This window comes from Micromonospora luteifusca (genome assembly GCF_016907275.1).
In the GTDB taxonomy this organism is placed as follows: domain Bacteria; phylum Actinomycetota; class Actinomycetes; order Mycobacteriales; family Micromonosporaceae; genus Micromonospora; species Micromonospora luteifusca.
Window position 1 is genome coordinate 114,720 of sequence record NZ_JAFBBP010000001.1, and the last position, 461,373, is coordinate 576,092.

Below are 461,373 nucleotides of genomic sequence, written 5' to 3' on the forward strand. Positions count from 1 at the left end.
ATCCGTGCGTCGCACCGCGCTCCGCCGTGGATGGGAGCGTCAGCGTGGCGCCCGAATACTTGGCGTTTTGGCCGATGATGGCGTGGCTCAGCTGGAAGTCGACGACCGGGCCACCGGGGAACTGTGCGAACACGTACGCGGTGTAGCGCCCCGGCTCGGGCAGGAACTTGTACGCCTGCTCCGCGCTGGTCCAGTACCTGTCACTGCTGTAGATCAGCTTGTCGCCCTTGTACAGGTAGAGGTCGAGGTTCGTGTTCGGGTCGTCGGTGTTGGTTTCGACAATGATGCCGGCGGTGTTCGCCGGCACCGTGAAGTCGACCTTCTTCACTCCGGTGGCGTTCGGGTCGAACACGCCGCCATAGACGCCGGCCGGCATCGAGTACGACTCGCGCTGCACCGGCGTGTAACCGGTGCTGCGGCCGGCAAGTGGTCCGGTGAAGCCGGGCTGGATCGAGCCGGACGCACCGTTGGCCATCCGGCCGAACTCCTCGCCGTCGTCAGCGTACGGTCGGGGCGTGATCCCCCACGGACGGGCGGCGACCGGGATCCGGGCGCTGTGGGCCTTGCCGCGCCAGCCGATCGACCCGGTCACGTACCGGTCCCAGGGCGCGCTGCCCCGGCGCAGGGTGATCGTCACCTTCGCGGACCGACCCGGCTCCAGCGTCACCGATTCCGGCGACACGGTGACCTTCATGCCGGCCAGGCCGGACACCGACGAGCGGTAGGTCTCCCGCGCCTTGCCCACGTTGGTCAGGGTGCGGGTGATTGTCACCGGGCGGGTCCCGTCGTACTCCCGCAACGAGATGGCCGGCAGGTTGAGTTCCTTGCCGTCCGGCGCTGCCGTCTCACTGAAGGCGAGCAGCTCCGCCGCCGTGGGCTCGATGACCAGGCCCGGGTCCTTGGCACCGGCCAGGTTGATGAATCCGCTGCCCTGCTCCAGAGGGCTGCTGGTGCCGACCGTGTCGGTGGCGGTGGTCCGCAGCGCCGAGGCGACACTGCCCGGTGACCAGTTCGGGTGCGTGGCCCGCAGCACCGCCGCCGCGCCGGCCACGTACGGCGAGGCCATCGAGGTGCCCGAGTACGCGTCGTACTGCCGCCCGAAGTTGCCCGCTGGTGAGACCGCGGCGATGATGTCCGCCCCCGGCGCGACCAGGTCCGGCTTGAAGACGCCGAGGGTCACCTTGTCCGGTCCGGTGGAGGAGAAGTCCGCGACGCTGGGTACGCCGGGGACGCTGGAGCCGTCACCGCCGGTGCGCAGAGACACCTTCGCGTCGGTGGGGTGGCGCATCAGGTAGTTGAACAGCGTGCCGGCCTGCTTCTCGGTCGGCAGGTAGACGACCGGGAAGTTGTAGATCGAGTTGATCCGGTAGTTGCCGACGGGGTCGAACACCAGCATCGCCGCCCCGCCCTTGGCCTTGATCTCGGCGGCGGAGTTGAACGTGTTGGACAGCGCGCAGGCGACCACCTTGCCCTTGATCTTGGCAGGGTCGAGGCTGCCCGGTTCGCAGTACACCGCGCCCAGATCCGGCGATCCGGCCTGTTCGCCGAAGACCATCGGCCGCGAGTCGCCGCCGGGCAGCGCGTCCAGTGAGCCGCCGATGAGGTTCGTGCCGTCGCCCAGCTTGACGGTCGCCTCGTCGAGGTTCGTCACCGCCGCGCCAACCGTGGTCACCCAGGGCGCCGCGTTGCTGATCGCCCCGCTCACGATGCCGGTGTTGCCGGCCGACGCCGCCACGAAGACTCCCGCCAGCGTGGCGTTGAGGAAGGCGACGCCGATGGGGGTGTTGGCTTCCCAGTCGCCGAGATCGCTGCCGATCGAGAAGTTCAGGACCTGCACGCCGTCGGCGACGGCGGCGTCGATTCCGGCGATGATGTCGGCGTCGAAGCCCATGCCGCCCCAGAGCACCTTGTAGACGGCGATCTGAGCGTCCGGCGCGACCCCGGAGACGGGATCGAAGCGCCGACCGTCGATCGTGACGTCCGAGACCGGCAGACCGGCCGCGGTGGAAGCGGTGTGCGTGCCGTGCCCGGCCATGTCGCGGGGAGAGAGCACCTCGCCCTCGGGCACCGAGCCTCCGCCCGCCAGCCACGTGTCGGCGAAGTACCTGGCGCCGACGATCTTGCCGTTGCAGTGCTCGGCCACGAAGGCCACACCGGTCTGGCAGGTGCCGTGCCAGGTCGCGGGGGCGGGCATCTTCTTGGCGAACGACGCGCTCTCCGGCCAGATGCCGGTGTCCAGAACGCCGATCACCGTGCCCGCGCCCGTGCCGGGGCCAGACTTGACCGGCTTGACCGGCTTACCGGCGGGACCTCCCGCCGGGGCCTGGGCCGGCGGGGCCGGAGTGGTGGCGGCCGGGGCACCGGCGGCCGGCGGCGCGGCCGGCGGCGGCGTCGGAGTGCCGAGGGCCCGTGCGGCGGTGACCGCGCGGACGCGCTTGTCCGCCCGCAGGGTGGTCACCTGCTGGGCGGTCAGCTTCGCCGAGAACCCGTTGAACGCGGTCGCGTACGCCGCGTTGACCTTCACCCCGGCGGCGGCGGCAACGGCTGCCCGCTGCGCGTCGAGGTGTCCGCGGTAAGCCCGCGACGGCGCCGACGTCACGTCCAGCCGGTTGCCCGACTCCGGACGGGTTCGCGCCAGCCCGGAAACACCGCCGGCGTACGAGGTCAGGGGGGCCTCGGCCAGTTCGACGATGTACTGACCCGAACCGGTCTCGTCCATCGTGGCCCGCTGGCCGGCCGAGTCCTTGCCACCGGGTCGACGGTCGGCCCCGTCGGTCAGCGTGACCCTCTTGTCGTTCTCGCCGGTGAAGTAACCGGCCGTACCGCTGCCGTTGCCCGACGGCCCGACGGGGGCCGCCGACGCCGACCCCGCGACACCGGTTGTGCCGGTGACCAGGGCGAAGACCAACGTCGGTATCGCTAGTCTTCGCAGCCTGTTTCCGCTCGTGCTTGTAGCCACGAGGCTCCTTTCGATGGCTCCATTGCGGAGCTGTTCTCCTCGATCACGACCCGCCTGTGGGAGCGCTCCCCCACCTAAGCCGCCAAGGGTTAATCCACGGTTTGGGCAGTGTTACGGATCGCTGGTGCGTATAAGATCATGTTCTGTCAGCCGCGACTAGATCGTCTTTCCCCGGCGTTGCCCAGGTGCCGTGCCCACGAGCGTCGGCCGGCCTGGTGGCACATCGGGCAGGGTCCACGACGCGGACCCGCCGTGGGTCCCGGCTATCGGGATGGCAGAACCTGTTCGAGTACGTGGCCCCGACGAACACCTGACGCGCGTGCTCTCGCCTGCCATCGCCCCTCGGTGCGCTGGACGTCGATGGGGTGCTTGAAGGCACGTGAGATCGCATCGGAGGTGATGGCGGCCTCGGCTCGACCGCTGGCAACGGCGAGACCCTCGCAGATGAGCAGCGCGTGCGTGGTCGTCGCAGGCAGCTCCTCCAGATGATGGGTGACGATGACCGAGGCAAGGTCGGGAGTTGTGCTGACCACGTACGCGATCGTCTCCAGCAGTTGCTCGCGGGCGGCGACGTCGAGACCCGTGGTCGGCTCGTCGAGCAGGAGCAGTTGTGGGTCACCGGCCAGGGCTCGGGCGATGAGGACGCGCCCTCGTTCTCCTTGAGATAGGACGGGCCATGCCGCTGAGCGGCGGTGAGCCAGGCCGACCGAGGCGATGAGCGAGTCGGCCTTCTCGACCTGTTCCGCGGTGGGTGTCCACCGCAGGGGCGTCTCGATCGTGCCGGTGATGCCGGTCAGGACAACCTCGAGCACTGAAAGCGGCGACCGGAGCGGGTGGCGGGGATCGACGTGGCCGATGTCGCGCCGCAGCGCCTGAAGTTCCACGCGCCCGAGTCGCTGCCCGAGCACCCGGACGACGCCGGAGGTTGGATGGGCCCACGCTCCGCAGAAATTGAGGAGCGTGCTCTTGCCAGCGCCGTTCGGGCCCAGGAGCGCCCAGTGCTCGCCTCGGCGGACCGTGAAACTGAGGCCGCGGATAATGAGGTCGTCGCCACGCAGGAAGGTGACGTCCTCCAACTCCAGGACGGCGTCCGTCACGGGAGGTCCTCCTGAGGTGAGAGGAGATGCATGCGGGTGAGGGTCGCGGTCTCGGCGACGTGTGCGCCGCGCGGCGGCCACGCCGCCGCCTCTCCCTCGATAGCGAGGCGGGCCTCGACCACTGCGCTGAGGTCTGCCCGACGCAGGACCAGATCCCAGTCCACGGCCATGATCATACTCCTCTGCCTGCCTGCGGAGTTGTGCTGACTGGTCCGATTGCGTACGCCCATGAGCGCGCTGCGATGATCAGCCGATGGAGTTCGTGCTCGACCCACCGCATGGGGTGGGCCCGCTTTCGCTCGGAATGACGTTCGACGAGGCCCGCGGAGCGCTCGAAACGCTCGGTCGGCTGACACCGACCACCCATGGCGAACTGTTCCTGCACCTGCCGAGCGGGCTGAGTTTCAGCGTGGGGTTCGGGGTCGGGCCGACACGGGGCCGGGTCAACGCGATCGAGGTGTGGCGTCCACATGAGCAGGACGTGGTGCGGTACCGCGACGTCGACGTCTTCGGGCTGCCCGCGCTAAAGGTCGTGGAGCGCCTACGACACCACGTCGACATCGTGCCGAACGAGGACGACGACGGGTTCACCGCGCGAAGGCTGTACCTCGCGCTGTGGCGGCCGTTCGCCGAGGACGACGATCCGGACGAGGAGCAGGGCCACTTCTTCCAATCGGTGCTCCTGGCTCGGCCCGGCTACGACGACACGCCCGCCGAGGCAGCGGCCCGGTTGGCCGCCGGCCACGAGCCGGGCTACTGATTCAGTTCGCCGACCGACTCGTGGCCTTGGCACTCGACCAAGGTGGGCACGACAACGTCACCGGCCCCCGGGGGTCAGCCGGTAAATTCGTCGACGCCGAGGGCGAAGTCCCAGTGGCCAACCCCGTTGCCGGCGAGGCCCACCGTGACCACGCCCATTCCTTCCAGCCAGTGCGCCATTTTCAGACCGCCGACGTCCAGCGGGCGCAGCCCGAGGGTCTCGATGAATGCCGCCACGCCGGCCTTGGCCTGCGCATTATCGCCAGCGATGAAGACGTTGGCCCGGCCATTCTCCAGGACATTACGGAAGATGGTGTTGAATGCCTTCACCACGCTGGCGCTCACCGGCGCCACCTTGGCGACTTCCTGCGCGACCGAGGTCTCCTCGCTGTGGGCCAGTCCGTCGAATGAGGCGTTGAAGGGGTTGCTGATGTCGACGATGACCTTGCCCGCGAGGGCTTCTCCGTACCTGGCGACGACCGGAACTACACCGTCGTACAACAGGGCCGTGATGACGATGTCCCCGGCCGGGACGGCGCCCCACTTGCCCGTCGTTGCACCGCCGCCCAGAGCCTTGGCCAGGTCATCGGCCTTGGACTGATCGCGTCCCATGACCTCGACGGTGTTGCCGCCCGCCACCGCGAGCGTGCCGATGGTACGGGCCATGTTCCCCGTACCGATGAGGGTGATGCTGCTCATGAGGTCTTCCTGTTCTCGAGATGTCGCTCTGGGGTGTGCCCGCAGCATTCCTGGCCGGCGGTTCAGATGGCGGTGGTGCCGCCGTCGGTGACCAGTTCCAGGCCGTTGACATAGCTGGAGTCGTCGGAGGCGAGGAACAGGGCGACGGAGGCGACTTCTTCGGGGCGGCCCATCTTTCCGCGTGGGATGAGGGACTCGAATGCGGCCTTGGTTGCCTCGTCGAACAGTTCTTCCTGTTTGGCGGTGGCGACCTGGCCGGGGGTCAGAACGTTGACCCGGATATTGCGGTCGCGCAGTTCGTTGAGCCAGACGCGGGCCCAGGCCTGCTGGACGGCTTTGCTTCCCGCGTAGAGGCTCCAGCCGGGGAAGGCGCCGAGGGAGGCGTTGGATCCGGTCATGAAGATCGAGCCGTTGTCGTTGATCAGCGGCAGTGCCTTCTGCACGGTGAACAGGGTGCCGCGCGCGTTGAGCCAGAAGGCGCGGTGGAACTGTTCCTCGGTGATCTCGCCGAGGACGGCGGGTTCGCCCATCCCGGCGCTGGCCCAGAGCACGTCGATCGAGCCCTTTTCCCGCTTGACGGTGTCGTACAAGCGATCCAGGTCGTCCAGTTCGGCCGCGTCACCCTGGACGGCGGTGACGTTGCGGCCGATCAGCTTGACGGCGTCGTCGAGTGCTTCCTGCCGCCGGGCCTGGATGAAGACGTGCGCTCCTTCCTCGACGAACAGTTTGGCGCCGGCCAGTGCCATGCCGGTGGATCCGCCGGTGATCACCGCTACCTTGCCATCGAGCTTTCCCACGATCACTCCGTTGCATTGATGGGTATCCGAAACAGCTCGTTGTTATGTACACCGAGCTGTGTGCGTAACGTACCCCGGTGGCTGGTGGGGGCGCAAGCTACGTACACCGATCGGTACCAGCGACCTATACTGGGGGCATGACGGAGTTGGAGAGGGGCCCCCAGGGCCAGCGCCGCGGCAGGGGCGCACGCGAGCGCATCCTCGGCGCGTCACAGCAGCTGTTCCGCGATCAAGGCATCAACCGCACCGGCATGGACCAGCTCTGCGCCGTGGCCCAAGTGTCCAAGCGCACGGCCTACCAGCACTTCACCAGCAAGGACGAACTCGTCGCCGAATACCTGCGCCGATTCGATCCCGACGTCATGCCCGGAGTGTTCGACCGCGCCGACCTCACACCCCGCGAACGACTCCTCGCCGCCTTCGAGATACCCGCGTCCACGCCCCTGTGCCCCTACATCGCGGCAGCCGTCGAACTCCACGACCCCCAACACCCCGCATCCCAGTACGCACGCGACTACAAGATCGCCATCGCCGCGCGGCTCACCGAAACCGCCCGCGAAGCTGGTGCTACCGACCCCGAACAACTCGGCGAACAACTGGCGCTGCTCATCGACGGCGCCTCGGCCCGCACCCGAGTCCTCAACAGCGAATCCTTCCCCACCGCCGCCGCCATCGCCGCCGTCCTCATCGACAACGCCATCCCCGCGTCATCTCCTCGGCAGCCCAGCGATGACCGCGGAACTACCGGGTCTGCTCCCGTTCCGGTGGGAGGCCCGCCGGCCGCCTAGGTCGCGGTTGCCCGCCGGCGCCAGAGCACCGTGCACGCCCCGGCGAGGGCCAGACCGAGCAGCGGCGCGACGCCGACCCCGGCGAGCGTGCAGGCGACCGCCAGCAGCGCCGGCGGCACCCAGCACCAGGCGGGTACGGTCCGCGGCGCACGACCGCGTCGACGGGCGGCGGCCTCCACCCCCATCGGCACCACCAGCACCGGCAGCGCGGCGGCCAGCAGTGTCAACCAGGGCAGCACCAGGCGGTCGAAGCGCGCCACCGCCAGCATCCCGCCGAGCACCGCGACGGCGAGCATCGCCGCACGGGCCGGCACCCGCGGCGCCAGGCCACGCACCGCCAACGCCCCGGAGTACGTGGTGGTCAGCGCCGCGGCGAAGACCGCCACCGCGACGAACAGATTCGCGTACGCGGCCAGCCCCGACCCGGCGGCGAGCAGCGCGACAACGTCCGCCGAGCCGGTCCGCAGCCACAGGCCGGCACCGGCGAGCACACCGAGCAGCGCCGGACCGATCAGCAGCCCCACGCACCAGGCCAGGTCCCGCCGTCGGGCCAGGCCGACGCTGAAGTCCGGTGCGCGCAGCGCGAACACCGCCGCGTAGCCGATCAGCGCGGCGGCGTCGGCGAGCCCACCGGCGGCGAGGCGGACCGGCGCGCCGGGTGGCGGCAGGACGGTCAGGCACCAGCCGACCAGGACCACCGCGCTCAGCGTGGTGAAGACCGCGACCCGGTTGCCGAGCCGGGCGGGCCCCCACGAGACGGCGAGGACCGCGACCTCCAGCAGGACCGGCCCAGCCCAGCCCGGCAGGTGCGTCAACGCGGCCAGGGAGGCGCCGCCGAGCCCGACGTTGAACCCGTTCCAGCCGATCATCGAAACGGTCAGCACAGCCGCCAGCAGCAGCCGCGAGGTGTCCCCCAGGTACGCGGGCAGCACCGCCGTCAGCGTCCCACCGTCGCCGACCGGCCGGCGCAGACCGATCCGGCCCTGCCCCCACAGCAGCGCCGCCATCAGTGCCCCGCCGACCAGCAGCCCGGCCACCGGCACCGCGCCGCCGTGCCGGGCGGCCATCGCCGCACCCAGCACCAGGGTGGCCGGCGCGGTGCCGATGCCCAGCCAGGCGCCGACCGCTGCCGGCCACCGCCGTTCGGGGACCTCAGACAACGTGACCCAGGTAGCCGGCGATCGCCGCGTCCAGCACCTCCGCACCGGGACGCGCCCACACCTCGGCGGAGAAGACCTCCACCTCGATCGGGCCGACATACCCGGCCGCGTCCACCGCCTCGCGCAGCCGTCGCAGCTCGATGCAGCCGTCGCCGGGCAGCGCCCGGCCGAGCAGCACCCCCTCCGGCAGCGGCGTCACCCAGTCACAGACCTGGAACGCGGCGATCCGTGGTCCGGCCCGCTCGATCTGCGCGTACACCGTGTCGTCCCACCACACGTGATAGGCGTCCACCACCACACCGACGACCGTCGGGTCGAACCGTTCGGCGATGTCCAGCGCCTGACCGAGGGTGGCGATCACACAGCGGTCGGCGGCGAACATCGGGTGCAGTGGCTCGATCGCCAGCCGCACCCCGGCTGCCGCCGCGTGCGGGGCCAACTCGCCGATCGCGTCGGCGACCCGGCGGCGGGCGCCGTCGATGTCCCGGCTACCGGGCGGCAGCCCCCCGGAGACCAGCACCAACTCCGGTGCGCCGAGCGTGGCCGCCTCCTCGATGGCGCGCAGATTCTCCGCCCGCCAGTCGTCGGCGGCGAAGAAGCCGCCTCGACACAGCGAGGTGACGGCGAGGCCGGCGTCGCGGACCAGCTTCGCCGACCGGGCCAGGCCGTGCTCCGCGACGGGCTCCCGCCACAATCCGATGCCCGGTACGCCGGCAGCCACACACCCGGCCACCACGTCGGGCAGGGGCCACCGCTGGGCGGTCGCCTGGTTGAACGAGAACCGGCGCAGCCCGGTCATTGCGGAACGCCCGCGACCGTGAACAGCGCCCGGGCGCGGGCGGCAGCCAGGTCGGCGTCGGGCAGCAGCCCGGCGGCGTCGGCCAGGGTGAGCAGGGTCGCCAGGTGCGCCGGGGACCGGCCGGACTGCGCGCCACCGACCATCGTGAAATGGTCCTGGTGCCCGGCCAACCAGGCCAGGAAGACGATCCCCGTCTTGTAGTGCCAGGTCGGCGCCGCGAACAGGTGCCGGGCCAGCGGCACGGTCGGCGCGAAGATCTCGTCGTACGCCGCCAGGTCGCCCCGGTCGAGGGCGGCCAGCGCGGCGGCGGCGGCCGGTGCGATGGCCGCGAACACCCCGAGCAGCGCGTCGGAGTGACCCACCTCGTCACCCCGGATCAGCTCCGGGTAGTGGAAGTCGTCGCCGGTGTAGAGACGTACCCCGGCCGGTAGTCGGCGGCGCAGCGCCACCTCGCGGCCGGCGTCCAGCAGCGACACCTTGATGCCGTCCACCTTGGCCTGGTGCGCCTTGATCAGCTCGGTGACCGTGTCGGCGGCCAGGTCCAGGTCGGCCGCACCCCAGTAGCCGGTCAACGCCGGGTCGAACATCGGGCCCAGCCAGTGCAGCACCACCGGTTCCTCGGCGGCGGTCAGCAGCTCGTCGTACACCCGCAGGTAGTCCTCCGGACCGCGGGCGGCGGAGGCCAGGTGTCGGCTGCACATCAACACCGGTTGGGCGCCGGCCGCGCGTACGTCGTCGAGCTGCTCGCTGTACGCGGCCGTGACCGCCGCCAGGGTGGCCGGCCCGGGCGGTAACTGATCGGTGCCGACACCGGCGACGATCCGCCCGCCCACCGCGCGGGCCTCGGCGGCGCTGCGACGGATCAGCTCCCGGGTGGCCGGATAGTCCAGCCCCATCCCCCGCTGGGCGGTGTCCATCGCCTCGGCGACCCCCAGCCCGTACGACCAGAGGTGCCGCCGAAAGGCGAGCGTGGTGTCCCAGTCCACCGCCGCAGGTGCACCCGGCACGTTCTCCGCCCTCGGGTCGGCGACCACGTGCGCGGCGGCGTACGCGATCCGACTGGTCGCGGGTGCGGCCGGCCGGGCGAACCCGCTCCCTGAGGCCAGCCGGTACCGCCGCCCGCCGGGCAGCACGACCTCGGCGCTCATGAGCGCAGCTCCGGCACCTCGACGCGGCAGCCCTCCCGGGCCGAGCGCAACCCCAACTCGGCAAGTTGGACGCCGCGGGCGCCGGCCAGGAAGTCCCACCGGAACGGCTCACCGGCCACGACGTGCCGCAGGAACGCCTCCCACTGCACCTTGAAGCCGTTGTCGAACTCCTCGTTGTCGGGCACCTCGGCCCACTGCGCCCGGAAGTCCTCGGTGGCCGGCAGGTCCGGGTTCCACACCGGCTTCGGGGTGACCGCCCGGTGCTGGATCCGGCAGTTGCGCAGCCCGGCCACCGCGCTGCCCTCGGTGCCGTCGACCTGGAACTCCACCAGCTCGTCGCGGTAGACCCGCACACTCCAGGCCGAGTTGATCTGCGCGATCACCCCGCCGTCGAGTTCGAAGACGGCGTACGCGGCGTCGTCGGCGGTGGCCGGATAGACCTGACCGGCCTCGTCGACCCGCTCCGGCACATGGGTGGCGGTGACGCAGGAGACGGCGTTGACCCGACCGAACAGCTCCTCCAGCACGTAGTGCCAGTGCGGGAACATGTCGACCACGATCCCGCCGCCGTCCTCGGCCCGGTAGTTCCACGACGGCCGCTGCGCGGGCTGCCAGTCGCCCTCGAACACCCAGTAGCCGAACTCGCCGCGCACCGAGAGGATCCGGCCGAAGAAGCCGCCGTCGATGAGGCGCTTGAGTTTGCGCAGACCGGGCAGGAAGAGCTTGTCCTGCACGACGCCGGTGCGTACGCCGGCCGCGTCCGCCGCCCGGGCCAGGTCGAGGGCCGCCGCGGTGTCCTCGGCCAGTGGCTTCTCCGTGTAGATGTGCTTGCCGGCCTCGATGGCCTGTCGGATCGCCTTCTCCCGCTGCTGGGTGACCTGGGCGTCGAAGTAGATCTCGACGTCGTCGCGGGCCAGCGCCGAGGTCAGGTCGGTCGTCCATTCGGTCAGCCCGTGCCGTTCGGCGAGCTCCCGGAGCTTCGTCTCGTTGCGCCCGACCAGGACCGGTTCCGGCCAGATGGTCGTGCCGTCGGCCACCGTCACACCGCCGGATTCGCGGATGGCCAGCAGCGAGCGGACGAGGTGCTGCCGGTAACCCATCCTCCCGGTCACTCCGTTGACGATGATGCCGATCGACCTGCGGGTCATGGTGTTCCTTCCGTCGTGCTGGTCGTGCCGATTCGCGCTCAGTGGTTGGCGGCCGCGCTGCCGAGCAACCCACGTAGGTCGGTGGCGAGCCGGTCGAAGCGGGAATCCGACATCACCTGCGCGTAGTCGCGGTGCGCCGGCAACTCGACCGGGAAGGTGCGGATGATCCGGCCGGGCCGGGCGCTCATCACGACGACCCGGGTGCCGAGGAAGACCGCCTCGGCGATGGAGTGGGTGACCAGCACGACCGTGGTGTCGGTCTCCCGCCAGATCCGGTGCAGTTCGGCGTTCATCTGCTCCCGGGTCAGCGCGTCCAGGGCGCCGAACGGCTCGTCCATGAGCAGCACCGGTGGGGAGTGCAGCAGCGCGCGGCAGAGCGCGACCCGCTGCTGCATGCCGCCGGACAACTCGTGTGGCAGCGCCTTCTCGAAGCCGGTCAGCCCGGTCATCTCGATCAGCTCGTCGGCCCGGCGGGCCGCCTGCGTCCGGTCCATGCCCCGCATCTCGGCCTGGAGCAGGATGTTGGCCCGCGCGCCGCGCCACTCCAGCAGCGCGGCCTTCTGAAAGACGAAGCCGATCTCCTTCTGCGGCCCGCGCACCGGGCGTCGCAGCAACGACACCGTACCGCTGGTCGGTGTGACCAACCCCGCGATGATCTTCAGCAGGGTGGACTTGCCGCAGCCGGACGGGCCGACGATCGTGACGAACTCGCCCGGCTCGATGTCCAGCGACACGTCGTCCAGCGCGGTGGTCTGCGATCGCCGGGAGGTGAATCGGACGGTCACCCCGGACATCCCGATGGCGGTGCCGGTGGCGGCCGGTGCGGCGGTCACCCGGTCACCCCTGGGCCGCGTACGAGGAGTCCCAGTACGCGTTCGGCGCACCCGGGTCCTTCAGCTCCGCGTAGCGGGACATCAGGTCGATGGTCTCGGTCCACTGAGCCTCGGTGTTCACCCCGGGCGGGCCTTCGCCGCCGAGCAGCGGCAGGTTGAGGGTGAGTTGCTTGGTGAGCACCTCGGGGGCGGGCTCGTTCTCGGCGAGCGTGACCATCGCGCTCACCGCGCCGGCCGGGTCGCGTGCGGCGTCCGCCCAGGATTTCTGGGTGGCCCGGACGAACTTGCGGGCCAGCTCCGGGTCCTTCTGCAGGGTCTGGGTGTTGGCGATCAGGCCGGTGCCGAGCAGGTTCATCCCGTAGTCGGCGAAGAGCAGCACGTCGACCTTCTTGCCGGTCTTGCTCTCGATGGTGGGCGCCTGGTCGTGGAAGAAGCCCATGATGGCGTCGACCTTGCCCTCGGCCAGAGCGGCGATCTTGCCGGCGGCGTCCACGTTGACCACCTTGACGTCGTCCTTCTTGAGGCCGTTCTTCTCCAGCCAGGCCGGGAAGGTCGCGTAGAGCGCGTCGCCGGGGGTGCCGCCGACGGTCTTGCCCTTGAGGTCCGCCGGGGTCTTGATGTTCTCCTCCGTGAAGAACTCCACCGAGGAGGGGCCTTTCTCCAGGTACGCGCCGAGGCTGCGTACCGGCATCCCGCTGGCCACCGACTTGAGCAGGACGGGGCTGTCCGCCCAGCCGAAGTCGGTCTGCTTCTGGGCGACCTGCTTGACCGTGTTGCCCGAGCCGTTGCCCGGAAGGATCTTCAGGTCGATGCCCTCGGCCGAGTAGTAGCCCTTCTGCAGGCCGTAGTAGAACGGCGCGTGCTCGCCGTAGGGCACCCAGTTGAGGGTGAGGGTGACCTGCTTGCTGCCGTCGGCGCCGGTCTTGCCGGCGGAGTCGTCCCCGCCGCAGCCGGTGGCGGCGAGCAGCAGGGCGGCGGTGACCAGGATGGTGGTGGCGGTGCGTTTCATCGGTGCCTCCGTGATGGGGTCGGTCAGGAGGTGGTGAGTGACACGCTGGCCCGACGGCTGGCGTGCCACGGGATGAGCAGTGCCTCGGCGATCTCGACCAGGACGAACAGGACGATGCCGATGGCGGACATCAGGATCAGGTCGGCGAACAGCAGCGGGGCGTCGAGGTTGCCGTTGGCCAGCAACAGGACGTAGCCGAGCCCTTCGCTGGCACCGACGAACTCACCGACCACGGCACCGACCACGGCGAGGGTGACGGCCACCTTCAGGCCGGCCATCAGATGCGGCAACGCGTTCGGGAAGCGGATCTTGCGGAAGGTGCGCCACGGTCCGGCGCCCATGGTGGCGGCGAGGTCGAGCAGCTCCGGGTCGGTGGAGCGCAGCCCGGCCACGCCGGAGATGACCACCGGGAAGAACGCGATGAGCACCGCCAGGATGATCTTCGGGGTGAGGCCGAGACCGAACCAGACCACCAGCAGCGGCGCGATGGCGATCTTCGGGATGACCTGTGCGAACAGGACGATCGGGTAGAGCGCCTTGTCCAGGGTGCGCGAGTAGGCGATGGCGACCGCGGTGGCCAGGCCCAACGCGGCGGCCAGCACGAAGCCGAGCACCGTCTCGTAGAGGGTGACCAGGGTGTGTCGGGCCAGCTCGGACCACTGACCGGTCATCGTCTCCCAGACCTGGCCGGGCGTGGGCACCAGGTAGTTCGGGACGTACTCCCGGGCGGCCACGAACCACCAGGCGGCGACGAAGGCCGCGAGCACCAGCGCCGGGCGCCAGAGGGAGTCGGCGAAGGTCACCGCCCGGCGGCCGAGCGTCGGCCGAGGCCGGCGGCCACCGGTGCCGGGCGGCGGCGCGGCCACGGTGGACGGTCCCGCGCCGTCGGTGGCCGGCGATCCGGCCCGTCGGCCCGCTGTGTCCAGAGCGTTCTCGGTCACGCGGAACCTCCTCGGGGCCCGGCCCGGCATTCGTGGAAGGGGCCGGTCGGCGGATCAGGCAAACGCTTTCCAGGAGCGTAGGCGGCCCACCAACACCAGGCAAGGCCTTTCCTCGATCTGTTTCCACCGATGCGTGCCCAGCTCGACAACCCTGCCCTGTGGACGGTCAGGCGGTCGCCGGATAGGTGTCGAGCAGCCCACACATACCCAGCCGGCCCCGCTCGACCGGCTCGTCCACCGCGTACACCCCCGCCTCGCCCAGGTGAGCGGGATCCCCCCGTTCGAGGGCATCGAGCTGCGCGCCGGTGCCGGCGGCGGCACGGCCCGCGCCGGCCTCCCACCGCTGCCGCCACCGCGCCAACAGCGGCTGACGCAGCGCGATCGCGGCGGCATGGAACTCGGCCAGCGCCGCCGGACCACCGGACCGCAACGCCTGGAAGCCGGCCACCGCAAGGTCCCTCCTGCGGTACGCGGAGCGCACGTCCGCACCCGGCGCTCCCCCGTCGGGCAGCGCCACCGCGGCCGCGTACGAGGCGGGGTCAGCCAGCACGTCGGGTGGGAACGTCAGCACCGCGTCGCCGGCCTCGGGCAGACCACTGTTCTGCATGAGCACCACAATGGTCAGACCCCCGCCGTTGACCAGGCGGTGCACGGTGCCCGGCTCGAACCAGACCACCGCGCCCGGCCGCAGCGGAGTCTCCCGGAAGCCGGCGGTGGTCAGGGTCTGCACCGCACCCGCACCGTCGGTCACCACGTAACCCTCGGTGCAGCAGAGGTGCATGTGCGGGGTGCCGCCCACCAGGCCGTCCGGAGCGACGGTGTCGTAGACGCGCAGCCGGGAGACCCCGATGCCGCCGGGCAGCGGGGCGGCGAGACGATCCGACACGGCCAGGCCTCCCTGCGGGAAAGGGCTTTCTCTGCGGTACCGTGACGCTAGCCGGCACGACGAAACGCCGTCAACAGACCGAGGGGGCGGGCCATGGCGACCCTGTCCGATGTGGCCCGCCGGGCGGGCGTCTCACCCGCCACCGCATCCCGTGTGATCAACGGCAGCAGCAAGCCGGTCACCGACGAGCTGCGCGAGCGGGTGCTCGCCGCCGTCGCCGAGCTGCAGTACGTGCCGAACGCACATGCCCAACTGCTGGCCCGCTCGCACCGCAGCGCGGTCGGCGTGATCGTGCATGACGTCTCCGACCCGTACTTCGCCGAGATCACCCGTGGCCTGCAACGCGTCGCCACCGACCAGGGTCGGCTGCTGATGATCTGCAACAGCTACCGGGACCCGGACCGTGAGCTGGAGTACGTGGAGCTGCTGCGCGGCCACCAGGTGGCGGCACTGATCCTGGCCGGCTCCGGCTACCACGACGAGGCGTTCACCCGACAACTCAACGAGAAGCTCGCCGCGTACGAGGCGACCGGCGGGCGGGTCGCGGTGATCGGTCGGCACGAGCACTCCGGCGACGCGGTGATGCCGGACAACCGCGCCGGCGGTTACCTCGCCGGGCGGGAGCTGTGCGGGCTGGGGCACCGGGCGATCGGCGTGGTCGCCGGCCCGCGCATCCTCACCACCACGACCGACCGGCTGGCCGGCCTCCGCCAGGCCCTCACCGAGCAGGGCCGCGACCTGCCCGAGCGGCGCATCCGGTACGCCGAGTTCGACCGTGACGGCGGGGCCGAGGCGACCGCCCGACTGCTCGACGCCGACCCGGAGCTGACCGCGATCGCGGCGCTCAACGACTCGATGGCCATCGGCGCGCTCGCCACCCTGCGGGCCCGTTCGCTGGCCGTGCCGCAACAGGTTTCCGTGGTGGGCTTCGACGACATGCCGATCGCCCGGGACGTGACCCCGGCGCTGACCACCGTGCGTCTGCCGCTTGTCGACATGGGAGTTCGGGCGATGTCCCTGGTGCTCGGCGCCGGGACACCGACACCCCGGGTCGAGGTGCTCCCCGCCGAGCTGGTCCGCCGCGACACCGTCGGTCCCGTCCCGCTCTCCCCTCGTGCCACGGCAGGCTCGGCGCCGCGCGCGCGAAGGGGTGACGCCGTGCCATGACCGGGGTCAGCCCGACGCAGCGTCGGATCACGAGCGACGACGTGGCGTACCTGCTCCGTGCGTCGTTCGGGTCGCAGACCCGGGTCCGCGAAGCCGGTCCGCTGGCCGGCGGCGGGTACGCGACGGTCTGGTGGGCGCTGCTCGACGACGAGCGCCGGGTGGTGGTGAAGCTGGCCCCAACGGCCGAGACGCCACTGCTGCGCTACGAACGAGGAATCTGCGCTGCCGAGGCCCGATACTTCCGACTCGTCGCCGAGCAGGCACCACGGGTGCCCGTACCCCCGGTGTTGCATCACGGCACCGACCCGGCGTACGGCGAGTGGTTGGTCACCGCGCTGCTGCCCGGCCGGTCGCTGCACGAGCTGGCCGAGGCCGGTGTCGCGGTCGACGACGGCCCGGCGCGGTACGACCTCGGGGTGGCCCTCGCCGCCCTGCATCGGGTCACCGGCGACCGGTTCGGGTACGACGGCGACCGGGCCGACGGGTCGACCTGGCGGGCGGCGTTCACGGCGATGCTCGACGCGCTGCTGGCCGACGCGACCGAGTGGAACGTCCGGCTGCCGGTGTCCCCGGAGCGCCTGCGCGCGTTGGTGGGGGCGCAGGCCGACGTGTTGGACGAGGTGCGCCGCCCGGCCCTGCTGCACTTCGACTGCTGGGACGGCAACGTGCTGGCGGCGCCCGACGCGGACGGCCGGTTGCGGCTGTGCGGGCTGGTGGACGGGGAACGGTTCCTCTACGGCGACCCGCTGCTGGATCTGGTCTCGCCGGTGCTGTTCCGACGTGTCGAGGACGACCCGGAGCAGCCCCTGCTGCGCGGTTACCGGGCCGCCGCCGTCGAGCCGCTGGTGCTGGACGCGTCCGCGCGCCGACGGCTCGGTCTCTACCGGTTGCACCTGTACCTGCTGATGACCGTCGAGATGCCCAGCCGCGGCATGACCCTGCGGAGCCACCCGCAGCGGCACGCCCGGCTCGCGGCGCTGCTGGATGCGGAGCTGGCCGCACTCGCTGACACTGAACAAAAACCCGTTGCCCGGCCGGGTCACCGCTCGTAACCTGCCCGGCGTGCAGATTCGGGAGTTCGTGGCGGAGGACTGGTCGCAGGTCTGGCCGATCGTCGAAGAGGTGATCCGGGCCCGGGAAACGTTCCCCTACGACCCGGCGATGACCGCCGACGCGGCCTTCGGCATGTGGGCGGAGACCCCGCCGGGTCGGACCGTCGTCGCCGTCGACGGCGAGCGGGTCCTCGGCACCGCGAAGATGGGCACCAACCGACCCGGACCGGGCGCGCACGTGTCCACCGCCAGTTTCATGGTCGCCGCCGACGCGCGGGGCCGGGGCGTCGGCACCGCGCTGTGCCGCGACGCGCTGGCCTGGGCCCGCCAACAGGGGTACGCGGGCATGCAGTTCAACGCCGTGGTGCAGAGCAACCGCTCGGCGGTCGACCTGTACCGGCGGGAGGGTTTCGACGTGGTCGGCACCGTGCCGGGCGCGTTTCGCCACCCCACCCTCGGCCGGGTCGGCCTGCACGTCATGTACCAGGAGTTCTGACCGGGCGAGCCAGCGTGCGGCGGACCACGGCTGGCGGGTGGGGTGTACCGGCTCACGCGGTCGACGGATGCTCCACCGGTGGCTGACCTGCCTGATCCGCCAGGATGGCGGCAGGCGGACGCTCCGGCACCACGCCGGCGCGGCGGATCGGGGTGAAGAGGCCACCGACCGCGACCAGCAGGCACCCCGCCCCCGCCACGAGAGTGACCACCTGGACGCCGTACCGGCCGGCGGCCCAGGTCAGCACGGCCGCGCCGATCGGTCCCAGGGCGTAGTGCGTGCTCCAGAACGCCGAGGTGACCCGGCCGAGCAGGTGATCGGGTGTGATCTCCTGGCGCAGCGACATCGAACAGATCCCACCGACGCTGAGGCAGCACAGATACACCGCGGTCAGCGCGGTGACCGCCGGCACGCTCGCCGCCATGCCGACGCCCGCCACCGCGAAGCCGCAAATCGTGTGCGCGCCGATCCAGGTCGGGCCGAAGCCGCGGCGACGGCGCAGCGGGGCTACCAGCAGCGCGCCGGCGACCGTGCCCAGCGCCGCCAGGCCGAGCACGATGCCGACGGTGCCCTCGGAGCCACCAAGGTCGTGGGTGACGTGGTAGATCAGCACGTCGGTGAAGCCATAGGTCAGGAAGATGAAGACCGACAACAGGACGGTCAGCGCGCGGAGCACGGGCTGTCGCCACAGGAACCGTGCCCCGGCGAGAAACTCGGCCAGCGGCCTCTCCCGGGTTGCCGGTGCGGCGTCGTCGGCCCGCACCGGTCGTAGTCGGATCAGCCACAGACCGGTCGCGGAGAGCGCGAAGCTCGCCGCGTTGACGGCGATGGCGATTGCCGGGCCGAAGCGGGCCGACACCACGCCGGCGAGCAGCGGCCCGAGGACGGCCGTCGCCGCGTACGTCGCCTGTAGCCGTCCGTTGGCCTCGGTGATCCGATCGGAGTCGACGAGGTTGCGGACCGCGGTAACCGCGGCGACCTGGAACAGCATGCCGGCCGCCTCGCAGATCGGCAGCACGACGAAGAGCAGCCAGACCTGCGGGCCGACGAGCCAGACCAGGGGCACCAGGCCGTAGAGCACCAACCGGACCAGGTCCGCCACGATCATCAGAGTGCGGCGGTCGTACCGATCGACCAGCACCCCGCCGAAGATCCCGGCGGTGACGGAGGCCGCGCCCGCCACGGCGGTGAGCAGACCCATCTGCGCCACCGACCCGGTCGCCTGGAGGACCAGCAGCGGCACCGCGAGGTAGGCGAACGAGTCGCCGGCCGCGGAGAGCGACTGCGCTGTCCAGTAGGTGCCGAAGGTGCGGTCCCGCCACAGCGCAGCCCGGCCAGCGGCGGCAGATCGGCTCATCGCGACGAGGGTAGTCGCCACGGCCACCCGACGCCGGCCGTGACGGGCGTCACATCGCTGCGATGTCACGAACCACCGGGCTCCGTGCATCTCGTGGTCGTCAACCCGATCAGAGAGGCGAAACAATGAGCACATCGCAGGGACCTGGCACGGCGGGCACGCACAACGTTCTGATCCTGGGCGCGGGCTACGCGGGCATGGCCGCGGCGACCCAGCTCGCGGCGAGGACCAGGCAGGCCAACGTGCGGGTGACCGTTGTGAACGCGCAGGAGCGGTTCACCGAGCGCCTACGGCTGCACCTGACGGCGACCGGGCAGCGGCTCGCTGAGATGGACATCCCCGAGCTGCTCGCGGGGACGGGTGCGCAGTTCGTACGCGGCTGGGTGACGGCGGTCGACGCCCACGCGCGGACCGTCCGGATCGACGACAGCCGGGTGCTGCACTACGACACCCTGGTGTACGGGTTGGGCAGCGTGACCGACACCGCGACGGTGCCGGGTGTGGAGGAGCACGCGTACACCCTGGACAGCGCGGGCGACGCGGAAGCGCTGGCGGACCGGCTGGCGCGGCTGGGCCGCGGCACCGTCGTCGTCGGCGGCAGCGGGTTGACCGGCGTCGAGGCGGCTGCGGAGATCGCGGAACGACACCCGGAGCTCGATGTCGTGCTGGTGGGCCGGCAGGAGCTCGGGGCGACCATGAACACGAAGGCCCGGGCACACCTGCGGGCCGCGCTCACTCGCCTCGGCGTCCAGGTGATCACCGGGACAGCGGTCACGACGGTGCTGCCCGACGGGGTCGAACTGGCCGGGGCGGGGACTCTGGCCGCCGACGTCGTCCTCTGGACGGGTGGTACGCGGGTGTCGCCGCTGGCCGCCGCCGCGGGATTGACCGTCGACGAACGCGGTCGCGTCGTCACCGACGCCACGTTGCGGTCGGTGTCGCACCCGGAGGTGTACGCGATCGGCGACGCGGCAGCGATCCGGCAGGGCTACGGTGTGCTGCACGGCACCTGCCAGAGCGGTATGCCGACCGGCGTGCACGCAGCGGTGTCGATCGCCCGCACGCTGAGGGGCAAACAGCCCAGGCAGTTCCGGTTCGGCTACTACCACACGCCGGTGAGCCTGGGCCGAAACGATGCGGTCGTGCAGTTCACCCGGCCCGACGACAGCCCTCGCCGAGGGTGTCTGACCGGGCGTACGGCGGTCTGGTACAAGGAGACCGTGAGCGCATCCCCCTGGCCGACCTACCGCCGCATGACGACAATGCCCTCCTCCGGCGCCTTCTGGCCGCGCGGCGGCCGCTTCACTCGCCTGCGGGACGCACGGTGACGCCCCTGGCGAACGCGGACCAGCAGGTGTTCCACCGTCATCGCAACCTGCTGTTCTCGGTGGCCTACCGCATCCTCGGCACCGCTGCCGATGCCGAGGACGCGGTGCAGGACGCCTGGATCAGATGGTCCTCGGCCGACCGCTGCCAGGTTGCCGATCCCAAGGCGTATCTCGCACGCATCGTGTCGAACCTCGCGATGCAGCGTCTGCGCTCGACGCGGCAGCAACGCGAGACCTACGTGGGGCCGTGGCTGCCCGAGCCGATCCTGACCGATGGTGACACCGCCGACGTCATCACCGACGCCGAGTCCGTGTCGATGGCGATGCTGGTGGTGCTGGAGACGCTCAGCCCGCTCGAGCGTGCGGTGTTCGTCCTGCGTGAGGTCTTCGACTTCAGCCATGCGGAGATCGCGGTGGCGGTGGAACGCTCCGAGGCCGCGGTGCGCCAGACCGCCCACCGTGCTCGCGAGCACGTCCGGGCGCAGCGGCCACGCTTCACCGCGGACCGGTCACAGCAGCGCGGCGTCACCGAGCGGTTCCTCGCCGCCGCGACCGGTGGCGACATCAACACCCTGCTGGAACTGCTGTCCCCGGACGTCACGTTGTGGACCGACGGCGGCGGTAAGGTTCGCCAGGCCCTGCGTCCGATCAGGGGCGCGGAGACGGTCGCCGCCTGGTTCGCGGCCATCGGCACCGTCACCTACCAGGGCGTCGAGCCGCACGACATGCACGCCGCCCTGGTCGAGATCAACCAAGGCCCGGGCCTGGTGTTCAGCGGAGCCGGCCGGGTGATCGCCACCATCTCCTTCGACATCGACGCTGACGGTCGCATCACGACCATCCACAACGTCGCCAACCCCGACAAGCTCCGAACCGTCGCCGACGGCACCACCCATCAGCTCGAGACGAGCTGAGCTGGCCGTCAGCCGGTCTTGGTGAGGTCAGTCGTGGCGGCGAGTTCCGTGACCACGTCCAGGAGCCGGTGCAGGGCGGGTGAGGTGTTGCCCGGCAGCCACACCATCTCGGTCTGCGCGTAGGCGCCGGTCAGCGGGACGAACACCACGCCGCTACGACGCAGGCTGGCTGCCGAACTGGCGAGCCGGGTGACGCCCAGCCCGGCGGCGACCAGGCCGAGGAGGCTCTGCACGCTGGCTTCCTCCTGGACGATGTTCGGTACGAACCCCGCTTCCCGGAACTGGTCCTCGAAGGTGCGGTGCCAGGGTTCCCAGGAACTGCGCGGCGTGGTGAGCCATGGCTCGTCCGCCAGGTCGGCGAGTTCCAGCTCGGCGCGGTCGGCGAGCGGGTGGCCCTCGGGCAGCACGGCGCACACCGGTTCGCTCGCCAGTTTCCTGGTCTCCAGGCCGGGAACGAGTGTGGTCCGGGTGAAGGCGACGTCGTAGTCGCCGCCGAGGACACCCTGCACCAGGGATGCGATGCCGGTGGACTCGGTGGCCAGGTGCAGACCGGGAAGTTGGTCGTGCACGGCCCGGACCACCGGGGGTAGGAGGTGGTTGGCGACGGTGGTCAGGAAGGCGAGTCGGAGGGTGCCGACCTCGCCGCGCAGGGCGCGTCCCACGACGGCGACGGCCTCGTCGGCGCGGTCCGTCACGGCGCGCGCCTCGGGCACGAACAGGGCGCCGATGTCGGTCAGGGTGGTGCCCCGGGAGCCGCGGTCGAACAGCTTCACTCCGAGGGTGCGTTCCAGGGCGGTGATCTGCTGGGACAGCGACTGCTGGGCGATCATCAGGCGGGCGGAGGCCCGCGTGAAGCTCAGCTCCTCCGCGAGGACCAGGAAGTATCGCAGTTGCCGCAGCTCAGGGGTGGCCACAGGGACAGACTGTAGCCATGTCAGGAAGCGTGTGTTGGCCGTCTCGCAGACCTCCGCGCACGATCGTTCGGGAGGCGGTAGCCGCCACCTGATGACACATATCGAAGGAAGTTGACCATGAGTGCAACACGCTTCACCACGCCTTTCAACGCCCGGTCCACCGCCGCTGACGTGGTGGCCGGTGTCGACCTCACCGGGCAGCGCGCGATCGTCACCGGCGCCTCGTCGGGCATCGGTGTCGAGACCGCCCGGGCGCTCGCGACCGCGGGAGCCGAGGTGACCTTGGCGGTACGGGACGTGCAGGCCGGCGAGCGGACAGCGGAGGACATTCGGAGCACCACGGCGAACGGGTCGGTCCGCGTCGCACCGTTGGACCTTTCCGACCAGGATTCGATCGCGGCCTTCGTCGCGGCCTGGGAAGGTCCCCTGCACATCCTGGTCAACAACGCCGGGGTGTCGGCGACCCCCGAGAGGCGGACGCCAGAGGGCTGGGAGTTGCAGTTCGCCACCAATCATCTCGGCCACTTCGCGCTCGCTACGGGGCTGCACCGGGCGCTCGCGGCAGCCGGCCAGGCCCGTGTGGTGTCGCTCAGTTCCATCGCCCACGTGCAGGCGCCGATGGTCTTCGAGGACGTGAACTTCCGCGAGCGCCCCTATGACCGCATGCTCGCCTACGGCGAGTCGAAGACCGCCACCGCGTTGTTCGCGGTCGAGGCGAACAGGCGCTGGGCCGGTGACGGCATCACCGTGAACGCGGCCAATCCGGGTGCGGTCGCCACGAACCTGGGCCGGCACCTCACCCCAGAGGACTACGCGAACCTTCCGGCATTCGACTTCAAGACCCCGGAGCAGGGGGCCGCGACCTCGGTGCTGTTGGCCGCCTGGCCGCAGCTCAGTGGCACCGGCGGCCGGTACTTCGAGGACTGCAACCAGGCGGTGCGCCACAGCGCTGAAACGCCGTTGCAGGGCGTCGCCGACCACGCGATCGACCCGGCGGCGGCCGAGCGACTGTGGCAGATCTCGCTCGACATGCTCGCCGAAGCTCGGCGTGCCTGACCGGCCGGGAAATGAGCAGACGGAGACGGCCGCGGGAGGTATCCCGCGGCCGTCTCCGGAAATGCTCGAAACGATCAGGCCTGGCGCAGCGGAGCCAGCGCGGTGCTCCAGGCGACCACCTGGTCGAGGGTGGTGGTCAGCGCGTCCTGCTGGAACTGGTTGGGCTTGAACACGCTGAAGTTCTCGAAGTCGGTGAAGAGCGACAGAGCGACCTGCGAACGCACATCGGCCATCTGAAGCTCACCAGAGATCAGACGCAGGTGCTCCACGGCGCGTGCGCCGCCGACCGAGCCGTAGCTGACGAAGCCGACGGCCTTGTTGTTCCACTCGGCGTACAGGAAGTCGATCGCGTTCTTCAGGGCACCCGAGGTGGAGTGGTTGTACTCGGGGGTGACGATGATGAACCCGTCGTACGACGCGATCGTCTCGGCCCACCGCAGCGTGTGCGGCTGGGAGTACTGGCCCATCGACGGCGGGTACGCCTCGTCGAGGTGCGGCAACTGGTAGTCGAGCAGGTCGATCAGCTCGTACTCCGCGTCGGAACGCTGCTTGGCGATCTCGAGCACCCAACGGGCGACGGCTTCCCCGTTACGCCCCGGGCGGGTGCTTCCGAGGATGATCCCGATCCTGGTCATTTTGGCACCTTTCAGAAGTCCTTGCCTGGCGACGTGAACGCTAATCGGTGCTTGCTTGGTCAAGCAAATACTCTCGGCGTGGTCACGATCACACTGAGAGTGGGCAGTTGCTCGGTCAAGCAACTATGATAGGGGGATGTCCGATCCCTCCGCAGAGCCGCTGCAACCCCTCACGCCCGACGAGGAGGCCCTGGTCCGCGCCCTGGGCCACGTGATGCACGTGCTGCCCCGCACGATCGACGCCGACATGGTCAACGACCGTCAGCTGCCGCTCACCGAATACACCGCCCTGATGAACCTGTCCGAGGCGCCGGGTCGGCGGATGCGGATGAACGAGCTCGCCTCGGCCTGCTACCTCTCGCTCAGCGGCATGACCCGCACCATCATCCGGCTGGAGACGCAGGGCCTGGTCATGCGGGAACGCTGCGAGGAGGACGCCCGGGGCTGGAACGCCGTCCTCACCGACGCGGGCTTCGCCCGCCTGGAGGAGTCCTGGCCCAGTCACCTGGCCGCCGTGCGCCGGCGGTTCCTGCAGCACTTCGAGGGCTTCGACCTCGCCCAGTTGGCCCGCGCGTTCCGCGGGGCGGGGACGGCCGAAACAACCGACTGAACGGCGCCCGACCGCCCCGCGCGGGCAGGCGGGTCAGCCCGGCAGCCGACCCGCCGCGACCAGCGCCCAGGCGAGCAGCCCGAACGCGGCGGTCGAGGCGACGGCCCGGACCACGTTGCCGCGTACCCAGCTGACCTCGAAGCGCGCCCGCAGAGCCGCGAGGTCCGTGACCCGGTCGACGTCGCCGGCACGGGCCAGCACGTTGTTGAGCGGCACGTTGACCACGGCGGTGACGCCGAGCACCACCACGTACAGCACCAGCGCGGCGACGATCCACGGCAGCAGCGCGCGGCGCTCGGCACCGAGATGCAGCGCCGCCGCGAGCAGCGTGAACAGCAGCGCGCCCCCGAAGCAGACGGCGAACCATCCGTTGAGGATCGACTCGTTGATCCGCTGCATGGCGAGCACCAGCGTCCGGTCGTCGGCACGCCCCAGACCCGGCAGGACCGCGTACGCGAAAGCGGCGAACAGCCCGGCGGTCAGGCCGGTGGTCAGGGTGGCGGCGAGCAGGCTTGCGGTACTCAGGAATCCCATGCTCTCCATTGCACCCGTTGGGACCCGCCCGCACCAAATTGCCGTCACCGGGCCGGGGCGTGGGCCGCCAGCGGGTTGGTGAGGGTGCCGACGAACTGGAGCGCGGCCGACGGGTCGGCCAGGTCGATCATCTGCTGGTTGTCGCGCAACTGGAGTCGGTTGAGACAGGACAGCGTGAACTCCGGTGCGAACAGGTCGTAGTGGCGAACCCGCTCGGCCAGGTGCGGCACCCGGTCGAAGTAGTCGGTGGCACAGGCCGCGACCGTGCGCCAGAAGTCGTCCTCGGCGAGCACACCGGCCTCGACCAGCACCGCGTTCAGGTGCCGCAGGAAGCAGTCCACCACGTCGGTGAAGATGGTCAGCAGCTTGGTGTCGTCGGGCACGTCGACCCGGATCCGCTCCACCGCGGCGGGCAGCTCGACCTCGGCGCTCATCACCGCGATCTCCTCGGCGATGTCCTTGAAAATCACCCGTTCGACGGTGTCCCGTTCGTCGAGGACCAGGATGACGTTCTCGCCGTGCGGCATGAAGGCCAGATCGTGGGCGTAGAAGCTGTGCAGCAGCGGGGTCAGGTAGGCGTCCAGGTAGCGGCGCAGCCACACCTCGGGCGCCAGCCCGGACCGGTCGATCAACGCCGCCGCCAGCGAGCCGCCGTCAGCGTCCACGTGCAGCAGCGCGGCCATCGTGGACAGTCGCCGTCCCGGTGCCAGGTCGGGCACCGGGCTCTCCCGCCACAGAGCGGCCAACATCTTCCGGTACGGGGAGGTGCGGTCGGTCGCCGCCTCGTACTGCTGATGCCGGTAACCCACCGCGGCCCGCTCCCGGATGACGGTCAGGCCGGTGCCGGCCAGCACCTCGTCGCCGGCGATGAGGTCGGCCAGCCAGTCGTTGATCGCCGGGGTGGCTGCCATGTACGCGGCCGACAGCCCCCGCATGAAACCCATGTTCAGCACCGACAACGCGGTCTTCACGTAGTGCCGGTTCGGCTCGGAGACGTTGAAGAAGGTGCGGATGGACTGCTGGGCGAGGTACACGTCCGGACCGGGGCCGAGGTGCACCAGCCGACGCGCGGCCAACTCCCCGGCGAAGGTGACGGCCAGCTTGTTCCACCACTGCCACGGGTGCGCCGGGATCAGGTGGTAGTCGGCGAGGTCCAGGCCGAGGGCGGCCATCGTGGCCGCGAACCGGGCCCGGGTCTGCGCGTCCAACTCGCCGTCGATCAGCGTGTCGTAGTCGAGGTCGGCGGCGCTGCTGAACGTCGAGTGGTTCCGGTGCGCGGCGAGCCACTCCAGCCGGACCGGGGCGGCGGCCTCCGGGGCGTACCTGTGGTATTCGTCGACGCCGAAGCCGAGCCGGCCGTTGTTGGCCACGAAGCAGGGGTGACCCTCGGTCATCGACGTCTCGATGGTCTGGAAGTCCGCGTCGGCCAGCTCCGCGGCGCTCGGCGCGGCCTGGGCCAGCTTGTACGCGGTGCCGGCCAGCGTCGAGGTGATCTCCTCCAGGTAGACCGGGAGCACCCGCGCGGAGAGCCCCAGGGCTCCACGCAGCTCGATGACGAGGTCCACCGCGTCCGGCGGTAGCGAGTCGCCGTCGCGGTGCCGGGTGATGCTGTCCGCGTCGATCTGCCAGTGCGCCAGGGCGAGCACCCGCGCCGCGAACCGGTACGTGACCGCGCCGTCGTCGCTGCGGACCTCGTACCACTGCCGGTCATCGGGGCCCGGCACGGGCTCCGGGGTGAGCAGCCGTTCGTGGGTGAACTCGGCGAGCGCCTTGCGGACCAGCAGCCGGTTGGCCCGGGCCCAGCGCTGCGGGGTGAGATGCCCGACCGGGTCGCCGGAAGCGGTGGGCGCGGCGAGCTGGGCGGGGACGGCGGTGGCGGTCACGCCGGGACTCCTTCGATTCGGGTGGCGGCGCGGTCGGTGGCGGCGCGATCGGTGGCGGCCTGGAACTGTGCGCGGGTACAGACGTTGAGCAGCGCGTCCTTCTCGGGCTTGGCGATCGGGCCGACGACCTCGAAGCCGACAACCGCGTTCAACGCGTGCACGGCGGTGTTGCGCACGTCCGGCTCGACCACCACCCGCCTGGTCGTCGGATCGGCGAAGAGCCAGGTCATGACCGTGCCGAGCACCGCCCGGGTGAAGCCGTGCACCGGAGTGCCGACGGGCGCACAGAGGAAGTGCATGCCCACGTCACCGGGCTGGTGGTCGTAGCGACCGACCAGCTCGACGTGGGCCGGGTCGTAGCGTTCGGCGAGGAACGCGGGCCTCCCCCGCCACAGCCCGAGGTACGCGTCGTGGTGCGGGTGCTCGGCGATGCGCTGGTACTCCTCGGTCACCTGGGCCTCGTCGGCGTCCTGCATCAGCCAGAACGCCGCCTTCGGGTGGGTCACCCAGGTGTGCAGCAGTGCGGCATCGGTGACCGGGTCGAGCGTGCGCAGCGCGAACTCGCCGAGCCGACCGTCGGCGTGGGTGAAGACGACGCTCACGACGTCACCCCGAACTCTTGGAAGGTGATGCTCTTCTCGATCGGGTAGTACTCCCGGCCGAGCAACTCGCGAATGATCCAGGAGTTGCGGTAGGCACCCATGCCCAGGTCCGGTGAGGTGATGCTGTGCGTGTGGGTGCCCGCGTTCTGCAGGAAGATGCCCCGCCCGCTGTGGTCGATGCTGTAGTTGCGGGCCACGTCGAAGCGCCCGTGCGCGTCCCAGCGGATCCGCTCGTGCACCGGCGCGAGGAACGTCGGCACCTGGTAGCGGTAGCCGGTGGCGAAGACGAGGCCCTCGGTACGCAGGGTGTAGTCCCGCTCCTGCTCGACCTGACGCAACCTGAGGGTGTACGCCCCGTCCTGGTAGCCGGCGCCGACCAGCTCGGTGTTGGTGAGCAGCCGGGTGTTCACCGGCCCGTCGACGCTCTGCGCGTACAGCAGGTCGAAGATGTCGTTGATCAGGTCGGCGTTGATCCCCTTGAACAGGCCCTTCTGCTCGGACTCCAGCCGGTAGCGGGTCGCCTCGGGCAGCGCGTGGAAGTAGTCCACGTAGTCCGGTGAGGTCATCTCCAGCGTCAGCTTGGTGTATTCGAGCGGGAAGAACCGCGGCGAACGCGTCACCCAGTTGAGCTGGTAGCCGTACCGGCCGAGGTCGCCGAGCAGGTCGTGGTAGATCTCGGCGGCGCTCTGCCCGCTGCCCACCACGGTGATGCTGCGCTTGGTGCGCAGCGCGGTGCGATGCTCCAGATAGCGGAAGTTGTGCACGGCGTCGCCCGGCAGGTCGGCGACAGCGTCGGGCAGGTGCGGCGGGGTACCGGTGCCGAGCACCAGGTGCCGGGCCCGATACTCGACGGTCTCCCCCGTGCCGGTGCTGGCCCGCACCACGTACCGCTCGTCGGCGGGGTCGTACTCCACGGTGGTCACGCTCTGACCGAAGCGCAGGTTCGGCAGCTTCGCCGCCGCCCACCGGCAGTACGCGTCGTACTCGCTGCGCAGCGGGTAGAAGCTTTCCCGGATGTAGAACGGGTAGAGCCGGCCGATCTCCTTGAGGTAGTTGAGGAAGGAGTACGGCGACGTCGGGTCGGCGAGGCTGACCAGGTCGGCGATGAACGGGGTCTGCAACCGGGCCGATTCCAGCAGCATGCCGGGGTGCCAGGCGAGGCTCGGCCGGGCCTCCAGGAACACCCCGTCCAGTTCGCCGATCGGCGCGGTGAGGCAGGCCAGTCCCAGGTTGTACGGGCCCAACCCAATGGCGATGAAGTTGTGGGTGGACATCGGGGTCTCCAGGCGCGGGTTCGTGGTCACCGGCGTCAGCCGACGGGACGGGTTGATCGGCATCAGCCGACGGGACGGGTTGATCGGCATCAGCCGACGGGGCAGGTCAGGTCGGCGGCGACGTGGTCGTGCACGTACCGGCCGGCGTGGCTGGCGATCAGGTCGAGCACGTGGCCGACGTCGTCGATGGTGGTGGCCGGGTTGAGCAGGGTGAACTTGAGGAAGTGCCGGCCGTCGACCCGGGTCCCGGCGACCACGGCGAGGCCGGACGCCGCGAGGGCCTCCCGGGCGTGCAGGTTGGCGGCGTCGGCCAACTCCCGGCCCGGGCCGGTGGGCAGGTAGCGGAAGACCACAGTGCTCAACTCGGAGCGGGTCACCACCTCGAAGCGAGGATCCTCGCTGACCAACTGCCAGGCATCGGCGGCCCGTTCGACCACCTCGTCGAAGAGCGCACCGAGCGCGTCCGGGCCCATCACCCGCAGGGTCAGCCAGAGTTTCAGCGCGTCGAAGCGGCGGGTGGTCTGCAGGCTCTTGTCGACCTGGTTGGGGATGCGCTGCTCCACCATCCGTGCCGGGTTGAGGTAGTCGGCGTGGTAGGTGGCGTGGCGCAGCGCTTGCCGGTCGCGGACCAGCAGCGCGCTGGAGCTGACCGGCTGGAAGAACGACTTGTGGAAGTCGACGGTCACCGAGTCGGCCCGCTCGATGCCGTCGAGCAGGTGCCGCCGCGTCGGCGAGACGAGCAGACCGCAGCCGTACGCGGCATCGACGTGCAGCCAGACGTCGGCTGCCGCGCAGATCCCGGCCAGGTCGGTGAGCGGGTCGATGGAGCCGAAGTCGGTGGTGCCGGCGGTGCCGACGACAGCCATCACCACCAGCCCGGCCTGCCGGCACCGTGCGATCTCCTCGCGGACGGCGGCCGGCCGGATCCGGCGCCGGGCGTCGGTGGGCACCGCGATCACCGCGTCCGGGGCGAGGCCGAGCAGCTTGGCCGACTTCTGCACGCTGAAGTGACCAGCCGCCGAGGTGAGGACGCGCAGCCTGGGCAGCAGCTCGGCGCGCGCCGCCGGGCCGATCGCCTCGGCGCACGCCTCCTCGCGGGCCAGCAGGAGCGCCTGCAGATTGGACTGACTGCCGCCGCTGGTGAAGACGCCGTCCGCGCCGGGGCCGAGACCGATCCGCTCGGCGGTCCAGTCGATCAGCCGTCGTTCGATGAGGGTGGCCCCGGCGCTCTGGTCCCAGGTGTCCAGTGACGAGTTCACGGCGGTGAGCACCGCCTCGCCGAGCAGCGCCGGGATCGCCACCGGGCAGTTGAGGTGGGCGAGGTAGCGGGGGTGGTGGAACCAGACGGCGTCGCGCAGGTAGACGTCCTCCAGCTCGTCCAGTGCCGCGCGGGCGTCGCCCAACGGCCGGTCCAGGTCCACCCGGTCGACCAGCGGGGCCAGCTCGGCGGGGGTGATCCCGGTGCCGGGGCGATCGACGGTGGCCACCCGGCGGGCAACCCGGTCGACGCCGTCGGCGATCGTCTGCCGGTATCGCTCAACCGAGCCGTCGTGCAGCAGGTGGGCCCGCGCGGCGGTTGGCACCAGGGGCGGCGCGGTCATCTCGACGGGGTACGTCGGCACAGTCATGGCGTCAGCTGACCTTCTTCGCGGCGCGGATGGCGGTGGCGAGGTTCTCCAGCAGCGGCGCGGCGCCGGCGTATGAGAAGCGGGGCACCGCGTCCCACGGGGTCACCTGGTTGGCCTTGACCGCCGGCAGTTGCAGCCAGGTCGGCTTGGCGGTGAGGTCCTTGGGCTGCAGCGCGGTGCTGCGGTTGTCCAGCAGGATCACGTCGGCCGGGAACTTGCCGGTGCTCTCCCAGCTCAGCGCCTCGAAGTAGTCGCCGGCTTCGAGCTTGGTGGGGACCACGATGTCGACGCCCAGCTCCGCGAAGTACATCAGGTCGGTGCTGACCTTCGGGTTGGAGACGTAGAAGAGGTCGGGGCTGCCGGAGCAGGCCAGCACCTTGATCCCGGGGTTGGTCCTGACCGCCTGCCGGACGGCGTCACTGGCGGCGTCGAAGCGCGCCTTCGCGTCGGTGACCTTCTTCGCGGACAGGTCCGCGCCGAGCGACTCGGCCAGCGCCGCGTACCGCTCGATGGGCTTGGTCATCGGTACGCGGGCGGTGGTGATCGCCACGCTGGGCGCGAGCGGGAGGATCTTGTCCTTGCTCTCGTCCGGCACGTACCAGAGCGCGTCCGGGTCGTACATGTGGGTGACCAGCAGTTCGGGGCGCAGCGCCGCGTACTTCTCCAGGCTGAACTCGCCCCACACGTTGCCGAGGATCTCGACGGCTTCCATGTTCAGGTCGCCGGCCTGCGGGTCGGCCGTGCCGTCGGCACGCTTGGTTTCCCCGAAAACGCCGACGAGTTGCGCGTCCAGACCGAAATCGATCAGAGCTGCCGCCACTCCGGTGAAGGCCACCACGCGGGCCGGACGGGTCGCCGCCTCGACCTTCTTGGCGCGGTCGTCAGTGAACGACCAGGGGCCACTTCCGTTGCCGGCAGAGGGCTTCGCGGTGTCGTCCTTGCCGCAGCCAGCGAGCAGGGCAGCCAGCGTGGCGACGCCACCGGCGGCCAGGAGGCCACAGCGGGAGAGGCGGCGGGCGGACAGGGCATCGGGCATGGTGTTGTCTTTCGATCAGGGTTGGTCGGGGTCGACCGGGGCGGCGGGGTTAGGTTAGCCTAACCTCGGTCATTGTCAACAGCGGTTCACCGTGTCACCACAACCCCGGAGCCCACACTGGACGCCACACCCACCGTCACCAGGCCGGCACCATCAGTGCCAGCCACGGACGCCGTACCCCCGGTGCGGCGTGGCCGTCGGGCGGCCCGCTCCGCCGGCCTGATCGCCGCCGTGGTGCACCGGATGCGCCTGCCCCGTACCCTGCTCGGGCTGCTTGCCGGCGCCGCGCTCGCGCTCGTCTACGCCGTCGGCGGCGGGCGTGGCGCCACCCCGGCCCGCCTCGCGCTTGCCGGTGCGGCGCTCAACGCCACCCTCTACTCGTACGTCAGCGCGGTGATGCTGTTGGACACGGCCTCGCTGGAGCGGCTGCGGTTCTGGACGGTCGGCTCGCTGGCCAGCGCGGACGCCGCGACCGTGACGCGGGTGCTGCCGTTCATCCTGGTGGGTCTGCTGGTGGCGCTCGCCGCCGCCCGCCCGCTGAACGCACTCGCGCTCGGCGATGACGCGGCTAGAGCGCTGGGCGCCCGACCCGCGCTGATCCGCGCCGCCGTGATCGTCGCGGTCACTCTGCTCTGCGGCGCGGCGACGGCCGCGTGCGGTCCGATCGTCTTCGTCGGGCTGCTCGTGCCGCACCTGGTACGCGCGCTGACCGGCCCGGACCTGCGCTGGCTGCTGCCGTACTGCGCGGTGCTCGCGCCGGTGGTCGTACCCGCCGCCCGGCGCCGGGCCACCGCCACCGCATCGGAGCGGGCATGAAGTCCCGGCGTTTCCGCGACCCGTGGGGCGTGCCGCACCTGCGTGCCGACGACCCGCTCGCACTGGCGGCGGCACAGGGTCGGGTGACCGCGTACGACCGGGCCTGGCAGATCGAGGTCGAACGGCACCGCGCCCAGGGCACCAGCGCCGCGTTCCTCGGCGTCGACGCACTGGGCTGGGACCGGTTCGCCCGGCAGGTCCGGCTCGACGACACCGCACGCCGCTGCCACGCGGCGCTCGATGAGGCGACCGCCGAGTGGGTGGACGCGTACGTGGACGGGGTCAACGCGGGTCTCGCCGCCGGGGCGGCCCGGGCGCCGGAGTTCGCCGCCACCGGGCTGTCCCCCGGCCGGTGGGAGCCGTGGACACCGTTGGCGGTCTGGCTGGGCCACCACATCCTGTTCGCGGGGTTTCCCGGCAAGCTCTGGCGCGAGCACGTGGCGCAGCGGCTCGGTCCCGACGCGGTCGAGGCCTTCGCCACCGACGGGCCGGCCGTCGCCGGCAGCAACGGGTGGTTGCTCGCCGCCGAGCGCACCGGCACCGGAGCCGCGCTGCTCGCCGGCGACCCGCACCGGTTCATCGAGGATCCCGGCGTCTACCAGCAGATCCGACTGGCCTGCCCGGAGTACGACGTGGTCGGGCTGGCGGTGCCGGGTGTGCCGGGCATCGCGCACTTCGGGCACACCGGCCAGGTGGCCTGGGCCATCACCAACGCGATGGCCGACTACCAGGACCTGTACGCCGAGCGGCTGCGTCGCCAGGGGCACCGCGTGCAGGCTTTCGGCCCGGACGGTTGGCGGACCGTGCACTCCCACGTCGAGACGATCGAGGTGGCCGGGGCCGACCCGGTCGACGTCGAGGTGGTGGAGACCGACCGGGGTCCGGTGATCGTCGGTGGGCCGGACGACGAGACGGCGATCAGCCTGCGTTATCCACCCCGGGTCCGCGCCGAGCTCGGCTTCGCGACGCTGCCGGAGCTGCTGCGCGCCCGCACGGTGACCGAGGTGGACCACGCGCTGCGGCATTGGGTGGAGCCGGTCAACGTGGTCCAGGCCGCGGACACCGCCGGTGGGCTGCTGCACCGGGTCGCCGGGGCGGTGCCGTTGCGGCATCCGGACAACGGCCGGCGGGTGGTTCCCGCCTGGGAGGCCGCGTACGCCTGGCAGGGCTGGTACGCGCCGCTGCCGCGGGTCGAGGTGGTCGGCCGGGCGGTGATGGCCAACGAGCGAGGGCTGGCGGCGCCGCTCGGGGTCGAGTTCGCCCCGCCGCACCGGGCGCACCGCATCGCCGAACTGCTCGACGCCGGTGCGGCCTGGACGGCCGACGAGATGGCCGCGGTGCACACCGACACCTACCTGGGCTCGGCCGGCCCACTGTTGGCGGTGCTGGCCGAGGCGACCGGGCTCAACCCGGCGGCCGCCGCGCTGCGCGAACGGCTGCTGCGCTGGGACCGGCGGATGGCCGCCGACAGCACCGACGCCGCGGACTTCGCCACCCTGCGGGCCGCTGTCGTACGCCGGATCGCCGCCCACCCGGCGTTGGCCGCGCTGGCCGAGCCGCCCGCGTACCCGGAGGTGTTCGCGCCCTGGCTGGCGCTGACGCCGCGCGTCGGTCACGCACTGGAGCACCTGCTCGGCGCGACCTCGCTGCCCGGCGTGGACGTGGCCGTGCTGGTCCGCGCGGCGGCCGACGAGGTCGCCGACGCATCTGGGCAGGTGCGCTGGGGTGACCTGCACCGGCTGGTGCCGTGGCGGGCGCTGCCCGACCCGGACGGTGGGCCCGGGCCCCGACTCGACGGTGACCACGACTGCGTGTTGGCGACCTCCAGCGTGCCCGGGGTCACCCATTGGTCCTTCCGGGGGCCGGCGGCGCGTTTCGTCTGGGACCTGGCCCGGCGCGCGGACAGCCGTTGGGTGGTGCCGCTGGGCGCCTGTGGGGTGCCCGGCGACCCACACCACGGCGACCAGAGCGCCGCGTGGTTGGCCGGTGAGCTGCTTCCGGTGAGCACCGACTGGGACCAGCTCACCGAGGAGCAGGCCTGACACCGGAAACGGAACGGCCGCCGGCCGGGATGCGCGGGGCACCCCGACCGGCGGCCGGCCACTGTGGCGTCAGCGCAGGCCGAACGCCCGGGTGATGTCCTGGCTCACGGTGTTGCCAGCCGAGTCCCGCGCGGTGGTGCGCAGGCTCACGAAGCCGGCCTTCGCCGGTGCCGACAGCGAGGTACGCCAGCCGTCGCCGTGCCGGGTCAGGCGCTGCTTCTGCCAGGTGGCGCCGTCGTCGTAGGACACCTCGACGGTCACCGGACCGACCGTGCCCGAGATGCCGGGCAGGTGGGAGGCGACCACGGTCAGCGGCGCCCGCCGCGACGCCTTACCGTCGGAGTCGATGGCCACCTGGTAGTCCAGCTGGATCATCGGCAGCGGCTCCGACGACTCCTCGCCGGTGGCCGCCGAGCTGAAGCCCCACTCGGTGCGGGTCTGCCGGGAGTACGGGTTGGTCCAGGCGGCCCGGTCGTTCTCCACCACCAACCGGTACGGCAGCCGCTGCTCGGCCAGGCCGGAGACCTGGAGGTATTCGGCGTTGCCCCAGTTCAGCTCCTTGTCGCCCTGGTAGAGGGTGGTCCGGTTGACCATGTCGTAGTTGGCGCCCGCCTCACCGATGTGGCCACCCCCGTCGCCCCAGCCGGGCGCGGGCAGGTAGACCGTGTCCAGGTAGCGGATCGGCTGGTAGCCCAGCGCACCCATCCGGGGTCGCTGGATCGGGCCGAACCACTCGACGGTGCTCCGCTTGCCGGCCGGGTACCGGACCACGTCCATCATGTGCTGGCCGGTCTCACCGGCGATGAACGCGTCGTCGAGCCACCGCTGGTCGGCGCTCACCCAGTCGGTGCGCCGCCCCTGCGCCGGGGCGGGCTCCTGGTTGCTCGACGCCATGCCCCGCCAGATGTCGGTGCGGAACTCCAACGCCTTGCCCGGCCGGTAGTTGCGGAACTCGACGTCGACCCGGGCCAACTGCCGCGCGGAGGGCCGGTAGGTGGGGTCGGCCGGCACGGTGCCGGTCCAGTGGTGCGCGACGTCGTACAGGTAGCTGGTTTCCGGATGCGACTCGACGGTCAGCCGCACCGTGCCGCGCTCCACCGCCGCGACGAGCTGGTCGCCCTCGTCGGCGGTGAGCGTCGCCACGGTCACCGGGGCCGGGCTCTCCGGGCTCCACGGCGCCTCGTCCCAGGGGTCAAGCCGGCCCACGCCATCGTTGACCACCAGCAGCAGCTTCGCCCCGGCCGCCGCGGCGGCCTGCGCCTGGGTGGCGATGTCCACCGTGTCGCTGCGCCGGACCACCACCGCCCGGTCCCGGACCGGACGCTTGGCCAGACCCGCCGCCGACGCGTCGGCGACGTAGACCGCGTCCAACTGGCGACGACCGGCCGGCAGCGCGGGGGTCGCCCGCTTCACCAACAGATCGTCGTACGAACGGCCGCCGACCGAGACCGTCAACGCTGGCTGCTCAAGCCGCCACCGGGCACCGAACTCGAACTCGCCGTCGGTGACCTCAGTGCTCGTCGGCAACGCCCACATGCTGTCGTACGAGTCGTTGGGCAGCACCTGACTCTCGGTGAGGCCGTTCGCGGTGGACCGGTGGATGTCCATCCGCAGCGCGGTGGCGGTGGACTCCTGCGGCACCTCCGCCTGCACCTGCCGAGCGGCCCGCGCGTCCAGCGTGACGGTGCGGTCCCGGTCCAGGTTGACGTCGGTGAAGCTGAGCATCGCCATCCCCTTGGAGCGCGGCCCGTTCACACCCCGCACGTCGGCGGAGATCCAACCGGTCCAGCTCGCCACCGGCAGCCGCAGCGTGGCGGTGCCACTCTCGGGCAGGTCCACAGCGGTGAACAGCCCGTCGGTGGTGAGGATGACCTTGCCGACGAGCGGCTTGCCGTCCCGGTCCTTGGCGATCAGCGTCAGGTTCTGCCGCTGGCCCTCCTTGCCAGCACCGATCAGGGTGCGACCACGGACCGTACCGGCGTCGTCAGTGGCGACGATCATGCCGCTGACCTGCTTCTCCACCGGCAGCTTGTCGTACTTCGCGGTCAGCGTCACCGTGGCGGTCCCGCCGGCGGCCACGGTGACCGTGTCAGCGGAGAGAGCGAACAGACCGGCCGGCGCGGTGGCCGCGTCGAGGGCCAGCCGCAGCGTGACCGGGGTGCTGCCGCCGTTGGTGTAGGTGACCGTGCGGTCGACGGTCATCCCCGGCTGCTGCGGCCAGGCCTGGAAGCCGGAGTAGGCGCTCGGGGTGGCGAAGACGGTGGCGTGCACGGCGGCGACCGCGTCCACCCGACCGGCACCCGCCTGGTACGGGGTGTAGTCGGGGGTGGCCTTGACCGTGCTGACCAGCGCCTCCTTGATCCGCTGACCGGTCCAGTCCGGGTGTGCGGCGGCGACCAGCGCGGCCGTGCCGGCCACGTGCGGGGTGGCCATCGACGTGCCGCTCATCAGCGTGTAGTCCCCGGAGCCACCCCGTACGAGGTGGGAACGGGCGGCCAGGATGTCCACGCCGGGGGCGGTGATCTCGGGCTTGAGCCCGCCGTCTCCGGCACGCGGGCCCTGGCTGGAGAAGTCGGCGAGATGGTCGGTGGAGTCGACCGCGCCCACGGTGAGGGCGGAGTTGGCGGCTCCCGGGCTGCCGATGGTGGCCGGGCCGCTGTTACCGGCGGCGATCACGAAGAGCGCGCCGGTCTCGGCGCTGAGCCGGTCGACCGCCTGGCTCATCGGGTCACTGCCGTCGGTGGCCTCACCGCCCAGGCTCATGCTGACGACGCGGGCCTTCTGCTCCCGGGTCGCCCACTCCATGCCGGCGATGATCCACGAGTCCTGCCCGCTGCCCTCACTGTTGAGGACCTTGCCGATGTGCAGCCGGGCACCGGGGGCGACGCCCCGCTCGACACCGCCGGACGCGGCGCCGGTCCCGGCGATCGTCGAGGCGACGTGCGTACCGTGTCCCTTGTAGTCGAGGATGTCCGGCTCTTCCGGCACGAAGCTGTTGGACTCGGCGATCTGGCCGGCCAGGTCCGGGTGCTCGGCGTCCGCACCGGAGTCGAGCACCGCGACGTCGACACCGGCGGCGGTGTTGCCCTCGGCCCACAGCTTTGGCGCACCGATCTGCGCGGTGGACTCGGACAGGTCGGCGTGCACCCGGCCGTCCAACCAGATCTTGGCGATGCCATTGGCCAGGGTCGGGGCGTCACCGCTACGGCGCGCCGCCGAGCCGGCGGTGAGCGCGGTCCAGAACCGGCCGGCGGTGGCACGCTGACGGGTCAGCGCCGCGCCCTGCACGCTGTCCAACGGCCGGACCAGCTCGGCGCCGTCCACCGTGGGGCGGGTCCGGTTGCGGGCCGCCGCGTCGGTCATGGTGACGATCAGCGGCAGCTTGTCGGTGTGGGCGTCGTCGTAGCCGTCGGCGATCAGCTCGGTGACGTTGAAGAGCTGCCGATCCAGCACGCCGCTGGTGACGTACGGCAACGCGGCGTCCGGGTACACGTACGTGTCGCCATGCAGCACGGTGCGGTGGAAGGTCGGCGTGCTGCCGTCCGGTCGACGCACGGTCGACACGGTGCTGCCGTCCGCCGCGGTGGTGACCGTGACCGTGTCACCGGTGATCAGAGTGACAGTGGACGCACGTCCGGCGGCGGCCGGCGGAAGGCCCACCGGACGGTCGGGGGTGTTCGGCGGGGCGGCGGACGCCCCCGCGGCGGGTGGGGTGAACCCGGCCGCCAGGGTGAGGGCGGTGCCGAGGGCGATCAGCCCGGATCGACGACGCCGGTGGGACAGAGCCAAGATGACCTCTTTGTGTCGAGAAGTGGTACGCAGCACAGCATCGGTGCAACGCCCACTCTCACCAGCCACCCAACCCCGGCGCATAAACGACATGGCACAAACCCGCCACCGCTGGCTCAGGTCGCGGGCTTGGTCAGCTCGGCTAGTTGGTCCAGCTGGTCTGGGTCGGACAGCGCTGAGCCGACCGCCACCACCCGTACGCCGGCTTGCAGGAACGCGGCGGCGTTGCTCGCGTCCAGGCCGCCGGTCGCGACGAAGCGCAGCTGCGGCAGCGGGCCGGCGACGGCCTTGAACCAGGCCGGCCCGAGGGAGATCGCGGGGAACGCCTTGAGCCAGGTGAGGCCGTGCCGCAGCGCCTGCTGGGCCTCGGTCGGGGTGGCCACACCGGGCAGGTGCGGCAGGCCACGCGCGGCGGCCGCGTCGGCGACCGCGAGGTCCAGGCCGGGCGCGACGGTGAACGCGGCACCCGCGTCGGCGGCCGCATCGACCTGTGCGACGTCGAGCACGGTGCCCGCGCCGACGATCCGGCCGCGCTCGGTGCCCGCCTCGACGGCGGCGCGCAGCGACGGCACGGCATCGGGGGTGGCCACCGGGACCTCCACCACGTCGATGCCGAGGTCCCAGGCACGCTCGGCGAGCCGGACGGTCTCGGCGACCGGCAGGCCGCGCAGGATCGCCATCACCCGGGCGCCGCCGAAGATGTGGTCGAAGTCCGCTGTGGTCATGCTGCACTCCATCTGAGGTAGCGGTGAATCTGTTACCCGGTGGTCCGGTCGGACCACGACGTTGCCCGGTGGTCCGGTCGGACCACGACGACACGACTCAGGTCGTCGCCCGCGTGCCGGTCAGGTCGAGCGGCGACCAGGCGTCGGCGGGGGCGGCGATCAGCCTCTCGAACCAGGCCCACGGCGGGACCGGGGCATTGTCACCGCTGCTGGTCAACGCCTGCGCCGCGACCAGGTGACCGAGGCGCAACCGCCGAACCGGGTCAAGCCCGCGCAGCAGACCGGCCAGGTAGCCGGCCGCGAACGCGTCTCCGGCGCCGACCGGCTCCACCACCGTCACCCGCGGCGCCGGGACGAAGATCGGCTCGGCGTCACGGCACAGCACGGTGGCACCCACCGCGCCGTCCTTGACCACCACCGTCTCCGGTCCGGGCAACAGTTCGCGTACGGCCATCGGGGTGGCGCTGCCCCACAGCGTCTCCGCCTCGTCCTGGCCGACGAAAACCAGGTCGCAGCGGTCGGCGAGGTCACGCAGCACCGGCGCGGCCTGCTCGGCGGGCCACAGCCGGGCCCGGTGGTTGACGTCGAAACTGATCAGCGCCCCCACCAGCGGTCGGTTGGTCACCGCGTGCTCGACCAGCGCCCGGCAGGAGGCGGAGAGCGCCGGGGTGATCCCGGACAGGTGCAGCACACGGGCACCGGCCAGCCCCGGGGCGGCCAGCGTGGCAGGGTCCATACGGGAAGCCGCCGATCCCGCCCGGTAGTAGTGCACGGCGGTCCCGTCCGGGCCCGGGTCCTTGACGTACATCCCGGTCGGGGCGCCCGGGTCCACGCTGACCTGGTCGACGCGGACGCCCGCGGCGGCGACGTGCCGGACGACGGCCCGGCCGAAGGGGTCGTCCCCGACCCTGCTCACCCAGGCCGCCTGGTGCCCCAGGCGGGCCAGGTATCCGGCCACGTTGGACTCCGCGCCGCCGACCGAGACGGCGACCTGTTCGGCGTGCTCCAGCGGCTCACCGGGGGCGGGGCAGAGCACCACCATCGTCTCCCCCACTGCTGCCACCTCGACCGGCGGGGGAACCGCCGGGACGGTCACCCGGTCAGGTCGAGGGTTGGTCGGCATCGGGGCACACGTCCTCGCGGCGGGGGTCCTGGGCGTCGCCGAGCCTAGGTCCCCCGCGCGAGACGAGCAACCCGCTGCGGGGGGTGCTTCCCGAGGGTCAGGGCAGCGTCAGCCCGTACGCGGCCAGCACCTCCGCGATCGGCTGGTAGTAGTAGTGGTGCCGCCGGCGGTGCAGTTGCCGGCGCCGTAGAGCCTGCTGCCGCGGCAACCACAGGCCGCCCTCTTCCCCGACTCGCGGGAAACGCCGATCCGGGGACGAGCCACTCCGGCACCGCCGATAATCCTCGGAGACACGGCGGGAGGCCGGGCATGACCACCGGAGAAAATGCGGCGCTGGTACGCCGGATGGAGGGGTCGGCCCGGGCCACGCTGCTGGAGTTGCTCTTCGACGTGGTCTTCGTGGCCGCCCTCGCGCTGATATCGACGCTGTTGACCGAAGAGCGCACCTGGTCCGGCATCGCCAAGGTGCTGCTGATGCTGACAGCCATCTGGTGGACCTGGTCGCTCACCGCGACCACGACCGAGTTCTACAACCCGCGGCAGCGCCCGATCCAGGCCGTCCTGATGATCGCCATGGTCGGTTCGGTGGGGATGGCAGTAGCGCTGCCGATGGTCAGCGTCGGGCACCTGCTGCTCTTCGTGTTCTCGTACGTCGGCACGCATTTGCTTCGCTGCATCATCCTGGTCGCCGCCCTGCACCGGCAGGGGCACCACACGGCCAGGCAGCGGGCTACCCGGTTTCTCTTCTGGTTCACGGTGTCCGGCGTCTTCTGGGTCACCGGCGCGCTGTCAAACAGTCCCAACTGGGGGCTCTGGACCATCGCCATCGCGATCGACCTGGTCGCCTCGGCGGCCCGCTACCCCACGCCCCGGCTGGGCCAGGTGCCCATCGACCAGTACAAGCGGATCACCGGGCACCTGGGTGAGAGGTACCAGCAGTTCGTCATCCTGGCCCTCGGCGACATCGTCCTGTTGCCGACGCTGCAGGTCAGCCGGGGCGACCTCGAATTTCTCCGGGTCGTCGCCCTGCTCTGCGCGTTCGCCACAATGCTGCTGCTCTGGCAGATCTACGTCTTCCGCGCGAGCGAGTTGTTGGCGGCGGCCGAGGCCAAGGCGCACCGGCCGGTGCGGCTGGCTCCGTACACTCATCTGGTGCTGTTGGCCGGCGTGGTCGCCACGGCGGCCTCGTTCGAGTTGGTCGTCGGCCATCCGACCGGAACGACACCGGTGCGGTGGCTCATGTTGATCGTCGGCGGCCCGGCGCTGTTCGTGCTCGGTCGCGTCCTGTTAGCCCTGCTGGTGTCCTGGGTCGTGCCGTGGCGGCGAGTGGCCTGGCAGCTCGCGCCACTGCTGGTGCTGCCGTGGGCCGGCGGCTGGCCGCCGCTGTTGGTCGCCGCCGTCGTGGCGCTCGCGCTGGCCGCTCACATCTTCGTCCCCGCCGGCGACCGGGAGACCACGCCGGGGCTGAACGTACGGCGAACCGACAACGACTGACCTCAGGCGAGGTGCACCCAGCGACGGCGAACGCCGTGGCAACCTCCGGCCGCCCTCTTCCCCGGCCCGCCGGAATCGCCGATCCGGGGACGGGCCCACCCGGCACCGCCGATAATCCTCGGAGACACGGCGGGAGGCCGGGCATGACCACCGGAGGCACCGCGGCACTGGTACGCCGGCCGGACGGGTCAACCCGGGCCACGCTGCTGGAATTGCTCTTCGACGTGGTCTTCGTGGCCTCGCTCGCGCTGACCTCGACACTGCTCGCCGGACGCCACACCTGGTCCGGCGCCGCGATGGTCCTGCTGATGCTGACGGCGATCTGGTGGACCTGGTCGGTCACCTCCACCACCACCGAGTTCTACGATCCGCAGCAGCGCCCGATCCAGGCCATCCTGATGGTCGCCATGGTCGGGTCGGTGGGGATGGCCGCGTCGCTGCCGAAGATCTCCAGCGGGCACGCGCTGGTCTTCGCCATCGCGTACGTCGGCACGCACGTGATTCGCGGCATCATCCTGATCACGAGTTTGCACAAACAACATCACCGGTCGGCCATGATCCGCGCCGCCCGGTTCCTCTTCTGGTTCCTGGTGTCCGGCGTCTTCTGGATCACCGGCGCGCTGTCCGGCACGGTGAGCTGGACCCTCTGGACCATCGCCATCACGATCGACCTGCTCTCCGCGGCGGCCCGCTACCCCACGCCCTGGCTGGGCCGGGTGCCCCTCGACCAGTACGAGCGCACCACCGCGCATCTGGGCGAGCGGTACCAGCAGTTCGTCATCCTGGCCCTCGGCGACATCATCCTGGTGCCCACCCTGCAGGTCAGCCGGGGCGATTTCGGCGGGCTCCGGGTCGCCGCGTTGATCTGCGCGTTCGCGGTCATGCTGCTGCTCTGGCAGGTCTACGTGTTCCGGGCCGGCGAACTGCTGGAGGCCGGGGCCCGGGCGGGGCGGCCGGCGCGGGTGGCTCCGTACACCCATCTGGTGATGCTGGCCGGGGTGGTCGGCACGGCGGCCTCGTTCGACCTGATCGTCACCCGGCCGACCGGCACGACGCCGGTGGGGTGGCTCCTACTGATCCTGGGCGGCCCGGCACTGTTCGTGATCGGGCGTGTCCTGTTCACCCTGCTGGTGTCCATGGTCGTGCCGTGGCGGCGAACGCTCTGCCTCCCCCTGCCGCTGCTGACGCTGCCGTGGGCCGGCAGATGGCCGCCGCTGCTGGTCGCCACGATCGTGGCGCTCGGGCTGCTCAGTCACATCCTGATTCCCGGAGCGACCCGGGAGACCACGCCGGGCCTGCGGCTGCGGCGATCCGACGACTGACCCTGCGCAGTCAGGCGAAGTGTCGAGCGGCCCACGCGGCGAGATCCCGGGCGCACGCGTCCACCGACTCCCGCCAGGTTCGGGCCGCACCCTCCCCCGCCTCGTCGCTGACCTGCTTGACCAGCCGGCACGGCACACCGGCCTGCGCGGCGGCCCACGCCACCGCGTACCCCTCCATGTCGACCAGGTCGGCACGCTGCGCCAACCGGTCCCGCGCCGCGTCGTCGGCCACGAACGTGTCGCCGGTGGCCAGCACCGCGCCCTCGGTGGCCAGCGACAGCGGCGCCCCGTAGGTCTCGCCGGTGAGGGTACGCAGCAGGGCGGTGTCCAGGTCGTGCTGGAGCACGGTCGCGACCTCGTGGATGCCGGCCCACCCGGGGCGCAACGCGCCGGCCGTGCCGAGGTTGAGCAACAGCGAGGGGCGCGGCCCGGCGGCCAGCACCGCGGCCACCGCGCTGGCCGCGTTCACCTTGCCCATGCCGGTGAGCAGCACCGGCAGCTCGGGAGGCAGATAGCTGGCTTCCTCCCCGACGGCGAGCACCACCAGCGGACGATCGGCCCGGACCGTACCCCGAAGATTCACCGGAGCATCGTACGAGTCGGCCCGGCGGCGGTACTCGGCCGGCTCGGCGGCGACGCTCAGCCTCCGGCGGTGACCGTGGTGGCGGTGACAGTGCCGTCGGCCGCCGGGCCGCCCTGCACGGTGACGCTCTGCCCGGCCTTGAGTGCGGTCAGCTTGCTGACCTCGGCGATGCGGACCGCGGTGTCGTCGGTGGTACGGACGGTGACCACGGTGCCGTCGGCGGTCTCCACGTAGAGTGTTCCACCGTCGACCAGCTTCACCTTCCCGCTGGTGGTGGCCGGCGCGGTCGCGCTGCCGGGGGCACCCGCGCCGTTGTGGCCCGCGCCGTTCTGGCCACGCCCGGCGGCACCGGGGAAGGCGGTGGGGAAACCGCCCGGGAAGCCGGCCCTCCCCGACCCGGCAGTGTTCGGCGGCTCGCCCCAGCGCTGCTGCACGTGCACCCCGCCCAGGAAACCGGCCAGCACCAGCACCAGGGTGCCGAGCACGGCAGTGGCCCGGTTCCACCAGCGCTGCGGCGCCGCCGCAGCGAGCGCGCCGGTCAGGTCGCGATCCGGGGCCCCCGCCGCTGTGGGCGTCTGCGGGTGATCGTCGACCCGGTCGAAGGTGACGGTGTCGCTGCTGTCCATGTCGTGTCCTCGCATGTCGGCCTACTCGTAGCGCAGGGCATCGATGGGACGCAGCCGGGCCGCCCGGGCCGCTGGCAGGCCACCGAAGAACAGGCCGATCGCCACCGAGACGCCGAGGGCCAGCCCCACCGAGCTGGGCACGATCACCGGGTGGACGCCGACAATGGTGAACTGTGCACCGATCAGCGCCGCCGCCACCCCGAGCGCCCCGCCGAGGAGGCTCAGCATCGTCGCCTCCACCAGGAACTGGGTCAGCACGGTACGTCGGCTGGCGCCGAGCGCCTTACGGATGCCGATCTCGCGGGTCCGCTCGGTCACCGTGACCAGCATGATGTTGGTGATGCCGATGCCACCGACCAGCAGGCTGATCGCGGCCACCGCGCCCAGCAGCACCGTGAACGTGTCGGCCGTCTCGGACTGGGTCTGCAGGAGCTGCGCGGCGTTCTGAATCCGGTACGGGGCGTTGCCCGAGGTGGACGCCGGCAGGCGCTGGGCGAGCACCGTGGAAACCTGCCCCTGGGCCGCCGGCACCCGGCCCGCATCGGTCGCCTCCACCAGGATCGAGTTGAGCGGCCCGTACCCGGTGAGCACCTCGCGTACCGCCCGCAGCGGGGCGATCACGGTGTCGTTGGCGTCCTGGAAGCCGGTCGAGGACTTCGCCGCCAGCACCCCGACCACGGTGAACAGCGCGCCCCCCACGGTGACCTGCCGACCCACCGGATCCCTGCCCCCGAACAGTTCGTCGGCCACGGTGCGGCCGAGGACGACCACCCGACGGCCCTGCGCCTCGTCGTCGGCGCTGAAGGCGGCACCACTGTTCACCGGCGAATTGGCCGCGGTGAACCAGCTCGGCCGGGTGCCAACGAACTGTGGCACTTCGTGATCGGTGCCCTCGAAGGTGAGGGTGGTGCTGGTGGTGACCAGCGGCGAGACCGACCGTACGTCGGGCGCGAGCAGCGGGTCGACGAGCGCGTCGGCGACCTCAAGGGTCAACCCTCCACCGCCGCCGCCCCGGTTCGCGCCGGTCACCGTCAGCGTGTTGGTGCCCAAGGCCTCGATCCGATTCGTGATCACCTGAGCGGAGCCGTTGCCGACCGCGACCAGCAGGATCACCGCGGCGACCCCGATCAGGATGCCCAGCATGGTCAGCGCCGAGCGCAGCTTGTTGGCGGCGACCCCGCGCAGCGCGAACCGGACGATCTCGGCGAGGTTCATCGCCCCGCCGCCGCTGCGGAGTGCCGCCCGCCCTGCCGGACGTCCGAGCGGATCTGCCCGTCGAGCAGCCGGATCAGCCGCCCCGCGCGGGTGCCCACCTCCGGCTCGTGGGTGATCAGCACGATGGTCCGGCCCGCTGCGTTGAGCTGGTCGAAGACCGCCAGGATGTCCTCGGTAGAGCGGCTGTCCAGGTTGCCGGTCGGCTCGTCGGCGAGCACCAACGCCGGCTCGGTGACCAACGCCCTGGCCACCGCGACCCGCTGCTGCTGGCCGCCGGAGAGCTGGTTGGGCTGGTGGCCGGCCCGGTCGGCCAGCCCCACGGCGTCCAGCGCGGCGAGCGCCCGCCGCCGCCGCTGACCGGCCCGCACTCCGGCGTACGCCAGCGGCAGCTCGACATTGGCCAGCGCGGAGGTCCGCGGGATCAGGTTGAACGACTGGAAGACGAAACCGATGAGCCGGTTTCGGACCAGGGCGAGCTGGCGGTCGGCGAGGCGGCCGACATCCACCCCGTCCAGCAGATACTGCCCGTTCGACGGCACGTCGAGACAGCCGAGGATGTTCATCAGAGTGGACTTGCCGGAGCCGGAGGAGCCCATGATCGCCACATAGTCGCCGGCCGCGACGGTGAGCGAGATTCCGCGCAGGGCATGCACCGCCGCCGGGCCCTCGCCGTACACCTTGCTCAGTGCGCGGACGTCCAGAACCGGTGGTCGTGCCGCGTTTCCTGGAGCCATCAACGAGTCCCGTTCCCGCCTCGGCCACCGCCGTTGGGGAAGCCGCCCCCACCCCGGAAACCACCGCCGCCCGGGAAGCCACCGCCGCCCGGAGGGCCACCCCCGGCGCGCGGAGCGCCGCCGGTGCCACCCGTGCTGTCGCCCTGCGGCAGCACCACCCGGTCTCCCTCGGTCAGCCCGGCGGTGACCTCGTACGCCTGATCACCGACGAGACCCACGGTGACCCGCCGGCTCTCCTGCCCGGCCTCGGTGAGCACCGTGACGGTGTGCCGATCGCCGGCGCCGGAGACCGCGGCCGAGTTGACCAGTAGGACGTCCTTGGCGGTCCCGGTGACCACGCTGACCCGGACGGTCTGCCCCGGTTTGGCGCCGGCCGGCAGTTTGGTCACGCTGACCGACACCCCGTACGTGACCACGTTGTTGGTGGTGCTGGCCTGCGGATCGACCGCGACCACCGCGCCGACGGCCTGCGCGCTCTGCAGCGCGTTCCAGGTGATGGTGGCGGGCTGTCCGACCTTCAGCTTCGTCGCGTCCGCCTCGGCGAAGCCGGCCGTAACCTGGAGCTTCGTCAGGTCGGCCAGCTCGACGAACCCGCCGCTGGAATTGGAACCGGAACTGCTGGAGCCGGAGCCGCCCTTCGGCCCGCCGGTCGAGCCGCCAGTCGCGCTGGCGGCCGAGCCGTTGCCCGCGGACCCGCCGGCAGAGCTGCCGACGGTGCCGTTGACCGCGACCACCGTGCCGGCCATCGGCGCGGTCAGTCGGGTGCCGCCCACCCCGGCCTGCGCCTCGTCCACCGCCAGCTCGGCCTGGGTGACCGAGTTCTCCGCCGACGAGGTGTCCGAACCGCCCTCCTCGGCGCGGTCCAGGGCATCCCGCGCGGCGGTCAGGTTCGCCTTCGCCACATCGAGGTCGCGCTGTGCGGCAGCTGGATCGACGGCGGCCAGCAGTTGCCCTTTCTTCACCACCTGGCCGACCCGCACAGAGATCGAAGTGACGGTACCGGCGGTGGCAAAGCTGGCGCTGGCCGTCGACGCGCTGCTCACCGAGCCGTCGGCGGTGACGGTAGCGGTCACCGTGCCCCGGGAGACACTGACGGTCCGCGCGCCGGTGGGCCGGCCTGCCTGCGCCGAGTCGCCGCGCACGGACAGCCAGGCCCAGCAGCCACCGCCGGCCAGCAACAGGACCAGGGCGGCGTTGACCGCGACGGGAGGCTGGCGCAGGACGGCCGGCAGGCGCACTCGCATGCCGGTCAGCCTCGCCGGCGCGCCTGGGAGGATCTTCGACGCAAGCTCAGAGCTGGCTCGGAATCGGCGCCGCCGGGTCGTCGTCCGGCGACGTCGACCGTGAAGGTACGGCGGGCAGCAGCACTCGGAAGGTCGTCCCCGCGCTGGCGGAAGTCTCCAGCTCGATCCAGCCGCCGTGCGCGTGCACGATCGACGCGGCGATGGACAATCCCAGCCCGGAGCCGCCCCCGCTGCCCCGGCCCCGGCTCTCCTCGACGCGGTACAGCCGCTCGAAGACCCGACCGGCATGGTCGGCGGGGATTCCCGGCCCGTCGTCGTGCACCTCCAACACGGCGAGCCCGTCGGCGGTCACCGCGGTCGCCGGGCCGGACCGGACCACCGGCCCGGCCGGCGCGGTGGCCAGCCAACCGATCCGCACGGTCACCGCTGCCGCCGCAGGGGTGTGCTGCACCGCGTTGCCGACCAGGTTCGCGGCAACCTGACGCAGCCGGTGCTCGTCGCCGAGCACGGTCGGCGTCGCGAAGGTCGGGTCGTGTTCGGCGAGGGTGCTCAGCCGGATCGGCCGACCGGGCGTACGGGCGTGCGTGTCCCGGATGGTGTCGGCGGCTATCTCCAGCAGATCCACCGGACGCAACGTCGGCGTACGCTGCCGGTCCAGTCGGGCCAGCAGCAGCAGATCCTCCACCAGCACGCCCATCCGGGCCGCCTCGCTCTCGATCCGGCCCATCGTCTCGTCCAGTGCGGGGCCGGCCGGGGCACCGCCCCGCCGGTACAACTCGGCGAAGCCGCGGATCGAGGTCAGCGGCGTCCGCAGCTCGTGCGAGGCGTCCGCGACGAACTGCCGTAGCCGGCGTTCGGTGGCTGCGCGGGCGCTCATCTCAGTGCCTATCCGGTCCAGCATCAGGTTCACCGCGGCACCCAATCGGCCCGGCTCGGTGTGCGGGTCGGTGTCGTCCACCCGGTGCACGAGGTCGCCGCCGGTGATGCCGGCGACGACCCGCTCCATCCGCGTCAGCGGGCGCAAGCCGAGCCGAACCACCGAGGCGGCCAGCAGCCCGAGGCCGAGCAGCACCCCGCCGGTGACCGCGACGTCGATGAGCAGCAACCGGTCGGCAGTCTCGGTCGTCTCGGCCAGAGAGGCCCCGACCACCACGACCGCGCCGGTGCTGCCGGCCGGCACGGCGTACAGCCGCCAGTCCGCGCCGCCGTCGCCGCCGGGTGCGGTGTACGGGCGACCGGCACGGGCGCGGGCGGTCACCTCGGTCAGCGGACCCGGGTCAGGCGCGGCCTCGCTGGGGGTGCTGCTGTGCTCGGCGTCGCGGGTGCCGTCGGCCCGGTAGTACAGGAACAGTTGGTCCGGCCCGAGGCGGGCGAGCCGGCCGGGTTGCGCGCCGGGAGGCCCGTTGCCCGGCCAGGTGCCCGCCGATTCTGGCGAGGCGGTCGACGTGGTGGACGGTGTCGGGGCGGGCACGGCCGACGGGTAGATCGTGGCCAGGGCCGGGCGGGGCCCGCCGGTGAACGGGCGGACCTGCGCGGCGAGCTGCTCGTCCACGCGATCCAACAGGTAGCCACGCAGCAGCATCAGGCCGGCCGCGTTCGCCCCGATCAGGCCCAGCGTGGCGAGCGCCCCGACGACCAGGACCAGCCGGGACCGCAGCGTCCAGTGCGACCACGGACGCACCCGGGGCAGCCCGCTCACTCGTCGCCGCGCGGCAGACGCAGGGTGTAGCCCACCCCGCGTACCGTGTGGATCAGCGGCGGACCGGTCCGGTCCACCTTGCGCCGCAGGTAGTAGACGTACGACTCGACGATCCGCCCGTCGCCACCGAAGTCGTAGTTCCATACCCGGTCCAGGATCTGCGCCTTGCTGACCACTCGACCGGCGTTGAGCAGCAGATACCGCAGCAGCCGGAACTCGGTGGGCGACAGGTCGACCGGTCGGCCGCCGCGGCGTACCTCGTGGGCGTCCTCGTCCAACTCCAGGTCCGTGTAGCGCAGCGACCGGCTGTCCGAGGTGGAGGGCAACTCCGAGCGGGTACGCCGCAGGATCGCCCTGATCCGCAGCACCACCTCCTCCAGGCTGAACGGCTTGGCCACGTAGTCGTCCGCACCGGCCACCAGGCCGGCAACCCGATCTTCGACGGTGTCCCGGGCGGTCAGGAACAGCACCGGCACCGGCCGGCCAGCGGCCCGCAAACGCCGAGCCACCTCGAAGCCGTCCAGGTCAGGCAACATCACGTCCAGGATGACCAGGTCCGGGGCGAACTCCTCCACGACGGTCAGCGCGGCCCGCCCGGACCCCGCCACGCGCACGTCGTACGCGACCAGCCGCAAGGTAGCGGCCAGCAAGGTGGAGATGTTCGGCTCGTCGTCGACCACCAGCAGGCGGGCGGCGGCGGGTTCGCCCTCGGCAGTCGGGGTGGGGCCGGCCGTGGCAGGCCGGAGGATGTCGGTGTGCACGGGAGATGACTACCGGACCAGCCTCCGCGAAAACTGTGCCGAACCTGTGCGTGGGCTGTCACCAGGAGCGCAGCACCAGCTCACCGGGGGCGAGCCCGGAGGTTATCTCGGCGTACTGGTTGCCGCGCAGTCCCAGGGTGACGGTGCGGGCCGGCCCGCCGCCGGCCGGCAGTACGGTGCCGGTGTGGTCGGGGCCGTCGTGCACGGCGGTCGACAGCACGCGCAGCACGTCTGACACGGCACCGGTCCGCACCGTCACCGCGGCGCTCTGCCCGACCAGCAGGTTCTCCGGGGCGACAGCGAAGGACAGCACCACGCCGTAGCGGACCATCGTGCCGTCGACCGCGCCGACCGGGTCGACCTGCACCACGGTCGCCGGGAACGTCTGCCCCGGCCGGTCAGCCAGGGACAGCGTCGCGCTCTGCCCCACCGCGAGCGCCCCGGCGTCGGCCTCCGGGAACTTCGCCGACACCTGCATGGAGTACGTGTCGGCCAGGGTGATGAAGGTGGCTCCGCGGGTGACCTGGCTGCCCACCGGTCCGGCGATGGAGAGCACGGTGCCTGCCATCGGCGCGGTGATGGTGGCGCCAGCGACTGTTTGCCGCGCCTCGCTGAGGGTGGCCTCGGCCTGGTTGACCCGGCGTTGGGCGGCCAGAATCTGATCCGTACCCCCGGTGGTGCCTCCGCGGTCCGCGCCGCAGCGCGGGCCGCTCTGCCCAGGGGCGGTCGGCGTCCGGGGAGCGCTGGGTACGCCGGTGACACTCGGCGCGGGCCGGCCAGGCATGCTGGTCGGCGTGGCGGAGCTTGCCGTGGGTCGGGGCGTCGGGCTGTCACTGGCGGTGGGTGTGGCAGTCGACGGCGTCGTCGTGGCCTGCGCAGAGCGCCACACCACCGGCCGCATCCCGGAGCCGGCGCCGGCCGGGCAGCTCACCACCGGGTCGTCGTCGACGGAGTCCCGGGCCATGGTCAGGGCGGCTCGGGCCTCGGCCAGGTTGTCCTCGGCGTCCTGGACGGCATCCGCCGCCCCGGCGGCGTCCGCGTCGGCGATCGCAGCAAGCCGCTGGCCCACCTTGACCACGCTGCCCGGCCGGACGCCGACCGTTTGCACGGTGCCCGCGACGCTGAAGCCGAGGCTGCGGGTGGTGGCCGGCCGGACGGTGCCCGAGGTGGCCACCTCAACCGCGACCGGCCCCCGGTCGACGGCCACGGTCACCGGCCGGGCCGGCGCGTCCTCGGCGTCTGCGGCCCAGACGCGCACCCCAGCCACGCCGAGCAGCAGCACGCCGACGGCACCGGCCGCCCACCAACGGGCCTGCCGGGTACGCCAGCGTCGCTTCAGGCCGATCCCCATGGTCGGCCAGTCTGCGCACCGCGCCTCGCGGTCGGCTCGACCCCACCTCAGAGTTGGCTCGGAGCCGGTAACACCGGCGCCGCTCGCCTGCGGGCTCCGAGCGCACGGCCGACCCGGTCGGCACCTGGGCCGGCACCTCCGGGCCGGCAACTCGCGCCGACGTCCCGGACCGACGTCCCGGACCGACGTCCCGGACCGCTCCGAGGGAACTCCGAGCCGGATCTGAGCCGCCGACGAGGTACGACCGGTTCGCTGAGCAGGTCCCGGAGAAGGCCTGAGGAGTCCCTGTGCCGTTGACTGCAAGATACCGCCGGCTCGCGGCCGTACTGACCACCACCGCCTCGGCCGTTCTGCTGCTGGCGGCCTGCGGCGGCGGATCGGACGACGGCGACACGTCGAGCGCCGCAGGTGGGGCGGGGAACGCGTTCGCCGCGTACCAGGAGTGCCTACGGGACAACGGCGTGACGCTTCCGACGTTGGACCCGTCCCGCGTCCCGGGCCGTGCGCACGGCACCGCCCGCCCGTCGGGCTTCCCGACTGCCCGCCCGTCCGGCTTTCCCACTGCCCGCCCGTCCGGCTTCCCGACCGCCCGCGCGTCGGGCAGTGCGGACCCGTCGCGCGGCCCGGGGCGGGGCTTTCCGGGCGGCGGCCGGCCGGAGGGGGTCGACGAGCAGACCTGGCAAAAGGCACAGCAGACCTGCGCGTCGGTCCGACCCAGCGGCCGGCCGAACGGCTTCGGCCGACCGGGCGGGTCGGGCTCGCCGGACGGCCGACCGGGCGGGTCGGGCGATGGGCGGGCGACCGCGTACCGCACCTGCCTGAGCAATCGCGGCCTCGATCCGGACCGGCTCGACAGCGGCGACGCGAAGACCCGCGAGGCGGTGACCGCCTGCGCGGTGCTCAGCCCGTCACCGACGCCCTGACCGTCGCGGCTGCACTCTCACCCTCGATCAAATGATGAAAAGTAGGTCCCGGGAACGGCACTGACCTACTTTTCATCATCTGATCACCGCACCCGCCGTGCGACGGGCGACCGTGTCGGGCGCTCGGGCGTCCAGCCAACGTCCAGCCTCGTCGCATCGCGCGCTCAGGCTGGTGGGGCACGCTGAGCCGGCGAGCCACCGGACCCGTACGGTGTGCCGACGAAAGAGGTGACCAGGATGTACGACGGGCAGGAGTTCCTCCGCGACAACCGCTGGTGCGTGAGCCGGCGCGGGTTGCTGACCGGGGTGGGTGCCCTCGGCGCCGCCGGGCTGCTCAGCGCCTGCGGTGCCGGCGAGAGCTCGACCGCCAGTCAGGCGGCTGCCCCGCCCGGCACCGTACTGGCCCGCACCGGAGACGTCCCGGTCGGCGGCGGCACCGTCACCGCCGGTGTGCTGGTCGTCCAGCCGGAGGCGGGCACCTTCAGGGCGTACGACGCGAGCTGCCCACATCAGGGCGTCCGGGTCGGCGCACCCCGTGACGGGGTCGTCACCTGCCCCGCGCACAACTCCACCTTCTCGCCCAGCGACGGCGCTCGCCTGGGTGGCCCCGCCCCGAAAGGCCTCACGGAAATCCCCATCAAGGTCGAAGGCGAAAACATCACCCACGCCTGACCAGCGCAGGGCAGGGGGCAGCGGGGGCAGCGGGGGGTTAGTCGTTGGCGAAGCGGTACAGGACGAAGTCCTTCTCTGCGCCGCAGGCGATCACGTGGGTGTTCCACGAACAGGACTCACTGCGGACGTCCTTCAGCTCGCCCAGGTCGTCGACCTCACCGGACTCCGCCCACACACCAGCCAGCACGCGATTGTCCACGGCAATGCTGGGCGCCTTGGCGAAGAACAGCAGGTTGCCCTCGTCCAGTCGGACCGCCACGCCGTCACGGTCGCGCAGCACCGGTTCGCCGGCGACGTCGAAGAGGGTCGCCTTCGGCTCCGAGGACTCCCGCTGGGCGAGCACCTGCTCACCCAACGGGACCAGGTCGGTCACGCCCGGCGCCGGCCAGGTGATCGCGCGTTCTCCCTCCCTGGCCGCCACCACCTCGGCGCGCTGGACGTCGTTGTTCGGCACCTGCAACAGGCAGGCCCGCCGTTCCCCGCAGGCCACCAGTTCCGTCGGGCGGTACGAGTCGTTTCCGGAGCGGTGCAGCACCACCGGTTCCGCGTCGGACCCCAGGTCGTACGCCAGCAACTGGTAGCCGCCCTCGTTGGCCGCCACGTACAGGCGGTCCTCGTGTGCGACCACCAGGTCGTCGAGGTCGGCGACGCTGCCCCACGTGCGCAGCACAGTGCCGGTTGCCATGTCGAGCAGCCGCACCGACCGGTCCGCACCCACCTGGACGAGTCGCCGCCCCTTGGTGGTCCACGGGTTGCGGGGCGTGCCGTCGAGGAAGGCCGGTCCACCCGCCGCCGCATCGGTGCCCACCGGCCGGACCACGGTACGGCTGCCGTCGTACTGGTCGCGGGGGTTCGGCTCGGTCCACTTCGTCGAGCCATCGGTCAGGCGCAGGCCGACCAGCCGGGCCTCGCCCCGGTCCACCAGCACCGCCGTGTCATCGGCGAAGTAGACGTCGTCGTCACCACGGACCGCGCGTTGCCAGCGTTGGGTGCCCGAACGACCGTCGAGGACGGCCAGCGGGCGGAGCGTGCTGTCGCCCGGCGCGTCGGCGAGGACCGCAACCGCCCCCGGGACAGCGATGATCCGCTCCCAGTCGTCGGCCCGCACGTCGGTCGCCTTGCGCCACAGCTCGTCGCCGGTGCTGGCGTCGACCGCCACCACCTCCAGACGGTCGTCGGGTAGGGGGTACCCGAGGTAGGCCCGGTCGCCGAGCATCGCCGTCCACATGTCGGTCGGGCGCTCCGGGCCGGCCCCTGGCCGGGACAGCTCACCCAGCGACCGGAACTCCAGATCCGGGTAGCGGTCACGGGTGAGGTAGAGCGTCGCCGCGGTAGCCACCCCGACCAGGGCCACCACCGCACCGAGCACCACCCAGCGCGCCCGCCGCCAGCGACCCGCACCCGCCGCCGACGGCGGGGTCGAGCCGACCCAGCCCGGCCCGCCCGGGCCTGCCGGCGGAGTCGCCCCCGGCCAGGGCTGCGACGGTACGGTCGGCGGTATCGCCCCCGGCCAGGGCTGCGACGGCACGGTCGGCCCGGCCCCAGCCGGCACCGTCGGCGCAGCCCCAGCCGGCGCGGCCGGCGCAGCCCCATTCGGCACCGTCGGCGCGGATGGTGCGGCCGACCCGGGCGGTGCCGGCGGACTCACGGGGGTGGGCGCGGGTGGAGCGGGTGCGGCGATGTGCGGCCCGGCGTAGGCCGGAGCGGGCTGCGGTCGGCGCAGCGGCAGGTCGGTCAGCGCGCCCTCGGCCACCGGCAGCTCCGGCTGGTCCAGCACGGTCGGCGCGATTCCCAGTTCGGTGTGCAGCATCCGGGCCACCAGCGGAATCCGCGACGAGCCGCCGACGAGGAACAGCCCGGCGAGTTGGTCGGGGGTGAGCCCGGCGGCCGCGATCACCTCCCGGGCCCGGTCCACCGCGCGGCGTAGCAGCGGTGTGGCCACCCGCTCGACGTCGGCCCGGGTCAGTCGGACAGCTTCGGCCACCCCCGGCACCGCGACCGGTGCCGTCGTGGACCGGGACAGGGTTTCCTTTGCACCTCGTACCTCGTCCCAGAGCCGCACCTGGTCGCGGCGCTGCGCCGGGTCCGCCGGTCGGGTCAGCCGGGCCCACTGCGCGGCGTGCCGGTCACCGATCAGCTCGCCAACCCGCCGCACCAGTGCGGCGTCGAGATCAAGGCCGCCCAGGTCGGGCAAACCACCGTCGGCGACCACGGTGAAGCCGGAGTCACCCCAGGGGTCCGCGCCCTCGTTGCGCAGCACCGCGACGTCGAGCGTTCCGCCACCGAAGTCGAAGACCGCGATCGCGTCGCCGACCGGCACCGGGCGGTGCAGCACCTGCGCGTAGTAGCGGGCGGCGGCCACCGGCTCCCGCAGCAGACGGGTGCCCGGCGGCGTCGGCCCGGCAAGGGTGTGCTCGGCCGCCTGCGGCCAGCCCGCCTGCAGCAGCGCGTCGGCGAGGACCTGCCGCCGCGTGGCGTCCCAGGCGGCCGGGCAGGTCAGCACAGCCGGGGGCAGGAAGCCCACGGTGCCCACCGCGGCCCGCGCGACCGCCGCCAGCACTGCGGCGAGCAGGTCCGACGGTGGGTACGAACGGTCGCCGAGCAGCACGGTCGGCTCATCCACCCGACGCTTCGGGTTCGCCTCGAACCGCGCCGGGTCCGCCTGCGCCAACCGTCGGGCGTCCCAGCCGGTGTGCAGAGTGCCGTCCGGGTCGGCGTACACGGCCGACGGGCTGACCGGCTGACCGTCCATCAGCAACGGACGGGTCCGCCCGTCCGGCCAGCGCAACACGGCGACGGTGTTGGACGTACCGAGGTCGACGCCGAGGGCGAAACCCTCGTGCTGGCCTGCCATCTACCCGATACCTCCGCCGTGACGAGGGAACTCGACCCCGCATCGTACGCAGACCGCGCCGCCCTGCTGATCAGTCGGTCAGGGGGCGGGCGGTGACGCGCGCTCAGTCGGCGGAGCGGGCGCCGACGACCTCACCTCCACTGGTTTCCCCGGTCGGTCGGAACCCGAGCTTCAGGTAGAACTGCTCCGGGCCGTCCGCCCCCGGTTTCCACGTCGTGTAGACGCGCTCGTGCCCACGTCGGCGCGCCTCGTCCCGGACGGCCTGCACCGCGAAGCGGCCGTACCCCCGGCCCTGATGCTCGGCGGCGATGTTCAGCCGCCACAGGCCCGAGCGGAGGTCGTCGGGTCGGTCCGGGTGCCACACGATGTCGAAGAAGCCCATCAGGAAGCCGACGATCTCGTCGTCCTCGACGATCAGCCGTGGCCACGCGACCTCGGGCTGCGCGTACGCCTCAGCGAGGGACCAGGCGACCGGAGAGGAGAACTTCTCCTGGTCCGGCCGCACATTCACCCGGCACGCGGCCTCGACGTTGTCCGGGGTGATCTTCACCAGGCGTGGCATGGCGGCCACCTTACCGAGCGGGGCCAAGTTGGAGGCCGTCGAGCAGTCGTCGCAGACAGCGGGCTGCGCGCCCCCGCTCGACCCGGTCCGGGTGTGCAGGACGCCCGAGTCAACCACGCGCTCCTGATCGACTCCATATCGGCGACATCGCGGCATCCGAGCGGCTGGATACCGCAATGTCGGCGATATGGAGTGGATCGTCCGCGGACCACGCCGGACCCCGTCGCGCCAGTGCGGAACGGACGGCAGGACGTAAGAGGATCGCAAGATCTGCCCGATCGCCGACTGCAACGGCGCTGGCTAGGCTGGCCGGGGAGGTGGCCGGTGGCGCAGCGGGTGCTCGTGGTCGACGACGACCGGACCGTCAGCGATGTGGTCTGCCGGTACCTGGAACACGCCGGCTACGACGTGAGCCACGTCGGGGACGGTCTGGCCGCGCTGGACGCCGTGCGGGATCGGGCACCGCACCTGGTGGTGCTGGATCTGATGCTGCCCGGGCTGGACGGGTTGCAGGTGTGCCGACGGCTGCGGGAAGGGCCGGACGGCGTACCCATCATCATGTTGACCGCGCGTGGTGACGAGGCGGATCGGGTGCTCGGCCTGCAGTTGGGCGCCGATGACTACCTGGGTAAGCCGTTCTCCCCGCGTGAGCTGGTGTTGCGGGTCGGTTCGGTGTTGCGCCGGGTCGGGGAGCCAGCGGAGCCGGCGGCCGAGTTGCTGGTCGACGTGGGGCTGGAGGTGGCCACGGGGCCGCGGATCGCCCGGCTGCACGGCACTGAGCTGGCCCTGACGCTGCGTGAGTTCGACCTGTTGGCGCACCTGATGCGGCACCCGAGGCGGGCATTTCGCCGCTCCGAGCTGCTGGAGCGGGTGTGGGGTTGGAACTTCGGCGACCAGTCCACCGTGACGGTCCACGTGCGGCGGTTGCGGGAGAAGATCGAGGACGACCCGGCCGAGCCGCGTCGGATCGTCACGGTCTGGGGCGTCGGCTACCGGTACGAGCCGACCGATGCGTGACCTTGCGCTGATCTTCGGGTTGGCGCTGGCGGCGGCGCTCGGCGTGGGCCTGCTCGGGGCGTTGGCGCTGCGGCTGCTGCGCGCCCGATCGATCACCGTGCACGTGTGCGTCCTGCTCACGGTCACCGTGACCGCCGTGGTGGCTGGTGTGGTGGTGGTCGCGCAAGCGATGTTCCTCTCCCCACACGATCTCCAGGTCGTGCTGCTCACGGTGGCCGCGGCGGCGACGGTGAGCCTCGGCGTGGGCTGGTATTTCGGGCGCCGGTTGGCGACGGCCGCGGTCTGGGCGGACCAGGCCCGGGAGCGGGAACGGCGGGTCGAGAAGGGTCGCCGCGACCTGGTCGCCTGGGTGTCGCACGACCTGCGAACGCCGCTGGCCGGCCTGCGGGCGATGGCCGAGGCGCTGGAGGACCGGGTGGTCGACGATCCGGCGACGGTCGCCGAGTACCACCGGCGGATCCGCGGGCAGACCGACCGGATGACCCGGCTCGTCGACGACCTGTTCGAGCTGTCCCGGATCAACGCCGGGGCACTGCGGCTGACACTGTCGGCGGTGCCGCTCGGCGAGGTGGTCTCCGACGCCCTGGCCGGCACCGCACCGCTGGCCGAAGCCCGACGTGTCCGGCTGGTCGCCGCCGAGTCGGGCTGGCCGACCGTGCTGGCCAGCGAGCCCGAGCTGGCCCGGGTGGTGGGCAACCTGCTGCTCAACGCCGTGCACTACACCCCGAGCGACGGCACCGTCCGGGTCGAGGCCGGGCGTGAGCACGACGCCGCGTGGCTGGCGGTCGCCGACACCTGTGGCGGCATCCCGGAGGGCGACCTGCCCCGCCTGTTCGACGTGGCGTTCCGAGGGGAACCGGCTCGCACACCCCGCTCGGGCGGCGAGGGCTCCGGCGGGTTGGGCCTGGCGATCGTGCGGGGCCTCGTCGAGGCGCACGGTGGCCGGGTGGACGTGCAGAACGTCGTCGGCGGCTGCCGCTTCGTGGTGCAACTCCCGGCGGCCTGAGCCGTCACCGACCCGGCCCCAGCTCACCGAACCAGCGCCGGTCACGGCGGAACACCTCCCGCACGGACAGGCCCGCGGCCTCGGCGACCGGGTGGACGGCGCGTACGTCGAGCCGCGCCCAGCGGAACGCCGGCCCCAGCAGCAACCTGCCGGCGTGGTGCGCGGACGCTACCCGCGCCTGGCCCTGCCAGAGCCCGGCGCCGGGCGGCTCCAGCTCCACCAGCACCGTGCCGTCGGGTACGAGCAGCTCCCGGCACCGGCGCAGCAGCGCGACCGGCTCACCGCCGATGCCGATGTTGCCGTCGATCAGCACGGCGTGCGCCCACCGCCCCTCGCCGGGCAGCGCGGCGAACAGGTCCCGGTGCAGCGCCACCGCACCCCGGGCGCGCGTCAGCCGCACCGCCACCGCCGAGACGTCCACACCGACCGCCGTCAACCCGGCCTGCGCCAGCGCGACGGTGAATCGGCCCGGCCCGCAGCCGAGGTCGAGCGTCGGCCCGCCACAGCGGTCGATCAGCCCTGCGACCGCCGGCTCGGCACGGCCGTGCCAGCGGTCCACCGGCAGCGGGCTGCGGACGCCGTCGCCGTACATCAGCCAGCGCCCGCCGACTGTGCGCTGCGCGAGTGCGGCAGCGAACCCGTCCGCCCCGCCGTTCTCGGACGGCCCGTCGGGGACGGCGACCCGCAGCGGCGTGTCGACCGGATTCACCAGCGGCCCCGCGGCACCAGGGTGCGGTGGACCGCCGCGACCTGCCGGGCGAACCGGCTGTCGGGCACCTCGGCCGCCACCGCGAGCGCGTCGGGCCACTCGTCGACGTCGCGCAGCACCGGCAGCGGCGCGGCGTGCAGCCCTCGCCCGGTCAACGCCTCCCAGGTGTCCCGGCCGGTGTCGTGCGTCGACATCCGCACCGCACGCAGCACACTCGCGTGCCGGGCGTCGCGCAGGCCCAGCGCCCACCAGCCTCCGTCGTGCGCCCGGCCGAGGACCGCGTCGGCGGTGCGCAGCCGGCGGGCCGCGGCGGCCAGCCCGGTCGGGGTCACCTGCGGGGTGTCCATCCCGATCTGCAGCACCGGGCGGCCCGGGTACGCGGCTGCCACCTCGGCGTACGCGTTGGCGAGCCGGTCGCCGAGGCCCACGCCCCGCTGCTCGAACAGCGGCCAACCGACCAGCGCGGCGGTCAACTCGGTGACGTCCTCGGCCTCGGTCAACTGGCCCGCGCAGGCCAGCACGGGGGTCACCCCGGGGGTCGCACGGACCGCGTCGAGGGTGTCGCGTAGCGCCGCGGCGGCGATCCGGGCCGCCTGCGCAGGGGTGGCCGGCGGACAGAGGCGGGTCTTCACCGCTCCGGGTACCGGCGCTTTGGCGACGACCAGCAGGACGGTCACCGGGGGCCGTCCACGGTGCGCAGCACGCCGGCGAAGTCGCGGGTGGCGCGCAGGGTGCCCCGCACCGAGCCGGACACCTTGGAGCGGGTGCCGGCGGCCCGGGGCGCGTAGGTGACGTCCAGTTCGTGGATCCGCCAACCGGCGGCGGCGGCGCGGATCAGCAGTTCGAGCGGGTAGCCGAAGGCCCGGTCGGCAACGCCGAGGTCCAGCAGCGCGTCACGGCGGGCCACCCGGATCGGGCTGAGGTCCCACAGGGGTACGCCCCGACGGCGCAGCAACGCCGCCACCAGCGCCGTGCCGGCGCGGGCATGCCATGGCCACACTCCCGCCCCGACCGGCCGTCGCCGGCCCACGCTGAGATCCGCCGCGCCATCCAGTACCGGGGCTACCAGGGCCGGCAGTTCGGCGGGGTCGAACGAGCCGTCGGCGTCGAGGACGCAGACCAGCTCACCGTCAGCGGCCTCCAGCCCAGCGTGCACCGCCGCGCCGTAACCACGGCGGGGCTCGTGGACCACCCGGGCACCGTGCCGGGCCGCCACCTCGGGCGAGCCGTCCCGGGACCCGTTGTCCACCACGATGGCGCGGTAGCCGGGTGGCAGGGCGGTGAGTACGCCGGGCAGGGCGGCCGCCTCGTCCAGGCAGGGCAGCACCACGTCGATCTGAGTCGGCATACCGCCGACGCTAGGACGACGCTCGGGCCTCGGAGGCCAGAATGTGCTTACCGAACCCTTACCACCTGCGCATTTCTTACCGTCCGGTGACGGGCCGGCGGTTCCGCTCCGCGCAGGCCTGCGGCCGCCGTACCGTCCGGTGGTCATGACCTCGACCACCGCTCCCCCTGCCACCCCCGGACGGGCGCCGACCCGCCGCGTTCGTGGCGACCTGCTGGTGCTGGGTGTGGAGGTGGCGCTGCTCGCGGTGGCCGTGCTGGTGGGGGCGCTGCTCAACGCGCGCGGCGCCGGCCTGCACGCCGACGCCGCCCCGCTCTACGCGACCTGGCGACCGCACCTCGGCTGGGGCAGTCCACTCGCGCTGCTGGTCGCGGTCGCGGTGGTCGGCTGGGGGGCGCGGTGGGCCCGGACCGCCCGGTGGGGCCTGCTGCTGGTCTCCGCCTGGCTGGCAGCCGTGGCGTGGACGGTGTCGTTGGCCCTGGTGGACGGCTGGACGGCGGGACTGACCCGGCGGCTCACCTCGCAGGCCGAGTATCTGCACGAGGTTCCCGGGGTCACCGACATCCCGGCGATGCTGGCCGGGTTCACCGACCGGATCCTGGACTTCCAGCCCGCCGCCTGGTCCACCCACACCGCGGGTCATCCGCCGGGCGCACTGCTGATCTTCGTATGGCTGGACCGGGTCGGCCTGGCCGGGGGTGCCGCCGCGGGGTTGGCCTGCGTGCTGCTCGGGGCCACGGTCGCGATGTCGGTGCCGGTGACCCTGCGAGCGCTCGGCGCGGCCGACGCGGCCCGCGCGGTCATCCCGTTCCTGGTGCTGCTGCCCGGCGCGGTGTGGGTGGGCGCCTCCGCGGACGGGATCTTCGCCGCCGTGGTCGCCGCCGGCCTGGCTCTGCTGGCGGTACGTGGCCGGGCCGTCGCCGCGCTCGGCGGCGCGCTGCTCGGCTTCGCGCTGCACCTGTCGTACGGATTCCTGCTGGTCGGGGTGCTGGCGCTGGCCGTGCTGGCGCTGCGCCGTACCCATCGGTGGGGCGCGCTGTTCGCCGCGTGCGCCGGGGTGGCGGCCGTGACGGGAGTCTTCGTCGCCGCTGGGTTCCAGTGGTGGGTCGGCTACCACCTGGTGGTCGAGCGGTACTACCAGGGTTGGGCGGCGGACCGGCCGTACGGCTACTGGGTGTGGGCCAACCTGGCCGCGCTGCTGCTCAGCGCCGGGCCGGTGCTCGGGCCGGCACTGCGCCGGGCGCTGGTCGCCGCCGGGCGGCGACCCCCGGTGCTCGCGATGCCCGCGGCGGTGGGCTGGTGGCGGGCCGGCCGCCGGCTGGTCGGGCCGGAGGCGGTACGCGGCGCCGGCCCGACGGTGTTACTGCCTCTGGCCGCCGCGCTGGCGGTGCTCGGCGCGGACCTGTCCGGTCTGAGCAAGGCCGAGGTGGAGCGGATCTGGCTGCCGTTCACGGTCTGGCTGCTGGTGGCGACCGCCTGGTTGCCGGCGGGGTCGCGGCGCTGGTGGCTGGCCGCGCAGGCGGCCACCGCACTGGCGGTGAACCACCTGCTCTGGACGGTGTCCTAGACGAGTAAGTCCTAACCCTGGCCCGGGCTGTGGGCGCAGCCGGCAGCCGACGGTGACCGTCGGTCACCTCCGTCAGGGCGGATGCGGTAATGAGCGGTATACCTCAGAGTCATATTCATACCTCTGAGGTATACCGCTCAACAGCACATCGACATGGCAGGCAGCCAAAGCGGATGGCGGGCGTCCCTCTCCCGGACCCGTTAACTGCACGGAAGGGACAACCAGCCACTATGCGCGACGCCAACCGGGAAGTGCTGCGCACGACGTTCGGCCAGGACGCCGAACTCTACGACCAGTGCCGTCCGACCTATCCACCCCAGCTGTTCACCGACCTCGCCACCCTCGCCGGTCTCGGTCGACACGCTCGGGTGCTGGAGATCGGATGCGGCACCGGCCAAGCGACCCTGCCCTTAGCGGGACGAACGCCTTCTTCGACGACGCACAACGATGCTACGAACGCTTCGATCCGACAACACCGCCCGGCATGCGCCTGACCACCGATGACGAGACCGCCGAGGAGGCGGCGGAGTTTGAGCGATCGGCACGATTCGGGCCGGTCGAGTTCCGGCGCTACGAGTGGCAACAGACCTACACGGCCCACGAGTACCTGAACCTGCTCATGACCTACTCCGGGCATCGGGCCATGGCACCGCCCGGCTCGCCATCGCACACAAGACACCGTGACTCGCCTCGGCACGCGATCCAAGCCGACCCACGACCACGCCGCGAGGTCCGGTCGGTCAGCGGGCGAGAGCGGCCGGCTCCCGCAACGGGTCGGTGGCGAAGCCGGCCACGCCCTCGGCGAAGCCGACCCGGGCGGTGTAGCCGAGCAGTTCGGCGGCTCGGCGCGGATCGGCCACCACGTGCCGCACATCGGCCGCCCGGGCACCGCCGACCACCTGCGGGGCCGGCCCGCCCATCGCCTCGGCCAGGGTGACCGCCAGCTCCCCGACGGTGTGCGGCTCGCCCGAGCAGACGTTCACCGGCATCAGCGTGGCCGGCGACGCGGTGCGGGTCAGAGCCAGCAGGTTGGCGCGCGCCACGTCGCTGACGTGTACGAAGTCACGCCGTTGCCGGCCGTCCTCCAACACCCGGGGGGCCGCACCGGCGGCCAGCGCGGACCGGAAGATCGACGCTACCCCGGCGTACGGGGTGTCGCGGGGCATCCGCGGGCCGTAGACGTTGTGGTAGCGCAGCGCCCAGACCGCGCCACCGGTCTGCCGGGCCCACGCCGCGGCCAGGTGTTCCTGGGCGAGCTTGCTCGCCGCGTACGTGCTGCGGGGCTCGAGTGGAGCGTCCTCGGGGACGAGCGCCGGGTCGAGGCCGAGGCCGCAGCGCGGGCAGGTCGGGTCGTACCGGCCGGCGGCCACATCCTCGGGCCGCCGGGGCGCCGGACGCACCGTGCCGTGACCGGGACAGGTGTAGTGGCCCTCGCCGTAGACCACCATCGAGCTGGCCAGCACCAGCCGGCCGATCCCGGCCCGGTGCAACGCTGCCAGCAGCACCGCCGTGCCGAAGTCGTTGTGCGTGACGTAGTCGGGCCCGTCCGACGGGTCCAGGCCGTGCCCGACCATCGCCGCCTGGTGGCAGACCGCGTCCACCCCGGTCAACAACCGGTCCAACAGTGGGCCGTCGCGGACGTCGCCGCGTACCACGTCGTGCCGGCGCGACCAGGCGGGCAGCTCCCCGCCGTGTGCCTGGGGCAGCAGCGCGTCCAGCGCCACCACCTCGTGCCCCTGCTCGACGAGCAGGTCGACGACCTGCGATCCGATGAACCCGGCCGCGCCGGTGACCAGTACCCGCATTCCCGTCACGGTAGGGCGGTTCGGATGCCCGGCGGGCCGGTTCGGGTGACCCGTAAGGAGTTCACAACAGCTGGCGGCCCGGTAAGCGTTCGGTAATGCGGCAAACCCGTCCGGGCCGTACCTGCGCGGTCTAGCCTGCCGGCAGTGCACCCGCCGCCGGCCCACGGCAGCGAGGAAGGAGCCGCGGTGTCCCCGAGCAGATCCGGTCGACGCGACAGCGCGTGGAGACCACCCGGGGCGGACGCGGTGGAGCGGAGCTGGCGCAGCCCCCTGCGCGGGCCCCGGCTCACCGCCGTCTACGGGTCGGTGCTGCTGATCGCACTGCCCCTGGTCATCATCACCGGGCTGCTCGACTACGCCGCCTACGGCCCCCGGTTCGACCAGGCGTTTCCGACGAACGTGGGCTGGTTGCGGCTGCCCACGTTCGACTGGCCGACCCGGCCGTCCTGGCTCTTCCGGGTCACCCAGGGCCTGCACGTGACGCTCGGGATCGTCCTCATCCCGGTGGTGCTGGGCAAACTCTGGTCGGTGATCCCGAAGCTGTTCGCCTGGCCGCCGGTCCGCTCGCCGGCGCAGGCGTTGGAGCGGCTCACCCTGCTGTTGCTGGTCGGCGGGATCCTGTTCCAGATCGCCACCGGCCTGCTGAACATCCAGTACGCGTACCTCTTCGGCTTCGACTTCTACACCGCCCACTTCTTCGGGGCCTGGGTCTTCACCGGCGCGTTCGTGGCGCACGTGGTCATCAAGTTGCCCCGGCTGGTGACCGCGCTGCGGTCGCGCCCGCTCGGCGCGGAGCTGCGTACCCCGCGCGCGGCGACCCGACCCGAGCCGCCCGACCCGGACGGCCTGGTCGCCGCCGACCCCGGGCCGGCCACCCTCAGCCGACGCGGCGCCGTCGGCCTTGTCGGCGGCGGTGCGCTGCTGCTGGGTGCGCTGACCATCGGGCAGAGCCTGGACGGCCCGCTGCGCCACACCGCGCTGCTGCTGCCCCGGGGACGGCAGCCCGGCCCCGGACCGAACGGCTTCCCGGTCAACCGCACCGTCGCGGCCGCCGGCGTACGCCCCGAGCAGACCGGCGTCGGCTGGCGGCTGACCCTGCGCGGCGGCGGCCGGACGGTGACCCTGGACCGGCCCGGACTGCTGGCCATGGCCCAGCACACCGCCGCGCTGCCGATCGCCTGCGTGGAGGGCTGGTCGACCCGGCAGACCTGGACCGGCGTGCGGCTACGTGACCTGGCCGCGCTCGCCGGGGTGGCCGACCCGGCCAGCGCGCGGGTGTCGTCGCTGGAGCAGGCCGGGCTGTTCCGGACGGCGGTGCTCGCCGCCAACCAGGTCGTCGATCCGGATTCGCTGCTCGCCCTGCGGGTCAACGGCGTCGACCTCTCCCCCGACCACGGCTATCCGGCCCGGGTCATCGTGCCGGCCCTGCCCGGAGTGCACTGCACGAAGTGGGTCGCCGAGATCGACTTTCAGGGTCGGGCCGATGGCTGACCGGTTGCGCGCCGGCTACGGCGCCGCGCCCTGGCATCTCGTCGTGGTGACGGCCGCCATCGTGCTCGCCGGCTGGGTGGCGCTGCGGCTGGCGGGGGAGGCGACGTTCGGTCGGATGCTGCTCTGGTTCGTCGGGGCCGCCATCGCCCACGACCTGGTGCTCTTCCCGGTGTACGCGAGTGCCGACCGCGTGCTGCGCGCGCTGGTGCGCGGACGGGTGGCCCTGCTCAACCACCTGCGGGTCCCCGCGCTCGGCAGCGCCCTGCTGTTCCTGGTCTACTCCCCCGGCATTCTCCGCCTGGGCGAGACCACCCACCTCGCGGCGACCGGCCAGGACCAGCGGCCCTACCTGATGCGCTGGCTCCTGCTCAGCGCGGCGCTGTTCCTGGCCAGCGGCGTGACGTACCTCCTGCGCCGTCGTCAGGTTTCGGTGCAGCGGTCGGACAGCGCGTAACGGAGGAGCACCACGTCGCCGATCTGGCGGGCCTCGGCCAGCCGGGCGCGACGGCCCGGGTGCCACGGGAAGTTTCCCTCGCCGACGAACCGGGGCGCCCGACCGTCGCCGACGAAGAACGGGGCGACCACCAGGTGCAACTCGTCGGCGAGGCCGGCGGCGAGGAACTGGGCGTGCACCGTCCCGCCGCCCTCCACCATCAACCGCCGTACGCCTCGCGCGGCCAGGTCGGTCAGCAGCCAACCGGGGTCGACCGGGTCGCCCGCGTCCACCACGGTGGCCAGTCGGCCGACGCGTTCCTGAGTCTTCTCCAGCGCGCCGGTGGCGCAGTAGACGAGCCGAGCCGGATCGCCGGCGGTGAAGAACCGGGCGGTCGGGTCGAGGTCACCGCGGGCGGTCAGGGTGACCTTGGTGGGCGAGGCGGGCCGGCCACCCGCCACCCGCTCGGCCCGGCGGTTCGCCGAGCGCACCAGCAGCCGCGGATCGTCACGGCGGACGGTGCCGGCGCCGACCAGGATCGCGTCGCAGCTGGCCCGAACCCCGTCGACCCGGTCCAGGTCGTCCGCATTGGACAACAGCAACCGTTGGTCGGAGGCGTCGTCGATGTACCCGTCGATCGAGGCGGCGCAACTGAGCAGCACGTACGGCCGCGTCGAGCAGCTCATTGGGCGACGGGCCGGTCAGGGGTACGCCCCGCGAGCGCCTCCGCTACCTCGGTCTGCGCCGCCTTGGCGGCCTTCGCCGCCAGGTAGTCGGCGTTGGCCGGGGAGAGGAAGACGCCGGTGGGCACCCGTTCGGCCACGTCCACGCCGAGGCGGGTCAACTGCTCGGCCTTGTCCGGGTTGCTGCTCAGCAGTCGAATCCGCGGCACGCCCAGCGTGGCCAGCATCTGCGCGGCGGCGCTGTAGTCCCGCTCGTCCTCGCCCCGGCCCAGCGCGACGTTGGCCTGGTAGGTGTCCAACCCGGCGTCCTGCAGCGCGTACGCGTCGAGCTTGGCGTACAGGCCGATGCCACGGCCCTCCTGCCGCAGGTACAGCAGAAAACCGCCGAACTCGGCGATCCGCTGCACCGCCTCGCGCAACTGGGGCCCGCAGTCGCAGCGTTGGCTGCCGAACACGTCGCCGGTCAGGCACTCGCTGTGCGGGCGGACCAGTGGAGGGTCGCCGCCGGCGGCGAGCCGATCCAGGGCGCCCGCCCAGTCGCCGAGGCCGAGAGCGAGGTGCTCCCGACCGTCGACCAGGCCCTTGAACGAGAACACCCGGACGGTCGTGGCATAGCCGTCGGGAAAGGACAACGGCACCGTGACCTGCGTACGGATCGTGGCGACCGGCAATGCTTCGGGCATGGGACTCCTTTGTCCAGCGCCACCGCCGCGCGGCGACGCGTAGCGTTCCACAACCGACTCAACAACCGCCGCCGGAGGCGGCTTCCCGGCCGGCGGCAGGAGCTCGGCTCCGCCGGGCCAGCAGCACGGCGGCACCGGGCAGACTGGCCACCAACACCAGTGCCCCGTACACGGTGGCGGTGGCGACACCCTGAGCCGCGCTGAGCCCCGCCGCGCCGAACACCCATGCTGCCACCCCCTCGCGCGGCCCGAAACCCGCGACGTTCAACGGCAGGCCCATGGCGAGCAGGGCGAGCAGCGTCAGCGGCAGTAACCGCGACAGTGGAGCGTCCGCACCGGCGGTGCGCGCCGCCACCAGGAAGGTGGCCAGGTGACCGGCGACCATCACGGCGGAGGCGATCAGCACGCCGAGCCAGGTGCGCCGGGCCAACAGCCCGGACCGCACGTCTGCCACGGCGGTCCGCACCGCTCTCGCCCAGCGCGAACGCCCGGCGTTCGGAACGGCCCGGGCCAGCAGCACCGCGACCAGCCCGCCCACGACGAGCAGCGCGGCGGCGACCGGCAGGTACGGCCGCACCGGCGACGGGAAGGCCGCGAGCACCACCAGCGCGACTCCGACCAGGACGACCTGCCCGGCGGTACGCTCCCAGATCACCGCACGGATGCCCCGGCTGACGTCACCGGCGTCGCGGCCGTGGCGTACCGCCCGGTGCACGTCGCCGAGCACCCCGCCGGGCAGTGTGGCGTTGAGGAACACGGCCCGGTAGCAGTGCGCCACCGCGGTCGCCAGTGGCAGCCGCACGCCCAGGCCACCGGCGACCAGGCTCCACCGCCAGGCCGCGCAGACCGTGGTGACCACGCCGATCAGCAGCGCCGCGGTCAGCGCCGGAGCGTCGATCAGTCGCACTCCGGCGAGGAACGGGCCGCCCCCCACCTGCCACAGCAGGACGGCGAGCAGACCCACCCCGCCGACCATTCGTGCCCAGGCCCAGAACATCGGCGCCGGCCCTCCCCTGAAGATCGTCCACTTGCCCTAGTGCACGTACCCAGGGCGTGAACGGTTCATCCACCCGCGAGGAGGTCGCGATGCTCGACCCGCACGGTGAGCCGCCCGGCCGCTGCGTCGGCCAGCCGACGCTGGGCGTACGCGTGGGCGGGTCCGGCGAGGTCGGGGCGCTGCTCGCACGCCGCACCCAGCCAGCCGCGGAACCACTCGGCGGCCAGGTCGGCCTGCTCCGGGCCGAGGTGCCACGGGCTGGGCCGTTCGCGCACGTCCACGCCGTGGCGGGCGAACGCGGCGGCGGTGGCGGCGACCGCGTCCGGGCCGAGCAGCCGACGGCCGTCGACGGTACGCCGCTGGTGGTCGTTGAACGCGGCCTCGACCGCCGCGTCCAGCGGGTCGGCCGGGGTGAGCCGGACCCGACCGGTCACCGAGACGGCGAACAGGGCGGGACGGCCGACGCAGGCCGCCACCACCCGCTCGATCTCCTCGGCGCTGAGCATGTCCAGCAACGCGGACGCGGTGACCAGGGAACCGTCGGCCAGGTCGGTGGCGCTCAGCCGGGTGAGATCGCCGCACCGGGTGCTCACGGTGACCGGGGCGCCGTCGGCGGCGGTCACCCCGGTCATGCCCTCGGCGGCGCGGGCCAGCAGGTCGGCGTCCCGGTCGTGCAGCACCCAGTGCTGCGGGCCGGGCAACCGGGTGGCCAGCCAGCGGCTCATCGAGCCGGTGCCGCTGCCCAGGTCGTGGATCACCGTCGGGGCGGCACCGGTCAACCGGGGGCGGACGGCGTCGAGCAGGTCCTCGGCGCGGGCCGCCGCGTCGGCCGGCTCGCGCAACCGCAGCCAGTCCGCGAACGGCAGGGTCTCCTCGACGGTCATTCCGCCACCTCCTTCAGCACGGCGGCCAGCAACCCGACGGTCACCGGCCAGTCGGTCAGGGTGTCGCGCCGGGCGAGGGCAGCATGCCGCAGCCGGTCCCGCAGCGCGTCGTCGCCCAGCCACCAGCTCAGCGCGCCGGCCAGTGCGGCCGGGTCGTCCGGCGGGACGAGCAGCCCCGGCAGGTCACCGTCGGGGCTACGGCCGAGAGCCTCCGGTACGCCGCCCACCCGGGTGCCCAGCACCGGCAGGCCGCGGGCCAACGCCTCGGTGACGACCATGCCGTACGTCTCGCCCCGTGACGGCAGCACCAGCAGGTCGGCGGCGGCGTACGCGGAGTCCAGCGCCGCACCGGTCAGCGGGCCGGCCAACCGGACCCGATCGGCGAGGCCCGCACCGGCAAGCTGGTCGCGCAGCCGGCGCACCAGCTCGGGCTCCCGGTTCAGCGTGCCGACGCAGACCAGCGTCCAGGGCGCCTCGGCCAGGACGGTCAGGGCGTCGACCAGCACGTCGTGACCCTTGTGGCGGGTGACCGCGGCGACGCAGAGCAGTCGGCCGCCGGTGGCCGAGCTGGGGGGCACCGGTGGTGCCGGCGTCACCCCCGGCGGCGCGACCCGGATCCGGTCGGCGGGCAGTGGATGGCGCAGCAGCAGGCGGCGGCGGGTCCACTCGCTGGTGGTGACGACGGCCCGGGCGGTGGCGAGGGCTCGGGCCTCGGCCTCGTCGTCCAGGGGCATGTGCACCAGGACGACCAGCCGCAACCGGCGGGCGTGCGGGGCGAGCAGGTCCGGCACGGTCGAGGCGATCAGACCGTCGAGCAGCACCACGGCGTCGTCGGGCGCGGCGGCGAGCACCTCGGCCAGCGTCGCCCGCTCGGCCGGCGCGGGGTGCGGCCACGCGCCGGGCACCGCGTGCTCGTGCACCGCCCAGCCGCATTCGGCGAGCCCCGCGCAGATCCGCCGGTCATAGGTGTTGCCGCCGCTGGGCGTTGCCGGGTCGTCGATGTCACCGGGCAGGACGACGTGCACCGCCCGGCCCGCATCGATCACAGCGACCGCTCGTAGCTGGCCCAGGCGACGTGCGACTCGTGCAGGGTGACGGTGATGCCGGCCAGCTCGCGTGCGCCGGCGCCCAACCCGCCGGCGTGTACGCGCTCCGCCAACCGGTCCGCAACCGTGCGGGCCAGCACCTCGGTGGTGGTGTTCACCCCGGCGAAGGCCGGCTCGTCGTCGAGGTTGCGGTACGTCAGCTCGGCCAGCACGGCCCGCAGCTGCTCGGTGGCCAGGCCGATGTCGACAACGATGCCGTCGGCGTCCAGGTCGGCACGACGGAACGTCGCGTCCACCACGAACGTCGCCCCGTGCAGGCGTTGGGCCGGGCCGAACACCTCGCCCCGGAAACTGTGGGCGATCATCATGTGATCCCGAACGGTCACGCTGAACACGGTCACTCCCCGTCGTCGTAGGTGATGAGGTGGCAGAGCGCGGACAGGTCCCCCGCGCTCAGTCTGGCAAGCACGTCAGGCAACTCCGCGAACCGGGACGCACCGGTGATCAACGCGTCGAAGGCCGGATCGTCGAGCAGATCCAGGGCGAGCGCCAGCCGGTCGGTGTAACTGCGCCGCCCCCGCCGGGCGGGTGCGACCATGCCGACCTGACTACTGCGGACGGTGAGTCGACCGGAGTGGAACGCCCCGCCCAGCGACACCTGCACCGGGCGGTCGCCGTACCAGCTCAGCTCGACGACCGTGCCCTCCGGTGCGAGCAGGTCCAGCGAGCTTTGCAGGCCGGCACCGGTGGCGCTGGCGTGCACGACCAGGTCCCGGTCGCCGGTCGCGTCGGCTGGTTGGGCGAACTCGACGCCGAGCGCGCCGGCCACCCCGGCCCGGCGGGCGTCGGTGTCGACCAGCTCGACCTCGACGCCGGGGAACCGGGCGAGCAGCGCCGCGACGCAGCAGCCCACCATGCCCGCGCCGACCACGCTGACCCGGTCGCCGACCAACGGCGCGGCGTCCCACAGCGCGTTGACCGCGGTCTCCACCGTGCCGGCGAGGACCGCCCGGGCCGGTGGCACCCCGTCGGGCACCGGCACCACGGCGGTGGCCGGCACGACGTACGCGCTCTGGTGCGGGTGCAGGCAGAACACCGTGCGCCCGAGCAGCTCCGGCGGGCCCTGCTCGACCACGCCGACGCTGAGGTAGCCGTACTTCACCGGGCCGGGGAAGTCACCCTCCTGAAACGGCGCGCGCATCGCGGCGTGCTGGTCGGCAGGCACCCGACCGGCGAAGACCAGCGTTTCGGTGCCCCGGCTGACCCCGGAATAGCGGGTACGGACCAGCACCTCGTCGGGCCCCGGCGTCGGCAGCGACACCGGCCGGATCTCCGCCGCGCCGGGCTCGCGCACCCAGCAGGCGTACGCCTCGCGGATCACCGTCGCGCACCTCACCTTTGCTCCGGGCCGAACCGAACGGCCGCCGTTTCCGTGTTCCCTGTCGGGGTCGTCGATCATAAACACGGAGGTACGGTGCCCACAGTTCGAAGTGGTCCGAGGATCGGGCTGACCGCGCAACTGGGCGTGCTGGCCGCGCTGGCCGTCACGGTGGGGCTGAGCCCGGCGGGTTGGCTGGTCGGGGTCGGCTACGGGGTGGTCACCTGCCTCGCGTTGAGCCAGGGTCTGCACCGGGCCGACGCGGCCCGGTTGGGCCCCGCCGACCGGGTGACACTGACCCGGGCGATCCTCGTCGGCGCGGTCACCGCGCTGGTGGTGGACTCGTTCGACCGGCCAGCGCCGGTTGGGCTGCTGGTCACGGTGAGCGCCGTGGCGTTGCTGCTGGACGCGGTGGACGGCCAGGTGGCCCGGCGTACCCGCACGGTCAGCGCGCTGGGAGCCCGCTTCGACATGGAGGTCGACGCGTTCCTCATCCTGGTGCTCAGTGTGTACGTCGCGCCGACCGCTGGTGCGTGGGTGCTGGTCATCGGTGGGATGCGGTACGCGTTCGTCGCGGCGATGGTGGTCCTGCCGTGGCTGGACGGGCCACTGCCGCCGCGCTACTGGCGCAAGGTGGTGGCCGCCGCGCAGGGAGTCCTGTTGGCGGTGGCCGCCGCGCGGGTGCTGCCCGAGCCGTGGACCACGCTGGTGCTGGTGGCGGCGCTCGCGATGCTCGTCGAGTCGTTCGGCCGCGACGTCGCGTGGCGGTGGCGACACCGTCCCGCCGTCGCGCCGGAACCCGTCACCGTGCCGCCTCGGCTGCCGGTGCGTGCGTTGGCGGCCAGTTCGGGCGGTAGCGTCCACTCCGACTGGAGGCCGTGATGACCGTTCCCACTCGGGTGCGCCGACTGGCCGGCCTGTTCCGCTCGCACCGCCCGGGGGTTGACGCGTCCCCGCGTACCCCCGGGGTTTCCGCTGCCCGGGCCCGGCGGACGGCGAGGGCGGTGGGCAGCGGGCTGGCCGCTCTCCTGGTGTTCGCCGTGTTGGTGGGCCCGGACCGGCTCGGCCTGCTGACACCCGGCGCGTTCCTGCGCATCCCGCTGGAGGGGTTGCTCGTCGCCGCGCTGCTGCTGGCCCTGCCGGCGCGACCCCGGCGCGTCGCGGTGACCGTGGTCGGTCCGCTGCTCGGCCTGTTGGCCATCGTGAAGCTCGCCGACCTGGGCTTCCGGACGGCCCTCGACCGGCCGTTCGACCTGGTGCTGGACTGGTTGCTGCTCGACGACGCGTACGGCTTCGTGCGGGACTCGGCCGGCCGGGCCGGCGCGGTCGGTGCGGCGGTGGGTGTCGTGCTGCTCGTCGGCGCGCTGCTGCTGACGCTGACGCTGGCACTGCGCCGGCTGGCGTCGCTGCTGGTCCGTCACGAACGTGCCGCGACCCGGGCGGTGGCCGCGCTGACCGTCGTCTGGGTGGCATGTGCCGTCGTCGGGGTGCGGGTCGTGCCGGGCGTGCCGGTGGCCGACACTCAGATCACCGCGCTGGTCGGCGCGCACGCCGCTCAGATGGACGAACGGCTGCGTGACCGGGAGGTGTTCACCGCCAAGATCGAGGCCGACCCGTTCCGCGAGGTGCCGGGTGACCAACTCCTGACCGGGCTGCGTCGCAAGGACGTCATCCTCGCCTTCGTGGAGAGCTACGGGCGCGACGCGGTGGAGGACCCGGAGTTGGCGCCGCAGGTCAATGCGGTGTTGGACGCCGGGACCGAGCGGCTGCGCGCGGCCGGTTACGAGGCCCGCAGCGGCTTCCTCACCTCCCCCACCTTCGGCGGCGGCAGCTGGTTGGCGCACGACACGTTGCTGTCGGGTCTGTGGACGGACAACGAGCAGCGGCACCGCAGGCTGCTGGCCAGCGACCGGCTCACCCTCAACGGTGCGTTCCGCCGGGCCGGCTGGCAGACCGTCGGGGTGCTGCCGGCCGCCACCCAGCCCTGGCCGGAGAAGGGCTTCTTCTCCTTCGACAGGTACTACGACGCCGAGGCCCTCGGCTATCGGGGGCCGAAGTTCAGTTACGCGCCGATGCCCGACCAGTACACGATGCAGTTCTTCCAGCAACGGGTACGGGCCGACACGGACCGTCCGCTGATGGCGGAGATCCCACTGATCTCCAGCCACTCACCGTGGACGGCCGTGCCTCGGATGATCGGCTGGGACGAGGTTGGCGACGGTTCGGTCTACGGTAATGCCGCCACCGGCGAGGACGGTGGCGACGCTGACGACCGGGACACCAGCCAGATCCGGGCCGGTTACCGGCAGGCCATCGGTTACTCGCTGGAGACGCTGATCTCGTACGTGCAGACCTACGGGGACGACGACCTGGTGCTGGTCTTCCTCGGTGACCACCAGCCCGCCCCGGTGGTCACCGGCGAGGGCGCCAGCCGGGACGTCCCGATCACCATCGTGGCTCGTGACCCGGGGGTGCTGGACCGGGTGTCGGGCTGGGGCTGGCAGCGGGGGCTGCGGCCCGGGCCGGACGCTCCGGTGTGGCCGATGGACAGCTTCCGGGACCGGTTCCTGACCGCCTTCGGTCCGTCGACACCACCGATCGCCGCGCCACGCTGACGGCAGCCGGACGTTGTTTCGAACTGGGACTCTAGGGGCGGCTTTCCCTTTCAGACGTGCTGTCGCCGCGCAGACAGACGACGAAGGCGCCCGATCGCTCCGCGCTCCAGCGTTTGCGGGCCGGGTATCCATACCGACGGAGCTCTGCCATTTCGAAGCGCCAACGCAGGATGAACCCGGGACGATAGGCGACGAGGTTGATGCCCCACTGCCTCGCCAGCCCCTCCGCGCTGCTGATCATGCGATCGATGTCGCCGGGCTTGAGCTCGAGATCACGCACGGCGGTGATGACCACCGCCAACTCCGCCAGGCCAGGATGGGCAGGGCTGGCGTCTTCGTCGCCGGCCGCTTCGCCCAACTCCCAACGAATGGCCCGCGACACCTCGTCCGCGGTGACTCCGTGCGCCGCACGGGTGTGCTCGGTGGCAGCCGCGGCATCGAGGAGGGCTAACCATTCCTTGGTCACCCGCTCAGCGAACAGACGAATCTCGGCCGGGTTGTGCCGGTCGGGGCTCAGCCAGCGGACCGCGACGCTGAACATTCCCAGCAGCACGCCCCCCAAGGCTCTTCGGTCGAGGAATGCCCGCCGTTGCAGGCGACGCACCAACGAGCGATCTCCGAGCAGGTAGGCGTGCCAGTAGTAGCCCTGCGCCGTACTCAGGCCACTCGCCCGCCCCGTGGTCATGCCAGGAGGGTACGAACGGTCCACAAACGCACATGCCCGGTCTGCGCAGCGAAGAGTGACTAGGGCGCCTACGCGGCGAGGACTCGGGTGAAGAACGCCAGGCTGTCGCGGATCAGGGGCTCCACCGGCACTCCGGCGAAACAGTGGTCGGCCCCCGGCACCACCGACAACTCGACCTCAGCACCCGCCGCGGCCAAGGCTGCGGCAAGCTCCTCGCTCTGTCCGACCGGTACGACCAGGTCCTGGTCGCCGTGGATCAGCAGCATGGGTGGGGCCTGGGCGGTGACGTAGGTGATCGGACTGGCCGCCCGGCCCCGCCCCGGGTTCTCGGCCAACGGGGCGCCGATCAGGAGGGACTCGGGTGAGTCCGTGGCGTCGTGGTCGATCGTCGCCAACGGGTGTGCCTGCGACTGCATGGTCACCAGGTTTGACGGCGCGTACCAGCAGACCGCCGCTCCGACGCCGCTGTCGTCCTGGTCATCCCCCGTCAGTGCGACCATCGAGGCCAGGTGCCCGCCGGCCGACTCGCCCCACACCCCGATCCGCTCGCGGTCCACGCCCACACTGTCGCCCTCCCGGTGCAGCCAGCGCACCGCCGCCTTGACGTCGTCGAGTTGCGCGGGGAAAGGCGCCTCGCCGCTGAGCCGGTACTGCGCGGAGGCGACCGCGAATCCCGCACGTATCGCCGCGGTGAACGGGTCCGCTTCCATGAGCCATTCCGCCGGCTGCTTGGGCGAGCCGAACCGCCACGCGCCGCCATGGATCCACACCAGGACCGGGGCCGGGGAGGGGGCCTCCGCCGGCACGACGAGATCCAACGTCAGCGGACGGAAGCCCGGGACCTCGTGCACGACGATGTCTCGGTGCTCGACCCGGTCGCGCCGGTGTGCCGCATCGATCATCGTGCCATCCTCGCACCGCCGACCCTGGAGTGTCTGTCCACGAAACGCAGCCGGTCGTCACATGTCGATGAGTTCGACGGTCACGGTTTCGATGTCGCCCACGTCGAACGCCTCGGCCTTGCGGACGGCGCGCTTGATCGGCAGCACGAACACGCCGCCACCACCGCCCGGGAAGATCGAGGTCGCCCACGTGCTGCCACCGACCGTCGCCCGGACCCGCACCGAACCGAAGCCCCGACGCGATCCGTCGGTGAGCTCACGGATCTGCTGCGACGCCTCGGCTGGCAGGCTGACGAACGTCCAGGTTTCAGCGCGCCGGGCATCCCACAGCCACAACTCGGCATCGAAGACGAAGACCACGGCCGCAGGATCACACGCCGGTCCGACATTCCTGTGGTGGCGCTGCCTGGGTCCCGTGACCGTGGCGGTCCGGCCCGCTCGGCTATCCAGCCCCGGCTGCGGGTGATCGACTCCAGATCGGCGATGTGGGGGTTTCCAAGCGCCGGGATACCGCCACGTCGCCGATCTCGTGTTGATCAGTGGTCGATCGGAGGGTCTGGCGCGGCGGGGCGGGCCCGGACGTGCAGGCGCTCCCCCTGCGGGCCGAAGAGGCTGAGGACCTCGGCGGTGCCGGGGCCGGGGTTGAGCACGAGGTGCGGGATGCGGGTGTCGAACTCGGCGACCTCGCCCGGGTTCAGGGTCAGGTCGCGGTCGCCGAGCAGCAGGCGCAGCCGGCCCGAGAGCACGTAGAGCCACTCGTACCCCTCGTGGGTCTGCGGGGTCCGCTCCCCGGCGGACGGGTCCGGCGGGAAGATCTGTTTGAACGCCTGCAGCCCGCCCGGTCGGCGGGTCAGCGGCAGGAACGTGATGCCGTGCTTGACGATCGGTTTGGGGCGTACGCGAGGGTCGCCGGTGGCCGGCGCGTCGACCAGTTCGTCCAGCGCCACCTGGTAGGCCCGGGCCAGTGGCAGCAGCAGCTCCAGGGTGGGCCGGCGACTGCCGGATTCCAGCCGGGACAGGGTGCTCACGGAGATGCCGGTCAGGTCGGCGAGCTGGGTCAGCGTGGTTCCGCGCTTCTGGCGCAGGGCGCGCAGCCGGGGGCCGACGGCCGCCAGCGCGGCAGCGTCCTCGTTTGCCATAACAGCAAGGATAGTTGCTACCTGGCCGGCGGCGACGGATGGTGGGCTCAGCCGACAGACAGAGGGAGATACCGGTGGACGAGACATACGACGTCGTGGTGGTGGGCGGCGGTGCCGCAGGCCTCAGCGGAGCCCTGGCACTGAGCCGGGCCCGACGGTCGGTCCTGGTGATCGACGCCGGCGAGCCGCGCAACGCTGCGGCCGACCACGTGCACAACTACCTGGGACGGGAGGGGTCACCGCCGGGCGAGCTGTACGCGGTCGGGCGGGCCGAGGTCGCCGGGTACGGCGGGCAGTTCCGTACCGGGCGGGTGGAGGCCGCCACGCGGCACGACGACGGGTTCCAGCTCAGCCTCGACGACGGGAGCCTGGTGCGGGCACGTCGGCTACTGGTGGCCACCGGGCTGACCGACGAACTGCCCGACGTGCCCGGGCTCGCCAAGCGGTGGGGGCGCGATGTGCTGCACTGCCCGTACTGCCACGGCTGGGAGGTGCGGGACCGGCGGATCGGCGTGCTGGCGACCGGGCCGCTGGCCGTGCACCAGGCCGAGATGTGGCGACAGTGGAGCTCCGACGTGCTGCTCCTGCTGCACGACGCCCCCGCACCGGACGAGGAGACCGCCGAGCGCCTCGCCGCCCGGAGCATCGCGGTGGTGCCGGGTCCGGTCGCCGAGGTGGAGGTGACCGGGGACGCGCTGACCGGCGTACGGCTGGCTGACGGCCGGTCGGTGGCGCTGGACGCGGTCGTGGTCGCAACGCGGCTGACCCCCCGCGCGGATCTGCTGGTGGGGCTGGGCCTGGCCCCGGAGGAGGTGACGATGGGTGGGTACGTGATCGGTGCCCAGATCCCGGCGGACGCCACCGGGGCGACAACCGTCCCGGGTGTCTGGGTGGCCGGCAACGTCACCGACCTGCGCGGTCAGGTCATCACGTCCGCTGCTGCCGGCCTGACCGCCGGGGCGGCGATCAACGCCGACCTCATCGCCGAGGAGACCCGCGCCGCGGTGGACGCGTACCGGCAACTGGTGGCGACGGCATTCGAGGAGCCGGCGTGGGAGGAGCGCTACCAGTCCCGGCCCGCGGTCTGGAGTGGTCGGCCGAACCCGCAGTTGGTCGCCGAGGTCGCGGACCTGCCCCCGGGACGCGCACTGGATGTGGGTAGCGGCGAGGGCGCCGACGCGGTGTGGCTGGCCGAGCGCGGCTGGCAGGTGACCGGGGTGGACATCTCCACCGTCGCGGTGGGCCGGGCAGCCGCGCACGCCGACAGTGCCGGCGTCGGGGACCGGATCGAGTTCACGCACGCCGACCTGCGCGAGAAGCCGCCGGCCGAGGAGGCCTACGACCTGGTGTCGGCGCAGTTCATGCACCTGCCTCCGGTGCAGCGGCGGGAGTTGTTCGCCCGGCTGGCCGCGGCGGTGGCGCCGGGTGGCGTCCTGCTGATCGTCGGGCACCACCCGTCGGATCTGTGGACGTCGGCGCATCGGATGCACATGCCGGAGATGATGTACACCGCGCAGGACGTGGCCGCCGCTCTGGACCCGGCCCGCTGGGAGGTGCTGGTCGCCGAGGCCCGCCCCCGCTCGGCCACCGACCCGAACGGTCAGCACATCACCCTCCACGACGCGGTGCTGCTCGCCAGGCGGCGCTGAGCGCGGGTGCCGGTGGCGGCTCACCCGCTGTGTAGGCAATGTCATTGGCGCGTCAGCCATCCGCCACCTGATTCACCCCACCCGGTCGTCCGGCCTGTGCAGGCTGCCCGGCGTGACAGCTCCAACTCTGCTCGCGGCCAGTCCCGCCGCCCGCACCGATCGGCCACCCGGCCGGACCCGCCGGGCCGCCGCGCCGGCGCGGGCACGCGAGACGGCACTCGGCCTGCTGTTCGCCCTTCCCGGCCTGGCGGGCCTGGGCATCTTCGTGATCTTCCCGCTGTTCCAGGCGGTTTACCTGGCCACCCGGGGCAACGACATCCTCGGCAACCCGACCCGGTCGGTGGGGTTGGCGCACTTCCAGGAGTTGCTGACGCCGGAGTTCGGCCAGGTGCTCTGGCAGACGCTGGTCTTCACCGTGCTGGTGGTGGTGCCCGGCGTGCTGCTGCCGCTCGCGCTCGCCGCGCCGATGACCCAACGACTGCCCGGCATGCGGGTCTTCCGGACCGCCTTCGCTCTGCCGTTCGCCTACTCGGTCTCAGCGGCCAGCGTGGTCTGGCTGATCATGCTGAACCCCGGGATCTCGCCGGTGAACTGGGCGCTGGGTCTGCTCGGCGTTCCCGCGCCGAACTGGACCACCGAGCCGGGTTGGGCGATGGCCACGGTCGTCGGCGTCACCGTGTGGATGGTGTCCGGGTTCAACCTGCTCGTGCTCGCCGCCGGCCTGGCCGGCGTCGACGAGGAGGTGTTGGAGGCGGCCCGGATGGACGGTGCGACCGGCCCTCGGCAGTTCGTCAGCATCGTGCTGCCGATGATCTCGCCGAGCCTGTTCTTCGCCGTGGTGACCACCACGCTGGCCGCACTTCAAGCGCTCGGCCAGGTGCAGATCATGACCGATGGCGGGCCCAACGGGCACACCCGCACGCTGGTCTATTCGATCTTCGACAACGCGTTCCACAACAACAACAGCAACTTCGGGCTGGCCAGCGCGCAGGGCCTGGTGCTGCTGGTGATCGGCGTGCTGATCGCCGTGGTGCAGTTCGGCGTCCTCGAGAGGCGGGTGCACTACCGGTGAAAAGGAGCGTGAACCGACCCGGTCCGGTACCGACCGTCCTGACCTACCTGTGGCTGGGCATCGCCGCGGTGGTGCTGCTCTTCCCGGTGCTGCTCACCGTGCTCGGTGGCTTCCTGCCGTCGAACGCGCTGCTGCACCAGCCGCCGCAGCTCTTCGACGGCGACTGGACGCTGGAGAACTACCGGGCCGCCTGGCGCCAACCGGTGGTGCCGCTGGCCCCGGCCTTCGTGAACTCGCTCTTCGTCGGGCTCAGCGTGATGCTCGGACACCTGATCACGTCGTGCCTCGCCGCGTACGCCCTGGTCTTCATGCGCAGCCCGCTGCGCAGGCCGATCTTCTGGCTGTTCCTCGCCACGATCATGGTGCCCTACGAGTCGATCGTGGTGCCGAACGCGCTCTTCATCCGCTCGCTGGGCATCAACGACAGCCGGCTCAGCCTGATCCTGCCGTTCCTGGCCACCGGCTTCGGCGTGTTCATGCTGCGTCAGGCGTTCGCCCAGTTCCCCCGGGAACTGCGCGAGGCGGCCGTCATCGACGGCTGCGGCCACCTGCGGTTCCTGGTCACCATCCTGTTGCCGGCGAGCCGGCCGGCACTGATCGGCATCGCCGTGTGGTCGTTCCTGCAGGGCTGGAACATGTACTTCTGGCCGTTGATCATCTCGTCCAGCAACAACTCCCTGAACACTCTGCAGACCGCCGTCTTCGCCCTCAAGGACAACGAGGGCGGCAGCCCCGCCGTGCTCTTGGCCGGCATCACCATCACGTTGGTGCCGACGCTGCTGCTGGTCATCTTCGGCCAGCGCTGGCTCGTCCGGGGCTTCACGGCCGGCGCGGTCAAGTAATTCCCCCAACCCAGTAGTAGGAGGAAACAGTGCGTACCACTCTGCGCCGGGTGGCGGTCGGGCTCTCGCTCGCCGCCCTCACGGCCACCGCCGCGGCCTGCGGTTCGGCCACGGCGGACAGCAGCGACGCCAGCAGCGGCACGGACGCCCCGGCCGCCAGCGCCCTGGACGGCAAGGGCGAGGTGTCGATCGACTTCTGGCACGCGATGACCGGCAAGAACGGCGAGGCGCTCACGCAGCTCGCCGACCAGTTCAACGCGAAGAACAAGGGTCGCGTCAAGGTCAACCTCCAGTTCAAGAACACCTACGACGACACGCTGTCGGCGTACAAGGCCGCGCTGAACAGTGGTCAGGCGCCGGACGTGGTGCAGGTGTACGACATCGGCACCCGCTTCATGATCGACTCCAAGTCGACGGTGCCGGTGCAGTCGTTCGTGGATGCCGACAAGACCACCACCGCCGACATCCAGCCGAACATCGCCGGCTACTACTCGGTCGACAACAAGCTCTACTCGATGCCGTTCAACACGTCGATGCCGCTGCTCTACCTGAACAAGACGGCATTCACCAAGGCGGGCCTCGACCCGGCGAACCCGCCGAAGACGCTCGACGAGATCACCGAGGCGGCCCGCAAGCTGACCGTGAAGGACGCCAACGGCCGCGTCACCCAGTACGGCTTCGGCGCCGCGCTCTACGGCTGGTTCCTGGAGCAGTGGACCGCCGTCGGCAACCAGGAGTACTGCGACCAGGGCAACGGCCGCGACGGCCGGGGCACCACCGTCAAGCTGGCCACCGACGACCACGTCAAGCTGCTCGCCTGGTGGAAAAAGATGGTGGACGAGGGCCTGGCGCCCAAGCTGGACAGCAACACCACCACCGCGGACAACGCGTTCACCGCCGGCACGGTCGCGATGACGCTGGAGTCGACCGGCTCGCTGAGCGGGTTCCTGAAGAGCTCCGAGGGCAAGTTCGACATCGCCACCGGCAACTACCCGAAGATCAACACCACCGACGCGGGTGGCCCGATCATCGGCGGCGCCTCGCTCTGGGTGGTCGGCAAGGGCAAGGACGACGCGCACAAGCGCGCCTCCTGGGAGTTCGTGAAGTTCCTGTCCGACAAGGACTCCCAGGCCACCTGGCACACCTCGACCGGGTACTTCCCGATCAGCAAGGGTGCGCTGGAGACCGAGATCGACAAGCAGTGGGTCGCCCAGCGGCCGCAGTTCCAGACCGCGATCACCCAGCTGCAGAACACCCCGCTGAGCAAGGCGACCCAGGGCTGCCTGCTCGGTGCGATGCCGCAGGCCCGTAAGGCCGCAGAGCAGGCCATGCAGGCCGCCGTGCTCAGCGGCACCGAGCCACGCGCCGCGCTGGAGCAGCAGCAGGAGGCCCTCGCCGGCCCCGTCAAGGACTACAACCAGTCCGTAGCGGGCTGACCCCGTACCCCGAAACCACGTCGGCCGGTCGCCCAGCGCGACCGGCCGACGTGGTGTCCAACGCGCCCCTCGATCCTGACAACGCGCCGGGGGGACAAGAGCCGCGGATCGGGGCCACCCGGGCACCGCGACTCCATCGTCGACGCCGGGCCTGGCCTGGCGTGCGAACCGGGGGTGGGTGTTCGAGCGAGCAGCGGTGGGAGGGGCCTACGCTCGGCGCGGGCTCGGCGGTAGCGTTGCGCCACACTGACGGCCCGCGGGGCAGGCGACCGCCGACCCTGACGCCCCGATCGTACGGAGGATGGTGCATGTCCATCGGCGCTGAGCCGCACGCAGTACGCGACGATGCGGCCTCGCGGCCGAGCTTCGAGCTCGCCCTGCGCGGCTATGACAAACGCCAGGTGGACCGGCACCTGGAGCAGCTCGACGGTCAGATCACGATGCTGAGCGGGGAGCACGGGCGCTCCGCCGTCCGGGTCCGTGAGCTGACCGCGGAGGTGCAACGACTGCGTACCGAACTGGCCGAACTACGGGAGCAACCAGTGCAGGTGGACCGCGCCTCGATCCACGACCTGGGCCCGATGGTCGCCGAGATCATGACGCTCGCCGACAAGCAGGCCGCAATGATCATCGAGTCGGCCACCGACCGGGCGAACGAACTGCGCAGCGAGTCGGAGCGGATTCTGCTCGACACCCGCGAGCGGTCCGCACAGGCACGGCAGGACCTGGCCGAGGAGCTGGCGACCCGGCGTTCCGAGCAGGAACAGGCGCACGAGGAGCGGCGCACCCTGGCCGAGGCCGAGTTGACCGCCATCCGCGAGCACGCGGAGCAGTTGCGTGCCGACGGTGAGGCAGCGCACGAGCGCGCCCAGCACGAGGCGAAGCGGATCACCGAGCAGAGCGCGCAGCAGCTCAACCAGACCCGGGTCGCCGCCGACGCGTTGATGAAGTCGGCCCGTACCCAGATCCAGCAGGAGCTCCAGTCGGCCCGCTCCAAGAACCAGCAGGAGATGGCCCAGTGGCAGGCCAGCGTGGAGCGGGAGGTCAACGAGCGGCGGACCGCCGCCGAGCAGGACATCGCCGAGCAGCAGGCCGCCGCCGAGCAGGAACTCGCTGAGCAGCGCAACGCGACCGAGCAGCAGATCGCTGAGCTGCTGGCCGAGGCACAGCAGCACGTGACCGAGCTGCGCAACCGGGCCGACGAGCAGGCTGCCAGCCACCAGGAGCAGCTCACCGCCCTGCAACAGGAGATCGAGGAGCGCCAGCAGGAGGCCACCGAACTGCGAGCCGAGCTGGACACCGCCGGTCAGCAGCTGGCCGAGATCCGCCAAGAGGGCGAGACGCTGGAGAACGAGCTGTCGCGGATGCAGCAGCGACTCGGCGAGGTCCGCCGCGACCTCACCGCCGAGAGTGCCCGGCTGGACGAGGCCCGCCGGGCCGGGGACGCCGCCGAGCGGCACGCCAAGGAGGTACGCGCCCGGGTGCAGCGGGAGGCGAAGCGGGTGGCGGACCTCGCCGCCGCCGCGGTCATGGCCGCGGCAGCCGGTGGTCCGGAGACCGCCGAGTACCCGATGGTGGGTGCCCGCTCCAGCGCCGACCGGTCCCCCGTCGATCGGGACGGGGGTGCGCGGGCCGAGGGCGACCGACCCGGCGACGACCAGTTTGTTGCTGATCGGTCGAGAGCCGACCAGTCCGGTGCCGACCGGGCCAGTGCCGATCAGTCCGGTGCCGACCGGGCCAGTGCCGATCAGTCCGGTGCCGACCAGTCCGGCGGTGAGCGCTCGGACGGGCCGACCGACGTGGACGAGCCGGCGGCCGCAGCCGCCGAGCGGACGGCCTCCCCGGCCGGGCCCACCGACGGTGCTGTGCGGATCTTCACCCAACCCGAGGCCCCGACGCCCGTGCCGTTCCTGGCCTTCGGGCAGCCCGTCAGCGAGAACGGCGCCGCCCGGCACTGAACGCAGCAGTGGTCGAACCGGGCCCGGAGCGAATCCGCACGGGCCCGGGGAGACCCTCCGATCGAAAGGCTGCGGGCTGGGCCAGCCGCCGGGTCGACCTGCACCGAAACCACACAACCTCTTCGCAGGACGTACGCGACTTTGTGTTTGGGTTGGCGGATGAGCCACTTCGCGACGGCAACCACCGCCCCGGATCAGATCGCGTACCTCGACGCAGCCGCTGCCACCGCGGTGGGTGTCGAGTACAAGCAGCGCTTCGTCGACGCTCTCGGCGTACAGCCCGGGCACACCGTGGTGGACATCGGCTGCGGCCCTGGGACCGATCTCGGACGGCTCGCCGACGCGGTTCAGGCCAGCGGCCGAGTGGTCGGAGTCGACCGCGACCCGCAGATGGTGGCGGAGGCCGGTCGGCGGCTGGCCGACAGACCAACCGTCGAGGTGCGCGCGGGCGACGCCCACGAGCTTCCGCTCGCCGACGCCACCGTGGATCGGGCCAGGATGGATCGGGTCCTGATGCACGTGCGGAGTCCCGCACACGTGCTGGCGGAGGTCCGTCGGGTGCTGCGTCCGGGTGGCGTGTTCGGGATGGCGGAGCCGGACTGGGACACCCTGGCGGTCGCGGATGAGGACGTGCGGACGAGTCGCCGCTTCGCTCGGTTCGTAGCGGGACGGGTACGGCATCCGACGATTGGTCGCGAGCTTGTCCGGTTGTCGGCCCAGGCCGGCTTGCAGGTGAGGTCGGTCGAGGCGATCGCCGTGGTGTTCCGGGACTTCGACACGGCGGACCAGATCCTGGGCCTGCGGCGCAACTCCGCTCGCGCGGTGCTGGCCGGAGAGTTGACTGATGCGGATGTCCAGCCCTGGCTTCAGCGTCTCGCCGAGTGCCCCATGCTGGCGGGCTTCACCTTCTATCTGGTCACCGCCCAAGCCTGACCCGGGAAACAACTCCGCCGCGTGATCAACTCCATCTCGCCGATGTGGCGGTATCCCCGGGTATGGATACCCCCACCTCGGCGATGCGGTGACTCGCACCTGCACCGCGACGGCGGATCGCACCTGGACCGTGACGGCGGCGCGGCCCGGGCGATTCTGCGCCGAACCGGGTCGACGGTCCCGTCGGACCTGGCAGGCTGGGCTGGCCGCCGCGCACCAGCGGCGGACGCCGGCGGTTGCCCGGTGACCGAGAGGAGCGCCCGGTGACCGACCGACCGGAGGAGTTCGACCTGCTCGTCGTGGGCGGCGGCAAGGCCGGAAAGACGTTGAGCATGGACGTCGCCCGGTCCGGGCAGCGGGTCGCGATGGTCGAACGCGGCATGATCGGCGGCAGCTGCATCAACGTCGCGTGTATCCCGACGAAGGCGCTGGTGACCAGCGCGCGGGCGGCACGTCACCTGCGGGGCGCGTCCGCGCTCGGCCTGGCGGTCGAGGGCGGCCGGGTCGACGTGGACCTGTTGCGTGCGCACAAGCAGGACGTCGTCGAGGGGATGGTGGCCGCCAACCGGCAACAGTTCCTCGACTCCGGCCTGCACCTGGTGATCGGCCAGGCCCGGTTCGTCGGCCCGCGGACCGTACGGGTGTCGCTCGCCAACGGCGGCGAGCGGTTGTTGAGCGGCGCCGACGTGGTGATCAACACGGGTACCCGCCCGCATCTGCCGGCGGTGCCCGGGATGGCCGAGGCGGGGGTGCTGACCAGCGAGACGCTGCTGCGCCTGGACCGGCTGCCGGCCCGACTGGTGGTGCTCGGCGGCGGCACCGTCGGGGTCGAGTTCGCGCAGATGTTCGCGTCGTTCGGCAGCATGGTGACGCTGATCGAGGGTGGCCCACGACTGCTCACCCGCGAGGATCCCGACGTGAGCGACGCGGTGCTGCGCCTCTTCCTCGACGACGGCATCGACGTACGCGTCGGCGTCGCGGTCGCCCGCATCGACCGTGACGTCGCCGGCACGGTCCGGGTGACGCTGGACGACGGCAGCCTGGTGACCGGAGATGACGTGCTGGTGGCGGTCGGTCGGGAACCGGTGACCGACGGGCTCGGCCTCGACGTGGCCGGCGTACGGCTCAACGAGCGTGGCTTCGTGGTGGTCGACGAGCACCTGCGCACCAGCGCCGAGCGCACCTGGGCGGCCGGGGACGTCGCCGGCAGCCCCCAGTTCACCCACGTCGCGCTGGACGACTACCGGATCATCCGGGAGAACCTCGCGGGGGGACAGCGCAGCACCGTCGACCGACTGATCCCGTACACCGTCTTCACCACCCCGGAGCTGGCCCGGGTCGGCCTCACCGAGACCGAGGCGCGCCGCGCCGGGCACGACATCCAGGTGGCCCACCTGCCGGTCGCCGCAATCCCCCGGGCGCGCACCCTGCGCCAGACCGAGGGCATGTGGAAGGCGATCGTCGACACCCGCACCGACCGGATCCTCGGCGCCGCGCTGCTCGGCGCCGAAGCCGGTGAGGTGATCACCTCGGTGCAACTGGCCATGCTCGCCGGGATGCCGTGGACCGCCCTGCGCGATGCGATCATCACCCACCCGACCATGACCGAGGGTCTCAACCTGCTCTTCGCCTCGCTGCGGTCCCGTCCGGTCCGCTGAGCGCCGCGCGGGCCGCCTCAGGCGGTAGCGCCACCGTCGATGACGAGGTCGTGGCCGACGACGAAGCTGGAGTCGCCCGAGGCGAGCCAGACCACGGCGGCCGCCACCTCGGCGGGGTCGCTGACGCGTTTGGCGGGGACGGCGTCGCTGATGCGGGCGTCGCGGTCGCTCTGGCTCTCGCCGCGACCTACGCGGCGATCTCGTCGCGTACCCGTTGCTGGAAGGCGCGCGCCTGCGCCCCGGTGGGCGGCGGTGCACCGTGCCGCGCGGCGACCGCCCGACGGATCACCTCGGCCGGGTCACCCGCGTCGATCAGACGCTGACCGGCCGCGACCTTGGCCAGCCACACGCCGTCGCGGTGCCGCACCAGCGACCGGCACGCACCGAGCACCGCGTCCTCCGTACCGGGTGCGGGCTGATCGTCCGGCGGTGTCGGCAGGGCCAGCCACCACGAGAGCGCCTCGGTGAGCAGGCGACGCAGGTCGGCCGGGGCGAGGTCGGCGAAGACCTCCCCCGCTGGCGGGCCGAGCAGCGGCAGCCCACTCTGGTGCAGGATGCTGCGATCCAGCCCGTACCAGAAGCGGCCGTCGGCGGCCGGCCGGTCGGCGGGGTCGAGGGTGCACCGGAACGGCATTCGTGGCCCGCTGTTCAGCTCGACCTCGAAGGCGGGCTCCGGGGTTCCGGAGGCGGCCACCCCACGCCGGTACGCGACCAGCTCCAGCCCGCGCGCCGGGCAGGGCAGGGCCTCGTGTCGTAGCCGCGCCACCAACGCCCGCTTGGTGGTGTCGGTGAGTGTCCCGGCACTGACCAGCGCGACGTCCACGTCGCTGCGGCCGGCCTGGTACGCGCCGAGCCCCACCGAGCCGGCCGCGTACGCGCCGACGAGGTCGGCCCCGAGTACGTCCCGGGCGGCGGTGACCAGGTCGTCGAGGTAACGCTGAAGATCGGAGTCCACGAGCCATCTTGACTCAGGAGTCAAGACCGGTCGGAACTACCCCGCGTAGAGCAGCAACAGACCGGCGACGGTGTACGCGACCATCAGCGCCAGCAGCGGCAGTTGCCCGGCCACCGCCCGGGCCCGGGGGAACAGGTACAGGGCGCGGTCGTGGGCGAGCAGGGTGCCGAGCAGGTGCCCGAGGATGATGACGGTGATCTGGAGGGTGGCCACCCCGGAGGGCGTGACCAGCCCGGTGTGCGGCTCCCAGTCGGCGGTGCCGAGCCAGTTGGCGCCGGTGCCCAGGGGGTCGGAGAGCAGCGCGACGGTGCGCTGGCCTTCCAGGATCAGCAGCGAGTAGTAGTGCGCCACCACGTAACCGACCGCGATCGGCACGATCGAGTGGGCGATCTCGCCCGGCACCGCTCGGGCGTCGACCGGGTCGGCCCGGCCGATGCGGGCCGCGGCTGCGGTGGCGAGCAGGTACGCGACCGCGACGGCGGCGATGACCAGGACCAGTCCGGCGCTGCCGGTGACCGCCGGATGCAAACCGTTTTCCTGGCTGAAGCGCAGCCAGCCCGGCGCGTTGGACAGGCTGTCGTACATGGTCGAGCCGAGCAGCACGATCACCACGGCGACCAGCCCGGGGCGGGGCCGCAGCCCGGCGATCCCGTCGAGCGGGTTGCGCCACACCAGCACGCCGTCCGCGGCCCGGCCGAGCGGGGCGAGCTGACCGATCAGGGCGCTGTAGACCTCGAACGGGTCCGCGCGGTCGAACCAGTCGGCGCCGAACAACGCCGCCCCGGCCAGCATGACCACCGCGTACACGGCGAGCCAGGCGGTGATGACCGGCAGGGTGGCCCGTTCGGGTGCGACCAGTTCCAGCCAGACGAACCCGAACAGCGTGGCGGCGGCCGGCCACATCCCCACGCCGACCGGCAGCTCCCGGACCCCACGGTTGGGGTCGCGCCGAGCGGCCAGCGCCGCGAGCAGGTGCACCGTACGCAGCGGGTTGACTGCCCGCCAGACCGGGCCGAGCAGCAGCGACAGCGGTGCCAGCCCGACCCAGAGCAGCACGTAGAGCGCGCCGGCCGTCGGGTTGTCGGCGGTGTCCGGCCCGCCCAGCAGGCCCAGGCAGAACCAGGCGGCGGCGAGCAGACCGAGCCCGCGCAGCGCCCACCGGAAGGGCGACGCGTCGACGAGCCGGGCCAGCCACTGCGGCACCGGGCGGCCACCGGTCGCCTCCCGGTCGAGTCGGGGTTCGCGCCAGAGCAGACCCAGCGCGAGGAACGTGACGACGAGGGTCAGGGCGGCGGCGACGACCAGCTGCGGCAGCGTGATCGGCAGGTCCTGGCGGCCACCGACGCCGTGCGCCAGCAGCGTTGCGGGGGTGGTCATCTCGTTCAGCGGACGACGAGCTGGAACAGCACCAGCTCGGTCTCGTGCGTCTCCACCTCGAACAACCCGGTCTTGTCGGCCCGGAACTCCACCGAGCCGGGCGTGCCGGCCGGCAGTCGAGCGCCCAGGTCGTAGCCGTGCACGTGCAGCTCGTCCGACACGTCCGAGGTGACCGTGATCCGGACCAGCTTGCCCTTGTCCACGGTGATCCGCCCGGTCGGCGGATCAACCCGCCGCTTCGCGATCGTCACGATGATCTCGCGGTCCACGGCCGGGGTGCTGGCGCTGGCGCTGGGCGTGGGGCTGGCCGCCGAGGCCGGCGCGGTGGTGGCGGCGCTCGGTAAAGCGGCGGACGTGGGTGCCGTGGAGGGAGTCGCCCCGGACGGGTCGTCGCCCTGCCCGCAACCCGTGACGAGCAGGGCGGTGAGGACACCGGCGGCGAGGGCGCTGGAGGTGCGGGTACGGACGGACACGGGAGGACTCCGAACGACGCGTGGGGACGGGTGTGGAGTTGATCGTCGGGGAGGAGAACTCTACGTCTTGTTCGGCGGAGAGGAAATGACCATGATGAACGAATGCGATCGAGGCTCGTCACTGTCGGTAATACCCTGAGTCGTGCCGTGGCGGCGCTGGCCGCGACGCTGATGGTGTCGCTGCTGCTGCCCGCCGCTCCGGCGTCCGCACACGGCCAGTTGGCGACCTCCACCCCGCTGACCGGTACCGTCGTCCGCCAGCCACTGACGCAGGTGGCCCTGTACTTCACCGAGAAGCCGGCCGCCAACGCGCACTTCGCCATCAGCGGGCCGAACGGCTCGCGTGTGGACAGTGGCTGGTCCTTCGGCGAGCCCAAGCGACTGGACAAGCCGGTCACGGAATATTTCAAGGTCAATGGTGTGTTCGAGCCCCGGCTGTACCACACCGGTTTCCCGGCCATGGTGACCGTCGCGCACTGGCCGGCGAAGGGCCGTTACACCGCCAGCTACCTCTCCGTCGCCTCGGACGGTGAGGCGGTGCGGGGCGACGTCACCTTCGACTACCAGGGGCCGAGTACACCGGCGCCGGCCGGTTGGGTGGCGCCCACGGCGGGGCCGGACGCGACACTGCTCGCCCAGGCCGAGGGCGAGGGGTCGGCGGACCCCGGGGCGACCGGCAGCCCGGCGGACGCCACCGGGGCCCCGCCGAGCGACCCGGCTGGCGCCGCCGAAGAGCAGCGGGACGGCGGGTTCCCGGCCTGGCTGGTGCCGGCCCTGATCGTCGTGGTGGTCACCGCGATCGTGCTGGTGGCGGCCCGCCGCCGACCCGCCACGCGTGGGGCCTCCGCGCCGAGTCGCCGACCCGCCGGCCCCGCACGCAAGGCCGGCGCCCCGGCCCGTAAGGCGGCCACCCCGGCCCCCCGCAAGCCCGGCAACCGGGCCGGTGGTCCGGCTCGGCGCGGGCGACGGTAGGCCGCCCCTACACCCGGCATTTCTCGCGTACCATCGCGAACTTTCGCACGGACATCGGGAACTTTTGATGTATCGACGTGAAGCCATGGACAGTTCAATCGAAACGCCTTAATGTCTCGACCCATCATCCCGGTGTTTCCGCATCGTCACTCGTCGGCGTCGAGGACGTTTCGGAGCCGGGCCGGCGGCCACCCCCACCACTGCACCGTGCCGGCCGTCGGAAACTCCGCTCCCTCCTGGAGGAACGATGGGCACACGCCTGCTACGCCGACTCCGCAATCCCGTCCTGGGTGCGCTGGCACTCGTCCTCACCACCGGCCTCTGGGCCGCCCCGGCCACCGCCGCCGCCGAGCAGGAACCGGGCGTCACGCTGCGCGTCTTCGACGTGCAGGTGCCGCTCTCCGAGATCTGCACACTCAAACCCGCGCAGACCCCGAACGTGGACAAGCTGATGTCCACGATCAACTGGACCTCGGCGGCCGACTTCGGCTTCGAGGACAACTTCGTCTCGCAGGTGCTCGGCAACATCACCACCACCCAGGCCGGCAGTTACACGTTCCGGCTCAGCAGCGACGACGGGTCCAAGTTGTCGATCGACAACGCCGTGGTGATCAACCACGACGGGCTGCACGGCGCCACCCCACCCAAGGAGGGCACGGTCACCCTCACCGCCGGGCTGCACCCGCTGCGCATCGACCACTTCGAGCGCGGAGGTGGTCAACAGATCACCCTGGAGTGGAGGACGCCCGGCTCGTCGTCCTTCGTCGTCGTACCGAACTCGGCGCTGAGCACCGATGCCGGCGTGGTCCGCGTGACCGCACCGGGCCGCAAGGAGTGCGAAGGGATCACCGACTCCCCCGGCGACGGTCTTCCACTGAACGGCGTGCACCCCGGCTACACGCTGACCAACCTGCGGCCCAGCGGCTTCCAGCCGAAGGTCACGGGCATGGACTGGCTGGCCGACGGCCGGCTGGTCATCTGCACCTGGGGAGGCAGCGACCAGTCCGGTACCTCCCAGGACGGTGAGGTCTGGATCCTCGGCAACACCGGCGGATCGACCAGTCCGGGCAACGTGACCACCAAGAAGATCGCCGGAGGGCTCAAGGAACCAATGGGCCTGAAGGTCGTCGACGGGGTGGTCTACGTCTCGGAGAAGCAGCGGCTGACCCGACTGGTGAACACCGGCGGCGACGAGGTGGCCGAGCGCCTGGACACCGTCGCCACCTGGCCGTACGGCGGCAAGTTCCATGAGTTCGCGTTCGGCCTGCTCTACCAGGACGGGTTCTTCTACGTGAACCTCTCGGTGTCGATCGACTACGGCGGCGCCACCACGGTCCCGCAGCCCGCCCCCAACCGCGGCACCACCATCAAGGTCAGCAAGGACACCGGCGCGGTCAGCTACGTCGCCGGCGGCCTGCGTACCCCGCACGGCATCGGTTGGGGCCCGGAGGGCGGCATCTTCGTCACCGACAACCAGGGCGGCTGGCTGCCCTCGTCGAAGCTGTTGCACGTCAAGCAGAGCCGGTTCTTCAACCACTACATGACCCCGGCCGGCCCGTTCGACAGCAACCCGGTCACCCCGCCGGTGCTGTGGATGCCGCAGAACGAGATCGCCAACTCGCCCAGCACGCCGCTCTACCTGACCAGCGGCCGTTACGCCGGCCAGTTCGTCATCGGCGACGTGACGTACGGGGGGCTGCAGCGGGCCTCCGTGGAGAAGGTCAACGGCGAGTACCAGGGCGCCCTGTTCCGGCTCACCCAGGGCCTGGAGGCGGGCGTCTCGGAGGTCAACATCGGCCCGGACGGCGCGATCTACGTCGGCGGGCTCGGTGCGGACGGCAACTGGGGCCAGGCCGGCAAGCTGTCGTACGGCCTGCAGAAGCTCACCCCGAACAGCACCACTGCGTTCGAGATGCTCGCCATGCGGGCCACCACGGCCGGTTTCGAGGTGGAGTACACCCAGCCCGTCTCGGCGGAGACCGCCGCCGACCTGGCGGCGCACTACAAAATCAAGCAGTGGCGGTACGAGGCGACCTCGAACTACGGCGGCCCGAAGATCGACGAGGAGACGCTGACCGTCACCTCGGCGACCCTCTCTGCGGACGGCAAGAAGGTCATGCTCGCGGTCGCGGGTCGCAAGGCCGGGCGGGTGGTCCACCTGCGTTCGCCTCGCCCGTTCACCTCGACGAGTGGCCAGTCACTGTGGAGCACCGAGGCGTGGTACACGCTCAACGCCATCCCGGGCGTCACCCCACCGCCGACCGGCGGAACCAACCTGGCACTCAACAAGCCGGCCGTCGCGGACAGCTCCTGCTCGACGACCGAGACCCCGGCCAAGGCCGTCAACGGCAGCGTGACCGGCGGCAACAGCGACAAGTGGTGCTCGAAGGGCACCACGAAGTTCCTCCAGGTGGACCTGGGGGCCAGCCACACGGTGAACCGGGTGGTGGTCAAGCACGCCGGTGCGGGTGGTGAGGACACCGCCTGGAACACCCGGGACTTCACCGTCGCGTCCAGCGCCGACGGCACGACCTGGACCACCCGCGCCACCGTGACGGGCAACACGGCGAGCACCACCACGCACGACGTCGTCGCGCCGGGCACCCGTCACGTTCGACTGGCGATCACGGCACCGACCAGCAACAGCGACACCGCCGCCCGTATCTACGAGCTGGAGGTGTACGCGAGCGCCAGCGGCGTCCCGGGCAGCATCACCGGCGTCGGCGGTAAGTGCCTGGACATCGACAACGCGGGCACCGCCGACGGCACGAAGGTGCAGCTGTGGACCTGCAACAGCACCGCCGCGCAGTCGTGGACCCGGGTCGGGGACACCTACCGCGTCCTGGGCAAGTGCCTGGACGTGGACAACGCGGGCACCGCCGACGGCACGAAGGTGCAGCTGTGGACGTGCAACGGGACCGGTTCCCAGGTGTGGCAGCCGCAGTCCGACGGCTCGATCCGCAACCCGCAGTCGGGCAAGGTCCTGGAGGCCGCTGGCGCGGGCACCGCCAACGGCACGCAGATCCAGATCGGCACCAACTCCGGTGCCGCCGCCCACCAGAAGTGGGTGGTCAACGCCGGCTGACGACGGACGGGGCCTGACCCGGGTGACCGGGCGGGCCCCGCTCCGGGCCGGCCGAGGCCGGGTGCCGGCGAGCAGGGCGTACCGCGCGGTCGAGTCCTGCGTCGGCGCTCCGTCAGGGGCCGTGGGGCAGCGGCTGCGCCAGCGCCCGCAGATCCGACGGGAGTTGGGACAGGGCTTCCTCGAACTCCCGGTGCCCGACCACCCGGTGCATGGTCTGGAGGACGGCCCGCGCACCCCGCTCGGCAGCGGGCCGGTCGATCCCGGCGCGGTCGCCCACCCGGCGCAGGAACTCGTCGTAGCCGAACGCTTCCGGCGGCTCCGCGGCCTTGACCAACAGCGGGCTCAGCTCGTCGGCCAGGTGAGGGGCGAGCGCGCCCGCCTCACCGCCGCTGAGCCGCTCGGTGAGGGTCCGCAGAACCGCCTCGGTCAGTGGACGCGCCTGCTCCGGCGAGACGCCCGCCCGCGCCGCAACCTTGTCGATGAATGCCAGCTCGGCCATGCCCCCGCCCTTCGTTCCGGAAACGCGTGGCTACCCGGGCCAACCGGCGGCAAACCCGGCAGTCGGTGCGGGTGTCCGCTTTGGCGATTCCTGGTCTGTCCGGGCATGATCGTCACCTGTGTCTTCCTCACCCCCGAGCGGAAGGACGTCGATGACAGCAGCCACCCCCCTCCCTGCCACCGAACCCACCAAGATCGACACGAGCGTGCCGCACTCCGCCCGGATCTGGAACTACTGGCTGGGCGGCAAGGACAACTTCGAGGTCGACCGACTCGCCGGCGAGCAGGTCCGCGAACTCTTCCCCGCGATGATCGAGACGGCGCGGGAGTCCCGGGCGTTCCTGTCCCGCGCGGTTCGGTTCCTCGCTGGTGAAGCCGGTATCCGACAGTTCCTCGACGTCGGCACCGGGTTGCCCACCGCCGACAACACCCACCAGGTGGCCCAACGGGTCAACCCGCAGAGCCGGGTCGTGTACGTCGACAACGACCCGATGGTGCTGGCCCACGCGCGGGCGCTGCTGGTGGGCAGCCCGGAAGGCATGACCCAGTACGTCCACGCCGACCTGCGTGACCCGCAGGCGGTGCTCCGGCAGGCCGGCGACCACCTCGATCTCAGCCAGCCCGTCGCGGTCCTGCTGTTCGGTGTGCTGGGGCACGTCGGCGACGACGACGAGGCGATCGGCATCATCCGCGCACTGCTCGACGCGGTCCCGTCCGGCAGCTACCTGGCGCTCTCCGACGGCACCGACACCAGCGAGGCCGTGGTCGAGTCGCACCGGCAGTACAACGAGAGTGGCGCGCTGCCGTACCACCTGCGCAGCCCGGAGCGGATCGCCCGCTTCTTCGACGGCCTGGAGCTGGTCGAGCCGGGCCTGGTGCCGTTCACCCACTGGCGACCCGAGCAGGACGGCCCGCCGGCCGACCTGGACGGCTACTGCGCCGTGGCCCGCAAGCCCTGATCGCGCGACGGGACGACCGGGCCGGTGGGCGGATCGTCCACCGGCCCGTCCGTTCTGTTGGTTGCTCCGCGCGGTGCCGCCCGCTTCTCGTACGGTGAGGTCGGACCGGGAACCCGACGGCTGCCCACGGCGGCCCGTGCCGCAGGAGGAGCAGATGGCGGTCGACCTGCCCGACGTGATCGACAGGTACTTCCGGGCCGGTGACGAGCGGGACCTGGATGCCTTCGTCGCCTGCTTCGCGGACAATGCGAGCGTCGCCGACGAGAACCGGGTGTATGACGGACGGGCGGCGATCCGCGCCTGGCGGCAGAAGACGATGGAGGCCACCTCGTACACGGCCGAGCCGCTGCGGGTCACACCGCAGGCGGGCGACTCCTACCTGGTCCTCAGCCGGGTGTCCGGCGACTTTCCCGGCAGTCCGATCGAGCTGCGGTACCGGTTCACCCTGCGGGACGACCTGATCGGCGCCCTGGACATCCGTCCGTAGCGGCTGGAGACCGCCCGGCAGAGGAGGCGACGTGCCGCGAGTCTGGCTCATCACCGGTTGTTCCCGAGGGCTCGGCCGGGCGCTCGCCGAGGCCGTGCTGGCCGACGGCGACCAGGTGGTCGCCACCGCCCGCAACCCGGCCCAGCTCGACAACCTGGTCGACCAGTACGGCGACCAGGTCCGGACGATCGCCCTCGACGTCACCGACCCGGCCGCCGCCCACACCGCCGTACGCACCGCCGTGGACACCTTCGGAAGTCTGGAGGTGTTGGTCAACAACGCCGGGTACGCCGATGTCGCCTCGATCGAGGACATGCCGGAGGACGCCTTCCGGGCGCAGATCGAGGCCAACTTCTACGGGGTGGTCAACCTGTCCCGCGCCGCCCTGCCCACGATGCGCGATCAGCGGCGCGGGCACATCCTGCAGATCTCCAGCGTCGGCAGCCGGGTCGCCAGCACCGGTCTGGGCGCGTACCAGTCGGCCAAGTGGGCGGTCAGCGGCTTCTCCGGGGTGCTCGCCAAGGAGGTCGCGACGTTCGGGATCCGGATCACCAGCGTCGAGCCGGGCGCGCTGCGCACCGACTGGGCCGGCTCGTCGATGACCATGTTGCCGATCAGTGACCCGTACCAGCCGGTCATCGACCCGGCCGTGCAGCGGCTGCGCCAGGCCAGCGGCAACCAACCGGGCGACCCGGTCCGCGCCGCCCAGGCGATCATCCGGATCACCCGGGTCGACGACCCGCCCCTGCGGTTGCTGCTCGGCGCCGACGCTGTGGCGGCCGCCGCGGCTGCCGCCGAGGCCCTCGCCGCATCCGACGCGCGGTGGCGCGAGCTGAGCGAGTCCATCGTCTTCGATGCGGCCCCCTGACCGGCCCCGGCACCAGGCCGACCGCGCGCGATCGGGCCGGCCCACGGCTGATCGACCCTCGAACGGGCGGGACCGCCCGCGGGCCGGCGGATGACATGATGTGCCCGACAACAGCTGTCGCTACGAGAAGGGTTGCTGCTGCCCGATGGCGTACTTCGAGGCTCGAACGTCCACGGCACCCGGGCCTATCGTGGTGACGCTCACTGACGACCCGCGGCGGGCGGGCTGATGCCGGCCGAGCGACCGGAGACCGTGACCGAGCAGAGCGTCCCCGCCCACCTCGCGGACACCATGTCGTACCGGGTGGCGACCGACGTCCGAGCGCTGCGCGGGTTCGTCAGCGCCGGGGCGCTGGCCCGGGGGTTGCCGGCCGATCGGGTGGAGCTGCTGACGCTGGCGGTCAGCGAGTTGGCCACCAACACGTTGCAGCACACCACCGGCGGTGGCCGGGTCCGGCTCTGGGCCGAGTCGGGCCAGCTGTTCTGCGACGTCGTCGACCAGGGGCCGACGCGGGCGTTGGGCCGGGGCATGCCGGCCGCCGACGCGATACGGGGTCGGGGGCTGGCGATCGTGGAACGGATCTGCGACGAGGTCGCGGTGCTCACCCACCCCGGAGAGACCGTCGTACGTATTCGCCTGAGCCTGTGACGTCGGCGGCGATCCACGCCCGCGTAGGCCGCGTCGGCTGCCACAATGCGGACAGCCCGGGCCGACGGTGACACCGGGTCGAGCCCGATCGGGAGGACGGCACGATGCCGGACAGCGCACGCGAGGCAGAGCTGCTCGATGCCGAGCGCACCCTGCAAGCCGCCCAGCGGGCCGGCGACGTGGCCGCCCTCGATCAGCTGCTCGTCGACCAGCTGCTCGCCATCGGCCCCGACGGCCGTACGTATACGAAGCAGGATGACCTGGCCGCGTACCGGGACCGCCGCTCCGTGGTGGAGGACCTGGTCGAGGAGGAGCTGGACCTGCTCGTCGTCGGGTCGACCGGGGTGACGTTCTTCCTGGGCAGGGTGGCTGGGGTGTTCGAGGGGACGGCGTTCGCGGCGCGTCTGCGCTACACCCGGACCTGGGTCCACGACGACCGGCACGGTTGGCGGGTCCTCGCCGCACACGTCAGCCCGGTCTGACTCAGGTCACGTCCTCGTCGTCCTCGTCGAGCAGGCCCTGCTCATCGAGGTACGCGAACCACTGGTCGTCTGCGGGGGTCAGCTCGGCATAGCCCGGGCCGAGCAGGTAGTAGTCCACGAAGGATCCGAGGTCGGGGGCGAGTTCCTCGAACGCGTCGGACATGAACCACTCGGTGCCGTTTGGTGGGAAGTACCAGATGGCACCCGTGCCACGGTCCATGAAGATCGGCTCGTCGCTGCGGGTGCCGACCACCAGCCAGCCCGCCCGGTCCTCCGGGATGGACGAGAAGTCCGGCGCGTAGTCGAGGTGGTACTGCATGCCGGCCAGGGTCGACGTGGACGCCAGCTCGACCCGACCGCCGCGCAGCCCGTCGGCTGCCAGCAGCAGATCCCGCAGGTCGGCCGGGAGACCCACCGGTACGGCATCGATGGCGGCGCCCTCACCGAACTCGGCCCACGCCAGGCTCGCCGGTTGATCGGCCAGGTCCGCCCGCAACTCCTCGATGAGCTGCCGCAGCTCGGGGATCAATGCACCACCTCTGTTCGGATCAGGTCCCGTCCGGCATGCCGAGGTCCACCCCGCAGGCCCGCGAACCCGTGCGCGTGTTGGTTCTACCACGCACCGGTGCGCGGGACCGTCACCTCGCCGAATCGGCCAGCCTGGCCGCCACCACGAGGTCGTTGAGCTGAGCCGTCCCACCGGACTGCTCGGGCAGCCGGGTGTCCTGCTGCGCCTGGTCGAGCCGCGACGCCAACTCGGCGAGGTCACGGTCCAGGACGGAGCCGGCGACGAGGTCGTCCAGCCCGCCGTGTTCGGCGGCCCGCTTCGCCGCGATCAGGTCGGCCAGGTATGCCGGTGCCGGTTCGGCGTCGAGCAGGCTCGGCAGGTGCGCCAGGATCCGACCGCTACGCATCAGGTGGACACCGGTGAGCAGCGCCCGGGAGGCGTACAGCAGTGGTTTGAGCTCGCCACTCGTGCCGAAGAGCCGTCGCTGGGTGGCGGCGAAGCCGCGGTAGTGGTGAGCGTGGTGGCGGGTCAGGACCAGCGGCGCGACGTCGACCAACGCCGCGTGCACCGCACTGCTCAGCTCACGACGGCGTCGATCGGGCCAACGCGCAGGGTGCCGTCGTTGAGTGGCGTGCAGCGGATGCCGCCGGTGGTGCGCAGCGCCTTCCACGTTCCCGGGCCGACGGTGACGTCCATCCAGGCGCAGGGCCGGGCCGCCCGGTTGACCCGCAGGCTGACCGGGCCGTCGCCGGAGTCCAGGACCAGCACCTTGCCGATCAGCTCGTCCACGGCGATCCCCGTGGTCAGGATGTTGCGCCGGACCTCGGCCAGGCCGATGCCGGCCGGTAGGGACTCCTGCGCGATGATCGTGACGCTCGCGTCGCGGTGCGCCTGCTGGCCGAAGTACCGGTCGCCGACGATGCCCAGGCCGGCCCGGATCTGGATCACGTCGACCAGCTCACCGGGCGGGGCCGGTGCCGGGCCGTCGGCGGGCCGGCCCAGGAAGCGGTGCACGGGCGAGGCCAGCAACTCGATGATCTCCGGCATGGCAGGGATTCTACGAACCAGACGGCGCCCTCCGGGCCAGGTCGACGGATGACTCGGTGGGGACGGCGGCACGAACACCGCCGTCCCCACCGCGACACGGCTCAGGCCGGCGTGCCGGTGACGGTCAGGTTCCGTACCCGGCCGACGTTGTCGAAGGAGCCGAAGCCCACCCGACCCGAGCCGAACGTGGTGTCCTCCGCGGTCAACAGCGGGTCCCGGTGCCCGTCGACGTAGACCGCGATCTCGCCGGTGGCCGGCAGGTGCACCACCCGGACGTCGTGCCACCCGGCATCGGTGATGGCCGGGTTGGCGCCGCGGGACCGGCCGTTCCACTGGTGGTCGATCCGCTCCCGGTCGGCGTTGTCGACCTTGAAGATGCCGTTGTGCGGATAGATCGTGTTGTCGGTGGAGAGGTGGGCGTAGTAGAACTCGGTGTCCGAACGCCAGCCGAACACGATGATCACATCACGGTTGGTGACCTCCACCGGTGTGTCGAGGCGTACCTGAGCGTCGACCTGCACCGACGACCACGCCGGGCCGGCGGTCAGCGTGGCGTACTCGAAGGGCCGGCGCGGGCCCGGCCGGCTCTCCCCGGCCTCGGCGAGGATGACCTGGTCGCGGGTGAACTGCCACTTGGCCGGCGTCACCGGCGTCCAGTTGGCGGCCCCGGCGGTGCGTCGCAGGGTCGTGTGCCCGACATCGCCGCTGGCGAACTCCCTGGTCCCGGTCACCTTCCAGATCTTCCCATTGGCCTTCGCGACGACGTAGAGCTCACCGGCGGCGTCCGTGCCGAAGCGCAGGTCCACCCGGTTGGGGTCGCCGGGCGCGCCCGGCGCGGAGAGGTCGCGCATCCGGACCGGGGTGCCGGCCGCGTCGAACAGCGCGAGCTGGTGGATCGTGGCCAGGTCCCGGTCGCGGCGCATCTCGTTCGCTTCGGTGTAGAGCACCCGGCCGTCGACCAGATCACCGAAGACGTACTTGCCGCGCAGCGCGGGCAGCGCACGCCCCCGGTAGACGAACCCGCCGGCCACCGCGACGCCGACGTCGTCGGTGCAGTTCCAGCCCGCGGCCGGATCATGGTCGTACGCGGCGACCGGGTACGTGTAGCCGTACCGGTCGTCGTCGGCGGGCAGCGGGAACAGCCGGTCACAGGGGTTCGTGGCCGCCCTGTCGAAGACGAAGGATCCCTCGCGCTCGCTCCAGCCGAAGTTGTCGCCGGCGCGGACCTCGTAGATCGCCTCGACGGCGTGCTCACCGATGTGCCCCAGGTACATCCGGCCGGTTGCCCGGTCCCAGCTGAACCGGTGCGGGTCCCGGAAGCCCACGGCGTAGATCTCGCCGAGCGCGCCGGTCCGGCCGACGAACGGGTTGCGGGGCGGGATGCCGTATCGCCCGTTCGCGGAGTTGGTGCCCCGGGGGTCGATCCGCAGCAGCTTGCCGTGCGGCAGGCCCAGATTCTGCGGATCGGTGTTGCGGGCGCCCTGACCGCCGTCACCGACCGCGAGGTACAGCAGGCCGTAGTCGGCGTCGTGGCGCTTGGCCGTGGGGTTGAAGTTGATCTCCTGGATGCCGTGCACCTGGCCGCCGAACCCGATGCGCAGCACCTCGCGACGGGTGCCGGCGAACGTGGCGGCGGCCGGGTCGGTCGCCGTCCACTCGGTGATGACGCCGTGGTAGATCGCGTTCGGCTGGGCGTAGTCCGGCGGCGTGTTCGTCGCCGCCGAGGCCAGCTCGGTGTGGATGGTGTAGAACCGGCCGTTGGCACCGAACTCCGGGTGGAAGGCGACGTACCCGAAGCCCTGGCCGAGGCCACGGCCGGAGAAGAACTTCGGTGCGAACGTCGCCGCCACGTCGAGGTAGACGTGCGGTACGCCGTCCTCGACCAGGTAGAGGTTGCCGTTCAGGTCGGGCACCGCGCGTCGGCCGGAGCCGTCGGGCAACTCCATGATGGTGTTGATCCGCGCGGTACGCATGAGTCGCGCATCGGTCGGAGCCGGAGTGGGTTGCGACTGCGGAAGACTGGTGTACTCGCTGAGGACCAGCCCGAGCCGGGACTGGATCGGCATCTCGGCGATCGGGTCGTAGACCGCGTCGGCGGCCCGGGCGGGTGTGGCGACCAGGGTGGACAGGACCAGCGCGAGGGCGGCGAGTCCGGCCGTCAGCGCGGATCGGCGGACTCCGCCGGCGCGGCGGTGGAGGTTGAGCACGCGTGTCTCCTTCTCGGTGGGACGGTGCCGAGGGTGGTCAGCGGGCCAGGTGGCGGTACTGCCTCCGGACGTCGGTCGCGGAGACCACACTGTCGAGGAACATCAGGCCGTCCATGCGGCAGTCACACGGGTTGCGCTCCAGCGTGTCCTGGGGAAAGCTCCCGCCGATCTTGATGCCCCGAGGGTCGGAGGCCGTGGTCACATGCGGGCCAGGCCCGGACACCAGCCAGGGGTCGTCGGTGCGGGTGTAGAAGCCGTCCACCGGTTCGCCGTCGCGGTAGAGGGCGAGGGCCCCGGTGCCGAAGTCGAAGGTGGCGGCGAGATGCACCCACTCCCCCACCGGCAGCAGCTCCCGCCAGTCCTGGTTCGCGGCGAAGGTCTGGGAGTTGCCACCGTCGAGGCGTCGGCCGAGCGCGACGAGACGCAGCTCCCCGTCGACGTCGATCAGCTCCAGCAGAGCGCGGACGCCGTGGCCGTCGGAGTCGCCGGTCAACACGCCGGCCAGCCCGATCGCGTTGTACCGGTCGTTCGGGTCGGAGGTGGTGGAGTTGGGCAGCGGGCTGTCCATGTTCAGCTTGAACCAGCCCATCACGGTGGTGCCAACGGTGGCGCTGAAGGGGCGCAGCGTCCGCACTCCGCTGGCCGACCAGGTGCCGGCCTTCCAGTCGTCGTTGCCCGCCACCGCCGGGTCGACCTGCCGCGTCCGCACCGCGTTGCGGCTGCCCCGGTACGCGTGGTCCGCCACCCGCATGGCGGCCCCGCCGTTGATCAGCTCGATCTCGGTGCCGGAGCGGCCCTGGTCGCGTTCCAGCGCGGGGTCGCCGGGCACCGGATGGTCGAAGTCGTACGCGGCGACCAGGTGCGCTCGCAGGGCCGGGTGGACGTCGTGGGAGATGCTGCGATCCGCCTGCGCCGGCGGCGCCGCGGCGCCGGTCAGCGCGCCGACCGCCAGAAGGGAGACGGCGACTCGTCGAGCCCTGGACATGGGCGTTCACCTCACTTCGCGGCATGCCGGTGCCGGTCACGTAAGCGCTTACGTAAGCGCTTACGTACCCTAGGCTTCGATGAACGCCACTGGCAATAGATCGGGTGGCATGGATGCTTTCAGGGGGTCGCGGATGCCCAGGGCCAACCAGCGGCCGCGCCTCGTGGACGTGGCCGAACACGCCGCCGTCTCGCTGGCGACCGCATCCCGCGCCCTCGCCGGCCGCGAGGGAGTCAGCGCCGAGGTGGCCGACCGGATCCGGCAGATCGCACGCGAGCTGGGATACGTCGCCAACCCGTACGCCCGCACCCTGGCCGGCGGGGCCAGCTCCACCGTGGGCCTGATCGTCCACCAGGTCGACGACCCGTACTTCTCCGAGATCGCCGCCGGAGTCATCCAGCTCGCCGCCGAACAGGGGCTGCTGGTGCAGATCTGCCAGTCCGGACGCGACCCCGGCTACGAGCTGCAACAGCTGCGCCACCTGATCGCCCAGCGGGTCGGCATCGTGCTGATCAGCGGTTCAGGCTACGACGACCCACGGATGGAGGCTGCGGCCCGCGCCGAACTCGCCGCGTTTCAGGACCACGGCGGACGCGCCGCGGCCATCGGACGGCACGCGCTCGGCATCGACGCGGTCCTGCCCGACAACGAGGCCGGCGGTTTCGCACTCGCCCAACACCTGATGGATCTCGGTCACCGGCGGATCGCGGTCGCCGCGGGCAGCGCCGGCCTCACCACGGTCGCCGATCGGCTGGCCGGTGTGTCGTCGGCCCTGCGGCAACGCGGGCGGTCCCTCGCCGACCTCACCGTCGTGCACAGCGACTTCACCCGCGGCGGCGGGCGTGCGGCCACCGAGCAGATCCTCAACGAGCATCCGGAGACGACAGCGATCATCGCGCTCAACGACGCGATGGCCACGGGTGTGCTGTCGACGCTGCGGTCCCGCAGCGTGCCGGTGCCCACGCGGATGTCCGTCGTCGGCTTCGACGACGTCTCCGTGGCGGCCGACCTGGCGCCCAGCCTCACCACCATCCGCCTGCCGATGACCGAGATGGGCCGCACGGCGCTCACCCTCGCCCTCAAACCACGCGCGATACGCCCCCGCCGCCGACCCACGGGGCACCTGCTGGTCGTCCGCGACTCGACCGGGCCCGCACCGAAGACCTGACCGGCAGTGGCAATGCCACTTCGCGAGGGCGCTACTTCTGGCACGGTCGAGGGAGTCCCGCCCCGTGACTGGTCAGGAGAGGTCATGGCCGAGCCCGCTGTACGGCACCGGACGGTCGAGGTCGACGGCATCACGATCTTCTACCGGGAGGCCGGCGCCGCCGACGCACCGGTGGTGCTGCTGCCGCACGGCTACCCGTCGTCGTCGTTCCAGTTCCGCCACCTGTTGCCCGCGCTGGCCGACCGGTGGCGTGCCATCGCACCGGACTATCCCGGATTCGGCTACAGCGACCTGCCCGACCCCGGCCGATACGCGTACACCTTCGACGCCCACGCCGACCTGCTCCAGCGCTTCGTCGAGACGCTGGAGCTGACCCGCTACGTGATCTACCTACAGGACTACGGCAGCCAGTTCGGGTTGCGACTGGCCATGGCCGCGCCGCAGCGGGTCGCCGGTCTCGTCATCCAGAACGGGGACATCTACCCCGACCACCACGGGCCCAAGTACGAGCCCTTGAAACGGTTCTGGCGCAACCCGACCGACGAGGGCCGGAAGCAACTGGCCGCCGCGATCAACGAGGAGGGCTTTCGGCGCGAGTTCCTGGGTGAACTGCCGGACCGGCTGACCGACCGGGTGAGCCCCGACCTGTGGAAGCTCTCCGGTGCGCTGGTTACGGATCCACGACGGCGCGACGCCTGGCTCCGACTCCTCGCCGACCAGGGCACCACCGTCGCGTGGTTCCCCCGCCAGCAGGAGTACCTGCGTACCCACCAGCCGCCCACGCTGATCGTGTGGGGACCGCACGACGGCTACATGCCCGAGAGCGCGGCCCGGGCGTACCTGCGGGACCTGCCCGACGCCGAGATGCACCTGCTCGACGGCGGGCACTGGCTGCTCGAGACGCACCTCCACCAGGTCGTCCCGCTGATCCGCGGCTTCCTCGCCCGGGTCCGGCCCTGACCGATCACCCGCAGATCGGCCGGGGCAACAGTCCTTTCGGGAACTCGACGGCCCGGATCTGGGTGCCGGTGCTCATTCCGCTCGTGCGCCAGCCGGGGCATGATCGCCGGATGACGGCGACGAAGGGTACGCGCGCTCTGTTCGGTGGCGTTTTTCTGACGGCGGCAACGGTCGGGTCATGGTTGCTCTGGCTGGGTCGGGACACCGAGTACACGGTCGATGCCCAGACCGGCGCGACCAGCGGGCCGTACGAGCCGTGGCAGGTGGTCGGCCTCGTGCTGACGCTCGTGGTGCTCGCCGCGCTCGCCGGTACGCGACTCAGCCCGTGGTTGGTGGCGCCGGTGATGACGGTGGCCTTCACGGCGGTCTGGACGTGGCAGGCCGCCTCCCGCGACGACAGCGGGCTGTGGGCCGTCGGGGCGATCCTGGTGCTGCTCGGGATGGCGGTGGGCAGCACGCTGGTGAGCGTCTCGGCGCGGCGGTTGAGCCGACGTCGCCCATAGTGGAGGGACGCGTTTTGTGATCTCATGGCGCGATGACCAACCCGACTCCCCTCATGCGCCTGGTGGCCGGTGTGTGGGGGTTCAAGACCCTCGCGGTCGGCGTCGAGCTCGGCCTGTTCACCCGGTTGGCCGGCGGGCGGACGATGACAGTCGACCAGGCCGCCGCCGAGTTCGGGCTGCCCGACCGGCCCGCTGACCTGTTGCTGGCCGCCAGTGCCTCGCTCGGCCTGTTGGAGAAGGCCGGCGACGGCTACCGCAATTCCGAGTTGGCCGAGCAGTTCCTGGTCGAGGGCCGCCCGTACTACTTCGGTGCCCAGGTGCGCTACTCGGACCAGCGCACCTACCTGCCCTGGCACCGCATCGGCGAGGCCCTGCGCACCGATCGGCCGTTGACCTGGGACCCGGAGTCCCAGCAGTCGATGTTCGACACCTCCGACCCGGAGATGCTGGCCCAGTTCTGGGATGCGATGTTCTCCACCTCCAGCTTCACCGCCGCAGCACTGGCCGACGCGTACGACTTCTCCGGGCACAGCCGCCTGCTCGACGTGGGCGGCGGCGCGGGGGCGTTCCCGATCGAGTTCTGCCGACGCCTGCCTGAGCTGCGGGCGACCGTCCTGGACCTGCCGCACGTCTGCGTACGGGCGCGGGAGCGAATCGCGGAGGCGGGCCTGACCGGGCGGATCGGCACGGTCGCCGGGGACTTCCTCGCCGACCCGGCACTGCCCGGTGGGCATGACGTCATCCTGCTCAGCATGATCCTGCACGACTGGGACGAGCCGACGAACCGGGCGCTGCTCGCCCGGTGTCACGCGGCGCTGCCGTCCGGTGGGGCGATCGTCGTCTGTGAGCTGCTGCTCAACGACGAACGCACCGGGCCGCCCGAGGCGGCCCTGATGGGCATGAACATGCTGGTCGAGACCGAAGGCGGCCGAAATTACTCGGGTGCCGAATACGGGGCTTGGCTGACCGACGCCGGCTTCGTCGACGTCCGAACGGTGCCGTTCGACGCTCCGGGAGCCAACGGCGCGGTGGTGGCCCGCCGGCCCTGACGGCCGACGACACCCGGCCCGGGAAGGGCCGGGTGTCGCAGCGTCCTCGCGACGCTGGCGTCCGAACGGCTACCGGTACGGGTCAGGCGCGAGCCTTGGCCGGCTGTTTCATGAAGTCCATGATCGCCTTGTTGACGTCGTCGGCGTTGGTCCACGGGAGACCGTGCGGCGCGCCCTTGAGCGTGATGAGCTGGCCGGTCGGCATCATCGGCCCGAGCCGCTGGCCGGTCACCGGGTAGGGCAACACGTTGTCCTTGTCGCCCTGCACGATCAACACCGGTATGTCGATCTTCGGCAGGTCGGGGCGGAAGTCCTCCTGCCAGGCGGTCACGCTGTCGTGCGTGCCCTTGGCCGAGGCCATCGCACCGATCTGCCAGTGCGCCCGGTACGCCTCCTCGCTGACCAGCTTGCCCTTGTTCTCGCTGTAGTTGAAGAACGCGTCGCAGAACTGGGTCAGGTAGGCGAACCGGTCCTTGATGATGGCGTCCTGGAAACCCTTGAAGAGGCTGGTGTCGACACCCTCCGGGTTGTCCTTGGCCTTGGCCAGCATCGGTTGCAGCGGGCTGAGCACCACCGCCCGGCTCACTCGCTGGGAGCCGTAGTTGCCCAGGTAGCGGATCACCTCACCGGTGCCCATCGAGTGACCGATCATGGTCACGTCGCTCAGGTTCAGCTCGGTCATCAGCACGTCCAGGTCCGCGGCGAACGTGTTGTAGTCGTACCCGAATGTCGGTTGGGCCGAGTTGCCGAAACCGCGTCGATCGTAGGTGATCGTCCGGTATCCGGCGTTGAGCAACTGGGTGGTCACCTTCTCCCAGGTTGCCCCGTTGAACGGGAACCCGTGGATCAGCACCACCGGCTTACCGGATCCGTGATCCTCGTAGTACAGGTCGATGGGCGCGGAGTTTTCCGTCCCCACGGTGATGAAAGGCATGTTTTTCTCCTGCTCCGGTTTCGGGCTGTCGGACGTCTGCGCTTTCCCTCCGGGTCGCCGGATATGCCGGCCGTCGAAAGCGTCGCCAGGTCGACCAGGCGAGCCCTCGTCCATCGACAGATATCGACGCTGTGGTTAGGGTTGCCGGTAGGAAAGTTTCGGCGTACAGGAGGTGGGCATGCCCCGACGAGTCCGCACGAGGGTCGCCGCATTGGCCATCGGAGTGGCGACGGGTGCACTGGGCGCCGCGCCGGCCCACGCCGACCCGGTGGTGCCACGGCACGCCATCGTGGTCTGCCAGAGCGCCAGCTTCTACGCCAACTACGACTCCGCCGGCGGCCCGACCGGCCTCAAGCGCACCCTGACCTACGGCGACAAGATCGGCCACACGCCGGGGGCGCATCCGGTCTACAACGGGTGGGCGGCATCGTTCGACTTCGGTCCCAACGACTGGGGCTACCTGCGCGCCGAGTGCATCGGCGGGTACGACTCATGGTGACCCGACGGCGCACCCGGGCAATCGCCGGCCTGCTCGCCGGGATCGTCGCCGCGACGGTGACCCTGCCGGCCCCCGCTCAGGCCGCCAACGGCACGATCGGCCAACGGGAAACGGTGTGCGCGAGCGACCTGTTCGTCCGCACCCAGCCCAACGGTGCCTGGATGGGCACCCTCTACCAGGGTCAGACGTTCCTGGTCGAGGGTCCCCACAGCGGCGGCTACGTCTACGGCTTCGCCTACGGATACATCAACCGGCGCGGCTGGGTGCAGGACGGCTGGTTCTGCTGACCGTGCCCGCTGTGGGACAGGGGTGTCCTGATCGGGCCGCGACGGCCTAGCCTCGGGGCGTGAGCCTTCCGCCCCGACTGCGGGCTGTCAGCGACCTGCACGTCGGGCACCCGCAGAACCGCGCGTTCGTCCAGGAGCTACACCCGGACAACGACGGTGACTGGCTGTTGGTCGCCGGGGACGTCGCCGACCGGTTCGCCGACATCGAGTGGGCGCTCGGGCTGCTGAGCAGCCGGTTCGCGCGCGTCGTCTGGGCGCCGGGCAACCACGAGTTGTGGACGCCGCCACGTGACCCGGTCACGTTGCGCGGCGAGGAGCGCTACCGCGAGCTGGTCCGGCTGTGCCAGCGGCTGGGCGTCGTCACCCCGGAGGATCCGTACCCGGTGTGGGACGGCGACGGCGGCCGGGCCACCATCGCCCCGCTCTTCGTTCTCTACGACTACACGTTCCGGGTGCCCGAGGCACGCACCCAACAGGAGTCGCTGGACCTGGCGTACGCGGCCGGGGTGGTGTGCACCGACGAGGCGCTGCTGCACCCCGACCCGTACCCGAGCCGGGAGGCATGGTGCGCGGCCCGGGTCGCGGAGACCGAACGCCGGCTGGCCGAGCGCGACCCCGCGCTGCCGACGGTGCTGGTCAACCACTACCCGCTGGTGCGGGAACCCACCGACGTTCTGCGGTACCCGCTGTTCGCCCAGTGGTGTGGCACGGTCCGCACCAGCGACTGGCACGTGCGCTTCGGCGCGTCCACCGTGGTCTACGGGCACCTGCACATCCCCCGCACCACGTTCCACGACGAGGTGCGTTTCGAGGAGGTCTCCCTCGGCTACCCCCGCGAGTGGCAACGCCGGGGGCCGGTGCCCGACCCGGTGCGCACCATCCACCCGGCGGACGACATGCGCCGGCGCTCGTCTGTCAACGGGTGAGGCCGACCACCGTGGCCAGTCGCGCCACGCCGGCCGGTGCCGGCCGCGGGCGGGCAACATCGGCGATCACGGTACGCGCCAACGGCCGGCACCGAACCTCAGCCGGCGCGACACTGTCCGCGTCCACCAGCGCGCGGGCAGCGCCGCGCAGGTCGCCCACCTGAAGGTACGCCCGAGCGGCGTCGAGCAGGTAAGCGCCATTGTGGGAGGCTTCGTAGGTGACAAGCCTTCAGGAGGCCCTGGATGCCGCCGCAGACGATCCCGCTTCCCCAGCATGGGATTTCATCTGGCAAGAGTCGTGTCACCAGGGCACCTGCGATCCCGCAAGCGCCGATCTGCTGCCCTGGTTGGCCCGGACCTGCGCCAACTTCAGTTGTCAAGACCGTGAGCGCGCCGTCGTACTCGCCGGGTTCATCGCCGTAGACGCCGACGACAAGAGCCGCGGCTTGTACGCCGAGGACATCGCCACATTGCGTGCGCTGACCCTTGAGTGCCTGGCATCCGGCGCTTCCAGCGACACGACGTTCGTATACCTGCAGCAAGCCATACTCGGTTTCGACGGCGACGAAGTCTGGGGCAAGGAGCTCGACCGGATCAACGACGGGGAAGTCGACGTGCAGTGCCCGGCGTGCGATGAGGACTTACTCATCGACCTGCAGACAGGCGATTCCTCGATCGAACCTGGGCTTTCCTCACAACTGGCCACGCGCCTGAACGCCGAGGCGTTGCGGCTGGGCCACGAGTCAGTAGCGACCACACTCACCTACTTGTTTGGTCGGGTGAGCTGTCCCGAATGCGGTGCCACGTTCAACCTTGCGGACGAGGTGGCCAGTCATCCCCGATGAACGCAGGCATCCTCATTTGCCGGGATCAGCGCGCTGCGGCGTCGCGGATCAGTTGGCCGACGAGTGTCGCGCATCAGTCGATGGAGGACAGTGTGTGGCCCGACAACTGACGTGCGACACATCTCCGCCACGTGATGCGCGACAGCGCGATGAATCTAGGGGCACATCGGTGCGCCTCGGGACGCGCGGATCTGCCGATGAGCGAATACTCGACCTTGCTGCGATTCTGCTCAGTCGGTCCTGAGCCAGCATCCGCCGGGGAACCGTCCTCTAGACGCGCTCGGTTTGTTCAGTTGCCCGCGGCCAACCCCCACAAGGTGGGTTGGTCACGCGTCAGGTCGCTCGAATGCCGTACCCGATCGCGGACTGCGCGGGAGCGTGTGCTGAATCCCTGCTGGTGTGGCGCGCCGGACGCGCCACCACGGCACGAGCTGCACGATACCGAACGACACCTCGACGGCGAGGAACAGCCATAGCAAACCCGAGACACCCTGCGCGAGCGCGTACCCCTGCCATATCGCAAACAAGGCGCGCGCGACCCCGTCGAGGAGCCCATGCACCGGCACCGGCCTGACGATGCGCAGCGCTGCCCAGACGACCACAACGGAACCCATCAGGTTCGCATACAAGGTCTGCATGGGGTCGACGGGCGGTAGTGCGCCCAACCCGAGCGCCTCGCCCATCGACGTCAGCAAGCGGTGCAGCAGCACATATGTCCAGGGTGTGGCGAATCCTGCGGTGACGGCGAGGTCGTACCAGGCGCTCGCGCGCACGACGTGAAGGTAGGCAGGGCGGAAGGGGTTGTGAACGCGGATCACGGAGGCTCCTGCTGGCTCGGGACTTGACGCCTCACGCTAAAGGGTGGAGTACGGTCCAAGGTCAAGTTCGAGCTTGCGAGGAGAGAGAGCATGCGTATCGGCGAGTTGGCCGCGCAGGCGGGCACAACCAGGGACACCGTTCGGTTCTACGAGAAGCTCGGCCTCGTCGTGGGGCGGCGGCTGACAAACGGATACCGCGATTATCCGCCCGAGGCGGTGACCTGGTTGCGACACGTCCGCACCGCGCAGAGGCTCGGTTTCTCCTTGGCGGAAATCGCTCAGCACGGTGAGCAACTGCGCGACGCGACGGATGACGGACCAGCGTTGTCGGCGCTGTTGGAGGAGAAGATTCGGATCATCGACGAGCGCATGGCCGCGCTAACGGCGCTGCGGGCCGACCTGTCCGCTCGCATAGGTGTGGCATGTCCGTTGCAGGCGGCAGGTCAGGTCGGCTGAACGAGCCGCTTTACGACCCATGTCGAAAGGTCCCGGAGCCGCGCGTCTCGGTCGGATGCACGCTTCTGCCGCCGATAACGCGCGGCTGGGTGACCGCCAACCGGAGTCGTGGCTACTTTCGGTGACGATCGCCCCCGGAAAGCTTGGACTCGGCGGGGCCAGCTATGCCGTCCTTACGGAGCCCGCTACGTCCGTCACAACCAGCCGGGCTACCGCCGTCAGCCGGTGGCGACACCAAGGCCCGGCGTGGTGAGAGCAGCGCCGCCGCGGTCCCAGACGACCGACTCCGAGAAGTCGCCGTAGGCGTGGTGGACAGGAACACCGGCCTCGGCATGATCGACCGCATGACAATCCAGGACCTCGTGTGGGCCGACGAGCATCCGCCTCCGATCCCAAAGCGGACGCGTCGCGACCTCGCTCGGACCTTGCCGGGGCGGATCCTGGTCGACCACGCTCAACGATTACAAACGCTGCTCGCCACGCTGTTCGATCTTGGCCCCGGGAGTGCTCCGCGGTTCTGCACGACGGCCGACAACGCTCTATGTCGGGCTGGCAGGGAGTGTGCAGGTCAAGGCGGTAAGGAGTCACTGATTGGGCCGGCCTTGCAACTGGGAGCAGATTGGGTGCAGGTTGGCGAAGGGGTCTCCGCGCCCGAAGTGCTCACCGATGTCGGACAGAGACGACGGGCTTTGACCTGTGGTGATGGAGATCGAGCGGTGCGGCGTGACCTCCCAGTAGAGGTCGAAGTGGTCAGGCGTCGCTGCTGGCGGGATCGCTGGCACCGGCCAGCGCCTCGAATCGCTCAGCGCCACGCCTGCAAGTGTGCTGCCCATCGATGTGAAGCGTTGTGGATGAGCTTGCTGGAGCCGGCCGCAGTTCCGTCATCCGAGACGTCGATCCCACGGGGAATGCCCTGACCAGGCCCTTCAGGCTGGTGACCTCTTCGGCGGGCCCGAAGAGGTCAGCCAGTTGGCTCCCGGTCGTCAGTCGAGCGGCGTCCGCTCATGCCGATGTGCGGGCGTCGTACGGTCGAGCGGCGAGGGCCACACCTTTGTGCCACGCCCGAGCTCATCTTGCGTCGTCCGCCGGAGTGCATGCCCGACCTCACGACTGCGCGGCCCGCGACCGGTCGTGCCGGCATATTGGGTTGGACTTCCCTGCAGCAATCAGCAGCGCGCCCGTGCAGGGTGCGGGTCAGAGCGTCTGAAGCTGCGGACTGCCGCCCGATACAGCGACCGCGCCGGGCAGGCAGTGGGGCGAGCCGTTCAACGCCGCCAGCCGCTCCGGCAGGTCCTTGCCATGCTGGTTAACTGGTGTTCTACTTGACCGAATCAATCGGTGCCGGAGCGGAAAGGAGGACCATCAGGTGATCAACTTTTATGTCGACCGGTCCAGCAGCGTCCCCGCCTACGCCCAACTGGTGCGGCAGGTGCGCGAAGGGCTACGGATCGGGACGCTGCGGCCCGGGGACCAACTGCCCACCGTGCGCAGCGTGGTGACCTCGTGCACGGTCAACCCGACTACGGTGCTCAAGGCCTATCGGGAACTGGAGCTGTCCGGCCTGGTGGAGGCGCGGCAGGGGGCGGGCACCTTCGTCAGCGGAACGCTCGGCCACGCGGATCCCCATGCCATGGCGCGCTTACGCAGCAGCCTGGCCCGGTGGCTCGGCCAGGCCCGCGAGGCCGGTCTGGAGGACGAGGACGTCCAGGCGCTGCTCGCCTCGGTGACCGCGGAGAACTCGGCGCGCAGGACCCAGGGTGGCGGCGATCGGACGCGGGCGGAACCGGCATCGGGCGCTCGGTTCCAGAAGAAGGAGGGCGCCGCGTGAGCGAGCAGTCCCTCGCCGTGGAAGCCCGCGACGTGAGCAGGCGCTACGGCACCGTCCGGGCGCTACGGGAGTGCAGCTTCCAACTGCCCGCCAATCGGATCATCGCGCTGGTCGGTGCGAACGGCGCGGGCAAATCGACGCTGATGAGCATCATCGCCGGCACGTTGGCGGCCACCTCGGGCTCACTGCTGGTCCACGGCCGACCGGTGGTCAAGGGCAGGTCCACCAACGGGGGTGGTTCTGCCGGGGGCCGGGTCGCGATCCTGGCCCAGGACAAGCCGCTGTACCGGGACTTCAGCGTCACAGACATGCTCCGCTTCGGAAGGTCCACCAACCGGGTGTGGGACCAGCGGCGGGCACTGTCGTGGCTTCAACGCTTCGACATCCCGCTGGACCGCCGCTGCGGCAAGCTGTCCGGCGGGCAGCGGGCACAGGTCGCACTCGCGGTCGCCCTGGGCTCCCGCCCGGCGGTGCTGCTGTTGGACGAGCCCCTCGCCAACCTGGACCCCGTGGCCCGCACCGAGGTGACCGGCGAACTCATGGCAGAGGCCGCCGAGAGCGGCATGACGATCATGCTGTCGACCCACATCATCGCCGAGCTCAGTGGCGTCGGTGACCACCTGCTGCTGCTCGACGCGGGCCGGCCCGTGCTCACCGCCGATGTCGAGGATCTGCTCGACAACCACGTGCGGCTGACCGGACCCCGCGCCGACCAGCCACCGGGCCCGGGCGCGATCGTCCAGGCGCAGCACACCGAACGCCAGTCCACGTTCGTCCTCCGGCAGCCAGCGTCACCGACGGCGCACGCCGTCGTCGCCCCCGGCTGGACCGCCCAACCCCTCACCCTGGACGAGCTGATCCTGACCTACCTCAAGGCATCGTCCAGAGCACACCTCGATCTGGAGACGGCAGCATGAGCCCGGCCACCCAAGCGCCCATCCGCACGAAGCGCCAAGACGGTCTCGGGTCCGCCGGGGGCCTCAGCGGTCTGCTGTGGCTGACCTGGCGTCAGCACCGCTGGACCCTGATCGGCACGCTCGTCCTGGCTGCGGTCCTGGTGGGCTGGATGACCTACCTGTCCATGGAACTGACGGACCTGTGGCACCAGTGCCACGAGACGTTCTGCCCGGACAACTCCCCGCAGGGCGTGCGGCTCAGAGGGACATCGCCCCTGGTCATCACCTTCAGTGCCCTGTCCACGCTGGTGCAGTACATGCCGCTGCTGATCGGCGTGTTCATCGGCGTTCCGGTGCTGTCCAGGGAACACGAACAGCGGACTCTGCCGCTGGCCTGGAGTCAGGACGTCTCCCCGCAGCGCTGGCTGTGGACCAAGCTGGGCATGCTCGGCCTGTTCGTGGCGGCGGTGACCGCAGCCGTCGCCGGGGTCAGCGACCACCTGCAGCGGACGATGACCCTGGTCAGTCCGGGAAGCCTGTTCGAATACCTGCAGTTTCTGAACACCGGGATGCTGCCAGCGGTCATCAGCATCGCCTGGTTCGCGATCGGCGTCGCACTCGGCGCCGCGATCAGACGCACGCTCCCCGCCGTGTTCGGCGTGATCGTGGGCTTCATCGGCCTGAACTACCTCGTCCAGTGGCGCTACCCCACCCTCATGGAGCCGCTGTCCGCGCACCGGCAGTTGGGCAGGCCGGACGGCCTGCCGGGCAACAACAACCTGGTCGTCAGGGGCGGCATGATCGACTTCGGTATCGAGGGTCCGTCCGGCGCGTTCGACGCCTCCGGGCGCCAGCTCAGCGGCGTCGAAGTGCAACGCCTCTGCCCGCCCGACAACGATGGCGGCAAGATGCTCTCCTGCTTCGCCGACAACCAACTCGTGCAGCACCTGCAGTACCAGCCGGGCAGCCGGATCCCCGAATTCCACCTGATCGTCGTGACCGGCTACCTGGGTCTGACCGCGGCGGCCCTCGCTGCCGTCTGGATAACCGTCCGCCGCACCAATCTCAGCGTGGGCTGACCCTCGGCCACCGAAGTGGCGCACCCCTCGGCGATGATCGCGCCGTGCCGCAGGACGATATCGATGCGGAAACCCGAACGGAGATGGTCGGCCGGTACGCCGGCCGACCATCTTGACGACGACGCGCTGTCCGCTCATGCCGCGATCCGCGCGCATGTCGCAGATCAGTTGGCTGACGTGTGTCGCGCATCAGTCGACGGACGACATCTGGGCAAGTAGTGCCCCTGTGAGAACCTCTGTACGAGATCAAGGCGGCCCGCTTCGCGGGCCGCTCGCGCCACGAACCCGGGCCGGGCCGATGGCCGCCGCCGCGCTTCTGGCCTCCGGCCGCCAGCGCGTCGGTGATAGCCCGCCGGCGGCGCGCCATGAACGAAGCAGGCTCCGGAACGTCCGGGTTCGGGAGCTTCTTGTGGAGTGCCGTCAATTTCTTGCTCTCCGAACGGGAGATGCGGCTACGCATGACGCGATATATGTCATTCGAACAGGCGGCCGCCGGTCGGCGTCCGGCGGCCGCCCCACGCCCGGTCAGCTCGCGTAGACCTCCAGGGTCGACAACTGCCCGGCCGGCCAGCCGGTGTTGCCGGTGACGGTGATGCGCACGTAGCGGGTCTGCGCAGCGCTGAAGGTCAGCGTCACTTGATTACCGGTGGCCGGGTTGAAGGTCCGCCCCGCCGATCCGACCAGCGTGCCGAAGCTTCCCCCGTCGGTGCTGCCCTGCACGGAGAGGGTCTGCGTCCTGCTGGCCCAGGCCGACGACGGCGGCAGCTTCAGCACCACCCGCCCAACCGTGCGCGTCGCGCCCAGGTCGACCTGGACCCACTGCGGGAACGCGCTGTTCGCGCTCTCCCAGTAGCTGTTCGCGTCACCGTCGACCACGTTCCCCGACGCGTAACTCTGGACGTGGCTGCTCTCGCTGGTGGGCCGACCCCGGGCCAGGTCCGCGTTGGCTGCGGCGTCCGTGGTGACGGTGACCGCCGAGGACGCGCCGGAGGTGTTGCCGGCGGCGTCCCGGGCGGTGACCGTAAAGCTGTACGCGGTGGACGGGCTGAGCCCGCTCACGGTCGCCGTGGTGCCCGTGACGGTGGCGACGACGTTGCCGCCCTGGCGTACCTGGTAACCGGTCACTCCGGTGTCGTCGGTGGAGGCCGTCCACGCCAGGGACACGCTCGTCGAGGTCTTGCCGGTCACCGTGAGGCCGCTCGGCGTGGTCGGCGGGTTGTCCGGGACGGTGCTTCCGGCGTACACCTCGACCTGGGCGAGTTGCGCGGCCGGCCAGCCGGTGTTGCCGCCGATGCTGAGACGGACGTAGCGGGCCGTGGTCGTCGTCAGCGTGCGGGTGACGGTGTTGCCGGTGGCCGGGTCGAAGGTGAACCCGGCAGCCGCGGCGATGGTGCTGAAAGCGCCGCCGTCGACGCTGCCCTGCACGGTGATGGTCTGGGTACGCGCGCCCCACCCGGTGGGTAGCCGCAGCACGAGTCGGTTGACCTGATGGCTGGCGCCGAGGTCGACCTGCCACCAGTGGGGGAAGGAGCCGCCGCCGCTCTCCCAGTAACTACCGGCGTTCGAGTCCACCGCGTTCGACGCCGGGAACCCGCCGCCCTGGCTGCTGGCCGAGGTGGGCCGCCCGGCGGCCAGGTTTCCACCGGTCGGAGGCGGGGTGCCGACCATCGGTGGGGTGGGCCGCACCGGGGTGAGCGCGAGCTGCCCCTTGAGCATCCGGCCGCCGTCGCCGGTGATCCGCAGGTAGTAGTCGGAGGAGCAGGCTACGCCGTCCTCGTCCAGCGCCCGGATGTTCGCGCCGGCCGGCGTGGTGGCCTGGGTTTCGGACGTCTTGGCGATCTGGTTGCCCTCGTTGTACTCGTCGTACATGGACACGTAGAGCCCCTGGGAGCCGAGACGGACCATGTTGTAGATGTGCCGCCAGTAGAAGTCGCCGTGCTTGCGGTGCCCCCCGGCGAGGTCACCAGGCATCACGCAGGGCAGGTAGTCGATGCCGCGCGCCGCGCAGTCGGCCATGTCACCGACGTTGACGTTGTTGTAGTAGGAGTCGAGCTCCTCCACGGTCCTGGCCCGGTAGACCATCCACGGCGAGATCGCGTTGAACGCGTGGTAGACGTCGAGGAAGCCGGGGCGGGAGTCCTCGATCCCCTGCCGCCACCAGGTGGGCACTCCACCGATGACGTAGCAGCCCTGCGCCTTGAACCAGTTGATGACCTCCAGGCAGGGGCCTGGGGTGAAGGGTCGGCTGGGTTCGCTGAAGCCGAAGCCCCAGATGCAGACGACCGGTTTGCCGTTCTGTCGGGCGTACGCGCTGGATGCGGTGTGCGCGGACATCTTCGTCGTCCAGTCGGTCTTGATGTCGGCCTGGAAGGTCAGCCAGTCGGTGACGTCGTACATGATGTAGAACTTGCGGCTGTAGCGCTCGGCGGCGGAGCGGACCTTCTGCGTCATCGCGTCGCGGGTCGGGCCCTCGTCGCCCATCGGGTTGAACCGTTGCAGCGCGGCGGTGTCGCAGCCATACTCCTGCATCCACCGGAAGTGGGTGTCCACCGTCTGCTGGTCGTAGGAGGAGAAGAGGGTGGCCGGCGAGCCGTTGCCGAGATTGGGGTACGCGGTGGGATAGCTGCGCGTGTACTCCCGCATGTCGGGCCAGGACACGATCGTGGTGTTGGCGGGCGACGGGGGCTGGAACCGGTCCCGACTCCAGTGCCACCAACCGCCGATGGGTGCGGAGTCGCCGGGGGCACTGAACCAGCCCTGGTAGCCGACCGTCACCTTGCCGACCACGTCCCCGGGGGGACTGGCGGCCCGCGCCGGGCTGGCGAGAAATTCGGTGGTGGAGGCGGCGGCGAGGGCGGAGGACGCCAGCACCGACGTGACGAACCTGCGGCGGGAGACCGCCATGACGACCACTCCTTCGGGACGGAAGGCATTGACGGCCATCGTGGCAGCAACGGTTGCCGCCCCGCAAGAGTTCGACTGATCGATGAAATTATTGACCAACGATTCGGAAGTATTCGAGCAACCCGCCCTCGCAGGCCGAGGGGCGGGGCTGGCAGTCAGCGTGGCCACCCACCGACGACCGAGGGGGCCGGAGCCCTGCCGGCTCCGGCCCCCTCGGTACGCCCGATCTCCCTACGGGGTCGGGTACTGCGTGAGATAGACCGGTGCGCCGACCTTGGTCATGTCGGCCGCGTCGCCCACGCCATTGACCACGTGGTCGATCGTGCCGGCGCTGAGGTTGACGGTCATGATGTGGTGCAGCCGCACACCCGGTGAGATCGGCACCTCGAAGCCGTTCTCGGTGTGGATCGAGGGGTTGTTCTGGTTGAAGACGTACACCCCGCCGCCGTACAGGGTGTGGTTGCGCACCCGATCGCCGACCTTGTAGCCGGCCCAGCCCTCGACGGCGCCGTTCATCCAGTCGGCCTGCGTCGGCGGGTCGTATGGCAGTTCGTTCTGGTACAGGATCGTGGTGCCGTGCTCGCCGTTCCAGACGGTGTTGTAGCGCTGGAAGTGCTCCACGAACAGGCCGGTGGCGGTCACGTGGTCGCCGTTGATGACGGCGCCGTAGCGACCGGTGTTGGTGCGCCAACGGTCCGTGTCACCGTTGACGCCCTCGGTGAAGCCTTCGACGCCGTGGTCGCCGCGCCACACCCAGGTGTGGTCGATGAGCACGTTGTCGCTGTTGACCTCCAGCGCGGTGTTGGTCCGCCCGATGTGCGGGCCACCGACGCGGAAGTACACGTCGGACAACGTGGTCGGGTTGTTGGGGCTGCTGGCGTTGTGGCCGTGTTGCCGCCCCACCCGCAGCAGGACCGGCGACTCCACGGTGCCGGCGTCGATCGTGACGCCGGCGACGAGCACGCCGGGAACTCCGGCGACGTCCAGCGGGATGGCGCCGTTCACGGCGGTGAGGGTGGCGTGCCCGATCCCGAGCACCACGGTGTTGGCGCGGCGAATCTCGATGCTGCGCGCGATGTCGTACACGCCGGGGGTGAGCAGCAGGTGCTTGCCGCGCGCCAGTTGGCTGTTGATCACGTGCACCGGGTCGGACGGCTTGGCGATGAAGAAGTCGCCGATCGGGATGGTCCGTCCGGGTGTCATGCCGTCGGCCCAGGAGACGCCCCGGCTGTCGCGCTGCGCCGCGGGTACGCGCACGTTGTAGCGGCCCTTGCCGTCGACGAAGAGGTACGGCTTCTCCCGGCTGAGCGGGGTGGTCTCCAGGGTGGTGTAGGGCGGGTCGGGGAACGTGGCGTCGTCCGGTGCGCCCTCGACCCCGGCGAAGACCTGGTTCCACACCGCGTTGGACCAACCGCCGACCTCACTGTTGCGGGTCAGCCACTGCTGCTGGGATCCGTTCGTGGTGGCCGGCAACCGCGAGTCGGCAATGAACCCACCGCTGGCGAACTGCGGGCCGGCCGTGCAGTAGTCCATCAGCGACAGGTTGCCGCCGCCGATGTTGAGCCGGCGCATCGACACCGCCTGGGACACCGCCCAGAAGTTCGCCGACGACCGGCAGCCATCCTGGCCGGCCGCATTGATGGTGAGCGACAGGTTGGACAGGGTGCGCCAGAAGTTGACAAGCGCGAGGCAGTTGGCGGTGCCGCCGTCGGCCAGGCACCGGTTGTAGACCTCGAGCTTGCCGTTGATGGCTACGTCGGTGGGTGCGGCGCCCAGGCCGGACACCTCGGTGTAGTAGCCGACCTTGGCCTGTAACGGCTGCTCGACCGTGCCGTACGTGCCCGGTTTGAACAGGTAGGCGTGCCGCTCGGTGCCCATCTCGTTGCCGACCTGCCGGGCGTGTGCCGCGTCAAGGGTCTGCTGGATCTCGCCGACCGGCATGGACGGGTCGAAGATCGTCACGTTGGGCCCGAAGTCGGGTGCGCCGGCCGTCGGGCGGCCGGCGGTGGCGGTGGCGGCGGTGCTGGTCATCGTGACGGCGGTGGTCAACACCAGAGTGAGCAGAAGGGTACGACCGGATCTCCGGCGTACGCCTCGGGACGGTGCTGTCATGTGGTTCGTCCTCTCCGCTGGCCGGACCGTTCCCGGCACAACTGGGGCTGTGAGAGCGCTCTCTGATCCCTGCGGCCGGAGACTGGGCCGGGACGAAGGGGTTGACATGTTTCTACCTGTTAAATCGACCCCACGCCATGACCGGGGGCGGCGAAGTTCGCGCCGGACGGGTGAGAATGGAGAGTGACGCGAGGAGGCGCAGATGCAGATCGACTCGTTGCCCCACCTGGACGAACACGCCACGCTCATCGCGGCGGACACCGATCGGGTCTGGCCCCACCTCACCGACGTCGTCGAGAAGTCGTTCTCGCGGCTTGGCATGACCGAGTACGCCCGCCTGGTGAGCGCCGCCGACCCCGTCACGTCCGGGCCACGACCACTCGTCGCGGGCTCGACATTCCCCGGCTTCCGGGTGGACACCGCGATCCCCGGCCGGGAGCTGGTACTGCGAGGCAGCCATCGATTCTCGACCTACGCGCTGATCTTCCACCTCGAAACAGCCGAGCCCGGCCGATCCCGCCTGCGGGCCGAGACGCGAGCCACCTTTCCCGGCCTCACCGGTGGCCTCTACCGACAGATCCTGCTGACGTCCGGCGGTCACGTGCTCGGCGTCCGACGGATGCTCGCGACCATCCGCCGCAGATCCGAGCAGGGACCACCGGCCGGCAACTGACTCCCGCACCACCGGGTGGACGAGGCGCGGAGGTCAGTCGGGCGGCTCGGTCAGCCGTTCCATTCGGTTCCAACCGGCCCAGCCACGCTCGCGCATCATTCCCTGCAGCCGCTTCAACCGCGGGTCGGACTCGGCCGCAAGCGCATCCAGCAGGTCGTGCGCCAGATCGTCGTACGCCCCGTCGTCGAGGTTGATCTCCCCGGAGGCGTATGCCTGCTCGGCTAGGAAGGCCAGGATGTCGGCGGCTTCCTCCAGCCGCGGTTCATCGGCATCGTCACTCTCGGAGATCTCCGACAGCAGCCGATAGAACCGGACCATTTTTGGGTCGTCGAGCTGCGCGATCTTCCCGGGCATGAACTCGTGGACCTGGTCGGGCCAGCGGGCCGCAACCAGGATCCAGCCGTCCCGTTCCCCCTCCACCACCCGCTCCGCCACCCCGATCTCCCGGAGCCGATCGAGATAGGACGCCACCTCCGGCGGGAGCATCAGACGGTCCCCGGCAGCGAGTTGAGCGATCTGCCTGCGGCTCGCCTCAAGTCGTTCGATCTCGTCGCGCAGGTGACCGTCGATCCTTCGGATCGTCTCGGCGAAGGTCGACGCGTCAGCTTCGAGCATCTGACCGATCTGGGACAGCGGCACCCCGGCATTGGCGAGGGTACGGATCTTGATGAGAGCTACGACCGCCGTCGCGTTGTACCGCCGGTAACCCGAATCATCGCGATCGGGCTCGGGCAACAGCCCGATCTGGTGATAGTGCCGCACCGCCCGCACCGTGACGCCGGCGTACGCCGCCAATTGACCGATCGTCAGCATCCTCTGATCCTGCCCTCAACCCGCCCGGACCCGTCGTGGCGGCTCAGGCGATCCGCCGACGGTAGGAGATGTCCGCGAAGACGTAGGCGACGACGAGGATGCCGACGCACCAGGCGAGGGCGATCCAGATGTCGGTGCCAACCGGCTGCTCGGTGAACAGGTCTCGGATCGCGTTGACGATGGAGGTCACCGGCTGGTGCTCGGCGAAGGCGCGCACCGGGCCGGGCATTGTCGCGGTGGGCACGAAGGCCGAGCTGACGAACGGCAGGAGGATGAGCGGGTAGGAGAAGGCGCTCGCGCCGTCCACGGACTTGGCGGTCAGGCCGGGAATCACGGCGATCCAGGTCAGCGCCAGGGTGAACAGAACCAGCAGGCCGACGACCGCGAGCCACCCCAACACGCCCGCTCCCGTCCGGAAGCCCATGACCAGGGCGACGCCGACGACGACCACGAGTGAGATCAGGTTGGCGACCAACGAGGTCAGGACGTGCGCCCACAGTACGGAGGACTGCGCGATCGGCATGGATTGGAACCGCTCGAAGATGCCGCCCTTCATGTCCAGGAAGAGCCGGAAGGCGGTGTAGGAGATGCCCGAGGCGATCGTGATGAGCAGGATGCCGGGCAGTTGGTAGTTCACGTACGACTCGGACCCGGTGTCGATCGCGCCGCCGAAGACGTAGACGAACAGCAGCATGAAGGCGATCGGCATGATCGCGGTCGTGATGATGGTGTCCGGGCTGCGGGCGATGTGGCGCAGCGAACGCCCGAGGAGAACGGCGGTGTCGCCGAAGAAGTGCTTGTTCATCGTTGTTCCTTGTCCGTCTTGGCGCCGACGAGGGTGAGGAAGACGTCCTCGAGGGTGGGCTGCTTCTCGACGTACTCGACCTCGGCCGGTGGGAGGAGCTGCCTGAGTTCGTTGAGGGTGCCGTTCACGATGATCCGACCCTCGTGCAGGATCGCGATCCGGTCGGCGAGCTGTTCCGCCTCGTCGAGGTACTGGGTCGTGAGCAACACTGTCGTGCCACTGTCGGCAAGCTTCTTGACGGCCTGCCACACCTCGATGCGCGCCTCCGGGTCCAACCCGGTGGTCGGCTCGTCGAGGAAGATGACCGGCGGGCTCCCGATGAGGCTCATCGCGATGTCCAGCCGGCGGCGCATGCCACCGGAGTAGGTCGCAACCCTGCGGCTGGCCGCCTCGGTCAACGAGAAACGCCGCAGGAGCTCATCCGCGACAGCGCCCGGGTCGGTGAGGTGCCGCAGCCTGGCGACCAGGACGAGGTTCTCCCGCCCGCTGAGGATCTCGTCGACCGCCGCGAACTGCCCGGTGAGACTGATGGACTCGCGTACCTCGGCGGCGCGTGTCCCGACATCGAGGCCATTGACCCGGGCCGTTCCAGCGTCGGCCCTGAGCAACGTGGACAGGATCTTCACCACCGTGGTCTTGCCGGCACCGTTGGAGCCGAGCAGGGCGAAGATGTTGCCCCGCGCCACCTCGAAGTCCACACCGCGCAGCACCGTCAGCTGCTTGAACGACTTCTCCAGGCCGTGCACGTGGATCGCCGGCCCCGGGGCCGGACTGATTGTTGAAGGGGTGTTCATGACAGCCAGCATGGAGGGTTGACGCTGCGTCATGGTCAAGCCCGACGGGACAATCACCCCTGACCGTGTGGGCCAACCTCGGTCAGGAACTCGTCGACCATCGGGGCCAACCAGTCCGCACGCTGCGGGATCGAGGTGTGCGTCGTGCCGGGCAGGACGGCCAGCCGACAGGCTGGCAGACCGGTCAGGTCGCCGGGCACCGCGCCGCCGAGCAGCCGGAACATCCGTACCGCGTGCTCGGGCTGGACGATGTCCGAGTCGGCCAGCACGATCATGGTGGGTGCGGCCAGCGCGTGGATCTGCTCGGGCGTCCACTGCGGCAGGTTCGCGTCCAGCACCTTCATCTTGGTGACCAGGTTGGCCCAACCCGCCGGGTCCGGCGCCGTGCGCAGGTACTCCTCGTGGAACTCCGACCCGTGCAGGTGCTCGGGTCGCAGGTCCTGGATCCCGTCCAGGAGCCCGGGGTGCAGGCCGTCGTCGTCGAAGCTCACCGACGCCAGCACCAGCCGCCCGACCCGGTCGGGGTGATCGGTGCCGAGGCGCAAGCCGACCGCCGCGCCCATGCTCCAGCCGAAGACGTCCGCCCGCCCGACGCCCAGCCGATCCAGCAGTTCCACCACGTCGCTGGCGAAATGCTCCACGGTCAGCGGACGATCCACGTCGGGGGTGCGGCCGTGGGCCTGCAACTCGACGGCGATCACCCTGCGGGTCTTCGCCAGCAACGGCAGGATCGTGCCGAACGAGGTGCCGATGCCGGAGAGCGCGCCGTGGATCAGCACCAGCGGGCGGCCCGCCTCGTTGCCGTGCGCTTCGTGATAGATGTCCATGCCCAAACGGTGCGCCGACGCGCTTACGGTTGGCTTCAGGTGGTCTTACCGGCGCTAAGATGTCGGCCGTGCAGTTCGGGGTGCTCGGGCCGCTCGCCGTGCGCACGGACGCCGGCGAGCCAGTGGTGGTGCCCGGCACGAAGGTACGGGCGCTCCTCGCCGACCTGCTGGCCAACCGCAACCAGGTGATCTCGGCGGACCGGCTCATCGACGACCTGTGGGGCACCGACTCCCCCGCCGATCCCCTGGGCGCCCTGCAGGTGCGGGTGTCCCAGCTCCGCAAGGCGCTCAACGACGCCGAGCCGGGCGCCCGCGAGCTGATCGAGTCCCGACCTCCCGGCTACCTGCTGCGCGCCGCCTCGGTCGACGCCGACCGGTTCGCCGAGCTGGCCCGCAGCAGCGATGTCGACCGGCTGACCGAGGCGCTCGGACTGTGGCGCGGCGAGGCGTACGCCGACGTGGCCGACGCCGAGTTCGCCCGTGCGGAGGCGGCCCGCCTCGCCGAACAGCGCCTCACCGTCCAGGAGCGACTGGCCGAGGCCCGGCTGGCCCGGGGCGAACACGACCTGGTCGCCGCCGACCTCGTCGAGCTGGTCGCCCGGCATCCACTGCGCGAAGGCCTGCGGGCAGTGCAGCTACGCGCGCTGTACGCGGCCGGCCGCCAGACCGAGGCGTTGGACAGTTACGCCGAACTGCGTGACCGGCTCGCCGAGGAGCTGGGCCTCGACCCCGGCCCGGAGCTGGTCGCCCTGCACCGCAGAATCCTCGAACAGGACGCCGGCCTGAGCGCTCCGCCGAAGGCCGCGATCATCCGCAACAGTCTGCCGGCCCAGCTCGACGAGCTGGTCGGGAGAGCCGAGGCGCTGGCCGAGCTGCGGGCGCTGCTGCCCCGGCAGCGGCTGGTCACGCTGGTCGGGCCGGGTGGTGTCGGCAAGACCCGACTGGCCACCGAGGCGGCCCGGACGCAGTCCTTGCCGGACGGCGTCCAGTTGGTGGAGCTGGCGCCACTGCCCGCCGGCGACCCGCGCGTCGCCGAGCAGGTGCTCGTCGCTCTGGGCACCTACGAGACCGCCGGCACGAGCCTGTCTGCCGGTGACCGGGTGGTGGCCGCCCTGCGGCACCGGCAGCTGCTGCTCGTGCTGGACAACTGCGAACACGTGATCGAGCCGGTCGCCGAGCTGGTCACCCGGCTGCTGCGGGACGTGCCCGGGCTGCGCGTGCTGGCCACCAGCAGGGAGCCACTCGGGCTGACCGGCGAGCTGCTCTGGGACGTACCCCCGCTGCCCGTGCCGGACGACAGTGACCTGAACACGGTCCGGCGCTCGGCGGCGGCGAGGTTGTTCGCCGCCCGCGCCGCGGCGCAGCAGCGCGGGTTCCGCCTCGACGAGCAGACCGCGCCCGCAGTGGCCCAGCTCTGCCGCCGCCTCGACGGCCTGCCGCTGGCGCTGGAGCTGGCCGCGACCCGGGTCCGCGCACTCGGTGTGCGGGGGGTGGTGGACCGGCTCGACGACCGGTTCCGGCTGCTCACCTCCGCGCAGCGGGACGTGCCGACCCGGCAGCGGACGTTGACCGCGGTGATCAGCTGGAGCTGGGACCTCCTGGACCAGACCGACCGGGCAGTGCTGGCCCGACTGGCGGTGTTCCCCGACGGCAGCACCCCGGAGGCCGCCGAACACGTCTGCCGGACCGATCTGGACACCCTCGCTCGGCTGGTGGACCGGTCCCTGGTGGTGCTCGACGACTCCGGTGCCGATCCGCGCTACCGGCTGCTCGAATCGGTGGCTGCGTTCTGCCTGGACCGCCTGTCCGACGCCGACGAGGTACGCGCGCGGCACGCCGCCTACTACACGGAGCTGGCCGAGCGCGCCGACCCCGGGTTGCGCGGCGCTGAGCAGCAGCGGTGGCTGGCACAACTCGACGCCGAGACGGCGAACCTGCGATCGGCACTTGTCAACGGTGGCGGGCTGCGGTTGGCCGTCGCACTGAGCTGGTACTGGTATCTGCGCGGACGGCTCACCGAGGCACGGCAGGCCCTGGCCATGCCCGGTGACCCGGCGCAGGAGACCCGCGCCGCCCCCTGGCGGGTCGGCTTCGCCCTGGCACAGGGCGAGGCGATCGCACCGGACGACGTACGCGCCGCGGTGGCCGTCGACCCGAACGGCCACGCCGCCTGGTTCGCGGCCAACGCGGTGATCGAGCACGGCGACCTGGCCCTGGCGTCGGAGCTGCTGCCCACCGCCGTCGTCGACTCATGGACCGAGGCGGCGGTGCTCACCTCCCGGGCACACCTCGCGCACGCCAACGGTGACCAGGCCACCCTGGAGCGCACCGCGACCCGCAGCGCCGCGCTGTTCGCCGACCTCGGCGACCGGTGGGGTCGACTTCGGGCGACCGAGTGGGTGGGTGGGCTCGCCGACATGCGCGGCGAGCACGAGCGCGCCGTCGCGCTGCACCGGGAAGGGCTGCGCTGGGCCGAGGAACTGGCGCTCTGGCCGCAGGTCTGCGCGGAGCTGTCCTGGCTGGCGTGGCTCGCCGTGCAGACCCGCGACTACGCCCAGGCTCGGGAACTGGCCGAACGCGCGTACGACCTGGCGGTGGAGCAGGGCTCGCCCGGTGCGCTGATCTTCGCGGAGATGAGCCTCGGGATGGCTGCCCGCCGCGACGGCAAGCTCGACCTGGCCGTCACCCACCTCACCCATCTCGCCGACCTGGGCCGCGGCGAGACGCAGCCGGCGCTCTACCTGCCGATGATCCTGGTGGAGCTGGGCTACGCCGTCGAGCAGGGCGGCGACCCGGACGCCGCGCTGGCCCTGCACATCGAGGCGTTCGAGGCCGCCGAGGCGATGGCGACGATGCGCGACGCGGTCGGCCCGCTGGAGGGGATGGCGGCGGCGGTGCGCTCCCCCGAGGTCGCCGCCCGACTGCTGGGCGCTGCGGCCGCCGCCCGACTCGCCACGCAGTCCCCCGCCGCGCCGGCCGAACGCGACGACACCGACCGGACGACCGGACGACTGCGGGCCGAACTCGGGCCGGAGCGGTTCGACGAGTTGCTCGCCGAGGGCGCGAAGCTGAGCCCGGGCGAGGCCCGGGCTCAGCTCTGATGTCTGGTCAGGCCGTCGTCTTCGGCGCGTACGAGGCGACGATCACGCCGCTCTTGTGCACTCGGGTGTCGACCAGGTCGAACGAGGCCTTGAAATCGCTCAGCGCCACCGTCAGGTTGGCACCGCCCTCCAGCACGGGGTGGATCCAGAACCGGACCTCGTCCACCAGGCCCGCCTTGATCAGCTCGGTGGTGACCGAGCCGAAGCCGTACTGGATGATGTTCTTGCCCTCCTGGGCCTTGAGCGCGCGGACCGCCTCGACCAGGTCGCCCTGGAGCACCTCGGTGTTCTTCCAGGTGGGGTCGGTCAGGGTGGTCGAGGCGACGTACTTCTTGACGTTGTTGAAGAACGCGGCGCCCGTGGTCGGGTCGTTCTCGTCCATGTTCGGCCAGGCGGCGGAAAAGCCGTCGTAGGTGGCCCGACCCATCAGCATCGCGTCGGCCTCGGTGGTCTGCGCCCCGGCGAGGCTGGCGGCCTCCTCGTCGAAGTACGGCATGGTCCACATGGGGTTCTCGATGACGCCGTCGAGGGTGATGTAGGTCGAGTTGATGAGCTTGCGCATCGGAATCTCCTGGGTGTCTGTCGTGTTCTCCGGTGACACCCAGAACTCTGCCGGGACCCGCTTACGATTCGCTTCAGACGCCCTTACCCACGCTGTCACCCGCGTCCGGATCGGTCAGCGGGATGGGCAGCGCCTGCGTGGCCACCGTGCCGCCGCCGGTCGAGTGCGCTGGCGCGGGACGGTCTCCGGTGCGGCTGTGCAGCCGTCCGCGCCCCGCGGGCCCGGCACGCCGGGTCACCTCGACGGTCACCATCCGCACCGGCGGTGGCGGCGCGGTGAAACGCCCGACGCCCCACCGCACCCAGATCGGCACCCGGCCGGCGTCCGCCTCCGCGCGCAACTTCTGCACGGTACGGGCCCGGTCGGTGTGGTCGACCTCCACGACGACCGGCGGGCCATCCGGACGGGCACAGGCCACATCGAGGACCGAGTGTCGCTGCTCCAGCGGCGGCGGCAACGGCAACACGCTGGGCGCGCGCCGGTAGACCCGCCAGCCCTGGGCCTCGGCCCACCGCACCACCGAGTCGATCACCCGGGCGGTGACCTCATCGGTGTCCAGGTCGACGAAGGTCAGATCGGCCAGCCAGCGGCCCAGGTCCGCGGCCAACCTCTCGCCCTGCGCCGTGACCTCCACCGGCGGAGGATATCGCCTCAGCCGACGGTGGTCACGGTCGCGGCAAGGCGCCGGGTCAGCCAGCCGGTGTCGTTGCCGCGGAAGGCGGGCCGGTGCCGCCGGGGGTCGGATCCGGTCGAGAGCGATATACCTCAGAGGCATGAATATGACTCACCGGAATATCGCCCACCGACAAGACCTCCCCGGCACGCCCTGAGCGACCAGGCGGGACCGACGATGTCGGGGTGTCCCACCGGCCTTCGCACCCCGACCTTGCCGACCTGGGCCGACGGTCAGCGCAGGGCGTTGAGCACCAGGTCGGCGTACCGCCGCCACACCGCCGGGTCGCGCTCGTGGAGCACAATGAGCTGCCGGACCGCCCCGCAGAGGATCACCCGGATGTCCATCTCGCCGACGTCCGAGCGGATCTTGCCGGACGTACCGGCCGCCGCCACCAACTGCCCGATCAGGTCGAGGATGCGCGCGGCGGGCACCAGCCTGCCTTCGAAGAAGGCATCGGCGAGGACCCGGTCCCGCGCGAGGCGTCCGAACAGGTCAGGGACGAAGGAACACCATTCCCGGTACGCGTCGGCGCCGTCGAGCGCCGCGCGGGTGCGCTGCTCCAGCTCCTGAAACTGCTGCTGTACGACCGCGACGATGAGGTCTTCCTTGCTGGGGTAGCTGCGGTAGACCGTCGCCCGACCGACTCCGGCCCGCTCCGCCACCTGTGGCACGGTCGCCTGGAGACCCTGCTCGGCGAAGAGTTCGCGGGCGGCCGCGATGACGCGTTCCTGATTACGACGAGCGTCGAGGCGCCGATGGATGGCATCCGGGTCGCTCGCCGTTGACGCGCTGTCGGGTTGGACCATGGTCTCAGTCTGCCCGGCCGGTGCCGTCGGTCAGCAGCGGCTCGTCGCCGTACACCTTGGTGAGCTCGACGTTCAGCACCGTGGCTACCCGGCCGAATGACCAGTATTGACGCTCTCTCCGCCCTAAAGGACGGAGATTCCCTCCACGCTGCGCGTGGAACACGCGGCGTCTGGGTGGATTCCTGCTTCCTCGCGCGGTGCCGGCACGGATGCTGGGCTTACCTGCGCTCCACAGGCGTTTAGGCTCTCGGCGCGTCCCGCCGCGAGGATGTTCTTAGCCGCGTTGATGTCCCGGTCGTGGGCACTGCCGCACGGGCAGCGCCACGCTCGGACGTTGAGTGCCATCTTGTTGGTGACGCGTCCGCAGGACGAGCACATCCGGGTGGACGGGAAGAACCGGTCAACCCGGCCAAACGTGCGCCCGTACCGGATGGCCTTGTACTCCAGCATGCCGGTGAAGCTGGCCCACCCGGCGTCGTGTACGGACTTGGCAAGCCGGGTCCGGCCGAGACCGACGACGCACAGGTCCTCGACATAGATCGCTTGGTTGTCGCGAACGATGGTCGTGGACAGCTTGTGCTGCCAGTCGCGCCGGGTGTCGGCCACCCGGGCGTGCGCCCTGGCGAGTTTCACGACGGCTTTCTTGCGGTTGGCCGAGCCTTTCTGCTTGCGAGACAGTTCCTGGTGCCGCCGCTTGAGTGTGCGGGCGGCGCGGCGCAGAAACTTCGGTGCCATGACCTTCGTGCCGTCCGAGAGCACCGCGAAGTGGGTCAGACCCAAATCAATGCCCACCTCAGACTCGACCGGAGGCAGCGCCTCACCCTCGGCCGTGGTGACGACAAAAGAGGCGAAGTACCGGCCCGCCGCATCCCGGATCACCGTGACCGAGCTGGGCTCGGACGGCAGAGTCCTCGACCAACGCACCGGCACGTCACCGATCTTCGGCAACCGCAGACGCCCGTTGTCCAGAACCTTAAACCGGGAGTTCCTGGTGAACCGGATGGCCTGCCGGTTGTCCTTACGTGACCGATACCGAGGCGGGGCCACCTTGCGACCCTTGCGCTTGCCGGTGACCGAGGCGAAGAAGTTGCGGTACGCGGTATTCAGGTCAGCGAGGGCCTGCTGCAACACCACCGCGGAAACCTCACCCAGCCAGACGCGTTCCTCGGTGGCCTTGGCCCGAGTGATGACCAACTTCGACAAATCGGCATCCGAGACGTACTTCTCACCTCCCGCCCGTGCCTGCTGACGCAAACGCAACCCGTCATTGAAGACCACACGGGCACACCCGAACGCTCGGGCCAGCGCGGTGCACTGGGCGGCGTCCGGGGTAATCCGATAGTTGTAACGCAGCAGCACAACCACCACTGTCCCACGTTGGTCTATGACTGAACCTCACGGCACTCGCACTGGCCGGCACTTGGTTTTCGTTACGAAGGTCCGGCACAAAGTGTTCACCGACACCTGACCCGGATGGAACAGATCATGCGGGACGTGTGCGCCGACTTCGAGGCCGAGCTGGTCGAGTTTAACGGCGACCAACCACGTCCCGAAGATCGCGATCTCCCGCTTGGCGGTGGACCCGTCGGCCATGGTGATCCCGAAAACGTGTCGTTCGGCGTAGTGGAGACCGTCGCGCAGCTCGTCGAGGACGGTCACGGTGCCGCTGACGATCTGAGCGCGTACCCGTGTCACCATCTCGACGAATTCGGCCCGGTCGAGCGTCTTGCCGTCGCTGCGGTGGGTGTAGTCGGGGGCGTAGAACTTGTCCAGCGCCTCGGTCAGGTCGCCACTGAGCAGGTTTGGATAAGCGGGTCCGCCGACCCCGGCAATAACGTGAGCTGCATGTTCACCGCGATCACGCACTCTCAGATCTACGTACTCGACCAGGACAAGGCCCTCGACTTCTACGTCGGCAAGCTCGGCCTCGAGGTCAACGCGGACGTCGACATGGGCTTCATGCGCTGGCTGACCGTCAGCGTCCCCGGCGAGCCGGGGCGCCAGATCCTGCTGGAGAAGCCCGGCCCGCCGGCGATGTCCGAGGAGACCGCACAGGAGGTCCGCGCCCTGGTCACCAAGGGCGCAATGGGCGGCTCACTCATCTTCACCACCGACGACTGCCGCAAGACCTACGAGACGCTCCTGAGCCGGGGGGTCGAGTTCACCGACGAACCCACCGATCGCCCCTACGGGATCGACTGCGGCCTGCGCGACCCCTTCGGCAACAACATCCGCTTCACCCAGTTGAAGTCCTGACGGTCGACGCCGGGGCGGTCGGACCGACCGCCCCGGGCGACGCGACGTGGACGACATCGCCCTTGGTGGTGCGCTACCCGACCCGCCGCACCAACCGGCCGCGGTGGTCGTAGCGTGGGCACATGCGAACCACCACGCTGGGCAGCGCAGGCCCCGAGGTCGGCGTCATCGGCCTCGGCTGCATGGGCATGAGCCACGGATACGACATCACCGGCCCCCGCGACGACGACACGTCGATCTCCGTCATCCGACAGGCACTGGACCTGGGCGCCACACTGATCGACACGTCGGACGTGTACGGGCCGTACACGAACGAGGAACTGGTCGGGCGGGCATTGGCCAGCGGTCACCGGGAGCGGGCCGTTCTGGCGACGAAGGCCGGCCTGGTGGCCACCTCGCCCACCGGCGGTCCCGGCAACTCACCGAAGATCGGCAACAACGGCCGCCCGGAGCACATCCGCTCGGCGATCGACGACAGTCTGCGCCGGCTCGGCACCGACCACGTCGACCTCTACCAACTGCACCGGGTCGACCCGGAGGTGCCCATCGAGGAGTCCTGGGGTGCGATGGCGGAGGTGGTGACCGCGGGCAAGGCGCGGCAGATCGGTCTGTCCGAGGTGACGGTGGCCCAGATCCAGCGGGCCCAGGCGGTGCACCCGGTGGCGTCGGTGCAGTCCGAGTTGTCACTGTGGACCCGCGACCCGCTGGCCGAGGTGCTGCCGTACTGCGTCGAGCAGGGCATTGCCTTCCTGCCGTTCTCCCCGCTCGGTCGCGGCTTCCTCGCCGGCCGGTTCACCTCGTTCGACGATCTGCCCGCCGACGACTTCCGCCGTGGCCTGCCGCGTTTCCAACAGGACGCGCTGCGCGCCAACCTCGCCATCGTCGCCCGGGTCCGGGAGGTCGCCGACCGGGCTGGCGTCAGCCCCGCGCAGGTCGCGCTCGCGTGGGTGGTCGCCCAGGGTGACCAGGTCATTCCGATCCCCGGCACCAAGACCCCGAAGTACCTGGTGGACAACTGCGCCGCCGGCGACGTGCGGCTCAGCGCCGAGGACCTGGCCGACCTCGACGCGCTGCCCGCGCCCGAGGGCGGCCGCTACTGACACGGCGCCGACCGGGGGCGGCCGCCAGGCCGTTCCCGGTCAGTCGGGCCGACGCACCGGCACCGGTGGACCGAACCGCACCCCCACACCGGGCGAGTAGAGCACGCTGACCGGCGGCCCGACCGGTGCCGGCAGCCCGGCGGCGGCGACCAACTCGTCGTCGAGGTGCAGCAGCTCGGCCCGGTGCAGCGGCCAGCGGGGATGCCAGTTCGGCAGGTGCAGCGTGCGCCCGTACGCCCGGGTGTGCAGACCCCAGCGGGCGGTGACGAAGTGCTCCAGAGGGCTCGGCTCGTCGATCCGCTCCCCCACCCGCACCGCCATCCGGCTCGTCGTACCCGCTGGACCGGGCCAGCGTCGACGGCACCGGTAGGTGTAACGGTCACCGTCGCGATCCAACCGCATCGCCGACCAGAGGTACGGCAGCCGTAGCGTCGCCCTGGCGACCAGGACCGGCACCAGGCGGGACGCGTCGAGCGACCGGAAGACCACGGCTCGCCGACCGGTGTCGTCGACGGAGTACAACCGGACGTTGGTCTCTGCGAAGGTGCCGAAATAGGGCACTCCCGGACCCCAACCAAAGCCCAGCCCGACCATCCGAAAGCCGATCAGGCCGACGAGGCTGACCCCGTCGATGGTGTCCGGGTGGGTGCCGACCGGCAGCAGCGGCGCGACGATTTCGGGTGCCACGGCCCAGTGCAGGAAGGCGAGATCCTGCCAGCGCTGCCGCAGGATCGCTCGGGGAAACGTCTGCCGGGGCGCGCAGTCGACCGGCTCGATGTCCACCTCCTCATCCTGCCTCGATGGGTGGCCTCCAGGTGTCGGCCGGGGGCGACGGGTTTTTCCCGGGTGCGCATCCGTCGGACGGTGGTGGATCACTTTTGTTCCTGGTGGGGGGATGGCCAGGGTCACTCCGCCGACCGCCAGCAGAAGTGGACGACGCTCGTCCACTTGGGCTAACTTCGCTGAAGCGGACGACAATCGTCCGGCTACGGCCAACCGGGCGAGGCGGCTCGTGCTCACCCGCGGAAACACCCCAACCTCTACACCCAGCGAAGGATTAATCATGCCCGAGCGCTTCACGAACAAGGTCATTCTGGTCACCGGCGCCACCTCCGGCATGGGGCAGGCCCTCGTGGAACGTGTCGCCGCCGAAGGCGCGAAGGTCGTCCTGGCGGCCCGTGGCGAGGAGGCCGGCGAGGCGCTCGCCGCCACCCTGCGCTCCGCCGGGCGAGACGCGCTCTTCGTGCCGACTGATGTGACGGTCGGAACCGAGATGGAGAAGCTGGTGCAGCGGGCGGTCGATCACTACGGCCGACTCGACGGCGTGTTCAACAACGTCGGCGCGGCCACCGCGATCGGCCCGATCACCGAGATCGGCCACGACGCCTGGACCGCCGAGATGGCGCTCAACCTGAGCAGCGTCTTCTTCGGACTCAGGTACCAGATCCCCGCGCTGCAGGCCTCCGGCGGCGGCTCGATCGTGAACAACGCCTCCGTCAGCGGTGTCACCGGCTCTGCCGGCATGGCCTCCTACAGCGCCGCCAAGCATGGCGTGGTCGGGCTCACCCGCTCGGCGGCACTCGAGGTGGCCGCCACGGGCGTACGGATCAACGCCCTCGTCACCGGTGGCGTGGACACCCCTCTGCTACGGCGCAACCTGGGCCCGAACCCGGACGAGGCGCTCCAGATGGGCAACGCCATGCACCCCGTCGGACGGATCGGGCGACCCGACGAGATCGCCGCGCTGGCGGCCTTCCTGCTGAGCGACGAAGCCCCGTTCATCACTGGCGCCGCGCTCGCGATCGATGGCGGCCTGACCGCCGCGTGACGACCCACCGCCACCACCTCCCCTGAAGGAACACGATGCCCACTCGTCACACCGCACCGAACTCGCAGCGGTGGAAAGCCCTGTTGTTCATCTCCATCGCCCAACTGATGGTCGTTCTCGACGGCGCCGTCATGAACATCGCTCTCCCCTCGGCCCAGCAGGCGCTGCACTTCACCGACGGAAGTCGTCAGTGGGTGGTCACCGCGTACGGTCTGGCCTTCGGTGGTCTCCTGCTGGTCGGGGGCCGGATCGGCGACATGGTGGGACGCAAGCGGGTCTTCCTGGTCGCCCTGGCGGGCTTCGCGATCGCCTCGGCGATCGGCGGCCTGGCGGCCAACGCGGAGATGCTGCTGATCGCCCGGGCGTTGCAGGGAGCCTTCGCGGCCCTGCTCGCGCCGGCCGCGCTCTCGCTGATCTCCCTGTCGTTCACGCAGCCCCGGGAACGGGCGAAGGCCTTCGGTGTGTTCGCCGCGGTCTCGATCGCCGGTGGCGCCGTCGGTCTGATCGCCGGTGGTCTGCTCACTCAGTACCTGAACTGGCGTTTCGCGATGTTCATCCTGGTTCCGATCGCGGTCATCGGGATCCTGGGCGCCATCTCCACCGTGCACGACAACGGTGCGCGACACCGTTCCCGGCTCGACATTCCCGGTGTGGTGCTGGCCAGCCTCGGTCTCGTCGGTCTGGTCGCCGGCTTCAGCGCCGCGGAGAGCCACGGTTGGTTGGCGGGTCCGACCATCGGGTCCTTCGTCGTCGGCGTGCTGCTCCTGGCGGCCTTCGTCGTGGTGCAGTCGCGGGTGAAGGCTCCGCTGCTCCCGCTGCGAGTCCTGAGCGAACGCAACCGGGCCGCCGCCTACCTGTCGGTGGGTCTCGCCATTGTCAGCATGTTCGGGATGTTCCTCCTGCTGAGCTACTACTTCCAGCAGGTCAAGGGATGGTCGCCGGTCATGGCCGGACTGGCGTTCATGCCGATGGCGGTGCTGCAGGCCCTCGGGGCCACACAGGTCGGCGCCCGGCTAGCGCACCGGATCGCGCCGCGGCCGATCATGGTGGGCGGTTACCTCGTCAGCGCGGCCGGACTCGTGCTGCTCGCCCTGCTCGACGCCGACAGCAGCTTCCTGGAGATCGCGATCGCCGAGGCGGTGGTCGGCATCGGCATCGGCACCGCGTTCATGCCCGCGATGAGCATCTCCACCCACGGTGTCGAGCCCACCGACGTCGGTGTCGCCTCCGCGATGATCAGCTCGTCGCAACAGGTCGGAGGGTCGATCGGTGTCGCGTTGCTCAACACCGTCGCGACCAGTTCCGCCGCCTCCTACCTGGTCACCCACGGTGGTACGGCAGCGCCCGTCCACGTCCAGAACCAGGCGCTGATGCACGGCTACTCGGCCGCGTACTGGCTGGCCACCATCTTCGTCGTGGCCGCGGCCCTGGTCTCCGCGATCCTGGTGAACGCGGGCGCACCGGAACACCTTCCGACCCCGGCGGTGGACGACGTCGCCCTGGACGCCGTCCCGCTGCCCGCCCATTGAGCGGCGGGTCGGCTGGGCGATCGTCGAGATCGTCGCCGCGTCAGCTCCCGACTCTCCTGAGGGCCGGGAGCTGACCCGCATCCATCGGCGCACAGCCGGTGGGCCGACGGCCAACAATCGGACGACTGGCGTCCGCTTGTGCTACGCTTTCCGGATGCCCGATCTGGACCCGGCGTCCGGCGTTCGTGCGGACGCGCGACACAACCGACGCCAGCTGATCATCGCGACGAGGGAGGCGATCGCCGCCCGCGGGCTCGACGTCTCGGCCCTGGACATCGCAACCGCCGCCGGCGTGGGAGTAGGCACCCTGTACCGGCGCTTCGGCACCAAGGAAGCGCTGCTCGACTACGCCGTGCTCGGCCTCTACGACGAATTGTGCGACACCGCACGGGCCTGTCTGGAGCGCCCCGATCCGTGGGACGGGATGGTGGAGTTCGTGCTGGAGCTGGCCGGCGCCCACCGGGACAGCCGTGGCCTGGCCGAGGTCACCGCAGCCTGCGAACGGCCACCGACACCCGAGCTCGCGCAGCGCACCGTCGCGCTGCAGGAGGCCATCACCCAACTGACCGACCGCGCACACGCGGCGGGTGCTCTCCGTGCCGACGTGACCTGGCCGGACGTCCTGCTCTGCTCACGCGCCGCGCTGGACACCGACCACTGCCTCGGCGTCGACGCGGGGCCCGACGGGTGGCGACGAGTCATCATGATCCTGCTCGACGGCATGCGCGCCCCTGCGCGCACCCCTCTGCCGGGGCCGCCACCGCAGGTCCGCCCAGCGTAGGCACTGCGCGCAGGGCGGTTCCAGGCGAGCGGAGAAGCCGCGCCCGGGCGGACGCCCTCAGGCGTGCGGGCCGATGGCAACCGTGCCGATCGTCAGCGACGGCTTTCCTTCCAGGATCTCCCCGACCCGCTCGACCTCCTCTTCCAACGCCTGCCGGCAACCGGTGCCGAGCGCCCGCAACGGCTCGACCGTGACGCGGATCGTGCGCCCGGAACGACGCTGGTGCCACACTCCGGCGACCGTCCCGTCGATCAGCAGCACCGGATAGTTGCCGGCCTGCCCGCCCGCCAGCGCACGCTCGGCGGCGGCACCGGGAAAGAGCTGCTCGCGCGGGTGGCAGCCGACCGCGTACGCATCGAAGTAGGGCAGTAGTCGCAACCCGGACGGCCGGTCGTCCGGGAATTCGGTGTCGCCGGCGACCACCCACGCCCGCGTGCCGGCCACGGTGACCTCGGCCAGATCCGACGACCTGAACACCCCGGTCGCCCACCGCTCGGGCACCGAGAGCCACTGGGCGAACTGGGCCGGGGTGGCCGGCCCGTACGCGTACAGGTAGCGGCGGACGAGTTCGGCCAGCGCCGCCGGGCCGGCCATCGGCGCGAACCCGGGCAGCCAGCGGGCCGGGCTGGTGTAGGTGGTGGCGCGTCCCCGGTTCGGGCCGTGGCACATGACCCCACTCCGGGTGGCAGCGGCCATCGCGGCGATCCACCGCGGCCACCTGTCCTGGAACGCCTCCATGACCCGCTCGCCCGCCCAGGCGCCGGTCCGGGCGACGATCTCCTCGGTCAACTCGTCGGTCGTCAGCTCGGCCTCGGCCAGCGCGTCGGCGATGGCCGCGAGGACCTGCTCGGTCTGCTGGGGAGTCAACAGGGCCCTGCTCCGCTCCCACGACGGGGTGGGCATCGCGGTCAGCGCGCCGGCCCACATCGGCAGGTCGGCTGCGGTGAGCAGGTGCACGGTCCCGCGCGGCCCACGGCTCTTGACCAGGGTGCGATCACTCCACAGTGCCCGGCGCACCAGAGCACGGGTGGCTCCCGGGACCCGCAGCCCGACGGACAACTCGGCGGCGGAGGCGACCTGGGCGTGGGCGCCGCACATCGCCGACACCACGTCGGCGAGGCGTTCGGCGTCCGGTGCGACGTCCGGGGCGGACGACGCCGAGGCGGAGAGCCCGTGCCGCGCCAGACGTCGGGCGAACACCTGCGCCCAGCTCACGTCGGTCATCACAGGCTCGCGCAGCGGGCGGGGATGCCGGTCGCGCGCGACCACGGGCCTTCTGGGGCGCACGTCTTCATGCGGCCCACGCTACGACCGACGTACGTCACTTTCCGCCCGCCGTCACCGGCGCCCGGGTACCCCCGCGGTACTGGCCTGGCCGGCGGCCCGATCACCCGTCGTAGGCTGGTAGAGGCGGCGACATCGAGCAAAACACCCGAAACGCCGCAGGTGGAACGCCCCGGGACGAGCAAGGAGGACGTACGCGTGACGCAGAGTGACGCGGAGCTGGTCGTGCTCGCACAGGCGGGAGACGCGGCCGCGCTCGGTGCGCTGCTGGCCCGTCACGAGGCCTCGATGCGAGCCGTCGCACTGAGCATCCTCGGTTACGGACCCGACGCCGAGGACGCGGTGCAGGACGCGATGGTGGTGGCGTTACGCCGCATCGGCGAGGTCCGCGACCCGGCCGCCGTCGGCCCGTGGTTGCGAACCATCGTCCGCAACAACAGTCGGATGACGTTGCGCGGGCCCCGAGCCGTCCCGGTCGCCGAGCCGGAGTGGTTCGCTGGCCCCGCCGACACGCCAACCCCCGAGGAGGCACTGGACCGGGGCGCGATGCGCGACTGGGTGTGGCACGCACTCGGGCAGCTGTCCGAACCTGACCGGCTGGTCACCCTGCTGCGCTACTTCAGCGACGCGTCCTCGTACGAGCAGATCGCGGCCGTGTGCGGCGTGCCGGTCGGCACCGTCCGCAGCCGCCTCAGCCACGCCCGCCGTGCGCTCGCCGGCGGCCTCCGGACGGCGGCGAGCGCGGCACACACCGACGTCACCGCGTCGAGCGACTCGCGGTGGCGGGAGGGACGCGACATGATCGCCACGGCGATGGGCGGCGACTTCGACCGGGTGGTCCGCGAGAGCTGGTGGCCGGATGCCGAGATGGTCGTGCCGGGTGGCCCGCGCGGCGGCCGTGATCTGGCTGTCAACGGCATGAACCGCGACCTGACGGCCGGGGTACGCCAGCGGCTGCGCAACGTCGTGGCCAGCGGCGACGTGCTGATCTGGGAAACCGACCTGATCAGCCCGCCCGACGACCCGGAGCACTGCCCACCAGCGGCACTGTGGTTGCAGGTGCTGCGCGAGGGCCGGGTGCGTCAACTCACCCTCTTCCACCCCGTCGCGGCGCGGGCGATCCGCCAGCCCGCCCTGGTCTGAGAAAAACTTTTCGGATCGAGCGAACTTTCTCCCCGACCCACGCATCTGGTTCGCGTCATTGACCAGTCGCCGTGTCGGCACACGCCGCGCGGGTCTTGCGATCGGGAGATAGCTCATGGGTTCCACCAGCCACGACGTCAGTGCCCTCGCACCGGGTGCCCACACGTTCCTCGTCGACGGCGTTCGGCAGGTCTACCACGTCGCCGGCAACGGTCCGGTGTGCGTGGCGCACTCCGGCGGCCCCGGCATCGAGTGGGCGTATCTGCGGACGCCCAACCTGGAAGAGCACTTCACGATGGTGTACGTCGAGCCGGTGGGTACGGGCGCCTCGGGGCGCCTCGACAACCCCGACGACTACCGTCTCGACACGTATGTCCGGTTCCTCGACGCGGTCGTCGAGCACCTCGACGCACCTCGGGTGTACCTCCTCGGGCACTCGCACGGCGGTTTCGTCATCCAGCGGTACGCGCTCGCACACCCGGAGCGGGTCGCCGGTCTCGCCCTGTACGACACCTCGCCCGTCACCGGCGGCGAGTTCTGGGCCGAGGCGATGGCCGGGCTCGCCGCGTACCCGCAGCGGCACCCGGACCGGCCGGAGGCGGCGGCGATCCCGGCCGCCTTCGGGCAGATCGGTGCTGCCACCGACGACGAGTCGTTGGGCACCGCCCTGCGCGCCGCCCTTCCGGTCTACTTCGCGGACTTCTGGGGCCGACAGGACGAATTCGCACCGTTTCAGGCCGCCGTCCGGATCTGGTCGGTGCCGGCGGGCGCGCAGGACCCGACGCCCTTCGACGTACGGGAGAGCCTGGCTGAGATCACCGCGCCCGCCGTGGTGATCGTCGGGAAGTACGACTTCATCTGCCCCCCACGCCGCGCCGAGGAACTGCACGCGGGCCTCAAGGACTCGCGGCTGGTGCAGCTGGAGCACAGCGGGCACTTCGGGCACATCGAGCAGCCGGCGGAGTTCACCCAGGCCGTGGTGGAGCTGCTGCAGCGCTGACTCTCGCCCGGCACCGTGCCCCCGAGGTCCGTTCGTCACAGCGGGCAGGCCCCGGGGTGCGGCAGCGTTGGACAGCCATAGGGTTGATCCCTTGCCGCACTGTGACGAAGAGGAGACCGCCATGAGCCAGACCGAGCGGATTGATTCCGTCGACGAGTGGAACGTGGCCGAGGATGACGGAGTCCTGGACGCGTCCGACACTCTGGACGACAGCCGGGTCGGTGACCCACTCGACACCGGCATCGTCGCCGAGGACCACTGGACGGCGGCGAACCGGTTCGGCACCACGCCGGCCGAGGAGCGGGCGGGCGAGTCTTTGGCGCAGCACCTCGCCCAGGAGGTGCCCGACGTCGACCCGTACGCCGAGGACGGCGACGACGAGGACGAGCTGACCCGCCGGGGGTACGAGGCCGAGGCACGCGCGGGCCGTCTCGTCGCGTACGACGAGGGCGTTCGTGAGGATGACGAAGCCGAGTCGGTGGCGTGGGACGCCGGGATCGACGCGGGTGCCGCCAGCGCGGAGGAGGCGGCGGTCCACGTGGTCGAGGATCCGGACGGCTCCGGCGACGGCCCGTTGCGCTGACGCCCAGCCGCCGCGCTCGACTCCTCCTGAGGGTGTCGAGCGCGGCGGGCGGGTCGCTCAGTGGATGACGACCGGCACCTTGACCTGATCCGCCTGCTGGTCATCGAGCTGCGCCGGCTGACGTCGGCGCGGCAGCAGGGCAGCCGGAATGAACGTGAGCAGGACCAGCGCGAACGCGACCCAGAACGTGGTGGCGAACGACTTGGCGGCGAAGTCGAGCCCGCGTTCGATGATCGACGGGTCCACCGGCATCTGCTGGAGCAGCTCCGGCCGCTGCTGTGAGGCGATGGCCAGCCCGGCCTCGCTGATCGGCTTGCCGCTCTCGTCCACCAGGCCGGGGATCGGCCGGGAGCCGTTCAGCTCGTTGGTGAGGATCACCGACATGACGGCGGCACCGACCGAGCCGCCGATCTGCTGGAGGATGTTGACAAGCGTGGAGCCGCGCGCCACCTCCTGAGCCTGCAGCGTCCGCAACGCCGAGGTCATGATCGGCATCATCGTGCCGCCCATCCCCAGGCCCATCACGAAGAGCGACCCGCCGAGCAGCCAGTACGAGGTCTGCGGGTCGACCTGGGTGAAGCTGAAGAACCCGACGACGATGAGCGCCAGCGCGAACGGGACGGTCCGCCCGATCGGCACCCGGTCGGCCAACGTCCCGGCGATCGGCATGGTGATCATCGCGCCGATGCCCTGCGGGGCCATCAGCAGACCGGCGGCCAGCGTCGTCTCGCCGCGCACCTGGAGGAAGTAGCTCGGGAACAGCAGGCCGGCACCCATGAACGCGATGATGAACACGAACAGCGTCAACGACGCGATGGTCAGGCTGCGGTTGCGGAACAGCCGCAGGTCGAGCAGCGGGTGCCGGGGCTTGAACGAGTAGAGCACGAACGCCACCAGCAGCGCGCCGCCGACGAGCATCGGAGCCCACACCTTGGCCGCGGCGAAGGTGCCCGCCTCCGGCAGCGACGACACGCCGTAGAGGAAGAGGGCCAGGCCCGGCGAGAGCATCAGCATGCCGACGAAGTCGAACGACTCGGACGGCTCGGGGGCGTCCTTCGGCAGCGCCATCTGCGCGTAGATCAGCGCGACGACACCGATCGGCAGGTTGATCAGGAAGATCCAGTGCCAGCTCGCGGTGTCGATCAGCCAGCCGCCGAGGATCGGGCCGCCGATCGGGCCGAGCAGCATCGGGATGCCGAGCACGGCCATCAGCCGGCCGATCCGGTGCGGGCCGGCCGCGCGGGTCATGATGGTCATGCCCAGCGGCATGAGCATGCCGCCGCCGAGGCCCTGAAGCACGCGGTAGCCGATCAGCTCGCCGATCGTGTCGGCCGTGGCGCAGAGCCCCGACCCGATCGTGAACAGGGCCAGCGCCACCATGTAGAGGCGTTTGGTGCCGAACCGGTCGGCCGCCCAGCCGCTGAGCGGGATCACGGTGGCCAGGGCCAGGGTGTAGGCGGTCATCGTCCACGCGACGCGGGCGTAGGACGCGTCGAACTCACTCTGGAACTTGGGCAGCGCCACGCTGACCACCGTCACGTCGAGGATCGACATGATCGCGCCAAGGACGACGACACCCGCCACCTTGAGCACCGCGGCGTCGAGTTTGTCCGCTGTCGCGACGGATTGCTGTGTCACTAACTCTCCTGTAGTCGATTGATCCGGCCATAGGTGGGCGGTGGCGGCGATGCCGCGCCGACCGGCCGGTGGGCGCGACGTGCCGAGGCAACGACGCGCGGGGGCAGACTAACCGCCACATGTGACGGTCTGCCGCCGGTTTTCGTGACCGACCGGACCCGTATCCGAACGGCCGTCCTATTACAGCCGGTCGTCGGGGTGGCGATCAGCCAGCAGCACCCTAGAGGCGGATCGCGGTCCGGATCAGCCCGGCGAGGGCCAGGGATCGACTGTGCGGCGGCCACGCGATCACCGTCGTCACGGTTGGCGCGTCCAGCACCGGCACAGCGGCGAGGTCGCGGCGCAGGTCGGCCCGGCACGACTCGGGCAGGACCGCCGACGTCCGGCCGAGCGCGATCAGCTGGTACAGCTGCGTGGTATCCCGTACCTGCGGACCGGGTCCGTCCGGGTACGTGCCGTCGGGACCGGGACGGCGGGGCGGCGGTAGACCCGGTAGCGCGGTGACGTCGGCCATCCGCACCTGGGCCCGGGCGGTGAGGGGGTGCCCGGCCGGCAGGACCACTACCTGCCCCTCCGTGCGCAGCTCCTCGGTGTCCAGTCCGACCGTCGAGTCGAACGGCCGGTGCAGCAGCGCCACGTCCGCCCGTCCATCGCGCAACATTCGCTCCTGCTCGCCGATCCCGCACAGCAGCACCTCGACGGGGACCGCGCCAGGCTCGGAGGCGTACGCGTCGAGCAGCTTCGACAGCAACTCGCCGGACGCTCCAGCCTTCGTGACGAGGACCAGGCCGGGATGTCCGGCTTCGACAAGGGCGGCGCGGCGGGTACGGCGCTCGGCGGCCTCGACCGCGTCGAGGGCCGCCCGGCCCTCGACCAGTAGCACCGAGCCGGCCTCGGTCAGCGCGACGGTGCGGCTGGTGCGTTCCAGCAGCGCCACCCCGAGCCGCCGTTCCAACTGCGCGATCGCCCGCGACAGTGGTGGCTGCGCGATCCCGAGCCGCTGCGCAGCGTGCCCGAAGTGCAACTCCTCGGCGACCGCGACGAAATACCGCAGCTCACGCGTCTCCATGCGCCAACGGTACCGACGGCACGGCCCGTCCCGCCCGGACGCACACCTACGGCGTGGCCTCGATGGATACCCGTGAGGTATCGACGCCCACTCAAACGGTGTTGGCGGCCCGCTGGGGCGCGGACAGGATCGGATGCATGAGTCAAACGACAATCGCGCTGGTCACCGGCGCGAACAAGGGAATCGGGTACGAGATCGCAGCCGGCCTGGGCGCCCTCGGGTGGAGCGTCGGGGTCGGTGCCCGGAACGACGCGCGCCGAGAAGCCGCAGTGGAGAAGTTGCGCGCGGCCGGCGTCGACGCGTTCGGTGTGCCGCTGGACGTGACCGACGACACGAGCGTGGCCGCCGCCGCCCGGCTGGTCGAGAAACGTGCCGGCGGCCTCGACGTACTCGTCAACAACGCCGGCGTCACCGGCGGTGTGCCGCAGGAGCCGACCACGGTCAACCTCGCGGCCGTACGGACGGCGGTGGAGACCAACGTGATCGGCGTCATCCGCGTCACCAACGCCATGCTGCCCCTGCTGCGCCGCTCGACGTCACCGCGGATCGTGAACATGTCCAGCGGCGTCGGCTCCCTCGCCCGGCAGAGCGGCTCCACCGACGAGTTGGCGACGGGCCCGCTTGCCGTCGCGTACGCGCCATCGAAGACGTTCCTCAACGCCGTCACCGTTCAGTACGCCAAGGAACTGCGCGACACGAACATCCTGATCAACGTCGCCTGCCCCGGCTTCGTCGCGACCGACCTCAACGGCTTTCGCGGCGTCCGTACCCCGGAACAGGGCGCGGCGATCGCGGTCCGACTCGCGACCCTGCCCGACGACGGGCCCACCGGTGGGTTCTTCGAGGACGCCGGTGTGGTGCCCTGGTGATCAACGGGTCGGTAGTCATCACGGTCGGCTTCGGTGAGGATCGTGCTGGATCGTGGATGTAGTGGCCTCGAACGCACCGGACACCCCTTTAACCAGGATCGAGCACGATCTTGCAACGTCCGTGGCCGCAAGGCGGAACACCTCGGCTGGGCTCGCCTGTTGCACTCGACGTGCCGTTTCACCTCCGGCACCCACTGAACGGAGACGCCGTGGACCGCGCCCAACTCGCCAGCTTCCTGCGCACCCGCCGTGCGGCGCTGCAACCGGAGGACGTCGGGTTGCCCCGGGGTCCGCGCCGGCGCACCGGGGGGCTGCGGCGCGAGGAAGTCGCCACGTTGAGCGGGATGTCCACCGACTACTACAGCCGGTTGGAGCAACAGCGGGGGCCGCGCCCCTCCGAGCAGATGGTCGCCGCCCTCGCCCGTGGCCTGCGGCTCTCCCTGGCCGAACGGGACCATCTGTTCCAGCTCGCCGGCCACGCCATCCCGCACCGGGCGGTACGGGCCGATCACGTAAACCCGGGGATGATGCGGATCCTCGACCGGATGCACGACACCCCGGCCCAGGTGGTCAACCACCTCGGCGAGACCCTGGCGCAGACCGCGCCGGCCGTTGCCCTGCTCGGCGACGAGACCCGGCACACCGGGTTGGCCCGCAGTGCACACCACCGCTGGTTCACCGACCCGGCGGCGCGGCGGCTGCACCCGGCGGAGGATCACCAGACGCGGAGCCGCCTGCTCGTGGCGAACCTGCACGCCTCGTACACCCGTGACGGTCGAGGGTCGCGGGCGGCGGCGCTCGTCGACGATCTGCTGGCCAGGAGCCCGGAGTTCGCCCAGCTGTGGCGGGAGCACCCGGTGCCGGCCGGCTCCTGCCCGCCGAAGCGCTTCCTGCACCCCGAGGTCGGGGCGTTGGAGCTGCACTGTCAGATCCTGGTGGACCCCGACGAGTCCCAGACGCTGCTGGTCTTCACCGCCGTGCCCGGCTCGGAGAGCGACGAGAAACTGCGGCTGGTCTCCGTCATCGGTGGCCAGCTCGTCTGATCGCGCTCAGCCGCGCAGGCGGCATCGCCGGAATGCGTGCGTCAAGGGCGCGAGCATGCACCCGTGACCGCACGCGGCGCGGCGAAGACATTGATATCGATGCGTACGCCTGTAACAATTAACACGCTTTACAGTTGGCTTCGCCGCTCGGAAGGACCCCGACATGGCGCGACGATTGGCCGGGCCCGCGCCCCGCCGCCCCCGCATCCGTCTGACCGCCGCGCTCGCGGTGGCCGTGCTCGCCGTACCGGCAAGCCTGTTGGTTGGCGCCTCGCCCGCCACGGCGGCCGCGACGGGCGCCATCACAGGGTACGGCGGCAAGTGCGTCGACGTGGCCGCCGCGAACCCGGCCAACGGCACACAGGTCCAGCTCTACTCGTGCAACGGCTCCGCCGCCCAACAGTGGACGGTGGCCGACGACGGCACGATCAGATCGCTCGGCAAGTGCCTCGACATCGCCGCCGCCAGCACCGCCAACGGCGCACGGGTGCAGATCTACGACTGCAACGGCACCGGCGCGCAGCAGTGGTCGCCCAGCGCCGGGCAACTGGTCAACCCGACCTCCGGCAAGTGCCTCGACGCGACCGGCCCCAGCTCCGCCGACGGCACCCCCCTGCAGATCTGGAGCTGCACCGGCACCACCAACCAGACCTGGACGTTGCCCACCGGCGGTGGCACGACGCCACCTCCGTCCGGCGGCTTCACACACCCCGGCGTGCTGGTCAGCGGCGGGCAGCTCGACTTCGTCCGCGGCCGGGTGCAGGCCGGCGCGCAGCCGTGGGCGTCGGCCTACAACCAGATGATGAGCAGCCGGTACGCCGCACTGTCGCGCACCCCGGCGCCCCGCGCGGTCGTCGAGTGCGGCTCCTACTCCAACCCCAACAACGGATGTACGGACGAGCGGGAGGACGCAATCGCCGCGTACACCGACGCGCTCGCCTGGTACTACACCGGAGATGCCCGGTACGCGCAGAAGTCGATCCAGATCATGGACGCGTGGTCGGCCACGATCACCGCGCACACCGGCAGCAACGCCCCGCTGCAGACCGGGTGGGCCGCCTCGGTCTGGCCCCGGGCGGCCGAGATCATCAAGTACACGTACACCAGCTGGCCCAACGCCAACCGCTTCGCCACCATGCTGCGCAACGTCTACCTGCCGATGGTGCGCAACGGCTCGAACAGCAACGGCAACTGGGAACTGACCATGATGGAAGCGGCCGTCGGCATCGCCGTCTTCCTGGAGGACCGGACCGCCTACGACGCGGCAGTCACCCGCTTCCTCAACCGGACCCGCGCCTTCGTCTACCTGCCCAGCGACGGCGCGCTGCCCTACACGGTGCCCGGCAGCGGTCTCGACACCAGCTCGGAGATCATCGGCTACTGGCAGGGCCAGTCCACCTTCGTCGCCGGCCTCGCCCAGGAGACCTGCCGCGACTTCGTCCACACCGGCTACGGGATCTCCGCCATCTCACACGTCGCGGAGACCTCCCGCATCCAGGGACGGGACCTGTATCCCCAGGTCGGTGAGCGGCTGCGCCAGGCGCTCGGCTTCCACTCGCGTTACCAACTCGGCGAAGCGCCACCCTCCTGGCTCTGCGGCGGCAGCCTCACCCGGGGCCTCGGCCCGATCACCGAGGTCGGCTTCAACGCGATGAGCACCCGACTGGGCAACGTCATGACCAACACGCAGACCCTCACGCTGCAACAGCGCCCCGCCGGAACCAACAACCTCTTCGTCGCCTGGGAGACGCTGACCCACGCCAACAACCCCAACTGACCCTGCCATCGCGGGTCGGCACCGAGACGCCGGCGCCGACCCGCGATCCAACGGAACGCCGCTCAGCCGTCGGCCCCCAGGGCCACCACCGGGCTGACCCGCGACGCCCGCCGCGCCGGCAGCACCCCGGCCAGCGCGGTCAGCACAACCAGCGCCACGAAGAGCCCGACCAGCGGCAGCACCGGCACCGTCAGCGGTGCGTTGATCCCGAGGGTCTGGACCGCCAACCAGGCGTACGGGATGCCGAGCAGCAGACCGACTGTCGCACCGATGACCCCGTACAGGCCGGACTCGACGGTCAACATGGTGCGCAGGCCGGTTCGGGACAGGCCGATCGCACGGAGCAACCCGGATTCGCGTACGCGCTCCACCACCGAGAGCGCGGTCGTGGAGCCCACGCCGACCACCGCGATCAGCACGGTCAGGCTGACCAGACCGACCGCGATCCAGACCAGACTGCTCACCAACGTGTCGTTACGGTCGCGCTCGTCGGCAAGCACCACGAGGCCCACCCCCTCGCTGCCCCCGAGCGCCTGCCGCAGTGCCCGCACGCCGGCCGTGCGACCGTCCTCGCCGGAGCCGGCCGCGTCGGCCAGCAGACCGGTGTACGCGGTCGGCACGCCGAGCCGGTCCAGGTCAGCCGGATCGGTGAGGATGCCCGCGTGCAGCGGGCCTGAGTCGGGCAGGACCGCGGCCACGCGGATGTCGACGGTCTTCCCCGCCCGGGCGAGGGTGGCGGTGTCGCCGGCCCGCAGCCCGGCGTTGCGGGCGACCCAGCTGCCGAGCACGATGCGGCCCGGGCCACGGTCGGCCAGGCTGCCCTCGGCCACGTCCAGGTCCTTGGTGCTCGGCATCGCCGCCAGATCCAGGTCGGTCGTCGAATACGCGGATTCGGCGTCGCCGAGCCGGTCGGTGCCGCGCAGCAGCGTGACGTCGCCGACCCGCCGGTACGGCACCACCCGGGCCAACGCCCCGCGCGCCTCCTCGGCCCGGGTCACGACAGCCGCCGGCAGGGGCTCACCGTTGGTGGTGACCTCGAAGTCCGTCGGTGCGGAGAGCGCCAGCTCGCGGCCGGTGAGGACCTGCAGCGACGCTCCCCCGATGACCACCCCGGCGATCAGGGTCACGCCGAGCGCCACCACGACGGAGACCGCGGCCGCCCGACGCGGCGCCCCGCCGATGCCGCCGACCGACATCCGCCCGAGCGGACCGAGCTGGCGCAGCGGCCAACCCACCACGGCCAGCACCGGCCGCACCAGCAACGGCCCGAGCGCCACCAGCGCGAAGAACGCCAGGGTCCCGGACACGACCAGCAGGAGCAGTGGCGTCGTCGGGTCGTAGGACTCCTGCTCCGGTGTCGGCACCTGCTGCCACGTCCCGACGGCACCCAACACCGCGCCGACCGCCAGCAGCAGCCCGAACACGAGGCGCAACGCGCCGACGCCGCGCCGCCCGGAGGTGGTGCTCGCCGACCGCAGTGCCTCCAGCGGGGAGACCCGGGCGGCCGAGAGCGCCGGTGCCAGCACCGCCAGCACGGTGATCACGACGGCCCCGATCACCACCGCCACCGCCGCCGCGATTGGCAGACCCGGCGGCGAGACGTCCATGCCGGACGCGCGCAGGACCGCCGGCAGGGCGTACCCGAGGGCGAGGGCGCCGGCGACCCCGACGACGCCGGCGACCAGACCGGTCAGGGCTCCCTCGGCGGTCAACGCCCCCACCAGGGTTCCGCGACTCGCGCCGACCGCCCGCAGCAGCGCGAGCTGCCGCATCCGCTGGGCGAAGACGATGCGGAAGGTCGAGGTGACCACCAGCGCCGCCGCGGCGACCGCGATGGCGACGAAGATGCCGACCAGGATGAAGAGCTTCCCGACCTGCTCCGCCGCCGCGTTGACCTCGGCGTCGCGTACCTCGGCGCCGGAACGGATCGGCTGCCCGGCGGTGACCACCGCGGTCACCCGTTGGTGGACGGTCTCCGCCGACTCGCCGGAGGCCACCCGCAGATCGATGCGCTCCACGGCGGCCAGGTGCGCCCAGGCGATCACGAGGCTGTCCGGGGCGTACGCGTCGTAGCCGGCATCGGCGTCCGGTTCGACCACACCGGTCACGGTGAGCGGGGCGGGCGCGGTCAGCTCGCCGCCCGTGCCGGTGGTCGTGGTGCCGACCGAGAGCCCGAGCCGCTCGGCGGTACGCGGGGTGATCGCGATCTCGCCGGGCTGGTCCGGGTAGCTGCCCTCGATCATCCGGACCGTCGCCAGCGGGCCGACGCCCGGATCGGCCTGCAGATTGAGATACCCCTCGCCGATGGACATCCCGACCGTCACCCGGCCCAACGCCTCGACCACACCGGGCACGGCGCGGACGTGCTGCAGGTCCGTCACGGTGGGTGGCGGCAGGTCGGGGTTGCCGACCACCAGGTCGGTGGCGGCCGGGGTGCCGCTCAGGTTGTCCCGCACGGTCCGCTCGGTGATCTGCTGCACCAGCACGGTGCCGAAGACGACGAACGACGCGACCAGGATCGCCAGGCCGGTCAGGAGCAGCCGGCCGGGCCGCCGGGCCGCGGCGCTGGTCTGGGTACGCAGCACGGTCGCCCTCATGCGCGGGCCGCCAGATCACGAAGCGCGTCGGTGACCGACCCCTGGTCCGGCTTGTCGATCTCGCCGGCGACCCGTCCGTCGGCGAGCAGCACCACCCGGTCGGCGTACGCGGCGGCGATCGGGTCGTGGGTGACCATGACGACGGTCTGGCCGAGGTCGCGTACCGAGTCGCGCAGGATGGTGAGCACCTCCGCGCCGGAGCGGGAGTCGAGGTTGCCGGTCGGCTCGTCGGCGAAGACCACCTCCGGTCGCGCCACCAGGGCTCGGGCCAGCGCGACCCGCTGCTGTTGGCCGCCGGACAGCTCGCTGGGCCGGTGGCCGAGGCGGTCACCGAGGCCGAGCACCCGCACCAGGTGGTCGAGGAGCTGCCGGTCCGGCTGCCGGCCGGCGAGATCCAACGGCAGGGTGATGTTCTGCGCGGCGGTGAGCTGCGGCAGCAGGTTGAAGGACTGGAAGACGAACCCGATCCGCTCCCGACGTACCCGGGTCAGCGTCCGGTCCGACTGGCCCGTCAGCTCGGTCCCGCCGAGCAGGACGCGGCCGGAGGTGGCCGTGTCGAGGCCGGCGAGGCAGTGCATCAGGGTCGACTTGCCGGACCCGGACGAACCCATGATCGCGGTGAACTCGGCCCGGCCGAAGCCGACCGAGACCCCGTCCAGGGCACGGACCGCGGTCTCGCCGCTGCCGTACACCTTCACCAGGTCGACCGCGGCGACCGCGGCGTGGCTGGTCTCCGGCGGGGCGTGGGTTGTCATTGTTCCTCCAGTGGCTGCGATGTGACCCGGGAAGCGTCGCCGTCACCGGCGGGTGCGCGCATCGGTCCGGGGCCGGGTATCGCCGGCGCGGGGTCTACCTTTCGGCCGACCTGCCAGCGCTGGGCGCCTGGCTACGCTGGGTCATCATGAGCACGCTGGATCTTCGCCGTTGGTGGGTACGCCTGGCCCAGGCCGCCGGGCTGCTGGCCATCGGCCTACTCGCTCTGTTCGACCTGCGGTTCACCACGTCCGGGAGCATGAGCCCAGCCGATCTCCTGCTCCTGCTGGTGCGGATGGGGCTGGCGGTGGCGACGGTGCCGCTCTGGCTGCCGGTGCACCGGCTGGGTTCCCGCCTGCTGCCGTTGGCCGCGCTGGCGCTCGCCGCCGCCTCGCTGGCCCTCACCTCGGCGGGCGTGTTCATCGCCAACGGCAGCAACCTGTTCGGCAGCAGTTGGGGGCTCGCCGAGTCGGCCGGGCTGCTGGGGGTGGTCTTCGTGGTCACCCGCTGGGGCGCTGCCCGCCTCGCCCCGTGGGCGGCGATGGCCGCCGGGCTCGCCGTCAGCGCCCTCCCGCTGCGCGCCGGCACCGACAACGTGCTCGTGATCTTCGGGCTGATCCAGGCGCTCGCCGCGGCCGGCGCCGCCGGAGTGGGGCTCTACCTACGGATCATCGCCGCCGGCCGGGAGCGGGCGATCGCGCTGGTCCGGGCCGAGCAGCGTGCCGAGTTCGCCCGTGACCTGCACGATTTCATCGCCCACCACGTCACCGGGATCGTGGTGCAGGCGCAGGGTGCCCGGTTCGTCGCCGAGCAGGATCCGCGTCGGGTGATCGTCGCCCTGGAGCAGATCGAGCGGGCCGGCGCCGAGACGATGGCCTCGATGCGGCGGATGGTCGGGATCCTGCGGAACCCGAACACGCCACCGGACGCGCCGCTGGCCCCACTGGCCGGGGTGACCGAGTTGGAGCCGCTGTTGACGGGGTTCAACGGCACGGCGAGCGCGCCGGCACGACTGCACATCGACGGCGACCTGGACGATCTGCCGGTGGAGGTCTCGACCTCGGCGTACCGGGTGGTGATGGAAGGGCTGACCAACACCCGCCAGCACGCGCCGGGCGCCCGGTCAGTGGACGTGGCCGTGCGACGTACCCCGGACTGGTTGCTGGTCCGGGTGGCCGACGACGGCGCGGCCGGGCGCACCGCGCCGGCCCGGGGGCACGGCTTCGGCCTGATCGGCCTCACCGAGCGGGTACGCGCCCTCGGTGGCACGATCACCGCCGGTCCCGGCATCGCCGGCGGCTGGGTGCTCGATGTGGCGTTCCCGCTGCGCACGGCGGTGGGACGATGATCCGGGTGTTGATCGCCGACGACCAGGCGATGGTCCGGACCGGCTTCGGCATGATCATTGGTGCACAGTCGGACATGGAGGTGGTCGGCGAGGCCGCCGACGGGGTGGTCGCCGTCGAGTTGGCCCGGCGACTACGCCCGGACGTGGTGCTGCTGGACATCCGGATGCCGCGCCTCGACGGCCTCGAAGCACTGCGGCTGCTCGCCGGGCCGGGCGTCACCGACCCGATCCGGGTAGTCGTGGTGACGACCTTCGACCTCGACGAGTACGTGCACACCGCGCTCTCCAACGGCGCCTGCGGTTTCCTGCTCAAGGACTCCGGGCCGGCCCTGCTGGTGGAGGCGGTCCGCGCGGCCGTGTCCGGTGACGCGCTGATCAGCCCTTCCATCACCGTACGGCTGTTGGAGCACCTCAGCTCCCCCGCCCCGGCGCGCGGCGACACCGGGCTGTCACCACGGGAACTCGACGTCGTGAAGCTCGTCGCCCGGGGCCTGACCAACGCCGAGATCGCCGCCCAACTCTTCATCGCCGTCGGCACCGTCAAGACCCACCTGGCGAGCGTGCAGATGAAGCTCAAGGCCCGCAACCGGGTCGAGATCGCCGCGTGGGCCTGGGAACGCCGCCTCGTCGGCTGACGGGACACCGACCTGGCCGCACCTGCCTTAGCACCTTTTCGGTGTGCGCGCTGGGGGCGGCCGGCAACAGCTCGCTGTCCAACCCGACCCTGCGGCTGACGCGGTGCGGGCCCGCGACGAGGCCGGCCACCTGTCCCCACTGTCCGCACCGGTCACGGTGACCACCCTGCCGCCACCGCCGAGCTGCGCGGTCCGATCCGTCGTGCGGCAGTGGTCGGACGGCTTCGTGTTCCGCAACGCGGTGATCCCGCCGGGCGGCACCGTGTCGTTGGGGCTCGTCGCCACCGGCACGCAACTGCCGGAGGAGATCACGCTGAACGGCGGCCTCTGCACGGTGGCAGACGAATAACGCTCGACTCCGGGGTCTGGCGCCAGCCCTGACATCTTGCGACGCTAACGGTCGTGTATGACTACGACCTGTTGGTGCTGGGCTCCGGACCCAGCGGTCAGAAGGCCGCGATAGCCGCCGCCAAACTCGGCAGGCGGGTCGGCATCGTGGACCGCCGCGACATGATCGGTGGGGTGTGCATCAACACCGGCACCGTCCCCTCCAAGACGCTGCGCGAGGCCGTTCTCTATCTGACCGGGCTCAGCCAGCGTGACCTCTACGGCAGCAGCTACCGGGTCAAGGAGGAGATCACGGTCAGCGACCTGGCGGCCCGGACCCAACACGTGATCACGCGGCAGACCGACGTCATCCGCAATCAACTGGCCCGCAACCGGGTCGCGATGATCACCGGCACCGGGCGCTTCGCGGACGCGCACTCGGTCTGGGTCGACAGCGGCTCGGGGCGCGAGTCGAAGGTGACCTTCGACAAGATCATCATCGCTGCGGGCACTCGTCCGGCCCGCCCGGACAGTGTCGACTTCGACGACCGGACGATCGTGGACTCCGACGGCGTCATCAACCTCCAAGCCGTACCCCGCAGCATGGTCGTGGTCGGCGCCGGCGTGATCGGCATGGAGTACGCGTCGATGTTCGCGGCGCTCGGCACCAAGGTGACCGTGGTGGAGCGCCGCGACCGGATGCTCGACTTCTGCGACGACGAGGTCATCGAGTCTCTCAAATACCACCTGCGTGACCTGTCCGTGGCGTTCCGCTTCGGCGAGGAGGTCGCCGCCGTGGAGAAGCACCAGACGGCCGCGCTGTGCATCCTCAAGAGCGGCAAGAAGATCGTGGCGGACACGGTGATGTACTCGGCCGGCCGGCAGGGCCAGACCGACGACCTGGCACTGGAGGCCGCCGGGTTGGAGGCGGACCGACGTGGCCGGATCAAGGTGGACGCCAACTACCGCACGACGGTGGACAACATCTACGCGGTCGGTGACGTGATCGGCTTCCCCGCGCTCGCGTCCACCTCGATGGAGCAGGGCCGACTCGCCGCGCAGCATGCCTGCGGCGAACCGATCCGGGAGATGCACGGCCTGCAACCCATCGGCATCTACACGATCCCGGAGATCAGCTTCGTCGGGCAGACCGAGGCGCAGCTCACCGACAACTCGACACCGTTCGAGGTCGGCATCGCGCGTTACCGGGAGCTGGCCCGGGGCCAGATCGTCGGCGACTCGTACGGGATGCTGAAGTTGCTCGTCTCCCCCGAGGACGGTCGACTGCTCGGGGTGCACGTGTTCGGCACCGCCGCCACCGAGATCGTCCACATTGGGCAGGCGGTGATCGGTTGCGGCGGCACGATCGACTACCTGGTCGACGCGGTGTTCAACTACCCGACGCTGGCCGAGGCGTACAAGGTGGCCGCCCTGGACGCCTCCAACAAGATCCGCAACATCACCCGCATCGACGGTTAGCCGAGTACGTCCTAACTCAAGACGGGGCGGCGGGCGCAGCGAAGGACGCTCGCCATCCGCTTTGGCTGCCTGCCGTGTCGATGTGCTGTTGAGCGGTATACCTCAGAGGTATGAATATGACTTTGAGGTATACCGCTCACTACCGCATCCGCTCTGACGGAGGTGACCGACGGTCACCGCCGGCTGCCGGCTGCGCTCACAGTCCGGGCCAGGGTTAGGCACTTACTCGTCTAGGGCCTACCCTCGACCTCCACCAGCTCCGCCAGGTGGGCACGGTAGTTCGGGCAGGTCGAGATGTCCTGGTGTGAGCAGTTCAGCCCGGCCGCTAGCAGATCGAGCGCTGACCGCAGCGCCGCCATCCTGGCCTGCAGCGCGCCGTGATTGCGGCGCAGCACGTCCTTGCGGGCGGCCGGGTCGCCTGCGGCGAGGAACGCTCGAATCTCCGACAGCGGCAGGCCGGCCTGCTTCGCGCGCAGGATCGAGGCCACCCGGAACAGGTCGTCGCGGGTGTAGCGGCGACGACCGCCGGCGACCCGGGCGGGGCAGAGCAGGCCCACCGACTCCCAGTGCCGCAGTACGTGCGTTGGTAGGCCGAAGTGGTCGGCCACTTCGCCGATCGTCATCGGGCTTGACTTCATGTCGACATTAAGTCCGACCATGGCGGGCATGTCCAGTCTTCTAACTGTTCTCGATGCCATCGAGAGCGAGCCTGCGGCCGTCGACCTGCGCACCCGCTCCTACGAGTTGCTCGGCGACCTCGCTGGCCAAACCGTCGTCGACGTTGGCTGTGGCAGTGGCCGCGCTGTCGCCGAACTGGCCGAGCGCGGAGCCCACGCAGTCGGCGTCGACCTCGATCCCGAGATGATCGCTGTGGCCCGGGAGCGTTGGCCTGCCGGCGAGTTCCAGGTCGGCGACGCCGTCGAGCTGCCGCTCGAAAACGGTTCTGCCACCTACTACCGTGCCGACAAGGTGTTGCACGTGCTCGACGACCCGGCACGAGCCGTGGCCGAGGCCCGGCGGGTGCTCGCACCGGGCGGCCGGGCCGTGCTGCTCGGCCAGGACTGGGACATGATCGCCATTGACTCGGACGAGCCGGAAGCCACCCGTCGGCTGGTCCACGCGAAGGCGGACTCGCTCCCTTCGCCGCGCGTTGCCCGTCGGTATCGCAACCTGCTGCTCGACGCCGGGTTCACCGACCCGATCGTCGAGGTGCACACCGCTGTGTTCATCGACGACACCGCGCTCGACCTGCTGAAACGGATCACCGACGACGAGACCTGGCTCGCCGAGCAGGTCGAGCGCGCCCGCACGAACCGGATCCTCGTGGTCGTGCCAATGTTCCTGGTAGCCGCCCAAAGTGGCGTGTCGTGACGGAAACATCTTGATCACCGGGGCTGGGGTGGGTGGCCGGTGCGGGGGCGGGTGGCCCGCGCACCGGCCGGATGATCCTCTTAGGCTGCCGCGCAGGTTGGGCTGAGGCTGCCGGCGGTGCCGTTGGCCTGGAAGCCGAACTCGGTGGCCTGCCCGGCGCCGACCTGGCCGTTGTAGGCGACGTTCGTCCAGTTCGTCGTGCCGGTGTTACCACTGCGGTTGGCGCTCCACGCGTTGGTGACCGTCGCGCCTGACGGCAACCCGATCGTCACCGTCCAGCCGTTGAGAGCCGACGAGCCGGCCGTGACCCGTACGTTTGCCACGAAGCCGCCCGTCCACTGGTTCACCGTCACCGTCGCGGTGCAGCCACCCGGCCCAGGAGGCGGGGTGGTGGGCGGAGCCGTCGTGGGCGGAGCCGTCGTGGGCGGAGCCGTCGTGGGCGGAGCCGTGGTCGGCGGGTTCGTGGTCGGAGGAGCGGTCGTCGGTGGGGTGGTGCCGTTGTTCAGCGCGGCGAGGACAGCGTCGTACGCCGGCTTCTTCGAGCCGTTGCTGTTGAACAGCAACGGGGTCTGCGACGCCCGCCACGAGTCACTGTCGCGGATGCCCCACACCGTGATCCCGTTGCAGCGGGCCACGGCCAGGCAGTCCTCCACCACACTGCGGTACGTGGCCGCCGACGCGCCCTGGATGTCCAACTCGGTGATCTGCACATCCACCCCCAGCGCCGCGAAACTCGACAACGTGGTGCGGTAGTTACTCACGTACGGCGAGTCGTTGTTGAAGTGCGACTGGAAACCCACACAATCGATCGGCACACCACGAGCCTTGAAATCACGCACCATGTTGTAGACGCCCTGCGTCTTCGCGTGCGTCCAGTTGTCCGTGTTGTAGTCGTTGTAACACAGCTTCGCCGTTGGATCCGCGGCATCCGCAGCCCGGAACGCCGCCTCGATCCAGTCATTACCCGTCCGCTGCAGGTTCGAGTCACGACGCGCACCCGAACTACCATCAGCGAACGCCTCGTTCACCACATCCCACGCCACGACCTGACCCCGGAAATGCGTGGCCACCTGCGTCACATGGTTGAGCATCGCCTGCCGCAACGCACTACCACTCATGTTCTGCATCCAACCCGGCTGCTGCGAATGCCAGGCCAGGGTATGACCCCGCACGCTCATCCCACGACTGCGCGCATGGTTGACGATCTGGTCCGCCGCCCCGTAGCTGAACTGATTCTGCTGCGGCTCGGTGGCGTCGATCTTCATCTCGTTCTCGGCCGTCACCATGTTGAACTCACGGTTCAAGATCGTGGTGTACGCACTGTCGGAGAGCTTGAACCCAGCCACCGCCGTACCAAAATACCGACCCTTCTCGGCAGCCGACGCACCCAAGGTCGTACCGGCGGAGGCGGGTGCGGTCGCGAACAGCGCCATGCCGGCGGCGAGCGCACCCGCGCCGGTCAGCGCGAGGGCGGCTCTCGTTGCCGCCTTCCACTTCGTGCTTCTCATCGTGCGACTCCTTCTGTGGTGGTGGGTGGGAATGGAGCTCAGGCCACCGAGCAGGCGGCACCGTTCAGGGCGAACGACGAGGGTTTGCCGGTGCCGCCCTCATGGGTGGCCTGGAAGCCGATGCCGACCGACGTGTTCGGGGCGATGGTGGCGTTGTAGGAGACGTTGCGGGCGGTCACCGCGCCGCTCGCCGGGGAGTACTGGGCGTTCCAGCCGCTGGTGATGCGCTGTCCGGTGGGCAGCGTGAACGTCAGCGCCCATCCGCTCACGGCGGCGGTACCGGTGTTCGTGATGGTGACGCTCGCGGTGAGCCCGTTGTTCCAGGCGTTGACCGTGTAGCCAATCCGGCAGGCGCCCGCGCTGGGCGGCGGCGTGGTCGGGGGCGGCGTGGTCGGCGGCGGCGTCGTCGGGGGCGGCGTCGTGGGAGGCGGGGTGGTGGGAGGCGGGGTGGTGGGAGGCGGAGTGGTCGGTGGAGGTGTGGTGCCGTCCAGCCCGAAGAAGCGGATGACCTGCGCGGCGTCGACCGGCAGGTTGTGCGTGACACCCTGCATGCTGATCGCCTCGACCGGAGCCATCGGGCCGCTGCTGCCGTACCGGGTGCGCGTGTAGCCGGACTGCGGGGAGTCGGTGTACGTCGGGGTCTGGCTCAATCCGTGCACGTTGGTCCACTGCTTGACCTGCTCGCCGAAGTTCGGGTAGCGCAGTGTCTCGTCGCTGGTGCCGTGCCAGATCTGCATCCGTGGTCGCTGGCCGCTGTAGCCGGGGTACGCCCCGCGGACCAGATCCCCCCACTGCTGCGGGGTCTTGATGACCTGCCCGTTCGCGCACTCGCTGTTCCACTCGGAGCTGCCCCCGGTGGCGAAGCAGCCGAACGGCACGCCGGCGAAGGAAGCGCCGGCCGCGAACACGTCCGGGTAGTCCCCCAGCATGACGTTCGTCATCATCGCCCCGGACGAGGTGCCGGTGGCGAAGATCCGCGCCGGGTCGGCGGTGTAGCGCTGCCGCACGTAGTCGACCATCGACATGAGCCCGACCGGGTCGCTTCCGCCGCCACGACGTAACGCCTGCGGCGAGTACACGTCCCAGCACTTGCTACTGCGGGTGGCCGACGGGTAGATCACGATGAACCCGTACCGGTCCGCGAGGGATGCGTACTGCGTGCCCGAGTAGAACGCCGGGCCCGTTCCGGTGCAGTAGTGCATGGCCAGGAGGATCGCCGGTCGGGTCGCCACCCGGTCCGGGACGTAGAGGTGCATCTGCAGGTTGGTGGGGTTGGTGCCGAAGTTGGTCACCTGCGTGAGCGTTGCCGCCGACGCCGGCGTGGGGAACGTCAACGCGGCGGCGGCCAGCGTCACGGCCGCCAGAACGACGCCAAGCGTTCTTGTCTTCAGTGTCATGGTCGCGATCCCTTGCGAAAAAGGCGCGTGGAAGGGGACTTAAGTCGAGGACTGCCCTTCGCCCGACCTTGACCGCGGCTCGCGTGACCATGCCAGCTTCAATCGAGCTAACTCGATTGTCAAGAGTTCCGGAAACCTTTCGCTGCAACGGATTCGGCGGCCACCTGCACGCCTGGGGGCATCGGCGGGCGTGGGCACCATCGATGGGTCCCGAGCAATTATCGGGATGTTCTCGGAACCTGCCGAGCCTCCCGGAGACAGCCAGGGAGGCTCGGCCGGATGGCCGCGCCTCCCTGTCGTTGCGATCAGTAGATGGTGCGCCCACGCTCGTCGGGCACCCCGGACTTGCGGAAGAAGTACGCGTTGACCTGGTCGCGCCACTCGGTGGCGGACCGCACCTGCTCGTCGAGACGTTCGGCCACCCGCTCGTAGACGGCCGGGTCGATCATCCCGTTCAGGGTCTGCCAGCGCCGTCGCATCACCGCCACCTCCTCGACACCGGTGAAGTGCGTGTCGTAGATGTGCTGGATGACTGTCGACCCGCTGTGCAGGACGTGCTCGTACGGGACGTGGTGGAAGAAGAGCAGCAGCTCGTCGGGGCAGCTCTCGGGCGACTCGTACACCTGGGCCCAGTACGGCGGGTACTGGGCGGCGAAGCCGGTGCCCGACGCGCGGCTGCGGTCCACGCCCACACCGTCACGGTCGGCGAAGTGGTAGGTGCCCCACCGCGTGTACTCGTACCCGTCGATGCCGGGGCCGTAGTGGTCACCGGGATGAACCATGAAGCCGACGCCCAGCGGGGCGGTGTACCGCTCGTAGGTGCGCCACGAGTCGTCCAGGATCTCGTGCAGCGTCCGCCCCACCAGCTCCGGGTCGGCGGTCGCCGACGGCGGGAAGGTCAGCGAGATCCACTCGTCGAGGATCGCCGTCGGGTCCAGCCGGGGGTCCCAGGCGAGCCGACCGAACGTGTACAGGTTGGCCTGTGCCAACGGGTGCCCGGTCCAGAAGAGGTCGTCACCGGTGTTGGCGACGGCGACAAGACCGCCACCGGATTCCGCCACCCCCGTGGCCACATCGGCGATCGTCCGTCCACCCGGACCCCACGGTTCGAAGCGCAGCACCTCACCCCACCACGGGCCGAGGTGGCAGACGTGCCGCTGCTGGCCCGTGTACTCCTGGGTGACCTGCAACTCCACCGCCAGCCGGGTCGCCGGCATGGCGGCGAGCACCGGGGAGACCGGCTCACGCGTCTGGAAATCCACCGGACCGAACTTCACCTGCACGACCACGTTGGCGCGGAACCGCCCGTCGAGCGGGGTGAAATGGTCGTACGCGGCGCGCGCCCGGTCGGTGGACCGGTCCCGCCAGTCCTGGTGATGGTTGTAGACGAACGCCCGCCAGTGCACCACTCCCCCGTGCGGGGCGAGGGCCTCCGCCAGCACGTTCGCCCCGTCGGCGTGGTCACGCCCATAGGTGAACGGGCCGGGTTGTCCCTCCGAGTCGGCCTTGACCACGTAACCGCCGAAGTCCGGGATGCGCTCGTACACGTTCCGGGTGGTCGCGGCCCACCAGGCCCGCACCGCCTCGTCCATCGGGTCGGCGGTCGACAGGCCACCGAGGACCACTGGCGCGGCGAAGGTGACCGACAGGTGCACCCGGATGCCGTACGGGCGCAGCACGTCCGCGATCTCGGCGATGTCGCCGAGCCGGTCGGTGAGCAGCAGCGCCTCCGTCCGGCCCACGTTGACGTTGTTCACCGAGATCGCGTTGACGCCGCTCGCCGCCAACAGTCGCCCGTATTCCCGGATCCGGGCCAGGTCGCCGCGCGGTCGGCCATCACGCCAGAAGATCGAGCCGCCCGCGTACCCCCGTTCGACCTGGCCCATCACCGGGTGCACGGCGACGTTGTCCCAGTGGTTCAGCATCCGCCGGCGCAGCGCCGGCCGGTGCCGCTCCGGTGGGCGGGCGGGGTCGTAGGCCGCCGCACAGAGCCGAACCACGTGGAACAGCCCGTACAGCAACCCGGCGGGCGCGTCGGCCAGCACCACGGTCACCTCGCCGGCCCGCGCCAGCAGGAACCCCTCGTCGCCCAGCGTCTCGCCGTCGCCGATCTCGACCAGCGCCGCCTCCCCCGCGGCGCGCGCCGCCTCCACCGCCGGGTTGGGCAGCTCGCCGGCACCACGCAGGGCGAGCACCACGTCGACGTCGACGTCCCAGGAGGGGGAATGCCACACCCGTCCGCCGTAGCGCGCGCAGGCACGCGAAACCTCGTCGAGGACGGTGTCGACGAGCATCCCCTGACCGTGGACGAGGACGCGGCGCGCGCCGAGCGCCCGGAACGCCTCCGGGGGCAGCCAGGCGGCGTGTACGCGCGGCTCGTCGGTGCCCTCCGGCTCCTCGGTGAACACCAACTGTTCGAGGTCCGCGGACCCTTCGGCGTTCACGCGTCCGCCCTCAGCACGAGGACGCCGTACGCCGGCAGCCGCAGGGCGTCGTCGGCCGCCGTCCGGTGGCCGGTGAGCAGGTCGACGCCACTGGTCCGGGCGGTCACCTCGATCGGCTCGGCGCGGTGGTTGAGCAGGAACAGCAGCCGCGATCCGTCCGGCGCGACCCGGACAGCGGATTCCAGGTCCGGCACGTCCGGGTAGGGCCCGAGCACGTCGTGTCGGGCCAGCACCTGCCGCACCACCCAGGAGACGCCGGCCTGGTCCAGCCCCGCGGCCACGTACCAGCCGTCGCCGGCGCCGAAGGAGTTGCGGGTCACCGCCGGGGTGCCCGCGTAGAAGTCGGCCTGGTAGGTGCCGACCACCTCCGCGCCCTGCGGAATCACCAACTCGAACAGCAGCCGCGCCTCGACGTCGATTTGGTCGGTGCCGTCGCCGAGGCGGACCGGGTTGACCGCCTCCGGGCCGCGCGCGTCCCACTCGTCGACCCGGACACCCAGCAGCTGACCGAGTGGGCCGGGCACGTCCATCAGGAAGGCCTGGTCGTTTTCATCCACCCGACCGGACAGGTACGTCGTCAGCACCGAGCCGCCGCGCTCGGCGACCGCCTCCAGGCGCTGCGGCAGGTCGCCCTTGAGCATGTGCAGGGCCGGCGCGACGACCACGTCGTAGCGGGACAGGTTGTGGGTCACCGCGACGACGTCGAGGTCCACACCGGCGTCCCAGAGGGCCCGGTGGTACGCGAGCACGACCTGCTGATAGCGGACCAGCCGGGACGGGCCGTCGGAGATCTCCAACGCCCACCAGCTGTCCCAGTCGAACAGCAGGGCCACCCGGGCCGGCGTCCGCGCGCCCAGCGAGGCCGGGCCGAGACGGTCCAGTTCGGCGCCCAATTCGGCGACCTCCCGGAACACCCGGGTGTCGGAGCGGCCGGCGTGGCCGATGACCGCGCCGTGGTATTTCTCGCTGGCTCCCCGGGCGGCACGCAGCTGGAAGAACAGCACCGCGTCGGCGCCGTGTGCCACCGCCTGCCAACTCCACAGCCGCATGAGGCCGGGCCTCTTCAGCGGGTTGACGTCTCGGCACGCGGTGACGCTCGGGGTCTGTTCCATCAACCAGAACGGCTGGCCGTCCTTGAGCCCGCGCATCAGGTCGTGGGTCAGCGCCATCCGGGCCGCCGACTCGTCGTCCGGCGGGTAGTTGTCCCAGGAGACGAAGTCCAGGTGTGCGGCCCAGCGGTGATAGTCGATCGGCCGGTACATGCCCATGAAGTTGGTCGTCACCGGTAGGCCCGGACTGGATTCCCGGATGGCGGCCTTCTCGTCGCGGAAGTTGGTCAGCATCGCGTCGGAGGAGAACCGCAGGTAGTCCAGGGTGATGCCCTGGAAGGCGGTGCGGTCGGGGCCGCGCCAGTGCTCGGTCAGCGCTGACGGCGGCTCGATCTCGTCCCAGTCGGTGAAGGTGTGCGACCAGAAGGTGGTGTACCAGGCGGCGTTCAGCTCGTCGAGGGTGCCGTAGCGGTTGCGCAGCCAGTCCCGGAAGCCGTTCGCGCAGAGCTCGCAGTAGCAGGCGCCGCCGTACTCGTTGCCGACGTGCCACGCGACGACCGCCGGTGTGTCGGCGTAGCGGCGGGCGACCCGGCGGGCCAGTTCGGTGGAGAGCCGGCGGAAGACCGGGGAGCTGGGGCAGGAGTTGTGCCGCTGGCCGAATCGGTGCTTGCGGCCCTCGAAGTCGGTCCGGGTCACCTCCGGGTACGCCTTCGCCAACCACGCCGGGTGGGCGCCGGTGCCGGTCGCCAGGCAGATCGCGCGCCCCTCGGCGCCGGCGCGCTCGACGATCCGGTCCAGCGTCGAGAAGTCGTACACGTCCTCGGCGGGCTGGTTGAGCGCCCAGTCGAACACGCCGATGGTGACCAGGTCGATCCGGGCGGTGTCGAAGAGCCGGTAGTCCTGCTTCCACACGTCCTCGGGCCACTGCTCCGGGTTGTAGTCGCCCCCGAAGGGCACCTTGGCGGTGACGGGCAGGCTCATGCGGTGAACTCCTTCTCGATCAGGCGGATCATCGGGTCACCGATCCGCAGGAACGCCAGGACCGCGACCGAGGCGACCAGCGCCAGCACCGCCTCGGAGAAGACCGCGGTGATCCCGGTCGCCGCGGCCAGCAGCAGGGCGTTGCCGACGGTGACACCGGGGGTACGCACGAGGAAGTGCGTGGCGAGCCGGAGGACGTCGCGGGTGCGGAAGTCGAACAGCGACGTGATCACCAGGGCGTTGGCCGCGCAGAGCGTCACACCCACGCCGAGCAGGACCAGCGGCACCGTCCACCAGTCCGGGAGGCCGACGACACCCAGGTAGGCGAGGTTCACGGCGAGCACGGTCAGCCACAGCAGCGTCGGCACCCAGACGCGCAGCACGCCGGACAGGTTGGCCCGGTACCCGCGCCAGAACATGGCGGCGGGCCGCAGGTCGGTCAGGTCGGGACGTTGGTGGCGCAGGGCGTACAGGGCGGCCGACAGCGCGGGGCCGACCGGCACCAGGAAGACCGCCACCAACGGCAGATTGCTGGCGTCGCGGCTCAGCAGCAGCAACGGGAGCAGGCCGGGCAGGGTGGTGAGCAGGAGCAGCAACTCGACCACGAGAAGGATGTAGACACGCGAGGTGATCCGCGACAGTGGCCCGTCGCCGAACTGTCGCCAGGCCTGGGCGCTGCCACTCATGGTTGCTCCATCCGGGCGGTGATGGCCGGAAGGTCCGGTCGGGCCGCGATGGGCGGCCCGACCGGACGTTCCGCTGATCAGCCGTTGTTCTTCTGGAACCGTTCGTACGCCTTGTTGACCAGGTCGATGTACTGCTCGGAGTTCTTGGCCTTCAGCTCGGCCACGTAGGCGTCCCACTCGCTGAGGGGCCGCTGGCCGAGGGCGAACTTGAGCGTGTTCTGGGTGACGAAGTCCTTCAGCGGGGTCTCCCAGAGCGACACCTGCTCGCGCTCCTCATCGGTGAACGGGCGCGGCGGGGGGACCTCCCTCGGCTTGCGGGCGTCCATCACCTTCTGGAACTCCAGCTCCTCCGGGGAGAAGAACCCGCGGACCAGGTCCGGGGTGCCGCCGTAGGCGAAGACGCCGTTGTAGAAGCCGAAGTCCTTCTGCAGGTGCTTGGTGCCCTTCGGGTTGAGCCCGAGGACGTCGACCTCGGCGGTGACCGAGCGCTTGCCGGACGCGTCCTTGGTGAAGGTGGTGCCCTCGACGCCCCAGCGGGCGAACTCCATGCCGGCGTCGGAATACCACAGCCAGTCGATGAACTGCATCATGGCGACGAAGTTCTTGCTCTCCCGGGCCTTCGAGGAGATCATGATGCCGTTCTCCAGCCGGGGGAAGGGGTTGACCTCACCGGCCGGGCCGATCGGCAGCGGGATCTTGGCCATCTTCGCGTTCGGCAGGGTCTTGGCCAGGTCGGGCCGGTGGTTGTTGACAAGCGTCTGCGCGTTACCGGTGACCACGAAGGACTTGCCGTTGGCAAGCTTCTGGCGTGCCTGGTCGTCGGTCTGGGTGAAGCTCTCCGGGTCGAGCAGACCCTCGGCGACGAGCTTGTGCAGGTACGTGACCATCTGCTTGTACTGCTCGGATGCGCCGGTGTAGGTGAACTTCTTCGTCCCCGGGTTCCAGGTGGCGTGCTGGTAGTCCCAGCCCGCGTAGGTGCCGTGGGCCGAGCCGAGGAGGTTCAGCAGGGCGCCGGTGGGGTTGGGCTTGCTGAACAGGTCGGAGTACGGATAGACGTTCGGGTACTTCGCCTTCATCGCCTTGAGCACCGTGTACAGGTCGTCCCAGGTCTTCGGGACGGCGAGGTTGAGCTCCTGCATGATGTCGGTGCGCACGAGCACCGTGTAGTCCTGTGTGGGCTTCTCGTGGACGCCGGGCAGCAGGTAGAACTTACCGTCGGCCTGCCGCAGGTTGTCGATCTCCGGCTGGAGATTCCACTTGGTGATCTTGTCCTTGAGGTTGGGCATCAGATCCAGGTAGTCGCTCACCGGGAGGATCGCCCCGGACGACACGAACGCGTCCTCCTGCGGGTGGTACGTCTTCGGGATGATCAGTGGGGCGTCCCCGGCGCCGATCAGCAGGCTGCGCTTCTGCTCGTAGTCGCTCAGCGGCACGGCCACCGGTTCGATCTTGACGTTGGTCCGCTTGGTCAGCTCCGACCAGAACAGCCAGTCTTCCTTGAGCGGGTAGAACGTGTGGTTGTTGTAGAGGGTGGAGAAGGAGAGCGCCTCGGTCGCCTTGAACTGGTCGCCGACGCCGTAGGTGGCCATCGCGCCGACCCGGTTCTCGGAGAGGTCCTTCGACTCGCCGGGGTCCTCGGAACAGGCGGCGGTGAGGGTGAGCGCGAGCAGACCCGCGGTGGCTATGGCCACGCGGCGCCACGGCTTGTGGAGCATGGCTCGTCCTTTCGGTGGTGGGGCTCGGAGGTGGATCGTTGCGGTGCCCGGCGTCATCCCTTGACGGCGCCGAGCAGCACGCCGGAGACGAAGTACCGCTGGACGAAGGGGTAGACCGCCAGGATCGGCAGGGTGGTGAGCACGATCGTCACGGCCTGGAGGGTGGCTGCGGCCTGAACCTTGTCCGCGTTGGCGGCCGCCGACTCGGCGCTGGTGGCGCCCGCGATGAGGTTGCGCAGGTACACGGTGACCGGCAGCAGATCCTGCTGGTCCATGTAGAGGAACGCGGTGAACCACGAGTTCCAGAAGGAGACCGCGTAGAAGAGCACCATCGTCGCGATGATCGCCTTCGACAGCGGCAGCACGATCCGCAGCAGGATGCCGTACGTGTTCAGCCCGTCGACCGCCGCCGCCTCCTCCAACTCGCTCGGCAGGCTCTCGAAGAACGCCTTCATGACCAGCAGGTTGAACACACTGATGGCGTTGGGGATCACCACGGCCCAGATGGTGTTCTTCATCCCCAGGCTGGTGACCAGCACGTAGTTGGGGATCAGACCACCGGAGAAGAACATGGTGAACAGCGCGACGCCGACGAGGACACCCCGCCCCTTCAGCCGCGGCTTCGACAGCACGTACGCGTAACACGTGGTCAGCACGATCGAGATGAGCGTGGCGACCACCGTGTACACCACTGTGTTGCGGTAGTTCGTCCAGAACAACGCGTCCGACATCAACAGCTTGTACGCGGTCAGGTCGAACCCGCGCGGGAAGATGGTCACCTTCCCGGAGATGATGTACGCCTCTTCGCTGAGCGAGCGGGCCACGATGTTGAGGAACGGGAACAGCGTCACGACCACGACGCCGATCAGGACGACCGTGTTGACCACCCGGAAGATCCGGTAACCGCGGCTGTCCACCGGCCCGCGCGTCTTCGGGGCTTCGCTCTTGGTACCGAGGATCACCACAGGCTCGTCCCCACTGTGCGTCGGGAGATGAGGTTCGCCGTCAGAACCAGGACCAACCCGATCACCGCCTCGAAGAGGCCGACGGCGGCGGCGTAGCTGAAGTTGCTGGACTGGAAGCCCATCCGGAACAGGTAGGTGGAGATCACGTCCGCGGTCGGGTACGTCAGCGGGTTGTAGATCAGAAGGATCTTCTCGAACCCGACCGCCATGAAGCTGCCGATGTTGAGGATCAGCAGCGTCACCATCGTCGGCCGGATACCGGGCAACGTCACGTGCCAGGTCTGCCGCAACCGGCCGGCGCCGTCGATCCGGGCCGCCTCGTACAGGTCCTGGTCGATCGTGGTGAGGGCGGCGAGGTAGAGGATCGTGCCCCAGCCCACGGTCTGCCAGACCTCGGACGAGACGTAGATCGTGCGGAACCAACCCGGTTGTTGCAGGAACGCCACCGCGTCGCCACCGAACAACCGGACGACCTGGTTGGCGGCACCCTCGATCGAGGTCAGCTGCATGACCATCGCCGCCACGATCACGATCGACAGGAAGTGCGGCAGGTAGGACACCGACTGCACGAACCGCTTGAACCGCCGGGCACGGACCTCGTTGAGCAGCAGCGCCAGCACGATCGGCAACGGGAAGCAGAACAGCAGGGTCAGCGTCCCGAGCACCAGTGTGTTGGTGAAGACCTCCCAGAACGTCGGGTCGGTGAAGAACATCCGGAAGTAGCGCAGGCCGACCCAGTACTCACCGAAGATATTGCCGCCCGGCTTGAACCGGCGGAACGCGATGACGTTGCCGATCATCGGCAGGTACCGGAAGACCAGGAAGAACAGCAGCGGCAGGATGGCGAGCGAGTAGAGCTGCCAGTCCCGGCGCAGCGCCTGCCGCCAACTGCGGCGGCGTCGCGGCGACCGCGGGGCGGGGCTGGCAGACTCCGCCGGAGAACGGGGCGGCGCCGGCGGCGGTGGCCGTAACGTCGATGTCATCCTCGGCCTCCTAGGCAGGATGCGGGACGGCCACGAGGGGCTCGACCCGCACCGACGTGAGCAGTTCCCGCTGGTGGCCGACCTGGCGCTCGACGCCCGTCAGCCACAGCGGCAGGGTCGCCACCGCGTCGCCGCTCGACCGGCCGAACCGCAGCTCGACCGCGCCGGGCTCGACGACCCGCCGGCCGGTCGAGCCGCTGAACGACGCCAGGTCGGCCGGCACGCCGAACGTCACGTGCGCCACCTCGCCCGGCTCCAGCGGCAGTCGGGTGTAGCCGACCAGCCGGACCACCGGGCGGGTGGTCTGCGCGACCGGGTCGTGCAGGTAGAGCTGCACCACCTCGGTGCCGGCCCGGTCACCGTTGTTGGCGACGGTGATCCGCACCCGCACCTCGCCGTCGACCGGCCAGGCGGCCGGGTCACCCTGCGCCTCGTCCGCCGGCTCGACGACCATGGCGTCGGACCACTCGAAGGTGGTGTAGCTCAGCCCGTGACCGAACGGGTACGCCGGGGTGGGGTCGATCGAGGACACCTTGTTGCGGTGGCCGAGTGGCGGCGACAGGTAGGTGCTCGGCATTCCGCCGGCGTCGCGGGGCACGCTCACCGGCAGGCGCCCAGACGGGTTCACCGCGCCGGTGAGCACCTCGGCGAGCGCCTGCCCACCGAGTTGGCCGAGGAAGAACGCCTGGACCACGGCTGCCGCGGCGTCGAACTCCGGGCCGAGCGCGTAGGGGCGACCTGCCATCAACACCAGGACGACCGGGGTGCCGGTTGCGAGGACGGCGTGGACAAGCTCGGCCTGTACGCCGGGCAACCGCAGGTCGGCGGCGTCGCAGCCCTCGCCGGAGGTGCCTCGGCCGAACATTCCCGCCCGATCGCCGACGGCGAGCACACACACGTCGGCGGCGGCAGCCGCGGCGACCGCGGCCGGGATGCCGGAGGTGTCCTCGCCGGTGATGGCGCAGCCCGGCTCGTAGCTGAGCAGCGGGACGCGTCGGGCCAGCTCGTCGCGCAGCGAGGGGATGTCCAGGCCGAGCCCGAACTCGCTGTGGTGGATGCCGACGTGGTTGGGGAAGGAGTAACAGCCGAGCATGGCCATCGGGTCGTCGGCGGACGGGCCGACCAGGGCGACCCGGCCGCCGCTGGGCAGCGGGAGGACCCCGGTGTTGCGCAGCAGGACGACGGACTCCCGGGCCAGGCGTACGGCCACGTCCTGGCTGGTCTCGTCGTCGAGTCGCAGGGACGCCACGTCGTCGGGCAGTTCCTGCCAGCCCTCGTCGAGCAGACCGATCTCGATCTTCTGGATCAGCACCCGACGCAGCGCCCGGTCGATCAGCGCCTCGTCGACGTCGCCGCTGCGTACCGCCTCCACCAGCGGGGTGCCGAAGGTGTCCACCGTGGGTAGTTCGACGTCGATCCCAGCCCGCAGGGCGAGCCGGGCGGCGTCGGCGGAACGTTCGGCCACCCCGTGCAGGGTCTGCAGGAAACGTACGGCGAAGTAGTCCGCGACCACCGTGCCGGTGAAGCCCCACTCGTCGCGCAGGAGGCCGGTCAGCAGCTCCTCGTCGGCGGCGACCGGCAGGCCGTCGATCTCGGCGTAGGAGTTCATCACCGAGCGCGCGCCGCCGAGCCGAAGGGCCATCTCGAACGGCGGCAGGATCACATCGGTCAACTCCCGACGGCCCATCGGCACCGGGGCGAGGTTGCGCCCGCCCCGGGAGGCGGAGTAGCCGGCGAAGTGCTTGAGGGTTGCGACGACGCCGGCGCCCTCCAGACCCCGCACGTACGCGGCACCGGTCGTCCCCACCAGGTACGGGTCCTCGCCGATCGTCTCCTCGGTGCGACCCCAGCGGTAGTCGCGGGTGACGTCGAGGACCGGTGCGAGCCCCTGGTGTACGCCCGCAGCGCGCATCGAGCGCCCGATCCGGTCGGCCATCGCCTCGACCAGTTCCGGGTCGAAGGACGCGCCCCAGCTGAGCGGGGTCGGGTAGACGGTGGCCCGCCAGGCCGCGAACCCGGTGAGGCACTCCTCGTGCACCTGGGCCGGAATGCCGAACCGGCTGCTGGCGACGATCTGCGCCTGGGAGGCGGCGAGCGACCGGGCACCGACCACCGGGTCGACCGGCGCGGTCCCGAACGGGCGGGTGAGCTGACCCAACCCGTGCCGGATGACGCTGCTCCACTGAAGCGGCTCGTTGATCATGTCGGACTGGTGGGGGGCGACGCCCTCGCCGGATGCCTCGGCGCCGACCCAGACCCCAACGAGCTGGGCGATCTTCTCCTCCAGCGACATCAACGGCAGGAGTGCCTCGGCCCGGTCGGTCGGCGACAGCTGCGGATCGTGCCACGGTACGGCGCCGCTACCCGCCGGCGACTGACTTCTCATGCCAAGACCCCTTAGCTCCGGCCACATCCCCGTGCCTCGTGGAACCAGCTCCGTGGCGGACGTTTTTCACGATCCGAAACTTTCCGGAAACCCGCGTAACCTTTTCGGCAACCTAAGTGCCGCATCGATGTGTGTCAAGAGTCTCATCTGGACCTTGAGTGACCGTCGCCTGCACACGGTGACATCGACATCGGCACTCGGTTGTGCGAGTGCCGTGAATCGCCCGGCGAACGGGGCAGGGCACCTGCCGCACCGGCTGGCGTGACCGGCCAATCGTGTTAGGGTCTCCCGAAACTTTCGGATGCTGTATGAGGCCGCGATGACAGAGCACCGCCCGCTCGACCCACCCGCCTCCACCACTATCGCGACCATCGCCAACGACGTCGGGGTCTCAGTCGCGACGGTGTCCAAGGTCCTCAACGGACGTGGCGATGTCGCCCCCGGCACCCGAGCACGCGTGGAAGCGAGCCTCGACCGCCACCGGTACCAGCGCCGCACCCGGCGACCCCCGACCAGCGGAGGCCGGATCGACCTCGTGTTTCACGAGTTCGACACCGGGTGGGCGATGGAGATCCTGCGCGGTGTCGAGGCGGTGACCACCGCAGCCGGCGTCGGGTTGTCGGTCGCTCAACTCGACGGCGCACACCGCCCGCCAGCACGTTGGCTGGACGCGTTACTCGCCGATCGCCCGCTGGGCGTGGTGTTCGTCCTCTCCCACCTGGCCGAGGCCCAACAACAGCACCTGCGACGCCAGGGCATCCCGTTCGTCGTCGTCGACACCGACAGCGCGACCTCGGCCTCCGTGCCCACCGTCGGTTCCAACAACTGGAACGGCGGCCTGCTCGCCGCCCGGCACCTCCTGGAGCTGGGGCACCGGCGGATCGCCATCATCTCCGGGCCACTCGACATGCTCTGCAGTCGCGCCCGGGCCGCCGGCTTCCAGTCGGCCCACGACGAAGCCGGGATCACGGTCGACCGCGAGCTGATCCGCTACGGCAGCTTTTCCGCAGGTGCCGGGCACGCCCACGGGTTGGAACTGCTCCGCCGGGCAGCCCGCCCCACGGCGATCTTCGCCGGCTCCGACATCCAGGCCATGGGAGTGCTCCGGGCCGCTCGCCAGTGCGGCCTACGAGTGCCCGAGGACCTTTCGGTGATCGGGTACGACAACCTGCCGGTATCCGCCTGGACCGACCCGGCCCTCACCACGATCAACCAGCCGTTGCGCGACATGGCTGGCATCGCCACCCAGATGCTGCTCGACCTGACCAGGGGCAACGAGCCAGCGACCAGCCGGATCGACCTGGTGACGGAGCTGGTCGTCCGGGAGAGCACCGCACCCCCCGCCAACCCGCACTGACCCTGCGAGGACCTGTGCCGCACTCCCCCCTCTCCCTTGATGATCTTCAGCAGTACTCGCCGACCATCGACGAGCCGGACGACTTCGACCAGTTCTGGCGCGACACCCTCGCCGAGGCGACCGCCAGGCCGGTCCTCGTCGACGTCCGTCCGGAGCCCACCGACCTGCGGCTGCTCGACTCCTGGGACGTCACCTTCGCGGGCTTCGGTGGCGACCCCGTGCGGGCCTGGTACACCCGCCCGGCTGGCGTTGCGGACCCACTGCCCGCGGTGGTCGAGTACGCCGGCTACGGCCGTGGTCGCGGCCTGCCACACGAGCGGCTGACCTGGCCGGTCGCCGGGTACGCCCACCTGCTCATGGACAACCGGGGCCAGGCGGGGCAGCACGGCGCCGGTGACACCGCCGACCCGCACGGCGCGCCCGGCGGGCCCTGGCCGGTCACCTGGGGAATCCTCGACCCCCGCGACTACCACTACCGCCGCCTGATCACCGACGCGGTCAGGGCGGTCGAGGCTGTCCGCGCCCTGCCGGGAGTCGACGGTGACCGGGTCACCGTGGTCGGTAACAGCCAGGGCGGCGGCGTCGCTCTGGCGGTGGCCGGCCTCGTCGACGACCTCAGCGCGGTGCTGACCACCGCCCCGTTCCTGTGCGACATGCGCCGGGCGGTCCAGGTCAGCGATCCCGCGCCGTACGGCGAGATCGCCCGCTATTTGGCCGTGCACCGGGACGCCGAGGAGGCGGTGTGGCGCACGCTGTCCTACGTGGACGGGGTGAGTTTCGCGCGTCGCGCGACGGCACCGGCCCATTTCGGGATCGGGCTGCGCGACAGTGTCTGCCCGCCCCGAACCGGGTTCGCCGCCTACAACCAGTACGGCACGGCGGCCCGGCTGTCGGTTCCGCCCGCGCGCGAGATGCACGTCTACCCGTTCAACGGTCACGAGGGCGGCGAGGCCGTGCACGTCCGGCGTCAGCTGCGCTGGCTCGACTCGGTGCTCCACCCGGCGTACGCGTCCGCGAACTGACACCGACCCATCCTGAGCCATAGTCGATCACCGATCTATTGCTCGTGTTAGCGATAACACGCTATGGTGCGTCAGCGGGGTGCAGGGCACACTTCCGCACGGCTCATCGATACGACCACCAGTGAAGACGTCCGGGTTCTTGGTCGTTGCGCGCAGCCCCCACTCCCCGCGTACCGCGTCTTGGCGGCATCCGTTTCTTCGGCGGCCGCTGTTGTCGCGCACCCACCACCGGAGGAAGTCCCATGAGCAGTGCAACGCTCGGTCATCCCGTCCCTCCCGCACCTACCCCCATCGCCACCACGCCGAAGCCCCGGCGGGCTCGCCTGTGGTGGGCCGCCCTGGCCGCCGTCGCCGCCGTGGCCGCCGCCGTGCCGATCGCGACCACTCCCGCGAGCGCGGAATCCAACGGTGGCGTACGCGTGATGCCGCTCGGCGACTCGATCACCGACGGGTTCAACGTCCCGGGCGGTTACCGGATCGAGCTCTGGCAGCGGTTCACGAGCGGTGGCTACCGGATCGACTTCGTCGGCTCCCAGTTCAACGGCCCCGCCAGCCTTGGCGACCACGATCACCAGGGCCATTCCGGATGGACGATCGCCCAGATCGACGCCAATGTCGTCAACTGGTTGCGGGCCACGAATCCCCGGACGGTGCTGCTGCACATCGGCACCAACGACATGTACGGCGACACGTCCGGCGCTCCGGCCCGGCTCGCCACCCTGGTCGACCGGATCACCAACACCGCACCGAACGCGGAGGTGTTCGTCGCGACGATCATCCCGAAGTCGGGCGCGGACAACCAGGTCCGGGGCTACAACGCGGCGATCCCCGGGATCGTGCAGGCCAGAGCCGCCGCCGGGAAACGCGTACACCTGGTCGACATGTACCGCGCTCTGACGCTCAGCGACCTGGCCGACGGGGTGCATCCCAACGCCACGGGCTACCGCAAGATGGCCGTGGCCTGGTATGACGCTCTCCGTTCGGTGCCCGGCAGCATCGGCGGCGACACGCCTCCGACCACCGCCCCGCCGACCACTGCGCCGCCGACCACTGCGCCTCCGACCACTGCGCCTCCGACCACCGCCCCGCCGACCACCGCCCCGCCGTCGGGCGGGTGCCGCGTCGCGTACACGGTCAACGCCTGGAACAGCGGTCTCACCGCGTCAGTCTCGGTGACCAACACGGGCGGCACGCCGGTCAACGGTTGGGCTCTGGCGTTCACGCTGCCCGGCGGGCAGACCATCACCAGCGGCTGGAATGCCAGCTACTCCCCGACGAGCGGGGCGGTGACCGCTCGCAACGTCTCCTACAACTCGACGATCGCGCCGAGCACCTCGGTCGACATCGGCTTCCAGGCGACGCACACCGGCAATGCCGGCCGGCCGTCCGCGTTCACCCTCAACGGCACCGCCTGCGCGGTCGCCTGACGAATCCGTCGCGGTGCCGGGCAGCACGGGCCCGGCACCGCGCCCCCTCCACCCACCTTAGGAAGAGATGGTGGAGGGCGCGGACCGGACCACGTCAGGGCCGGCAGCGTCAGCGCTGCCCGACGGAGATGTCCTTGGTGAGGCTGGTGGTTGCGTCCGGGCGGGCGAGCGGTTCCGACTGGTAACCCTCGCTGTGGTAGAGGTCGATGTTCCGCACGCTCTTCGCTCCGGTGGACAGCAGAACTCGACGGCACTCCGGGTCCGCGCCGGTTTCGGCGGTGCGTAGCAGCCACCGGCCGAGCCCGTGCCCCCGCAGGTCGGGCACGACGGCGAGCCGACCCACGTGCCAGTCGGTGTCGACGCGACGCGCCCGCACCATGCCCAGCAGTCGGCCGTCCAACCAGATGCCCGTGGTGTCCCAGGTCTCCAGCCAGTCACGCACCTCCTCCACCGACTCGTGCAGGGCCGGTATGGCCAGGGTGTCGTTGACGACGGCCTCGTCCACCCAGCAGCACCGCTGCAGCACCGTGACCTCAGGAGCGTCGTCGGGGGTCAGCCGCCGCACGTAGGACCCGGGCAACGGTCCCGACCGCGCCCCGGCTCGTCCGCGTTCGCGCAGTGGCCGTAGGGCGTGGGCGACCCGGACCACCTCGTCGAGCAACCCGACACCCGCCGCGTCACGGGTCGCGTCGGGAAGCAGTTGTCCACTCTCCACCGCGTCGCCGATGCGAATCGCGACAGTGGCGCCCACCGGGACCAGGCGGAGGGTCGTCACCACCTGCTTGGCGTGCTGAACCGACCGGGTGCCGGCCGACGTGTTGCCGTAGCTGACGAAGCCGATCGGCTTCCATGCCCACTCGCGGCCGAGGTAGTCCAGCGCGTTCTTCAGCGTCGCCGGCATCCCGTAGTTGTATTCCGGCGTGACCACGATGAAGCCGTCCGCCGCGTCGACGATCGCGCTCCACCGACGTGTGTGTTCATGCTGGTAGACACCCGACGACGGATGCTCCTCCTCGTCGAGGAACGGCAGGTGCAGATCGCCGAGGGCCACCGGCACAAGCTCGACACCGAGCGCCGCGGCACGAGAGGTGACCGTCTCGGTCAGCCACTGCGCCACCACCGGACCGAGGGCACCGGGGCGGGTGCTGCACATCAGTACGAGGACACGCATCAGTTTCGTTGACATGGAAACGAGCGTAGATGATAAGTTGATTACATGTCAACGAGACCGCCGGCCAAGGCCGTACCCTGGTTGAATCCGGAAGAGGAACGCGCGTGGCGGGCGTTTCTGCGCGTCATGGTCGCGGTCCAGACCGGCACGGCGCGCGACCTGGCCGCGATCGGGCTCTCCGAACCCGACTACGAGGTGCTGAGCACCCTGTCGGAGCGGACCGACCACACCAGCAGCCTGGGCGAACAGGCCGACAAGATGGGGTGGTCACGCAGCCGGCTGTCCCGGCACGCCACCCGGATGGAATCGCGCGGTCTCCTGCGGCGCGCACCCGACCCGGCCGACGGCAGAGGTTGCCTCCTCGTGCTCACCGCGCAGGGCCTGGAGGCACTCGAGGACGCGGCGCCGGCCCACGTTCAGTCGGTACGACGCCACTTCGTCGACCGGCTCGCCCCAGACGACCTCGCCGCCATCGAACAGATCGCCCGAAGGCTGGAAGAACCCCAGGTCGGCGACGATCGACCAACCACCTGAGTCAGGCTGGGGTGAGGAGGCAGAACTCGTTGCCTTCCGGGTCGGCGAGGACCTTCCACGCGACAGCGCCATCACCGAGGTCGACGTCGGTGGCGCCGAGCGTCCGCAGTCGGGCCGCCTCGGCCTCCAGGTCGTCACCGGGGTATGGGCGGACGTCGAGATGGACGCGGTTCCACCCGGTCTTCACGTCGGGTGTGCGGATGAACTCCAGATATGGGCCCACGCCCTTGGCCGAGCGCAGCATCGCCCTGCGGTCGCTCACCTCGTGCAGGGTCCAGTCCATGGCGTTGCTCCAGAAGCGCGCCATGGCTCGCGGATCCGCGCAGTCGACCACTACCGCGGCGATCGGTCCGGTGTCCCGGTAGAGCGGTCGGGGCTCCAGCACGCAGAACTCGTTGCCTTCCGGGTCGGCCATGACCGTCCATGGGACGTCGCCCTGGCCGACGTCGACGGTTGTCGCGCCGAGATCCTTCAGGCGCGCGACCACCTCCGCCTGATGGGCCGCCGAGGTGGTGGCGAGGTCGACGTGCACGCGGTTCTTGACCGTCTTGGGTTCCGGCGAGGCGATCAGGTCGATGCAGACGGCGACGGGGTCGGGGTAGACGAAACCCTCGGGTTCGAGGTTGGTCACGCCGGGCCCCTCGCTGGAGAGCCCCCAGCCGAGCACCTCCGCCCAGAAACCGCCAAGCGCGGAGTCGTCCTGAGCCTTCATGTTGATCTGAACAAGCCGCGTTGCCACGCCGACGATGCTAACGGCAGCCTGGCACCTGAAGATCGGCGGGTTCTGGTCTCGGCAGTTCCCGATGTCGACTGCTACGACACGCCCGTCCTGAGCGGATGCTGTTCACCACCTGACGAGTTCGGCCAGTGCGGTGCTGGTCGCTTCGTCGGCCGGCAGGAATGCTTCCAGTCGCAGTTCGGCGATGGTGACGTCGGTGGCCGTGCCGAAGTGGGTGAGTGTGGTGATGAGCCGCAGTTCCCGGTTGTCCGATTCGCTCGTGCGCAGGTGCAACGGCACCGCGAACCCGAGGTGGTGTGGCGAGAGTTGCCGGGGCCGCGGGGGTGCCAGGTCGACGAGTTCATCGGCGAGGCGCTGGAGCCGGTCGCTCGGGTTGCGAACGCTCTCGGCCTGGACGCTGCCGATGATGTGCCAGGCCCATTCATCGAGGTTGACGATGCGGGGTGCGAGGCCGCGGGGGTGCAGCAGAACTCGGGGGACGCTCACGGGTGGGGTGAGCAGGTGTGGGTCCACTCCACGGGTGATCATGTCGAAGCCGGCGTTGGCGGAGACGAGGTCGCCGTGCCGGTCGACGATCACGGCCGGGTACGGCAGGTGGCCGTGCAGGACGCGTTCGAGGGCGGTTCGGATCGGTGCCAGTTGAGGGTCGTCCAGTTCGCGCTGCGGGTACACGGGCGCGAAACCGGCGGCGAGGAGCAGTTCGTTACGTTCGCGGATCGGCACCTCCATCGATTCCGCCAGCCGTATGATCATCGCCCGGCCAGGGTTTGAGCGTCCGCTCTCGATGAAGCTGACGTGCCGTTGCGTGGTGCCGGCCCGCACCGCCAGTTCGAGTTGGCTGACGCGTCGTCGGGTACGCCAGGTGCGCAACGCGCCCGCGAGGCCGCCACTCGCGGATTCGGTGATCATTCTTCCTGTGTACCGGGTGCCGCGCCGGTTGGCGATTCCCTCCGGGGAATTGTCGCGGCGCGTCCGGCGCAGAACAGTCGTGGTCGCAACGATCATCACGACCGAAGGATCACGATGGCTGGCATCGACCTGAAGAACCTCATCGACCGCTACGTCGCGGCGTGGAACGAAGCCGACCCGGAACGTCGCCGCGCCGCCGTTCGCGAACTCTGGTCCACCGACGGGGTCCATGTCCTGCAGCCGCCTCAGGAACTACGACAGGCCGCCGAGGGCCTGGGGTTCGGTCGTCTCGTCCTGGAGGCGCGCGGGCATGACGAACTGGAGGTGCGGGTGACGCGCGCGTACGAGGAGTTCGTCGCCCCGGGGACCTTCGTGTTCCGCTCCCGCGGGGATGCCGAGCGGCTCCACGACGTGGTCAAGTTTCGCTGGGAGATGGTGCCTCGCGATGGTGGCGACGTGGCCGGTGTCGGGCTGGAGATCCTCGTGCTCAGCACGGACGGGTGCATCGTCAGCGACTACCAGTTCATCGAGGGGTGACGACGATGACTGCGACGCTACCGCCGTCCGTCCGCAGCTACCGTGTCAACAGCGGTGACGGCATCGATGGCCTGAGGTTGCGTACCGACGAACCGCGCACGCCAGGTGTCGGCGAGGTCGCAGTCGCGGTCCACGCCGTCTCGCTCGGCTTCCGCGATCTGCTGGTGCTGCGGGGGCAGTACCTGCTGCCCGTCAAACCGGACGTCATCCCCGTCTCCGACGGTGCCGGGCAGGTCGTCGCCGTGGGGCCAGGTGTCCAACGGGTGCGACCGGGTGATCGGGTCACCGCCGCGCTGTTCCCGCAGTGGCTGGACGGCCCTCTGAAACCGTCTTACCTGCCACAACTGGGAGGCTCCCTCGACGGCATGCTCACCGACATCGCCGTCCTTCCGGAGCAAGCCCTCGTTCCGGTCCCCGAACACCTCTCCTACGCTGAAGCCGCGACGCTGCCGTGTGCTGCCGTCACCGCGTGGAACGCGTTGACCGGGGACAGTCCTGGGATCCAGCCGGGGCACACGGTGCTCACCACCGGCTCGGGCGGCGTATCACTGTTCGTCGTACAACTGGCCAAGCTTCTCGGCGCGAGAGTGATCGCCACGACCGGCCAGGCGGAAAAGGAGCAACGCCTTCGTGACCTCGGCGCTGACGAGGTCGTCAACTATCGCGCCATTCCCGACTGGCATATCGCGGTCCGCGACAGCACCGGTGGGCGAGGGGTCGACCGGGTCGTCGACACCGCCGGAACACTGGAGCAGTCGTTGAAGTCCCTTGCCATCAACGGGCACGTCGCGTTCGTCGGGTCTCTCTCCGGTGACTGGCCACCACTCGACCCTCGCCTGCTGTTCGGTGTCGCCGCGACGGTCCGGGCGTTGGCGGTCGGAAGTCACGCCCAATTCACCAAGCTCAACGAGATCATCACCGCACACCAGCTTCGGCCCGTTATCGACCGAGCGTTCCCGTTCGAGGAGGCCGGCGCGGCGTTCCGGTACTACGAGTCGGCCAGCCCGTTCGGAAAGGTCGTCATCGAAGTCCGATAACCGGGCGGGTATGGCGATGGGGCCGGGACCAATCCAGCTACCTGCGTAGAGGGGTTGGGGCGGCGACGGATCCCGTCGCCGCCCCTCAGCGTGCGGTGGTGCTCAGGACGCGGTGCAGGAGCGCACCACTGGGCGGCTCCAGTTGCCGTTGGCCATGGTGGTGAAGCCGAAGACGTTGCCGCTGCCGTTCGACCGCATGGTCATGACGTTCCCGCTGCTGTCCCAGCTCGGGCTGCCGTTCCAGGTGTTGGACACCTTCTGTGGTGGGGTTACCGCTACCACGACGGTCCAATTGCTCGCCCCGCTGACGGTCACCTGGCTGTTGAACCGGTCGCCCCACCTGGTGCTGTCCTGCAGGGTCGCGGTGCACCCGCCGCCCGCAGGCGGGGTGGTGGGCGGAGCCGTGGTCGGCGGGGTCGTGGTCGGCGGCACCGTCGTCGGAGGCCCCGTCGTCGGTGGGGTGGTGCCGTTGTTCAGCGCCGCGAGGACAGCGTCGTACGCCGGCTTCTTCGAGCCGTTGCTGTTGAACAGCAACGGAGTCTGCGACGCCCGCCACGAGTCACTGTCACGGATACCCCACACCGTGATCCCGTTACACCGCGCCACCGCCAGGCAGTCCTCCACCACACTGCGGTACGTGGCCGCCGACGCACCCTGGATGTCCAACTCGGTGATCTGCACATCCACCCCCAACGCCGCGAAACTCGACAACGTGGTGCGGTAGTTACTCACGTACGGCGAGTCGTTGTTGAAGTGCGACTGGAAACCCACACAATCGATCGGCACACCACGCGCCTTGAAATCACGCACCATGTTGTAGACGCCCTGCGTCTTCGCATGCGTCCAGTTGTCCGTGTTGTAGTCGTTGTAACACAGCTTCGCCGTCGGATCCGCGGCATCCGCAGCCCGGAACGCCGCCTCGATCCAGTCATTACCCGTCCGCTGCAAATTCGAGTCACGACGCGCACCCGAACTACCATCAGCGAACGCCTCGTTCACCACATCCCACGCGACCACCTGACCCCGGAAATGCGTCGCCACCTGCGTCACATGGTTGAGCATCGCCTGCCGCAACGCACTACCACTCATGTTCTGCATCCAACCCGGCTGCTGCGAATGCCACGCCAGCGTGTGCCCCCGCACGCTCATCCCACGACTACGCGCATGGTTGACGATCTGATCCGCCGAACCATAACTGAACCGACCCTGCTGCGGCTCAGTAGCATCGATCTTCATCTCGTTCTCAGGCGTCACCATGTTGAACTCACGGTTCAAAATCGTCGTGTACGCACTGTCATTCAACTTCGACGCCGCCACCGCCGTACCGAAATACCGACCCTTCTCGGCAGCCGACGCACCCAGCGTCGTACCGGCGCTCGCCGTGCCCGGCAGGAACGCCGCGCTGGTTGCGGCGAGCAGAGCCGCGGCGGCGAGGACGATCGCCGTACGCGCTCGGGAGCCCGTTTGTGGACGGGTATCCCCGTGGCACCTCTCGATCATGTTTCTTCCTTCCGTGGGACCCGGGGCAGGGCAACTGACGCACCACCCCGGCGGTGGTGGGGTGCCGGGTCGGGACCACGCACGGAAAGGCGCCCGGGAAGAGGCGCAGGCCCTCGATCATCGACCCAGATGGATGTGGAGTATGTCAGCGCCACTCATCGAGGAGCAAGAATTTCCGGAAGTTTCACGAGACGCTGACCGGTTCGGTCGGCACCCCGAAACATCGCTGCCCAGGCGGGTCCCTTGCCGCACGGCGGCGAGGTCACGGCGCACCGGTCATCGTGGATGTGAGGGCGAGAAGCGCCACAATTTCCGGAACTACTTCCGCAACGCTCACCCCCGCAGGGCGCGGCACCCCGACAGCACGCGCACGAGCCAGGCGATCAACGACCGGTGGCTCCGTAGAGCCGGCTGACCGTCTCGGCCACGCAGACGGGCTTGCCGCCGCTGTCGCTCTCCACGGTGACCGCCGCGACCAGTTGCACGCCGCCGATCACCGGGGACACGTCGGCGATGGTGGCGGTGGCCCGTACGGACGCGCCGACCCGCACCGGGGCAGGGAAGCGCACCCGGTTCAGCCCGTAGTTGACCCCCATCGCCACCCCCTCGACCCGGTAGAGCCCGCCGGCCAGCGCCGGCAGCAGCGACAGCGTCAGGTACCCGTGGGCGATCGTCCCGCCGAACGGACCCGCCGCGGCCCGGGCCGGGTCGAGATGAATCCACTGGTGGTCGTCGGTGGCGTCGGCGAAGAGGTCGACGCGGCCCTGCTCGATGCGCTGCCACGGACCGGGCCCGAGGCTCTCGCCGACCGCGGCCGCCAACTCCTCGAACGAGCTGAAGACTCTCATGCCAGGTCTCCTTGGGGCTAGAAGGCGTTGACGCCGGTGAGCGCGCGTCCGATGAGGAGTTGCTGGATCTGGCTGGTGCCCTCGTAGAGGGTGGCGACCCGGGCGTCGCGCAGGTACTTGCCGACCGGGTATTCGTCGATGTAGCCGTACCCACCGAAGACCTGGACCGCATTGTTGGCCGCGCGGACGGCGGCCTCGCTGGCGAAGAGCTTGGCCATCGACGCCTCGGTCGCGAACGGCTGGTCGCGGTCGATCAGGTCGGCCACCTGCCACACCAGCAACCGGGCGGCGGCGGTGTCCACCGCGATGGCGGCGAGCAGTTGTTGGACGAGCTGGTGGCCGGCGATCGGCTTGCCGAACTGGGTCCGTTGCCCGGCGTAGCCGACTGCGGCGTCGAGGCAGCCCTGGGCGATGCCGACACAGCCGGCGGCCACCGACATCCGGCCCTTGGCAAGGGTCGCCAGGGCGAGCCGGAACCCGCTGCCCTCGGCGCCGAGCCGGGCGGTGTCGGGCACCCGCACCTCGTCGAAGCGAAGCTCGCCGGTCGCCTGGCCGCGCAGGCCCAACTTGCCGTGGATCTCCCGGCGGGTCAGGCCCGGGCTGTCGGTGGGCACCAGGAACGCGGTGATGCCCCGGTGTCCGGGGCCGCCGGTGCGGGCGAAGACCAGTGCGACGTCGGCGGTGGTGCCGTTGGTGATGAACGTCTTCGTGCCAGTGAGCAGCCAGTCGGCGCCATCGCGAACCGCGCGGGTCCGCAGTGCGGCCGCGTCGGAGCCGCTGTCCGGCTCGGTCAGCGCGAAACAGCCGAGTGCGGTGCCGGCGCAGAGTCGGGGCAGCCACTCGGCTCGCTGCGCGGCCGTCCCTTGGGCGGCGATCGACTTCGCGACCAGGCCGAGAGAGACCGAGACGATGCCGCGCACCGCCGAGTCGCCCCGGCCGAGCTCCTCCAGGACCAGGCAGTACGCGACGTGATCGCCACCGGAACCGCCGTCGGCCTCGGCAATGGTCAGCCCCAGGAAGCCCAGGTCGCCAAGCATCGCGACGATGGCCGGGTCGACCGACTCGCGCCGGTCCCAGGCGGCGGCGTGCGGCACCAGCTCGCGGTCGGCGAACTCCGCCGCCAACTGGCGGACCGCGGCCTGCTCGGCGGAGAGGGTCAGCTCCATGGCCTTTAAACTAGCGGTGATAGTTTATGCCGTCCAGAGCGGACGGTCGCCGGCTCGTCGGTCACCGGTCGGAGGCCAACCCGGCGTGCCGCTCGGTGGTGAACGCGCGGGCCAGCTCGGTGCGCGAGCGGATGCCAAGTCGGTGGAACACGTTGCGCAGGTGGTGGTCGACCGTACGGGTGGACAGGAACATCCGGGCGGCGATCTCCCGGTTGGTGGCTCCCTCCACGACCAGCTCGGCGATCCGCAGTTGCTGGCCGGTCAACAGTCGCGCCGCCGGCAGGTCCGGCGGACCGACCGACTCCCCGGCCGCACGCAGCTCCGTGGTGGCCTGCTCAGCCCAGCACGCCACCCCGAGCAGGCTGAACATCTCGCGGGCCTGGTGCAGGTGGGTACGCGCATCCCGAGGGCGTCGGCTGCGCCGCAGCTCCTGACCGAAGAGCAGCTCGGTGCGGGCCCGCTCGAACGTGCCGGCCTCCGCCGGGTGCAACCGCAACGCCGTCTGGAAATCCCGTTCCGCCTCGGCGCCGCCCCGCGGTGCGAGCAGCGCGTGGCACCGGGCGGACAGGGCCCGGCGCAACGGGCTCGCGGTGCTGCTGGCCCAGCGGTCGAAGACGGCGAGCGCTGCCGTTGCCGCCGGTCGGTGCGCCAGGTGAGCCGCCGCCTCCACCAGATAGGGGGTCGCCATCACCTGCACGAGGACCTGACCTCGACCGGTGCCGAGCCGGGCCAGCGAGGCCAGCCGGTCCGCCGCCTCGGCGTGCCGGCCGTCGATGAGGTCGAGCACCGCCAGGGCCCACCCGGCGAACGCGTGCGGACGGCTGCCCGGCGTCGGTGACTCGCCGATCTCACGGAGGTGTCGCAGGCTGGTGTCGCGGTCGGCCCGGATCGCGGCGAGCACGGCGAGCATGCCCAGATGGACGTTGGCGCAGTTGACCTGACCCGAGGCGCGGGCGACCCGTAGCCCGTCGCGGGAAGTTTCCGCCGCCGCCTCGTGCCGGCCCAGCCAGTACTCGGCGACCGCCCGCAACTCCAGCGCCCGGGACAGCACGGACAACTCGCTCCGCTCCCGGGCCAATCCGACAGCGCGTTCGGCGAGCCGGTGGGCCGCACCGTCCACGGCCACCACCAGGCCCGCCGCCGCCGCGGAGTTGAGCGCGGTGGGGGTCAGCGCCGGCCCGGTCAACCGGCCGCCCAGCACGACGGCGCGACGCAGCGCGGGGCCGGCCCGCTCATGGTCACCCCGCAGGGTCGCCGCCACCCCGGCGACCAGACAGCCCATCAACTCCATGGCCGGCGGGTCGGTCGGTCGCCGCAACGCCAGCGCCCGACGGCCGACCTCGGCGTACCGGTACTGGTCACCGGCGAAGCAGACGGCCTCGCCGGCCCGCACCAGCCCGGACAGCGCCAGAGCGCGGTCGGTACCAGCCACCGCCGTGGCGGCGGTCAGCAACGTGACAGACGCTCCGGACGCGCCGCCGCAGCGCAGCTCCAACTCACCGTGCAGCAGGTCGGCGCGGCCCCGGACGACCGGGTCCCTGGAGACGGCGCGGAGGCGGTCGAGCAGCAGTCGGGCCATGTCGGGTTGGCCCCCGGCCCAGGCATAACGAGCCGCGGCCAGCAGGCGGGCGGCCGTCTGGGTGGGATGCCCGCTGAGGTCCGCGGCCCAACGCAGCGCCGCCGAGGCGGTGGCCCAGTCGCCGACCCCGCCGGCCGCTGCCTCTTCCAGCTCGGTGGCGAGGGCCGGATCGGCGCCGGCCGTCGCGGCGGCGAGGTGCATGGCCCGGCGCAACCGCTGCCCGTCCGCGACCAGCACCCCGGCGAGTAGTCGGTGCGCCGCGCGGCGCTCGGCGAGTGGCGCGCTGGCCGCGATCATCGTGCGGACCAACGGCTGGGGGAAGGTGACGCCCCGCGGTTCGACGCGGACCAGGCCGGCGACCTCCGCCGGGGCGAGCGCCTCGACCTCGGTGCCGGCCGCCCCCGCGGCCCGGATCAGGGTGCCCGGCTCACCGACCTCGTCGAGCGCGGCGAGCAGCAGCACCCGCCGGGTGTCCGGCGGCAACCGGTCCAGGCGGGCCCGGTACGCACGGCCCAGCGCACCGTCCGCCGGCGGCGCGGCGGGCAGCGCCTCCTCCCCCCGGCACTGGGCCGGGCTGAGCACCTCGGCGAGGTCCACCAGGGCCTGCGGGTTGCCGCCGCCGATCGCGGCCAGCGCGGTCATCACCGACGCGGCAGGCCGCTCGGGCAGGCGGTCGGTGAGGACGGCGACGCTGCTCCACTCGTCGAGCGGCCGGAGCCGGTACGCCGGTATCCCGTCGACCGTGACGGTGACGTCCGCGGTGAGCAGGACGACAACCGGTAGGTGTCGCAGCCGGCGGGCCACGAAGGCCAGCACCTGTGCGGTCTGCGGATCACCCCGGTCGACGTCGTCCATGCTGACGAGGATCGGACGGTCCCCGGCGGCGCTGGCGAGCAACCCGAGGACCGCCATGCACAACGTCAGCTGGCGGTCGGCCGGGCAACTCTCTCCGGCAAGCGCGCGCCGCAGCACCCGGCGCTGCTCGTCCGGCAGGACGGCGGCACGGTGGAGCACCGGGTCGAGCAGGCGTTGCAGGCCGGCGTACGGCAGTTCGGCCTCCTCGGCCAGTCCGCTCGCGGCGAGCACGGTGCAACCCTCGGCGTACCGGTGGGCGTGGCCGACCAGCGCGGTCCGGCCCGAGCCCGGCTCGCCGTGCAGCAGCACGGCCCCACCGCCGCCGGTCACCCCGTCGAGCAGACTCCGGACAGCCTGCCACTCATCGTCCCGGCCACGCAGCACGGTTAGTTGCACTCTTGATGCAGTAACCATGCATGTCAGTGTCACTCATCGGAAACCGAATGGAAAGAGGGGGCGAAATCGGGCCGGCCCGGAATCAGTCGACCGCGACCTCGGCGAGCAGGGCGCCCACGGTGCGGGTCATCACCGCGCGGGCCTGATCCACGCCGAGCCCGAGGCCGTAGCGCAGCATCGACCAGGCCGGCCACATGCTCGCGGCCACGAGGGCGTTGAGCAGTTGCTCCCGCCCCTGGCCGGCCTGGGTCAGCTCGACGGCGAAGAGTTCTTCGACCTCGTCACGCACCCGGTCGATGTGCTTGAGGCGGTTGCGGTGCAGTTGGTCGGAGACCGGCTCGCGCATCTGGGCGGCCCGCGCCGACGGTGTGATGAGCTGGAGCAGCCGGGCCCGTTGCCGGCAGTACGCGTCGACCCGCTTGGCCAGCGGCAGCCCCGGTGAGATCGGCCGGTAGGCGGCGTCCTGCTGGCGGAGCACCTCCGCGCCGCTCGCCTCGAAGAGCGTCTCCATGTCCTTGAAGTTGGTCCAGAGCGTCCGCAGCGAGATGCCGGCCCGTTCGGCGATGCGTTCCCCGGTCGGGCGGAGGTCGCCCTCGGAGATGAGCGCGAGATGCGCCTCGACGATGGCCACGCGGGTGCGCTCGGCCCGGGCGGTGCGCCCGTCGATCCGGCCCGCGACCTCGACCCCGTCCATCCGCCCTCGCCCCTTCACCCCCATGGCGTCCCCCGACGCATCGCCGAGTCTAGACAGGCGGTGATCAGCCGCCCCGGCCCGACCGCCACCGTCGTCATCCGGCCCGGCCGGACAGCGAGACGCCCCCGTCGCAGACGATGGTCTGCCCGGTGATCCAGCCGGCGTCGTCGGAGGCCAGGAAGGCGACCGCGCCCGCCACGTCCGGCGGCAGACCGAGGCGACCGAGCGGGTACCGCGCCGCGACCTCGTCCTCCCGGCCCTCGTAGAGGGCGGCGGCGAAGCGGGTCTTCACCACGCCGGGGGCGACCGCGTTGACCCGGATCGCCGGACCCAACTCCACGGCGAGACTGGCGGTGAGCAGGTTGAGCGCGGCCTTGCTCACCCCGTAGAAGGCGATGCCGGGCGACGGTCCGAGCGCGGAGATCGACGAGACGTTGACGACGCAGCCACCGCGCTCGGCCATGCCGGCGGCGCAGACCTCCTGCACCCAGCCGAGCGCGGCGACCACGTTCACGTCGAGGATCTTGCGTGCCGCCGCCAGGTCCAGCCCGACCAGCGGGCCGTGCACCGGGTTGATGCCGGTGTTGTTGACCAGGAGGTCCACCGGCCCGAACGCCGCACCGACCTGTTGCACGGCGGCAGCTCGGTGCTCGGGGTCGTCGGCGCGCCCGGGCACGGCGATGGCGTACTCCGGCCCGCCCAGGGCGGCAACCGCATCGGCCAGCGCCTCGGGACGTCGGGCGGTCAGACCGACCCGGGCGCCTTCGGCAACGAGGCGTTGGGCGATGGCCAGGCCGATGCCTCGACTGGCGCCGGTGACGATGGCGACACGATCAACGAGGCGGCCCTTATATGCATCCACAGTGCAGATAGTAGGAGGGCTGATCGGTGTCGGTCAACGCCCCGGACGGCAGCCCGCAGACCCCACCGCGGCAACGGACACAGCGTCCGACCGGGCGTGGTCAGACGCGACCACGCCCGGTCGGACACCGGGTGTACGACGGATTTTCAGGAGACGGTCGGCACCCCGTTCGCCGGTGGCGCGACCGGTGCGGCGGTGTACTCGTTGACCGGCCCGTCCGCCTCGTCGGTCTCGTACGCCGGCCCGAAGTAGCTCTGCACTCCCCCGGTCACCCGGCTCAGCCGCTGCCCGCCGTACCCGGAGTGGTCCTTGGCGGAGAAGCGCAGCGGCACCAGCCCGGGGCCCTGGAAGCCACCCTTCTGCACCGCCTCGAGCACCTTCTCCCGAGTGAGGTCCTTGCCGGCGGCGAGCAACGTCTGCACGAAGAGATAGCCGACCGACATGCCGTAGACGGTGTTGCCGTCGAACGGCGCGTCCCCGTTGTACTCCTTATTGATCTTCGTGAAGAGCTGCACCCACGGGTTCGCTGTGTCGTTCTGCATCGGCAGGTAGTTGGTGCCCACCATGCCCTCCAGGATCGGGGCGGCGGCACCGAGTTGCTTGGCCAGGGTCGGGTGGTCGGCGCCGACGTTGGAGACCAGCCACTGCGCCTTGAAGCCCAGCCGCGCGGCGGTGCCGATCGACAGCGCGGTGAAGCCGGGCACGGTGGCGAGCACGACGACCTTGCAACTGGCGGCCTTGAACGCGCCGATCTGCGGCGCCACGTTGGTATTGCTGGTGACGTAGGTCTGCTTGACCGCCACGGCCCCGGCACCGAGCACCTTCTCCACACCGGCCAGGCTGTCCCGGCCGAAGTCGTCGTCCTGGCCGAGGAAGCAGACCTTCTGACCGGCCAGGTTCGTCTTCGCGTAGGTGGCGAGGATCTTGCCCTCGACGGTGTAGTCCGGGTTGAACCCGAACGTGCCGGGGTACTTGTCCGGTTGGTCCCAGCTGCGACTACCGGAGGCGACGAAGAGGTCGGGCACCCGGTTGCTCTTGAGGAAGTCGAGCACTCCGGTGTGCGTCGGCGTCCCGAGACCATTGAGGATGGCGAAGACCTTGTCCTGCAGGACGAGCTGACGGACCACCTGCTGGGTGTTCGCCGGGTTGTAGCCGTCGTCCATGATCTTGTAGGTGATCTTTCGACCATGCACACCGCCCTGGGCGTTGACAAAGTCGAAGTACGCCTTCGTCGCCGGAGCGATCTTCGAGTAGCCGGCCGAGGCCGGGCCGGTCAGCGGCATGTGTGTGCCGACGGTGATCTCGGTGTCGGTGACGCCCGGCACCGATGCTCCGCCGGGACCGGAGCCGTCGTCACCGCTGCAACCGGCGGCGGTGACCAACAAAGCGATGGTGCTGGCGATCGCGAGACCACGTTGTGCCAAACGGTGCATGGAAAACACCGACCTTTCTCGGTCCGGTAATTGAGGGAACGGTGTGGTGGTGGGGTGCCCGGCGGAGGCCGGGCGGGGAACAGCTCAGGAACGCCGGGCCGGCCATCGGGCGAGCAGGCTCCGGCCGAGACGCGACAGCAGGCCCTGCACCCCGCCGGGTGCGGCGATCATGACGACGATCAGCGTGAGCCCGAAGATCGCCAGCGGCAGGTTTCCCTCCAGCCGCTGCGCCACCGCGGGCGAGAGCGTGAACAGTTCGGTCACGGAGTGGGTGAGGTCGGGCAGGGCGACCAGCAGCACAGCCCCCCACAACGCGCCGGTGAGGCGACCGAGACCGCCGATCACCACGGCCATCAGTAGGAACAACGACAGGGTCAGCGAGAACGCTCCGGGAGAGACGCTCTGCGCGAGGACCGCCAGCAACGCCCCGCCGAGCCCGGCGGTGGCGGCACTGACCACGAATGCGAGGACCTGGGTGCGGGCCACGTGGATACCGGCGAGGCGGGCCGCCACCTCGTCGTCGCGGACCGCCCGGAAGGAGCGCCCGTACCGGCTGCGGACCAGGTTCGCCAGCAGCAGCAGGGCCAGCAGGGTGGCCGCGCCGGTGAGCCAGAGCTGCCACCGCTCGTACGGGAAGTACGGGCCGAGCGACAGCGGCGGCGGCTCCACCGGCACCGACAACCCCTGCTCGCCGTTGAACACACCGTCGAAGGTGACGGCCAACGCCGGCACGACGATGGCCACGGCGAGGGTGACCCCGGCCAGGTAGGGGCCGCGCAGCCGGGCCGCCGCCACACCGACCACCGCGCCGACCGCGACCGTGCTGACGATCGCCGCGCCGAGCGAGAGCGGCAACAGCCAGCCACCGGTCATCCCCCGGTCGGCGAACGCGTTCTGACACAGAGCCACGGTGTACGCCCCGGTGGCCATCAACGCGCCGTGCCCGAGCGAGAGTTGCCCGTTGAGCCCGGTGAGGACGGTCAGCCCGGCGGTCGCGCAGAGGTAGGCGGCCACCGTGGCGAGCTGGAAGTTGCGGAACGGCTCGACGGCGTAGCTGACCGCCACCAGCACCAGCCCGACGGCGAGCACCACCGCGAGGTGGCGCAGCAGGGTCGAGCCGAACCGGCGGTCGACCGGTCGGTCACCAGCCTCGACCGGCTGGTGCTTCGGCGGCAGGGCCGCCCTCGTGGCGCTCACACCCGCCTCGCAGCAACCGGGGCGAACAGCCCACCGGGCCGGACCAGCAGCACCGCCAACAGCAGGACCAGCACCGCGAGCGGCGTGAGGTCGCTGCCGGCGTAGCCGCTCACGTAGGAGAGCAGCAGACCCACCACCAGGCCGCCGACCACCGCCCCCGGTGGACTGTCCAGCCCGCCGACCACCGCCGCGGTGAACGCCGAGACGAACACCAGGTCCATCGCGTGCGGATGCAGACCCAGCTCGGTCGGCATGACCAGCATGGCGGCCAGCGCGCCCACCCCGGAGGCGAGCGCCCAACCAAGGGTCAACATGCCACCGACGTTGACCCCGAGCAGCCGGGACACCTCAGGAGCGAAGGCCGCCGCGCGCATCCGCAGCCCGACCGGGGTACGGGCGAACATCCAGGCCAGGCCGCTCACCACCACCCCGATCGCGGCGAAGACGAACAGGTCGTACGGCGACAGCACGGCGACTCCGCCCACGGTGAGGGCGGACCGACTGAACGGCGCCTCTGCGGGGCGGAACTCGTTGCCGTACACCATGCCCAGCACCGCCTGGATCAACAACACCAGACCGAGCGCGACGATCACGGGGTTGAGTGGTGAGGCGTGGTCGACGTGCCGCATCACGACGCGGTCGACGAGCGCACCGAGCAGCAGTCCGGCGACGATCGCGACCGCGAAGCCCAGCCAGTAGGAGCCGGTCGTGGTCGAGACGGTGTAGGCGACGTACGCGGCGGCGACGGCCATCGCCCCCTGGGCGAAGTTGACGACCCGAGCCGCCCGCCAGATGAGCACCAGGGCCAGCGCGAACGCGGCGTACACCGCGCCCCGGGACAGGCCGTCGACGGTGAGGAAGACGAAGCGGTCCAACAGTCCTCCCTCCGGGGGGCGAGGTGGTGGTCAGAAACCGAGGTACGCATGGCGCAGGTCGACGTCGTCACGCAGTTGCACCGCCGGGGCGGCGATCACCACCCGGCCGAGGGACATCACCACCCCCTGGTCGGCGACGGCGAGTGCGCTGCGGACGTTCTGCTCGACCAGCAGCACGGTCAGGCCGGTGCTGTCGCGCAACTGGCGGAGCAGGGCCATGGTCCGGGCGACCACCCGCGGCGCCAGGCCGAGCGACGGCTCGTCGAGCAGCAGCAGTCGGGGTCGGCCGACCAGGGCCCGGCCGAGCGCGAGCATCTGCCGCTCACCGCCGGAGAGCTGGTGGCCGAGGTGCCGGCGACGTCGGGCCAGGGGTTCGAAGAGCTGGTAGACCTCGTCGAGCGCGCGAGCGGCGTCGGCCCGGTCGCGCCGCCATAGCCCGCCGAGTCGCAGGTTCTCGTCGACCGTCAACTCGCTGATCACGCCCCGCCCCTCCGGCACGTGCGCCATGCCGCGCCGGACGAGCTGCTCCACGGGCGTACCCCGGAGTTCCTCGCCGGCGAGGAGCACCTGGCCCGCCGCCGGGCGGATCATGCCGGAGAGCGCGCGCAACAGGGTCGTCTTGCCGGCGCCGTTGGCACCGACGACCGCGGCGATCGTGCCGGCCGTGACGGTGAGGTCGATGGCCTGCAGCACGGGCGCGGCGCCGTAACCAGCGACCAGCCCGCGCACGACGAGCAGGTCCGGCGCGCTCATGCGGCTTCACTGTCGACGGCGGCACCCAGGTAGGCGTCGGTTACCGCCGGGTCGTCACGGATCTCGTCCGGAGCGCCGGTGGCGATGACCCGGCCGAAATCGAGCACCACGATGTCGTCGCAGACGGCCATCACCAGGTCCATGTGGTGCTCGACCAGGAGCACGGCACAGGGATCGGTGTCGCGCCGGGGCAACTGGCGGACCAGCTCAGCCAGCTCGGCGATGTCGTCGGCGCCGAGGCCACCGGCGGGCTCGTCGAGCAGGAGCAGCCGGGGCCGGGCGGCGAGCGCGCGGGCCAGTGCGACCCGCTGGCGTACGGCGAAGGGCAGTGTGGTCGGGGCGGCCCCGGCGTGGCCGGCGATCCCCAGGTCGTCGAGGATGTCCAGGGCGTGCCGACGCAGCCGGCGCTCGTCGCGATCGCTGGCCGGAAGCCCGAGCAGCGCCGAGACGAAGCCCGCGCGGGCGGTGTGTGCGGCGCCGGTCATCACGTTCTCCAGCACGGTGAGCCCGGCGAAGAGCCCGGTGCCCTGCAGGGTCCGGGCGATGCCGAGCCGGGTCAGCTGGTGCGGCCGTGGCCGTAACTTCCTGCCGTCGAGGGTGAGCGCACCCGTCTCCGGCGCGATGAAACCGCAGATCACGTTGAAGAGCGTGGTCTTGCCGGCGCCGTTGGGCCCGATCACGCCCACCACCCGGTTGGGTGGCACCCGCAGTGAGACGTCGTCAAGGGCGGTGAGGCCGCCGAAACGGACGCCGATGTGGTGCAGTTCGAGGCCGCGCTCCATCACCCATCCCTCTGTCGTGGCGGGTGTTATTTACACTCGCAGTGTACGTTTCTCGGGTATCGCGTCAAGACCCTTCGATGCCGGCCCCGCACAGGCGAAAGGGGCGGTCGCCGGTGGCGACCGCCCCTTCTGTCACGGTCAGGCGCTGGGGCAGGTGTTGCGGTACTCCTCGATCTGCGAGCCGCTCGGGCCGGGGCAGAGGAACTGCTCGTAGCGTGTGTCGTCGTCGACGAACCGCTTCAGCCAGGCCACCATCTGCCGTGCGGTCGGCGTGTTCGTCGTCTGCGGGAAGAAGTGGCTCGCCCCGTTCAGCTCCAGGTACGCCTTCTCGGCGGAGGCCGGGATGCTGTTGTAGAACGGCACCGAGTGCGACGAGACCGGCGCGACAGTGTCGCTCTCGCCACCGATGATGAGCGTCGGCACCCGCAGTTCGGACCAGGTCTTGTCGGTGTTCCACGGTGCGAGCGGCACCGCGGCCTGCAACGACGGCCGCGACGAGGCCGCTTCCAGGCTGCCCCCGCCGCCCATGGAGTGGCCGGCCACCGCGAGTCGACTGCTGTCGATCCGGGTACGCACCGAACTGCGCTGGGTGAGGTAGTCCAGCGCGGCGAGCAACTGCCGCCCCCGACTGTCCGGCTGGTCCAGACGGCTGTTGGTCTCGATGCCGATCACCACGAAACCGTGCGAGGCGATCCGCGGCCCGAGCCAGCTGATGCTGGACCAGGCTGCGGTGTAGCCGGGCGAGATGGCGACGGCGCCGAAGGTGCCCTCGCTGGTGCTGGTCGGGTAGTAGATGACGCCGCCGCCGAAGCCGGTGACGCTCAGCGACGACACGCTCTGCGAGGCCGTGGCGAACGGACCGCGACTGGCCTCCAAAATCGAGGTGGTCGGGGCCGGGCCCCGCTCGTACGGGCCCGCGGCCTGCGCGGCGCCGGTCGGTCCGGTCAGGACGACGCCGGCGACGAGGGTGGCGGCCAGCGCGAGCCGGGCGGCCACGGAACGGGGACGGGTGGTGGTTGGTGAGGACACGTCGGGCACTCCCTAAAGTCGAGGGATATCGACGTGCGTCAGTTTTGGCCCTCTCCGCCGATCCACGCATCGGTGAAATCACCAGTCCCGGCCGCGGACGCCGAGATCACTTGTGTTTCGACCTCCTGACCACGGGTAGCAGGGCAGGCGCCGGCCCACCCACGCGCCACGGAGAGGTTCGTTCAGTGGATTCAAGCAAGCCCGCCGAGGCGGTCAAGAACGCCGTGAAGGCAGCCTCAGGAAAGATCGCCGACGCCCTGACCCCGGATGTCCCGGGCGCGCCGGGAAGCGCGCCGCCGACCGTCGAGGAGCCGACGACGCCGCACGACCCGCTGCCGCCGAAGCCGGAACAGGGGGCACAGCAGACGCGTACGCCGACCGGCGCCAAGACCGGTGCGCCGGCCACCGCGAACGGTCAGCAGGGTGCCTACCTGACGACCGCGCAGGGGGCTCGGCTGCGCGACACGGACCACTCGCTCAAGGCCGGCCCGCGCGGCCCGGTGCTCCTGCAGGACCACCACCTACGCGAGAAGATCACGCACTTCGACCACGAACGCATTCCGGAGCGCGTGGTGCACGCCCGGGGCGCCGGCGCGCACGGTGTCTTCACCGCGTACGGCACCGCCGAGGCGGTCACCAGGGCCGGCTTCCTCAAGAAGGGGCGCGAGACCGAGGTCTTCGTCCGGTTCTCCACCGTGCTCGGTTCGCGGGGTTCGGCCGACACGGTCCGCGACACCCGTGGCTTCGCCACGAAGTTCTACACCGACGAGGGCACCTTCGACCTGGTCGGCAACAACATCCCGGTCTTCTTCATCCAGGACGCGATCAAGTTCCCGGACATCATCCACGCCGGCAAACCGCACCCGGACCGGGAGATCCCGCAGGCGCAGAGCGCCCACGACACCTTCTGGGACTTCGTGTCGCTGCACACCGAGGCGCAGCACCACACCATCTGGAACATGTCCGACCGGGGCATCCCGCGTTCGTACCGGACGATGGAGGGCTTCGGCGTGCACACCTTCCGCCTCGTCAACGAGGCCGGGGAGACGGTGCTGGCCAAGTTCCACTGGAAGCCGAAGCTGGGCGTGCACTCGTTGACCTGGGAGGAGGCTCAGCTGCTCGGCGGCATCGACCCGGACTTCCACCGCCGCGACCTCTACGACGCCATCGAGGCCGGCGCGTACCCCGAGTGGGAGCTGGGCATCCAGGTCTTTCCGGACACTCCCGAGGAGACCTTCGCCGGCATCGACCTGCTGGACCCGACGAAGATCGTGCCGGAAGAGTTGGCCGAGGTGCAGCCGATCGGGCGGCTGGTGCTCAACCGGACCCCGACGAACTTCTTCGCCGAGACCGAACAGGTCGCCTTCCACCTCGGTCACCTGCCCCCGGGCATCGACGTCACGAACGACCCGCTGTTGCAGGGCCGACTCTTCTCGTACGTCGACACGCAGCTCACCCGGCTGGGTGGGCCCAACTTCTCGCAGATCCCGATCAACCGCCCGCACGCCGCCGTGAACGACATGCTGCGCGACGGCTTCCACCAGCACGCCGTGCACGCGGGCGTCGCGCCGTACCGACCGAACTCGCTCGACGGCGGCAACCCGTTCCCCGCCGGGGACGCCGAGCACGCCTTCGTCGACGTGCCGGTCACGGTCGCGCAGGCACCGAAGGTCCGCGCGAACCCGGCCTCGTTCGACGACCACTACAGCCAGGTCCGCCTGTTCTGGCTGAGCATGTCGCCGGTCGAGAAGGAACACATCATCCGGGCGTACACCTTCGAACTGGGCAAGTGTTACCACCAGGCGATCAAGGAGCGGCAGCTGCGGAGCCTCGCCAACATCGACCCGGTGCTCTGCGAGCAGGTCGCCACCGGCCTGGGCCTGCCCGCGCCGCAGCCGACCGTGCCGCTCGCCGACGTCACACCCAGTCCGGCGTTGTCGCAGGTCGGTCGGGATTGGCCGAGTGACGGCCGCATCGTCGGGATCGTCGTCGACCCGGACGGCGATCTGGACGGCGTCGACGAGGTCCGCCGGACCGTGTTCGACGCCGGCATGGTGCCGCTGCTGATCGCCCCGCACGGCGGCATGGTGGGCGACCTGCCGGTGCAGCGCACCTTCGCCACCGCCCGGTCGGTCGAGTTCGACGCGGTCCTGCTGGCCGGAGCGCCGGCACCCGCACCGGACGCCCTGCCCGCCCGCGACGCCAAGGCGGGCAGCCCGGACCCGGCCACCGTGGACCCCCGTGTGCTGCTGCTCGTCGAGGAGTGCTGGCGGCACGCCAAGGCGATCGGCGCCTGGGGTGGCGGCGTCACCGTGCTGGAGCAGGCCGGTGTCGCCGGCACCCCCGGCGTCGTGGCGGCGGCATCGGGCGCCGAGGCGCTGACGGCGGTGCAGCAGTTGATGGCCGCGCACCGGGTGTGGGAACGGTTCCCGGCGTCGGTCGCCTGACCCGACCGGTCAGTGCCGAGGGCTGTCCTCCCTGCACCGGGAGGGCAGCCCTCGGCGCACGTCAGGCTGCTATTTCCTGGTCCATTGCAGATGGCTGCTGGCGCTGCAATCGCGCTGCTCGATCAACGCCCCGTTCGCGGTGCTCTGGCCGACCGCGCCCAGGCACATCCCGCTGTGCGCGTTGACCAGTTGGCCACCCTCGTTCAGGGCGAACTGCTGCGCCGGGGTCGTGTTGCAGGTGGTGAGCTGGATCGCCGCCCCGGCGTCGCTGGACGCGCCGAGCACGTCCAGGCAGCGCCCGCCCAACTGCACGCTCCCGTCCGGTCGCATCACCCAGAGCTGGTTGCGTGCGCGGTCGTCCCGGCAGTCGGAGAGTTGGAGCCGGACCGGGTCCGGTGAGTCCGGCGCGGCGATGTCCAGGCACCGGTTGCTCGCCACCCCGACGAGCTGGTACCCGGACCGTGCGGGCGGCGCGTCCGGCGTCGACGACAGGCGAGGGTCGGGCCTGGCGCTCGGGGTGGCTCCGCCCGCCGCCGACGCCGGCCGGAAGCCCGCGGTGACCCTCCGGAACGCCTCCGCTCCCGCCGACCAGGCGGCCTCGGGCGTCAGCCAGGCGATGCTGTAACCCTTCCGCTTCTCCGTCGTGAAGGTGCGCTGGCGGGCATGCATCGCCGTGTGCGCGTCGCTGCGGAAGACCCATTCCAGGTCGGCGGCCTTGAGCTGGTAGTTGACGGCGAGCAGCTCGACCCGACGGTAGTCGCGGTACCGCTCGCTGACCGCGGGGCTGCTCAGCTCCGCCAGCGGATCGCTACGAGGCGAGTCGGTCTCGTTGACGACGAGCATCCGCTCGCCGTCCGGCTCGTGGAACTCGACCCGCTGGCCATGCCGGACGACCTGCCAGTCGCGCGGTGCCGGCAGGGTAAAGCCGGTGTCGTCCCGGTAGACCGACCACGAGATCGGCGGGAACGTGCCGGTGGTCGGTGCGTCGTCCGGCGTCGACGGCGCCCCCGCAGCGGCGGCGTCCACCAACTCGGCCCCGCTGCCCGTCGCACCCGGCTCGCGGCGGTTGGCCAACGGAATCCCGATCACCAGGCCGAGCGCGACCAGGGTCGCGACGCCGCCGAGGAGCAGGGTTCGCCGTCGGCGGGCCGCCCCCGGACCGGCACCGTCCGCTGCGGCTCCGGCCGGTGACCGGGGTACGTCGTGCACCTCGATCGCGCGCGGCCCGGTCTCCGCCGCCCTCGGCCGGCGCACGGCGGGCACCCGACGCCACGTCACCGCGACGGGCTTCGACGTGCCGTCGAGCGCCGCGCGGAGCAACTGCTCGGCGGTCTCCGCGGCCATCCGGTCGGCCGGATCCTTCTGCAGCAGGCCGGCCAGCACCGGTGCGAGCGGTCCCGCGTGCCGCGCCGTCGGCGGTGGTTCGGTGACCAGCGCGGTGAGGCTCATCAGGCTGGACGGCCGAGCGTACGGCGACTGACCCTCGACTGCGGCGAAAAGGGTCGCGCCGAGCGACCAGAGGTCCCCTTCCGGGCCCACGGTGCCGCGCATGGCCCGCTCGGGAGAGACGTACGCGGGCGAACCGAGCACCACACCGGTGAGGGTCAGGTTCACGTCCTCGACGGCGGTGGCCAGGCCGAAGTCGGTGAGCACGATCCGGCCGTCCGCGCCGACGAGGATGTTGGCCGGTTTGACGTCGCGGTGCATGATCCCGGCGCGGTGGGCGGCGCGGAGCGCGCCGAGCACGGCCAACCCGATGGCGGCTGCCCGTACCGGTGGGATGGGGCCGTCGGTGGTGATGGTGTCGTGCAGCGAACGGGACGGCACGTACTCCATGACGATCTGCGGATCACCGTCGGCGCCCAGCAGCACATCGAAGACCCGGACGACGTTGGCGTGGTCGAGCTGCGCGATCGCCCGGGCCTCCCGAAGTGACCGGATCCGCAATTCCTGTCGCGCCTGATCGGTGAGACCGGGCGGTGGAACGATTTCCTTGATAGCGACGTCCCGCTGAAGCATTCGGTCGCGGGCCTTCCACACTCGACCCATTCCGCCTTGGCCGAGGAGCTCCAGGACTTCATACCGATCGGTAACAAGAAGCGGTAACATCTGTGGCACCCGGAGAGGCTACCTGTCCCGCCGGGCGCGCAATTTTTGGCAGGCTGAGAAGGGCCGCCAGGTGACCTGGGTCATTCCCTTCCGGGCACATTTTTTCGGGGCCCCGAGCCGGTGCCGGCGCACCGATGGTCCATCCGGAATCGCTCTTTGTGGACAGTGGCCGCCGGCACCGCCGCAACAGGGTTCAGCCGATCTCGGCCAACCGGGGCAGCACCTCGTCGCCAAGCCGCTGCGCGAACTCCACCGGGTGCCGATCCGGCGTGACCTGCACCTCGGTCACACCGAGCGCGGCGTAGTCGGACACCTCGGCGAGGAACCCGTCGGTGTCGTTCAGTGGGGGTCGGGAGGCGACCACCGTCTTCTCGATGGTGTCGTAGTCACGGCCCTCTGCGGTGCAGTGCCCGCGCAGCACGTCCAGCTTGCGTGCCACCTCGTCGGCGCCCTTGTCGGTGCCGAACAGATTGCAGGCGTCGGCATATCGGGCCACCAGCAGCAGGGTCTTCTTCTCACCGCCGCCGCCGATCATGATGGGCGGACGCGGACGGCTCACCGGCTGCGGCGAGTTGATCGTCTCGGTGAGCTGGTAGTACCGCCCGTCGAACGGCCCGTTGTCGTCACCCCACATCTGCAGGCAGATGCGCAGCGTCTCCTCCAGCCGCTCGAACCGCTCGGCCATCGGGACCACCGGCACGCCGAGGCCGCGCTGCTCCCGCTCGTACCAGGACGCGCCGATGCCGAGGCGGGCACGTCCGCCGGAGAGCACGTCGAGGGTCGTCACGGTCTTGGCGAGCAACCCCGGGTACCGGTACATCACACCGGTGACCAGCACACCCAGCGTCATCCGCTGAGTCTTCGCCGCCACGTAGCCCAACGTCGTGTACGCCTCCAGCATCGGCTCCTCGGCCGAGGCCACCGCTTCCATCTGGAAGAAGTGGTCCATCACCGTGAACGAGGCGACGCCGGCCTGGTCGGCGATGGTCGCCGTCTGCGCCAGGGTGGGCGCGATCGCGGCCGGGTCGGCGGGGGTCGAGTAACTCCAGTAGTGCAGCCCGAGCTTCATGTTCGGCACCTCCGGATCGAGCCTAGTGGCCTCCGGGGTCCGCGGTGCGCCTCTCGGCGAGGCCTGCCGGCGGGGCTGGCCGCGTCCATTACCGGTTCATGACAATTCGTGGATCACCCGCGGATATCCGACTGGCAGCTTCTGCTGAGTGATCCAAGAGCTGTCTTCCACCGAGTTTCGGCCCGTCGAGAACGAACCTGACGCGACGCGTGTCCGCTTCCGTCACCGTTATCGGACCGGGACCACCTCGGCCGCGCAGCGGTCCCAACGGGCGGAGTGGGCCGATGCGGCGAAGGGCGTCTGCATCATCCTCGTCGTCCTGTGGCACGTCGTCGTCAAGGACTACCTGCAGTTCGACTGGCACGTGCCGGTGCCGGTGCCGGGGCTGTGGGGAACGTTGGGTGAGCAGTTCCTACCGCTGCGGATGCCGCTGTTCTTCACCATTTCGGGCGTCTTCGCGGCGAACGCCGCCCAGCGGCCCTGGCGGGTCGTCGCCCGCAGCCGCATCGCCGGGTTCCTCTACCTGTACGCCGTCTGGCTGCTGATCCACACCGCGATCCTCGCCGCCGCTCCGGAGTTGCCGACCGACCGCGCCACCTCGCCCCTCGGCCTGCTGGAGCAGCTCACCATCACGCCGTCCAACCTCTGGTACCTGTACGCCCTGGCGCTGTACTTCACCATCGCCAAGGCGACCCGTAGGGTGCCCCGGGTGCTGGTCCTCGTACCCGCCGCGGTGCTGTCCGCCGTCGCCGCCGCCGGCCTGCTCGACACCCCGGGCAACCGCGCCGGCCTCTACCAGAATCTGATCTTCTTCCTCGCCGGCCTGTACCTGCGCCCGCAGATCCACCGGTGGGCGGCCACCGCCACCCGCCGCCGCCTCGTGCTGACCTCGGTCGCCTACCTCCTCGCGCTCGCCGCGATGGCGGTGGCCGGCGCCCAGCAGTGGTTCGGCGTGTGGCCGGCGGTCTCCGTCGTGGCAGTGATCTTCGGCATAACCGCCGCTGCCAGGCTGGCCCGGTGGGCGACTCTGAGCAACCCGCTGGCTAGGCTCGGCCGCATCACACTGCCGATCTACGTCATCCACATGCCGGTCCTGGCTCTGCTGCACCGGCTGTTGGTCGTACCGGTTTCCGGGCTGGGCCGGCCCGCTCAGGGCCTGATCGTGCTCGGTTATCCGGTTCTGCTGACCGGGCTGGTGATCGCCCTGAGCCTGGGCATCCACCGCGGGTTGTTGGCGGTGCGCGCACGCTGGCTGTTCGCGCTCCCCGGCTCCCGCCGGGTGGAGGCGGCCGGATGAACACCCTGGCCGAGGCGGTGGTCGATCTTGACGCCATCGCCAACAACGTGCGGGCGATCACGGCGGTCACCGGCACCGACCTGATGGCCGTCGTGAAGGCGGACGGGTTCGGTCACGGCGCGGTGCAGGTGGCCCGTGCGGCGCTGCGTGCCGGCGCCAGCTGGTTGGGGGTGACCTCGGCGGCAGAGGCGCTGGCCCTGCGTGCCGCGGGTGTGACCGCGCCCACGTTGAGCTGGCTGCACCGGCCGAGCGACGACTTCGGTAAGTTGATCAACGCTGGCGTTGACGTCGGCGTGTCGACACCGACGCACCTGCATGCCGTCGTCGACGCGGTCCACCTGCTCGGCGTGCCAGCGATGGTGCAGCTCAAGGCGGACACCGGGTTGTCCCGCAACGGGGCGGCCGGGGACGACTGGCCCGAACTGGTCAGTTGGGCCCGCAAGTACGAGCGGGAGGGCGGGATCCGGGTGCGCGGGGTGTGGTCCCACCTCATCGACGCGGACATGCCGGGCAGTCCCGAGCTGGACCGGCAGGTGACGACCTTCGAGGAGGCGCTGCGCGTCGCCCGCTCGGCCGGCCTCGACCCTGATCTGGTGCACCTGGCCAACTCGGCGGCCGCCTTGTCCGCACCGCAGACCCGCTTCGACCTCTGCCGGATCGGGATCGCGCTGTACGGCGTGGACCCGTTCGGGGCGAGCGGTCCGGGTGAATTCGGGCTGCAGGCGGCCATGACGCTGCGCACGAGCGTGGTCAACGTCAAGCGGGTGCCGGCCGGCACCGGCGTCTCCTACGGGCCCGAACACGTGACCGGCGCGCCGACCACGCTGGCGCTGCTGCCGCTCGGCTACGCCGACGGGCTGCCCCGCGCCACCGGCGGCCGCGCCTGGGTGTGGCTCGGCGGCCGGCGGTGCCCGATCGTCGGGCGCATCGCCATGGACCAGTGCGTGGTCGACGCCGGGGACCTGCCCGTGACGATCGGTGACCCGGTCGTGGTGTTCGGCCCCGCAGAGGGTGACCAGACCCCACCCACGGTCGTCGAGTGGGCCCGCTGGGCGGGCACCAACCCGCACGAGATCTTGACCGGCATCGGGCCACGGGTGGCCCGCGACCACCTCCACGAAAGGGCACCGATTTCATGACGACCCGACTGGCAGTGCTGTACGGCGGGCAGAGCGGCGAGCACGAGGTGTCCTGCCGCTCGGCGGCGAGCATCCTCGCCAATCTGGACCGTGAGCGGTACCAGGTCACCGAGGTGCTCATCGACCGTGACGGTGGGTGGCATGTCGACGGCCGTCCGATGCCCCTCCCCCAGGCGCTGCGTGTCCTGCGTACCCAGGAGGTGGTCTTCCCGGCCCTGCACGGCCCCTACGGCGAGGACGGCACGGTGGCGTCGCTGCTGGAGTGGCTCGGCGTGCCGTACGTCGGCAACGGTGTCTTCGCCAGCGCCGCCGGCATGGACAAGGGTGTCACCAAGCGGCTGCTCGCCGCGGAGGGCCTGCGGGTGAGCCCGGGGGTGACGCTGCGGGCCGGCGAGGAGCTGTCGCCCGACGATCGGCGACGGCTGGAGCTGCCGGTCTTCGTCAAGCCGGCTCGCGCCGGTTCCAGCCTGGGCGTCGTCAAGGTGAACGACTGGGCGGGAGTTGCCGCCGCGCTGGATGAGGCCCGCCAGGTCGACCCGAAGGTGCTGGTCGAGCAGGGGGCGCGGGGGCGTGAGATCGACGTGGCGGTCCTCCAGCACCCGGACGGCCGGGTACAGGCCGGCCCTCCGCTGGAGATCCGGGTGACCGGTGCCGGCTTCTTCGACTACGACGCCAAGTACGACGGCGGGGCGGTCTTCCAGATCCCCGCCCCGCTCGACGCGGCGACCACCGAGGTGCTCCAGGACCGCGCGATCCGCGCCTTCCACGCCCTCGACTGTCGTGGGCTGCTCCGGGTCGACTTCTTCCTGCCCACGGAGGGATCGCCCGAGCCCATCGTGAACGAGGTCAACACCTTCCCCGGGTTCACCGCCGCCTCGCAGTTCCCCCAGATCTGGCAGACCGCCGGCCTCGAATTCGCCACCCTGATCGACATCCTGATCGCCGGCGCGCTGGTGGACCAGGACCGGGTCCGCTACAGCGGGTTGCCCCGGCAGGCGCGAGCGGTCAACCTGGTGTGAGGCGGTGTCGCCGCCCGGTCACTTGACCGGACATGGCCGAGGCGGTCGAGCCCCGTCCGGCCCGACGATGGTGACCGGGGCGAAACTCTCCACCAGGTCGACCTGGGCCGCGGCGTCGGCCACGGTGCAGATGATCTGGTCGGCCGCGTGCGCCGACAACGGCAGTGCCGCACCGGTCGTCCGCACGGTGAGGCCGGACCGATCGGCGCCCGCCGTCACCGTGACCGGTCCGAGCCCGACCGGCACCTCGCTGGTGAAACCCTGGCCGCGTTCGTTCTCGTCCGGGCCGGCCGCAAGCAGGGCGAGCACGTCGGCGGGTGACGCGTCCACCTTGGCCGGGCGGAGGACCAGCACGAGTTCGCCCTGCGCGAGCAGGTAGAGCCCGGTGCCCCGCGACGGGCCGCTGACCGCCGAGCGCCCGGTGATGACGGGGCTGGGCCGTACCCCACAACCGGCCACGAGCAGCGTGAGGAGCAACCCACCGGCGAGCAGCGCGCGGCCCGTCCGCCGGCCGTTCACCGGGCACCTTCGTCGTCCGTCAGGTCCCGCGGCAGGCGGAGCGTGAACACCGCGCCGCCACCGGGGCCGTTGCCCGCGACGAGGCTCCCGCGTCGCTCGCCGTGGCGGTGCAGGCGCGCGTTCTCCCACGAGATGGCGAGGCCGAGGCCACTGCCCTCGGAGCGGGTTCGCGCGGTGTCGGCCTTGTAGAAGCGGTCGAAGACGTGCGGCAGCACCTCCGGGTCCAGTCCCGGCCCCTGGTCGCTGACCTCGATGGTGACCCAGTCCGGGTCGGCGCTCAGGCGCACGGACACCGGCTCCGCACCGTGCCGGAAGGCGTTGCCGACCAGGTTGGCGACGATGACGTCCAACCGACGGGGGTCCAGGCGGGCCACGACTCCGGGGGGCAGGTCGGCCCGTACCCGGTCGACCCAGCCCCGGATCCGCAGCGTCGCGGTCACCGCCGCGGCTACGTCCACGTCGTCCAGGGCCAGCCGCGCGGTGCCGGAGTCGAACCTGCTGACCTCGATGAGGTCGTTGACCAGTTGGGTGAGGTTCTGCGTCTCCTGGCTGACCAGGCGGGCGGCTCGGCCCGCGTCCCTGGGCAGGTGGTCCGCCTCCTCGTCCAGCACGTCGGTGACCGCCGTCATCGCCGCCAGTGGCGTACGGAGTTCGTGCGAGACGTCGGCCACGAAACGGCGGGCGTCGGACTCCATCCGCCGCAGCTCACCGACCTGCCGCTCCAGTGTCCTGGCGGTGTCGTTGAAGGTCCGCGCCACATCGGCCAACTCGTCGGCGCCCCGAACCGTCAGCCGGGTGCTCAGGTCGCCCTCGCCGAGCCGGCGTGCCGCCAGGCCCAGGTCGCGGACGGGTCGCAGCACACCGCGGGCCGCCAGCAGGGCCAGCAGGACGGCGAGGATCAGGGACAGCCCGCCGGTCAGCCAGGCGAGGGTGGCGAGCCGGTCGATGCTCTGCTGCTCGGGTACGAGGCTGCGCACCGAGTAGACCTCCAGCCCGGACGGGCGGGACGTGCCGTCGGGTCGGTCGATCTCCAGTTGGGTGCCGATGAGCAGCATGGGTTGTCCGTCGAAGGAGACCCGTTGCCAGGCGATCCGACCGTCGCCGACGTCCTGGCGCAGCTCGGGAGTGAGCAGCTCGGGAGAGTCGGAGCCCTGGGCTCGCAGGTCCCGGTAGATGACCACCGCGAAGCCCTCCCGGTCGGAGAGGCGCTGCGCCAACAGGTCGAGCTCGCCCTGGGTCGGCGGGAGCTGGGCGAGCGGGTAGACCTTCGTGAGTTGATCGGTCAGCGACGCGACCGCGGCGTCCTGCGCCTGTTGCAGGATGACGGTGCGGGCCTGGATGTAGCTGCCGCTGGCCACGGCCGCCGTGGTCGTCACGCCCAGCAGCGCGAAGGTCAGGAGCAGCCGGACGCGCAGGCCCAGAAGTCGGGCGCCGGCCCAGCGCCACCGTGTCACAGCGGCCCGAACCGGTATCCGAAACCGCGCACGGTCTGAATGAAGAGCGGCGCTGACGAGTCGGCCTCGATCTTGGCGCGCAGCCGCTGGACGCACGCGTCCACGAGTCGCGAGTCGCCGAGATAGCCGTGCTCCCACACGGCCTCCAGCAGTTGCTGGCGGCTGAGCACCTGGCCGGGTGTGTGCGAGAGTTCGAGCAGCAGGCGCAGCTCGGTCGGCGCGAGGCTGACCGGCGTCCCGTCCTTGCTGACCACCAGCGCGGCCCGGTCGATGGTCAGCGCGCCGTGCTGTTCCAGGCCGGCCCGCTCGCCGGTGCGCCGCGACTCGCCTCCGGTCCGTCGGAGCACCGCGCGGATGCGCGCCTCAAGCACCCGGGCCTGCACGGGCTTGACCACGTAGTCGTCGGCGCCGGCCTCCAGGCCCGCCACCACGTCCATGTCGTCGTTGCGGGCGGTGAGCATGATGATCGGCAGGTCGCCGAGCTGCCGGATCCGACGGCACACCTCGAACCCGTCCATCCCGGGCAGCATGAGGTCGAGGACCACGACGTCGGACGCGGTGCTGCGGAGCCGCTCCAGCCCCTGCTCACCAGTCTCTACCGCGTGGACCGTGTGGCCCTGTCGGGTGAGCGCCAACTGCAGTCCGTCGCGCACCGTCTGGTGGTCTTCGATCAGCAGGACCTGGGACATGTCGTCAAGTATCCCATCGTGAGATATTTTGCGGTTTGGGTGATGGTTGCGACCGCGAGCCGGGCCGCCCGGCCGGCGGGACCGCGAAGTCGGTCGAACGCACCAGGAACACCACCACGCCCACCAGGAACATCGTCGACAAGCCCGTCGCCGCGATGGCGAAGAGCGCCCCGCGCTGCACCGACGCGGCCAGACCGGGCACGACCACCAGGAGTGCCCAGACCAGCACGACCAGGCCGACCGCCGCCTCGGCCAGCCCGCGCCACAGGCTGCCGCCGTCCGGCCCGCCGACCGCAATCTGGTCGCCCCGCCGGCCCGCCAACGCGGCCGCGGCAAGGCAGAACAGCGCCACCCCCAGCAGTACGCCGCCGAGCGCGTCACTGAACCGGTGCCAGCCCGCGATCATCGTGGCCGAGGCGATCACCGTGACACCCGCCGCGCCCGGCACCGCCAGCCAACGCCGGGCCCACCCGGGCAGAACGAGCATGAACGCCAGCAGCAGCGCCGTCGCCACCGCGACGTGGCCGCTGGGGAAACTGTTGTGGGTGGTCGAACTCTCGATCTGGAGATCCGGGCGGGGCAGCACCGACTTCACCGCGCCGGCCACCACCACCGCGCAGAGGACCATGCCGACGCCGACGACACCCGCCACCAGCCGCCGGCGGAGCACACCCACCACCAGCACCGCGCCGAGCAGGGCGGCGAGGAGCATCGGACTACCGAAGGCGGCCAGCACGGTCTTGGCCGGCCCCACCAGGACGGTCTGCTGCTCGTACCCTCCGCCCCGCTCGGCGCGCGGCAGGAGCGCACCGTCGAGCCACTGACCGGAGTACGTCCGCACGAAGACGGCGGCGGTCAGAGTCAGGGCGAGCAGACAGCACAGAGACGCCGCGAACAGCCGAAGACCCAGAGGCACCGCCGCGCGGGAGTGTGGCAGCGGTCGCGCCGGCTGCGGGCCGGGCGTCGACCGCCCGACAGGGTACGACGATCCGGTGGACATGGTGACCATGCTCGCCCCGACACGTCCGTACGCCGTACACGAATTGTCTTGGTTCTGTCACAACTGCTTCCGGAAAACCGGACGCCAGTCGGATGACCTGCGGCGTGAATGAATTCATGTGCTTACATGCAACCATGTTTTACCCAGCCGAGATCAGCCGCCACTAGGGTCAGGACGCCGATCGATGTTTCGGTCGGCGGTGCGAGAAATCCATCCGGAGTGATTTGGGGAACCGGAAGGGGTCGGGGGATGCAGGGTATTCCAGTCGCCAGTGTGGTCATCGGCATCGCGTCGTCACCGGCCGAACGCCGACATCTGGCCCGTTTGCTCGGCGGGAGCGACGCCTTCCTGATCGTCTCGAACGTCGACCAGGCACGAGAGTTCCTCGGGGTGGTCGAGGCGCCTCCTGCCGCGACTCCCCCGACCAGCACCATGGTCGCCGAGGTGACGCCCAGCCCACAGCCGCCGCCACCCGACCTGACCGTCGACTCCGACCGTCGGGTGCTGCGGTGGCGCGACCAGGAGATCGACCTGACCCGGTTGGAACACGACGTCCTGCTCTGCATGGTGCACGCTCCCGGGCAGATCTGGACCTACGAGCGCCTGCACCTCGAGGTCTGGGGCAACCGGCACCTCGGCCGCGGCTCCGACATCCACTCGGTGATCCGGCGGGTGCGCGGCAAGCTCGCCCGGCTGAACGCCGCGGCGACGATCCACTCGGTACGCGGGGTCGGCTTTCGGCTCGCCCCCGTCTGATTTGCCGCACATGGTCCGGCCCGCCTGGTCTGAGACCAGGCGGGCCGGATTTCTTCGCTACCGCTCAGGCGTCAGCACCGGATAGGCGCCAACCCGAAGTTCTCCACCGTCGGAGTGGCGGTGGCGATTTTCGTCTGACGGGTCTGCGGCTTCCAGCCGTCCTTGGCGACGATCATCGTGAGCGGGTTGTTGCGGCGGTCCATCCAGTAGGCGTACTCGCCCTCGGCGTCCGTGGCGAAGGTCCACGACGACGCCCACGAGTCGACCTGGACGACCGCGCCGGTGAGCGGCGAGGTCGCACCCTGGCAACTGGTGCCGGTGACCGTACCCATGAGCTTGCCCCACGTCTTCGGGGGGTTCGCGGTCATGGTCACCGCGACCGGCGCCACCGAGTACGGCGTGTTCTCCGAGATCCCGACCGAGCCGGAGTAGGTGCCCGGCTGGTCCACGTTCGCCGTCATTCCGACGGTGACCGTGACCTTCGCACCCGGTGCGAGGGTGACCGCCGACTTGTCGATGGTCATCCAGCTGACGTCGGCCGCAGACTCGGCGCAACCCTCGAAGCCCGGGAGCGCCTCGCTCTCCGGAGCCGCGTTGAAGCTGCCGGACGAACCGCCGACCTTGTAGAAGCCGCACGCCGCCCCGCCGCGGTAACGCGCCGTGTTGGCGTTTGGCAGGTTGGACCACGAACCGGCGGCCGGGTCGAAGGCGAAGCCGGCGTTGCTGATGGCCCCACCCTGCGAACCACCGACGACGAGGAGCTTGCCGCTGGCAACAGCGTACGAGCTGGCCCAGTTGTCGGTCGGCGCGTCGGCGATGGCGGTCCACGTGTTGGCACCCGGGTCGAAGGCGTAGCTGGACTTCTGCGCTGCGGCGCCGTCGTTGCCGCCGGTGCAGTAGACCATGCCGTCGATCCCGCCGCAGGAGGCGAAGGCCACCGACTTCGGGTAGTTGGCCATCGTCTCCCAGGTGTTGCTGCCCGGGTCGAACCGGACGACGCTGTTCGACATCGGCAGACAGTCCGCGGTGGTGCAGCCACCGATCGCGTACAGCTTGCCGTCGACGACGGCCTGACCGGCCGCGGCGCGCGGTGCCGGGTTGTCGGCCAGCTCCGTCCAGGTGTTGGCTCCCGGGTCGTACGACCAGGTGGCCGAGTCCGGGCCGGCGTCGCCCCAGCCACCGGTGGCGATGATCTTCCCGCCGATGACGCCCACCGTCAGGGCGTTGCGGGCGCCGGGAAGGTCGGCGATCGCCGTCCAGGTCTGCGCGGCCGGGTCGTAGGCGTAGTTCTTGGTGGTGGAGGCGCTACCGTCGCCACCACCGAGCGAGTACACCTTGCCGTCCAGGTTCACCACCCGGTTGTCCATGATGGTGGACGGGTAGTTGGCGATGTTGGTCCACGGCGCCGCCTGCGGGCCGACCGCAGCGGTTGCGGTCTTGGCCTTGCCGGACGCCTTGGCGGCGAACGACGTCGGGACGTTGAGCCGCTGCTCCGGTGCGCCGGTGGCCCCGAGCACCTGCTGCCTGGTGACCGTGGAACCGTCGGCCCGGAGGATCTCGAACCCGTTGTCACGCTCTCCGAACTTGACCTCGACCGGCGCGCCGCCGGTGTTGGTCACCGTGAACGTCTTGCTGGCCTTGCCGCTGGGCATCTGCAGCGTCGCGCTCAGCTGCGTCGGAGTCACCGACAGCCGACCGGCCGCGAGCTGGAAGTTCGCGGCGGTCGCCCAGTCGGCCTCGACGTCGACCTGCTTGGACTGGCTGACGTAGTTGCCGGCGGTCGCGGTGAACGGGTGCGTGCCGGTCAGCGTCGAGTAGATCCAGTAGAAGCCGTCGGCCAGCTCCGCGTCGTCGGGGGTCGCCACGGTGACGGCCTTCTCGGCGGGCCGGTCCTTGCTGGTGACGGTCGCGCCGTTGACGTAGCTGTTGTCGTTCTTGTCGCGGACGTTGCCGACGACCAGACCGCCGTCGACCGGAACGCAGGTGATCTGGCTGCCGATCAGGACGCTGTCGACCTCCCACCACCACTCGTACGAGGCGTCGTAGTAGTGGAACCGGACCTGCACCTGCGCCTTACCGGCCGCCTGCGGGATCGGGATCTCGGTCACCTTCGGGCCCCGGACGTCCGTCTCCTGGCGGAGCACGTTGGTCCAGGTGGCACCGCCGTCGATGCTCAGGTCGACGTCGGCGGTGTCGTCAGCCAGTTGGTTGAAGTCCTGGTTGAACCGGATGACCGGCGCCGTGACGCTGGTCAGGTTGACCACCGGGCTGACCAGGGAGGTGTCCTGGCTCTTGCCCGCACCGTAGGCGTCGCTGTCGATCATCGCGAAGTTGCCGTTGGCGCCGGTCAGGTTGCCCCGGTTGCCGTCGTCGGTGAACTTCCAGACCGAACCGCTGCCCGCGTTGTCCACGACCGTCCAGCCGGCCGGCGTGGTCGTGCCGTCGAACGTCTCGTACTCACCGTCGGAGCCGAACGTGTATCCGGGCGCGGTGGTGCAGGTGTTGGTGTTCACCGGCACGGCGACGTTGGCGGTGGCGTTGCCCGAGCCGACCACGACCTCCTTGGTGACGGTCTGGTAACCCGGGTACTGCGACTCGTACTTCAGGGTGTAGGTCTGCCCGGCGGGCAGCTTGATGCTGTAGCGGCCGTTCGTCGGCGTGGTGTAGTCGTAGACGCCGGACACGCCCGTCACGGTCACCTTCGCGTACAACGGCCAGCCGTGGCCGGAGCCATCGGTGACCGCTCCGGTGACGTTGACACTTGGCACCGGTACCAGCGCGACGTTGAGTGTCGTGGTCGCACCCTTGGCAACCGTCGCCGGCTTCGTGGTGGTGCCGTAGCCGAACGCCGCCACGGCGACCTGGTAGTCGCCGGTGGGGAGCTGGGTCGAGAACTTGCCGTCGGCACCGGTGGTCAGCTCACGCGCGGCCGGGCCGGTGAGCGTCAGGGTCGCGCCGGCGATCGCGGCGCCGGTGGCCGCGTCGGTGACCGTGCCGGCCAGGGTGCCGATGTCGCCGGTCGGGGCGGCGTTGAGCAGCGCGAGGGCGTCCAGGAGACCTTCGCCGTAGACGTTGTTGTCGGCCGCGGTGCCACCGCACTGGTCGTCGGCCTTGTCGACCGCGGCGCCGTTGAGCAGCGCACGGGTCGCGTTGATGTCACCGATCAGCGACGGAGCCGCCGAGTACAGCAACGCGATCGCGCCCGCGAGGTGCGGTGCCGCCATCGAGGTGCCGCTGATGCTGCCGTAGGCGTTGCCCGGGATGCTCGACCGGATGTTCAGGCCCGGTGCCGAGATGTTGGGCTTGATCTCGCCGTTCTGCCCGGGGCCCCGGGCGGAGAAGCTGGCGATGTTGTTGTTGATGTCGTACGCGCCGGTCGAGTAGTTGCTGGCGAGGCTGCCCGGCGAACCACTGGTCTGACATGCCGGCCCGCTGTTGCCGTTGGACCAGGCCCCGAAGATTCCGGACGCGGCCCAGGCCAGCGTCACGTCCTCCATGAACGGCTCGTTGGACGGGTTCTGGGTGCCCCACGAGTTGTTGATGATGTTTGGTCGCTTGCTCGCGTCCGCGTTCTGGCCGTTGAGGTCCAGCGGCTCGAGCATCCACTGACCGGACTCGACCAGAGCGGCATCGCTGGGGCAGCAACCGTTCGCCGCGATCCACTTGACCCCGGGGGCGACACCGATCTGGTTCGCGCCGTCGGAGCCGGCCATGGTGCCCATCGTGTGCGTACCGTGGCCATCGTTGTCACAGGGCGCGGCCGCGCAGGTGCCGGCGGCGTTGAACCAGTTGTAGTTGTGGTCGAACGTCCCGTCGCCCTTGTTGCCCCGGTAGGAGTTCACCAGCGCCGGGTGGTCGAACTGGACCCCGGTGTCGATGTTCGCGATGGTGATGCCCTCGCCCTTGACGCCGTACTGGGACCAGACGTCGTCGGCGTTGATGTTGGCGATGCCCCACTCGAGGGAGTTCACGGTCTTCTCGTCGGTGCCCTTGGTGGTCTCGGGCACCTTGTAGGCAACCGGCGCGTAGAGGCCCTCGACCTCGGCGTGCCCGGCGAACTTCTGCGCCATCGACAGCGAGCCACTGCTCACCTTGATCGCGTTGGTGGCCCAGAAGGTCTGGTACTTCGCACCCGAGCCGTCGAGCTCGGCCTTGATCTTGCCCTGACTCGCCGCGGCGGTCTTGCGCAGCTCGTCCGCGACCGCCGTACCGCGCTTCGACCAGTCCTTGATGGAGCTGGCCTTGCTCAGGTCGGCCCGGTCCTTGAACCGGATCCAGAAGTCCCCTTCACTCTTGGCCTGGAGCTGCTTGGCAAGCTCCGGTCGGATCTTGTCCCCCGTCGGGGCGCCCGCCCCCATCTCGCCGCTGGGCGCGGCCTGCGCGCCTGTGCTGATGGTGGCCAAGCATGTCGCGGCGAGGATCGTCGCCGCCCCGGCGCTCACCAGTGATCTGGCTGTGCGCCGCCATTGTGGACGTCTGAACATTGGTGCTGCCTCCCTCAGAACGACCCAGGGGTGTAGATGGGCCATGGTGAGGGTGCGGGAGATTCGTCTCGGCGTACCGAGCGATCGAACCCTCCATGCCTCCCCATGCACCGCGCGGGTCACGCCGGTTGCCCGAGTGGACACTATGATCGAGAAGAACGGACGATCAAGAACTTGCCGTGAGCAACTTGTCGCTAAGAGTTGCCATGCTGGCGGCGCGCTTGCCAATCATTGTCAGGACCATGACGAGAGCTGGGCAGGGATGCCCATCGATCCCGGGCGGTGCGGTGGCCGAGGACGACGAGGCGACGGTGGACAGGGGTGTTCCGGCGGACGAGCCGTTCCCGCTGCTGATCGCGGTGACCCCGTCGCCGGCCGAGCGCATCCGGCTCGCGGAGCGCCTCGACGGCATCGCACCACTGCTGCTGGTGGCCGATCTCGACGAGCTGCGCCGACTGATCGCGGCGCCGCAGCAGGTGGCCGCCGCCCCGTCCGAGCCCGCGCCCGTCGCCGCCCTGGTGATCGACTCAGCCCGGTCCAGCGCCCGCTGCGGGGGCCGCGAGATCGACCTCACCCGACTGGAACACGACCTGCTGACCTGCCTGATCTCCGAGCCGGTCCGGGTCTGGAGCTACGCGGAGCTGCACCGGTCGGTCTGGGGTGACGAGGGGCGCGAACGCAAGGCGGACGTGCAGTCGCTGGTGAAGCGGCTGCGCCGCAAGCTGCACGCCCTCGGCACCGGGGCCGCCATCGACGTCGTTCGAGGTGTCGGGCTCCGGCTGACAGATCACCAGCAGGCCCGGGTCGAACGAGCCTGACAGCTTCGTCGCATGAACTGATCCCACGGTGGGTAGGACCTCAAGATCAGCAACGAAACAAGCGACGAAGAACGCTGGTAAGGAGAGTCAGGATGGCATTCCCCCACCCCTCGACCGTGTCCATCGGCCTCAAGGCGGCCGCGCACGTCGGGATCGCGGTGAGTGACCTCGACCGCTCGGTCGCGTTCTATCAGGCCCTGCTCGGCGCGGAACCGGTCGTACGGGACGAGAGCATGCACGGCGCCGGCTTCGCGCAGTCACAGGGTCTGCCAACGACGAAGCTGCGCTACGCCACCTTCAACCTCGACAACCTCGGGATCGACCTGATCCAGTTCCAGGAGCCGGTCGGTGACGTCGCACAGGTGGCCGCCAACCGGCCCGGCTCGATGCACCTGTGCTTCCAGGTGGACGACGTGCGCTCGGTCTTCGACCGGATGCGCGAGGGCGGCTTCGAGTTCCTCGGGCAGCCGTACACCTTCGCGGCCGGCGAGGTGAACCCGCCGGATGCCGTCGGCACCGAGGTCGCGTACTTCAACGACCCGGACGGAACGAACCTCGAACTCATCGCGCCCAAGGGCGGGTTCTCCCGCGGCTAGTAGTCCATTCGACGGCGTGGGGTGTGCCGGCTTTCGGCACACCCCACGCCGTTCTGATGAGACGGTTCAGCGGCCGGTGCCACCGCCCTCCGACTGGGGCCGTCCCGGCTCGGACGGCATCCGGGTGATCGGCGGCAGGATGAGGGCGACGAGGGCGACGATCGCGATGACCGTGAACGGCACCGTGTAGCTCTTGCCGCTCGCCTCGTAGAGCAGGGACGTGACCAGCGGACCGACCACTCCGCCGATGCTCCAGGCCACGATCATCGCCCCGTAGATGGCACCGCCGTTCGGGGTGCCGAAGTAGTCGGCCGCGGTGGCGGGCATCGTGCCGAAGCCGCCGCCGTACGCGAGGTAGATCAGTGCGGCGAGGACCGCGAAGAGCGCGAACGACGCGGCGTGCGGCAGGATGAAGAAGCAGATCGCTTGGAGCAGCAGCATCCCGATGAACGCCTGCATCCGCCCGATGCGGTCGGACAACCACGCCCAGGCCACCCGTCCGGCGCCGTTGAACAGGCCGAGGACGCCGACCAGGGTCGCCGCCGTCGCCGCGCTCGCCCCGGCGATGACCTGGGTGGCGTCCGACGCCTGGGAGATGAACGCGATGCCGCAGGCGACGTTGAGCGTGAGGATGCCGGTGAGCATGTACCACTGCCGGGTGCGCAGGGCCTCGCGCAGCGTGTAGACCCGGGTGCCCGCGAGGGCCCGACCGACGGTCTTCGGGGTGAACCCGGGCACCTGGTATCCGGCCGGCGGGTTACGGAAGAACGAGGCCCCGAGGAGGATCGCGATCAGATACCCGACGCCCAGCGGGAAGAACACATGCGTCGGGTCGTCGGTGCCGTTGAGCAGCCGCTTCGCCACCGGCGCGACGATCACCGCGCCGAAGCCGAAGCCGGCGACCGCGATCCCGGTGATCAGGCCACGCTGGTCCGGGAACCACTTGGCGAGCATCGCGATCGGCGTGATGTACGCGGCCCCCAGGCCAATTCCCCCCAGCACGCCGTACGTGAGTACCAGCAACCAGAGGTCGTCCTTCGACGACGTGAGCGAGGCCAGCATGTTGCCGACCGCGTAGAGCACGCCGCCGCCCAGCGCGACCGGTCGTGGTCCGCGCCGGTCCTGGATCCGGCCGCCGATCAGGCTGCCGATGAAGATCGTGCCGATCGCCACCTCGAACGGCAGCACGGCCTCCCACTTGGCCCAGCCGAACTCATCCTGCAACGGCTTGTTGAACACACTCCACGCGTACACCGCGCCGAGCGCGAGTTGCACGAGCACTGCGGCGACGACGAGACTCCACCGGCCCCGCGTCGGTGTGGGTCTTCCTGAATCAGTTGCGGTGTGTGCCATGAGCTGAGTCCCCCGTCTGCTGGCTCACTGGCTGGCGCCTCCTGGTCGGGCTACGTCCCCTTCTCGGCCGGCGACCGGCCCTCCCTGCGGTCGCGCCGCTCCCGTTGCGGCACGACCGTGTACTTCGGGTCGCGCGCCGACACCCGGCCTGCCTCGAAGACACCGAAGCGGGTGGCGATCGACGATGCGACGAGAGCGGCGCCGGAGACCGCGGACAGGATCCGGTTCCGTCGGCTGAGCAACGCGCCAACGGTGCCCACGCCGAGCAGCACGCGGCCCGCCCGGATCAGTCGGCCGCTGCGCCCGTGCCCGTAGGGCTCACCGGTCAGGCCCATCCGCTCCAGCTGGCGACCGCCGACCAGTTCGGTGGTCGCGGCAGCGAGGACGAGTCGCCGCAGCGGGGCGGTCTCCGCGGCGGGCGCCGCGATCAGTCCGATCCCGGACGCGGCGGCGAGCGCGCTGCCGGCGAAGACGAACGGCAGCGAGGGGTACCCGTCGTGCCACGCCGGCACGGCGGTGTCGGCGAGCAGCACCCCGGTGTAGGTGGCCAGCGCCGGGGCGGTGGCCGCGGCGGCCAGCGCGGCGACGTCACCGACCGGCGGCGCCAGCCGGCGGGCGAGACCCAGCACCCCGTGCTGCGGAAGTCGCGGCGCGATCTCGGCGACCGCCGCGACACCGGCGAGAGGCCCGAAGACGGTGAGGATCCAGGTGCCGACCGACATCGGCGAGGTCAGCTTGGCGACCCGGAGCATGTGGTGGAAACGGTCCGGCCGCCCGAGGTCGTGCACCAGCAGGAACGCGCTCGCGGCGACACCACCCAGGGCGGTCCACCGCCCCACCTGTCGCAGGCCGGGCCGCCCGGTCAGCTGGGCGCCCGCGCCGATCAGCGAGCCTCCGGCGGCCAGGCCGCCGGTGAACAGGTAACCGGCGATGTCGTACTTCCACACCGGCGGTTTGAGGACCGGCCGGCCGTAGTAGGAGGCGAAGTCGGCCGCCGGCACGGCGAGTTGCTCGCCATCGTGACCGCGACCCCGGTGGCGCTTGCGCTGCCCGTCGGGCTGGTCGAGGCGGGCCTGGAAGTCGCGGAACCGGGCGCCGACCGGCTCGTTCGGTGGCATGTCGGTCATGGCCGCCTGCCGAGGAACGCGAACACCGTGGCCGCTGTCATGGTGAGGGCGGCGAGGCCGGCACGTTTCCACATGGCCGGCAGGTCCCGGGTCGTCACGACCGGATCGGGGGGCAACCCGTACACCTCGGGCTCGTCCAGCAGCAGGAAGAACGCACCGTCACCGCCGACGCCGTCGTGCGGGTCATGCCCGTACAACCGTGCCTCGGGGACGCCCCGCTCGTGCAGGGTCGCCACCCGGGCGTCAGCCCGCTCCCGCAACTCGTCGAGGCGGCCGTACTGAATCGACTCGGTCGGGCACGCCTGCGCACACGCCGGCGTCTGCCCCGCACCCAACCGGTCGTAGCAGAGCGTGCACTTCCACGCCCGACCATCATCCTTGCGCTGGTCGATGACCCCATAGGGGCACGCCGAAATGCAGTAACCGCAGCCGTTGCAGATGTCCTCCTGCACCACCACCGTGCCGAACTCCGTCCGGAACAACGACCCGGTCGGGCACACGTCCAGGCAGGCCGCATGTGTGCAGTGCTTGCAGACGTCCGACATCATCAACCAGCGGAAATCCGTGCGAGCCTCCGCGCCGCTCCCCCGCCCCGGCGGTTGCGCGCCCGGCATCCCCAGAAACTCCGGCCCACCCGACATCCGGGCCGCCGCGGCCGGCGAGCCGGTCGGAAGACCCGGGTCCGTCCCGGTGTCGGCGCTGGTCAGGGCGCCCAGCGCCGCGGTTTCCGGGCTGATCGCCGGCCCGGAAGGGTCCTGCTCGAACGCCGGGGTCACCCGACCGAGCGCCCGAGGCTGCTCCACGAACGCGACGTGCCGCCACGAGTTCGCGGTCAGCGCCCCGGTGTTGTCGTACGACATGCCCAGCAGGTCGAGCCCGCTCTGCGGGACGCCGTTCCACTCCTTGCAGGCGACCTCACATGCCTTACAGCCGATGCAGACGCTGGTGTCGGTGAAGAAGCCCATCCGTGGCGGGGCGTCCTCGTAGCCGGCGTCGGGCGCCGGGTCGAGCGGCCCGTAGAGGGCGTTGGCATGGGGCATGGTCAGGCCTCCCGGTCGCTGCTGCTGTCGGCGACGTCAGTCGTGACCTGCGGTGGATAGCGGTGGCTCAGGTTTCCCGACCTTCGCCGGTAGTCGACGACGAGTTCCAACAGCTCGGGTCCTCTCGGGCGTCGGCCGGGTCGGATGTCGCAGGTGCCGACCTTGCTCTCCTGGATCAGCACGTTCGGGTCGAGGGTGATGCCGAACAGGTCGTTGGCCGAGTCGCCGGTCACCAGGCCCTCGAAACCGAAGTGGTAGGGCAACCAGAGCTGGTGGATGATCCGGTTGTCGACCCGCAGCGGGGTGAGCCGGTCGGTCACCAGGACCTTCGCCTCGATGGCCGCCCGGGCGGTGACCAGGTGCGCCCAGCCCAGGTGGTCGAGACCGCGTTCGACCGCCAACTCCGGCGACACCTCGACGAACATCTCCGGTTGCAACTCGGCCAGCGGCGAGACGGTACGGCTCATCGCACCGGCGGTGTGATGCTCGGTGAGCCGGCTGACCGTGAACACGTACGGGAAGACGTCGCTGTGCCGCTGCGGCGGGCTCGGGTTGAGCGTGTTGATCGGGTGGGTGTAGACCTTGCGGGTCGGGTTGGCCTGCTGCCGGTAGAGCGGGTTGCGCACCGGCGACTCGACCGGTTCGTAGTGGGTGGGCATCGGCCCGTCGAGCACACCGGTGGGCGCGTAGAGCCAGCCCTTGCCGTCACCCTGCAGGATGAACGGGTCGTCGCCGGCGATGCCCGGCACGCCCGAGGCGCCGTGAGCCGGCCGGTAGGACGGTGCCTTCTTCTTCTCGAAGTCCGGCACGTCGTAGCCGGTCCACTCGGCCTTCTCCTCGTCCCACCAGACGTACTTCTTTCGCTCACTCCACGGGTTGCCGTCCGGGTCGGCGGAGGCACGGTTGTAGAGGATGCGCCGGTTCGCCGGCCAGGCCCAGCCCCATTCCAGGGCCGTCAGGGACTGCTCCGCGCCGGGTTTGCGGCGGGCTGCCTGGTTCACCCCGTCCGCGTACACCCCGGTGTAGATCCAGCACCCGCCGAGGGTGGAGCCGTCGTCCTTCATCTCGGTGAACGAGGACAGTGGGCGGCCGGTCGCCACGTCGTATCCGTTGATCTCCAGCAGCACCGACTCGGCGCTCGGCTCCGCGTTCGGACCGTGCGTGGGGTAGTCCCAGGTCAGGTCGAGCAGCGCCCGGTCGCGCGGTTTCGTCGATGTCGCCAGCCGTTCCCGGACGATGCGGCCGAGGTGGTAGAAGAACCACAGCTCGGAGCGGGCGTCGCCTGGCGGCTCGACGGCCTTCTCCCGCCACTGCAACAGACGCTGCGTCTGGGTGAACGTGCCCTCCTTCTCCACGTGCGAGGCGGCGGGCAGGAAGAACACCTCCGTGCGGCACTCCCGCGTCACGATCTCGCCGGTCTCGATCTCCGGCGCGTTCTTCCAGAACGTGGCGCTCTCGATCTCGAACAGGTCCCGGACCACCAGCCAGTCGAGGTTGGCCATGCCGAGCCGTTGCGCCCGGCCGTGGGCCGACCCGACCGCCGGGTTCTGGCCCAGCAGGAAGTACCCCTTGATCTTGCCGTCGATCATGTCGAGCACCTGTTGGTAGGTGCCGTGATCACCGGTCATCCGAGGCATGTAGCCGTAGCAGTAGTCGTTGTCGGCGGTGGCGGCGTCGCCCCAGTACGCCTTGAGCAGGTTGACGCCGTAGGTGCGGGCGTTGCCCCAGAAGCCCTTCTGGCCCGGGTGCCGGATGCTGTCCACCCACTCGTCGAAGCTCGGGTGGTTGGCGTGGTGCGGCATCGGCAGGTAGCCGGGCAGCAGGTTGAACAGCGTCGGAATGTCGGTCGAGCCCTGGATGCTGGCGTGCCCGCGCAGGGCCATGACCCCGCCGCCGGGGCGGCCCATGTTGCCCAGCAACAGCTGGATGATCGCACCGGTGCGGATGTACTGCACACCGACGCTGTGCTGCGTCCAGCCGACCGAGTAGACGAGCATTCCGGTGCGTTCCCGGCCGGAGTTCTCCGTCCAGGCCTGCGCCAGTTCGAGGAACTTGTCCTGCGGGATCCCACAGACCTGTTCCACCATCTCGGGCGTGTAGCGGGCGTAGTGCCGCTTGAGGATCTGGTAGACGCAGCGCGGGTGCTGCAACGTCTCGTCGCGTTCGGTCTCGCCACCGACCGGGGCACCGTGCGACTCGTTCTCCAGCCCGGCCGCGGTCTCCCGCTGGGTCTCGGTGTCGCGGGTCGTCTGGTTCTGCCCGTGGCCCTGGTAGCGCCAGCTCGCCTGGTCATAGCTGGCGGTCTCCTCGCGGAAACCGGAGAAGAGACCGTGCAGATCCTCGGTGTCGACGTACTCGTCAGTCACGATCGTCGCCGCGTTGGTGTAGTGGACCACGTACTCCCGGAAGTCCAACTCGTTGTCGAGGATGTAGCGGATCACCCCGCCGAGCAGCGCGATGTCCGTGCCCGCCCGGATCGGCAGGTACGAGTCGGCCAGGGCGCTGGTCCGGGTGAACCGTGGGTCGACGTGAAAGACCTTCGCGCCACGGCGCTTGGCCTCCATGACCCACTGGAAGCCCACCGGGTGTGCTTCGGCCATGTTGGAACCCTGGATGACGATGACGTCCGAGTTCGACAGGTCCTGCTGGAACTGGGTGGCACCGCCACGACCGAAGCTGGTCCCCAGACCGGGGACGGTGGCGGAGTGTCAAATACGGGCCTGGTTCTCGATCTGGAGTGCCCCCATCGCGGTGAACAACTTCTTGATGAGGTAGTTCTCCTCGTTGTCCAGCGTCGCCCCACCCAGGCTGGACAGACCCAGCGTCCGGTTGAGCGGCCGACCCTCGTCGTCGGCGTCCTCCCAGGTCTCGTCCCGGGCGGCCAGGACCCGATCGGCGATCATGTTCATCGCCGTGTCGAGGTCGAGGTCCTCCCACTCGGTGCTGTACGGCCGGCGGTAGCGGACCTTCGTCTGCCGCAGCGGACTCGTCACCAGACTCTTGCTCGCCGCGCCCTTCGGACACAGCCGACCCCGCGAGATCGGGCTGTCCGGGTCGCCCTCGATCTGACTGACCTGCCCGTCCTTGACGTACACCCGCTGGCCACAACCCACCGCGCAGTACGGGCACACCGAACGGGCCATGCTGTCGGCGTCCTCGGTACGGGCAGTGAGCGCACGGGATCCGGCGGACATGGCCGCGGTACCCCGCCCGAGCGGGTCGGTGCCGGTGAGCTGGCGGTAGACCGGCCAGCCCTCGATCCAGCTGCGCACCCCCATGGCCGCACCTTTCCGACTAATCCCGCCAAATGTGAACAGCCTGACATTAGACGAGGTGCCAGCCCGGTCGCAGCGAGATCACAAGAGAAATGCCTTCCTCGGCCTTTTCGCGCAAGCCGGGGAAGGCATGGTGTATGACGAAGACCAGCGAGCCGGAGAAGGTGGGTTACGAAGGCCAGCCACGACGCCGAGATCGGGCCGGCTCTCGCTCAGATCGCCTCGGCCATCCTTGCCGCCGCCAAGGCGACCAGCTTGTGCAATTCCTTCTCCGCTGTCGCGTCTGACGTCTCCGCGCCGGGCGAATAGTCGATCAGGGACGTAACGCTTCCCACCCTGAACAGCACGTTGTACGCCCGGAAAGGCGGGGCGGCCGGGCCGGTCCTACTGGTGTAGCGCCAGGCCACCGCCTCGTCACCCACTCGGGGAGCCGTGGCCAACTGCATCGACAGGTTGAACAGGTAGCCGGGCGCGAGCCCTCTCTCCTCGCCCCAGGACCGACACCGCTTGACACCCGCGCGGACGCGGGCAACCTCGGCCGCAGCACCCTGCCCCGGATGCAATTTGACAACCTGGACGAATGCCCGGCTGGTGCCGGGGCCGGCCTGCCGCCAACGGAGGGAGCCCTGCAGGCTGGCGTTTTCCCCGCTGTAGAGATCACGCTGCACGCTGGTGCAGGTCGGGTCACTGGTTTGCGGCTCTCGCGGTAGATCGCCCCGCCCGAAGAGCTTCCAGTCACCATCCAGATCCTGCTGGCCCAGCAGCAACGCCAGCACCCGTTTGTCCAACAAGCCGTCAGAGGGCGTCGGAGTTGCCGTCGGGGAAACCGTCCGAGAAGGTTCAGGGCCAGGCGGAGACGCAGCGGGCGCAGCCGCCGAAGGGCTGGCGCCCGCACTGCACCCAGCCAGCGACAGTGCAACGGCGCAACACACCGCGATCGTCGTCCTTCGTGTCATGCCCATGATCATGCGCGGCCGAGTCGCGGTCCGCGACCCCGTGGGCAGTACACCTAACCCGTCTTCCCAGGAACAGGTCGGGCGCGCGGAGAACCGCCTGGCTGCGGTCGGCGATCCCACAACACCAGGCCGGCGAGCAGCATCGCGACGCCCAGAGCGACCATTCCCAACCCCACGGCGGTGCGGGCGCCACCCTCCAGGTGCCCCGCCACGATCCAACCACTGTCGAGCCCGAAGGCCAGCGCCATCACTCCCTGCGGGATCACCGGGATCCACCCCACCGTCAGCAACCCCAGCGCCCACGCGGTCGCCCGATTCTCCCGGTACCACTCCGCATCCATTTTCAACGGGATCACCGTCTCCGGGGGCCGGCTCCGCTGCCCGGCCGCGGCGAGCACCTCGGTCCCGCGCTGGGCGAGGCGGTCGTCGGCGAGCCAACTGCCACCCCACCAGGCCGCCGCACCGCACAGCAGCCCGACCAGCGGCAGCAGCGGCGCCACCCCCGGCGGGCCCCAGACCAGCAGCGCGAGCACCGGCGCGGCGGCGAGCAGCCCACCCCCGGTGGCGACCAGCACGTTGACGATGTCGGTCGGGTTGTCGGCCGAGGTGGGATGCCGCGGGTCGACAGCCGGGCGCACCCGCAGCAGCGACACCCACACCGGCACCGAGGCGCCCGCGCCGAGCAGAGCCGGCAGGGTGGAGAGTGCGGCCAGCGGGTCGACATCGGGTGCGAGGATGACCCCGGCGACGCTGAGCAGCACCCCGATCGGGGTGACGAGAACCAGCCAGGTCAAGGCCCGCCCGCGGACCTCGGCCCGTTCGCCGCCCGGCGTGGTGAGCGGCAGCCACAACGCGGTGCCGTCCAGGCCGATCAGCCCGGCCGACATCGCCGCCGCGCCGAGCACGGCGAGCGGCCCGGCCCACGGCAGCAGGAGGTCCACGTCGGACAGGAGCGGCAGTCCGGCGAGCAGAGCGCCATACACCACCGCGAACGCCAGATACTGAAGCCGCAACGGATGCCGCATCCAGGCACGCATCTCGCGGGCGACAACCGCCCGCGTCGCGGGCGACAACCATCCGCCCCACCCACGCCCGGCTCCGGCCGGTGCGGCGACCCCGGCCCGGCGCAGCGCGGCCGACTCACGGTCGGCGCGGCGGGAGAGCGGGACCGCGGTGGTCCGGCGCGGTCGGAACGGCACGCCGGCCGTGATCACCCTTCGGACGAGCACGATGTACGCGGCAGCGCAGAGCACCACGATGCCGGCCAGGGTCGCCATCACCCGCACCCCGCGCTCGGGTGACCCGGTCACGGCGGAGATCGGCCACCCGCTCGGCACGTACGCCATCGCCCGGACCACCTCGTCCGGCGCTCTGACCAGCAGGACCGACACCCAGGGGAAGACCGCCCAGAGCGACCCGGCGACACCCATCGCGGTGCCGGTGAAGATGCCGGTGAGCAGCGCCCCAACCGGCCCACCGGCGTGGCCGACGACCTCCAGCGCGATCGCCGAGCCGATCAACCCGAGCAGCCAGAGCAGCACCGCGCCGCAGGCGGTGACGAGGACCGCGACCAGGCCGTGCCGAGCGGCGTGCACCGGCAGCGCGGCGAGCGCCACCAGCGAGACGGCCGGGCCGATGCCGATCGCCGACGCGGCGAGCAGACCGATCGCAGCCGGGAAACCGCCGATCGGCTCCAACCGCAGGTGGGCCGGGTGGACCCGGCCGCGCCCGCCGCCGAGCAGCAACGGCAACACGATCCAGCCGAGAACCCACGCCCCGACCAGCAGGGCGAGGGTGTGCTGGTCGCCGCGGAGCGCGTACCGGATCAACCAGGCGGCGGCGAGCAGACCGGCCAGGCCGGCCACCGCGGGCCCCGGATGCTCGCGCAGCGAGCGACGCAGCATGGTCGTGCGCATCCGGGCCGGCACCGCGACTTTGCCGAGGGTGCCGGCAAGCGGGCCGAGGGCGAGACGATCCGCGCTCATCGGGGCCCGGTCAGCCAGTCCAGGCCGGCGCTGCCGGAGGCGTCGGCGCCGACCAGCTCGACGAACCGGTCCTCCAGGTTGCTGCCGGCGGCGACCTCGGCGACCGTCCCGGCGGCGACCACCCGACCCTGATGGATCACCGTGACCTCGTCGCACATCTGCTCGACCAGCAGCATCGAGTGGGTGGACAGCACGCAGGTGCCGCCACCAGCCACGAACCGGCGCAGCACCCGGCGGATGGTGGCCGAGGAGACCGGATCGACCGCCTCGAACGGCTCGTCGAGCACCAGCAGCCGGGGCGCGTGCAGCAGCGCCTGCGCGAGGCCGAGCTTCTTGCGGGTGCCGGTGGAGCAATCCGCGAGTGGGGTGCCCGCGCCCTTGGTCAGACCGAGCACCTCGATCAGCTCGGCGGCGCGGTCGGATGCTGCGGCCCGGGGCATCCCACGCAGCCCAGCGCTGTAGCGCAGCAGCTCGGCGCCGGTGAGGCGTTCCGGGAAGTCGAGGCCGTCGGGCAGCACGCCGGTCAACGCGCGGGTCACGCCGCGCTCGCGCCGCGCGTCGTGACCGAGGATCCGGATCTCCCCGGCGTCCGGGGTGACCAGCCCGACCGCCATCCCGATGGTGGTGGACTTGCCGGCGCCGTTGGGCCCCACGATGCCGTGGAACGTGCCGGAGCGGACGGTCAGATCGATGTCGTCCACCGCGCGATGCGCCGCGAAGGTCTTCACCAGGCCGCGGATCTCTAGTGCTGGGGGGATCACGCGCCGAGCATAGGTGACCCTTCTCGATGGCGTGGACCGATCGCACCGTCCACTGTAGACGGAGCCCCGACCTCCGTTCAGACGACGTGCACCAGTCGGAAACGCTCGGTTACCACCAGGGTGTCGTCGTCGACCGTGAAGCCGGGGTCGCCCAGCTCGGCGCGCACCTCCGCGCTGTGCCAGAACGCCTCGTGCCCTGCGCGCCACTGCGCCACCGACTCATCGCCCTCGCCCTCGGCCAGGGCGTGTTGCAGATCGACGTCGGCGAGCCGCAACACGCGTACCTCGATCAGCTCGATCACCGCGACCCGTCGGCCCGCGGAGTCCACCACGGCAGATCGTTCGCCGGCCTCGGGCAGCGGCTCGTTCGCGTGCTCGTACCCGATCAGCAGGGCGGACGTCGAGGTCTTCGCGCCGGAGAGGATCGCGGCTACCAGGCTGTCCCGCAGCGGCCCCGGAAACGCGAACTCGGCAAGCGGAAGATCGTCGAGCTCCATCCGCGGAGCGTACGCGATCCGGTGCGCCATGCGGAGCCGTCGTCGACAGCCTCGCGGTGACATGGCACGGTCTCGTAATGGCCACCTATGACGTCGCTCTCGTACTACTCGCCGATCCGTCGGGCGCGGTACTGCTACAGCACCGTGATGAGGACGCCGCCGCCTCGCCGGGCCAGTGGAGCCTGCCGGGTGGCCACGTCGAGCCCGGCGAGTCGCCAGAGCAGGCGGCCCGCCGCGAACTGCTGGAGGAGACGGGTCTGACAGCGGGTGAACTGCACCCGCTGTGGAGTGGTCCGCGCCCCTACGAACCCGGCTTTCCCCACACCGTGACCGTTCACGTGTTCCGTGGCACCACCACGGCTCGACAGGAGGACGTGGTCCTCGGCGAGGGGCAGGCGACGGTGTTCGTCCCCCGTGACCAGGTGCTCGATCGTGAGTTGGCGGTCTCCGCCGCGCTGGTCCTGCGCATGACCTAGGTAGCTTTGGCCCCTTGCTGCTGCTCGGCTGGGTCGCGTTGGCGACCCTGGCTGCCCAGCCGGTGGCGCTTCTGTTCCTCGTGTCAGTGCAGGGCACGCTCTCCTTCGCGTTGGGCGGCACCCTGATCGCCAGGGTGCTCTCGTGGCGGCAGTGACCCTCGGGACCGATGCCGGCGACCTCGGCCCGGTGTGGGTCAGCGGCCTCCTGGTTACGGTCGCACTGTTCATCGCCCTGCCCCTCCGGCGATTCATCGCACCCCGCGCCGGCCAGGCAATTCGATGAGCCCAGCCGGGCACGTACGGAATCGGGTTGCCCCCTCGGGCTTGCGGGCCTAGCGTCGTGGGGCACCTCCCGGTGCGCAGGCAACGGCTACTTCCGCTTTCAACGGGGAGACGTGGGTTCAAATCCCACCGCCACTTCGGGTGGCGTCGACCAGCGGCCCAGGTCACCTTGGCCCGCAAGGGCCGGTCGCCGTTACCGCTTCGACCTCGGGAGATGCGCTCACGCCGCACACCCGGTGCGACGGATACGGATACTTCTGGTAAGGGCCCGGTAAGGGCCTGCGGTTCGAGCCCGCAACACCGTGTCCACTTCTGATCTCGGGTGTGCGGCGTGACCACCTCCTCGTCGACCACGAGATCGCAAACTCTGTTGCCCGGGCTCGCCGGCCACCACTACGGTCGTGACCGCACTTCCCGGTGCGTTGAGTTCGATCTCGGGAAGCGCGACCACGCCGCACACCCGGTGCGCAGGCAACGGTTACTTCAGGGTTCCGCAGATGGGGGTTCGAATCCCCTCGACACCTCCGGGTGGGTAGTTCAACGGACAGAACGGCGGACTAGTCCGTGGCCGATTCTGATCTCGGGTGTGCGGTGCGGTGGCGCTTTCCCGGCTGACTGACGGGGGTCGTCATGGCCAAGTTCAACCTCAAGCTGCGTAAGAGCCAGCGTCGGCCGACGACCGGAGAGGGCGCGCCCGGCTTCACCCGTGAGCCGCGCCTCGAGCTGTTCCTACTCGCCGTCTCCAACATGGTCGGCGACGACACCTTCTACGAGGGCGCCACGACCCGGGACGCTCGTTTCCGGGACCTGGTCGCCGCCGTCGCCGTTGCCGACCCCAACTGGTTCGGCCGCTTCGTACCGTGGCTCCGGACTGGCGCGATGATGCGTTCGGCGTCGGTGGTGGCGGCCCTGGAGGGTGCCCGCGCCCAGGTCGCCGCGGGAATCGCGGGCTCACGGGCCGTCGTGAACTCCGCGCTGCAGCGTGCGGACGAGCCGGGCGAGGCTCTGGCCTACTGGCTGGCACGCCACGGTCGGGCACTGCCCAAGCCGGTCAAGCGGGGCATCGCCGACGCCGCGGTCCGGTTGTACACCGAGCGGAGTCTGCTCAAATACGACTCGGTCGGCAGCCAGGTGCGATTCGGTGACGTCATCGATCTGACCCACCCCACCGCGAAGGACGACCGGCAGGGTGACCTGTTCCGGCACGCGCTGGACCGGCGACACCGGCGGGACAACCCACTGCCGACGTCGCTGCGGATGCTGGCGGCGCGGGACGCGCTCATGGCGATGCCGGTCGAGCAGCGCCGGGCGGTCACCGATCCGGCGACGCTGGGCGCTGCCGGTATGACGTGGGAGGCCCTGGCCGGCTGGCGACAGAACGCGATGGACGCCCCGGCGTGGGAGTCCGTCATCCCGACCATGGGCTACCTGGCGTTGCTGCGTAACCTGCGCAACTTCGACCAGGCAGGGGTCAGCGACACCGTCGCGGAGACCGTGGCGGCCAAGCTGTCGGATCCGGGCGCGGTCGCCACCTCGCGGGTGCTGCCGATGCGCTTCCTGTCGGCGTACAACGCGGCACCGAGCCTGCGGTGGGCGTACCCGTTGGAGAAGGCGTTGCAGCACGCCCTGTCGAACGTGCCCGCCCTGGATGGTCGGACCCTCGTCCTCATCGACACGTCCGGCTCGATGCGGAGCCCGTTCAGCAAGGACGGCACGCTGCTCTGCTGGGACGCCGCCACGGTGTTCGGCCTGGCGCTGGCAGCCCGGGCACGGGCGGCCACGGTGGTCTCATTTTCGAATGAGAGCCGGGTGTTCCCGGCGTTGGCGGGTGAGTCGGTGCTCGCGGCGGTGCGGCGGTTCAAGGACGGTGGATATTTCTTCGGGATGGGCACCGACACCGAGAAGGCGTTGCGGACGCATGTCGGCGGGCACGACCGGGTGGTCATCCTCACCGATGAGCAGGCTCAGTGGCACGGCCAGACGAACGTCGCCGCGGCGGTGCCCGCGGAGATACCCGTGTACACCTGGAACCTGGCCGGCTACCGGCTCGGTCACGCGCCCACCGCGCCGAACCGCCACACCTTCGGCGGTCTGTCCGACGCCGCGTTCGCGATGATCCCGCTCATCGAGGCGGGATCTCACGACCGCTGGCCCTTCTGAGGACGCTGAAGCCGGGTCTCCGACCCGGCTTCAGCGTCCCCGAGGCCACCCACCCGAAGAGTTCAGCCCGTCCCGGCGGTGGGCTCGGCGAGGGTTCGGAGCGTTGCGGTGGTCGCCGGGTCAGCTGGGAAGAACGCCTCCACGGCCAGCCCGGAGACGGTGACATCCAGCGGGGTGCCGAGCGCGAAGGGTACGCGCTCCGGCGAGCTTCGAGGACCACCGTCGACAGGTCTCGGCGGGATGGCAGGAAATCACTCCTCGGGCAGCTTGCGCATGGTGCGCAGCGGGGAGAAGGCGACCCAGAACACCCCGAGCAGGGCACCGAGGGTGGCGATCCAAAGGGCGGGACGTACCCCGAGCGCGGTGCCGAGCACCCCGCCGAGCAGCGCGCCGACCGGCCGGATGCCGTAGTTGACGGTGCGTTTGAGACCGGAGACCATGGCGAGCATCGTCTCCGGTGTGGCCGCGATCTGCACCGATCCGGCTGCGATGTCGAGGACCATGACGCCCAGCGCAGAGACGAACTCGGCGGTGATCAGCAGCGCGAGCACCAGCGGCCGCGGTCCCCCCGCCAGCGGCACGAGGATCAGTGGGGCTGGAAAGACGACAAGGCCGAGGATCACTGCGGGGCCGATGCCGATGCGGCGACTGACCGGGCCGGTGACCGCTGCGCCGAGCAGTCCGCCGAACGCGCCGACCCCGACGATTATGCCGAGCACGCCGGGGGCAACATCGAGCTCGGTGGTCACGTACAGCACGAAGAGCGCGGCGAACATGTAGTTGAACAGGTTGAGCGTGGTGGTGCCGAGCAGGATCGCTCGTAGCACCGCAGAGCGGGCCACGTACCGCGCGCCGGCGGCCATGCCCAGGCCGGGGCCGCTCTGCACGGGACGCTCGGTGACCCTGATCCGGATCAGGAAGACAGCCGACGCCAGGTAGGTGAGCACGTCGGCGACCAGTGCGATCGGGGCTGTAAGCACCTGCACGAGCACGCCACCGATACTCGGGCCGGCCACGTACGACATAGCTCTGCTGCCGTTGACCAAACTATTGGCGTCCACGTAGTCCGGTCGCCGAACCAGCGCGGCGAAAAGGCTGCTGTGGGCCACCTCGAAGAACACCGAGAGGATCCCGATCAGGAAGGCCACGACGCAGAGCAGCGGCAGGTTCAGTGCACCCGCCCACCACAGCAGCGGCACGGCCAGCAGAAGGCCCGCCCGGCCAAGGTCAGCGATGATCATGACCTGGCGACGGCGAGGGTACCGGTCCACCCAGGCGCCGGCCGGCAGTGCGAAGAACAGGTTCGGCAGCAGCGAGGCAGCGGTCAGGTAACTCATCTCGGCCGGTCCCGCGCGGAGCGCGAGCACGGCCAGCAGCGGCACGGCGAGCAGGGTGATCTGGTCGCCGAAAAGCGAGACGGTCTGCGCGGACCAGTACCGGCGGAAGGCCTTCTGCTGTAGTAGCGGTGGGATGCGCGGCCGGCGCGGCGGTGCCGAGTCGGCCCGGACGAGGGGTTCCGTCACGGTCTGTCTCCGCTCAATGGACCTGCGGGTTTACGGGTCCACGCGGCACCGCCATCTGGATGATCTTTACCGGGCGGGACCCGGGTGGGCGACTCGCCGGGTCGGCGACGCGTTCGTCGTACCGGGCCAGCAGTTTGTCGACCTCCTCCGTGAGCTCGCGTAGCTCTCCGGCGGTGACATGCAGCAGCGTGTCGCCGAAGCCAGCGGCGGCTCGCCATTCGACGGGCTCGTCGCCGCGGACCGCGAGGTAGTCCTGCGCGTATTGCACGTAGAGGGCAAGCACCACATTGTTGAGTTGATCGGTGGCAGCCTTCATGACCGGGTCGTCGGAGTCGTCGTCCCAGGACGTGTATCGCGTGGTGGCCCGCCAGGGCCGTTCCCGAGCGTCCGCCCCGGCAACGCGTTCGGCGAACCCATACTTGGCGAGCTGGCGCAGGTGGAACGAGCAGTTCGGGACGTTGTCGTCGAGCCGGGCGGCAGCCTGAGTTGCGGTCATGGGGCCGTCGCTGCGCAGCAGCCCGATCAGACGCATCCGCAGCGGGTGCGCGTACGCCCGCAAAGTCCGTGGGTCGGTGAGCTTGATTGAACGCTCAGGCACCTCTTCGGTCATATACTAGAGAGTGCTTTAGAAAGATGTCTTTAGCAACTGTCAAACGTCCGACACCTCCGACTCCCAGGTGTGGTGGGGGGCTGCGGCCGCTGAGGACGCCCTCTTGAGGAGTTCAGCCCAATTCGGCGGTGGGCTCGGCGAGGGTTCGGAGCGTTGCGGTGGTCGCCGGGTCAGCCGGGAAGAACGCCTCGACGGCCAGCCCGGAGACGGTGACATCCAGCGGGGTGCCGAAGAGTGTCGTGGTGCTCACGAAAGACAGCACCTGGTCGCCGTGGTGGTACCGCAACGGGATGACGACACGCGACACGGCGTCGTCGCTGATCGGCGCCGCCACGTCGTTGCCGCCGGGATAGCCTCGAAGCTCCTGATGCAGCTCGTACAGGCTCGGGTCGTTGGTTGTCACGGCCTGCTGGTGCAGTCGTTTGAGCAGATGGGCGCGCCACTCGGGAAGGTTGCGGATGCGCGGGGCCATGCCGTCGGGGTGCAGGCTGAGCCGCAACACGTTGATCGGTGGGTTCAGCAGGTGAGGGTCGGCACCAGTGGTGAACAGGGCAACGGCAGAGTTGGCCTCGACGAGCTGCCAATGCTGGTCGACGAGCAGAGCGGGGTACGGGCTGTGGCCGTCGATGATCTGCCGCACGGCGGCACGTAGGGGAGCCAACTCCGGGTCGTTCAGCTGGCGGCTGGGGTAGGCGGGGGCGTAGCCGCCGGCGAGCAGCACGGTGTTGCGCTCACCCAGCGGCATGTCGAGCTGCTCGGCCAGCCGCAGGATCAACTCCGAACTCGGTCGGGATCGCCCGGTCTCCACGAAGCTCAGATGCCGGGCCGACACGCCCGCCTCGATCGACAGGTCGAGCTGACTCTTCCCGCGAGTTCGACGCCAGTCGCGCAGCAGCTCCCCGACCCCTCGCCCCTGCCTGGTCATCGTCGTCACACCCCGACCCTAATTGCCGCATCGGAGCAGCGACCTTTACCTGCGACGTAATCGACAACGCGCGCCGGCTCCCGAGACCATGTCCTCCGAGGCGACACCCCGGCCTCATTTCCCGCGAGCAAGGAGAGACTCATGGCCCCCGCGTACGCGCTCGCTCACCTGCGCCGAGCACCGGTCCACGCCGACGTGCTGGAATACCTGGAGCGCATCCAGTCGACCCTCACGCCCTTCGGTGGCCGGTTCATCGTCCATGGTGGAGTCGTCGACGTACTCGAAGGCAGTTGGCCGGGCGATGTGGTCATCATCGAATTTCCGGACCTGACCCGGGCCCGCTCCTGGTACCAGTCCAGCGCCTACCAGGAGATCAAAACCCTGCGGACGAGGCACCTCACCGCCGACGTGATCCTCGTCGAGGGAGTTGAGGCCGACCACAGCTCGGCGCAGATGGCCGCCGCACTCCGTCGAGCCGGGAGCCGGTAGTCAGTCGTTCAGACCGAGTTGGGGATACAGGGCGTCGGGCGCGGCGACCGCTCCCTCCGGGCGCGTGACGCCGGTGGACGCACCGAAGTCGCTGTAGCGAAGGGACGCGTTCGGCAGCCCACTGGCGGCGGGGATCAGGAAACCGACCAGCCGCCCGTCGGCATCCAGCGTCGCGCGGAACGGGTGGCTGCGTACGCCGTCGGGAAACGTGCCTCCCGGAGGGGGGCGGAAGTTGATCCCGGTGCCGGGGCCGACCCGGGTCACGTCGAACGTCCCGACGATCTCAGAGCCGTCCGCTCGCGCGGTGACGATCGCGTTGATGAGGCGGGCCGAACCGCCGGGGTCGTTCTTGCCCGGCGCGAAGCTGAGGGCGAAATCCGGGGGCACCCGGGCCGGGTCGAGGGTCATCCATTCGTGGCCGACACCCGGGAGGTCCAGGTCGGTCTTCAGGTAGACGTCACTGTCGATCATCCGGATCTCGATGACGCGGCCGGACATCGACATCGTGGTGATGCCGCGCTTCTTGACGTTGTCGGTGTGCGACAGCGTCGTGATCTGACTCGCGAAGTCGACATCGAGGCGGAAGCTCGTCTGATCGATGAACGTCGTGCCTGCCGTCAGCAGGTCGATCGCCTTTGCCGTGTCGGCTGCGTCAACTCCGACCGTCGGCGCCACGGCGGGTTCTTCTGTCGTCCCCATGGCGACCGAGCAGGCCAGTACGAGCAGAATCGCCCCGGAGATGCCGGCCACCACCGCTCGACGTGCCATGGCCGCAGCGTATTCGGCTTCCGCAAGCTCAAAGCAGCACTGGTCCCGGTCGACGAGCGACCGGGACCAGCGGGTCACGCTGTCAGGAGGCGGCAATGCCCTCCATGCCGAAGCTGTCGGCAAACTTCGGCAGGCCCTCCACGGTGGTGACGAGAGTCAGGGAGCCGTCCTTGCCCACCTCGTAGCCCTGCACGTTGCCGGCGGTGGCGTTCTGCACGTACAGGAAGCCGTCGCTGGTGGTCATGTCGATCGACCCTCCGCCGGTGTCGGCGGCGACGGCCTTGACGAGCTCAAGCTTGCCGTCGTCGTTGACCCGGTAGGAGCTGATGGTGGAGCTGCCGGCGTTGGCGACGAAGAAGAAGTCGCCGACGCGCTGGATCCAGCACGGGGCCTGCTGACCGTTGGGCACCGACGGCCCGATCTGGTCGAGCGCGCCGTCGTCCTCAAGCTCGAACCGGCTGACCGCGTTCGCACCCGACTCGGTGACCAGCAGGGAGTCCTCGGTGTCGAAGGTGAAGCCGAACGGCGTGTTCCCCGCGTCGCTGATGACGGGGTTCCGGGCCAGTTCGCCGTGACGACCGATCTCGTAGCTGAACATGACGTTCGCGGCCTTGGTCGACACCAACACGAACTCGCTGTCCGGGTCGATCTTGACTTGTGCCGGGGCGGTCCCGAACGCGGGCGGGTTGCCGTTGTGCAGCCCCAACGACCGGTTGGCGTCCTCGATCCGCGACAGGCGCCCCTTGTGCAGCTCGAACCCTTGCACCGAGCCCTCGGCGGCGGCGTTGAGGACGTACACGAGGTCACCACGGGCCGCGATGCTGACCGGCAGCAGACCTCCGGACCAGATGACCTGACGCTTGTGCAGCTTGGTGCCCTCGACCTCGAAGACCGTCACGGTGTTGCTGCCGGCGTTGACGGCGAAGAGCAACCCACGGTGGTAGATCAAGGAACCCTGCGATGCCAGCGCGTCGAGCGGGGCTCCGATGGTGAACCCACCGAGCCCGCCGGTCTCGTACTCGCCGGCCTTGGTGAGGCGGCCGTCCTCGTCGCGGTCGTACACCTTGATGGTGTTGCCCTCGGCCTTGTTGGTCTGGACGAAGACCGCGCCCTCGTCGCCGTGGTGGTGGTCACCTCCCCCACGGTCGTCGTGGTACCCGGGGCCGCCGCCGTCGGCGAAGGCGGGCCGGGGGGCCGAGCCGACGCTGGTCAGGCCGGCCAGGAGGGCTGCTGCGAGCGCCACGCTGCGCTTCATCAATGGCTCCTTACGCGCACGATGGGATGAATACGAGCTTTCCTCTCCTTCGCAAGTTAACGGAAGATGTAATCCCATAACGCGCTGTTACCCGAAAGCGGTAACTATGCGCCGATCCGACGAATGACCGGACGTCGGCGAAGAAATGACCTACGACAGAATCGGATGTTCAGCCCGTCAGGGCAGGAAATCAGCGGTCAGGCCGATCAGGGCGCGGGCGGCGGCGCCGACGGGACGTCCCACCGGGATGGCGAGCGACAGCGTCCAGTCGAGGTCGGCGCCGGTCACGGTCAGCGTGCGCACACCCTCGGCGCCGGCGACGACAAAACGAGGCAGCAGCGCGATGCCGAGGCCGTGCCGGACATGCTCGGCTCCGGTGGCGATGTCGGGGATCTCGATCGCCACTCGCCGGGAGAGGCCGGCGGTGGCGAACGCCCGGTCGGTCACCGCGCGGTTGCCATAGCCGACGGGCGAGTCGATGAAGTCCAGCCCGGCGAGTTCACCGAGCGTCACCGACTCGCGACTGGCGAGCGGATGGTCGTCCGGCACGGCGAGGTCGATCACCGAGCGGGCCAGCTCGGTGAGGTGGATGTCGGCCGGAGGCGCACCGGGCAGCGAGACGAACGCGAGGTCGAGCCGGCGCTCGGCGAGCGCGTCGATGAGCCCCTGGGAGCCGGACGGCGCGGCGCTGGTCTGCAGCAGCACGCCGGGGTGCCGGCGGTGGAACTCGCCGAGCAGTGCCGGCAGGTGCAGGAGTCTGATCGACGTCATCGTGCCGATCCGCAGGGTGCCGCGTAGGCCGCCGTGCACCTCGGCGACCGCGTCGCGCGCGTCGCGGGCCGCGTCGAGGGCGATCCGGGCGCGGGGCAGGAGCGCCGCGCCGGCGTCGGTGAGGAGTACGCGTTTGGAGTTCCGGTCCAGCAGCGGCGCCCCCAGCTCACGTTCGAGCGTCTTGACCGCCGCGGAGACCGCCGACTGGACGACGTGCAGGCGGGCTGCGGCGCGGGTGAAGTTCTGTTCCTCGGCCACCGCGACGAAGTACTCAAGCTGACGGAGTTCCACGCCAGCAAGTATCACCTATCGCGATCGTTGCTAGCATCAACTTTCGTTGTCCGTGATGCTCGGGCGGAGCGAGAGTGTTGTCATGTCGTTGACGACCCTGTCACCCAGCACCACCGCGCCCGCCAACCCGGAACGTTCGTCCCCCCGGCACGGCCGAGGCTTCTGGCTGATCGCCCTGGCGTTCCTGACCGCGATGGCGTTCTCCACCGTGCCGACCCCGCTCTACCCGCTCTACATGGCGCGGGACGGGTTCTCCACGTTCATGGTCACCGTGGTGTTCGCGGCGTACTCGGTGGGCGTGGTGATCAGCCTCGTGCTGGCCGGTCACGTCTCCGACTGGGTCGGCCGAAAGAAGATCCTCATCCCGGCGCTGGCGTTGGAGCTGGTCGCCGCCGCACTGTTCCTGAGCGACCCGTCGCTGCCGATCCTGCTGCTCGCCCGACTGGTCACCGGCCTGGGCATCGGCATGATCACCGCGACCGCCACCGCGTACCTGCACGACCTGCACACGGCGCACCGGCCCGGGGCGTCCCAACAGCGCTTCGAAGTGATCTCCACCGCCGCCAACATCGGTGGCCTCGGTTTCGGTCCGTTGATCGCGGGGTTCCTCGCCCAGTACGTCGACGCGCCGCTGCGTACCCCGTACCTGCTGTTCGTCGTCCTGCTGCTGGTGGCCATCGTGGCGATCGCGGTGACTCCGGAGACCGTCGAGGAGCGGCTGGTCAAGCCCGCCTACCGGCCGCAGCGGATCAGCGCCGACCACGGCGACCGGGCCGGATACGTGGCCGCGGCCGCCGCCGCCTTCGCGTCGTTCGCCGTGTTCGGCCTGTTCACCTCGGTCGCCCCGGGCTTCGTCGCCGGGGCCCTGCACCTTCCGTCACGCGCACTGGCCGGCGTCATCGTGTTCGCCGTGTTCGGCGGTGCCGCCGTGGCACAGACCCTGACCAATCGACTCGCCGCGCCGGTGAAGGTGCGGTTCGGGCTGCTCGCACAGGCGCTCGGCGTGCCCACCCTGCTGGTCGGGATGCACACCGCCAACCTGACCGCGTTCCTCGTCGGCGGCGTGGTCGCCGGCATCGGCGCAGGCCTGCTGTTGAAGGCGGCCATCGGCACCGTCGCCGCGATGGCGGCACCGGCCAAGCGCGGCGAGGCGCTGGCCGGGCTGTTCCTCATCGGGTACCTGGGGCTGAGTCTGCCGGCTCTCGGTATCGGGATCGCCACCCGCGCCATCAGCACCATCGCCGCGATGACCTGGTTCACCGGGCTGCTGCTGGTCATGCTCTCCGGCGTGGCCGTGCTGTTCCGCCGCAGCACCGCAACCCGCCGTGCTCCCGCTCGGCACGCCGGCTGAAGACGATGGTGTTTCCCGGTGGTCCACGGATGGGATGCTCGATGGGTGATGCGCCGACACGTCGCCTGGCTCGGGTTGACGACCGGGCTGTTCGCCGGCTGTTCCGAGCCGCCGTACCCACTACCGGACCGGAACGCGACTGACGTTCGGGCCGAGGAGGAGCGTCTCGCGAGGCTCCTCCCCCTCGAACTGCTCGGCGGACCGGGCACCTGCGAGGTCCGCCTGCTCGGGCGGGACGGTTCGTCGTCGTTCGCCTGGGCGCACTGCGAAGCGGCGGGCCCTGGCGTCGTCACCGGTGTCTCGATACCGGTGCGGGTGGACGGTGACCGCGTCACGCAGCCCGGCGACGGAAGTGCATACCCCCCGAGCGTGCGGCGCATGTTCCCGGAGCGGCTGGCCGAAGCCGTCCTCAACGATGACCCTCGGGTGCGTCCCTGAGGATCCGGCCCGGCGCCGCGGGGTTGTCCGGCGCTCAGGTCGCGTCGGGCAGCCACGGCTTGAGCACGCCGGGGTCGGCGACGTACTGCTCCACCTGTGCTCGCTCCTGCGCGGTCAGGGACAACGCCTGGAGGAGGGCCCCCCATTCGGGTACGCGCTCCGCCTTCTCCAGCGCCACCGACAGCTCGATCAGGCCGGCGAGCGCCATCGCCTGTTCGACCACCGGCGCGTCATCGGCACGACGGCGCATCCCCGAGTCGAGCGCCCGGTAGGCCGCCCGGTCATCCATCTTGAATTCGCGCAGGATCCGCGCGTTGTCGAGCACCCGCGCCAGGCCCTGCAACTCCTTCGACCCGCCGTACTCCACATCCTCCGGCTCGTCCCTCTGGATGAAGGTGATGGTGTTGCCTGACGGGTCGACGACGCTGAACCGCGACGCCCCGGCACGGTAGCGGGTGATCCGCGGCGGACCCTTGACCAGCACCTTGCCGTACGCGCGGCGCATCGCTTCGGTGAACGCCGCGTGGTACGGCGCGACCGCGTCGACCATCACCAGGCAACCACCGGACGCCTCCTTCGCCGGGTCCAGGTCCTTGGGTGCCGGGCCGTAGTGCAGTTGGAACCCACTCCAGGTGAAGGCCAGGTACACGTACGGCTTGAGCTGCTCGTAGGCCACCTCGAAGCCGAGCGCCCGCCAGAACGCCAGGGTCTCCGCCGGTGCCGGGCAGGGCAGCAGTGGCACCGTCGTCTCGTTCGGCTGGACACGGTCCTCATTGGTCATGGTCACTCCCGGTCCGGTCGGCAGGCCGGCCATTGTGCCAGGGTCGGCGAAGTGCTGCCCGCAATTTCGCCTCCTACCCAGGGAGGAGGTCGGCTCCGACCGCCGGCCGCAACCGAGGCCCTCGGTCGGACGCGATCGGCGGGCAAGACCACGAGCATCTACAGACATGACAATCGATCTGCGCCGGGCGGCACACTGGCACCGCCCACTGATGGTTTTCGTGTACGCGATGGCGGTGCTCACCGTCGTCTCCGCGATCGGCATCCTCGTCGACTCGCGCGTCCTCACCGGGTCGCCGATCTGGCTCAAGCCGTTCAAGTTCGCCGTCTCCTTCGTGGTGTACGGCACGACCCTCGCCTGGATGCTCTCCCTGCTGCCGCGCCGCAGCCGGGTCGCGGAGTGGGCGGGCACGGTCATCGTCGCGATGGCGGTGACCGAGATGGTGGTGATCGTCGGGCAGGTACTCCGCGGCACGACCAGCCACTTCAACGGGACCAGCCCACTGAACGCGGCGCTCTTCACGGCGATGGGTGCGGCGATCATGGTGCTGTTCGTCGCGCACTTCGTCATCGGGATCGTGGTGCTGATCCGACGGATCCCCGACGGGGTCGCCGCCCGCGCCGTCGGGTGGGGGCTCGGCCTGTCGCTGCTGGGCATGCTCGCGGCGGTGCCGATGGTGCTGCCCATGCAGGAGCCGGGGATCGACGGGATCTCCGGGGCGCACGCGGTCGGCGTGGTCGACGGCGGGTCGGGGCTGCCGCTGGTCGGCTGGAGCACCACCGGCGGAGACCTGCGGATCGGGCACTTCGTGGGGCTGCACGCCCTGCAGGCGCTGCCGATCCTGGCGATCCTGCTGACCCGGTACCTCGGGATGCGGCTGGACGAGCGCACCCGGGCACGGCTGGTGGTCGTGGCGGGCGCGGCGTACGGCGTACTCACGGTGTTGTTGACCTGGCAGGCGCTGCGCGGGCAGCCGCTGCTGCGCCCCGACGGGCTCACGATGGCCGCCGTCGCGGCCCTGGTGGTCGCGACCGCGACCGCCGCCGGCCTGGTGCTGACTCGCCGGCGTGCCCCGGAACTGGCGCTGGCCGCATGACCGCCGCACTGTTCACCCTGACGTTCGCGGTGGCCGCGCCGTTCTGGGTTCTGATGATCCTGCTGCCGCACTGGTCGTGGACCGCCCGGATCATCTCGTCGCCGTTGATCGTGCTGCCGGCCGTGGCGATCTACGCGCTGCTGGTGATCCCGGCGTTCGGCGACGTGCTGCCGGCCGTGACGTCGCCGACCCTGGGCGGGGTACGCGACCTGCTCGGCACCTCCGACGGCGCGGCCGCGGCCTGGGCGCACATGATCGCGTTCGATCTGTTCGTCGGGCGGTGGGCGTGGCTGGACAGCCGGGAACGGGGGGTACCGGCGCTGGTCATGGCTCCGGTGCTGGTGCTGACCATCCTGCTCGGCCCGCTCGGCCTGGCCGCCTACCTCGCGGTTCGAAGCCGCTGGTCCATGGACGTGCCCCCCGGGCCGCAGGGCCTAGGCTGACCCCGTGAACTGGGCGGGAAGGCTGTTCGACACACGGGACACGCTCGTGCGGATGGTGCTGCTCGACCTCAGCGGCCTGTGCTACCTGATCGTCGGCACCCACGGCGGCCGTCCGCCGACGGCCACGCAGTGGGTCCTCGCGGTGGTCGCGTTCGCCCTCGTGCTGGTGTTGCACCGTCGGCCGCTGGTCAGCCTGGCGGTGCAGGCCGGGCTGCTGGCGGTCGCGATCCCTCTTGTCGACGACACCACGATCAACCAGGTCGGCGCCAGCTGGGCCCTGCTCGAGGTGATCATGCGGGCGCGCCGAGCACGCACCATCTGGCTCGCCGCCGGGCTGCTGGCCGTGGTCGACCTGACCGACTCGATAGGTGATCCGGTCGGGCGGTTCGCCTCGGGCGTCTTCGGGCTGACCCTGGAGGTCGGCGTGCCGCTGCTGCTCGGTCTGCTCATCCGGACCAACCGGGAGCTGGGTCGGCAGGCCGTGGAGCGGGCGAAGGCGGAGCAACGCCGGCACGAGTCGGAGAGTCGCGCCGCCCGCGCCGACGAACGCAGCGCGATCGCCCGCGAGCTGCACGACGTCGTCGCGCATCACGTGGCGTCGATGGTGCTGCGGGTCGGCGTGGCCCGGCATGTGCTCACCGACCTGGACCCCCGGGTGGCCGAGGTGTTCGACGACGTGCACGGCACGGGGGCCGCCGCGCTGGCCGAGATGCGCCGGCTGGTCACGGTCCTGCGCGACCCTGACGGGGTACGCGGGGACGCGGCGCTGACCGCGATCGAGCCGTCCGCGCTCCCGGCGGCACTCGGTGCGACGGTCGACCGGGCACGCCAGGCGGGAATCACCGTGGAGGCCGACATCGACCCGGCGGTCGGCTCACTCGACGCGGTACGCGGCCTGGCCGTGCTGCGACTGACCCAGGAGGCGCTGACCAACGTGGCCAGACATGCCGGGACGTCCGCGGTCGCGCACCTCGTGGTCGCCGTCAGCGACGGGGCGGTGCACTGGGAGGTCTCGGACAACGGACGCGGCGCGGTGCCGGCGGCGGTGCCGTCCGGAGGCGGGCACGGCATCACCGGCATGCGCGAGCGCGTCGAGGTCCTCGGCGGCCGGTTGGAGGCGGGCCGGGCCGGCGACGGATGGCGGGTGCGCACCGTCCTCCCGGCCGTGGCCTCCGCACCCACCGCCGAAAGGCCGGCCGTGTCGGTGCCCCGTGCCCACGAGGCACCCGCCGGGGCACCCACGCCGGAGCCGGCGTGATCCGGGTGCTGCTGGTCGACGACCAGCACCTCATCCGAGCCGGGCTACGCATGCTCTGTGACGCCCAGCCCGACATCGAGGTCGTCGGGGAGGCCGACAACGGCCGCGAGGCGATCCCGCTCGCCTCGCGGCTCCTGCCCGACGTCGTCGTCATGGACCTGCGCATGCCCGGTGTCGACGGGATCACCGCGACCAGTCGGATCCTCGCCGAACGCCCCACCACCCGCGTCCTGGTGCTGACCACGTTCGGCGACGACGACCACCTCTACCCTGCCCTCACGGCCGGAGCCTGCGGTTTCCTGCTCAAGGACGCGCCCCCGACCGAGTTGCTGGACGGCATCCGGCGGGCCGCCGTCGGGGACAGCCCGTTCAGCCCGGAGGTGCTGCGACGCCTCGTGCAGCGCGCCGTGCACGCTCGCCCCGAAACACCCCGGCCGGTGCAGGGTCTGACCGCCCGCGAACAGGACGTGCTGAACCTGGTCGCCGAGGGCCTGTCCAACACCGAGATCGCCGACCGGCTGCACATCGGCGTCACCACGGTCAAGACCCACATCACCAGCCTGATGACCAAGACGGACAGCCCCAACCGGGTACGCCTGGCCCTGTTCGCCCGCAACGTCTGACGGTCGGAAGCCGCGCGGTCGCCCCTTGACGTCTCGCTGGGAGCGCTCCAAGATCAGCTGGAGCGGAGCCGCGCGCACGGCGGGCCGCCCGAGCCGGGTGTGGTGGTCTGTTGCTGAGCGCTTTCGGTCTGACCGAGCTGGAGGAGAAGGTCTACCTCGAACTGGTCCGAGGCCAGGCGGGGACGGCGACCGAGCTGGCACCACGGTTCGCGGCCACGGTGGCCGAACTGGACCACGCGCTCGATGTCCTCGTGCGGGCCGGGCTGGTCCGCCTGGTCGCCGGCCGTGCCGGCGCCGCCCCGCCCGACCTGGCCATCGAGTCGCTGCTCAACCAGCGGATGCGCGAGCTTCAGGAGGCACGGGTCGGCCTGTGGGACTGGCTGCGGCAGCAACGCCCGGCTGATCCGCTGGACCAGGACGTCCAACTGGTCGTCGGGGTGCCCGCGATCATGCAGGCGTTCGACCAGTTCCTGCGCGGGGCACAGGAGGAGGTGCTCGGCTTCGACCGCCCGCCCTACGCGGCCGTGCTGCAGGACAACCCGACCGAGGTCGAGATGCTCGGCCGGGGCGTCGCCTTCCGCGTCGTGTACGACCGGCGCGGGCTGGAACGACCGGGCGCGGCGACCCACATCGGACGGTTCGTCGCCGCCGGTGAACAGGCACGGGTCGCCGCGAACGTGCCCGGCAAGGTTGCCATCGCCGACCGCCGGGTGGCGCTGATCTCCTTCCCCACCCGGGACGAGAGCAGGGACCCCTGGGCGCTGGTGGTCCGTGGCGCGACCTGGGTGGAGGTGCTCGTGGCGCTGTTCACCGAGGTATGGGATCGAGCCACACCGCTCCGACTCGCCCCGGCCACCGGCCTGGTCGACGACGTCGAGCGGCAGAGCACGCCCACCCCGACCGACCGACAGATCCTGTCGCTGCTGATGACCGGCCTGCCGGACAAGGCGGTCGCCTCCCAGTTGGGCATCTCCCTGCGTACGGTCCAGCGACGCCTGCGGCAGTTGATGGACACGACGGGCAGCGCCACCAGGATGCAGCTCGGGTGGTTCATCGCCAAGAACGACTGGCTCTGAACCCGGACGTGGGGGCCTGCCGACCCGGCAGGGCGTCGGCAGGCCCCGTACCTCACTTCGTGACCGTCACCGACACGGTGATCGGTGTGGACGCGCCCTTCGCACCGTTGTTGGTGACCAGCAGCGTGGCGACATGCGTGCCTGCCGCCAGACCAGTGGTGTCCACGGTGATGGTCAGGTCGTCCTTCGCCCCCGGCTGCACCTCACCGGAGGTCGCGGCGGACAACCACGGCACCTCGCTGTACGCCGGGAGCGACCCGTCGACGTGGTAGACCTTGCCGGCGTACGGCCGGCCGGTCGCGCCGCCGAGCACCCACAGGTTGCCCTGTTCGTCCAGGTCGAGCCCGGCACCGCTGAGCGGGTTCGGGTCGGGGTCCGGCACCGAGGCGAGCGGTTGGCAGGTGGCCGGGTCGAGCGCCCAGATCGACTCCTTGGAGTCCTGGTTGATGCCCCACAACACGTTGTGTTCCTCGTTGAGGGCCAGGCCGGTGATCCACGGAATGGGCGGGGTGCACTCCCCCAGCACCGATCCGGGCTGCGGGTGCGACAGGCCGGCGAGGTGCCGGATACCGCCGTCGCCGCTGAGGTAGAAGGTGTCGTCCGAGGCGCGGTAGGCGAGCCCGTAGTAGAGCTTGCCGACCCACGGCCCGGTGATGGTCTCCTTCACCTCCAGGGTGTCCGGGTCGAAGCACACGATCGGCAACTCCCCGATGAACGACATCTTCGGCGCGCACATCAGGTCCCGGCTCGGCACGTACGCCATGTCCGAGGGCCAACCCCCGATCGGCAGCACGCCCTTGCCGAGTGACCGGCCGTCGGTGCTGAAGCGCTGCATCTCCCCGAAGAGGTACGAGTTGGAGACGATCAACTCGCCGTTGCGGTAGCCGACACCGTACGCGTTGTACATCTCCTTGACCGGGAACGAGCTGAGCTGCCGGCCGGGGATTCCGGTCGGTGGCGTGGGCGAGTTGATTTCCCGGGCCAGCCAGGTGGCCGGCAGGTCACCCCGGTTGGTGAGGCTCACCGTCGCGGTTCGGGTCGTCCCAGCCCGCGCGGTCAGTGCGACCGCGTTCCGGTTGGCGAGCAGCAGCGGCGTACGCAGCGCCAGGTCGCGCTTGACGACCGTCGCCTCGACCAGGTCGACGGTGCTCGCCGGCAGGTCGTAGCCCGGTTGCAGAGCGGTCACCGTGACCGGCCCGGCGGGCGCCTCCAGCTGGTAGAAGCCGTCGGCGTCGGTGGTCGCGGTGATCGGCTGCGGCGCGTCCGCGGACTCGACCCGTACCGTCGCGCCGGCCAGCGGCTGGCGGTCGTTCGCGTCACTCACCGTGCCACGCAGCAGAGCACGACCAGCCACCTGGAAGGTGACCGCCTCGGCCGCGTCGAGCACCTGCTCGTCCCGCGAGTACGTCAGCGCGTCGCGGCCGGTGGCGTCCTCGATGCCGACCGTCGCCGAACCGCCGGTGGCCCCCGCGCCGGTGCCGAGCTTGCGGTACTGGATGGTGACGCGGCCGTTCTCGGCGAACCGCACCTGGACGTCGACCCGGGTCTTCGGCGCGCTCTTCAGCGCGGCCCGGTTCCAGCTCACCACGAACTGCCGGGCCGTGCCGGCTCCGGACACCTTGGTCCGCACCGTCGACGCGTGGTCCAGGACCAGGTCGTCCCAGAAGGCGTAGACGGCTGGCGCGGAGACCGCCGGGGCGGGCAGCGGCCCGTTGTCGCCGACCGAGGTGGTCGCGTCGGCGCCGAGGGTCAGGTAGCCATCGGTGTGCACCGTGAGCCGGTGGTAGGTGCTGCCGTAGAACGTCACCGGGAACGGCAGGTCGACGCCCCGGCTCGCGGTGTCGCCCGTGAGGGGCAGCACGCTCCCGCCGTCGACCCAACCCGCGGCGGCCGTGCCGGCCTGGTAGCCGTGCCGGTCGGCCTTCGCCGCGAGCGTCACGTCCACCGTCTCCGGCCCGTCCACGGTCAGCGCCACCGTCTTCGGTGCCAACCACCGGCCGTAGTCGACCAACAGGTCGTAGTCCGCCTCGGGCAGCATCCCCGTGTAGTGGCCGTCGGCGTCGGTGACGAACGCCGGGAACGTCTCCCCGGCGAGCGACAACCGGGCCCCGACGACAGGCTTGCCCGCCGGATCGGTGACCCGACCCTGGACCGCCTGCCACGGCGCGGCTTCGGAGAGGTCCAGAGTCAGGTTGGTCGTGCCGCTGGTCGACACGGTGATGGTCTGTCGTACGGTCCGTCGGGCGAAGAACGACGCGGTCAGCGTGTACTCCCCGGCCGGAACCCGACCCAACTGGACCGTGCCGCCCGCGTCGGTGCGGGCACCGCGGCTGACCAGAGCGGAGGTCAGGGTGATCCTGGCCCCGGAGAGCGCGGCCCCGTTCAGGTTCGCGTGCACCACGACGCCGCCGAGTTGCTCGGTCGAGGCCTGGGTCACCAGGTCGTACGCGTCGAGCCGGCCCTCGCCGTAGACGTTGTTGTCGGCCGGGGTGCCACCGCACTGCAGGTCGTTGACGTCGTGCGCGGTGCGGTCCAGCAGCTCGCGGGTGGTCGCCAGGTCGCGGCGCAGGTTCGGCACCGCCGACCAGGCCAGGGCGACCGCGCCGGCGACGTGCGGAGCGGCCATGGAGGTGCCGTCGCTCATGCCCCAGTCGCTGCCCGGCACCGAGGACAGGATGCCCACCCCGGGGGCGGTGATGTCCGGCCGTACCGTGTCCTCGCGGCCCGGCCCACGGCTGGAGAATTCCGCGATCACACCGGTGGCGTCGGTCGCGCCGACGGCGTACGCCAGCGGGTTGGTGGCCGGGTGGCCCGCGGAACCGCACGGCTCGGGCAACTCCTGGGCCTCGTTCCCGACCGCGAAGACGGGGAAGATGCCGGCGGCGACCCAGGAGTCGATGATCGTGTCGTAGAAGGTGGGGTCACCGTCGTGGCCACCCCAGGAGTTGTTGATGATGTCCGGCGCGAGGTCCGGGCGCGGGTTCTCGCCGTTGTGGTCGGTCGGCGCGAGCATCCACTGACCGGCGGCGAGCAGCGCGCTGTTGCTGCAGTAGTTGGCCTCACAGCCCTTGGCCGCGATCCAGGTGGCACCGGGAGCCACGCCGCTGATCCGCCCGTCGCCGTCGTCGCCGACCATCGTGCCGACGGTGTGGGTGCCGTGGCCGAAGTTGTCACAGGGCGTCGAGGGCAGGCAGATCCCGGTCGGGTCGTACCAGTTGTAGTCGTGGCTGAAGGTGCCGTCGCCGTCGTTGCCACGGTACTGGCGGACCAGCGCCGGGTGGTCGTACTGGACCCCGGAGTCGACGCTGCCGACGACGATGCCCTCGCCGCGGGTGCCGTACTCGCGCCAGACCTTGTCGGCGCCGATCGAGGTGAGGTTCCACGGCAGCTGCGGACTGTCGGCGGACGCGCCCGCGGTGCGCACCGGCTCGGCCAGCTTGGTTCCGCCGATCGACGTGATCCGCGCGACCTCCGCCCGACCGGCCAACTCGGTCACCAGTTTCAGGTCACCGGTGACCTCGATGATGTTCGCGATCCAGTACGGGGTGAAGTCCGCGTGCCGGTCACGCAGCAGGGTGCGCAGGCCGCGCTGGGTCTTCTCGGCGTGCGCCAGCTTGGTCTCGTAGACCCGCTTGGTGCGGGCCACTCGCCCGGCCCGGCCACCGGCGGCCCGCTCGACCCGGTCCAGGTCGCCCTGGTCCAGGGTGGCCTCGTCGGTCAGCTCCACGAAGAAGCTGGCGTCGGTGCCGGCGCGGGCCGCACCGAGCACGCGCGGGTCCACCTTGCGCAGCGGATCGACCGCACCGACGGTGGGTGCGGGCGCGGCCACGGCGGCACCCGTGGGCAGTGCGAGCACGATGGCCAGCGCCGCACCGACGGCACCCATGGCTCGACGTGTCCGCTGTCTGGGTCTGAGCATGAAGAACGTCCCTCCCTCGGGCGGTCGCCCGGGGAAGGCCGGCACCGCCGTCGCCGATTCTCAGGCGACGGACCTCCGGTTGAACCGCTTGATCACTGGCGGAGCACGGACATGGCGGGACTCCGCCATCCCGCGTTGGCCACAGCGACACCGGCACGCCATCACGACAGTCAGGCAGGCATGCGCGCGCACGACGGTCAGGCCCGCATGCGCGCGGACACGACGATGACGAGCACCAGCGGCACGATCAACAGTGCCGGGGCGACAACCGGCAGGTGCAGGGCGACCAGGGCGCCGACCGCGGCGCCGACCATCAGGGCCAGCAACACCTGAGCCTTGGGGCGCAGACTGTCCCACGGGCTGCGCGCGGCGACGCCGGCGATCAGGCTCGTGAGCGTGCCGGTCAGGTACGTGGAGGACAGGCCCGCCACGCCGAACCGTTGGATCGCACTGCTCTGCACGCCCAGCGCCGCCGCGGAGAGCATCAGCAGCGCGAGATGGACGTGCGCGTCGGGGGCCCCGAGTGTGACCTCCCAGACGACGAAGAACACGACGAACACCAGTAGCTCCAGGACCAGCGCCCAGGTGACCCGTCGTGGCCAGACCGGATCGTCGGGCTGTGCCGAGCCGACGACGCGGGCGCCCGCGAGGACGCCGACGATGAAGCTGATGATGGCGCAGCCCGACGTCAGCGCGAGGTCGGCTTCACCTCTGCCCGCCGAGAGCCCGAGCAGGACCATGTTGCCGGTCATGACGCTGGAGAAGGCGCCGCCGAGGGAGAGGAACCCGATGGCGTCGGCACTCCCCGTCAGGAAGGTGAGGACGACGACGAGCGTGTTCCGCCGTCGCAGGAGGCGCTGGTCCTCCCCGGCTGCGCCGTGGGGGCGGATGACGCGAGGCACTGTGCTCGACACTGTCGGCTATCCTCCAGAGATTGTTCTTCGTATACACGAAGCTCGGACACGTTACGGAGAGGCAACCAGGTGGCTGACGACCTGCGGGACAAGCTCGGCGCGCAACACCTGCCGCTACGCGATCAGGTCCTCGCCGCTCTGCGGACCGCCATCATCGACGGCGACTACCTACCCGGCGAACGGCTCACCGAGGACCGGTTGGCCGAGGACTTCGGGGTTTCCCGCAACCCCGTCCGCGAGGCTCTGCGCGTCGCGGAGGCGGAGGGTTTCGTCGTGATCCTCCCCCGTCGGGGAGCGGTCGTCGCCTCCCCCAGCAGCGGGACCATCGCCGACATGTTCGCCGTCCGCGAGCGCCTGGAGGCGCTGGCCGCCCGGCTGGCCGCCGAGCGGGCGACCGTCGCGGACGTGGCGGCCCTGCGTGCTCTGCTCGACGAGGGCCGCGACGCGACGCAGCGGCAGGACCTGGCCCGGGTCGCCGAGCTGAACAGCGCACTGCACCTGCGCATCCTCCAGATCAGCGGAAACCCCTGGCTGTCGTCGATCGCCAAGTCGCTCTACCTCCATGTCCAGTGGGTCTTCCGGCTGGGCGCGGCGGAACGCGCGCCGCACTCGTGGGCCGAGCACATCCAGCTCGTCGACGCCATCGAGTCAGGCGACGGTGACCGCGCCGAGCGGGCCGCACTCGACCATCTCGACGCGGCATCCGCGGCGGCGTACGAGAACGCCGAGGGTGGCTACGGCGCCCACTAACGACCGCACGCGTAGCCCTGCATCCCCCGCGGGTTCGCGCCGGCCGCCAGCACACCCGTAGCCGGGTCGCGGGTCACCGCGCAGAGCCGACCGAGGCTCCACCCGTCGGAGCGCCGCACCTCGTGCCCGTACGCCCGCAGGGTGGCCAGCACGTCGTCGTCGAGACGGTCCTCCACCACCAGGACGCCGGGTTCCATGTCCCGTGGATAGAACGACCCCGGCAGGCTGAGCGTGTGCCAGGCCGGCGCGTCGATGGCCTCCTGGAGGGGCTGACCGCCGACGAGATGCCGGAGCAGGAACGGCAACTGCCACTGGTCCTGCTGGTCGCCGCCGGGGGTGCCGCACGCCATTACCGGCTCGCCGTCGCGGTGCACCATCGTCGGGCTCAGTGTGGTACGCGGTCGACGGCCCGGTGCCAGCGACGAGGCGAGCCCCTCTTCCAGCCAGAACATCTGCAGCCGGCTCCCCAGCGGGAAACCGAGCTCCGGGATGGTGGGCGAGCTCTGCAGCCAGCCGCCACTCGGGGTCGCGGAGATCATGTTGCCCCACCGGTCGACCACGTCCACGTGGCAGGTGTCGCCGCGGGTCACCCCGTCCGACTGGATGGTCGGCTCCCCCGTGGTGGGGTCCGTCGAGTCGACGCGACTCCCCGCACCGGGTTGGACGTGGGCGGGTAGGCGTGGCTGCGCCCCGTCGGGACGCCCCGGCCGTAGCTCCGCCGACGCGCGGTCGCCGATCAGGGCTGCCCGTTCCCGCGCGTACTCCCGGGAGAGCAGTGCCTTGGCGGGCACGTCGGTGCCGTCGCCGTACCAGGCCTCCCGGTCGGCGAAGGCGAGCTTGAGCGCCTCGGCCTGGGCGTGGACGCCCGCTGCGGTCCCCGCGTCGTACGCGCCGGGGTCGTCGAGGGCGTCCAGGGTGGCCAGTGCCTGCAGCAGCACCGGGCCCTGCCCCCAGAAACCGGTCTTCGCCACCGAGTAGCCGTGCCAGTCGAGGGTGGCGGGCGCCTCCCAGGTCGCCGAGTACGCGGCGAGGTCGTCGCCGGTCACCAGCCCGGCGTTCGGGCGCCCACTGGAGTCCCGGAACGGTTGTCGGCTGAACTTCTCGATCGCCTCGGCCACGAAACCCGTACTCCAGGCCCGCCGCGCCGCCTCGATCTGTGCCTCCCGGTCGGCGCCGGCCGCCTGCCCGGCCTCGACCAGCCTGCTCAGCGTGCGCGCGTACACCGGGTTGGCGAACATCTCCCCGGCGGACGGTGGCCGGCCGCCACGCAGCCAGAGCGCGGCGGAGGTGGGCCAGTGTTCCTCGAACAACGACCGCACCGCCGCCACGGTGTCACCGACCCGGCCCAGCAGCGGGTGGCCGGCGCCGGCGTAGCCGATCGCCGGCTCCAGCACCTCGGCGAGGGTGAGCGTGCCGTGCTCGCGCAGCAGCAGGAGCCAGGCGTCCACAGCGCCGGGTACGGCCGCCGCGAGCGGCCCGGCCCCGGGGATGAGGTCCATCCCGAGGGACCGGAAGTGCGCGATGGTGGCAGCGGCCGGTGCCGGCCCCTGACCGCACAGCACCTTCGGCCTCGGGTCCCCGGCGGTGGCCACGATGGCCGGCACCTCGCCACCCGGCCCGTTCAGGTGCGGTTCGACGACGTGCAGGACGAACCCGGCGGTGACCGCGGCGTCGAAGGCGTTGCCCCCGCGTTCGAGGATGCCCATCGCCGCCTGGCTGGCGAGCCAGTGCGTCGAGGACACCATGCCGAAGGTGCCCTGCAGCGTGGGTCGGGTGGTGAACGTCATGACAACACCTCACTCGGATCTGTGGTGCGAACGTCGGGGCCGGTGCCGTCCGGTTGGACCAGGTGGCAGGCGGCCATGCCGTCGCCGATCGGCGTCTGCGCCGGCACCTCCGTCGCGCACCTGTCGAACGCGAGCGGGCACCGGGTGCGGAACCGGCAGCCGGACGGCGGGTCGAGCGCGGACGGCAGGTCGTCGCCGAGCAGCACCGGCTGACGCTGCCGTTGGCGCACCGGGTCGGCCACCGGCGCGGCCGACAGCAGCGCCTGTGTGTACGGGTGGGCGGGCCGGGCGAAGATCCGCTCGCGGGTGCCCTTCTCGACGAGTTGGCCCAGGTACATGACGGCGATGTCGTCGGCCAGGTACTCGACCGCGGACAGGTCGTGGGTGATGAAGAGGCAGGCGAACCCGATGTCGCGTTGCAGGTCGGCGAGGAGGTTGAGCACCGACGCCTGCACGGACACGTCGAGTGCGCTGGTGGGTTCGTCAGCGATGAGCAGCATGGGTTCGGAGATCAGCGCTCGGGCGATGCTGACCCGTTGGCGTTGCCCGCCGGACAGCTCGTGCGGGTAGCGCCGCGCCACTTCGGCCCGCAGGCCCACCCGCTCGAGCTGCGGGGCGACGCGGGCCTCCCGCTCGCGCCGTGAGATCCGTTTGCCGGCCAGCCGGAGCGGCTCGGCCACGATCTCGCCGACCAGCATCCGCGGGTCCAGTGACGCGGCCGGGTCCTGGAAGACGATCGACACCGCGCCACGGTGGGGGCGCAGCCGCCGTCGGGACAGATGGGTGACGTCCGTACCGGCGATCTGGACCGTGCCCGCGGTCGGTTCGACGAGGCGCACCACGCATCGGCCCACTGTCGACTTCCCGGAGCCGCTCTCCCCCACCAGGGCCGTGACCCGGCCCCTCGGGATCGTGAGGGACACCCCGTCCACGGCGCGGACCGGGCCGAAGTGCATCACCAGGTCCTCGATCTCCAGGGCGTTGGGCTGCGGCGTCATCGGTTCGCCTCCTGGTGTGCCATCGAGCAGGGGTGCCAACAGGCCGCGAGGTGGTCCGTGCCTCCGTGCCGCTGCAGCGGCGGTGCGGAGTCGCGGCACTGCGCGTCGGCGGCCGGGCAGCGGTCCGCGAAGGTGCATGCGTCGGGCTGGGACGACAGGACGGGCACCAGCCCGGGGATCTCCGTCAACCGGTCCGTCCCGGCGTGCCGGCCCGGCTGCGGCGACGCGGACAGCAGGCCGGCCGTGTAGTGGTGTCGCGGGTGCGCGAACAGGTCGTCGACCGGTGCCCGCTCCACCACCCGCCCGGCGTACATGACGACGACGCGGTCCGCGATGTCGGCGATCACACCGAGGTCGTGCGTGATGATGAGGATGCTCGTGCCGAGCCGGTCGCGCAGGTCCCGCAGCACCTGGAGGATGCCGGCCTGGACCGTGACGTCCAGCGCGGTGGTGGGCTCGTCGGCCACCAGCACCTTCGGGCCGCAGGCCACGGCCATCGCGATCATCACGCGCTGGCGCATGCCGCCGGAGAGCTGGTGCGGGTAGGCGTCGACGCGTTGGGATGCGGACGGAATCCCGACGAGCGTCAGCAGCTCGACGGCGCGAGCCCGCGCCGCCCGTCGGGACATCCGCTCGTGGACCTGGAGCACCTCCCCGATCTGACGCCCCACGGTGAGCACCGGGTTCAAGGACGTCATCGGTTCCTGGAAGATGTAGGCGATCTCCTGGCCGCGTACCCGCCGAAGCGCCGACTCGCGGGCGCCGACCAGTTCGGTGCCGTCGAGGCGTACGGAGCCGGTGATCCGGGCGCTGCCCGGCAGCAGGCCGGCGATGCTCATCGCGGTGACGCTCTTTCCGCACCCCGACTCGCCCACCATCCCGACGATCTCCCCGGGGGCGAGGTCCAGGCTGACACCGTCGACCGCCGAGACGGTGCCGGTCTCGGTCGGAAAGGACACCGAGAGGTCGCGGATCTCCAGCACGGGCGCGGAGGCGGTGGTCATCGCCGGTCTCCCTTCGGGTCGAGGGCGTCGCGGAGGGCATCGCCGAAGACGTTGAACGCCAGCGCCAGACCCATGATCACGACACCGGGCAGGACCGCGGCCCAGGGTGCGCGGGCGGCGAACTGTTGGGCGGTGGCCAGCATGGTGCCCAGGCTGGGTGCCGGTGGTTGGATGCCGAGGCCGAGGAACGACAGGACCGCCTCGCCGAGGATCGCGGCCGGGATGGCGACGGTGGCCTGCACCAGGATCACCGACGTCGCGTTCGGCAGGATGTGCCGGGCCAGCACCCACAGGTCACTGGCACCGTCCACGACGGCTGCCGCGACGAAGTCCAGTGACTTGAGGCGCAGCGTGTCCGAGCGGACGACCCGGATCACCCCGGGGATCTGGGCGATGCCGATGGCCACGGCGGCGTTGCCCAGGCTGGCCCCCCGGATGGCTGCCAACCCCACCGCCATGATCAGAAACGGGAACGCGAGCAGCAGGTCGGTGAAGCGCGAGATCACGGCGTCCCAGGCCCGGAAGTAACCGGCCGCGAGCCCGAGCGGCACACCGAGGACCAGGGAGGTGGCCACCGCCAGGAGCCCCACCTGCAACGATGCCCGCGCGCCGAGCATGATGCGGGAGAGGACGTCCCGACCGAGGTCGTCGGTGCCGAGCACGTGCCCGGCGGTGCCCGGGGGTGCGAACGTCCGGGCGAAGTCGGTCTGGTCGACGGAGTAGGGCGCGAGCCACGGTGAGAGCAGCGCGATGCCGGCCGCGAGTGCCAGCACGACGAAGCTCACGACGGCGAGCGGGTTGCGGCGCAGCCGCCGCAGCACGCGCGTTCGCCGGGTGACGCTGACGGAGGCTGTCTCCGCCATCGGCACGGTGAGGACGGTCATGCCGGATCTCCCGTCACTCGGATTCGTGGGTCGATGACCGAGTAGAGCAGGTCCACGAAAAAGTTGATCACGATGTAGGCGGTCGCGGTGAGCAGGACGACGGCCTGGATCACCGGGTAGTCCCGCTGGAACACCGCGTCGATGGTCATCTTGCCGAAGCCCGGGAGCCCGAAGATCTGTTCGGTGACGACCGCGCCCGAGATCAGACCACCGAGTTGGAGGCCCACGACGGTCACCACCACGATGAGGCTGTTGCGCAGCGCGTGTCGGGTGATGACGGCGCGTGGCCGCAGGCCCTTCGCCTTGGCCGTCCGCACGTAGTCGGAGGACAGCGAATCCAGCATCGCCGAGCGGGTCTGCCGCATGATGATGGCGGCGAGGCCCGTCCCGAGGATCACGGCCGGCAGGACGATGTGGTGCAGGTTGTCCACGGGGTCCTCCAGGATCGGCACGAAGCCGGAGGCGGGGAACAGGTTGGTCGCCACGGCGAGGTAGAGGATCGCGAGCAGCCCGAGCCAGAAGTGCGGCACCGACAGGCCGATCAGGGCCAGTCCGTTGGCGAGCCACTCCGCCGGGCGCCCGCGGCGGACCGCCGCGAGCACACCGGCGCCGACCCCGAGCGCCGCGGCGATGAGAATCGCCAGTACGGACAGCTCGACGGTCACCGGCAGGGCGGTGGTGAGCATCGACGAGACCGGCGTACCGGTCCGGATCGACACACCGAAGTCGCCCTGCACCAGGCGTTCCACGTACTGCGCGAACTGGACCGGCAGCGGCTGGTCCAGCCCGTAGTGCCGACGGATGGCCTCCAGCGCCTCCGGCGAGCGGTCCTCCCCGGCCAGCGCGAGGGCCGGGTCACCGGGGAGCGCCCGCACGCCGACGAACACCACGATCGTCGACATCAGCAGAGTCAGCGCCGACTGCCAGGCGCGAGTGAGGAGATACCGGGCCACGGCGCGACCTACTTGGCGAAGCCAGCGAAGGCTGCCCGGAGCACGCCGTCCGGGAAGACCTGCAGGCCCTGGATCTGCTTGCTCACAGCGGTCAGGTTCCGCTGCCGGTAGAGGTAGATCAGCGCGTCGTCCTGCTGGAGCAGCGTGACCGCCTGCCCGTACAACTTCTTGCGCTCTTCGATGTCACCGGCCTGGCGGGCCTGGGTCAGCAGGGTGTCGAGCTGGGGGTTGCTGTAGCCGGAGACGTTCTGGCTGGCCTTGGTGCCGACGAAGTTCGTGATGTTGGCGTCCGGGTCGATCCGTCCGCTCCAACCCAGCTGCAGCAGCTCGAAGTTGCCGCGATCCTGCTCGTCGAGGAGCGACGAGTACTCCACCGGGTTGATCTTGAGGTCGAAGCCGCCGTCCTTGAGCATCGACTGCAGCGCCTGCGCGAGGCGCAGCGTGTCGGGCGTGTTCGAGGCGAGCATCGTCACCGTGTACGGCGTCTGCACACCCGCCTCGGCGAGCAACTGCTTGGCCTTGGCGGGGTCGTGCGCCGGGCAGGTCTGCGCCTCGGGCGACGAGAACGAGCTCGCGGGTGAGATCGGCGAGCAGGCGACGGCGTGCTCACCGTTGAAGACGGCGTCGACCAGCGCCTTGCGGTCGATGGCGTGCTCGAAGGCCTGCCGCACCTTCGCGTTCTGGGCCAGCGGGCGGTTGATGGGCTTCGGGGCGGTGCCGACGCCGTCGACGTTCCCGATGTTGATCGTGAGGCCCTGGTAGCCGAGGGACTGCGACTGCAGCACGGAGACCGACGCGTCCTGCCGCAGGGAGGCGACGTCCTGGGTGGACACGCTGTCGGCGACCTGCGCGTCGCCGGAGCGCAGGTTGGCGGCGCGGATGCTCGCGTCGCTGAGAATGCGCCACGTGATGGTGTCGAGGTGGACCGCGTTCGCCTCGTAGTAGTTCGGGTCCTTCACGACCTCGATCGAGTTCTGCGGCACCCGCTTGGCGAACTTGAAGGGGCCGACGCAGACCGGCGCCGAGGCGAAGTCGTCGCCCAGGCTCTGCAGCGCCTTGGCACTCATGATCATCCCGGCCCGGTCGGCGAGAGCGCCGAGCAGGGGCGCGAACGGCTGCTTCAGTCGAAGGACGACGGTCTGCGCGTCAGGGGCGTCGACGCCGTCGATGGGGCCGAGTTCACTCTTGCGCGCCGACCGGGCGTTGGTGAGGTGTCGCTGCAGGGTGGCCTTCACCGCGGCGGAGTCGAACGGCGTCCCGTCCGCGAAGCGCACGCCCTGACGCAGCGGGATGGTCACCGTGCGGCCGTCACTGCTCGTGGTGGGCAGGGCGGTGGCAAGCTGCGGTACGACCTGCGCCTGCTCGTTGACGTCGTAGAGCTTCTGGCACATCGCCTGGAAGACGTAGCGGGAGTAGAGGCTTCGCGACAGTGTCGGGTCCAGCGCGTCGGGTTCCGCGGAGAGGGCGATGACGAGCTTGCCGCCCTGCTTCACGGCAGCGGGATCTGCCGGCGTACCGAAGGAATCCTGGCCTGCCGACTGGTTGCCGCCGGACTTGTCGCCTTCCCCGCTGTTCGACACCGGTGAGCAGGCAACGACCGTGCAGACAACAGCAGCCGCCGCCACGGCGACCCGGAGGACACGGCGACGGGGCAGGCTCGTTGCGCTGACGGAGAGGTTCGTCATGGAGAGCTCCTCGAGTGGGCGATTCGGGGAGCGTATGTTGTATACGATGACCGCCGCAAGACCTGCGTGGATGGCTTTCGAACGCCCCTGAAACGCCCCCGTCAGGTGGCGCCCGGATCAGGCGCGGCGGGGTCGACCGTGCAGGGCGGCCCGCAGCGCCGGCCCGAAGAGTTGCCGGACGTCGGCCGGGGACAGCCCGCCGATCGAACGGATCGGGTTCAGGTACCGCATGAAGATCAGCCCACCCAGCACGCCGACCGCGGCGGTGGCGCGTTGCGTCGCGTCAGGTCCGCCGAGAAATTCAGCAATGCGGAGGCGCAGCTCACCGTCCAGGTAGTCCCGCAGGGCGCGCATCGTGTCGTCGTCCCGCGCCGCCATCCGGTTCTCCGCGGGCAGGGCCGCGTCCCACAGGCCGGTGACCGAGTCGAGCAGGCGGTCGGCCAGGCCGGCCTGATCACCCCGCAGGGCCTGGTCGAGAGCGCTGGGGTCGACGCACAGCAGGTTGAGTGACTGGCTGAAGAGGCCCTGCTTGGAGCCGAAGTGGTAGCTGATGAGCGCCGAATCGACACCGGCGGCGGTGGCGATCGCCCGGACCGTCGTGCCCGGATAACCGTGCTTCAGGAACAGCTCGCGGGCGACCTCGGTGATGCGCGCCTTGGTATCGGGGTTGCCCCGGGGACGGCCTCGGGTTTTATTCAACACGGTTGAATAGTGCCCCTCCTCGGTGCCACGGTCAACGCCATCAACCCCGCAACGAGGAGCGAGCACATGCGAACCGTCGTCTTCGGCGCCACCGGCCCCACCGGCCGCCAGATCACCGACCAGGCCCTCGCCGCCGGCCACGAGGTCGTCGCGGTCACCCGCCGCCCACACACCGTCCAGCCCCGTGGTGGCCTCACCGTCGTCGGCGCCGACGTCGCGGACCCGGACGCCGTCCAACGGGCCGTCGCCGGCAGCGACGCCGTCCTGTCCAGCCTCGGCGTCCCGCTCACCCCGAAGCCGATCACCGTGTACTCGCAGGGCAACGCCAACATCCTGGCCGCGATGCACCGCCACGGCGTGAAGCGCCTGGTCACGGTCAGCTCCAGCGTCCTGGACCCCACCTGGCGACCGACTGGCGAGTTCTTCTTCAACAACGTCATGGATCCGCTGTTCAACCGCAAGATGGGCCGCACCGCCCACCAGGACATGCGACGCATGGAGTCCCTCGTCCGCGACAGTGCCCTGGACTGGACCATCGCCCGGCCGTCCGGGCTGTTCGACCACCCGGCCCCCACGCGCTACCAGGTGGCGGAGAACGTCGCGGACGGACTGTTCACCGCACGTGCGGACCTGGCGGCGAGCATGGTGGCGCAACTGACCGACGACCGGTTCGTCCGACGGGCGATGGCGGTGATCACCACCGAGGTCAGGCCGAGCATCGTGGGTCTGATCTGGCGCGAGGCCGTCATGAAGAAGAAGTGACGCTCCCGCCGCCCGGCGGTTGGTCACCGACACCGAAGCGCATCAGGCCGGCAACCAACTACGACCGCGTCGACGGAGTGTGCGGGCGGCCTGCACCGCCCGCACACAACGGCCAACTACTCCGGGTACGAAGGACCCGGCTCGGTACGCAGCATCCGCTTGAGCATGCGGTTCGCCGCCCGCATGTCGTCGGTGATCAGGCTGGTGCGCACCGTCCCCTTGCCGGTCAGCTTGCCACCCACCTCGAAGACGGCCGTGTCGCCGGGAAGTGGCACCGCCTGGCACCCGGTGTACTTCTCGGCGGGCAGCCGACCGTCCAGCAGGTAGGCGTACACCGCGTCGTCCACGCAGGACGTGTAGTACGGGAAGACACCGTGGCTGCCCTCGTTGTCGACACTGATCATCGACGCTCCGGGCAGCTTCTTCGACGCCGCCAACGCACCCTCGTACGCCGTGGCGACGTCGAGTTCGTCCTGCAGCATCAGCACCTTGGGGAACGTCTTCTGGTCGAACGTCGGCATCCGGTTGCTCGTCGGCCAGTACGCACACGCCGGCGGGTTCTGCAGGAACGGCGCGACCAGCGGGGCGTCGCGGGTCAGGCGACGGCTGAACGCGTTCCAGTGCGCGATGCTGTCGTTCCACTGCCCGTCCTGGCAGCGGATCACCTCGAAGACATAGTCGATGTCGTACGTGTACTCCTCGGTGCCCTGAGGCAGCTGAACCTGGCCGGGCTGGGCCTTCAGAGCCGCCTCGGCGGTGACCCGCGACTGCTCGATGTACGCCCGGTCGTCGGCCGTGATCCCCGGTGCGGCGAGCATCTTCGCGGTCGCCGCGGTGAGGATCTGCTCAGGCGTCCAGCCGTTCCACTCCTCGTAGTACTCGATCACCGTGTTCACCGCTGCCGCGGCGGTTGGATAGTTCTGGGTGTCGTAGAGCGCGCCGAGGATGAAGAACCCGAACATGAACGGACCCATGCCGATCCGGGTGCCGCCGGCCCGCTCGAACAACTCCCGGATCGCCATCGGGTCGGTGCCCCGGCCGTACAGGTCGTCGTGGCGAGCCATGTACGGCAGCAACTGCTCCTGGAACGCCCGGTCGCGGGTGAACGGTTGCAGGTCCCAGGTCTCCTGCAGGGTGGGCGAGCCGACTGCGGCAACCGAGTCGAGCACCATCCGGTTGGTGCGGCTCGGGAACGTCGCCGCATACCAGGTACCCAGCCAGGTGCCGTACGAGTAGCCGAGGTAATTGAGCTTCTGCTCCCCCAGCAGCACCCGGATGAAATCCATGTCGTAGGTGGTCTGCTCGGTGGTGATGTACTTCGTCAGCTCGGTGCCACGACAGCCGGCAACATTGGCCTGGGTGATCTGGTCGTTGGTGACATCGGTGTCGCGGTAGGTGACCGAGCAGAGCAACGGGGTGCTCTGACCGACGCCACGAGGGTCGAAGCCGATCACGTCGTAGTGCTCGGCGACGGTCGGCGCGGACCGCGCCACGTACGGTGCCAGTGACAGTCCGCTGCCACCAGGGCCGCCCGGGTTGACCAACAGGATGCCCTTGCGGTCGGTGCCGGAGGCGACGGTACGGCTGATCCGGACCTGGATCGTCTTTCCGTCGCGCGGGTTGTGCCAGTCGCGCGGCACGGTGACCGTCGCGCAGCTCAGCCGCAGTTGCGCCTCGTCTTCGGGGCTGACGTCAGCCAATCCGCACGGCTCCCAGGAGAGCTGCTGGGTGGCGAGCGACGCGGCCAGGGCGGCGGTGTCCGGCTCGGCCGTCTTGGCCGCGGCGGCCGGAGCTACGGCCGCACCGCTGCCCAGGACCGCCGCGGCCAGTGTCGCGGCGAGGAGTGCGGCCGGCCGGCGCACGCGGTGTGGGCGGTGCGACCCGGTCGTGGGATGGGGCATCGTCCCGTCCTCTCATGGAGCGGATGTCGAATGGCCTTCACCCTGGACCAGGAGTGTTTCGCCGATGCGGTCCCGAGTTGACGAAGACCAGCCATGGCAGGATCCAGCCAGTCACAGCCAGCCGCGTCGACTGGCCTGCACGCCGAGCTGAAACCGGGTGCGCGCGCCGAGCAACTCCTGCAGGCGACTGATCCGACGGTGCACGGTGCGGTTGCTGATGCCGAGGTCACGGGCGATGGCCTCGTCGGTCAAGCCCGCGGTGAGCAGCGCGAGCAACCGCTGGGTGGCGGCGGTCGGCTCGGCGTCCGGTTCGGCGGTGTCGGTGGTGGCGTGGATCGGCGCACCGAGCCGCCAGAACACGTCGAACAACTCGGAAAGCCCGTCCAGCAGGCGGGAGCGGTACACCAGCATCGCGTCGGCGTCGTCACCGCTGGTACGCGGCAGGATGATGAGGCCACGATCGGCGTCGGTCAGCATCATCTTCAACGGAAGCTCCGGGAAGACCCGCGCCTGCTCACCCGCGGCGACAGCGGAACGCGCCGCCCCCAGCATCACCTCGTCGTGCAGCAACTCGCCCTCGTAGACGCAGCGGTAGCGCAGGCCACGACGCAGCGCGTCGTACTGTGCCTCCTCCGGGACCCGCGCGGTGTCGCGCAGGTACGGCCCGCGCTCCAGACCCCGCACCTCGGTGCGGGCACCGGCCTGCAACTGGCGGAACAGCTCACGGGCCGCGTGCTTGCCCTCGATGACCTCGACGAAGGCGGCCCCCGTTCCGTGGACCGCCGTGTAGAGCCCGGACAGCGTCTCGGCCGCGGAACGCGCCCGAGCGGCCTCCAACTCCCGCTGCGCAGCCCAGCTCTCCAACGCGCTGCGCGGCGGCCGGACGTGCAGCACCCCGGCCGTGTCCCGGTGCACCGCGCCGCTGGTCAGCAGCCCCGCGAGCACCCGAGTTGCCTGCGGTGACGAGGTGGACAGGAACTCCCGCTGCGCCACGGGCGCCGCTTTCAACAGGTCGAGGTAGACGTCCGCGGCCTCCGGCGTGAGTGGGAGCGATCCCAGCTCAAGCGCAGAGGCCACGCCGGAGGGCTCGGTCCGCATGCCCACGATCGTAAAGCGCGCGGTTGGCGGCGGTCCCCACCTCGGGGCCTGCACACATCGTCACCGGTTGATAGCGTCATGGTGATCGCGCCGGCGGTGGTCCCCTGGGGAGGGTCGATATGTGGGCGGACGACGCCGCGCTCGACGCGGCACAGCGCCGGCTCGACGAGTGGGAGTCGTCCCTCGCCGAACAGGCCGAGCGTGCAAAGACGCTGTCGGCGAGGATGCAGGGCTTGACCGGCACCGCCCGCAACCCCGACCGGAGCGCCGAAGTCACCGTCGACTCGGCCGGGCTGCTGATCGACCTTCGGTTGGACGAGCGCATCCGGCAACAATCCGCGGCGCACACCGCCCGGCAGATCCTGGAGACCACCCGAGCCGCAGGCGCCGACCTGCTACGGCAGGTCAGTGAAGCGGCGGTGGAAGCCCTCGGCGACGACGCACGCGCACGGGCCATCATCGACTCCTACCGCAGCCGGCTGAGCCACGACGAGGGGTCGAGCGATGCCCGCCGGTGACGGCATCCAGGTCGACCCGGACGGCCTGACGACCCACGCCGTACGCCTCGATCGCTGCGCCGGCAACCTCGACACCGCTCGGCAGGCTGGCCAGCACGTCCGCTTGGGCGGCGACGCCTACGGCCAACTCTGCGCGATGATGCCGATGCTGCTCGACGGGCTGCAGCGGGCCCTCGTCGACGGCGTCGGCGCGGCCGCCGACTCCGCGCGGGACACCGCCGGAAGGCTCCGGCTCAGTGCGGATCGCTACCGGGGCTCCGACGCCCGCGCCAGCCACCTGCTCGATCAGACACGGCAGCGGCGGTGACGACGAATCCGCTCATCGCCACCGCGTCCGGCACCCCGCCCAGCGCCTGGGCCGGCGTGTGGATCTGCGAGGACATCGAGCTCATCGCGCAGGGCGTACGCAACGGCAGTTGGATCGACGGCAGCCTCGGTGTGGTGAGCGCCGGCCTGGACTCCCTCGCCTTCGTCTCCGATCCGGTCGGCGCCCTGCTCCAGTACGGAATCGCCTGGCTCATCGAACACGTCAAACCGCTCAGTGAGGCGTTGGACTGGCTCGCCGGCGACCCGGCGCAGATCACCGCACACGCCCAGACCTGGCGCAACGTCGCAGAGTCCCTCCGCGAGGAAGCAGCCGCGTTGGCCCGCGCCGTCCGCACCGACGTCGCCAACTGGGGCGGCGCCGCCGGCCCCGCCTACCGGGCCTGGGCCACCGAGCAACAGCAGGCCATCACCGGCCTCGCCCAGGGCGCCGACACCCTGGCTGCGATCACCGAGGGCGCCGCCGGCCTGGTCGCCGCCGTCCGGCTCCTGGTCCGCGACGCCATCGCCACCTGCGTGTCCCGCCTTATCGTGTACGCGGGCGAACTCCTCATCACCGGCGGACTGGCCACACCACTGGTCGTCGAGCAGGTCACGACACTGGTGGCGTCCTGGGGTGCACGGATCGCCCGACTGCTGCGCGGACTGCTGGCCAGCCTGCGACGGTTGATCCCGGAGGTACGTCGGCTCGGCGACCTCATCGAAAAACTCAAGCAGGCACTGGGGCGACTGCGCGACTCGCCACATGCGCGGTCGGTAAGCACGGCAGAGGGGCCACAGGGCTTTCATGGCGGCCACACCACTCGGCCTCGTGACCTGGCGGACTACGGACGGCAGGACCGGTGGGCGGAGGAGGCCTACGACGTCATCCGTAGCCAGGACGATGCTGACCTCATAACTCGCCAAGTCGCGGACGCCCCCCGCCTTGACGGTTCCCGAGGGTTCTCACGGGAGGAGATAGAGCAGATCCGTCGGCACATCTTCTTTGACGAGCACCCGATGGATGACTACGGAGGCGGAATCATCCATCAACGATATGACCCGAGCCCTCCCATGGCTGAAGCATGGTTGCGCTTGCGACGGGGCAGCCCGCTGCCCGAGGATTACGCTCTACTGGAGCACGAATTGGTGGAGCTGCAGTACTACCGGACACATCCGCAGGCGGCTTACCGCGAGGCGCATCTTGCCGCCAACCAGGTGTCCGACTGGGGTTCGTCTATACCCGGGCCGACCTACGAGGACTACGCGGACATTGGAGGCTAGGGCATGGGAATGATGGTGACCGCCCGACGCGTCGAGGCGGCTGCGGGCGAGGTCCGATACGAGTTCGGCTTGGATGACAAGTTCGACCGGATTCTCACGATCGATCCAGGCACCCTCGACGCCCGTGTCGAAGATGGCGATTTCAACTCAGCCGCTGGTGCGATCACGGCAAAGATCGTTAAGGCCTGGCGGTCCAGCGGCGAATTCCCGACGAGGATGTTGTTCGCAAGCTGAACCCCGGCGGGGTGCGCGAGCAGGAAAGACCTGGTCCGAGGCCTTGGCGATCGGTAACGCTTCGTGTCCCACGCGCGCCGGGGCTGGGCGCCGAACCGGTAGGATGCTCCCATGAGCTCAGAGGCGGTTGGCAGGTACATGCCCCCGGTCGTGACGCTCGACGACCTGACGGCGATGATGGCCGCAGACGAGAACCACCGGTACGAAATCAGCCCCGAGGGAGTCGTCTCGATCATGCCGCCGCCGGGCTACAACCACGCGATCATCGCGACCCGGCTCATGGTGTGGCTCGCTCAGGGCGGCGTCCCAGCGGAACACATTGCCCAAGCAGTCGGGCTACGCATACCGGGCCGTGATGGCGGCGTCGGCGGACGCATCCCCGACCTGGTCGTCTGGAGCAAGGCTCAGGCCGACGGTGTGTGGCTGCCGGTCGCCGACGTGCTCCTTGTGATCGAGATCGTTTCACCCGGTTCCGAGGGTGTCGACACGGTGACCAAGCGCAGTGAATACGCCGCCGCGAGCATCCCCCAATATTGGGTGGTCGACCAAGATGCGGCGCAGACCGTCACCATGCACCGTCTCGACGGCGACAGGTACGTCGCCCGTGCGACCATGCCGCTCGCTTGGGTCCTCAACACGGGGCCGGACGAGCACGGCCTCGGCTGAATCGGCCAGAAACCTCGCTCATCGTGCCGCTCCCGACTCAGCTCACGCCTGTTACCGATACGAGTGGTGACTCTCGTCAGCGTGGGTGAGGCGACCCTCCTGGTCGAAACGGAGGCGACCGCTGGTCAGGCGACGTGCAGCCCGTACCGGAGTAGTTTTGTCAATCTTTTCGGTGGGTCGGCCGTAGCCGAGCCGCTCCAGGCCGGCGCGCAACAGCCGCTCCTCGTCCACGCTCGACATGCCGTGCAGCACGTGGACGAAGACGTTGGCCACCTCCTCCGGCGGTACCTCCTCGAAGGCCGGTGACGAGACCAGGGAGGGCCAGCTTGGCGGTCACCCGACTGGTGGAGCGCGCCCCGGCCGTACGACGATCTTGGAAGTCGTACGTCTGAGGCAGGATGTGCGCCATGACAACGCAACACCAGCACCTGGTCTACGGCCACTCCACGGCGCACGACTGCCTCGCCTTCGCCGACGCCGGCACCGCGACCGAGGAGGCCGCGGAGATCCAGGCGCTCGCCGCCGCGCGAACCTGGGGCGAGGCCCGCCAGGTCCGGATGACCCACCTGTGGAACCCCGCCGGCCCCGAATACCACGAGCCGGAGGACGGGTACGCCGACGACAAGCCCTTCGACATCACCGAAGTGGGTGCGGTCGCGGACGGAAACTGGCCGCGGCTGGTCACCGAGCGGGCGTTCACGGTGCTGCCGCAGGACCTGCAGGACCGGTACGGCAAGCGCCAGGTCACCGTGCACAACGGCGACTACCTCGAAATCGCGGTCGCCGGTGAGGGCGAGCTGGTTGCGGAGCTGCGTGAACGCGGCTACGAGGTGACCCGCGACGACGCGCTCATCAACCTGCTCGGCGGCTTCAGCCTGGGCTCGCCCGCTGCTTGAGGAGCGACGGAGACGCCGGCGTCGTTCGGAAGGGTTGACGGTGGTCGGCCCGGCGCGAGCCGGCGTCTCCGTGGCTGGTGCTCAACGTCGGCGGTTGTTCAGACTCGGAAGGCCACCGGACACGGTCCGCACGCGGCCGTCCGGGTTGCTCCGGCCCGGCTTCTGTGGGGCCTCCGTCACCCGCCGCCCGGCGAGGTCGGAGGCGCTCAGGTTGACGACGACCCGGTCCGGCCGCTGCCAGCTCCGTAGGTGCGCCAGGGCTAACTGTTTGTCGACGATGCCAGTGAGCGCACGAATCGCCGGCATCGCCCGGGACGGGTCAGCGAGCAGGAGATCGGCGACATCGGCTGGGCCCAGAATGCGAGGCGAGGCATTGCCGGCCGAGACGAGGGACCCGTGGATCTCACCATCTTCAAGCCACAGCCACACCGGCAGCTTGCCGTCGCCGGCCCGCATCAAAGGAGTTATCGACGGGGTGCTCAGCCTGGTGGCGGCCTGCCTGGCCGCAAGGTGGGCTCGGAGGGCAGCCGCCAGCTGCGCCCGCGGCTGCGTGGTGGAGGCCTGCCTGGCCGCAAGATGGGCTCGGAGGGCAGCCGCCAGCTGCGCCCGCCGCCGCGACAGGGCCGCAACGTCGGCCGCCGGACGGGACAGGGCCGCAACGTCGGCCGCCGGACGGGACAGGGCCGCAACGTCGGCCGCCGGACGGGACAGGGCCGCAACGTCGGCCGCCGGACGGGACAGGGCCGCAACGTCGGCCGTCGGACGGGACAGGGCCACCTGACCCGACGATGCCTTCGGACGGAGTTGCGGCGGCCTGGTCGGTGCGGCTCGCCGATTCGCCGCTCGCCGTTCCTCCATGAACCAGCCGGCGAACGTCCACTGCTCCCGCGTGAAACTGACCGGGATGACCTCGGTCAGGTCCGGTGCCGACGTGTCCTGAACGGAGAGTTGGGCGTGTCGCTTCGCATGGTCGGCTGCGGTGAATGACCCGATATCGAGGATGGCGGCCAGCGGTATCCGCCTGACGTAGGCCTTCGGCCACGGCAGCAACCGCCAACGCCGGAGGACAAGGTGCTCCTCCTCGAACCTGGCGTCCCAACGCCGAGCGACCATCCCCGCCACCTCCCCGTGCTGCGCACGTTAGCGGCCCGATGATCATCACCGCAGTAGGCGCAACGGGCAGTTGAGATGCCGGATCGGCTGGTTGTGTCAGCGCGATGCAGGCTCCGCGAGCGGTCGCCGTTGTGGCGGCCGCTCCAACCGGCGGCACGCCCGGTTGATCGTCTGCCGCGGTTGCACGTCGAGCCGCCGGGCAAGTTCGTCGCGTCGTCGAGCGGCGTCCTGGCACGCAGCAACTCCTGCCCGACCCGCTCCGCGATCGTGAGGCCCCTCATCGGCATCTGGTTCCCTTCTTCTGGCTCGCTCACGGGCTGGTCGTCTGACTTCCGAAGGCGTCGTCCGGCCCGGACGCCGTCCAGCGCCGGTCAGGCGGGCGCAACGGGGTGCCGCGCGAGTAGGCGGCGATACCGGTCATCAGGTTCGACCAGGTCTCGGCCCGCCACGTGGCACCCGTCCGGGTGACCAGCAGCAGACGTCGCCCATTCCACCAGCCGTGCACCGCCGGCTCACCCTCCGACGCCACCTGCACGTCGGGGAAGTCGCGCAGGGCGTCGAGGGCGGCGATGACGGCTTGACGGGTGGTGCGGCCGCCGGTGACGCGGACGATGGAACCACTGTCGAGCTGGGCACCCGTGAGCCGGTCCACCGCGTCGTGCAACGCCGTGCGCCCGAGGATCCAGCTGAGCTCGGCCACGAAGTTGGTCTGTCCGAACAGCACACCGAAGGTGTGTCCGCCCAGGCCGGCCGCGTACCGCCGGACCGTCTCCACCGGCGCCGCCGCGAGCCAGTCGGCCCATTCCACGTAAGCCTGCCGTAGCTCCTCGAATTGCTCGACGAGTTCGCTGTCTGGCTCGGTCCGGCGGTCGAGACCGCTGCGCAGCGCCACGAGCCCGATGGTGGCGAGGGCCGCGTGCTCGTCGTCCAGGCTCTCCTCCTGGTCCGTCATCCAGAGTTGCAGCACCACCCAGTAGAGCAGGTCGGACCAGTCGGCTGGATCCAGCCAGAGCCCGCCGGCGACCAAGGTCAGCACCAGCCGGCTGACGGCCAGCTTCGCCGGCAGCGACCACCCCTCCGACGCGCCGACCAGTCCTTCGATCTCACGTCGTAACCGGGTGCGCTGGCCTGGCGTGAGCGCGTCCAGCACCGTCGCGACAGGCGCCGCCCGGTCCGGTGAACCCCCCTCCGTCGTCCTCCGCTCCCCCTGGCCGGGCCGCCGCGAAGCGCCGTTGTCCTCGTCCGGATCATCGAAGATCTCTTCGTCGGTCGGCGTTGGCCGGCTCCGGCCTTCCACGCCGAGGGCGAAACGCAGCAGCGCCGGCCCGACGGCCGCAGTGATCCGACCTTCGACCTGGCGCCGCCGGTTGCTGCCGGGCGGGGTGGCGATGCGGTCCGGGCGGACCGAGGCCAGGTGAGCGAGCGCCTCTACGAGCGCGGCCAGGTGTGCCTGGTCGGCGATCACGAGCGGCAGCGACGTGTGTTCCAGCGGGGACGGGCGGTCGATGCGCGACAGCGCCGCGGTCACGTCGGTCACCACCACGTCGCGGATCTCGACGCCCATGTCGGTCGCCACGTGCACGGTCGCGCACCCACCGGACAAAAGAGACGAGTCGGCCGCCGGGACAGCGGCGTAGAGGTGGAGTTTGCCGTCGCTGTGTTGGTGGTCGAGCCGCAGCCCGTCGACCATGAGCCATGCCGGGGCCAGCTCCGCGTCGGCGAGAACGGTGGCCTCCACCCGCTCGGCGTCGACGCGGACCCCGAGCACGCGGAGGGCCGCCTGCGAGGGGACGCGTTCGCTGGGTTCCCGTACGTGCAGACCCGCCGGTTGCGCCAGGTCCACTTCGTGGGCGGCTCCGGTGTCGATCAACGGGGCCGTCTCGGTCAGCAGGCCGAGCTCGCAGTTGCCACGCGTGGCCATGGTCCTGACCAGGGCGGCCATGCTGCAGTTGGCGCTGCCGGTCAGCGCCCACGACTGGTCGGCCGTTCTCCACTCCACGATCTTCGCGTGATGGTAGCGGCTGCTCTTCGGGGTGGCGACCACGCCCGCCGGCGCGCGTTTGACCACTCCGGCGAGGGCGTCCGGGTCGCACTGGACGTCCCGGGTGAGCAGGAGGTGCAGTTCGGCGGGTCCGAAGCGGTCGACCAGCCGGCGCAGCGCCTCCGCCCGCGGGTCGAAGAACGGGGCGGCGACCGCGAGCGACGTGACGGGCGTCCCCGGCACCGGAAGCTGCTCGATGATCGGACGCGCCGCCGTCGTCACCAGCACCGGCTGGCCGGGGGCCTGCTCCGCCGGACGTGCGGTGAGCAGCGCCGCGACTCCGTCGAGGCGTTCCCGACCGAGGTTCTCCACCCAGACCGCAGCGGGCAGTCGACTCAACCAGGCAGCGAGGTCATGGAACAGCTGCGGCACCGTATGGCCTGCGCCGCGCAGCAGCGTCCAGACCTCCGCGTTGTGGTGCCAGCCCGACGGGGTGGCGTTGCCGGACCCGATGGCAACCACGGCGTCCGTCTCGGAGGCGATCACCACGAGCTTCGGGTGGAAGGCCCCGCCTCCCTTACAGACGACCGGCAGGGCCAGGTAATCGGCCCGGCGAGGCCCCTGGGTGAGCTCGTCGGCGTCGTACAGGATGGTGGTGCGGGCGCGGACGGCCTGCGCCTCCCGCAGGCAGACGTCCTCGAAGAAGGACAGGTCACAGGTGTACGTGAGGACGAGAACCTCTTCGGCGTCGGCGAGCGGTCGGCCGCGCAGCAGCGCCGGCGGGGCGGCTCCCCGCAGGTTCTCCCACGGCGTCACGACTTCACCTCCGTGGCGTGCCGGCCGGGACGCCAGGTACCGCCGTCGTGCGCGACCACACCCAGTTGCTGCATGACGTTGGTGAAGGTCGGCAGCCGGAGGGAGACCGCCCCCCGGCCTTCTCGGCCTTCCAGGCGCCACCGGTCGCCGACGCGGCGCAGGCGGGTGGGCAGGCGCAGGCCGTACCGGGTCCACTGCATCTTCTGCCGGCTCACCGATTCGGCGCGATGGAACAGCGCGGCAGCGAGGTCGGAGACGGCATCGGCCAGCGGGCGTTCGGCGTCGCGATCGAGCCACGCGACGACGTAGCCGGGGCCCAGGTCGTCGGAGAACGTGCCGACGAAGGCGTCCCGGGTCACCGGGTCGAGATGGTCCAGCCGTCGGGCGCCGACGGCGAGCAGCCGCAGCATGCCAAGCACCGTCCAGTCGTCAGCGTCGAGCGCTTCTTCGTACAAGTCGTGCTCGACCGGCAGGGGGGTGCCGGCGTGGTCGATCACTGGAGGGAGGCCGTCGATGAGCGCCTCGCGGACGGTTGCGTCCGGAAGAGCGCGGACGAACTCGGCGATCGCCTGCTCAAGGGTGCCGGTGCTGGACAACGGCGACACCAACCGCGCCCAGATCAGCCGCCACGCCCAGACCGACCAGTTGCGCAGAAGCGCACCACGCCAAACGAGGGCATGAGGGTGCAGGTCCTCGCCCACCAACTCCAGCAGCCCCGGCCGGAAGCAGCACCACCGGTCCATGGACATGTCGATCGACTCCACCTCGACCTGCTCGCCGGTGAGCGCCCCCACCAACAGCGCGGCGCTGCGCCGATGGGTTCTGGCGTAATCGAGGTGGCCGCGGTCGACGAAGTAGGCGTTCCGCACGCACGTGCCGTCGGGGGCGTCGCCGATGGCGCACACGCACAGGTGACGCAGGGCACCGAGGTCCGCCACGGAGAGCGGCTTCTCCCGTTCCGACACGCTCAGCACCTCGTCGAGGGCAGCGAGCTGGTCGGCGTCGGCCGCCGGCCCGGGCAGGGGAATCCGTCCCCCATCGGTGAGACCGAGCACCGTCTCAATCCCGGCGTACGTCTGCAGGTAGCCCCCAGGTACTCGGCTATACGCGTCGGCCACTCGACCGACCTCGACGGCACGCTGCCGGTCCAGTTCGGGCCGAATCGTGTTCACGCCGTGTGACCCGAAGGATCCGGCCCGTAGGTGGTGGTCGTCGCCGCTCTCGCCGTGCGTAACGGACACCGCGCCTAGCACGACCTCAGCGCGGCGAACCAGCGCACGGAACTGTCCCAGGTCCGCCTTGTTGGTCCAGCCCCGCCGCTGCGCCTCGATCGCGAGACGGGCGTGCAGGGCTAGGTAACGGGCGTGGGGGGTGGTGGTGATAACGCCGGGAATCAGCCCTGCGGCGTGCGTGCCGATCACAGTCTCGACGGCGAGCGGCTGGCGGCCGGTGTCCTCCGGAGTGTCGGGTTTGAGCGTCCACGCCGGACCCTGCATCGCGGTCACCAGCGCTTCCCCAGGTTCTTCGGCTGGTCGATAAGGTCCATCGCGCTACGGAAGCAGACTGACCCGACGCGGCCAGCGGAGTGACGGATAGCCGACATGCTTGTGTTATCAGCGGCGCAGGCGGCGGTTGCTGGGGCCGTGGTGATCAGCGCCGAGCAGGCAGCGAATCACCAAGGCGCGCTGCGGCGACATCCTCGATTCCGATGGGTCGGCACAGGCGGGCGCGCTGTTGGCAAAGCTGCGCCGGAGCGGCTACGACGTCACCCACGACGAAGGGCTGGGTCGGCGAGAGTCCCGGATCCGGAGAGGGCACGGCGGCTGCTTCGCGAGCACCGCTACGCCTGGTGACGTGTCCCGAGCGGTCGGGGGCGCATTGACGGGAAGCCGTCAGAACAACCTCGGGATACGCCCTTCGTCAACCGTGGTGATCTTGGCGGCTCCCTGTACCGGCAGGACGCCGCCGGCCGCCAGGTCTGCCACGGAGATCAGCCGACCGGCGCAGATGCGATCCAGTAGTTGCAGCTGCCGCGGCTCGGCAGCCACGCAACCGCCGAGCACCGCGAGGATCTCCAGCAGCTCGTCGGTGAGGTCGCTGCTCCAGCGGTTCAGCTCTTCATCATCCAGCGGGGAGGAGCGACGTCGGTGGCGTTGGTTCGAGCACCGATAGTTGAACCAGTGCCGGACAACTCTCATCCCACCGACGTCGTACTCCCAGACTCGACGGTGAACGGGAGCGATGCGCCCGCTGCCGACCAGCAACGTCTCGCTGCCCGCCTCCCAGGAGATGCTGTCGGGGAGGGCTCCCGGCTCGTCCGGTATCGCCGCCTGCACCCTTGGCGCCGCCGCGTCAACGAAGTCGCGGAACGAGATCGGGCGCTCGCCCAGGCTGATCTGCCCGAAGGTGTGCAGCCACAACACCTCGCGACCGATCGACACCCCCTCGGCCCAGCTGTTGGCATCCGCTGTCAGCGGCACCCGAACGCCGGGGTGCTGCAGCTCCTGCCGAAACCGTTCGGTATAGCCGGGATGGGCGGTGACTGCAGCGACGTAGGCCATCACATCGGCGGCCGCCACCTCGGTACCGAGCGTCTCGGCCAGCATTGCGCACAGCCCTGGTGCGACGTTGGGTCGCTCTGTCGAGGTGTCGCAGTAGAGCGGGAAGACCCGCCCGCTGCGTCCGTTGTAGTGGTGCAGGTCGGGTATCAGCTGGGTGAAGGTCACGCCCGGACCGCTGTCGATCGGCTGGCTGTTCTGCTCGGTCAGGTAGATCTGGTGCGGTGACCGGACTGCCCACAGCGGTGGTCGTGGCATCACCATGAGCCGGCTGTCCGGCAGCACCCACTGTCGGTCAAAGGAGCGGTAGGCGACCCTTACCGCCGTCGGCGCCGGGCCCGTCTCCGCAGCGAGCGGCCCGGCCGGTCCCGGCATCCCGGGCAGCGGACGGACGACGGTGTCGAGCTTGCGGTCCCGGGACTCGGGCAGCATCCGTCGGCGCAGGCCCTCCCCAGCTTGGATAAATCTGCGCCAGCGGCGCTCCAGGGTGTCGGCGTCCGGGGAGTAGATCCAGGTCCGTCCTGCCGTCACACCGCGGGACGACTCCGGAAAGAGCTGCTTCAGTCCCGGGTAGCGGCCCCAGTCGGTGTCGGGTTCCGGCAGGAACGGCGCCCGCCAGTCCGCGCGACAACGCTGCCACCCTGGGTCGGGAAGGCACAGCTCCTGCAACCGCTGGAGTTTGTCCTCCCGCGCGCCGGTCAGTGCGAGGGTCCTGACAGTCGCCGGGGTCGTCCGGTCGCCCTGGCCGTAGCGAGCGAAGATTGCAACGCAGAGCTGCCGGCCGACGTCCGGACCGAATAGGCGGGTGTGTTGCTGTGGTCGGTTCCCCTCAGGGGACAGCTCGATGATCCATCCCTCGTCGCAGGTCCGTCGGAGGTACTCGCGCATGCCCTCAAAGGACTTGCCCTTGACGAAGCTCGACGGCGTCACGAAGGCCACAATCCCCTGCGGTTCACCGGGGTGAGCCTCGAAGGCCTTCCACAGCGCCCAGCGCCAGAAGCACCATGGCAGCCCGTAGAGGTCCGACTCGTAGCGACCTCCGCCGGGCACCCGGAACTCGTCGAGCGAGGGCCGATCCGGACAGGTGCCCGGAAGAAGGGGCGTCTTCCGCCGCTCTTCGATCCACGGTGCTCGGCCTCGCGTGTTCTCCACGTGCGGAGGGTTGCCCACCACAACCATGACCGGCATCTCACGCTTGATCCGGTTCGCCTCCAGGCGAGAGCGTTCGATGACCCGGTACGCTGCCCGCAGCCGACCCTGCTGAGTATCGGGATCTTCCAGCGCGTCGGTGAGGAACCGGTACTCGGATGGGGGAAGTTCGGTGCGGAACTGCGCCTTCATCGCCTCATGCAGCCGAAGTTCGGTGACGGCGTAGGGCGCGGCCTGGATCTCGAAGCCGACAAGACGCTGTTGGAAGAACTGCCGCAATCGTGGTCCTCGCGCGCCCGCCCCCTGCTTGGCGTCGATCGTCGCCGAGACCGCTCGTAACACCTCGACTAGGAAGGTTCCGGTACCCATGGCGGGATCCACGACAGTGACATCATGGGCGGCGAACCCCCACGAACGATCGAACCGGTCACGCAGAATTTCGTCCACAAAGTCGACGACCGCACCCGCCACGGGCTGTGGAGTGTAGAAGGATCCGCTGCGCCGCCGCAGCGTGGGGTCGTAGATGGACAAAAAGCGCTCGTACAAGTCGGCGTGGATATCGCCCCGCCCGTTGTCGATGGTGCTCCAGTCCACACAACCGATGACCCGCAACAGGGTATCGATCATCCGAAGCTCGTAGGCGGCGTCGTTGTCGGTCAGCACCGCCAAAGCCCGGCCCATGAGGGAGTGCTTCTTTCCGAGCAGACGGGCGATCTCGTGCATCGGGGTCTCGTCGAAGACGATTCCGTCGATGCGCGCAAGGAGCAGCGCGAAGGTGACGGTCTGGGCGTAAGCGTCCGCGAAGCCGGCGTCATCCAGATCGGGAAACAGCAGGTCACGCCAGTCATCGGCGAGCAGCGACAGCTCTTCGTGGGCCAGATCACGGGTGGGGTCCGCGAGGATCGCACCAACCTCGTCGCGCAGCAGCCGACACAGCCCGGCGACGATCCGGATGAGCTGGGCCAGGGTTCGCGGCTGTTCGGGTTGCCACAGCAGGAACTCCTGGATGAGGGCTTCGAACTCGGGCCCATTCGCCCGCAGCGGGCGCCGACCGCCGGAGAGGTCGCCCTCCAGGTGAACAACGGAGCCAGCCAGTTCTCCGTAGGTGTATCTCGCCCAGGCAGTGCCGTCGGAGTAGAGGACGTTCGGTAGGGCCTTGAGCTTCTCCCACTGCAGGCGCTCACGTTTCGTGGGGCGACGCCAGGTCGAGGGGATCCCGTGCCCATCGGCTTTCAGCTCGACGTACCCGACGCGGACTCCCCCGACGTCCACGGCGAAGTCGGGGCGCGCACGCACCACGTCGAGCCGGACCTCTCCGTAGGGAATTGCGTCGATCCCCAGGTGCCGGCCCATGCGACGAAGCAGCTCTTCCAGCGGACTGCGTAACTGATCTTCGGGATCACCGCCTCGACCGGTCTTCTCCGCGACTCGGGCACCGAAGGCAGCCACCGCTTCAGCGGTGGGATCTGGCACCAGGCGTAGCTGACGCTCACTGGAAGGCGTATGACGGCGACGTGCGGGACTACCCATGAATCCCCCTGCAGCCGTGGGCTGGCCCTCCAGGATTACCGGCGCTTCACATCGGGCACATCCTGCAATCGATCGATAGCCATACGTGATTGCGGTTCGTAGAATCGTTGTTGCCTATGTCCTGACCGGCAGTGGAAGCGCGTTCGCAGGTATCGCGGGTTGGACCGGCTGTCAGCGGCGCAGGCGGCGAGAGCAGGGGCCGTCGTGGTCGGCGCGGAGCAGGCAGCGCCGGCCGCCGGGCATCAGCAGGTCGCAGAAGACCCGATGGCGTACGTTCTGGTGGTCCTCGGCGGAGACGGTGGTCTCTCCCGGATCGGTCTGCGGCAACACCAGCAGCCACCGGCCGATCACCCGGGCCAGGCGTTGCGCGGCGAGCAGGTCGGCGGCGGCCACCGGCAGGTGGATGACGTACCGCTGGCTCATCGGGCCTGGCCCCGCTCGTTGCGGGCACGGGCCTCATCGGTCTGCCAGCGACGCAGGCCGGCTTTGATCCGCGCGGTCTCGCGGCGACTTTCGGCGAGCGCGGCGTAGACGGCGGCCATGTCGCCGGCGACACGGTCGAGGAAGGCGTACACGTCGTCGGGGTTCAGGCCGCGACGTCCGAGCCCGGTCGGTGGGAAGCGGCGCTCGCGCACCTGCCACGGCAACAGACTTGTGTACTCGGTAGAGCGGTAGGTCGCACCGCCGCTCGGTGGCTCCGGTCGCTGGTTTCTGGCGTTCATGTCTGCCGGCCTTCCTGATCAGAGGGGCGAGGGAGTTCGGGGGCAGCACGGCGACCGTTCGGGGGGACCGGCCGGCCGCCGTGCTGTGATCAGCCTGCGACAGTCCGCAGTGGAAGCGCAACGTTCCAGACCGCAATTTCGCCGTTGTGCATTGACTTTCTTTGTTGGAACCCGTAGGAGTTGCAGGAGCAAGTCACGCAGTGTTGCGCGACGGAACCAGGGAGTGTGCGGATGCCCGACGACATCGGATCGACCGTGCCGCGCCGACAACTCGGCCGGCTACTGCGACAGTTCCGCAACGAGGCCGGGGTGACGCTCGACGCCGCCGCCGAGGCCCTCGAATACAGCCGGCAGAAGATCTGGCGCCTCGAATGCGGCCAAGGCTCGGTCCGGGTGCTCGACGTCAAGGCGATGTGCGAGCTGTACGGGGTGTCGCCCGAGATGACCGAGGCGATGCGTGGGCTGGCCGCGGAGACGAAGTCGAAGGGCTGGTGGCACGCGTACGGCGACGCGGTGCCGAACTGGTTCGAGCTGTACGTAGGCCTGGAATCCGCCGCCTCCCGACTCCGTCGTTACGACGAATCGCTCATTCCTGGAATCCTCCAGACCAGGGAGTACGCGCACGCGCTCTACCGCCTTGGCGGGATGCTGAGCGAAGAGGAGCGCGAGCGAGCGGTACAGGTTCGGCTTCAACGGCAGGCGTTGCTCTTTCGACGGCTGCCGGCCGCACCCAGGCTGGAAGCCGTGCTGTCTGAGGCGGTACTCCGCCGTGGCGTTGGCGGCTCGCCGGTGATGACCGGACAGTTCGCTCACCTCACCAAGCTGTCCGAGCTACCGAACGTCAGCGTCAGGGTGCTGCCACTGTCTGTCGGCCCGCAGCCCGGCGCGGTTGCGGGATCCTTCGTGATACTCGACTTTCCGCCCAGCAAGGGCGGTCGCGCCGCACCGGAACCGTCTGTGGTTTACAGCGAATCGTTGACCGGAGCGCTGTACCTCGACAAGCCCGACGAGTTGGCCGCCTACGAGCGCGTCTGGCGCGGGCTGGATTCGCTGGCCCTTCGCGAGGCAGAATCGACTGACATGATCAAACGGATCGCTGGGGAGATGCGGCATGACTGACCTGGCCGGCGCCGTCTGGCGCAAGAGCACCCGCAGCGGCGACAACGGCGGCGACTGCGTCGAGGTCGCCACCAACCTTCCCAGAATCGTCGCCGTCCGCGATTCCAAGGATCCGAGCGGGCCGGCGCTGACCTTCCAGCCGCACGCGTGGGCAACGTTCATCACTACAAGGAAGCAGCGCCGATTCCTAGATTGACGCGTATCTGACGGTTGGCGGCCACCCGCCCCTTGACAGGATGGGCCAATGCAACAGCTCGAGAGGGGCAACCGGCTCTTCCTGTTCGTGATGAGGGACGCCTGGCTCCAGCCCGACGCAGGACCCGGCCTGGTCTCCGACTAGGCAGCGGTCGCCACGTACCCGCAGGAGAGTCGCGACAACTGAATCTCATCCTCTGGAGCCAAGCCTCAGGCCTAGGTGGTTGATTGTCGAGCAAGCGACCCCTCGCTAGCCTGCTCGCATGGCTGAGACCTTTGAAATTGATCGCGTCGATCGCATCGCCGACATCCTGTACGGCGTCGCGGTGGCTGACGGCCTGATCTGCTACGGACCGCTCGGTCAGCGTGTTGGAATCTTGCCCCATTATCTCGGGCCTCATCTGGAGAAAGTTTCCCGGCGGGCGGCCGAGCGGGGCGAGCCGATCTGGAGTGCGCTAGTAGTAGGCAAGGAGACGCGTCGCCCGCACGAGGGATTCTACGACCTGGCCCGGCGGATGCGGCCCGAGTACGAGAACCTCGGCGACGACGTGTTGTGGCAGAAGGAGCGGGAGCGCTGCTACGCCGCAGCCCACTGAGGTCCGGCCCGTCACAGGGCGCGGGTGGCGATCGCCAGGAACGGGCTGGGCTGGCCGCTCCATGACACGTGCAGCGCCTCCCGTGCCCGGGTGCTCGCCACAAAGAGCAGGCAGCGTTCCCGGAGCAGGTCACTCTCGTGCTGCAACGGGTCCACCTCGGATGGCGTGACTTCCTTGGCGAACGGCACGGCCCGCGCGGTGACACCGACAATAGCGACGCACCGGAACTCCAGTCCCTTCATGGTGTGCATCGTCGCGAGTCGTACCCCATTGATGTCCGCGCCCGGCTGATCCCGAACGAGCGCGGATGGAATCTCGGCATCGGCCAGTGCGTCGCGCACCGCGTTCAGCGTCAGGTTGAAACGGGCGCAGACGGCGATCTCGCTGGCCGCCACGCCCTGCCTCAGCCACTCCCCCACCCGCTCCACGAGTGCCGCGACCTCAGCTTGGCTGGTCGGATATCCGGCGGAGTGGGGTCGCTTGCCGTGCAGTAGCGATCGGTAGCCGGCGAGACTGTCGTCGCCGTCGCCGCCGAGGTCCTCGATCCGCGAGCCGACCAGCACGCCGGTGGACCAGGCGAGGATCTCCTCGGTACTGCGGTAGTTGACCCGCAGCCGGCTGCTGCGCCCGGTGACGGATATCCCGAGGCTGCCCAGCGACACCCGAGAGTCGTAGATCCGTTGGTGCGGGTCACCTGTGATGAACAAGTCGTCCGGGCCGAGGGCAACCGCCGCCCGCAGCACCCGCCACTGTGCCGGATGCAAGTCCTGCGCCTCGTCGATCACCACGTGTTCGTACCCATGTTTGGTGCGGTCCGCATCGGCGAGCAGCCGCGCCGCTTGGGCGCAGATCTGCAGGTGGGTTTGGGTGCCGGCGGCAGCCAGTTCCTTCTGGAACATCTCGACGGCGTCCCACACCCGATCGCGCTGCCGGGGCCCCAGTGCCGAGCCTCTCCCCCGCCGGCTGGCCGCCCGGTATTCCTCACGGCTCTGCACATCTTGAGCCAGAATTACGTGGCGAAATTCCTGAGCTAGGAACTGCTCAGTCCAGGGCAGGGTCAGCCGCCGGCAGACCCGCCGCCAGACCTGCCGCTCGTCCACGTCGCCGATCGGGGTTGACACCCGCCCGGCGATGGTCCGCACGGTGCGGTTCGCGAGGGCGTTCACCGTGGTCACCTCCACCCGGGCCAGTTGCTGCTCGTCAACGAGGAGTAGCGCCAGGTTCTCTCGCAGCGCCGCGGCCAAGGCATTGGTGTACGTGGTGAGCAGCACCCGACTGTCGGGGGTGCGGGAGAGTAGGTGCTTGACCCGGTGCAATGCCACGACTGTCTTGCCCGTGCCCGGTCCACCCGTCACCTGCGCCGACCCGTTGTAGGAAACCCGGTAGGCGACCCGCCGTTGCGATGGGTGGAGGAAGACGCGCCAAGCGGCGAAGGGTTTGTCGAGGATCTCGGCAAGCTCGTCGGGGCGGGTCACCAGGGCGATCCGGCTCTTCGTGTTGGCGATCGCCACCGCCAGGCTCTCGCTCGGCTCCGATGTCGCGTCAGCCGGACGGCGCTCGGCCACGACATCGCGATAGACCTCGTCTGGTGTGAAGCCCTCGGCGAGGTACTGCAACACCTCGAACTGGTCCTCGGGCAACAGCGTGCCGAACGCGTCCAGTTGCGGTTTGTCGATGATCGTGCGGACCGCGCGCAGTACTTGGTCGTCGATGCCGAGGTCGCGCAGCACCGTATTGGAGTGACGGGCGAAGAGCAACGTCGGTGCCTCCGCCGCTGCCTTCTCCAGTGCCGGGGTGAGCTGCTCGATAGCGACGACGTTGCGAACCTCCAGCGCCCGGGTCGCCGTGTTCACCGTGTATAGCCGTTTCGCGGCCCAGGTGTAGGCGTCATCGTGCGGGACGACGTTGAGCAGCAGAAAGGTGTCGCTGCCGTCGTCGGGCGCCAGCACCACGCCGCGCCAGAAGTCCGTGACCCGGATGGTTCGCATCCGCGGGTCCCGCGCGTTGTTCACCGACTCAAGGTGCAGGCCCTTGTCGGCGTGGAGCTCAGCGATGGTGAGCAACTGGAATTTGTCCATCGCCTTGCGTACACCGGCCTTGATCGGCTTTGCCAGAACGTCGTAGCTCTGCCAGAAGGTGTTGGCCAAGGCGAGCTGCGGCACGGCGCGGCCTCCTGCAGGTCGGTCGAGGCGGTGGGTGCGACCCTACCGGCCACGAGACGGAATTCGGGAGCTGCCTGACATATCACGGGCGCTGGCCGGTCTATGTCGACCAGCACCCGGCAGCGCGTTGTCCCAGCTACGACTCATCCGTGAGCGCACGTGCCAGGGATGCAACCTTCGCCAAGCGGACCGCGGCCACCTCGGTCAAGGCTTTTCGGCCGTAGGTCTGCAACGTCGCCCGGTAGACGTGTTCCGGATTACTCCAGCCGAGGTCCTCAGCGTGAACTGCCATGACCACCGCCAACTCCGCTGGTGGCACCTCATCGAGGGCACGCGGGCCGAGGACTCGCGGCACCGCCGGAGGCTGGTGCGGCAAACGGTACGTCCGGGGCTGAACTCCGGCTTCCCGGAGTGGGTTCTCCTCTACCAGCAGTCCGCGCCGCACAGCTGAGCTGATCACCTTGTTGACCGCGCTAGCCGCCGCACGGCCGACACGTTGACCACCGGCTGCACGCACGTATGCGGTCTGCAGGCGTTCGCCGAGCATCGGGCCCTCGCACGCCACTATGGCGAGCACGGCTTCACGCATGCCGAGTGGGGCCGGTTCAGCCGCGCGGGGTGCCGAACCCTCAAATGCCTCGTACGGTTCGAGTAGAGACGGCTCTGCCCGGGCGGCGCTGGCGTAGTACCCAGAGGTGTCCGCCACTGCAGGATCGGAGGCCTCCACAACGACTGGGGCGAACGCGAACGCCTGCGGCGGTGAAGCAGCCGGGCGCTCGGTGTACGTCACCACGTCAGCTCCAGGCTCTTGCGCGGAACTTGTCCTGGCCTGCGTCACGGTCCGGGAGGTACCGATGCCGGAACCCGACCAGGGCGAGGCGACGGTCTCCTCGACGTCCCCGGTCGGGGCGGCTGGAGGAGGTAGCTCGGACAGGCTCGCGGGGGCATCGTCGGCCGGTGCGTCTGGCTCAGCCGCTCCTGCTGGGCGTATTCCGCGTCGGTTCAAGGCCGCCCACAGTTCCTGCAGCACAGCCGCCTCGTCGACAGCGAACGCCGACTGTGGGATCCGGAAGAACTCCCAACCGCAGCGCTCCAACTCTCGTTGCCGAGCCATGTCGGCCTCGTACCGGTCGGGTCCATGCCAGGCATCGCCGTCGCACTCGACAGCGAGTCTGCTGTGCGGGCCGACCACTACCAGGTCGATCGAGTAGCCAAGCGCCTCGTACTGGGGTACGACCGTGTATCCGTGCCCCACGATCCTGTTGTAGACCCGCTGCTCGAAGAGCGAGTCGAACGGGACAACGCGACGGTCCTCGGGCACGTCGGTCGGCAGCACCACGCCGTCATGCTCGACGGGACGGTTCGCCACTCCGTAGCAGTAGTCCAGCAACTGGTGACGGAGGTCGGCGGGGTTACCGAGGTCACTGGGTCGGATCGAGTGGAACACCCACATCTGGTCCTTGGCCCGGGAGGCGGCGACGTTGTAGCGCTGCACGTACATCTCCGCGGTCGCGGAGAACATTCGCGCGCCCGGCTCCATGGCGGCGACCATGCTGAGGAACATGACATCGCGCTCAGAGCCCTGGAAGTCAGCGGAGTCGCCGCAACGCAACTCACGACGTTCCCACTCGGCCGGGTCGAGGCGTTCCAACAGCAGACGCTCGATCAATTTCGCCTGATGCGGGCCCTGCAACGAGATCACTCCAAAGGTGCGGCCGTCGTAACGGGGATCCGCGGAGCAGGCGACGATCCGTTCGACGACCGCTTCAGCCTCCGGCTGGTTGATCTTTCCGGTGGTGCCGCGCACGTACCCGTCCTCGACGAACACAGGCTTAATCGGTTCGAGGCGATCGGCGCCGTACTGACGAACCGGTATGAGCCGGATGTTCTCCGGCTCATACGCGATCCGGTTGGAGAAATTGATGATCTCCGGGACGCAACGACGGTGCTCCGTCAACGGGATGAGCCCACTGAATCGCATCTTGGCCTCGTCGAAGAGGCTACGTTGCGGGTCCTGCCAGGAGGCGCGATACGGATCGTCGTGGAGGTACTGCGCCGCGAGATTCCGCAGATGCTGCTGGTCCACACCGACCGCGCTCGGGGACACCTGCTTGTCGTCCCCGATGACGACGATCTTGGGAGCAAGGTACTGCAAGAAAGTGGCAGCCAATCCGGCCTGGGACGCCTCGTCAACGACCACGACGTCGAACATGTCGGGCCGCACCTGCAGCTGTTCGGCGATCCGGTAGATCGGCATGATCCAGACCGGCACGGAAGGGCGGCAGCGGTCCATGGCCTGGCGGATCTCGGCGCGTCGCTGGGGCGCGTACTTGCCGGTGCCCTTGCCGAGCCGGCGCACCAGTTGCCCGTACTGTTGCAGGTTGGCCCGGGCCGAGCCGCTAATCCGTTGCGGTGCGGCGGCGTGCCGCCAGGCGCGTGCTGCGGCCAGTTCCTCGACGTGGTGGCGGATCTGGCGCTCGGTCTCGCTCGTCTCAGCCTGCAGGCGGTTGAGGTCCGCGACCTGCCGGTCGGCGATCCACGCGGCGGTGACGGCCCAGGCCCATGCGCCTTCCCAGGCGGTCAGGCGGCCTTCCCAGGCGTGGTCACCCGGGTCCGCGACGATCGCATCGTGTAGTCGGGGGGCATCGTGCCGCAGGCGCGAAGCCAGCTCATCGCGGCGGCGAACCATGCCCCGGACCTGCACCAGACGCTGGACCCGGTGGACCGCGGACGCGTACGTGGCCACGTCGCGATCGGTCACCGCCTTTTCCAAGGTGATCAGCACCGGCGCGGCGAATGGCTCGTGTACAAGGCGGGTAGCGGCCTCGGCAGCGGCCTCGACTGCGGCTCGGGCACGGTTCAGCCGGTCTTCGGCGTCAGCCGCGTCGACCAGCGAGGCGTAGGCACGGACGGCGATGACGTCCGCCCACTGCGGGCGCGGCAGCCGAAGCGCCACGAGTCGGCGATCCTGCTCGCTGAGCGCGGCGCCGAGCGATAAAACGCGATGTAGCTGGCCAAGCTCGGTGACATGCCAGCTGAGCCGCTCTTGCGGGGTGTCTTCCGGCGGGATCCTGACCGTGGCGGGCCAGGCGCGGTCGAGCCCGCTCAGCAGCCGGGTCGCTTCCGCCCAGGCGAGGAAGCGGTCAAGCGCCTCCACTGTCGCAGGTGGATGTCCGTCGACGCGTACGTGGGCGAAGAGGTCGCGGGCCGCCTTGACTGGCCTGGCAGTGAGCACACCCAGGGTCGGGCTGCCGTCCGCAGCAACTTTGATTTTGCCGCCGCTGGAGAGGTGCTGGCGTAGGTGTTGCGCGAGCGACACCAGCGGAGCCAGTTCGGGTCCGGTTGCGGCGACTTCGGCGATGCCAAGGCGCTGCACATGTGGCTTCGCCTGATCGACGAGGTCCTGCAACTGTCTGGCGCGCTCCTGCCAGATCTGTCCGCGATCCGAGATCACGTCGGTTAGAGCCTCGGACATCCAGGCTTCGCTGCGGCGGGCCAGATCGTCGGCAGTGCCGGCCAAACGATGCAGGCTCTGTTGCAGCTCAACGCGCTCGGTTGCCGGCATCGCCCGGATCGCGTTGAACGCAGAGTGCTGCCGGTGACCGACGTATTCCGCATCGGCCGCACGGGCCCGCGTCTCTGCGGCGACTGCTCCCGCGAATTCGGCTGAACTGGTGAGTGTCGTTGGGTCTGGCAACGTGTCACGCGCCTGCTCTTCGTCGGCGACCAGCAGCTCGTCACGCAACAGCTGCAGCCACTCGACAATCTCCTGCGTGGTCAGTGACGCCTTCTCGGTTGGACGGGGTGGCGCCCACGCACTGATCCACCCGTACCCCGGTTCATCCGCGTGGTGAGCGGAGGCGATCGCGGCGATCGTGCCGCGGTACCTCCCCTGTTCATGGTGGGTGACCTCGGCTGATCGCACATCGACGATCCGTCGGTGCAGCTCGGCACGCTGCCGGCGAAGCTCGTCGATAGCGTCGGCGTGGCTCGTGATGCTCTGGGCCGACCGCTGCTCGTCGAAGTCGATGGCCTGTTGGGAGATGGTGTTGACCGCGACTTTCAGGTCGGCCATGTCCTCGCGCGAGGCTCCGACAACCGCTACCGACAGCGGCCGAATCGCCTCCGGCAGCTTCGCCCGCACCTCTTTGAGCGCGCGATCTGTCTGCGCGGTCACCAGCACCCGCTTGCCCTGCGCCAGCAGGTGACTCAGCAGCGCGGCCGCAGTGTGCGTCTTGCCGGTGCCGGGCGGCCCCTGCACCAGGGTCTGCGCGTGTCGATCGACCTGCCGCAGGACTTGCAGCTGCTTCTCGTTGACCGGAAGCGGCAGATACATCTCGTCGTCCACGGCCACCAGAGCGCCGGGCGTCGGATCAGTCTCCGACGGCGGCCGATAGTCGGGATCAACCAGCGGCAGGATGCCACTTGGAACGGTCTGTGAATCGATCAACTGCTCGCGGATCCGTTCCAAGACCTCGGCGAGTCCGTGGTTGCGCCGACGCAGCACGACGGCGGGTGCCAAGGCCACCTCGGCCGTGACCGGAGTGCCCCTGCCCGGGCTTTCCGTCTCGACATAGCTGGCATCCGGATCAAGGCTGTGCGCGACGCGCTGCAGGAGCTCACCGATGGCGGTCAGATTCAGCGGATGCTCGGCGTAGGTTCGTGCTGACTCGCGCACGTCGGCGATGTGTCGGGAGCTGGTCAGCTGCGAATCCAGCATGTCCAGTTCAAGCCGAAGCGGGTCGGGGGACTCGACGGCGTTGACATGCAGGGTGCCGGTGACCGGGTCCAGGTCAATGGCGACCGGTGTGGTGATCAGGTGCCGGCGCACCGCCGGGTGCCCATCGGGTTTCCACGACAGGCAACCAACGGCCAGGACCAGCTCCTTCTCTTCCGGATTGCTGGCCGCGTCGGCCTGCATCGAGAAGAGAACGGCGTACGCCTCCCGTACGGGCCGGTCGACGCGCTCGCGCTCCGCCCAGGACGTCCAGCCCGACAACCAATTCTGGTACGCCACCTCGACCTTCGGATGATCATCCAGCCGCAGGACCGCTGCTGCCGGGACGTCGTCATCCCCTTCCGGATCGGCCATATCGGCTTCCAGATCCGGTATCTCAGTGGCGAGGTGGGGAACGACGTCCGGATCGTCGACACCACCGCTCAGCCAGCGGGCGAGTTCATGACCGGGCGTCGGCGGGTGTATCCGGTCCAGCCGGTCGATGTGCCCGATCTCGTCACCAGGCTCAGGCTCCACGTCCCAGTGCGCGAAATGCACGGCCGCGTGCCGCGGCAGATCACGACTCCAGGCCAGGTCATACCCGTCGTAGGTACGCGGCGCCGAGATGGTGGACTGCTGCGCCCGGGCCAGGAACTCGAACAGTCGAACCGCACGATCGAGGCGGCTCGCTGGGGCGGTGGTCAAGAGATAGTTCCCTTCGTTGCACTGGGGCCCGGACAGCTATGCGGACGTCGCCCATTGGAGCCTGCTCGAACTTACGTGCGGTCTCCCGGGTGCGCTGCCGGTCATTCGGAGATGATCTAGGGGCCGTACGGAGGATCGTTGGCGATTCGCGGCGCCGATCACCGGGAGCGGCTCAGCCCCGAGAGCAGCTCGGCGACTTCGACGGCACTGGGGTGGGTGGCGCCGCGCAGCCGAGTCAAGTCCTTCAGCAGGTCACGTAGCGTTGCTTCAGCGGCTGGCCAGTGCCGAGCTCCGAGTTGGAGCAGGCCGATCTGGCGACGTAGTTCCAGGGTGCGTGGATCGTCCGGGCCGTAGGCCTCACTCTCGTCGCCGAGCAGCGCGTCCAGCTGACGCAGCGCCTCGCTGGTCTCGCCGAAAAGTGCACGGCAGGTGGCGCCCCGGAGCCGGCATTTCAGGGCGAATTCTGCGTGCCTGCCATCCCGCCTGGCAATGTCGTCGGCGAGCTGCTCGTACGTCGGCGCCGCCCGGCGGTAGTCCCCCGCATCGAAGAGCACGTCCGCCAGTTCGAGCCGGGCGCGGAGGACATCGTCGTCGGTGGTGCCGAGCGTCGCCGCGGCTGACTCGACGGCTCCGGTCAGCAGCTCCGCGGCTTGGCCGAGGCGTGATGTCCTGGCGAGCCGGGCCGCTTCGTCCCGCGCCTGGTGAAGTGCATCGCGGTCGACACGCGCACCCTGACGGGGTTGTGGCGGCGCGGCGGGCTGGACGGACCCGCCGGAAGATGGTGGAGTCGTCAACAGGGACGGCGGGTCGGGCTGCGGAGGCGCCGGGGCAGGCGGCGGAGTCACGGGCGGGGCTGATGGCGGGGGCATGAACACCCGGCTGAGCGCGGTTCCGTACATCCGGGTGGGGCTGGTCGTCGATGGCGGGTGCAGCACTCCCGGCAGCGGGCCCAGTCCGGTGGCATACGGCAGCAACTGGTCATAGACGATGTGGGCGCCGGCGGGGCGGTCCTCGGGCTGCTTCTGCAGCAGGTGCAGCAGCAGCTCCTCCAAGGCCTCGGGCACCTCGTCGCGAACGCCGCGCACCGGCGGTGGCGGTTGGCTGACCTGCTTGCTCCAGACGTCGAACGAGGTGGATCCGCTGAAAAGACGGTCGCCGGTGAGCATCTCGTGCAGGGTGCAGCCGAGGGAGTAGAGGTCGGTCGCGGGGCCGCTGATGTTGGTCTGGATCTGCTCGGGTGCCATGTAGGCGGGGGTGCCAGGCGGCAACCCGGTTGCGGTGATCTTCGAGAAGTCCGAAAGGGTGGGCGCGGCGGCGAGACCGAAGTCGAGCACCTTCACGGCCCCGTCGGGCTGCAGCATGAGGTTGCTCGGCTTGAGGTCGCGGTGCACGAGCGAGGCCTCGTGGGCAATGGTGAGCACGGCGCAGACCTGGGCGGCGATCGCGGTGGCCCAGCCGATGGGCAGGGCACCTTGCTCGGCCACCAGGTCGGCGACGCTGATCCCGTGGATGCGCTGCATGACCAGGTATGGCCGGCCCTCCTGGGTGCCCACGTCGTAGACGGCGGGCACGCCGGGGTGTTCCAGGCGGGCGGTGATCCGCGACTCGCGGACGAATCGACGGATGTAGTCCTTGTCCGGCTCGCCGTCGGGAAAGCGGATGAACTTGACTGCGACCTGTCGGTCGAGTTTGGTGTCGTGGCCGAGCCACACCTCGCCCATCCCGCCGCGGCCGATGGGCAGGTCGTCCAGCTCGTACCGGCCGTTGATCAGCACACCCACCTCGGCACCCCGCTCCGTTCCTCGTCTCTCAGCATGGGCAGGCTAGTCTGCCGCCGCCGGCCGTAGGCTCTCGTCACCGAGGCCCTGAAATCCGCGCTCGACGAGCTCCTCCCCGAGCGCCGTCGTCTCCCGCAGCCGCACCTCGAAGGCCATCAACTGCCGAAACGCGTCGCCGTACCGGCGCTGCTCGGTTACGGGCAGCCGGGGCAGCCGGCTGCGACGGATGTCGAAGCGGGCGGCGAGTGACGAACCGCCGGAGCCGCCACAGCGCTGCGTGCTCCGCAGGAACCCGGCCAGGAAGTACGGGTCGAGCTGCTCCGGGTCGACCCGGAGCAGGTATAGCCGGGGACCCAGAAGTGGTCCGTCCTCGCGGACGACGTGGACAGCCGGCGTACGCGGCGCCAACGGCACCAGCACGTCGCCAGCTTGCAGGATGACCGCTCCGGGGAAGTTCCTGGCCGTCCCGGACGGCGGACGTCCCAGGCGTACGTCCCGGGCGGTCATCACCGACGCGGGGCCGTCCTCGGCGCTGGACATCGACATCGGAGCCTGCCGGATCGTCACGGCACCCGCCCTGGTCAGCTCGCCGATGGTCGTCATCGCGCGCCCCCCGACAGGTGGGGAGACGGTCAGCTTCGGCAGGGTCGGCACCAGCTGCGCGGCAGCAACGCGCAGGGACTCCAGCACGGGCGGAAAAGCCGGCTCCGATGCGTCGGCCGCAGCCACGTGCATGGCCGGGGTAAGGTCGACATCGCCGTCCAGCAGGTCGACGATCGGCACCGCCCGGCTCCCGGTTGGCAGTTCGGATCCCGAGAAGTACGCCCGCCAGGCCAGCTCAGCGAGCCCGGGCTCGGCCCGCGCATCGACGACCAGAACGTCACGCGGTCGGGTGACGTCGACGCCGCGCCTCAGCAACCACAGGTCTGACGTGACCGCGCCGGCCGGCCCCGTCGGCGGCAGGCTGATCACCCCGCACAACGCACCGGCGCGAAGGAGGCTGGCTCGAATCCGCCGACCGGAGCGTCGTGAAGCCGCCGCGGCTGGCATGAGGATCGCCACCCGCCCGCCCGGCCGGACATGCGCAAGGCAATGCTGCACCCAGGCCAGCTCGGGTTCCCCACGCGGCGGGAGGCCGTGCTCCCAGCGTGGATCGCCCGCCAGGTCGTCGTGCCCCCAGGACCGATCCCCGAACGGCGGATTGCAGACAACCGCGTCGAACAGCTCACCAGAGTAGGCGTCGCAGCCCAGGGAATCCGCAACTGCCACGCGGGCGTCACTGCCGTGCAGCAGAAGCCGGGCCAGTGCGATACAGGCCGCCGTCCGGTCGACCTCCTGGCCGCAAACCTGGCCTGTGCGGGCGGTGTCGGCAGCGAGCAGCAGGGTACCGATTCCGCACGCCGGATCGAGTAGACGGTCCCCCGACGAGGCGGTGAGCGCGACCATGAGGGCGGCGACGGGCGCCGGCGTGACGCTGTGCCGGCGGGAGTGAACCTCCCGGTACCGCTCGCAGAGGAAGTCGAAGACAGCCCGGTGCCCGTCCACCCTGGCCGCTGCGGCGGTCAGCCGCACGATGGCCGCAGCGCCGTGATCGGCCTGGGCGACGAGCAGGTCAGCCAACTCCGGTTCGGCCGCACGCATCTGCTCGGACAGGCAACGCACCAGCGCAAAGTCCGGTTGCCCGGCGAGCGACTTCCACCGGCCCGGATTCCGAGCCAGGAAGACCAGAAACGCGCCGAGGTGACCGATCCGGCCACCCAGTTCCAGGTCGGTGGACGCGCCGCGCAGCAGCTGCCAGACCCGATCGGAGGGGGTGACCTCGAACGGCTTGTCGTGCCGGGTCAGCCACTTCTCGATGTCGTCGAGCGCGAAGAGCGGGCTCGCGGAGCTGCCGCCGACGGGCGTCGGAAAGTCGGGGAACCGCCGCCGCCAGTTGCTGACCGCCGCCCGGCCGACATCAGTGAGGCGCGCAATGTCGCCCACCGCGACGGTGGCGGCGTTCCGCGCTGCGGGTAGATCCATCTCCGCTCCTCAGCTCGCCGACCGCAGCCGGGTCAGCACGCCCCGAGTCTGCAGCTCGGCGATGTGCTCGGCGGCCCGCTGCGGTGCGGTCCCACCGTGCACGAGCAGGCCCGCCTCGATGTTGCGGTTGACCCCGGACTGGGTGAGGTTGGCGCTGGACACCAGCAGTACTTTGCGATCGGCGACGGCAATCTTCGCGTGCATCTTGGCGCTGTCCTCGGCCCGGCGCTCGACCGGCCAGTGCCACACCTGCACGCCGGGCAGGCTAGCGAAGGCGGCGGCGGGTTCCGCACCGTTCAATGCGCCGCGGGCCCCGGCCAGGGTCTCGACCACGACGGTCACGGCCACACCCCGCCCGACCGCCGTGGTCAGGGCGGCCAGCAGCGGCGGGTAAGGCTTGGCGGAGTACGTCATGAGCAGCAGTTCGGCGTGGGCCTCCGCGACCAGATCGACCAGCACCTGCGCGGTGGCACGGACCGGCACCGGATGGGTGCTCGGTCCACTCCACACCGACTCGATTCGCACCGCGGCGGACCGCTGCGCGTGCCCGGCGGCCAGGCCACGCAAATAGGCGGCCGCCTCGACACCTGGCAACCCCGAAGCGCGCTGCGCGGCCAGCACCGCCCCGGCCGCCTCGGCGAAACCGGGGACCGGGACGGCGTGGCGAACGGACTGCTCGGGCGAGCCGTCACCGAGGCGGTCGGCCAGCACCCGCAGGTGTCCCGGCCCGAGCCGGTTCACCGCGGCCTCGGCCGCCGCCTCGAACGCCGGACGCCAGCTCATGGCAGCTCAGGGAAGAGCGCCAGCTCCGGCTTGCCGATCGGTACGACGAACCGCCGGTCCAGGAACCGGTTGCCGCGTTCGCAGGTCGTTTCCGACACGAACAGGCAGACGTGGCAGGCGGCTCCGTGCAGGAAGTCCGCCGGGTCCTGGGGCAGCCGTTCCGCGCAGAGCGGGTCCGACGAGCAGTGCAGGGCGTCGGACAGCGCCCGCCGGGTGAGCCGTACCAGCGAGTCGTGCTCGGCCAGCGACACCAGCCCACCAAGAGTGCCCTCGGCGTCCGGTACGGCGGTGTAGATGAGGATGCCGGCGCGCTGCGGGTCAGCCTCGGTCCCGGAGTAGATCCGTTCGGAGAGACTCGCCGAGCTGTATCCGCATTCGAGGGAGATGGTGCGGATCAGCAGGTGGGACAGGGTGTGCAAGGCGATGTAGCGCTCCCCCGGCCAGAGGTGCATCGGGTCGAACGGTCCGGCGATCCGGCCGGAGTAGCGGTTCTTGCGGAACCGGGCGTACGCGTCCCGGTGTTCCTGCATGACCTCGGTGTACTCGATCCGCTGCTCCCAGGCGGCGAGCAGGTCCTCCGGCAGGCGCAGGAAGATGCCCTCGCCGCGTACCTCGCTGGCCGGCACCCAGGTCGCCGCCCCCTTGGACAGCGACGCGCGGGTGACGAGGTCGGGGTCTTCCGGGTCGGGCGAGTCAAGTCGAGTGAAGCCGACCAGTGCGCGGACCTCCCGCAGCCGTTCGGCCTGGATCACGTCGGCGTAGACGTTCTTCAGCTCACCAGGCACCCCGTCGGAGTCACGGCGGAGGGTGAAGTCGTCCGTGGCCGGCGGTAGGTGGCCGGCGGAGAAGATTTCCCACTCCGGCGTACGCAGGTCGGGGTAGCCCTTCTCCTCCTCGTCGCCCTTGGCACCGGTGCGGTGCCGCTCGATCGCCGCCCAGATCTCCTGGTCGCTCCACCGTTCCAACTCGCGGAATGCCGGCACGACCGTCCGCAGGTACGGCAGCATGTCCACGTTAGGAACGCCCTCCAGTGCGGCCCAGTGCTGTTCCACCTTGACCTGGAGTTCGCTGGCCCCGGTGCGCGGCACGGCCAGAGCGGAGAGGGTCTGCGCGAACCACTGATTGGACGCGCCGACGACCAGGAGCTTCAGCTCGGCACCGCCGCAGCCCTTCGGGTCAAAGTCGCCGAGGTGCGGCCGACGGCCACGGCAGCGGGGAAGCTTCTCCGCGCCGCGCGGACCGAGGACCTCCTTCATGTTGCGGCGGGCACCGCAGGGGGCGCACTTGATCTCGACGTTGGCGCCCAGGTTGCCGCCGCGGTCGTCCATCTTCAGCTTGGGATGGCTGGCGTTGGGGCAGCCACCGCCCTGGTGGACGAAGTGTGCGTACGGGAAGTCGTCGAGGTGGCCTTCGGTGCAGGCGAGCACGAACCGGGCACCCACCGCCATCGGTTTACGCCCGGACTTTTTGCGGCTGCACACGGTGTGGAAGAAGCGGGCCTCGTGCGGTTTACGTGGCTTGGAGTTCTCGAAGCCGAAGACATTCGAGTCGATCGGCGCCAGATCGTCGCAGGCGGTGCAGCGCAGCCAGCCGGGGAATGGCGTGATCGGCACACCGACGCGGCCGGCCGGGCCGGTCGGATCTCGGTCGGTGCCATCCAGCCACGGTGCCGGACGCAGTTCCTTGACCGAACGCAACCCCAGGGCCCGCACGGCGGCGAGCAGTCGAGGTTCCACGATCTCCTCCCAGTCGGGCACGACCGAGTAGTTCCAGTCGTCGAGGCCTCGGACCAGAACGGAGAAATTGGGCAGGTCGACGATCGAGCCGACCCCGGTGGTGAACATCAGGTGGCTGGGGCGGACGGCGCCGACCCGCCGGAAGTAGTTGGCGGCCATCAGTTGCCCTTGCCCTTCCCGGTCAGCGTCGATTCGCCCAGCTCATCCCCGTCGGGCAGATCTTCGGCCCGTTTGCTGTCGGTCTGCGGACCGAAGGACCACTCCGGCGTCCCGTACTGCGGGTTGAAGATTTCCCCGCCGGCGGGCAGCACCAGGTTGATCTCGTTCTCGGTCTCCCGCATGGACTGCCCGACCGTCAGGCCGGTCCACCGCCCGCCACCGGCCACGGTCAGCAGACCATCCAGCTTCTGCTGCTTGAACGTCCCCTCCGAGTAGCCGAGTCGGGACGAGCCGGTCTTCTTCTTGTTCCAATCGTCGCGGAGCCGGTTGATCCGCTCCTGTAGGTACTCGCGCCCGCGCGTCCCACTGATCGCCTCGGCGCGGGCCAGCAGCCGGTCGATGACCCGCTGCACCTCCGGGCCGTCGAGCGGCACGTCGTGGGCATCGGTGTTGCGGGAGAAGCTGTCCTCGCCGTTGCGCACGGCCGCGACGAGGGTCGCGGTGGTGCCCCGATCCAGCGCCCGTCGGGTGTACGGGGTGACCGAGAGCGCCTCCACCTGACGGTAGAAGGTGGCGTGGTAATACTCGAAGTCCTCGTAGTGAGCCAGGTCCCGCGGCCTGGTCCAGTTGTAGAGGGTGACCACCAGACCGGGCCGCTTCGCGTCGCGGCCGACCCGGGAGGAGGCCTGGATGTACTCGGCGGTGTTCTTCGGCTGCCCGGTGACGACCATCAGGCCGAAGCGGGACACGTCGACGCCGACCTGGAGCATCGAGGTGGCGAGCACCGCGTCGACCGGTACCCGGTTCTCGTCCTGCCGTTGGTAGAAGCTCTGGGTGACCGGGTGCAGCGACAGCTTCGGGTTCGACGCGGTCTTGGCCTTGAACGCGTCCCGCATGTCCTCCAGCACGGCCCGCCGTCGGGCAGTGGTGTCGAGCTCCGGGTCGAAGCCGTTCTCCAGCCGCTTGAGCACCTCGCTGATGTCGGCGGAGGAGACCCGGGAGGTGAGTTCCTGCACGTTGAGCATCTGCGTGCCGGCGATCCGGTCGGAGAGGCCCTTGCGCCGGCCGTGGCTGCGGACGCGGGTGGTGACCTGGTCGTCGAGGAGACGGCGCATGCCGGCCAGTTCGCGGGTGGCGCTGAAGTAGCCGACGCTGGTCATGTACGGGTCGGCCGGCTGCCCGTACGTGTCGAAGAGGGTCTGCCCGGCGATGAGCAGGATCTCCGAGACGCGGATTTCCGCCGACTTCATCCGGACCCCGTGCGCGCAGATGCCCAGGTAGCGGCGACCGGGGTTCTGCACGGTGACCGGCACCTGCCGGCTGAAGAACGTGTCGGTGATGTCGATGACCGGTGGCGGGAAGACGGCGAGCTGTCGGCCGAAGACGCCGAGCACCTGCTCCCGGGCCCGCTTGGTGGTCGCCGTGGACGCCACGATCTTCGGCCCGGCCTCACGGCCGCCCGGCAGCGACCAGGTGCAGAGCTGGTCGACGGCCGCCTCGAACAGGCCGACGATGGTGCCGAGCGCACCGGAGATGAGGTGCAGCTCGTCCTGGATGATCAGGTCCGGCGGGCGCAGCCGGACGACCGGCTCGCTGGTGACAGCCGGCAGTTTGCCCTTCTTGTTGTGCCGGGCACCGCAACCGGTCTTCGCGTCGAGGTCGTCGTGCCGGTAGCCGTGTCGAGGGCAGCGCTCCCGGACCCGGCCGAAGAGCATCCCAGCGAAGCCTCGCCAGGGCAGCTGGGCGAGCTTGTCGACGGTAGCGATGACCAGGCTGGGGGCGTACCGGTAGATCTCCTCGTCGATGGTGAGGATCGGCAGGCCCTCGGTGGAGCGGGTGCGAGAGAACGGGCAGGCCTCCGCGCCTTCAGCCTCGGGGCAAAAGACCAGGACCCGCCGCTCGTCCTCGCGGACGGTCAGGTCACGCTCGGCGCGCAGCTTCGACCCGCACCACGGGCAGCTCAACGTCTGCAGGACGTTGGTGAACTTGCCGCTGCCGGCCTCACGCGCCTCTGCGATCTGCTCGGAGGCTTCGGTGAACCAGTTCGGCGACACCCCGCCACCGACCCAGAGCCCGATCCGGAATGGCTCCGCACCCCAGGTCTGCTCCGCCTGCCGACGCAGCACCTCGGCGGCGCAGACCAGGGCGGCGGCCCGCTGGAACTGCTGCGCGGTGAGCAGCCGCAGCGTGTACCGCATCAGCACGGCCACACCGCCCGCGCCGCTACGGGCGTCCGCACCGGCACCGACCGCCCCCTGGAGACGGCGGATCGCGAAGGTGAAGGCGGTCAGCCCGAGGTAGGCCTCCGTCTTGCCACCACCGGTGGGGAAGAAGAGCAGGTCGACGGTCGCGTCCCGGTCGGCGGCCCGCTCCGGATGCGCCGGGTCGGTGATCGACGGCAGATTCAGCAGTACGAACGCGAGCTGGAACGGCCGCCAAGAGGCAGTTGCGGCGCCGCGTGCGTCGATGGCAGCCTTGGCATCGGCGTACGACAGGTTCTGCTCCTCGCGGAGCCGGGCAACCTCGCTGTGTCGACGTTGCAGCGCCATCGCCTCGTTGGCGAAACGGAAGGCGGCGATGGCGTCGGCGTGCTTCTCGGTCTCCGGATCGGTGAGCAGCGCGATGCCAGCCCGGATCCGCTCGGCCGCGCGGCGCGCGTTGAATACGGCGGTCACGGCGGCTGGACGCAGCGGCTCCGGCAGGCCAGGAATCTTGGCTTCCTCGTCATCCAGCCAGTCCTCGTACCCATCGGCCAGTGGCGCGAGCCGGGTTCGCAGCCGGTCGATGTCAGCGGTGGCGAGGGCGTCCATGGACAGTTCCACGCCGGCCAGGCCGCTGTCCTTGCCAACCTGAGCGACGGTCGCCGGCACATTGTGGGTGGGCAGCCAGATGGTCGCGAGCTGATACGCGCACCGCTCGTCCTCACGCACCGACGGGTGGACGGCGACGTTGCGGCCGGAGGCGTAGCGGCGCTGCGACCGGTAGAGCAGTCGCAGGTGCGTCTCCTCCAGGTCGTCACCGACGCCCTGCACCCCGTCCAGCGGGTCGTCGATCGGCAGGAAGACGGCGGCGGCACCATCCAGCGCGGTCACGGTGAGGGCGGCCTGGAACAACCAGGTCGTGTCGCCGTTGCTGGTCGCTTCCTTCTGGGTATTTATTAGCGCGAGCTGCACCACCCGGCGGCCGTCGCGCGGCCGGACCTCGACAGCCAGGTGCACGCCCGGCTCGTCCTCGTCCGACACCGTCAGCGGCATTCGGTAGGACGACTCGCTGTCGAGGCGCACCTCCTTGCGGTACGACACCGGCTCGCGGTACCAGACCCGGCGCTTCTTGCCCTTCTCGTCCTCGGACTCGCGCAGGTCGTAGCGGCCCCACTCGGCGGTCACGGTCAGCACGTCGACGTCGCCGGGGACGGCGAAGGACAGGCCCATGGACGAGGCCCACATCTTGCCCAGGTTCTGCGGGGCGACGACCTCCGGCAGCTCGGCCTCCGCGCCGTCCCCCTGGACGGCGGCGTCCACGTCCGCCACCTCGGCCGCCTCGCGGCGGTCGGAGCGCGGACGCTGCTTCGGACCGAGCATGCCGACGAGGTAGCGCTCGCGCGGGCCCATCGCCCCGGGCCGGAACTCCTCGTGCTCCCCGTCCCACGGGCCGAGCAGATCCCGACTGATCAGCTCCTCCAGCTCGTCGCGCACCTGGTATGACGTCGCCTCGGGGAACGCCTGCGGTACGTCGAGTGACGGGACCAGCGCGGCTTGGTTGGCGTCGTCGCTACCAGTCAGGGAAAGTGCCTGCTGCTCGCCGCGCGGATGGGGGAAAAGGCCACCCTGTACGTCGACCATCAGAACAACGTCCCTTCGGTGGACTTCCCCTTGCGGCCCGCCTTTTTGTCGTGCAGGCCCTTTGCGTTCTCTTCGGCGTAGCGCTGGTGGTTCAGCTCCAGCAGCCGGTCGAGGATCTCGCGCTGGACGGCAGGGCCGATGGTGTAGCGGGTGTAGGCGCCGGCCGTGTGAAAGCCGTGGTCTAGGCCTTCCGCCACCAGATCGTCCCAGTCGTACGCGCGGCACACCGCCACGTCGATGTCGCGGTGGATGCGCCGCAGCTCCACGATGTCCTCGTCCTGGCAGGCCTGGTCGAAGACGAGGTTGTACGTGGCCGTCAGGCCGGCCTGCCGACCGAGCATTACGTCCCGGCGATGCGTGTCGAGCCGGCCGCCGAGCATCCGCAGCTCGGGCGTCAGCTCCGGCAATGCGAACGTCTCGAACACGTCCGACGGCGAATAGTTGACCCGCGTCTCCAGTGTCGACCCATGGCTGACCGCCCACCAGTAGTGCGGCGCGCTCGATAGCAACGCCAACATCGCCGTATCGTCCGTTGCGAAAACTGCCAACTTATGCGCGAAAACCTGTCCGGTGGGCACCATCACCGGCATGACCGCCTTGCTCACGAGCGTGATCGCAACCACCCGCTCCAGCCCCACTATTGCGGCACGGAGCCCAGGCGCCAACTTCTCGTATTGCCACCACTTCTGGCGAGTAGCCCGCTTAGATTCAGGAAGCTTGTCCCGCGATGGCTTCACGAGCCTTCGAAGCCGGTCCAAACAATCCGGATAGAGTGACGCAGCCTCAAACGAGCTGCCCTGAAAGTCAATGATCCAGCGACTCGCGGACAAATCGGGGCGCGAATTTAGGTCTTGCCCATTGAGGTACCGGAAGACAACCTCACCATTACGCGGGCTCGATGCAAGCAGTTCCGCTGCTTCATCGTCGGACATTGCGAAGCCAATTCCGTTTACGAGATTTCCGATATACGCAATCCCGGCACTGGCGGCTAGCCGCTCCGCTCGACCGGATACCCGCGAAATCGGTTCTAGTGAGGTAGTGATCCCAGGAACAACCACTCCATCGGCGACACAGCTAGCCCCGGGGCCGAGCAATCTTCGACTCGTCCACACAGCACAGAACTCGAGCGCGGCCGAGCTGGACGGCCAGGGCCTGCTCTTAATCGATTTTCGGATCTCTACCTTGCCCGCCGCAATCTGATCGAGGCCAACCTCGCGGGTGTCGCCTTGAGCCAGGGTGTTAGTGGCAATCAATCCAGTCTGCCCGCTCCGATTGAGCAGGTCGTGCGCCCGGAGCAGGAAGTAGGCGACCAGGTCGGCGTTTCCCTTCACACCCCGTCCAACCGCGGAGACGAGGTACTCGCGGTAGGCCGAACCCAGCGGGCCGCTGATCTTTTTTCCGCCGAGGAACGGCGGGTTGCCGATGATGGCATCGAAGCCACCTTGCGCAAAGACCTCGGGAAACTCCAGGGGCCAGTGCAGCGGCTCCCGGTCGAACGCGCCGGCCGGTCGATCGAGAGCCAGCCACGACCGGGCCTGCGCGACAAGCGGTTCCGGGTCACCGTCGCGGACCAGGCGTTGGGCCAGGCCGCCGACCCGCTCTGCGGCGCTGCGCGGATCCTGGCCGCGCTTCATTGAGGCGAGCGATGCACCGACGACCAGGTCGGCATAGACGTCGGCTCGTCGCCGCAGCACGCGCACTTGGTCGAGGAGCCGCCGCTTCTCTGCCAGGTTCTCCAAGTTGTCTGGCAATGCGGCGAGTCGCCGCCGCAGGCCAAGCGCCTGGGACAGGTCCCGATCGAGGCGCAGGTCATGGCCGGCTTGCCCGGGCAGCGTCACCACATTGCCGATGCCGAGCAGCGAGTCCCCGGCGACAAGCCGGTCGTCAAGGAAGGTGAATGGGCGCTGCGAGTCCATGGAGACCAGCCAAAGCGACAGCTTGGCCATCTCCACGGCCATCGGGTTGATGTCGACGCCGTAGAGGCAGTGCTCGATGACCTGGCGCCGCGCCTCCACCACTAGTGGGTCCTCGTCTGTGTCCACCGGCCGGTCGACCCCACGCTGCCGGTAGGCAAGCGCTCGACCGTCCCCCTCCCGGGACCACGCCTCGATCAGGTGGCCGGCCAGGTAGCGAGCCGCAGCGACCAGGAATGCCGCCGATCCCATGGCGATGTCGGCGACCTTGAGGGAGAGGATCTCCTTGCTGGACTTCGGCTTCCACTGCGACTTGTCGGCCGTCTGCAACGGCCCCGGTTCGTAGACCAACGGCTCCAGCGCCCCCTCGACCACCTCTTCAGCAAGGAAGCGCGGCGTGTAGTGGGTACCGGTGTTGCGGCGCAGCGCCGACTCGGTGACGAAGAGCGCACCGGGCAGGATCACCACGGGCAGACCCCGCAGGTCCTCACGGATGACCGCGGTGAACGGCAGCAGCCGCTCGGATAGCGGGTAGTCGCCGCCGGTCACCGCGAGCAGCTTCTTGCGGGCCTCCTCGCGCTCCACCCCTTCGAGCGGTGCCAGCCGCTTGGTCAGCGCCGCAACCGAGCCGATCTTCGAGTCCTTGTACTTCTCGGCGAGCGCCTTGGCCAGCGCCGGCACGTCGGACGCCCGCTCGGCCAGAGCCTCCAGGTCGACGAGCGCGACCTCCTCCTCCAGCCCTTCCTTGCCGACCAGCCCGACCGTCACGTCCTCGGCCCGGAAGCCCTCGAAAGAGAGCAGGCCCTCGTAGACGTACCCGATCTGCTCGACGTCGAGGGCGCGGAAGCTGATCGTGCGGCGCTCCCGGGACCGACCGGTGCCGATCTCGACGTACTGCACGGCGCGGAGCATGTGCAGCACGGTCCGGTCGTCGATGGTCAGCGGCAGCCACGGGGCGGCCTCCGGGTCGAAGAGCGAACCATCGTGGCCGTGCATGGTAAGCCGGGGGTGGTCAACGCCGCGGTAGACGGCGTTGAAGAGGGCGAGCAGCCGGTGCCAGGCTGCCGAGCTGTGCTCCAGGTCCTCCTCGCTGCCCTCGATGACCCGCTGCTCAAGCTCGGCGCAGAGCCGCCCCGCCGAGTACGCCTTCACATACAGCTCGTTGTCGGCGGGGAGCAGCTTGCGCTCCTCGGCGAAGAGCAGGAAGACGATCCGCATCATGACGGAGACAGCGCCCCGGTAGACGTCGTGCGCGTCAACGTCCTGGAGGCCGCGCCCGCCAAGCTCCCGGTCCCGGACGTCGGTGCGACCCATCGCGGCCACCAGCAGTTCGACGGCCTGACGGACCTGGACGCCGAGCGCTTCGGTGATCTCCTCCTGGCTGCCGAGGCTGGCTCGCAGCAGCGGCACCAGCCGCTCGGTATCGGGGACGCCGAAAAACCGGTGCCGGGACAGTAGCGAGGTGAACGCGCGAACCACGTCGCGCTCGGCGGCCTCGGGCCACGCCACCGCGTCGAAGACGGCCGTGGTGGTGACGCCGCCGCGCGGTGCCCAGACCAGCGTCCACCAGCGGCCGTCGGTGACCAGGCCCAGCTCGATGTTGTGGTGCCGGCACAGGTTGGCGAGCCGGTCGACCGGGGTCGCCGCCCAAGCGGAATCACGAATCCGGGCGGTCGGCTGGCTGCCGGCCGGACAGATCATGCCCAGCATCCGTACGGTGTCGGGCTTGATCTCCTCGCCCGGCTCGACGAGCGCAAACGACGGGCGCAGTTCGGTGTCGTGCTCGGCAACGGTGTGCGCGAGCGCGTCGAGGCCCTCGGTGTGCAGGGTGTCGCCCCAGCCGAGCAGGTCACCAAGCACGTACCCGATCCAGGGCTGCTGGCCCTCGGCGGTGTCGGCCTGCCAGGTGGCGTGCTCCTGGCGCAGCCGCTCGCGGGTCTTCTTGTCGAGCGCATCGAGGGTCGGCCAGGTGGCGCGGAGCACCGGCAGGCTGAGGAACGGACCGCTGACCTCGACGAGGCTCAGCCAGTTGCGGTGCTGCTCGGCGCCGTCGGGGGCGGGACGTCGGAAGGTACGGCTCATCGGATGGCCTCCCGCTTCGGCACGACGAAGACCACGGCCACCGGGAACCGGTGCGGCTTCGGGTCTTCGTAGCGGGCCGCGACGGCCGCGAGTTCGCGGTCGCGCTCGACTTCCAGGGCCGACAAGCGTTCCTCCCAGGATTGGCGATCCTTGCGGTACTGCGCGAGTTCTTCCTTGCTCTTCGCTGCGACGGCGACGCTGAACAGCGCGTCCTCGGCGTCGTCGTCGGCGAGGGCGCCGCGCAGGGTGGTGGCAAACTGGTCGAGGTTGTCGATGATGCGCTGCTGCTCGGCAGCCTGTCGCTGGTCGAGCTTGCGCTTCAGGGACTCATGGCGGGTGGCGGTGCGCCAGTCGATGGCGGCGAGCAGGCCGTCGGCGACGCGGGGCCAACGCTCGGCGAGCCGGGCCTCAACCAGGCCGGAGGCCACGCTGCCGGTGGTGATCGCCCGGTCGAGGATGCCGCCGAGGGTGCCGAGGTTGTCCAGCCGGCGGAACCGGCCGTGCTCGGGTGCCCAGCCGCCGGCGTAGAGGACCTCCTCGTGCAGCCGCACACCATCGGCGCCGACCAGCACGAACCGGGAGTACGCCCCGACCAGCACGTCCTCCAGCGCCGGGTCGTCGCTGACCACCGCGGTGACCCGGTGCAGCCCGATGTCCGGGTTGGAGACGGCGGCGCGCAGCAGCCGGGTCGACATGGCTACGAGGGGGTGGTTCAGGTGGGCGAGCACGATCTCGTCCTGCCCCTTCGCCAGCGCCGGCTCGAAGGTGACCGGCAGTTGTCGGGGCGGCTCGTCATCGCTCTGCAGTTTTGCCGTCAGCCCGACGGCAGCCCGTTGCCAGGAACCGGTCAGCGGCGGAACGGTGTAGAGGCCGTCGACCAGGTGCCGGTCGTCGATGTGTCGCTTCAGCGGCTGTTGGCGGGCCAGTTCGAGCGCGGTGTCGACCACTCGTTTGACGGCCGGCGGTGTGATGCCAAGTTCCTCGACGGTCTTGTCCAGCTCCGCCCGGAGCTTGACGACCTGCTCACGCAGGTTGGCCTCGGCCGGCAGGCTGCGAGTGCTCTTGCCCTTGCCCGCCTTGTCGATGTCCACGTCGACATGCTCGCCGAGCATCCGGCGCTGCACGGCGTCGGCGAGCACGGCGTTGACCGAACCGAGGTCCGCCTCCATCCGCGCCACCTTGGTGGCGATCCGGGACAGGAACTCCAGGTCCGCCTCGTAGGAGTCGACGGCCTTGCCGAAGCCGCTGCCCACGAAATGCTTGATCTCGGGGGCGGTCGTCTGGCCGTACCGGTCGACCCGACCGATCCGCTGCTCCAGCTTGTTGGGGTTGAACGGGATGTCGTAGTTGACCAGCCGGTGGCAGTACTTCTGCAGGTCGATGCCCTCGCTGGCGGCGTCGGTGGCGAGCAGGATGCGCACCGGCTGCTTCGTCGGGTCGGCCTGGAATGCCAGCCGCAGTTGCTCGCGCTCCTCGGCGGGGGTGCCGCCGTGCAGCAGCACGAGCCCCTGCCCGGCCAGCCCTTCCTGGCGGAGCAGTTCGGCCAGCCAGATCTGGGTGTCGCGATACTCGGTGAAGACCACCACGCGCTCGTTGGTCCAGTGCCGGCCATCCGGCTTGCAGACCGCGCTGAGATAGGTGATCAGCTCCTTGGCCTTGGCGTCCGGCAGCGCTTCCTTCGCCTCGGCCCACTGGAACATCTTCTCCAGCAGGGCCATCTCGTCGGCGGTGGCGTCGGGCTGCATGGCCCGGGACCGGCCGAGCGCGTCGTCCTCGGCCTCGGCGAGTTGGTCGTCGGCGTAGGTGGCGACGTCGTCGAAGAAGTCCTCCATCCACTCCGGCACGTCGTCATTGGCCGGCAGGACGGCGGGCGCCTTGCGGCTGCGCATGGTTTCCAGGTAGACGCCGACGGTGTGTGCGAACGCGGCGGGGCTCGAGAAGAGCCGCTTCTTGAGCAGCAGCGTCACCAGGTCCGTCGCTTTGCGTCCCCGCTGGGAGTGCAGCCGCTTACGTCGCAGCTCGGCGAACTCGGTGAGCAGGGCGTGGATCTGCCGCTCGCTATCCGGGTAGGTGACCGGGATAGCGGTGGCGACCCGCTCCACGAAGCGAGGCTTGCCGTCGGCGTCGGTGACGTCGCGCTTGAGCCGGCGGACGACCGTGTCCCGCACCGCCGACTGGTCCGGCTCGACACCCCGGGCGAACCGCTGGTTGTCGAGGATCTCCAGCAGCGCGGTGAAGGACGCCTGGTAGCCGTTGTGCGGGGTGGCGGAGAGGAACAGCCGGTGAGTGAAGTGCGGCGCGAGCCGGCGGATCAGCTTGGTCTGCTGCGAGTCGATCGCGTAGACCTGCTTGGGGGCTGCCGGGGCGACGTGGTGCGCCTCGTCGAGGATCAGCAGGTCGAAGGTACGCGGGTAGGTGGGGCCGTCGGCGGGAATCACCTCGTCGAGCAGGCGCTGCGCCTTCTGCCCGCGTAGCCACGGCAGGCTGATGATGCTCAGCGGGTAGACCTCGAACGGGTTCGCCGCCGAGCCGTGGGTCCGGCGGACCGTGGCGCAGCGTTCGGCGTCGATGATGGTGAAGTCGAGGCCGAACTTCTCGGCCATCTCGTCGCGCCACTTGAGGGTCAGACCCGCCGGGCAAACGATCATGATGCGCCGAGCCCGCTGGCGCAGCAGCAGCTCCTGGGCGACCAGGCCAGCTTCGATGGTCTTACCCAAACCGACGTCGTCGGCGAGGAGCAGGTTGACCCGGGGCGCGTCGACCGCACGGGCGACAGGTTCGAGCTGGTAGTCCTCGATCGCGACACCGGAGCGGAACGGAGACTGCAACGTCTTGACGTCGGCGGAGGTGACTGCCGACCACCGCACGGCGTCGAGGAACGCGGCCAGGCGCTGCGGCGAGTCGAACTTGCCCCCGGTGACGTCGGGTAGTGAGCCGCTCGGCAGCACCTGACGCCCCGGCTCGACCTCCCAGATGACGTCAAGCGTGTGGCCGTAGCGGCCATCCTCGACGCTCTGCAGGCTGACCAGGCTGCTGTGCTCGCCCTCCTGCACGTCGCTGACCACCCACCGTTGGCCGCGTACCGCGACCAGCGCGCCGATCGCCGGCTTCGCCGTCGTCACACTCGGCATCGTTCCCCCATGTTGGTTCGCCCCACTCGAATCCGACCCGCACCGTACGCCCCGTGCTGACTGGGTTACAGTCCGCCGAAAGGCTTGTTTGTTCACTTCACAGGACAGTGCGGGGCGGCCAAACGATCATCCCCGGAACCGTCCCGTGAATAGGACTACCTAGCTCGTCAGATGCACGACATCGACAGGTCAGGCCGTCCGGGTTGCCCGGAAGAGCAACAGCTCCACCAACTCAGGCGTCCACCGCTCCCCCGACTTCGACAGTTGGGCTGCCGACCGGCAGACAAACGTCCGGTAAATCTGATAGCGGTAATCCGACCAGCGCGGCCCCGTCCAGAGCCAGCGGGCCGAGCGACTGGTCGCCGCGTACGGCTCGTCGGCCCGCCGTTGCCAGAAAGCTCGCATCTGCAGCGCCAGCCGCGCATCCAGGATCAGAGCCCGGCCTCGCGCGTTGTCCGTCCTGCTGGCGAAGTAGAGGAACTTCGTGAAGAAGGCTGGCCCAAACTCGGAGAGCCGTCCTGCGTCCAACATCAGCCCGTAGGCACCCCGGGCACCCTGCTGGTCGAGGGCATCCACCGCGGCAGCCAGCCGCTTCTCGATCTCGCTCGTCGACAGCCCCGCCGAGCCTCCCTTGCCCTCCAAAACCCAGAGCAGTCGGGTCGGGCCAAACCCACGGCTACCCCAACCCCAGGCAAAGGACGTGACCAGAAGCGGCAGCCACAGCCCGCTCTCGCGGCACCGGCGCGCCACATCCGCTACCTCGCCTCGACTCAGCGAGATAGGAGCGGAGGTATCGGTAGCGAAGGGCAGCCATTGTTCGAACTTCACCCAACGCGACGGCACTATGGCAATCGAGTGACCGCTGACCAGTTCTTCGGGGCTGCGGTACCCACCAGTGAACTGGGATTCCCACGCGTGGCGCTGCTGGCTGAGCCAGGCTTGCTCCTCGACCGTGAGGCCGCCCTCGATCACGCCCGTGTCGTACGCCGATGCGTCGCCCGGCAGCATCGTTCGGTAATCCCAGGGCGGCGTCGTGGGGTCGTTCGGGTCCGCAGTCACAGTGCATCGCCATTCGGGCGCAGGGTGCCGACGGCGAGTCCGTCCGCGGTGAGTCGCACCAACTCAGCGCTGAGCGAACTCACCTCCGCGACAGCTGACTCGAACGCGAGGAGGCGCCGGAACGCTTCCCCGTGTGCCCGTTGCTCATCAAGTGGCAGCCGCCTGATCTGCGCCCGGCGGACGTCGACCCGTGAACCAGACAGGCTGGTCGTCTGCTTGTCGTTGGCCGAGTTGCGCAGCTGCCCGGCCATGAACCACGGATCCAGCGCGGCCGGGTTGGGACGCAGCAGGTAGAGGTGGGCACCGAGGAGCGTCCCATCGGCGGTGATCACCCGTGCGATCAGTTGCCGCGCCGCCACCGGCACGACCACGTCCCCCGCCATCAGCGGCACGCGTTCCAGCAGCGTGCCGTCGTCGTGCCCGGACGCGTCGACCCCTGCCACGACATCCCGGCCGGTGAGCACGAGTGAGGCTTGCCCGTTAGCTGCGAAGTCACCCTCCGCCTTGCCGGATCCAGACCGGATAGGGCCGATCACCTGGAGGGCACCGGTGCGGGCCAGCTCGGCGACCGTCAGGCTGCCGGACACCGACGCTTCTGGCGGTGTTGCCGTGACCTGAGGCAGCAGCGCCGGCAGCTCGCCGACGATGGCGGCCAGTCGTTCTCTGGTGCGTACCAGATGCTCTCCGGAAGCCTCGCCCACGACGGCCGGTTGCCGGCGCGCGGGGGTGAGGTCGACCTCCTCGTCGAGCAGCTCGATGACCGGGACCGCGCGGGCGAACCCGGCCTCCTCGACATCGCCGTCCGGGGCGGCGGCGAACGCCCGCCACGCGGCCAGCACACGCGGCGCGGTGTCGGTCAGGTCGCCGCCTGCGGCGTCGATCAGCAGCGCCCGCGCCGGTGGCGGCGCGTCGGTCGCGGCGCGTCGCAGCACCCACAGGTGCAGAGGTACGCCGTGCGGCGCTGCCACGCCCGGCGGCAGCGCGATGACGGCGCGCAGGTGGCCTCGGCGCAGCAGTTCGCTGCGGATCCGTTTGCCGGCACGGCGGCTGGCGACAGTGGGTGGCATCAGCAGGACGGCGTGCCCGCCGACCCGCAGGTGGGCGAGAGCGTGTTGCGCCCAGGCCAGCTCGGGTTCGGTACGGGGTGTGGTGCCGACGATCCAGCGGGGGTCGTGGCCGAGTTCCTCGTCGCCCCAGTTGGTGGCGCCGAACGGCGGGTGGCAGACGACGGCGTCGACGGCACGGCCGGCGAAGGCGTCGGCACGCAGTGAGTCACCGGTGCTGACTTCTCCGGGTACGTCGTGCAGGGCCAGCCACAGTCCGGCGAGCCGGGCGAGGTCCTCGTCGAGTTCCTGCCCATAGACGGAGGTGCTGCCGGCGCGGACGGCAGCTCGCAGGATGGCGCCGGAGCCGGCGGCCGGGTCGAGCACTGCGCCGCCGCCGACGTTGGCGAGCCCGATCATCAGGTCGGCGAGGTCGTCGGGGGTGGCGAAGGGGCGGCCGGGGCCCGGTGCCGAGAACCGCTGCCACAGCTCGTCGAACGCGCCCTGCGGGCCCAGCTCGTCGGCGAGGGCGTCGACGTCGGGCAGTAGCGGTGCTAGCTGCGCGTCGAGGTTGCCGCTCCGGGCGCCGCGTTGGCGGGCCAGCAGCAGGGCGCCGACTGCGGCGAGGCCGCCGGCCGGGGAGTCGCTGGCCGCGGCGAGGTGTCGCCAGAGCCGGTCGGAGGTGGCGAGCTCGGGGAGCTTGCCCTGGGTGCGTAACCACTGCTCGACCTGGATCAGGTCGAACTCGGGGCTCGCCGTCGTCCCGCCCACCGGGGTGGGGAAGTCGGTGTGCCGTTTACGCCAGTTGCTGACCGCAGCGCGACCGACGCCGGCGAGCCGGGCGATCTCCGCTGCCGTGATGGTCGGGTTCTCCTGCACGCCGAAAGTCTCGCACATCTGTCAAGCACGAGATTGTCTGTTGACACGGTTGTCGGACGATGCTCTTATTGACCCCGCAACGTTCACATCTGGAGGACAACGATGCGCAAGACCACGACTCTCGCTCTGCTCGCCACCGGCCTCATCGCCCTGGGCTGCGGCTCCGGTGCCGCCGACAAGTCCACGAGTTCCAGCGCTGACGACAAGCCCGCGAGCTCCGCGGGCAGCGACAAGGGTGAGGACGCCCCGGCGAAGACCGCGAAGGTCGGCCAGGCGGCCCGCGACGGCAAGTTCGAGTTCACGGTGAAGTCGTCCAAGTGCGGCGTCGCCAAGATCGGCACCGACGTGATCGGCGCTAAGGCGCAGGGCCAGTTCTGCCTGGTCACGGTCAACGTGAAGAACATCGGCAAGGAAGCGCAGATGTTCGACGGCAGCAGCCAGAAGGCGTACGCGGCCGACGGCACCGAGTACTCGGCCGACTCCGGCGCGGCGATCTACGCGAACAAGAACGCCGAGACGTTCCTCAACGACATCAACCCCGGCAACCAGGTCAACGGCGTCGTGGTCTTCGACATCCCGAAGAACGTCAAGCTCACCAAGCTCGAGCTGCACGACTCGATGTTCTCCGGCGGCGTCACCGTCGCTCTCGGCTGACCTCTTCCCCGTGATCCGGGGCGGGTCTGAAGGATCCGCCCCGGCTGTTCACAGCCCAGCAGTTCACAAAGGAGCCTCGTGATGACCAACCCGACCACTCCAGATCCGAACGGAGATCCCCCGAGGCCCGACCCGACCGCCGACACCTCGGTCAACGGCCCTGAGGATGCCGCCTCCCCGGCGAGCACAGCACCGAGCCGGAGGCGCTACCTGATCGCGGCGTCGGTAACGGCGATCCTGCTGGCAGCGGCGACAGGCATTTGGTTCTTCATGCAGCGCGATTCACCGTTGGAGGCCGCTCGAGAAGTCTGCGGTGCCGGCAGGACCGACTGGGCGATGCTGGGCGACGAGGGTAGGTCCCTGACGCTGCGGAGCGTCGGTGCCGAGCGAACCGGCCTCAAGCTCGAACAGTTGCAGTGCTACTTGACCGAGCTGAAAGTGCCCGATGCCGTCATTGCGGAGATCGAAGGCACGCGCGCGCTGGACGGGCGCCAGTCCGGCGAGTGGGACGACATGCGTGCCTCCTGGATCTATCACCCGGACGACGGCCTTCAGATGATCATCACCTTCGCGGACTGACGCGTCCTTCAGCCCAGCCCTTGATCCAGTTACGTCATCAGGTCCACAACGCTCCTTCGGCAGATCCGCCGACATCTCCTTGCTCTTCACCGCCGTCCGGCACTCGGCCGTACTGCTGCCCTCCCGCGTTTCGGAGACGACCATGGCCCTCCCCCACCCGCACGGCAATCCCCGCTGCTCGCCGGGGACCGTCCACCTGCGTCGAGCCGTCCACGTCACCGGCGCCCTGCTCACCATCACCATGCTGGCGACGATGCTCACCGGCTGCGGTGAGGAGAAGGCCGCCACCGCCACGCCTGCGAGCGCCTCCCCGAGCCTGTCCGCCTCCCCCAGCACGTCACCGACTCCGACGCCCCCGCCTGACCGGGACGGGGACGGTGTCCCCGACCCCAGCGACACCTATCCCGACGATCCGAAGAACACGCCGCAGCAGCCTCCGATCAACCTTGAGTGCGACACGGGCAACGACTGGAATGCCCTGCTGACGGTTCAACCCGGCAAGGACGGCCGGCCGGACTTCAGCGAGGTGTGGGCGGCAAAGCCGACGTCCTGCGACGCCCAGGCCGAGGTCTATCCCGTGACCGACACCGAGAATGCCGCGCTGAAAATGTCCAAGTACGACGACACGCACATCACGACCCTGTACGAGATGTGTGCCGCCGTGGACCCGAAGGACGTGTATCTCGAGGCGGGCTTTGCCGCCAGCAGCGAGCAGATCCCAGAGATCAACGCGGCTCTCCTGCTCTGCCCCACCTACCCGTACGCGAAGAAGTGGCGCGAGACGGTGAAGCGCGGGCAGGTCGACGCGGACCTGGAAGCCCAGGGTCGGATCTTCGGCGAGGGCACGTTCCGCGTCGGTAAGGAGATCAAGCCTGGCACCTACGTCACCACTGACGTCGACGGCTGCTACTGGGAACGGCAGAACAGCTCTGGCGACACGATCGCCAACTACTTCACCCACAGCGCCCGGCGAGTGCAGGTGACCATTCACTCCTCCGACTACGCCTTTAGCTCGGAGAACTGCGGCGAGTGGCGCCCCGCGCGCTGAGCCAAAGCACCGATTTCCACCGCTCACCCCGGGCGGGCCGACGAGCCGTCGACCCGCGGACACCACACGCCTGGAGACGACCATGAACGAGCCGCCCACCGCGCCCCTGATCGAGCTGATCTTCGACCGGCTCGCCGCCGACGACGCCGTGCCGACCGAGACCGCCGAACTGGTCCTCGCCGCACTGACCAGCGAGGACGACCTGACCGCCGCCCTCGCCGGCACTCCCACCCGGCTCGACCCCCGCGCCTCGACTGGCGATGGTCCAGCGGATCGGATCTGGTTGAAGTCGGTGACCGTCGCCGGGTTCCGTGGCGTCGGCCCGGAACGTACCGTTCAGATCGGCCCCGGTCCGGGTTTCACCCTGGTCGTCGGCCGCAACGGCTCCGGCAAGTCCAGCTTCGCCGAGGCCGCCGAGCTCGCCCTCACCGGTGACAGCGCCCGGTGGGCCGACAAGACGAGCGTCTGGCGTACGGGGTGGCGCAACCTGCACCACCCGGACCCGTGCTGGGTGGGTGTGGAGCTGCGCGTCGACGGGGTGGCCACGCCGACCCGGGTGAACCGTGCCTGGCCGGCCGGGGCCGAGCTGACTGACGCCGAGGTGACGGTCACCAGCGCCCAGGGCCGGCACGCCAGCCTCTCCGAGCTGGGTCTGGCTCGTGCGCTGGAGCTGTACCGGCCATTCCTCACCGCTGCTGAGCTGGGCAAGCTCGCTGCCGGCACGCAGAGTCAGCTCTTCGACGCGCTCTTCGCGATCCTCGGGCTGGACGCGCTCACCGACGCCGACCAGCGTCTGCTGCGCGCCGCCAGGCCGCACGACACGACCATCAAGGAGGTACGCGGACAGCGCACCGCCCTGGTCGGCACGCTCGACGGGATCGCTGACGACCGGGCCCGGCGGACCGCCGCGCTGCTGCGCGGTCGGGGCGCGGTCGACCTGGCCGCGGTGACGGCGATCCTCGACGAGCCGGACGAGGCGACCAACGACCAAGCGGTGCTGCTCTGTCGGGAGCTCGCCGCCCTCGCCCCGCCGCCGGTGGACGAGGTGACCCGGTTGGCCGGTCAGCTGCGGGACGCGGCGGTCGAGGCCCAGCGGTACGACGGTGGCCGGTCCCGGGCGGCGTTGCGCAGCGCCGAACTGCTGCGCCTCGCGCTCGAACACCACGACGATCAGGGCGACGGGTCGTGCCCGGTCTGCGCCACCGGCACCCTCGACGGTGGGTGGCATGCCGCCGCCGCGCAGTCGCTCACCGAGCTGCGGCAGCGCAGCGTCGCCGCCCAGACGGCGACGACCCGGTTGACGGCTCTGCTGCGGCAGACGCACCACCTGATCGACGACCTCGCGGTGCCCGAGGGGCCGGGGTCGGAGGTGTCGGTCGGGGCGCTGCGCGATGCCGTGGCCGTGCTGCGGCGCGTACCCGGGGAGCCGGCCGACCTGGCCGACCACCTGGCCGCGCGTTACCCGGCGGTGGTGGCGGCGGCGGACGCGGCCCGTGCGTACGCCGAGGGGTTTCTGCGGCAGCGCGACACCGGCTGGCGGGCGGCGGCGGCCGACGTGCGCGAGTGGGTGGCCGCCACTGGCGGGGTGCCGGAGCGGGAGGCGGCCCTGGCCCGGTTGAAGGCGGCGCGCGCCTGGCTGAAGGACACCGGCGGGAAGATCCGCAACGAGCGGGTCGCGCCGTTCGCCGGGCACTCGCAGCGGATCTGGGCCCAACTGCGGCAGGAGAGCAACGTCGAGCTGGGCTCGATGACCCTGGAAGGCGCGAACACCCGGCGGCGGGTCGTCTTCCCGGTCAGCGTGGACGGCGCCGACAACGGCACCGCGCTGGGCGTGATGAGCCAGGGTGAGATGCAGGCGCTCGGGCTGGCTACGTTCCTGCCGCGCAGCTGCGCCCCGGAGAGCCCGTTCCGGTTCATCGTGGTCGACGATCCGGTGCAGAGCATGGATCCCTCGAAGGTGGAGGGTCTCGCCCGGGTCCTCGCGGAGTTGGCCGAGGAGCGGCAGGTGGTGGTCTTCACCCACGACACGCGTCTGCCCGACGCGGTCACCCGGCTCGGTCTGGGCAACGCCCGCATCATCGAGGTGCACCGTGCGGAGAAGTCGGTGGTGACGCTGCGGCCCGGCTCCGACCCGGTGACCCGCTACCTGGACGACGCGTCCGCGTTGGCGCACAGCAAGGAGATCCCCGCCGAGGTACGTGGGCCGGTGGTCGCGGAGTTGTGCCGCTCGGCGCTGGAGGCGGCCTGCCATCGGGTGGTCTGGCGGAACCGGGTGGTGCGGGGCGTCCCGCACGCCGACATCGAGAACGTGATCGAGGCGGCGTCGCGACGGCTGGCGACCATCGTCGCGTTGGCGTTGTTCGATGACGCCGAGAAGGGCGGCGACGTGCTCGGCTGGCTCGGCCGCCGGCATGGACGACGGGCGGTGAACGCGTACCAGGCGTGTCGGGAGGGTGTGCACGGGGCGTACCTGGCGGACCTGCCCGGGCTGGTCGCGGACGCCCGCTTCCTCGCGGCGGCGCTGTCGTGACCGCGCCGACGCCGCAGCGCTGCCTGGCGGCGGCCGATCAGCTGCTGCGCGGCACCGGTCTGCTCGGTGCCAGTGCGGTGACCGGCGGCTGGTGGCCGCGGGCCTGCGCCTGCCTGATCCGGCTCGCCCTCGAAGGCGGCATCGACACCTACTGGCGGCGGGTGAAGCCGACCGTGGCGGCGTGCCGGCAGGGCCGCGCGAAGCAGTTGATGCTGCGTGGCCGGCTCGGTCCGGGCACCGAGACCGCCCGCCGGGTGGCGTTCACCTGGGCGACGCTCTCCGCCGCCACGCACCACCACTGTTACGAGCTGGCCCCCACGGCGGCGGAGCTGCGTCGCCTGCACACCGAGGTGAGCACCCTGCTCGCGCGCCTCCAAGCGAACGCCAACAGCACGTCCTGACCCCCCGAACAAATGACTCAACCAAAAGGGATATCGCCTTGTCCTACCAGCCCGGATACGACCCGACCCGTCCGCAGCCGCCCATCTCGGCCGTTCCCGCCAGCCCTTACCCGCCGGTCCACTACCACCCCCTGCCTCAGGTGGTGGTGCAGGCCCTGCCCTCGTCCGGCACCGCCACCGCGTCGATGGTCCTCGGCATTCTCGGCGTCCTCGGTGGCTGGTGCCTGTTCGGGATACCGTGCGTCCTCGCGGTCATCCTCGGCCACGTCGGGCTCCACGAGACGCGCAACGGCACGAAGTCCGGACGGGGGATGGCCGTGACGGGCCTGATCCTCGGTTACGTCTTCGTCGGCCCGATGATCGCGCTCACGGTCATGGTCTTCTTCGGCGGTGTGATCGGCGCCGCGACCCCGACGCCGACACCGAGCCCGTGAGCACAACAGCCGCCGGTCGCCGCGGCGCCCAGACCCGCTCGCACCGTGTGCTCGGTCTGTTCAGCCACTCGCGTCTGGACACTACGCGCGGTGAGGTGCCGCTCCGGTTGAGCCGGGGTGGCCACATTGACACCTACTGTGATGCTCCCGTTATCGATCATGAAGGATGTGAGATGGCGCCTGAAGCCGAGGGATCCGAGAACGAGCTCTCCATACCCGTTGACCACGATGCCCTCAATGGACCGGTTCCGGAAAAAGCCGTGCCCGGGCAACGGATCCTCGACCTCCTGGACAAGGCGATCGCCATCCAGAGCCCACTGGTGCAGAAGAACATCGCCCGGGCCCGCCAGCGCAACCCAGAAGCGACACCAGCAGAGGTGATCCGCAATCTGGAACGCATGTACGTCAGCGCCTTGACCGGGACGGGTGCTGCGGTTGGAGGAGCTGCAGCGGCGCCCGGCGTGGGCACGGGCATCGCACTGGCACTGTCGGCCGGCGAGGTTCTCTCATCTCTTGAGCTGAGCGCCCTCTTCGCGCTCTCGATCGCCGAAGTCCACGGAGTCCGCATCGACGAGGTCGAGCGCCGCCGGACGATCGTGATGGGGATCATGCTGGGCGGATCCGGCTCCGCCACCATCACCAAGGTCGCCGAGCGGACGGGGCAACACTGGGGACGTCAGGTCGTCGCCAAGGTGCCTATCGAGACGTTGCGTCAGATCAACAAGATCTTGGGGCGGCACTTCATCACGAAGTACGGAACCAAGCAGGGGATCATCGTTCTCGGTCGAGTGGCACCCTTCGGCATCGGCGCGGTGATTGGTGGCGGCGCCAACGCTGCCCTCGCCACTCTGGCCGTGCGGGCCGGTCGTCGCGCGTTTGGCCCACCTCCCCCGTCCTGGCCGTGACTGAAGCGCAGCGCACCGCGAACGTGGTGGAGATCCTGCTGCCAACTCGTCAAGGGACGTCTGGGCGAGCAGGTCAACGCGACAGGTCCGGTGGCTTATGGTGAGAAACCGGGCGCCCGGTGGGCGGGTGTCCGGTCCGGGCCGTGGGATTCACGCTGTTCAGCCGGAGGGTGGACCGATGACCGAGCACACCCGCGGCGTCGACGACTGCTGAGATGGACTGGGCCGGATGGGCGTTGTTCGGGTTGGTCGCCACCGCGGCGCTCACCGCGGCGATGATCACCGCTCAACTGGTCGGCCTCACTCGGCTCGATTTTCCCCTGGTGCTCGGGGCGTTAGTCACCGAGGATCCCGATCGGGCCCGGGTCGTCGGGTTCTTCCTCCATCTCTGCGCCGGTCAGGGTTTCGCCCTGGGTTACGCGGCCGCGTTCGCGCTGTTGCACCGCGCCAACTGGTGGATCGGTGCGCTGTTCGGGATTGTGCACGTCGGGGTCGCGCTGACGGTGATTCTGCCGCTGCTTCCAGGTGTCCACCCGCGGATGGCCTCGCAACGGGCGGGGCCGGCCAGCAGGGCGGTGTTGGAGCCGCCCGGGCTGTTCGCAATCAACTACGGCATCCAAACCCCCCTGGTCACGGCTGTCGTGCACGTCATCTACGGGGCCTGTCTCGGGCTGCTCCTCCAGGCCAGGTGACCCGCGCCCGACTGTTGTCCCCGCCCGGCGCACCTGTTCGCCAGTGCGGCTCGGCAAGGAGCGATCTCCATGACTGATGGGCCACCGATCAGCGACTACGGTCTGCTGGGTGACACGCGTACCGCCGCCCTGGTCGCGAGTGACGGCGGAATGGACTGGCTCTGCGTACCACGCTTTGACGGCGATCCCCTGTTCGGCCGGCTGGTCGGGGGCCCGGATGCCGGGACGTTCCGAGTCGGCCCGGCCCGGCCGGCCACGGTCGTCGACCGACGTTACCGGCAGCACACCGCCACCCTGGAGACCACCTGGGCGGTGGGCAGCGGCCGGCTGTGCCTCACGGAGGCGATGGTGGCGGAGGTCAGCGGTTGCCTGCTGCCGACGACACTGATCGTGCGACGGCTGTCGGCCGAGCAGGCAGCGGTCGACGCGGTGGTGGAGTTCGATCCCCGCCTTGGCGCACGGCACCTCCGGCCCCGAGTCCACCACCGGCACCAGGCGGTCGTGTGTGAGTGGGGGGCGCTTGCGGTCGCGCTGCACAGCACGCCCACGTTCAGAATCGAACCGGGTCAGCCCACCTCGATCACGGTCAGGCCAGGCTGTCCGGTCACCCTCGTGCTGGCCGTGGCCCACCGCGAACCGGTGATCCACGTCGAGCCGACGGCCGCCTGGGAAGTGCTCGTCGAAGACGAGGCCCGCTGGCGGGCCTGGACCGCGGAAATCGACGAGCGGCTACCTTTCCGGGAACACGTCGCACGAAGTTTGCTCACCTTGCGGCTGCTGACCTACTCGCCCTCGGGAGCGCCCGTGGCCGCACCCACCATGTCATTGCCCGAGGATCCCGGCGGGGGACGTAACTGGGACTACCGCTATGTCTGGCCCCGTGACGCCAGCATCGGCGTCAGCGCCTTCCTCAGCGTCGGCAAGGCCGACGAGGCTCGCGGTTTCCTCGCGTGGCTGCTGCACGCCAGCCGGTTGCAACGGCCACGCCTGCCGGCGCTTCTCACAGTGCATGGCAGGCACGTACCAGCGGAACGAGAACTATCCGGTTGGCCCGGCTACCTCGCGAGCCTTCCGGTACGGATGGGCAACGGTGCCGCCGGTCAACACCAACTCGACGGTTACGGCTGGGTGATCGACGCCGCCTGGGCGTTCGCTCAGGCCGGACACCGCCTCTACACCGAGACGTGGCGGGCAGTGCGCGGTTTCGCCGACGTGGTCGCCGGTTGTTGGCAGCAGCCCGATGCCGGTATCTGGGAGGTACGGGAGCCCGACCAACACGTCCATTCCAAGCTCATGGGCTGGCTCGCCCTGGACCGCGCCCTGGCCATTGCCGACACGCACCCCCTGTCGAACCGTCAACGTCGACGCTGGCAGAAAGCCCGAGATGCCATCGCCGCCGAGGTCCAGACGCGCGGTTTCGACCCGACGGCGGCCAGCTACGTCCGCAGCTACGGCTCCCAGGATCTCGACGCGGCTCTGCTCGTCCTGCCGCTGCTCGACATGGACCCGGCCGAGTCACCCCGGGTACGCGGCACCATCGACGCCATCCGGGACAGGCTGTCCGCCGGTGGTCCACTGCTCTACCGCTACCCGCCCGGACGTGACGGCCTCCCCGGCACCGAGAACGCGTTCCTGCCCTGCTCGTTCTGGCTCGTTCAGGCCCTTGCCCGCACCGGGCGTCGCCGCGAGGCCGTCGAGCTGTTCCAGTCCATGCTTGACCACGCCAGCCCACTCGACCTCTACGGCGAAGAGATGAACCCCGCGACGGGTGCCCACCTCGGCAACTACCCCCAGACTCTGACTCACGCCGCGCTCATCCAAGCCGCACTCGCCATCCGAGACGCCCCCACGTACGGGTAGGGTCCCAAACATGACGATTCCCCACCTAACGGCAGCCGACGGCACCACCCTGCCGGCGATCGGGCTCGGCACGTACCAACTGAACGGCTCGGCCGGAGTCGACGCGATCGGGCAGGCGATCCGGGCGGGTTACCGGTTGCTCGACTCGGCCTTCAACTACGAGAACGAGGGCGCGGTTGGCCGGGCCGCTCGTGCGGCCGGCGACGTACGCGACGAGCTGATCGTCACGTCGAAGCTGCCGGGGCGGCACCACAGCTACGACGAGGCGCTGACCACCATCGAGGAGAGTGTCTTCCGCACCGGCCTCGACCGGGTCGACCTGTACCTGATCCACTGGCCGAACCCAAGGGTCGACCTGTACGTGCAGGCGTGGCGGGCGCTGATCGAGGCGCGTGAGCGGGGCCTGGTCACACACATCGGCCTGTCCAACTTCCTGCCTGAGCACATCGACCGGCTGGTGGCCGAGACCGGGGTTCCCCCGGTGGTCAACCAGATCGAGGTTCATCCGTACTTCCCGCAGCAGGACGCGCTCGACTACCACCGGGAGCACGGGATCCTCGTGCAGGCCTGGAGCCCGCTCGGGCACGGCAACGACCTGCAGCAGCACCCCGTCATCGTGGAGATCGCGACCACCCACGGCATCAGCCCGGCGCAGACCATCCTCGCCTGGCACGTGGCCCGCCAGGTGATCCCGTTGCCCAAGGCCGCCTCCCCGCAGCGGCAGATCGAGAATCTGGACGTCTTCGGCATCAAGCTGACCGACGCGGAGGTCGAGGCCATCACCGCGCTGGGCCGCCCGGACGGGCGGCTCGCGGACCAGGACCCGGCGGTGTACGAGGAGTTCTGACCGTCTCGGCCCGCAGACTGTCGCCGGGTCGGGAGAGTATGGGCGCGTGCTCGACGGACTTGACGACATCGATTGGGCGCGGTTGGGCCACGCCTACGGGGCAGCCGACGACGTGCCCGGCCAACTGCGCGCCCTGCTCTCCCTCGACCCGGCCACCCGGGACGAGGCCCTGGGGTCCGGCGGCGGCGTCCACGCCGCCGCCGCGCCCGACAGTCAGGCCGCCGTCGCGGCGGTCGGCTTCTCCAGTGTGCCGGCGAAGTGGCAGGCCGCCGCGTGCCCGTCGCCCACCTGCAGCAGTGGCGGGGTCGTGGTGGCGCAGACGTCTTCGGCCTTCCAGCAGCGGCTGCGGAACCGGCAGCCGGTCGGCGGGTCCGCCGGGCCGGGCACGTCACCGGCGAGCCGGATCCGCGACTTCGGCGCACCGCCGCGTACCACTCCCAGGTCGGGTACGGCGGAGAGCAACGCCTGGGTGTACGGGTGCTGCGGGGTGCCGTAGAGCGTGTCGCGATCGGCGATCTCGGCGACCCGACCGAGGTACATGACCGCCACCCGGTCGCAGAAGTGCCGCACCACGCCCAGGTCGTGCGCGATGAAGACGAACGCGATGTTGAACTCCTTGCGCAGGTCTTCGAGGAGGTTCATCACCTGCGCCTGGATCGACACGTCGAGGGCGCTGACCGGTTCGTCGGCGACGATCACCTTGGGCTGTACGGCCAACGCGCGGGCGATGCCGATGCGCTGCCGTTGGCCGCCGGAGAACTCGTGCGGGTACCGGTTGTAGTGCTCGGGGTTGAGGCCCACCACCTCTAGCAACTCGCGTACCCGGTCCAACTCCTTGCCCTTGGGCACGAGGTTGTGCACCCGCAGGGGTGCGCCGATGATCGTGCCCACCGTGTGCCGTGGGTTGAGCGACGAGTACGGGTCCTGGAAGATCAGCTGCAACTCCCGCCGGTACGGGCGAAGGTCCTTCTCCTTCAGGTGCGTGATGTCGGTGCCCTGGTAGAGGACCTGCCCGCCGGTCGGCTCCAGCAGCCGGGTGATCAGGCGGCCGGTGGTGGTCTTGCCACAGCCGGATTCGCCGACCAGGCCGAGCGTCTCGCCCGCGCGCAGTTGCAGCGACACCCCGTCGACGGCCCGGATCTGGTGGCTGCTGCGGCCGAACCATCCGTCGCCCCGGGCGGCGAAGTGCATCTGGAGATCCCGCAACTCCAGCAGCGGCGCCCCCGGTCCCCCCGGCTGCTCGGCGGGCACCGGACGGGTCGCGGTGTCGGTGGTCGTGGTCAACTCGTGCTCCTTCAGGGCAGCCGGGGCAGGATGTCGGTCTCGAAGATCCCGGCCGGGTCGGTCAGGTGGCAGCGGGAGGCCCGGCTGGTGTCCGCCGTGCGGGAGACCAGTTCGGGAAGGTCGACGGTGCAACCGGGCACCCGGCCGGCGAACTCGCATCGCGGGTGGAACGAGCAGCCGGTGGGCAACGCGAGCAGGCTGGGCGGTGTGCCGGGGATGGGGTGCAGCCGGGCCGGTTCGCCGGAGACCGCCGGGATGCTCTCCAGCAGACCCCAGGTGTACGGGTGCAGTGGCTGGCCGAGGATCGAGTCGGCCCGGCCGTACTCGACGCCGCGTCCGCCGTACATGACCAGCACGTCGTCGGCGATCTCGGCGACGACACCGAGGTCGTGGGTGATGAAGAGGACCGCCGAGCCGAAGTCCTGCTGCAACTCCATGATCAGGTCGAGGATCTGCGCCTGCACGGTGACGTCCAGGGCGGTGGTGGGCTCGTCGGCGATCAGCAGCTTGGGGTCGTTGACCAGGGCCATCGCGATCATCGCGCGTTGCCGCATACCGCCGGAGAACTGGTGCGGGTAGTCGTCCAGGCGGCGTCGCGGGTTGGGGATGCCGACCCGGCCGAGCATGTCGACCGCCCGGTCCCGGGCCACCCGCTTGGACACGCGGTGGTGCGCCCGGTACGCCTCGATGATTTGGTCACCGACGGTGAAGTACGGGTGCAGAGACGACTGCGGGTCCTGGAAGATCATCGCAGCGTTGGCGCCCCGCCGCTTGCGGAGTTCGGCCGGCGGCATGCCGACCATCTCCTCGCCGCCGACCCTGATCGAGCCGGTCATCCGGGTGCTGCGCGGATCGTGCAGGCCCATGATGGCCATGCTGGACACGCTCTTGCCGGAGCCGGATTCGCCGACCACGGCGAGGGTGCGGCCCAGCGGCAGCGAGTAGCTGAGCCCCTGCACCGCCTGCACGAGGCCGTCGGCGGTCGGGAAGCTGACGGTGAGGTCCTTGACCTCCAGGTAGGACTGCCCAGCGGCGCGGTCGCCGGCGGTCCGACGGGCGCGGGAGACCGTCTCGGGCCGCCGGTCCGGGGTCGACAGCAGTTGCGGTTCGGTCATCCCAGCCTCACTCGCGGGTCGAGGATCGTGTAGAGGATGTCGACGAGCAGGTTCATCACGACCAGCACCACCGAGCCGACGAGCACGCCGGCCATCAGCACCGGAAGGTCGTACTGGTTGAACGCGCGCAGGGTCAGCACACCGAGGCCGGGCAAGCCGAACATCGCCTCGGTGAAGATCGCTCCGGTCAACTGGATCGCCAGGTCGACGCCGAAGATGGTGGCGATCGGGGTGATCGCGGCGCGTAGGCCGTGGCGGTAGACCACCCGGCGCTCGCTGATGCCCTTCGCTCGGGCGGTGCGGATGTAGTCCTCGCCCAGCGTCTCGATCATGGATGCTCGGGAGTAGCGGGTGTACGAGGCGGCGTTGGCCAGGCCGAGCGTCAGCCAGGCGGCCAGCAGCCCGCCCGCCCAGGTGAGCGGGTTCTCCAGCAGCGGGTGGTAGGCGGCGTGCGGCAGGAACGTCGCGTACAGCGAGACCAGTAGCGCCAACACGAAGTAGGGCACGGCGTTGATCCCGAGCGAGGTGCCGACCATGAGTCGGTCCAGATAGGTGCCTCGTCTTCGGGCCGCAATGACGCCGGCGAGGATGCCGACGATCAGGTACACCACCGCGCCGCCGAGGACGATCGAGACGGTGATCGGCAGTGCCTGCCCGATCAGCTTGGTCACCGGTTGGCCGAGGGTGTAGGAGTAGCCGAGGCAGGGCGCGTCGCAGTCGATGGCGAGCCCACCGGAGTGGTACGTCCGCCCGACCGCCAGCCCTTTGAGATACCCGCCGACCTGCTGCACGACGGGCTCGTCGAGGTTGAGGCTGGCGCTGATGTCGGCGTAGCGCTCCGGGGTGCAGCGCTGGCCGCAGATCGTCCCGGCCGGGTCGGTGGGCGCGACGAAGAACAGCCCGAAGCTGGCGACCAGCGTCACGATGACGACGGAGACCGCGCTGGCGATCCGTCGCAGGATGTAGATGAGCACCGCCGAGGCTCCTGGTGGCAGCGGGCCGGGGCTGGGAGCCCAAGCCGGAACGGGGAGAGGGGTGGACGCCGGCCGGCACTATGCCGGAGGCCGGCCGGCGTCCACGACGGGGAGTGCGGGAGGTCAGTTCTTGAGGAACATGTTCAGGTAGAGCGGCTCACCTGCGGAGGCGTCGCCCTCGGCGCCACCGATGTTCGTGCCGATGGCGAAGGCGAGCTTGCCGTAGTAGCGCGGTAGGGCCACGTACTTGCCCATGATCTCCTTGTCCAGCTCGCCCCACTTGGCGACGGCCTGGTCGGCCGGGAGGTTGGCGATCTCGTCGATCTTGGCGTCCAGCTCCTTGTCGCTGAGCTCGCCCCAGCTGAGGTTGTCAGTGATGCTGTGCGTCTGGAACAGCACCGGGAACCAGCTGCCGCCGCTCGGCCAGTCCGAGCACCAACCCTGCGGCGCCTGGCCCATGTTGACCGGGGCGTTGTAGTCGGCGATCTTGGAGCGCAGCTCCGCGGTGGTGACACCGATCGGCTTCACGGTGAAGCCGGCCGCCTTCAACGCGTCGACCCGGATCTGGTTGGTCTGCTGCGGGATCGGCTTGGTGTTGTCGTAGTACCAGCTGAGCTCGAAGCCGACCTTGCCGGCCGTCTCCAGGTCGGCCTTGGCCGCGGCCGGGTCGCCCTGGCCGACACCGCTCAGGCCCGGCAGCGGCTCGTACTTGGTGTAGCCCGGCACGCTCGGCGGCAGGACGGTGCTGGCCGGCTGGGAGTTGAAGCTGTTCAGGCCGCCGGCCTTGTTGACCTGGTCGTACGGGTACGCCTTGGCGACCGCCTTGCGCACCTCCAGCGGGATCTTGCGGGTGTCCATCTGCACCGAGTAGGTGCAGGGCTGCTCGCCCTGGATCAGCTGGGCCTTCTTGTCCCCGGTCACCTGCGGGATCAGCGAGGCGTCGATGGGACCGTAGTTGAGGGCGCTGGCGTCCTCGCCAGCGCTGTTGAGCACCTGCTGCTGGGTCTTCGCTTCCTCGCCGCCCCACTTGAAGTCGAAGCCGTCCGCGTACTGGTGCCGCACCGCGTCGGTGTTCGGCTCCCAGTTCGGGTTCTTCTTCAGCTTCAGCTCGGTGCCGGGGGTGTAGGTGTCGAACTGGTACGGCCCGGTCGCGAGGGGGTTGTTCTTGTAGTTTTCCTTGGTGTCCTTGGCCTTCGGGATCGGCGTGAACACCGGGAAGGTCATGTAGAGCGGCAGGTCCGCGAACGGCCGGGCCAGGTGGATGACCAGCGTGGTCGGGTCCGGGGTCTCCACACCGGCGTAGGCGTCACCGCTGGCGTAGGGGCCCTTGTACTTGTCGCCGTCCTTGAAGGAGGTCAGCTGGTACGTCGGGCCGTTGGCGAACACGTCGTGGGCGAACGAACGCTTGATCGCGTACGCCAGGTCCTCGACCTTGACCTCGCTGCCGTCGGCGTACTTGATGCCCGACTGCATCTTGAACGTCCAGGTCAGCTTGTCCGACGAGACGGTGCCGAGGTCGGTCAGGTCCGGCACGAGCACCGGCTTGCCGTTGCGGATCGCGAACTGGGTCGGGCTGCGGAAGATCAGCTTCTCGATCGCCAGCGCGTCGGCGTAGTAGGTGTCGGTCGGGTCGAAGGTGTTCGGGGTCAGCTGGGAGTAGACCGTGATGACGCCGCCCTTCTTGGCGCCGGGCACCTCGGCCGCTGGGCCCTTGGCGGTCGGGTCGAACGCGTTCTCCTGGGTCTCGATGCCCTTGGCGCCACCCCCGCCGCTGCTGCCGTTGTTCGACGAAGGGCTGCCGCAGCCGGCCACCGCCATGGTGGCGGCCAGAGCGGCGGCGAGACCAACCTTGAGTTGCCTCACAGACGTACTCCTGTCTTTCTTTCAGTCAGCGGACCTCCGACGTGCGGGGTCCGTGTTTCCCCTCCAGCCCTGGGCGTCCTCATCGACGGGTCCGGGGATCGAAGGCGTCGCGCACGGCGTCGCCGAGCAGGCTCAGGGCGAGCACCAGGATCGTGATGCCGAGTACGGGCAGCCACAGGTAGAGCGGGTCGGCCCGGTAGTAGGTGGTGGCGGCGGAGATCGTCAGGCCCCAGGATGGGGTGGGTTCGATCAGCCCGGCCCCGAGCACGGTCAGACCGGCCTCGGCCACCACGTAGCCGGGCAGGGCCAGCGACACGGAGACCACGATCGGTGCCACCAGGTTCGGCAGCAGCTCCTTGAAGAGCACCTGCCGGGTCGGGATGCCGAGCACCTTGGCCGCCGCGACGAACTCACGCTCACGCAGGGAGAGCACCTGCCCTCGGACCAGGCGGGCGAGGCTGGCCCAGCCGAAGAACGACAGCACGCAGATCAGCGAGATGAAGCGGATCTGGGCGACGTCCTCGGAGCCGGCCCCGTCGGCGCCGCCGAAGATCGCGACCAGGACGGCGGAGCTCGCGATCGCGAAGAGCAGGTACGGCAGGCTGAGCACCAGGTCGATCAGCCAGGAGAGCACCCGGTCGACCCAGCCGCCGGAGAAGCCGGCGACCAGGCCCACGACCACGCCGATGATCGTCGTGATCGTGGTGACGGCGATAGCGACGATGAGCGACGGGCGGGCGCCGTACACCCAGCGGGCGAAGAGGTCGCGGCCCAGTCGGGGCTCCACACCGAACCAGTGTTCGCCGGTCGGCCCGATCGTCGGGAAGCCGAACTCGTCGATCAGGTTCTGGTGCAGGTCGCTGGCGTTCTGCCCCTCCAGCCGGGCGAGCAGCGGCGCGAAGATCGCGATCAGGACGTAGACGGCACAGATCGCGGCACAGATCATCGCGATCCGGTCGCGGCGTAGCCGGGCCAGGGCGATCCGGGTCGGCGACTTGCTGACCGTCCGGACCGGGGCGGGCGACGTCGCGCTCTGCACCCGTCCGTCGTCCGGCTCTCCGGCGCGGAGCACCTGGGGCTCCGTGACCATCGGCTCCACGCGGGACGACCTCCTCATCGTGCTGACACATGGCACCGCCACCCGAACGGGTTTTCCGTCGGATGGCGGATCTAGTTGCAGAACGTTAGCCGGGCAAATGATTTCTCAGTGCTTCCGTCTTGTTACAGCTTTATAACGTGGACGCCGCCCCCGATCAACCTTTCGAGACCCCGCGCCATCGTTCACCAACACTTGCGGCACAGCAGTCGCCCAGTCACGCAGGGTGATCGTTTCAACGTTCCGCCATCGACGTCGAGGGGCGGTGGTCGACGTACCAGCAGTTCAATGCGTCAATGCGTTCGTCTGCTCACGATAACGTTGCTTCAAGCAACAGTTCTTCGTAACCGCTCGTAATCGCTGTCGCTCGAGTGCAAATGCGCTACGTGTCAATCAGAGAGCGCTATCCGCACAGACCGTCGTGAATTCTGCAAGCCTCAGCGACCCACTTCTGTATAGACGGCTGCGGATGCTTAATGGCGTAGAGGCGACCGGGTCTCACCGAACTCGGCAGCACGGTCCGGGCACGTCCGCCGCTGACCGGAGGCATCACTTGGACGAGTCCGCCGTTCCAGCCACCAGATGGCCATAGTCGGGCCGGGCGGAAGCGCCTCGACGTACCGTGAGATCGTGCCGACGAACGACGTACTCACCAAGGCTGACCTCGCCGAACTTCGCCGCTCGGCGCTCGGCACGGCCAATCCGCTCGGTGTCGCCGCCGACATCGCCGAGGCGGCCGAGCAGGGCCGGTTGGAAGATCCGGACGACGCCGGGGACGCTTTCACCCTGGCCGCCGAGATCGCCGAGATCCGGGCGAGACCCGATGCCGCGCTGCGGTACGCGGAACAGGCTCTGGCGGCGTACCCGTCCGGGGACGACCCCCGGGCCGGGTTCGCCCGGGCGCTGCGGGCGCGGGCCCTGTTCCGGGCCGGTGGTCGGGACGACGAGGCGATGGCGGAGTTGACCGCGCTGCGCCCGCTGCTGCTCGTGCAGCCCGACGCCCCCGCCTACGTCAGTGCCGCGTTGGACGCCAGCGGGCGTTCGTCGACCGCCGAGACGTGGCTGAGCGAGGCGGTCGACAGCCTGCTCGGTGAGCGCGCGGCCGCCGCCGGGGCGTCCAGCACCGCGATCGACCCGGTGGTGGAGCTGGGTCCGCCGGACGCGCCGGGTGTCCTCTTCTTCCTGCTCCAACAACGGCATCGGGTACGCCGGGACCTCAACCTGCCGCACGACCGGCAGGACGATCTGGCGGACCGGTTGGAGACCCAGCTCGTCCGTCGGGCCGGGGAGCGCAGGGGCGCCGAGTCGGATCTGCTCTTCTGGCCTCGGGCCGAGTTCGATCGGCTGCTCGCCGAGCACCCCGGGCTCGCCGAGGTGTACGGGTCGGACTGGGACGCGCACCGGGGCCTGCTGGAGAAGGAGTTGGTCCGGCTGACGGGTGCCGGTCAGGCCGGGTTGGCCGTGTTCACCGCGACCGTGGCCGGGCTGAACGCGTTCGCCGGTCGACGCGACGGCGACCCGGCCGACGTGGCGGTCCGGGCGGGCTACGCGGCCGAGGTGTCGGCTCGGCCCAGCGCACGGATCCCCTGGCCACCGGAGCGCAACGACGCCTGCTGGTGCGGTTCGGGTCTGAAGTACAAGAAGGACTGCCTGCCGCGTTCGCGCAGCTGAGAGCGTCGGTTATCGGGCCTCGGTGCGACGCTGGTAGTGCCGTGCGACGCGGGCCCGGTTGCCACAGGAGGGCTTGCACCATTCCTGCCTCGGGTGGTCCTTGACGAAGTAGCGTACGCAGCGTGGCGCGGGGCAGGCGCGCAACTCGTCGCGGGCGGGGCTGGCCAGGAACTCGATGGCCGCGCGTGCCAGCCCTGCGGTGAGCCGCACTCGCGTGTCGACCGCCGCGCCCTGCCAGGTGAGTGTCGGCGTGCCCTCCTCCGCCCAGCTCAGCACCGGCCGGACCGGCAGCGCCGCGGCGGCCTGATTGAGCTGGCTGACCGCCTCCGGTGGGGAGAGCAGCGAGGACGAGTCGGCTCGGCTCGGCGGTCCCGGTCGGACCGCCACCGCGAAGAGGGTACGTGCGGCCCGCCGTACCGCCACCACGTCGAGCCGGGTCCGCTCGTCGATGGTGCTGGCGACGGCGTCGAACCCGGTGACGTACTGCCGCAGTGGCTCGGCCTGTTCGCGGAGCCAGGTGGTCAGGCCCTCGACATCGTCAAGGTCGTCGGCGACCCCGCCGTTGCCGTCGTGCCGGATCGTGCTGGCCAGGGCGAGCGCGAGCTGCGGTGCCATGGGCTCTCCTTCCGTTCCGGCTTGTGCGGCCGGCCCGACCCAGAGTAGCTTCCCTAACGGTTATAACGGTAATAGCCATTAGGAGAGCCTTCTTGCTGGTCATCGCGCATCTCAGTGACACCCACCTCGACAGCCATCCCCGATCGGCCGAGCGGACCGCCCGGGTCATGGACCACCTGCACGCCCTGCCACGGCCGGTCGACGCGATCCTGATCACCGGGGACATCGCCGACCACGGCGAGGTGGCCGAGTACGAATTGGCCGCGCGGCTCTTCGACTCCCCGCTGCCGGTCCTGGTCTGCCCCGGCAACCACGATGTGCGCGACGCGTACCGCAAGGGTCTGCTCGGTGACGACCGCGGCGGCACCGGCCCGATCAACGCCCGTCACGACGTGGCCGGCGCGGTTTTCCTCCTCGCCGACTCATCGGTGCCGGGCGAGGACGACGGCCACCTGGATGACGAGACGATGACATGGCTCGCCGACGAACTGGGCTCGGTGCCGGCCGAAACGCCGACGTTCATCGCCTTCCACCATCCGCCGGTGGTGCTGCACCATCCGGTCATCGATCCGATGCGGCTGCTGCCCGCCGATCCCCTGGCCGAGCTGGTCGCCGCCCATCCGCAGGTCGTCGCCGTGCTGACCGGGCACTTCCACACCGCCGCCGCGAGCACCTTCGCCGGCCGCCCACTGCGCATCGCGCCGGGCGTGGTCTCCACCCTCCGGATGCCCTGGGAGGGCGAGGGGCGGCTGACCACCCAGACCCAGCCACCCGGCGTCGCGTTCCACGTCTACGACGACACCGGCCTGCTCACCACCCACTACCGGGTGGTGGTCTGAGCATGCAGGGAGTAGCAGTGCTCGGCTTCCTGGTCGCCGTCGCGCCGATCACCGCCACTCCGGGCGCGAGCCTGACACTTGTCGTTTCGCGCGTCGCCACCGGCGGTCGGCGGCAGGGCTGGTGGGTGATCCTGGGTACGGTCACCGGGCTCTACGTGCATGCCACCCTGGCCGCCGTCGGCCTGGCCGCGTTGGTGCTCCGCTCGTCGCAGGCATTCTGGGTCGTCAAACTGGTCGGCGCCGGTTACCTGGTGGGGCTCGGGATCTGGCTGCTCTGGTCCGCGTCCCGCCGCCGGACCGGGCCGCCACCGACGGTGCGTGCCCGGAGGCTGCCGTGGCGCGTCCACCACCCCTACCTGCAGGGGCTGCTCGGCAACGTCCTGAATCCCAAGGCCGCCGCCGTCTACCTCACCCTCGCACCACAGTTCCTCGAACCGGGCCGACCGGTGCTGGTGCCGATGTTGCTCCTCGCCACCGCACACGCCGCACTGCACACCTGCTGGCTCGCCGGTTGGACGGCAGTCTCCGGCGCCGCCGCCCGGCTGCTCCGCAAGGCGAATGTGCGGCGCGTGTTCGATCGGCTGACCGGTGCGATCCTGCTCAGCCTGGGCGTGCGGGCGGCGGTGACCTGAGTCCGAAGTGGCCGCCACGGATCACGCTCAGCCCTGCGGGGGACATCGAGGGCGTCCCGGCTGCGACATAATCCCGTTCGTGGTCACGACGAGACGGCGATGGGTCTTCGGCGGAGTCGCGCTGCTGGTGGTGGCGCTGCTCGGCGCCGGCCTGTGGCGGCATTTCGACAGCCCCGAGAGCAAGACTCACGACAGTGCCGTGGACGACGCCGCGAAGAAGGTCGACCAGGTCCTGTTCGAGTTCGAGTACGACCACCTCTTCCAGGCAGAGAAGTACGTGCACTCGGCCAGCCAGCACCCCGACATCGCGGTCCTCGCGGTCTCCGGGGAAACGCACTGGCAGACCGGCGTGACGATGGTGCTGCGGGTGATGGGGCATGGAGTGGAGATCGGCGCGGACGGCTCGGTGATCGACGAACGCGACGAGCCGATCTGCTTTCGCCTTCAGCTCGGCCCGCACGACGACCGCCGCGACGATGACATCGAGTGCCCGGCCGACGATCCCCTCCAGGTTGTCCAGGACCCGTCGCTCAGCGGAGTCGACGAACGTGTGAAGAGCGCTCTGCAGGCCGTCGGCCCGGACGAGTCCGCCGTCCGGGCGGCGATCGCCGACCTGGGCCTGGACCCGGCCATCGTGCAGGAGGTGACCGCGCAGGGCGGCAGGGTCGGCGTCGCCCTGCGGGCCGCGCAGTACGACTGCATCCTCGCCCGCGTCACCACGAAGGGCGCCGAGCTCTGGCGGCCGTCGCACACCCAGCTGGCCCCGGGCGAGTTGCGCTGCGCTGCACCGACCGCCCTGGGCAGCAATTTCGGTAAGAGCCCGCACTGAATCCGTCAACCGGGGATCTCTGATGCGGGCCGGGTCTTCGCGTCGCGTCGTGGCGTCCACCATCGCGGCGCTGCTCACGGCGCTCTGCGTACCCCTGGTCGTCCATGCGGCGCGGACACGGCACGAGCCGGCGACCGCCGCGAACCAGCACTTCGCGGTCACCTGGGCGGCCAGTGCCGACCGGCTGAAAGCCGGGCCCGCCGAGCGCAGCTACCGGCTGGTCGTGCGCACCAGCGTCGGTGGGAACGCCCTCCGGATCCGCCTGACCAACGCCTTCGGCGATCACCCGGTCACCTTCGCCAGCGCGTACGCGGGGTTGCAGCGGCAGGGTGCCGAGCTGATCCGGGGCAGCAACCGGCGGCTGACGTTCGGCGGGCAGTCGTCGGTCACCGTCCCGGCCGGGGAGACGATCCTCAGCGACCCGCTGCCCGGGGACGTGGCCGCCCAGAGCAATCTCGTCGTGAGCCTCCACGTCACCGGCGTCCAGGGGCCGATGACCGGGCACACCCTTGCCATGCAGACGTCGTACGCGACGGCCGGTGATCACGCGGCCGAAGAGGCGGCGGTCAACTGGACCGACGCGATGAGCTTCTGGTACTGGCTGGACGCGGTCAGCGTGCAGACATCCACCGCGATCAGCTCGGTCGTGACGCTCGGCGACTCCATCACCGACGGTTGGGACTCCACCACGGACCTCAACCGCCGCTGGCCCGACTACCTCTCCCGGCGACTCCAGGCCGCGACCGACAGCACGGTGAAGGGTGTGGCCAACGAGGGCATCTCCGGCAACAAGGTGCTCGCCGACGGTGGCGGAGAGGCCGCGCTGCACCGGTTCGATCGCGACGTGCTCGCCCACCCCGGGGTCGACACGGTGTTCGTGCACGAAGGCATCAACGACATCAAGGCCCACACCGGCGTCACCGTGGACGACCTGACCGCCGGCTACCGGCAGCTGGTCGACCGGGCGCACGCCGCGGGCAAGTGCGTCGTCGGCGCCACGCTGATGGCCTACAAGGGTTGGCCCGAGTACGACGCCGTCGGTGAGGCCGTGCGCCAGGACGTCAACGACTGGATCAGGCACGGTGGCGTGTTCGACGCCGTGGTCGACTTCGACAAGATCACCCGCAACCCGTACGACCCGCAGGCGCTCCTGCCGCTCTTCGACGGCGGGGATCATCTCCACCCGAACGACAACGGCATGCAGGCGATGGCGAACGCCGTCGACCTGGCCGCACTGCGCTGCGGGGGCTGACACGCGCTTGCGGTACCGATACCGTCCATTCCTGGACGATCGACGTCCAACCGACGCCAACGGAGGAGACGCCGATGTTCGAGGAGTTCATGGGCATCCCCGCCCATCCGCTGGTGGTGCACGCCGCAGTCGTGTTCGTGCCGCTGCTGGCCCTCCTCACGATCGGCTACGCGCTCGTCGCGCCGATCCGGCCGCACACCCGTTGGGTGCTGGGGCTGCTGGCCGTCGGCGCACCGGTCGCCGCACTGCTGGCGAAGCTCTCCGGCGATGCCTTCTTCGACCGTATGCGCGCCGCCAACCGGGTCACTCCTGAGTTCGTTCCCACGCTGGAGACGCACCGGGACTTCGGCAACGACACGCTCTGGGCCGCCATCGCCCTGGCGATCGTGGCGCTGGCACTGGTCCGGTTCGTCTCCCCGAAGGCCGCCGCGACGACGGCCGCCGGGGCGGGCGCCACCGACGGCCGACCCGGTCGGGCGCTGACCCTGACGTTGCAGGTGTTGTCGCTGGTGGCCGCCGCCGTCGCCGTGTACTACGTGATCCGCACCGGCGACTCCGGCGCGAAGGCGGTCTGGACGGGCCAGTGATTCTCAGGCCACCACTGATCCACGGCAGGGCGGTGAGCACCTGGCGGGGTGCCGGTGCGACCCGGTCAGGGGGCCGGGCCGCACCAGCGGGATGACCATCAGCTGGCGTTGTACGCCCGGATGATGGTCTGGTCGATGCCGCTGCCGCCGTTCGCCGCGGCCTTCACCCGCAGCGAGACGGCCTGCCCGGCGGTGGCCTTCGGCAGCGCGACCCGGTAGCTGTCGCCGTTCCCGGTGACCCGGGTCGACGTCCAGGTGGCACCGTCGTCCGTCGAGGTCCACGCCTGCAACGACGTCACCTTCTGCGCCTTGACGCCGTGCGCCTGCCGGACGGTCAACTCAGCCGTTGCGCCGATGGCGTGGTTGTTGGTGTCCATCGGCAACGCGTAGTCCACCGCGAGCAGCGGCAACGGCACACTCCCGGTCCCGTCCGGCCCGGCGGACCGGAACGTCCACGAGGTGTTGACCCTGGTCGAGATCGGCAGGATCAGGCTCGTGTCCACGTCGAGGGTCAGCCGGTAGTCCGCCATCTGCTGCGGCACGGTGACGTCGGCGAGCGGAAGGGCGCTCTCCTGGATCAGCTTGCCGTTGCGGTACAGCGCCATCTTGCGGTTCACGCCGATCGAGTTGCCCTGCAGGCAGTCGGCGCGCTGGTGCTGGTCGGTCAGCGACACCAGGTCGATGTGCAGGTTGCCCCGGGTCCGCGACGGCGCGGTGGCGCAGCTCCAACCGGCACCGGCCGGGTCGTCGTACCAGCCGGAGTGCAGCGGCTGCCGCGCCCAGATCTTCGTCTGCCGACTGCCCGGCTGGTAGCTGCGGGGTGCCTCCTGGGCCGACAGGCCACCGTAGACGCCCTCGTCCGTCCAGCGGAAGCCGGGCGAGAGGTAGTCGGTGCGGTACGGGGGCAGGTTCCCCTCGTGGGTCTGGGTGAGGCCCAACCCGTCGGCGGTGAGGCCGGTACGGATCAGCTGGGTGACCATCCCCTCCGAGTCCGCCTGGTGGAACCGCTCCTCGATCCGGGCAAGCTTCGCCTGCTCGGCAGCGGTCACCCGGTACGCGGGATCGGCCGGTACGCCGTTCGGGTACTCGTGGATGAGGTTGTAGCGGTACGGCTTGGCCGTGCCGGCCGGCGAGTCGAGGTTGACGGCCGCCCAGGTGCGCCGGGATCCGACGCCGGGCTTCGGCAGCGGGGAGGTACGGACGGTCGTCGCGGCCCCGTACCCGCTGATCTGGTTCCACCAGGACAGACCGTTCGGCGCGGTCTGGAGGCTGGTCAGGTCGGTCTTGGTGGCCTTGGTGACGACCCCGTCGACCGTCGCCGTCACCGGCCTGGCCTGCGCCGGGTCGAGCGTGATGCTCCGGTCGCCGGTGATGCTCAGGTCGGTCTCACCGGCGAGCGTCGTCTCCAGCACGTCACTGTCGACGTAGTAGGCGACGGAGGAACCGAGGACCGCGTACCGGCCGGCCGGCAGCCGCGTGGTGAAGGTGTCTCCGGGAATACCGCTGGGCCCGCCGTAGTAGATCACCGGGTCGGTGAGGTTGGTGACCAGGACGTTGAGCCAGCTCTCCGCGCCGTCCTTGAGGCCGGGCATCGGCTTCGTGTGGATCGTCAGGTCATAGCTGGGCGGCTCGACGTAGAAGCTCACCGGGGTGGTCGAGACCAGCTTGTGGCCGGCGGTGCGGGCGGTGACGGTGGCCAGGTAGAAGCCGGGTCGGGCCGCCAGCGCCGCGCGGTTGATCCGGAGAGTCGCGTCGGCGGTCGCACCACCCTTGAGCGTCACCCGGCTCGACGAGAGCGACGCCGCGCCGCGCGGCACCGGCTGGCCGTCGTGGTTGACGACCACGACGTCGAGGTCGAGGACGGCCGTCGCCGTCCGCTGCGCACCGGTCCAGCTCAGCTTCGCCTCGCTGGTCCCGGACTGCGGGTACGCGAAGGTGCCGAGGTTGACCACCGGCTGGTTGCTGGTCGGGCTGCCGAGGGCCCGGGCCGCGTTGAGCCGGCCGGCCCCGACGGCGTACGAGTCGACGTCGGTCAGCGGGTCGGCGGCACCGACGAGGGCGGCCTTGAGCTGTGCACCGGTCCAGTCGGGGTGCCGCTGGGCGAGCAGCGCGGCCGCGCCCGCCACGTGTGGGCTGGCCATCGAGGTGCCGGAGCTGCCCTCGTAGTACTGGTCGATCGGGTCCTGCAGGTTGGTGCCGGCGGCACGGGCGGCGACGATGTCGACCCCGGGGGCGACCAGCTCCGGCTTGGCCACGTGGCTGGTGACCAGCGGTCCGCGGCTGGAGAAGTCGGCGAGCTTGTCGTCACGGTCGACGGCGCCGACGGTCAGCGCGCTGGCGGCCGAGCCGGGCGAGGGAATTGCGCCGCCGCTGTTGCCAGCGGCGATGACGAAGAGCACGCCGGTCTGCTTGCTCAGACCGTCGACGGCGAGCGAGAGCGGGTCGTTGCCGTCGTCCGGGTCGCTGCCGCCGAGGCTCATGTTGATGACGTCGGCCCGGGTGGCGGCCCACTCCATGCCGGCGATGATTCCAGAATCCTCGCCGGAGCCGTGGTCGTCGAGGACCTTGCCGATCACGAGCTTCGCCTCCGGCGCCACACCGCGACGCTGCCCGTGGGCAGCCGCGCCGGTGCCGGCGATGGTCGAGGCGACGTGCGTACCGTGGCCGTTGTGGTCGACGGCGTCACCGCCCTCGGCGGTGAAATCGGCCCGGTCGGCGACCCGGCCGACCAGGTCCGGGTGGGTGAAGTCGGCACCGCTGTCGAGCACCGCGACCCTGACTCCCTTGCCGGTGTAGCCGGCCTTCCAGGCGTCGGGCGCGGCGATCTGGCCCAGGTTGCGGTCGAGGTCACCCTGCTGTCCGCCGTTGGTCAGCGCGGTGGCGCGGACCTTGCGGTCGAGCCAGACCTTCTTCGCACCGGCGAGCAGCGAGTTGGTCGCCAGCTTCGCGGTGGCCGGGCTCTTCTTGGGTACGCGGCCAGCCACCGCGCCGATGCTGGGCAACGACAGGACGTCACCGAGCGCGGCCACCCGGGCGGACGCGGTGGCGGGCTGCACGATGAGCGGCAACTCGGAGGCGTTCTCGTCGTCGTAACCGTCCGCGATCAACGTGGTGACGTCGAAGAGGTCGGGGTCGAGGACCGAGCCGATCTGGGAGGCGACGCGGGCGGGGATGACGTGCAGGTGGCCGTCCGGCCCGCAGGTCTGGCGGATCACCGCGTTCGCGTCGACCGGCCGCACCGTGGCCTGCGGGCATCCCGATCCGGTGCTCCGTACGGTCACCACGTCCCCGGTCAACAGGGTGACGGTGTGCGTCTTCCCGTCGACGGAGGCACTGGGCGTGCCGGTCAGACCGATGCCGCTCGGCCCGGCTGTGGCAGTGCCGCCCGGTACGGCGGTCAGCACCGTGGCCGTGACGGTGACGGCCATCAGCCACCGTGTTTTCCTGAGCATCTCGCTCCTCGTCTTAAGTGGACGAAAGTGCCTCTTCGGGCAACTCCCGACAAGATCATATGCACGGGTACGTGATCTTCGGGAGACTCCGTGATGAGGATTTCCGGCTCGTGCGGCGTGGATTTCCGGCTCGTGCGGCGTGGGTTTCCGGCTCGTACGGCGTGGGTTTCCGGCTCGTGCGGCGCGGATTTCCGCAGTGTGTCGCCACCGGGCCCGGTTCGGTGTCGATTCGATTGCCCCGTTCGGCAGCACCATCGTGGACGGCAGACGTATCCCCCGGCCGAAGGGATCGACGGAACGCCGGCCCGGACCTAGCATGGCGACGAATGGATCTTCGAGATTGGCCCCTGCCGACACCCGGCAACCAGCCCAACCGAAGGGAGACGCGCATGCGTCGACCCCGCCATCTGGCACTACTCAGCGTCGGCGTGTCCGGCGCCCTGGTCCTCAGCGCAGCAGCGACAGCGGCGGCCGCCCCGCCCACGGTGCCCACACCCACCGGCATCGTCGTCACCGACGGCATGACCCAGCCGGTGTTCTCGCTCGCCGACGCGATCGAGGAGCGGGTGTTCGTACAGACCCCGGTGGACACCGATCACGACGGCCGACTCGACCGGGTGGCGATCGACATCTCCCGGCCCCGGGAGACCGCCACGCAGGGTTTCAAGGTGCCGGTCATCTTCGAGCACAGCCCCTACCGCAAGGACACCTGGGGCGACGTGCCGTACCCGAGCGTGCTGGTCGACGACCTCCCGCAGAACGGCCTGACCGACCGCAACGGGCGCCGCGCCCTCGACGCGGGCGCACAGCTGGCCCAGGCCAAGGCCAACCTGCCCGGCTCGCTGGACGACTACTACGTGCCCCGCGGGTACGCGGTGGTGCTCGGTCAGAGCGTCGGCACCGGCGACTCCGACGGCTGCCCGACCAGCGGCGACCAGGCCGAGACGCTCGGCACCAAGGCGGTCATCGACTGGCTCAACGGCCGGGCCAAGGGGTACGACGCGAACGGCGCCCCGATCACCGCCGGCTGGACCACCGGCGCGGTCGGCATGACTGGCGTCTCCTACAACGGAACGCTGCCCAACCAGGTGGCCACCACGGGAGTCGAGGGACTCAAGACCATCGTGCCGGTCTCCGCGATCAGCAGCTGGTACGACTACTACCGGGCCAACGGTCTGGTCGTCGCACCCGGGACGTACCAGGGTGAGGACCTCGACATCCTGGCCCAGTTCACCGCTGGGCAGGCACGCGCCGAAGGACGCTGCGCCGACGAGCTCGCGAAGATCACCGAGGAGCAGGACCGGATCACCGGCGACTACTCGAAATACTGGCAGGATCGCGACTACCTCGACGCCCGGGACGTCAAGGCCAGCGTCTTCGTCGTGCACGGCCTCAACGACTGGAACGTGAAGACCGAGCACTTCGCCGGCTGGTGGGACCAGCTCGCCAAGCGCGACGTACCTCGGAAGATCTGGCTGCACCAGGGCGGGCACGGCGGCCCGGGCAGCAGCGCGTCGGTGACCCTGCCGGACGGCCACACGTGGACCTACAAGCAGACCGAGAACCGCTGGTTCGACTTCTGGTTGTGGAACGTGCGCAACGGCATCATGGACGAGCCGACCGCGGTGCTCCAGCGCGAGGACCGGGCCTACACCACGTACGCCAACTGGCCCGACCCGGCCGCGCGTGAGGTCGGCCTGCGGTTCGCCGCCACCGACGCCACCGCCCCGGGCACGCTCACCACGGGCAAGCCGCCGAAGGCCAAGGTCGAGCAGAGCTTCGTCGACGAGGGCCGGACCATCCACCCGGACACCCTGGTCGCCAACCCGGACGCGGCCAGCGCCAACCGACTCGCCTACCGCTCCCCCGCGCTGACGCAGAGCGTGCGCATCTCCGGGCGCCCGGAAATGCGCCTGCGGATGGCGATCGACAACAAGCCGGACGCCAACCTCACCGCGTACCTGGTCGACTACGGCCCGGCCGGCTCGACCGCCGCGCCGACGGTGGTGACCCGCGGCTGGATGGACCCGCAGAACCGCAAGAACGCCGCGCGCACCGAGCCGGTCAAGCAGGGCAAGCTGTACGACTACCGGTGGACCATGGAGCCGAAGGACTACATCTTCCCGGCGGGGCACCGGATCGGCGTGGTCGTCTTCTCCAGCGACCAGGAGTACACCCTGCTGCCGCTGGGTGGCACCGAGCTGCGGGTCGCACCGAACGACAGCGAACTGCGGCTGCCGGTGGTCGGCGGACGGAGCGTCCTCGGGTTCTGATCTCGTCCTCGTGGCCACAGGTGGGGCAGCTCGCACGTCGAGCTGCCCCACCCGCGCGTCCAGCCCCACCACCCCACCTTCCGCCTCGCGCCTCGCCTTCCCGCCCTCCGCCGCCCCTCGCCCGCCTTCCGCGGTGGGCCACCGGCGTCACCGTCCGCCTCGCACCTCCCGCTCCGCATGATCGTGCTCGATCCTGGACGTAGTGGCCTTATCCGCCCAACAAGGCCTACTTCCCGGATCGAGCACGATCATGGAACCAAACGAGACGGGCCTCGCTGATGCGCGACCGGGTCTCGGGAGGCGGTCGAGGGCGGTGTTGGGGTAGTACCGCCGACGAGCCTGGTCAGGCAATTAACAGCGCGGGGGGTTTGTCGGATTAGTCCGGGTGAGGCGAGGCGGGGGGCGAGGGCCCTTGCGGCCCGAAGGGGACTCGGGCGTGATCGACTCCATGTCGCCGATGTGGCGGCATCCCGCCCGGCGGATACCGCCATGTCGCCGACATGGAGTCGATCACCACCCGCCGCCCGTCGCGCGAGGTCGACCTGTGTTCGACTTGTTCCGTATGGGCGATTCGTCCGGTGGTTGGGGTCACCGTGGCGGTGGAATCGGGGGCCGGCCCAGGTCGTTATACCTGGCATGCCGCCGTAGCCCCCGGGCTCCAGCGTGCGGCAGCCCAGGGAACACCCGCCGGGCCGCCTCGGTTACATCCCCCTGGAGCCGCCCAGCTTTAGGTGCGGCACCACCCGCGAGACTTCGGTGTGCGGCCAGCCCCGGGAACACCCGCCGGGCCGCCTCGGTTACATCCCCGGCCGCCGAAGTAGCACGGCCATCCCCGGGCAGTGCGGCGGAATGACCCCGCCATCCCGGATCGTTACACCGCTCTTGAGAGACCCGATGCCGGCCCCTGTTCGGGCTGCCGGGCGAACCCCCGCAACGGCTTTCACGCCGCGCATCCACCCCCTGGATGCGCATCGCGTACCCCCATCGCAGAGGAGCACGCCATCATGCGTACCGATCTGATCCGTAAGACCGCTCTGACCGCCGCTGGTCTGGCCTTCACCGGTGGCGCCATCGTCGGACCGATCACCGCCGCGTACGCCGCGGACGCCAAGCCGGCGTCGCAGACGCAGTCTGATCGCAAGCCGTCGGGTGAGCGTCAGCTGGGTGTGCGCTACGAGGCGCAGCCGAACTTCTACTACTGCGGGCCCGCCGCGACCCGTAACGCCCTGAGCGTGCAGGGCAAGAACATCAACGTCGATGACATGGCCAAGGAGATGGGCACCACCGAGGCCGGCACCAACTCCATCAACGACATCACCCCGGTGCTGAACAAGGAGACCGGCAAGGCTGACGCCTACCACTCGGTGGAGATCAGCAAGCCCGACGCCGACGCGAAGCAGACCGACCAGCTGCGCGCCGACATCATCCGCACCGTGGACGACGGACGGGCCGTGGTCGCCAACATCGCCGGCACCTCCAGCGACACCGACGGTGGTATCCACTCCTACGAGGGCGGGCACTACATCAGCGTCGTCGGCTACCGCGACAACGGCAACATCGTCAAGATCGCCGACAGCGCCGACCCCAACCAGGCCTCCTACGAGGTCACCGTCGAGCACCTCGCCGACTGGATCGCCACCCGCGGCTACGCCACCAGCTGACCGCACACACCACCGAAGGGCCGGACCCCACCAGGGGCCCGGCCCTTCGTCGTCTTTCCTTTCCGCCAATTGCGGAACGTATTGACAAGTTTCGACATCAGGGTGAGGCTTGACTCGCTGAGAGCGCTCTCTCGCACCCGGCCTCAACCGGCCACCACCAGTCTGGCCAGGGCAAACTCCGACGTCTTCGGCGGCGGCGTCGGAGCTGCCCCTGACCCGTCCCCCCGACAGGAGTCACACGATGGACAGGGCCGCACCCCTCTCCGGCATCCACCGCCGACTGCGCCTCGCCACAGCGATCGGCGCACTGCTCCTGCTACTCGGCACGTACGTCGTTTCCACCAGCACACGGGCCGACGCCGCCATCGGCGTCAACGCCATCCGGGTTGCCGAGTTCCCCGCCGACTGCACCTACAGCCACCGGCTGCCGGACGACCCGATCGTCTTCCCCGGGCTGCCCGGGGCCTCGCACATGCACAGCTTCTTCGGCAGCACGGTGACGAACGCCAACACCACCCTCCCTGACCTGGTCAACTCCCCCAGCACCTGCAACCCGCGGGTGGACGTCTCGTCCTACTGGGTGCCGACCCTGTACCGCGACAACGTGCCGGTGGAGCCGGCGATCGCCACGTTCTACTACCTGGGCGAGGGCGTACGCTCCGACGTCGTCGCGAACACCCAGCCGTTCCCGCTCGGGTTGCGACTCGTCGCCGGCAACGCGAAAGCCACCGGCTCGAACGACAGCATCGCCCGGTGGTCGTGCCTGCACGCCGGGCACGTGCCGCCGTCGAAGAACTTCGTCAACTGCCCGTCCGGCACGATGCTGGAGTCGTACCTGGACTTCCCGCAGTGCTGGAACGGCCGGGACCTGGACTCGCCCGACCACAAGAGCCACCTGGCGTACCCGGTGAACCAGGCCTGCCCGAGCACCCACCCGGTGCACGTGCCGAAGTTGCGGCAGGTGCTGCGATACCCGGTCACTGGCGACCCGTCGCGGTTCCGGCTCGCCTCCGGGCCGGGCTACACCATGCACGGTGACTTCTTCAACGCCTGGCCGGTGGCGGAGATGGCCCGTCGGGTCCAGGACTGCATTCGTCCCGTGATCAAGTGCGGTCACGACGGCCGACCGATCTGAGTCGACAGGCTCCCACCACGGAGGCGGGTCCGGTCACCCCGGGCCCGCCGTCCGGGGGCGAGAGGAGGTCGGATGCGAACCCCCGTGAGCGCGTCCATGTCCCTGTTCCTCGCGGCGCTGCTCGTCACGGCCTGCGCCACCGGATCATCGACCACGACCGCACCGTCGACCGCCGCAGCCGCGGGGCCGTCCGGCTCGGTCTCGCCCAGCGGCTCGGCCAGCCTGTTCAGCCCCACCGACGTCGCGTGGCTTCAGCTGACGGTGGCGATGAACGAACGCCTACTGCCGGTGCTGGACATGGTGCCGAGTCGGACCACCGACCGTGCGTGGCGAACCTTCGCCGCCCGGCTCGGCACGGTGCACCGCGCCGACCTGAGCACCGCCCGACGGCTGCTCGCCGAGTCCGGCGCCCCGGCTACCAACCCGCACGAGGGCCACGACATGCCGGGCATGGTCACCGAGCAGGAGTTGACGACGTTGCGGTCGGTCACCGGTGTCGCGTTCGAACGATTGGCAGGTCAGCACGTACGAGCGCACCTGCAACAGGCGGTGCGGATCGCCACTGCGGAGCAGCGGAACGGCGTGTATCCGGCGACCACCGCGTTGGCCACGGAGGTGGTCCGGGCCGGCGACGCCGAGCTCACCCGACTCGATCGGTTAACCCCGTAGGTGCCGTCGGACAGCGCGATCGATCCCACGTCGTGCGCGCACCACAGCGCTCAGCCGCGACTGGTGACGATTTCGTCGAGCAGCGCGGCAAGCTCAGCCGGTCGGGACAGGAACGGGGAGTGACTGGACTCGATCCGCCGGACGTCGGTGGCCCGGTCGGCCATCTTCTCCTGTTGTGGCACCGGGATGGCCTGGTCGTTCGCGCAGATGATGTAGGTCGACGGGATCGAGCGCCAGGCCGGCTCGGTCACCCGGTCCACGCAGGCCCGCAGGCGCTGGTCGACCAGCTGGCTGATGGCCACCTCGGCCTCAGCGGCCGACAGGTCGCCGTAGAACGCCTCCCGTGGATCCCCGGTGATGGGGATCAAACCGTCGGTTTCCGCCGGGTCCGGTACACCGTGGAAGCTGAACATGGACTCGCCTCGGTCCAGCTGGTACGCCGCCAGGTAGACGAGGTGCTCGACGTCGGGAAAACCGGTGGCGGCCTCGCTGACCGGGATGCCGCCGTACGAGTGGGCGACCACGACGACCGGTCCGCCGATCGCCGCGATCTCCTTGCGGACGGCGTCGGCGTCGTCCGGCATGCCTCCCCGGGCGTCCGGCCCCGAGGTGGGCAGGTCGACGGCCCGGGTCTGGTAGCCGAGGACGTCCAGTTCTACCCGGAGCCGGTCCCAGACGGCCGGCTGGTGCCAGGCGCCGTGGACGAGCAACAGGGTGGGGCGGGTCGAGGTCATGGCCTGCGCTTCCAGTCGTCGGACAAGACGTCGGACATGCTGTCCGACGCACCAACGATAGCCGACTTCTCCACCCCGACCACCCACCCCGACCAGCGTCGATCAAGAGGTTTCTGTCATCCGACCTGGCGTGTCGTGATGCAAACCTCCTGATCGCCGGTGAAGGGGTGGGGTGCGATTAGGGGGCATTTGCGGCCTTGCCAGCGGGAGCGGAGCCGCCGGGCCCATGCGAACGTGAGGCCGTGCAGCAGCACCAACGGTGGCCGTTTCTCGTCGTCAGTCATTGCCGTGCCTCTCCTGCGTCCCGATCACCCGGACGCTTGCCCGCAGGGAGTCGATGGTGAGGTCGAGGACCGCTTCGAGGTGGTCGATCTTGCCGGTGGAGAGCAGCAGCAGTACGCCACCCTGGATGCCGGCCAGCAGTGCCGCGGCAGCGCGGTCGGCGTCCACGTCCGGGCCGATGTCCCCGGTCGACTGCATGTGCCGGATGCCCTCGGTGATCGCCGCCTGCCAGCGCCACATGAGCCCGGTCACCACCGCCTGCGCACCCGGCGCGCGTCGGCCGGTCTGACCGAGCAGACCGTTGAGTGGGCACTTCACACCCTGTGCGAGGTAGCGCTCGATGAGTCGGTCGCGCCACGCCAGCCAGGCCGGCCAGGACGTCAGGTTGCTGAGCATCGGCTCCTGGTCGATGAGCACCTGGTCGGCCTCGTGTTGGGCCACCGCGAGCAGCAACTCCTCCTTACCGTCGGGGAAGTAGTGGAAGAGCTGGCCCTTGCTGGTGCCGGTGCGGGCCATCACGTCCTCGAGGCGTACCTCGTCGACGCCGTGCTCCCGGATCTCGGCGGCCGCGCCGGCGACGATCCGCGCCCGGGTCGCCTCGCCCTTGCGGGTCAACGCCCGTGTCATGAGACCCCCGTCACCGTTTCTCGCCCCGACCTTCCGGTTTCACCCTAGCCCGCGGTTTGGACTTGCCGGTCCATTTTTGCCGAGCAAAGGTCTGGAACGCGCGGTCCGCACGGGCCGACATGCGATCAGGAGGACGTGACGATGAACCACTACTACCTGCTCGGGCGGTCCGGTCTGCGGGTCAGCCGGCTGGCACTGGGCACCATGAACTTCGGCGTCGACGGGTTCCACGCCGCGTACGGCAGGACCGAGGAGGAGGCGGAGCCGATCTTTCGCCAATACCTGGAGGCGGGCGGGAACTTCATCGACACGGCGGACTTCTACACCGCCGGGGAGAGCGAGAAGATCCTCGGCCGCCTGATCGCGCGAGCCGGCGTCCGCGAACGGCTCGTGCTCACCAGCAAGGCCACCAACACCGTCGACCCGAGCGACCCGAACGCCAGCGGCAACGGCCGCAAGCACGTCATGCGGGCCGTGGAAGCGTCGCTGAGCCGGCTCGGCACCGACTACATCGACCTGTACCTGCTGCACACCTGGGACCGGATCACCCCGGTCGAGGAGGTCGTGCACACCCTCGACGACCTGGTGCGCGCCGGCAAGATCCGGTACGCCGGCCTTTCCGACGTGCCGGCCTGGTACGCGGCCCGGGCACAGAGCTACGCCGAGGCGCACGGCCTGGCCCCGATGATCAACCTGCAGCTCCCGTACTCCCTGGTCAGCCGGGGCATCGAGGCGGAGTTCGTGTCGATGTCGCAGACCCTGGGCATGGGACTGACCGCGTGGAGCCCGATCGGTGGCGGGCTGCTCAGCGGCAAGTACCGACGGACCGACGAGGGCATGAGCGGGACCGGTCGGTTGACCAACCCCGACGCCCCGGGTCGGGAGATCAGCCCCGGCGACTGGAAGGTCATCGAGGCGCTGGAGAGCGTGGCCGCCGACCTGGGCCGCAGCATGGCCCAGGTCGCGATCAACTGGGTCGCCACCCAGCCCGCCGTCGCCTCGGTGATTATCGGGGCGAGCAGCCCCGAGCAGCTCGCCAGCAACTTCGACGCGCTGGACTTCGAGATCCCGGCCGACGCCCGTCGTCGACTCGAGGAGGCCAGCACCCCGAACCTCGGGCTGCCGTACGCCATGTTCACCCCGCAGTACCAGTCCTGGGTGGTGAGCCCCGGTCTCGGCATCGGCGACAAGCCGGCCGGCTACGCCCCGCCGGTGTTCAACGGCGCGACCCAGCCCACCAGGTGAAAGAGCCCGGCCTGGCGCAGAGCCACACCACCCTGGTTCGTGGGTTCGTCGAGGCGTTCAACACGGCACTGTCGGGCGACGTCGTGCCCAGTCACCAGGCCAGCAGGCGGACGGTTACGGCCGACTCTGTTCGGGGAGCTGGTTGCCGTAGTAGGCGCCGGCGCCGTGCTTACGGGTGAAGTGACGGTCCAGCAACCACTGTGGTGCGGCGGCTGCGGGGTTCAGCGACAGCGTCTTCAGGGCCATCTCCGCGACCGCCTCGCAGACGATCGCGTTCTCCACCGACTTGAGCGGGTTCGCCGCCCAGGTGAAGGGGCCGTGGTTGGCGGCGAGGGCGGCCGGGTTGGCCAGCGCCTCGGCCTCTCCCCCGATGAGTTCGATGATCGCGAGCGCCGTGTTGAACTCGTAGTCGTGGGCGCATTCGTCGGCCGTCAGGTCCCGGGTCACCCGGATCGGGCCGGCGAAGGTGTCGGCGTGCGTGGTGCCGAGCACCGGCACGTCCCGCCCGGCCTGGGCGAAGGCGACGGCGTGCGTCGAGTGGGTGTGGGTCACTGCGCCGATGGACGGCCAGCGCAGGTAGAACGCGCGATGGGTCTCACTGTCGACGGAGGGCCTCAGCTCTCCGGCGACGACCTGCCCGGTCTCCAGATCCACCGGGACGAGGAGGTCGGCCGTGAGGTCCTGGTATGCCACCCCGGAGGGCTTGATCACGTAGATGCCCGCGTCCCGGTCGACCCCGCTCACGTTGCCCCACGTCAGCGCGGCGAGGCCGGCCTGGGGAATGAGGCGGTTCGCGGCGAGGACTGCCGCACGCAGCTCGGTGGATCCGGCCGTACTCATCGAAGATGACGCCTTTCAGGTCGGGGGGTGACATCCACCGCAGAGCGATCCGTCGATGCGGCAGCGCGACGTGTTAACGCTAACGCACTGGCCGTTTCGGCAACTCGGGACGTCGGCGTCGCATCACCCTCGTAGAGCGCGATGTACTGCTGGCGCAAGTCGGACTCCTCGGCGCCGAGCGCGGTGAGGTTCAGGATGTTGTGGCCGACACCCAACGCCTCCGGCAGGGTGTGGACCCGCAGCGGAATCGCGTTCGCGTCGGCGATCCGGCCTGGCACGCTCACTGCCGCGGACAGGTCCACCACACCGTCGAGCGGGCTGATGGCCACCGCCGCGCTCCGCAGACCGGTGCGTCGTGGCGGATTCGGCAGACTACGCGCGATCGACAGGTACTGGGTGACGGCGGAGAGGGAGTAGCCGCGCGACGTGACGCGATCCGGGAGGAGGCGGCGCCCGTACAACACGATGAGCGGTTTCACCGCGAAGGCCGGTGCCTGGCGAGGGTCCGGGCCGAAGAACGGCGACAGCAACAGCAGACGCCGTACGACGTCGACCCGAGCCTGGGCCAGCCAGGCGGCCAGCACCGCGCCACCGGAGATCCCGACGACGCCCACCTCGTCTCCGAGGCCCGCCGCGACGGCCAACGCCTGCGCGGCGTACGCGGTCAGTTCACCGGTCTGGACCCGGTGGTGGGCCCGACGATCGACGGTCCCGTGCTGGGGAGCCCGCGGAATCCAGACGTTGTACCCACGGTCGAAGAACTCCTCGGCCAGTCCGTCGTACTGGTCGGGCGCGAGGGTGTATCCGTGCAGCAGCAGCACGACTCTGCTGGTCCGGGAGCCGTGGCTCAGCAGGCGACTGCGCGACTCCGGGCGGACCTCCGGATCCGCCGCCTCGGCGGCGACGACGGCCTCGGCGACCCGCGTGGCGGTGTCGAAATCGAGCGGTTGCGTCGGTGCGATGGACATCCCACGGCGGCTTGCCGGCCAGAGGTAGAGCCCGGCGACCGCCAGCACGACCAGCGCGAACACGCCGACGACGAGCGCGATGATCTCCGGCATGGAGCAGATGCTGGCAGGGGAGGAATTCGTCGCCTCCGCAGGGGTGCGCCCCGGTGACAGGGCGCACCCCGATCAGCTATTCCGGAGCGTTCGACGGCGCGAAGACGACCCTGGAGCGCAACTGCCGAAACCCGGTCCGCTCCAACTCCGCCAGCACCGCCACCCGGTGGGCGTCCACGTCGGCGACGACCTCGCGGGCACCACCGGCGGCCAGAACCCGGACCGCCTCGGCCAGCAACTCGGGCCGAGCCGCCTCGTCGAGCAGGCCCAGGTACGCGAGGAGCGGGAAGCAGGCGTCCCCGGCCGTGCCGACCAGACCCACCGGCTTCCCGGCCTCCCGGGCGATGCGCCACGCCTCGGGCGCATTCCCGAGCCAGGCCAGGGGGTCCGTGGCCAGGTCGACGCCGCCGACCGCCCGTGCGATCTCGACGCCGGTCAGTATGTCCGGCTCGGCGATCCTGGCGACCAGAGCGTTGATCTCCGCCGCGTCGACGGGCGGACGGAAGTCGTAGCGCCCGGAGGACGCCGGCAGAGGCGTGCCCGTCCAGGAGCACCTGAGCCGCTCCCCCCGCTCGGTCAGCCCGGCGAGCCGGGCCGCCGCCAGCGGCGCCCGCACCACGGCCAGCACCTCTGCTCGACGCCGCCAATGCGCGGGCAAGGCCGCGTAGTACAGGCCGGGGCCACCCAACGCCTCGTGGGCGGTGTGCAGCAGTTCGGCGCCCACCTCCGGCTCTGCGTCCAGATCGAACCGGTCCAGCCAGGGGGCACCCACGGCGCCCGGCGGGAGGAGCCAGGCCGCCCGGCCGACCACCCGGCCGGCGCGCAGGGCGACCCAGGTGTTCTCGGGCCGGTAGCCGCCGCCGGCGACACCGTCGGCGTACGTGATCTGCCGCAGTTGGGGCAGCGGGTCGGGCATCGAGTCGAACAGGTTTTCCTCGCCCGCGACGAGCGGACGAATGACCAGATCAGTCATGGATTGGTCCTCCGGGAAGCGAGCGCCCCGGGTCAGGCCCGCGCGGACGCCGGAGCGCGGAGGGGGCGCAGAACATCGGACATTGTTCTGACCTCCTCCCGGCTCGACGGCGTGCGAAGACACCTTACGCGGAGCGGGCGCCGGCCCGCAATGGACTGTCACAGCGTCGGGTTGGTCTCCGACCCACGCTGGTGAGCGCGCTGGTCGAGGAGGGCGATGCCGGTCAGGATCAGCCCCGTGGCGGCCGCCACGGCGACCGGCGGCAGCAGCACCATCGGTGGTGCGGCCACGATCAGCGCCAGCGCGCCGAGGTACAGCATCCGGCAGCGCGGCGCGGCCTGATCTTCCTTCTCCAGAAAGCTCCGCCCCACCAGGAACAGCACCGGGCCGCCGAAGAGGATGGCCACCAGAGCCCAGTCGATCGGCGAGTGCGGATCCTCGATGATCTGCCCGAAGCCGACCGCTGTGCAGATGATGCCCCCGACGATCAACAGCAGGCTGTAGCTCGCCCACCGGGAGAGTTGTGTGCCCTCGCCGCCGGAGGTCGAGGCCTGACCCGATTGGGCGTGGTAGAAGTAGATCCGCCACAGCGACACCACCGCCACGAACGCGGCGACGAGGGTGGTGGTCCCCTCGGCGGAGAAGCCCGGGGTGCTGACGGCGGCACCCGCTTCGAGCACCACCTCGGCGAGAGCGATCATGAAGAACTGGTTGTACCGCTCGGCGAGGTGTACCTGGGAGACGACGACCGCCACCCTGCTCAACCGTTTCCCGGCGGGCCGCGGCACTGGCCACCCCGTGGCGGCGCCAAGGAGTTCGACGGCGAGGGCGAGGGACCAGAAGACGCCCCGACCGAGGCCGCCGCTGATGCCGCCACCGATCCAGAGCACGCTGGACGCCGTGTGCCAGGTCAGCACCCGGACCGCGAACGTCCGACCCGGGTGGCCCCGTAGGGCGTACGTCAGAAAGAGCGGTCGGCCGACCTGAATGAGGACGTACGTGCAGGCGAAGACGACGCCGCGCTCGCCGAACGCCTCCGGCAACGAAACGGCCAGCACCAGCGTGCCGAACATCGTCGCCAGCAGAACGGCCTGCAGCTCAGGGCGCCGAGGGTCGTAGGTGCTCGCCAGGAGAGCATTGAGCGACCAGATCATCCACATCGCCGTGAAGAACAGCACCGTCTGGCCCGCCTCGGACAGCAGCGTGTGCCGGACGATGGTCAGGTCGTCCGCGACCCGCCCGGCGAGCCGGGCGAGCGCGAAGACGTAGACGATGTCGAACAGCAACTCCAGGACGGTCGCCGAGGGTGTGCTCCGGCTGTCCCCGAGCCCGCGAAACCCGGTGCGCGTCAGCACGGACGGCGGGACAGCTCAACCAGCCGGATCGGCCGGAACGGGCAGGCCGAGGTCGGTGCGGAGTGTGGCGGCGTCGTATCGACGCCCGGTGACCTGCCACGCTGCCATCGACCCGAGCCTCCTCGCCAACCTGTTCCACCTCAACACCTTCGGCGTACTTTATCGCCTTATGTGAGGGTCCTCGTGGTTATGGCGGATACCCATACCGCCACCGCGAGCGTTCACCGCGTCGCGCGGGCGGGCCCGGTCGGTTCGACCTGGCCCGCCGCGTCCCCGTCGGCGCTACGCCGGATCATGCGCGCCGTCACTCCCCGGTACGAGCGCGGGTCGACGGGGAACAGCCACTGCCGGGCCCGGGCGAGCGGGCCGAGGTTGAGCCCCAGCTCGTTGAGCACCTCGTCGATGTTGTGCATCGAGAACGGGATGATGTTCGTGCCGCGGGCGTGTCGCCCGTTGGTGCGCGCCGCCATCCAGGCCAGCCGGGTGTGCACCTCGTCACGCATCCGCCCCTCGGCCGGCAGGTCGATCCCACCCCGCAGGTACGCGGCCGTCCAGACCGCCGCCATCTCCGCGCTGAGCGGGCTGAAGAACGACGAGTTGTAGCCGGCGAACGTCAGCCGCGGCACACCGATCGGCAGGATCTGGCGGTAGAGCATGAAGTTGCCCGCCTCGTCCTGGAGCCGGGCGTGCAGCGCGTCGTCGAAGAACGGCACGTGCTGGCGGAAGCCGGTGCCACAGATCACCAGGTCGGCGGCGAGCACCGTCCCGTCGGCGAGGCGGGCGGCCGGCTTGCCACCGTCGACCAGCAGCTCCTTGATCACCTGGTCGCGGTGCACGGCGACGCGGCCGTCGGTGACGCGCTCGAAGAAGCCCTCCGTGGCGAGGCTGACCGTGCTGCGGGCGATGTCCTCGAAGCTGCCGTTCGGCACGAGACCCAGTTCGCGCAGTTTGAGCTGCCTGGTCGCGACCGAGCCGACGCTCTCGACCATGCGTCGGCGCAGGCCGTTCCCCGGGCCGTGCAGGAATCGCTCGAAGCCCTTCAGGTTGAGGTAGCGGAACAGCGCCTCACCCATCCGGGTGAGCAGCAGGTACTTGTAGTTGAGGGCACCGCCGAGCTTGCGGGGCATCTTCCAGAGCAGTTCGCGGGCCACGACGTGGGTCTGAGCGGCGACATCGCTGAGCGGGATCGCCACGTCGCAGGACGACTTGCCGTAGCCGACGACGAGGACGTTCCTGCCTCGGACCGCCTCGACGTCGTGGAACTCCCCCGCCGCCAGCACGCGTCCACCGGCGGCGGCGAAGGTCGCGTGACCGTCGAACGACGGGACGAGCGGGTCGGAGAAGATGCCGTTGGCGACGATGAGGTGGTCGTACCGTTCCACTGTCACCGGGTCCCGGGCGCCCGCCGGCCGCGACGCGATCAGCCACCCGGTCTCGTCGTTGACGAGCTCGGCGGAGGCAACCTCGGTGGACAGGCGCAGTACGGTGGCGAGCCCGAACTTCTCCACGTAGCTCTCGAGATATTCCTGCACCTGCTCACCCGAGGGCCACTGCGGGTAGTGGGCGGGCATCGGCAGGTCGGAGAGGTGGTAGGTGCCCTTGTCGTTCTGGGTGTGCAGCCCGGGGTAACGCCGGGTGCGACTCCACACCCCACCGACGTCGGGTGCCTTCTCGAACACGGTGACGTCGAATCCGCTCTGCCGCAGTACCTTCGCTGCGCTCAGACCGGCGAATCCAGCGCCGACGACGGCAATCCTCATGGTCCCCTCCGAGGTGCGTGGACCACTGCTGCGAACCGTGGCAGCGGTGGTGAGCGCACGCTAACGAGCAGGCCGCGGAGGTCGCTATCCGTTGCGCGCGAGGTGTGTCCACTGCGCGCACCGGACTGGTCCGTGTCGGGTCGGCGGCTTTCCGGCACCGTCCTTCCCGGTCCCGACTTATGGTCAGCGCACCAGGGCGCCCAGGAGGTGTCGGATGGATGCCGTGACGGTCCGGACGGACGACGTCGATCAGGCTCGTGCCGAGGTGGGCAGGGTCTTCTGTCCGCACCGGCTCATCCCGCAGGCGGGCGTGCGCAGCATCCAACTCCGCATGGCGGCACGCCGGGTGGGCGGGGTGGGCGTCATCGACCTCGACTACGGGCAGGCGGTCCGGATCCAACCCCCCGCCCTGGACACCTTCTATCTCGTCCAGATCCCCCGTGCCGGCAGCACGGTGGTCCGGCACGCCGGCCACACCGTGACCTCGACCCCCGGCGTCGCCTCCGTCCTCTCCCCGTACGACGCCTCGGACATGCACTGGTCCGAGGGGTCGCCACACCGGATCTTCTACGCCGACCGGCGCGCCGTCGACCGGGAACTCGCCCGCCTCCTGGGCCGCCCGGTGGAGGACCCGGTCCGTTTCGACGTCGGCATGGTCATGACCACGTCGACCGCGCAGGCGTGGGCGCGCGGGGTGGCGTTCCTCGCCGACGAACTGTCGCAGCCGATGGACGCGTCCCTGTTCGACCACCCACAGGTCGCCGCCCGCTTCGAACAGGCGCTCATCGGCCAACTGTTGCTGGCCCACCGGCACACCCATTCCGACCTGCTGGCCGAGCCGGGCCACCACCCCAACCCCGGACGCCTCGTCCGCCGGGCCTGCGCCCTGATCTCCGACCACCACGGCGAGGCACTGACCGTCGGTGATGTCGCCCAGGCGCTGCGGGTGAGCGTACGGACGCTGCAGGACTGCTTCCGCCGGGAGTTGCGGACCACCCCGACGGCGTACCTGCGGGCCTGCCGCCTGGACGCCGCCCACCGGGCGCTGCACGCGGCCGAGCCGGGGGCGTCCGTGACCGCCGTTGCGCTGCAGCACGGCTTCGTGCACCTCGGTCGGTTCGCGACCGAGTATCGGACGCGGTTCGGCGAGACGCCATCCACGACCCTGCGTCGATGACGATCGTCCCGGTCGGCTGCCGCGCAAATCCACCGGGCGCGTCCGCCGCGCGAACGCGCGCCAACACCGCCGGAACTGTTATCCGGGTACGGCTGGCGAGTCTCCTGAGGTGAGGCGTTGGCGGGATTCCCGCCGACACAGCATCGAGTAGCGATGCGACCACACGAAGGAGTCGACGATGCACGCGACCGGCCAGGGTGAAGCGGACCCCGCGAAGAGGCACCGGGGCGTTCACGCGGAACCCCGACGCGGGCTGCGCGCTCACCTCCCGTTCGGCGTGAGGCGTCTGCTGTGGCCCCTCGCCGTGGCGGCGGTGGTCGCCGTACTGGTGACCGGGGTGATCGTCGTGGTGCAGCCGACCGGGCCGACGCCCGCCCCTGCGGCGACGCAGGCGGTCGACGCGCTGCCGCCGACGAACCCGCAGGCCAGCCCACTCACCGCGACCACGCCCACCGCCACGACGAGCCCGGCGGGGGTGACCCCGACGCCGACGACCACGCCGACGGTGAAGCCGACCACCGCCCGTCCGGTCGCCCCGGCGGCGCCCGGGGTGAGCACGAAGCGCAAGGGCGTCGGGGTGTGGACCTTCGACGGCGTCAGCCAGGCGTTGGCCAGCTCCGGGGCGAGTTGGTACTACACCTGGGATGTGGCCCACCCGGGTGTCACCAGCCCGAAGGGCGCCGAGTTCGTTCCGATGATCTGGGGGGCGAAGAGCGTCACCGCCAGCAACCTGCAGCAGGCCAAGAGGAGCGGTCGACAGCTGCTCGGGTTCAACGAGCCGGACCTGGCCGGTCAGGCGGAGATGAGCGTGGAACAGGCATTGGAGCTGTGGCCGCAGCTGGAAGCCACCGGCCTTCCGCTGGGCAGCCCGGCGGTGGCCTGGGGTGGTGACCGGCCGGGCGAGTGGCTCGACCGTTTCATGGCCGGCGTCAAGCAGCGCGGTTACCGCGTCGACTTCATCGCCCTGCACTGGTACGGCGGGGACTTCACCACCGCCAACGCGGTCAACCAGCTCAAGTCGTACCTTCAGGCCGTGCACGACCGCTACCGGCTGCCGATCTGGCTCACCGAGTTCGCGCTGATCGACTTCTCCGACGGCGTTCGCTTCCCGACCCAGGCGCAGCAGGCCGCGTTCCTCACCGCGGCGACCCGGATGCTGGGTGGCCTGACCTGGCTGCACCGGTACGCCTGGTTCGGCCTGCCCGCCACCGACAAGGACCAGACCGGGCTCTTCCGCACCGGCAGCGAGGCGACCGCCGTCGGCCGCGCCTACCAGGCCGCGCGCTGACCGCCCTTAAACGTGGCTCCGCCAGGAGTGTTGCGGCTCGAAGCCCAGCACCCGTCGCGCCTTGTCGATGCTGAGCAGCGTCTCGTGCTCGCCCAACTCCTTACGGATCTCCACGCCCGGGTAGACCTCGGCCATCAGGCTCGCGCTGGACCTGGTCATGACCGTGTCGGCGTTGGCGATGATGAACACGTCCGCACCGGGCTGGTCGTGGGCGAGCGCCCGCTCGACCGCCTGGGCCCCGTCGCGGGCGTCGATGTAGCCCCACAGGTTCCACCGCCGCAGTCGGGGGTCGGCGTCGAAGGAGGGGAACGGCGCGTAGTCCTCGACGTCCATGACGTTGGAGAAGCGCAGACCCACCATGACCAGCTCCGGGTCCCAGCGGCAGAAGTGCCGCGCCATCTCCTCCTCAAGTGCCTTGTTCAAGGAGTACGTGGACTCCGGCCGCGGCGCGTACTCCTCGTCGACCGGCGCGTACGGCGGCGGGGTGTCGAACGGCAGCCCGAGCACCGTCTCGCTCGACGCCCACACGACCCGCTTGATCCCGGCCGCCCTGGCCGCGGCGAACACGTTGTACGTGGCGGCGGAGTTGTTCGCGAACGTCGTCGCGTTCGACATCAGCCCGGGCGCCGGGACGGCCGCCAGGTGCACGATCGCGTCGACCCCGCCGGCGTGCTCGTCGGCACCCCCGGTGAACGCCTCCACCACCTGCCCGTAGTCGGTCAGGTCGACCAGGAGGAACTCGCCGTTCACGTCGCGGGGGTCGCGTCCGCCGGCACGGTCCACCGCCAGCACGTCGACGCCCACGACGCGCAGGTGGGCGACGACGGCGCGACCGAGCTTGCCGGTGGCGCCGGTGACGACAACACGCCTGGGCAGTGCGGAGCTACTCATGACCACATCCTCTCCGGGGGCGGACGGGGACCCGCACGCGGGTACTGCGTTACCCCTAGCATGATCGACATGAACATCACGATCCACACGACCTCCCTGCCGCACACCGACCCGGACGCCTCCCTGGCCTTCTACCGCGACGCCCTCGGCTTCGAGGTCCGTAGCGACGTCGGTCAGGGCACGATGCGTTGGATCACGGTCGGCCCCGCCGACCAGCCCGGCACGTCCATCCTCCTGGCGCCGCCGGCCGCGGACCCCGGGACCACCGAGGACGAGCGCCGCGCCATCACCGAGATGATGGCCAAGGGCACCTACGGCTGGATCCTGCTGGCCACGCGGGACCTCGACACCACCTTTGAGAAGGTGCAGGCCGGCGACGCCGAGGTCGTCCAGGAGCCGACCGAGCAGCCGTACGGCATCCGCGACTGCGCCTTCCGCGATCCCGCCGGCAACCTGATCCGCATCCAAGAGCTTCGCTGAGCCGTCCGGTCCTCGATTTGCGCCGTTCGCGACATCCGACGAGACCGGTCAGGAATCGAGAAGCGCCGGTCGCCCGACCGCAAATAGCGTGATCGCCATGACATCCATCGCATCCGTCACCCTCGACGTGGCCGACCCCGCGGCCACCCAGCGCTTCCACACCGCCGCCTTCGGTCTGGACAAGCAGATTCGCCTGCGGGCCTCGGACGCACCGACGAGCGGCTTCCGTGGGTTCACGCTGGCGCTCACGGTGTCCCAGCCAGCCACCGTCAACGGCCTGGTCGGCGCTGCCCTGGACGCCGGTGCCACGTCGCTGAAGCCTGCCGCGAAGTCGCTCTGGGGCTACGGCGGTGTCGTGCAAGCCCCGGACGGGACGATCTGGAAGATCGCGACCTCGGCGAAGAAGGACAGCGGCCCGGCTACCCGGCAGATCGACGAGATCGTGCTCCTGCTCGGAGTCGCGGACGTGGCTGCGAGCAAGCGGTTCTACGTCGAGCACGGCCTTGCCGTGGCGAAGAGCTTTGGCCGCATGTACGTCGAGTTCGTTGCTGGGTCCAGCCCCGTGAAGCTGGCGCTGTACCGACGTCGTGCCCTCGCCAAGGACGTCGGCGTCGCCCCCGGCGGCACCGGGTCGCACCGACTCACGATCGGCGGCGACAGCGGGCATTTCACCGACCCGGACGGGTTCGCCTGGGAAGCCGCATCGCTGGCCACCGCGAAGTGACTGGAGGAAGCATGACGGACGTTCCGCCGCGTGGGCTTGAGCAGAGGCTTCGGGACACTCGCGCCAGACTGGAGGGCGACATCGACCTCTGGGTCGCGACGGCGGGCTCCCCAGGGGGCGGCGTACACCTCATCCCACTCTCGTTCCTCTGGGACGGGACCGCGTTCCTCGTCTCAACGCCGCGCGCCTCGGTCACCGGCCGCAACCTGGTGGCGGATGGCCGGGTACGACTCAGCCTCGGACCGACGCGCGACGTCGTCATCGTCGACGGCACCGCTGTGCCGGTGGACATCGCCGACCTCGGCCCGGAGACGGGTGACGCGTTCGCGACCAAGACGGGCTTCGACCCGAGCGGTCTCGACGAGCCCTACCAGTACTTTCTGATCCGACCGCAGCGCATCCAGGCCTGGCGGGAGGCGAACGAGCTGAAGGGACGCGTCCTCATGCGTGACGGCCGCTGGCTCGGCTGACCGCGCGATGTACCTGCGTGTACCACCATGATCGGGGCCTGCGGGTGCGTAACGTGCAGGGGTACACGCTGACGCAATTAGGAGACTTCATGTCCAAGCCACCACTTCCCGAGGCCGCGGTCGCCATGCTGCGGAAGCCGAACCCGGCGGTCATGACCACACTCCGCAACGGTGGTCAGCCGGTGTCCGCCGCCACCTGGTACCTGTGGGAAGACGGCCGGATCCTGGTGAACGTGGACGAGAGCCGCCGCCGGCTGGAGCACATGCGCAACGACCCCCGGGTGTCCCTCACGGTGCTCGACGAGGCCGGGTGGTACACCCATGTCAGCATCGTCGGGCAGGTCGCCGAGCTGCGCGCCGACGAGGATCTCGCGGACATCGACCGGTTGTCCCTGCACTACACGGGCAACGCGTACCCGCGGCGCGAGCGTGCCCGGGTCAGTGCCCTCATCGAGATCGACCGGTGGCACGGCTGGGGCTCACTCAAGGACAACAGCCAGGTCGGCTGACGGCTGACGCCCCTCGTCAGGGCATCAGGGTGGTGGCGGACCGGGTGTCGACGCGGGTCAGCAGGTAGCCGAAGGCGGCTGCGGTGCAGAACATGACGATGCGTAGACGGCTCCCGGGATCCGGTCGGCTCTTGACCGTGGACTGTGATCGGCTTAACTTCATCAATCAGATAAGTATCTTTACTGATTGTGCTCCAACCTTCGTGGGAGTGTGCCGATGCGACCATTCCGTCACCGCCGTCTCACCGCCGTCGTCGTCCTGGCGACCCTGCTCCTCACCGCCGCCCCGCCCACCGCCGCGAGCGCCAGCGACAAGCAGCAGCGCCGCGCCGGCTACCACCGGGTCGGCTACTTCACCCAGTGGGGCATCTACGGCCGCGCCTTCCCGGTCAAGAAGCTCGACACCTCCGGTGCGGCGAGCCGCCTCACCCACGTCAACTACGCCTTCGGCAACGTCAGCGAGGACGGACGCTGCTACCTGGACGGTGGTCCGGGTGAGGGCGACGCCTGGGCCGACTACCAGCGCCCCGTCCCGGCCGAGGAGAGCGTCGACGGTGTCGCGGACGCCCCGGGCCAGGCGCTCAACGGCAACTTCGGCCAGCTCGCCAAGCTCAAGGCCAAGCACCCCAAACTGCAGGTGCTGATCTCGCTGGGCGGCTGGAGCTGGTCGACGTACTTCTCGAACGCGGCCCGCACCGACGCCTCCCGCAAGGCCTTCGTCGCGTCCTGCATCGACATCTACCTCAAGGGCAACCTCCCGGGCGCCCCAGGTGCCGCGGCGGGCGTCTTCGACGGCGTCGACCTCGACTGGGAGTGGCCCAACTGGGAGGGTGAGCCCGGCAACGTCATCCGCCCGGAGGACCGGGAGAACTTCACCAAGCTGCTCGCCGAGTTCCGCCGGCAGCTCGACGCGTACGGGCGCACGACCCGCGCCCACCACCCGCTGACCGCCTTCCTGCCGGCGAACCCGGCCACGATGGACGCCGGCTACGAGGGTCGCAAGATCTTCAAGTACCTGGATTTCGCCACCGTGCAGGGGTACGACTTCCACGGTGGCTGGGACGCGGTGACCAACCAGCAGTCCGCGCTGCGCGTGCCGGCGGGCGCCCCGGACGACCCGGACTTCTCCGCCGAGGTCGCCATCGACGGGTGGATCGCTCGTGGCGCCCCGCGTGACAAGCTGGTCCTGGGCATCCCGTACTACGGCCGAGGCTGGACCGGGGTCACCGGCGGCGGCAACGGTCTGTTCCAGCCCGCCGCCGCGCCCGCGCCGGCGACCTTCGAGGCCGGGTACGAGGACTACAAGAACCTCAAGAACCTGGCTGGCAACGGCTACACCGTGCACCGCGACCTCCGCACCGGGCACGCCTGGTTGTTCGACGGTACGACGTTGTGGACGTACGACGATCCGGCGGTCGTGTTGCAGAAGATGCTCTACATCCGACGGGCTGGCCTGGCCGGCGCGATGATCTGGTCGTTGGACGGCGACGACGACAACGCCACGCTGACCAAGACGATCGGCCTCGGGCTGACGACCTGGTAGGCGTACCCCGCTCGACCCCGACTCGCCGCCGGCCGATTCCTCGTCGGCGGCGGGTCGGGGTCAGCTCACTGGGTGCTCCAGCGCTCTTCGTAGCGCAAGGCAAGGCTGCCGTCCGGGCGGGTGGGCCAGTGATCCTCCTCAGGACCGGGTGGGGTGACCCCGTGCAGGGTGGCGCCCGCGAAATGCGAGAGGGCGTGCAGGATCTCCGCGCGGGTGTGCGGGAAGTGCCGGATGTCGGCCACTGGGAAGCCGCCGAGGGCGGCTGAGTAGCTGAACTCGCGCGGTTTCTCCACCTCGGGATAGTCCCGCTTGAACGCGATGGCGAGGGCGTTGCCAGCGACGAAGACCCGGTCCAGGTGGTGCCAGGCGATGAACCTGTTCGTGGTTCTGGTCCGAATGCCGATGCCCTGCTTGGAGAGTGCGATGACGAGCGGCCGTTTCGCCAACGCAAGGTGACCGGTCACGACGTCGTGTAGTTGGACGATGACCAGGAACCCGATCGCGAGGAGCCCGGCCGCTGTCCACACCGCCCCCAGGGTGTGATCTTCGAACACTTCCCCGAACCGGGCGCGCCACAGCCTTGGATCAGGGAGCACGCCAAGCGCCAACCGAGTGCCGACGAAGATGGCGGCCGCGACCGGAGTACGCCACCACCAACGCGGCCCGTCACCATCCGAGTTGAACCCTGCACCGCCGAGCCACCACATCACCAACGCGAACGCGCAGGCGCCGAGGGCGACGGTGTAGATGCCCGCGCTCTCGCCGACAACTGGCATCGCAACGAACACGGCCGCCGTCACCACCAGAATGATCACGACGACAACACCCCAGATGAGAATGGCCAGGCCCCACTTGATCCTTGCGTCTCTCGAAAACCCTGCCCTCATGTCACGAGCGGCGGTGGCGGCCAGCCCGGTGCCGATCGTCGCCGCGACCAGGTCGAGGAACAGGAGCCGCAGGTCAGCCCATGCCCAGCCAACCCGGCCCAGTGTGGCGTCGGAATTCGCCGCCCGCGCTGCCACGACAGCCAGATACAGGGCGGCGAAGCCAACGGACGCCGCGAGCCGCCTTCGATGCGCCCGTAGGAGGTCCAGGTGCAATGGGTGGAACAGCCGTTGCGGTCGGCGAAGTGTGTCGATCACTGGCCGGGCTTCGGCCAGTGCGGGCAGGCTGACGGTTGGAGGGGCGGCGGGCGTTTCACCCGAGGGTTGGCCCTCGGCGACCGGTAGGGCGGGACGTGCGGGTCGGGCCGGGCGCAACACCAGATCAGCCGCGAGGTCGGTGTTGCGTTGACGCGGCCGAGGCAGGCCCTGGCTGGGCAGGGTGACCGCCAGGTGCCGATACATGGCGCTCAAGGTGAGGTCGTCCCCGGCGGGGTGGCCGTCGCGCACCGGTGGGCCGTGCTGCAACAGGCGAAGCAACTCACCGGTGAACGCCGTGTGCTCGGCACCGACCGGCGCGATGGCGGCGACGTTGTCGGAGGTCGCGGTGAGGGTGAACGTGCCCTGGATCTCGCTGCGGTCGGCCAGCCCGTTCTCCGCGTCCGCAGTGGACATGTTGTTGAGCGCCCGGCCCGCGAAGCAGCAATCGAGAATCAACACCCTGGTACGGGCGGGACTGTCCCGCATCGCGTCACGGATCCAGCTGAACGGAATCGCCGTGTACTTCAGCCAGTCCGGGCGGGGGTCGGTGCCCGGCAGGGCGAGGAACAACTCCCCGTTGTCGTCGAGGAGGCCATGACCGGCGTAGTAGACCAGCAGCAGGTCCTCCGCCTCGCTACAGCGTTCCGCGATCGTGACACCCGCCTCCCGGGGGTGCGGAAGGTCGAGGAGCTGGGTGCAGCGTTCGACGGCGACCAGGTCGACCGGCCCGGTGGTGACGAGTCTGGCCAGCTCGGTGACGTTGGCTCGTACGGCGGGCAGGTCCTCGAGTGACTGCTGGTCGTGCGTGGCCGTGCCGATCAGCAGTGCCACGGACCGGTACGGGTCCGGCCGACTCACGGATCGTTCGTCTCGGCTGACGGCTGGTGGTCCGCCAGAGCGCGCACCGCGGCCTCGATGAGTGCGGTCACCTGGTCCATGTCACGAGCCCGACGGACGTCCAATTCGGCGGACCAGCCGTCCGGACGGGTGAGCTTCACCGTCACGTCCTCGCGGCGGTGGGTCAGCCACCCCGCGATCGCCTGCACCAGCACCATGACGGCACCGCCGCTGCCGACGGCCACCAGCAGCACGTCTGTGGCCCCGGCCGACATCTCGTCGGGTGGTGCCGTCGATCCGGCGGCAGGCGCGGCAGTGACCTTCCCGCGGAGCCGCTCCTCGTTGCGCAGCCAGGACGCCAGGGAACGCCGAGCATCGGCGGAGGGAAGATCTGGATGAACCGAGAGCGTGATCGTCTCCTGAGACGCGGGCAACGTCTTCTCCTTCCGGCGAGGACAACCCCACACCGTCATCCTGCCAGCCGGCGCCGGCTCCGGGGAGCCCGCAAAGTCACCGGAGTCGATCAGACCTTGACCGCCGCACCGGTGGTTCATAGGCTCCGGCCACTGCGAGGCTTTCCCCCAAGAAGGGAACCCGAGACATGTCCCCATCGTCACGTCCATTCTGGACGGTTCGACCGAGGCGGTTGGCGAGTGCCGCCACGGTCGCGCTCCTCCTCGGTATGACTCCCCTGCTCAGCGGCACGTCCGCCGCGAGCGCCGCTCGGCCGGCTCCCTGCCGCAACGACCCGACCGCCCGGTTGAGCACCGTCCCCACCCCGGAGGCCGTCCTCGGCTTCCCCCTGGGGGTGGGTCAGGAGCGGGTCGTCACCAACGACGAGGTCCGCGCGTACCTCGGGGCCGTGGACGGCGCCTCCAACCGGGTCGCCACGGGCGTGCTGGCCACCAGCGTGACGGGGCAGCCGCTGCCGTACGCGGTGGTGTCCAACGAGCGCAACGTGCGGCCCGCCGCGCTGCGCAAGATCGCCGACGACGTCCGGGACCTGCGTGACCCGCGCCGGACCAGCGCGCGGACGGCCGCCCGGACGGCGAAGGACAGCCCGGCCATCGTCTGGGTCACCGCGAACGTGCACGGCGGCGAGAAGAGCGGCACCGACGCCGCCCTCAAGACGCTGTACGAGTTGGCGGCGGGCCTGTCCTGCGCGGTGGAACAGCGCAACGACAACCTGGTCACCATCATCGTCCCCACCCAGAACCCGGACGGGCGCGACGCGACCCGGCGGCAGAACGAGTTCGGCTTCGACCTGAACCGGGACTGGTTCGCCCGCACCCAGCAGGAGACCGACGGCAAACTCGAACTGCTGCGCCGCTACCCGGCACAGGTCTTCATCGACGCCCACGAAATGGGTGGCCGCCAGTACTTCTTCCCACCCAACGCCGACCCGATCCACCACGAGATCGCCGGCGAGGCGGTGGACTGGATCAACCGGATCGGTGAGGCCAACAAGGCCGGCTTCGGCTTCAACGGCGCCTGCGACGAGACCGTCACCACCGAGTGTTATTTCAACTACGACACGTACGACATGTTCTTCATGGGTTACGGCGACACGGTGCCGACCACCGGCTTCGGCGCGGCCGGCATGACGTACGAGAAGGGCAGCACGTCGGCAGTGGCCGACCGTGTCCAGCAGCAGTTCAACACCCAGTGGTCGACGCTCGGTTGGGCCGCCGCGAACAAGCGTGAGGTGCTGAGCGGCTACTTCGACATCTGGACCGACGCGCTCGCCCAGGGCAGGGCCGGCACGCTGGAGCCGAACGAGGTCGTGCAGCCCACCAACGAGGTCCAGTTCCCGGTGCCCGACATCAAGATCCGCTCGTACTTCCTGCTGCCCGACCGGCAGCTCGCCGATGTCCGCCAGCTCGTCGAACGGCTGCGTCGCATGGACGTCGAGGTGTACGAGGTGCAGAAGCCCACCCGGGTGCCCACTGCGCGAGTCTTCGGCGGCCGGACGGCCACCAACGTGACCGTGCCGAAGGGCGCGTACTGGATCCCGATGGACCAACCGCAGAAGCACTGGATCCAGGCCATCATGGGCGAGGATCCGTATGTCCCGTTCCCGTACTTCTACGACGTGTCGTCCTGGAGCAACCCGCTGCTGATGGGCGTCTCCACCATCTACACCGGCGACAACGTCCGGCCGAAGGCCCAACTGGTCCGCCAGATCTCCGGCGGACGGAGTGCGCCAGCAGTGCCGTGGGGCTCCTACACGTACCCGCTGGACTCGGCGGCCGCCGCGGAGCTGACCTTCACCCTGCTCGGCCAAGGCGTCCCGCTCGTGCGTGACCTGCGAACCAGCCGGGTCGCTGTCCCGGCGACAAAGCTGAGCCGTACGGTCGACGAGCTGGCCGAATCCTTCGGCGTGACCCTCACCCCGGGCGGACGCCCCACCGGCACCCCGCTCGCCCTGCCGGATGTCGGGCTGTTCCAGGGCGCCGGCATCTCCACCACGTCGGGTTCCCACGGCGAGGCCCGCTACGTGCTCGGCAAGCGGTGGGGGCTCGACCTCACCCCGGTCAGCACCGCCGACATCAACGACAACACCGCGGCGTTCACCGGACGTACGGTGCTGCTGGTGCCGGACGGGAGCAACGCGACCGGCGGTCTGACCGCCGCCGGGCAGGCCAACCTGCGCGACTGGATCGCCCAGGGCCACACCTACATCGGGCTGCGCAACGAGGGCACCCGCCTGGCCCGCGCCGCCGGGCTCACCTCTACCACCGAGAAGACCAAGCCAGCCGACTATCTGGTGATCGGCTCGCACCTGCGGGTCGACGTGGACACCGCCAGCCCGGTCGCCCTCGGTCGCCCGGCGGAGGATTTCGAGTTCAACAACAGCGACCCGATCCTCAACCCGACCACGACCGGCACCAATGTGCTCAGCTACCCGGCGGGTGACACGTTCTGGGCCAACGGCTACACCGTCGGCGTGGACGCACTGAAGGGGACGGCCGCAGTCGTCGACGAGCCGACCGGCGCCGGTCGGGCGGTGCTGTTCGCGTTCAATCCGCTCTTCCGGGCGTACAACGAAAATGGTCTGCACCTGGTGGCCAACGCGGTGCTCTACCCGGCGAGCGCAGCGCCGGACGCCCGGCGCACGGCCGGCGTCGACGCGGCGCGCGCCAGCGCCGCCGCCGCGCCGGTGACGGCGGACCTGGGCGGCGGATGGCGGCCGATCACCATCGAGGTCGCGGCGGCGGACCTACCGCGCACGCAGGCCATCGTCGGACGGTTCACCACGGACGCCGAGGCGTCCGCGAAGAACGGCTCGGCGTACGTGGTGATCCCGAACCCAGAGGGACTCCAGGTGGACGAACACCCGTTCGCGAGGGATCTGGTGCGCGCGCTGCGCGACGCCAAGGTGCCGCTGCGGTCGGTGGTCGCCTGACGGAGCCGGCACAGCGAAGCGCCCGTCCCCACGTTGGGGATGGGCGCTTCGCGCGTGCTGCACAGGTGCGGCCGCCCACCCCCACTTCAGCGGCAGAGGTGCCCCGGCACCGCCCGCCGCGAGCGTGCCCGGTCAGCGTTTCGGGCGGAGGGTGTCGACCCGGGCGACGGACTGGTCGATGCGCGCCTGGCTCAGCTTTCCGCTCCGGACCAGCCCGACCACCACGTTCAGCGTCTTCTCGAAGATGTCCGGTTCGTACACCTGCTGGTTGGCGAAGACGAGCAGGTCGACGCCGGCCTGCAGCGCCAGGTGAACGGCCTCGGCGGAGCCGTACTGGCGCGTGATGGCCACCGCCTGCATGTCGTCGCTGACCACCGGGCCCTGCCAGCCGAGCTCACCGCGGAGCAGATCCGTGATGACCTTCGGCGACAGCGAGGCCGGTCGGTTCGGATCCAGTTGTTTGTTGAGCACGTGCGCCGCCAACACCGAATCCGCCAGGCCGGCCCGGATCAGCCGTCGGTACGGTTCCAGCTCGATGGGCCGCCAGGTGGCGCTGACGTCGACGACCTCGAAATCGGTGTTTCCCGCAGCGCTTCCGATGCCCGGGAAGTGCTTGAGCGAGGTCTTGACGCCGGCAGCCCGGTGGGCGTGGATCTCCTCCGTGGCGTTGCTGACGACCACGTCGGGATCCGCGGAGAAGCTACGGTCCAATGCTCCGATCGCCCGGCTCGCCGAATCGATGTTCAGGTCGACGACGGGCGCGTAGTTGAGGTTGACCCCGACCCGGGTGAGACTCTCAACCAATCCCCGTGCCCACTCGCGCGTCGCCGCCGGAGAGTTCTCGGCGCCGATCTCGGCCTCCGACCTGGTGGCGGGGAACCCGTTGCTCGGGTTGAGCCGCGCGGTCCGTCCGCCTTCCTGGTCGATCGACACGATCAGCCGGCCCGGCGCGGCCTTCTTGAGCTCCCGCACCAGCGTGGTGACCTGCTGCGGTGAACGGACGTTGCGAGCGGCCCCGGTCTCCAGGTCGCGGTCGAAGAGGATCACCCCGCCGAGACCGTCTCTGATCGCCCTGACGATCCAGTCGCTGCTTTTCACCCGGTCACCACGGAAGCCCACCACGAGCAGGCTCGCGATTTTCCGCCGGAGCGCTGCCTGGTCCGGCGTACCGCTCGTCGCGGCGCGCGTCGGCTGCGGCGTGGGCAGGCTGGATCGAGCGGTCTGGCAGGCGGTGAGCGCGGCCACGGCGGCCGAGCCGGCCCCCGTGAGCAGCAGCCGGCGAGGCAGACGTGATCCATTCACGTCCGCACGCTACGGGCCACCGATCCCCGGAGACCCCGCGAACGCGAGCACCTCACCCGTTCGATGCCCGTAGCCGATCGGAGCCACCCTCGCTGGCCCCTTCAGGCAGTGCGGGCCTGCTCCGCCTCGCGGCAGAGCAGGCCCTCACGTCATCCGTCGCCGCTCACGCGACGCCGGTCAGTAACTCCGAGCGACAGCCCGACCCAAGGTCAGGCCGTCGCCACACCGAAGAGGTGAAGGACACCGTCGCCCTGGGTGGTGGCCGGCAGCGTCAGGCTCGCGAGCTGCTTGCCCGGCTGCAGGTCGATGGGAGCGGTGGCGAAGACGTACGTGGCCACCGGCTCGATGCCGCTGCCCATCTTGTCGCGGTAGGTCGTGTGCACCGCCGTCACGTTGCCGAACGACGGCTGATCGCCCCCACCACCGAGAGTCCAGTCGCTGAAGCCGATCACCGCCTGCTGGGTGCTGCCATCGGTGTAGGTCAGCGTCACCGTGCCGCTCGCGGCACCGAAGACGGCGCTGCCCAGCAGGCTCAGCTTGGTGTCACCCTCGGCCGCCTGGACGCTGAGCACCTGACCGCCACCGCCGACCAGGATGTTGTCCGGGTCGCCGGGCGCCACGTTCGGCCAGGTGAAGTTGAACCCGTTGGCCGACACGGTGGAACCCGGCGTCGCCCCGGCGGCTTCGAGCGCCTTGGCGGAGTAGCTCCAGCCACCGGTGTCGAAGTTGGCCTGCGGGTTGGTGTCGTCGGCCGAGATGCCGTTGCTGTTCAGGTTCCACAGCACGCTGTCCCGGACGGCGACCGTCACCGGCAGCGTGACCGTGGGCAGCGCCGCGCCGGAGGCGGTGGTGGCGGTCACCGTCACCGTGTACGGACCGGCCTTGAGGTCGGCCGCCGCCGAAACGGTGAGCGCCTTGCTACCCGTTCCGTCACCGGTCAGCTTGTAGTCACCCTGAGCGGGGGTGACGGTCAGCCCGGCGGGGGCGCTGACCTTCCAGCGCACGACGGTGGGCTTGTCGGTGAGCGCCTGGACCTTGTACGTCGCAGCCGCGGTGCTGCCCGGCTCCACCTTCAGCGTCTGCGGGCTCGCCCCGGCCAGGTACGGCTGCCGACCGTCGCCGTACGAGGGCGGCGCGTCGGAGGGAGCGCTGCCCCACGACTTGTTCGGCTTTGCACCGAGCACGAAGTCGACGGTGCCGCCCTTGTTGACGAGGGTGTCGGGGACCCAGCTCCGGTTCGACTTCTTACCGTTCACCTTGACCGACTGGATGTACTTGTTCTTGGACGATGCGTCCGGGGCGTTGACCGTGATCGTGCGGCCGTGCCCGGCCTCGATCACCGCACGCGGGAAGAGCGGTGCGGAGAGCACCAGGTCGGCCCGGCTCGGGTTCTGCGGGTACATGCCCAGCGCCGAGAAGACGTACCACGACGACATGGTGCCGGCGTCGTCGTTGCCCGGGATGCCGCCAGGGGTGTTGCTCCAGAGCTGGTCCACTACCGCCCGGACCGTCTCCTGCGCCTTGTAAGGCACGCCGAAGTAGTTGTAGAGGTACGGCGCGTTCATGTCAGGTTCGTTGGTCGGGTCGTACCGGGTGAGGTCGCGGGCCGAGAAGTCGAAGGTGCCGTCAGGGGTGCGGAAGAAGGCGTCGAGCCGCTGCTCGGCGGCCTTGTTGCCACCCATGGCGCGGGCCAGACCAGCGACGTCCGAGTAGACCATCCAGGTGTAGCGGGCGCTGCTGCCCTCGACGAACCCGCTCTCGGTGGCCGGGGTGAAGGTGCGGTCCGCCCAGGTGCCGTCGGCCTTGCGGGAGCGCATGTAGCCACCCTGCGGGGTCGCGGTCACGTCGAAGACGTTGCTCCAGTTGCCCGACCGCTTGAGGAAGGTCCGCTCGTTCGCCCGGTCGCCAACCTGGCCGGCGAGCTCGGCGAGAGCGAAGTCGGCGACCGCGTCCTCCATCGTCTCGGCCGCGCCGCCCCAGCAGGAGCAGCCATCGGCCGGTAAGTAGCCCAGCTGCAGGTACTTGTCGAGCGCGGGACGCTGACCGACGCAGGCCACGTTGCAGCCGGCGCTGTCGGAGTCGTTCGCGTTCGGCACCGTCGCTGCGGTGATCAGCGAACGAAGGGCGCCCTTGACGTCGAAGTCCCGCCCGCCGAAGGCGTGGATGCCGGCAACCGCCGGGGCCGCCGGGTCACCGGACATGACGCTCGTCTTGCCGTGCTGCAGCAGCCAGCGGTCCCATTCGCCGCCACGCTGGGTGGCGTAGTTGAACAGCGACTGCGCATAGTCGCTACCCGCCTTCTGGTCGATCAGCGTCATCAGCTGCACCTGGGCGCGGTACTGGTCCCAGCCGGAGAAGGTGCCGTACTGCGCCTCCTGGCCCTTGGCCAGCCGCTGGGGCTTGCCGTCGGCGCCGAGGTATCGACCATCCACGTCACTCGTGAGCGTGGGCTCGAGCATGGAGTGGTACAGCGCGGTGTAGAAGGTGCTGAGCTGGTCGGCGGAGTCGCCACCGACTTTGATCTTGCTCAGATGCCGTTGCCAGTCCGCCGTGGCCTCCGACCGGACTGCGTCGAAGGTCTTCTTCTGCGGGTTCTCCGCCCGCAGGTTGGCCTCGGCGTTGTCCAGGCCGACGTAGGAGATGGCGACCTTCACGCCGACCTTCGTGGTGCCCTCGGCGAAGGTGACGTAGGCGCCGGAACCCTTGCCCGGGACCGGACCGCCGGTGTCGACGCCCGTGCCGCCCGAGGCCGTCGAGGCGCCCGCCGTCAGGGCGTCGTCCTGCCACGTGCCGAACCGGGCGAAGGGCTGGTCGAAGTGGGCGGTGAAGTGCACCGTGTACAGGGCTTCACGGTTGTTCGGGCTCTGCGGGCCGCAGAAGTTGCCTGCCGTCACCGAACCGGTGACGGTCCGTGCGGCGGCGTCCACCTGCACGGTGGCGTCGGTGCTGCCGGTCTCCGAGTTGGAGGTGCGGAACAGCATGCTGGCGGGTTGGTTGGCCGGGAACCCGAACTGGCCCGAGCCCGTGCGGGCGGTGGTGGTCAGCTCAGCCGACGCACCGCTGTCGAGGCCGACCCGGTAGTACCCGGCACGCGCCGTCTCGTTCTCGTGGGAGAAGTCGCTCGCGTACGTCGCGTCGGAGGTGTCGACGCTCGGTGACGAGGTGACGTCACCGACGTACGGCATGATCGGGATGTCGCCGGCGCCTCCGTTGCAGCCGACGCCGTTGAGGTGGGTGAGGCTGAAGCCACGGACCCGGGTCGCCCCGTACTCGTAACCACCGGGCGCGGGGGTCGAGACCTGGGCGCCCCTGGTGGTCTGCGGGCTCCAGGCCAGCATGCCGAAGGGACGCACCGCTCCGGGGTAGGTGTTGCCGAGGTTCGTTGAGCCGATCAGCGGGTTGACGTACGCGGCCGGGTCGGTGACCAGCCGCGGACCGGGGGCGGCCGAGGCGGGCGAGCCCGCGGTGACCGCCGCCAGCGCGGCGACGGCCGTCGTCACGACAGCGGCGAGAGTTCGGCGTCTCGCGGTCTGCACCGCACGAGCCGGTGGGTTTGGCACAGTACTTGCCCTTCGTTCAACGACCGTGTGCGTGAAGCCCGACGGGAACACCGTCACGCTCTTCTCCATGCCGGGGCCGGCGCACTCAGCCGTGACAACGTTGTCTAAATCCAGGAAGGATGCTCGCCCCTCATCGGAGACCTGTCAAGATCCCCCGCCGCATCCCGCGAACTCCGTTCGGAGACGGGGAGGGTGCACTCTGCGCAGTGTGGCCACGATTCGCCCCGCCGGCTCGGCCACACCACCCGCCAGGAGAACCACGTGGCGCAGGTCAGGCAACGGCACCGTGCTCCGGCTGGCCCTCCGCACGAGCCAGCCGGAACACGGCGTCAGCGTCAGCCAGTCGCGCAGACGGTGCCGTTGAGGGTGAACGCCGTGGGCAGCACGTTCGGCCCGCTGTACGCGCCGACGAAGCCGGCGCTCACGCTCCCACCGCCGGCGATCTGACGATTGTCGTCGGTGGGGGTGACCCGCACAGCGGTGCCGACCTGCTCCCAGGTGGCGCTCCACCCGCTGCTGACCTGCTGCCAGCCGGTCGGCCAGGTCCAGGTGAGGGTCCAGCCGCTGATCGGGCTGGTCCCGTTGTTGATGATTTCGACACCGCCGATGTAGCCGTTGCCCCAGTCGTTGCTGGCGGTGAAGCGGACGGTGCACGCACCGTCGGCGGGGCTGCCGGTGGCAAAGGTGAGCGGCGGTGAGGCCCAGGACACCCGCCCGGCGGTGTCCCGGGCCAGCACGTTGACGGTGTACCTGCTGCCCGGCACCAGGTTGCCGACCGTGAACGAGGTGGCCTTCGTCTCGCCGAACTGCTCGCTGACCGCGCCGTTCTGCCGATACACCTCGTACTTGGCGATCGGGCTGCGGGCCGGGGTGGCGGCCGGCCAGGAGATCGTCGCGGCGCGGTCGGTGACGCCGCTGGCGGTGGGCTGGCCCGGCGCCGTGGGCCGGCCGGCAGTCGTGCCGGCCGGGCGCAGCACGAGCGTGGTCAGCGAGTACGCCGGCAGCGTCCGGCTGGTCGCGGTGCCGGACTGGCTGGTGGCGATGCCACCGGCACCGTTGGTAAGGGTGGAGACGGTCGGCGCGGCACCGGACGGGGTGAACCCGGCGTAGTCGATGGCGACCTGGTGGGCGTTGTCCGGGTCCTTGTTCACCAGCAGCACCGCGAGATCCCCGTTGCCCCGGCGGACGGCGTGCGCGGTGACCAGCGGTTCGTCGGTGCCGGCGCGGATGAACTGGTCGCCGGCCCTGGCGAAGAGCCTCATCATGGCCAACCCGTGGTACGGCGCGAACGGCGTGTTCAGTGGCGGCTCGCAGACCGAGCCGTCCGCGGTGCAGGTGCCGCTGGACAGCATCCCGAAGTCGTTGTAGTCGGTCTGGCCGGCCACCTCCGACACGGTGCCGATGCCGTTGTGCACGTTCCACCAGTGGACGGTGAAGATGCCGTTCTCCAGCAGTTCGCTGTAGGCGTCGGCCAGGAAGAGCGCGGCGGGTTGGGTGGTCCGGCCGGCGTCGACGTTCAGCTCGGTGAGGCTGATGCCGATGCGGTCGGCGTTCGGGCCGGCGTACCGGGTGATCTGCTGCCGGAGCAGGTAGGTCGCGTCGGGGATGTGGCTGGTGCGGGCCAGTGACTCGGCGGCGGTGCCGCCCGGGTACCAGTGCACGTCCACGAAGTCGATCTTTCCGCCGGCGAGGGAGAGCACGGTCTGGTTCCACGAGCCCGGGTCACTGCCGGCGGTGATCCCGTCCGGCCAGTTCCCCGGCATCGTCAACACCGCGCCGACCTTGACGCTCGGGTCGACCGCCTTCATCGCGTCGGCGTACTCGATGACCAGCCTCGCGTACTGTGTCGCGCTCTTGTCCGGGTGGTCGTCGGCCTCCCAGGCCGACCCGTAGTGCCCGTTGCCGTAGTTCTCGTTGCCGATCGTCCAGAACTTCGCGCCGTAGCCCTTGGTCACGTTGGCGTACCGCACCCAGTCGGCAGCCTCGGCAGGCGTACCGGTGCCGTAGTTCGCAATGATCATCGGTTGCGCGCCGACCCGCCGGACGGCCGCCATGAAGGTGTCGAAGTCGGTGTTCGGCGCGACGTACCCACCGGGAGCGGTGTGGTCCTTCCAGTGGTAGATGTCGGCGTAGGAGCCGCCGGGGTAGCGCATCATCTGCACGCCGGCGTCGCGCAGCAGGTCGGACGTCTCGGTGGTGCCCAGGTTCTGGTCCCAGATGGCGTGGTTGACGCCCAGCGCGGTGTCGGGCACGGTCGCCAGTCCCGCTCGGGCGTTGACGGTCACGGTGACAGGGTCGGGGGCCGCGCTGGCGGTCGGTGGGTTGATGCCGGAGAGCGCGGTCGCGGCGAGCAGCAGGCTCGCCAGGAGGGATGCGCGCCTTTTCGGGATGTGCATGGGCTGGGCTTCCTTAGCGGCAAGGGGTGGACGGATGGCCCTCGTGGTCCATCGCTCGTGTCCCCGCCCCCGGAATCCCTGACGGATTCTCGGCTGCCCATTGGACGGGTGTCAGCTCCGCGCGCACGGCACATAAAATCGACGCCCAAGAATCTCACGAGGCCCGCGAGGCGCAGGTCCAGTTTGGGCGCATTGCGAGGTGTCAAGTTGGCGACACTTCGGCGACGCCATGGCTGCCGCCGCCACCAATACCATAAGCGCATGTCACCAAAGGTCTCGATTGTCGCCACGGACAGCCACCGCGAGCCCGGGCCACGACCAGGCGCCGACGTGACCTTCCTGCCGTTCGCCGATGACGACGGCATTCCGGTCTACGACGACTCCACTCCCGAGCTGATCCAGGAACTACTGGCCGCAGGGTTGGCGGCGGGCACCTGGCACCCTCCCGCAGAGTGCGAGTTCGTCTCGTCCCGTGGCGTGCTGACCGACTCCCTGCTCCAGATCGGCGTGGGGATCGGATCGTCTGCCGGCTGGTACGCCCTGCAGACGCTGCTGCGTCGTCGCGGCGGCCAGCTCCGGGTGGTCGCGATCTTCGACAACGGCACCGAGCGGCGGCGTGCCGAGGTGACCGGAGAGGCGGCCGACGTGGTGCAGGCGTTGACAACGCTCGACCCGTTCGACTCGGGGCCATCCTGATGACGCCCGGCGCACCGTTTCGGCGCGGTTGTGGCAACGAGCGACCACCCGGGGCTCGTGCGTGAGGCCCCGCGGCTTCATTCGCCACCCGTAGCGGAGGAACGCCGCCGACTCGTCGGACAGATCACGACCGTGCTGGAAGGGTCGTCGGTCATCCAGGACCCGAGCAGCCGACAGCTACTGCTTCAGGAGCTGGGGCATGCGCTGGGCGGCGCACTGGGCTACCGCGAGGTGGGGCTGCTCCGCCCACAGATCATCGCGCTGGTGACGGTCTGCGTGGACCGGCCAGGTGGGCTGCGTTGCCTCGCCGAATGCCTCGAGCTGCTCGAGCCGGACAGCAAACAGACCGTCGCGTTGCTGCGCCTGGCCGACGACTGGCAGGCATTTGAGCTGCTCAACGACTACGACGTCACCTGGCTGCGCGGGCTGCTGTCCACGCTCGACGTCACCGACGACCTGCGGCGGTTCGTCGCCGAGATCCGCGCGACCCCCGCCCCGGCCTGGTGCGAGACCGCATGGGAGCTCTTCGCCCACCTCACATCGGCGAACGCGCACGGTGAGGTGCCACCGTGGCTCCGGTTGCTCGACCGGCTGGTAACGGCCGTGTCGGCGGCATCGCTGCCCCGGCTGCGCCAGCTGTGCGCACAGCTCACGACAGACTGGGGGGTCGCGGATCAGCTCGACGCCGCCCAGCCGACCGCACCGCTCCCCACCGCCACCGCCTACCTGGTGATCCAGTTCGAGAAGTACGGCGGCGACGACGACACGTACATCATGTCCCACTGGTACCAGTGGGCGTCCCCTGAGTGGCAGCCGATCCGCGGCGAGGATCACCACGTCGCGTACGGGGACCTTGAGGCGGCCGTCGACCGGATCGTCAACGAGGTCGAACGTCGTTGGGCGGCACGGGCCGGAGCGGTGACGATCGAGTTCGTACTGCCCTGGCAGCTCATCAACGAACCGGTCGACACCTGGCGCAAGGAGCTTCAGTCCGGGCTGCCGAGCCCGCTGACCACGGAGTATCCCCTGGTCATCAGAAGTCTGGAGCGGATCCGCGCCAGTCACTGGCACCGGCTCTGGCACAGTCGCTGGCGAGGTGTCACCGATCAACCCAGCGAGCGGAAACTGATCCACTGCGCCGCGCAGCACCACGCCGACGTCCAGCTCGAAGCGACTCTCAAACGCGAGAGCGCTGTCGTCGTGCTGGTGCTCAGTGAGACCCCGACCGCCGACAGCCTCGGTGAGCGGCAGTTGCTCATCGGGTTGCGCTCCGGTGTGCCGGCGATCGTGTGGCACCGGGATCCACCGTCCATAAAGGATCTATGCCAGACTGTTGCGTCGATGGTCGGCGATCGGACGTCAGGCACGGCAGTGAAGGACCTTCCGAATCGTGCCGCGCACCTGCGGCAGTCGGCCTGGAGTGAAGACCCCGAAGGGCTCGACAAGCACGTCGGGCACGGCTTTGTGATGTTGTTCGACGATCCGGATCGGCAGCCCGGGGGGGCGGACTCCGCCGACGACGACAGGCGAAGGGTCCTGGCATGAGCGGTAACGGCCAGCGGAGGACAAGGAGCGCCGTCAGTCGGCGCACAGACCGGCCAGGCACACGCGCCATCAACGGGTACCGCCCGGTGCCGCTGCCGCGGACCGTATCGACGACGGTGCCGTGATGAACCAGTCGCTGCCTTCGACCGTCGACTCCGTGACGCGTCCCGCCGACGGGTTGGGGCTCGATCCGACGCGCCACCGCCGGGATCTTGTGGTGGTCGTCGACGACGACCCGGTGATGGAGTTCTGGGCCGACGAGATCGCCACCTATGTCGCGGTGCTGCGCGCCCAACGGGGCTTCAGCTCGGTCGAGGTCTGGCGGCTGGCCGTGGACGACGGCGCACTCGTGGTGATTGACGGCACCGACAGCGCTCCCAGCGCGCCCTCGGCTCTGATCGATCCGGCCGGGCAGCGCGTCGTCTTCCTGCTGACCCATGGCGGCTCTGACGCCTGGCGCGGCGGCCTGGTCCAACCCGTCCTCGTCTCGTGGGCCGCCAGCATGACGACTGCCGTGGTCAACCTGCTGCCCCAGCAGCGGTGGCGCGAGCGACGGATGGAGACGACCGAGGTGGCCTGGAGCCCGGACGCCCTGGGTTCAGTGACGCACCGGTGGTCATGGCGGGTAAGCGGACTGGACCTTCGCCCCACCGACGAGCAGGACGACTCCCGGCTGACGGCGGTCCCGGTCATCGAGCGCGGCACCGACTGGTTGCAGCAGTGGAGCCGTCTGCTGGCCGAACCGCCAACCGGTGACGTACGACTGCCCGCGTTGCTCTTGCCGCCCGACGGTGAGATCGCCCGCCCGGTGAGCCGGACACCGACCGCACACGAAGTTGTCGCCCGCTTCCGGGCCACCGTGTCGCCGTCATCGTTCGCCCTCGCGACCCGTTTGGCGGCCGCTCCGCTCAACGCCCGGGTGGTCCGCGCCCTGTTGAAGACGGTGGTGCGCGCGGGGCCGGCGCAGCTGACCGAGGTGCTGACGAGCGATCTGGTGCGGCCCGTCCTGCACCGGGCCGCGCCGACGAGCGACACCCGCATCAGGTACGAATTCGCGCACGGCGTCCGCGAGCGGCTCCTCACGCTCGGGTACCGCGACCGAACCGTCGAGGTCCAGCACGTCGTGGAGTACGAGCTGGCGCACGACGTCGAGGCGGTGCGCAACCTGACCCTTCGCATCAAGGATCCGCGCCACACGTCGTACGAGCGCGTCACCCCGGCCGCAGAACCCTATCTGCGGGTCGAGTTGGCTGTTCACCTCTCATTGGGCGGGCCGAACCTCGTCGCGGCCGCGCGGCTGGGCCAGGCGCTCGGCTCACCCATTCCACGGCAGGTACGTCGAGTACTGGAGCCCACTTCCGTAACCGCTCACAGGACCATGGAGTCCGGAATGTCTGACACAGTGAAATCGCCGGACTCGGCGGCACCGCTCGGCACTGCGCCACACACCATGCTGGACGTCGAGTCGGGCACCCCCCCGACCCTGTCGGCCCGCGACCTGCCGGCCGCGCAGCGGCTCGACGGCCAGTTACCAGCAGTCGTCGGCAACCTGCCCTTACGGAACACGAACTTCACCGGCCGACGTGACCTGCTCGACGCACTGCATCAACGCCTGCGCGCCGGCACCACCGCCGTGCTGCCCGAGGCGGTGCACGGCGCTGGCGGTGTCGGCAAGTCGCAACTCGTCATTGAATATGTCTACCTGCACCAGCAGGACTTCGACCTCATCTGGTGGATCCCGGCCGAGCGCCCGGCCCAGATCCAGTCCGCGCTGGTGGACCTGGCGGCGCGCTTGAACCTGCCGGTGCCGTCGACGGCAAACACGGCCGTGCCAGCTGTGCTGGAGGCCCTGCGCGTGGGCCGTCCGCACTCGAACTGGCTGCTGATCTTCGACAACGCCGAGGATCCGATGGACGTGGAGCGGTTCTTCCCGAAGGGCGGCCCGGGAAGCATCGTGGTCACGTCCCGCAACGGCGAGTGGCGGGAGATCGCGAACAGCCTCGCGGTCGACGTGTTCGAGCGCCAGGAGAGCATCGAACTGCTCCGTCGTCGAGGCCCGGACCTGCCCGTCACCGACGCGGACCGGCTCGCCGCCGCCCTGGGCGACCTCCCGTTGGCCATGGAGCAGGCAGCGGCGTGGCGCGCTGAGACGAAGATGCCGACCGACGAGTACCTCGAACTGCTCAACGCCAGTCGTCCGGTGCTCGATGACGAGACGACGTCGCAGCAGGATTACCCCGAGCTCGTCGCCGCGGCGTGGAACGTGTCGCTCAACTGGCTGCGCGAGCAGGATCGCTCGGCGCTCCGGCTGCTGCAGGTGTGTTCGTACTTCGCCTCCGAGCCGATCGGCAAGGTGCTGCTCTCGAAACCGCGTGCGCTGCGCATCCACCCCGACCTCGATCCGCTCGTCCGCAACCCGATCCGCCTCAACCGGGCGATCCGCACGATCGGCCGACTGTCGCTGGCCCGGATCGACCACCGGACGAACTCGTTCCAGATGCACCGCCTCGTGCAACGCGTTCTGATCAACCAGATGGACCCGGATGACCGGGAGGCGATGCGACACGGTGCTCACATGCTGCTCGCCGGCAACGACCCCGATCAGCCCGACGATGCCGAGCACTGGCCGCGGTACGCCGAGCTGTACCCGCACATCGTCGCCTCGGGGGCCGAGTGGTGCTCGAACGAGCTCGTGCGGGACATGGTGCTGAACGAGGCGAAGTACCTCTGGCGCTGGGGTGACCACCATGGCGCCCGTGATCTCTCGCAGCGGGCGTGGACGGCGTGGACCACCGGCTCGGACGGCGCCGACCCGGACAGCCTTCGGATGGCGAGCTGGCTCGGCTTCATGCACTTCGTCGTCGGTGACTACGCCGCCGCGGCACCGCTGAACGCCCGGACGCTCGAGCTGTACCGGCAGACCCTCGGCGAAGACCGTGAGGAGACCCTGGACGCCATCGGCGCCGTGGCCGCCGACCACCGCGTCGCCGGTGATTTCGCGGGCGCGCTCGATCGCTCGCTCATCGTCTACGAGCAGGCAAAACAGAACTTCGGTGAGGAGGAGCCGTTCACCCTGCGCGCCGCGCACAACCTCGCGGTGAGCATGCGGCTGTCCGGTCTCTTCGGACGCGCCCTCCAGCTCGACGACCAGACCTACCAGCGCCTGGTGCAGATCTACGGCACCGACCACCCGGACAGCCTCAGCACCTTTGGCGGGATCAACCTCGACCGCCGCGAACTCGGCGACTACGTGGCGGCGCACGCCAACCAGGAGAACGTCGTCGCGACCGCCCGTCGCATGCTGAGGTACGACGACCACCCCGACCTGCTTCGGCAGAGCCACATGTTGGCGAGCTTCCGGCGCAAGGCCGGTCACCACCATGATGCCCTGGACCTGTCCAGTGACGTGCTACGCCGGTTCCGGACCCGCTATGGCGACAACCACCCGGACACGGTGCTCGCCAGGCTGACGGTCTCCATCGACCAGCGGCTGAGCGGAGACCTGCGCGCCGCGCGGGAGGCGGCGGAAATCGCGGTGGAGGGGCTGCGCCGGCTGTACGGCGAGCACCACCCGCACACCGCCGGCGCACAGGTGGACCTGGCGGTGACACTCCGGCTGCTGGGCGAGTGCGCCCAGGCCCGGGATCTCAACCAGACGGCCCTGCAACGGCTGACCAGCCGGCTCGGCGAGTCGCACGCGCTGGTGCTGGCCGCCCGGGTCAACCTGGCGAGCGATCACTATGAGCTGGGCGAGTACGCCGAAGCCCACGCGCTCGACCTGGACACGCTCGCGCTGTGCCGACAGGTGCTCGGCAGCAGTCACCCCACCACGCTCGTGTGTGCGCTCAACCTCGCCATGGATCTGCGCGACCTCGGCCGTGAGGCGGAGGCGAGCATGCTGTTCGACAAGGGTCTAGAGCAACTGCGGCAGACCCTCGGCGTACGCCACCCGGCGGTCGCGGCGATCGGCGCCGGCGTCCGGGCCAACTGCGACATCGACCCGCTGCCCCTGTAGCGGCGCACGGTCGACCCGGCGGGGTCAGGCGGCCAGCCAACCCGCCGGGTCGACCGGGTCGAGAACGCGGCCGGTGACCAGACGGCCGACCCAGGTGGCCAGCTCGATCGGGTCCGGGACGGCCGTCCGGTGGCCCCGCGACCGCAGCCCGTCAACGACGGCGAGAACGAGTTCCGGGCAGCCCAGCAGGGCTCGCGTCACCGGGTCGGCGGGACGGTCGAGCTGGGTGAGGCCGAGACCCACCCAGCCGTGCACGCTGGACACGTCCTCGTGCAGCTCATCGAGGTAACCAGCGCGCGCCCGCTCCAGGTCACCGGCTACCAGGGCGAGGTCGGCCGCGGTGGTGCCCGCCACCGTGGCCCCGACGTCGTCCGGTGCGGCGCGCAGTCGGCCAAAAGCGGCCGGATCGACCAGTAGGTACCTCCGGAGCACGGCTCGGGCGTCGAGCAGGCCCTCCGGTGGCGCCGCCAGCACCGTGAGACCGACGACTGCCTTCGCTGTCGGGTCACGGCGCTCCCAGGCTGCCGCCAGGGCCTCCCGGTCGGCTGGGTCGACACGTACGTTGTGGCCCCGCCACATCGCGCGGTGATCGGCGGCGACGGCGCACGCCGCGTCGAGCGCGGCGGCGGGAACCTGGTCCTCCTGGCACGCCTTCAGCTCCGTGTGCAGGGTGTCGACGAACCGCTGGCCGTGCCCGGTCAACCGGCCGGACGCCGCCAGCACCCGCAGGACGCCGAGGGTCTGCCGTCGCCACAGTGCGAACTCGAAGTCCGCAGCGGCCCGCTCGCCGGACGGTGCGTGGTGTCGGTGGGACCGCCAGAACTGGGTGATGCCGACGAACGCGTACGCGCCTTGGAGGAGGCCGGCAAGGGGTCTGGGGTCGTCCCGCCAGGGGGCGTAGTAGCGGATGTCGCCGCCGCCCTCGACGAGGGTGAGCAGATGGGACAGCGCACCGAGCTTGTGGTGCTGCGACTCGTGCACCAGGGTGACGGCCAGTTGTGCCGCGTCGTCGGGCTCGGAGAGCAGCACACCACCAAAGGCCTCGGCACCGGATGCGGACAGTTGCCGGAAACGGGCCCGACGCGGCACCGGTACCACGCTCCGCAACGTCTCCGCGATCGCCTGGGCCCGGTCGCGCTGCTGACTGACCAGCAGCTCCCAGGCTCGGGCGAGAAGCGCGCGCCAACGAACGATCTCGGGCGCCGACAGCGGCTCGGGCGCCGAAGGGCCCCGCAGGTCGCGGTACACGTCACGATCGTGCAGCTCGACTCGGAGCTCGACGCCGTCCGCATGGACCTCGACGATGATCGGCGCATGCCAGTTGGGGTCGGCGGCCACACAACGGATCGTCTGGGCGGCGCTCACCAGCTCGACCTGCCCGGCACGGGCCCGCGCCCGGACGACCAGGACGTCCGGCAGGATCGAGGCGGCCCCCACGGTGGGTAACACGGCCACACCCTCTCGCGCCGGGATGTCGAGGTCGAAGGACAGGCCCGCCCGTACGGCGCTCGCCGCCGCCAGCGCGTGCAGGTATCCGACGTCCAACCACAGCGGGAGGGAGGGGTCGGGATCACCGTGCAGCCGACGCAAGGTGTGCGCGGCCCAGATGCCTACCTGCGGCTGGGCAAGGACATCCTCGGTGACGGCTGGATCAGCAGCATGCGCCTCAGCCAGGAGCTGCCAGGCGTCGGCGACCGAAGCGAGCGGACCAGTGGCGTCGGGCCGCGCGGCGCAACTGTCCAGGAGCGCCCGCAGCACGATCAGCCGCCAACTGCGCTCGGACCGCCAGAGCGCCGTGATGGTCCGTTCGTCGCCAGCACCACTGGCAAGGGCATGGAAGTGCTCGGGATCAAGGTACGTCGGGCCCACCGACACGGAATCACACGACATGGTCCTCCGATTCCGGCCCCGTAGGCCGTATCCGACTCGGGAAGGAGCCGTTGTAGCCGCTGATACTGCCCCCCGAATCGGCAACTCTCTCCCGCACCCGCGAGATGGCCGCAGTCATGCCGGTGCGGTCGACGGATGGCAAGGACCCAATGTCCACCGTCGACAAATCGAGCAATTCCGACTCGATACCGGCGAGGCCTTCCTCCATGAACGGCAACCCTTCCGACGATGGCACTCAGTAGCTCCATCATCGCTTATGCCTGGAGCGCAACGAAAGCGTCACATCGAGCGACGTCCACCGCAACCCCGATTAGGCGGTGACGGTGTCCGCTATGGACGACTTGCCGTGGGAGTCAGGTGTACGAAGCCAGCCGGTCGGCGCCATCCTCCACGCGGGCCATCGCGGCGTCGTCACTGGCGAAGAAGCGAACCGCCTCCACGAGTTCCGCCAGGGCGCCCGGGTACCGCAGACAGGTCCGGACGACACTGATGGCGTCCACCCGCGCCGCGCTACTGCGACGGATCGCGGCGTACACGTGGCCCCGCAGCAGAGACAGGATCTCCTCCCGGTCGCTGGGCCGCAGGAACTCCGGTATCGCCAGCAGAGCATCCACGAGGGGAGCCAGCAGGGCCGGTGGCGGGGCTGCCGAAGCCGGCGGCACCGACTGCCCCGCCTGGGCCCGGCCGAGAACGAGGCCTTCGTCGCCGAGCGCGTTGCGGTACCAGAGGTAGGTGGGTGTCTGCCCGGTGAGCCCACTCGCCCGCAACTCGGTGAACCGCTCCCGCAGCGCCGCCACCAGCCGAGCCGGGTCACCGAGCCAATCCATGTCGTCGGCTTCCAGCAGCCGCAGCACCTCCCGGCTGAACAGCCCGGTGCGCCGTACCCGCAGGTTGGCGGCGGCCTGACCGAGCCCAGCGGCGAACAGCACGTCCTGTATCCGGCCAGCGGCCGGTGCCCCAGCGGGGAAGGTCTCGTTGCCGGGGGTGCCCACCGCGTGGGAGCGGTCGTGCAACTGGCACGCGTCGACGATCCACAACTGGCGGTCGAAGGACTCCACCAGGTCGGAGGCGAACGTGGCCAGCATAGAATCCAGGTCGAGTGCGCCCGCGTCGGTGGTGGTGGCGTCGGCATAGTAGAGCCGCCGGTGCCGGCCGGTATCGACGTAGCCGTGGCCGCCCCAGATCACGTAGAGGGTGGATTGGCGTCGGGTCGGCAGCTCCCGGAGCAGCACGTCCCGTACGGCTGCGCGGTCTGCGGAGCGCACAACGACGCCCGGCGGGACGGCGCTCGGATCAGGATCGGGCGCCAGAAGCAACGTCACCTGCTCCGGCGGCACCCCGCTGGCGACAAACCGGCGGGCGAACCGGATGGCGTCGTCGACCGGCCCGACCAGACTCCAGTCGCTCCCGGCCGCGTACCTGTCGATACCGACGCCGACCACGTGGACATCTCTGGGATCATGGCTGGGGCCCACAACTCACCCCGTCACGGACGTGCGACGGAGCGAGTCGTAAGGCATCCGGTCATCATGCCCTGCGGTGGTGTCCGCGTCCCGCTCCGGACCAGTCGAGCGGACCTCGTCGCGTCCGCCACCCGTCGCGAGGCGGGGAGCCAACCATCGTGATCGCAGCCCGATTAGTCTCACGGGCATGCGGGGACGATTCGGTGCGCTCAGGCGGTGGTACGCGCGGCGCCGGCCGTTCGTTCGCCGTACGCTCGTCGCGTTGGTGGTTGGTGCGGTGCTGTTGACCGGCGGCACGCTGGCCAGCGTGCGGTGGATTCGCGACGCGGCGGACGGCCACATCTACAGCGAGGCTGCCGTGCCGGATGCGCCGGTCGCCCTGGTGCTCGGGACCAAGGTGGACGCGGACGGCTCCCCGTCGCCGTTCCTCGCGGCCCGACTGGAGATCGCGCGACGGCTGTTCGTGGGCGGCAAGGTGCGGGCGATCCTGGTGTCCGGTGACAACATGAACGCGGACTACAACGAGCCCGCCGCGATGCAGGGCTGGCTGGTGGACCGGGGCGTACCGGCGCGCAAGGTGGTGCTCGACCACGCCGGTTTCGACACGTACGACTCGTGCGCGCGGGCTGAGCGCATCTTCGGGGTGCGACGCGCGACCGTGGTCACCCAGTCCTTCCACCTCCCCCGCGCCGTGGCACTGTGCAGGCGTCTCGGCATCGATGCCAGCGGGGTGGGTGACGAGACCGCGAGGCGCTACGCCCAGACGTGGCGGGTCAGCTCGTCCCGCGAGAACGGCGCTTGCCTGAAGGCCGCGCTGGACCTGCTCTCCGCTCGGGACCCGGCGCACCTCGGCCGCCGGGAGACGGGTGTCGACGATGCCCTCCGCGCCGCCTGACGGCGGTCACGACGCTGACGGCTGCCGGGGTGGTGCCGCGCTGTCGCGCACGATGAGTTCGGTGGCCAGCTCGACCCGGGGGCTTTCGGTCTTCTCGCCACCGGCGAGGCGCAACACGGTCCGTGCGGCCAACATGCCCATCTCGGCCAGGGGTTGACGGACGGTGGTCAGCGGTGGGGAGCACCACCGGACCTCGGGCAGGTCGTCGAAGCCGACCACGCTGATGTCGTCGGGTACCCGTAGGCCGCGTTTGCGGACCGCCTCATAGACGCCGAGCGCCATCTGGTCGCTGGAGGCGAAGATGGCGGTGGGCGGGTCGGGCAGGGCCAGCAACTGCGTACCCGCGCTGAAACCGGACTCGTGATAGAAGTTGCCGGGGCGGATGAGGGCGTCGTCGATGGGAATGTCGGCGGCGCCGAGGGCAGCCCGGTAGCCGTCCGTCCGGGCCCGGCTGCACATCAGATGCGGTGGGCCGGCGATGAAGCCGATGCGGCGGTGGCCGAGGCTGATCAGGTACTGGTTGGCGCTCAGGCTGCCCGCCCAGTTGGTGGCGCCGATGGTGGGTGATTCCTGCGGATCGACGCCGGCGGGGTCGATGATGACCACCGGCAGGTGGAGCCTGCGCAGCTCGGCCTGCAGCGGTGGGTTCACCATCGAGGTCACGAAGATGACGCCCTCGGTGGAGCGCGTACGCATGTTGTCGAGCCACTGCTTGGCCGAGGAGATACGCCAGTGGATGGCCGACACGACGGTGCCGACGCCGCTGGTCTGACCGACGTCCTCCACCCCGCGGATGATCTCCACCGCCCACGGACTGTCCAGGTCGTTGAAGACCAGGTCGATGAGGGCGGCGTCGGTGCGCCGGGCCGGTGACCGCCGGCGGTAGCCGTGCCGGTTGAGCAGGGCCTCGACTCGTTCCCGGGTGTCGGGGGCGACGTCTGAGCGGCCGTTGATGACCCGGGAAACCGTGGGCACGGAGACACCGGCCAGCCTTGCGATCATCGCGATGGTGACGTTTCGGCCGTTCTCGGCGCCCACGGTCCCCCCTTCGTCGTGCTGGAAGCTTCAGGTCTGCTCGCGGTGGTGCGGCGTCCTGATCCATCCCGTCGGGGCTCACGGGGGTGCTCGGACGCCGGAGGAACCGGCAAGGTGCGAACGTGTATCTCCGGAACTTTCAATGTGTCGGTGGTAATACCGATCGATGGCCGGCACGCTACGAGCTGCTGCCGCAACGGTCAAGACCTCTGTCCTATTGCGAAAAGACCGGCTAGCGTAGGCAGCACTTCCAGCGATCCTGAGCCGCAATTTTCCGGAAATTCCGAACGCCGCACGGAGGAGCCCTCGTGTCGACCGACATGGCTAACGTGGCGACCGCTGCCCGGTCGATCCGCAATCCCGTCCTCGCCGGGTTCCACCCGGATCCGTCGATCCTGCGTGTCGGCGACGACTACTACCTGGCCACCTCGACCTTCGAGTGGTACCCAGGCGTGCGCGTGCACCATTCGCGAGATCTCGTCAACTGGCGCACCCTGGGCGGGATCATCACCGACCGCCGCCTGCTCGACCTGCGCGGCTGCGGCGATTCCAACGGGGTGTGGGCACCCGACCTCACCTACCACGACGGTCAGTTCCATCTCGTCTACAGCGACGTGGCCAGCTTCGCCAGCGGCTACTGGGACCCACAGAACTTCCTGGTCACGGCCGAAGACATCGCCGGCCCCTGGTCGGATCCGGTGAAACTGCACGGGCGCGGCTTCGATGCCGCACTGTTCCACGACGACGACGGCACCAGTTGGCTGCTGAGCATGAGCGCGGACTGGCGACCCGGCCGGGACCGCTTCGGCGGCATCGAGATCCAGCAGTACGACCGCGCCGCGCGCCGCCTGGTCGGCCGGCCCCGCCTCCTGTTCACCGGCACACCGGTCGGGGTCACCGAGGGCCCGCACCTGTACCGCCACGACGGCTGGTACTGGCTGATCACCGCCGAGGGCGGCACCAGCTGGGAGCATCAGGTCACCGTGGCGCGGTCCCGGGAGCTGTTCGGGCCGTACGAGGTGGACCCGGACGGGCCGCTGCTCAGCTCCGTCGGCCGGCCCGACCTGCGCTTGCAGAAGGCCGGTCACGGCAGCCTGGTTCGTACCCAGGGCGGCGAGTGGTATCTGGCCCACCTGGTGGGCCGCCCCTACTCACCGCTGGGCAGTTGCGTGCTGGGCCGGGAGACCGCGATCCAGCGGGTCGAGTGGCCGTCGGATGGTTGGCCCCTGATCGCCGGAGGGGTGCCAGCAGACGAGGTCGTCGCACCCGATCTGCCCGCGCACCCGTGGCCGGCGGAGCCCGCGACCGACGACTTCGACGCCGCCGAGCTGGGTCTGTGCTGGTCGACGCTGCGCCGGCCGGCCACCCCGGACTGGATCGACCTGCGGTCCCGCCCGTCGCACCTGCGCGTCCATGGAGGACAGTCGCCGGTCGGTCGGCAGGCCCCCAGCCTGGTCGCGCGACGCGTCGAAGCGACGCACTGCTCGCTGGAGACCGTGGTGGAGTTCAACCCGGCCGACCACCGTCAGCTCGCCGGGATCACCGCCTACTACAACACCCTCAACTGGCACCACCTCTACCTGACCCGTGCCGACGACGGGCGGGCGGTGCTGGAGCTGCTCAGCTCCGACAACGGGCGGCGCACCCCGTACCCCGATCTGAGCGTGGACGTCAGCGGTGTCACCCGGGTCGGTCTGCGGACCGTGTTCGACGGGCCGGTGGTGCGCTTCGAGTACGACCTCGGGGCTGGTTGGCAGCGGCTACCGGTCGACCTGGACGCGACCATCCTGTCCGATGAACACGCCGCGCTGATCATCGACGGCGAACCGGCGGCCTGGGGCTTCACCGGGGCGTTCGTCGGCCTGTGGGTGCAGGATCTCGGCGGCGACGGCGTGTACGCCGACTTCGACCTGGCCACCTACCGGGAGCACTGACCACGCGGACGGCACCCGGGCCGGTGCCGTCCGCGTTCTCACCGTGCTACCTGACCTGGGCGGCGACGGTGCGCAACTGGCCGAGGGTGGTGCGGAAGCCGTGGCCGGACGCCGCCGGGTCCTCGGCGAGCAGGCCACTGACGGCCATCGCCTGCGACCGGGTTGCCGCAACCGCGTCGTCGCCGGATCCGGTCACGTCGAACACGCCGAAGTCGCCACTGAGCGTCCGGAACGCCGAGGCCGCCGGGTCCTGGGCGAGGTAGAGCACCACGACCTGCCCCGTCTCGAGCTTGGACATGTGCGCCATGTCCGCCACACCGCCGTCGAGGCTGGCGAGCGTGATCCGCGCCCCGGCCCGCACGGACGATCCGGTCGCCGCGCGCAGCACCTCGTCGACCCGGAACCCGGCCGCCTCGACCTCTCCGCGTACAACCAGGTCCGCGGTTTCGCTGAGCTGCCGCACGGTGCCGTACCCGCGCAGCTTGCCCTTGATCGGCGGGGGCGCGGCGGTGGTCGGCGCTGCGGCGCTGCTCGTGGCGGGTGCGGCGACCGGGTCGGCGGCGCCGGCGCTGCCGCAGGCGGACAACGCCGCCACGGCGAGCACGGCGGCGGCCGTGGCCCACAGAGGCTGGGTACGGCGAAGGTCGACTGCCATGGAACGCTCCTTGCGTCTCGGTGCCGCCCCGGGTCGTCGCGCCCGGAACGTGGCACTGCTTACGCCATCTATCTGTGCGGTCCGGGCACCGAGTTCCATCTTTTTTCCGGCTTCAGCCCCGCTCTCGCGCGACGTGACGAAGCTCCGCCAGCGTGGTCACGAACCCGCGACCCGCCGAGGCGGCGTCCTCGGTGCGCAGCCCGGTCACCGACCTGCTCGGTGACCGGCTGGTGACCCTGTCCCCGGCGATGTCGAAGATCCCGAAATCACCGCTGAGCGGGGCGTAGCCGTGCGCCTCCGGGTCGCTGAGCGCCAGGTAGAGGACGGTCGGCTGGCCGGGCCTCCCGGCCGAATCCGCCACCAGGGTGATCTCGGTGGACACCGGGGCGTCCGGCGCGCGGTAGAGCACCTCGGCCACCCGGTAGACGGCCCGCCCATCGGTCACCGACACCACCTCGCCGCGAACCACCAGGTCGGCCGTGTCGGTGAGTTGGCGCACCGTGCCGTACGCCCGCATCTTGCCGACCGCGCCGGGCGGCGCGGGCCGCGCGGCCGGGCTGCTCGCCGCGGGTGACGGGAGCGCCGCCGACGGTTCGTCGCCGGACGTGGTGGCGAGCCCGACTCCGACACCCGCCACGACCAGGACCAGGACCGCGACCGCGAGTGCGGGCCGCAGAGCAGCGCGGGCCGGCTTTCGGGTACGCGTCTCCTGCGCGATCGCCGCCAGCAGGCGGCTCCGGTGCAGCTCGTGCCGGCCCGCCGGCAGGTTGTGGTCACCGGGATGTGGGGCGAGTTCCGCCCACTCGGATGGGTCCGGCGTGCTCACTGGCTGCCCTCCCGCACGAGCGAGGGGTCCACGACCCGCGGGCGCGGGGCGCGCGGCGGGGCGTCGACGAGGGTACGAAGCCGGGCGCGGGCTCGCGACAGCCGGGACCGGACGGTGCCGACGGGCACACCGAGCGCCTGCGCCGCCGCCTCGTAGTCGAGGCCCTCCCACAGGCACAACGTCAGCACCTCACGCTCGGGCCGGCGCAGCCGGGTCAACGCGTCGATCGCGGCGGCGATGCGTCGGCTGTCGTCGAGCCGTCCGGCGACCTCGTCGGCGTGATCGGGCAGGGTGACGTCGGAGGCGAGCAGTGCGGCGGCCGCCCTGCGGTATCGGCGGTTGCTGCGGATGTGGTTGCGGGCCTCGTTGGTGGCGATGCCGAGCAACCAGGGCCGCAGCGACCCGCCCTCCTCACCGACCCGCTCCCGGGAGCGCCAGGCCTGCAGGTAGGTGGCCGCCATGACGTCCTCCGCCGTGGCCCAGTCGGCAGTGAGCCGGAACGCGTGGTTGTACACCGAGCGCGCGTACTGGTCGAAGAGCTCGGCGAACGCACCGGGATCACCGGCTCGTACCCGAGCACGCAGACTCGACTCCATGACCATTTTCTGTCCGTCGGGCGGCGCTGGTTCCGACGGACCGGCCCGTTGATCAGTTACGGCCCGACGATAGCCACCGGCAGGCACGTCCCGCCAACGACGGGATGAACAGGTGCCGTCACGCCTCGCGGTCACCGATTGACGACACATCGACGTACTGGTATCTGTTAATACAGTTTCCTGATGCTCGCGGTGCCCGCCGGGGCCGAACCGCCGCGCCGGGCCACCGACCGGCCGGCGGCACGCCGCCCCTTCCCCGAGGAACACCATGGTTCACAAGAGAAGAGCCGCCTACGTGGTGGGCACCCTGCTGATCGGCGTCGCCGCTGTCGGCTACGGCCTGCCGTCGGCGAGCGCCGCGACAGCCGGCCCGATCACCGGCCTCGGCGGCAAGTGCATCGACGTCGCCGGGGCCAACCCGGCCAACGGCACGCCGGTCCAGCTCTACGACTGCAACGGCAGCGCGGCCCAGACCTGGACGGTCGGCAACACCGACACCTCGATCCGCGCGCTCGGCAAGTGCCTCGACGTCACCGCAGCGTCGACCGCCAACGGGGCCAAGGTGCAGCTGTACGACTGCAACAACACCGCCGCGCAGAAGTGGACCGCCAGCAACGGCGCGCTCGTCAACACCGGCTCCGGCAAGTGCCTCGACGTCACCGACCGGAGCACCGCGAACGGCGCCCGGTTGCAGATCTGGACCTGCGGCGGCACCACCAACCAGCGGTGGACCCTGCCCGGCGGTGGCACCTCCACCCCCACGCCCACCACCCCCACCGGGACCAACCTCGACGACCCGGCGAAGAAGGACGTCGCCATGCAGCTCGTCTCGGCGGCCGAAAACTCGTCGCTCGACTGGCGCGCGCAGTTCTCCTACATCGAAGACATCGGCGACGGTCGGGGCTACACGGCCGGCATCATCGGCTTCTGCTCCGGCACCGGTGACATGCTCGAACTGGTCGAGGCGTACACGCGCACCAAGCCGGGCAACGTGCTGGCCGCGTACCTGCCGGCGCTGCGCGCCGTCAACGGCACCCCCTCGCACGCGGGCCTCGACCCCAACTTCCCCCGCGACTGGCGGGCCGCGGCCAACGACTCGGTGTTCCGGGCCGCGCAGGAGGCCGAACGGGACCGGGTCTACTTCAACCCATCGGTACGCGACGGCAAGAACGACCAGGTCCGGGCGCTCGGCCAGTTCGCCTACTACGACGCGGCGGTCATGCACGGGTACGAGGGCATGCGCCAGATCCGCAACCGCGCCCTGAGTCGGGCCAAGCCCCCAGCGCAGGGTGGCGACGAGCGGACCTGGCTCAACGCCTTCCTCGACGAGCGGGTCATCGAGATGAAGAAGGAGGAGGCCCACTCGGACACCTCCCGCGTCGACACGGCCCAGCGGGTGTTCCTCAACAACGGCAACTTCAACCTGAACACTCCGCTGGCGTTCGCCGTCTACGGCCAACAGTTCCGCATCGGCTAGCCCAGAGCTCAGGGCGCCGCCTCGCGGCGCCCTGTGCCGTGCTGGGGACCGGGAGCAGCCTTGCCTTGACGCTGACGACAAGGTTTAGCCTGGTCGCGACAGGCTGATCAAGGAGGTCTGATGCTGATCGGCGAGCTGGCGGAACGGGCCGGCACGAGCACCCGAACGTTGCGGTACTACGAAGCCCACGGGTTGGTACACCCGCAGCGCTCAGCGAACGGCTACCGCGTCTACGACGAGGCGGAGCTGCGGGTCGTCCGGGAGATCCGGGCGCTGCTCGACGTCGGCTTCGGCCTCGACGACGTCCGTCCGTTCGTCGCCTGTCTCCGAGCGGGCAACGCGTCCGGTGACGTCTGTCCGGATTCCGTGCTGGTGCTGCGACGCAAGCTCGCCGAGGTCGACGACTACCTCGATCGGCTCGGAGCGGTCCGTCAGCAGTTGCACACCCAGCTCACCCACGCCATCGCGCACCCGGAGGAAACATGCCCCAGGAAACGAGCGTCAGCTCCCTGATCACCGTCACCGACGACTCGTTCGCCGAGCTGGTTCTGGCCAGCGACCGGCCCGTCGTGGTCGACTTCTGGGCGGAGTGGTGCCCGCCGTGCAAGATGATCGAGAAGAGCCTCGTCGAGCTGGCACAGGAGTTCGGCGACCGGATGGTCATTGCCAAGCTGAACTCCGACGACAACCCGCAGGCCACGCGGCGCTACGCAGTCATGTCCCTGCCGACGCTGCTGGTGTTCCGTGGGGGCGAGGTCGTCGGCTCGATCGTCGGGTCCAGGCCGAAACTCCACCTGCGGCAGAGCCTGACCATGCACGCCGGCCTGTGACCGCCACCACTGGTCGAGTTCTGCCTCTCGCCTCCTGCTGTTGAGCGTGGTGACGGCGGTCCTCACGGTGGCGGCACAGCTCCTCACCGGGCGGGTGGTGGAGGCGATCGTCTCCGCTCCGCCTGACAGCGATCGATCCTGACCACTGAAAGTTGTCATACACCTGTTCAAGGCTCTGGTCATGGTCGAGGAGGCACGGATCTTTTCCGTTCGCCGACGGCCCCGCCGACCCGGGGCGACTCTCCCGATCCTGGTGGCAGGCGACGCGGGTAGGGTGCTCGCCATGATCGAGGACGTCGCATGCCGCTGACGAACCCGTGGTTGTCCGGGCCCACCCCGACGAAGCGGCTCGATCGTGAACGGCTTGAAGAGCGCATTTCCCACCTTCTGTCGTCGCAGAACATGTGTGTGCTCGCAACCACGGGTCCGGACGGGCCGCTGGCCACACCGGTGCGGTATTACCCGCTCGGCTTCGCGGTGCTCTTCACCGCCGCGCCACGCTCGCCGAAGATGCGCAACATCGTCGCCGACCCGCGCGTGTCCGTCGGCATCTTCGCGCCGCTGGTCGGGCTGGCCAGCAGCCGCGGTGCCCAACTGTTCGGAACGGCCAGGGTGCTTGACCCGGAGCATCCGGACCGTGCGCACTACTGGTCGGCGTTCCGCTGGGAGAACGAGCACGCCGAGCGGGGGCGACCGCTGTCCGAGCCGCCCGAGGACACACTCGTGGTCATTGAAGCGGAGCGAATCGTCTACACCGAGCATTGGCTGCGACGTGAGGGATTCGCGCCACGCCAGTTCTGGCGTCGCTGAAGGTCCCTCAGCCCGACCACGCAAGCCAGTTGATCACGCCGCCCGATTTTGTCGTACACGTGTTCTAATCTCGGCCCATGGTTGAGGAGTTGGCGCAGGCAGATGGCGCCGTCGCAGCCTGCGTCGACGCCGCCACCTGGGCCCAGGCCGAGCACGACCTGATCGCGGCACTCGATGCCGCGCACCGCCTGGAGCAGCGCCTCGCCGCCGTGAAACTCGCCCTGATCCGCGAGATCGACGCCCGCGGCACGGCCCGCGCACAGGGCGCTTCATCCACCGCGGTCTGGTTGCGCGAACGGCTCCACCTCACCATCCCCGCCGCCCGCCGACTCGTCGACCTCGCCACCGCACTCGACACCGCCAACCCAGGCGTACGACGAGCACTGGCCGACGCCACCATCACCCTCGACCAAGCCCGAGTCATCGCCGACACCGTCACCACCGTGCACACCGCCGCCGGCCCCGAAGCCGCCGACAAAGCCGTCGGAGTGCTCGTCCACTGGGCTGGGCAGTTCGACCCCACCCTGTTGCGCAAACTCGGCACCCGCATCCTCGACCACGTCGCACCCGACATCGCCGACACCGCCGCCCGGGCCGCACTGCAAGCCGAAACCACCCGCGCCACCCGCGACCGCCACCTCACGTTGTCCGAGCAAACCGACGGCCGACTCCGACTCACCGGCACCCTCGACGCCGAAACCGCCGGCCTGCTGCGCGCCGCCATCGACCCGCTGACCGCACCCTCCGGCCCCGACGACGCCCGCACCCCCGGGCAACGCCGCCACGACGCCCTCGCCGACGTGTGCCGACTCAGCCTGCGCACCGGGCAGCTACCCGAACACGGCGGCGAACCGGCCCAGATCGTCGTCACCACCAGCTACGACGGCCTCGCCCGACAGCTCAACACCAGCACCCTCGACACCGGCCTCCTCCACGCTGGCACCCTCGACACCGGTCTCCATCTCACCCCGGAAACAGTGCGCCGCCTCGCCTGCGACGCCACGATCCTCCCTGCCGTGCTCGGCAGCGCCAGCCAGGTCCTCGACGTCGGCCGGCAACGCCGCCTCATCACCGGGCCCCTACGCCGCGCCCTCGTCCTTCGCGACCGCGGCTGCGCGTTCCCCGGATGCGACCGACCACCCCGCTGGTGCGACGCCCACCACATCCACCACTGGGCCGACGGCGGCACCACCAACCTCGACAACGCCGTCCTACTCTGCGGCCACCACCACCGACACCTCCACCACAGCGACTGGACCGTCCGCCTCGGCGGCGACAGCCACCCCGAGTTCATCCCACCCGCCTGGCTCGACCCCGAACAGGTCCCCCGCCGCAACCACTACCACCGACGCAGATAGACACACGAGCAAGGCGATCACCTCTGTCAGGCCGACGAGCCGGGCCCTTGGGACGCCCCCCAGGTACTGGTCTGCGTTGCCCGATATAGGGCCCATCTGCGCGGCCGGCAACGCGCACCGCCTTGCGTTGTCGCGCCCTCGGCGGGACCGACCACCTCACCGCACGACCTCCGACCCACGGCCCACGGCCCACAGCCCACGGCCCACGGCCCACAGCCCACGGCCCACGGCCCACGGCCCACGGCCCACGGCGGCATGATCAGCCGCAGGTCGTCTGGCGTAACAGAAACGCCACCGAAGAGTGCCTGGGACGTGTCCCGCCGATCATGGGTTTCGTGGATCGTCCGGGGCAGCGCCGACACCCGATCGGATGCCATAGTGCCGCGATGAAGGCAGACCTGCACAGTTACTTGAAGGGCGGCCGCGACGCGCTGCTGTGGAAGCTCGACGGAGTCAGCGAATACGACATTCGGCGTCCGTTGACCCGGACCGCAACCAACCTGCTCGGTCTGGTGAAGCACTCCGCGGCCATGGAGATCCTCTACTTCGGCGTCGTGTTCGGTCGACCGTTCGAGCAGGATCTGCCGTACGTCGGTGACGGAGCGGAGACCAACGCCGACATGTGGGCGACCGCGGATGAGACCCGCGAGGAGATCGTCGTGCTGTACCGTCGCGCGATCGCCCACGCCGATGCCACCATCGAAGCCCTTGCGCTGGACGAGGTCGGCGGCGTGCCGTGGTGGGGCGATGAGGCGGTCACGTTGCACCAGGTCATGGTCCACGTCATCGCGGAGACACAACGGCACGCCGGTCACGCTGACATCGTGCGGGAACTCATCGACGGGGCGGCCGGGCTGCTGCCCGGCAACGACAACCTGCCTCCGGCCGATGAGTCATGGTGGCTGGACCACCGCCAGCGAGTGGAACAGGCTGCCCTCGACGCCAGCAAACGCAGCAACTAGATTTTCCGTCGATCATGGAAGCCAGTGACGGCGGTGCGGAGGGCGAGGACGGCCCGGTAGATAGATGCGCGGGTGGCGGCGGAGGAAGGTTCGGACGTCGTCCAATGCACGACAGTCCACGTCCGACGGACCTACCTCGGAACCGCCGCGGATACGGCACCCCGGCGCGGTGACTTGACCTCAAGCTCGGGTGAGGTCCTAACCTCCGGTATCGGAGGTACGGCATGAGCATGGAAGTTACCGCGTGGATGTCTCTGCACCACACGATAAACGCGCAAGATGAGCGACCGCTGTCACGGGCCACCCTGAAGCGGATCGCGAAGTTCGCACGACCACACCGCGCCTTGATCATCAGGTTCCTGCTGCTGAGCGTGGTGACCGCGGTTCTCACGGTGGCGGCACCCGTACTCGCCGGTCGTGTGGTCGACGCGATCGTCGACGGCGCCGCCAGCGGCGTCGTGATCCGGTTGGCGGTGCTGATCGCGCTGATCGCTCTCGCCGAGGCCGGCCTGGGTCTGCTGACGCGGTTCCTCTCCGCGAGCATCGGCGAGGGGTTGATCGTCCAGCTACGGACGGCGGTCTTCGACCACGTTCAGCGGATGCCGGTGGCGTTCTTCACCCGGACTCGCACGGGTGCGCTGGTCAGCCGCCTGAACAACGACGTGATCGGCGCGCAGCGGGCCTTCAGCGACACCCTGTCGAGTGTGGTGGGCAACGCGGTCACGTTGATTCTGACGTTGGCCGTGATGCTCACCTTCTCCTGGCAGATCACGCTGCTGGCGCTCGTCCTGCTGCCCATCTTCGTGCTACCGGCCCGGCGGATGGGTTCGCGGCTCGCCCAGTTGCAGCGCGAGGCCGCCGAGCACAACGCGGCCATGAGCACCCGGATGACAGAGCGCTTCTCCGCGCCCGGTGCCACCCTGGTCAAGCTGTACGGGCGTCCTGCCGAGGAGTCCGCCGAGTTCGCGGCGCGGGCACGACGGGTACGCGACATCGGCATCCGCGCCGCCATGCTCCAGTGGGTCTTCATCACCGCGCTCACCGTCGTCGGTTCACTGGCGCTGGCCCTGGTCTACGGGTTGGGCGGCGTCTACGCCCTGCGGGGCAGCCTCGACGCCGGGACCGTCGTCGCCCTCGCACTGCTCCTGTCGCGTCTCTACGCACCGTTGACGTCACTGGCCAGCGCCCGGGTCGAGGTGATGAGCGCGCTGGTGAGCTTCGAGCGGGTGTTCGAGGTCCTCGACCTCACGCCGCTGATCCTCGACAGGTCAAACGCCCGCCCACTCCCCGACGGGCCGGTCGCGGTGGAGTTCGACGGGGTGCGGTTCGGCTACCCGTCGGCGGACAAGGTGTCGCTCGCGTCCCTGGAGGATGTGGCGAAGCTCGATACGCGCGGCGGCGAGGAAGTGCTGCACGGCGTGTCGTTCCGCGCCGAAGCGGGGCAGATGGTCGCCCTCGTCGGCTCGTCCGGGGCGGGCAAGTCGACGATCGCGCAGCTCGTGCCCCGCCTGTACGACGTCGAGGACGGGGCGGTGAAGCTCGCCGACATCGACGTACGCGATCTGTCGGCCGAGTCGATCCGCACTGCGCTGGGCGTGGTGACCCAGGACGGGCACCTCTTCCACGAGAGCATCCGTGCCAACCTGGCGTTCGCTCAGCCGGACGCCACCGAGGACGAGATGTGGGAGGTGCTCGAGCGGGCCCGACTCGACGGTCTGATCCGCTCACTTCCGGATGGGCTCGACACTGTCGTCGGTGAACGCGGATACCGCCTGTCGGGTGGGGAACGGCAGCGGCTCACCATCGCGCGGCTGCTGCTGGCCCGTCCGCGCGTGGTCATCCTCGACGAAGCGACCGCGCATCTCGACTCGACCTCGGAGGCGGCGGTTCAGGAGGCCCTCGCCGAAGCCCTGACGGGCCGGACGAGCGTGGTCATCGCACACCGGCTCTCCACCATCCGGGCGGCAGATCAGATCCTCGTCGTCGAGGACGGACGCATCGTCGAACGTGGGCGACACAGCGACCTGCTCGCCGCGGGCGGCCGGTACCAGGAGCTGTACCGCACCCAGTTCGACCAGGAACAGCCGACGGTGCAGGAGCAACGGGTCGGCATCTGAGGCCGCGTCACTGGGAGCGCCTGCTCCTCGACCAGAGCCGCCGCCCGTCCCGGTGATCCCCGTGGCGGGCGGCGGCCTCAGACGGTCAGTCGTCGTCGGAGCTGCCGTCATCGTCATCGTCGTCATCGCCGGACCGGTCGTCATCGTCGTCGTCGGCCGGCTCCTGCTCGGCCTTGACCACCGATCCGTTGTCCCGGTCGACGTCCACCTCGTGCTCGGTGTCGCCCGCGACGATCTCGACGCTCCACACCGGTCGGCCGTGTTCCTGCTCGGCCTCGACCTCGACGATCTGGCCGCCGCCGGCCTTGGCGAGCGCGATCTCCCCGGCACGCCTCTCGTCGACCGCGCTGCCCGCCGGCGCGGTGCCGGCCGACGGCGTTCCGGCCGATGGCGTACCCGATGGGGTTCCGGCCGACGGCGAACCGCTGGCCCCGGGCGCGTCCGTGTCCGTCGGCGCGACGGTCGCCGCGGCGAGTGCCGTGCCGCCCGCCCGCGTGTCGTTTGCGGCGTTGACGCCCAGGGCGACGCCGGCCACCGCCAGCACCGCCGACCCGCCTACCGTCGCCAGAAGCAGATTGCTGCGCTTCATCGTGGTGTCCACCTCTCCTCGGTTGTCGACTCTGAGGATCGGTCGGATCGGGATAGCGCCGCGCTGTCGGGACGCTAAGGCCGGGTTAAGCCCGTCAGCCGCGCCGGTTGAGTTCCGCCTCCAGCCGCTGGACGAGCGTCTTGCGGTCCTTGCCGGCGTGCTCGTTACGCAGGGCGGTCTTGAGCTGTCGCGTGTCGAGGCCACGGACCAGCTTGGCGGCCTCGGCGACGGACATCTCCGACATCCGGCCGGCCGTGGTGGCATCTCGGCGCGCTCGTTTGGCCGGCCCGGTGTTGGCGACGTACTGCCTGCCGGTGCGGGACGCTTCGCGCTTCTTGGTGTCGGTCGCGCGCTTCTGGCTCTCCGACATCTCGTCCCAGGCCTTCTTGGGCAGGTATCGACTCGTCGTGCCGTCCTTGCGTGCACGAGTGTCGCCCTCTTTCGTCTGCCACTTCTCGTCGCCCCAGCGTTGCAGCGACTTCTGCCGCTCGTCCTTTTCGCCCAGGAATCCCCCGCCGCGCTTCTTGTACTCCTGAGTGACCAGCTGTGACTTGCGCGCCGACCACTGCCCCGGCCTGCCGCCCTTGTCGGAAGCCTTGACCTCTTCCTTGATCTGCTCTCTGAGCTCGGGTTTCGTATACCGCGCCATGACTGGCAGCTACCCGGGGGCGCAGCGCCTATGCCTGCATGGGTGACGTCGGCGGCCCGAGCCGGAGCAGCACCTGAGCCCCGCCGCCCGGCCCGGTCCGCACCTCCAGGCGACCGCCGCCGGCCTGCGCGGCACGCCGGGCGATGTCCAGGCCGAGGCCGGTCGACCCGGCTGCGCTGGCGCCCCGCCGCACCGCCCCGGCCGGCATACCGGTGCCCTCGTCGGCGACGGTGAGGACCACCTCCCCCGCCTCGCGGGCGAGCCGGACGGCGAACGGTGTGCCGTCGGGCGTGTGGGCGAAGACGTTGCCGAGCAGGGCGTCCACGGCCGCCGTCAGGTTGTCGGCGGCCACACCGACCGGGATCGGGCCGGCAGCCAGGTCGAGGGTGACGGTCCGGCCCGTGTCCTCGGCCAGCACCGACCAGAACGCGACCCGGTCGGCGACGATCGCCGCCGCGTCCGAGCTGGCCGGTTCCGCCGGCGAGTTGCGCCACCGCGCCTGCCGGATCAGCCCGGTGACCGCCCGCTCGAGGCCGTCCGCCGCGGCGGTGATCCGGGCGGCGTCGTCCGGGTCACGTAACGACTCCGCCTCCAGACGCAAGGCGGTCAGCGGTGTACGCAGCTGGTGCGACAGGTCGGCGACCTGCTCGCGCTCCTGCACCAGGAGCACCTGGATCCGGGTGGCGAGATGATTGAGCGCACCTGCCACTTCGCGCAGTTCAGCCGGGCCGGCTGGGGTGACCCGGGCGTCCAGCTCGGCGTTCGCCAGCCGGTGTGAGACGGCGGAGAGGTCGCTGATCGGCCGGACCAGGGTGCGCGCCAGCCGGTCGGCGACCAGCAGCCCGATCAGCACGAGGATCACGCCGAGCAGCGCCAGCACCAACCACGCCCGGCTCACCCCGGCGGTCAGCTCGTGCTGCGGCACCACGATCCGGATCACCCCGGTCCCGTCCGCCCGCCCCTGCACGGCGATGACCACCTCCCGCCCGGCCGCCGACTCCCCGGTGAGGCTCTGCCCGCGCGCGGCCAGGGCCACCGCTGGCGTACGGGGTGTCTGGGCGCCGAGCACCGTGCCGTCCGGCAGGAAGACGCTCACCGGTCGTCCGGACTCCGCGGCGAGTTGCTCGACGGTGAGTCGGATGGTCGCCGCGTCGGCGGTGCCGACCACCGGCACCAGACTCTGCGCATCGGCGGTCGCCCGAACGGTGGCCCGGTCCTCCGCGACGGTGCGGACCAGCAGCGCCAGCGGCACCAGGAACGCGATGAGGGTGAGCACGCTGACCGCGGCGACCAGCAGCGCGAGCCGTGCCCTCACGGCTGTGCCGCCGGCGCCTCGAGACGCACCCCGACACCACGCACCGTGTGCAGGTAGCGGGGCTGCTGGGCGCTCTCCCCCAACTTGCGCCGCAACCAGGACAGGTGCACGTCGACGGTCTTGTCGGCGCCGCCGTACGGGATCTGCCAGACCTCGGTGAGCAGCTCACGTTTGGTGACCACCTGGCCGGGCCGGCCGGCGAGGTGGTGCAGCAGGTCGAACTCCCGGGGCGTCAGCTCGACCGCCACCCCGTCCAGGGCGACCTGTCGGGCCCTCGGGTCGATCCGTAGCCCGCCGACGACGAGCGCCGGGTCCTGCGCGTCCGCCCCGGCGGGCCCCCGTCGCAGCACCGCCCGGACGCGCGCATCGAGCTGCGCCGCGGTGAACGGCTTGACCACGTAGTCGTCGGCGCCCGCGTCGAGCACCCGCACGATCTCGGCCTCGTCGTCGCGTGCGGTGGCCACGATGACCGGCACCGAGCTGACCGCGCGCAGCATCCGCAGCAGCTCGCGCCCGTCCAGGTCGGGCAGGCCCAGGTCGAGCACCACGAGATCGGGCCGGTCTTCGAGCGCGTCGCGGAGCCCGGCCATCGCGGTCGAGGCCGCGGCCACCGCATGGCCGCGTTCCCGCAATGCTCGGATCAGCGGGGTACGGATGGTCAGGTCATCCTCGATGAGCAGCAGGCGGGCCACCCTGGCAGGCTAACCGTTCCGCTGCAGGACCACGTGGTCTCGCCGTGGCGGTCGGCGATGCGGCCCGAACGATGTCCCGGCCCTTCGTGGACGGCTCGGAACGTGATCGACCCAGGTCGCCGACTGTGGCGGTCTCCCACCTCGTCGACAACCAGCACGCTCACTGCGCAGCGTTGGCGTTAACCCTGGCTTAGCGTCGGGATGTGCCGGCAACAACATCGGATCGGGGATAGTCGGGGCATGAGCCGTCGTTCGATCCTCGTCGCCACCGGGTGGGTGGCCACGGCCGCCGTGGCAACCCTGATCGGGCTGGGTGCGATCCGACTGGTGGGCGAGAGCATCACCGGCACACCGGGCGGGGTGCGCAGCGAGGCGGAGATCGAACGCGCGCTCGCCTCGCCGGAGCCGGGGCCCGCCGCCACGAGCGTCGCGCCGCCCGGCCCGGACGCGACGAGCGCCACCGCGACCGGCCCGGGCACGACCAGCGCCGCGCCCGGCCCGGGCACGACGAGCATCACGCCGACCGCCAGCTCCGGGGTCCGCCGGGGTTTCGCCACCGACGGCGGCACGGCCGTGGCCGAGTGCGGTGCCGGCGGCGTACGCCTCGTCTCCTGGGCGCCCGCGCAGGGCTACCGGGTCAGGGACGTGGACCGGGGCCCGGACGACGACGTCGAAGTCACGTTCGAGGGGTCGGCCCGCGAGTACGAGTTGAAGGTGCGCTGCATCGGCTCGGAGCCGGTAGCCGTCGCCGACGACTGAACCGGCTGACTGCTCGGCCGGACGGGTGCCCGCAGCTGAGGTGGACGCTTGACGGGTGGAGGCGTACCGGCTGGCGGATTGACGGCCGGAGCCCTCGTAAGCCACCATCGCACCGTGCTGGCGCTGTGGCGGGACGAGTCGGGTCAGCTCTGTGCATGGCGGGTGGGCCGCCGCCGCCTCGCCTGGCGTCCCCGCTTTCCTCGGCCGCCACTTGAAGGCGCGGACGGCGGTCCCTTCGAAATCATCGTGATCGCGATCCTGGCCGTTCTTGGCCTCGGTCATCTCCTCAACTGGCTCGCCGCGCTGCTGGCCACCTCGGTCGTCTGGCCATTTCGAGCGATTTCCGGCCGCTGGCCGGTTGTGGCCTACCCACTTGATCCGTCCCTGGTCGCGACGGATGACCGGGACGGCGACCCACCGCATCGACGACGGGTGGCGGGCCGCACCGCCGCCGTGGCACTGACCCGGCAATGGGTGCGGGACATCGAACGGCAGGGCCACCCGGATCGACTGGTCGACCGGCCCGGCCCCGTCGCCAGCACTGACCAGGGCTCCAGATGACAATCCACTGGCCGCCGACGACTGACCACGGGTCGCGCCCTACTGCCCCACCGGCTGCTCGCGGTCCGCGGCCCGGCCCAGGGCGACCATGCGCATCGTCTCCTCCCGACGACGGACGAGCAGTGCCCCGGCCAGGAAGGTCACCGGTGGGACGAGCATCAGCATCGCCCACTGCGCCGGCACCAGGGGAATGACGTGTCCCATGTACATGGTGGAGGTGGACCAACCGGCGAGGGCGCTGTCGATCACCAGGGAGAGCGCCGCGACCGGGAGGAGCATGACGACGATCCGTCGGCGTACCCCGGGGTCGAGCCTGACCAGCGTGATCAGCATGGTCAACGCGGCGGCGGCCAGGCCGGCGACGTAGAGCCAGAGGATCAGCTCGCTGCCCGCCTCGATGCCGTAGAAGACCTGGTAGCTGACCTCGCCGACAGGGTCGAATCTGGGGCTGGTCACCCGGTTGATCTCCAACAGTGCCACCATCGCGGTCGGTGCGAGCAGCAGCACCGCCAATCGGCGAGGCCCCAGCAGCGCGATCACCCGGCGACGCGGCGCCGGCACGGTCAGCGCGGCGGCCGCCACGACGGCGAGGGCGAGGCGCGGCAGGGTGTCCACCACGTACGTGAGATCGTCACCGGCCCGGGGAGCGACCAGCGCGCCCCAGCCGATCGCGCCAGCCCAGGCCAGACCGGCGGCCAACCAGCGCCACCCGACCAGCACGGCCACGCAGACGCCCGCCCAGCCGGCCACCCGCAGCCAGTCGACGAGGTCGGGGCTTCCCGGCCCGTACCCCGGTGGCATGCTCGGGTCCCGGATGAGCTGGTCGAGCAGTGACTTCCCGGCGAGCGCGAGCAGGATGGAACCGACCAGCAGGCCCGTCACCGCCGCCGCGTCCGCCCAGGTCGGCCCGGTGAACCCCCGTGCGCTCACCCGCAGCCGAGCCCGCAGCCCGGCACCGACCAGATTCATCGCGTCACCTGCGGCAGGTCGCCGCTGACCGGGCCGCGCGCCGGCGACGAGCACGGCCAGCATCTCGTCCTCGTACGCCCGGCGGTGCTCCCACGGATAGACGGCCAGCAACCGTCGGTAACGGCGTTCCAGATCGTCGCTGCTCACGCCGCACCTCCATTGCTCAGTAGGCCGCCGCGGCGCAGCCGCACGCGGGCGGCGTCCGCGTTGTGCCGTAGGCGGTCCGCCTCTTCGGCGAGCCGACGCGCGCCGAGCGCGGTGAGTCGGTAGTAGCGGCGCAGTCGCGACTGCACCACCTCCTCGCGCTCGACCTCGATGAGGCCGTCGACGCGGAGCCGGTCGAGGACGGCGTAGAGGGTGCCGGCGCGTAGGCGCACCCGGCTGTCGGAGATGCGCAGCACGTCCTCGATGACGGCGTAACCGTGCTTGGGCGCCTCCGCCAGCGCGGTGAGCACCAGGAACGTCGGTTCCCGCAGTGGACTCTCAGCCATGACAGGCAGCATATACCGGTCATCGGTATATGCAAGGTCAGCGAAAGTGGCCACCCGATCCGGACCTGAAGATCGCTAAGCTTCTGCCGTGATCCGCACCCTCGTTGTCGCCTCACTGCTGCTGGCTGGTTGCTCTCCCACCGAAGCGCCCGCACCCGCGGCCAGTTCAACCACGCCCTCGGACAAGTCCGCCGCCTCCGCGTGCACCCGCGTGGCGCTCACCATCGAGAAGAACAACCCTCCCGTCGAGGACATGGGCACCGCGACGCGCGCCATCGAATCGGCCGATGCCGGTGTGCGGGAGGCCGGGCAGCGGCTCGGACCGATCGCCCAGGAAGCCGGCAGGCTCTGGGTGGAGAACGACCCCACCGTCGACAAGGGGCCGGTCAACCTGCGCCTGGCCGACGCTCGACAGGAGTTGCTCACCGCGTGCACCAACCTGTTCGGCGCCTACCCGTGGCCGTTCACCAGGCTGCCCTCGCCGACGCCCAGCAGTTGAGCGACCGACGTGGCCGGCACGGTGATCCGTGCCGGCCACGTCAGCGGCGCTGACTCAGCTCGCGTACGCCTCCAACTCCCAGAGCGAATGGCCGTATCCGGTGCCCCGGGCGGTGCCGTAGATCCGCAGGTAGCGGCCGTTGGCGCCGAGGCCGCTGTGCTCGTCCACTCCGCCGTCGGCGCCGGTCACCGTCTTCACGGTGGTCCAGGTGGTGCCGTCGGTCGAGGTCTGGATCTGGTACGCGCTGCTGTACGCCGCCTCCCAGTTCAGCTTGACCCGACCGATCGCGGTGGACGTGCCGAAGTCGACCCGGATCCACTGTGGATCCGAGAACGTGCTCGACCAGCGGGTGGTGAGGCTGCCGTCCACCGCCCGGGCGCCGGCCACGTCGGCCCCCTCGTTGCTGGACGTCGACGTCGGCTTGTTCAACAGCAGGTTGGTGCCCGGCCCGGTCGGGCCACCGGTGGCGCCGTACACCTCGAACTCGAACAGCGAGTAACCCCAGGCGGTGCCCCGGGTGGTGCCGAGGAGCCGGACGAACCGGCCGGAGCCGGTGAGCCCGGTCAGGTCGTCCACGCCACCGTCGCCGCCGGTCACCGTACGGATCGTGGTGAAGTTGACCCCGTCCGGCGAGGTCTGGATCTGGTACCCACTGCCGTACGCCGCCTCCCAGGTCAGCTTCACCCGGTTGAGGGAGTACGTGGCCCCGAGGTCCACATCGATCCACTGCGGGTCGCTGAACGCGCTGCTCCAACGGGTGCCCACCGCCCCGTCGAACGCGTTGGCCGCGCCGTACGCGCCCTCGAGGCTGGAAGCTCGGGCGGGCTTGCCCTGTGCCAGGTTCCCGGTGGGCGGGTCGGGATCGGGGCCCGGGCCGCCGGGGCTGGTGGAGAGGGTGAACTCGTCGATGTCGAAGTACGGGCCGGTGCCCTTGAAGACCAGGAAGAGGGTCCGGGTGCCGGTCGGGGCGGTGACCCCACCGGTGACCGTGGCGAAGGTGGCGTACCCACCGGTGGGCACCACGGTGGCCGAGCCGACCAGCGGCCCGGTGGGCGAATCCACCCGTAGCTCCAACGTGCCGCCGCCCCCGGCCGGGGCGCCGACCCGGGCACTGAACGACTGGATGCCGGTCAGGTTGTAGGGACGGAACGATATCCAATCGTTGTTGTCGACGTACCCGACCGCGGCACCGCCGTGCCCGGCTGCTCCGGCGACGACCTGGACGCCGGACGAGTCACCGAAGTGCTCGGCCTGGCGCACCCGCGGCTGCAGGACGGCCTGGGTGTGTGTGGTCAGCGGTGGCTGGCCACCCCCACCCAGGTCGGTGTACTCCGCGTCGATGATGCCGAAGATGTTCGCCGCGGTGTCGTGCTCGCCGTCGGCCGAAGTCTGGATGACCCCGGTGCAGCCCTGCACGCTGCCGAGCTGGTGGCCGTGCGAGTCGTGCCCGAGGACATAGTTGACCTTCACCCGGGCACAGTTGATCGCACCGTCCTGCGCGTCGGCGACGGTGACGGTGAACGGGACCGCGTCCCCGAAGTTGAAGGTCTGCCCGTTCAACGGGGTGTTCACGGTGACCACCGGGGCGCTGTTGCCGACCGTGACGACCACACTCGCGGTGGCTGTCTTGCCGGTGGTGTCCCGGACCGTGAGCGTCGGGCTGCGGGTCCCGTTGGTGGTGTACGTGAAACTCGGGTTCGCCGCGGTCGAGTCGGTGGTGCCGTTGTTGTCGAAGTCCCACGCGTAGGTGAACGGGTCCCCGTCCGGATCGAGGGTGCCGGCCGAGGAGAAGGCCACGGTCAACGGGGCGGTGCCGCTGGTCGGAGTGGCTGAGACGACCGGCCGTGGTGCCCGGCCCGTGCGGGCGTACTCGATGCGGTAGAGCGCCGAGTTGGCGTCGCCGTTGAACCAGCCGGTGCCGTAGTCGAGCACGTAGAGCGCGCCGTCCGGCCCGAACTCCATGTCCATGACCTGCGTGCCGGTCCACGGGAACGGGTTGATCTTCAACGGTTGGCCGGCCGGGTCGAGCTTGATGTTCTTGATCCAGCGGCGGCCGAACTCACCGGCGAAGTAGGTCCCGTCGTAGTACTCGGGGAACGCGACGGCGGAGGTGTTGTTCGGGTCGTACCGGTAGACCGGGCCGCCCATCGGGGACAGGCCACCGCCGGTGAACTCCGGCGGTGATCCGGAGCCGCCGTACGGCAGCCACGCCGAGATGGCCGGCGGCAACTGGGTGATGCCGGTGTTGTTGGGCGAGTTGTTCACCGGCCCACCCGCGCAGTTGAACTTCGGCCCGGACGGACCAGACGGGAAGGTGTAGTCGTTGTACGCGTCGTTGCGGGCGGTGCAGTACGGCCACCCGTAGAAGCCGGGCTTGTCGATCCGGGCGAACTCGACGTTGCCCGCCGGCCCCCGGTTCGGGTCGGCGGTGCCCGCGTCCGGACCGTAGTCGCCGAGGTAGACGATGCCGGTGGCCTTGTCCACGCTCATCCGGAACGGGTTGCGGAAGCCCATCGCGTAGACCTCCGGGCGGGTCCGTGCGGTGCCCGGGGCGAACATGTTGCCGGCCGGAATGGTGTAACCGCCGGCCGCGCTCGGCTTGATCCGGAGCACCTTGCCGCGCAGGTCGTTGCTGTTCGCCGAGGTGCGCTGCGCGTCGAACGCCGGGTTGCGCCCGGCCCGCTCGTCGATCGGGGTAAAACCGGCCGAGTCGAACGGGTTGGTGTCGTCACCGGTGGACAGGTAGAGGTTGCCCGCCGCGTCGAAGTCCATGTCGCCGCCGACATGGCAGCACATGCCCCGGCTGGTCGGCACGTTCAGGATCAGCGTCTCACTGCCCAGGTTGATGGTGTTGTCCGCGTTCACGGTGAACCGGGCCAGCCGGTTGACGCCGTCCCAGACAGCGAATTCGGCCGGGGTGCCGGTGGCCGGGGCACCGCCACCGGGGGTGCTCAGCGGCGGGGCGTAGTACGCGTACACCCAGCGGTTGGTGGCGAAGTTGGGGTCGGCCTTGATGCCCTGTAGGCCCTCCTCGTCTCCGGTGTAGACCGGCAGGGTGGCGGCGACCTTGGTGTTGCCGGCGGCGTCGGTGTGCCGGATCACGCCGTTGCGGGAGGTGTGCAGCACGCCCCGGTCCGGCAGGACGGTGAGGCTCATCGGCTCGCCCGTTTCGGCGGCGCCCTTGGCCAGCTCCACCTGCTGGAAGCTGCTGTTGACGGTGGCGCCACAGTCGGCGCCGACCGCGCCGGACGCGGTCATGATGCCGCCGAGCAGGTGCTGACGGAAGTTCGCCTCGGTGAACGACGCGTCGGTGTGGCCCAGGCCGGTGTACCAGGCCCGGCCCCCGGAGTAGTTCTGGCACCAGGAGATCGGGTGGTCGGCCCCCATGCTGCCGCCGGTGTAGGTGCTCTCGTCCAGGGTGGCCAGCACGTGCGCGTTGCCCCGGGGGTTGGTGCGGTAGTTGTACAGCTCGTCGAACCGGCTCCACCGCTGCGGCAGCGTCGCGGTGGACGGGTGCACCTGGTCGGCGACCTTGACGGTGACGGTCTGTTCGGCCGGGTGCGAGGCGAAGTACGCCCCGACCAGCCCGCCGTACCAGGGCCAGTCGTACTCGGTGTCGGAGGCGGCGTGGACGCCCACGTACCCGCCGCCGCCCTGGATGTAGCGCTCGAACGCGGCCTGCTGCGCGGCGTTGAGCACGTCACCGGTGGTGGACAGCCAGATCACCGCGGCGAACCGGTCCAGGTGGGCGTCGGTGAACTGGGCAGCGTCCTCGGTGGCCTCGACGGTGAAGCCGTTGGCGGCGCCGAGCTGCTGGATGGCGGTGATGCCCGGGGTGATGGATCCGTGCCGGAAGCCGGCGGTCTTGCTGAAGACCAGCACGGTGAACGGTGCGGCGCTGGCCGTGGGCGGCACGGCGACGATGCCGCCCGCCACGAGGATCGCGCTCAGCGCGACGCCGAGCCACGATCTCAGGGATCTGCGCACGATGGTCCTTTCGCGGTGCGAGGACGGCGTGCGCCGATCACGCCTGGCGGTGGTGGGACGAGACATGCGAATGCATCGTTGCGTTCGAACCGGGGGCGCGTCAAGCGTTCTCCCACCATCCGTGAGAGCGTTATCTCCGCAGGTGGAGGCGACTGTGCGCAGGGAGATCGAATAACGGTTTTCGGGCCATGAACCACGTGGCGGGCCCCGATGCCGTCAGCTCTCAGCGACCGCCCGCGACCAACTCGGCGATCATCCCCTCGCAGCTGCGGACGACGACCTGGGCCCCACGCCGCTGTGCCAACGGAAGCAGGGGGTCCTCCGCCCGGTCCCGCCATCGCCACTGCGCGTCGGCGGCGACTTCCCAGAGCCGCTGCACGGTCGCCTCATGCTCGACACCGAGGCGGGCGGCCAGTCCCACCCCGTTACCGCCGACGAGCCGCCGCGCCTCGGCGGCCGACTCGGCGTCGAACCCGAGCCGGGCGTTGCGCAGCGCCACCAGCAGGCGCAGCTCCCGGAACTCGTGGGCACCGGCGAGGATCCGCTCGACCGCGCCGACCAACTCCTCAGAACCCCGGGTGGGCTCGGCCCGCAGCAGCGTCTCCACTGCGGCCAACGCCGACCGGGCCTTCAGGGTGTCGCTGCGATCGATGAAACAGCGTGTCACCGACTCACGCAGCTCGGTGAGACCGCTGCGCCGAATGAGCTCGGCAGAGAGCTTCACCCGGCTGTCGAAACCACTGCGCACCAGTGTGGCCGCCAGCCGGACACCGAAGACCCCGAGCCGATCCAGCAGCGCGGCGCGCGTCTCGGTCTCCAGCCGTACCGGCAGCTCACCAAGGAGGAAGCGGTCAGCGGAGATCAGGTGGACGTCCAGCTCCGCCCTGGGCACCTGGGCCAGGGACGCGAGCGCGGCGAAGTCCGATTCACCGAGCATCCTGCCCGCCAGGCCGATCATTCCGCTGCACGCCACGACGTTCACGCTGAGCGCGCTCACTCGCGGATCACGGTAATGCCGGCGGGCGAGCTGACGGGCCGTGAGCAGGCCGTCGATCCGGCCTCCGCCGGTCTCATCCGCCCGGGACAACACCATGATCACGTTGACCGGTGCGGCCTGCCCGACGGCGCTGTCCCGGCCGGACTCCAGCAGCCGCAGATCGCTGTCGCGCGCATCGCGGGTCAGGTACAACACCGCGTCCGCGTCCCGCAGCACCCGCTCCAACACCGGCGCCCGCCCCTGCTCCACACTGCCGGTGACCGCCGGGGTGTCGATAAGCGTGACCTGCCGCAGCGCCCGCGTCGGCCACTGCACCACGATGTCGCGGACGTCCCCCGCGCCCCAGCCGAGATCCACCCGCAGCCCGGTCGCCGACTTGACCACCGTCAACTCCTGCGGCGGCTGACCGGCCGGGTAGGCGGTCGCCCGCGGGGCGGCGCCGTCCTCGTACCAGGTGAACACGCCGTCCGCCCTCTCGACCGGCGCGACCTCCTCGCCCATCAGCGCGTTGAGGATCGTCGACTTGCCGGATCGCCAGGGGCCGGCGACCGCGATCCGCAGCGGTTGCTCCAACCGGGCGACCTGATGCCGCAACTGCGCGACTGCCCGCGGATCGTCCTGGTAAAGATCGATAGCCTGGTGCAGCAGACCCCAGGCCGCCTCGTCCAGGCGCAGCCCCACGGTCATGCCTGCGGCTCCAACAGCAGCGGGGCCGAACGGGCGGCGGTCAACTGCTGAGCCTGCTCGTAGAGCGCCGCCAACCGGGTCATCTTCAGGCGGATCTCGCGCTGCCGCTGCTCGCGCAGCGAGGCATCGGTGTCGGCCTCCTGCTTGGCACTTCGGAACGACTGGACGATCGCCTCCTGAAGCTCCTCGGTCAGCCCCGTGAAGTGGTCCCGCAGCATCCGCTGCACCTGCCGTGCGGCGTCCCGGCAGTCACGGATCATCCGGACGAAGAAGTCGTCGACATGCCGCTGGATGGCCGTCTTGACGGTCGCCTGGCGACGACGGAGCAACTGCTTGCTCTCGTCGCGGATGCTCTTGCCGCCGAACAGCGCCCCGATGCCGACCGAGACCGGGTTGATCATCGGCATCCCGGCCAGTGTGGTCGCCAGACCGAACATCAGCATCCCGCCGTACGAGCCCTTCATGCCGGTGAACAACTTCTGGCCGGTGGTGAACCTGTCGATCGTCGGCAGTTGCAGCTCCGGCAGTCGCTCGCCGATGTCGTCCGGCATCGTCATCGACCAGGGCGGCAGCACGTCGTAGCCGTACCGGTCGAAGTTGGCGGCCACCCGGCGGGCGATCCAGTCGCAGCGCTGGATCAGCCACTCGTGGTTTGCCTCCGCGGCCTCCACCAGGCTCCGCTCCAGCCAATCCTGGAAGGTGTCCCAGGCGACCAACGGATCGGCGGTGTCGAACGCCTCGTCCACGGTCCGGAGGATCTGCCGGGTCCGGTCACGAAGGTCGTACTCGATGTCGGAGAGCAGGTCGGCGATCTCGTCGCTGAGAATGTTCTGCCACCGGGTCGAGCAGCGACGCAGCTCGTCGACCTCGCGCTGCGCCGCGTGCAGCCGGGAGATCGGGCCCGACTGCTCCTCGGCCTCCTGGGTCGCCAGCTCGGCACGCAGCGGCGCCGCCAACTGCTCCACCACCGTCCGCGCCACCGTCTGCACCGACGCCCGGGCCAACTGGTCGGCCTTGCCGGCCAGGTCCCGCTGCAGTCGGGCGATCAGCACGGGAAAACCGGACTCGGCGTTGAGGCCCCGGTCATCGGCCGCGGCAGCACGCAGCCGCAGCGCCGCCGAGACCGGGATCAGCGCCGCCGGTACCCCGGCTTCGGCCAGGTGCTGACGATTGCGCTCGGCGACCGCCCGCCAGTCCGCCACCAGATCGGTCTTGCTCTGCACCACCACCACATTCGGGTGCGAGCGCATGACGTGCAGCAACATGTTCAGCTCGGCGACCGACAACTCCCGGGTGGAGTCGGTGACCAGCAGCACGGTGTCCGCCCGGGCGGGAGCAGCGACCGAGGCGGCGCCGCCGATACCGGTGACCTCGTCGGTGCCGGGAGTGTCCACCAGCACCAGCCCGGCGCCGAGCAGGGCGCGGGGCACCCCGATCTCGACGTACGCCGGGCCACCGCCCGGCCGACGTCCGATCATGCCGGCCACGCTCTCCGCGACCTGGTTGAGCGCCACCGGGGTCCGCTCGACGGCGCCCTCGACCGCAGTGCCGGACGGACGACCGGGGGCTGGTGGCGAAGCCTGGGCCACCGCGACGGACGGAGCCTCGGCATGCCGCACCACGGTCGGCAGGACGGTCGTGCGGCCGTCGCCGACCGGGCAGGCCGGCGCGTTGATGATCGCGTTGATCAGCTGACTCTTGCCCTGGTTCGGCTCACCGATGACCAGGACGCGCAGCGTCGGGTCCAGCAGTTGGGCACGTTTCTGCCGGACCGTCTGGAGCAGGTCACCTCGACCGTGTGCACTGCACGTACGGGCGATGTCGTCCAGCACGTCCAACCAGATCCCGGCCATCACCGCACCAAGTGTGCTGATTTCGGCTCAATTAGCAAGAGGGACCGGAAATGGAATCGGAGGGGGCCGGATCGCCCGAGACGATCCGACCCCCCGCTCCGACCGGAAATTCCCGTCAGAGCAGACCGCCGGTGAGGCCGAGCAGGCCGTGGTCGGACGAGCCGTCCGAGTCGCCCAGCACACCGTCGGTGACGCCGCCGGTCACATCACCAACCGTGCCGGTGACACCGGGGACGAGACCGTCCACCTGGTGCGTCACCCCGCCCACCACGGACGGCACGTCGAGCGGCGGAACGACGCCGCCGACAACGCCATCACCGTGCCCGAGGCCCAGCCCGCCCAGGGTGTCCTCGACACCGAGGGAGCCGACGACGCCATTGATCTGACCGTGGGCACCGGAGAGGACGCCGCCGGTCAGGTCGCCACCGAGCAGACCCGCGTCGGTGCCGTGCAGCAGGCCGGTCGAGTCGCCGACCACCCCGGTGACGTCCCCGAGCACCGGGTCGGCGATCCCGTCCACCGGCTGCACCACGTCGGCGTCGAGGGTGTGCGCCACGTCGGCCACACCGGTCAGGTCGGTGTCAAGGCCGTACGGGCCGACGCCCAGGCCGATCCCCGGCAGCACGGTGACTCCCGCGGCGGCCGCCGACGGGTCGACCGCGATGGCACCGAGCACACCGGCCTTGACGTCCACGCCGTACGGGGAACTCGTGACGCTGATCTGCTGCGCCACGCTCTGCAACTGGCCCACCACGTCGGTGGTGTCGGTGACCAGGGGGTCCAGCCCGAGCTGCCCCACGGATGGAACCAACGCCCCGAGTCCCTGTCCCGGCGCGTAGTCGACGACCAACGGCACGACGTCCTGCACGTCGGCCGCCGTGATGTCGGTCAGCCCCGCTGCCTGCAGCGCACCCTCGGGGTCGAGGTCGAAGGCCGACCGGGCGTCGGGGTTCGTCAGCAGGTCGAGCACGAAGTCGTGGAGGGTCTGTTGCGAGTCCATGTGCCGGTTCTCCTCGGATGTGGCGTCGGCGGGTGTCGTACGTCGACAGTGACGCTATTGCCGGGCCCGCCCCCGGGCATCGGGGCTGAGCCCGCATCCGGGCCGGTTGAACTAGGGGCACCGCCACCTCGTACGTTAGGGGGACAGGGGGAAACCGGACCGGCGAGATTAGGGTCCCGACCAGGGACTGATCTCTGGTACGAACGTAGGAGCCCGCGGGGTTCGCCGGGGGTGGGTCGTCGGACAGCACCGACGCCATCGCCACCGACCGGCCGACCCACGGGGAGAGAAGAGAGATGCCGTACGTCCTGGGGATAGACATCGGAAGCACCAACACGGCTGCCGCTGTCGCGCGGCGGCACGGCACGACCTGGACGCGTCCCGAGGCCGTCCCGCTGCACGTCGACTCGACTGTCGTACCGTCGGTGCTGTGCCTGTCGGAGGACGGCTCGCTGCACGTGGGCGAGCCCGCGACCGACGACGGCAGCCGCACCACGCGGGACTTCGTCCACCGCATCGGTGACGACGTGCCCCTGCTGCTCGGTGGCGAAGCGTGCCCGCCGCAGACGCTGACCGCGGAGCTCGCCGCGTGGGTGGTGGATCGGGTCCACGCCCTGGAAGGCGGTCCCGCCGAGGCGATCGTGCTCAGCCACCCCGCGGGGTGGCGCCCCTACCGGCGAGAGGTGCTGCACCGGGCGCTGTCCGGCTTCGGGCTGCGTCACGTGACGTTGCTGCCCCGCACGGTAACGGTGGCGGAGAGCCACGCGGCCCGTGGGTTCGCCGGCACCACTGCCGTCGTCTACGCCCTGGGGGGCAACAGCTTCGAGGCGGCACTGGTGCGTCGAACCCCGCGCGGCACGTACGAGACATTCGGTACCCCCCAGGGGCTCGACTCGATTGGCGGCGCCGACTTCGACGAGGCGCTGGCCGGCTACGCCCGTACGACGCTGGCCCGGGAGTTGGCCACCACCGCACGCCGCGGCACCCAGGCCGCGTTGCGCGGGCTGCGCGCGGAATGCGACCGGGTCAAGCGGGTGCTGACCGTCGATCTGACCGCCGACGTGGTGCTGGCCCTGCCGAACGGTCCGGCCCGGATACCGGTGACCCGGGCGCAGTTCGAGCAGATGATCCGCCCGACGGTGCAGGCCACCGTCGACCTGCTGCTGCGGGCCGTGCAGAGTGCCAACCTGACGCCGGCGCAGCTCGACGGCGTCCTGTTGGCGGGCGGTTCGACCCGCGTTCCGCTCGTCACCGAGCTGATCAGCGCGGCACTCCCGGTGCCCGTCGAGGTGGAACCGGACTCGCAACTGACCGCCGCCACCGGGGCGGCGATGGCCGCCTGCCAGGTGGTGTCGCCGCGCCCGCGCCCGCCGGCGCCGGTCCGCGACCCGGCCCCGGTGAGTGGTGCCGGGCGGGCCAGCGTTCCGGCTCCGCGCCCCCACCACGACACCACCGTCCCAGGTGCTCCGCCACCGCGGCCACCGGTCCGGGTCCTCCCACTGGAACTGCCGAAGCCGTCCCGCCTGGTGCTGGCCCGCGGCCGGGGACGCGAAGGATGACTTCAATGATCATGAATGGCATCGCCGAGTCGGGGCTGACGCTGGACAAGGGGCCGCAGGCACTGCTGGACGCGGTCGGGCAGGACCCGACCGGCCCACTCACCGTTGGCATCGCCGGCCCAGGTGGGCACGGAAAGACCGCACTGCTCGCGGAGTTGGCGCGGATCCACCAGCGGGCCGGGATCACCGTACGCGCGGGCGCACCGGAGCCCGGTGAACCGGTCGACCCCGACACACTGGTCCTGGTCGACGACGCGCACCTGCTCGACGACGCACGGATCGGGGTGCTCCTGCGTCTGGTCGCCACCCGTCGGCACCGGCTGGTCGTCGCACACCGGCCGTGGCCCCGGTCAGCGGCGCTCAGTGAGCTGGTCGACTCTCTCCGGCGGGACGGGCAGGCCGTGCTCCTCACGCCGTTCACCCGGGAGCAGACCGCCGCCTACCTCGCCGCCACGCCGGAGCTGGGCCGGCACGGCGACCTGGTCGACTTCGTACACACCCAGACCTCCGGCATACCCCGGGACGTCGAACGGCTGGTCCGCGGCCTGGCCGGCGCGGAGACCCCGACCGGCACGGTGGTCGCCCCACCCCGGTCCGCCGTCGGAGAGTTCGCGGCGGACCTGGACGTGCAACCCGCCGCGGTACGACGAATGCTGCTCGCCGTCGCGGCCGGTGGGCTGCTGCCGGTGAGCATGCTCGGCACGCTCCTGGGCCGGGAGCCGGCGGCGGTGGACGAACTGATCGCCGCGACGCGGGCGGCCGGGCTGCTCGGCGCCGACGGCCGGCTCGCGCCGATCGTCCGGCGGGCCGTCACGACGCTCAGCCCCACCACCGACCGGACCGCGGTCTGGCGCCGGCTCACCGACTTGCAGCTCGCCCGGGGCGGCGCGGTGCTGCCGCTGGTCCGCTCCCTGCTGGCGGTGGGCGCGCTCGGCGACTGCCCGGCTCCGACCCTGGCAGCCGCAGCGGGTGAGGCGCTGGCCGACGAGCCGGCGTTCGCGGCCGAGTTGTTCGCCGCCGCCACGGCGGCCGGACGGCCGGCGAGCGCCGAGCAGGCACTCGCCGCCGCGCTCGCCGGCAACCTCGACGACGCCCTGCGGCTGGCGGACCGCCTGCTGGCCACGGCCGCCCCGCCCGAGCGTGCCGAGGCGGCCGTGGTGGCCGCGACCGCCCTGGCGCATCGCGGTCACGTCGGTCGCAGCGTCGAGCTGTACCGATGGTCAGGCACCGCCTCGGCGGCGGCCTTCGCCACCGTCGGCGGCCTCGCCATGGGCGACCTGGGCGCCACCGCCGAGCCGCCGGCAGCCGAACCCACCGACGAACCGCCAACTTTGCACGCCAGCGCCGCCCGCCTGATGGCCGACGGGGTACGCGAGAGCGTGAGCGGCCCGCCGACCGCGGCGCTCTCGGCGCTCGTGCAGGCCGCCGCGCTGCTGGAGCCGGACGGGCGGGCGGCGCTCCTGCCGGACAGCCCGGCGGCGCTCGCCGCGTTGACCGCGGTGCACTGCGGTGAGCTGGAGATCGCCGAGCGGGTGCTGCACCGGGCCCTGGGCGCCGGTGTCGGTGGCCCGCTGATGGCTCGCCGTCACCGGCTGTTGCAGGCCTGGATCCTGATGGTCCGTGGCGAGACGCACGCCGCGACCGAGCGCCTCGCCACGGTGACGCTCGACGGTCGGCAGTTGGAGTCACGCGACCTGCTCTTCGCCGCCGCGATCCGGATGGGCACCGGCCGGCGCAACAGCGACCTCGGGGCGCTCAAGCGCGGCTGGGGGCAGGCGCTGGAGGCGGTGGTCCGCCACCCCGTCGACCTGTTCACGCTCCTGCCGCTGGGTGAGCTGGCCATCGCGGGCGCGCGGCTGGGTGACCTGGCCCGGCTCGAACCGTACCTGCGCGAGGGGCGCGCGCTGCTCGGCCGGCTCGGTGAACCACCATTGTGGAGTGTGCCGCTGCACTGGAGTGGGCTGCACGCCGCGATCCTCACCGGCGAGCCGGCCCGGGCCGACGAACACGTCGCCGCGCTGCTCGCCTCGGCGGACCACAGCCGGTACGCCGCCGTGGTCGCCGCCGCCGCGGAGAGCTGGGTGGAGGTGCTGCGGGGCGTCGTCGACCCGGCCCGCGTGGAGGCCGCCGCCCGAGGGCTGCACGACACCGGGTTGTGCTGGGACGGTGCCCGCCTCGCCGGCCAGGCCGCGATCCGTACCGCGGACCGGCGGGCGATGACCACCCTGCTGGAGTGCGCCCGAGCGTTGCAGGGGCGACCGTCCGGCGGTCACGGCGGTCCGACGTCGACGACCACCGAGAGCACGACGCGGGCCGCCGGCCCGACCCAGCAGGGGCTCAGCGACCGGGAGTACGAGGTGGCCGAGCTGGTGCTGGCCGGGTTGACCTACCGGGAGATCGGCGATCGGCTCTTCATCTCGGCCAAGACGGTCGAGCACCACGTGGCGCGGATGCGCAACCGGTTGAACTGCGCCAACCGCACCGAGTTGCTGGCTCTGCTGCGCACCATCGTCGCCGACCGGGCCAGCGACACCGCCGGGCAGCCGTGGCCGCAGCGGGCGACCCGATGAGGCGCACAGGTCTTGGACGCCGCCGCACCGGACGGAGCGGGACGTGACGCGTAACGAGGTCCGGCTGATCCGGACCAGACTGGTGGTGCTGGCCGCCGTGCTGATCACGCTCTGGTCGTACGCGGCCTACGTGAGCAGCCAGGACGTCATCGACCTGCTGCGTGTGCGGGCCCTGGCGGACAATCTGGGCCAACCACTCGACCGCCTGGTCCTGAGCCTGCAGACCGAACGCCGGGTCACCACCGAGACGATCGCCGGGGCCGCGCCGACGGCGGTCCCGCTGGTCGGGGCACGCGAGGGCACCGACCGGGCCGCCGCCGAGGTCCGCGAGTTCAGCGAGGGCAGTGATCTTCGACTGCTCGGCGCCGGCGAGGTCCGCGACCGGGCCGTCGAACTGGTCCGACGGCTCGACAGCCTGGGCGCGATCCGCTCCCAGGTGGACGCCGGGCAGCTCGACCAGGCCGCGGCCCTCGACGGGTACGACCAGGTCATCGACATCGCCTTCCGGGTGTACGGCCCGGAGTGGGGCGCGTACGAGAGCGCGTTGGCCGCCGACACCCGCGCGGTGATCGCGCTGGCCCGCGCCCGCGAGTTGCTCGCCCGGGAGGACACCCTGGTCAGCGCGGCCCTGACCGGTGCACGGCTCGGTGTCGACGAACGGCTTCGACTGAGCGAGCTCGTCAGCAACCAGCGGTTCGCGCGCACCGAGGCGGCGGCCGGGTTGGGCGTCGACGGGCAGGACGAGCATCAGCGGATGGCGACCGGCCCCGAGTTCGCGGGCCTGCTCGCCCTGGAGGACCGGCTGCTGCGCGCGGACACCGGCAACGCCCTGGCCGGGATCACCGCCCAGGCCTGGCGCGCCGCGGCGGACGCCGCCCTCGACGCACTGCAGACACTTGTCACGACCACCGCCCGCAGCAGCGTCGAGCGGGCCACGCCGGGTGCCGCCGTGATCGTCGCGCGGACCGGCGGCGTGGTGGGGTTGGGTCTCATCGTCGTGCTCATGCTCCTGTTGAGTTGGGCGAGCACGGTCCGACGCCTGACCGACGAGCTGACCAGGCCGGACGTCAGTCCACCGCCTCCGGCTGTCCCGGCTGCCCCGGCGGCACCCGGCGGCACCTACGAGGAGCTGTTCCTGCGGCTCACCCGACGCAACCAGGTCCTGCTGCGCGACCAGCTCAGCCTGCTCGACGGGATGCAGCGCCGGGAGCGGTCCACCGAGGAGACCGGCGAGCTGTTCCAGCTCGACCACCTCAGCACCCGGATCCGGCGCAACGTGGAGAAGGTGATCGCCCTGGCCGGCGCGACGCCCGCGCGCCGCTGGCGGCGCCCGGTGCCACTGCTCGACGTCGCTCGCGGTGCGGTCGCCGAGGTACCGGACTACCACCGGGTCCTGATCGCCCCGCACTGGCCGTGGTCGATCACGGGTCCCGCCGTCACGGACCTCGTCCATCTGCTGTCCGAGCTGATCGAGAACGCCCTCGCCTTCTCGCCGACGAAGACCACCGTCCGGGTCGCTGGCGAGCACCGACCGCAGGGGTGCGCCATCGTGGTCACCGACGACGGGCCCGGCCTGGACGCGTCCGCGCTGGCCGAGGCGAACCATCTGCTCAGCAACCCGCCGGACGGCCCGCCCACCGGGCCCGCGGGTCTCTACACCGTCGCCGTGCTCGGCGAGCGATGCGGCGCCCACGTCTCGCTGCGCCCCAGCCAGCGTGGTGGAACGTCCGCGGTCGTGCTCCTCCCGGCCCGGCTGGTCACGGTGAGCGACACCGGACGTCGACCGGCCACCGCACCACCCGGCACCCCGTACCCGCCGGCCCGCGACGGCGCCGACCTGCCCGACCCGAGCGGCGACGGTGCGCTGCCCACACGGGTCCGCCAGGCCGGGCCGACCGGCCCCGAACACCGCAGGACCAGCCTCGACACGGTCGAGATACCGGTCGCGAGAACAGCGAGGAGACACCCATGACGTCCGCAGTGGTCACCAACGACAGCCTGACCGGCGCCCTGGACCGCCTGGTCGACCGAGTGCACGGCGCGGAGTTCGCCGTCGTGCTCTCCCCTGACGGGCTGGCCCTCGGCGGTTCCCGGCAGGTGGAGGCGAAGCTGGCCGAGCAGATCTCCGGAGTGGTCGCCGGCCTGATCGCGTTGGGGTTGGCCGCAACCCGGACCTGCGACGCGGGCGGTCTACGCCAGGTCGTGGTGCAGATGTCGCGAGCGTTCCTGTTCATCGCCACCATCCCGAACGGAACGATCCTCACCGTGCGGATCGCCGGTGATGACGTCGAGGTCGGCGACATGGCGTACGAGGTGGCGCTCTTCGTGGGGCAGGCCGAGCGGCACCTGCCGATCACCCTCGGACCGGCCTCCTCGGCGACGATCGGGGACACAGGTGTACACCAGCGGCACCGCTGACGAGGCGTGGTACGACGACGACGCGGGCCCGGTCGCCCGGCCGTACACGATGACCGGCGGGCGCACCGCGCCGGCCCGCGGTCAGTTCGACCTGATCTCACTGGTCGTCGCCCGACGGGCGGTCACGCCGCCCACACCGCTCTTCCCCGAACAGGCACGGATCGTCGAGCTGTGTCACCATCCAGTGTCGGTGGCCGAAGTCGGCGCCGAACTGGACCTTCCACTGGGGACTGTCCGGGTGCTGCTCGGCGACCTGCTCACGGCCGGGTTGATCGAGACGCACGACCCGCCGATGCTGTCGGAGCTGCCGACCGAGGACCTGCTCGAAGCGATACTCGTGGGGCTTCGCACCCTGTGACAGGGCAGGTGCCAACCGCGATTCGAACGGATCGTCGGCGGGCATCCTGCGACGAACTGAAGGAGAGACAGGCAGTGCCGGCAACACCACCCCAGCCACGCCGTACCGTGGCGATCATCGTGCTGGACCGGATCGTGGCCCTGGTCACGGCCGCACGGCGGGTGCTCACCGGTCGGGACGACTTTTCGCGGGCCGCCTGGGTGGCCATGATCGCGGCGGTCGGGGTGCTGATCGTGACAGCCACCTCGATCATCGGGGTGCTGCGTACGCCGGAGGAGCTGACCCCGGTGGCTCTCGACCCGCCACCGTCCGTCGAGCAGGTGGGCACACCGCCGCCCGGCACTTCCCGGCCTCAGGCGCGACCGGCAGTCACCAGCCCGGCGCTGTCCGCTCCCCCGCCAGCTGCCTCGGCCACCGCGGTCCCACCGACCGCCGGTGCGTCGACTCGACCCACTCCGACCGGTTCGACGGCTCCACCCGCGTCGGCGCCCCTGAACGCCGAGTTCACCATCTCGGACAAGGCCCTGCTCAGTTACGGTGCGGCCGTGACGATCAGCAATCCCGGGCCGGGTTCGGTGCCGCAGTGGACGCTGGCCGTCACCCTGCCCCGGGAGTCTCTGCGGATCAGCGCGGTCGAGGGCGCCCGGGCCAGCCGTGACGGTGCCGTGTGGACGTTCGTGCCGGACGGAACCGCCGGCCAGGTGCCGGGCAGCGCTTCGGTCCGGGTGACGTTCCGGGTCAACGGTTCGCCCGCTGGTGCCGCCCCCGAGTCGTGCACCATCGACGGCGCCGCCTGCACCGGTCTGTCGAACTGACCGGGCTGGGCCGACCCCGGACCGATCGGGTGCGGTACACCGAGCGTTCCGGCGGCGGCCACGCTTGATTGATCATCAGTTCGGGTGCGCTTCGTACCGTTCCGGCCATGACTGTCCCACTCGCATCATCGTCGCTCGACCGCGCCGGGTCGAGGCTCGGCACCCTGCGTACCCGGGCCTCCGCCACCGTCGCGGCCCTCGCCGTCACGGCGGCTGCCGTCGCGGTGACCGTCGCGACCTCGTCACCCGCCACCGCCGAGCCGGGCAGCGTCGTCGTCTCGGAGAACTTCTCGACCGGGTCGCTGCCCGCCGGTTGGAACGCGGTGGACGGCACCTGGAAGGTCGAGAACGGCCGGCTGTACGGCACGTCGACCAGCTCCAGCGAGAACAACAAGATCACTTTCGGGCGGCACCTCAACGACTTCCGCCTTGAGGCGACGATGCGCTTCGAGTCGGTGTCGGCCGCCACGCGCTGGGCATCGCTCGGCGTCGACGTGCCCGCCGACGGCGCCACCCCGTGGTGGATCGCCACCATGCGTAGCGGCACCACCGCCGCCAACGGCCTGGAGTTCGCCCAGCGGACCACGGCCAACGCCTGGGTCGTGACGAACACCGCCTCGGCTCCGTACGCCGCCGGCACCGGTCGGGACGTCCGCGTCGCCGTCGAGGTGCACGGAAACCAGGCCCGCTGGATCTTCGACGGGCGGGAGGCGATGCGGACGAACAGCCTCCAGCGCTCTGCCAACGGCATCCAGGGGCTCTTCGTCAACGGCGCCACCGTGTCGTACGACGACGTCATTGTCACCGAGCTGGCGCCGAACGGCTACATCCGCCCCGAGGGCAGCCCGTTCACGGTGATCGCCCACCGGGGCGCGTCCGCCGCCGCACCGGAGAACACCCTCGTGGCGCAGGAGATCGCGCGTAAGGGCGGTGCCGACTGGATCGAGAACGACGTCCAGCCGAGCAAGGACGGCATCCCGTTCATCCTGCACGACGACACCGTCGACCGGACCACCGACGGCACCGGCGCCATCCGGGACCTGACCGCCGCGCAGATCAAGGCGCTCGACGCCGGCTCCTGGTTCGGCCCGCAGTACGTCGGCGAGCGGGTGCCCACCCTCGCCGAGCAGCTCGCCGACCTGCGGACCCGGGGCGGCAACCTCCTCGTGGAGATCAAGGGCAAGCACACCCGGGACGAGGTCGCCACGATCATCCAGGTGATCCGGGACGAGCAGATGATGGGCCGGGTCTTCATCCAGAGCTTCGAGGTCGACGCCCTGAAGTACACCTACGCGATCGCCCCCGAGCTGCCGCTCGGCCTGCTCCGCAGCAGCCTCGACGCCGACCCGGTGGCGATCGCGAAGGAGCTGCACCTGACCGCGTACAACCCGGACGGCAACGCACTGCTGGCCAAGCCGGAGGTCGTCGCCCCGCTGCACGCCGCCGGGGTCGCCGTGATGGCCTGGACGATGGACTCCGCCGGTCTCTGGCAGCGATTGGAGCGGATCGGCACCGACGCGATCATCACCAACCGCGCGTCCGAGCTGGTCGGCTGGAACTCGGCATTCCTTCAGCGGGCCTCCGCCGACCCGACCGTGGCCATCACCTCGCCCGCCAACGGCGCTCGGCTCGACCGGGCGCAGTCCCCGGTGATCGCGGTTGCCGCGACCAACGCGGACACCGTCACCGTCACGCTCGACGGCAAGAAGTCGGCCGCCGGAAGCAAGCTCGACCTGGCCAAGCTGACCGCCGGCCGGCACACCATCTCCACCGAGGCGACCGGGCCGGAGGGCACCGCCACCGCGACCAGCACCTTTACCGTGACGGTGAGCCAGGCCGGCCTCGGCTACCTGATCCTCACTTCGGGCGCCGATCCGGCCGCCGTCACCGCGATGACCACCAAGCTGGCCCACGCCCAGTACGCCCAGCTGGCCACGTACGCCGACCGACAGGCCGGCGAACTGGTGCCGGCCGCGGTCGCCAGCGTCATCGCCGCCGACGCCCGCACCCTCGCGCTGAAGTAGCGGTCCGGCATCGCACGCTGGCCCCCGCCGTCGAGTCCGACGGTGGGGGCCAGCGCATCGAGTGGCGTCCTCAGTGGATCGCGACGGGCGATGTGGTCCGTTCATCCTGCCGCGCCACCGTCGGCAGTGCCGGCGCCAAGGCAACCAGCATGCACAGGCCGCCGATGGGGAGCAGGTCGAGGGTGACCACCGGCATGACGATGCCGGCGAGCAGCAGCGGCACGCTCCACCACGGCAGCCGCCGCTTGGCGGCGAGCAGGCCCGCGAGGACGACCAGGCCGAGGAAGAACATCTGGGGTACGACGTCGTAGAAGGCCACCTCGACCCCGGGGATGTCCTTGAAGTCCGCGGCGAGCGCCGACATCTCCGCCCGGTCCGCGGCCAGGAGCCCCTCCACGATGTCGGCGCCGAACTGCACCATCGTCGCGGCGAGCCCGATCAACGTGAGGGTCACCACCCCGGTACGCCACGGGCTGCGGGGCAGCAGGCGGGCCAGCGTGAGGACCCCCGGGACGAAGAACACCATGCCGGCCAGGCCGATCAGGTGCGCGGCCTGCCAGTCGAACCCCGGGCCGTACACCCCGTCGGACTTTCCCCACAGACGCACGAGGCCGTAGGCCGCGATGCCGATGGGACCGGCGATCACATAGAGCGCAGCGCGTTTCATGCCAGCCATCATCTGGCCGGCCCCGCTCGTCCGACCTCCGGGAACACCCCTCGGGTGGCCCTGGGATTCGCATCAGGTCTTCCACCGAGCAAACCCTTGGTTTCGCACACCGCCCCGCCAGCAGAGCGGTCAGGGCTGGAACGGCCGGCGAGCCAGCGTGGTTTCGTCCGGAAAGGCCAACGAACTGAAGAACTTCTCCGTTTCGGCGCTTCGGATAGCTTCGATCTTTGCGAGCAACGCTTCAGTTGCCTCAAAGGCGAGCTGCTCGCGCTGCGCCGGATCAGCCGTGGTCTCGGCACGGCCGAATGCGAGTTTCCACTGGTTGTTCGCCTCGATGAGCCCAAAGTGGGTGCGCCGCAACAGGGCCCACATCTGATCCCACTGATAGAAGGTCCGCAGCGCCGTGGCCGTCGCGATGATCACGCCGGAGGCCGCGATTATGAGGTTCTTCCCCGGGTAGCTGAAGCCCGCGAGCAGCGGGAGAGACGCGCTGATGACGATGACCAGGATGCCGCTGAATCGGAACAGCCGGCGGTGCCATTTCGCCCGCCAATCGTACTGATCCCGGAGCTTGTTGACACTCGCCTCGGCCAGCGTCCGGTAACCCTGTAACGGATCTTCAAAAGCCGCCTTCTGCGATCCGGCCAACACCCCACTGCGCCTTCTGTAAATAGACACCTCACGATGCTAGATCCTTGCCGCGAGACGGTCTATAGCCCGAGAATACGATGTTGTCGGCGAATTGACGGGCGAACAACTCCTGCTCGGGGGAAACGACCGGCCAGGCAATCACCGGAACACCGCGTCGGCGCCACCACGCTGTCAGGCCGGAAGGAAATCCGCCGACCTCGTAGGCCAGGAAATCCGGGCGGGTGACCAGGTTGCTGGCCATGCTGCGGCCGACCATTCGCGTCACCGGCCCGGCCGAGCGGAGCAGTCCGCAGATTCGCCCCACCGGCACCCGCCGGTGGGGCGGCATCCGCAGCACCGCGACCCGCAGTGCCGCCACCAGCAACGGGTCGAAGGATTCGACCGCGTAGCGCCCCGGGTAGCCTGCCGTCTGCCGAAAAACCTCGTCCACAAGATCAAAGTTGAGTGACAGGCTCGGCCGTTTGAGCTCGATCAGGAGTGGCACCCGCCCAGCAACCCGCTCCAACACCTCGACAAGGGTGGGAATGCGCTGGTCGGTGCCGTTCAACCGGAGTCGCTGCCGGTCGGCTGGGGTGAGCTCCGCGGTGGAGGTCGACTGACCAGTGAGCTCGGTCAAATCATGGTCGTGCACCACGACGAGCTCGCCGGCTCTGGTGAGCTGCACGTCCAACTCGCAGGCATAGCCTTCACCGGCCGCCGCCTCGAAGGCAGCAAGCGAGTTGGCAGGTCGGCCGTCGCCGGTCAGGCCTCGGTGTGCGACCGGGGTTTCCCGCAGCCAGCGGTCGTCGGACGCCACACGTTCCTCCTGAGCCTCCGAGCCCACACCGTCGTGTTCCGGAAGCTCCTCGGTACGGCTCGCGCGATGGTTCATAGCGGCCCGTCGCACGATAAGCCTCCCTGCGAACGCCTTCGGTGGTCCATCCACGGTAGACATTGCCGGAGGTTGCCACCGTCCGTCTAGGGCGTGTCCTGCCGATCTTGTAGCGGTTGATCGTTGACGATATGCCGGTGGTACGTCGTGGTGAACTGACTGACGAGGCGTGGGTGGTGATCGCGCCGCTGCTGCCCGAGCCGGGTGGTGCGCGGGGACGGTGGCGGGATCACCGTCAGGTCATCAACGGGATCCTGTGGAAGCTGCGTACGGGTGCGCCGTGGCGTGACCTGCCGGAACGCTTCGGGCCGTGGAAAACCTGCCATGAGCGTCTGCGGCGGTGGACCGCGGATGGCACCTGGGATCGGATCCTGGCCGCGGCGCAGGTGCATGACGACGGCACACCGGTGCAGTGGACGATCAGCATCGACTCGTCGATCGTGCGGGCGCACCAGCATTCCGCTGGCGCCCGCAAAAAAGGGGCTCCCCGACAAGTCCGGCGACGCCTGGTGCGCAAGATGGCGAGGCCATCGGCCGGTCCCGAGGCGGACTGAGCACGAAGATCCACCTCGCCGTCGACGGACGCGGCCGTCCGCTGTCGATCCTGCTCACACCCGGCCAGGCCGGCGACAACTTCCAACTGTTGGCGCTGCTGGACGCGATCCGCGTCAACGAGCCTGGACCCGGACGGCCCCGCAAACGCCCCGATCTGTTGATCGCGGACAAGGGCTACGCCCATGACTCCACCCGCCGAGCCTTGCGGCAACGGGGGATCCGGCACGTCATCCCGGAGCGCTCGGACCAGGTCGCACGCCGAGCCGCCAAGGGCAGCGCAGGCGGACGACCGCCCGCTTTCGACAAGTTGGTCTACAAGAACCGCAACGTGGTGGAACGCTGCTTCAACCGGCTCAAGCAGTGGCGCGACCTGGCCACCCGCTACGCCAAACGCGCATCCCTCTATCGAGCCAGCCTCGTCCTCATCGCCGCCATCGTCTGGCTCTCATGATCACTCGGATGCGTCATCCAGGATCACAAGCTCGTTCAACCCACCGATCACCCGAACGTCGAGATCCCAACGTTCGGCGAGATCGGTGATCGTCGCGTACTCACCACCTGTCAGCCGCACCCGGTAGTCGAGGACGTTGACGCAGAGCGTGTCCAGCCCCAGCTGCTCCTCGCCCGCCATCACGTCCACCAGCGAGTCCGCGAGCCGTGTATCCAGGGGTGCACCCATCTCGGCCTCAGCCTGTGCATCAGCCCGTCCCGATAGCACCTCGACCAGATGCTGAAAGCGCCAGCGATCCTCGGTCCAGTACACGGCCGAAGCATGTCATGACCGGGACTACCAATCCATGATCGGCAGGACACGCCCTAGTCGCGCAGGGCCACGCGGCGCCTACGACCACGCAACTGCGATCGGGTGTGCCGTCGAGCGGGGGCCGCCAGGCGCGATGCGCGTGCGTGCGGTCGGCAGGAGTGCGGCCCCGGGGCGCGGCGAGAGTGGCTGGTCAGGGCACCGCAAACGGGAACACCCAACCCCTTCCACTCCTAACATATAGCGCATTGGGGGGCTTGCGGCAAGGCCCGGGTCGTGCCGCAAAATCGTCGGCCGAGCCCAGAATCTGCCGAAATGGAAGTCGTGAATTGAGTTCTTCTCCCGCCTCCGTGTTCGACCTTCCCGATCTCTCCCCCAAGGCAGACCCGACGCTGATCAGCCACGACGAGCAGCACTTCGCGGCCATGGCGGAGAGTCTCGGGCAGTTGCACGCCGAACTCACCGAGCGCCTCGACGCCGAGCGCAGGGCACCTGGCGGCAAGGGCCGGCAGGCGGTGGACCGGGACATGGAGGTCCGCCGGCTGACCGGTCGCCTGCGCGCACTGAGTCGCTACGGTCTGGACCTGTGCCTCGGCCACGTGGTCGGCGGGGACGACCCCGAACCCGTCTACGTCGGTCGGCGCGGCCTCACCGACAGCACGGGCCGACGCCTGCTGCTCGACTGGCGCTCTCCGGCGGCCGAGCCGTTCTTCGGCGCGACCCATGCCAACCCGATGGGTCTGGCGAGCCGCCGCCGGTACCGCTGGACCCGCGGCCGGATCAGCGACTACTGGGACGAGGTGTTCACCCCCGACGGATTCGTGGGGCACGCCGTCGCGCTGGACGACCAGTCCGCGTTCATCGCGAGCCTGGGCAGCGCTCGGTCGACCCGGATGCGAGACGTGCTCAGTACGATCCAGGCCGACCAGGACGCCATCATCCGCGCCGGGTCGGCCGGCACGCTCGTCGTCGACGGCGGCCCCGGCACGGGCAAGACCGTCGTCGCGTTGCACCGCACCGCCTATCTGCTCTACTCCGATCCTCGCCTCAACCAGCGCCGAGGTGGGGTGCTCTTCGTCGGGCCGCACCAGCCCTACCTGGCCTACGTCGCCGACGTCCTTCCCAGCCTCGGAGAGGAGGACGTGCAGACGTGCACCCTGCGCGACCTCGTGCCCGAGGGCGCCTCGGCAACCATCGAACCCGACCCGGACGTCGCCCGGCTGAAGGCCTCCGCGGACCTGGTCACGGCGATCGACGCGGCGGTCCGGTTCTACGAGGAACCACCGGTCAGCCCGATGACGGTCACGACCGACGTCTCCGACATCCGGCTGAGCGCCGACGACTGGGCCAACGCGTTCGAGGCGCCGGGGCCCGGCACGCCGCACAACGAGGCGCGGGACGACATCTGGGAGGAGTTGCTCACGATCCTGGTCGACAAGTCCGACGGCGACGAGCCCGACGACCTGCTCCGTAGGTCACTGCTGCGAAACAGGGAGCTGCGGACGACTTTCAACCGCGCCTGGCCGGTGCTCGACCCGGCCGATCTCGTCGGAGACCTGTGGTCGGTGCCCGCGTACCTGCGCAAGTGCGCCCCCTGGCTCAGCGCCGAGGAGGTCCGGCTGCTGCAGCGCGGCGACGCCCGGGCCTGGACCGTGTCCGACCTGCCGCTTCTGGACGCGGCCCGAAAGCGGCTCGGCGACCCGAAGGGGTCCGAACACAGCCGTCGGCGTGACCCCGCTGCCGCCGTCGAACGCGAACACATGGCCAGGGTCGTCGACGAACTGCTCGCGGCCGACGCCTACGACGATGGTGAAGGCCTGCTGACGATGTTGCGCCAGCCCGACCTGCGGGACGCCCTGATGGACGATTCGGCACTGCCCGGCACCGAAGCGGACCTGCTCGCCGGCCCGTTCGCGCACATCGTCGTCGACGAGGCCCAGGAACTGACCGACGCCCAGTGGCAGATGTTGCTGGCGCGCTGCCCGTCGCGCAGCTTCACCATCGTCGGGGACCGCGCCCAGGCCCGGCACGGGTTCACGGAGTCGTGGCAGGAACGCCTCGAGCGGGTCGGGCTCGACCGGATCACCGTGGCCTCCCTGAGCATCAACTACCGGACGCCGGAGGAGGTCATGGCGGAAGCCGAGCCGGTCATCCGGTCTGTGCTCCCGGACGCCAACGTGCCGACCTCGATCCGCAGCAACGGGCTCGCCGTCGTACACGGATCTGTTTCTGACCTCTCCTCGATCCTGCACACCTGGCTCGCCGCGCACGTCGACGGGATAGCGTGCGTCATCGGTCACCCGACGTTCCGGCCGATGTCCCGCGTCCGGTCGCTGAGCCCGGAGCAGGCCAAGGGGCTCGAATTCGACCTGGTCGTCCTCATCGACCCGGAAGCCTTCGGTGCGGGCATCGAAGGGGCGGTCGACCGCTACGTCGCGATGACCCGGGCGACCCAGCAACTCGTCATCCTGACGAGCCCCTGAGGACGGCTGGAAATCACGTTGATCCAGAGTCATCGACTCGCTACCGTCCGCACGTCCGACCACGAGTGCGGGGAGCGAGGCTGTCGTGACGGGTCCGGCCATCGACGCCGGCGAGCCCACCCTCAGCGGGCTACGTCTGTTGCGGCACAACCCGGCCTTCCGGGCGCTGTGGTCGGCCCGGGTCATCTCGTACGCGGGCGACTCACTGAGCCTGGTCGCGTTGATCTTTCACGTGGCGAACAGCACGGGACAGGCGTTCGCCATCGCGGTGCTGCTGCTCGTCGGCGACTTCGCACCGGCGCTGCTCGGCCCGCTCACCGGCGCGCTCAGCGACCGGTTCGACCTGCGCCGGGTGATGATCACCGCGGAGTTGGTCCAGGGCGCGATGGTGCTGCTGATCGCCGTACTGTTGCCGCCGTTGCCGGTGCTGCTGGCGCTGGTGGCGGTCCGGGCGATCGCCGGGCAGGTGTTCCAGCCCGCCTCCCGAGCGGCGGTGCCGGCCCTGGTCCCCGACCGGCACCTGGAGACCGCCAACTCCGCCGTCGGGTTCGGCACCAACGGCGGCGAGGCCCTCGGTCCGCTGCTCGCGGCGGCGCTGTTCCCGCTGCTGGGCGTGCGTGGGGTGCTGCTGGTCGACGCCGTGTCGTTCCTGCTCTCGGCGGCCCTGCTGGCAACGCTCCCGAGGATGCCGGCGCCCGCCGGTGGGGATGCCGCACGGGGCTCCCTGCTGCGTGACGCGCGCACGGGCCTGGGCTACCTCTGGTCGACCCCGGTGGTCCGGGTGGTCGCGTTGGGGTTCTGTGCCGTCGTGGCGTTCAACGGTGTCGACGACGTCGCGCTGGTCCTGCTGGCCACCGAGACGTTCCACGCTGGGCCCTCGGCGGTCGGGTTGCTGCTGGGCGCGGTCGGGCTCGGGCTGTTCGTCGGCTACCTGCTGCTGGGCCGGTACGGGATGCGCGCGTCCACCGCCGGGCTGCTGATCGCGGGGTTTGCCATCAGCAGTGTCGGCAACCTACTGACCGGGCTGGCCTGGGCGGTCGGGGCCGCCATCGTCATGCAGGCGGTACGCGGACTGGGGATCGCGGCCATGGACGTCGCCTCCAGCACGTTGCTGCAACGGGTCGTACCCGAGGCAATGCTCGGTCGGGTCTTCGGCAACCTGTACGGCGCGATCGGGATCGCCGCGGCGCTCTCCTACCTGGGTGGGGCCCAGTTGCTCGACGCCACCTCGGCCCCGACCACCCTGCTGGTCGCCGGCGCGGGTGGCACGCTGGCCACCGCCGTCACCGCCTGGGCACTGCGGCGCAGCTTGAACCGGATGGATCGGTCCTCCCGTCTTGCGGAGCCGGAACAGCGGACGTAGTCCGCGGAGCCGGAACAGCGGACGTAGTCCGCAGGGCCGGGTGTGCCGTGGGCTGGCTGAGGGCCGGCGGTGATCCACCGGCCCGCAGTCGCCGCGTACCCCGGGCGCCGAGCGCCACCCGCCGCGGTCAGCCGCCGAGGGTGACGTGGAGGATCTTCTCGTTGCTGTTGTTCGGGGTGCTGTCCTTGTCCCCGAGGTTGGTGGTGGTCAACCACAAGCCCCCGTCGGGAGCCGGCTCCACCGTCCGCAACCGGCCGTAGGTGCCACTGAAGTACGTCTGCACGTTCGTCAGGCTGCTGCCGCTGATCACCGCGCGATACATCCGGGCACCCCGCGTACAGGCCACGTAGAGCGCGTCCCGCACGATCGTGATCCCCGAGCAGGACCCTTCCGCGGTCGGATAGGTGCGCGCGGGCGCGATGAACCCGGCGGTGCCGCAGGTGCCGCTGGTGCCCTCGCACGCAGGCCATCCGTAGTTGCCGCCCCGGGTGATCAGATTGGTCTCGTCCATGATCGAGTTGCCGAACTCCTGCTCCCACAGTCGGCCCTGCGAGTCGAACGCCAGCCCCTGGGGGTTGCGGTGGCCGTAGCTCCACACGTAGTTGCCGAACGGGTTGTCCGAGGGGACGGTCCCATCCGGGTTGAGCCGCAGGATCTTGCCCTCAAGGCTTGCCCGGTCCTGTGCGTAGGCGCCGTTCTGCGCGTCGCCGGTGCTGGCGTACAACTTGCCGTCCGGGCCGAACCGGAGGCGACCGCCGTCGTGGTACTTGTTTCGGCGGATGCCGCTGAGCAGGACCTGCTCGCTGGCGGTGTTGAGTCGGCCGTTCTCCAACCGGATCCGGACGATCCGGTTGTCGCTCGGCGAGGTGTGCATGACGTACAGCCAGCGGTCGCTCGCGTAGCTGGGCGAGATGGCGAGCCCGAGCAGGCCGCCCTCACCTTCGGTGCTCTGGACGTTCGGCACCGTGCCCACGTTGGTCTTCGCCCCGGTGGTGGGATTGAGCTGGATGATGTCGTGCGCGTCGCGGCGGTTGTAGAGGACGTTGCCGTCCGGCAACGTCACCAGACCCCACGGGATGTCGGTGTCCGTGCTGACCTGCCGCACCCCGCACACCGGATTGCCGCAGGCCGCGCCGGTGGTCACCGTCGTGGTGCCGCTACGCGACGAGACGTTGCCCTGCGCGTCCCGGGCCACCACGTAGTACTGGTACGCGGTGTTCGCCGCCAACCCGCTGTCGGTGAAGGTGGTCGCCGGCGGCGCGCCGGTCACCGTGCCAACCTGCACGCCACCGCGGAAGATGTCGTACGCCCGGACACCAATGTTGTCGGTCGACGCGGTCCAGCGCAGTGTGACAGTGGTGCCCGACGCGGTGCCGGTGAGCTGCTGCGGCGCGGTCGGCGCCTGGGTGTCGGCCTGGCAGGGCGGCGGTGTGATCGAAACCGTGGTGCTCGCCTGGGACACGTTGCCGGCGGCGTCGCGGGCGTTGACGTACAGGCCCCAGGTCGCTCCGGCGACGACGGTGAGGCTGGTGGACAGCGTCGAGCCGCTCACCGACTTCATCAACTGACCGTCGTGGTAGACGTCGTAGAAGGCCACCGCCACGTTGTCCGTCGAGGCGTTCCACGCGAAGGTCACGGAGTTGCACGTCAGGCCACTCACCCGCGGGCTGCCCGGCGCCGTGGGTGACTGAGTGTCGGTGCTGCCCAGGGCCGTCGTCCACCGCTGGTTGCCCTGCCCGTTGCAGGTCCAGAGACCGACGGTGGTGCTGTTGGCGGTGCCGGCGCCGGTCACGTCCAGGCACAGGCCGGACTGGACGCCGACGATGGTCCCGTTGCTGTTGATCCGCCAGCGCTGGTTGGCACCGCCGGTGCAGCTGTTGATCTGCAGTGCGGCCGGCGCGGTGGTGTCCTGGCCGACCACATCGAGACACATCGTCTCGTCGTACACCCGCAACTCGCCGGTCGAGGTGAGGCTCCACGCCTGGTTGGCCTGGCCGTTGCAGTCGTAGATGTTGAGGCCGGCGCCGGCTGTCCTGGAGTTGCCGACCACGTCCAGGCAGCGACCCGACGCCACGCCGACCACGGTCGAGGGGGCCGCGGCCGATGCCGGGACGCCGACCGCCACGGTCAGCAGCGTCACCGCTGCCATCGCCGCCGGCAGCAGCCGCCATCGTGGGTGACGGGGGGTGGTCCGCGCGAAGACTGACATCGGTCCTCCAGGGTCGGGGTGTTGACCGGCCCGACCCGGCCGACGACCCCATCAAGCCAAACAAGAGACATCGATAATCAAAGATGGGCTGCCGGCACATGTCAAACGATGTCGCTTGATCGGGGACAAACCCGGAGATCGAAGCGATGTCCGGAAGAGCGCATCAACAGGCACCTCGGCGTCGAGCGGGGTGCGGGGCAATCCGGCGCAACCCATAGTCGAGAGTGGACATCGTCGGAGTACGATCTCGGGCGTACCGCTGTGGTGACCTCCAGCCCACGACCCCCGACAGGAGCCTGGCATGGCCAGCCCGGACCCCGAACTCGCCGCGAAGCTTCAGCCCGACGTGCCGCACGCGGCCCGGATCTGGAACTACTGGATGGGCGGCAAGGACAACTTCCAGTCCGACCGGGCGGCCGGCGACGCCGTCGCCGAGGTCTACCCGGAGATCGTCCTCATGGCCCAGCAGTCACGCCTGTTCCTGGTGCGGGCCGTGCGTTACCTCGCCGCCGAGGCGGGCATCCGGCAATTCCTGGACATCGGCACCGGCCTGCCCACCATGCAGAACACGCACGCGGTCGCCCAGGGAATCGCGCCCGACTCACGGGTCGTCTACGTGGACAACGACCCGATGGTGCTGGTGCACGCCCGGGCGCTGCTGTCCAGCACGACGTCGGAGGGTGTCACCACCTACGTACCCGCCGACTACCACGACCCGGAGAAGATTCTCGCCGAGGCGGCACAGACGCTCGACTTCGACCAACCCGTCGCTGTGATGTTCATGGGCGTCATGGGCTACGAACCCGACCTGGCCGTGGTGCGCTCGATTGTCGGGCAGACGATGGACGCGATGCCGTCCGGCTCTCACCTGGTGTTCTGGGACGGCACCAACACCAGCCCGTCGGTGGTTTCCGGCGCGGAGCGGCTGGCGCAGAGCGGCGGAGTTCCGTACATTCTGCGCAGCCCGGAGGAGTTGGACAGTTGCTTCGCGGGGCTGACGATGGTGCAGCCGGGCCTCGTGCCGATCCCCCTCTGGCGACCGGACGATGTCGAGGCCACGGGGATCGACGCGTACGGTGCGGTGGCCCGCAAGCCCTGACCGACATGACACCGCCCCGCTCCCGCCACGACGGCGAGAGCGGGGCGGCTGCCGTTCACGAATCGCACGCCATCGTCAACCCGTCGGGCACCGCGCTGCTCGCCACGAGCATCCCGAACGTCGTCGCCGCACCGGGCGCCAACGTCCCGTTGTACGAGGCGTTGCGGACCGTGACGTCGGCACCGGCCGTCTCGACCACCCCGCCCCAGACCGTCTGGACGCGCTCGTCGCCGGACCACCGCCACGAGGCATGCCACCGGTCCAGCGGCTCGGTCCCGGCGTTGCGGACCGTCACCGTGGCGACGAAGCCGTTACCCCAGCGGGCGTCGATCGTGGCGGTCGCACGACACGCCGTCAGCGACAAGGTCCGAGCCGACGAGATCGCGTACGGATCCCGCCGGCCACCGGCGTCGCTGAACCGGTACCAGTACTCCGTGTCGGGCGTCAACCGACCGATGGTCACCGCGCCGCTGCGCTCCGGGCCGGAGACGGCCTCGGCCAGCGGAGCCTCCCACAGTTGGGCGTCCTCGCGGCTGGCGAACAACCTGATCGTCATGGGCGGGTCGTAACCACAGGGTGGCCGGAAGAATATCGAGTACGAGATGGTCAGGCTCGTGGTGGTGGCCCCGGTGACGCTGGCGGTGATCGGCAACGCCGGCGGGCACACCATCGTGGGCGACGGCGTTGGTGTGAGCGACGGTGTTGGCGTTGGTGTCGCCTCGGCCGCGCTGGTGGTGCCGGCCCAGACGCCCAGCGCGATGGTCGTGACAGCGAGGAACATGCGAATCATCGGTGCCTCCGTGGTTACCGGGCACCGATGACCAGGGTGGTTGCCGGTGCCGCACTCGGGTTTCCGGCCGCCGACGAGGACTGCCCGACACGGATGGCATCGCCACCTCGTGCGCCTCGTGGACCGGAGAAGATGTGGTGCGCGCTGGCTCCCGAGCACGACCGAACCACAGCATGGCAGTCGACGAACATCGATACAAGGCGGTGGCGATCGCAGACCGAGCGGTTGCCTCCCATAGGACCGAGATACGGAAGCGCCCCGTCCGATGACACTTCGGGCGGGGCGCTTCCGTGCTGATGGACCGATCAGTGGCGGCCCACGAAGATGCCGATACCGTTGGCGACCAGACGCTCCCCGCCGTCGGACGGGCTGTTGCGGGCGGTGGCCGCTGCCTGGCCCGGCTCCCGTACGGCGACCGTGCTCGAGCCGCCGCCGTCCAGGTTCACCGCGGCGTCCGCACCGAGCGAGCGCATCAGGTCGGCCAGCTCGGCGATCGTGAAGCCGGCGCTGGCCGGAGCGCGGCCGGCCAGGGCGACGAGGTACACGATCCTGCCGTCCGGGCTGACGCCGGCCGAGCTGCGTACCGCCGAGGTCTTGGTGTCCAGGCCGGCCAGCGGCTCACCGTCACGCAGGATCGGCGCGCCACCGACCGCGAACGTCAGCTTCGGCTTGCCTGCGGAGGCCAGCTTCTCCTGCACCCGCACCTGGTCACCGACGGCGAGGTCGTCGAGCGCGTCCGCGCCGCGATCCCGGCCGACCAGCACCTGGGTGTCGGCCGGAATCACGCCCGAGCCGGGCGCCTGGCCCACCGCGGTCACCACGCCGTCGCGGACGGTCACCTCGTAGGTGTGGGTGCTGCACGGGTCGCTACGGCTCGTGTCGGTGCCGCAGGTCGACCGGACCCGGGAGGCGGCACCCCACTCGGAGGTGAACAGGCCGACGCCGTCGACCGGGAGCGCGTACTGGTTGAGGCCGTTGAGGGCGATGGTGCCCTTCTTGCTGCGCACCTCACCGTCAAGGCTCAGGGTGTCGACGCGCGCCTTGCCGTTCACGCCGACGCCGAACACGTCCCGGGTCGAGGTGCCGGGGGCGAGGCCGGGGCCGAAGCGCTGTGCGTTCGGCACCGCGAACTTCAGCTCCTCGCCGTCGGCGATCTCCGGACCGGACGACGAGTAGGTCGGAGTGACGCCGGCGTGGGTCTCACTGTTGTTGAAGAAGTCTCCGTTCACGCCGGCGATGGCGCCCTGGTCGTTCGCCATGGAGGAGATGACCTGGCGTTGCCCGACCGCGTCGGGGTGCAGCAGGTCCAGGGAGACCTTGTTCTTGCTCAGGTCGGCCGTGAGCAGGTAGCCGACGGTGACGCCGCGGGGGGTGCTCACCTCGAATGAGCCGTACGTCACGCCCGGCGCGAGTTGCTCACTGGCGGTGAAGGTGACCGGCGAGTCCGAGGCGGATACCGTGGTGGCTGCGGCGTGGGCCGTGCCGGCCGGCGTCACGAGCGTGCTCAGCCCTGCGGCGAGCAGCAGCGCCAGACTCGGGCGCACGAGGTTGAAGGGCCTCATTGCGCTCCTTTCTTGGTGCGATTCCTGGCCTGCGCCGGGATGTTCGAGCCGGGCCGGCGGTTGACCGGGCCGGCGATGATTTCCCGACCAGCCGATCACTCGGTGGTGAACACGAGAGGCGGCCGACGTGAACCACCCGCACCGCCTTGATCAACTGCGGGCGCGGGTCCGGGTGGCCGCCAAAAACTTTTGTGCACTTCCTACAACTGAGGGACGGTTGGTTCGGTGGTTGCGCCATAGCGCTGGCCGCCGCCACGCGGAAAGGTGATCACTGCTGGGAGCCGTCGTCTCGCGGCACGCAGTTCGAGGTCTAGCTAAGGGGTCAGTCGGGTGTTCAACCGTGTCGCCATCGTCAACCGTGGTGAAGCCGCCATGCGGCTCATCCACGCGGTCCGCGAGTTGGCCGCGGAGACCGGCGTGCAGATCGAAACCGTCGCTCTTTACACCGACGTCGACCGTACGGCCACCTTCGTGCGCGAAGCGGACATCGCCTACGATCTCGGTCCGGCGTCCGCCCGCCCGTACCTCAATCTGGCGGTGCTGGAGCGCGCCCTGACCGAGACCGGGGCCGACGCGGCGTGGGTCGGCTGGGGTTTCGTCGCCGAGGATCCGGCGTTCGCCGAGCTGTGCGAGAAGATCGGCGTCACGTTCGTCGGGCCGAGCCCGGACGCCATGCGCCAGCTCGGCGACAAGATCGGCTCGAAGCTGATCGCCGAGAAGGTAGGCGTGCCGGTCGCGCCGTGGAGCCGTGGCGCCGTCGAAACCCTGGACGCCGCACGTGCCTCGGCGGCCGAGGTCGGCTACCCGCTGATGCTGAAGGCGACCGCGGGCGGCGGCGGACGCGGCATCCGCGTGATCAGGAACGAGGCCGAGCTGGTCGACGCGTACGAGCGCACCAGCCAGGAGGCGGCACGGGCGTTCGGCAGCGGCATCGTGTTCCTGGAGCGCCTGGTCACCGGCGCCCGGCACGTCGAGGTCCAGGTCATCGCCGACGGGCAGGGCACGGCGTGGGCGCTCGGCGTCCGCGACTGCTCGGTGCAGCGACGCAACCAGAAGGTCATCGAGGAATCGGCGTCGCCGGTGCTCGACCCGGCACAGGCCGCCGAGCTCAAGACGTCGGCCGAGCGGCTGGCCGTGGCGGTGGGCTACCGCGGTGCGGCGACCGTCGAGTTCCTGTACCACCCCGGCGACCGCCTGTTCGCGTTCCTCGAGGTCAACACCCGCCTACAGGTCGAACACCCGATCACCGAGTTGACCACCGGCTTCGACCTGGTCAAGGCACAGCTGCACGTCGCCTCCGGCGGGCGACTCGAAGGTGCGCCGCCGGCCGAGCGCGGTCACGCCATCGAGGCTCGACTGAACGCCGAGGATCCCGACCGCGACTTCGCGCCGTCACCGGGCCGCATCGCGCGACTGGACCTGCCCAGCGGGCCGGGCATCCGGGTGGACACCGGCGTCAGTGAGGGCGACACCATCCCGGCCGACTTCGACTCGATGATCGCGAAGATCATCGCGTACGGCCGCGATCGCGACGAGGCGCTCGGCAAGCTGCGTCGGGCGATGGCGAACACCACGGTGATCATCGAGGGCGGCGCGACCAACAAGAGCTTCGTGCTCGACCTGCTCGACCAGCCCGAGGTGATCGACGCCAGCGCGGACACCGGCTGGATCGACCGTGTCCGCGGCGAGGGCCGACTCGTCACGCACCGCCACTCCGCGGTCGCGCTGGCAGCCGCCGCCATCGAGTCGTACGAGGAGGAGGAGCGCGTCGAGCGGCAGCGGTTGCTGTCGACGGCGTCCGGCGGACGCCCGCAGGTGCAGCACGCCAGCGGTCGACCGTTGGACCTCAAGCTGCGCGGTGTCAGCTACCGCACGCGCGTCGCGCGGGTCGGCGCACACCGGTTCCGCGTCGGCATCGAGACGGGCGCCGTCGTCCGCACCGCCGACGTCGACCTCGACCGATTCGATCGGCACACCGGCCAGATCGTCGTCAACGGCATCCGGTACCGCCTGCTCACCGGCACCTACGGGCCGACCCACCTGGTCGAGGTGGACGGCGTGACCCACCGGGTCAGCCGCGACGAGGGTGGCGTCCTGCGCTCCCCGATGCCCGCGCTGGTCGTCGCCACGCCGTTGGAGGTCGGGGCCGAGGTCGAGGCGGGCGCCCCGGTGCTGGTGCTCGAAGCGATGAAGATGGAGACGGTGCTGCGGGCGCCGTTCAAGGCGCGGCTGAAGGAGTGCGCCGTCTCCGTGGGCAGCCAGGTTGAGGCGGGTGCGCCGCTGCTGCGCCTGGAGCCGCTCGCCGACGAGGCCGACGAGACCGCGGACGACCCGGCCGCCGAGACCGTCGAACTGGACCTGCCCACCGCCGCCGAGAACACTCCGGCGGACGAGCGCAGCCGGCGCGGTCAGGAGGACCTGCGCGGTCTGCTGCTCGGCTTCGACGTCGACCCGCACGACGACCGTCGGGTGCTCGACGGCTACCTGACCGCCCGGCAGGCTGCCACCGACGCCGGTCCCCGGCCACTGGCCGCGGAACTCGACCTCATCGAGGTGTTCGCCGACCTCGCCGAACTGAGTCGCAACCGGCCGACCGGCGAGGACGGCGGCGCCTCGCACGTCCACAGCGCCCGGGAGTACTTCCACACCTACCTGCAGAGCCTCGACGTCGAGCGGGCCGGGCTGCCGGATGCCTTCCAGACCAGGCTCGCCAAGGCGCTCGGCCACTACGGCGTCACCGACCTGGAGCGCTCCCCCGCCCTCGAAGCCGCCGTCTTCCGGATCTTCCTCGCCCAGCAACGCGCGTCCGCCGACGCCACGGTCATCGCGACGCTGCTGCGCGCCTGGCTGCGGGAAACCCCGCCGGACGACACGCTTCGCGAACCCGCCGGCCTCGCGCTGGAGCGGCTGATCGCCGCGACGCAGGTCCGCTTCCCCGCAGTCGCGGACCTCGCCCGCGGCGTGGTGTTCGCCTGGTTCGCCCAGCCGCTGCTGCGCCGCAACCGCGCCCGCGTCTACGCCGAGGTCCGCGGGCACCTGCGGCACCTCGACGCCCACCCGGACGCGGCGGACCGCGCCGAGCGCATCGCCGAGATGGTACGCAGCACCGAACCACTGGTCCGGCTGCTCGGCCAGCGGCTCGTCCGCGACAACCTCGACAACGCGGTCATGCTGGAGGTGCTGACCCGGCGGTACTACGGCAACAAGGCGCTCACCGGGGTGCGCGCGCACGAGGTCGCGGGCTGCACGTTCGTGGTCGCCGAGCGCGCCGACTCCAGTGTCGTCTCCGCCGCCGTGAGCTTCGACGCGCTGGGCAGCGCAGTGCGCGGCCTGGCCGAGCTGGCCAGCGGCGAGGACTCCGTGGACGCCGACATCTACCTCGGCTGGGAGAACCAGCCGGAGGACTTCGACGCGATGGCCGCCGCGCTGGCCGAGGTCGTCGCCGCGCACCCGCTGCCGCCCCAGGTCCGTCGGGTCACCACCACCGTCGCGGGTCGCGGCGGAGCGGTCATGCACCACCACTTCACCTTCCGCCCGTCCAGCGATGGGATGACGGAGGACCGACTGATCCGCGGCCTGCACCCGTACATCGCGCAGCGGATGCAGCTGGAGCGGCTGCACAAGTTCGACCTGACCCGGCTGCCGTCGGCGGACGAGGAGGTCTACCTCTTCCAGTGCGTGGCGCGGGAAAACCGGGCGGACGAGCGCCTCGTCGCGTTCGCGCAGGTGCGTGACCTGACCGAGCTTCGCGAGCAGGACGGCCGCCTGGTGGCCCTGCCGACGACCGAGGACGCCGTCGCCGCCTGCCTCGACTCGATCCGCCGCGCCCAGTCGCGGCGACCGTCGAAGACCCGCTTCAACACCAACCGGATCGTGATCTACGTCTGGCCGCCGAGCGAGCTCACTCGCGAGGAGATGGAGATGATCGCCGGGCGCGTCCGTCCGACGACCGCGGGCGCCGGGCTTGAGGAGATCCTGTTCATCGCGCGGCAGCGTGACCGCCGGACCGGCGAGCTGACCAAGATCGCCGTACGGATCTCGTTCGACGCCGCGGGCGGCGCCGAGCTGGCCGTCGGTGAGCCGCCGGTCGAGCCGCTCGAACCGCTCGACGAGTACCGGCTGAAGGTGCTGCGGGCGAGTAGCCGCAACACCGTCTACCCGTACGAGCTGACCGGCCGGCTCGGCGACTTCGTCGAACACGACCTCAACGACGACCACGAGCTGGTGCCGGTGGATCGGCCGAAGGGGCGCAACAGCGCCGCGATCGTCGCCGGAGTGGTCACCACGCCGACCGAGCGGCACCCGCAGGGTGTCACCCGGGTGGTGCTGCTCGGCGACCCGACGAAGGCGTTGGGCGCCCTGTCGGAGCCCGAGTGCCGGCGCGTGATCGCCGCCCTGGATCTCGCCGAGCGGATGAACGTGCCGCTGGAGTGGTGGGCGCTGTCCGCCGGCGCCCGAATCTCCATGACGACCGGTACGGAGAACATGGACTGGGTGGCCGCTGCGCTGAAGCGGATCGTCGAGTTCACCCAGGCCGGCGGTGAGATCAACATCGTCGTCGCGGGCATCAACGTCGGCGCGCAGCCGTACTGGAACGCCGAAGCGACGATGCTCATGCACACCAAGGGCATCCTGGTGATGACCCCCGACTCGGCGATGGTGCTCACCGGCAAGCAGTCGCTCGACTTCTCCGGTGGTGTGTCCGCGGAGGACAACTTCGGCATCGGCGGCTACGACCGGGTGATGGGGCCGAACGGGCAGGCGCAGTACTGGGCGCCGAACCTGACGGCCGCGCGGGACGTGGTGATGTCGCACTACGACCACACGTACGTCGCGCCCGGCGAGGACGCGCCACGACGGGCGGCCACCAGCGACCCCACCGACCGCGACATCTCCGGCTTCCCGCACGACGTCGCGGGCAGCGCCTTCAGCACCGTCGGGGAGATCTTCTCCGTCGAGCACAACCCGGACCGCAAGAAGCCGTTCGACATCCGTACGGTGATGCGGGCCCTCTCCGACCAGGACCACCCGGTGCTGGAGCGCTGGGCGGGCATGGCGGACGCGGACACCGCGGTCGTGCAGGACATCCACCTCGGTGGCATCCCGGTCTGCCTGCTCGGCATCGAGTCCCGGTCGGTGCCCCGGCATGGCTTCCCGCCCACCGACGGCCCGGACACCTACACCGCCGGCACCCTGTTCCCCCGCTCGTCCAAGAAGGCCGCGCGGGCGATCAACGTGGCGAGCGGCAACCGGCCTCTCGTCGTACTGGCCAACCTGTCCGGCTTCGACGGCTCACCGGAGTCGATGCGCAAGCTGCAACTGGAGTACGGCGCCGAGATCGGCCGGGCGATCGTGAACTTCCGGGGGCCGATCGTCTTCTGCGTGATCTCGCGCTACCACGGCGGCGCGTTCGTGGTGTTCTCGAAGGCACTGAACCCGAACATGACCGTGCTGGCGCTGGAGGGCTCGTTCGCCTCGGTGCTCGGTGGCGCCCCCGCCGCCGCGGTGGTGTTCTCCGCCGACGTCAACGCCCGCACGGCGGCCGACCCCCGGGTGCGGGACCTGGAGGCCCGCGTGGCCGCCTCGGCCGGCACCGAACGCGCCGCGCTCACCGCCGAACTCGACGAGCTGCGCTCGTCGGTCCGCGCGGAGAAGCTCGGCGAGGTGGCCACGGAGTTCGACCGGGTGCACAACATCCAGCGCGCCGTCGAGGTCGGCTCGGTGGACGCCGTCATCCGCGCCGCCGAACTGCGTCCGCGCATCATCGAGGCCATCGAAGCGCACCTGGGATAACGCGACGAGACGGGCGGGGCGGGCTCGGTTCCTGGAAGGCGAGGAACCGGGCCCAGCCCCGCCCCGTTCTCATCCGGTCGTCTCCCGGTCGCCGACGGCCTGGAAACGCAGCCGTGCACGACGGCGTGCCCCTGCTGCGGCAGCATTCACCCCCAGCCGGTTCGTCGCCCATGGCTCGGGCCGGTGTCGGCCTGCCAGGCGGCGACGAGATCCTCGCGTGCCCGGGCGACACGGGAGCGGATCGTGCCGACGGGGCACTGGCAGAGGTCTGCGGCCTCGGCGTAGGACAGGCCGAGCACCTGGGTGGCGACGAACGCTTCGCGCCGCTCCCTGGTCAGGCCGGCGATCAACTGCTGCAGGGTCACTCCCTCGTCGGCGCCGGCCGTGATCGCGCCGGCGGCCTCGGCCGCGGCCTGCCAGTCCGGGACCGTTGCCGACCTTGGCCGGGCCACCGCCGTCCGGACGTGGTCCACGGCAACGCGCCGGGCGATCGTGAACACCCACGTCCGGGCCGACGAGCGGCCGGCGAATCCGGGCAGGTTGCGAAATGCCCGCAGGAACGTCTCCTGGGTCAGGTCGTCGGCCTCGCCCGGCCCGACGAGGTGCGACAGGAACCGCCAGACCTGAGCCTGCAGGGCCCGGATGAACGCCGTGCCGGCCTGCCGGTCGCCCTGGCCTGCCTCCTGCGCCCACCGGGTCACCTGGTCGTCGTCACCGACGCCGTTGCGCACAGACCACCGTCCTGGGTGCCACGGGCGCTCCTCCATGCCGAGATGCCGTCGTCGAATCGTGCCGGTCAACCGCGCACCCTGGTTGTCGGACACCGGTCCGGAAAAGTTCCCGGGAGTCCCCCTTCGGTTGATCAGCCTGCGACGGGCTGGTCCTGGATACCGCGGTTACCGCTCCCCCAGCCCGGCCGAGACGGGCAGGCCGAGGCCGCTGACGGCCGCCGCGACCAGGGCTTGCGGGGAGAGCGAGACATCGAGCACGAGCACCGACTCGTCCGGCTCGGCCGGTTCCAAAGTGGCGAGTTGTGATTCGAGCAGACTCGCCGGCATGTAGTGCCCCTCCCGCCGGGCCATCCGGGCCCGGATCACCTCGGCCGGCCCGTCGAGGTGCACGAAGTCCACCCGGAGCGGGCCCTGACGAAGCACATCCCGATATGACCGCTTCAGCGCCGAGCAGGCCAGCACCGTCGACCGGCCCTCCGCGCCGCGCTCGGCCACCCAGGCGGCGACGTCCCGCAGCCAGGGCCAGCGGGTGGCGTCGTCCAGTGGCACGCCGGAACGCATCCGCGCCACGCTTTCCGGGGAGTGGAACTCGTCCGCCTCGGCGAACTCCAACCCGGTCGCCGCGCTGATCCCTCGCGCCACGGTGGTCTTGCCGGCCCCGGAAACGCCCATCACCACGACGTGCCGGGTGGGCTGGTCGCCGCTGCGCCGCTCACCAGTCATGAACCGTGCCGTCCTTGAGCCGGTTGAACGGCAGGTACGCCGGCTCGTACGGGAACCGCGCCGCAACCTCCTCGTCGAGCTCCACCCCGAGTCCCGGTTGGTCGCCCGGGTGCAGGTAACCGTCGGTGAAGGTGAACGACTGCCGGAACACCTCGTTGGCCAGCGGGGTGTGCTTCATGTACTCCTGGATCCCGAAGTTGTGGATGGCCAGGTCCAGGTGGAGCGCCGCGGCCATGCCCACCGGCGAGATGTCGGTGGGGCCGTGGATGCCGGACTTGATCTGGTACTGGGCGGCGAAGTCGAGCAGCTTACGCATGGCGGTGATGCCGCCGGTGTGGGTGACGGCGGACCGGACGTAGTCGATCAACTGCTCCCGGATCAGGGTCTGGTAGTCCCAGACCGTGTTGAAGACCTCGCCGATCGCCAGTGGGGTGGTGGTGTGCTGGCGGACCAGCCGCAGTGCCTCCTGGTTCTCCGCCGGGGTGCAGTCCTCCAGCCAGAACAGGTCGTACGGTTCGAGGGCCTTGCCGAGCTTCGCGGCCTGGATCGGGGTCATGCGGTGGTGACCGTCGTGCAGCAGCGGCAACTCCGGGCCGAACTCGTTGCGCACCGCCTCGAAGACCGAGGGCAGGTGACGCAGGTACGCGCGGGTGTCCCAGTCCTCCTCGACAGGCAGCGGGGTGCGCTGTGCGGGTTCGTAGTCGTAGCGCTGCCCGGTGGCGCTGGGTTGTGCGGCCACACCGTAGACCGCGTTGATCCCCGGCACCGAGGTCTGCACCCGGATCGATCGGAATCCCTCGTCGAGGTGGCGGCGGATGGAGTCGAACAGTTCGGGGATGTCCCGCCCCGACGCGTGCCCGTACGCCATGATGCCGGTGCGGGACGCGCCGCCCAGCAGTTGGTACAGCGGCATGCCGGCCGCCTTGGCCTTGATGTCCCACAGCGCGACGTCCACCGCGGCGATGGCAGCCATGGTGACCGGTCCACGACGCCAGTACGCCGACCGGTACAGGAACTGCCAGGTGTCCTCGATCCGGTGCGGGTCCCGGCCCATCAGCAGCGGGGCGACGTGGTCCCGCAGGTACGAGGCGACGGACAACTCACGGCCGTTGAGCGTGGCGTCGCCCAGACCGGTGATGCCCTCATCGGTGGTGATCTTCAGGGTGACGAAGTTCCGGTCGGGGCTGGACACGATGATGTCTGCTGCGACGATCTTCACGGGGTGCCTTTCGTTCTTACCGGTCGGGTGGACTCACCACTCCGCGTAGGAGCCGTCGGGGTGCCGCCAGGTCGGGCTGCGCCAGGCGTGCCCGCGCTTGTCCGCGGTCCGCACCGCGTGTTCGTCGATCTCGATGCCGAGACCGGGTGCGGTCAGCCGAGACACGTACCCGTCGACGAAGGTCAGTGGGGTCTTGTCGAGGCAGTAGTCGAGCACCTCGGCGTCCAGGTTGTAGTGGATGCCGATGCTCTGTTCCTGGATCAGGAAGTTGGGTGTGGCGAAGCCGACCTGGAGACAGGCGGCGAGGGCGATCGGCCCGAGCGGGCAGTGTGGGGCCAGCTGCACGTCGTACACCTCGGCCAGGGTGGCGATCTTGCGGACCTCGGTGATGCCGCCGGCGTGCGCGAGATCCGGCTGGGCCACGGCGATGCCGGCCTGCAACACGGGCAGGAACTCCTGCCGGCTGTAGAGCCGCTCTCCGGTCGAGACCGGGGTGGTGGTGCAACGGACGACCTCACCGATCAGATGAGAGTTCTCCGGCACCACCGGCTCCTCGAGGAAGAACGGCCGGTACGGCTCCAGGAGCGGAGCGACCCGCCGGACGTTGGCGAGGGTGAATCGCCCGTGGAAGTCGACCGCGACGTCACGGTCGTCGCCGAGGACCTCGCGGGCGGCGGCCACCCGCTGCACCACCGCGTCGAGCTCGGCGACCGAGGCGAGCGCACTCATCGGCCCGGAAGCGTTCATCTTCACCGCGGTCAGGCCCGCTTCGATCCGGGCGCTGATCTGATCGCGGATCTCGGCGGGCTCGTCGCCACCGACCCAGCCGTAGACCCGGATCCGGTCCCGGACCGGCCCACCGAGCAGTTGGTGCACGGGGGCGCCGTAGTGCTTGCCGGCGATGTCCCAGAGCGCCTGGTCCAGACCGGACACCGCGCTGGCGAGGATCGGGCCGCCCCGGTAGAAGGAGCCCTTGGTCAGCACCTGCCAGTGGTCCTCGATGCGCAACGCGTCCCGACCCGTCAACAGCTCGCTGAGTTGATGGACGGCCGTGCGTACGGTCTCGGACCGGCCCTCGCAGGTCGCCTCGCCCCACCCGACGATGCCGGACTCCGTCTCGATCCGGACGAACAGCCAGCGCGGTGCGACCAGGAAGGTCTCCACCTTTGCGATCTTCGTCATGGAGTTGTCAGCCCTTCGTGGCACCGGCGGTGAGGCCGGAAACGACGTACTTCTGCACGAACAGGGCGATCAGCATGATCGGCAGGGTGACCACCGTCGCGGCGGCCATCAGGCCGCCCCAGTCGATGCTGGCGTAGCCGACGAAGTCGAAGATCGCGACGGGGAGCGTCTTCGTGTCGGAACCGGAGAGCACCAGGGCGAACATGAAGTTGTTCCAGGAGAAGATGAACGAGAGGATGCCGGCCGTCGCGACGCCGGGCACCGACAGCGGGAGGGTGATCCGCCGGAACGCGCCGATGTGGGTCAGCCCGTCGACCAGCGCCGCCTCTTCCAACTCGGTCGGCAGGCCGTCGAAGTAGCCCATCATGATGTAGACGATCAGCGGCAGCGACACGAACATGTGGCTCAGGATCAGCACGCTGAACCCGCCGACCAGCTTCAGGTTCGAGAAGACGTAGTACCAGGGCACCAGGAGCGAGACGCCGGGGATCACCCGCGCCATGAGCACGACGAGCGCAGAGTTCTTCATGTTGAAGCGGCTCATCGAGTAGGCGGCGGGCACCCCGAGCAGCAGCGAGAGCACGGTGGCCGCGAACGCCACCCAGAGGCTGTTGCCGATGAACTGGAGATAGTTCGCCTGCTGGAGAACGGTCTCGTAGTTCTTCAGGCTGGGCGAGAAGACGAACGCCTTGGCGGTGTCGTAGATGTCCACGTTGGTCTTGAACGACGCGGCGATCATCCAGAGCAGCGGCGCCATCAGCGCGAACACCACGACGACGAGGGCTGACGTGCGGAACACCCGGTACGGCTTGCTCGGCTTCATCGGCCCAGCCCCTTCTTGCGATAGGTGAGGGCCCACATCACCCCGATGATGATCAGGAAGAAGATGATGAGAACTGTCGACGAGACGCCGTAGTCGTTGTAGTCGAAGCTGAGACCGTAGGCGTACACGTTGAGGGTCTCGACCTCGTGGAAGGACCCACCGCCGCGCCCCTTGGTGGCGTAGAGGATGTCGAACGTCTTGAGCGCGTCGATGCCGCGCAGCAGGATGGCGACGATCACCGTGGGCATCAGCAGCGGAAGGGTGACGTGCCGAAACCGCTGCCAACTGCTGGCACCGTCGATGCGGGCCGCTTCCTGGGGCTCGTCGGAGAGTGCGGTGAGCCCGGCGAGCAGGATCAGAACGACCATCGGCGTCCACTGCCAGATGTCGATGAACATCGTCGTCGGCAGGGCCGAGTGCTGACCGGCCAGCCACGGCTGGGGGCCGATCCCGATCCAGCCGAGCAGCTGGTTCGCCATCCCGATGTTGGGGTCGAAGATCAGGCGCCACATCATGCCGACCGCGACCGGAGTGGCCACCAGCGGCAGGAGGATCGCGACGCGGACCCATTTCTCACCGCGGAAGGGCCGCCACAGCAGCAGGGCTATCGCCATGCCGAGGACGACCTCGAAGAACAACACGACGCCGGTGAAGAGGACGGTACGCCAGACCGCCGGCCAGAACCGGTCGGTGTCGGTGAGCACGTCGAGGTAGTTCTGAAATCCGATGAACTCGGACTCGGCGCGTACCGAACCCTCGGCGTCGGTCAGGCTCAGATACCCGGTCCACGCCACCGGGAAGATGATCAGCACGGCGACGAACGCCATGGCGGGTGCCGCGAAGAGCCACTTGCGGTGTTCGTTGGCCCAACGCGACCAGGCCGACGTCTCCGGGAACGCCGCGGGGGCCTCGGGCGAATCGGTGCGGGGTGTGATGACGGCTGACATTGAGATCTCCGGGGTCGGGGGCCAGGTCCCGGCGAGGCGGCGGAGCCCGTCGGCTCCGCCGCCCAGCGCCTTGGGTTACTTCGCCTCGTCGTCGAGGAACTTCTGGAACGCCGTGTTCGCCGCGTCCGCCGAGCTGGCGGCGTCCTTGCCGGTGATCGCGTCGACGATCGGCTGGCCGACGATCTCCCGCGCCTCAGCCACCTTGACCACCAGCGGACGGTCGTGCCCGACGCCGTTGGCGGTGCTGACCGTGTTGGCCTCGGCAAGGTCCTTCGGGTAGGAGGCGGTGCCCGCCGGGTTGGCCCAGACCGAGGTACGAGCGCCCGGGACGCCGGCCACCTGCTGCGCCAGCGCCTGCTCCTTGCCGGCCGCCCACTGGATGAACTTCCAGGCGTTGTCCTTGTTCTCCGAGTTGTCGTTCACACCGAGCGCCCAGGAGGGGATGTTGTACGGCTTCGAACCGGCCGGGCCGGCGGGGAAGGCGGCGAAGCCGACGGTGTCGACGACCTTGGACTTGGTCGGGTCGGTGGCGTTCTTGTAGAGCGAGTTGGCCTCGGTGTAGAAGGCGGCCTTGCCCTGCGTGAAGATCGCCATCGCCTCCGACCAGCTCATGTCGGTGCTGATGTTCTCCGGGCCGTGGTCCTTGAGCAGGCCGCCGTAGTAGGCGTACGCCTGCTTGGCCTGCTCGGTGTTGACCGTGGCCTTTCCGCTGGCGTCCACGAAGTCGCCACCGAAGCTGAAGAGGAAGCTGGAGAACTGCGTGACGGCGGCGGCCTTGCCGGTCCGAGCGACGAAGCCGGCGACGCCCGGGTTGTCGGCCTCCACCTTCGCCGCCTGCGCCTTGAGCTCGTCGAGGGTCTTGGGCGGCGCGGTGAAGCCGGATTTCGCCAGCAGGTCCTTACGGTAGTAGAGGACCTCCTGCTCGGTGATGATCGGCAGCCCGACCACCTTGTTGTCATAGGTGGTCGCCTGCACCGGCCCGGCCTGGAAGTCACCGAACTCGAAGGCGCTGTCCGACTTGGCCTTCTCGCTCAGGTCGGCGAGGTACTTGTTCTTACCGAACTGCTTCCCCTCCTGCAGGGGTCGGTACATCATCACGTCGAGGTCGCTGGACCCGGCATTGAGCTTGACGTTGTACTGGTCGGAGAGCTGGTCCTCGCCGAGTTGGGTGACTTCGACCTTGAGGCCGGACTGCTTCTCGAACTCCGGCAGGGCCTTCTTGATGTTCTCCGTCCACACGTGGTTCACCAGCGTCACGCGAAGGGTCTTCGAGCCTTCGCCGCTGTCGCCGCCACCACAGGCGCCCAGGCTCATGGCGGTGACCACGGCCAGAGAAGTGCCGATTATCGATCGACGTCGCACGCTTGTCTCACCTTCTGTCGTGGCCGCCGCCCCCGAGGGAGCCGCTACCTCGGTGTTACATCCGCTTAACATCGGGATGCTAGGCCGAAAAACCGGATTATTTCAATAGCTTGATGCAACTGATACGATCTTTGAGTGGAACCGTCCTCATCAGAGGCTGCAGCCGCTCAGACCCTCCCTGCCGAGGCCGGGCTGCACGCCCGCGTCCTCGAACACCTCGGCACCGACATCTGCGGCGGCGAGCTGGCACCGGGATCGGTCCTCAACATCGACGAGCTGGTCGACCGGTACGCCGTGTCCCGCTCCGTCGTCCGCGAGGTGCTGCGGGTCCTGGCCTCGATCGGATTCATCGAGGCACGTCGCCGGGTGGGGGTGATGATCCGACCAGCGAGCGCATGGAACGTCTTCGACCCGCAGGTGATCCGCTGGCGTCTCGCTTCAGCTGGCCGGATGGCTCAACTCCGGTCGATCACCGAACTGCGCACCGCCGTCGAGCCGCACGCGGCCCTACTGGCCGCCCACCGGATCGGCCACGACGAAGCGAGCGATCTCGTCGGACTGGCGGCGAAGATGTGGGCGGCCGGCAAGGCCGGTGACGAGGAGCGCTTCCTGCACCTCGACATCGAGTTTCATCGGCGCGTCCTGCTCGCCTCCGGCAACGAGATGTTCGTCCGGCTTCAGGAGCTGGTCGCGGAGGTGCTCACCGGCCGGCACAAGCACCACCTCATGCCGCACCACCCGCACGAGCAGGCTCTCCAGATGCACGCGGATGTCGCTCAGGCGATCCAGCGGCGTGACGGAGAACGCGCCCGGCAGGCGATGGTGCAGCTGATGGAGCAGGCTTTCGACGAGATGAAGTCGCTGTGGGAGCAGACCGACATGGCCGACATAAGCACAGACGGCGGTCCGACGACCACCCGGTGACCGGAGCATGATCATTTGGATCTAGGGTCCCCAGGTGTTGCGGCCGGATCACGGCCTCGGGCAAGGATGGGACAGACGGATGCACAATGCTGGTCGAGGGTTGACACGGAGATTGGGCCTGCTGGTGACGGCAGCCCTCGCGGTCTCAACCGGGCTTCTCATGGCACCCGCGCGAGCCGCCGAGCCGGTGACCGCTGCGGTGAACGACGCGCTGACCGCCGATGACGGGCAGACCGTGCGGTCTCCCGACGGAACGTTGGGCGTCGCCGTCAGCGACGACGGTGGGCGGCTCGCGTACAGCGTGACCAACCGCGGGAAGGTGACCGTCGGCACCTCCGGTCTCGGCCTCGACCTCGCCGGGCGTCCCAGCCTGACCGAGGCGATGAGCATCGTCTCCGTCCAGCATCGCACCATCGACGAGACGTGGAAGCCGCTCTGGGGCACGGACAGCACCGTCCGCAACCACGCTCGTGAGCTCACGGTCCACGCCGTGCAGGCGGGCACCGGGTTCCGCCTGGATATTGTCGTTCGCCTCTTCGACGATGGCGTCGGGATCCGCTACCACATACCGGCCCAACCGGGGCTTGACGACTACACGGTGACCGCCGAGCGCACCGAGTTCACCCTGGACCCGGCCGCGCGGAGCTGGTCCATCGCCGCCGGAAAAGACTGGAACGCCGACGAACAGCACTACCGCGACCAGCCCCTGTCGGCGGTGCCGACGGCGCAGACCCCCATCACGGTGGCGTCCGGAAAGTCGTACCTGGTGGTGCACGAGGCCGACCTCACCGACTACCCGAGCATGACGCTGAAGGCGGTGCCGGGTCAGCCGGGACGGTTCTCGAGTGATCTGATCAGCCTCCCGGACGGCACGAAGGCGAAGCTGCGCGGCGACTTCGCCACCCCCTGGCGCACCCTGACCATCGGGGAACGACCCGGTGACCTGGCCGAGTCCCACCTCATCGAGAACCTCAACGACCCGTGCGCGATCTGCGCCGACGACACGTCGTGGATCAAGCCCGCCACCTACGTCGGCGTTTGGTGGGAACTGCAGCGCCGCCAGACCACCTGGACGTACGGCCCGACCCACGGCGCCACCACCGCTCGCCTCAAGCAGTACATCGACCTGGCGAAGCGGGCCGGCTCCAAGTTCGTGCTGGCCGAGGGTTGGAACACGAACGCCGGTGGCAACTGGACGAACCAGGACTTCCTCACCCCGCAGCCCGACCTCGACCTGCCGGCGGTGCTCGCCTACGCCAAGCAGAACGGCGTCGAGTACATCGCGCACAACGAGACCCGGGGCGATGTCGACTACTACGACCAGCACATGGAGGAGATCTTCTCCCGGTACGAGGCGCTCGGCATCCACGCCATCAAGACCGGTTACGCCACCAAGTTCCTGCTCGGCGGGGTGAACCGCAGCCACTTCGACCAGGAGGCGGTCCGCCACTACCAGCGGGTGATCGACGCCGCGGCCCGGCACCACATCACGATCGACGCCCACGAGTCGATCAAACCGACCGGCCTGGCGCGTACCTACCCCAACATGATGAGCGGCGAGGGCGTCGCGGGCATGGAGCAGCAGAACTACAAGGGCGCGAACGGCAACCCGCCGGCGCAGGCCACCATCCTGCCGTTCACCCGGTTCATGGGCGGCCCGGCCGACTACACCCCCGGTGTGCTGAACGTGACCTGGGATCCGGCCAAGCTCGGCACCCGCGTCCAGACCACCTCGACCGCCCAGCTGGCGCTGTCCACGATCTTCTACAGCCCGCTCCAGATGCTCGCGGACACTCCGGAGAACTACGCCGCGCACCCCGGCTTCGCGTACCTGAAGGACCTGCCCACCACCTGGGACGAGAGCCGGGTGCTCGACAGCGCCATCGGCGACTACACCACGACGGCACGCCGACACGGCGACACCTGGTACGTCGGCGCGATCACCGACGAGAACGACCGGACCCTGACGATGCCGCTGTCGTTCCTGTCCCGCGGCTCGTACGTGGCGGAGATCTACGCCGACGCCGCCGAGACGACCTGGCGCGGCAACCCGCTGCCCGTCGAGATCCGCAAGGTTCTCGTTCGACCGTCGACGGACCTCAGCATGTCCATGGTCGCCGGCGGTGGCCAGGCGGTCCGGATCCGGCCCGCCTCCGCCGGGGATCTGCGTGACCTCGACTGGTACGCCGCGCCCCGCGCGAAGTTCGGCGCTGCTCAGGCGACGTTGGACGAGACGACACAGCGCCTGACCGTGACCGCGTCACTCACCAACCCCGCAAGCACCGTGGCGGCCTTCCCCGCCCAGTTGTTCGTCGACGGTCGTGCTGTCGGCGAGACGCGGACCGTTCGCGTCGCCGGCGCCGCGAGCACCACCGTGGAGCTGACCCTGCCCGCGACTCAGGTCCCCGACCAGGACTTCAAGGTCGCCGTCGGCGCACCGACCGGCGAGCACGGTAAGCAGGTGCGGGTGCCGCAGACTCGCTCCATGCAGCGACTCCTCCAACAGCTGCGCAAGTCTGGCGAGGTGACGCAGGCAGCGCTCAGCACGTTGCGGCAGCGGGCAACCGAGGCCGAGTCCGCGCTGGACAGCGGTGACGTGACCGGGCGACTGCGCGCTCTGCAGAACCTCCGCCTGGATCTCTATGGTCAGCCGCTGGCAGAGGTGACCCTGACGGCGCGTACCGCGATCGACGACCTGCTCACCGTCCGACTCGGGCCTGCGCGCGGGCTGCTCGCCATCGCCAGGAACGTGCGACTGGCCGCGGACCTGCAGACCATCGAGCCCGCGCTGTCCCGGCGGCTCCTGGGCGAGATCGCCACCGCGACCCGGTCCGCGTCGGCGAACGACACCACCGCGATGCGGGACGCCCTCGGCCGGTTCGGCGTCCTCGTGACGGCCGCCCCGGCCGGAAAGATCGCCCCTGAGGTCGCGGCGAAGCTGCTCGCCTCCACCGCCGCGCTCACCGCCAGGCCGAGCACCCTCCAGGCGGAGGCCGCGCAACTGCTCGGTGAGGCATGCCTGCGCACCAACCACGCCGGATACACCGGCACCGGCTTCGTGGCCTGCCTCAAGACCCAGAACAGCGGCCTACGGTTCAACGCCCCGGTCTCCGGCGACGGTGACTACACGGTTCGACTGCGCTTCGGCAACGCCATGGGTGCCACCCAGACGATGACCCTGAGCAGCGGAGCGGCGTCGGTCCAGGTCCAGATGCCGACCCTGCCGACCTGGCCGACCTGGTCCGAGCAGACCGTCAAGCTCCCGATTGCCCGGGGCGACTCGGTCAACCTCGTGTTCGGCCCCACCGACAACGGCAACGTCAACGTCGACGCGATCACCCTCGAACCAGACCTGGGTGTCGTCACGCAATCATGAGGTAGCAGACAGCAGGGCCGGCCCGTCAGGGCCGGCCCTGCTGTCTGGAGGGCCAGCGACACCGCGAGGTGCATCGCGGATCGGTGGCCGCCGTCGTGCCCACTGTACCCACGGCACCGCACGCTGGTAACCCATCAGCTCGCCGTTTCGTGCTGTGCCAACTGGCAACGTTGTTTCTAACCAGTCAAACGTGGATCGGCCAGCAACACGACATGGTCGGCTTCGACATCAAATCCGAGCACCGGATGCTGGTGGCTACCCTCGGGAGTCATAAGGACCGGCTTGCCCAACCTGCGCCCGATCGCTGCGAAAAACCGGCACAGCATGTCCAGCCGCTGCTGGCCCTGCAACTCCCGCAGGTCGATGTCGAAGTCAATCTCGACCGCCGAGTATGGCCAGAAGTTGACCAGGACACCCGGTGTCGGCCACACCTGCAAGATCGGCAGCTCGTCGTCAGCAAGTCGAGCCAGTACATCGGTTGCTGGAGGAAGCGGTACGACCCTGTCACCCACTCGATATTCCCATTTCCAGCCCTGCGTCTGGACGAGGTCGAACACCGCCTGCCAGTCCTGCACCGAAGCATCTTCGACACGAACGTCCGGCAACGCACCCATCAGGTTCGGGTCGAAGAAGTTCTTCACGTGGTCCCACACAAGGTCAGGCACCCCGTCATGCTGGCTGACCGGTGGTGATAACGCATCCCTATTGCGTAATGCTTCAAGGCCACCCCGAGTACCGAAGTTGTACTCTCCGTTCCGCACGGCCCGGGACGCGGTTGGAGCGGACATCCCGAGCGGCGATATGACTCAGCGGAATATTTATACCTGTGAGTCATACCGCTCACTGGCACATCCGCCGTCCAGCGGGGTGACAGGCCGGGTCCGTCCGGGTTGCCCCGGACCTAGGAGGCTCCGCCCCGCCGACCCGCGCCGGCGGCGGAGGGCCGGTGAGCGATGCGGGGAGCCCGCACGGCGGACGAGGTGCCGGACCCCGGGCGGAAGTCCCGTGCGGCGCTGGCCACCATCTCGTCGGAGTCACGAGTGAGCGTCTGCCGGATGTGCGACGGGACGACCTCGGACGTCGCCATCGCCAGTCGGACCTGCACCGCACGGTCGTCGACCAGGCGCGCCAGATCGGCCTCGCCCAGCTCGACCGCACGCACCAGCGCGACACGGACGTCGACCACCGGATCCGCGGCGAGCGCGCTGCGCTGCTCGGCGGTGGTCCGCGGGTTGCGGGCAACCCCCTTGCGTACGCGTGCGGTGCGATCGGCCAGCAGGGTGGTGATCACGTCCGGGTCGTGGGTGTGGGTGGCGAGTCGTTCCCGTACCTCGGGTGAGACGTCGTCGGTCAGCTTGGCGGCCAACTCGGGCTCCAGCTCGCGACTCTCCGCGAGGAGACCACGCAGCTCCTTGTCCGATGCCTCGGACATCACCCGGCGGATCGACTCGTCACAGGCCGGGTTGGCGGCGACCGCCCAACGGACCCACCGGTCGGCGTCCTTGACCAGACGCATGAGGTTGGCGAGCGAGGTCGAGGGGTTTCTCGCCACGGCCTCCCGCACCTGACGATCATGGTCCCGGGTCAGCGGTCGCAGCGCCTGCGCGGGCGCGTCGGCCCGAGCGGCGACCGCCTTGCGGACCACCGGCGACGGGTCGGAAGCCAGGTCGATAAGGGTCATCTGTGGCGTTGTGGGGTCCTGTGCGAGGGCGAGCCGTGCGTCAGCGCCGCCACCGATCGGACGGTGGGCTGTGGTGTCGGACCCGCTCTGATGGTCGGGCTCGCCGACGTCCTGCTGTTTCCCCATGGCGCAATCATGTCACGCGCCCGATCTGACGCTGGGTAGTCGTAGCCCGGACATGCCACCGTCCACCGCCAGCGACGACCCGGTCACCGACCCGGTCGTGGGCGACGCGAGGTAGACGACGGCGGCGGCCACCTCGTCGGCGGTCACCAGGCGCCCGGTCGGCTGGCGGGAGGCGAGCTGCCGCTTCTCCGCCGTCGGGTCGGCCGCGCCGGCGAGCAGGCGGGTCACCCAGGGCGTGTCCACGGTGCCGGGGGCGACGCAGTTGACCCGGACCCCCTCCGTCACCAGGTCGGCGGCCATCGCGAGGGTGAGGGCGTGCACGGCGCCCTTCGACGCCGAGTACAGGGCGCGCCGGGGCAGGCCGACGGTCGCCGCGATCGAGGAGATGTTGACGATCGCCGCGGACGACGACCGGCGCAGGTACGGCAGGGCGACGGCGCTCGTTCGGGCCACGCCGGTCACGTTGACGTCGAGCACCCTGCTCCACTGCTCGTCGTCGTCCTCCTCCACGGTGCCCACGGCGGAGATGCCGGCGTTGTTGACCAGGATGTCGATGCCACCGAACGCGTCGGCGACCGAGGCGACGGCCCCACCCAGCGAGGACCGGTCGGCCACGTCCGCCCGGACGCCGTGCACGCGAGGATCGTCGGGCAGGCCCGACAGGTTCAGGTCCAGTACGCCCACCCGGGCGCCGGCGGCCACGAACGCCCGCACGCAGGCCTGCCCGATCCCCGAGCCACCTCCGGTCACCACCGCCACGAGGCCGTCACACCGCATGCTTCTCTCCCATCCCGAGTGGTCCTGCGAGTTGCCGTACCGCCGTCAGGCGTTCCTGAGCGTGTTCCGCTGCCGGCCGAGGCCGTCGATCTCGACCTCCATCACGTCACCGGCGGCCAGGTACGGGAAGCGGCCGGAGAGCGCAACCCCCTCGGGGGTGCCGGTGTTGATGACGTCGCCCGGGTCCAGGACGGTGTACTGGGACAGGTGCCAGACCAGGTACGCCACGTCGAAGATCATGTCTTTCGTGCTGGAATCCTGCCGGGGCTCGTCGTTGACCCAGGACCGCAGCCGCAGCGCCCGCGGGTCGCCGACCTCGTCGGCGGTGACCAGCCACGGGCCGAGGGGTTGGAACGTCTCGCAGGACTTGCCCTTCGACCATTGGCCGCCCGAGGCGGCGAGCTGGAAGTCCCGCTCGGAGACGTCGTTGGACAGCACGTACCCGGCGATGTGCGCGACGGCGTCGGCCGGCGAGGCGAGGTAGCGGGCCCGACGGCCGATCACCACCGCCAACTCCACCTCCCAGTCGGTCTTCGCCGATCCGCGCGGGATCAGGACGTCGTCGTAGGGGCCGACGACCGTGTTGGGCGCCTTGTAGAAGATGATCGGTGTGGTCGGTGGCTCGGCACCCGACTCGGCGGCGTGCGCGGCGTAGTTCTGCCCGACGCAGAGGACCACCCCGGGGCGGGCGATCGGCGCCCCGACCCGCTGACCGGTGACGTCGATCTCGGGCAGGTCGGTGGCCTCGCGGACCCGCTGGACGCCCCCACCGGAGAGGAACTCCCCGTCGATGTCGGCGGTGAGCGACGAGAGGTCGAAGTGCCGCCCGTCGACGGACAGCACGGGGCGCTCCTGCCCGACGAGCCCGACGCGCATGAATCTCACGAACCAACCTCCAGTGCATGGGTACGAATCGGACGTCGGCGACGAACCTATTTCCTATAGGATGTTGCGTTGCTAGTGTGTACTCGCTCACACGCGCACAGTCAAGGGGTTCTCTAGGAGACGCGATGGCCCAGCAGCAAGCTCGCGAGGGCCGAATCCGTCCCGCTCGACGACTCACCCTCGCCGAGGATGTCTACGAGTCGATCAAGACCCTGGTCATGGACCACATCCTTCCCCCGGGCGAGCGGGTCAACATCGATGCGCTCGCCCGGGAGCTGGACGTCTCCCCCACCCCGGTACGCGAGGCCCTCGCCCGTCTGGAGGCCGACGGACTGGTCCGCAAACGCCCGCTGTCCGGCTACACCACCACGCCGTTGCTGAGCCGCGCCGAGTTCGACGACCTGTTCGACGTCCGCCTGCTGCTGGAGGGCGCCACCGCCGGCCGGGCCGCCACGCACGCCTCCGCTGAGCAACGGCGACGGATCGGCGCCGAGGCTGGGGCGAACATCGACGTGGAGGCCGGCGACGGTTACCGCCGCCACGCCGCCTTCACCACGCTGGACGCGAAGTTCCACGACCTGATCGCCGAGGTCGCCGGCAGCCCACTGCTGCGCGACAGCATCACGCGGCTGCACTCGCACCTGCACCTGCACCGGCTGTACTTTCCGCCCACCGGCGCCCCGGACACCAACATCGAGCACCAGCGCATCGCCGCCGCCATCATCGCCGGCGACTCCCGGGCCGCCACCGATGCGATGCGGGCCCACCTGAGCGCCGCCCGGGAGCGCCACCTACCCGCCTTCGACCGGCTTCCCGCGCCCGCAGCACCGCACGACCCGGTGTGAGCCCACCCCCGACACATCCGAGGAGCCGCATGCGGATAGCCCTCTTCATCACCTGCGTCAACGACATCGCATACCCGGCCACCGGCATCGCGGTCACCCGCATCCTGCGGCGGCTCGGCCACACCGTCGACTTCCCCACCGGTCAGACCTGTTGCGGGCAGATGCACGCCAACACCGGGTACCGCGCCGAGGCGATGCCGATGGTGCGCAACTACGTCGACGTCTTCGACAGGTACGACGCCATCGTCGCGCCGTCCGGGTCGTGCACGGCGATGATCCGCGACCAGTACCCCCGCCTGCACCCGCCGGCCACGTCGGTGGCCGCCCGCACCTTCGAGCTGTCCGAGTTGCTCGTCGACGTCCTCGGCGTCACCGACGTCGGTGCCGAGTTCCCCGAAACTGTCACCTACCACCCCACCTGCCACGGCCTACGCATGCTGCGGCTCGGCGACCGGCCGCTGAAGCTGCTGCGCCAGGTGCGCGGGATCCGGCTGGTCGAGCTCGGTGACGCCGAGGAGTGCTGCGGCTTCGGCGGCACGTTCGCCCTGAAGAACCCGGCTGTCTCCGGCGCGATGCTCACCGACAAGTGCGCCCGGGTCCGCGAGACCGGAGCACGCGTGCTCGCCGCCGCCGACAACTCCTGCCTGGCGCACATCGGGGGCGGCCTCGACCGCCACCGGTCGGGGGTGCGGGCCATGCACTACGCCGAGATACTCGCTGCGACAGGGGCAACCTCATGAACCGTCCCGGCGTCGACCGGTCCGGCACCGGCGGGGCGGCCGCGCCCGCCACCGGAAGCGGGCGGATCCGCACGCCGCTGCCCTTCCCCACTGCCGCCAAGCCGGCCGTCGCCGACGCACAACTGCGGGCGAACCTGCACCGGGCCACCCGCACCATCCGCGCCAAGCGCGCCCGGGTCGTCGACGAGGTGCCCGACTGGGAGGCCCTGCGGGACGCCGGCTCCGCGATCAAGGCGGACGTCCAACGCCGGTTGCCGGAGCTGTTGGAGCAGTTCGAGGCGTCCGCCACCGCTGCCGGCGCCACCGTGCACTGGGCCCGCGACGCGGCCGAGGCCTGCCGGATCGTGGTCGCGTTGACCCGGGCCGCCGGTGCCGACGAGGTCGTGAAGGTCAAGTCGATGGCGACCCAGGAGATCGAGCTCAACGAGGCCCTGGAGGCGGCCGGGATCGCCGCGTACGAGACGGACCTCGCGGAGCTGATCGTGCAGCTCGGCGAGGACACCCCCTCGCACATCCTGGTGCCGGCCATCCACTACAACCGGGCGCAGATCCGGGAGATCTTCCAGCGTCGCATGCCCGACGCGCCGCCCGACCTGAGCGACGAACCGGCCGCGCTGGCCGAGGTGGCCCGCGCCCACCTGCGACGACGTTTCCTCTCGGCCCGGGTCGCCGTCTCCGGCGCGAACTTCGCCATCGCGGACACCGGCACGCTGGTGGTCGTGGAGTCCGAAGGCAACGGCCGCATGTGCCTCACCCTCCCGGAGACGCTGATCAGCGTCGTCGGCGTGGAGAAGCTGCTGCCGACCTTCACCGACCTGGAGGTCTTCCTGCAACTGCTGCCGCGATCCTCGACCGGCGAGCGGATGAACCCGTACACCTCGATGTGGACCGGCGTCACCCCGAATGACGGCCCGCAGGCCGTGCACGTCGTGCTGGTCGACAATGGCCGGTCCGCGGTGCTCGCCGACCCGGTCGGGCGGCCGGCGCTGTCCTGCATCCGCTGCTCGGCGTGCCTCAACGTCTGCCCGGTGTACGAACGGGCCGGCGGCCACGCGTACGGCTCGGTGTATCCGGGGCCGATCGGCGCGATCCTGTCGCCCCAGCTGACCGGCGTGGCCGACAACGCTTCCCTGCCGTACGCCTCGACCCTCTGCGGCGCCTGCTACGACGTGTGCCCAGTCAAAATCAACATCCCGGAGATCCTGGTCCACCTACGCCAGCAGGCACCGCATCCGGTGGCGGAGAAGGCCACCATGCGCGTCCTGGCGTGGGTCATGCGCAGCCCACGGCGATGGGCCACCGCCCTGCGCCTGGCCCGGGTCGGCGCGGGACCTCTCGGCGCGTACCGCGAACGGCGTAGCGGTGCTCGCACGCTGCGCCGGCTGCCCTGGCCTGCCTCGGCGTGGACCCGGTCGCGGGACCTACCGCTGCCCGCGCCACAGACCTTCCGGGAATGGTGGGAGAAGCAGTGACCGCACGCGACGAGATCCTGGCGCGGCTCCGGACGGCCCTGGCCGACAGCCCGCCGCCGGTGCACGTGCCCCGCCGATACCGCCGGGTCCACGATCGCCCCGACCTGGTCGAGGTCCTGATCGACCGCCTGGAGGACTACCGGGCGGTGGTCCACCGAGGCATCGACGCCCTCGCCGGACTACTGGCCGAGGTCGACCGGCTCGCCGTCCCCACCGACATCCCCGCCGACTGGCTGGCAGGCTACGCCGGGCAGGTGCGCCGCGACGCTCCCCCGCTGTCACCGGCCGAGCTTGACGTCGTGGACGCGGTCCTGACCGGCTGCGCCGTGGCGGTCGCCGACACGGGCACCATCATCCTCGACACCGGTCCGGCGCAGGGGCGGCGGGCGCTCACTCTGGTGCCCGACCGGCACATCTGCGTCGTCCGCACCGACCAGGTCGTCGGCCTGCTGCCGGAGGCGCTGGCCCGGCTGGACCCGCGCGCGCCACAGACCTGGATCTCGGGCCCGTCGGCGACCAGCGACATCGAACTCAACCGGGTGGAGGGGGTGCACGGCCCACGCCGGCTGGAAGTCGTCCTGGTCGGGCTCGACGATCCCCTGGGGCGCTGACGAGCCGGCGACGGCTCGACTGGACCTCAGGAACCTGGCGACACCTGCTCAACACTGCGAGCCTCGCCCACGGCCCGGCGTCGTCGCAGTGGCCGCGACGCCAGCAGCGCCCCGGTCGCGACCAGCAGTGCACCGCCAGCGACGGCGGCGATCCGGACGGCGGCACTGCGTCCCCTGCTGGTGCCGGTGCTGGCAGCGGCCGGTACGCCGGAAAGGATCCAGTCGTGGGACTCCGCGCCTGAGCCGTACACCGCGCGTTGCCCGTCCGGTCCGGTGGCCGCCGCACGGTAGGCAGGGTTGAGGTCGGTCAGCATCCGCACCGCGACAGTGGCCGTGTCGACCGGCCCGGGACAGGTGTAGTCGACGGTCACACCGGCCCTCGCCAAGGCTTTCGGCTGTTCGACCGCCCCGAGGCAGCGACGACTGCCGTCAGCCACCGTGATCTGCTTGAGCAGGTACGCGCTGAACTGCTCGGACGATGCGAGCGCCGCCGGGTCCGTCGTCCGGTAGTCGACCGCACCATCGAGCAGGACGCGGTCCGACGGGAGCAGGCCGAGCAAGACTCCGAGCAGCGTCAGGTCGTCGGGCCCGCCGACACGCCACCGCACCTGTACGGCCTCCGGCCGCTGATCGTCGCGCGCCGTGGACACGGTCTGCGGATCGCCGGACGGGTGCGCCGCCGCCGGAGCCAGCAGGGCCAGGACGGACGCGGCAACGGCGAACGCCGCCAACGGGAGAACCCTCACCGCGTCTCGTCGACGACGTCTGTGCAGGGACAAGAAGCGCTCCCGGATCGCAGCCACAGGATTCGTGTCCAACGTGCCGGACGCTCGGAAACGGGCAGGCCCGCGAGGGTGTTCGGCACCAGACCGCGACGTGAACAGTTGATCGTGTTCGAGCGATGGGCACGAACGGCATCTCTCAACCGGCGACGTCCACGACGACCTTGCCGTCGGCGGTGCCGCCAGCGACCAGGCCGTAAGCGTCCATGACCGTGTCGAGCGTGAACGGGCGCGGGTCCAGTCGTGGGCGCAGCGCACCAGAATCGGCCAGCGCCGCAATCTCGCGCAGAATGTGGCCCTGGTGTTCACGGCCGCGCTCGGTCAGCAGCGGCAGCAGGGTGAACACACCGGAATAGGTCGCCGCACGAAACGACAGCGGGGCGAGCGAGTGCGATCCCCAGCCCAGCGCGCTGACGACGTGCCCGTGATAGGTGCGCACCGCCGCGAACGACGCGTCGAGTGTCGAGCCGCCCACGTTGTCGGCGACGATGTCGAAGCCCTCGCCCCCGGTGTACCTCTCCACGTACTCCTCGACACTGGTCGAGGTGTAGTCGATCGGCACGGCACCGAGGCTCTCGATCACTCGCATGCTCGCCGGCCCGCCCGTGGCGTACGCCTCGGCGCCGCGCGCCTGGGCGAGTTGCACGCCCACGTGGCCGACGCCGCCGGCGCCGCCGTGCACGAGCACCTTCTGTCCGGCACGGATTCCGGCCCGGTCGACCAGGCCTTCCCACGAGGTGATCGCCGCCAGCGGCAGCACGGCGGCCTCCCGCATGGAGAGCGTCCGTGGCTTCCGGGCCAGCATCCGGGCGTCCACAGCGGCGTACTCGGCCAGAGAACCCTGCAGGTCGCCCACACCTCCGCAGAGCCCGTACACCTCGTCGCCCGGCTCGAAGCCGGCCACCTCCGGACCGACCGCCGTGACGACGCCGGCGAGGTCCAGGCCGAGCACCGCGGGCAACTGGATGCGCGCGTGCGCGGCCTTTCCTGCCTGGATCTTCGTGTCGAGCGGGTTGAGCCCGCTGGCGACGATCCGCACGAGCACCTGCCCCACCCCGGGGTTGGGTTGGTCGATCTCCTCGACGCTCAGCGGGACGTCGAATTCCCGCAGCACTGCAGCACGCATGGCTGTCCATACTCCCGGTAATCAAGGCGTTGCGAGAACGCCATGTCGGAACTGCAGCTTGGGCGGCGAGGGCTCAGACCACGGTCTGTTTGCTGTTCGGCAATCCGTCGACAATGGACTTCGACACGTTGATCGTGTCCGCGATGATCTCGTGGGGCGTGTTGGCCATCCACTGCATCACCGAGATGTCCTCGAAGCGGGGATGCCGGAACATCTCCAGGAACACCAGTGGCTCGTCGCCGGTGTTCTCGATGTAGTGCCCGTACGCGAAGGGGACGTACCCCACGTCGCCGGCCTGGAAGTCGAACGTCCGGGCGGCGGCCTGAGCCGCGAAGACGCCCATCCGCCCGGTGCCGGAGATGTAGTACTGCCACTCGTCGGTGGTCGGATGCCAGTGCAGCTCACGCATTCCTCCGGGCTCGACCTCGACGAGGGCGGCGGCGGTGGTCACGGACGCGGCGAAGTTGGTCGAGTCGGTGATCCGGACCGTTCCACCACGGAAACGCTGCGGCGTCTGGGCCGTCATCCGGTGCTTGAAGCTGCGCGGGATGTCACCGGTGGGACTGATCACCCGGTCCTGTTGCAGGGGCGGCGGGACGTCACCCTGGAAGATGTACTTCTCCCGCTCGGGAAGGTTCTCCATCTGTTCCATCGTCCAACCGAAGTTCTTCGCCAGAATGTGCCGCGGCGTGTGGGCGAAGAAGTCGCTGAGCAGGAACGTGTTGTTCTCCGAGAAGGCGCCGTCGTTGAAGACGAGCAGAAACTGGGCGCCGTCGGCCAGCGCCTGGATGTTGTGCGGCACGCCCTGCGGAAAGAACCACAGGTCGCCCTCCTTGACGTCCTCGGTGAAGTTGCGACCCTCGTGATCGACCGCGCTGATCCGGCAACTACCGCTGAGCATGTAGGCCCACTCGGACTGTTGATGCCAGTGAATCTCCCGGTACGCGCCCGGCTCCAAGCCGAACTGGACGCCGGCCATCTGGCTGGCGATCGGCAGATCGCGGGTGGTGACCTCCCGGGTCCAGCCGCCCTTCTCCACCCTGGTGTGGGCTTGCGAGAACGAGAACTTGAGGTTGGGGACCAGCCGGCTGTCCGTCGTCGGCGGCACCAACAGATCGGGGTTCTGCCGCTCGACCTCGACGTTGCGGCCCGCGAAGGGCGCACTGCCCTGGTCGCCGCGTCGCGGCTGGGGATCGCTGTTCGCCATGATCGCTGTGTCTCCTCACTCCGGTCGGATCGGGTTCGGCGAGGCAACGTTTCCGCCGCGCGGGCGTAGCCGGGAGGGCAGCCCCAGCAGGGCGCGTACCGCCGGCCAACCGTGCTGGACCGCGATCGCGGCGGGGACCGCCACCGCGGTCGCCACCAGCACCAGGCGGGTCCACGGCGGGGCGTGTCCGCCCGCCCCGGTGCTGGCGAGCACGACGAGGACCAGGAGTACGACCCGCAGCCGGCGGACACCGGGCAGGTTGGTCGAGTGGGCCATGCATTCGATGATCGGGGCCGAGGCGGCGTCGTCGCATCACGCGATCGCGCCATTACGAACGGTCAGATCCCGGACGGCGTGGGCCATTCACCGCAATCCCGCCGGTTCGTCGATCTGGTCGCCCGCCCGGGACGCCATGGCTAGGCTCGGTCGCAGGACGGCATTTCGACGCGCCGGGTAACCACCGGGGAGAACGCCATTGTCCGAATCATCCTTCATCGCCGGACCACTCCCAGCGGACGACACCGCCGGCGATGCTGAGCAACGACGGCACCGGCTGTTCGCCGTGGCGGATCAGCTCCGGTTTGCCGGGCGCGGGGCGGAGGCCCTGCGCGTCCTGGCGGCAGAAATCGCCGCGGATCGTAGCGGCGAGCGCCACCGGGCCGAGCTACTCGGTCGCCTGGCGCAGATCGCGGCACTGGAGCAGCCGTCGGTCGCCCTCGCCGGGCTGCGGGGGGCACTGCGCCAGAGACTGGATGCCCGGAGCCGAAGCACCCTGCTCGCCATGGTCGCCGCGATCGCGGCGCGTGCCGGCCATCCGGACGCGGATGCCCTGCTCCGTGACGCGGGCACCGCTCACGCGGCATCGGGTGACCATTCCTCCGCTCACCACCTGGCCCTGGGTCGGGCCGCCCGCTCGCTGTCGCACGGGGATCTACCGGGGGCCCACGCCGTGCTGGCAGCCCTCGACCCGGACCCCTGGGTGGCCCGGCGGGACGCCGCGTCCATCCGGGCCGAACGGGCCCTGGTGCAACTCGGCCTGGGCCGGCACGAAGACGCGCGGAGCGCGACCTGCCACGCGTCCGACGAGACGGCGTCGCCCGACACCCCGGCCGGCAGCAGGTTGACCGCCCTGGACTGCCTGCGCATGGTCGCGGTGGGCGAGTTGCCCGAGGCGGCCGCGCTGGCCGTCACGACGCTCGGCTCGGGTGCGGCGGACATCAGCCCGGAGGTGCGTGCCCTGCTGGTTGCGGTGATCGCCGAGGTCCGCTACCGCCGTGGCGACCACGACGCCGCGCGCGCCGTCCTGGGCGGGTGCCTCACGCAACAACAATGGCCCGACAGTACGGTGTGGACATCGGCGCTCTGTGTCGCAGTCCGCGACCCCGCCCTCAGCGAGCCGGCGAGCCTGCTCAACAGAGTCGTCGCCGACCTGCACCGGTCGGTCCGGGCACTCCTGCCCGTGCCCCAGTTCGGCCCTCGACTGGTGCGTGCGGCGGTGGCGGTGGGCGACGCTCGCGCCGCCCGTCGGGTCACCGAGCTGGTCGAGCTGGTGGCCACGCGCACCCCTGTCCCGCTCTGGCATGCGCTGGCCGCGCAGACCAGGGGTCTACTTGATCGTGACCCGGACGCACTGCGGTCGGCGGTCGACGGTCTGCGTACGACCGCCGCGTCGCCGGCGCTGGCCGACGCGTTGCTCGACCTCGCGAACGATGCCCGACTGCGGCCCACGGAGGCCCGGGACGCCGCACACGAGGCGGCAGCCCTCTATGCCCGGATCGGTGCCCCCGGCGACCAGTCGACAGCCGACCGGCGATGCGTCGAGCTCGCCACCACCGGGCACCGCCTACCCTCGGTCGACGAGCCGCTGCGCAGGGGCCTGCTCACGCTCACCCCCGCCGAGGAGCGGGTGGCCGAGATGCTCGCCGCCGGCGCCACGAAGAAGGAGGCGGCCGGAAGCCTCTTCGTCTCCTTCCACACCGTGGACACCCAGCTCCGATCGATCTACCACAAGCTGGGCATCCACAACCGGATGCAGTTGGTGCGGGCCTGGGACCGGTACCGGGCGACAACAGGCTGAGGACCTGGCCAGCCGACCTGATCCCGGCCGGCTCACCTCTCGCTGTCGAGCGTGGCCATCATCGCCGTCGCGTACCGCTCACCGGAGGCGGCACCGGCCGGCACGGCCTGCTCGATCTCGTCCAGCGCTTCCCGGTCGAGCACCAGGTCGACCGCGGCCAGCGACTCGGCCAGCCGTTCCCGCCGCCGCGCGCCGACCAGCGGCACGATCTGCTCGCCCTGGGCCGCCACCCAGGCGATCGCGATCTGGCTGGTGGTCGCCCCCAGCCGCTGCGCGACCCGGCCGAGCGCGTCCACGAGGCGCAGGTTCGCGGTCAGGTGCTCCCCCTGGAAGCGCGGGCTGTTCGCCCGGAAGTCCCCGCCGGTCAGCGCACGATCCGCCGACCAGTGCCCGCTCAGCAGACCTCGCGACAGCACCCCGTAGGCGGTCAGACCGATGCCCAGTTCCCGCAGCGCCGGCAGAATCGTGGCCTCGGGGCCACGGGACAGGAGCGAGTACTCGATCTGGACGTCACTGATCGGTGCCACCGCCGCCGCCCGACGGATGGTGTCCGCGCCGACCTCGGAGAGCCCGATGTGCCGGATGTAGCCGGCCTGCTGCATCTCGCGCAGTGCGCCGACGGTCTCCTCCACCGGCACCTGCGGGTTGAGCCGGGATGGCCGGTAGATGTCGATGTAGTCGGTGCCGAGCCGGCGCAGCGAGTACGCCAGCCGGTCCTTCACCGCCGCCGCCGACACGTCGTACGGTGCCGCCTGGAACCCGCCGTCCGGCGTCCGGCGCGCACCGAACTTCACGCTGACCACCACCTCCTCCCGGCGACGCTCCCGCAGCACCCGACCGATCAGCATCTCGTTGTGACCCGAGCCGTAGAAGTCGCCGGTGTCGACCAGGTTCACGCCGGCGTCGATGGCCGCGTGCAGCGTCGCGACGCTCTCGGCCTCGTCCGCCGGCCCGTACAGGTCCGACATGCCCATCGCGCCGAGCCCGATGATCGACACCTCTGGCCCGGTGGCACCCAACCGTCGCCGTCGTAGACCCGTCATGTCTCGTCTCCTTCGGTCGTCGCCGCGGTGGATCGCGGCTGCGGGAAGTCGCTGTGTACGCTGTGTCCATATAACCAGCATGAAGACACACTGTCCATATAACCGGAGGACCAGTGGCCCACCTCACGCCTGATGCCAACACCCCACCCCGCCGGGGTCGGGGCCGCCGGCCCGCCGATCAGGTACGGGCCGAGATCCTCACCGCCGCCGGCAACCTCCTGCTGGCGGAGGGCATGGCCGGCTTCACCATCGAGAAGGTCGCGGCCCACGCCGGGGCCAGCCGGATGACGATCTACAAGTGGTGGCCGTCCAAGGGCGCCCTCGCTCTGGACGGCTACTTCACCGTCGTCGCACCCACGCTGGCCTTCACCGACACCGCCGACATCGTCGCCGACCTCACCAACCAGATGGTCGCCTTCGTCCACCTTATGCGGGACACCTCGGCCGGGCGGGTCATCAGCCAACTCATCGCGCAGGCGCAGACCGACCCCGAACTGGCCGCCGCCTACCGGCAGCGTTACTCCGGCCCCCGGCGTGCCCTCGCCGTCGAAGCCCTCACCAGAGCCATGGCCCGCGGGCAGCTCCGCGCCGACATCGACCCCGAAACCGTCGTCGACCAGCTCTGGGGGGCCTGCTACCACCGGCTCCTCGTGCCCGACCTGCCGCTCACCGAGGATTTCGCCCGCACCCTGGTCGCCAACCTCATCCGCGGGCTGCGCTGACCGCCCAGACGGCACGTCAGGAGACCCCCGCACCAGAAACCGGGCCGCACCTACACATCACCAGGCTCGGGCAAGGTGACGAATACGGTGGTGCTGAGCCAACCGACCCGACGCCCTGCGTTGCCGAGGCTCACTCGGGAGGCTTGGCCCCCGACTGCTCGCTCACCATGTACCTCGCGTACCAGTCGGGCCAGTCGTCGTCCCGCTCGCCGGTGCGCTTCTCGTGCTCGCCGTGGGCGGCGGCCGCGCGCTTGAGTGCGCTCGCCAGGTCGCTCGCGGAGCCGAAGGACGTCAGGCCGCCCTCGATGCGCCCGGGAAGCCTGGCGGTGATTTCCTGCATCAGCCAGGTGTTGCCGTCCGGGTCGCGAAGCGTGGCCCGCGAGACGTAGCTGCGTCGCTCGGGGTCCAGCCCGTCGACCGGGCCGTCCGGGCTGACGTGGAAGATGTCGCCGACCTCGACGCCGGCCGATACCAGGGCGTTGCGGGTCGCCTCGATGTCGGACACGATCAGGTACGCCGTGGCCGAACCCGGTGCCGCCGAGGTGAGCCCTGGACCGAACTGCACGGAGCACCCGGAGCCGCGCGGCGTGAGCTGGACGATGCCGGGCGGTGTCTGGTCGAGCCGCCACCCGAGGCGTACGTAGAACGCCTTCGCGCGGTCGACATCCGACACCGGAATGACGATCACCTCGAGCTTCACGTCGATGCTCTTGATGCTCGACATGCCGCTCGCGTCGCCCTGGGCACTCCTCGGGCTCATCGCAGCCTCCCTCTCGATCGTCACGCTACTGCTTGCGTTTTCTGCCGGGTGTCGCCTTCCGGGCATCAGCCGGGCGACATCCTGGTGGCCCTGCGCACCCCGAGCAGGGCCACCAGGGCCAGCAGGATGACGGCGACGGAGTACTCGTCGGCGGTCCGGGGCAGGCCGCCGGCGTAGACCACGAGGAAGCCGGCGATCACCGTGGGGAGGCCGAAGCCGACGTAGCAGACGACGTAGAGCAGGGAGAGCACGCTGGAGCGTTCGTGCGCCTCGACCAGGGGCATGATCGTCTTGAGGCTGCCCTGGAAACCGGCTCCGAAGCCGACGCCACCGAGCGCGACGCCGACGAAGACGCCCGGAATGGACTCGGCCATGACCGATACCAACGTGACGGCCATGCCCAGGATGAGCGCGACGATCCCGGTCAGGATCACGGTCCGCGCGGCGGTGTTGCGCTGCAACAGAACAGCGATCGACCCGAAGAGGGCGAAGACGAAGAGGACCAGGCCGCCAACCACGATCGACGTGTTCATGAGGGAGCGCACGAGCGCCGGGCCGAGCGCGCCGAAGAAGCCGGCCAGCGCCCAGACCGCGAACAGCACCGGAACGACGACCAGGACCGGCTCGCGCACGGAGCGCGGCAGGGTGATGTCCGGCCGCAGGCTGCGTCGTGCTCCCGCCATCGGCGTGACCGTCTCCGGCATCAGCGCGATCCCGACGGCCTGGACCAGGAGGATCACGAGGAGGACGACGTACACCAGGCGGGTCGGCGCCGGCAGGAAGTCGATGAGCAGCGCCGAGAGCAGGGCGCCGCTCCCGGTTCCGATACCGGGAGCGATCGAGTTCGCGAGCGTGCCACGGGCGCGGTCGATGTCGAGCATGCCGGCCCCGACCGCGCCGGTGGCGGCGCCGAAAGCGAGCCCCTGGAGGAGGCGGGCGGCCAGCAGCGCGGGTACGCCGTTGGCGAAGACGAAAACGACAAGCGAGAGCATCTGCACCGCAATCGCGACGGCCAGGACCGGTCGCCGACCGACATGATCGGACAACTTGCCGAACGTGAGCAGCGAGCCCAGCACCGCGAGTGCGTAGACGGCGAACACCACCGTGGTCGTGACCGGCGAGAAGTGCCAGCGCTCCTGGTAGATCCCGTAGAGCGGGGTCGGGGCCGCCGACGCGGCCAGGAACGACACGAGAACAGACGCCAGCAGCACCAGGGAGACTCTCGGTGAGAGTCGGGCCCGCCCCGCGATAGGCATGTAGGTGCTCCTCGGGTGCGCTGACCCCGGTGGAACCCGGAGGCTCTGCTGGCCGCAGGGCTGCGGACGCGTACCCGGTGTGCGCCGTCGCATGCAGGACGCGCCGTCTCAGCTCTCGGTGTAGCCGCGGACGGCTCAGCGGCCCGGGGCGTCCGCATCGTCGAGCACCGTCGAGTCGTGCCTCGTCGTACGAAACCGCTGCTGGTAGGCGCGGGGCGACACCCCCACCCGGGCAAGGAACACCCGGCGCAGCGTCTCCGGGCTGCCAATGCCGACCTGTTGGGCGCAGGCGGTGACCGACTGACCCGCGTGCAACAGACGGATGGCCGCGTCCACCCGCACGCTCTCCACGTACTTTCCGGGGCTGCTGCCCAGTTCCTGCCGGAACATCCGAGAGAGGTGACGCGGGCTGACATGCGCCCGGGCGGCGAGGGCGTTCACCGAGTGGTCGTCGGCCGGGTCGGCTGCCACCGCGTCGGTCACCTGCCGCAGCACGGGAGTGCGGGGCCGAGGCAGGACCAGTGACGGCGAGAACTGCGACTGGCCACCGGGCCGCTGGAGGAACACCACGAGCGATTGCGCGACCGACCGGGCAGTCTCCGCACCGTGGTCGCGCTCCACGAGGGCCAGCGCGAGATCGATTCCCGCGGATACGCCGGCGGATGTGAAGATCGCCCCGTCCTCCACGAAGATCGCATCCGGCTCGACGGTGACCTGCGGAAACGCGGCGGCGAGCAACCGGGCGTGCTGCCAGTGCGTCGTCGCGCGCCGACCGTCCAGCAGGCCGGCGGCAGCCAGGACGAACGCACCGGTGCAGACCGAGGCGGTACGAGCGGCACGGCGCGACAGCGTTGCCGCGGCGGCTTTGAGTTCGGGACTGATCGGGCTCACCGGCAGGACGTCGCCGCCGACCACGAGGGCGGTCCCGACGTCGGTCGCCGAGTCGACGGCGCCATCCACGGGCACGCGCATTCCCGTCGAGGCACGGACGGCGGCACCATCGCTGGAGCGCACCTCCAACTCGTACCGCGCGCCGAACTTGGCGGCCTCCGCGAAGACCTCGAACGGTCCGGCGAGGTCCAGCAGCTTCATCCCGTCGAAGACGAGGGCCGTGACCCGATGCGCCTCTGCCGCCCGGCTTCCCACAACGTCCGCTCCCTTCGTGCTGTCCCGATCTGAGGGAAGCATGGCAGAAAGGACAGGGCGTTCGGCGGCCCGACCGAGTGATGCTGGACGCATCGGAGCCCGGCCGGGCTCCCGGACCGACAGGACAACCATGAGCCAGACGATCGCCGGCATCGAGATTCCCGACTCACGACTCGCCACCGACGCCACCGAACTGGTTCGCCAGGCCACCGACGACCTGCTGTTCCATCACTCCCGGCGGGTCTTCGTCTTCGGCTCGCTCCAGGGTCGGCGGCTCGGTCTGAAGGCCGATCCCGAGCTGCTCTACGTGGGGGCGATGTTCCACGACCTCGGGCTGACCGAACGCTACCGCCGCGACGATCAGCGCTTCGAGCTCGACGGCGCCGACGAGGCACGCCGCTTCCTCCGATCGAACGGCATCGGCGAACACGAGGCGCGGCTCGTGTGGGAAGCGATCGCCCTGCACACCACGCCCGAGGTGCCGTACCGCCTGGAGCCCGAGGTCGCCCTCGTCACCGCGGGTGTCGAGACGGACGTGCTCGGGATCGGCTACCGCGAGTTGTCGCCCGCCGACATCGCGGCGGTTACCGCGGCGCACCCGCGGCCAAACTTCAAGCGGGCCATCGTCGACGCGTTCGCGGAGGGTTTCCGGCACCGGCCGGACACCACCTTCGGCACCGTCAACGGCGACGTTCTGGAGCACCGGGTGCCCGGCTACCGCCACATCGACTTCGTTCGGATCATCGAGGATTCCGCCTGGCCCGAGTGAGGCCCCTACAACTCCGGGTGGCCGAAGAGTCCCGGTAGTCCACCGCTGTGCAGAAAGACGACCTTGTCGCCGTGCGGGAAGCTGCCGGCCAGCAGCGCCGCCATCGCCCGACCGGTGTACGTCGGGTCCAGGAAGACTCCCTCCGTACGCGCTGTCGTCTCCAGCGCCGCACGGGAGGCGTCGGTCAACGTGCGGTACCCCGCACCCACCTGGGAGCCGTCGATGCGCAGAGCGCCCGGCTCGGCCTCGCCGGCGAGCAGCCCGGCGACGGTCGCACGAGGGTCCGGCACGGCGCCGACATCCACGCCGATCACCCGTTCCGCGCCCAGTTCCCGCACCAGTCCGGCCATCGTTCCGCCAGAACCGAGCGCCACCACGACCTCGGTCCCGTCGATGTCCGGCACCTGGGCGCGCAGTTCCCGGCCGCAATCCACATAACCCTGGGCCGACGCGGACGAGGTGCCGCCGAACGGAATGACGTACGCCGATCGGCGCTGGGCCTCGACCGCCACCACCTCGGCGAGCGGGCTGTCCCCGGCCCAGACGATCTCCGCACCGGCAAGCCCGTCGAGGAGCAGGTTGCCACGCTGGGTCTCCGGGGGCGGGCCGGCGAGCACCAGCACGCAGGAGAGACCGAGTCGCGCGGCGGCGGCAGCGGTGAGCCGCGCGTGGTTGCTCTGCGGCGCCCCTGAGGTGATCACCGTGGTCGCGCCGAGGGCGATCGCCTCGGAGCAGGTGTACTGCAGTTTGCGGATCTTGTTGCCGCCTCCGCCGAGGCCGTTGAGGTCATCGCGCTTGAACCAGAGCTCGGCCAGCCCGAGCCGGGCGGCGAGCCGGGGCGCGGCCTCCAGTGGTGTCGGCCAGGTTCCGAGGGAAACGGGGGTGATCATCGGTCCAGCTAACCACTCCGCGGCCCCTCGGCGACGGTACGGCGCGAGTCTCAGCGCTTGCGGCCCACCCCGCCGAAGGCGTCGATGTCGGCAGGCGTGTCGACCGCGTCGTCGGGTCGCCACTGCGGGCACGGCACGACACCGGGCTCCACCAGCTCCAGACCATCGAAGAAGCCGGCGATCTGGTCCGGCGAGCGGAGCGTGTACGGGATGGCCCCGCTGTCGTTGTAGTCGTCCTGCGCCTGCTGCATCTCGGCGCTGATCAGGCTCGTGCCGTCGTTGAGTGAGAGGTAACTGCCGCTCGGCAACGACGCCAGCAACTGCCGCGTGATCGAACGGGCCGTCTCGTAGTCGGGAACGTGGCCCATGACGCCACTGAGGATGAGGCCGACCGGCTGCTGGAAGTCGAGGGTCTTGCCGGCCTCGGCGATGACAGCGGCAGGGTCGTGCAGGTCACCGTCGATATAGGCGGTCCTGCCGTCGGCCGTGCCGACCAGCAGCGCACGGGCGTGGGCCAGCACCAGTGGGTCGCTGTCGACGTAGACGATCCGCGCGTCCGGCACGATCCGCTGCGCCACCTCATGGGTGTTGTTGGCCGTGGGCAGCCCGGTGCCGACGTTGAGGAACTGGCGGACACCGGCCTCACCGGCGAGGAACCCGATCGAGCGGACCAGGAACTGCCGGGAGGCCCGGGCGACGTCGACGACGCCGGGGAAGACCTGCCGGTACTGATCGCCGGCCTCGCGGTCGACCGCGAAGTTGTCCTTGCCGCCGAGCCAGTAGTTCCAGATCCGCGCCGAATGCGGCACCGACGTGTCGATCTTCTGCTCCGCGTCGACCTCGCCAGCCTCGGATCGGCCGGTCGCCTGCGATTCCGTGGTCACGACAAACCCTCTTTCGACCGCCTGCGCGATGTTGTCGCGGGGACAGCCCTGTCGAGGATGTGGCCGCCCGTGACGTGCCACGGTATAGAAGGCGGAGAATCCGCGCCACCCCGATGCGGAGCCGGGTGACGATTCGTGGAGCGACGCACCGACATCCACTCCGGTAGGTGGTGGAGGCCCCTCCAGCCGTCCAGCCGATGAAACCGGATCGGGTCGGGTCCGTAGGATCGGGCGATGGACCCTGCGGCAGGGCCGCTGGCGATGCGGTACGGAGTGCTCGGGCCGGTCGAGGTGTGGTCTTCCGCCGGGGAGCGGCTGGCCCTCGGCCCGCCGATGCAGGTGCGCCTGCTGGCCATCCTGCTGTCGCAGCCCGACGCCTCCTGGTCCATCGACCAACTCGTCGACGAGCTGTGGCAGGGACGCCCGCCGAAGACCGCGGCCGGCAACGTGAAGACCTACGTCTGGGCGCTACGACGGGTGTTGCGGTCCCCCGGCGTCTCCGACCCCGCCATCCTCGCGGACGCCACCGGCTATCGCCTCGTCCTCGACGCGCAGGCGTTGGACAGCCTGGCCTTCGACGACCTGACCCAGCGTGGGTATCACGCGTTGCGGCAGGACCTCTGGTCGGATGCTCTGCGGGCGTTCGAGGCGGCGCTGGCGCTGTGGCGTGGTGAGCCGTTTGCGGGCCTCCCCGGTCGGGGGGTGTTGCTCTCCGTCCGGGCGCGACTTGAGCAGCAGCGGTCGAGTCTGCTGGAGGAGGTCGCGGATCTCCATCTGCGCGCCGGTCGGCACAATGAGCTGATCGAGCCGCTCCGGACCCAGATCGACGGGGATCCGTTACGTGAGCGCCCGTGGGGGCAGCTGATGGTGGCTCTGGCCCGCGCCGGGCGGCGGGCCGATGCGCTGGCGACGTACCGGCAGCTGCACCGACAACTCTCCGACGAGGTGGGCGTCGAGCCCGGTCCCGATCTCCAACAGCTGCACACCCGGATCCTGCGGTCCGATCGAGAGTTGTCGACATCCGGGGCGCGGCCACCGGAGAAGCCCACGCCACGAATCGTTCCCCGGCAGTTGCCGGCCCCGCCGGCGTTGTTCACGGGCCGGACCCACGAGCTGGCCCGGCTCACGACGCTGCTGCTCGGCGACAGCGGACGGGCCGGCACCGTCGTCGTCACCGGCACCGGTGGCGTCGGCAAGACCTGGCTGGCGCTGCGCTGGGCACACGACAGCCTGCACCACTTCCCCGACGGGCAACTCCACGTCGACCTGGGCGGTTTCGGCACCGCGACACAGGAAGCCGCACCGTCGACCGTCGTCGTACGCTCGCTGCTGCCCGCCCTGGGTGTGAAGCCCCTGGAGATTCCCGCCGAACCGGCAGCCCAGTTCGCCCTCTACCGCAGCCTCACCGCGGATCGACGGCTGCTCGTGCTGCTCGACAACGCGCGCGACGCCGAACAGGTGCGGCCGCTGCTGCCCGGGTCGGCGCGGTGTGGCGTAATCGTGACCAGTCGCCACACGCTGCCCGGCCTGGTCGCCGCCGACGGTGCCCATGCTGTCGCACTGGACCTGCCCAGCACCGCCGAGGCACGCCAACTGCTCGTCAGCCGCCTGGGTGCGCAGCGGGCAGCCGCCCAGCCGGCCGCGGTGGACGAGCTGATCAGCCGTACCGCGCGGTTGCCCCTCGCCCTGTCCATCGTGGCCGCGCGAGCCGCGGCCCGGCCCACGTTCCCACTCCAGGCCATCGCGGACGATCTGGCGGTGAGCCGGGGCGGGCTCGCCGCCCTGGCCACCGACGACGCCGCCACCGACCTGCGCACGGTGCTCTCCTGGTCGTACCGTCTGCTCAGCGCGGACGCGGCCTGGTTGTTCCGGCAGCTCAGCCTGCATCCCGCCGGCGACGTCAGTGCGGCGGCGGCAGCCAGCCTCGCCGGGTCGCCGGCGCACCTGATCCGGCCGGCGCTCGACGAGTTGACCCGGGCGAACCTGCTGGCCGAGCAGTCCCCCAACCGCTTCCGGTGTCACGATCTGCTCCGGGCCTACGGGGAGGAGTTGACGGACGCACACGACTCCGCGGCCGACCGCAGAGCCGTCCGGAAGCGGGTGCTCGACCACTACCTGTGTGCCGCCGGTGCAGCGGCGAGGCTGGTCGACACCGGCCACCAGACGATCGATCCGTTGCCTCTGACCGCTGACGCGGCACAACCGGCGTTCGCCGATCACCGGTCCGCGCTGGCCTGGTTCACCATCGAACAGCGGGTGCTGCTGGCCGCTGTCGACGATGCGGTCGCCCACGGCTTCGACGCCCACGCGGTGCAGTTCGCCCAGACCCTCACCCCCTTGCTGAGCCGCATGTCGCAGTGGCACGACCTGGGCGCCGTCCAGGCCATCGCCGTCGCGGCCGCGCGTCGCCGCGCCGATCCGCGGGCCGAGGCGCTGGCACACCGGGACCTTGCGCTGGCGCACCTCCAGCTCCGCCGTTACGAGGCCGCCCGCCATCACCTGCGCAACGCGATGGCGCGCTACGACCAACTCGGCGACCGGCCGGGGCAGGCGAGCACACACCTGTACCTCGCCTGGGTGTACGACAGCGAGGGCAACCCCCGGGAGTCGCTGCCGCACGGCAGGTCGGCGCTGGCACTCTCCAACAGCAGCGACGATCGGCGCGGCGAAGCCGCGGCACTCAACACGCTCGGCTGGAGTTACGCCCGGCTGGACGAGCACGCACGCGCCATCGACTACTGCGAACGGGCGCTGGCACTCCAGGAGGAGGTCGAGGACCGGCTCGGCACTGCCCACACCTGGGACAGCCTCGGATTCGCCTATCACCGCCTCGGGGTGCACCCGACCGCCGTCGCCTGCTACCGGCGGGCTCTCCTGCTCTACTCCGACGCCGAGGACCAGTGCGGGAGGGCCGAGACGCTCGTCCGGCTCGGCGACGCCCACCAGGCGGTGGGCGACCACGACACCTCGACCGAACTGTGGCGAGAGGCGTGGACGATCCTCGACCGCATCGGTCATCCGGAGGCCGTCGAGTTGTCCGAGCGGCTCGCCGCGTACCGCTGAGCATCCCCTGCGGACCGTACCCGGACCGGCATGGATCCGACGTGGATCGAGCATCGGCACGCTGGACAGATGTTGACCACGAAGAGATCCACCTTCTGGCATCGCAGCGGGGCCCACCATCGACGCCGCCCGCTCCTCCGCCGCCTTCCGGCCGTCATCGCGGTCCTCGTCGCCCTGTCTCTCAACGCCCCACCGGCGTTCGCCGCCACCACGGCGACCGCGCCCGGCGGCACCGGGCCGGTCACCGGTTCGGTCGCCGGAAGCACCACCGGCGGGTGGAACGGCCGCATCGACTGGCGGGCGTGCTCGGACCAGGCCGACGATCCGGGTACGCGATGCGGCACCCTGCGCCTGCCCGTCGACTGGGCCCGACCGGGAGGGGAGACCTTCGAGCTGGCCCTGGCCCGCCGTCCCGCCGCCGACCCGGCCGCTCGCATCGGTGTCCTGGTCTTCAACCCCGGCGGCCCCGGCCTGTCCGGGGTGGACGTGGCGCTGACGGCCTCCAGCCAGCTCGGGCCGGACGTGCTGCGCCGCTTCGACATCGTCGGCTTCGATCCCCGGGGTACGGTCCGTAGCGCACCGGTGCGCTGCTCATCAGCGATGTTGGCCCGGCACCCCTCGCTGGCACCCGCCAACGCGGCCGAGTTCGAGCGACTCCGCACCTACAACCGCCAGTTGCGCGAGGACTGCCGGGCGCAGAGTGGCCCACTGTTCGACCACATCGACAGTGTGAGCGTCGCGCGTGACACGGACGCCATCCGGGCGGCACTCGGGGAGCGGCAGCTCAGCTTCTACGAGTGGTCCTACGGCACCCTGATCGGGCAGGCGTACGCCGAGCTGTATCCCGACCGCGTCCGCGCACTGGCCATGGACAGCGTGATGGACCACAGCCAG

Annotated in this window: 387 protein-coding genes and 4 pseudogenes (2 of these 391 running past the window's edge); 168 read left to right on the top strand and 223 right to left on the bottom strand. The window is 70.5% G+C overall.

The window, feature by feature from the left end; all coding sequences use genetic code 11:
• The 3 genes from JOD64_RS33355 to JOD64_RS00535 all read right to left on the bottom strand — a co-directional run.
• Nucleotides 1-2,959, bottom strand: the 5' portion of a protein-coding gene (locus tag JOD64_RS33355; RefSeq protein WP_307813136.1) for a S8 family serine peptidase. The gene continues 122 nt to the left of window position 1, outside the view; 2,959 of the gene's 3,081 nt are visible here — the first part of the coding sequence; its start codon is at nt 2,957-2,959; its stop codon lies off the left edge, out of view.
• Nucleotides 2,960-3,222: 263 nt separating this feature from the next.
• The gene (locus JOD64_RS00530) at nt 3,223-4,056 is read right to left on the bottom strand and encodes an ABC transporter ATP-binding protein (RefSeq protein WP_204940339.1); all 834 of its coding nucleotides are present in this window, start codon (nt 4,054-4,056) and stop codon (nt 3,223-3,225) included.
• Nucleotides 4,053-4,226 carry a hypothetical protein gene (locus JOD64_RS00535; protein ID WP_204940340.1) on the bottom strand — a complete coding sequence of 58 codons (174 nt, stop codon included), beginning with the start codon at nt 4,224-4,226 and terminating at the stop codon, nt 4,053-4,055. The genes JOD64_RS00530 and JOD64_RS00535 overlap by 4 nt, the downstream gene beginning before the upstream one ends.
• Nucleotides 4,227-4,309: 83 nt before the next feature.
• Between JOD64_RS00535 and JOD64_RS00540 the strand changes: the two genes are divergently transcribed.
• Entirely contained in the window at nt 4,310-4,816 is a 507-nt protein-coding gene (locus JOD64_RS00540) for a hypothetical protein (RefSeq protein WP_204940341.1), read from the top strand.
• A 74-nt stretch (nt 4,817-4,890) separates the two neighbouring features.
• Here the strand turns inward: JOD64_RS00540 and JOD64_RS00545 are convergent, their stop codons facing one another.
• Together JOD64_RS00545 and JOD64_RS00550 are read right to left on the bottom strand one after the other, a co-directional pair.
• The gene (locus JOD64_RS00545) at nt 4,891-5,514 is read right to left on the bottom strand and encodes an NADPH-dependent F420 reductase (protein WP_204940342.1); all 624 of its coding nucleotides are present in this window, start codon (nt 5,512-5,514) and stop codon (nt 4,891-4,893) included.
• Nucleotides 5,515-5,576: 62 nt separating this feature from the next.
• Complete coding sequence (locus tag JOD64_RS00550) at nt 5,577-6,311, bottom strand: SDR family NAD(P)-dependent oxidoreductase (RefSeq protein ID WP_204940343.1); 735 nt, start codon at nt 6,309-6,311, stop codon at nt 5,577-5,579.
• Nucleotides 6,312-6,448: 137 nt separating this feature from the next.
• On the opposite strand from JOD64_RS00550, the gene JOD64_RS00555 reads away from it, so the two are divergent.
• Nucleotides 6,449-7,099 carry a TetR/AcrR family transcriptional regulator gene (locus tag JOD64_RS00555; RefSeq protein ID WP_204940344.1) on the top strand — a complete coding sequence of 217 codons (651 nt, stop codon included), beginning with the start codon at nt 6,449-6,451 and terminating at the stop codon, nt 7,097-7,099.
• On the opposite strand, the gene JOD64_RS00560 is transcribed toward JOD64_RS00555, so the two are convergent.
• The 8 genes from JOD64_RS00560 to JOD64_RS00595 all read right to left on the bottom strand — a co-directional run bounded on the left by JOD64_RS00560 (nt 7,096) and on the right by JOD64_RS00595 (nt 15,023).
• A complete protein-coding gene (locus JOD64_RS00560) occupies nt 7,096-8,259 on the bottom strand; it encodes a purine-cytosine permease family protein (protein WP_204940345.1) in 1,164 nt (387 codons plus the stop codon). The genes JOD64_RS00555 and JOD64_RS00560 overlap by 4 nt on opposite strands.
• On the bottom strand, nt 8,252-9,058 hold the full coding sequence (locus tag JOD64_RS00565) for a sugar phosphate isomerase/epimerase family protein (protein WP_204940346.1): 807 nt from the start codon (nt 9,056-9,058) through the stop codon (nt 8,252-8,254). The genes JOD64_RS00560 and JOD64_RS00565 overlap by 8 nt, the downstream gene beginning before the upstream one ends.
• Entirely contained in the window at nt 9,055-10,206 is a 1,152-nt protein-coding gene (locus JOD64_RS00570) for a dihydrodipicolinate synthase family protein (RefSeq protein ID WP_204940347.1), read from the bottom strand. Before JOD64_RS00570 ends, JOD64_RS00565 begins: the two co-directional genes overlap by 4 nt.
• On the bottom strand, nt 10,203-11,354 hold the full coding sequence (locus JOD64_RS00575) for a Gfo/Idh/MocA family protein (protein WP_204940348.1): 1,152 nt from the start codon (nt 11,352-11,354) through the stop codon (nt 10,203-10,205). The genes JOD64_RS00570 and JOD64_RS00575 overlap by 4 nt, the downstream gene beginning before the upstream one ends.
• A gap of 38 nt (nt 11,355-11,392) precedes the next feature.
• On the bottom strand, nt 11,393-12,148 hold the full coding sequence (locus tag JOD64_RS00580; protein ID WP_239559788.1) for an ABC transporter ATP-binding protein: 756 nt from the start codon (nt 12,146-12,148) through the stop codon (nt 11,393-11,395).
• A 43-nt stretch (nt 12,149-12,191) separates the two neighbouring features.
• Nucleotides 12,192-13,196, bottom strand: coding sequence for an ABC transporter substrate-binding protein (locus tag JOD64_RS00585; protein WP_204940350.1), 1,005 nt, complete (start codon nt 13,194-13,196; stop codon nt 12,192-12,194).
• 23 nt (nt 13,197-13,219) lie between these two features.
• Nucleotides 13,220-14,137 (bottom strand): ABC transporter permease, encoded by a 918-nt coding sequence (locus JOD64_RS00590; protein WP_307813137.1) that lies wholly within the window; start codon nt 14,135-14,137, stop codon nt 13,220-13,222.
• A gap of 166 nt (nt 14,138-14,303) precedes the next feature.
• Nucleotides 14,304-15,023 carry a cupin domain-containing protein gene (locus tag JOD64_RS00595; protein ID WP_204940351.1) on the bottom strand — a complete coding sequence of 240 codons (720 nt, stop codon included), beginning with the start codon at nt 15,021-15,023 and terminating at the stop codon, nt 14,304-14,306.
• Nucleotides 15,024-15,116: 93 nt separating this feature from the next.
• Here JOD64_RS00595 and JOD64_RS00600 point away from each other — a divergent pair, with 93 nt between their 5' ends.
• The 3 genes from JOD64_RS00600 to JOD64_RS00610 are packed head-to-tail and all read left to right on the top strand — an operon-like array spanning nt 15,117 to nt 17,738.
• Nucleotides 15,117-16,190 (top strand): LacI family DNA-binding transcriptional regulator, encoded by a 1,074-nt coding sequence (locus tag JOD64_RS00600; RefSeq protein WP_204940352.1) that lies wholly within the window; start codon nt 15,117-15,119, stop codon nt 16,188-16,190.
• Nucleotides 16,187-17,242: a phosphotransferase family protein gene (locus JOD64_RS00605; protein ID WP_204940353.1), complete on the top strand. Its 1,056-nt coding sequence runs from the start codon at nt 16,187-16,189 to the stop codon at nt 17,240-17,242. Before JOD64_RS00600 ends, JOD64_RS00605 begins: the two co-directional genes overlap by 4 nt.
• Before the next feature lie 10 nt (nt 17,243-17,252).
• On the top strand, nt 17,253-17,738 hold the full coding sequence (locus JOD64_RS00610) for a GNAT family N-acetyltransferase (RefSeq protein ID WP_204940354.1): 486 nt from the start codon (nt 17,253-17,255) through the stop codon (nt 17,736-17,738).
• 52 nt (nt 17,739-17,790) lie between these two features.
• On the opposite strand, the gene JOD64_RS00615 is transcribed toward JOD64_RS00610, so the two are convergent.
• Nucleotides 17,791-19,095 carry an MFS transporter gene (locus tag JOD64_RS00615; protein WP_204940355.1) on the bottom strand — a complete coding sequence of 435 codons (1,305 nt, stop codon included), beginning with the start codon at nt 19,093-19,095 and terminating at the stop codon, nt 17,791-17,793.
• 125 nt (nt 19,096-19,220) lie between these two features.
• Here JOD64_RS00615 and JOD64_RS00620 point away from each other — a divergent pair, with 125 nt between their 5' ends.
• Nucleotides 19,221-20,423, top strand: a complete 1,203-nt coding sequence (locus tag JOD64_RS00620; protein WP_204940356.1) for an NAD(P)/FAD-dependent oxidoreductase — start codon at nt 19,221-19,223, stop codon at nt 20,421-20,423.
• Nucleotides 20,420-21,337, top strand: coding sequence for an RNA polymerase sigma-70 factor (locus tag JOD64_RS00625; RefSeq protein WP_204940357.1), 918 nt, complete (start codon nt 20,420-20,422; stop codon nt 21,335-21,337). Before JOD64_RS00620 ends, JOD64_RS00625 begins: the two co-directional genes overlap by 4 nt.
• 8 nt (nt 21,338-21,345) lie before the next feature.
• Here the strand turns inward: JOD64_RS00625 and JOD64_RS00630 are convergent, their stop codons facing one another.
• Nucleotides 21,346-22,251 carry a LysR family transcriptional regulator gene (locus JOD64_RS00630; protein ID WP_307813139.1) on the bottom strand — a complete coding sequence of 302 codons (906 nt, stop codon included), beginning with the start codon at nt 22,249-22,251 and terminating at the stop codon, nt 21,346-21,348.
• Nucleotides 22,252-22,368: 117 nt separating this feature from the next.
• On the opposite strand from JOD64_RS00630, the gene JOD64_RS00635 reads away from it, so the two are divergent.
• Nucleotides 22,369-23,307: an SDR family NAD(P)-dependent oxidoreductase gene (locus tag JOD64_RS00635; RefSeq protein WP_204940358.1), complete on the top strand. Its 939-nt coding sequence runs from the start codon at nt 22,369-22,371 to the stop codon at nt 23,305-23,307.
• Nucleotides 23,308-23,381: 74 nt separating this feature from the next.
• Here JOD64_RS00635 and JOD64_RS00640 read toward each other — a convergent pair whose 3' ends face one another.
• On the bottom strand, nt 23,382-23,942 hold the full coding sequence (locus JOD64_RS00640; RefSeq protein WP_204940359.1) for an NADPH-dependent FMN reductase: 561 nt from the start codon (nt 23,940-23,942) through the stop codon (nt 23,382-23,384).
• A gap of 136 nt (nt 23,943-24,078) precedes the next feature.
• On the opposite strand from JOD64_RS00640, the gene JOD64_RS00645 reads away from it, so the two are divergent.
• Nucleotides 24,079-24,552: a MarR family winged helix-turn-helix transcriptional regulator gene (locus tag JOD64_RS00645; RefSeq protein ID WP_204940360.1), complete on the top strand. Its 474-nt coding sequence runs from the start codon at nt 24,079-24,081 to the stop codon at nt 24,550-24,552.
• Nucleotides 24,553-24,585: 33 nt separating this feature from the next.
• Here JOD64_RS00645 and JOD64_RS00650 read toward each other — a convergent pair whose 3' ends face one another.
• The 6 genes from JOD64_RS00650 to JOD64_RS00675 form a co-directional block, all read right to left on the bottom strand.
• Nucleotides 24,586-25,086 carry an anthrone oxygenase family protein gene (locus tag JOD64_RS00650; RefSeq protein WP_307813142.1) on the bottom strand — a complete coding sequence of 167 codons (501 nt, stop codon included), beginning with the start codon at nt 25,084-25,086 and terminating at the stop codon, nt 24,586-24,588.
• A 44-nt stretch (nt 25,087-25,130) separates the two neighbouring features.
• Complete coding sequence (locus JOD64_RS00655; RefSeq protein WP_204940362.1) at nt 25,131-26,969, bottom strand: IucA/IucC family protein; 1,839 nt, start codon at nt 26,967-26,969, stop codon at nt 25,131-25,133.
• Nucleotides 26,966-27,571 (bottom strand): GNAT family N-acetyltransferase, encoded by a 606-nt coding sequence (locus JOD64_RS00660; RefSeq protein ID WP_204940363.1) that lies wholly within the window; start codon nt 27,569-27,571, stop codon nt 26,966-26,968. Before JOD64_RS00660 ends, JOD64_RS00655 begins: the two co-directional genes overlap by 4 nt.
• A complete protein-coding gene (locus tag JOD64_RS00665) occupies nt 27,568-28,845 on the bottom strand; it encodes a lysine N(6)-hydroxylase/L-ornithine N(5)-oxygenase family protein (RefSeq protein ID WP_204945832.1) in 1,278 nt (425 codons plus the stop codon). Before JOD64_RS00665 ends, JOD64_RS00660 begins: the two co-directional genes overlap by 4 nt.
• A gap of 89 nt (nt 28,846-28,934) precedes the next feature.
• Nucleotides 28,935-30,473 carry a pyridoxal phosphate-dependent decarboxylase family protein gene (locus JOD64_RS00670; protein WP_239559307.1) on the bottom strand — a complete coding sequence of 513 codons (1,539 nt, stop codon included), beginning with the start codon at nt 30,471-30,473 and terminating at the stop codon, nt 28,935-28,937.
• Between the two features lie 4 nt (nt 30,474-30,477).
• Entirely contained in the window at nt 30,478-31,509 is a 1,032-nt protein-coding gene (locus JOD64_RS00675; protein WP_204940364.1) for an ABC transporter substrate-binding protein, read from the bottom strand.
• Nucleotides 31,510-31,581: 72 nt separating this feature from the next.
• Here JOD64_RS00675 and JOD64_RS00680 point away from each other — a divergent pair.
• Both JOD64_RS00680 and JOD64_RS00685 read left to right on the top strand, forming a co-directional pair.
• Nucleotides 31,582-32,286, top strand: a pseudogene (locus JOD64_RS00680) (FecCD family ABC transporter permease); the annotation flags it as partial.
• 35 nt (nt 32,287-32,321) lie between these two features.
• Nucleotides 32,322-34,367, top strand: a complete 2,046-nt coding sequence (locus tag JOD64_RS00685) for a penicillin acylase family protein (RefSeq protein WP_204940366.1) — start codon at nt 32,322-32,324, stop codon at nt 34,365-34,367.
• Between the two features lie 69 nt (nt 34,368-34,436).
• Here JOD64_RS00685 and JOD64_RS00690 read toward each other — a convergent pair whose 3' ends face one another.
• The 3 genes from JOD64_RS00690 to JOD64_RS00700 form a co-directional block, all read right to left on the bottom strand.
• Nucleotides 34,437-38,156 (bottom strand): S8 family serine peptidase, encoded by a 3,720-nt coding sequence (locus JOD64_RS00690; protein ID WP_204940367.1) that lies wholly within the window; start codon nt 38,154-38,156, stop codon nt 34,437-34,439.
• A gap of 116 nt (nt 38,157-38,272) precedes the next feature.
• Nucleotides 38,273-38,881 (bottom strand): bifunctional 4-hydroxy-2-oxoglutarate aldolase/2-dehydro-3-deoxy-phosphogluconate aldolase, encoded by a 609-nt coding sequence (locus JOD64_RS00695; protein ID WP_204940368.1) that lies wholly within the window; start codon nt 38,879-38,881, stop codon nt 38,273-38,275.
• A 97-nt stretch (nt 38,882-38,978) separates the two neighbouring features.
• Nucleotides 38,979-40,004: a sugar kinase gene (locus tag JOD64_RS00700; RefSeq protein WP_204940369.1), complete on the bottom strand. Its 1,026-nt coding sequence runs from the start codon at nt 40,002-40,004 to the stop codon at nt 38,979-38,981.
• Nucleotides 40,005-40,313: 309 nt separating this feature from the next.
• On the opposite strand from JOD64_RS00700, the gene JOD64_RS00705 reads away from it, so the two are divergent.
• Together JOD64_RS00705 and JOD64_RS00710 are read left to right on the top strand one after the other, a co-directional pair.
• Nucleotides 40,314-41,498: a low temperature requirement protein A gene (locus tag JOD64_RS00705; RefSeq protein ID WP_204940370.1), complete on the top strand. Its 1,185-nt coding sequence runs from the start codon at nt 40,314-40,316 to the stop codon at nt 41,496-41,498.
• A 143-nt stretch (nt 41,499-41,641) separates the two neighbouring features.
• Nucleotides 41,642-42,820, top strand: coding sequence for a low temperature requirement protein A (locus JOD64_RS00710; RefSeq protein WP_204940371.1), 1,179 nt, complete (start codon nt 41,642-41,644; stop codon nt 42,818-42,820).
• A gap of 10 nt (nt 42,821-42,830) precedes the next feature.
• Here the strand turns inward: JOD64_RS00710 and JOD64_RS00715 are convergent, their stop codons facing one another.
• From JOD64_RS00715 to JOD64_RS00750, 8 genes are all read right to left on the bottom strand, one after another.
• Nucleotides 42,831-43,403, bottom strand: a complete 573-nt coding sequence (locus JOD64_RS00715; RefSeq protein WP_204940372.1) for a nucleosidase — start codon at nt 43,401-43,403, stop codon at nt 42,831-42,833.
• A gap of 56 nt (nt 43,404-43,459) precedes the next feature.
• Nucleotides 43,460-44,029, bottom strand: a complete 570-nt coding sequence (locus JOD64_RS00720; protein WP_204940373.1) for a hypothetical protein — start codon at nt 44,027-44,029, stop codon at nt 43,460-43,462.
• 21 nt (nt 44,030-44,050) lie between these two features.
• On the bottom strand, nt 44,051-45,244 hold the full coding sequence (locus JOD64_RS00725; RefSeq protein ID WP_204940374.1) for an ABC transporter permease: 1,194 nt from the start codon (nt 45,242-45,244) through the stop codon (nt 44,051-44,053).
• Entirely contained in the window at nt 45,241-45,978 is a 738-nt protein-coding gene (locus JOD64_RS00730; RefSeq protein WP_204940375.1) for an ABC transporter ATP-binding protein, read from the bottom strand. Before JOD64_RS00730 ends, JOD64_RS00725 begins: the two co-directional genes overlap by 4 nt.
• Nucleotides 45,978-47,222 carry an efflux RND transporter periplasmic adaptor subunit gene (locus JOD64_RS00735; RefSeq protein WP_204940376.1) on the bottom strand — a complete coding sequence of 415 codons (1,245 nt, stop codon included), beginning with the start codon at nt 47,220-47,222 and terminating at the stop codon, nt 45,978-45,980. The genes JOD64_RS00730 and JOD64_RS00735 overlap by 1 nt, the downstream gene beginning before the upstream one ends.
• 46 nt (nt 47,223-47,268) lie before the next feature.
• A complete protein-coding gene (locus tag JOD64_RS00740) occupies nt 47,269-48,903 on the bottom strand; it encodes a sensor histidine kinase (RefSeq protein ID WP_307813145.1) in 1,635 nt (544 codons plus the stop codon).
• Between the two features lie 14 nt (nt 48,904-48,917).
• Entirely contained in the window at nt 48,918-49,670 is a 753-nt protein-coding gene (locus JOD64_RS00745) for a response regulator transcription factor (RefSeq protein ID WP_204945835.1), read from the bottom strand.
• A gap of 70 nt (nt 49,671-49,740) precedes the next feature.
• Complete coding sequence (locus tag JOD64_RS00750) at nt 49,741-51,033, bottom strand: efflux RND transporter periplasmic adaptor subunit (RefSeq protein ID WP_204940377.1); 1,293 nt, start codon at nt 51,031-51,033, stop codon at nt 49,741-49,743.
• 287 nt (nt 51,034-51,320) lie between these two features.
• On the opposite strand from JOD64_RS00750, the gene JOD64_RS00755 reads away from it, so the two are divergent.
• Entirely contained in the window at nt 51,321-51,956 is a 636-nt protein-coding gene (locus JOD64_RS00755) for a hypothetical protein (RefSeq protein WP_372434064.1), read from the top strand.
• 237 nt (nt 51,957-52,193) lie between these two features.
• On the top strand, nt 52,194-52,628 hold the full coding sequence (locus JOD64_RS00760) for a Rieske (2Fe-2S) protein (protein ID WP_204940379.1): 435 nt from the start codon (nt 52,194-52,196) through the stop codon (nt 52,626-52,628).
• Nucleotides 52,629-52,665: 37 nt separating this feature from the next.
• Here JOD64_RS00760 and JOD64_RS33360 read toward each other — a convergent pair whose 3' ends face one another.
• Together JOD64_RS33360 and JOD64_RS00770 are read right to left on the bottom strand one after the other, a co-directional pair.
• A complete protein-coding gene (locus JOD64_RS33360) occupies nt 52,666-55,482 on the bottom strand; it encodes an Hsp70 family protein (protein WP_204940380.1) in 2,817 nt (938 codons plus the stop codon).
• A gap of 103 nt (nt 55,483-55,585) precedes the next feature.
• Nucleotides 55,586-56,044, bottom strand: coding sequence for a GNAT family N-acetyltransferase (locus JOD64_RS00770; protein WP_204940381.1), 459 nt, complete (start codon nt 56,042-56,044; stop codon nt 55,586-55,588).
• 324 nt (nt 56,045-56,368) lie between these two features.
• On the opposite strand from JOD64_RS00770, the gene JOD64_RS00775 reads away from it, so the two are divergent.
• A complete protein-coding gene (locus JOD64_RS00775) occupies nt 56,369-57,061 on the top strand; it encodes a response regulator transcription factor (protein WP_204940382.1) in 693 nt (230 codons plus the stop codon).
• A complete protein-coding gene (locus JOD64_RS00780; RefSeq protein ID WP_204940383.1) occupies nt 57,054-58,067 on the top strand; it encodes a sensor histidine kinase in 1,014 nt (337 codons plus the stop codon). Before JOD64_RS00775 ends, JOD64_RS00780 begins: the two co-directional genes overlap by 8 nt.
• 4 nt (nt 58,068-58,071) lie before the next feature.
• Here the strand turns inward: JOD64_RS00780 and JOD64_RS00785 are convergent, their stop codons facing one another.
• The 3 genes from JOD64_RS00785 to JOD64_RS00795 are packed head-to-tail and all read right to left on the bottom strand — an operon-like array spanning nt 58,072 to nt 60,124.
• Nucleotides 58,072-58,776, bottom strand: coding sequence for a class I SAM-dependent methyltransferase (locus JOD64_RS00785; RefSeq protein WP_372434066.1), 705 nt, complete (start codon nt 58,774-58,776; stop codon nt 58,072-58,074).
• A complete protein-coding gene (locus JOD64_RS00790; protein ID WP_204940384.1) occupies nt 58,773-59,453 on the bottom strand; it encodes a TIGR04282 family arsenosugar biosynthesis glycosyltransferase in 681 nt (226 codons plus the stop codon). The genes JOD64_RS00785 and JOD64_RS00790 overlap by 4 nt, the downstream gene beginning before the upstream one ends.
• Nucleotides 59,450-60,124 carry a glycosyltransferase family 2 protein gene (locus JOD64_RS00795; RefSeq protein ID WP_204940385.1) on the bottom strand — a complete coding sequence of 225 codons (675 nt, stop codon included), beginning with the start codon at nt 60,122-60,124 and terminating at the stop codon, nt 59,450-59,452. Before JOD64_RS00795 ends, JOD64_RS00790 begins: the two co-directional genes overlap by 4 nt.
• A gap of 145 nt (nt 60,125-60,269) precedes the next feature.
• Between JOD64_RS00795 and JOD64_RS00800 the strand changes: the two genes are divergently transcribed.
• Complete coding sequence (locus tag JOD64_RS00800) at nt 60,270-61,691, top strand: hypothetical protein (RefSeq protein ID WP_204940386.1); 1,422 nt, start codon at nt 60,270-60,272, stop codon at nt 61,689-61,691.
• A 230-nt stretch (nt 61,692-61,921) separates the two neighbouring features.
• Nucleotides 61,922-62,185: a class I SAM-dependent methyltransferase gene (locus JOD64_RS00805; protein ID WP_204940387.1), complete on the top strand. Its 264-nt coding sequence runs from the start codon at nt 61,922-61,924 to the stop codon at nt 62,183-62,185.
• A 246-nt stretch (nt 62,186-62,431) separates the two neighbouring features.
• Here JOD64_RS00805 and JOD64_RS00810 read toward each other — a convergent pair whose 3' ends face one another.
• Entirely contained in the window at nt 62,432-63,496 is a 1,065-nt protein-coding gene (locus JOD64_RS00810; RefSeq protein WP_204940388.1) for an NAD-dependent epimerase/dehydratase family protein, read from the bottom strand.
• 186 nt (nt 63,497-63,682) lie between these two features.
• Between JOD64_RS00810 and JOD64_RS00815 the strand changes: the two genes are divergently transcribed.
• Together JOD64_RS00815 and JOD64_RS00820 are read left to right on the top strand one after the other, a co-directional pair.
• Nucleotides 63,683-64,987, top strand: a complete 1,305-nt coding sequence (locus JOD64_RS00815) for a molybdopterin-dependent oxidoreductase (RefSeq protein WP_307813146.1) — start codon at nt 63,683-63,685, stop codon at nt 64,985-64,987.
• Nucleotides 64,980-65,441: a hypothetical protein gene (locus JOD64_RS00820; protein ID WP_204940389.1), complete on the top strand. Its 462-nt coding sequence runs from the start codon at nt 64,980-64,982 to the stop codon at nt 65,439-65,441. The genes JOD64_RS00815 and JOD64_RS00820 overlap by 8 nt, the downstream gene beginning before the upstream one ends.
• Here the strand turns inward: JOD64_RS00820 and JOD64_RS00825 are convergent.
• From JOD64_RS00825 to JOD64_RS00855, 7 genes are all read right to left on the bottom strand, one after another.
• Nucleotides 65,408-66,106: a RibD family protein gene (locus tag JOD64_RS00825; RefSeq protein ID WP_204940390.1), complete on the bottom strand. Its 699-nt coding sequence runs from the start codon at nt 66,104-66,106 to the stop codon at nt 65,408-65,410. The two genes, JOD64_RS00820 and JOD64_RS00825, sit on opposite strands and share 34 nt — an antisense overlap.
• Entirely contained in the window at nt 66,103-66,786 is a 684-nt protein-coding gene (locus JOD64_RS00830; protein WP_204940391.1) for a GTP cyclohydrolase II, read from the bottom strand. The genes JOD64_RS00825 and JOD64_RS00830 overlap by 4 nt, the downstream gene beginning before the upstream one ends.
• A 58-nt stretch (nt 66,787-66,844) precedes the next feature.
• Nucleotides 66,845-67,783: a lysylphosphatidylglycerol synthase transmembrane domain-containing protein gene (locus tag JOD64_RS00835; protein WP_204940392.1), complete on the bottom strand. Its 939-nt coding sequence runs from the start codon at nt 67,781-67,783 to the stop codon at nt 66,845-66,847.
• 65 nt (nt 67,784-67,848) lie between these two features.
• Nucleotides 67,849-68,667, bottom strand: coding sequence for a class I SAM-dependent methyltransferase (locus JOD64_RS00840; protein ID WP_204940393.1), 819 nt, complete (start codon nt 68,665-68,667; stop codon nt 67,849-67,851).
• Nucleotides 68,664-69,710 (bottom strand): glycosyltransferase family 4 protein, encoded by a 1,047-nt coding sequence (locus JOD64_RS00845; protein WP_204945837.1) that lies wholly within the window; start codon nt 69,708-69,710, stop codon nt 68,664-68,666. Before JOD64_RS00845 ends, JOD64_RS00840 begins: the two co-directional genes overlap by 4 nt.
• Nucleotides 69,710-70,108, bottom strand: coding sequence for a 6-pyruvoyl trahydropterin synthase family protein (locus tag JOD64_RS00850; protein ID WP_204940394.1), 399 nt, complete (start codon nt 70,106-70,108; stop codon nt 69,710-69,712). Before JOD64_RS00850 ends, JOD64_RS00845 begins: the two co-directional genes overlap by 1 nt.
• 2 nt (nt 70,109-70,110) lie before the next feature.
• Nucleotides 70,111-71,094, bottom strand: coding sequence for a zinc-dependent alcohol dehydrogenase (locus JOD64_RS00855; RefSeq protein ID WP_204940395.1), 984 nt, complete (start codon nt 71,092-71,094; stop codon nt 70,111-70,113).
• Nucleotides 71,095-71,187: 93 nt separating this feature from the next.
• Here JOD64_RS00855 and JOD64_RS00865 point away from each other — a divergent pair.
• Nucleotides 71,188-73,706 (top strand): annotated as a pseudogene (locus tag JOD64_RS00865) (CDP-alcohol phosphatidyltransferase family protein).
• A gap of 31 nt (nt 73,707-73,737) precedes the next feature.
• Here the strand turns inward: JOD64_RS00865 and JOD64_RS00870 are convergent.
• From JOD64_RS00870 to JOD64_RS00885, 4 genes are all read right to left on the bottom strand, one after another.
• Entirely contained in the window at nt 73,738-74,391 is a 654-nt protein-coding gene (locus JOD64_RS00870; RefSeq protein WP_204940398.1) for a hypothetical protein, read from the bottom strand.
• 68 nt (nt 74,392-74,459) lie between these two features.
• Entirely contained in the window at nt 74,460-75,293 is an 834-nt protein-coding gene (locus JOD64_RS00875; RefSeq protein ID WP_204940399.1) for an alpha/beta hydrolase, read from the bottom strand.
• Nucleotides 75,294-75,350: 57 nt separating this feature from the next.
• The gene (locus JOD64_RS00880) at nt 75,351-75,653 is read right to left on the bottom strand and encodes a DUF1905 domain-containing protein (RefSeq protein WP_204940400.1); all 303 of its coding nucleotides are present in this window, start codon (nt 75,651-75,653) and stop codon (nt 75,351-75,353) included.
• Nucleotides 75,654-75,829: 176 nt separating this feature from the next.
• Nucleotides 75,830-76,432, bottom strand: a complete 603-nt coding sequence (locus tag JOD64_RS00885; protein WP_204940401.1) for a helix-turn-helix domain-containing protein — start codon at nt 76,430-76,432, stop codon at nt 75,830-75,832.
• Nucleotides 76,433-76,470: 38 nt separating this feature from the next.
• Between JOD64_RS00885 and JOD64_RS00890 the strand changes: the two genes are divergently transcribed.
• From JOD64_RS00890 to JOD64_RS00920, 7 genes are all read left to right on the top strand, one after another.
• On the top strand, nt 76,471-78,081 hold the full coding sequence (locus JOD64_RS00890; RefSeq protein ID WP_204940402.1) for an FAD-dependent oxidoreductase: 1,611 nt from the start codon (nt 76,471-76,473) through the stop codon (nt 78,079-78,081).
• A 112-nt stretch (nt 78,082-78,193) separates the two neighbouring features.
• Complete coding sequence (locus tag JOD64_RS33670; RefSeq protein WP_204940403.1) at nt 78,194-79,153, top strand: carbohydrate ABC transporter permease; 960 nt, start codon at nt 78,194-78,196, stop codon at nt 79,151-79,153.
• An 8-nt stretch (nt 79,154-79,161) separates the two neighbouring features.
• Complete coding sequence (locus JOD64_RS32650; RefSeq protein ID WP_204940404.1) at nt 79,162-79,995, top strand: carbohydrate ABC transporter permease; 834 nt, start codon at nt 79,162-79,164, stop codon at nt 79,993-79,995.
• A gap of 29 nt (nt 79,996-80,024) precedes the next feature.
• Complete coding sequence (locus JOD64_RS00905; protein ID WP_204940405.1) at nt 80,025-81,431, top strand: ABC transporter substrate-binding protein; 1,407 nt, start codon at nt 80,025-80,027, stop codon at nt 81,429-81,431.
• Nucleotides 81,432-81,739: 308 nt separating this feature from the next.
• The gene (locus tag JOD64_RS00910; RefSeq protein ID WP_204940406.1) at nt 81,740-83,389 is read left to right on the top strand and encodes a coiled-coil domain-containing protein; all 1,650 of its coding nucleotides are present in this window, start codon (nt 81,740-81,742) and stop codon (nt 83,387-83,389) included.
• 159 nt (nt 83,390-83,548) lie between these two features.
• A complete protein-coding gene (locus JOD64_RS00915) occupies nt 83,549-84,322 on the top strand; it encodes a methyltransferase domain-containing protein (RefSeq protein ID WP_204940407.1) in 774 nt (257 codons plus the stop codon).
• 263 nt (nt 84,323-84,585) lie between these two features.
• Nucleotides 84,586-85,980 carry a dihydrolipoyl dehydrogenase family protein gene (locus tag JOD64_RS00920; RefSeq protein WP_204940408.1) on the top strand — a complete coding sequence of 465 codons (1,395 nt, stop codon included), beginning with the start codon at nt 84,586-84,588 and terminating at the stop codon, nt 85,978-85,980.
• A gap of 17 nt (nt 85,981-85,997) precedes the next feature.
• Here the strand turns inward: JOD64_RS00920 and JOD64_RS00925 are convergent.
• The 4 genes and pseudogenes from JOD64_RS00925 to JOD64_RS00940 all read right to left on the bottom strand — a co-directional run.
• Nucleotides 85,998-86,141, bottom strand: a pseudogene (locus tag JOD64_RS00925) (SDR family oxidoreductase); the annotation flags it as partial.
• A gap of 26 nt (nt 86,142-86,167) precedes the next feature.
• Complete coding sequence (locus JOD64_RS00930; RefSeq protein WP_204940409.1) at nt 86,168-86,935, bottom strand: nucleotidyltransferase domain-containing protein; 768 nt, start codon at nt 86,933-86,935, stop codon at nt 86,168-86,170.
• Nucleotides 86,936-86,971: 36 nt separating this feature from the next.
• A complete protein-coding gene (locus JOD64_RS00935; protein WP_204940410.1) occupies nt 86,972-88,312 on the bottom strand; it encodes a hypothetical protein in 1,341 nt (446 codons plus the stop codon).
• Nucleotides 88,313-88,317: 5 nt separating this feature from the next.
• Nucleotides 88,318-88,785: a cupredoxin domain-containing protein gene (locus JOD64_RS00940; RefSeq protein ID WP_204940411.1), complete on the bottom strand. Its 468-nt coding sequence runs from the start codon at nt 88,783-88,785 to the stop codon at nt 88,318-88,320.
• A gap of 102 nt (nt 88,786-88,887) precedes the next feature.
• Here JOD64_RS00940 and JOD64_RS00945 point away from each other — a divergent pair, with 102 nt between their 5' ends.
• Both JOD64_RS00945 and JOD64_RS00950 read left to right on the top strand, forming a co-directional pair.
• A complete protein-coding gene (locus JOD64_RS00945; RefSeq protein ID WP_204940412.1) occupies nt 88,888-89,757 on the top strand; it encodes a copper resistance CopC family protein in 870 nt (289 codons plus the stop codon).
• Nucleotides 89,758-90,004: 247 nt separating this feature from the next.
• Nucleotides 90,005-92,842, top strand: coding sequence for a ricin-type beta-trefoil lectin domain protein (locus JOD64_RS00950; RefSeq protein ID WP_204940413.1), 2,838 nt, complete (start codon nt 90,005-90,007; stop codon nt 92,840-92,842).
• 112 nt (nt 92,843-92,954) lie between these two features.
• Here JOD64_RS00950 and JOD64_RS00955 read toward each other — a convergent pair whose 3' ends face one another.
• On the bottom strand, nt 92,955-93,341 hold the full coding sequence (locus JOD64_RS00955; RefSeq protein ID WP_204940414.1) for a DUF2267 domain-containing protein: 387 nt from the start codon (nt 93,339-93,341) through the stop codon (nt 92,955-92,957).
• A 151-nt stretch (nt 93,342-93,492) separates the two neighbouring features.
• On the opposite strand from JOD64_RS00955, the gene JOD64_RS00960 reads away from it, so the two are divergent.
• From JOD64_RS00960 to JOD64_RS00980, 5 genes are all read left to right on the top strand, one after another.
• Nucleotides 93,493-94,299: an SAM-dependent methyltransferase gene (locus JOD64_RS00960; RefSeq protein ID WP_204940415.1), complete on the top strand. Its 807-nt coding sequence runs from the start codon at nt 93,493-93,495 to the stop codon at nt 94,297-94,299.
• 154 nt (nt 94,300-94,453) lie between these two features.
• Nucleotides 94,454-94,786: a nuclear transport factor 2 family protein gene (locus JOD64_RS00965; RefSeq protein WP_204940416.1), complete on the top strand. Its 333-nt coding sequence runs from the start codon at nt 94,454-94,456 to the stop codon at nt 94,784-94,786.
• A 31-nt stretch (nt 94,787-94,817) separates the two neighbouring features.
• Nucleotides 94,818-95,654, top strand: a complete 837-nt coding sequence (locus tag JOD64_RS00970) for an oxidoreductase (protein WP_204940417.1) — start codon at nt 94,818-94,820, stop codon at nt 95,652-95,654.
• A gap of 228 nt (nt 95,655-95,882) precedes the next feature.
• A complete protein-coding gene (locus JOD64_RS00975) occupies nt 95,883-96,302 on the top strand; it encodes an ATP-binding protein (protein WP_204940418.1) in 420 nt (139 codons plus the stop codon).
• A 104-nt stretch (nt 96,303-96,406) separates the two neighbouring features.
• Nucleotides 96,407-96,784 carry a nuclear transport factor 2 family protein gene (locus JOD64_RS00980; RefSeq protein WP_204940419.1) on the top strand — a complete coding sequence of 126 codons (378 nt, stop codon included), beginning with the start codon at nt 96,407-96,409 and terminating at the stop codon, nt 96,782-96,784.
• Between the two features lies 1 nt (nt 96,785).
• Here JOD64_RS00980 and JOD64_RS00985 read toward each other — a convergent pair whose 3' ends face one another.
• The 5 genes from JOD64_RS00985 to JOD64_RS01005 all read right to left on the bottom strand — a co-directional run bounded on the left by JOD64_RS00985 (nt 96,786) and on the right by JOD64_RS01005 (nt 101,531).
• Nucleotides 96,786-97,313, bottom strand: coding sequence for an SUKH-4 family immunity protein (locus tag JOD64_RS00985; RefSeq protein ID WP_204940420.1), 528 nt, complete (start codon nt 97,311-97,313; stop codon nt 96,786-96,788).
• 109 nt (nt 97,314-97,422) lie between these two features.
• Nucleotides 97,423-97,860, bottom strand: coding sequence for a DNA polymerase beta superfamily protein (locus JOD64_RS00990; RefSeq protein ID WP_204940421.1), 438 nt, complete (start codon nt 97,858-97,860; stop codon nt 97,423-97,425).
• A gap of 8 nt (nt 97,861-97,868) precedes the next feature.
• Nucleotides 97,869-98,339 (bottom strand): molybdenum cofactor biosysynthesis protein, encoded by a 471-nt coding sequence (locus JOD64_RS00995; protein WP_204940422.1) that lies wholly within the window; start codon nt 98,337-98,339, stop codon nt 97,869-97,871.
• 101 nt (nt 98,340-98,440) lie between these two features.
• Nucleotides 98,441-100,546, bottom strand: a complete 2,106-nt coding sequence (locus JOD64_RS01000) for a PQQ-dependent sugar dehydrogenase (RefSeq protein ID WP_204940423.1) — start codon at nt 100,544-100,546, stop codon at nt 98,441-98,443.
• A gap of 37 nt (nt 100,547-100,583) precedes the next feature.
• A complete protein-coding gene (locus JOD64_RS01005) occupies nt 100,584-101,531 on the bottom strand; it encodes a LamG-like jellyroll fold domain-containing protein (RefSeq protein ID WP_204940424.1) in 948 nt (315 codons plus the stop codon).
• Nucleotides 101,532-101,664: 133 nt separating this feature from the next.
• Between JOD64_RS01005 and JOD64_RS01010 the strand changes: the two genes are divergently transcribed.
• The 4 genes from JOD64_RS01010 (at nt 101,665) to JOD64_RS01025 (ending at nt 105,211) form a co-directional block, all read left to right on the top strand.
• Nucleotides 101,665-102,699: a LacI family DNA-binding transcriptional regulator gene (locus JOD64_RS01010; RefSeq protein WP_204940425.1), complete on the top strand. Its 1,035-nt coding sequence runs from the start codon at nt 101,665-101,667 to the stop codon at nt 102,697-102,699.
• 84 nt (nt 102,700-102,783) lie between these two features.
• Entirely contained in the window at nt 102,784-103,659 is an 876-nt protein-coding gene (locus JOD64_RS01015) for an alpha/beta fold hydrolase (protein WP_204940426.1), read from the top strand.
• A 110-nt stretch (nt 103,660-103,769) separates the two neighbouring features.
• Nucleotides 103,770-104,162, top strand: coding sequence for a hypothetical protein (locus tag JOD64_RS01020; RefSeq protein ID WP_204940427.1), 393 nt, complete (start codon nt 103,770-103,772; stop codon nt 104,160-104,162).
• A 32-nt stretch (nt 104,163-104,194) separates the two neighbouring features.
• Entirely contained in the window at nt 104,195-105,211 is a 1,017-nt protein-coding gene (locus JOD64_RS01025; RefSeq protein ID WP_204940428.1) for a methyltransferase, read from the top strand.
• A gap of 82 nt (nt 105,212-105,293) precedes the next feature.
• On the opposite strand, the gene JOD64_RS01030 is transcribed toward JOD64_RS01025, so the two are convergent.
• Complete coding sequence (locus JOD64_RS01030; protein WP_204940429.1) at nt 105,294-106,145, bottom strand: alpha/beta fold hydrolase; 852 nt, start codon at nt 106,143-106,145, stop codon at nt 105,294-105,296.
• Between the two features lie 178 nt (nt 106,146-106,323).
• On the opposite strand from JOD64_RS01030, the gene JOD64_RS01035 reads away from it, so the two are divergent.
• From JOD64_RS01035 to JOD64_RS01045, 3 genes are read left to right on the top strand one after another with little or no spacing between them, the layout of a single operon-like run.
• Nucleotides 106,324-106,644 carry a hypothetical protein gene (locus JOD64_RS01035; protein WP_204940430.1) on the top strand — a complete coding sequence of 107 codons (321 nt, stop codon included), beginning with the start codon at nt 106,324-106,326 and terminating at the stop codon, nt 106,642-106,644.
• Nucleotides 106,638-106,931, top strand: a complete 294-nt coding sequence (locus JOD64_RS01040) for a hypothetical protein (protein ID WP_204940431.1) — start codon at nt 106,638-106,640, stop codon at nt 106,929-106,931. The genes JOD64_RS01035 and JOD64_RS01040 overlap by 7 nt, the downstream gene beginning before the upstream one ends.
• A 59-nt stretch (nt 106,932-106,990) precedes the next feature.
• Nucleotides 106,991-107,857 (top strand): metallophosphoesterase family protein, encoded by an 867-nt coding sequence (locus JOD64_RS01045; protein WP_204940432.1) that lies wholly within the window; start codon nt 106,991-106,993, stop codon nt 107,855-107,857.
• Here the strand turns inward: JOD64_RS01045 and JOD64_RS01050 are convergent.
• Nucleotides 107,847-108,017, bottom strand: a complete 171-nt coding sequence (locus JOD64_RS01050; RefSeq protein WP_239559312.1) for a hypothetical protein — start codon at nt 108,015-108,017, stop codon at nt 107,847-107,849. The two genes, JOD64_RS01045 and JOD64_RS01050, sit on opposite strands and share 11 nt — an antisense overlap.
• Before the next feature lie 58 nt (nt 108,018-108,075).
• Between JOD64_RS01050 and JOD64_RS01055 the strand changes: the two genes are divergently transcribed.
• Nucleotides 108,076-108,702, top strand: coding sequence for a hypothetical protein (locus tag JOD64_RS01055; protein WP_204940433.1), 627 nt, complete (start codon nt 108,076-108,078; stop codon nt 108,700-108,702).
• Between the two features lie 326 nt (nt 108,703-109,028).
• On the opposite strand, the gene JOD64_RS01060 is transcribed toward JOD64_RS01055, so the two are convergent.
• Nucleotides 109,029-109,520, bottom strand: a complete 492-nt coding sequence (locus JOD64_RS01060; protein ID WP_204940434.1) for a hypothetical protein — start codon at nt 109,518-109,520, stop codon at nt 109,029-109,031.
• Nucleotides 109,521-109,610: 90 nt separating this feature from the next.
• Here JOD64_RS01060 and JOD64_RS01065 point away from each other — a divergent pair, with 90 nt between their 5' ends.
• Nucleotides 109,611-109,976: a MerR family transcriptional regulator gene (locus tag JOD64_RS01065; RefSeq protein WP_204940435.1), complete on the top strand. Its 366-nt coding sequence runs from the start codon at nt 109,611-109,613 to the stop codon at nt 109,974-109,976.
• Between the two features lie 218 nt (nt 109,977-110,194).
• Here the strand turns inward: JOD64_RS01065 and JOD64_RS01070 are convergent, their stop codons facing one another.
• Complete coding sequence (locus tag JOD64_RS01070) at nt 110,195-110,434, bottom strand: hypothetical protein (protein WP_204940436.1); 240 nt, start codon at nt 110,432-110,434, stop codon at nt 110,195-110,197.
• 126 nt (nt 110,435-110,560) lie between these two features.
• Complete coding sequence (locus JOD64_RS01075; RefSeq protein WP_204940437.1) at nt 110,561-110,788, bottom strand: hypothetical protein; 228 nt, start codon at nt 110,786-110,788, stop codon at nt 110,561-110,563.
• A gap of 554 nt (nt 110,789-111,342) precedes the next feature.
• Here JOD64_RS01075 and JOD64_RS01080 point away from each other — a divergent pair.
• From JOD64_RS01080 to JOD64_RS01090, 3 genes are read left to right on the top strand one after another with little or no spacing between them, the layout of a single operon-like run.
• Entirely contained in the window at nt 111,343-111,804 is a 462-nt protein-coding gene (locus JOD64_RS01080) for a GntR family transcriptional regulator (RefSeq protein ID WP_307813148.1), read from the top strand.
• Complete coding sequence (locus JOD64_RS01085; RefSeq protein WP_204940438.1) at nt 111,801-112,721, top strand: ABC transporter ATP-binding protein; 921 nt, start codon at nt 111,801-111,803, stop codon at nt 112,719-112,721. The genes JOD64_RS01080 and JOD64_RS01085 overlap by 4 nt, the downstream gene beginning before the upstream one ends.
• Nucleotides 112,718-113,779, top strand: coding sequence for an ABC-2 membrane transporter-related protein (locus JOD64_RS01090; RefSeq protein WP_204940439.1), 1,062 nt, complete (start codon nt 112,718-112,720; stop codon nt 113,777-113,779). The genes JOD64_RS01085 and JOD64_RS01090 overlap by 4 nt, the downstream gene beginning before the upstream one ends.
• Before the next feature lie 525 nt (nt 113,780-114,304).
• Here JOD64_RS01090 and JOD64_RS01095 read toward each other — a convergent pair.
• Entirely contained in the window at nt 114,305-116,683 is a 2,379-nt protein-coding gene (locus tag JOD64_RS01095; RefSeq protein WP_204940440.1) for a glycoside hydrolase family 99 protein, read from the bottom strand.
• Nucleotides 116,684-116,914: 231 nt separating this feature from the next.
• Entirely contained in the window at nt 116,915-118,795 is a 1,881-nt protein-coding gene (locus JOD64_RS01100; protein WP_204940441.1) for a pectate lyase-like domain-containing protein, read from the bottom strand.
• 202 nt (nt 118,796-118,997) lie between these two features.
• Between JOD64_RS01100 and JOD64_RS01105 the strand changes: the two genes are divergently transcribed.
• Nucleotides 118,998-119,468, top strand: coding sequence for a hypothetical protein (locus tag JOD64_RS01105; RefSeq protein ID WP_204940442.1), 471 nt, complete (start codon nt 118,998-119,000; stop codon nt 119,466-119,468).
• A 33-nt stretch (nt 119,469-119,501) separates the two neighbouring features.
• Here the strand turns inward: JOD64_RS01105 and JOD64_RS01110 are convergent, their stop codons facing one another.
• From JOD64_RS01110 to JOD64_RS01125, 4 genes are read right to left on the bottom strand one after another with little or no spacing between them, the layout of a single operon-like run.
• Nucleotides 119,502-120,281: a MerR family transcriptional regulator gene (locus JOD64_RS01110; RefSeq protein ID WP_204940443.1), complete on the bottom strand. Its 780-nt coding sequence runs from the start codon at nt 120,279-120,281 to the stop codon at nt 119,502-119,504.
• Between the two features lie 43 nt (nt 120,282-120,324).
• Nucleotides 120,325-121,086, bottom strand: a complete 762-nt coding sequence (locus tag JOD64_RS01115; protein ID WP_204940444.1) for an ABC transporter permease — start codon at nt 121,084-121,086, stop codon at nt 120,325-120,327.
• Entirely contained in the window at nt 121,083-121,880 is a 798-nt protein-coding gene (locus tag JOD64_RS01120) for an ABC transporter ATP-binding protein (RefSeq protein WP_204940445.1), read from the bottom strand. The genes JOD64_RS01115 and JOD64_RS01120 overlap by 4 nt, the downstream gene beginning before the upstream one ends.
• 53 nt (nt 121,881-121,933) lie before the next feature.
• On the bottom strand, nt 121,934-122,707 hold the full coding sequence (locus JOD64_RS01125; protein ID WP_204940446.1) for an alpha/beta fold hydrolase: 774 nt from the start codon (nt 122,705-122,707) through the stop codon (nt 121,934-121,936).
• Nucleotides 122,708-122,766: 59 nt separating this feature from the next.
• On the opposite strand from JOD64_RS01125, the gene JOD64_RS01130 reads away from it, so the two are divergent.
• Entirely contained in the window at nt 122,767-125,808 is a 3,042-nt protein-coding gene (locus tag JOD64_RS01130; RefSeq protein ID WP_239559314.1) for an AfsR/SARP family transcriptional regulator, read from the top strand.
• Between the two features lie 7 nt (nt 125,809-125,815).
• Here the strand turns inward: JOD64_RS01130 and JOD64_RS01135 are convergent, their stop codons facing one another.
• The 5 genes from JOD64_RS01135 to JOD64_RS01155 form a co-directional block, all read right to left on the bottom strand.
• On the bottom strand, nt 125,816-126,370 hold the full coding sequence (locus tag JOD64_RS01135) for a dihydrofolate reductase family protein (RefSeq protein ID WP_204940448.1): 555 nt from the start codon (nt 126,368-126,370) through the stop codon (nt 125,816-125,818).
• Between the two features lie 73 nt (nt 126,371-126,443).
• Nucleotides 126,444-127,004, bottom strand: a complete 561-nt coding sequence (locus tag JOD64_RS01140; RefSeq protein ID WP_307813149.1) for a hypothetical protein — start codon at nt 127,002-127,004, stop codon at nt 126,444-126,446.
• 272 nt (nt 127,005-127,276) lie between these two features.
• Entirely contained in the window at nt 127,277-127,852 is a 576-nt protein-coding gene (locus tag JOD64_RS01145) for a TetR/AcrR family transcriptional regulator (RefSeq protein WP_204940449.1), read from the bottom strand.
• 123 nt (nt 127,853-127,975) lie between these two features.
• Nucleotides 127,976-129,211: an RNA-guided endonuclease InsQ/TnpB family protein gene (locus JOD64_RS01150; protein ID WP_204940450.1), complete on the bottom strand. Its 1,236-nt coding sequence runs from the start codon at nt 129,209-129,211 to the stop codon at nt 127,976-127,978.
• Between the two features lie 36 nt (nt 129,212-129,247).
• Nucleotides 129,248-129,718 carry a hypothetical protein gene (locus JOD64_RS01155; protein ID WP_204940451.1) on the bottom strand — a complete coding sequence of 157 codons (471 nt, stop codon included), beginning with the start codon at nt 129,716-129,718 and terminating at the stop codon, nt 129,248-129,250.
• Between JOD64_RS01155 and JOD64_RS01160 the strand changes: the two genes are divergently transcribed.
• Together JOD64_RS01160 and JOD64_RS01165 are read left to right on the top strand one after the other, a co-directional pair.
• Nucleotides 129,698-130,108: a VOC family protein gene (locus JOD64_RS01160; RefSeq protein WP_204940452.1), complete on the top strand. Its 411-nt coding sequence runs from the start codon at nt 129,698-129,700 to the stop codon at nt 130,106-130,108. The genes JOD64_RS01155 and JOD64_RS01160 overlap by 21 nt on opposite strands.
• A gap of 122 nt (nt 130,109-130,230) precedes the next feature.
• Nucleotides 130,231-131,208, top strand: a complete 978-nt coding sequence (locus JOD64_RS01165; RefSeq protein WP_204940453.1) for an aldo/keto reductase — start codon at nt 130,231-130,233, stop codon at nt 131,206-131,208.
• A 39-nt stretch (nt 131,209-131,247) separates the two neighbouring features.
• Here the strand turns inward: JOD64_RS01165 and JOD64_RS01170 are convergent, their stop codons facing one another.
• A complete protein-coding gene (locus tag JOD64_RS01170) occupies nt 131,248-131,991 on the bottom strand; it encodes a YqjF family protein (protein WP_204940454.1) in 744 nt (247 codons plus the stop codon).
• Between the two features lie 280 nt (nt 131,992-132,271).
• Here JOD64_RS01170 and JOD64_RS01175 point away from each other — a divergent pair, with 280 nt between their 5' ends.
• From JOD64_RS01175 to JOD64_RS01185, 3 genes are all read left to right on the top strand, one after another.
• On the top strand, nt 132,272-133,036 hold the full coding sequence (locus JOD64_RS01175) for an SDR family NAD(P)-dependent oxidoreductase (RefSeq protein ID WP_204940455.1): 765 nt from the start codon (nt 132,272-132,274) through the stop codon (nt 133,034-133,036).
• Nucleotides 133,037-133,071: 35 nt separating this feature from the next.
• Entirely contained in the window at nt 133,072-134,565 is a 1,494-nt protein-coding gene (locus JOD64_RS01180) for an MFS transporter (RefSeq protein WP_204940456.1), read from the top strand.
• A 154-nt stretch (nt 134,566-134,719) separates the two neighbouring features.
• Nucleotides 134,720-135,346: a TetR/AcrR family transcriptional regulator gene (locus tag JOD64_RS01185; protein WP_204940457.1), complete on the top strand. Its 627-nt coding sequence runs from the start codon at nt 134,720-134,722 to the stop codon at nt 135,344-135,346.
• A gap of 57 nt (nt 135,347-135,403) precedes the next feature.
• Here JOD64_RS01185 and JOD64_RS01190 read toward each other — a convergent pair whose 3' ends face one another.
• Nucleotides 135,404-136,570, bottom strand: a complete 1,167-nt coding sequence (locus JOD64_RS01190) for a winged helix DNA-binding domain-containing protein (RefSeq protein ID WP_239559315.1) — start codon at nt 136,568-136,570, stop codon at nt 135,404-135,406.
• A 258-nt stretch (nt 136,571-136,828) separates the two neighbouring features.
• Here JOD64_RS01190 and JOD64_RS01195 point away from each other — a divergent pair, with 258 nt between their 5' ends.
• From JOD64_RS01195 to JOD64_RS01205, 3 genes are all read left to right on the top strand, one after another.
• The gene (locus tag JOD64_RS01195) at nt 136,829-137,773 is read left to right on the top strand and encodes an RNA polymerase sigma factor (protein WP_204940458.1); all 945 of its coding nucleotides are present in this window, start codon (nt 136,829-136,831) and stop codon (nt 137,771-137,773) included.
• Between the two features lie 115 nt (nt 137,774-137,888).
• Nucleotides 137,889-138,773, top strand: a complete 885-nt coding sequence (locus JOD64_RS01200; RefSeq protein WP_204940459.1) for an alpha/beta fold hydrolase — start codon at nt 137,889-137,891, stop codon at nt 138,771-138,773.
• Nucleotides 138,774-138,894: 121 nt separating this feature from the next.
• Nucleotides 138,895-139,356 (top strand): DUF5709 domain-containing protein, encoded by a 462-nt coding sequence (locus JOD64_RS01205; RefSeq protein WP_204940460.1) that lies wholly within the window; start codon nt 138,895-138,897, stop codon nt 139,354-139,356.
• A 57-nt stretch (nt 139,357-139,413) separates the two neighbouring features.
• Here JOD64_RS01205 and JOD64_RS01210 read toward each other — a convergent pair whose 3' ends face one another.
• The gene (locus JOD64_RS01210) at nt 139,414-140,994 is read right to left on the bottom strand and encodes a DHA2 family efflux MFS transporter permease subunit (protein ID WP_204940461.1); all 1,581 of its coding nucleotides are present in this window, start codon (nt 140,992-140,994) and stop codon (nt 139,414-139,416) included.
• A gap of 220 nt (nt 140,995-141,214) precedes the next feature.
• Nucleotides 141,215-142,063 (bottom strand): LysR family transcriptional regulator, encoded by an 849-nt coding sequence (locus tag JOD64_RS01215; protein WP_204940462.1) that lies wholly within the window; start codon nt 142,061-142,063, stop codon nt 141,215-141,217.
• A gap of 137 nt (nt 142,064-142,200) precedes the next feature.
• Between JOD64_RS01215 and JOD64_RS01220 the strand changes: the two genes are divergently transcribed.
• From JOD64_RS01220 to JOD64_RS01235, 3 genes are all read left to right on the top strand, one after another.
• A complete protein-coding gene (locus JOD64_RS01220; protein ID WP_204940463.1) occupies nt 142,201-142,932 on the top strand; it encodes an SDR family oxidoreductase in 732 nt (243 codons plus the stop codon).
• Between the two features lie 209 nt (nt 142,933-143,141).
• The gene (locus tag JOD64_RS01225; protein WP_204940464.1) at nt 143,142-143,975 is read left to right on the top strand and encodes a helix-turn-helix transcriptional regulator; all 834 of its coding nucleotides are present in this window, start codon (nt 143,142-143,144) and stop codon (nt 143,973-143,975) included.
• Between the two features lie 163 nt (nt 143,976-144,138).
• The gene (locus JOD64_RS01235) at nt 144,139-145,752 is read left to right on the top strand and encodes a ricin-type beta-trefoil lectin domain protein (protein WP_239559326.1); all 1,614 of its coding nucleotides are present in this window, start codon (nt 144,139-144,141) and stop codon (nt 145,750-145,752) included.
• A gap of 62 nt (nt 145,753-145,814) precedes the next feature.
• Here the strand turns inward: JOD64_RS01235 and JOD64_RS01240 are convergent, their stop codons facing one another.
• Both JOD64_RS01240 and JOD64_RS01245 read right to left on the bottom strand, forming a co-directional pair.
• Nucleotides 145,815-148,349, bottom strand: coding sequence for an FtsX-like permease family protein (locus tag JOD64_RS01240; protein WP_204940465.1), 2,535 nt, complete (start codon nt 148,347-148,349; stop codon nt 145,815-145,817).
• Complete coding sequence (locus JOD64_RS01245) at nt 148,346-149,104, bottom strand: ABC transporter ATP-binding protein (protein ID WP_204940466.1); 759 nt, start codon at nt 149,102-149,104, stop codon at nt 148,346-148,348. Before JOD64_RS01245 ends, JOD64_RS01240 begins: the two co-directional genes overlap by 4 nt.
• A 146-nt stretch (nt 149,105-149,250) precedes the next feature.
• Here JOD64_RS01245 and JOD64_RS01250 point away from each other — a divergent pair, with 146 nt between their 5' ends.
• From JOD64_RS01250 to sthA, 4 genes are read left to right on the top strand one after another with little or no spacing between them, the layout of a single operon-like run.
• On the top strand, nt 149,251-150,450 hold the full coding sequence (locus JOD64_RS01250) for a sensor histidine kinase (protein ID WP_204940467.1): 1,200 nt from the start codon (nt 149,251-149,253) through the stop codon (nt 150,448-150,450).
• A complete protein-coding gene (locus JOD64_RS01255; RefSeq protein WP_204940468.1) occupies nt 150,447-151,085 on the top strand; it encodes a response regulator in 639 nt (212 codons plus the stop codon). Before JOD64_RS01250 ends, JOD64_RS01255 begins: the two co-directional genes overlap by 4 nt.
• Before the next feature lie 43 nt (nt 151,086-151,128).
• Entirely contained in the window at nt 151,129-151,434 is a 306-nt protein-coding gene (locus tag JOD64_RS01260) for a hypothetical protein (RefSeq protein ID WP_204940469.1), read from the top strand.
• A gap of 53 nt (nt 151,435-151,487) precedes the next feature.
• Nucleotides 151,488-152,891, top strand: coding sequence for a Si-specific NAD(P)(+) transhydrogenase (gene sthA / locus JOD64_RS01265; RefSeq protein WP_204940470.1), 1,404 nt, complete (start codon nt 151,488-151,490; stop codon nt 152,889-152,891).
• 230 nt (nt 152,892-153,121) lie between these two features.
• On the opposite strand, the gene JOD64_RS01270 is transcribed toward sthA, so the two are convergent.
• Nucleotides 153,122-153,514: a MerR family transcriptional regulator gene (locus JOD64_RS01270; RefSeq protein WP_204940471.1), complete on the bottom strand. Its 393-nt coding sequence runs from the start codon at nt 153,512-153,514 to the stop codon at nt 153,122-153,124.
• Nucleotides 153,515-153,557: 43 nt separating this feature from the next.
• Between JOD64_RS01270 and JOD64_RS01275 the strand changes: the two genes are divergently transcribed.
• The gene (locus JOD64_RS01275) at nt 153,558-154,262 is read left to right on the top strand and encodes a methyltransferase domain-containing protein (protein ID WP_239559328.1); all 705 of its coding nucleotides are present in this window, start codon (nt 153,558-153,560) and stop codon (nt 154,260-154,262) included.
• A gap of 80 nt (nt 154,263-154,342) precedes the next feature.
• On the opposite strand, the gene JOD64_RS01280 is transcribed toward JOD64_RS01275, so the two are convergent.
• From JOD64_RS01280 to JOD64_RS01320, 9 genes are all read right to left on the bottom strand, one after another.
• Nucleotides 154,343-155,770 (bottom strand): glycoside hydrolase family 10 protein, encoded by a 1,428-nt coding sequence (locus JOD64_RS01280; RefSeq protein ID WP_204940473.1) that lies wholly within the window; start codon nt 155,768-155,770, stop codon nt 154,343-154,345.
• A gap of 38 nt (nt 155,771-155,808) precedes the next feature.
• Nucleotides 155,809-157,167, bottom strand: a complete 1,359-nt coding sequence (locus tag JOD64_RS01285) for an extracellular catalytic domain type 1 short-chain-length polyhydroxyalkanoate depolymerase (RefSeq protein WP_204940474.1) — start codon at nt 157,165-157,167, stop codon at nt 155,809-155,811.
• 305 nt (nt 157,168-157,472) lie between these two features.
• The gene (locus JOD64_RS01290; protein ID WP_204940475.1) at nt 157,473-159,611 is read right to left on the bottom strand and encodes an alpha-glucuronidase; all 2,139 of its coding nucleotides are present in this window, start codon (nt 159,609-159,611) and stop codon (nt 157,473-157,475) included.
• A complete protein-coding gene (locus tag JOD64_RS01295) occupies nt 159,608-161,641 on the bottom strand; it encodes a beta-galactosidase (protein WP_204940476.1) in 2,034 nt (677 codons plus the stop codon). The genes JOD64_RS01290 and JOD64_RS01295 overlap by 4 nt, the downstream gene beginning before the upstream one ends.
• Nucleotides 161,638-162,327, bottom strand: a complete 690-nt coding sequence (locus tag JOD64_RS01300; RefSeq protein WP_204940477.1) for a DUF624 domain-containing protein — start codon at nt 162,325-162,327, stop codon at nt 161,638-161,640. Before JOD64_RS01300 ends, JOD64_RS01295 begins: the two co-directional genes overlap by 4 nt.
• A gap of 77 nt (nt 162,328-162,404) precedes the next feature.
• Nucleotides 162,405-164,042 carry an ABC transporter substrate-binding protein gene (locus JOD64_RS01305; RefSeq protein ID WP_204940478.1) on the bottom strand — a complete coding sequence of 546 codons (1,638 nt, stop codon included), beginning with the start codon at nt 164,040-164,042 and terminating at the stop codon, nt 162,405-162,407.
• A gap of 53 nt (nt 164,043-164,095) precedes the next feature.
• Nucleotides 164,096-165,004, bottom strand: coding sequence for a carbohydrate ABC transporter permease (locus JOD64_RS01310; protein WP_307813151.1), 909 nt, complete (start codon nt 165,002-165,004; stop codon nt 164,096-164,098).
• Entirely contained in the window at nt 165,001-165,990 is a 990-nt protein-coding gene (locus JOD64_RS01315; protein ID WP_204940480.1) for an ABC transporter permease, read from the bottom strand. The genes JOD64_RS01310 and JOD64_RS01315 overlap by 4 nt, the downstream gene beginning before the upstream one ends.
• A 10-nt stretch (nt 165,991-166,000) precedes the next feature.
• Complete coding sequence (locus tag JOD64_RS01320) at nt 166,001-168,376, bottom strand: beta-xylosidase/alpha-l-arabinosidase (RefSeq protein WP_204940481.1); 2,376 nt, start codon at nt 168,374-168,376, stop codon at nt 166,001-166,003.
• 319 nt (nt 168,377-168,695) lie between these two features.
• Here JOD64_RS01320 and JOD64_RS01325 point away from each other — a divergent pair, with 319 nt between their 5' ends.
• From JOD64_RS01325 to JOD64_RS01335, 3 genes are all read left to right on the top strand, one after another.
• The gene (locus JOD64_RS01325) at nt 168,696-169,733 is read left to right on the top strand and encodes a LacI family DNA-binding transcriptional regulator (protein WP_204940482.1); all 1,038 of its coding nucleotides are present in this window, start codon (nt 168,696-168,698) and stop codon (nt 169,731-169,733) included.
• 14 nt (nt 169,734-169,747) lie between these two features.
• Nucleotides 169,748-170,755 (top strand): acetylxylan esterase, encoded by a 1,008-nt coding sequence (locus tag JOD64_RS01330; RefSeq protein ID WP_204940483.1) that lies wholly within the window; start codon nt 169,748-169,750, stop codon nt 170,753-170,755.
• Nucleotides 170,756-170,997: 242 nt separating this feature from the next.
• On the top strand, nt 170,998-172,182 hold the full coding sequence (locus tag JOD64_RS01335) for a cellulose binding domain-containing protein (protein ID WP_239559331.1): 1,185 nt from the start codon (nt 170,998-171,000) through the stop codon (nt 172,180-172,182).
• 109 nt (nt 172,183-172,291) lie between these two features.
• On the opposite strand, the gene JOD64_RS01340 is transcribed toward JOD64_RS01335, so the two are convergent.
• Complete coding sequence (locus JOD64_RS01340) at nt 172,292-173,353, bottom strand: bifunctional NAD(P)H-dependent oxidoreductase/GNAT family N-acetyltransferase (RefSeq protein ID WP_275581637.1); 1,062 nt, start codon at nt 173,351-173,353, stop codon at nt 172,292-172,294.
• A 45-nt stretch (nt 173,354-173,398) separates the two neighbouring features.
• Between JOD64_RS01340 and JOD64_RS01345 the strand changes: the two genes are divergently transcribed.
• Nucleotides 173,399-173,887 carry a MarR family winged helix-turn-helix transcriptional regulator gene (locus tag JOD64_RS01345; RefSeq protein ID WP_204940485.1) on the top strand — a complete coding sequence of 163 codons (489 nt, stop codon included), beginning with the start codon at nt 173,399-173,401 and terminating at the stop codon, nt 173,885-173,887.
• Nucleotide 173,888: 1 nt separating this feature from the next.
• Here the strand turns inward: JOD64_RS01345 and JOD64_RS01350 are convergent, their stop codons facing one another.
• Nucleotides 173,889-174,626 (bottom strand): VOC family protein, encoded by a 738-nt coding sequence (locus JOD64_RS01350; protein ID WP_204940486.1) that lies wholly within the window; start codon nt 174,624-174,626, stop codon nt 173,889-173,891.
• Nucleotides 174,627-174,731: 105 nt separating this feature from the next.
• A complete protein-coding gene (locus JOD64_RS01355) occupies nt 174,732-175,535 on the bottom strand; it encodes a helix-turn-helix domain-containing protein (protein WP_204940487.1) in 804 nt (267 codons plus the stop codon).
• Nucleotides 175,536-175,649: 114 nt separating this feature from the next.
• Between JOD64_RS01355 and JOD64_RS01360 the strand changes: the two genes are divergently transcribed.
• Complete coding sequence (locus tag JOD64_RS01360; RefSeq protein WP_204940488.1) at nt 175,650-176,072, top strand: hypothetical protein; 423 nt, start codon at nt 175,650-175,652, stop codon at nt 176,070-176,072.
• A gap of 5 nt (nt 176,073-176,077) precedes the next feature.
• Nucleotides 176,078-177,109, top strand: a complete 1,032-nt coding sequence (locus JOD64_RS01365; RefSeq protein ID WP_239559333.1) for a zinc-dependent alcohol dehydrogenase family protein — start codon at nt 176,078-176,080, stop codon at nt 177,107-177,109.
• A 102-nt stretch (nt 177,110-177,211) separates the two neighbouring features.
• Here the strand turns inward: JOD64_RS01365 and JOD64_RS01370 are convergent, their stop codons facing one another.
• The 12 genes from JOD64_RS01370 to JOD64_RS01425 form a co-directional block, all read right to left on the bottom strand.
• Entirely contained in the window at nt 177,212-178,609 is a 1,398-nt protein-coding gene (locus JOD64_RS01370; RefSeq protein WP_204940490.1) for a glycoside hydrolase family 10 protein, read from the bottom strand.
• Between the two features lie 383 nt (nt 178,610-178,992).
• The gene (locus JOD64_RS01375; RefSeq protein WP_204940491.1) at nt 178,993-179,457 is read right to left on the bottom strand and encodes a MaoC family dehydratase; all 465 of its coding nucleotides are present in this window, start codon (nt 179,455-179,457) and stop codon (nt 178,993-178,995) included.
• Between the two features lie 17 nt (nt 179,458-179,474).
• Nucleotides 179,475-180,623 (bottom strand): acyl-CoA dehydrogenase family protein, encoded by a 1,149-nt coding sequence (locus JOD64_RS01380; protein ID WP_204940492.1) that lies wholly within the window; start codon nt 180,621-180,623, stop codon nt 179,475-179,477.
• Between the two features lie 61 nt (nt 180,624-180,684).
• The gene (locus JOD64_RS01385) at nt 180,685-183,471 is read right to left on the bottom strand and encodes an AAA family ATPase (RefSeq protein WP_204940493.1); all 2,787 of its coding nucleotides are present in this window, start codon (nt 183,469-183,471) and stop codon (nt 180,685-180,687) included.
• Between the two features lie 64 nt (nt 183,472-183,535).
• Nucleotides 183,536-184,147 (bottom strand): TetR/AcrR family transcriptional regulator, encoded by a 612-nt coding sequence (locus tag JOD64_RS01390; RefSeq protein ID WP_204940494.1) that lies wholly within the window; start codon nt 184,145-184,147, stop codon nt 183,536-183,538.
• Nucleotides 184,148-184,241: 94 nt separating this feature from the next.
• A complete protein-coding gene (locus JOD64_RS01395; RefSeq protein WP_204940495.1) occupies nt 184,242-185,009 on the bottom strand; it encodes an SDR family oxidoreductase in 768 nt (255 codons plus the stop codon).
• 146 nt (nt 185,010-185,155) lie between these two features.
• The gene (locus JOD64_RS01400) at nt 185,156-186,442 is read right to left on the bottom strand and encodes an ABC transporter substrate-binding protein (RefSeq protein ID WP_204940496.1); all 1,287 of its coding nucleotides are present in this window, start codon (nt 186,440-186,442) and stop codon (nt 185,156-185,158) included.
• Nucleotides 186,443-186,526: 84 nt separating this feature from the next.
• Nucleotides 186,527-187,639 carry a branched-chain amino acid ABC transporter permease gene (locus tag JOD64_RS01405; RefSeq protein WP_204940497.1) on the bottom strand — a complete coding sequence of 371 codons (1,113 nt, stop codon included), beginning with the start codon at nt 187,637-187,639 and terminating at the stop codon, nt 186,527-186,529.
• Nucleotides 187,636-188,514 (bottom strand): branched-chain amino acid ABC transporter permease, encoded by an 879-nt coding sequence (locus JOD64_RS01410; protein WP_204940498.1) that lies wholly within the window; start codon nt 188,512-188,514, stop codon nt 187,636-187,638. Before JOD64_RS01410 ends, JOD64_RS01405 begins: the two co-directional genes overlap by 4 nt.
• A gap of 30 nt (nt 188,515-188,544) precedes the next feature.
• Nucleotides 188,545-189,267 carry an ABC transporter ATP-binding protein gene (locus JOD64_RS01415; RefSeq protein WP_204940499.1) on the bottom strand — a complete coding sequence of 241 codons (723 nt, stop codon included), beginning with the start codon at nt 189,265-189,267 and terminating at the stop codon, nt 188,545-188,547.
• Nucleotides 189,264-190,049: an ABC transporter ATP-binding protein gene (locus JOD64_RS01420; protein ID WP_204940500.1), complete on the bottom strand. Its 786-nt coding sequence runs from the start codon at nt 190,047-190,049 to the stop codon at nt 189,264-189,266. Before JOD64_RS01420 ends, JOD64_RS01415 begins: the two co-directional genes overlap by 4 nt.
• 138 nt (nt 190,050-190,187) lie before the next feature.
• Nucleotides 190,188-191,078, bottom strand: a complete 891-nt coding sequence (locus JOD64_RS01425; protein ID WP_204940501.1) for an alpha/beta hydrolase family protein — start codon at nt 191,076-191,078, stop codon at nt 190,188-190,190.
• Between the two features lie 185 nt (nt 191,079-191,263).
• Between JOD64_RS01425 and JOD64_RS01430 the strand changes: the two genes are divergently transcribed.
• Complete coding sequence (locus tag JOD64_RS01430; protein ID WP_204940502.1) at nt 191,264-193,525, top strand: catalase; 2,262 nt, start codon at nt 191,264-191,266, stop codon at nt 193,523-193,525.
• A gap of 69 nt (nt 193,526-193,594) precedes the next feature.
• Here JOD64_RS01430 and JOD64_RS01435 read toward each other — a convergent pair whose 3' ends face one another.
• Together JOD64_RS01435 and JOD64_RS01440 are read right to left on the bottom strand one after the other, a co-directional pair.
• Nucleotides 193,595-195,634, bottom strand: a complete 2,040-nt coding sequence (locus tag JOD64_RS01435) for a serine/threonine protein kinase (protein WP_307813892.1) — start codon at nt 195,632-195,634, stop codon at nt 193,595-193,597.
• Nucleotides 195,635-195,827: 193 nt separating this feature from the next.
• Nucleotides 195,828-196,703: an LLM class F420-dependent oxidoreductase gene (locus JOD64_RS01440; protein ID WP_204940504.1), complete on the bottom strand. Its 876-nt coding sequence runs from the start codon at nt 196,701-196,703 to the stop codon at nt 195,828-195,830.
• 148 nt (nt 196,704-196,851) lie between these two features.
• Here JOD64_RS01440 and JOD64_RS01445 point away from each other — a divergent pair, with 148 nt between their 5' ends.
• The 3 genes from JOD64_RS01445 to JOD64_RS01455 are packed head-to-tail and all read left to right on the top strand — an operon-like array spanning nt 196,852 to nt 200,158.
• Complete coding sequence (locus tag JOD64_RS01445; RefSeq protein ID WP_204940505.1) at nt 196,852-198,000, top strand: acyltransferase family protein; 1,149 nt, start codon at nt 196,852-196,854, stop codon at nt 197,998-198,000.
• Nucleotides 197,997-199,139 carry an alanine racemase gene (alr, locus tag JOD64_RS01450; protein ID WP_204940506.1) on the top strand — a complete coding sequence of 381 codons (1,143 nt, stop codon included), beginning with the start codon at nt 197,997-197,999 and terminating at the stop codon, nt 199,137-199,139. The genes JOD64_RS01445 and alr overlap by 4 nt, the downstream gene beginning before the upstream one ends.
• On the top strand, nt 199,136-200,158 hold the full coding sequence (locus tag JOD64_RS01455; RefSeq protein WP_204940507.1) for a D-alanine--D-alanine ligase family protein: 1,023 nt from the start codon (nt 199,136-199,138) through the stop codon (nt 200,156-200,158). The genes alr and JOD64_RS01455 overlap by 4 nt, the downstream gene beginning before the upstream one ends.
• Before the next feature lie 18 nt (nt 200,159-200,176).
• On the opposite strand, the gene JOD64_RS01460 is transcribed toward JOD64_RS01455, so the two are convergent.
• The 4 genes from JOD64_RS01460 to JOD64_RS01475 are packed head-to-tail and all read right to left on the bottom strand — an operon-like array spanning nt 200,177 to nt 203,736.
• Nucleotides 200,177-200,677 carry a hypothetical protein gene (locus JOD64_RS01460; RefSeq protein WP_307813152.1) on the bottom strand — a complete coding sequence of 167 codons (501 nt, stop codon included), beginning with the start codon at nt 200,675-200,677 and terminating at the stop codon, nt 200,177-200,179.
• Complete coding sequence (locus JOD64_RS01465) at nt 200,674-202,131, bottom strand: ATP-binding protein (protein ID WP_307813153.1); 1,458 nt, start codon at nt 202,129-202,131, stop codon at nt 200,674-200,676. The genes JOD64_RS01460 and JOD64_RS01465 overlap by 4 nt, the downstream gene beginning before the upstream one ends.
• On the bottom strand, nt 202,128-202,820 hold the full coding sequence (locus tag JOD64_RS01470) for a response regulator (RefSeq protein ID WP_204940508.1): 693 nt from the start codon (nt 202,818-202,820) through the stop codon (nt 202,128-202,130). The genes JOD64_RS01465 and JOD64_RS01470 overlap by 4 nt, the downstream gene beginning before the upstream one ends.
• A 4-nt stretch (nt 202,821-202,824) precedes the next feature.
• Nucleotides 202,825-203,736: a phosphatase PAP2 family protein gene (locus tag JOD64_RS01475; RefSeq protein WP_204940509.1), complete on the bottom strand. Its 912-nt coding sequence runs from the start codon at nt 203,734-203,736 to the stop codon at nt 202,825-202,827.
• Between the two features lie 333 nt (nt 203,737-204,069).
• Here JOD64_RS01475 and JOD64_RS01480 point away from each other — a divergent pair, with 333 nt between their 5' ends.
• Nucleotides 204,070-204,576, top strand: a complete 507-nt coding sequence (locus JOD64_RS01480; protein WP_204940510.1) for a winged helix-turn-helix domain-containing protein — start codon at nt 204,070-204,072, stop codon at nt 204,574-204,576.
• 71 nt (nt 204,577-204,647) lie between these two features.
• On the opposite strand, the gene JOD64_RS01485 is transcribed toward JOD64_RS01480, so the two are convergent.
• Complete coding sequence (locus JOD64_RS01485) at nt 204,648-208,979, bottom strand: S8 family serine peptidase (RefSeq protein WP_239559336.1); 4,332 nt, start codon at nt 208,977-208,979, stop codon at nt 204,648-204,650.
• Nucleotides 208,980-209,302: 323 nt separating this feature from the next.
• Here JOD64_RS01485 and JOD64_RS01490 point away from each other — a divergent pair, with 323 nt between their 5' ends.
• Nucleotides 209,303-209,878, top strand: coding sequence for a winged helix-turn-helix domain-containing protein (locus JOD64_RS01490; RefSeq protein ID WP_204940512.1), 576 nt, complete (start codon nt 209,303-209,305; stop codon nt 209,876-209,878).
• Between the two features lie 92 nt (nt 209,879-209,970).
• Entirely contained in the window at nt 209,971-210,474 is a 504-nt protein-coding gene (locus JOD64_RS01495; protein WP_204940513.1) for a VOC family protein, read from the top strand.
• 66 nt (nt 210,475-210,540) lie between these two features.
• Here JOD64_RS01495 and JOD64_RS01500 read toward each other — a convergent pair whose 3' ends face one another.
• The 8 genes and pseudogenes from JOD64_RS01500 to JOD64_RS01540 all read right to left on the bottom strand — a co-directional run bounded on the left by JOD64_RS01500 (nt 210,541) and on the right by JOD64_RS01540 (nt 221,468).
• A complete protein-coding gene (locus tag JOD64_RS01500) occupies nt 210,541-211,827 on the bottom strand; it encodes an L-lactate MFS transporter (protein WP_204940514.1) in 1,287 nt (428 codons plus the stop codon).
• A 50-nt stretch (nt 211,828-211,877) separates the two neighbouring features.
• A complete protein-coding gene (nrfD, locus tag JOD64_RS01505; RefSeq protein ID WP_204940515.1) occupies nt 211,878-212,954 on the bottom strand; it encodes an NrfD/PsrC family molybdoenzyme membrane anchor subunit in 1,077 nt (358 codons plus the stop codon).
• Entirely contained in the window at nt 212,951-213,994 is a 1,044-nt protein-coding gene (locus tag JOD64_RS01510) for a 4Fe-4S dicluster domain-containing protein (protein WP_204940516.1), read from the bottom strand. The genes nrfD and JOD64_RS01510 overlap by 4 nt, the downstream gene beginning before the upstream one ends.
• Nucleotides 213,995-214,023: 29 nt before the next feature.
• A pseudogene (fdh, locus tag JOD64_RS01515) lies at nt 214,024-217,272 on the bottom strand (formate dehydrogenase); the annotation flags it as partial.
• A 209-nt stretch (nt 217,273-217,481) separates the two neighbouring features.
• The gene (locus JOD64_RS01525) at nt 217,482-218,045 is read right to left on the bottom strand and encodes a hypothetical protein (RefSeq protein ID WP_204940518.1); all 564 of its coding nucleotides are present in this window, start codon (nt 218,043-218,045) and stop codon (nt 217,482-217,484) included.
• Nucleotides 218,046-218,278: 233 nt separating this feature from the next.
• Nucleotides 218,279-220,210, bottom strand: a complete 1,932-nt coding sequence (locus JOD64_RS01530) for a hypothetical protein (RefSeq protein WP_204940519.1) — start codon at nt 220,208-220,210, stop codon at nt 218,279-218,281.
• The gene (locus tag JOD64_RS01535) at nt 220,207-220,971 is read right to left on the bottom strand and encodes an ABC transporter ATP-binding protein (RefSeq protein ID WP_204940520.1); all 765 of its coding nucleotides are present in this window, start codon (nt 220,969-220,971) and stop codon (nt 220,207-220,209) included. The genes JOD64_RS01530 and JOD64_RS01535 overlap by 4 nt, the downstream gene beginning before the upstream one ends.
• Nucleotides 220,972-221,048: 77 nt before the next feature.
• Nucleotides 221,049-221,468, bottom strand: coding sequence for an ASCH domain-containing protein (locus JOD64_RS01540; protein WP_204940521.1), 420 nt, complete (start codon nt 221,466-221,468; stop codon nt 221,049-221,051).
• A gap of 77 nt (nt 221,469-221,545) precedes the next feature.
• Between JOD64_RS01540 and JOD64_RS01545 the strand changes: the two genes are divergently transcribed.
• From JOD64_RS01545 to JOD64_RS01555, 3 genes are all read left to right on the top strand, one after another.
• Entirely contained in the window at nt 221,546-221,944 is a 399-nt protein-coding gene (locus JOD64_RS01545; protein ID WP_204940522.1) for an NUDIX hydrolase, read from the top strand.
• Between the two features lie 14 nt (nt 221,945-221,958).
• Complete coding sequence (locus JOD64_RS01550; protein WP_204940523.1) at nt 221,959-222,099, top strand: hypothetical protein; 141 nt, start codon at nt 221,959-221,961, stop codon at nt 222,097-222,099.
• A 757-nt stretch (nt 222,100-222,856) separates the two neighbouring features.
• Nucleotides 222,857-224,386 carry a TROVE domain-containing protein gene (locus tag JOD64_RS01555; protein WP_204940524.1) on the top strand — a complete coding sequence of 510 codons (1,530 nt, stop codon included), beginning with the start codon at nt 222,857-222,859 and terminating at the stop codon, nt 224,384-224,386.
• Between the two features lie 251 nt (nt 224,387-224,637).
• Here JOD64_RS01555 and JOD64_RS01560 read toward each other — a convergent pair whose 3' ends face one another.
• The 3 genes from JOD64_RS01560 to JOD64_RS01570 all read right to left on the bottom strand — a co-directional run bounded on the left by JOD64_RS01560 (nt 224,638) and on the right by JOD64_RS01570 (nt 227,444).
• Nucleotides 224,638-225,909, bottom strand: a complete 1,272-nt coding sequence (locus tag JOD64_RS01560) for an MFS transporter (RefSeq protein WP_204940525.1) — start codon at nt 225,907-225,909, stop codon at nt 224,638-224,640.
• 13 nt (nt 225,910-225,922) lie between these two features.
• Nucleotides 225,923-226,519 (bottom strand): winged helix-turn-helix domain-containing protein, encoded by a 597-nt coding sequence (locus JOD64_RS01565; protein WP_204940526.1) that lies wholly within the window; start codon nt 226,517-226,519, stop codon nt 225,923-225,925.
• A 112-nt stretch (nt 226,520-226,631) separates the two neighbouring features.
• On the bottom strand, nt 226,632-227,444 hold the full coding sequence (locus tag JOD64_RS01570; RefSeq protein WP_204940527.1) for a helix-turn-helix domain-containing protein: 813 nt from the start codon (nt 227,442-227,444) through the stop codon (nt 226,632-226,634).
• A 141-nt stretch (nt 227,445-227,585) separates the two neighbouring features.
• Between JOD64_RS01570 and JOD64_RS01575 the strand changes: the two genes are divergently transcribed.
• Complete coding sequence (locus JOD64_RS01575; protein ID WP_204940528.1) at nt 227,586-227,933, top strand: DUF1330 domain-containing protein; 348 nt, start codon at nt 227,586-227,588, stop codon at nt 227,931-227,933.
• Here JOD64_RS01575 and JOD64_RS01580 read toward each other — a convergent pair whose 3' ends face one another.
• The 3 genes from JOD64_RS01580 to JOD64_RS01590 form a co-directional block, all read right to left on the bottom strand.
• The gene (locus JOD64_RS01580) at nt 227,934-228,701 is read right to left on the bottom strand and encodes a hypothetical protein (RefSeq protein ID WP_204940529.1); all 768 of its coding nucleotides are present in this window, start codon (nt 228,699-228,701) and stop codon (nt 227,934-227,936) included.
• A gap of 82 nt (nt 228,702-228,783) precedes the next feature.
• Nucleotides 228,784-229,956 (bottom strand): lactonase family protein, encoded by a 1,173-nt coding sequence (locus JOD64_RS01585; protein WP_204940530.1) that lies wholly within the window; start codon nt 229,954-229,956, stop codon nt 228,784-228,786.
• A gap of 177 nt (nt 229,957-230,133) precedes the next feature.
• Nucleotides 230,134-231,018: a LysR family transcriptional regulator gene (locus tag JOD64_RS01590; RefSeq protein ID WP_204940531.1), complete on the bottom strand. Its 885-nt coding sequence runs from the start codon at nt 231,016-231,018 to the stop codon at nt 230,134-230,136.
• Nucleotides 231,019-231,100: 82 nt separating this feature from the next.
• Between JOD64_RS01590 and JOD64_RS01595 the strand changes: the two genes are divergently transcribed.
• On the top strand, nt 231,101-232,369 hold the full coding sequence (locus JOD64_RS01595) for an MFS transporter (RefSeq protein WP_204940532.1): 1,269 nt from the start codon (nt 231,101-231,103) through the stop codon (nt 232,367-232,369).
• 45 nt (nt 232,370-232,414) lie between these two features.
• Entirely contained in the window at nt 232,415-232,807 is a 393-nt protein-coding gene (locus JOD64_RS01600) for a hypothetical protein (protein ID WP_204940533.1), read from the top strand.
• Between the two features lie 34 nt (nt 232,808-232,841).
• Here the strand turns inward: JOD64_RS01600 and JOD64_RS01605 are convergent, their stop codons facing one another.
• Nucleotides 232,842-233,588, bottom strand: coding sequence for a DUF8817 family protein (locus JOD64_RS01605; protein ID WP_204940534.1), 747 nt, complete (start codon nt 233,586-233,588; stop codon nt 232,842-232,844).
• A 166-nt stretch (nt 233,589-233,754) separates the two neighbouring features.
• On the opposite strand from JOD64_RS01605, the gene JOD64_RS01610 reads away from it, so the two are divergent.
• The 5 genes from JOD64_RS01610 (at nt 233,755) to JOD64_RS01630 (ending at nt 238,084) form a co-directional block, all read left to right on the top strand.
• Nucleotides 233,755-234,684, top strand: coding sequence for a hypothetical protein (locus JOD64_RS01610; RefSeq protein ID WP_204940535.1), 930 nt, complete (start codon nt 233,755-233,757; stop codon nt 234,682-234,684).
• Entirely contained in the window at nt 234,681-235,127 is a 447-nt protein-coding gene (locus tag JOD64_RS01615; RefSeq protein WP_204940536.1) for an ABA4-like family protein, read from the top strand. Before JOD64_RS01610 ends, JOD64_RS01615 begins: the two co-directional genes overlap by 4 nt.
• Before the next feature lie 52 nt (nt 235,128-235,179).
• Nucleotides 235,180-236,385, top strand: coding sequence for a sensor histidine kinase (locus JOD64_RS01620; protein ID WP_239559832.1), 1,206 nt, complete (start codon nt 235,180-235,182; stop codon nt 236,383-236,385).
• Nucleotides 236,382-237,008, top strand: coding sequence for a response regulator transcription factor (locus JOD64_RS01625; protein WP_204940538.1), 627 nt, complete (start codon nt 236,382-236,384; stop codon nt 237,006-237,008). The genes JOD64_RS01620 and JOD64_RS01625 overlap by 4 nt, the downstream gene beginning before the upstream one ends.
• A 110-nt stretch (nt 237,009-237,118) precedes the next feature.
• Complete coding sequence (locus JOD64_RS01630; protein WP_204940539.1) at nt 237,119-238,084, top strand: helix-turn-helix transcriptional regulator; 966 nt, start codon at nt 237,119-237,121, stop codon at nt 238,082-238,084.
• Nucleotides 238,085-238,136: 52 nt separating this feature from the next.
• Here JOD64_RS01630 and JOD64_RS01635 read toward each other — a convergent pair whose 3' ends face one another.
• Both JOD64_RS01635 and JOD64_RS01640 read right to left on the bottom strand, forming a co-directional pair.
• Nucleotides 238,137-242,003 carry a S8 family serine peptidase gene (locus JOD64_RS01635; protein WP_204940540.1) on the bottom strand — a complete coding sequence of 1,289 codons (3,867 nt, stop codon included), beginning with the start codon at nt 242,001-242,003 and terminating at the stop codon, nt 238,137-238,139.
• A 197-nt stretch (nt 242,004-242,200) separates the two neighbouring features.
• Nucleotides 242,201-242,917 (bottom strand): YoaK family protein, encoded by a 717-nt coding sequence (locus tag JOD64_RS01640; RefSeq protein ID WP_204940541.1) that lies wholly within the window; start codon nt 242,915-242,917, stop codon nt 242,201-242,203.
• A 69-nt stretch (nt 242,918-242,986) separates the two neighbouring features.
• Between JOD64_RS01640 and JOD64_RS01645 the strand changes: the two genes are divergently transcribed.
• Nucleotides 242,987-243,667 (top strand): GntR family transcriptional regulator, encoded by a 681-nt coding sequence (locus JOD64_RS01645; RefSeq protein ID WP_204940542.1) that lies wholly within the window; start codon nt 242,987-242,989, stop codon nt 243,665-243,667.
• On the opposite strand, the gene JOD64_RS01650 is transcribed toward JOD64_RS01645, so the two are convergent.
• From JOD64_RS01650 to JOD64_RS01680, 7 genes are all read right to left on the bottom strand, one after another.
• Nucleotides 243,664-245,454 carry a gamma-glutamyltransferase family protein gene (locus tag JOD64_RS01650; RefSeq protein ID WP_204940543.1) on the bottom strand — a complete coding sequence of 597 codons (1,791 nt, stop codon included), beginning with the start codon at nt 245,452-245,454 and terminating at the stop codon, nt 243,664-243,666. The two genes, JOD64_RS01645 and JOD64_RS01650, sit on opposite strands and share 4 nt — an antisense overlap.
• A complete protein-coding gene (locus JOD64_RS01655) occupies nt 245,451-246,452 on the bottom strand; it encodes an ABC transporter ATP-binding protein (RefSeq protein ID WP_204940544.1) in 1,002 nt (333 codons plus the stop codon). The genes JOD64_RS01650 and JOD64_RS01655 overlap by 4 nt, the downstream gene beginning before the upstream one ends.
• A complete protein-coding gene (locus JOD64_RS01660) occupies nt 246,449-247,456 on the bottom strand; it encodes an ABC transporter ATP-binding protein (protein ID WP_204940545.1) in 1,008 nt (335 codons plus the stop codon). Before JOD64_RS01660 ends, JOD64_RS01655 begins: the two co-directional genes overlap by 4 nt.
• Complete coding sequence (locus JOD64_RS01665; protein ID WP_239559339.1) at nt 247,453-248,340, bottom strand: ABC transporter permease; 888 nt, start codon at nt 248,338-248,340, stop codon at nt 247,453-247,455. The genes JOD64_RS01660 and JOD64_RS01665 overlap by 4 nt, the downstream gene beginning before the upstream one ends.
• Complete coding sequence (locus tag JOD64_RS01670; RefSeq protein ID WP_204940546.1) at nt 248,337-249,293, bottom strand: ABC transporter permease; 957 nt, start codon at nt 249,291-249,293, stop codon at nt 248,337-248,339. Before JOD64_RS01670 ends, JOD64_RS01665 begins: the two co-directional genes overlap by 4 nt.
• 8 nt (nt 249,294-249,301) lie before the next feature.
• Nucleotides 249,302-250,978 (bottom strand): ABC transporter substrate-binding protein, encoded by a 1,677-nt coding sequence (locus JOD64_RS01675; protein ID WP_204940547.1) that lies wholly within the window; start codon nt 250,976-250,978, stop codon nt 249,302-249,304.
• Between the two features lie 117 nt (nt 250,979-251,095).
• Nucleotides 251,096-251,680, bottom strand: a complete 585-nt coding sequence (locus JOD64_RS01680) for a TetR/AcrR family transcriptional regulator (RefSeq protein ID WP_204940548.1) — start codon at nt 251,678-251,680, stop codon at nt 251,096-251,098.
• 66 nt (nt 251,681-251,746) lie between these two features.
• Here JOD64_RS01680 and JOD64_RS01685 point away from each other — a divergent pair, with 66 nt between their 5' ends.
• A complete protein-coding gene (locus JOD64_RS01685) occupies nt 251,747-252,442 on the top strand; it encodes an NAD(P)-dependent oxidoreductase (RefSeq protein WP_204940549.1) in 696 nt (231 codons plus the stop codon).
• Nucleotides 252,443-252,558: 116 nt separating this feature from the next.
• Here JOD64_RS01685 and JOD64_RS01690 read toward each other — a convergent pair whose 3' ends face one another.
• Together JOD64_RS01690 and JOD64_RS01695 are read right to left on the bottom strand one after the other, a co-directional pair.
• On the bottom strand, nt 252,559-254,343 hold the full coding sequence (locus JOD64_RS01690; protein ID WP_204940550.1) for an alpha/beta hydrolase: 1,785 nt from the start codon (nt 254,341-254,343) through the stop codon (nt 252,559-252,561).
• A 111-nt stretch (nt 254,344-254,454) separates the two neighbouring features.
• On the bottom strand, nt 254,455-255,441 hold the full coding sequence (locus JOD64_RS01695; RefSeq protein WP_204940551.1) for a LuxR C-terminal-related transcriptional regulator: 987 nt from the start codon (nt 255,439-255,441) through the stop codon (nt 254,455-254,457).
• Between the two features lie 119 nt (nt 255,442-255,560).
• Here JOD64_RS01695 and JOD64_RS01700 point away from each other — a divergent pair, with 119 nt between their 5' ends.
• From JOD64_RS01700 to JOD64_RS01720, 5 genes are all read left to right on the top strand, one after another.
• Entirely contained in the window at nt 255,561-255,959 is a 399-nt protein-coding gene (locus JOD64_RS01700; protein WP_204940552.1) for a YbaB/EbfC family DNA-binding protein, read from the top strand.
• Nucleotides 255,946-256,266: a type VII secretion target gene (locus JOD64_RS01705; protein WP_204940553.1), complete on the top strand. Its 321-nt coding sequence runs from the start codon at nt 255,946-255,948 to the stop codon at nt 256,264-256,266. The genes JOD64_RS01700 and JOD64_RS01705 overlap by 14 nt, the downstream gene beginning before the upstream one ends.
• Entirely contained in the window at nt 256,263-257,546 is a 1,284-nt protein-coding gene (locus JOD64_RS01710) for a WXG100 family type VII secretion target (protein WP_204940554.1), read from the top strand. Before JOD64_RS01705 ends, JOD64_RS01710 begins: the two co-directional genes overlap by 4 nt.
• Before the next feature lie 3 nt (nt 257,547-257,549).
• Entirely contained in the window at nt 257,550-257,780 is a 231-nt protein-coding gene (locus JOD64_RS01715; protein WP_204940555.1) for a hypothetical protein, read from the top strand.
• 150 nt (nt 257,781-257,930) lie between these two features.
• Complete coding sequence (locus JOD64_RS01720) at nt 257,931-258,446, top strand: Uma2 family endonuclease (protein ID WP_307813154.1); 516 nt, start codon at nt 257,931-257,933, stop codon at nt 258,444-258,446.
• Nucleotides 258,447-258,497: 51 nt separating this feature from the next.
• Here the strand turns inward: JOD64_RS01720 and JOD64_RS01725 are convergent, their stop codons facing one another.
• Nucleotides 258,498-258,719, bottom strand: coding sequence for a hypothetical protein (locus JOD64_RS01725; protein ID WP_204940557.1), 222 nt, complete (start codon nt 258,717-258,719; stop codon nt 258,498-258,500).
• A gap of 134 nt (nt 258,720-258,853) precedes the next feature.
• Here JOD64_RS01725 and JOD64_RS01730 point away from each other — a divergent pair, with 134 nt between their 5' ends.
• Nucleotides 258,854-259,342 (top strand): hypothetical protein, encoded by a 489-nt coding sequence (locus JOD64_RS01730; RefSeq protein ID WP_204940558.1) that lies wholly within the window; start codon nt 258,854-258,856, stop codon nt 259,340-259,342.
• A gap of 81 nt (nt 259,343-259,423) precedes the next feature.
• Here JOD64_RS01730 and JOD64_RS32670 read toward each other — a convergent pair whose 3' ends face one another.
• The 6 genes from JOD64_RS32670 to JOD64_RS01760 form a co-directional block, all read right to left on the bottom strand.
• Complete coding sequence (locus tag JOD64_RS32670) at nt 259,424-260,455, bottom strand: hypothetical protein (RefSeq protein WP_239559340.1); 1,032 nt, start codon at nt 260,453-260,455, stop codon at nt 259,424-259,426.
• Nucleotides 260,456-260,765: 310 nt separating this feature from the next.
• Nucleotides 260,766-263,252 carry a phospholipase D-like domain-containing protein gene (locus JOD64_RS01740; RefSeq protein ID WP_204940559.1) on the bottom strand — a complete coding sequence of 829 codons (2,487 nt, stop codon included), beginning with the start codon at nt 263,250-263,252 and terminating at the stop codon, nt 260,766-260,768.
• Nucleotides 263,249-264,757, bottom strand: a complete 1,509-nt coding sequence (locus tag JOD64_RS01745) for a hypothetical protein (RefSeq protein ID WP_204940560.1) — start codon at nt 264,755-264,757, stop codon at nt 263,249-263,251. Before JOD64_RS01745 ends, JOD64_RS01740 begins: the two co-directional genes overlap by 4 nt.
• 387 nt (nt 264,758-265,144) lie before the next feature.
• Nucleotides 265,145-268,432 carry a type ISP restriction/modification enzyme gene (locus tag JOD64_RS01750; protein WP_204940561.1) on the bottom strand — a complete coding sequence of 1,096 codons (3,288 nt, stop codon included), beginning with the start codon at nt 268,430-268,432 and terminating at the stop codon, nt 265,145-265,147.
• A 228-nt stretch (nt 268,433-268,660) separates the two neighbouring features.
• Complete coding sequence (locus JOD64_RS01755; RefSeq protein WP_204940562.1) at nt 268,661-268,912, bottom strand: hypothetical protein; 252 nt, start codon at nt 268,910-268,912, stop codon at nt 268,661-268,663.
• On the bottom strand, nt 268,909-269,211 hold the full coding sequence (locus tag JOD64_RS01760) for a DivIVA domain-containing protein (RefSeq protein ID WP_204940563.1): 303 nt from the start codon (nt 269,209-269,211) through the stop codon (nt 268,909-268,911). The genes JOD64_RS01755 and JOD64_RS01760 overlap by 4 nt, the downstream gene beginning before the upstream one ends.
• Nucleotides 269,212-269,442: 231 nt before the next feature.
• Here JOD64_RS01760 and JOD64_RS01765 point away from each other — a divergent pair, with 231 nt between their 5' ends.
• The 3 genes from JOD64_RS01765 to JOD64_RS01775 all read left to right on the top strand — a co-directional run bounded on the left by JOD64_RS01765 (nt 269,443) and on the right by JOD64_RS01775 (nt 271,121).
• Entirely contained in the window at nt 269,443-270,330 is an 888-nt protein-coding gene (locus tag JOD64_RS01765) for a helix-turn-helix domain-containing protein (RefSeq protein ID WP_204940564.1), read from the top strand.
• On the top strand, nt 270,323-270,526 hold the full coding sequence (locus JOD64_RS01770) for a DUF397 domain-containing protein (protein ID WP_204940565.1): 204 nt from the start codon (nt 270,323-270,325) through the stop codon (nt 270,524-270,526). The genes JOD64_RS01765 and JOD64_RS01770 overlap by 8 nt, the downstream gene beginning before the upstream one ends.
• A 262-nt stretch (nt 270,527-270,788) precedes the next feature.
• Nucleotides 270,789-271,121, top strand: a complete 333-nt coding sequence (locus JOD64_RS01775) for a hypothetical protein (protein WP_204940566.1) — start codon at nt 270,789-270,791, stop codon at nt 271,119-271,121.
• 11 nt (nt 271,122-271,132) lie between these two features.
• Here JOD64_RS01775 and JOD64_RS01780 read toward each other — a convergent pair whose 3' ends face one another.
• The 11 genes from JOD64_RS01780 to JOD64_RS01830 all read right to left on the bottom strand — a co-directional run bounded on the left by JOD64_RS01780 (nt 271,133) and on the right by JOD64_RS01830 (nt 299,132).
• On the bottom strand, nt 271,133-273,283 hold the full coding sequence (locus JOD64_RS01780; RefSeq protein WP_204940567.1) for a UvrD-helicase domain-containing protein: 2,151 nt from the start codon (nt 273,281-273,283) through the stop codon (nt 271,133-271,135).
• 136 nt (nt 273,284-273,419) lie between these two features.
• Nucleotides 273,420-278,705, bottom strand: a complete 5,286-nt coding sequence (locus JOD64_RS01785) for a PDDEXK-like endonuclease domain-containing protein (protein WP_204940568.1) — start codon at nt 278,703-278,705, stop codon at nt 273,420-273,422.
• Nucleotides 278,706-278,863: 158 nt separating this feature from the next.
• Entirely contained in the window at nt 278,864-280,486 is a 1,623-nt protein-coding gene (locus JOD64_RS33375; RefSeq protein ID WP_307813158.1) for a serine/threonine-protein kinase, read from the bottom strand.
• A gap of 42 nt (nt 280,487-280,528) precedes the next feature.
• A complete protein-coding gene (locus JOD64_RS01795; RefSeq protein ID WP_204940569.1) occupies nt 280,529-282,505 on the bottom strand; it encodes an N-6 DNA methylase in 1,977 nt (658 codons plus the stop codon).
• 9 nt (nt 282,506-282,514) lie between these two features.
• Entirely contained in the window at nt 282,515-283,288 is a 774-nt protein-coding gene (gene drmC / locus JOD64_RS01800; protein ID WP_204940570.1) for a DISARM system phospholipase D-like protein DrmC, read from the bottom strand.
• Nucleotides 283,285-285,183 carry an MrfA Zn-binding domain-containing protein gene (gene drmB, locus JOD64_RS01805; protein WP_204940571.1) on the bottom strand — a complete coding sequence of 633 codons (1,899 nt, stop codon included), beginning with the start codon at nt 285,181-285,183 and terminating at the stop codon, nt 283,285-283,287. Before drmB ends, drmC begins: the two co-directional genes overlap by 4 nt.
• Nucleotides 285,183-289,025 carry a DISARM system helicase DrmA gene (gene drmA, locus JOD64_RS01810; protein WP_204940572.1) on the bottom strand — a complete coding sequence of 1,281 codons (3,843 nt, stop codon included), beginning with the start codon at nt 289,023-289,025 and terminating at the stop codon, nt 285,183-285,185. Before drmA ends, drmB begins: the two co-directional genes overlap by 1 nt.
• Nucleotides 289,025-292,921, bottom strand: a complete 3,897-nt coding sequence (locus JOD64_RS01815; RefSeq protein WP_204940573.1) for an Eco57I restriction-modification methylase domain-containing protein — start codon at nt 292,919-292,921, stop codon at nt 289,025-289,027. The genes drmA and JOD64_RS01815 overlap by 1 nt, the downstream gene beginning before the upstream one ends.
• A 95-nt stretch (nt 292,922-293,016) precedes the next feature.
• Nucleotides 293,017-296,142: a DISARM system SNF2-like helicase DrmD gene (gene drmD / locus JOD64_RS01820; protein ID WP_204940574.1), complete on the bottom strand. Its 3,126-nt coding sequence runs from the start codon at nt 296,140-296,142 to the stop codon at nt 293,017-293,019.
• Nucleotides 296,143-296,340: 198 nt separating this feature from the next.
• Nucleotides 296,341-297,210, bottom strand: a complete 870-nt coding sequence (locus JOD64_RS01825) for an 8-oxoguanine DNA glycosylase OGG fold protein (RefSeq protein WP_204940575.1) — start codon at nt 297,208-297,210, stop codon at nt 296,341-296,343.
• Nucleotides 297,207-299,132: an N-6 DNA methylase gene (locus JOD64_RS01830; protein ID WP_204940576.1), complete on the bottom strand. Its 1,926-nt coding sequence runs from the start codon at nt 299,130-299,132 to the stop codon at nt 297,207-297,209. The genes JOD64_RS01825 and JOD64_RS01830 overlap by 4 nt, the downstream gene beginning before the upstream one ends.
• Before the next feature lie 102 nt (nt 299,133-299,234).
• On the opposite strand from JOD64_RS01830, the gene JOD64_RS01835 reads away from it, so the two are divergent.
• The 10 genes from JOD64_RS01835 to JOD64_RS01880 all read left to right on the top strand — a co-directional run bounded on the left by JOD64_RS01835 (nt 299,235) and on the right by JOD64_RS01880 (nt 309,082).
• Nucleotides 299,235-299,786, top strand: a complete 552-nt coding sequence (locus tag JOD64_RS01835) for a DUF4352 domain-containing protein (RefSeq protein WP_204940577.1) — start codon at nt 299,235-299,237, stop codon at nt 299,784-299,786.
• A gap of 81 nt (nt 299,787-299,867) precedes the next feature.
• Complete coding sequence (locus tag JOD64_RS01840; protein ID WP_204940578.1) at nt 299,868-300,365, top strand: flagellar basal body-associated FliL family protein; 498 nt, start codon at nt 299,868-299,870, stop codon at nt 300,363-300,365.
• A gap of 142 nt (nt 300,366-300,507) precedes the next feature.
• Nucleotides 300,508-301,413: an Rv1352/Rv1906c domain-containing protein gene (locus tag JOD64_RS01845; RefSeq protein WP_204940579.1), complete on the top strand. Its 906-nt coding sequence runs from the start codon at nt 300,508-300,510 to the stop codon at nt 301,411-301,413.
• 82 nt (nt 301,414-301,495) lie between these two features.
• Nucleotides 301,496-303,943, top strand: coding sequence for an AAA family ATPase (locus tag JOD64_RS01850; protein ID WP_204940580.1), 2,448 nt, complete (start codon nt 301,496-301,498; stop codon nt 303,941-303,943).
• A complete protein-coding gene (locus JOD64_RS01855) occupies nt 303,940-304,344 on the top strand; it encodes a hypothetical protein (RefSeq protein ID WP_204940581.1) in 405 nt (134 codons plus the stop codon). Before JOD64_RS01850 ends, JOD64_RS01855 begins: the two co-directional genes overlap by 4 nt.
• A 38-nt stretch (nt 304,345-304,382) precedes the next feature.
• Nucleotides 304,383-304,778, top strand: coding sequence for a DUF4190 domain-containing protein (locus JOD64_RS01860; RefSeq protein WP_204940582.1), 396 nt, complete (start codon nt 304,383-304,385; stop codon nt 304,776-304,778).
• 173 nt (nt 304,779-304,951) lie between these two features.
• A complete protein-coding gene (locus tag JOD64_RS01865; protein WP_204940583.1) occupies nt 304,952-305,683 on the top strand; it encodes a hypothetical protein in 732 nt (243 codons plus the stop codon).
• Between the two features lie 215 nt (nt 305,684-305,898).
• Nucleotides 305,899-306,375 carry a hypothetical protein gene (locus JOD64_RS01870; protein WP_204940584.1) on the top strand — a complete coding sequence of 159 codons (477 nt, stop codon included), beginning with the start codon at nt 305,899-305,901 and terminating at the stop codon, nt 306,373-306,375.
• Nucleotides 306,376-306,444: 69 nt separating this feature from the next.
• Nucleotides 306,445-308,235, top strand: coding sequence for a glycoside hydrolase family 15 protein (locus JOD64_RS01875; protein WP_204940585.1), 1,791 nt, complete (start codon nt 306,445-306,447; stop codon nt 308,233-308,235).
• 10 nt (nt 308,236-308,245) lie between these two features.
• Nucleotides 308,246-309,082, top strand: a complete 837-nt coding sequence (locus tag JOD64_RS01880; protein WP_204940586.1) for an aldo/keto reductase — start codon at nt 308,246-308,248, stop codon at nt 309,080-309,082.
• 213 nt (nt 309,083-309,295) lie between these two features.
• Here the strand turns inward: JOD64_RS01880 and JOD64_RS01885 are convergent, their stop codons facing one another.
• From JOD64_RS01885 to JOD64_RS01905, 5 genes are all read right to left on the bottom strand, one after another.
• The gene (locus JOD64_RS01885; RefSeq protein ID WP_372434071.1) at nt 309,296-310,366 is read right to left on the bottom strand and encodes an ABC transporter ATP-binding protein; all 1,071 of its coding nucleotides are present in this window, start codon (nt 310,364-310,366) and stop codon (nt 309,296-309,298) included.
• Between the two features lie 11 nt (nt 310,367-310,377).
• Entirely contained in the window at nt 310,378-311,481 is a 1,104-nt protein-coding gene (locus tag JOD64_RS01890; RefSeq protein ID WP_204940587.1) for an ABC transporter ATP-binding protein, read from the bottom strand.
• A complete protein-coding gene (locus JOD64_RS01895; RefSeq protein WP_307813159.1) occupies nt 311,478-312,455 on the bottom strand; it encodes an ABC transporter permease in 978 nt (325 codons plus the stop codon). The genes JOD64_RS01890 and JOD64_RS01895 overlap by 4 nt, the downstream gene beginning before the upstream one ends.
• Before the next feature lie 123 nt (nt 312,456-312,578).
• Nucleotides 312,579-314,318 (bottom strand): ABC transporter substrate-binding protein, encoded by a 1,740-nt coding sequence (locus JOD64_RS01900; protein ID WP_204940588.1) that lies wholly within the window; start codon nt 314,316-314,318, stop codon nt 312,579-312,581.
• A gap of 79 nt (nt 314,319-314,397) precedes the next feature.
• Nucleotides 314,398-315,408, bottom strand: a complete 1,011-nt coding sequence (locus JOD64_RS01905) for an ABC transporter permease (protein ID WP_204940589.1) — start codon at nt 315,406-315,408, stop codon at nt 314,398-314,400.
• A 636-nt stretch (nt 315,409-316,044) separates the two neighbouring features.
• Here JOD64_RS01905 and JOD64_RS01910 point away from each other — a divergent pair.
• Nucleotides 316,045-317,085 carry an SEC-C metal-binding domain-containing protein gene (locus tag JOD64_RS01910; protein WP_307813161.1) on the top strand — a complete coding sequence of 347 codons (1,041 nt, stop codon included), beginning with the start codon at nt 316,045-316,047 and terminating at the stop codon, nt 317,083-317,085.
• A gap of 9 nt (nt 317,086-317,094) precedes the next feature.
• Here JOD64_RS01910 and JOD64_RS01915 read toward each other — a convergent pair whose 3' ends face one another.
• Nucleotides 317,095-317,700, bottom strand: coding sequence for a CGNR zinc finger domain-containing protein (locus tag JOD64_RS01915; protein ID WP_204940591.1), 606 nt, complete (start codon nt 317,698-317,700; stop codon nt 317,095-317,097).
• Nucleotides 317,701-317,792: 92 nt separating this feature from the next.
• Between JOD64_RS01915 and JOD64_RS01920 the strand changes: the two genes are divergently transcribed.
• The 5 genes from JOD64_RS01920 (at nt 317,793) to JOD64_RS01940 (ending at nt 321,839) form a co-directional block, all read left to right on the top strand.
• On the top strand, nt 317,793-318,539 hold the full coding sequence (locus JOD64_RS01920; protein WP_204940592.1) for a metallophosphoesterase: 747 nt from the start codon (nt 317,793-317,795) through the stop codon (nt 318,537-318,539).
• A gap of 2 nt (nt 318,540-318,541) precedes the next feature.
• Nucleotides 318,542-319,171, top strand: coding sequence for a LysE family translocator (locus JOD64_RS01925; RefSeq protein ID WP_204940593.1), 630 nt, complete (start codon nt 318,542-318,544; stop codon nt 319,169-319,171).
• A gap of 79 nt (nt 319,172-319,250) precedes the next feature.
• Entirely contained in the window at nt 319,251-320,000 is a 750-nt protein-coding gene (locus JOD64_RS01930; RefSeq protein ID WP_204940594.1) for a hypothetical protein, read from the top strand.
• A gap of 49 nt (nt 320,001-320,049) precedes the next feature.
• Nucleotides 320,050-321,252 (top strand): SGNH/GDSL hydrolase family protein, encoded by a 1,203-nt coding sequence (locus JOD64_RS33675; protein ID WP_204940595.1) that lies wholly within the window; start codon nt 320,050-320,052, stop codon nt 321,250-321,252.
• 74 nt (nt 321,253-321,326) lie between these two features.
• Complete coding sequence (locus JOD64_RS01940; RefSeq protein WP_204940596.1) at nt 321,327-321,839, top strand: DUF2231 domain-containing protein; 513 nt, start codon at nt 321,327-321,329, stop codon at nt 321,837-321,839.
• 98 nt (nt 321,840-321,937) lie between these two features.
• Here JOD64_RS01940 and JOD64_RS01945 read toward each other — a convergent pair whose 3' ends face one another.
• Nucleotides 321,938-325,291 carry a S8 family peptidase gene (locus JOD64_RS01945; protein WP_239559345.1) on the bottom strand — a complete coding sequence of 1,118 codons (3,354 nt, stop codon included), beginning with the start codon at nt 325,289-325,291 and terminating at the stop codon, nt 321,938-321,940.
• Between the two features lie 389 nt (nt 325,292-325,680).
• Here JOD64_RS01945 and JOD64_RS01950 point away from each other — a divergent pair, with 389 nt between their 5' ends.
• The 4 genes from JOD64_RS01950 to JOD64_RS01965 all read left to right on the top strand — a co-directional run bounded on the left by JOD64_RS01950 (nt 325,681) and on the right by JOD64_RS01965 (nt 331,029).
• Nucleotides 325,681-327,564 (top strand): Xaa-Pro dipeptidyl-peptidase, encoded by a 1,884-nt coding sequence (locus JOD64_RS01950; RefSeq protein ID WP_204940597.1) that lies wholly within the window; start codon nt 325,681-325,683, stop codon nt 327,562-327,564.
• 1,004 nt (nt 327,565-328,568) lie between these two features.
• Nucleotides 328,569-329,225, top strand: a complete 657-nt coding sequence (locus JOD64_RS01955; protein WP_204940598.1) for a C39 family peptidase — start codon at nt 328,569-328,571, stop codon at nt 329,223-329,225.
• Between the two features lie 241 nt (nt 329,226-329,466).
• The gene (locus JOD64_RS01960; protein ID WP_204940599.1) at nt 329,467-330,360 is read left to right on the top strand and encodes a DUF1996 domain-containing protein; all 894 of its coding nucleotides are present in this window, start codon (nt 329,467-329,469) and stop codon (nt 330,358-330,360) included.
• 72 nt (nt 330,361-330,432) lie between these two features.
• Nucleotides 330,433-331,029, top strand: a complete 597-nt coding sequence (locus JOD64_RS01965; protein WP_204940600.1) for a DUF305 domain-containing protein — start codon at nt 330,433-330,435, stop codon at nt 331,027-331,029.
• Nucleotides 331,030-331,079: 50 nt separating this feature from the next.
• Here JOD64_RS01965 and JOD64_RS01970 read toward each other — a convergent pair whose 3' ends face one another.
• Both JOD64_RS01970 and JOD64_RS01975 read right to left on the bottom strand, forming a co-directional pair.
• A complete protein-coding gene (locus JOD64_RS01970) occupies nt 331,080-331,763 on the bottom strand; it encodes an alpha/beta fold hydrolase (RefSeq protein ID WP_204940601.1) in 684 nt (227 codons plus the stop codon).
• Between the two features lie 276 nt (nt 331,764-332,039).
• A complete protein-coding gene (locus JOD64_RS01975; protein WP_204940602.1) occupies nt 332,040-332,672 on the bottom strand; it encodes a TetR/AcrR family transcriptional regulator in 633 nt (210 codons plus the stop codon).
• A gap of 141 nt (nt 332,673-332,813) precedes the next feature.
• Between JOD64_RS01975 and JOD64_RS01980 the strand changes: the two genes are divergently transcribed.
• Nucleotides 332,814-333,917 carry an aldo/keto reductase gene (locus JOD64_RS01980; protein WP_204940603.1) on the top strand — a complete coding sequence of 368 codons (1,104 nt, stop codon included), beginning with the start codon at nt 332,814-332,816 and terminating at the stop codon, nt 333,915-333,917.
• Nucleotides 333,918-334,031: 114 nt separating this feature from the next.
• Here the strand turns inward: JOD64_RS01980 and araD are convergent, their stop codons facing one another.
• The 5 genes from araD to JOD64_RS02005 form a co-directional block, all read right to left on the bottom strand.
• Nucleotides 334,032-334,757, bottom strand: coding sequence for an L-ribulose-5-phosphate 4-epimerase AraD (gene araD / locus JOD64_RS01985; RefSeq protein WP_204940604.1), 726 nt, complete (start codon nt 334,755-334,757; stop codon nt 334,032-334,034).
• Nucleotides 334,754-335,818, bottom strand: a complete 1,065-nt coding sequence (locus tag JOD64_RS01990) for an alpha/beta hydrolase (RefSeq protein ID WP_204940605.1) — start codon at nt 335,816-335,818, stop codon at nt 334,754-334,756. Before JOD64_RS01990 ends, araD begins: the two co-directional genes overlap by 4 nt.
• Nucleotides 335,819-335,894: 76 nt before the next feature.
• Nucleotides 335,895-336,791, bottom strand: coding sequence for an acetyltransferase (locus tag JOD64_RS01995; protein WP_204940606.1), 897 nt, complete (start codon nt 336,789-336,791; stop codon nt 335,895-335,897).
• 158 nt (nt 336,792-336,949) lie between these two features.
• A complete protein-coding gene (locus JOD64_RS02000) occupies nt 336,950-338,146 on the bottom strand; it encodes a low temperature requirement protein A (protein WP_204940607.1) in 1,197 nt (398 codons plus the stop codon).
• 221 nt (nt 338,147-338,367) lie between these two features.
• Nucleotides 338,368-339,906: a flavin-containing monooxygenase gene (locus tag JOD64_RS02005; protein ID WP_204940608.1), complete on the bottom strand. Its 1,539-nt coding sequence runs from the start codon at nt 339,904-339,906 to the stop codon at nt 338,368-338,370.
• Nucleotides 339,907-340,120: 214 nt separating this feature from the next.
• On the opposite strand from JOD64_RS02005, the gene JOD64_RS02010 reads away from it, so the two are divergent.
• Nucleotides 340,121-341,083, top strand: coding sequence for an AraC family transcriptional regulator (locus tag JOD64_RS02010; protein ID WP_204940609.1), 963 nt, complete (start codon nt 340,121-340,123; stop codon nt 341,081-341,083).
• 277 nt (nt 341,084-341,360) lie between these two features.
• The gene (locus tag JOD64_RS02015) at nt 341,361-342,371 is read left to right on the top strand and encodes a glycoside hydrolase family protein (RefSeq protein WP_307813164.1); all 1,011 of its coding nucleotides are present in this window, start codon (nt 341,361-341,363) and stop codon (nt 342,369-342,371) included.
• A gap of 6 nt (nt 342,372-342,377) precedes the next feature.
• Here JOD64_RS02015 and JOD64_RS02020 read toward each other — a convergent pair whose 3' ends face one another.
• Nucleotides 342,378-343,262, bottom strand: coding sequence for an NAD-dependent epimerase/dehydratase family protein (locus tag JOD64_RS02020; protein ID WP_204940611.1), 885 nt, complete (start codon nt 343,260-343,262; stop codon nt 342,378-342,380).
• A 69-nt stretch (nt 343,263-343,331) separates the two neighbouring features.
• Between JOD64_RS02020 and JOD64_RS02025 the strand changes: the two genes are divergently transcribed.
• From JOD64_RS02025 to JOD64_RS02040, 4 genes are all read left to right on the top strand, one after another.
• Nucleotides 343,332-343,742, top strand: coding sequence for a VOC family protein (locus tag JOD64_RS02025; protein ID WP_204940612.1), 411 nt, complete (start codon nt 343,332-343,334; stop codon nt 343,740-343,742).
• 97 nt (nt 343,743-343,839) lie between these two features.
• Nucleotides 343,840-344,466 carry a VOC family protein gene (locus JOD64_RS02030; protein ID WP_204940613.1) on the top strand — a complete coding sequence of 209 codons (627 nt, stop codon included), beginning with the start codon at nt 343,840-343,842 and terminating at the stop codon, nt 344,464-344,466.
• Nucleotides 344,467-344,477: 11 nt separating this feature from the next.
• Nucleotides 344,478-344,936, top strand: a complete 459-nt coding sequence (locus JOD64_RS02035) for a pyridoxamine 5'-phosphate oxidase family protein (protein ID WP_204940614.1) — start codon at nt 344,478-344,480, stop codon at nt 344,934-344,936.
• Between the two features lie 89 nt (nt 344,937-345,025).
• On the top strand, nt 345,026-345,445 hold the full coding sequence (locus JOD64_RS02040) for a PPOX class F420-dependent oxidoreductase (protein WP_204940615.1): 420 nt from the start codon (nt 345,026-345,028) through the stop codon (nt 345,443-345,445).
• A 16-nt stretch (nt 345,446-345,461) separates the two neighbouring features.
• Here JOD64_RS02040 and JOD64_RS02045 read toward each other — a convergent pair whose 3' ends face one another.
• Nucleotides 345,462-345,608, bottom strand: coding sequence for a hypothetical protein (locus tag JOD64_RS02045; protein ID WP_204940616.1), 147 nt, complete (start codon nt 345,606-345,608; stop codon nt 345,462-345,464).
• Between the two features lie 54 nt (nt 345,609-345,662).
• On the opposite strand from JOD64_RS02045, the gene JOD64_RS02050 reads away from it, so the two are divergent.
• Nucleotides 345,663-346,988, top strand: a complete 1,326-nt coding sequence (locus tag JOD64_RS02050; protein ID WP_204940617.1) for a glycoside hydrolase family 18 protein — start codon at nt 345,663-345,665, stop codon at nt 346,986-346,988.
• Between the two features lie 65 nt (nt 346,989-347,053).
• On the opposite strand, the gene JOD64_RS02055 is transcribed toward JOD64_RS02050, so the two are convergent.
• Both JOD64_RS02055 and JOD64_RS02060 read right to left on the bottom strand, forming a co-directional pair.
• Complete coding sequence (locus JOD64_RS02055; RefSeq protein WP_204940618.1) at nt 347,054-348,988, bottom strand: caspase family protein; 1,935 nt, start codon at nt 348,986-348,988, stop codon at nt 347,054-347,056.
• Complete coding sequence (locus tag JOD64_RS02060; protein WP_204940619.1) at nt 348,985-349,401, bottom strand: effector-associated constant component EACC1; 417 nt, start codon at nt 349,399-349,401, stop codon at nt 348,985-348,987. The genes JOD64_RS02055 and JOD64_RS02060 overlap by 4 nt, the downstream gene beginning before the upstream one ends.
• A gap of 248 nt (nt 349,402-349,649) precedes the next feature.
• Between JOD64_RS02060 and JOD64_RS02065 the strand changes: the two genes are divergently transcribed.
• Nucleotides 349,650-352,373: a M14 family zinc carboxypeptidase gene (locus tag JOD64_RS02065; protein ID WP_239559346.1), complete on the top strand. Its 2,724-nt coding sequence runs from the start codon at nt 349,650-349,652 to the stop codon at nt 352,371-352,373.
• Nucleotides 352,374-352,505: 132 nt separating this feature from the next.
• Here the strand turns inward: JOD64_RS02065 and JOD64_RS02070 are convergent, their stop codons facing one another.
• The 3 genes from JOD64_RS02070 to JOD64_RS02080 all read right to left on the bottom strand — a co-directional run bounded on the left by JOD64_RS02070 (nt 352,506) and on the right by JOD64_RS02080 (nt 359,631).
• Nucleotides 352,506-353,675: a glycoside hydrolase family 3 N-terminal domain-containing protein gene (locus tag JOD64_RS02070; RefSeq protein WP_307813165.1), complete on the bottom strand. Its 1,170-nt coding sequence runs from the start codon at nt 353,673-353,675 to the stop codon at nt 352,506-352,508.
• A gap of 209 nt (nt 353,676-353,884) precedes the next feature.
• The gene (locus JOD64_RS02075) at nt 353,885-357,175 is read right to left on the bottom strand and encodes a GH92 family glycosyl hydrolase (protein WP_307813167.1); all 3,291 of its coding nucleotides are present in this window, start codon (nt 357,173-357,175) and stop codon (nt 353,885-353,887) included.
• A 395-nt stretch (nt 357,176-357,570) separates the two neighbouring features.
• Nucleotides 357,571-359,631, bottom strand: coding sequence for a cellulose binding domain-containing protein (locus JOD64_RS02080; RefSeq protein WP_204940622.1), 2,061 nt, complete (start codon nt 359,629-359,631; stop codon nt 357,571-357,573).
• Nucleotides 359,632-359,892: 261 nt separating this feature from the next.
• Here JOD64_RS02080 and JOD64_RS02085 point away from each other — a divergent pair, with 261 nt between their 5' ends.
• The 3 genes from JOD64_RS02085 to fxsT all read left to right on the top strand — a co-directional run bounded on the left by JOD64_RS02085 (nt 359,893) and on the right by fxsT (nt 365,887).
• Complete coding sequence (locus JOD64_RS02085) at nt 359,893-360,327, top strand: hypothetical protein (RefSeq protein ID WP_204940623.1); 435 nt, start codon at nt 359,893-359,895, stop codon at nt 360,325-360,327.
• A 57-nt stretch (nt 360,328-360,384) separates the two neighbouring features.
• Nucleotides 360,385-361,872 carry a VMAP-C domain-containing protein gene (locus JOD64_RS02090; RefSeq protein ID WP_204940624.1) on the top strand — a complete coding sequence of 496 codons (1,488 nt, stop codon included), beginning with the start codon at nt 360,385-360,387 and terminating at the stop codon, nt 361,870-361,872.
• Between the two features lie 157 nt (nt 361,873-362,029).
• Nucleotides 362,030-365,887 carry an FxSxx-COOH system tetratricopeptide repeat protein gene (gene fxsT, locus JOD64_RS02095; RefSeq protein WP_204940625.1) on the top strand — a complete coding sequence of 1,286 codons (3,858 nt, stop codon included), beginning with the start codon at nt 362,030-362,032 and terminating at the stop codon, nt 365,885-365,887.
• Between the two features lie 24 nt (nt 365,888-365,911).
• Here the strand turns inward: fxsT and JOD64_RS02100 are convergent, their stop codons facing one another.
• Both JOD64_RS02100 and JOD64_RS33680 read right to left on the bottom strand, forming a co-directional pair.
• The gene (locus tag JOD64_RS02100) at nt 365,912-367,777 is read right to left on the bottom strand and encodes an HEXXH motif domain-containing protein (protein ID WP_204940626.1); all 1,866 of its coding nucleotides are present in this window, start codon (nt 367,775-367,777) and stop codon (nt 365,912-365,914) included.
• A gap of 353 nt (nt 367,778-368,130) precedes the next feature.
• A complete protein-coding gene (locus tag JOD64_RS33680) occupies nt 368,131-369,219 on the bottom strand; it encodes an effector-associated domain 2-containing protein (protein WP_204940627.1) in 1,089 nt (362 codons plus the stop codon).
• Nucleotides 369,220-369,427: 208 nt separating this feature from the next.
• Here JOD64_RS33680 and JOD64_RS02110 point away from each other — a divergent pair, with 208 nt between their 5' ends.
• Nucleotides 369,428-370,135 (top strand): SanA/YdcF family protein, encoded by a 708-nt coding sequence (locus JOD64_RS02110; protein WP_204940628.1) that lies wholly within the window; start codon nt 369,428-369,430, stop codon nt 370,133-370,135.
• Nucleotides 370,136-370,141: 6 nt separating this feature from the next.
• Here the strand turns inward: JOD64_RS02110 and JOD64_RS02115 are convergent, their stop codons facing one another.
• Nucleotides 370,142-371,173 carry a LacI family DNA-binding transcriptional regulator gene (locus tag JOD64_RS02115; protein WP_204940629.1) on the bottom strand — a complete coding sequence of 344 codons (1,032 nt, stop codon included), beginning with the start codon at nt 371,171-371,173 and terminating at the stop codon, nt 370,142-370,144.
• Nucleotides 371,174-371,478: 305 nt separating this feature from the next.
• Between JOD64_RS02115 and JOD64_RS02120 the strand changes: the two genes are divergently transcribed.
• Complete coding sequence (locus JOD64_RS02120) at nt 371,479-373,104, top strand: glycoside hydrolase family 43 protein (protein ID WP_204940630.1); 1,626 nt, start codon at nt 371,479-371,481, stop codon at nt 373,102-373,104.
• 46 nt (nt 373,105-373,150) lie between these two features.
• On the opposite strand, the gene JOD64_RS02125 is transcribed toward JOD64_RS02120, so the two are convergent.
• The 3 genes from JOD64_RS02125 to JOD64_RS02135 all read right to left on the bottom strand — a co-directional run bounded on the left by JOD64_RS02125 (nt 373,151) and on the right by JOD64_RS02135 (nt 375,181).
• Nucleotides 373,151-373,759 carry a hypothetical protein gene (locus JOD64_RS02125; RefSeq protein WP_204940631.1) on the bottom strand — a complete coding sequence of 203 codons (609 nt, stop codon included), beginning with the start codon at nt 373,757-373,759 and terminating at the stop codon, nt 373,151-373,153.
• Between the two features lie 112 nt (nt 373,760-373,871).
• Nucleotides 373,872-374,585 (bottom strand): hypothetical protein, encoded by a 714-nt coding sequence (locus JOD64_RS02130; protein WP_204940632.1) that lies wholly within the window; start codon nt 374,583-374,585, stop codon nt 373,872-373,874.
• Nucleotides 374,582-375,181 carry an RNA polymerase sigma factor gene (locus tag JOD64_RS02135; RefSeq protein ID WP_204940633.1) on the bottom strand — a complete coding sequence of 200 codons (600 nt, stop codon included), beginning with the start codon at nt 375,179-375,181 and terminating at the stop codon, nt 374,582-374,584. The genes JOD64_RS02130 and JOD64_RS02135 overlap by 4 nt, the downstream gene beginning before the upstream one ends.
• Nucleotides 375,182-375,449: 268 nt before the next feature.
• On the opposite strand from JOD64_RS02135, the gene JOD64_RS33380 reads away from it, so the two are divergent.
• From JOD64_RS33380 to JOD64_RS02170, 7 genes are all read left to right on the top strand, one after another.
• A complete protein-coding gene (locus tag JOD64_RS33380; RefSeq protein WP_204940634.1) occupies nt 375,450-376,658 on the top strand; it encodes a chitosanase in 1,209 nt (402 codons plus the stop codon).
• A 120-nt stretch (nt 376,659-376,778) separates the two neighbouring features.
• Nucleotides 376,779-377,171, top strand: a complete 393-nt coding sequence (locus JOD64_RS02145; RefSeq protein ID WP_204940635.1) for a MerR family transcriptional regulator — start codon at nt 376,779-376,781, stop codon at nt 377,169-377,171.
• A complete protein-coding gene (gene trxA, locus JOD64_RS02150; RefSeq protein WP_275581269.1) occupies nt 377,141-377,488 on the top strand; it encodes a thioredoxin in 348 nt (115 codons plus the stop codon). Before JOD64_RS02145 ends, trxA begins: the two co-directional genes overlap by 31 nt.
• Nucleotides 377,489-377,788: 300 nt before the next feature.
• Nucleotides 377,789-378,298 (top strand): pyridoxamine 5'-phosphate oxidase family protein, encoded by a 510-nt coding sequence (locus tag JOD64_RS02155; protein WP_204940636.1) that lies wholly within the window; start codon nt 377,789-377,791, stop codon nt 378,296-378,298.
• A 77-nt stretch (nt 378,299-378,375) separates the two neighbouring features.
• The gene (locus JOD64_RS02160; RefSeq protein ID WP_204940637.1) at nt 378,376-379,656 is read left to right on the top strand and encodes an HNH endonuclease signature motif containing protein; all 1,281 of its coding nucleotides are present in this window, start codon (nt 378,376-378,378) and stop codon (nt 379,654-379,656) included.
• Nucleotides 379,657-379,982: 326 nt separating this feature from the next.
• Nucleotides 379,983-380,618, top strand: a complete 636-nt coding sequence (locus JOD64_RS02165) for a DinB family protein (RefSeq protein ID WP_239559347.1) — start codon at nt 379,983-379,985, stop codon at nt 380,616-380,618.
• 224 nt (nt 380,619-380,842) lie between these two features.
• Nucleotides 380,843-382,735 carry an ABC transporter ATP-binding protein gene (locus JOD64_RS02170; RefSeq protein ID WP_204940638.1) on the top strand — a complete coding sequence of 631 codons (1,893 nt, stop codon included), beginning with the start codon at nt 380,843-380,845 and terminating at the stop codon, nt 382,733-382,735.
• Nucleotides 382,736-382,820: 85 nt separating this feature from the next.
• Here JOD64_RS02170 and JOD64_RS02175 read toward each other — a convergent pair whose 3' ends face one another.
• From JOD64_RS02175 to JOD64_RS02190, 4 genes are all read right to left on the bottom strand, one after another.
• Complete coding sequence (locus JOD64_RS02175; RefSeq protein WP_204940639.1) at nt 382,821-383,324, bottom strand: PepSY domain-containing protein; 504 nt, start codon at nt 383,322-383,324, stop codon at nt 382,821-382,823.
• Between the two features lie 94 nt (nt 383,325-383,418).
• A complete protein-coding gene (locus tag JOD64_RS02180) occupies nt 383,419-383,973 on the bottom strand; it encodes a DUF5872 domain-containing protein (RefSeq protein ID WP_204940640.1) in 555 nt (184 codons plus the stop codon).
• 28 nt (nt 383,974-384,001) lie between these two features.
• Complete coding sequence (locus JOD64_RS02185) at nt 384,002-385,288, bottom strand: sensor histidine kinase (protein ID WP_204940641.1); 1,287 nt, start codon at nt 385,286-385,288, stop codon at nt 384,002-384,004.
• On the bottom strand, nt 385,285-385,980 hold the full coding sequence (locus JOD64_RS02190; protein WP_204940642.1) for a response regulator transcription factor: 696 nt from the start codon (nt 385,978-385,980) through the stop codon (nt 385,285-385,287). The genes JOD64_RS02185 and JOD64_RS02190 overlap by 4 nt, the downstream gene beginning before the upstream one ends.
• 240 nt (nt 385,981-386,220) lie before the next feature.
• On the opposite strand from JOD64_RS02190, the gene JOD64_RS02195 reads away from it, so the two are divergent.
• Both JOD64_RS02195 and JOD64_RS02200 read left to right on the top strand, forming a co-directional pair.
• Nucleotides 386,221-386,739 (top strand): septum formation initiator, encoded by a 519-nt coding sequence (locus JOD64_RS02195; RefSeq protein ID WP_204940643.1) that lies wholly within the window; start codon nt 386,221-386,223, stop codon nt 386,737-386,739.
• 114 nt (nt 386,740-386,853) lie between these two features.
• Nucleotides 386,854-387,300, top strand: a complete 447-nt coding sequence (locus tag JOD64_RS02200) for a hypothetical protein (RefSeq protein ID WP_204940644.1) — start codon at nt 386,854-386,856, stop codon at nt 387,298-387,300.
• A 39-nt stretch (nt 387,301-387,339) separates the two neighbouring features.
• Here JOD64_RS02200 and JOD64_RS02205 read toward each other — a convergent pair whose 3' ends face one another.
• Both JOD64_RS02205 and JOD64_RS02210 read right to left on the bottom strand, forming a co-directional pair.
• Nucleotides 387,340-388,416, bottom strand: coding sequence for a hypothetical protein (locus JOD64_RS02205; protein ID WP_204940645.1), 1,077 nt, complete (start codon nt 388,414-388,416; stop codon nt 387,340-387,342).
• Nucleotides 388,413-388,760, bottom strand: a complete 348-nt coding sequence (locus JOD64_RS02210; RefSeq protein ID WP_204940646.1) for a PadR family transcriptional regulator — start codon at nt 388,758-388,760, stop codon at nt 388,413-388,415. Before JOD64_RS02210 ends, JOD64_RS02205 begins: the two co-directional genes overlap by 4 nt.
• A gap of 88 nt (nt 388,761-388,848) precedes the next feature.
• On the opposite strand from JOD64_RS02210, the gene JOD64_RS02215 reads away from it, so the two are divergent.
• Nucleotides 388,849-389,259 (top strand): hypothetical protein, encoded by a 411-nt coding sequence (locus JOD64_RS02215; RefSeq protein ID WP_204940647.1) that lies wholly within the window; start codon nt 388,849-388,851, stop codon nt 389,257-389,259.
• Between the two features lie 54 nt (nt 389,260-389,313).
• On the opposite strand, the gene JOD64_RS02220 is transcribed toward JOD64_RS02215, so the two are convergent.
• From JOD64_RS02220 to JOD64_RS02235, 4 genes are all read right to left on the bottom strand, one after another.
• Nucleotides 389,314-393,246: a ThuA domain-containing protein gene (locus tag JOD64_RS02220; protein ID WP_204940648.1), complete on the bottom strand. Its 3,933-nt coding sequence runs from the start codon at nt 393,244-393,246 to the stop codon at nt 389,314-389,316.
• A 223-nt stretch (nt 393,247-393,469) separates the two neighbouring features.
• Nucleotides 393,470-394,930: a dynamin family protein gene (locus JOD64_RS02225; RefSeq protein WP_204940649.1), complete on the bottom strand. Its 1,461-nt coding sequence runs from the start codon at nt 394,928-394,930 to the stop codon at nt 393,470-393,472.
• A complete protein-coding gene (locus JOD64_RS02230) occupies nt 394,927-396,783 on the bottom strand; it encodes a dynamin family protein (RefSeq protein ID WP_204945854.1) in 1,857 nt (618 codons plus the stop codon). The genes JOD64_RS02225 and JOD64_RS02230 overlap by 4 nt, the downstream gene beginning before the upstream one ends.
• A gap of 115 nt (nt 396,784-396,898) precedes the next feature.
• Nucleotides 396,899-397,783 carry an IniB N-terminal domain-containing protein gene (locus JOD64_RS02235; protein ID WP_204940650.1) on the bottom strand — a complete coding sequence of 295 codons (885 nt, stop codon included), beginning with the start codon at nt 397,781-397,783 and terminating at the stop codon, nt 396,899-396,901.
• Nucleotides 397,784-398,079: 296 nt separating this feature from the next.
• Here JOD64_RS02235 and JOD64_RS02240 point away from each other — a divergent pair, with 296 nt between their 5' ends.
• The 7 genes from JOD64_RS02240 to JOD64_RS02270 all read left to right on the top strand — a co-directional run bounded on the left by JOD64_RS02240 (nt 398,080) and on the right by JOD64_RS02270 (nt 407,527).
• A complete protein-coding gene (locus tag JOD64_RS02240) occupies nt 398,080-399,342 on the top strand; it encodes an Hsp70 family protein (RefSeq protein WP_204940651.1) in 1,263 nt (420 codons plus the stop codon).
• A gap of 5 nt (nt 399,343-399,347) precedes the next feature.
• Nucleotides 399,348-401,912 carry a helix-turn-helix transcriptional regulator gene (locus tag JOD64_RS02245; RefSeq protein ID WP_204940652.1) on the top strand — a complete coding sequence of 855 codons (2,565 nt, stop codon included), beginning with the start codon at nt 399,348-399,350 and terminating at the stop codon, nt 401,910-401,912.
• 43 nt (nt 401,913-401,955) lie between these two features.
• Nucleotides 401,956-403,884: a sensor histidine kinase gene (locus JOD64_RS02250; RefSeq protein WP_204940653.1), complete on the top strand. Its 1,929-nt coding sequence runs from the start codon at nt 401,956-401,958 to the stop codon at nt 403,882-403,884.
• The gene (locus JOD64_RS02255; protein WP_204940654.1) at nt 403,881-404,330 is read left to right on the top strand and encodes a roadblock/LC7 domain-containing protein; all 450 of its coding nucleotides are present in this window, start codon (nt 403,881-403,883) and stop codon (nt 404,328-404,330) included. Before JOD64_RS02250 ends, JOD64_RS02255 begins: the two co-directional genes overlap by 4 nt.
• The gene (locus tag JOD64_RS02260) at nt 404,308-404,688 is read left to right on the top strand and encodes a DUF742 domain-containing protein (protein ID WP_204946369.1); all 381 of its coding nucleotides are present in this window, start codon (nt 404,308-404,310) and stop codon (nt 404,686-404,688) included. Before JOD64_RS02255 ends, JOD64_RS02260 begins: the two co-directional genes overlap by 23 nt.
• A gap of 74 nt (nt 404,689-404,762) precedes the next feature.
• Entirely contained in the window at nt 404,763-405,503 is a 741-nt protein-coding gene (locus JOD64_RS02265; RefSeq protein ID WP_204940655.1) for a cellulose binding domain-containing protein, read from the top strand.
• Nucleotides 405,504-405,610: 107 nt separating this feature from the next.
• Entirely contained in the window at nt 405,611-407,527 is a 1,917-nt protein-coding gene (locus JOD64_RS02270; RefSeq protein WP_204940656.1) for a glycerophosphodiester phosphodiesterase, read from the top strand.
• A 70-nt stretch (nt 407,528-407,597) separates the two neighbouring features.
• Here the strand turns inward: JOD64_RS02270 and JOD64_RS02275 are convergent, their stop codons facing one another.
• The 3 genes from JOD64_RS02275 to JOD64_RS02285 all read right to left on the bottom strand — a co-directional run bounded on the left by JOD64_RS02275 (nt 407,598) and on the right by JOD64_RS02285 (nt 409,770).
• The gene (locus JOD64_RS02275; RefSeq protein WP_204940657.1) at nt 407,598-408,194 is read right to left on the bottom strand and encodes a hypothetical protein; all 597 of its coding nucleotides are present in this window, start codon (nt 408,192-408,194) and stop codon (nt 407,598-407,600) included.
• 129 nt (nt 408,195-408,323) lie between these two features.
• Nucleotides 408,324-408,872, bottom strand: a complete 549-nt coding sequence (locus tag JOD64_RS02280) for an SLATT domain-containing protein (protein ID WP_204940658.1) — start codon at nt 408,870-408,872, stop codon at nt 408,324-408,326.
• Between the two features lies 1 nt (nt 408,873).
• Nucleotides 408,874-409,770: a glycerophosphodiester phosphodiesterase family protein gene (locus JOD64_RS02285; RefSeq protein ID WP_204940659.1), complete on the bottom strand. Its 897-nt coding sequence runs from the start codon at nt 409,768-409,770 to the stop codon at nt 408,874-408,876.
• Between the two features lie 77 nt (nt 409,771-409,847).
• Between JOD64_RS02285 and JOD64_RS02290 the strand changes: the two genes are divergently transcribed.
• Nucleotides 409,848-410,722 (top strand): IS5 family transposase gene (locus tag JOD64_RS02290; protein WP_239559348.1). Its coding sequence is split into 2 segments (ribosomal slippage): nt 409,848-410,196 and nt 410,196-410,722, totalling 876 coding nucleotides; the frame shifts between segments, so codons are not numbered across the junction.
• Here JOD64_RS02290 and JOD64_RS02295 read toward each other — a convergent pair.
• Nucleotides 410,723-411,034, bottom strand: a complete 312-nt coding sequence (locus JOD64_RS02295; RefSeq protein WP_204940660.1) for a hypothetical protein — start codon at nt 411,032-411,034, stop codon at nt 410,723-410,725. It lies immediately after the preceding gene.
• A 326-nt stretch (nt 411,035-411,360) separates the two neighbouring features.
• Here JOD64_RS02295 and helR point away from each other — a divergent pair, with 326 nt between their 5' ends.
• Nucleotides 411,361-413,514, top strand: coding sequence for an RNA polymerase recycling motor ATPase HelR (helR, locus tag JOD64_RS02300; RefSeq protein ID WP_239559350.1), 2,154 nt, complete (start codon nt 411,361-411,363; stop codon nt 413,512-413,514).
• An 85-nt stretch (nt 413,515-413,599) separates the two neighbouring features.
• Nucleotides 413,600-414,877, top strand: coding sequence for an MFS transporter (locus tag JOD64_RS02305; protein WP_204940661.1), 1,278 nt, complete (start codon nt 413,600-413,602; stop codon nt 414,875-414,877).
• Nucleotides 414,878-415,004: 127 nt separating this feature from the next.
• Here JOD64_RS02305 and JOD64_RS02310 read toward each other — a convergent pair whose 3' ends face one another.
• The gene (locus JOD64_RS02310; RefSeq protein WP_204940662.1) at nt 415,005-417,086 is read right to left on the bottom strand and encodes a PQQ-dependent sugar dehydrogenase; all 2,082 of its coding nucleotides are present in this window, start codon (nt 417,084-417,086) and stop codon (nt 415,005-415,007) included.
• Between the two features lie 301 nt (nt 417,087-417,387).
• Between JOD64_RS02310 and JOD64_RS02315 the strand changes: the two genes are divergently transcribed.
• Nucleotides 417,388-418,185 carry an SAM-dependent methyltransferase gene (locus JOD64_RS02315; protein WP_204940663.1) on the top strand — a complete coding sequence of 266 codons (798 nt, stop codon included), beginning with the start codon at nt 417,388-417,390 and terminating at the stop codon, nt 418,183-418,185.
• 55 nt (nt 418,186-418,240) lie between these two features.
• Here the strand turns inward: JOD64_RS02315 and JOD64_RS02320 are convergent, their stop codons facing one another.
• Together JOD64_RS02320 and JOD64_RS02325 are read right to left on the bottom strand one after the other, a co-directional pair.
• Nucleotides 418,241-418,975 (bottom strand): cellulose binding domain-containing protein, encoded by a 735-nt coding sequence (locus tag JOD64_RS02320; RefSeq protein ID WP_204940664.1) that lies wholly within the window; start codon nt 418,973-418,975, stop codon nt 418,241-418,243.
• A gap of 305 nt (nt 418,976-419,280) precedes the next feature.
• Nucleotides 419,281-420,537 carry a phosphodiester glycosidase family protein gene (locus JOD64_RS02325; RefSeq protein ID WP_204940665.1) on the bottom strand — a complete coding sequence of 419 codons (1,257 nt, stop codon included), beginning with the start codon at nt 420,535-420,537 and terminating at the stop codon, nt 419,281-419,283.
• A gap of 330 nt (nt 420,538-420,867) precedes the next feature.
• Here JOD64_RS02325 and JOD64_RS02330 point away from each other — a divergent pair, with 330 nt between their 5' ends.
• Nucleotides 420,868-426,330: an ATP-binding protein gene (locus tag JOD64_RS02330; RefSeq protein ID WP_204940666.1), complete on the top strand. Its 5,463-nt coding sequence runs from the start codon at nt 420,868-420,870 to the stop codon at nt 426,328-426,330.
• Nucleotides 426,331-426,476: 146 nt separating this feature from the next.
• Here JOD64_RS02330 and JOD64_RS02335 read toward each other — a convergent pair whose 3' ends face one another.
• From JOD64_RS02335 to JOD64_RS02365, 7 genes are all read right to left on the bottom strand, one after another.
• On the bottom strand, nt 426,477-427,061 hold the full coding sequence (locus JOD64_RS02335; RefSeq protein ID WP_307813175.1) for a sigma-70 family RNA polymerase sigma factor: 585 nt from the start codon (nt 427,059-427,061) through the stop codon (nt 426,477-426,479).
• A 165-nt stretch (nt 427,062-427,226) separates the two neighbouring features.
• Complete coding sequence (locus JOD64_RS02340; RefSeq protein ID WP_204940667.1) at nt 427,227-427,784, bottom strand: gluconokinase; 558 nt, start codon at nt 427,782-427,784, stop codon at nt 427,227-427,229.
• On the bottom strand, nt 427,774-429,003 hold the full coding sequence (gene manD / locus JOD64_RS02345; protein ID WP_204940668.1) for a D-mannonate dehydratase ManD: 1,230 nt from the start codon (nt 429,001-429,003) through the stop codon (nt 427,774-427,776). The genes JOD64_RS02340 and manD overlap by 11 nt, the downstream gene beginning before the upstream one ends.
• A 33-nt stretch (nt 429,004-429,036) precedes the next feature.
• Nucleotides 429,037-430,185 (bottom strand): galactonate dehydratase, encoded by a 1,149-nt coding sequence (gene dgoD, locus JOD64_RS02350; protein WP_204940669.1) that lies wholly within the window; start codon nt 430,183-430,185, stop codon nt 429,037-429,039.
• A gap of 7 nt (nt 430,186-430,192) precedes the next feature.
• A complete protein-coding gene (locus JOD64_RS02355) occupies nt 430,193-431,008 on the bottom strand; it encodes a carbohydrate ABC transporter permease (RefSeq protein ID WP_204940670.1) in 816 nt (271 codons plus the stop codon).
• Nucleotides 431,005-431,955, bottom strand: coding sequence for a carbohydrate ABC transporter permease (locus JOD64_RS02360; RefSeq protein ID WP_204940671.1), 951 nt, complete (start codon nt 431,953-431,955; stop codon nt 431,005-431,007). The genes JOD64_RS02355 and JOD64_RS02360 overlap by 4 nt, the downstream gene beginning before the upstream one ends.
• Nucleotides 431,956-432,030: 75 nt before the next feature.
• Nucleotides 432,031-433,317 (bottom strand): ABC transporter substrate-binding protein, encoded by a 1,287-nt coding sequence (locus tag JOD64_RS02365; protein ID WP_307813177.1) that lies wholly within the window; start codon nt 433,315-433,317, stop codon nt 432,031-432,033.
• A gap of 135 nt (nt 433,318-433,452) precedes the next feature.
• On the opposite strand from JOD64_RS02365, the gene JOD64_RS02370 reads away from it, so the two are divergent.
• The gene (locus JOD64_RS02370) at nt 433,453-434,241 is read left to right on the top strand and encodes a FadR/GntR family transcriptional regulator (RefSeq protein ID WP_204940672.1); all 789 of its coding nucleotides are present in this window, start codon (nt 433,453-433,455) and stop codon (nt 434,239-434,241) included.
• A gap of 160 nt (nt 434,242-434,401) precedes the next feature.
• A complete protein-coding gene (locus JOD64_RS02375) occupies nt 434,402-437,617 on the top strand; it encodes a glycoside hydrolase family 97 N-terminal domain-containing protein (RefSeq protein WP_204940673.1) in 3,216 nt (1,071 codons plus the stop codon).
• A 176-nt stretch (nt 437,618-437,793) separates the two neighbouring features.
• Here the strand turns inward: JOD64_RS02375 and JOD64_RS02380 are convergent, their stop codons facing one another.
• The 4 genes from JOD64_RS02380 to JOD64_RS02395 all read right to left on the bottom strand — a co-directional run bounded on the left by JOD64_RS02380 (nt 437,794) and on the right by JOD64_RS02395 (nt 441,086).
• Nucleotides 437,794-438,282, bottom strand: coding sequence for a hypothetical protein (locus JOD64_RS02380; protein ID WP_204940674.1), 489 nt, complete (start codon nt 438,280-438,282; stop codon nt 437,794-437,796).
• Nucleotides 438,283-438,518: 236 nt separating this feature from the next.
• Complete coding sequence (locus JOD64_RS02385) at nt 438,519-439,424, bottom strand: hypothetical protein (RefSeq protein ID WP_204940675.1); 906 nt, start codon at nt 439,422-439,424, stop codon at nt 438,519-438,521.
• 12 nt (nt 439,425-439,436) lie between these two features.
• Nucleotides 439,437-440,201, bottom strand: a complete 765-nt coding sequence (locus tag JOD64_RS02390) for an SDR family NAD(P)-dependent oxidoreductase (RefSeq protein ID WP_204940676.1) — start codon at nt 440,199-440,201, stop codon at nt 439,437-439,439.
• A 45-nt stretch (nt 440,202-440,246) separates the two neighbouring features.
• A complete protein-coding gene (locus JOD64_RS02395; RefSeq protein WP_204940677.1) occupies nt 440,247-441,086 on the bottom strand; it encodes a fumarylacetoacetate hydrolase family protein in 840 nt (279 codons plus the stop codon).
• A 125-nt stretch (nt 441,087-441,211) separates the two neighbouring features.
• Between JOD64_RS02395 and JOD64_RS02400 the strand changes: the two genes are divergently transcribed.
• The 4 genes from JOD64_RS02400 to JOD64_RS02415 are packed head-to-tail and all read left to right on the top strand — an operon-like array spanning nt 441,212 to nt 444,754.
• On the top strand, nt 441,212-441,931 hold the full coding sequence (locus JOD64_RS02400) for a GntR family transcriptional regulator (RefSeq protein WP_204940678.1): 720 nt from the start codon (nt 441,212-441,214) through the stop codon (nt 441,929-441,931).
• 29 nt (nt 441,932-441,960) lie between these two features.
• Complete coding sequence (locus tag JOD64_RS02405) at nt 441,961-442,671, top strand: (Fe-S)-binding protein (protein WP_204940679.1); 711 nt, start codon at nt 441,961-441,963, stop codon at nt 442,669-442,671.
• On the top strand, nt 442,668-444,143 hold the full coding sequence (locus JOD64_RS02410; RefSeq protein ID WP_204940680.1) for a LutB/LldF family L-lactate oxidation iron-sulfur protein: 1,476 nt from the start codon (nt 442,668-442,670) through the stop codon (nt 444,141-444,143). Before JOD64_RS02405 ends, JOD64_RS02410 begins: the two co-directional genes overlap by 4 nt.
• Nucleotides 444,140-444,754 carry a LutC/YkgG family protein gene (locus JOD64_RS02415; protein ID WP_307813179.1) on the top strand — a complete coding sequence of 205 codons (615 nt, stop codon included), beginning with the start codon at nt 444,140-444,142 and terminating at the stop codon, nt 444,752-444,754. The genes JOD64_RS02410 and JOD64_RS02415 overlap by 4 nt, the downstream gene beginning before the upstream one ends.
• Before the next feature lie 26 nt (nt 444,755-444,780).
• Here the strand turns inward: JOD64_RS02415 and JOD64_RS02420 are convergent, their stop codons facing one another.
• The 4 genes from JOD64_RS02420 to JOD64_RS02435 all read right to left on the bottom strand — a co-directional run bounded on the left by JOD64_RS02420 (nt 444,781) and on the right by JOD64_RS02435 (nt 448,145).
• Nucleotides 444,781-445,500 (bottom strand): hypothetical protein, encoded by a 720-nt coding sequence (locus JOD64_RS02420; protein WP_204940682.1) that lies wholly within the window; start codon nt 445,498-445,500, stop codon nt 444,781-444,783.
• A gap of 175 nt (nt 445,501-445,675) precedes the next feature.
• Nucleotides 445,676-446,662 (bottom strand): zinc-dependent alcohol dehydrogenase family protein, encoded by a 987-nt coding sequence (locus JOD64_RS02425; RefSeq protein ID WP_204940683.1) that lies wholly within the window; start codon nt 446,660-446,662, stop codon nt 445,676-445,678.
• A gap of 73 nt (nt 446,663-446,735) precedes the next feature.
• The gene (locus tag JOD64_RS02430) at nt 446,736-447,869 is read right to left on the bottom strand and encodes a cupin domain-containing protein (protein WP_204940684.1); all 1,134 of its coding nucleotides are present in this window, start codon (nt 447,867-447,869) and stop codon (nt 446,736-446,738) included.
• A 15-nt stretch (nt 447,870-447,884) separates the two neighbouring features.
• Nucleotides 447,885-448,145 carry a hypothetical protein gene (locus JOD64_RS02435; RefSeq protein ID WP_204940685.1) on the bottom strand — a complete coding sequence of 87 codons (261 nt, stop codon included), beginning with the start codon at nt 448,143-448,145 and terminating at the stop codon, nt 447,885-447,887.
• Nucleotides 448,146-448,344: 199 nt separating this feature from the next.
• Between JOD64_RS02435 and JOD64_RS02440 the strand changes: the two genes are divergently transcribed.
• Nucleotides 448,345-449,946 (top strand): helix-turn-helix transcriptional regulator, encoded by a 1,602-nt coding sequence (locus tag JOD64_RS02440; RefSeq protein ID WP_204940686.1) that lies wholly within the window; start codon nt 448,345-448,347, stop codon nt 449,944-449,946.
• A 32-nt stretch (nt 449,947-449,978) separates the two neighbouring features.
• Here JOD64_RS02440 and JOD64_RS02445 read toward each other — a convergent pair whose 3' ends face one another.
• On the bottom strand, nt 449,979-450,989 hold the full coding sequence (locus JOD64_RS02445) for an aldo/keto reductase (protein ID WP_204940687.1): 1,011 nt from the start codon (nt 450,987-450,989) through the stop codon (nt 449,979-449,981).
• A gap of 113 nt (nt 450,990-451,102) precedes the next feature.
• On the opposite strand from JOD64_RS02445, the gene JOD64_RS33685 reads away from it, so the two are divergent.
• Nucleotides 451,103-451,711: a TetR/AcrR family transcriptional regulator gene (locus JOD64_RS33685; protein ID WP_204940688.1), complete on the top strand. Its 609-nt coding sequence runs from the start codon at nt 451,103-451,105 to the stop codon at nt 451,709-451,711.
• A gap of 130 nt (nt 451,712-451,841) precedes the next feature.
• Here JOD64_RS33685 and JOD64_RS02455 read toward each other — a convergent pair whose 3' ends face one another.
• The 3 genes from JOD64_RS02455 to JOD64_RS02465 form a co-directional block, all read right to left on the bottom strand.
• Entirely contained in the window at nt 451,842-452,471 is a 630-nt protein-coding gene (locus tag JOD64_RS02455) for a VOC family protein (RefSeq protein ID WP_204940689.1), read from the bottom strand.
• A 65-nt stretch (nt 452,472-452,536) separates the two neighbouring features.
• Nucleotides 452,537-453,727, bottom strand: coding sequence for an MFS transporter (locus JOD64_RS02460; RefSeq protein WP_204940690.1), 1,191 nt, complete (start codon nt 453,725-453,727; stop codon nt 452,537-452,539).
• Between the two features lie 135 nt (nt 453,728-453,862).
• Nucleotides 453,863-454,873, bottom strand: a complete 1,011-nt coding sequence (locus tag JOD64_RS02465) for a GlxA family transcriptional regulator (protein WP_307813181.1) — start codon at nt 454,871-454,873, stop codon at nt 453,863-453,865.
• A 130-nt stretch (nt 454,874-455,003) separates the two neighbouring features.
• Between JOD64_RS02465 and JOD64_RS02470 the strand changes: the two genes are divergently transcribed.
• Nucleotides 455,004-455,642 carry an HD domain-containing protein gene (locus JOD64_RS02470; RefSeq protein ID WP_204940692.1) on the top strand — a complete coding sequence of 213 codons (639 nt, stop codon included), beginning with the start codon at nt 455,004-455,006 and terminating at the stop codon, nt 455,640-455,642.
• Nucleotides 455,643-455,647: 5 nt separating this feature from the next.
• Here the strand turns inward: JOD64_RS02470 and JOD64_RS02475 are convergent, their stop codons facing one another.
• Both JOD64_RS02475 and JOD64_RS02480 read right to left on the bottom strand, forming a co-directional pair.
• A complete protein-coding gene (locus tag JOD64_RS02475; protein ID WP_204940693.1) occupies nt 455,648-456,532 on the bottom strand; it encodes a pyridoxal-phosphate dependent enzyme in 885 nt (294 codons plus the stop codon).
• Between the two features lie 50 nt (nt 456,533-456,582).
• Nucleotides 456,583-457,416: an SAM-dependent methyltransferase gene (locus tag JOD64_RS02480; protein ID WP_204940694.1), complete on the bottom strand. Its 834-nt coding sequence runs from the start codon at nt 457,414-457,416 to the stop codon at nt 456,583-456,585.
• A gap of 234 nt (nt 457,417-457,650) precedes the next feature.
• Between JOD64_RS02480 and JOD64_RS02485 the strand changes: the two genes are divergently transcribed.
• Together JOD64_RS02485 and JOD64_RS02490 are read left to right on the top strand one after the other, a co-directional pair.
• The gene (locus JOD64_RS02485; protein WP_204940695.1) at nt 457,651-460,479 is read left to right on the top strand and encodes an AfsR/SARP family transcriptional regulator; all 2,829 of its coding nucleotides are present in this window, start codon (nt 457,651-457,653) and stop codon (nt 460,477-460,479) included.
• A 69-nt stretch (nt 460,480-460,548) separates the two neighbouring features.
• A protein-coding gene (locus tag JOD64_RS02490; RefSeq protein ID WP_204940696.1) for an alpha/beta hydrolase crosses the window boundary here: on the top strand, nt 460,549-461,373 show its 5' portion. Its footprint extends 762 nt past the window's final position; the window shows 825 of its 1,587 coding nt (coding positions 1-825); its start codon is at nt 460,549-460,551; its stop codon lies off the right edge, out of view.

Bases quoted from the DNA above. Each gene is read 5' to 3' on its own strand.
- JOD64_RS00710 (WP_204940371.1), top strand. From the start codon at position 41,642: ATGACCACCGGAGGCACCGCGGCACTGGTACGCCGGCCGGACGGGTCA.
- JOD64_RS01370 (WP_204940490.1), bottom strand. From the start codon at position 178,609: ATGATCGAGAGGTGCCACGGGGATACCCGTCCACAAACGGGCTCCCGA.
- JOD64_RS02080 (WP_204940622.1), bottom strand. From the start codon at position 359,631: ATGCACATCCCGAAAAGGCGCGCATCCCTCCTGGCGAGCCTGCTGCTC.
- JOD64_RS01685 (WP_204940549.1), top strand. From the start codon at position 251,747: ATGCGAACCGTCGTCTTCGGCGCCACCGGCCCCACCGGCCGCCAGATC.
- JOD64_RS01005 (WP_204940424.1), bottom strand. From the start codon at position 101,531: ATGTCCAGGGCTCGACGAGTCGCCGTCTCCCTTCTGGCGGTCGGCGCG.
- JOD64_RS01655 (WP_204940544.1), bottom strand. From the start codon at position 246,452: ATGACGCCGCAGCCCAACGCCCTGGAGATCGAGGACCTGGTGATGCAC.
- JOD64_RS01455 (WP_204940507.1), top strand. From the start codon at position 199,136: ATGACGACCCGACTGGCAGTGCTGTACGGCGGGCAGAGCGGCGAGCAC.
- JOD64_RS01345 (WP_204940485.1), top strand. From the start codon at position 173,399: ATGTCAACGAGACCGCCGGCCAAGGCCGTACCCTGGTTGAATCCGGAA.
- JOD64_RS01165 (WP_204940453.1), top strand. From the start codon at position 130,231: ATGCGAACCACCACGCTGGGCAGCGCAGGCCCCGAGGTCGGCGTCATC.
- JOD64_RS02270 (WP_204940656.1), top strand. From the start codon at position 405,611: ATGACTGTCCCACTCGCATCATCGTCGCTCGACCGCGCCGGGTCGAGG.
- JOD64_RS02385 (WP_204940675.1), bottom strand. From the start codon at position 439,424: ATGGGGAAACAGCAGGACGTCGGCGAGCCCGACCATCAGAGCGGGTCC.
- JOD64_RS02430 (WP_204940684.1), bottom strand. From the start codon at position 447,869: ATGGCGAACAGCGATCCCCAGCCGCGACGCGGCGACCAGGGCAGTGCG.
- JOD64_RS02160 (WP_204940637.1), top strand. From the start codon at position 378,376: ATGGTTGAGGAGTTGGCGCAGGCAGATGGCGCCGTCGCAGCCTGCGTC.
- JOD64_RS01470 (WP_204940508.1), bottom strand. From the start codon at position 202,820: ATGTCCCAGGTCCTGCTGATCGAAGACCACCAGACGGTGCGCGACGGA.
- JOD64_RS01795 (WP_204940569.1), bottom strand. From the start codon at position 282,505: ATGGATCTACCCGCAGCGCGGAACGCCGCCACCGTCGCGGTGGGCGAC.
- JOD64_RS02165 (WP_239559347.1), top strand. From the start codon at position 379,983: ATGGGTTTCGTGGATCGTCCGGGGCAGCGCCGACACCCGATCGGATGC.
- JOD64_RS01315 (WP_204940480.1), bottom strand. From the start codon at position 165,990: ATGACATCGACGTTACGGCCACCGCCGCCGGCGCCGCCCCGTTCTCCG.
- JOD64_RS00760 (WP_204940379.1), top strand. From the start codon at position 52,194: ATGTACGACGGGCAGGAGTTCCTCCGCGACAACCGCTGGTGCGTGAGC.
- JOD64_RS01955 (WP_204940598.1), top strand. From the start codon at position 328,569: ATGCGTACCGATCTGATCCGTAAGACCGCTCTGACCGCCGCTGGTCTG.
- JOD64_RS00820 (WP_204940389.1), top strand. From the start codon at position 64,980: ATGGCTGACCGGTTGCGCGCCGGCTACGGCGCCGCGCCCTGGCATCTC.
- JOD64_RS01765 (WP_204940564.1), top strand. From the start codon at position 269,443: ATGCCCGACGACATCGGATCGACCGTGCCGCGCCGACAACTCGGCCGG.
- JOD64_RS00825 (WP_204940390.1), bottom strand. From the start codon at position 66,106: ATGAGCTGCTCGACGCGGCCGTACGTGCTGCTCAGTTGCGCCGCCTCG.
- JOD64_RS01325 (WP_204940482.1), top strand. From the start codon at position 168,696: ATGACAGAGCACCGCCCGCTCGACCCACCCGCCTCCACCACTATCGCG.
- JOD64_RS01925 (WP_204940593.1), top strand. From the start codon at position 318,542: ATGCAGGGAGTAGCAGTGCTCGGCTTCCTGGTCGCCGTCGCGCCGATC.
- JOD64_RS01355 (WP_204940487.1), bottom strand. From the start codon at position 175,535: ATGATCACCGAATCCGCGAGTGGCGGCCTCGCGGGCGCGTTGCGCACC.
- JOD64_RS00580 (WP_239559788.1), bottom strand. From the start codon at position 12,148: ATGTCCGGGGTGACCGTCCGATTCACCTCCCGGCGATCGCAGACCACC.
- JOD64_RS01115 (WP_204940444.1), bottom strand. From the start codon at position 121,086: ATGAACAAGCACTTCTTCGGCGACACCGCCGTTCTCCTCGGGCGTTCG.
- JOD64_RS02175 (WP_204940639.1), bottom strand. From the start codon at position 383,324: ATGAAGCGCAGCAATCTGCTTCTGGCGACGGTAGGCGGGTCGGCGGTG.
- JOD64_RS33380 (WP_204940634.1), top strand. From the start codon at position 375,450: ATGGTTCACAAGAGAAGAGCCGCCTACGTGGTGGGCACCCTGCTGATC.
- JOD64_RS02025 (WP_204940612.1), top strand. From the start codon at position 343,332: ATGAACATCACGATCCACACGACCTCCCTGCCGCACACCGACCCGGAC.
- JOD64_RS02435 (WP_204940685.1), bottom strand. From the start codon at position 448,145: ATGGCCCACTCGACCAACCTGCCCGGTGTCCGCCGGCTGCGGGTCGTA.
- trxA (WP_275581269.1), top strand. From the start codon at position 377,141: ATGCCCCAGGAAACGAGCGTCAGCTCCCTGATCACCGTCACCGACGAC.
- JOD64_RS02005 (WP_204940608.1), bottom strand. From the start codon at position 339,906: ATGAGGATTGCCGTCGTCGGCGCTGGATTCGCCGGTCTGAGCGCAGCG.
- JOD64_RS01585 (WP_204940530.1), bottom strand. From the start codon at position 229,956: ATGAAGCGCAGCGTGGCGCTCGCAGCAGCCCTCCTGGCCGGCCTGACC.
- JOD64_RS00910 (WP_204940406.1), top strand. From the start codon at position 81,740: ATGTCCATCGGCGCTGAGCCGCACGCAGTACGCGACGATGCGGCCTCG.
- JOD64_RS01100 (WP_204940441.1), bottom strand. From the start codon at position 118,795: ATGACAGCACCGTCCCGAGGCGTACGCCGGAGATCCGGTCGTACCCTT.
- JOD64_RS02125 (WP_204940631.1), bottom strand. From the start codon at position 373,759: ATGGCAGTCGACCTTCGCCGTACCCAGCCTCTGTGGGCCACGGCCGCC.
- JOD64_RS00805 (WP_204940387.1), top strand. From the start codon at position 61,922: ATGCGCGACGCCAACCGGGAAGTGCTGCGCACGACGTTCGGCCAGGAC.
- JOD64_RS01775 (WP_204940566.1), top strand. From the start codon at position 270,789: ATGGCTGAGACCTTTGAAATTGATCGCGTCGATCGCATCGCCGACATC.
- JOD64_RS01240 (WP_204940465.1), bottom strand. From the start codon at position 148,349: ATGAGGGCGACCGTGCTGCGTACCCAGACCAGCGCCGCGGCCCGGCGG.
- JOD64_RS00565 (WP_204940346.1), bottom strand. From the start codon at position 9,058: ATGACCGGGCTGCGCCGGTTCTCGTTCAACCAGGCGACCGCCCAGCGG.
- JOD64_RS00915 (WP_204940407.1), top strand. From the start codon at position 83,549: ATGAGCCACTTCGCGACGGCAACCACCGCCCCGGATCAGATCGCGTAC.
- JOD64_RS00585 (WP_204940350.1), bottom strand. From the start codon at position 13,196: ATGAAACGCACCGCCACCACCATCCTGGTCACCGCCGCCCTGCTGCTC.
- JOD64_RS01770 (WP_204940565.1), top strand. From the start codon at position 270,323: ATGACTGACCTGGCCGGCGCCGTCTGGCGCAAGAGCACCCGCAGCGGC.
- JOD64_RS02100 (WP_204940626.1), bottom strand. From the start codon at position 367,777: ATGTCGTGTGATTCCGTGTCGGTGGGCCCGACGTACCTTGATCCCGAG.
- JOD64_RS01905 (WP_204940589.1), bottom strand. From the start codon at position 315,408: ATGGTCACGGAGCCCCAGGTGCTCCGCGCCGGAGAGCCGGACGACGGA.
- JOD64_RS02035 (WP_204940614.1), top strand. From the start codon at position 344,478: ATGACGGACGTTCCGCCGCGTGGGCTTGAGCAGAGGCTTCGGGACACT.
- JOD64_RS02240 (WP_204940651.1), top strand. From the start codon at position 398,080: ATGCCGTACGTCCTGGGGATAGACATCGGAAGCACCAACACGGCTGCC.
- JOD64_RS00810 (WP_204940388.1), bottom strand. From the start codon at position 63,496: ATGCGGGTACTGGTCACCGGCGCGGCCGGGTTCATCGGATCGCAGGTC.
- JOD64_RS01530 (WP_204940519.1), bottom strand. From the start codon at position 220,210: ATGAGCGCGGATCGTCTCGCCCTCGGCCCGCTTGCCGGCACCCTCGGC.
- JOD64_RS00640 (WP_204940359.1), bottom strand. From the start codon at position 23,942: ATGACCAGGATCGGGATCATCCTCGGAAGCACCCGCCCGGGGCGTAAC.
- JOD64_RS02485 (WP_204940695.1), top strand. From the start codon at position 457,651: ATGGACCCTGCGGCAGGGCCGCTGGCGATGCGGTACGGAGTGCTCGGG.
- JOD64_RS00995 (WP_204940422.1), bottom strand. From the start codon at position 98,339: ATGCCGGAGATCATCGAGTTGCTGGCCTCGCCCGTGCACCGCTTCCTG.
- JOD64_RS01760 (WP_204940563.1), bottom strand. From the start codon at position 269,211: ATGAACGCCAGAAACCAGCGACCGGAGCCACCGAGCGGCGGTGCGACC.
- JOD64_RS02020 (WP_204940611.1), bottom strand. From the start codon at position 343,262: ATGAGTAGCTCCGCACTGCCCAGGCGTGTTGTCGTCACCGGCGCCACC.
- JOD64_RS01595 (WP_204940532.1), top strand. From the start codon at position 231,101: ATGTCGTTGACGACCCTGTCACCCAGCACCACCGCGCCCGCCAACCCG.
- JOD64_RS01850 (WP_204940580.1), top strand. From the start codon at position 301,496: ATGAACGAGCCGCCCACCGCGCCCCTGATCGAGCTGATCTTCGACCGG.
- JOD64_RS01095 (WP_204940440.1), bottom strand. From the start codon at position 116,683: ATGGCGGTCTCCCGCCGCAGGTTCGTCACGTCGGTGCTGGCGTCCTCC.
- JOD64_RS02010 (WP_204940609.1), top strand. From the start codon at position 340,121: ATGGATGCCGTGACGGTCCGGACGGACGACGTCGATCAGGCTCGTGCC.
- JOD64_RS01675 (WP_204940547.1), bottom strand. From the start codon at position 250,978: ATGACGAACCTCTCCGTCAGCGCAACGAGCCTGCCCCGTCGCCGTGTC.
- JOD64_RS00545 (WP_204940342.1), bottom strand. From the start codon at position 5,514: ATGAGCAGCATCACCCTCATCGGTACGGGGAACATGGCCCGTACCATC.
- JOD64_RS01365 (WP_239559333.1), top strand. From the start codon at position 176,078: ATGACTGCGACGCTACCGCCGTCCGTCCGCAGCTACCGTGTCAACAGC.
- JOD64_RS00770 (WP_204940381.1), bottom strand. From the start codon at position 56,044: ATGCCACGCCTGGTGAAGATCACCCCGGACAACGTCGAGGCCGCGTGC.
- JOD64_RS02405 (WP_204940679.1), top strand. From the start codon at position 441,961: ATGCGGATAGCCCTCTTCATCACCTGCGTCAACGACATCGCATACCCG.
- JOD64_RS01635 (WP_204940540.1), bottom strand. From the start codon at position 242,003: ATGCTCAGACCCAGACAGCGGACACGTCGAGCCATGGGTGCCGTCGGT.
- JOD64_RS00875 (WP_204940399.1), bottom strand. From the start codon at position 75,293: ATGATCGATGCGGCACACCGGCGCGACCGGGTCGAGCACCGAGACATC.
- JOD64_RS01105 (WP_204940442.1), top strand. From the start codon at position 118,998: ATGCAGATCGACTCGTTGCCCCACCTGGACGAACACGCCACGCTCATC.
- drmC (WP_204940570.1), bottom strand. From the start codon at position 283,288: ATGAGCTGGCGTCCGGCGTTCGAGGCGGCGGCCGAGGCCGCGGTGAAC.
- JOD64_RS01890 (WP_204940587.1), bottom strand. From the start codon at position 311,481: ATGACCGAACCGCAACTGCTGTCGACCCCGGACCGGCGGCCCGAGACG.
- JOD64_RS01335 (WP_239559331.1), top strand. From the start codon at position 170,998: ATGAGCAGTGCAACGCTCGGTCATCCCGTCCCTCCCGCACCTACCCCC.
- JOD64_RS01010 (WP_204940425.1), top strand. From the start codon at position 101,665: ATGCCCAGGGCCAACCAGCGGCCGCGCCTCGTGGACGTGGCCGAACAC.
- JOD64_RS01090 (WP_204940439.1), top strand. From the start codon at position 112,718: ATGAGCCCGGCCACCCAAGCGCCCATCCGCACGAAGCGCCAAGACGGT.
- JOD64_RS01380 (WP_204940492.1), bottom strand. From the start codon at position 180,623: ATGGAGCTGACCCTCTCCGCCGAGCAGGCCGCGGTCCGCCAGTTGGCG.
- JOD64_RS01145 (WP_204940449.1), bottom strand. From the start codon at position 127,852: ATGGTCCAACCCGACAGCGCGTCAACGGCGAGCGACCCGGATGCCATC.
- JOD64_RS01980 (WP_204940603.1), top strand. From the start codon at position 332,814: ATGAACCACTACTACCTGCTCGGGCGGTCCGGTCTGCGGGTCAGCCGG.
- JOD64_RS01280 (WP_204940473.1), bottom strand. From the start codon at position 155,770: ATGAGAAGCACGAAGTGGAAGGCGGCAACGAGAGCCGCCCTCGCGCTG.
- JOD64_RS01620 (WP_239559832.1), top strand. From the start codon at position 235,180: ATGGTGCTGCTCGACCTCAGCGGCCTGTGCTACCTGATCGTCGGCACC.
- drmB (WP_204940571.1), bottom strand. From the start codon at position 285,183: ATGGCCGCCAACTACTTCCGGCGGGTCGGCGCCGTCCGCCCCAGCCAC.
- JOD64_RS00935 (WP_204940410.1), bottom strand. From the start codon at position 88,312: ATGACCACCCCCGCAACGCTGCTGGCGCACGGCGTCGGTGGCCGCCAG.
- JOD64_RS00725 (WP_204940374.1), bottom strand. From the start codon at position 45,244: ATGAACCTCGCCGAGATCGTCCGGTTCGCGCTGCGCGGGGTCGCCGCC.
- JOD64_RS01215 (WP_204940462.1), bottom strand. From the start codon at position 142,063: ATGGAGACGCGTGAGCTGCGGTATTTCGTCGCGGTCGCCGAGGAGTTG.
- JOD64_RS01545 (WP_204940522.1), top strand. From the start codon at position 221,546: ATGGCCACCTATGACGTCGCTCTCGTACTACTCGCCGATCCGTCGGGC.
- JOD64_RS01250 (WP_204940467.1), top strand. From the start codon at position 149,251: ATGAGCACGCTGGATCTTCGCCGTTGGTGGGTACGCCTGGCCCAGGCC.
- JOD64_RS01605 (WP_204940534.1), bottom strand. From the start codon at position 233,588: ATGACCAATGAGGACCGTGTCCAGCCGAACGAGACGACGGTGCCACTG.
- JOD64_RS00555 (WP_204940344.1), top strand. From the start codon at position 6,449: ATGACGGAGTTGGAGAGGGGCCCCCAGGGCCAGCGCCGCGGCAGGGGC.
- JOD64_RS00720 (WP_204940373.1), bottom strand. From the start codon at position 44,029: ATGGACAGCAGCGACACCGTCACCTTCGACCGGGTCGACGATCACCCG.
- JOD64_RS02065 (WP_239559346.1), top strand. From the start codon at position 349,650: ATGACTCCCCTGCTCAGCGGCACGTCCGCCGCGAGCGCCGCTCGGCCG.
- JOD64_RS01870 (WP_204940584.1), top strand. From the start codon at position 305,899: ATGGACTGGGCCGGATGGGCGTTGTTCGGGTTGGTCGCCACCGCGGCG.
- JOD64_RS02110 (WP_204940628.1), top strand. From the start codon at position 369,428: ATGCGGGGACGATTCGGTGCGCTCAGGCGGTGGTACGCGCGGCGCCGG.
- JOD64_RS01575 (WP_204940528.1), top strand. From the start codon at position 227,586: ATGGCCCCCGCGTACGCGCTCGCTCACCTGCGCCGAGCACCGGTCCAC.
- JOD64_RS01730 (WP_204940558.1), top strand. From the start codon at position 258,854: ATGACAACGCAACACCAGCACCTGGTCTACGGCCACTCCACGGCGCAC.
- JOD64_RS00960 (WP_204940415.1), top strand. From the start codon at position 93,493: ATGACAGCAGCCACCCCCCTCCCTGCCACCGAACCCACCAAGATCGAC.
- JOD64_RS01495 (WP_204940513.1), top strand. From the start codon at position 209,971: ATGGCATTCCCCCACCCCTCGACCGTGTCCATCGGCCTCAAGGCGGCC.
- JOD64_RS00620 (WP_204940356.1), top strand. From the start codon at position 19,221: ATGAGCACATCGCAGGGACCTGGCACGGCGGGCACGCACAACGTTCTG.
- JOD64_RS01040 (WP_204940431.1), top strand. From the start codon at position 106,638: ATGGTGACCCGACGGCGCACCCGGGCAATCGCCGGCCTGCTCGCCGGG.
- dgoD (WP_204940669.1), bottom strand. From the start codon at position 430,185: ATGACGAAGATCGCAAAGGTGGAGACCTTCCTGGTCGCACCGCGCTGG.
- JOD64_RS01660 (WP_204940545.1), bottom strand. From the start codon at position 247,456: ATGACCACCGCCTCCGCGCCCGTGCTGGAGATCCGCGACCTCTCGGTG.
- JOD64_RS00635 (WP_204940358.1), top strand. From the start codon at position 22,369: ATGAGTGCAACACGCTTCACCACGCCTTTCAACGCCCGGTCCACCGCC.
- JOD64_RS02425 (WP_204940683.1), bottom strand. From the start codon at position 446,662: ATGCGTGCTGCAGTGCTGCGGGAATTCGACGTCCCGCTGAGCGTCGAG.
- JOD64_RS01125 (WP_204940446.1), bottom strand. From the start codon at position 122,707: ATGGACATCTATCACGAAGCGCACGGCAACGAGGCGGGCCGCCCGCTG.
- JOD64_RS02325 (WP_204940665.1), bottom strand. From the start codon at position 420,537: ATGAGGCCCTTCAACCTCGTGCGCCCGAGTCTGGCGCTGCTGCTCGCC.
- JOD64_RS01555 (WP_204940524.1), top strand. From the start codon at position 222,857: ATGGCCAAGTTCAACCTCAAGCTGCGTAAGAGCCAGCGTCGGCCGACG.
- JOD64_RS02310 (WP_204940662.1), bottom strand. From the start codon at position 417,086: ATGTCAGTCTTCGCGCGGACCACCCCCCGTCACCCACGATGGCGGCTG.
- JOD64_RS00890 (WP_204940402.1), top strand. From the start codon at position 76,471: ATGGTGGGCTCAGCCGACAGACAGAGGGAGATACCGGTGGACGAGACA.
- JOD64_RS01695 (WP_204940551.1), bottom strand. From the start codon at position 255,441: ATGCGGACCGAGCCCTCCGGCGTGGCCTCTGCGCTTGAGCTGGGATCG.
- JOD64_RS02390 (WP_204940676.1), bottom strand. From the start codon at position 440,201: ATGCGGTGTGACGGCCTCGTGGCGGTGGTGACCGGAGGTGGCTCGGGG.
- JOD64_RS02225 (WP_204940649.1), bottom strand. From the start codon at position 394,930: ATGACCGTGGGGCTGCGCCTGGACGAGGCGGCCTGGGGTCTGCTGCAC.
- JOD64_RS02235 (WP_204940650.1), bottom strand. From the start codon at position 397,783: ATGGACTCGCAACAGACCCTCCACGACTTCGTGCTCGACCTGCTGACG.
- JOD64_RS00885 (WP_204940401.1), bottom strand. From the start codon at position 76,432: ATGGCAAACGAGGACGCTGCCGCGCTGGCGGCCGTCGGCCCCCGGCTG.
- JOD64_RS01610 (WP_204940535.1), top strand. From the start codon at position 233,755: ATGACAATCGATCTGCGCCGGGCGGCACACTGGCACCGCCCACTGATG.
- JOD64_RS01110 (WP_204940443.1), bottom strand. From the start codon at position 120,281: ATGCTGACGATCGGTCAATTGGCGGCGTACGCCGGCGTCACGGTGCGG.
- JOD64_RS01390 (WP_204940494.1), bottom strand. From the start codon at position 184,147: ATGGACGGGGTCGAGGTCGCGGGCCGGATCGACGGGCGCACCGCCCGG.
- JOD64_RS02315 (WP_204940663.1), top strand. From the start codon at position 417,388: ATGGCCAGCCCGGACCCCGAACTCGCCGCGAAGCTTCAGCCCGACGTG.
- JOD64_RS00945 (WP_204940412.1), top strand. From the start codon at position 88,888: ATGCGATCGAGGCTCGTCACTGTCGGTAATACCCTGAGTCGTGCCGTG.
- JOD64_RS00535 (WP_204940340.1), bottom strand. From the start codon at position 4,226: ATGGCCGTGGACTGGGATCTGGTCCTGCGTCGGGCAGACCTCAGCGCA.
- JOD64_RS02245 (WP_204940652.1), top strand. From the start codon at position 399,348: ATGATCATGAATGGCATCGCCGAGTCGGGGCTGACGCTGGACAAGGGG.
- JOD64_RS01845 (WP_204940579.1), top strand. From the start codon at position 300,508: ATGGCCCTCCCCCACCCGCACGGCAATCCCCGCTGCTCGCCGGGGACC.
- JOD64_RS01440 (WP_204940504.1), bottom strand. From the start codon at position 196,703: ATGAAGCTCGGGCTGCACTACTGGAGTTACTCGACCCCCGCCGACCCG.
- JOD64_RS02475 (WP_204940693.1), bottom strand. From the start codon at position 456,532: ATGATCACCCCCGTTTCCCTCGGAACCTGGCCGACACCACTGGAGGCC.
- JOD64_RS01385 (WP_204940493.1), bottom strand. From the start codon at position 183,471: ATGGTTACTGCATCAAGAGTGCAACTAACCGTGCTGCGTGGCCGGGAC.
- JOD64_RS01945 (WP_239559345.1), bottom strand. From the start codon at position 325,291: ATGCTCAGGAAAACACGGTGGCTGATGGCCGTCACCGTCACGGCCACG.
- JOD64_RS00615 (WP_204940355.1), bottom strand. From the start codon at position 19,095: ATGAGCCGATCTGCCGCCGCTGGCCGGGCTGCGCTGTGGCGGGACCGC.
- JOD64_RS00800 (WP_204940386.1), top strand. From the start codon at position 60,270: ATGACCTCGACCACCGCTCCCCCTGCCACCCCCGGACGGGCGCCGACC.
- JOD64_RS02360 (WP_204940671.1), bottom strand. From the start codon at position 431,955: ATGTCAGCCGTCATCACACCCCGCACCGATTCGCCCGAGGCCCCCGCG.
- JOD64_RS01255 (WP_204940468.1), top strand. From the start codon at position 150,447: ATGATCCGGGTGTTGATCGCCGACGACCAGGCGATGGTCCGGACCGGC.
- JOD64_RS00685 (WP_204940366.1), top strand. From the start codon at position 32,322: ATGAAGTCCCGGCGTTTCCGCGACCCGTGGGGCGTGCCGCACCTGCGT.
- JOD64_RS02050 (WP_204940617.1), top strand. From the start codon at position 345,663: ATGCGACCATTCCGTCACCGCCGTCTCACCGCCGTCGTCGTCCTGGCG.
- nrfD (WP_204940515.1), bottom strand. From the start codon at position 212,954: ATGACCGACATGCCACCGAACGAGCCGGTCGGCGCCCGGTTCCGCGAC.
- JOD64_RS00735 (WP_204940376.1), bottom strand. From the start codon at position 47,222: ATGCGAGTGCGCCTGCCGGCCGTCCTGCGCCAGCCTCCCGTCGCGGTC.
- JOD64_RS01340 (WP_275581637.1), bottom strand. From the start codon at position 173,353: ATGCGTGTCCTCGTACTGATGTGCAGCACCCGCCCCGGTGCCCTCGGT.
- JOD64_RS02145 (WP_204940635.1), top strand. From the start codon at position 376,779: ATGCTGATCGGCGAGCTGGCGGAACGGGCCGGCACGAGCACCCGAACG.
- JOD64_RS02455 (WP_204940689.1), bottom strand. From the start codon at position 452,471: ATGAGCCCGAGGAGTGCCCAGGGCGACGCGAGCGGCATGTCGAGCATC.
- JOD64_RS01275 (WP_239559328.1), top strand. From the start codon at position 153,558: ATGTCCAGTCTTCTAACTGTTCTCGATGCCATCGAGAGCGAGCCTGCG.
- JOD64_RS00670 (WP_239559307.1), bottom strand. From the start codon at position 30,473: ATGACTGTGCCGACGTACCCCGTCGAGATGACCGCGCCGCCCCTGGTG.
- JOD64_RS01970 (WP_204940601.1), bottom strand. From the start codon at position 331,763: ATGACCTCGACCCGCCCCACCCTGTTGCTCGTCCACGGCGCCTGGCAC.
- JOD64_RS00605 (WP_204940353.1), top strand. From the start codon at position 16,187: ATGACCGGGGTCAGCCCGACGCAGCGTCGGATCACGAGCGACGACGTG.
- JOD64_RS00840 (WP_204940393.1), bottom strand. From the start codon at position 68,667: ATGACCGTCGAGGAGACCCTGCCGTTCGCGGACTGGCTGCGGTTGCGC.
- JOD64_RS01715 (WP_204940555.1), top strand. From the start codon at position 257,550: ATGGGAATGATGGTGACCGCCCGACGCGTCGAGGCGGCTGCGGGCGAG.
- JOD64_RS00540 (WP_204940341.1), top strand. From the start codon at position 4,310: ATGGAGTTCGTGCTCGACCCACCGCATGGGGTGGGCCCGCTTTCGCTC.
- JOD64_RS02195 (WP_204940643.1), top strand. From the start codon at position 386,221: ATGAGCCGTCGTTCGATCCTCGTCGCCACCGGGTGGGTGGCCACGGCC.
- JOD64_RS00980 (WP_204940419.1), top strand. From the start codon at position 96,407: ATGCCGGACAGCGCACGCGAGGCAGAGCTGCTCGATGCCGAGCGCACC.
- JOD64_RS01180 (WP_204940456.1), top strand. From the start codon at position 133,072: ATGCCCACTCGTCACACCGCACCGAACTCGCAGCGGTGGAAAGCCCTG.
- JOD64_RS00795 (WP_204940385.1), bottom strand. From the start codon at position 60,124: ATGCCGACTCAGATCGACGTGGTGCTGCCCTGCCTGGACGAGGCGGCC.
- JOD64_RS02320 (WP_204940664.1), bottom strand. From the start codon at position 418,975: ATGATTCGCATGTTCCTCGCTGTCACGACCATCGCGCTGGGCGTCTGG.
- JOD64_RS02155 (WP_204940636.1), top strand. From the start codon at position 377,789: ATGCCGCTGACGAACCCGTGGTTGTCCGGGCCCACCCCGACGAAGCGG.
- JOD64_RS01580 (WP_204940529.1), bottom strand. From the start codon at position 228,701: ATGGCACGTCGAGCGGTGGTGGCCGGCATCTCCGGGGCGATTCTGCTC.
- JOD64_RS00780 (WP_204940383.1), top strand. From the start codon at position 57,054: ATGCGTGACCTTGCGCTGATCTTCGGGTTGGCGCTGGCGGCGGCGCTC.
- JOD64_RS01490 (WP_204940512.1), top strand. From the start codon at position 209,303: ATGACGAGAGCTGGGCAGGGATGCCCATCGATCCCGGGCGGTGCGGTG.
- JOD64_RS01175 (WP_204940455.1), top strand. From the start codon at position 132,272: ATGCCCGAGCGCTTCACGAACAAGGTCATTCTGGTCACCGGCGCCACC.
- JOD64_RS00695 (WP_204940368.1), bottom strand. From the start codon at position 38,881: ATGACCACAGCGGACTTCGACCACATCTTCGGCGGCGCCCGGGTGATG.
- JOD64_RS01245 (WP_204940466.1), bottom strand. From the start codon at position 149,104: ATGACAACCCACGCCCCGCCGGAGACCAGCCACGCCGCGGTCGCCGCG.
- JOD64_RS01705 (WP_204940553.1), top strand. From the start codon at position 255,946: ATGCCCGCCGGTGACGGCATCCAGGTCGACCCGGACGGCCTGACGACC.
- JOD64_RS01220 (WP_204940463.1), top strand. From the start codon at position 142,201: ATGAGTCAAACGACAATCGCGCTGGTCACCGGCGCGAACAAGGGAATC.
- JOD64_RS02400 (WP_204940678.1), top strand. From the start codon at position 441,212: ATGGCCCAGCAGCAAGCTCGCGAGGGCCGAATCCGTCCCGCTCGACGA.
- JOD64_RS01565 (WP_204940526.1), bottom strand. From the start codon at position 226,519: ATGACCGAAGAGGTGCCTGAGCGTTCAATCAAGCTCACCGACCCACGG.
- JOD64_RS01915 (WP_204940591.1), bottom strand. From the start codon at position 317,700: ATGGCACCGCAGCTCGCGCTCGCCCTGGCCAGCACGATCCGGCACGAC.
- JOD64_RS32670 (WP_239559340.1), bottom strand. From the start codon at position 260,455: ATGGTCGCTCGGCGTTGGGACGCCAGGTTCGAGGAGGAGCACCTTGTC.
- JOD64_RS01130 (WP_239559314.1), top strand. From the start codon at position 122,767: ATGTCGGCCGTGCAGTTCGGGGTGCTCGGGCCGCTCGCCGTGCGCACG.
- JOD64_RS02135 (WP_204940633.1), bottom strand. From the start codon at position 375,181: ATGGAGTCGAGTCTGCGTGCTCGGGTACGAGCCGGTGATCCCGGTGCG.
- JOD64_RS01700 (WP_204940552.1), top strand. From the start codon at position 255,561: ATGTGGGCGGACGACGCCGCGCTCGACGCGGCACAGCGCCGGCTCGAC.
- JOD64_RS01360 (WP_204940488.1), top strand. From the start codon at position 175,650: ATGGCTGGCATCGACCTGAAGAACCTCATCGACCGCTACGTCGCGGCG.
- JOD64_RS01415 (WP_204940499.1), bottom strand. From the start codon at position 189,267: ATGAGCGCGCCGGACCTGCTCGTCGTGCGCGGGCTGGTCGCTGGTTAC.
- JOD64_RS01965 (WP_204940600.1), top strand. From the start codon at position 330,433: ATGCGAACCCCCGTGAGCGCGTCCATGTCCCTGTTCCTCGCGGCGCTG.
- JOD64_RS01375 (WP_204940491.1), bottom strand. From the start codon at position 179,457: ATGAGAGTCTTCAGCTCGTTCGAGGAGTTGGCGGCCGCGGTCGGCGAG.
- JOD64_RS01020 (WP_204940427.1), top strand. From the start codon at position 103,770: ATGACGGCGACGAAGGGTACGCGCGCTCTGTTCGGTGGCGTTTTTCTG.
- JOD64_RS01135 (WP_204940448.1), bottom strand. From the start codon at position 126,370: ATGCGCAAGCTCATCAACTCGACCTACATCACCCTCGACGGCGTCATC.
- JOD64_RS02045 (WP_204940616.1), bottom strand. From the start codon at position 345,608: ATGAAGTTAAGCCGATCACAGTCCACGGTCAAGAGCCGACCGGATCCC.
- JOD64_RS01190 (WP_239559315.1), bottom strand. From the start codon at position 136,570: ATGACCGACGTGAGCTGGGCGCAGGTGTTCGCCCGACGTCTGGCGCGG.
- JOD64_RS01235 (WP_239559326.1), top strand. From the start codon at position 144,139: ATGGCGCGACGATTGGCCGGGCCCGCGCCCCGCCGCCCCCGCATCCGT.
- JOD64_RS02460 (WP_204940690.1), bottom strand. From the start codon at position 453,727: ATGCCTATCGCGGGGCGGGCCCGACTCTCACCGAGAGTCTCCCTGGTG.
- JOD64_RS02230 (WP_204945854.1), bottom strand. From the start codon at position 396,783: ATGGCCGGGATCTGGTTGGACGTGCTGGACGACATCGCCCGTACGTGC.
- JOD64_RS01400 (WP_204940496.1), bottom strand. From the start codon at position 186,442: ATGCACCGTTTGGCACAACGTGGTCTCGCGATCGCCAGCACCATCGCT.
- JOD64_RS00675 (WP_204940364.1), bottom strand. From the start codon at position 31,509: ATGCCCGATGCCCTGTCCGCCCGCCGCCTCTCCCGCTGTGGCCTCCTG.
- JOD64_RS02340 (WP_204940667.1), bottom strand. From the start codon at position 427,784: ATGACTGGTGAGCGGCGCAGCGGCGACCAGCCCACCCGGCACGTCGTG.
- JOD64_RS01840 (WP_204940578.1), top strand. From the start codon at position 299,868: ATGACCAACCCGACCACTCCAGATCCGAACGGAGATCCCCCGAGGCCC.
- JOD64_RS02470 (WP_204940692.1), top strand. From the start codon at position 455,004: ATGAGCCAGACGATCGCCGGCATCGAGATTCCCGACTCACGACTCGCC.
- JOD64_RS02445 (WP_204940687.1), bottom strand. From the start codon at position 450,989: ATGACGGGTCTACGACGGCGACGGTTGGGTGCCACCGGGCCAGAGGTG.
- JOD64_RS00835 (WP_204940392.1), bottom strand. From the start codon at position 67,783: ATGTTCTGGGCCTGGGCACGAATGGTCGGCGGGGTGGGTCTGCTCGCC.
- JOD64_RS01755 (WP_204940562.1), bottom strand. From the start codon at position 268,912: ATGAGCCAGCGGTACGTCATCCACCTGCCGGTGGCCGCCGCCGACCTG.
- JOD64_RS01295 (WP_204940476.1), bottom strand. From the start codon at position 161,641: ATGAGCCTGCCCGTCACCGCCAAGGTGCCCTTCGGGGGCGACTACAAC.
- JOD64_RS01940 (WP_204940596.1), top strand. From the start codon at position 321,327: ATGTTCGAGGAGTTCATGGGCATCCCCGCCCATCCGCTGGTGGTGCAC.
- JOD64_RS00650 (WP_307813142.1), bottom strand. From the start codon at position 25,086: ATGGGATTCCTGAGTACCGCAAGCCTGCTCGCCGCCACCCTGACCACC.
- JOD64_RS33360 (WP_204940380.1), bottom strand. From the start codon at position 55,482: ATGGCAGGCCAGCACGAGGGTTTCGCCCTCGGCGTCGACCTCGGTACG.
- JOD64_RS01960 (WP_204940599.1), top strand. From the start codon at position 329,467: ATGGACAGGGCCGCACCCCTCTCCGGCATCCACCGCCGACTGCGCCTC.
- JOD64_RS01510 (WP_204940516.1), bottom strand. From the start codon at position 213,994: ATGCCCCATGCCAACGCCCTCTACGGGCCGCTCGACCCGGCGCCCGAC.
- JOD64_RS01650 (WP_204940543.1), bottom strand. From the start codon at position 245,454: ATGACGTTCACCACCCGACCCACGCTGCAGGGCACCTTCGGCATGGTG.
- JOD64_RS01540 (WP_204940521.1), bottom strand. From the start codon at position 221,468: ATGGAGCTCGACGATCTTCCGCTTGCCGAGTTCGCGTTTCCGGGGCCG.
- JOD64_RS00600 (WP_204940352.1), top strand. From the start codon at position 15,117: ATGGCGACCCTGTCCGATGTGGCCCGCCGGGCGGGCGTCTCACCCGCC.
- JOD64_RS02040 (WP_204940615.1), top strand. From the start codon at position 345,026: ATGTCCAAGCCACCACTTCCCGAGGCCGCGGTCGCCATGCTGCGGAAG.
- JOD64_RS01015 (WP_204940426.1), top strand. From the start codon at position 102,784: ATGGCCGAGCCCGCTGTACGGCACCGGACGGTCGAGGTCGACGGCATC.
- JOD64_RS00665 (WP_204945832.1), bottom strand. From the start codon at position 28,845: ATGTCCACCCACAACTTCATCGCCATTGGGTTGGGCCCGTACAACCTG.
- JOD64_RS01880 (WP_204940586.1), top strand. From the start codon at position 308,246: ATGACGATTCCCCACCTAACGGCAGCCGACGGCACCACCCTGCCGGCG.
- alr (WP_204940506.1), top strand. From the start codon at position 197,997: ATGAACACCCTGGCCGAGGCGGTGGTCGATCTTGACGCCATCGCCAAC.
- JOD64_RS00965 (WP_204940416.1), top strand. From the start codon at position 94,454: ATGGCGGTCGACCTGCCCGACGTGATCGACAGGTACTTCCGGGCCGGT.
- JOD64_RS01320 (WP_204940481.1), bottom strand. From the start codon at position 168,376: ATGAGAAGTCAGTCGCCGGCGGGTAGCGGCGCCGTACCGTGGCACGAT.
- JOD64_RS02410 (WP_204940680.1), top strand. From the start codon at position 442,668: ATGAACCGTCCCGGCGTCGACCGGTCCGGCACCGGCGGGGCGGCCGCG.
- JOD64_RS01065 (WP_204940435.1), top strand. From the start codon at position 109,611: ATGCGTATCGGCGAGTTGGCCGCGCAGGCGGGCACAACCAGGGACACC.
- JOD64_RS01200 (WP_204940459.1), top strand. From the start codon at position 137,889: ATGGGTTCCACCAGCCACGACGTCAGTGCCCTCGCACCGGGTGCCCAC.
- JOD64_RS01995 (WP_204940606.1), bottom strand. From the start codon at position 336,791: ATGACTGATCTGGTCATTCGTCCGCTCGTCGCGGGCGAGGAAAACCTG.
- JOD64_RS02355 (WP_204940670.1), bottom strand. From the start codon at position 431,008: ATGAAGCCGAGCAAGCCGTACCGGGTGTTCCGCACGTCAGCCCTCGTC.
- JOD64_RS02170 (WP_204940638.1), top strand. From the start codon at position 380,843: ATGAGCATGGAAGTTACCGCGTGGATGTCTCTGCACCACACGATAAAC.
- JOD64_RS01865 (WP_204940583.1), top strand. From the start codon at position 304,952: ATGGCGCCTGAAGCCGAGGGATCCGAGAACGAGCTCTCCATACCCGTT.
- JOD64_RS01570 (WP_204940527.1), bottom strand. From the start codon at position 227,444: ATGACCAGGCAGGGGCGAGGGGTCGGGGAGCTGCTGCGCGACTGGCGT.
- JOD64_RS01300 (WP_204940477.1), bottom strand. From the start codon at position 162,327: ATGAGTGGCAGCGCCCAGGCCTGGCGACAGTTCGGCGACGGGCCACTG.
- JOD64_RS00955 (WP_204940414.1), bottom strand. From the start codon at position 93,341: ATGGCCGAGCTGGCATTCATCGACAAGGTTGCGGCGCGGGCGGGCGTC.
- JOD64_RS01835 (WP_204940577.1), top strand. From the start codon at position 299,235: ATGCGCAAGACCACGACTCTCGCTCTGCTCGCCACCGGCCTCATCGCC.
- JOD64_RS00830 (WP_204940391.1), bottom strand. From the start codon at position 66,786: ATGCCCGAAGCATTGCCGGTCGCCACGATCCGTACGCAGGTCACGGTG.
- JOD64_RS00870 (WP_204940398.1), bottom strand. From the start codon at position 74,391: ATGACCACGGGGCGGGCGAGTGGCCTGAGTACGGCGCAGGGCTACTAC.
- JOD64_RS00645 (WP_204940360.1), top strand. From the start codon at position 24,079: ATGTCCGATCCCTCCGCAGAGCCGCTGCAACCCCTCACGCCCGACGAG.
- JOD64_RS00700 (WP_204940369.1), bottom strand. From the start codon at position 40,004: ATGCCGACCAACCCTCGACCTGACCGGGTGACCGTCCCGGCGGTTCCC.
- JOD64_RS01875 (WP_204940585.1), top strand. From the start codon at position 306,445: ATGACTGATGGGCCACCGATCAGCGACTACGGTCTGCTGGGTGACACG.
- araD (WP_204940604.1), bottom strand. From the start codon at position 334,757: ATGAGTACGGCCGGATCCACCGAGCTGCGTGCGGCAGTCCTCGCCGCG.
- JOD64_RS00570 (WP_204940347.1), bottom strand. From the start codon at position 10,206: ATGAGCGCCGAGGTCGTGCTGCCCGGCGGGCGGCGGTACCGGCTGGCC.
- JOD64_RS01615 (WP_204940536.1), top strand. From the start codon at position 234,681: ATGACCGCCGCACTGTTCACCCTGACGTTCGCGGTGGCCGCGCCGTTC.
- JOD64_RS01270 (WP_204940471.1), bottom strand. From the start codon at position 153,514: ATGACGATCGGCGAAGTGGCCGACCACTTCGGCCTACCAACGCACGTA.
- JOD64_RS00705 (WP_204940370.1), top strand. From the start codon at position 40,314: ATGACCACCGGAGAAAATGCGGCGCTGGTACGCCGGATGGAGGGGTCG.
- JOD64_RS01420 (WP_204940500.1), bottom strand. From the start codon at position 190,049: ATGGAGCGCGGCCTCGAACTGCACCACATCGGCGTCCGTTTCGGCGGC.
- JOD64_RS02255 (WP_204940654.1), top strand. From the start codon at position 403,881: ATGACGTCCGCAGTGGTCACCAACGACAGCCTGACCGGCGCCCTGGAC.
- JOD64_RS02375 (WP_204940673.1), top strand. From the start codon at position 434,402: ATGGCACCCGCGCGAGCCGCCGAGCCGGTGACCGCTGCGGTGAACGAC.
- JOD64_RS01950 (WP_204940597.1), top strand. From the start codon at position 325,681: ATGCGTCGACCCCGCCATCTGGCACTACTCAGCGTCGGCGTGTCCGGC.
- JOD64_RS01205 (WP_204940460.1), top strand. From the start codon at position 138,895: ATGAGCCAGACCGAGCGGATTGATTCCGTCGACGAGTGGAACGTGGCC.
- JOD64_RS01500 (WP_204940514.1), bottom strand. From the start codon at position 211,827: ATGGCACACACCGCAACTGATTCAGGAAGACCCACACCGACGCGGGGC.
- JOD64_RS01120 (WP_204940445.1), bottom strand. From the start codon at position 121,880: ATGAACACCCCTTCAACAATCAGTCCGGCCCCGGGGCCGGCGATCCAC.
- JOD64_RS01160 (WP_204940452.1), top strand. From the start codon at position 129,698: ATGTTCACCGCGATCACGCACTCTCAGATCTACGTACTCGACCAGGAC.
- JOD64_RS01025 (WP_204940428.1), top strand. From the start codon at position 104,195: ATGACCAACCCGACTCCCCTCATGCGCCTGGTGGCCGGTGTGTGGGGG.
- drmA (WP_204940572.1), bottom strand. From the start codon at position 289,025: ATGGTCGACGTACAGGGTGGCCTTTTCCCCCATCCGCGCGGCGAGCAG.
- JOD64_RS01305 (WP_204940478.1), bottom strand. From the start codon at position 164,042: ATGCTCCACAAGCCGTGGCGCCGCGTGGCCATAGCCACCGCGGGTCTG.
- JOD64_RS01435 (WP_307813892.1), bottom strand. From the start codon at position 195,634: ATGTTACCGCTTCTTGTTACCGATCGGTATGAAGTCCTGGAGCTCCTC.
- JOD64_RS00575 (WP_204940348.1), bottom strand. From the start codon at position 11,354: ATGACCCGCAGGTCGATCGGCATCATCGTCAACGGAGTGACCGGGAGG.
- JOD64_RS01035 (WP_204940430.1), top strand. From the start codon at position 106,324: ATGCCCCGACGAGTCCGCACGAGGGTCGCCGCATTGGCCATCGGAGTG.
- JOD64_RS01665 (WP_239559339.1), bottom strand. From the start codon at position 248,340: ATGACCGTCCTCACCGTGCCGATGGCGGAGACAGCCTCCGTCAGCGTC.
- JOD64_RS02180 (WP_204940640.1), bottom strand. From the start codon at position 383,973: ATGGCGCGGTATACGAAACCCGAGCTCAGAGAGCAGATCAAGGAAGAG.
- JOD64_RS00750 (WP_204940377.1), bottom strand. From the start codon at position 51,033: ATGGGGATCGGCCTGAAGCGACGCTGGCGTACCCGGCAGGCCCGTTGG.
- JOD64_RS00730 (WP_204940375.1), bottom strand. From the start codon at position 45,978: ATGGCTCCAGGAAACGCGGCACGACCACCGGTTCTGGACGTCCGCGCA.
- JOD64_RS01030 (WP_204940429.1), bottom strand. From the start codon at position 106,145: ATGCCTTTCATCACCGTGGGGACGGAAAACTCCGCGCCCATCGACCTG.
- JOD64_RS00975 (WP_204940418.1), top strand. From the start codon at position 95,883: ATGCCGGCCGAGCGACCGGAGACCGTGACCGAGCAGAGCGTCCCCGCC.
- JOD64_RS02030 (WP_204940613.1), top strand. From the start codon at position 343,840: ATGACATCCATCGCATCCGTCACCCTCGACGTGGCCGACCCCGCGGCC.
- JOD64_RS01285 (WP_204940474.1), bottom strand. From the start codon at position 157,167: ATGACACTGAAGACAAGAACGCTTGGCGTCGTTCTGGCGGCCGTGACG.
- JOD64_RS02085 (WP_204940623.1), top strand. From the start codon at position 359,893: ATGTCACCAAAGGTCTCGATTGTCGCCACGGACAGCCACCGCGAGCCC.
- JOD64_RS00950 (WP_204940413.1), top strand. From the start codon at position 90,005: ATGGGCACACGCCTGCTACGCCGACTCCGCAATCCCGTCCTGGGTGCG.
- JOD64_RS01975 (WP_204940602.1), bottom strand. From the start codon at position 332,672: ATGACACGGGCGTTGACCCGCAAGGGCGAGGCGACCCGGGCGCGGATC.
- JOD64_RS01990 (WP_204940605.1), bottom strand. From the start codon at position 335,818: ATGCCGGAGATCATCGCGCTCGTCGTCGGCGTGTTCGCGCTGGTCGTG.
- JOD64_RS01480 (WP_204940510.1), top strand. From the start codon at position 204,070: ATGCAGGGTATTCCAGTCGCCAGTGTGGTCATCGGCATCGCGTCGTCA.
- JOD64_RS02275 (WP_204940657.1), bottom strand. From the start codon at position 408,194: ATGAAACGCGCTGCGCTCTATGTGATCGCCGGTCCCATCGGCATCGCG.
- JOD64_RS01185 (WP_204940457.1), top strand. From the start codon at position 134,720: ATGCCCGATCTGGACCCGGCGTCCGGCGTTCGTGCGGACGCGCGACAC.
- JOD64_RS02210 (WP_204940646.1), bottom strand. From the start codon at position 388,760: ATGGCTGAGAGTCCACTGCGGGAACCGACGTTCCTGGTGCTCACCGCG.
- JOD64_RS01690 (WP_204940550.1), bottom strand. From the start codon at position 254,343: ATGCCCCATCCCACGACCGGGTCGCACCGCCCACACCGCGTGCGCCGG.